Source organism: Stenotrophomonas sp. TWI819 (assembly GCF_039673075.1).
Lineage (GTDB): Bacteria > Pseudomonadota > Gammaproteobacteria > Xanthomonadales > Xanthomonadaceae > Stenotrophomonas > Stenotrophomonas rhizophila_B.
The window spans coordinates 56,955-518,327 of the sequence record NZ_JBDJKY010000001.1 but is presented as its reverse complement, the minus strand read 5'-3'; the positions used below and the strand labels follow the sequence as shown (position 1 = coordinate 518,327).

391 protein-coding genes, 10 tRNA genes, 6 pseudogenes and 1 riboswitch (1 of these 408 cut by a window edge) are annotated in these 461,373 nt (G+C 65.6%); of the genes and pseudogenes, 179 read left to right on the top strand and 228 right to left on the bottom strand.

The window, feature by feature from the left end; genetic code table 11:
- Positions 1-745 precede the first annotated feature (745 nt).
- Genes ABE463_RS02290 through ABE463_RS02280 form a run of 3 tightly spaced genes read left to right on the top strand, consistent with a single transcriptional unit; the run spans position 746 to position 4,383 of the window.
- A complete protein-coding gene (locus ABE463_RS02290; RefSeq protein ID WP_346467112.1) occupies positions 746-922 on the top strand; it encodes a DUF3606 domain-containing protein in 177 nt (58 codons plus the stop codon).
- 12 nt (positions 923-934) lie between these two features.
- A complete protein-coding gene (gene ligD / locus ABE463_RS02285; RefSeq protein WP_346467111.1) occupies positions 935-3,532 on the top strand; it encodes a DNA ligase D in 2,598 nt (865 codons plus the stop codon).
- Between the two features lie 41 nt (positions 3,533-3,573).
- Positions 3,574-4,383 carry an OBAP family protein gene (locus ABE463_RS02280; protein WP_346467110.1) on the top strand — a complete coding sequence of 270 codons (810 nt, stop codon included), beginning with the start codon at positions 3,574-3,576 and terminating at the stop codon, positions 4,381-4,383.
- A gap of 538 nt (positions 4,384-4,921) precedes the next feature.
- Here ABE463_RS02280 and ABE463_RS02275 read toward each other — a convergent pair.
- From ABE463_RS02275 to ABE463_RS02250, 6 genes are all read right to left on the bottom strand, one after another.
- Positions 4,922-6,745, bottom strand: a complete 1,824-nt coding sequence (locus tag ABE463_RS02275) for a glycoside hydrolase family 15 protein (RefSeq protein WP_346467109.1) — start codon at positions 6,743-6,745, stop codon at positions 4,922-4,924.
- Positions 6,742-7,641: an SDR family oxidoreductase gene (locus ABE463_RS02270; protein ID WP_346467108.1), complete on the bottom strand. Its 900-nt coding sequence runs from the start codon at positions 7,639-7,641 to the stop codon at positions 6,742-6,744. Before ABE463_RS02270 ends, ABE463_RS02275 begins: the two co-directional genes overlap by 4 nt.
- Before the next feature lie 33 nt (positions 7,642-7,674).
- Positions 7,675-8,541, bottom strand: coding sequence for an SDR family oxidoreductase (locus ABE463_RS02265; RefSeq protein WP_282261701.1), 867 nt, complete (start codon positions 8,539-8,541; stop codon positions 7,675-7,677).
- Positions 8,542-8,648: 107 nt separating this feature from the next.
- Positions 8,649-9,035 (bottom strand): sensory rhodopsin transducer, encoded by a 387-nt coding sequence (locus tag ABE463_RS02260; RefSeq protein WP_313218350.1) that lies wholly within the window; start codon positions 9,033-9,035, stop codon positions 8,649-8,651.
- Positions 9,032-9,517 carry a DUF4126 domain-containing protein gene (locus tag ABE463_RS02255; RefSeq protein ID WP_282261699.1) on the bottom strand — a complete coding sequence of 162 codons (486 nt, stop codon included), beginning with the start codon at positions 9,515-9,517 and terminating at the stop codon, positions 9,032-9,034. The genes ABE463_RS02260 and ABE463_RS02255 overlap by 4 nt, the downstream gene beginning before the upstream one ends.
- Positions 9,518-9,557: 40 nt before the next feature.
- A complete protein-coding gene (locus ABE463_RS02250) occupies positions 9,558-9,722 on the bottom strand; it encodes a hypothetical protein (RefSeq protein WP_282261698.1) in 165 nt (54 codons plus the stop codon).
- Between the two features lie 180 nt (positions 9,723-9,902).
- Between ABE463_RS02250 and ABE463_RS02245 the strand changes: the two genes are divergently transcribed.
- On the top strand, positions 9,903-10,604 hold the full coding sequence (locus tag ABE463_RS02245; protein ID WP_282261697.1) for a glycosyltransferase: 702 nt from the start codon (positions 9,903-9,905) through the stop codon (positions 10,602-10,604).
- 257 nt (positions 10,605-10,861) lie between these two features.
- On the opposite strand, the gene ABE463_RS02240 is transcribed toward ABE463_RS02245, so the two are convergent.
- From ABE463_RS02240 to ABE463_RS02230, 3 genes are all read right to left on the bottom strand, one after another.
- Positions 10,862-11,230: a response regulator gene (locus ABE463_RS02240; protein ID WP_282261695.1), complete on the bottom strand. Its 369-nt coding sequence runs from the start codon at positions 11,228-11,230 to the stop codon at positions 10,862-10,864.
- A gap of 115 nt (positions 11,231-11,345) precedes the next feature.
- Complete coding sequence (locus ABE463_RS02235; protein ID WP_282261692.1) at positions 11,346-11,702, bottom strand: response regulator; 357 nt, start codon at positions 11,700-11,702, stop codon at positions 11,346-11,348.
- Between the two features lies 1 nt (position 11,703).
- Positions 11,704-12,852 carry a PAS domain S-box protein gene (locus tag ABE463_RS02230; RefSeq protein WP_346467107.1) on the bottom strand — a complete coding sequence of 383 codons (1,149 nt, stop codon included), beginning with the start codon at positions 12,850-12,852 and terminating at the stop codon, positions 11,704-11,706.
- A gap of 178 nt (positions 12,853-13,030) precedes the next feature.
- Here ABE463_RS02230 and ABE463_RS02225 point away from each other — a divergent pair, with 178 nt between their 5' ends.
- The 3 genes from ABE463_RS02225 (at position 13,031) to ABE463_RS02215 (ending at position 15,171) form a co-directional block, all read left to right on the top strand.
- Positions 13,031-13,384: a response regulator gene (locus ABE463_RS02225; protein ID WP_346467106.1), complete on the top strand. Its 354-nt coding sequence runs from the start codon at positions 13,031-13,033 to the stop codon at positions 13,382-13,384.
- A gap of 101 nt (positions 13,385-13,485) precedes the next feature.
- Positions 13,486-13,995 (top strand): ferritin-like domain-containing protein, encoded by a 510-nt coding sequence (locus ABE463_RS02220; RefSeq protein ID WP_313212620.1) that lies wholly within the window; start codon positions 13,486-13,488, stop codon positions 13,993-13,995.
- Positions 13,996-14,826: 831 nt separating this feature from the next.
- Positions 14,827-15,171: a hypothetical protein gene (locus ABE463_RS02215; RefSeq protein ID WP_346467105.1), complete on the top strand. Its 345-nt coding sequence runs from the start codon at positions 14,827-14,829 to the stop codon at positions 15,169-15,171.
- A gap of 700 nt (positions 15,172-15,871) precedes the next feature.
- Here the strand turns inward: ABE463_RS02215 and ABE463_RS02210 are convergent.
- Together ABE463_RS02210 and ABE463_RS02205 are read right to left on the bottom strand one after the other, a co-directional pair.
- Positions 15,872-16,267 carry a VOC family protein gene (locus ABE463_RS02210; RefSeq protein WP_192083497.1) on the bottom strand — a complete coding sequence of 132 codons (396 nt, stop codon included), beginning with the start codon at positions 16,265-16,267 and terminating at the stop codon, positions 15,872-15,874.
- Entirely contained in the window at positions 16,264-16,902 is a 639-nt protein-coding gene (locus ABE463_RS02205; RefSeq protein WP_192083498.1) for a TetR/AcrR family transcriptional regulator, read from the bottom strand. Before ABE463_RS02205 ends, ABE463_RS02210 begins: the two co-directional genes overlap by 4 nt.
- A gap of 129 nt (positions 16,903-17,031) precedes the next feature.
- Here ABE463_RS02205 and ABE463_RS02200 point away from each other — a divergent pair, with 129 nt between their 5' ends.
- Positions 17,032-17,775 carry an SDR family oxidoreductase gene (locus tag ABE463_RS02200; protein ID WP_192083499.1) on the top strand — a complete coding sequence of 248 codons (744 nt, stop codon included), beginning with the start codon at positions 17,032-17,034 and terminating at the stop codon, positions 17,773-17,775.
- Positions 17,776-17,800: 25 nt separating this feature from the next.
- Here the strand turns inward: ABE463_RS02200 and ABE463_RS02195 are convergent, their stop codons facing one another.
- Positions 17,801-18,709, bottom strand: coding sequence for an AraC family transcriptional regulator (locus ABE463_RS02195; RefSeq protein ID WP_192083500.1), 909 nt, complete (start codon positions 18,707-18,709; stop codon positions 17,801-17,803).
- Positions 18,710-18,847: 138 nt separating this feature from the next.
- Here ABE463_RS02195 and ABE463_RS02190 point away from each other — a divergent pair, with 138 nt between their 5' ends.
- Genes ABE463_RS02190 through ABE463_RS02170 form a run of 5 tightly spaced genes read left to right on the top strand, consistent with a single transcriptional unit; the run spans position 18,848 to position 21,870 of the window.
- Positions 18,848-19,591 carry an SDR family oxidoreductase gene (locus ABE463_RS02190; protein WP_313212622.1) on the top strand — a complete coding sequence of 248 codons (744 nt, stop codon included), beginning with the start codon at positions 18,848-18,850 and terminating at the stop codon, positions 19,589-19,591.
- Positions 19,592-19,610: 19 nt separating this feature from the next.
- Complete coding sequence (locus ABE463_RS02185) at positions 19,611-20,015, top strand: VOC family protein (protein ID WP_313212623.1); 405 nt, start codon at positions 19,611-19,613, stop codon at positions 20,013-20,015.
- Positions 20,008-20,361 carry a nuclear transport factor 2 family protein gene (locus tag ABE463_RS02180; protein WP_346467104.1) on the top strand — a complete coding sequence of 118 codons (354 nt, stop codon included), beginning with the start codon at positions 20,008-20,010 and terminating at the stop codon, positions 20,359-20,361. The genes ABE463_RS02185 and ABE463_RS02180 overlap by 8 nt, the downstream gene beginning before the upstream one ends.
- A gap of 30 nt (positions 20,362-20,391) precedes the next feature.
- Complete coding sequence (locus ABE463_RS02175) at positions 20,392-21,387, top strand: saccharopine dehydrogenase NADP-binding domain-containing protein (RefSeq protein WP_346467170.1); 996 nt, start codon at positions 20,392-20,394, stop codon at positions 21,385-21,387.
- Between the two features lie 12 nt (positions 21,388-21,399).
- Complete coding sequence (locus ABE463_RS02170; RefSeq protein WP_313212626.1) at positions 21,400-21,870, top strand: nuclear transport factor 2 family protein; 471 nt, start codon at positions 21,400-21,402, stop codon at positions 21,868-21,870.
- Between the two features lie 174 nt (positions 21,871-22,044).
- Here the strand turns inward: ABE463_RS02170 and ABE463_RS02165 are convergent, their stop codons facing one another.
- The 4 genes from ABE463_RS02165 to ABE463_RS02150 all read right to left on the bottom strand — a co-directional run bounded on the left by ABE463_RS02165 (position 22,045) and on the right by ABE463_RS02150 (position 25,870).
- Positions 22,045-22,896, bottom strand: a complete 852-nt coding sequence (locus ABE463_RS02165; RefSeq protein ID WP_346467103.1) for an abortive infection family protein — start codon at positions 22,894-22,896, stop codon at positions 22,045-22,047.
- 68 nt (positions 22,897-22,964) lie between these two features.
- Positions 22,965-23,585 (bottom strand): MAE_28990/MAE_18760 family HEPN-like nuclease, encoded by a 621-nt coding sequence (locus tag ABE463_RS02160; RefSeq protein ID WP_346467102.1) that lies wholly within the window; start codon positions 23,583-23,585, stop codon positions 22,965-22,967.
- Positions 23,586-23,608: 23 nt separating this feature from the next.
- Positions 23,609-24,727, bottom strand: a complete 1,119-nt coding sequence (locus tag ABE463_RS02155; protein WP_346467101.1) for a DUF262 domain-containing protein — start codon at positions 24,725-24,727, stop codon at positions 23,609-23,611.
- Positions 24,728-24,808: 81 nt separating this feature from the next.
- Positions 24,809-25,870 carry a site-specific integrase gene (locus ABE463_RS02150; protein WP_346467100.1) on the bottom strand — a complete coding sequence of 354 codons (1,062 nt, stop codon included), beginning with the start codon at positions 25,868-25,870 and terminating at the stop codon, positions 24,809-24,811.
- Between the two features lie 122 nt (positions 25,871-25,992).
- On the opposite strand from ABE463_RS02150, the gene ABE463_RS02145 reads away from it, so the two are divergent.
- Positions 25,993-26,922, top strand: coding sequence for a DNA-binding protein (locus ABE463_RS02145; RefSeq protein WP_282262341.1), 930 nt, complete (start codon positions 25,993-25,995; stop codon positions 26,920-26,922).
- A 2-nt stretch (positions 26,923-26,924) separates the two neighbouring features.
- Here ABE463_RS02145 and ABE463_RS02140 read toward each other — a convergent pair whose 3' ends face one another.
- Entirely contained in the window at positions 26,925-27,125 is a 201-nt protein-coding gene (locus ABE463_RS02140; RefSeq protein ID WP_282262339.1) for an antitoxin, read from the bottom strand.
- A 391-nt stretch (positions 27,126-27,516) separates the two neighbouring features.
- Here ABE463_RS02140 and ABE463_RS02135 point away from each other — a divergent pair, with 391 nt between their 5' ends.
- Positions 27,517-27,933, top strand: a complete 417-nt coding sequence (locus ABE463_RS02135) for a hypothetical protein (RefSeq protein ID WP_346467099.1) — start codon at positions 27,517-27,519, stop codon at positions 27,931-27,933.
- A 324-nt stretch (positions 27,934-28,257) separates the two neighbouring features.
- Here the strand turns inward: ABE463_RS02135 and arsC are convergent, their stop codons facing one another.
- Positions 28,258-28,677 (bottom strand): arsenate reductase (glutaredoxin), encoded by a 420-nt coding sequence (gene arsC, locus ABE463_RS02130; protein ID WP_346467098.1) that lies wholly within the window; start codon positions 28,675-28,677, stop codon positions 28,258-28,260.
- On the bottom strand, positions 28,674-29,414 hold the full coding sequence (gene arsH / locus ABE463_RS02125) for an arsenical resistance protein ArsH (RefSeq protein ID WP_346467097.1): 741 nt from the start codon (positions 29,412-29,414) through the stop codon (positions 28,674-28,676). Before arsH ends, arsC begins: the two co-directional genes overlap by 4 nt.
- A 41-nt stretch (positions 29,415-29,455) precedes the next feature.
- Between arsH and ABE463_RS02120 the strand changes: the two genes are divergently transcribed.
- Genes ABE463_RS02120 through ABE463_RS02100 form a run of 5 tightly spaced genes read left to right on the top strand, consistent with a single transcriptional unit; the run spans position 29,456 to position 32,526 of the window.
- Complete coding sequence (locus ABE463_RS02120) at positions 29,456-29,770, top strand: metalloregulator ArsR/SmtB family transcription factor (protein ID WP_046272489.1); 315 nt, start codon at positions 29,456-29,458, stop codon at positions 29,768-29,770.
- A gap of 27 nt (positions 29,771-29,797) precedes the next feature.
- Entirely contained in the window at positions 29,798-30,070 is a 273-nt protein-coding gene (locus tag ABE463_RS02115; protein ID WP_346467096.1) for a hypothetical protein, read from the top strand.
- A 20-nt stretch (positions 30,071-30,090) separates the two neighbouring features.
- On the top strand, positions 30,091-31,149 hold the full coding sequence (gene arsB / locus ABE463_RS02110) for an ACR3 family arsenite efflux transporter (RefSeq protein WP_346467095.1): 1,059 nt from the start codon (positions 30,091-30,093) through the stop codon (positions 31,147-31,149).
- A gap of 3 nt (positions 31,150-31,152) precedes the next feature.
- Complete coding sequence (locus ABE463_RS02105; protein ID WP_346467094.1) at positions 31,153-31,431, top strand: FAD-dependent oxidoreductase; 279 nt, start codon at positions 31,153-31,155, stop codon at positions 31,429-31,431.
- A gap of 24 nt (positions 31,432-31,455) precedes the next feature.
- Complete coding sequence (locus ABE463_RS02100; protein WP_346467093.1) at positions 31,456-32,526, top strand: ArsO family NAD(P)H-dependent flavin-containing monooxygenase; 1,071 nt, start codon at positions 31,456-31,458, stop codon at positions 32,524-32,526.
- 141 nt (positions 32,527-32,667) lie between these two features.
- On the opposite strand, the gene ABE463_RS02095 is transcribed toward ABE463_RS02100, so the two are convergent.
- Complete coding sequence (locus ABE463_RS02095) at positions 32,668-34,059, bottom strand: aldehyde dehydrogenase family protein (protein WP_346467092.1); 1,392 nt, start codon at positions 34,057-34,059, stop codon at positions 32,668-32,670.
- 152 nt (positions 34,060-34,211) lie between these two features.
- Between ABE463_RS02095 and ABE463_RS02090 the strand changes: the two genes are divergently transcribed.
- On the top strand, positions 34,212-35,783 hold the full coding sequence (locus ABE463_RS02090) for a PQQ-dependent sugar dehydrogenase (RefSeq protein ID WP_346466462.1): 1,572 nt from the start codon (positions 34,212-34,214) through the stop codon (positions 35,781-35,783).
- Between the two features lie 9 nt (positions 35,784-35,792).
- Here the strand turns inward: ABE463_RS02090 and ABE463_RS02085 are convergent, their stop codons facing one another.
- From ABE463_RS02085 to ABE463_RS02050, 8 genes and pseudogenes are all read right to left on the bottom strand, one after another.
- Positions 35,793-36,689, bottom strand: coding sequence for a BRCT domain-containing protein (locus tag ABE463_RS02085; RefSeq protein WP_346467091.1), 897 nt, complete (start codon positions 36,687-36,689; stop codon positions 35,793-35,795).
- Between the two features lie 137 nt (positions 36,690-36,826).
- Positions 36,827-37,537, bottom strand: a complete 711-nt coding sequence (locus ABE463_RS02080) for a hypothetical protein (protein WP_346467090.1) — start codon at positions 37,535-37,537, stop codon at positions 36,827-36,829.
- A 105-nt stretch (positions 37,538-37,642) separates the two neighbouring features.
- A complete protein-coding gene (locus ABE463_RS02075; RefSeq protein ID WP_346462355.1) occupies positions 37,643-38,482 on the bottom strand; it encodes an aldose epimerase in 840 nt (279 codons plus the stop codon).
- Complete coding sequence (locus tag ABE463_RS02070) at positions 38,472-39,422, bottom strand: glycoside hydrolase family 43 protein (RefSeq protein ID WP_346467169.1); 951 nt, start codon at positions 39,420-39,422, stop codon at positions 38,472-38,474. The genes ABE463_RS02075 and ABE463_RS02070 overlap by 11 nt, the downstream gene beginning before the upstream one ends.
- Before the next feature lie 48 nt (positions 39,423-39,470).
- Positions 39,471-40,952: pseudogene (locus ABE463_RS02065) on the bottom strand (MFS transporter); the annotation flags it as partial.
- A complete protein-coding gene (locus ABE463_RS02060) occupies positions 40,945-43,569 on the bottom strand; it encodes a glycoside hydrolase family 3 C-terminal domain-containing protein (protein WP_346467168.1) in 2,625 nt (874 codons plus the stop codon). The pseudogene ABE463_RS02065 and the gene ABE463_RS02060, both read right to left, overlap by 8 nt.
- Positions 43,570-43,640: 71 nt before the next feature.
- Entirely contained in the window at positions 43,641-45,329 is a 1,689-nt protein-coding gene (locus tag ABE463_RS02055) for a glycoside hydrolase family 43 protein (RefSeq protein ID WP_346467167.1), read from the bottom strand.
- Positions 45,330-45,385: 56 nt separating this feature from the next.
- Complete coding sequence (locus ABE463_RS02050; protein WP_346467089.1) at positions 45,386-47,500, bottom strand: alpha-glucuronidase family glycosyl hydrolase; 2,115 nt, start codon at positions 47,498-47,500, stop codon at positions 45,386-45,388.
- A gap of 111 nt (positions 47,501-47,611) precedes the next feature.
- On the opposite strand from ABE463_RS02050, the gene ABE463_RS02045 reads away from it, so the two are divergent.
- Complete coding sequence (locus tag ABE463_RS02045) at positions 47,612-48,667, top strand: LacI family DNA-binding transcriptional regulator (protein WP_346467088.1); 1,056 nt, start codon at positions 47,612-47,614, stop codon at positions 48,665-48,667.
- Between the two features lie 17 nt (positions 48,668-48,684).
- Here ABE463_RS02045 and ABE463_RS02040 read toward each other — a convergent pair whose 3' ends face one another.
- From ABE463_RS02040 to ABE463_RS02010, 7 genes are all read right to left on the bottom strand, one after another.
- Entirely contained in the window at positions 48,685-51,237 is a 2,553-nt protein-coding gene (locus ABE463_RS02040; RefSeq protein WP_346467087.1) for an exo 1,3/1,4-beta-D-glucan glucohydrolase, read from the bottom strand.
- Between the two features lie 23 nt (positions 51,238-51,260).
- The gene (gene xylA, locus ABE463_RS02035) at positions 51,261-52,595 is read right to left on the bottom strand and encodes a xylose isomerase (RefSeq protein ID WP_346467086.1); all 1,335 of its coding nucleotides are present in this window, start codon (positions 52,593-52,595) and stop codon (positions 51,261-51,263) included.
- Positions 52,596-52,637: 42 nt separating this feature from the next.
- Positions 52,638-54,131, bottom strand: a complete 1,494-nt coding sequence (gene xylB, locus ABE463_RS02030; protein ID WP_346467085.1) for a xylulokinase — start codon at positions 54,129-54,131, stop codon at positions 52,638-52,640.
- Between the two features lie 62 nt (positions 54,132-54,193).
- Positions 54,194-55,723: a tryptophan halogenase family protein gene (locus ABE463_RS02025; protein ID WP_346467084.1), complete on the bottom strand. Its 1,530-nt coding sequence runs from the start codon at positions 55,721-55,723 to the stop codon at positions 54,194-54,196.
- A 13-nt stretch (positions 55,724-55,736) separates the two neighbouring features.
- Positions 55,737-56,756, bottom strand: a complete 1,020-nt coding sequence (locus tag ABE463_RS02020; RefSeq protein ID WP_346467083.1) for a cupin-like domain-containing protein — start codon at positions 56,754-56,756, stop codon at positions 55,737-55,739.
- Positions 56,757-56,759: 3 nt separating this feature from the next.
- Positions 56,760-57,518, bottom strand: coding sequence for a SapC family protein (locus tag ABE463_RS02015; protein ID WP_346467082.1), 759 nt, complete (start codon positions 57,516-57,518; stop codon positions 56,760-56,762).
- 65 nt (positions 57,519-57,583) lie between these two features.
- On the bottom strand, positions 57,584-60,715 hold the full coding sequence (locus ABE463_RS02010; RefSeq protein WP_346467081.1) for a TonB-dependent receptor: 3,132 nt from the start codon (positions 60,713-60,715) through the stop codon (positions 57,584-57,586).
- Positions 60,716-61,010: 295 nt separating this feature from the next.
- Here ABE463_RS02010 and ABE463_RS02005 point away from each other — a divergent pair, with 295 nt between their 5' ends.
- Positions 61,011-62,153 (top strand): LacI family DNA-binding transcriptional regulator, encoded by a 1,143-nt coding sequence (locus ABE463_RS02005; protein ID WP_346467166.1) that lies wholly within the window; start codon positions 61,011-61,013, stop codon positions 62,151-62,153.
- On the opposite strand, the gene ABE463_RS02000 is transcribed toward ABE463_RS02005, so the two are convergent.
- From ABE463_RS02000 to ABE463_RS01990, 3 genes are all read right to left on the bottom strand, one after another.
- Positions 62,083-62,598, bottom strand: coding sequence for a DUF6622 family protein (locus tag ABE463_RS02000; RefSeq protein ID WP_346467080.1), 516 nt, complete (start codon positions 62,596-62,598; stop codon positions 62,083-62,085). The two genes, ABE463_RS02005 and ABE463_RS02000, sit on opposite strands and share 71 nt — an antisense overlap.
- A 136-nt stretch (positions 62,599-62,734) precedes the next feature.
- Complete coding sequence (locus ABE463_RS01995; RefSeq protein WP_346467079.1) at positions 62,735-64,117, bottom strand: aldehyde dehydrogenase family protein; 1,383 nt, start codon at positions 64,115-64,117, stop codon at positions 62,735-62,737.
- Between the two features lie 34 nt (positions 64,118-64,151).
- Complete coding sequence (locus ABE463_RS01990; RefSeq protein WP_346467078.1) at positions 64,152-65,807, bottom strand: acetolactate synthase large subunit; 1,656 nt, start codon at positions 65,805-65,807, stop codon at positions 64,152-64,154.
- Between the two features lie 114 nt (positions 65,808-65,921).
- Here ABE463_RS01990 and ABE463_RS01985 point away from each other — a divergent pair, with 114 nt between their 5' ends.
- Positions 65,922-67,109, top strand: a complete 1,188-nt coding sequence (locus ABE463_RS01985; RefSeq protein WP_346467077.1) for a hypothetical protein — start codon at positions 65,922-65,924, stop codon at positions 67,107-67,109.
- 7 nt (positions 67,110-67,116) lie between these two features.
- Here ABE463_RS01985 and ABE463_RS01980 read toward each other — a convergent pair whose 3' ends face one another.
- Positions 67,117-68,037 (bottom strand): LysR family transcriptional regulator, encoded by a 921-nt coding sequence (locus tag ABE463_RS01980; protein ID WP_346467076.1) that lies wholly within the window; start codon positions 68,035-68,037, stop codon positions 67,117-67,119.
- A gap of 151 nt (positions 68,038-68,188) precedes the next feature.
- Here ABE463_RS01980 and ABE463_RS01975 point away from each other — a divergent pair, with 151 nt between their 5' ends.
- Positions 68,189-69,079 (top strand): pirin family protein, encoded by an 891-nt coding sequence (locus ABE463_RS01975; protein ID WP_346467075.1) that lies wholly within the window; start codon positions 68,189-68,191, stop codon positions 69,077-69,079.
- A 32-nt stretch (positions 69,080-69,111) separates the two neighbouring features.
- Complete coding sequence (locus tag ABE463_RS01970; protein WP_346467074.1) at positions 69,112-70,176, top strand: alkene reductase; 1,065 nt, start codon at positions 69,112-69,114, stop codon at positions 70,174-70,176.
- Between the two features lies 1 nt (position 70,177).
- Here the strand turns inward: ABE463_RS01970 and ABE463_RS01965 are convergent, their stop codons facing one another.
- The 3 genes from ABE463_RS01965 to ABE463_RS01955 all read right to left on the bottom strand — a co-directional run bounded on the left by ABE463_RS01965 (position 70,178) and on the right by ABE463_RS01955 (position 72,831).
- Positions 70,178-70,717 carry a demethoxyubiquinone hydroxylase family protein gene (locus ABE463_RS01965; protein ID WP_346467073.1) on the bottom strand — a complete coding sequence of 180 codons (540 nt, stop codon included), beginning with the start codon at positions 70,715-70,717 and terminating at the stop codon, positions 70,178-70,180.
- 95 nt (positions 70,718-70,812) lie between these two features.
- The gene (locus ABE463_RS01960) at positions 70,813-71,742 is read right to left on the bottom strand and encodes a hypothetical protein (RefSeq protein WP_346467072.1); all 930 of its coding nucleotides are present in this window, start codon (positions 71,740-71,742) and stop codon (positions 70,813-70,815) included.
- 75 nt (positions 71,743-71,817) lie between these two features.
- Positions 71,818-72,831: a L,D-transpeptidase gene (locus tag ABE463_RS01955; protein ID WP_346467071.1), complete on the bottom strand. Its 1,014-nt coding sequence runs from the start codon at positions 72,829-72,831 to the stop codon at positions 71,818-71,820.
- A gap of 193 nt (positions 72,832-73,024) precedes the next feature.
- Here ABE463_RS01955 and ABE463_RS01950 point away from each other — a divergent pair, with 193 nt between their 5' ends.
- Genes ABE463_RS01950 through ABE463_RS01940 form a run of 3 tightly spaced genes read left to right on the top strand, consistent with a single transcriptional unit; the run spans position 73,025 to position 76,424 of the window.
- A complete protein-coding gene (locus ABE463_RS01950; RefSeq protein WP_346467070.1) occupies positions 73,025-75,163 on the top strand; it encodes a TonB-dependent receptor in 2,139 nt (712 codons plus the stop codon).
- Positions 75,163-76,302 (top strand): PepSY-associated TM helix domain-containing protein, encoded by a 1,140-nt coding sequence (locus tag ABE463_RS01945; protein ID WP_346467069.1) that lies wholly within the window; start codon positions 75,163-75,165, stop codon positions 76,300-76,302. The genes ABE463_RS01950 and ABE463_RS01945 overlap by 1 nt, the downstream gene beginning before the upstream one ends.
- A complete protein-coding gene (locus ABE463_RS01940; RefSeq protein ID WP_260232195.1) occupies positions 76,299-76,424 on the top strand; it encodes a hypothetical protein in 126 nt (41 codons plus the stop codon). The genes ABE463_RS01945 and ABE463_RS01940 overlap by 4 nt, the downstream gene beginning before the upstream one ends.
- Before the next feature lie 49 nt (positions 76,425-76,473).
- Here the strand turns inward: ABE463_RS01940 and ABE463_RS01935 are convergent, their stop codons facing one another.
- The 6 genes from ABE463_RS01935 to ABE463_RS01910 all read right to left on the bottom strand — a co-directional run bounded on the left by ABE463_RS01935 (position 76,474) and on the right by ABE463_RS01910 (position 85,258).
- Complete coding sequence (locus ABE463_RS01935) at positions 76,474-78,726, bottom strand: TonB-dependent receptor (RefSeq protein ID WP_346467068.1); 2,253 nt, start codon at positions 78,724-78,726, stop codon at positions 76,474-76,476.
- 230 nt (positions 78,727-78,956) lie between these two features.
- Positions 78,957-79,949: a dipeptide epimerase gene (locus ABE463_RS01930; protein ID WP_346467067.1), complete on the bottom strand. Its 993-nt coding sequence runs from the start codon at positions 79,947-79,949 to the stop codon at positions 78,957-78,959.
- Between the two features lie 183 nt (positions 79,950-80,132).
- Entirely contained in the window at positions 80,133-81,575 is a 1,443-nt protein-coding gene (locus tag ABE463_RS01925; RefSeq protein ID WP_346467066.1) for a serine hydrolase, read from the bottom strand.
- A gap of 37 nt (positions 81,576-81,612) precedes the next feature.
- Positions 81,613-83,232: a D-aminoacylase gene (locus ABE463_RS01920; RefSeq protein ID WP_346467065.1), complete on the bottom strand. Its 1,620-nt coding sequence runs from the start codon at positions 83,230-83,232 to the stop codon at positions 81,613-81,615.
- On the bottom strand, positions 83,232-84,290 hold the full coding sequence (locus tag ABE463_RS01915; protein WP_346467064.1) for an alpha/beta hydrolase: 1,059 nt from the start codon (positions 84,288-84,290) through the stop codon (positions 83,232-83,234). The genes ABE463_RS01920 and ABE463_RS01915 overlap by 1 nt, the downstream gene beginning before the upstream one ends.
- Before the next feature lie 239 nt (positions 84,291-84,529).
- Entirely contained in the window at positions 84,530-85,258 is a 729-nt protein-coding gene (locus ABE463_RS01910; RefSeq protein ID WP_346467063.1) for an energy transducer TonB, read from the bottom strand.
- A 160-nt stretch (positions 85,259-85,418) separates the two neighbouring features.
- Between ABE463_RS01910 and ABE463_RS01905 the strand changes: the two genes are divergently transcribed.
- The 3 genes from ABE463_RS01905 to ABE463_RS01895 all read left to right on the top strand — a co-directional run bounded on the left by ABE463_RS01905 (position 85,419) and on the right by ABE463_RS01895 (position 89,597).
- Positions 85,419-86,015, top strand: a complete 597-nt coding sequence (locus ABE463_RS01905) for a DUF2946 domain-containing protein (protein ID WP_346467062.1) — start codon at positions 85,419-85,421, stop codon at positions 86,013-86,015.
- A gap of 131 nt (positions 86,016-86,146) precedes the next feature.
- Positions 86,147-88,186, top strand: coding sequence for a TonB-dependent receptor (locus tag ABE463_RS01900; protein WP_346467061.1), 2,040 nt, complete (start codon positions 86,147-86,149; stop codon positions 88,184-88,186).
- 1 nt (position 88,187) lies between these two features.
- Positions 88,188-89,597 (top strand): PepSY domain-containing protein, encoded by a 1,410-nt coding sequence (locus ABE463_RS01895; RefSeq protein WP_346467060.1) that lies wholly within the window; start codon positions 88,188-88,190, stop codon positions 89,595-89,597.
- A gap of 23 nt (positions 89,598-89,620) precedes the next feature.
- Here ABE463_RS01895 and ABE463_RS01890 read toward each other — a convergent pair whose 3' ends face one another.
- A complete protein-coding gene (locus ABE463_RS01890) occupies positions 89,621-90,604 on the bottom strand; it encodes a helix-turn-helix domain-containing protein (RefSeq protein WP_346467059.1) in 984 nt (327 codons plus the stop codon).
- Positions 90,605-90,699: 95 nt separating this feature from the next.
- Between ABE463_RS01890 and ABE463_RS01885 the strand changes: the two genes are divergently transcribed.
- From ABE463_RS01885 to ABE463_RS01860, 6 genes are all read left to right on the top strand, one after another.
- A complete protein-coding gene (locus ABE463_RS01885; RefSeq protein ID WP_346467058.1) occupies positions 90,700-91,569 on the top strand; it encodes an MBL fold metallo-hydrolase in 870 nt (289 codons plus the stop codon).
- An 11-nt stretch (positions 91,570-91,580) separates the two neighbouring features.
- Positions 91,581-92,069, top strand: coding sequence for an isochorismatase family protein (locus ABE463_RS01880; protein WP_123729316.1), 489 nt, complete (start codon positions 91,581-91,583; stop codon positions 92,067-92,069).
- Between the two features lie 85 nt (positions 92,070-92,154).
- Entirely contained in the window at positions 92,155-93,561 is a 1,407-nt protein-coding gene (locus ABE463_RS01875) for a TolC family protein (RefSeq protein WP_346467165.1), read from the top strand.
- Complete coding sequence (locus tag ABE463_RS01870) at positions 93,554-94,570, top strand: efflux RND transporter periplasmic adaptor subunit (protein ID WP_346467057.1); 1,017 nt, start codon at positions 93,554-93,556, stop codon at positions 94,568-94,570. The genes ABE463_RS01875 and ABE463_RS01870 overlap by 8 nt, the downstream gene beginning before the upstream one ends.
- Complete coding sequence (locus ABE463_RS01865; RefSeq protein ID WP_346467056.1) at positions 94,567-95,754, top strand: ABC transporter permease; 1,188 nt, start codon at positions 94,567-94,569, stop codon at positions 95,752-95,754. Before ABE463_RS01870 ends, ABE463_RS01865 begins: the two co-directional genes overlap by 4 nt.
- A complete protein-coding gene (locus tag ABE463_RS01860; RefSeq protein WP_346467055.1) occupies positions 95,751-96,863 on the top strand; it encodes an ABC transporter permease in 1,113 nt (370 codons plus the stop codon). The genes ABE463_RS01865 and ABE463_RS01860 overlap by 4 nt, the downstream gene beginning before the upstream one ends.
- Positions 96,864-96,890: 27 nt before the next feature.
- On the opposite strand, the gene ABE463_RS01855 is transcribed toward ABE463_RS01860, so the two are convergent.
- On the bottom strand, positions 96,891-97,247 hold the full coding sequence (locus ABE463_RS01855) for a YkgJ family cysteine cluster protein (protein ID WP_259260025.1): 357 nt from the start codon (positions 97,245-97,247) through the stop codon (positions 96,891-96,893).
- Positions 97,248-97,430: 183 nt separating this feature from the next.
- On the opposite strand from ABE463_RS01855, the gene ABE463_RS01850 reads away from it, so the two are divergent.
- The 3 genes from ABE463_RS01850 to ABE463_RS01840 all read left to right on the top strand — a co-directional run bounded on the left by ABE463_RS01850 (position 97,431) and on the right by ABE463_RS01840 (position 100,593).
- A complete protein-coding gene (locus ABE463_RS01850; RefSeq protein WP_346467054.1) occupies positions 97,431-97,901 on the top strand; it encodes a hypothetical protein in 471 nt (156 codons plus the stop codon).
- A gap of 153 nt (positions 97,902-98,054) precedes the next feature.
- The gene (locus ABE463_RS01845; RefSeq protein ID WP_346467053.1) at positions 98,055-99,314 is read left to right on the top strand and encodes an MFS transporter; all 1,260 of its coding nucleotides are present in this window, start codon (positions 98,055-98,057) and stop codon (positions 99,312-99,314) included.
- 31 nt (positions 99,315-99,345) lie between these two features.
- Complete coding sequence (locus ABE463_RS01840) at positions 99,346-100,593, top strand: arsenic transporter (protein WP_346467052.1); 1,248 nt, start codon at positions 99,346-99,348, stop codon at positions 100,591-100,593.
- A 41-nt stretch (positions 100,594-100,634) separates the two neighbouring features.
- Here ABE463_RS01840 and ABE463_RS01835 read toward each other — a convergent pair whose 3' ends face one another.
- From ABE463_RS01835 to ABE463_RS01815, 5 genes are all read right to left on the bottom strand, one after another.
- Complete coding sequence (locus ABE463_RS01835; RefSeq protein ID WP_346467051.1) at positions 100,635-100,925, bottom strand: hypothetical protein; 291 nt, start codon at positions 100,923-100,925, stop codon at positions 100,635-100,637.
- 82 nt (positions 100,926-101,007) lie between these two features.
- On the bottom strand, positions 101,008-102,279 hold the full coding sequence (locus ABE463_RS01830) for a carbohydrate porin (RefSeq protein ID WP_346467050.1): 1,272 nt from the start codon (positions 102,277-102,279) through the stop codon (positions 101,008-101,010).
- Positions 102,276-103,673, bottom strand: coding sequence for a cytochrome c (locus ABE463_RS01825; protein ID WP_346467049.1), 1,398 nt, complete (start codon positions 103,671-103,673; stop codon positions 102,276-102,278). Before ABE463_RS01825 ends, ABE463_RS01830 begins: the two co-directional genes overlap by 4 nt.
- Positions 103,670-105,310, bottom strand: coding sequence for a GMC family oxidoreductase (locus ABE463_RS01820; RefSeq protein WP_346462414.1), 1,641 nt, complete (start codon positions 105,308-105,310; stop codon positions 103,670-103,672). The genes ABE463_RS01825 and ABE463_RS01820 overlap by 4 nt, the downstream gene beginning before the upstream one ends.
- A gap of 46 nt (positions 105,311-105,356) precedes the next feature.
- Positions 105,357-105,902 (bottom strand): sugar dehydrogenase complex small subunit, encoded by a 546-nt coding sequence (locus tag ABE463_RS01815; RefSeq protein WP_313218450.1) that lies wholly within the window; start codon positions 105,900-105,902, stop codon positions 105,357-105,359.
- A 182-nt stretch (positions 105,903-106,084) separates the two neighbouring features.
- Between ABE463_RS01815 and ABE463_RS01810 the strand changes: the two genes are divergently transcribed.
- The 4 genes from ABE463_RS01810 to ABE463_RS01795 all read left to right on the top strand — a co-directional run bounded on the left by ABE463_RS01810 (position 106,085) and on the right by ABE463_RS01795 (position 110,195).
- On the top strand, positions 106,085-106,336 hold the full coding sequence (locus ABE463_RS01810; RefSeq protein WP_313209861.1) for a hypothetical protein: 252 nt from the start codon (positions 106,085-106,087) through the stop codon (positions 106,334-106,336).
- Positions 106,337-106,342: 6 nt separating this feature from the next.
- Positions 106,343-106,537 (top strand): hypothetical protein, encoded by a 195-nt coding sequence (locus ABE463_RS01805; RefSeq protein ID WP_313209863.1) that lies wholly within the window; start codon positions 106,343-106,345, stop codon positions 106,535-106,537.
- A 208-nt stretch (positions 106,538-106,745) separates the two neighbouring features.
- Positions 106,746-108,332 carry an SDR family oxidoreductase gene (locus ABE463_RS01800; RefSeq protein WP_313218452.1) on the top strand — a complete coding sequence of 529 codons (1,587 nt, stop codon included), beginning with the start codon at positions 106,746-106,748 and terminating at the stop codon, positions 108,330-108,332.
- 75 nt (positions 108,333-108,407) lie between these two features.
- Positions 108,408-110,195 carry a sensor domain-containing phosphodiesterase gene (locus tag ABE463_RS01795; protein WP_346467048.1) on the top strand — a complete coding sequence of 596 codons (1,788 nt, stop codon included), beginning with the start codon at positions 108,408-108,410 and terminating at the stop codon, positions 110,193-110,195.
- Here ABE463_RS01795 and ABE463_RS01790 read toward each other — a convergent pair.
- Together ABE463_RS01790 and ABE463_RS01785 are read right to left on the bottom strand one after the other, a co-directional pair.
- The gene (locus ABE463_RS01790; RefSeq protein WP_259260015.1) at positions 110,185-110,859 is read right to left on the bottom strand and encodes a ChrR family anti-sigma-E factor; all 675 of its coding nucleotides are present in this window, start codon (positions 110,857-110,859) and stop codon (positions 110,185-110,187) included. The two genes, ABE463_RS01795 and ABE463_RS01790, sit on opposite strands and share 11 nt — an antisense overlap.
- The gene (locus tag ABE463_RS01785) at positions 110,856-111,482 is read right to left on the bottom strand and encodes a sigma-70 family RNA polymerase sigma factor (RefSeq protein ID WP_259260014.1); all 627 of its coding nucleotides are present in this window, start codon (positions 111,480-111,482) and stop codon (positions 110,856-110,858) included. The genes ABE463_RS01790 and ABE463_RS01785 overlap by 4 nt, the downstream gene beginning before the upstream one ends.
- Positions 111,483-111,671: 189 nt before the next feature.
- Between ABE463_RS01785 and ABE463_RS01780 the strand changes: the two genes are divergently transcribed.
- The 11 genes from ABE463_RS01780 (at position 111,672) to ABE463_RS01730 (ending at position 120,648) form a co-directional block, all read left to right on the top strand.
- Positions 111,672-112,895, top strand: coding sequence for an OmpA family protein (locus ABE463_RS01780; protein ID WP_346467047.1), 1,224 nt, complete (start codon positions 111,672-111,674; stop codon positions 112,893-112,895).
- A gap of 43 nt (positions 112,896-112,938) precedes the next feature.
- Positions 112,939-113,328 (top strand): DUF6180 family protein, encoded by a 390-nt coding sequence (locus tag ABE463_RS01775; RefSeq protein ID WP_346467046.1) that lies wholly within the window; start codon positions 112,939-112,941, stop codon positions 113,326-113,328.
- A gap of 66 nt (positions 113,329-113,394) precedes the next feature.
- A complete protein-coding gene (locus tag ABE463_RS01770) occupies positions 113,395-113,976 on the top strand; it encodes a TetR/AcrR family transcriptional regulator (RefSeq protein ID WP_346467045.1) in 582 nt (193 codons plus the stop codon).
- A gap of 56 nt (positions 113,977-114,032) precedes the next feature.
- A complete protein-coding gene (locus tag ABE463_RS01765; protein WP_346467044.1) occupies positions 114,033-115,133 on the top strand; it encodes an alkene reductase in 1,101 nt (366 codons plus the stop codon).
- A 49-nt stretch (positions 115,134-115,182) separates the two neighbouring features.
- A complete protein-coding gene (locus ABE463_RS01760; protein WP_346467043.1) occupies positions 115,183-115,566 on the top strand; it encodes a nuclear transport factor 2 family protein in 384 nt (127 codons plus the stop codon).
- Positions 115,567-115,696: 130 nt separating this feature from the next.
- Positions 115,697-115,975 (top strand): hypothetical protein, encoded by a 279-nt coding sequence (locus ABE463_RS01755; RefSeq protein WP_346467042.1) that lies wholly within the window; start codon positions 115,697-115,699, stop codon positions 115,973-115,975.
- 125 nt (positions 115,976-116,100) lie between these two features.
- Positions 116,101-117,240 carry an SPFH domain-containing protein gene (locus ABE463_RS01750; protein WP_346467041.1) on the top strand — a complete coding sequence of 380 codons (1,140 nt, stop codon included), beginning with the start codon at positions 116,101-116,103 and terminating at the stop codon, positions 117,238-117,240.
- A 21-nt stretch (positions 117,241-117,261) separates the two neighbouring features.
- Positions 117,262-118,608: a TFIIB-type zinc ribbon-containing protein gene (locus tag ABE463_RS01745; protein WP_346467040.1), complete on the top strand. Its 1,347-nt coding sequence runs from the start codon at positions 117,262-117,264 to the stop codon at positions 118,606-118,608.
- A complete protein-coding gene (locus ABE463_RS01740) occupies positions 118,605-118,871 on the top strand; it encodes a hypothetical protein (protein WP_346467039.1) in 267 nt (88 codons plus the stop codon). The genes ABE463_RS01745 and ABE463_RS01740 overlap by 4 nt, the downstream gene beginning before the upstream one ends.
- Positions 118,872-118,941: 70 nt before the next feature.
- The gene (gene pip, locus ABE463_RS01735) at positions 118,942-119,889 is read left to right on the top strand and encodes a prolyl aminopeptidase (protein WP_346467038.1); all 948 of its coding nucleotides are present in this window, start codon (positions 118,942-118,944) and stop codon (positions 119,887-119,889) included.
- Positions 119,890-119,898: 9 nt separating this feature from the next.
- Positions 119,899-120,648 carry a sulfite exporter TauE/SafE family protein gene (locus ABE463_RS01730; protein ID WP_346467037.1) on the top strand — a complete coding sequence of 250 codons (750 nt, stop codon included), beginning with the start codon at positions 119,899-119,901 and terminating at the stop codon, positions 120,646-120,648.
- Positions 120,649-120,675: 27 nt separating this feature from the next.
- Here ABE463_RS01730 and ABE463_RS01725 read toward each other — a convergent pair whose 3' ends face one another.
- On the bottom strand, positions 120,676-124,062 hold the full coding sequence (locus ABE463_RS01725; protein WP_346467036.1) for an autotransporter outer membrane beta-barrel domain-containing protein: 3,387 nt from the start codon (positions 124,060-124,062) through the stop codon (positions 120,676-120,678).
- Between the two features lie 229 nt (positions 124,063-124,291).
- Between ABE463_RS01725 and ABE463_RS01720 the strand changes: the two genes are divergently transcribed.
- Positions 124,292-125,515 (top strand): MFS transporter, encoded by a 1,224-nt coding sequence (locus ABE463_RS01720; protein WP_346467035.1) that lies wholly within the window; start codon positions 124,292-124,294, stop codon positions 125,513-125,515.
- A gap of 10 nt (positions 125,516-125,525) precedes the next feature.
- On the opposite strand, the gene ABE463_RS01715 is transcribed toward ABE463_RS01720, so the two are convergent.
- Together ABE463_RS01715 and xth are read right to left on the bottom strand one after the other, a co-directional pair.
- A complete protein-coding gene (locus ABE463_RS01715) occupies positions 125,526-126,323 on the bottom strand; it encodes a helix-turn-helix transcriptional regulator (protein ID WP_346467034.1) in 798 nt (265 codons plus the stop codon).
- A 98-nt stretch (positions 126,324-126,421) separates the two neighbouring features.
- Positions 126,422-127,204, bottom strand: a pseudogene (gene xth, locus ABE463_RS01710) (exodeoxyribonuclease III); the annotation flags it as partial.
- A gap of 179 nt (positions 127,205-127,383) precedes the next feature.
- Between xth and ABE463_RS01705 the strand changes: the two are divergent.
- The 4 genes from ABE463_RS01705 (at position 127,384) to ABE463_RS01690 (ending at position 130,331) form a co-directional block, all read left to right on the top strand.
- Positions 127,384-128,004, top strand: a complete 621-nt coding sequence (locus ABE463_RS01705; RefSeq protein WP_346467033.1) for a DNA-3-methyladenine glycosylase — start codon at positions 127,384-127,386, stop codon at positions 128,002-128,004.
- Positions 128,001-128,579, top strand: coding sequence for a M23 family metallopeptidase (locus tag ABE463_RS01700; RefSeq protein ID WP_346467032.1), 579 nt, complete (start codon positions 128,001-128,003; stop codon positions 128,577-128,579). The genes ABE463_RS01705 and ABE463_RS01700 overlap by 4 nt, the downstream gene beginning before the upstream one ends.
- A 91-nt stretch (positions 128,580-128,670) precedes the next feature.
- Positions 128,671-129,168, top strand: a complete 498-nt coding sequence (locus ABE463_RS01695) for a DUF892 family protein (RefSeq protein WP_265308037.1) — start codon at positions 128,671-128,673, stop codon at positions 129,166-129,168.
- 83 nt (positions 129,169-129,251) lie between these two features.
- Positions 129,252-130,331, top strand: coding sequence for a catalase family protein (locus tag ABE463_RS01690; protein ID WP_346467031.1), 1,080 nt, complete (start codon positions 129,252-129,254; stop codon positions 130,329-130,331).
- 33 nt (positions 130,332-130,364) lie between these two features.
- Here the strand turns inward: ABE463_RS01690 and ABE463_RS01685 are convergent, their stop codons facing one another.
- From ABE463_RS01685 to ABE463_RS01675, 3 genes are all read right to left on the bottom strand, one after another.
- Complete coding sequence (locus ABE463_RS01685; RefSeq protein WP_346467030.1) at positions 130,365-130,988, bottom strand: hypothetical protein; 624 nt, start codon at positions 130,986-130,988, stop codon at positions 130,365-130,367.
- Positions 130,989-130,991: 3 nt separating this feature from the next.
- Positions 130,992-131,333, bottom strand: coding sequence for a type II toxin-antitoxin system prevent-host-death family antitoxin (locus ABE463_RS01680; RefSeq protein WP_179458839.1), 342 nt, complete (start codon positions 131,331-131,333; stop codon positions 130,992-130,994).
- Positions 131,334-131,426: 93 nt separating this feature from the next.
- Positions 131,427-133,721: a GH92 family glycosyl hydrolase gene (locus tag ABE463_RS01675; RefSeq protein ID WP_346467029.1), complete on the bottom strand. Its 2,295-nt coding sequence runs from the start codon at positions 133,719-133,721 to the stop codon at positions 131,427-131,429.
- 377 nt (positions 133,722-134,098) lie between these two features.
- Between ABE463_RS01675 and ABE463_RS01670 the strand changes: the two genes are divergently transcribed.
- A complete protein-coding gene (locus tag ABE463_RS01670) occupies positions 134,099-134,956 on the top strand; it encodes a kelch repeat-containing protein (protein ID WP_346467028.1) in 858 nt (285 codons plus the stop codon).
- Positions 134,957-134,988: 32 nt separating this feature from the next.
- On the opposite strand, the gene proP is transcribed toward ABE463_RS01670, so the two are convergent.
- From proP to ABE463_RS01650, 4 genes are all read right to left on the bottom strand, one after another.
- A complete protein-coding gene (gene proP, locus ABE463_RS01665; RefSeq protein ID WP_346467027.1) occupies positions 134,989-136,476 on the bottom strand; it encodes a glycine betaine/L-proline transporter ProP in 1,488 nt (495 codons plus the stop codon).
- 384 nt (positions 136,477-136,860) lie between these two features.
- On the bottom strand, positions 136,861-137,190 hold the full coding sequence (locus tag ABE463_RS01660) for a thioredoxin family protein (RefSeq protein WP_346467026.1): 330 nt from the start codon (positions 137,188-137,190) through the stop codon (positions 136,861-136,863).
- Between the two features lie 9 nt (positions 137,191-137,199).
- Positions 137,200-137,613 carry a host attachment family protein gene (locus ABE463_RS01655; RefSeq protein ID WP_123729359.1) on the bottom strand — a complete coding sequence of 138 codons (414 nt, stop codon included), beginning with the start codon at positions 137,611-137,613 and terminating at the stop codon, positions 137,200-137,202.
- A gap of 116 nt (positions 137,614-137,729) precedes the next feature.
- On the bottom strand, positions 137,730-138,842 hold the full coding sequence (locus ABE463_RS01650; RefSeq protein WP_346467025.1) for an alpha/beta hydrolase fold domain-containing protein: 1,113 nt from the start codon (positions 138,840-138,842) through the stop codon (positions 137,730-137,732).
- Positions 138,843-139,035: 193 nt separating this feature from the next.
- On the opposite strand from ABE463_RS01650, the gene ABE463_RS01645 reads away from it, so the two are divergent.
- The 5 genes from ABE463_RS01645 (at position 139,036) to ABE463_RS01625 (ending at position 144,610) form a co-directional block, all read left to right on the top strand.
- A complete protein-coding gene (locus tag ABE463_RS01645) occupies positions 139,036-140,202 on the top strand; it encodes a hypothetical protein (protein WP_346467024.1) in 1,167 nt (388 codons plus the stop codon).
- A gap of 78 nt (positions 140,203-140,280) precedes the next feature.
- The gene (locus ABE463_RS01640; RefSeq protein WP_346467023.1) at positions 140,281-140,955 is read left to right on the top strand and encodes a DUF3348 domain-containing protein; all 675 of its coding nucleotides are present in this window, start codon (positions 140,281-140,283) and stop codon (positions 140,953-140,955) included.
- Between the two features lie 10 nt (positions 140,956-140,965).
- Positions 140,966-143,371: a DUF802 domain-containing protein gene (locus tag ABE463_RS01635; RefSeq protein ID WP_346467022.1), complete on the top strand. Its 2,406-nt coding sequence runs from the start codon at positions 140,966-140,968 to the stop codon at positions 143,369-143,371.
- Positions 143,368-144,015 carry an OmpA family protein gene (locus tag ABE463_RS01630; protein WP_346467021.1) on the top strand — a complete coding sequence of 216 codons (648 nt, stop codon included), beginning with the start codon at positions 143,368-143,370 and terminating at the stop codon, positions 144,013-144,015. The genes ABE463_RS01635 and ABE463_RS01630 overlap by 4 nt, the downstream gene beginning before the upstream one ends.
- Positions 144,005-144,610 (top strand): DUF2894 domain-containing protein, encoded by a 606-nt coding sequence (locus ABE463_RS01625; protein ID WP_346467020.1) that lies wholly within the window; start codon positions 144,005-144,007, stop codon positions 144,608-144,610. The genes ABE463_RS01630 and ABE463_RS01625 overlap by 11 nt, the downstream gene beginning before the upstream one ends.
- 9 nt (positions 144,611-144,619) lie before the next feature.
- Here the strand turns inward: ABE463_RS01625 and ABE463_RS01620 are convergent, their stop codons facing one another.
- Together ABE463_RS01620 and ABE463_RS01615 are read right to left on the bottom strand one after the other, a co-directional pair.
- Entirely contained in the window at positions 144,620-145,054 is a 435-nt protein-coding gene (locus ABE463_RS01620) for a hypothetical protein (protein WP_346467019.1), read from the bottom strand.
- Between the two features lie 65 nt (positions 145,055-145,119).
- Positions 145,120-145,515 (bottom strand): hypothetical protein, encoded by a 396-nt coding sequence (locus ABE463_RS01615; RefSeq protein ID WP_346467018.1) that lies wholly within the window; start codon positions 145,513-145,515, stop codon positions 145,120-145,122.
- A gap of 144 nt (positions 145,516-145,659) precedes the next feature.
- Here ABE463_RS01615 and mdcA point away from each other — a divergent pair, with 144 nt between their 5' ends.
- The 9 genes from mdcA to ABE463_RS01570 all read left to right on the top strand — a co-directional run bounded on the left by mdcA (position 145,660) and on the right by ABE463_RS01570 (position 153,868).
- Positions 145,660-147,303: a malonate decarboxylase subunit alpha gene (gene mdcA, locus ABE463_RS01610; protein ID WP_346467017.1), complete on the top strand. Its 1,644-nt coding sequence runs from the start codon at positions 145,660-145,662 to the stop codon at positions 147,301-147,303.
- 10 nt (positions 147,304-147,313) lie between these two features.
- Positions 147,314-147,634 (top strand): malonate decarboxylase acyl carrier protein, encoded by a 321-nt coding sequence (gene mdcC / locus ABE463_RS01605; protein WP_346467016.1) that lies wholly within the window; start codon positions 147,314-147,316, stop codon positions 147,632-147,634.
- Positions 147,631-148,527, top strand: a complete 897-nt coding sequence (locus ABE463_RS01600) for a biotin-independent malonate decarboxylase subunit beta (RefSeq protein ID WP_346467015.1) — start codon at positions 147,631-147,633, stop codon at positions 148,525-148,527. Before mdcC ends, ABE463_RS01600 begins: the two co-directional genes overlap by 4 nt.
- Positions 148,518-149,222 (top strand): biotin-independent malonate decarboxylase subunit gamma, encoded by a 705-nt coding sequence (gene mdcE / locus ABE463_RS01595; RefSeq protein ID WP_346467014.1) that lies wholly within the window; start codon positions 148,518-148,520, stop codon positions 149,220-149,222. The genes ABE463_RS01600 and mdcE overlap by 10 nt, the downstream gene beginning before the upstream one ends.
- Positions 149,223-149,225: 3 nt before the next feature.
- Positions 149,226-149,864, top strand: coding sequence for a malonate decarboxylase holo-[acyl-carrier-protein] synthase (gene mdcG / locus ABE463_RS01590; protein WP_346467013.1), 639 nt, complete (start codon positions 149,226-149,228; stop codon positions 149,862-149,864).
- On the top strand, positions 149,861-150,727 hold the full coding sequence (mdcB, locus tag ABE463_RS01585) for a triphosphoribosyl-dephospho-CoA synthase MdcB (protein ID WP_346467012.1): 867 nt from the start codon (positions 149,861-149,863) through the stop codon (positions 150,725-150,727). The genes mdcG and mdcB overlap by 4 nt, the downstream gene beginning before the upstream one ends.
- Positions 150,724-151,641, top strand: coding sequence for a malonate decarboxylase subunit epsilon (gene mdcH / locus ABE463_RS01580; RefSeq protein WP_346467011.1), 918 nt, complete (start codon positions 150,724-150,726; stop codon positions 151,639-151,641). The genes mdcB and mdcH overlap by 4 nt, the downstream gene beginning before the upstream one ends.
- 88 nt (positions 151,642-151,729) lie before the next feature.
- Positions 151,730-153,073 carry an SLC13 family permease gene (locus tag ABE463_RS01575; protein ID WP_019184589.1) on the top strand — a complete coding sequence of 448 codons (1,344 nt, stop codon included), beginning with the start codon at positions 151,730-151,732 and terminating at the stop codon, positions 153,071-153,073.
- A 75-nt stretch (positions 153,074-153,148) separates the two neighbouring features.
- Positions 153,149-153,868: a GntR family transcriptional regulator gene (locus ABE463_RS01570; protein WP_346467010.1), complete on the top strand. Its 720-nt coding sequence runs from the start codon at positions 153,149-153,151 to the stop codon at positions 153,866-153,868.
- A gap of 20 nt (positions 153,869-153,888) precedes the next feature.
- Here the strand turns inward: ABE463_RS01570 and ABE463_RS01565 are convergent, their stop codons facing one another.
- Positions 153,889-154,134: a hypothetical protein gene (locus ABE463_RS01565; RefSeq protein ID WP_259259943.1), complete on the bottom strand. Its 246-nt coding sequence runs from the start codon at positions 154,132-154,134 to the stop codon at positions 153,889-153,891.
- A 100-nt stretch (positions 154,135-154,234) separates the two neighbouring features.
- Positions 154,235-155,791, bottom strand: coding sequence for an EAL domain-containing protein (locus tag ABE463_RS01560; protein WP_346467009.1), 1,557 nt, complete (start codon positions 155,789-155,791; stop codon positions 154,235-154,237).
- A 545-nt stretch (positions 155,792-156,336) separates the two neighbouring features.
- Between ABE463_RS01560 and ABE463_RS01555 the strand changes: the two genes are divergently transcribed.
- From ABE463_RS01555 to ABE463_RS01545, 3 genes are read left to right on the top strand one after another with little or no spacing between them, the layout of a single operon-like run.
- Positions 156,337-157,917: a transporter substrate-binding domain-containing protein gene (locus tag ABE463_RS01555; protein ID WP_346467008.1), complete on the top strand. Its 1,581-nt coding sequence runs from the start codon at positions 156,337-156,339 to the stop codon at positions 157,915-157,917.
- Positions 157,898-160,051 (top strand): ATP-binding protein, encoded by a 2,154-nt coding sequence (locus ABE463_RS01550; RefSeq protein WP_346467007.1) that lies wholly within the window; start codon positions 157,898-157,900, stop codon positions 160,049-160,051. The genes ABE463_RS01555 and ABE463_RS01550 overlap by 20 nt, the downstream gene beginning before the upstream one ends.
- Positions 160,052-160,066: 15 nt before the next feature.
- Positions 160,067-160,237, top strand: coding sequence for a hypothetical protein (locus ABE463_RS01545; protein ID WP_346467006.1), 171 nt, complete (start codon positions 160,067-160,069; stop codon positions 160,235-160,237).
- Positions 160,238-160,357: 120 nt separating this feature from the next.
- On the opposite strand, the gene ABE463_RS01540 is transcribed toward ABE463_RS01545, so the two are convergent.
- The 13 genes from ABE463_RS01540 to ABE463_RS01480 all read right to left on the bottom strand — a co-directional run bounded on the left by ABE463_RS01540 (position 160,358) and on the right by ABE463_RS01480 (position 180,316).
- The gene (locus ABE463_RS01540) at positions 160,358-164,410 is read right to left on the bottom strand and encodes an ESPR-type extended signal peptide-containing protein (protein ID WP_346467005.1); all 4,053 of its coding nucleotides are present in this window, start codon (positions 164,408-164,410) and stop codon (positions 160,358-160,360) included.
- A gap of 69 nt (positions 164,411-164,479) precedes the next feature.
- The gene (locus ABE463_RS01535; RefSeq protein ID WP_346467004.1) at positions 164,480-165,175 is read right to left on the bottom strand and encodes a pilus assembly protein; all 696 of its coding nucleotides are present in this window, start codon (positions 165,173-165,175) and stop codon (positions 164,480-164,482) included.
- 17 nt (positions 165,176-165,192) lie between these two features.
- Positions 165,193-166,323, bottom strand: a complete 1,131-nt coding sequence (locus tag ABE463_RS01530) for a CfaE/CblD family pilus tip adhesin (RefSeq protein WP_346467003.1) — start codon at positions 166,321-166,323, stop codon at positions 165,193-165,195.
- Positions 166,320-169,043 carry a TcfC E-set like domain-containing protein gene (locus ABE463_RS01525; RefSeq protein ID WP_346467002.1) on the bottom strand — a complete coding sequence of 908 codons (2,724 nt, stop codon included), beginning with the start codon at positions 169,041-169,043 and terminating at the stop codon, positions 166,320-166,322. Before ABE463_RS01525 ends, ABE463_RS01530 begins: the two co-directional genes overlap by 4 nt.
- A 51-nt stretch (positions 169,044-169,094) precedes the next feature.
- Positions 169,095-169,598, bottom strand: a complete 504-nt coding sequence (locus tag ABE463_RS01520) for a CS1 type fimbrial major subunit (protein ID WP_070425221.1) — start codon at positions 169,596-169,598, stop codon at positions 169,095-169,097.
- A 264-nt stretch (positions 169,599-169,862) separates the two neighbouring features.
- A complete protein-coding gene (locus tag ABE463_RS01515) occupies positions 169,863-170,492 on the bottom strand; it encodes a response regulator transcription factor (RefSeq protein WP_070425222.1) in 630 nt (209 codons plus the stop codon).
- A gap of 222 nt (positions 170,493-170,714) precedes the next feature.
- A complete protein-coding gene (locus ABE463_RS01510; RefSeq protein WP_346467001.1) occupies positions 170,715-171,485 on the bottom strand; it encodes a 2,3-dihydro-2,3-dihydroxybenzoate dehydrogenase in 771 nt (256 codons plus the stop codon).
- A complete protein-coding gene (locus tag ABE463_RS01505; RefSeq protein ID WP_346467000.1) occupies positions 171,482-175,393 on the bottom strand; it encodes an amino acid adenylation domain-containing protein in 3,912 nt (1,303 codons plus the stop codon). Before ABE463_RS01505 ends, ABE463_RS01510 begins: the two co-directional genes overlap by 4 nt.
- Positions 175,390-175,641, bottom strand: a complete 252-nt coding sequence (locus ABE463_RS01500) for a phosphopantetheine-binding protein (RefSeq protein ID WP_346466999.1) — start codon at positions 175,639-175,641, stop codon at positions 175,390-175,392. The genes ABE463_RS01505 and ABE463_RS01500 overlap by 4 nt, the downstream gene beginning before the upstream one ends.
- Positions 175,638-176,273 carry an isochorismatase family protein gene (locus ABE463_RS01495; protein ID WP_319624630.1) on the bottom strand — a complete coding sequence of 212 codons (636 nt, stop codon included), beginning with the start codon at positions 176,271-176,273 and terminating at the stop codon, positions 175,638-175,640. The genes ABE463_RS01500 and ABE463_RS01495 overlap by 4 nt, the downstream gene beginning before the upstream one ends.
- Positions 176,273-177,925 carry an AMP-binding protein gene (locus tag ABE463_RS01490; RefSeq protein ID WP_346466998.1) on the bottom strand — a complete coding sequence of 551 codons (1,653 nt, stop codon included), beginning with the start codon at positions 177,923-177,925 and terminating at the stop codon, positions 176,273-176,275. The genes ABE463_RS01495 and ABE463_RS01490 overlap by 1 nt, the downstream gene beginning before the upstream one ends.
- 16 nt (positions 177,926-177,941) lie before the next feature.
- Positions 177,942-179,120 carry an isochorismate synthase gene (locus tag ABE463_RS01485; RefSeq protein WP_346466997.1) on the bottom strand — a complete coding sequence of 393 codons (1,179 nt, stop codon included), beginning with the start codon at positions 179,118-179,120 and terminating at the stop codon, positions 177,942-177,944.
- A complete protein-coding gene (locus ABE463_RS01480) occupies positions 179,117-180,316 on the bottom strand; it encodes an MFS transporter (RefSeq protein ID WP_346466996.1) in 1,200 nt (399 codons plus the stop codon). The genes ABE463_RS01485 and ABE463_RS01480 overlap by 4 nt, the downstream gene beginning before the upstream one ends.
- Positions 180,317-180,864: 548 nt before the next feature.
- Here ABE463_RS01480 and ABE463_RS01475 point away from each other — a divergent pair.
- The 4 genes and pseudogenes from ABE463_RS01475 to ABE463_RS01460 all read left to right on the top strand — a co-directional run.
- Positions 180,865-183,168, top strand: a pseudogene (locus ABE463_RS01475) (ribonucleoside-diphosphate reductase subunit alpha); the annotation flags it as partial.
- A gap of 107 nt (positions 183,169-183,275) precedes the next feature.
- Positions 183,276-184,316, top strand: a complete 1,041-nt coding sequence (locus tag ABE463_RS01470) for a ribonucleotide-diphosphate reductase subunit beta (RefSeq protein ID WP_346466995.1) — start codon at positions 183,276-183,278, stop codon at positions 184,314-184,316.
- 12 nt (positions 184,317-184,328) lie between these two features.
- Positions 184,329-184,793, top strand: a complete 465-nt coding sequence (locus tag ABE463_RS01465; protein WP_346466994.1) for a flavodoxin — start codon at positions 184,329-184,331, stop codon at positions 184,791-184,793.
- On the top strand, positions 184,787-185,116 hold the full coding sequence (locus ABE463_RS01460; RefSeq protein WP_346466993.1) for a thioredoxin family protein: 330 nt from the start codon (positions 184,787-184,789) through the stop codon (positions 185,114-185,116). The genes ABE463_RS01465 and ABE463_RS01460 overlap by 7 nt, the downstream gene beginning before the upstream one ends.
- Before the next feature lie 44 nt (positions 185,117-185,160).
- Here ABE463_RS01460 and ABE463_RS01455 read toward each other — a convergent pair whose 3' ends face one another.
- From ABE463_RS01455 to ABE463_RS01435, 5 genes are all read right to left on the bottom strand, one after another.
- The gene (locus ABE463_RS01455) at positions 185,161-185,472 is read right to left on the bottom strand and encodes a DUF3817 domain-containing protein (protein ID WP_346467164.1); all 312 of its coding nucleotides are present in this window, start codon (positions 185,470-185,472) and stop codon (positions 185,161-185,163) included.
- A gap of 113 nt (positions 185,473-185,585) precedes the next feature.
- Complete coding sequence (locus ABE463_RS01450; RefSeq protein ID WP_346466992.1) at positions 185,586-187,196, bottom strand: ShlB/FhaC/HecB family hemolysin secretion/activation protein; 1,611 nt, start codon at positions 187,194-187,196, stop codon at positions 185,586-185,588.
- Positions 187,197-187,216: 20 nt separating this feature from the next.
- A complete protein-coding gene (locus ABE463_RS01445) occupies positions 187,217-204,103 on the bottom strand; it encodes a leukotoxin LktA family filamentous adhesin (RefSeq protein ID WP_346466991.1) in 16,887 nt (5,628 codons plus the stop codon).
- Between the two features lie 100 nt (positions 204,104-204,203).
- Positions 204,204-204,959 carry a SapC family protein gene (locus ABE463_RS01440; protein ID WP_346466990.1) on the bottom strand — a complete coding sequence of 252 codons (756 nt, stop codon included), beginning with the start codon at positions 204,957-204,959 and terminating at the stop codon, positions 204,204-204,206.
- Positions 204,960-205,130: 171 nt separating this feature from the next.
- Entirely contained in the window at positions 205,131-205,892 is a 762-nt protein-coding gene (locus ABE463_RS01435) for an SDR family oxidoreductase (RefSeq protein ID WP_346466989.1), read from the bottom strand.
- Between the two features lie 105 nt (positions 205,893-205,997).
- Here ABE463_RS01435 and ABE463_RS01430 point away from each other — a divergent pair, with 105 nt between their 5' ends.
- The 4 genes from ABE463_RS01430 (at position 205,998) to ABE463_RS01415 (ending at position 209,868) form a co-directional block, all read left to right on the top strand.
- Positions 205,998-206,906 (top strand): LysR family transcriptional regulator, encoded by a 909-nt coding sequence (locus tag ABE463_RS01430; RefSeq protein WP_259259916.1) that lies wholly within the window; start codon positions 205,998-206,000, stop codon positions 206,904-206,906.
- Positions 206,907-207,040: 134 nt separating this feature from the next.
- Positions 207,041-207,823 (top strand): DeoR/GlpR family DNA-binding transcription regulator, encoded by a 783-nt coding sequence (locus ABE463_RS01425; protein WP_346466988.1) that lies wholly within the window; start codon positions 207,041-207,043, stop codon positions 207,821-207,823.
- 25 nt (positions 207,824-207,848) lie between these two features.
- A complete protein-coding gene (locus tag ABE463_RS01420) occupies positions 207,849-208,988 on the top strand; it encodes an MFS transporter (protein WP_346466987.1) in 1,140 nt (379 codons plus the stop codon).
- A gap of 55 nt (positions 208,989-209,043) precedes the next feature.
- On the top strand, positions 209,044-209,868 hold the full coding sequence (locus ABE463_RS01415) for an isocitrate lyase/phosphoenolpyruvate mutase family protein (protein WP_346466986.1): 825 nt from the start codon (positions 209,044-209,046) through the stop codon (positions 209,866-209,868).
- 6 nt (positions 209,869-209,874) lie between these two features.
- On the opposite strand, the gene ABE463_RS01410 is transcribed toward ABE463_RS01415, so the two are convergent.
- Both ABE463_RS01410 and ABE463_RS01405 read right to left on the bottom strand, forming a co-directional pair.
- The gene (locus tag ABE463_RS01410; RefSeq protein ID WP_346466985.1) at positions 209,875-210,195 is read right to left on the bottom strand and encodes a multidrug efflux SMR transporter; all 321 of its coding nucleotides are present in this window, start codon (positions 210,193-210,195) and stop codon (positions 209,875-209,877) included.
- The gene (locus tag ABE463_RS01405; protein ID WP_346466984.1) at positions 210,192-210,563 is read right to left on the bottom strand and encodes a multidrug efflux SMR transporter; all 372 of its coding nucleotides are present in this window, start codon (positions 210,561-210,563) and stop codon (positions 210,192-210,194) included. The genes ABE463_RS01410 and ABE463_RS01405 overlap by 4 nt, the downstream gene beginning before the upstream one ends.
- Positions 210,564-210,817: 254 nt before the next feature.
- On the opposite strand from ABE463_RS01405, the gene ABE463_RS01400 reads away from it, so the two are divergent.
- On the top strand, positions 210,818-211,681 hold the full coding sequence (locus ABE463_RS01400; protein WP_346466983.1) for a LysR family transcriptional regulator: 864 nt from the start codon (positions 210,818-210,820) through the stop codon (positions 211,679-211,681).
- A gap of 14 nt (positions 211,682-211,695) precedes the next feature.
- Here the strand turns inward: ABE463_RS01400 and cml are convergent, their stop codons facing one another.
- The 4 genes from cml to ABE463_RS01380 form a co-directional block, all read right to left on the bottom strand.
- Positions 211,696-212,895 (bottom strand): CmlA/FloR family chloramphenicol efflux MFS transporter, encoded by a 1,200-nt coding sequence (gene cml, locus ABE463_RS01395; protein ID WP_346466982.1) that lies wholly within the window; start codon positions 212,893-212,895, stop codon positions 211,696-211,698.
- Positions 212,896-213,045: 150 nt separating this feature from the next.
- The gene (locus tag ABE463_RS01390; RefSeq protein ID WP_346466981.1) at positions 213,046-213,975 is read right to left on the bottom strand and encodes a M14 family metallocarboxypeptidase; all 930 of its coding nucleotides are present in this window, start codon (positions 213,973-213,975) and stop codon (positions 213,046-213,048) included.
- Between the two features lie 65 nt (positions 213,976-214,040).
- Positions 214,041-214,697, bottom strand: a complete 657-nt coding sequence (locus ABE463_RS01385; protein WP_346466980.1) for an SDR family oxidoreductase — start codon at positions 214,695-214,697, stop codon at positions 214,041-214,043.
- Positions 214,698-214,775: 78 nt separating this feature from the next.
- Positions 214,776-215,240, bottom strand: coding sequence for a cupin domain-containing protein (locus ABE463_RS01380; protein ID WP_346466979.1), 465 nt, complete (start codon positions 215,238-215,240; stop codon positions 214,776-214,778).
- A gap of 198 nt (positions 215,241-215,438) precedes the next feature.
- Between ABE463_RS01380 and ABE463_RS01375 the strand changes: the two genes are divergently transcribed.
- Positions 215,439-216,332 carry a LysR family transcriptional regulator gene (locus tag ABE463_RS01375; RefSeq protein WP_346466978.1) on the top strand — a complete coding sequence of 298 codons (894 nt, stop codon included), beginning with the start codon at positions 215,439-215,441 and terminating at the stop codon, positions 216,330-216,332.
- Positions 216,333-216,347: 15 nt separating this feature from the next.
- Here the strand turns inward: ABE463_RS01375 and ABE463_RS01370 are convergent, their stop codons facing one another.
- Both ABE463_RS01370 and ABE463_RS01365 read right to left on the bottom strand, forming a co-directional pair.
- Entirely contained in the window at positions 216,348-217,325 is a 978-nt protein-coding gene (locus tag ABE463_RS01370) for a zinc-binding dehydrogenase (protein WP_346466977.1), read from the bottom strand.
- Positions 217,326-217,376: 51 nt separating this feature from the next.
- The gene (locus ABE463_RS01365; protein ID WP_346466976.1) at positions 217,377-218,147 is read right to left on the bottom strand and encodes a hypothetical protein; all 771 of its coding nucleotides are present in this window, start codon (positions 218,145-218,147) and stop codon (positions 217,377-217,379) included.
- Between the two features lie 116 nt (positions 218,148-218,263).
- On the opposite strand from ABE463_RS01365, the gene ABE463_RS01360 reads away from it, so the two are divergent.
- Both ABE463_RS01360 and ABE463_RS01355 read left to right on the top strand, forming a co-directional pair.
- Positions 218,264-219,604, top strand: a complete 1,341-nt coding sequence (locus tag ABE463_RS01360) for an Nramp family divalent metal transporter (protein WP_346467163.1) — start codon at positions 218,264-218,266, stop codon at positions 219,602-219,604.
- 85 nt (positions 219,605-219,689) lie between these two features.
- Complete coding sequence (locus tag ABE463_RS01355; RefSeq protein ID WP_346466975.1) at positions 219,690-220,523, top strand: class I SAM-dependent methyltransferase; 834 nt, start codon at positions 219,690-219,692, stop codon at positions 220,521-220,523.
- Between the two features lie 43 nt (positions 220,524-220,566).
- Here the strand turns inward: ABE463_RS01355 and ABE463_RS01350 are convergent, their stop codons facing one another.
- The 6 genes from ABE463_RS01350 to cyoA are packed head-to-tail and all read right to left on the bottom strand — an operon-like array spanning position 220,567 to position 225,511.
- Positions 220,567-221,124 (bottom strand): SCO family protein, encoded by a 558-nt coding sequence (locus ABE463_RS01350; RefSeq protein ID WP_346466974.1) that lies wholly within the window; start codon positions 221,122-221,124, stop codon positions 220,567-220,569.
- Positions 221,121-221,603: a copper chaperone PCu(A)C gene (locus tag ABE463_RS01345; protein ID WP_346466973.1), complete on the bottom strand. Its 483-nt coding sequence runs from the start codon at positions 221,601-221,603 to the stop codon at positions 221,121-221,123. Before ABE463_RS01345 ends, ABE463_RS01350 begins: the two co-directional genes overlap by 4 nt.
- On the bottom strand, positions 221,600-221,923 hold the full coding sequence (gene cyoD / locus ABE463_RS01340) for a cytochrome o ubiquinol oxidase subunit IV (protein ID WP_121036963.1): 324 nt from the start codon (positions 221,921-221,923) through the stop codon (positions 221,600-221,602). Before cyoD ends, ABE463_RS01345 begins: the two co-directional genes overlap by 4 nt.
- Positions 221,920-222,558 carry a cytochrome o ubiquinol oxidase subunit III gene (gene cyoC, locus ABE463_RS01335; protein WP_102789309.1) on the bottom strand — a complete coding sequence of 213 codons (639 nt, stop codon included), beginning with the start codon at positions 222,556-222,558 and terminating at the stop codon, positions 221,920-221,922. Before cyoC ends, cyoD begins: the two co-directional genes overlap by 4 nt.
- Positions 222,555-224,534 (bottom strand): cytochrome o ubiquinol oxidase subunit I, encoded by a 1,980-nt coding sequence (gene cyoB, locus ABE463_RS01330; RefSeq protein WP_346466972.1) that lies wholly within the window; start codon positions 224,532-224,534, stop codon positions 222,555-222,557. Before cyoB ends, cyoC begins: the two co-directional genes overlap by 4 nt.
- A 2-nt stretch (positions 224,535-224,536) precedes the next feature.
- Positions 224,537-225,511 (bottom strand): ubiquinol oxidase subunit II, encoded by a 975-nt coding sequence (gene cyoA, locus ABE463_RS01325; protein ID WP_346466971.1) that lies wholly within the window; start codon positions 225,509-225,511, stop codon positions 224,537-224,539.
- Positions 225,512-225,701: 190 nt separating this feature from the next.
- Here cyoA and ABE463_RS01320 point away from each other — a divergent pair, with 190 nt between their 5' ends.
- Positions 225,702-227,069, top strand: coding sequence for a PLP-dependent aminotransferase family protein (locus tag ABE463_RS01320; protein ID WP_346466970.1), 1,368 nt, complete (start codon positions 225,702-225,704; stop codon positions 227,067-227,069).
- 19 nt (positions 227,070-227,088) lie between these two features.
- Here the strand turns inward: ABE463_RS01320 and ABE463_RS01315 are convergent, their stop codons facing one another.
- Positions 227,089-227,358, bottom strand: coding sequence for a hypothetical protein (locus ABE463_RS01315; RefSeq protein ID WP_121036968.1), 270 nt, complete (start codon positions 227,356-227,358; stop codon positions 227,089-227,091).
- A gap of 173 nt (positions 227,359-227,531) precedes the next feature.
- On the opposite strand from ABE463_RS01315, the gene ABE463_RS01310 reads away from it, so the two are divergent.
- Both ABE463_RS01310 and ABE463_RS01305 read left to right on the top strand, forming a co-directional pair.
- Complete coding sequence (locus ABE463_RS01310; protein WP_346466969.1) at positions 227,532-228,131, top strand: TetR/AcrR family transcriptional regulator; 600 nt, start codon at positions 227,532-227,534, stop codon at positions 228,129-228,131.
- 94 nt (positions 228,132-228,225) lie between these two features.
- On the top strand, positions 228,226-228,903 hold the full coding sequence (locus tag ABE463_RS01305) for a type 1 glutamine amidotransferase domain-containing protein (protein WP_346466968.1): 678 nt from the start codon (positions 228,226-228,228) through the stop codon (positions 228,901-228,903).
- A gap of 50 nt (positions 228,904-228,953) precedes the next feature.
- Here the strand turns inward: ABE463_RS01305 and ABE463_RS01300 are convergent, their stop codons facing one another.
- From ABE463_RS01300 to ABE463_RS01290, 3 genes are all read right to left on the bottom strand, one after another.
- Positions 228,954-230,261, bottom strand: a complete 1,308-nt coding sequence (locus ABE463_RS01300) for a sorbosone dehydrogenase family protein (protein WP_259259884.1) — start codon at positions 230,259-230,261, stop codon at positions 228,954-228,956.
- Positions 230,258-230,674: a DUF2231 domain-containing protein gene (locus tag ABE463_RS01295; protein ID WP_123729422.1), complete on the bottom strand. Its 417-nt coding sequence runs from the start codon at positions 230,672-230,674 to the stop codon at positions 230,258-230,260. The genes ABE463_RS01300 and ABE463_RS01295 overlap by 4 nt, the downstream gene beginning before the upstream one ends.
- 70 nt (positions 230,675-230,744) lie before the next feature.
- Positions 230,745-231,674 carry a LysR family transcriptional regulator gene (locus ABE463_RS01290; RefSeq protein WP_346466967.1) on the bottom strand — a complete coding sequence of 310 codons (930 nt, stop codon included), beginning with the start codon at positions 231,672-231,674 and terminating at the stop codon, positions 230,745-230,747.
- 146 nt (positions 231,675-231,820) lie between these two features.
- On the opposite strand from ABE463_RS01290, the gene ABE463_RS01285 reads away from it, so the two are divergent.
- Positions 231,821-232,978: an alkene reductase gene (locus tag ABE463_RS01285; RefSeq protein WP_346466966.1), complete on the top strand. Its 1,158-nt coding sequence runs from the start codon at positions 231,821-231,823 to the stop codon at positions 232,976-232,978.
- A 73-nt stretch (positions 232,979-233,051) separates the two neighbouring features.
- Here the strand turns inward: ABE463_RS01285 and ABE463_RS01280 are convergent, their stop codons facing one another.
- Positions 233,052-234,623: an arylsulfatase gene (locus tag ABE463_RS01280; RefSeq protein WP_346466965.1), complete on the bottom strand. Its 1,572-nt coding sequence runs from the start codon at positions 234,621-234,623 to the stop codon at positions 233,052-233,054.
- 103 nt (positions 234,624-234,726) lie between these two features.
- Positions 234,727-239,505: an ATP-dependent helicase gene (locus ABE463_RS01275; protein ID WP_346466964.1), complete on the bottom strand. Its 4,779-nt coding sequence runs from the start codon at positions 239,503-239,505 to the stop codon at positions 234,727-234,729.
- A 249-nt stretch (positions 239,506-239,754) separates the two neighbouring features.
- On the opposite strand from ABE463_RS01275, the gene ABE463_RS01270 reads away from it, so the two are divergent.
- Positions 239,755-241,542, top strand: coding sequence for an FAD-binding protein (locus tag ABE463_RS01270; protein WP_346466963.1), 1,788 nt, complete (start codon positions 239,755-239,757; stop codon positions 241,540-241,542).
- Positions 241,543-241,560: 18 nt separating this feature from the next.
- Here ABE463_RS01270 and ABE463_RS01265 read toward each other — a convergent pair whose 3' ends face one another.
- Positions 241,561-242,763, bottom strand: a complete 1,203-nt coding sequence (locus ABE463_RS01265) for a histidinol-phosphate transaminase (RefSeq protein WP_346466962.1) — start codon at positions 242,761-242,763, stop codon at positions 241,561-241,563.
- Complete coding sequence (locus ABE463_RS01260; RefSeq protein ID WP_346466961.1) at positions 242,760-245,435, bottom strand: TonB-dependent receptor; 2,676 nt, start codon at positions 245,433-245,435, stop codon at positions 242,760-242,762. Before ABE463_RS01260 ends, ABE463_RS01265 begins: the two co-directional genes overlap by 4 nt.
- Before the next feature lie 425 nt (positions 245,436-245,860).
- On the opposite strand from ABE463_RS01260, the gene ABE463_RS01255 reads away from it, so the two are divergent.
- Positions 245,861-247,759, top strand: coding sequence for a DUF885 domain-containing protein (locus ABE463_RS01255; RefSeq protein ID WP_346466960.1), 1,899 nt, complete (start codon positions 245,861-245,863; stop codon positions 247,757-247,759).
- A 48-nt stretch (positions 247,760-247,807) separates the two neighbouring features.
- On the opposite strand, the gene ABE463_RS01250 is transcribed toward ABE463_RS01255, so the two are convergent.
- Positions 247,808-248,626 carry a hypothetical protein gene (locus tag ABE463_RS01250; protein WP_346466959.1) on the bottom strand — a complete coding sequence of 273 codons (819 nt, stop codon included), beginning with the start codon at positions 248,624-248,626 and terminating at the stop codon, positions 247,808-247,810.
- 319 nt (positions 248,627-248,945) lie between these two features.
- On the opposite strand from ABE463_RS01250, the gene ABE463_RS01245 reads away from it, so the two are divergent.
- The 4 genes from ABE463_RS01245 (at position 248,946) to ABE463_RS01230 (ending at position 253,724) form a co-directional block, all read left to right on the top strand.
- Positions 248,946-250,505: an ATP-binding protein gene (locus ABE463_RS01245; protein WP_346466958.1), complete on the top strand. Its 1,560-nt coding sequence runs from the start codon at positions 248,946-248,948 to the stop codon at positions 250,503-250,505.
- 87 nt (positions 250,506-250,592) lie between these two features.
- Positions 250,593-251,477 (top strand): phosphatase PAP2 family protein, encoded by an 885-nt coding sequence (locus tag ABE463_RS01240; protein WP_346466957.1) that lies wholly within the window; start codon positions 250,593-250,595, stop codon positions 251,475-251,477.
- A 221-nt stretch (positions 251,478-251,698) separates the two neighbouring features.
- The gene (locus ABE463_RS01235; RefSeq protein WP_260232232.1) at positions 251,699-252,196 is read left to right on the top strand and encodes a fasciclin domain-containing protein; all 498 of its coding nucleotides are present in this window, start codon (positions 251,699-251,701) and stop codon (positions 252,194-252,196) included.
- A gap of 139 nt (positions 252,197-252,335) precedes the next feature.
- The gene (locus ABE463_RS01230; RefSeq protein ID WP_346466956.1) at positions 252,336-253,724 is read left to right on the top strand and encodes a serine hydrolase; all 1,389 of its coding nucleotides are present in this window, start codon (positions 252,336-252,338) and stop codon (positions 253,722-253,724) included.
- Between the two features lie 20 nt (positions 253,725-253,744).
- On the opposite strand, the gene ABE463_RS01225 is transcribed toward ABE463_RS01230, so the two are convergent.
- Positions 253,745-254,158 carry a hypothetical protein gene (locus ABE463_RS01225; protein WP_259259852.1) on the bottom strand — a complete coding sequence of 138 codons (414 nt, stop codon included), beginning with the start codon at positions 254,156-254,158 and terminating at the stop codon, positions 253,745-253,747.
- 147 nt (positions 254,159-254,305) lie between these two features.
- A complete protein-coding gene (locus ABE463_RS01220) occupies positions 254,306-254,773 on the bottom strand; it encodes a GNAT family N-acetyltransferase (RefSeq protein ID WP_346466955.1) in 468 nt (155 codons plus the stop codon).
- Between the two features lie 5 nt (positions 254,774-254,778).
- Here ABE463_RS01220 and ABE463_RS01215 point away from each other — a divergent pair, with 5 nt between their 5' ends.
- Positions 254,779-255,666 (top strand): AraC family transcriptional regulator, encoded by an 888-nt coding sequence (locus ABE463_RS01215; RefSeq protein WP_346466954.1) that lies wholly within the window; start codon positions 254,779-254,781, stop codon positions 255,664-255,666.
- A 74-nt stretch (positions 255,667-255,740) separates the two neighbouring features.
- On the top strand, positions 255,741-256,379 hold the full coding sequence (locus tag ABE463_RS01210; protein ID WP_346466953.1) for a LysE family translocator: 639 nt from the start codon (positions 255,741-255,743) through the stop codon (positions 256,377-256,379).
- A 61-nt stretch (positions 256,380-256,440) separates the two neighbouring features.
- Here the strand turns inward: ABE463_RS01210 and ABE463_RS01205 are convergent, their stop codons facing one another.
- Positions 256,441-259,164, bottom strand: coding sequence for a TonB-dependent receptor (locus tag ABE463_RS01205; protein ID WP_346466952.1), 2,724 nt, complete (start codon positions 259,162-259,164; stop codon positions 256,441-256,443).
- Between the two features lie 163 nt (positions 259,165-259,327).
- On the opposite strand from ABE463_RS01205, the gene ABE463_RS01200 reads away from it, so the two are divergent.
- Positions 259,328-260,044, top strand: a complete 717-nt coding sequence (locus tag ABE463_RS01200; RefSeq protein WP_346466951.1) for an MgtC/SapB family protein — start codon at positions 259,328-259,330, stop codon at positions 260,042-260,044.
- A gap of 74 nt (positions 260,045-260,118) precedes the next feature.
- Here the strand turns inward: ABE463_RS01200 and ABE463_RS01195 are convergent, their stop codons facing one another.
- The 4 genes from ABE463_RS01195 to ABE463_RS01180 form a co-directional block, all read right to left on the bottom strand.
- On the bottom strand, positions 260,119-260,886 hold the full coding sequence (locus ABE463_RS01195) for a SapC family protein (protein ID WP_346466950.1): 768 nt from the start codon (positions 260,884-260,886) through the stop codon (positions 260,119-260,121).
- An 83-nt stretch (positions 260,887-260,969) separates the two neighbouring features.
- Positions 260,970-261,746: a CDP-diacylglycerol diphosphatase gene (locus ABE463_RS01190; RefSeq protein ID WP_346466949.1), complete on the bottom strand. Its 777-nt coding sequence runs from the start codon at positions 261,744-261,746 to the stop codon at positions 260,970-260,972.
- 99 nt (positions 261,747-261,845) lie between these two features.
- A complete protein-coding gene (locus tag ABE463_RS01185) occupies positions 261,846-262,472 on the bottom strand; it encodes a decarboxylase (RefSeq protein WP_346466948.1) in 627 nt (208 codons plus the stop codon).
- Between the two features lie 100 nt (positions 262,473-262,572).
- Positions 262,573-263,067, bottom strand: coding sequence for a DUF1543 domain-containing protein (locus tag ABE463_RS01180; protein WP_346466947.1), 495 nt, complete (start codon positions 263,065-263,067; stop codon positions 262,573-262,575).
- Positions 263,068-263,240: 173 nt separating this feature from the next.
- Between ABE463_RS01180 and ABE463_RS01175 the strand changes: the two genes are divergently transcribed.
- Positions 263,241-263,546, top strand: coding sequence for a hypothetical protein (locus tag ABE463_RS01175; RefSeq protein ID WP_346466946.1), 306 nt, complete (start codon positions 263,241-263,243; stop codon positions 263,544-263,546).
- Positions 263,547-263,583: 37 nt separating this feature from the next.
- On the opposite strand, the gene lldD is transcribed toward ABE463_RS01175, so the two are convergent.
- The 4 genes from lldD to ABE463_RS01155 form a co-directional block, all read right to left on the bottom strand.
- Positions 263,584-264,783, bottom strand: coding sequence for an FMN-dependent L-lactate dehydrogenase LldD (gene lldD / locus ABE463_RS01170; RefSeq protein ID WP_346466945.1), 1,200 nt, complete (start codon positions 264,781-264,783; stop codon positions 263,584-263,586).
- A gap of 98 nt (positions 264,784-264,881) precedes the next feature.
- Positions 264,882-265,313 carry a VOC family protein gene (locus tag ABE463_RS01165; protein ID WP_346466944.1) on the bottom strand — a complete coding sequence of 144 codons (432 nt, stop codon included), beginning with the start codon at positions 265,311-265,313 and terminating at the stop codon, positions 264,882-264,884.
- Positions 265,310-265,768 carry an MgtC/SapB family protein gene (locus ABE463_RS01160; RefSeq protein WP_259259831.1) on the bottom strand — a complete coding sequence of 153 codons (459 nt, stop codon included), beginning with the start codon at positions 265,766-265,768 and terminating at the stop codon, positions 265,310-265,312. The genes ABE463_RS01165 and ABE463_RS01160 overlap by 4 nt, the downstream gene beginning before the upstream one ends.
- Before the next feature lie 99 nt (positions 265,769-265,867).
- Positions 265,868-266,626 carry an SDR family NAD(P)-dependent oxidoreductase gene (locus tag ABE463_RS01155; protein ID WP_259259830.1) on the bottom strand — a complete coding sequence of 253 codons (759 nt, stop codon included), beginning with the start codon at positions 266,624-266,626 and terminating at the stop codon, positions 265,868-265,870.
- A gap of 207 nt (positions 266,627-266,833) precedes the next feature.
- Here ABE463_RS01155 and ABE463_RS01150 point away from each other — a divergent pair, with 207 nt between their 5' ends.
- Entirely contained in the window at positions 266,834-267,928 is a 1,095-nt protein-coding gene (locus tag ABE463_RS01150) for an alkene reductase (protein ID WP_346466943.1), read from the top strand.
- Between the two features lie 11 nt (positions 267,929-267,939).
- Here the strand turns inward: ABE463_RS01150 and ABE463_RS01145 are convergent, their stop codons facing one another.
- From ABE463_RS01145 to ABE463_RS01130, 4 genes are all read right to left on the bottom strand, one after another.
- Positions 267,940-269,811: a hypothetical protein gene (locus tag ABE463_RS01145; protein ID WP_346466942.1), complete on the bottom strand. Its 1,872-nt coding sequence runs from the start codon at positions 269,809-269,811 to the stop codon at positions 267,940-267,942.
- Positions 269,812-269,905: 94 nt separating this feature from the next.
- Positions 269,906-271,801: a CocE/NonD family hydrolase gene (locus ABE463_RS01140; protein WP_346466941.1), complete on the bottom strand. Its 1,896-nt coding sequence runs from the start codon at positions 271,799-271,801 to the stop codon at positions 269,906-269,908.
- Positions 271,802-271,899: 98 nt separating this feature from the next.
- On the bottom strand, positions 271,900-272,295 hold the full coding sequence (locus ABE463_RS01135) for a hypothetical protein (protein ID WP_346466940.1): 396 nt from the start codon (positions 272,293-272,295) through the stop codon (positions 271,900-271,902).
- The gene (locus tag ABE463_RS01130; protein WP_346466939.1) at positions 272,292-273,647 is read right to left on the bottom strand and encodes an MFS transporter; all 1,356 of its coding nucleotides are present in this window, start codon (positions 273,645-273,647) and stop codon (positions 272,292-272,294) included. Before ABE463_RS01130 ends, ABE463_RS01135 begins: the two co-directional genes overlap by 4 nt.
- Before the next feature lie 106 nt (positions 273,648-273,753).
- Between ABE463_RS01130 and ABE463_RS01125 the strand changes: the two genes are divergently transcribed.
- The gene (locus ABE463_RS01125; protein WP_346466938.1) at positions 273,754-274,650 is read left to right on the top strand and encodes a LysR family transcriptional regulator; all 897 of its coding nucleotides are present in this window, start codon (positions 273,754-273,756) and stop codon (positions 274,648-274,650) included.
- 38 nt (positions 274,651-274,688) lie between these two features.
- On the opposite strand, the gene ABE463_RS01120 is transcribed toward ABE463_RS01125, so the two are convergent.
- Positions 274,689-277,508, bottom strand: coding sequence for a glycoside hydrolase family 3 C-terminal domain-containing protein (locus ABE463_RS01120; RefSeq protein WP_346466937.1), 2,820 nt, complete (start codon positions 277,506-277,508; stop codon positions 274,689-274,691).
- Positions 277,509-277,775: 267 nt separating this feature from the next.
- Positions 277,776-278,219 (bottom strand): helix-turn-helix domain-containing protein, encoded by a 444-nt coding sequence (locus tag ABE463_RS01115; protein WP_346466936.1) that lies wholly within the window; start codon positions 278,217-278,219, stop codon positions 277,776-277,778.
- 75 nt (positions 278,220-278,294) lie between these two features.
- On the opposite strand from ABE463_RS01115, the gene ABE463_RS01110 reads away from it, so the two are divergent.
- The 8 genes and pseudogenes from ABE463_RS01110 to ABE463_RS01075 form a co-directional block, all read left to right on the top strand.
- Complete coding sequence (locus tag ABE463_RS01110; RefSeq protein WP_346466935.1) at positions 278,295-279,632, top strand: MFS transporter; 1,338 nt, start codon at positions 278,295-278,297, stop codon at positions 279,630-279,632.
- Positions 279,554-279,988, top strand: a complete 435-nt coding sequence (locus ABE463_RS01105) for a VOC family protein (protein ID WP_346466934.1) — start codon at positions 279,554-279,556, stop codon at positions 279,986-279,988. Before ABE463_RS01110 ends, ABE463_RS01105 begins: the two co-directional genes overlap by 79 nt.
- 256 nt (positions 279,989-280,244) lie before the next feature.
- Entirely contained in the window at positions 280,245-280,862 is a 618-nt protein-coding gene (imuA, locus tag ABE463_RS01100; RefSeq protein ID WP_123729486.1) for a translesion DNA synthesis-associated protein ImuA, read from the top strand.
- Positions 280,863-280,871: 9 nt separating this feature from the next.
- Entirely contained in the window at positions 280,872-282,287 is a 1,416-nt protein-coding gene (locus tag ABE463_RS01095; RefSeq protein ID WP_346466933.1) for a DNA polymerase Y family protein, read from the top strand.
- A complete protein-coding gene (locus ABE463_RS01090; RefSeq protein ID WP_346466932.1) occupies positions 282,284-285,385 on the top strand; it encodes an error-prone DNA polymerase in 3,102 nt (1,033 codons plus the stop codon). The genes ABE463_RS01095 and ABE463_RS01090 overlap by 4 nt, the downstream gene beginning before the upstream one ends.
- 111 nt (positions 285,386-285,496) lie before the next feature.
- Positions 285,497-286,003 carry a hypothetical protein gene (locus tag ABE463_RS01085; protein WP_310443673.1) on the top strand — a complete coding sequence of 169 codons (507 nt, stop codon included), beginning with the start codon at positions 285,497-285,499 and terminating at the stop codon, positions 286,001-286,003.
- 109 nt (positions 286,004-286,112) lie between these two features.
- A complete protein-coding gene (locus ABE463_RS01080) occupies positions 286,113-286,880 on the top strand; it encodes a YggS family pyridoxal phosphate-dependent enzyme (protein WP_346466931.1) in 768 nt (255 codons plus the stop codon).
- Between the two features lie 169 nt (positions 286,881-287,049).
- Positions 287,050-288,336 (top strand): annotated as a pseudogene (locus ABE463_RS01075) (chloride channel protein); the annotation flags it as partial.
- A 91-nt stretch (positions 288,337-288,427) separates the two neighbouring features.
- Here the strand turns inward: ABE463_RS01075 and ABE463_RS01070 are convergent.
- Positions 288,428-289,414 carry an MDR family oxidoreductase gene (locus ABE463_RS01070; protein ID WP_259259810.1) on the bottom strand — a complete coding sequence of 329 codons (987 nt, stop codon included), beginning with the start codon at positions 289,412-289,414 and terminating at the stop codon, positions 288,428-288,430.
- A gap of 98 nt (positions 289,415-289,512) precedes the next feature.
- Complete coding sequence (locus tag ABE463_RS01065; RefSeq protein WP_346466930.1) at positions 289,513-290,157, bottom strand: helix-turn-helix domain-containing protein; 645 nt, start codon at positions 290,155-290,157, stop codon at positions 289,513-289,515.
- 127 nt (positions 290,158-290,284) lie between these two features.
- Between ABE463_RS01065 and ABE463_RS01060 the strand changes: the two genes are divergently transcribed.
- Both ABE463_RS01060 and ABE463_RS01055 read left to right on the top strand, forming a co-directional pair.
- Positions 290,285-292,567: a TonB-dependent receptor gene (locus ABE463_RS01060; RefSeq protein WP_346466929.1), complete on the top strand. Its 2,283-nt coding sequence runs from the start codon at positions 290,285-290,287 to the stop codon at positions 292,565-292,567.
- Positions 292,568-292,584: 17 nt separating this feature from the next.
- On the top strand, positions 292,585-293,496 hold the full coding sequence (locus tag ABE463_RS01055; RefSeq protein ID WP_346466928.1) for a tyrosine-protein phosphatase: 912 nt from the start codon (positions 292,585-292,587) through the stop codon (positions 293,494-293,496).
- Positions 293,497-293,604: 108 nt separating this feature from the next.
- Here the strand turns inward: ABE463_RS01055 and ABE463_RS01050 are convergent, their stop codons facing one another.
- Together ABE463_RS01050 and ABE463_RS01045 are read right to left on the bottom strand one after the other, a co-directional pair.
- Positions 293,605-294,438, bottom strand: coding sequence for a trypsin-like serine protease (locus ABE463_RS01050; RefSeq protein WP_346466927.1), 834 nt, complete (start codon positions 294,436-294,438; stop codon positions 293,605-293,607).
- Between the two features lie 75 nt (positions 294,439-294,513).
- Positions 294,514-294,981 carry a MarR family transcriptional regulator gene (locus ABE463_RS01045; RefSeq protein ID WP_346466926.1) on the bottom strand — a complete coding sequence of 156 codons (468 nt, stop codon included), beginning with the start codon at positions 294,979-294,981 and terminating at the stop codon, positions 294,514-294,516.
- 65 nt (positions 294,982-295,046) lie between these two features.
- On the opposite strand from ABE463_RS01045, the gene ABE463_RS01040 reads away from it, so the two are divergent.
- Positions 295,047-296,540, top strand: coding sequence for an FAD-dependent oxidoreductase (locus tag ABE463_RS01040; protein WP_346466925.1), 1,494 nt, complete (start codon positions 295,047-295,049; stop codon positions 296,538-296,540).
- Positions 296,541-296,597: 57 nt separating this feature from the next.
- Here the strand turns inward: ABE463_RS01040 and ABE463_RS01035 are convergent, their stop codons facing one another.
- Positions 296,598-299,090: a methyl-accepting chemotaxis protein gene (locus tag ABE463_RS01035; protein WP_346466924.1), complete on the bottom strand. Its 2,493-nt coding sequence runs from the start codon at positions 299,088-299,090 to the stop codon at positions 296,598-296,600.
- A gap of 168 nt (positions 299,091-299,258) precedes the next feature.
- Here ABE463_RS01035 and ABE463_RS01030 point away from each other — a divergent pair, with 168 nt between their 5' ends.
- On the top strand, positions 299,259-300,362 hold the full coding sequence (locus tag ABE463_RS01030) for a hypothetical protein (protein ID WP_346466923.1): 1,104 nt from the start codon (positions 299,259-299,261) through the stop codon (positions 300,360-300,362).
- Positions 300,363-300,520: 158 nt separating this feature from the next.
- Positions 300,521-302,212 carry a hypothetical protein gene (locus ABE463_RS01025; protein WP_346466922.1) on the top strand — a complete coding sequence of 564 codons (1,692 nt, stop codon included), beginning with the start codon at positions 300,521-300,523 and terminating at the stop codon, positions 302,210-302,212.
- 144 nt (positions 302,213-302,356) lie between these two features.
- On the opposite strand, the gene ABE463_RS01020 is transcribed toward ABE463_RS01025, so the two are convergent.
- Positions 302,357-303,226, bottom strand: a complete 870-nt coding sequence (locus ABE463_RS01020) for an NmrA/HSCARG family protein (RefSeq protein ID WP_346466921.1) — start codon at positions 303,224-303,226, stop codon at positions 302,357-302,359.
- A gap of 30 nt (positions 303,227-303,256) precedes the next feature.
- Positions 303,257-304,192 carry an NADP-dependent oxidoreductase gene (locus tag ABE463_RS01015; protein WP_346466920.1) on the bottom strand — a complete coding sequence of 312 codons (936 nt, stop codon included), beginning with the start codon at positions 304,190-304,192 and terminating at the stop codon, positions 303,257-303,259.
- A gap of 103 nt (positions 304,193-304,295) precedes the next feature.
- Between ABE463_RS01015 and ABE463_RS01010 the strand changes: the two genes are divergently transcribed.
- Positions 304,296-305,171: a LysR substrate-binding domain-containing protein gene (locus ABE463_RS01010; RefSeq protein WP_346466919.1), complete on the top strand. Its 876-nt coding sequence runs from the start codon at positions 304,296-304,298 to the stop codon at positions 305,169-305,171.
- Between the two features lie 173 nt (positions 305,172-305,344).
- On the opposite strand, the gene ABE463_RS01005 is transcribed toward ABE463_RS01010, so the two are convergent.
- The 3 genes from ABE463_RS01005 to ABE463_RS00995 form a co-directional block, all read right to left on the bottom strand.
- On the bottom strand, positions 305,345-306,031 hold the full coding sequence (locus ABE463_RS01005) for a hypothetical protein (protein ID WP_346466918.1): 687 nt from the start codon (positions 306,029-306,031) through the stop codon (positions 305,345-305,347).
- Positions 306,032-306,187: 156 nt separating this feature from the next.
- Positions 306,188-306,457 (bottom strand): hypothetical protein, encoded by a 270-nt coding sequence (locus tag ABE463_RS01000; protein ID WP_259259796.1) that lies wholly within the window; start codon positions 306,455-306,457, stop codon positions 306,188-306,190.
- A 130-nt stretch (positions 306,458-306,587) separates the two neighbouring features.
- On the bottom strand, positions 306,588-308,831 hold the full coding sequence (locus tag ABE463_RS00995) for a methyl-accepting chemotaxis protein (protein WP_346466917.1): 2,244 nt from the start codon (positions 308,829-308,831) through the stop codon (positions 306,588-306,590).
- A gap of 201 nt (positions 308,832-309,032) precedes the next feature.
- Between ABE463_RS00995 and ABE463_RS00990 the strand changes: the two genes are divergently transcribed.
- Entirely contained in the window at positions 309,033-309,629 is a 597-nt protein-coding gene (locus ABE463_RS00990) for a hypothetical protein (protein WP_346466916.1), read from the top strand.
- A 14-nt stretch (positions 309,630-309,643) separates the two neighbouring features.
- Here ABE463_RS00990 and ABE463_RS00985 read toward each other — a convergent pair whose 3' ends face one another.
- Positions 309,644-310,216, bottom strand: coding sequence for a TetR/AcrR family transcriptional regulator (locus ABE463_RS00985; protein WP_259259793.1), 573 nt, complete (start codon positions 310,214-310,216; stop codon positions 309,644-309,646).
- 178 nt (positions 310,217-310,394) lie between these two features.
- Here ABE463_RS00985 and ABE463_RS00980 point away from each other — a divergent pair, with 178 nt between their 5' ends.
- From ABE463_RS00980 to ABE463_RS00965, 4 genes are all read left to right on the top strand, one after another.
- Positions 310,395-311,492, top strand: a complete 1,098-nt coding sequence (locus ABE463_RS00980; protein WP_346467162.1) for an alkene reductase — start codon at positions 310,395-310,397, stop codon at positions 311,490-311,492.
- Positions 311,493-311,551: 59 nt separating this feature from the next.
- On the top strand, positions 311,552-312,340 hold the full coding sequence (locus ABE463_RS00975) for an SDR family oxidoreductase (RefSeq protein ID WP_346466915.1): 789 nt from the start codon (positions 311,552-311,554) through the stop codon (positions 312,338-312,340).
- Positions 312,341-312,366: 26 nt separating this feature from the next.
- Positions 312,367-313,230: an alpha/beta hydrolase gene (locus ABE463_RS00970; RefSeq protein WP_346466914.1), complete on the top strand. Its 864-nt coding sequence runs from the start codon at positions 312,367-312,369 to the stop codon at positions 313,228-313,230.
- A gap of 63 nt (positions 313,231-313,293) precedes the next feature.
- Positions 313,294-314,295 (top strand): NADP-dependent oxidoreductase, encoded by a 1,002-nt coding sequence (locus tag ABE463_RS00965; RefSeq protein WP_346466913.1) that lies wholly within the window; start codon positions 313,294-313,296, stop codon positions 314,293-314,295.
- A gap of 24 nt (positions 314,296-314,319) precedes the next feature.
- Here ABE463_RS00965 and ABE463_RS00960 read toward each other — a convergent pair whose 3' ends face one another.
- From ABE463_RS00960 to ABE463_RS00935, 6 genes are all read right to left on the bottom strand, one after another.
- Entirely contained in the window at positions 314,320-315,627 is a 1,308-nt protein-coding gene (locus ABE463_RS00960; RefSeq protein ID WP_346466912.1) for a hypothetical protein, read from the bottom strand.
- Positions 315,628-315,703: 76 nt separating this feature from the next.
- Positions 315,704-316,315, bottom strand: a complete 612-nt coding sequence (locus ABE463_RS00955; RefSeq protein ID WP_346466911.1) for a helix-turn-helix domain-containing protein — start codon at positions 316,313-316,315, stop codon at positions 315,704-315,706.
- Positions 316,312-317,589 carry a beta-ketoacyl-ACP synthase II gene (gene fabF / locus ABE463_RS00950; RefSeq protein WP_346466910.1) on the bottom strand — a complete coding sequence of 426 codons (1,278 nt, stop codon included), beginning with the start codon at positions 317,587-317,589 and terminating at the stop codon, positions 316,312-316,314. The genes ABE463_RS00955 and fabF overlap by 4 nt, the downstream gene beginning before the upstream one ends.
- Positions 317,590-317,625: 36 nt before the next feature.
- Positions 317,626-320,691: an efflux RND transporter permease subunit gene (locus ABE463_RS00945; RefSeq protein WP_346466909.1), complete on the bottom strand. Its 3,066-nt coding sequence runs from the start codon at positions 320,689-320,691 to the stop codon at positions 317,626-317,628.
- Complete coding sequence (locus tag ABE463_RS00940; protein ID WP_346466908.1) at positions 320,688-321,800, bottom strand: efflux RND transporter periplasmic adaptor subunit; 1,113 nt, start codon at positions 321,798-321,800, stop codon at positions 320,688-320,690. The genes ABE463_RS00945 and ABE463_RS00940 overlap by 4 nt, the downstream gene beginning before the upstream one ends.
- Positions 321,801-321,865: 65 nt before the next feature.
- Positions 321,866-322,492 carry a TetR/AcrR family transcriptional regulator gene (locus tag ABE463_RS00935; protein ID WP_346466907.1) on the bottom strand — a complete coding sequence of 209 codons (627 nt, stop codon included), beginning with the start codon at positions 322,490-322,492 and terminating at the stop codon, positions 321,866-321,868.
- Positions 322,493-322,758: 266 nt separating this feature from the next.
- Between ABE463_RS00935 and ABE463_RS00930 the strand changes: the two genes are divergently transcribed.
- Both ABE463_RS00930 and ABE463_RS00925 read left to right on the top strand, forming a co-directional pair.
- Positions 322,759-324,078, top strand: a complete 1,320-nt coding sequence (locus ABE463_RS00930; protein WP_346466906.1) for an outer membrane protein transport protein — start codon at positions 322,759-322,761, stop codon at positions 324,076-324,078.
- A 275-nt stretch (positions 324,079-324,353) separates the two neighbouring features.
- Positions 324,354-325,094 (top strand): hypothetical protein, encoded by a 741-nt coding sequence (locus ABE463_RS00925; RefSeq protein WP_346466905.1) that lies wholly within the window; start codon positions 324,354-324,356, stop codon positions 325,092-325,094.
- Between the two features lie 109 nt (positions 325,095-325,203).
- Here ABE463_RS00925 and ABE463_RS00920 read toward each other — a convergent pair whose 3' ends face one another.
- Complete coding sequence (locus ABE463_RS00920; RefSeq protein ID WP_346466904.1) at positions 325,204-325,581, bottom strand: glycine zipper 2TM domain-containing protein; 378 nt, start codon at positions 325,579-325,581, stop codon at positions 325,204-325,206.
- A gap of 205 nt (positions 325,582-325,786) precedes the next feature.
- On the opposite strand from ABE463_RS00920, the gene ABE463_RS00915 reads away from it, so the two are divergent.
- The 5 genes from ABE463_RS00915 (at position 325,787) to ABE463_RS00895 (ending at position 331,140) form a co-directional block, all read left to right on the top strand.
- The gene (locus ABE463_RS00915; RefSeq protein ID WP_346466903.1) at positions 325,787-327,166 is read left to right on the top strand and encodes an alpha/beta fold hydrolase; all 1,380 of its coding nucleotides are present in this window, start codon (positions 325,787-325,789) and stop codon (positions 327,164-327,166) included.
- Between the two features lie 123 nt (positions 327,167-327,289).
- Entirely contained in the window at positions 327,290-327,706 is a 417-nt protein-coding gene (locus ABE463_RS00910) for an H-NS family nucleoid-associated regulatory protein (RefSeq protein WP_346466902.1), read from the top strand.
- A gap of 80 nt (positions 327,707-327,786) precedes the next feature.
- Positions 327,787-328,716, top strand: coding sequence for a hypothetical protein (locus tag ABE463_RS00905; protein WP_346466901.1), 930 nt, complete (start codon positions 327,787-327,789; stop codon positions 328,714-328,716).
- The gene (locus ABE463_RS00900) at positions 328,713-328,946 is read left to right on the top strand and encodes a hypothetical protein (protein WP_346466900.1); all 234 of its coding nucleotides are present in this window, start codon (positions 328,713-328,715) and stop codon (positions 328,944-328,946) included. Before ABE463_RS00905 ends, ABE463_RS00900 begins: the two co-directional genes overlap by 4 nt.
- Before the next feature lie 142 nt (positions 328,947-329,088).
- On the top strand, positions 329,089-331,140 hold the full coding sequence (locus ABE463_RS00895) for a TonB-dependent receptor (RefSeq protein ID WP_346466899.1): 2,052 nt from the start codon (positions 329,089-329,091) through the stop codon (positions 331,138-331,140).
- 93 nt (positions 331,141-331,233) lie between these two features.
- Here the strand turns inward: ABE463_RS00895 and pnuC are convergent.
- The 4 genes and pseudogenes from pnuC to ABE463_RS00875 all read right to left on the bottom strand — a co-directional run.
- Positions 331,234-331,785, bottom strand: a pseudogene (pnuC, locus tag ABE463_RS00890) (nicotinamide riboside transporter PnuC); the annotation flags it as partial.
- Positions 331,782-333,947 (bottom strand): TonB-dependent siderophore receptor, encoded by a 2,166-nt coding sequence (locus tag ABE463_RS00885; RefSeq protein ID WP_346466898.1) that lies wholly within the window; start codon positions 333,945-333,947, stop codon positions 331,782-331,784. The gene ABE463_RS00885 and the pseudogene pnuC, both read right to left, overlap by 4 nt.
- A gap of 67 nt (positions 333,948-334,014) precedes the next feature.
- Positions 334,015-334,110: riboswitch (TPP riboswitch) on the bottom strand.
- A 39-nt stretch (positions 334,111-334,149) separates the two neighbouring features.
- The gene (locus ABE463_RS00880; RefSeq protein WP_346466897.1) at positions 334,150-335,286 is read right to left on the bottom strand and encodes a phosphotransferase; all 1,137 of its coding nucleotides are present in this window, start codon (positions 335,284-335,286) and stop codon (positions 334,150-334,152) included.
- 100 nt (positions 335,287-335,386) lie between these two features.
- A complete protein-coding gene (locus tag ABE463_RS00875; protein WP_346466896.1) occupies positions 335,387-337,585 on the bottom strand; it encodes a hypothetical protein in 2,199 nt (732 codons plus the stop codon).
- Positions 337,586-337,860: 275 nt separating this feature from the next.
- On the opposite strand from ABE463_RS00875, the gene ABE463_RS00870 reads away from it, so the two are divergent.
- Positions 337,861-338,319 (top strand): DUF2975 domain-containing protein, encoded by a 459-nt coding sequence (locus ABE463_RS00870; protein ID WP_259260067.1) that lies wholly within the window; start codon positions 337,861-337,863, stop codon positions 338,317-338,319.
- Positions 338,319-338,549 (top strand): helix-turn-helix transcriptional regulator, encoded by a 231-nt coding sequence (locus tag ABE463_RS00865; protein WP_346466895.1) that lies wholly within the window; start codon positions 338,319-338,321, stop codon positions 338,547-338,549. Before ABE463_RS00870 ends, ABE463_RS00865 begins: the two co-directional genes overlap by 1 nt.
- Before the next feature lie 52 nt (positions 338,550-338,601).
- On the opposite strand, the gene map is transcribed toward ABE463_RS00865, so the two are convergent.
- The 6 genes from map to ABE463_RS00835 all read right to left on the bottom strand — a co-directional run bounded on the left by map (position 338,602) and on the right by ABE463_RS00835 (position 343,058).
- A complete protein-coding gene (gene map / locus ABE463_RS00860; RefSeq protein WP_346466894.1) occupies positions 338,602-339,369 on the bottom strand; it encodes a type I methionyl aminopeptidase in 768 nt (255 codons plus the stop codon).
- Positions 339,366-339,578, bottom strand: coding sequence for a ParD-like family protein (locus ABE463_RS00855; RefSeq protein WP_088433419.1), 213 nt, complete (start codon positions 339,576-339,578; stop codon positions 339,366-339,368). The genes map and ABE463_RS00855 overlap by 4 nt, the downstream gene beginning before the upstream one ends.
- A gap of 74 nt (positions 339,579-339,652) precedes the next feature.
- Complete coding sequence (locus ABE463_RS00850) at positions 339,653-340,084, bottom strand: RidA family protein (RefSeq protein WP_346466893.1); 432 nt, start codon at positions 340,082-340,084, stop codon at positions 339,653-339,655.
- Between the two features lie 145 nt (positions 340,085-340,229).
- Complete coding sequence (dsbG, locus tag ABE463_RS00845; protein WP_346466892.1) at positions 340,230-341,039, bottom strand: thiol:disulfide interchange protein DsbG; 810 nt, start codon at positions 341,037-341,039, stop codon at positions 340,230-340,232.
- A gap of 39 nt (positions 341,040-341,078) precedes the next feature.
- On the bottom strand, positions 341,079-341,879 hold the full coding sequence (locus ABE463_RS00840; RefSeq protein WP_346466891.1) for a redoxin domain-containing protein: 801 nt from the start codon (positions 341,877-341,879) through the stop codon (positions 341,079-341,081).
- Positions 341,880-341,993: 114 nt separating this feature from the next.
- Positions 341,994-343,058, bottom strand: coding sequence for a helix-turn-helix domain-containing protein (locus ABE463_RS00835; RefSeq protein ID WP_346466890.1), 1,065 nt, complete (start codon positions 343,056-343,058; stop codon positions 341,994-341,996).
- Between the two features lie 211 nt (positions 343,059-343,269).
- Between ABE463_RS00835 and ABE463_RS00830 the strand changes: the two genes are divergently transcribed.
- The 10 genes from ABE463_RS00830 (at position 343,270) to ABE463_RS00785 (ending at position 347,291) form a co-directional block, all read left to right on the top strand.
- A complete protein-coding gene (locus ABE463_RS00830; RefSeq protein WP_346466889.1) occupies positions 343,270-343,668 on the top strand; it encodes a heavy metal-responsive transcriptional regulator in 399 nt (132 codons plus the stop codon).
- Complete coding sequence (locus ABE463_RS00825) at positions 343,665-346,016, top strand: heavy metal translocating P-type ATPase (protein WP_346466888.1); 2,352 nt, start codon at positions 343,665-343,667, stop codon at positions 346,014-346,016. The genes ABE463_RS00830 and ABE463_RS00825 overlap by 4 nt, the downstream gene beginning before the upstream one ends.
- 81 nt (positions 346,017-346,097) lie before the next feature.
- Positions 346,098-346,173, top strand: a tRNA-Ala gene (locus ABE463_RS00820).
- 53 nt (positions 346,174-346,226) lie between these two features.
- Positions 346,227-346,302 (top strand) — tRNA-Glu (locus ABE463_RS00815).
- A gap of 144 nt (positions 346,303-346,446) precedes the next feature.
- Positions 346,447-346,522 (top strand) — tRNA-Ala (locus tag ABE463_RS00810).
- A gap of 51 nt (positions 346,523-346,573) precedes the next feature.
- A tRNA-Glu gene (locus tag ABE463_RS00805) sits at positions 346,574-346,649 on the top strand.
- Positions 346,650-346,783: 134 nt separating this feature from the next.
- Positions 346,784-346,859, top strand: a tRNA-Ala gene (locus ABE463_RS00800).
- Between the two features lie 49 nt (positions 346,860-346,908).
- Positions 346,909-346,984 (top strand) — tRNA-Glu (locus tag ABE463_RS00795).
- A gap of 106 nt (positions 346,985-347,090) precedes the next feature.
- Positions 347,091-347,166, top strand: a tRNA-Ala gene (locus tag ABE463_RS00790).
- Positions 347,167-347,215: 49 nt separating this feature from the next.
- Positions 347,216-347,291: transfer RNA gene (locus tag ABE463_RS00785), tRNA-Glu, on the top strand.
- A 50-nt stretch (positions 347,292-347,341) separates the two neighbouring features.
- Here ABE463_RS00785 and ABE463_RS00780 read toward each other — a convergent pair.
- Positions 347,342-347,758 carry a GNAT family N-acetyltransferase gene (locus ABE463_RS00780; RefSeq protein WP_259259741.1) on the bottom strand — a complete coding sequence of 139 codons (417 nt, stop codon included), beginning with the start codon at positions 347,756-347,758 and terminating at the stop codon, positions 347,342-347,344.
- A 105-nt stretch (positions 347,759-347,863) separates the two neighbouring features.
- On the opposite strand from ABE463_RS00780, the gene ABE463_RS00775 reads away from it, so the two are divergent.
- Positions 347,864-348,820, top strand: a complete 957-nt coding sequence (locus ABE463_RS00775) for an SOS response-associated peptidase family protein (protein ID WP_346466887.1) — start codon at positions 347,864-347,866, stop codon at positions 348,818-348,820.
- 7 nt (positions 348,821-348,827) lie between these two features.
- Here ABE463_RS00775 and ABE463_RS00770 read toward each other — a convergent pair whose 3' ends face one another.
- A complete protein-coding gene (locus tag ABE463_RS00770; RefSeq protein ID WP_346466886.1) occupies positions 348,828-349,208 on the bottom strand; it encodes a response regulator in 381 nt (126 codons plus the stop codon).
- Positions 349,209-349,332: 124 nt separating this feature from the next.
- Here ABE463_RS00770 and ABE463_RS00765 point away from each other — a divergent pair.
- A tRNA-Leu gene (locus ABE463_RS00765) sits at positions 349,333-349,419 on the top strand.
- 71 nt (positions 349,420-349,490) lie between these two features.
- Here the strand turns inward: ABE463_RS00765 and ABE463_RS00760 are convergent.
- The 11 genes from ABE463_RS00760 to ABE463_RS00710 form a co-directional block, all read right to left on the bottom strand.
- Positions 349,491-349,901, bottom strand: a complete 411-nt coding sequence (locus tag ABE463_RS00760; RefSeq protein WP_346467161.1) for a DUF4189 domain-containing protein — start codon at positions 349,899-349,901, stop codon at positions 349,491-349,493.
- 127 nt (positions 349,902-350,028) lie between these two features.
- Positions 350,029-351,882, bottom strand: a complete 1,854-nt coding sequence (locus ABE463_RS00755) for a methyl-accepting chemotaxis protein (protein WP_346466885.1) — start codon at positions 351,880-351,882, stop codon at positions 350,029-350,031.
- A gap of 267 nt (positions 351,883-352,149) precedes the next feature.
- Entirely contained in the window at positions 352,150-354,366 is a 2,217-nt protein-coding gene (locus ABE463_RS00750; RefSeq protein ID WP_346466884.1) for a PAS domain S-box protein, read from the bottom strand.
- 150 nt (positions 354,367-354,516) lie between these two features.
- Complete coding sequence (locus tag ABE463_RS00745) at positions 354,517-356,892, bottom strand: Tex family protein (protein ID WP_346466883.1); 2,376 nt, start codon at positions 356,890-356,892, stop codon at positions 354,517-354,519.
- Positions 356,893-357,098: 206 nt separating this feature from the next.
- Positions 357,099-357,314 carry a hypothetical protein gene (locus ABE463_RS00740; protein ID WP_282257565.1) on the bottom strand — a complete coding sequence of 72 codons (216 nt, stop codon included), beginning with the start codon at positions 357,312-357,314 and terminating at the stop codon, positions 357,099-357,101.
- Positions 357,315-357,473: 159 nt separating this feature from the next.
- Positions 357,474-357,932, bottom strand: a complete 459-nt coding sequence (locus tag ABE463_RS00735) for a hypothetical protein (RefSeq protein ID WP_259259733.1) — start codon at positions 357,930-357,932, stop codon at positions 357,474-357,476.
- Positions 357,929-358,132: a PspC domain-containing protein gene (locus tag ABE463_RS00730; protein WP_123729552.1), complete on the bottom strand. Its 204-nt coding sequence runs from the start codon at positions 358,130-358,132 to the stop codon at positions 357,929-357,931. The genes ABE463_RS00735 and ABE463_RS00730 overlap by 4 nt, the downstream gene beginning before the upstream one ends.
- 47 nt (positions 358,133-358,179) lie before the next feature.
- Positions 358,180-358,551, bottom strand: coding sequence for a YfeK family protein (locus tag ABE463_RS00725; protein ID WP_346466882.1), 372 nt, complete (start codon positions 358,549-358,551; stop codon positions 358,180-358,182).
- Positions 358,548-359,618 carry a class III poly(R)-hydroxyalkanoic acid synthase subunit PhaC gene (gene phaC / locus ABE463_RS00720; RefSeq protein ID WP_346466881.1) on the bottom strand — a complete coding sequence of 357 codons (1,071 nt, stop codon included), beginning with the start codon at positions 359,616-359,618 and terminating at the stop codon, positions 358,548-358,550. The genes ABE463_RS00725 and phaC overlap by 4 nt, the downstream gene beginning before the upstream one ends.
- Positions 359,615-360,640 carry a class III poly(R)-hydroxyalkanoic acid synthase subunit PhaE gene (gene phaE, locus ABE463_RS00715; RefSeq protein ID WP_346466880.1) on the bottom strand — a complete coding sequence of 342 codons (1,026 nt, stop codon included), beginning with the start codon at positions 360,638-360,640 and terminating at the stop codon, positions 359,615-359,617. The genes phaC and phaE overlap by 4 nt, the downstream gene beginning before the upstream one ends.
- 52 nt (positions 360,641-360,692) lie before the next feature.
- Positions 360,693-361,307 (bottom strand): CDP-alcohol phosphatidyltransferase family protein, encoded by a 615-nt coding sequence (locus ABE463_RS00710; protein ID WP_070474651.1) that lies wholly within the window; start codon positions 361,305-361,307, stop codon positions 360,693-360,695.
- 377 nt (positions 361,308-361,684) lie between these two features.
- Here ABE463_RS00710 and ABE463_RS00705 point away from each other — a divergent pair, with 377 nt between their 5' ends.
- Positions 361,685-362,335, top strand: coding sequence for a class I SAM-dependent methyltransferase (locus ABE463_RS00705; RefSeq protein WP_346466879.1), 651 nt, complete (start codon positions 361,685-361,687; stop codon positions 362,333-362,335).
- 19 nt (positions 362,336-362,354) lie between these two features.
- Here the strand turns inward: ABE463_RS00705 and ABE463_RS00700 are convergent, their stop codons facing one another.
- The 3 genes from ABE463_RS00700 to ABE463_RS00690 form a co-directional block, all read right to left on the bottom strand.
- Complete coding sequence (locus tag ABE463_RS00700) at positions 362,355-362,843, bottom strand: 8-oxo-dGTP diphosphatase (RefSeq protein ID WP_088435401.1); 489 nt, start codon at positions 362,841-362,843, stop codon at positions 362,355-362,357.
- A gap of 57 nt (positions 362,844-362,900) precedes the next feature.
- Positions 362,901-363,410: a DUF1249 domain-containing protein gene (locus tag ABE463_RS00695; protein WP_259259729.1), complete on the bottom strand. Its 510-nt coding sequence runs from the start codon at positions 363,408-363,410 to the stop codon at positions 362,901-362,903.
- Positions 363,411-363,555: 145 nt separating this feature from the next.
- Positions 363,556-364,377: a pyruvate, water dikinase regulatory protein gene (locus ABE463_RS00690; RefSeq protein ID WP_019184148.1), complete on the bottom strand. Its 822-nt coding sequence runs from the start codon at positions 364,375-364,377 to the stop codon at positions 363,556-363,558.
- 143 nt (positions 364,378-364,520) lie between these two features.
- Between ABE463_RS00690 and ppsA the strand changes: the two genes are divergently transcribed.
- Positions 364,521-366,899: a phosphoenolpyruvate synthase gene (gene ppsA / locus ABE463_RS00685; RefSeq protein WP_313211142.1), complete on the top strand. Its 2,379-nt coding sequence runs from the start codon at positions 364,521-364,523 to the stop codon at positions 366,897-366,899.
- Between the two features lie 97 nt (positions 366,900-366,996).
- Here ppsA and ABE463_RS00680 read toward each other — a convergent pair whose 3' ends face one another.
- The 8 genes from ABE463_RS00680 to ABE463_RS00645 form a co-directional block, all read right to left on the bottom strand.
- Complete coding sequence (locus ABE463_RS00680; protein ID WP_123729765.1) at positions 366,997-367,866, bottom strand: EcsC family protein; 870 nt, start codon at positions 367,864-367,866, stop codon at positions 366,997-366,999.
- A gap of 105 nt (positions 367,867-367,971) precedes the next feature.
- Positions 367,972-368,541, bottom strand: a complete 570-nt coding sequence (gene orn, locus ABE463_RS00675; RefSeq protein ID WP_259259725.1) for an oligoribonuclease — start codon at positions 368,539-368,541, stop codon at positions 367,972-367,974.
- A 100-nt stretch (positions 368,542-368,641) separates the two neighbouring features.
- Positions 368,642-369,166, bottom strand: coding sequence for a tRNA adenosine(34) deaminase TadA (tadA, locus tag ABE463_RS00670; RefSeq protein ID WP_088435395.1), 525 nt, complete (start codon positions 369,164-369,166; stop codon positions 368,642-368,644).
- A complete protein-coding gene (gene mntR / locus ABE463_RS00665; RefSeq protein ID WP_123729561.1) occupies positions 369,159-369,617 on the bottom strand; it encodes a manganese-binding transcriptional regulator MntR in 459 nt (152 codons plus the stop codon). The genes tadA and mntR overlap by 8 nt, the downstream gene beginning before the upstream one ends.
- 67 nt (positions 369,618-369,684) lie before the next feature.
- Positions 369,685-370,803, bottom strand: coding sequence for a hybrid sensor histidine kinase/response regulator (locus ABE463_RS00660; protein WP_346466878.1), 1,119 nt, complete (start codon positions 370,801-370,803; stop codon positions 369,685-369,687).
- Complete coding sequence (locus tag ABE463_RS00655) at positions 370,800-371,384, bottom strand: chemotaxis protein CheB (RefSeq protein WP_346466877.1); 585 nt, start codon at positions 371,382-371,384, stop codon at positions 370,800-370,802. Before ABE463_RS00655 ends, ABE463_RS00660 begins: the two co-directional genes overlap by 4 nt.
- Positions 371,384-372,208, bottom strand: a complete 825-nt coding sequence (locus ABE463_RS00650; protein WP_346466876.1) for a CheR family methyltransferase — start codon at positions 372,206-372,208, stop codon at positions 371,384-371,386. Before ABE463_RS00650 ends, ABE463_RS00655 begins: the two co-directional genes overlap by 1 nt.
- Positions 372,205-375,315, bottom strand: coding sequence for a response regulator (locus ABE463_RS00645; protein WP_346466875.1), 3,111 nt, complete (start codon positions 375,313-375,315; stop codon positions 372,205-372,207). The genes ABE463_RS00650 and ABE463_RS00645 overlap by 4 nt, the downstream gene beginning before the upstream one ends.
- Positions 375,316-375,469: 154 nt before the next feature.
- Here ABE463_RS00645 and ABE463_RS00640 point away from each other — a divergent pair, with 154 nt between their 5' ends.
- The 4 genes from ABE463_RS00640 (at position 375,470) to ABE463_RS00625 (ending at position 379,184) form a co-directional block, all read left to right on the top strand.
- Positions 375,470-376,627 (top strand): ATP-binding protein, encoded by a 1,158-nt coding sequence (locus ABE463_RS00640; protein ID WP_259259715.1) that lies wholly within the window; start codon positions 375,470-375,472, stop codon positions 376,625-376,627.
- Positions 376,620-376,985 carry a response regulator gene (locus ABE463_RS00635; protein WP_123729566.1) on the top strand — a complete coding sequence of 122 codons (366 nt, stop codon included), beginning with the start codon at positions 376,620-376,622 and terminating at the stop codon, positions 376,983-376,985. Before ABE463_RS00640 ends, ABE463_RS00635 begins: the two co-directional genes overlap by 8 nt.
- Positions 376,986-377,095: 110 nt before the next feature.
- The gene (locus ABE463_RS00630; protein ID WP_346466874.1) at positions 377,096-378,880 is read left to right on the top strand and encodes an EAL domain-containing protein; all 1,785 of its coding nucleotides are present in this window, start codon (positions 377,096-377,098) and stop codon (positions 378,878-378,880) included.
- Positions 378,881-378,944: 64 nt separating this feature from the next.
- Entirely contained in the window at positions 378,945-379,184 is a 240-nt protein-coding gene (locus ABE463_RS00625) for a DUF1653 domain-containing protein (RefSeq protein WP_346466873.1), read from the top strand.
- Between the two features lie 39 nt (positions 379,185-379,223).
- Here ABE463_RS00625 and ABE463_RS00620 read toward each other — a convergent pair whose 3' ends face one another.
- Positions 379,224-380,219, bottom strand: a complete 996-nt coding sequence (locus tag ABE463_RS00620) for a GAF domain-containing protein (protein ID WP_346466872.1) — start codon at positions 380,217-380,219, stop codon at positions 379,224-379,226.
- Between the two features lie 178 nt (positions 380,220-380,397).
- Between ABE463_RS00620 and ABE463_RS00615 the strand changes: the two genes are divergently transcribed.
- The 3 genes from ABE463_RS00615 to ABE463_RS00605 all read left to right on the top strand — a co-directional run bounded on the left by ABE463_RS00615 (position 380,398) and on the right by ABE463_RS00605 (position 384,812).
- Positions 380,398-380,616 (top strand): hypothetical protein, encoded by a 219-nt coding sequence (locus ABE463_RS00615; RefSeq protein WP_259259711.1) that lies wholly within the window; start codon positions 380,398-380,400, stop codon positions 380,614-380,616.
- Between the two features lie 161 nt (positions 380,617-380,777).
- On the top strand, positions 380,778-381,992 hold the full coding sequence (locus ABE463_RS00610; protein WP_259259710.1) for an MFS transporter: 1,215 nt from the start codon (positions 380,778-380,780) through the stop codon (positions 381,990-381,992).
- A 96-nt stretch (positions 381,993-382,088) separates the two neighbouring features.
- Positions 382,089-384,812, top strand: coding sequence for a UvrD-helicase domain-containing protein (locus ABE463_RS00605; protein ID WP_346466871.1), 2,724 nt, complete (start codon positions 382,089-382,091; stop codon positions 384,810-384,812).
- A 14-nt stretch (positions 384,813-384,826) separates the two neighbouring features.
- Here ABE463_RS00605 and ABE463_RS00600 read toward each other — a convergent pair whose 3' ends face one another.
- The 8 genes from ABE463_RS00600 to ABE463_RS00565 all read right to left on the bottom strand — a co-directional run bounded on the left by ABE463_RS00600 (position 384,827) and on the right by ABE463_RS00565 (position 392,512).
- On the bottom strand, positions 384,827-385,624 hold the full coding sequence (locus ABE463_RS00600; RefSeq protein ID WP_346466870.1) for a CHAD domain-containing protein: 798 nt from the start codon (positions 385,622-385,624) through the stop codon (positions 384,827-384,829).
- Between the two features lie 57 nt (positions 385,625-385,681).
- Positions 385,682-387,625, bottom strand: coding sequence for a response regulator (locus ABE463_RS00595; RefSeq protein WP_346466869.1), 1,944 nt, complete (start codon positions 387,623-387,625; stop codon positions 385,682-385,684).
- Positions 387,612-388,472, bottom strand: coding sequence for an ATP-binding protein (locus tag ABE463_RS00590; protein ID WP_259259706.1), 861 nt, complete (start codon positions 388,470-388,472; stop codon positions 387,612-387,614). Before ABE463_RS00590 ends, ABE463_RS00595 begins: the two co-directional genes overlap by 14 nt.
- Positions 388,469-389,485, bottom strand: coding sequence for an ATP-binding protein (locus tag ABE463_RS00585; protein ID WP_346466868.1), 1,017 nt, complete (start codon positions 389,483-389,485; stop codon positions 388,469-388,471). The genes ABE463_RS00590 and ABE463_RS00585 overlap by 4 nt, the downstream gene beginning before the upstream one ends.
- The gene (locus ABE463_RS00580; protein ID WP_121037420.1) at positions 389,476-389,877 is read right to left on the bottom strand and encodes an anti-sigma regulatory factor; all 402 of its coding nucleotides are present in this window, start codon (positions 389,875-389,877) and stop codon (positions 389,476-389,478) included. The genes ABE463_RS00585 and ABE463_RS00580 overlap by 10 nt, the downstream gene beginning before the upstream one ends.
- Complete coding sequence (locus ABE463_RS00575; protein ID WP_019184175.1) at positions 389,874-390,245, bottom strand: STAS domain-containing protein; 372 nt, start codon at positions 390,243-390,245, stop codon at positions 389,874-389,876. Before ABE463_RS00575 ends, ABE463_RS00580 begins: the two co-directional genes overlap by 4 nt.
- A gap of 1 nt (position 390,246) precedes the next feature.
- Positions 390,247-391,107, bottom strand: a complete 861-nt coding sequence (locus ABE463_RS00570; protein WP_259259704.1) for an STAS domain-containing protein — start codon at positions 391,105-391,107, stop codon at positions 390,247-390,249.
- Between the two features lie 352 nt (positions 391,108-391,459).
- Positions 391,460-392,512, bottom strand: coding sequence for a hypothetical protein (locus ABE463_RS00565; RefSeq protein ID WP_346466867.1), 1,053 nt, complete (start codon positions 392,510-392,512; stop codon positions 391,460-391,462).
- 405 nt (positions 392,513-392,917) lie between these two features.
- Between ABE463_RS00565 and ABE463_RS00560 the strand changes: the two genes are divergently transcribed.
- From ABE463_RS00560 to ABE463_RS00515, 10 genes are all read left to right on the top strand, one after another.
- Positions 392,918-394,258, top strand: coding sequence for a TlpA disulfide reductase family protein (locus ABE463_RS00560; RefSeq protein ID WP_259259702.1), 1,341 nt, complete (start codon positions 392,918-392,920; stop codon positions 394,256-394,258).
- Positions 394,259-394,371: 113 nt separating this feature from the next.
- Complete coding sequence (locus ABE463_RS00555) at positions 394,372-394,953, top strand: YceI family protein (protein ID WP_346466866.1); 582 nt, start codon at positions 394,372-394,374, stop codon at positions 394,951-394,953.
- Positions 394,950-395,399, top strand: a complete 450-nt coding sequence (locus tag ABE463_RS00550; RefSeq protein WP_346466865.1) for a protein-disulfide reductase DsbD domain-containing protein — start codon at positions 394,950-394,952, stop codon at positions 395,397-395,399. The genes ABE463_RS00555 and ABE463_RS00550 overlap by 4 nt, the downstream gene beginning before the upstream one ends.
- A 13-nt stretch (positions 395,400-395,412) precedes the next feature.
- Positions 395,413-396,414 (top strand): cytochrome c peroxidase, encoded by a 1,002-nt coding sequence (locus ABE463_RS00545; RefSeq protein ID WP_346466864.1) that lies wholly within the window; start codon positions 395,413-395,415, stop codon positions 396,412-396,414.
- Positions 396,411-396,947: a TlpA disulfide reductase family protein gene (locus ABE463_RS00540; RefSeq protein WP_346466863.1), complete on the top strand. Its 537-nt coding sequence runs from the start codon at positions 396,411-396,413 to the stop codon at positions 396,945-396,947. Before ABE463_RS00545 ends, ABE463_RS00540 begins: the two co-directional genes overlap by 4 nt.
- A 144-nt stretch (positions 396,948-397,091) precedes the next feature.
- Positions 397,092-399,656 carry a TonB-dependent receptor gene (locus ABE463_RS00535; RefSeq protein ID WP_346466862.1) on the top strand — a complete coding sequence of 855 codons (2,565 nt, stop codon included), beginning with the start codon at positions 397,092-397,094 and terminating at the stop codon, positions 399,654-399,656.
- Between the two features lie 247 nt (positions 399,657-399,903).
- On the top strand, positions 399,904-402,141 hold the full coding sequence (locus ABE463_RS00530) for an ATP-binding protein (RefSeq protein WP_346466861.1): 2,238 nt from the start codon (positions 399,904-399,906) through the stop codon (positions 402,139-402,141).
- Complete coding sequence (locus tag ABE463_RS00525; protein WP_259259693.1) at positions 402,138-402,611, top strand: response regulator; 474 nt, start codon at positions 402,138-402,140, stop codon at positions 402,609-402,611. Before ABE463_RS00530 ends, ABE463_RS00525 begins: the two co-directional genes overlap by 4 nt.
- On the top strand, positions 402,604-405,033 hold the full coding sequence (locus ABE463_RS00520; protein WP_346466860.1) for a PAS domain-containing protein: 2,430 nt from the start codon (positions 402,604-402,606) through the stop codon (positions 405,031-405,033). Before ABE463_RS00525 ends, ABE463_RS00520 begins: the two co-directional genes overlap by 8 nt.
- Before the next feature lie 98 nt (positions 405,034-405,131).
- Entirely contained in the window at positions 405,132-405,509 is a 378-nt protein-coding gene (locus ABE463_RS00515) for a response regulator (protein WP_259259691.1), read from the top strand.
- A gap of 15 nt (positions 405,510-405,524) precedes the next feature.
- On the opposite strand, the gene ABE463_RS00510 is transcribed toward ABE463_RS00515, so the two are convergent.
- Positions 405,525-408,404, bottom strand: a complete 2,880-nt coding sequence (locus tag ABE463_RS00510; RefSeq protein ID WP_346466859.1) for a PAS domain S-box protein — start codon at positions 408,402-408,404, stop codon at positions 405,525-405,527.
- Positions 408,405-408,704: 300 nt separating this feature from the next.
- On the opposite strand from ABE463_RS00510, the gene ABE463_RS00505 reads away from it, so the two are divergent.
- From ABE463_RS00505 to ABE463_RS00495, 3 genes are all read left to right on the top strand, one after another.
- Entirely contained in the window at positions 408,705-409,664 is a 960-nt protein-coding gene (locus ABE463_RS00505) for a cation diffusion facilitator family transporter (protein ID WP_346466858.1), read from the top strand.
- A gap of 75 nt (positions 409,665-409,739) precedes the next feature.
- A complete protein-coding gene (locus tag ABE463_RS00500) occupies positions 409,740-410,000 on the top strand; it encodes a hypothetical protein (protein WP_259259688.1) in 261 nt (86 codons plus the stop codon).
- Positions 410,001-410,239: 239 nt separating this feature from the next.
- Positions 410,240-410,410 (top strand): CsbD family protein, encoded by a 171-nt coding sequence (locus tag ABE463_RS00495; RefSeq protein WP_019184192.1) that lies wholly within the window; start codon positions 410,240-410,242, stop codon positions 410,408-410,410.
- A 68-nt stretch (positions 410,411-410,478) separates the two neighbouring features.
- On the opposite strand, the gene ABE463_RS00490 is transcribed toward ABE463_RS00495, so the two are convergent.
- The 15 genes from ABE463_RS00490 to ABE463_RS00420 form a co-directional block, all read right to left on the bottom strand.
- Positions 410,479-413,385: a TonB-dependent receptor gene (locus ABE463_RS00490; RefSeq protein ID WP_346466857.1), complete on the bottom strand. Its 2,907-nt coding sequence runs from the start codon at positions 413,383-413,385 to the stop codon at positions 410,479-410,481.
- Between the two features lie 245 nt (positions 413,386-413,630).
- On the bottom strand, positions 413,631-415,997 hold the full coding sequence (locus ABE463_RS00485; RefSeq protein ID WP_346466856.1) for a glycoside hydrolase family 127 protein: 2,367 nt from the start codon (positions 415,995-415,997) through the stop codon (positions 413,631-413,633).
- 11 nt (positions 415,998-416,008) lie between these two features.
- Positions 416,009-418,366, bottom strand: coding sequence for a Tat pathway signal protein (locus ABE463_RS00480; RefSeq protein ID WP_346466855.1), 2,358 nt, complete (start codon positions 418,364-418,366; stop codon positions 416,009-416,011).
- A gap of 138 nt (positions 418,367-418,504) precedes the next feature.
- A complete protein-coding gene (locus ABE463_RS00475; RefSeq protein WP_346467160.1) occupies positions 418,505-420,058 on the bottom strand; it encodes a DUF5597 domain-containing protein in 1,554 nt (517 codons plus the stop codon).
- A gap of 53 nt (positions 420,059-420,111) precedes the next feature.
- Positions 420,112-422,424 carry a DPP IV N-terminal domain-containing protein gene (locus ABE463_RS00470; protein WP_346466854.1) on the bottom strand — a complete coding sequence of 771 codons (2,313 nt, stop codon included), beginning with the start codon at positions 422,422-422,424 and terminating at the stop codon, positions 420,112-420,114.
- Positions 422,417-423,988: an APC family permease gene (locus ABE463_RS00465; protein WP_346466853.1), complete on the bottom strand. Its 1,572-nt coding sequence runs from the start codon at positions 423,986-423,988 to the stop codon at positions 422,417-422,419. The genes ABE463_RS00470 and ABE463_RS00465 overlap by 8 nt, the downstream gene beginning before the upstream one ends.
- 82 nt (positions 423,989-424,070) lie before the next feature.
- The gene (locus ABE463_RS00460) at positions 424,071-425,876 is read right to left on the bottom strand and encodes a DUF885 family protein (protein WP_346466852.1); all 1,806 of its coding nucleotides are present in this window, start codon (positions 425,874-425,876) and stop codon (positions 424,071-424,073) included.
- On the bottom strand, positions 425,873-427,717 hold the full coding sequence (locus ABE463_RS00455) for a DUF885 family protein (protein ID WP_346466851.1): 1,845 nt from the start codon (positions 427,715-427,717) through the stop codon (positions 425,873-425,875). Before ABE463_RS00455 ends, ABE463_RS00460 begins: the two co-directional genes overlap by 4 nt.
- Before the next feature lie 36 nt (positions 427,718-427,753).
- A complete protein-coding gene (locus tag ABE463_RS00450; protein WP_259259678.1) occupies positions 427,754-428,956 on the bottom strand; it encodes a Xaa-Pro peptidase family protein in 1,203 nt (400 codons plus the stop codon).
- Entirely contained in the window at positions 428,953-430,545 is a 1,593-nt protein-coding gene (locus tag ABE463_RS00445) for an aldehyde dehydrogenase family protein (protein WP_346466850.1), read from the bottom strand. The genes ABE463_RS00450 and ABE463_RS00445 overlap by 4 nt, the downstream gene beginning before the upstream one ends.
- Before the next feature lies 1 nt (position 430,546).
- Positions 430,547-431,449, bottom strand: a complete 903-nt coding sequence (locus ABE463_RS00440) for a dihydrodipicolinate synthase family protein (protein WP_346466849.1) — start codon at positions 431,447-431,449, stop codon at positions 430,547-430,549.
- Positions 431,446-432,756, bottom strand: coding sequence for an FAD/NAD(P)-binding oxidoreductase (locus ABE463_RS00435; RefSeq protein ID WP_346466848.1), 1,311 nt, complete (start codon positions 432,754-432,756; stop codon positions 431,446-431,448). Before ABE463_RS00435 ends, ABE463_RS00440 begins: the two co-directional genes overlap by 4 nt.
- Positions 432,749-432,994, bottom strand: coding sequence for a (2Fe-2S)-binding protein (locus ABE463_RS00430; RefSeq protein WP_346466847.1), 246 nt, complete (start codon positions 432,992-432,994; stop codon positions 432,749-432,751). Before ABE463_RS00430 ends, ABE463_RS00435 begins: the two co-directional genes overlap by 8 nt.
- Positions 432,991-434,103: an FAD-dependent oxidoreductase gene (locus ABE463_RS00425; RefSeq protein ID WP_346466846.1), complete on the bottom strand. Its 1,113-nt coding sequence runs from the start codon at positions 434,101-434,103 to the stop codon at positions 432,991-432,993. Before ABE463_RS00425 ends, ABE463_RS00430 begins: the two co-directional genes overlap by 4 nt.
- The gene (locus tag ABE463_RS00420; RefSeq protein WP_259259669.1) at positions 434,100-435,056 is read right to left on the bottom strand and encodes a proline racemase family protein; all 957 of its coding nucleotides are present in this window, start codon (positions 435,054-435,056) and stop codon (positions 434,100-434,102) included. The genes ABE463_RS00425 and ABE463_RS00420 overlap by 4 nt, the downstream gene beginning before the upstream one ends.
- A gap of 142 nt (positions 435,057-435,198) precedes the next feature.
- Between ABE463_RS00420 and ABE463_RS00415 the strand changes: the two genes are divergently transcribed.
- Positions 435,199-435,915, top strand: a complete 717-nt coding sequence (locus tag ABE463_RS00415; RefSeq protein WP_123729609.1) for an AraC family transcriptional regulator — start codon at positions 435,199-435,201, stop codon at positions 435,913-435,915.
- A 116-nt stretch (positions 435,916-436,031) separates the two neighbouring features.
- Here ABE463_RS00415 and ABE463_RS00410 read toward each other — a convergent pair whose 3' ends face one another.
- Complete coding sequence (locus ABE463_RS00410) at positions 436,032-436,412, bottom strand: hypothetical protein (RefSeq protein WP_259259668.1); 381 nt, start codon at positions 436,410-436,412, stop codon at positions 436,032-436,034.
- Positions 436,413-436,818: 406 nt separating this feature from the next.
- Between ABE463_RS00410 and ABE463_RS00405 the strand changes: the two genes are divergently transcribed.
- A complete protein-coding gene (locus tag ABE463_RS00405) occupies positions 436,819-437,181 on the top strand; it encodes a hypothetical protein (protein WP_346466845.1) in 363 nt (120 codons plus the stop codon).
- Positions 437,182-437,186: 5 nt separating this feature from the next.
- On the opposite strand, the gene ABE463_RS00400 is transcribed toward ABE463_RS00405, so the two are convergent.
- Together ABE463_RS00400 and ABE463_RS00395 are read right to left on the bottom strand one after the other, a co-directional pair.
- A complete protein-coding gene (locus ABE463_RS00400; RefSeq protein ID WP_259260065.1) occupies positions 437,187-437,870 on the bottom strand; it encodes a thermonuclease family protein in 684 nt (227 codons plus the stop codon).
- 88 nt (positions 437,871-437,958) lie between these two features.
- Positions 437,959-439,203 carry an MFS transporter gene (locus ABE463_RS00395; protein WP_346466844.1) on the bottom strand — a complete coding sequence of 415 codons (1,245 nt, stop codon included), beginning with the start codon at positions 439,201-439,203 and terminating at the stop codon, positions 437,959-437,961.
- Positions 439,204-439,307: 104 nt separating this feature from the next.
- On the opposite strand from ABE463_RS00395, the gene ABE463_RS00390 reads away from it, so the two are divergent.
- Positions 439,308-440,303 carry an AraC family transcriptional regulator gene (locus ABE463_RS00390; protein WP_346466843.1) on the top strand — a complete coding sequence of 332 codons (996 nt, stop codon included), beginning with the start codon at positions 439,308-439,310 and terminating at the stop codon, positions 440,301-440,303.
- A 35-nt stretch (positions 440,304-440,338) separates the two neighbouring features.
- Positions 440,339-441,453, top strand: a protein-coding gene (locus tag ABE463_RS00385) for an IS3 family transposase (RefSeq protein ID WP_346466842.1) whose coding sequence is annotated in 2 segments (ribosomal slippage) — positions 440,339-440,591 and positions 440,591-441,453 — 1,116 coding nt in all. Because the reading frame shifts where the segments join, the coding sequence is not laid out codon by codon here.
- Between the two features lie 9 nt (positions 441,454-441,462).
- Here the strand turns inward: ABE463_RS00385 and ABE463_RS00380 are convergent.
- The 9 genes from ABE463_RS00380 to ABE463_RS00340 all read right to left on the bottom strand — a co-directional run bounded on the left by ABE463_RS00380 (position 441,463) and on the right by ABE463_RS00340 (position 448,183).
- Positions 441,463-441,789 (bottom strand): hypothetical protein, encoded by a 327-nt coding sequence (locus ABE463_RS00380; protein ID WP_346466841.1) that lies wholly within the window; start codon positions 441,787-441,789, stop codon positions 441,463-441,465.
- A 90-nt stretch (positions 441,790-441,879) separates the two neighbouring features.
- Entirely contained in the window at positions 441,880-443,250 is a 1,371-nt protein-coding gene (locus ABE463_RS00375) for an RES domain-containing protein (RefSeq protein WP_346466840.1), read from the bottom strand.
- A complete protein-coding gene (locus ABE463_RS00370) occupies positions 443,247-445,094 on the bottom strand; it encodes a DUF262 domain-containing protein (protein ID WP_346466839.1) in 1,848 nt (615 codons plus the stop codon). Before ABE463_RS00370 ends, ABE463_RS00375 begins: the two co-directional genes overlap by 4 nt.
- 117 nt (positions 445,095-445,211) lie before the next feature.
- The gene (locus ABE463_RS00365) at positions 445,212-445,853 is read right to left on the bottom strand and encodes a hypothetical protein (protein WP_346466838.1); all 642 of its coding nucleotides are present in this window, start codon (positions 445,851-445,853) and stop codon (positions 445,212-445,214) included.
- Complete coding sequence (locus tag ABE463_RS00360) at positions 445,850-446,404, bottom strand: hypothetical protein (protein ID WP_346466837.1); 555 nt, start codon at positions 446,402-446,404, stop codon at positions 445,850-445,852. Before ABE463_RS00360 ends, ABE463_RS00365 begins: the two co-directional genes overlap by 4 nt.
- Entirely contained in the window at positions 446,401-447,108 is a 708-nt protein-coding gene (locus tag ABE463_RS00355; RefSeq protein ID WP_346466836.1) for an SOS response-associated peptidase family protein, read from the bottom strand. The genes ABE463_RS00360 and ABE463_RS00355 overlap by 4 nt, the downstream gene beginning before the upstream one ends.
- Positions 447,109-447,114: 6 nt before the next feature.
- Positions 447,115-447,345, bottom strand: a complete 231-nt coding sequence (locus ABE463_RS00350; RefSeq protein ID WP_346466835.1) for a hypothetical protein — start codon at positions 447,343-447,345, stop codon at positions 447,115-447,117.
- 3 nt (positions 447,346-447,348) lie between these two features.
- Positions 447,349-447,927: a hypothetical protein gene (locus tag ABE463_RS00345; RefSeq protein ID WP_346466834.1), complete on the bottom strand. Its 579-nt coding sequence runs from the start codon at positions 447,925-447,927 to the stop codon at positions 447,349-447,351.
- A 31-nt stretch (positions 447,928-447,958) separates the two neighbouring features.
- On the bottom strand, positions 447,959-448,183 hold the full coding sequence (locus ABE463_RS00340) for a hypothetical protein (protein ID WP_346466833.1): 225 nt from the start codon (positions 448,181-448,183) through the stop codon (positions 447,959-447,961).
- Between the two features lie 137 nt (positions 448,184-448,320).
- Here ABE463_RS00340 and umuD point away from each other — a divergent pair, with 137 nt between their 5' ends.
- The 4 genes from umuD to ABE463_RS00320 all read left to right on the top strand — a co-directional run bounded on the left by umuD (position 448,321) and on the right by ABE463_RS00320 (position 451,766).
- Positions 448,321-448,776 (top strand): translesion error-prone DNA polymerase V autoproteolytic subunit, encoded by a 456-nt coding sequence (gene umuD, locus ABE463_RS00335; protein WP_346466832.1) that lies wholly within the window; start codon positions 448,321-448,323, stop codon positions 448,774-448,776.
- 3 nt (positions 448,777-448,779) lie between these two features.
- A complete protein-coding gene (locus ABE463_RS00330; RefSeq protein ID WP_346466831.1) occupies positions 448,780-449,550 on the top strand; it encodes a hypothetical protein in 771 nt (256 codons plus the stop codon).
- Positions 449,547-450,836 (top strand): Y-family DNA polymerase, encoded by a 1,290-nt coding sequence (locus ABE463_RS00325; protein WP_346466830.1) that lies wholly within the window; start codon positions 449,547-449,549, stop codon positions 450,834-450,836. The genes ABE463_RS00330 and ABE463_RS00325 overlap by 4 nt, the downstream gene beginning before the upstream one ends.
- Positions 450,837-450,935: 99 nt before the next feature.
- Positions 450,936-451,766 carry a hypothetical protein gene (locus tag ABE463_RS00320; protein ID WP_346466829.1) on the top strand — a complete coding sequence of 277 codons (831 nt, stop codon included), beginning with the start codon at positions 450,936-450,938 and terminating at the stop codon, positions 451,764-451,766.
- 12 nt (positions 451,767-451,778) lie between these two features.
- On the opposite strand, the gene ABE463_RS00315 is transcribed toward ABE463_RS00320, so the two are convergent.
- The 8 genes and pseudogenes from ABE463_RS00315 to ABE463_RS00280 all read right to left on the bottom strand — a co-directional run bounded on the left by ABE463_RS00315 (position 451,779) and on the right by ABE463_RS00280 (position 457,908).
- Complete coding sequence (locus ABE463_RS00315) at positions 451,779-452,744, bottom strand: hypothetical protein (protein ID WP_346466828.1); 966 nt, start codon at positions 452,742-452,744, stop codon at positions 451,779-451,781.
- A 77-nt stretch (positions 452,745-452,821) separates the two neighbouring features.
- Positions 452,822-454,027: a hypothetical protein gene (locus ABE463_RS00310; RefSeq protein WP_346466827.1), complete on the bottom strand. Its 1,206-nt coding sequence runs from the start codon at positions 454,025-454,027 to the stop codon at positions 452,822-452,824.
- A gap of 868 nt (positions 454,028-454,895) precedes the next feature.
- Positions 454,896-455,570 carry a hypothetical protein gene (locus tag ABE463_RS00305; RefSeq protein WP_346466826.1) on the bottom strand — a complete coding sequence of 225 codons (675 nt, stop codon included), beginning with the start codon at positions 455,568-455,570 and terminating at the stop codon, positions 454,896-454,898.
- Between the two features lie 56 nt (positions 455,571-455,626).
- A complete protein-coding gene (locus ABE463_RS00300) occupies positions 455,627-455,923 on the bottom strand; it encodes an H-NS family nucleoid-associated regulatory protein (RefSeq protein ID WP_346466825.1) in 297 nt (98 codons plus the stop codon).
- Positions 455,827-456,462, bottom strand: coding sequence for a hypothetical protein (locus ABE463_RS00295; protein ID WP_346467171.1), 636 nt, complete (start codon positions 456,460-456,462; stop codon positions 455,827-455,829). The genes ABE463_RS00300 and ABE463_RS00295 overlap by 97 nt, the downstream gene beginning before the upstream one ends.
- A 21-nt stretch (positions 456,463-456,483) precedes the next feature.
- Positions 456,484-456,666: pseudogene (locus tag ABE463_RS00290) on the bottom strand (DUF6538 domain-containing protein); the annotation flags it as partial.
- A gap of 86 nt (positions 456,667-456,752) precedes the next feature.
- Positions 456,753-456,842: transfer RNA gene (locus ABE463_RS00285), tRNA-Ser, on the bottom strand.
- Between the two features lie 73 nt (positions 456,843-456,915).
- Positions 456,916-457,908, bottom strand: a complete 993-nt coding sequence (locus ABE463_RS00280) for a LysR substrate-binding domain-containing protein (RefSeq protein ID WP_019184298.1) — start codon at positions 457,906-457,908, stop codon at positions 456,916-456,918.
- Positions 457,909-458,035: 127 nt separating this feature from the next.
- On the opposite strand from ABE463_RS00280, the gene ABE463_RS00275 reads away from it, so the two are divergent.
- Complete coding sequence (locus tag ABE463_RS00275) at positions 458,036-458,617, top strand: NAD(P)H-dependent oxidoreductase (protein ID WP_259261645.1); 582 nt, start codon at positions 458,036-458,038, stop codon at positions 458,615-458,617.
- A gap of 93 nt (positions 458,618-458,710) precedes the next feature.
- Here the strand turns inward: ABE463_RS00275 and ABE463_RS00270 are convergent, their stop codons facing one another.
- Positions 458,711-459,373, bottom strand: a complete 663-nt coding sequence (locus ABE463_RS00270) for a hypothetical protein (protein ID WP_346466824.1) — start codon at positions 459,371-459,373, stop codon at positions 458,711-458,713.
- A gap of 322 nt (positions 459,374-459,695) precedes the next feature.
- Here ABE463_RS00270 and ABE463_RS00265 point away from each other — a divergent pair, with 322 nt between their 5' ends.
- Positions 459,696-460,055 carry an SH3 domain-containing protein gene (locus tag ABE463_RS00265; RefSeq protein WP_259261643.1) on the top strand — a complete coding sequence of 120 codons (360 nt, stop codon included), beginning with the start codon at positions 459,696-459,698 and terminating at the stop codon, positions 460,053-460,055.
- A 55-nt stretch (positions 460,056-460,110) separates the two neighbouring features.
- Here ABE463_RS00265 and serS read toward each other — a convergent pair whose 3' ends face one another.
- Positions 460,111-461,373, bottom strand: the 3' portion of a protein-coding gene (gene serS / locus ABE463_RS00260) for a serine--tRNA ligase (protein WP_346466823.1). It continues 18 nt past the right edge of the window; only the last 1,263 of its 1,281 coding nucleotides appear in the window; its start codon lies beyond the right edge, outside the window; its stop codon occupies positions 460,111-460,113.

Sequence of the window (461,373 nt, the reverse complement as noted above, 5' to 3'; positions counted from 1 at the left end):
GGCAGGACGGCGACCCCATCGCGCGAGGGAACTGCTCGGCGGTCCCGAATGGGGCATCTTGCGCAATGCGGCCGGCCTGTGGGCGGTGACCGGTCCAATGGCGGGGCGGAAGTCCCAGTACCGCGAGGGATCCGCGTTGGTCCAGGCTCGCGAGCCCGAGGCAGCAGTTGAGGCTTAGATCACTGCTGCGGTGGATCTGAGGACGCAGGGCCGCCGGCTGATCTTTGCGAAAACTCCAGCAAACGAGCAGCAGAAATCGCCTGGCGGCTCCCGCACGCAGGGCACTCAAGCACCGCCCCGCCGCCAGGTATGTTCATGAGGCTCGGCGGGGCAGTAGCATTGGTGACGCGGTGGCAGGAAAGGCACTTAGCTTGGACGTTGAGGACTTTTGGATCCTCTTCCGAGCCGGGGTGGCTTGGCTGCACGTTGACTTCAAACAGATAGAACAGCCCGGTATTTGGCATGCCAGAGATTTCGCGTTTGGGGTCCAAGGTGGAAGCCCGGGCCTAAGTATGGCTTTCATCATAAGTGCCCAAGACTGCCGTAGCCAGAGAGCCCGGCGGAGCCCAATGTGGTGGCCTACGATGAGGGCCAGAAACGCTTCGAGGTCCCGAGGTCGCTAAGTCAGGAGCGCAGGTGATGTGTCGGAGCTGAGCCTCATCTGTGAAGGGGCGCGCAATTCCTGTTCACGGCGGGCCTACGGCGGTGGGACTAGAAACAGTCTACTTGCCTGGGAGTAGATGCCATGACTGACGACAAGAAGAAGACCGGTTTCCCGGATCGTGACCGAATCAACGTCAATGAAGATTACGAGGTCCAGTACTGGACCAAGACCTTGGGCGTAACGGCGGCCCAGCTAAAGGAAGCGGTCAAGGCCGTCGGCCCCACCTCGGCGGCGGTTCGTAAGCACCTGGGCAAGTGACGGGCGCGGGGCATGTCCCTCACCGAATATCGCCGCAAGCGCAGCTTTAGCAAGACCAAAGAGCCCGAACCCGGCAAGGCAGTACCCGCCGGGCAGCGGGCCATTTTTGTCGTTCAGTTGCATCATGCCAGCCGTCGTCACTACGACTTCCGCCTCCAGGTTGGTGACGCGCTGAAGAGTTGGGCCGTGCCCAAAGGGCCAAGCTACGACCCGAAGGTCAAGCGGATGGCTGTTGAGGTGGAAGACCATCCCGTCGACTACGCCAGCTTCGAAGGCGAGATTCCCAAGGGCGAGTATGGCGGGGGTCACGTCGCCCAGTTTGATCACGGGGTCTGGGCCACCGAAGGGGATCCCGAGGCCCAACTCGCCAAAGGGCATCTGCGCTTCGAACTGTTCGGATCCAAGCTCAAAGGCGGATGGCACCTGGTTCGATCCGGCAAGCCGGCGCGTCAGCCGCAGTGGCTTCTCTTCAAGGAGGATGATGCCTACGCCAGCCAGGTCGAAGCCGATGACCTGTTGGGCGATGTCGCCGCGCCCCCTGCCGCAGACCTCAAACGGGCCGGCAGCGGGAAGCCTGATAAGAAGCGGCTCAAGGCGGTCCCCGTCGCAAAATCCGCTCGACGCGTGGATTGGGCCAAGAGGGCGTTGGCGCTGACCAGTGCTAAAAAGGCAGAGGCCCCCCAGGGTCCGTTCGAACCCCAGTTGGCCAAGCTGGGCGACTCGCCACCCAAGGGCGACCAGTGGGTTCACGAGATCAAATGGGACGGCTACCGGATCCTGGCCACGGTAGCGCAAGGCGAGGTTCGCTTGTGGTCGCGCAACGCGTTGGAATGGACCAACAAGATTCCCGAGATACGTGATGCCGTCGCTGCACTTGGTTTGAAATCCGCCGCCTTGGACGGGGAGTTGATCGCGGGGCGCGGGACGAAGGAAGACTTTAATCTGCTTCAAGCCACCCTATCTGGCGAGCGCCAGGGTGCGCTGTCGTATGCGCTCTTTGACCTTCTGCATATCAATGGCGTGGACATTGCGGATGCGCCGCTGCTGGAACGAAAGGAGCTGTTGGAGGACGTCTTGAAGGGAGCCTCATCCCATTTGGCCATGAGCTCGCACATCGCCGGCGATGGGGAGGCGGCCTATCGTTTGGCGGGTGAGCAGCATTTCGAGGGCATCATCTCCAAGCGCGCCGATCGCGGCTACCACGGCGGCCGAGGTGAGGATTGGAAGAAGACCAAGCAGTTGGCCAGCGACGAATTTGCTGTGGTCGGCTACACGGCACCCAAAGGAAGCCGCACTGGTTTCGGATCGTTGCTACTGGCCAAGCCCGACCCCGAGCATGGGTGGCTCTACGTGGGGCGCGTCGGCTCGGGGTTTTCGGACACCCTGATCGGGGAGCTGACGGCGCTGATCGGCATCGCCGGCGGGAAGAAGCCCACCGCACATGTCCCAACGACAGAGACGGACTTGCGGGCCGCCACCTGGTTTGCGCCCCGGTTTGTCGTCGAGGTCTTTTACCGAGGCATTGGCGGGCAACAATTGCTGCGCCAAGCGTCGCTGAAAGCGGTGCGGCCCGACAAAGACGTGGCCGATCTAAAGGACTCGGATTGGAGCAGCGGTACCGGCGGCGGTGCTACATCTGCCAAGCCGAACAAACGTGGGAAGCAAGCCGTCACCAAACCCGAGCGCGGTGTCGCCGTCAAACCCACGAACAGCAAGGGCAGGGCGGGTGCAGGAGAGCGGGTTCCCCCAAAGCTCTCCAGCCCGTCCAAGGTGATCTTTCCCGACATCAAGGCCACCAAGCAGGAGGTGTGGGACTACTACAGCGCGGTTATGGACCATCTGCTGCCTGAGATCGTTGGGCGTCCACTGTCGATCATCCGCTGCCCAGCTGGCACCGGCCGGCCGTGCTTCTTCCAGAAACACCACACTGCGGGTCTGGAGTTGGTCACTTCGGTGAAGCTCAAGGAAGACAGTGGGATCAATGCCTACTACCTGGTGGTCGACGACGCCGCCAGTCTCTTGGAGCTTGTGCAGTTCAACGCCTTGGAGTTCCACCCTTGGGGCAGCCACGCCGATTCGCCCGACCGCGCCGATCGTGTGGTGTTCGATCTTGACCCGGGCCCAGACGTGCCGTTCTCCGAGGTCAAGAAAGCTGCAACCGACATAAGGAAGCTCCTTCAGCAGTTGGAGCTGGAGTCCTTCCTGCGCGTTTCCGGAGGCAAAGGCTTGCACGTGGTGGTGCCGTTGAATCCGGGATGCGATTGGGATTTGACCAAGCGGTTTGCTCATGGATTCGCAGACGCTTTGGCACAGTCCGAGCCGCAGCGATTCTTGGCGACGTCGACCAAAAGCCTGCGCAACAAACGCATCTTCGTCGACTACCTGCGCAACGGCCGAGGGGCTACCGCCGTGGCGTCCTATTCCTTGCGAGGCAGGCCCGGCGCGCCCGTGGCAATGCCCATCGCGTGGAGCGAGCTGTCGAAGCTCACCCGGGCCGATAGCTTCACCATGAAGGACGTGCCCGCCAAGCTCAAACGCAGGCGCAAGGATCCTTGGGAAGGTATCGAATCAATCCAACAGAACTTGGCACGGTGGGCACAGGACGACTGATCCCACTTACCAGCTGCCGTTGCTTTTCAGGAGGAATCACTATGCGTCGATCCATCGTTTGCGCCGCCGTCGCGCTTGTCCTGTCTGCGTGCGGCGGTGGGAACACAGAGTCCAGCGTCCAAGCGCCCGGGGCCGAAGAAAGCGCGAAGACCAAAGCGCTAGAGACCGGGGCGGCCGTGCTGCAGGACCGGCCTCCGGTCGACGCCATCAACGCCTATCTGGACGGGTTCCATTTCTACAACGGCCAGATGAAGGTCCAGATGGAAGCCCATCACTACTGCTCCATCCTCAACGAGGATGTCATCCAGTGCACGATCTACGACGGCAATGTGAAAGACGCCAAGCTGATGGGGGTGGAATACATCATCAGTGAGAAGCTGTTTGCAGGCCTTCCTGAGCAGGAAAAAGCGCTGTGGCACAGCCATGTTCAAGAGGTGAGATCGGGTCAGCTCATTGCGCCGGGGATTCCCGAGGTGGCCGAGCATGCGCTGATGGAGAAGCTCATCCACACGTATGGCAAGACCTGGCACACATGGCACACAGACCTGGACAAGGACCTGCCCCGAGGCATGCCGCAGCTGATGATGGGGTTCACCGCAGACGGCCAAGCGGACCCGGCCATGGTCGCTGCCCGTGACGCCCGGCTCGGGGTCAGTAGTGAGGACAAGCGGAAGCGTCGTGCCGATATCGCCGCGCCCCCCATCGATGCAGGGGCGGATGCGTGGCAGAAGGGGAAGGTCATCCAGATCGAGGACCCGACCGGCGGGCATGTTCACGCAGGGAAAGATGAACCTGACGCGCCGTCCGACGGGGACAAGAACGCGACGTCCAAGGGCAGCTCAGAAGTGTGATGGCGGGCGTCGAGGTCAAGACCAAGACGTCCGTAGGCTGTTACCGGGTTTCGATGACCAGAGCCCGTTGGAACACCGGCAGCATTGGGCTGAGCGGTATTCTCGGTGCCAAAGGGTGCTGCGCCGAACGCTTGGAAGGCTCCCCAAAAGCCGAGAGCCGCGCGTTGCTGACGGCGTGATGCGAGCCACACTGGCCGCAGCGGAAAAGCGCGCCGCCCGGAAGCTCTATTAGGGAGCCACGGGAGGACGCGGTGGTCGTGCTGCAATGGCTGCATTCGACGGTAAGCGCCAGGATTCGCTCTACGTCGCCAGTAGAGGCATAGCTCGCTTCAAAGGAGCGAATGACAAAAGATGCTGAGGTGGGCATCGTTGCTCCTGAACAGGGGGGGCTGACCAGAGCATCTCCGGAAACCCGTGACGGGGTTGTCGTGAAGGGACGCAGCGTTGTTCCGTCAACGCTGCACCGCCCCTTGGGATAGGGATGCCGATGACGGGCTCGGACCCCTCAGACCGCATTTCGAGATGTCCGACGTCCGCCTTAGTCGCCATCTATCGCATAAGCGGCGTGCACCAAGGCTAAGTGACTCAGGCCCTGCGGCGTATTGCCCAGCCCTTCATCGGCTTGGGGATCCCACATCTCTGGCATAAGGCCCACGTCGTTCTGGACGCGGGCCAGCAACGATCCGAACAAGCGATCCGCTTCTTCTGCCTCCCCCAGCAGGCCGTAGGCTTCCACCATCCAAAACGCGCAACTGATGAAAGTGCCTTCGCAGTCCTGCATGCCGCTGTAGCGCCACAGCAGATCCCCGCTTTCATCCGACAGTTCGCACCGAATGGCCTCCCGAGTAGCGATGAAACGCTCCCGGCGCAGTTCGCCCAAGCCGAAGCGCGAAGCGAGCATCAGGCTCGCGTCCAGCCGGTCGCTGCCGGCATGCATCACGTAGCTCTGCTTTGCCTTATCCCAGCAGTGCTCGTCGATCCAGTCCAGGATGCGCTCTTTCTCGCGCTGCCAGCGCGGCAGACGGGCAGTGGTGATGTGGCCAGCCTCGGCGAGTTCGCAGGCTCGGCGGAGCGCCATCCAGCATTCCACCTTGGACATCGTGTAGTGCTGCGCGTCGCCCAGTTCCCAGAAGCCGCTGTCCTTGCGCATCCAGTTGTCGGCGCATTCGTCAGCCAGTTCGAACAAGAGCCGGGCAGTTGTGGGGTCGAGGATGTGGCCGGCTTCGATCATCCGGCTGGCCATTTCCAATACGTCGCCGTAGGCGCAGGTCTGCAACTGCTCAGAGGCCGCATTACCCACGCGCACTGGTTGGCTGTTGCGGTAGCCCGGCACATCGATACAGCGTTCCTCTTCGACCCGCTCGCCGCGAAGGGTGTAGCACGGCGCAAGCCCGGGACGGTGGCGACCGATGGTGGTCATCAGCCAGCTGAAGCCGGCCTCGGCGTCGGGCAGGGCACCCACGCGCAGGAAGGTCTTGATGACGTATGCGGCATCGCGAACCCAGGCGTAGCGGTAGTCCCAGTTCTTGTCGCCGCCGATGCGCTCGGGCAACGAAGCGCTCACCGCTGCGGCGATGGCCCCGGTGGGCGCGAACCAAAGGAATTTGAGCGCCAGCGCCGATCGGATGACTTCAGCGCGGCGGCTTGCGTCGCAGTGCAGGTCGTCCACCCACTGGCGCCACTCCCGATCGGAGCGGTCGATGCGGGTATCGATATCCACTAAAGGCGGAACTGGGAGCACTTCGTCCTGAGAGGCGAGCAGAGCGATGATCTCCTTGTCGCCGGTCCGAAGGGTCACGGTGCCGCGGAGTTCCCGGTCATCGCAATTGCCGATCTGCACGCGTTCGGAATAGCGCAGCATCGTCATCACGGGGCCGGCGTGATGCACGCATCCGTTTGGGGTATCGCTCATCCAGGGCGTGCAGGCCCCAGCCCGGGTGCCCGGCTGGTAGAGCAGATCGAAGGTGACCTCTCCCTCCAAGCCTTCCAGCCGGCGGCCCAGCTCGGACCAAGGCAGCCGCCCGGCCGGGCCGCTGTTGAGCGACTCGGTCACCCGGGCCAGGCCGGTGTCGGTGCGGACGTGCGTTTCCAACACGTTGCTGTTGTCGCGGTAGCGCCGCTGCACCTGCTGAACGTCGCGGGCTTGGAGCACAAAACGACCGCCGGCCGGGGCATCGAGCAGGCGGTCGAGCAAGGGCGGTGCGTCCATGCACGGGGCGCACCACCAGTCGATGCTGCCATCCGGCGCGATGAGCGCACTGGAGCGCCCATCGCCAATGGCGGCGTAGGAGTGGATGGGCGCATACCCGTCCGCGTCGCGCTCGGCAGGCACGCTATCGGCATCGCTGGAGCCAGCGGTCACGGCAGCAGCATGCCGCCGGTGGCGCCGATCACCTCGCCGGTGATGTAGCTCGACTCCTGGGTGGCCAGCAGGACGTAGGCCGACGCCATTTCCACCGGCTGGCCCGCACGCTTCAGCGGCGTCTGCGAGCCGAACTCCGGGATAGCCTCGGGCGGCTGTCCGCCTGCAGGCTGCAAGGGCGTCCAGATCGGACCCGGAGCGACCGCGTTCACGCGGACGCCGCGCTGGGCCACCTGGTGGGCCAGGGCCTTGGTAAAGTTCACAATGGCCGCCTTGGTGGGAGCGTAGTCCAGCAGGTTGGGCGAGGGCTGATAAGCCTGGATGGACGCGGTGTTGATGATGGTGGCGCCGGCCGGCAGATGCGGCAGGGCAGCCTTGCACACCCAGAACAGCGCGTGCACGTTGGTGCGGAAGGTGGCGTCGAATTGCTCGGAGGTGAGGTCTTCGATCTTTTCCACGGCCAACTGTTTGCCGGCGATGTTGGCGACCACGTCCAGCCCGCCCAGGCCCTTGACCGCCTGCGCCACCAAGTCGCCGCAGAACTGCTCGTCCTGGAGGTCACCCGGGATGGCGATCGCCTTGCGGCCTTCGGCTTCAATCAGCGCCACCACTTCGGCAGCGTCGTCTTCTTCTTCGGGCAGGTAGTTCAGCGCCACGTCGGCGCCTTCGCGCGCGAAGGCAATGGCCACCGCGCGGCCGATGCCGGAATCGGCGCCGGTCACCAGCGCCTTGCGACCCTTCATGCGCCCCAGGCCTACGTAGCTTTTCTCGCCATGGTCGGCCGCCGGCTTGAGCTCATGAACAGTGCCGGGCGGGGTTTGAACCTGGGCCGGGTAGGTCGGCTGTGGGAACTGGGTCAGCGGGTTCTGCATGTCGTATTGGTTGCGGGACGTCATTGGAATCCTTGGGGGAGGAGGGAGATACAGGCCTTACAGGGTGACCGCGCCGCCGGAGACGGTAAGCAGTGCGCCGGAGGTGTAGCTCGCGCTGTCGGCAGCGAGCATCACGTAGGCCGAGGCGAGCTCTGCCGGCTGGCCGGGACGACCGAACGGGGTCTGGCTGCCGAACTGCTCAACTTCCTCTGCGGCCATGCCGGCGGGAATGAAAGGCGTCCAGATCGGGCCGGGCAATACTGCGTTGACACGGATGCCCTTCTCGGCGAGAAGACCGGCCAGGCCGATGGTGAGGTTGGCCACCGCGCCCTTGGTGGCCGAGTAAGGCAGGATGTTGGGCGTGGGCTTCTTGGAGTTCACGGAGGCGGTATTGATGACCGAGCCGCCGTCCTGCAGGTGCGGCACGCACAAACGGGTCAGGTTGAAGACGGCATGCACATTGGTATCGAACGTCTTTCGCCAGTCGTCCAACGTGATGTCATCAAAGGATTCGTAGTAGCGCTGATACGCGGCGTTGTTGACCAGAATGTCCAGGCCCCCAAGTTCGCGAGTGACCTGCTCGATGAGCGCTTCAGCCTGGGCGTCGTCGCTGATGTCGCAGGGGCACAGGACGGCCTTCTGGCCCGCCTCTTCTATGAGGACCCCAATGCTGGCGGCATCCTTCTCCTCGCCCTCAAGGAACGCGATCGCCACATCGGCGCCTTCCCGGGCGTAGGCAATGGCTACTGCCGCACCAATACCGCTGTCGCCGCCGGTAATCAGCGCTTTCTTGCCTTTCAGCATGCCGTGACCAACGTAGCTTTCCTCACCGTGGTCTGGCCGAGGATCGAGCTTGTCGGTCTTGCCGGGAAACGACTGCTGCTGCGCCTTGAACGGCGGCCGGGGATAGTTGGGCACGGGCATTTGCTGAGCCTCTATTGGGTTGAGGAAGGTCAGTGTGCGGACGCCTTGGTAAACGTCGCGGCCCAGTGGTGTCGATGCGATGTGCAGGGGTCGGATCGACCGGAGGGTCAGAGCGGGTAGGCGATGGTCGTCATGATGCTGTTCTCGGCTTGGCGTGAATCAAGCCGGGTGTGCTGGACGACGACCGGAACATCGGATTCGATGACGCACGAAAAACCCACGCCACGGGGCACCGGGGCAGGCACCTCGAGATCGTTGAAGCGCTTGTGACACGTGCGCCGGGCGGGGACGGTGAAGCGGTAAGGGCCCTGCGGGTCGCGATCCTCGAAATACAGCGTCAGGGTGATCGCCGCATCGGTGGAACCGGTGTTGAGGATGCAGCAGGTCTCGTGGCTTTGCAGCTCTGGTTCCGGCCCGTTGCTCCACGCAGGGATGTAGCCCTCGGCGATAGCCCAGCACCGCCGACCGAGGGACGTCCGCTCATTGAGGTTCATCCGCGACGTCCCCTTGGCTTGGCGCCCCCGGCAGCCCATTGTGTGATGAGGGCAGCACTGCCGACGGCAATGGCGTCTTCCACGGCGCCGGTGCTGCTTTGACCGTAGCGGGCGATCGCCCGCATGCGCAGGTTGAAGGTCACGTAGGCCATACCAACGGCGGCGCCTGCACCCAGAAGCGCGCCCAGCTTTCGCTGCCGATGGGGAGCGAGCGCTGCGCCTGCAATCATCCCGGTAGCGACGCGCGCAACCATGCCTGCCGGAACGATGCGGTCGGGGGCCGTTTTCATCTTGTCACCAACGAGCTCACCGCCTGCCAACGCGAGCATCCCTGCGGAAGCGAGCTTGTTGGCCAGAAGGCGAGGGGCACCGTTATCGGCCGGCAAGTTACCGCTCCGCGCGGCGTTGGTCACCGCGGCCAAGGGGGTCATCGCGCGCATTCCTGCGACGGCTCCCATCAAAATCGAATGGATCAAGGCCATCTGGCTCTCCTGAATAGGGTGGAATCGCCGGAGCCGGCCCTCAGGGCTTTGCCGGACGCTCGTAATCTTCCGGTTTGGCGGTGTGCTCCGCCTCAGGCATGTCCTTGTCTTTCCACGTGGCGTCATCGTTCCGGAGCTTGTCCGGGGTGTGCGCTTTATCCTGGTCATCCACGTCGGCGCCGGGATTAAGGGGCAGTTTGCTCATGGGTCGCTCCGTGTTGGTGTCAACCTCTATGCTGCTCCCGCCGCCATGAGAACGGCGTTTGGGCGGACTCCACATTTTCACGACGCCGCGGTCACCGTCTGGCTACGTTGACGCGGGTATCTGTTCGTCGCAACGGACGGAGGACCTTACGATGCATGGACCGACCAGGGAGGGCCTGCGGTGATCGCAGTGATAGTTCCGGCCCACAATGAGGCAGCAGACATTGGCCGCTGCCTGGAATCAATCACCGTGGCCGCCAGGCATCCTGGACTTCGAGGCGAGCCCGTAGTGGCAGTCGTGGCGCTCGATGCCTGCACCGATAAAACGCCAGACGTATGTTTGCACCACGGTGCCGTGGCCATCTCGATTGAGGCACGGTGCGTGGGCGTGGCACGTGCGGCGGCTGCCAGCCATGCCCTTGGCTTGGGTGCGCGCTGGATAGCCAGCACTGACGCCGATACGCACGTCCCGTTTGACTGGCTCTGGAAACAAGCAAGCTGTGGGGCCGATGCGTTTTGCGGCGTAGTGGAGGTGCGTGACTGGCTTGATTACCCGGCTGCCGTGCGCCAAGCATTCGCTAGGCGCGAGCATGCGCGCGAAGGCCATCGCCATATCCACGGTGCCAACATGGGTGTCAGTGCTGCGGCCTATCGGGAGGTGGGCGGCTTCTCACCGCTGTTCACGGGGGAGGATGTGGCGCTGGCTCAGGCGCTTCAGCGCTCGGGGGCCAGCATCGCTTGGCGAGCTCGACCAGTCGTCACCACGAGTGCCCGCCGGTCAGCCAGGGCACCTCACGGGTTCAGTGGCTTCCTGCGTGCCTTGGAACGCGAAGTGCTCGAAGCGGGTGGGGCGTTGTTACCATCGCGGGAACTGGTGCGATGACGCTGAGGCCAGAGGAAGTCCAGACCCCAGGTGGATGGCTCCGCTGCCCGGTCTCCGTATGCGGGGACAATGTCCGGTGCTCTCCAAGCTCCCGGCAGTCCGGGGGTGCATGGTCTCGCGTGACCATCTTGGGCGAGGGGCATTCGTCCACAAGGTGGAAAAGCGGGACGAGGGCAAAGTTGGAGCATCTACGAATAGCCCCAAGTTGCACGTGGGAGCAGGGATGCTCATGTGCGCCCTGAATCGCCATAGCTGCACTAGGGCCTGAGCCTACTCACCAGGTGCAGAAGCTCTTTGACACTGAACGGTTTGGTGACAAATGGCGCGCCCTGATGCCGCTTCGGAACCGCTTGAAAGTAGACAGCGGAAGCGAATAAGAACGGGATTCCACGAGCCGCCATTTGATCTGCAACAGGGAACACCGGCCCGTCTCGCAGCTCAACGTCCAAAATGGCCGCATCAACGGTGTGGCTGGCAAGGGAGCTTAGCGCATCGGCAACAGAATACGCAGGCACGACCCGAAATCCCGCATCGCCTAAAGCCTCGACAAAAAGCCTGGAGAGCTCGATCTCGTCCTCGACTACCAAAATGACACTGCCTGATTCAGATTCAGCCGGACGGGTCATGAACTAATGAAGTTGCGGAGAGAATCGAATCGTCCTCTTCGACGTGTCAACGTCGAGCCAAGGGCTTTTGGCTCTGCGTTGACATGCACGCGCCGATAGGCGATGGATTCGTGGCTCAATTCAATTGTTCGTGGATCGCAGTGATGAGCTGTTTGAAGCGGTAAGGCTTCGGCAGAAAACGCACGGACGCAGGAATGGGGGGGAGCTGGGAGCGCTGGAGCCCGGACACCACCAACACACGGGCGCCGGGCTGCGTTTCGGCGACCGCAGCCGCCACCTCAAGGCCTGAAACACCACCCGGCATGCTGACATCCGTAACCACCACGGCGTATTGCGTTTCACCCCTCAACTGGGCGATCGCTTCTATTCCATCGGATGCGGGAGTGACCGCGAAACCCTGATCGGACAACGCTTGGGTCACCACCGAGCGCAAATCGGCTTCGTCTTCAACGAACAGCAAATTAATGGGCATATCAAGGCTCGTGGATAGGAAAGCAAAGCACGATGCGGGTCCCTTTTCCCGGAACGCTGCTCAGTTGGGGAAAGCCGCCTGATTGTTTCGTGAAACCAAACACCTGGCTAAGCCCTAGACCGCTGCCCCGTCCCACGGGCTTTGTGGTGAAAAATGGTTCGAACACGCGTGCCTGCTGGGCGATTGGAATGCCCTCACCATCATCCGCAACGGTCACGCAGACGTGAGGCGCAGGGGCGTGACCCTCTGAGGCAGGATCGAGGGTCTCCTTGGCGCTGGCTGAGATGGTGATAGTGCCGCCGTCGGGCATCGCATCGCGGCTGTTGCACACGAGGTTTAGGACCGCTGCCTCAAGTTGTGCCTTGTCGACGAATACCAAGGGGAGATGCTGGTCGAGGTCGAAGGTCACCTCGACCCCGTCTCCCGCCGAACGCTGCAAGAGTTCATGGGATTCTCGCAGCGCGGCGGCGACATTCAAGGGTTCGGGAGACAGCTTCTGGCCTCGGCCAAACGTCAGTAGTTGTCGCGAGAGCAGCGCCCCACGCTCCGCCGCCCGTAGGGCCGTCTCTATCAGCTTCGACGCAGGGCCGTCCTTAACCCTCAAGCTGATGAGGTCAAGGCAGTTGACAATGATGGTCAGGAGGTTATTGAAGTCATGGGCCAATCCAAGGGTCAGCTTGCCGATGGCTTCCATTTTCTGTGCTTGCAGCAGGCTGTGCTGGACCTTTTCTAGCCGCTCTTGAGCGTCATGACGCTCAGTGATGTCTCTGGTCACTTTGGCGTATCCCACCAACGTGCCGTCGATCCAGATGGGATCGATCACTACGCTTGCCAAGAAGCGTGAACCGTCTTGCCGGACCCGCCACCCCTCCTCGATACACCGTCCCTCCGCGGCTGCTGTCCGCAGGTTGCGCTGAGGCACGCCCGCAGCGGCATCCTCGGGGAGGTAGAACCGGGAGAAATTTGTTCCAATGACATCTTGGGCGGTGTAGCCCTTGATCCGCTGCCCGCCCGGGTTCCAAGTCCGAATTACGCCATGCTCGTCAAGCATGTAAATTGCATAGTCAGTGACGGAGTTGACCAAGAGGGCGAACTGTCGGGACTCGTCATTCAACACGTCTTTGGGGTGTTCCAACTGTGTCACGTCCATCTCCCCGGCATCGCGTCACCCTAAGGGATGGTTTGTAAAGAAATCGTAAAAATGCGTGCTCCCGTGCTCGCTTTGATGTGGCCTTTACACACTGATGCTGCGTCATGGCCACACTGTATCTGCATGGACAGAACGCGACACGCGGGAGGGTGGCCGTATGGCAGACGGAATGGGAGCAGTGAGTGTATTCCTGGTAGAGGATGAGCCGAGCTTGATGTATGTGCTCGAGGAATCGATCAAGACCCTTGGTTACGCGGTCGTTGAGAAGGCGGAGTACCTGCCGGACGCTCTGGAGCGCGCGAAAAGTGTCGCGTTCGATGTGGCAATGCTGGACGTCAATCTGCATGGGCAAGAGTCCTTCCCTGTTGCAGACGTTCTGATGCAGCGGGGAATCCCGTTTGTCTTTACAACGGGGTTTGGTAAAACCACTTTGCCTGAGCGCTTCAAGCGCGCCCCGCTGATGGAGAAGCCGTTTCGTCTCAAAGACATCCATCGCGCGATCACTGAGCTTCAAGGGAAGCTGTCGGCTTGACCGGGTCTTTATAACTTCGCCTGGTCTTCACCCAACCATCGCCTCCCGGCGATGCCTCGCTGGATAGGGTGCGTTCTCCCTTGTCCAACCAGGAGATTTCCATGGCCGAACCCAAAGAGAACCTGCTTGACTGGCTGCGCGACGCCCATGCAATGGAGCAGCAGGCGGAGACGATGTTGAAGGGGCAGGCGTCCCGTATTGAGCACTATCCCGTGCTGAAGGCGCGGATCGAAGAGCACATCCAAGAGACGATCGGACAACGAGAGCTGCTCGAGGGCTGCATCAAGCGCCTCGGCGGCTCTCCATCCACCATCAAAGACGTGATGGGAAAAATGGCCGCATTCGGCCAGGCGCTGGGTGGGATGACCGCATCCGACGAAATCGTGAAAGGCGCGATGGCCGGCTACGTGTTCGAGCATTTTGAAATTGCCTCCTATACCGCGTTGATCGCGGCAGCCAAGACCGCCGGTGACCCGGAAACGGCACGCGTGTGTGAGGAAATTTTGGTCCAGGAAGAGGCGATGGCCGACTGGCTTGGAACGCATTTGCCGGAAGTTACCGAGGAATTCCTGGTGCGCGATGCTGCCCCCGGTGTTGAGGCGAAGAAGTAAAGTCCCGCTCATCATCGCCGACGCCCCGTCGGAGGGGTTTCACTCTCCGACGGGGCGACGAGGACGCCCGGTTTATCTTGTCCGCCGATAGCTCAAGCATCGACGGAGTTCACCCAGGGCCGGCAAGACCACTAGAAGCATCGCGGGCACAAGCGCAAAGGCCCATAAGGCGGCTGGCGCCGGGTCAAACGCCAAGACTGGTCCGACATGGGCGCTGGGCAGTGACCAGTAAACGGCACCTGTCGCGACCCACGGCGCTAAGTCCAGAACACTGTGGACGTGCTGCTCCAACGGGCGAATCGCGCGCTTGGGATAGGCCACCCGCGTGTCCCAGTAGCCTGTTATTGCGTGCAGGCACACCAGTGCCAAGAGGATGGCGAAAAGCCCATGCGAGGCTCGGAATCCCAGCCAAAGAACCGTCGCCAACCCGAGGATCGCAATCTGAGCCAAGTGCAGCCTTGACTCTGGAATGCCCGAGGTGGATTCGATACTGCTGGCGCTGTGCAGCCAGAAGTCCATGGCGCCCGCGGCCAACCAGAGCACGTACAGGACATGCCAGACCGTCACGTCCATGGTGAGGTCGAACTTTCGATTTTGAAGGGCCGGCTGCGTCTATAGCTCATAGCGATTCCTCCTGACAGGTCAAGCATCGGTTGGTCCGGAAATTCTAGAAAAGCCGCTCGCACGACGATGTGTTTTCGGCACGGGTGACTTACCCGTTCCGCTTGACGGCTAGGAACTCCATCGGTTTGACGGACCCTTGACGCCACGCTGACACCCCGTGCCGTCTGTGGAGCGGATATTCGTCTTCAACCTTGTCAGGAGAAACGTATGAGCGCTTATCCACAATTTACGGCAGCAACGCCGCGTGTAACTCGAATGGAGATGGCTGATCTGTACGTGGGCGATGGCACCACCGTGGTCCAGCTGGACGCGCTCCCCTGCGAGGATTGGGTCCAGAACCTCCGAGAATTAGTGAGTCAGTGCCCAGAGCTCGCCGGAGCAAAGGTGGAGGTGGAGGGCTCGTGGGTCCACTTCATCGGAGTACGGAAGGCTGTTGGCCCTGTTGCGCCCCGCCTGTTGGAGGTCATCGCAGCCGCAGGCGAGATGGCCTATGGCCCCCACACCGTTCGGCCGTCATTGTTTACCTCGGCCGCGGACTTAGCGATGCAGTGACACGGCGCCAGTGACGCCGACCGCCCAAATGCTTCCAAGGGCGCTCACGGGATGACCATGGCTGATGACAAGAGACTGGACACGGTATCGATTCCCTGCGCGGTGTTATCCAGCCGGAATAACTCAACTAGACTCTAGTACCCCCGGGGGAGATCGAAGGTGCAGAGGGTTCAGATGAGCGAGCGCATGACCCTCAGCCATGCCACCCATGCCACCCAATGCGATGGCGCTCCACACAGGCGGCCAGTTCCCGGCGGACTACCTGGGATCCGCTCGTGGCCAGAAGTGGACCTTGGCCCCACGGATAGCACAAGGGACCTGCTATCCAATTTTATCGCTTTGGTGACGAGGCAACAGGCGCCCCTATTTGGATGCACCCTTGGTCACTCGCCGCGCCTGTCTCAAGTGTCGGGGCGTCCGCTGGCCAAAATGGGGTGCAGGCTCGGTCTTAGCTTTCTCGCTCAACGGGATCGGTTAGGGATGTTTATCGGGGGTAGGCGGAGTTTCGCTACTGGCAGAAGCAAGCGTTCCCCGAGCAATGGATCAGGGCTCCAGATCACGACTAAGGTTGACGAGACCACACCGTCGCCCGCGCGTCCCCGTTTGCTAGAGAAAGCCCTTAGTCCAACTATTCCTACTAGTTCCTTAAACATCCGGGAGCAGATACTGCTGATCACCAAGGCAGGAAGCTTCTGCACGGTCAGGACTGACGTTGGCAGACCACCTCCACGTTGACGCCATCTGGGTCCAGCACGTAGGCGGCGTAGTAGTGCGGGTGATACTGCAGCCGTATGCCAGGTGGCCCATTGTCGACACCACCAGCGGCCACCGCCTCACGGTGGAATGCGTCGACGGCTGCCCGGCTGTCGGTCGCGAACGCGATGTGCGTGCCCGTCCCCGGTGCCTCATGGTCGTGAATCCATAGGCATGGATAGCCCTCCTTGCCGAAACCATGGCGGGAGCCGCCGGTGCGAGTGCGCTCGGGGCCAATGGTGATGACGAGGAGGATTTCTAGAGGAGCCAGGGCGGCTTCGTAAAAGCGCCGGGATGTCTCAGCATCGCTGACCGCAAACTCAATGTGATCAAGGATCGTCATGACGTGGATTGCTCCGAGGTAGCTAAGAACGTTTCGAAGGCGAGGCCGGCAAGTTTGGCGACCGAAGTCACTCGGGGCCTGGACAATCCGGCGCGTGCCGAAGCAGACAAGCCCTGCAATGTCGTCACGACGTAATCGGCCAGTTCGCGCGCACGCTGCGGCTCTGACCGGCTGATGTAATGCTCGATGAAGGTGGCAGAGGCGTCCGCGTAGGCACCGGCCAATGCACGCGCCTGCGGATCATCAGCGCGCATCCCTTCGGCCGCCATGCAGCCACGCCGGGATTTCGATCTGGTATAGAGGGCTGCGGCATGCAGCAGGAGGTCGCTGATGGCCTCACCCAGCTGCCGATCAGGCGTCAGGATCCTGTCTGCTGGCAGGTTCGCCTCTTCCACATAAACCGCTAGACATCGCTCGAACAGGCCAGCCTTGTTTCCATAGGCGGCGTACAGACTCGGTGGATTGATGTCGAGCGCGCGGACGAGCTCGGAGATGCCCACCGCGTCATATCCCCGTTCGTGGAAAAGATCTTTTGCGATGAGAACGCCCGCCTCGCGGTCAAAGGGGCGCCGTGATGGCCGCGCCGACGAAGGCGAATCCTTGAAGCGGGTCGATCCTGGAAGTTTCTGGCTCATGGTTTCCTCCGACGTCGGCGTAGCTGCGTGGGTGGCGAAGTGTTGCGAGGACGCAGTGGCATGTTTGCGTCCGTTGCTTTAGTGGTCACTATATACTAGATTAGTGATCACTACAACGCGGAGCGTGCAATGTACAACTTGAACAATAAAACAGCTGTTGTGACTGGCGGTGGCAGTGGAATCGGCCTGGCGATCGCCAAACGGCTGACGCAGGAGGGGGCCCGGGTGGTCATCACAGGCAGGCGCCAGCAGGTACTGGATGAAGCGCTTGCCACGCTGGGCGAAAACGCGGTCGGGCTGGTCGCCGACGTCAGCAGCGCGTCCAGCCTGGAGGCGCTGTATACCGAGGTGAAACGGCTTTTCGGCGGGATCGACGTGCTGGTGGCCAACGCAGGTGGTGGTGTACATGCACCACTTGGAAAGATCACCGAGGAGCAGATCGACCAGCAGTTCTCGACCAACGTAAAGGGCGTAGTGCTGACGCTGCAGGGTGCGCTGCCCCTGCTTGGCTCCGGATCGAGCGTGGTGATCATCGGGTCGACGTCCTCCATGGATCCGGGCCCTACCATGAGCATCTACGGCGGTACCAAGGCGGCAGTTCGCAACATGGTCCGGAGCTGGACGGCCGAACTCAAAGGGACGGGGATCCGGATCAATATCCTGAGCCCTGGGCCGACCAATACGCCATCGCTGCGCGAAGCTTTCGGAGACGATGCCGAGGCGGGCATGGCGTTTCTGACGGCAAAAAGTCCGCTGGGCCGCATCGGCGAGCCGGAGGAAATCGCGTCGGCCGTCGCGTTCCTGGCAAGTGATGCAGCCAGCTACGTCAATGGCGTAGAGCTGTTTGCTGACGGTGGCGCTTCCCAGAGCTGACCGGGGGCAGGGCTGCACCCGCCGGCTAGGCGAGTGCAGGTCCGCGGACGCTCGCCATGATGCGTGCAGCGTCCCGGGAAGGCGGCAGACCGAACGCGCGTACGTACTCTCGACTGAACTGCGTCGGGCTTTCGTAGCCCACATCAAGCGCGGTCGCGGTCACGCTCTTGCCATGCGCCGTCAACAGCTGGCGTGCCTGCAGCAGGCGCAGCTGCTTCTGGTACTGAAGCGGACTCAGTGCGGTGGCGGACTTGAAGTGACGGTGGAAGGCCGACTCGCTCATTGCCACCTGTTCGGCCAAGGCGGCGATTCGAAGCGGTTTGGCGTAGTCGCTACGGATGCGCTGGATCGCGCTGCTGATACGCGCCAGCGCCGAATCCGGCGTGGCCAACTGTCGCAGCATGCATCCGTGTGGTCCCTGCAGCACGCGGTACAGGATCTCGCGCTCGTAGGCCGGGGCCAGTGCAGGTATCTCGCCGGGGCGTTCCATCAGGCGCAGCATGCGCACCCACGCATCCATCAGCTCCGGGGTGACGGCAGCGACGTTGAAGGCCTCGGTCTGGGTGGAGGGCTCGCCGCGCCCGGTGGCGGCATCGGTGGTGTCGCACAGCAGCGCTGCGAGGATGCTCGGGTCCAGCGTGAGGCTCACCGCCAGGTACGGTTCGCCGCTGCTGGCCGGGTGCACGGCACCCACCGCCGGTAGGTCCACGGACATGATGAAATAAGTGGCGGGGTCGTAGTGGAGCGTCTTCTCACCCACCGTCATGGATTTGGTGCCCTGCAGGATCAGGTTGATCATCGGCTCGTATACGGCCGCCAAGGCATGCTCCGGGATCTCCCCCTGCACCATGGCCACACGGGGAATACCCGTATCAGTGCGGCGATTTTCGGCATGCGCCGCGAGCCGGCGCAGTTCATCCAGTGCGTTTTCCATGGCCACATTGGACACCCACCGGAGCGGGCTGGCAAGGCGAGGAGCAGGAATAGGCAGGAAATAGCGAGGATCAGGGCGGCGCTCCACGGCCAGCGAGCCTAGCCTGTGGATCACCCTTCACTGCACAGGAGTACCTGCATGAAAAATGTACTGATCACCGGCGGCAGCCGTGGCATTGGTGCCAGCGCCGCGTTGCACTGCGCGCAGCGCGGCATGGGCGTCGTCCTCACCTACAACGCCCAGCCCCATGCTGCCCAGCAGGTGGTGGAGCGCATCCAGGCAGAGGGCGGTACGGCAGTGGCCCTGCAGCTGGATGTGGGCAAAACCGGCAGCTTTGCGGCGTTTGCCGCGCAGGTGAAGGACACCTTGCAGGGCACCTGGGGCGCCTCCGCGCTGGATGGCCTGGTGAACAACGCCGGGTTCGGGCTGTTCAATCCGATAGAGACGGTGACCGAGGAACAGTTCGACGGTCTGTTCAACGTGCACCTGAAGGGGCCGTTCTTCCTTACCCAGGCACTGCTGCCGCTGCTGGGTACTGGCGCGAGCATCGTCAACGTCACCAGTGCCACCACGCGTGTGGCCACCGCCGGGGTGGCGCCATACGCCGCCTTCAAGGGCGGGTTGGAGGTGCTTACCCGCTACATGGCCAAGGAGTTCGGCGAGCGCCGCATCCGCGTCAACGCCGTCGCACCCGGGGCGATCCGTACCGAACTGGGCGGCGGCCTCAATGATGAGTTCGAAGCCCTGCTGGCCGCGCAGACGGCGCTGGGCCGGGTAGGCGAGCCGGACGACGTGGGCCGCGTAATCGCTGGGCTGCTCGGTGATGAGCAGGCCTGGGTCAATGCGCAGACCATTGAAGTTGCAGGCGGCTACAACATCTAGTTCGCAACGGGAGTACGACATGCTCGACCACATTTTCCTCACTGTCACTGACACCACCCGCTCGGTCGCGTTCTACACGGCCGCGCTGGCCCCGCTGGGAATCGTCAACCGGCTCGACTACGACGGCCGGCAGGGCCCACCCGGCCACCCGGACCTGAAGGGCTTCGGCGCAGGCGGCCGGGTCTTCTTCTGGCTGCGCCAGGGCGTGGCGGCAGCGCAGGCGGCACATATTGGATTCGTGGCGGATTCCAGCGCGATGGTCGACGCGGCTTATGCCGCCGCGATGGCCGCCGGCGCCAGCGAGATCCATCCGCCCGGCCCGCAGCTGCACTACGACCCCCGCTACTACGCCGCGCAGGTGCGCGATCCGGATGGCTACAGCCTGGAGTTCGTCTACAAGAGCTGGCAGCACGGCCATGAATGACGGCGTCGAGTCGCACCCCCTGCAGGCCACAGTGGTGGCCTTCATCAACGCCACGAACGCCTTCGATATCGAACGGGCCCTGGCGTTGTTCAGCACGACGGCAGTGATCGATGACCCTTCCACCGGATCCACCTTCAACAAGCATGCCGGGGTGCGCGACTATCTGGAAAGGTACTTCCTGGGTTACCACACGGTCACCCGGCTGCTGTCGCTGGAAGGTCTTGGCGATGTACGTGCACGCGTCCGGGTCGATTTCACCGGCGATTTCGGTCACGAGATCGGATTGCTTCTGGTGGCCGTGGATTCCGCAGGCCGCATCTCCCGCATTGACGCCTCACTCGAATAGGGTGGCGAGGAACACACCATGAAAACATTGATGATCTACGGTGCATCCGGCTACACCGGGCGCATGGCTGCAGCACACGCGAAGGAAGCTGGGCTGAAGCTGGTATTGGCAGGGCGCGACGAAGCTCCGCTGCAGGCGCTGGCCACACGCCTTGGCGTGGCGTACCGCGTGTTCGCGCTGGATTCCGCTGCCGATGTGGACTACGGATTGCAGGATATCGCGGTGCTGCTTAACTGCGCAGGTCCGTTCGCGCATACCGCAGGAGCGCTGATCGAGGCGTGCCTGCGCGCCGGCGTCCACTACCTGGATATTGCCGCCGAGCTGGACAGCTACCAGTTGGCCGAGCGCCATGACCTGAACGCCGCAAAGGCCGGGGTAATGCTGATGCCGGGCAGCGGGGGCAGCGTGGCGATGCTTGGCAGCCTGGCCGCGCGTGCCGTGGAGCGTGTGCCGTCACCGGTGGCCATCCGTATCGCGTTGCATGTAGCAGGTTCGATGTCGCGCGGATCGGCTATCAGCGCCAGCCAACACGTAACGGCCACGTGCCTTATGCGCAAGGACGATGTGCTCACGGCACGTGCCCCGGACGCGCTGCGCGACATCGATTTCGGCAACGGGCCGGTGAGTTGCTTTCCAGTGACGCTGCCTGACCTGATCACCATCGCCCGGCAAACCGGGGTGGGCGATATCGAAACCTACGTACATGTTTCTGGCAGCGCTTTCCCCGAAGGCGGCATCGATGCACTGCCGGATGGTCCCACCGCGCAGGAGCGCACCGACAACCGGTACCAGGCAGCGGTAGAGGTAGTCGGCGCCAACGGTACCGTAACCCGCGCAGTGCTGGATACGGTGAACGGCTACAGCTTCACTCCCCTTGCCGCGGTCGTGGCTGCGCGCCGTGTGCTGGCAGGGGAGGCGCGTCCAGGCTTCCAGACGCCTGTAGGTGTATTCGGCAGCGGCTTCGCTGAGACCATCGCCGACACCCGTATCACTCTCATTGACCCAACCACCCCCACGGCTCGCTAAGGAATCCACTTCATGTCGCTGCACCTCAACGCTCCCGATACTCTTCACGACATACATGCCGTGGTCGACACGCTGTACCGCTTCGCCGCAGGTATCGATCTTCGCGACCGCAAGCTGCTCTCGTCGGCCTTTACAGAGGACGCCATCTCCGACTTCCGCCCCGCTGGCGCAAAGGCGGGCTTCGAGTACCCGGTGCTGCAGGGGCGGGAAACCATCGTCGAGGCGCTGTCCACTTCGCTCAACGGGCTCGATACCTCCCACTCGTTCAGCAACCCGAGGGTGGCGGTGGACGGTGATACGGCCCGGGTGGATGTGTTGGTCGAAGCGCAGCACGTATCGAGGGTCGACGGCACACGCCAGTATCTGATGAAGAACCGCTATGACGTTTTCTTGGCCCGCCGCGACGCGGGGTGGGAGATCAAGCATGTGATAGTGGACAACGTCTGGAGGACCGGTGATCCGGGCGTGCTCGCCGGAATCTGAGCGGAGTGGGTGGTCAGTGGTCCGCTTCTGGCCGAAAGCGGACCTTGGCCCACCGGATAGGACAGGGGAGCCGCTATCCAGTTTTAGGATTAGAGGGATTTATCGAGGGTACGAAGAGGATCTAAGCAGGAAAAAGGCGCGATCACAAGCGGTGTCATGATCGCCACCGGATCGTCAGAGCGCTGCAGGGCGACGCTCGCGCCTTTGTAGTCTCGCAAGCAAATAGGCTGAAACCGTCCCCATAACTTCAACCGCTGCCTTAGCCTGCTCGTCAGAGAGCGCAGGCACCCATGGTCGACCATGGCCAGTTCCCTCCTTGTTGCGGACGCGATTTGCTCCCATGGCAGCCTGAAAGAGCCCACGTTCCATCAGTCTAATTGCTGGCTCGCCAGGTTGCTCAGGCAGTTCGGGCACTGCAAGCTCAAGCGCGACAAAAGCCATGCCAAGCAACGCTTGGAAGTTCGCGCCACTTGGATATCCCCCTTGGAGCGTTGTAAGAACATGCGCCGCTGTAGCCTCAGTCAAGTCTTTGCCGGTGCCAGTGACAAGGGCTGCATCTTCCGCGCCTTTCTGGGCACGCCTAGCGTAGGCGGCTAACGCATCGGTTAGTTGCAAGCCGGTAAGAGAGGAAAGCAGTTTGGGTTCGAGTGAACCTTGATCGGTCAGCACAAATCCTTCCGCATCGAAGGCAGCCTTGGCATTCTCGACCGCCTCGCGGCCCACGTAGTTCGTGGATTCGGTTCGGAAGCCGCCACATGCGCGGACCTTTGCAAGCAAGCCGGAAGCAAAGCGACTTGCAGCTTGTGGGTTGGTGTCCATAGCGGCGTAAAGCACGGCACGAACTCTTTTGGCCTTGCCTATAAGCTGTCCCTGTTGTTTCGGGTCAAACTCTCCCAATCCGGCCTGATTTACGTGAAATTCGATGTCGGCGTGAGAAGGCTCTCTATATGCGCCACCATTGTTTGAATCATCCACAAGTTGCATCAGGGCGTGGGCGATCGTATCGGTGACTGGCAGGCTAGACATCCTGTTCTCCTGATGCAAGGGAAGTTGAAGCGAGCACTATGGGTCGCGAGATACTGGTGCTACCGCAACTATGCAGCCAAGAATGATTGATTGACCACTGCATTCTCAATGTCAGTTTTGAACCAGCGCAGCATCTCCAGCACCTCGTCGATCAAACTCTGGAACGACAGGGGTGTAATGGTTAGATACTGACCATGCGCGATACTATTTCTGCTTTTCAGAAGCACATTGTCGATCAAGGGAAATCGAGTTGAGTACTGAGCATGGTCAATACCAATCCAACCAGAAATGTTCACAAAAACTTTAGAGCTTAGGTTGCTTTCCGCACTAATGACATCTTCACGAGGAAGTCGCACAGGCCGGTCTAGCTCTCCCAGCAGATAGGAAACGGCCTCGACCGCGACGTCGGACTTGGCTGATTCGCCCGCGGACGCAAGCCGAGCCTTCATTGCCAGTGCAATGAAGCAGGGCTTTAGGGATCGATTGTGGTCTGAGCGGTATGACAGATAGTTGACGTAAGCATTGGCAGATCCCTTAATGAAGCCTTCCCAGTGCGCATATAGCATCGAAACGCCGGCGCGAATGTGCGCTTCGACATTGCGTCCTCTTGCTTGGTCCACCGCAGATTTGAACTGATGAATTTCCTTGATCCTCCAGGCCATATCTTGGTCAAGATGGTCAAGCAGCATGGCAGCGGTCCGAAGTCCCAAAGTCATGGCTGAAAATACTGAGCCGCATACGGAAGGAGGTTTGTCATGCGCGTGGTCCCTCGCACGCCAGAACCAGAATTAGCCTGGAAGGTCTGGTCGCCCCAGAGGCCGCGAACACGGTTAACGAACCAGTCGCGGCGATCTTGGGCAGGAATTGCTTCAATTGCGTCACGATTAACCGCCACGCCGTACGCGATGGCATCGAACGCAGATATCGAGAACCCCCCCAAGTGACGCTGACCATCCCAGCGCTTGAATACTTCAGTGCCGCACAACTCAAAGAGACTATTGAACGTCCAATCGAACATATTGAGCTCCTCGTTCAAAGCGCGGTCATCGAGCTTCACCAGCTGACGAGCGGCGACGTCCAAGTACTCGTTCACATCCAGCCCCCTCTTATAAGGGTGGCGGCGATATGCCAAAAAGCGCAGCACGATCTCAACTGCCTGCTGCTCCTCGTGCTGCTTCGGAGTGAGCTGGACAGTTTGCGAAAAGGCATGCAGCGTTGTACGTTGGACCAGCCAATCGTAGAACTGCGAATTGAGCATAACGAGTACGCTATTTCTTACTTCCTGCTCGCTCAAATGTGAGCCACCCGTATTTAGCCGCTGGAAGAGCTCATACTTGGCATCTTCATCACTCTCCTTCCTTAGAATTTCGACTCGCATACGAGCGCGTTTCAACTCGAGCTGCATAGGGATGTCGAACGCCAGGTCCGCCGCGGCGACGTTCTCCTGGCTCCACTTCATTCCCGCCAAGCCGGGGAGCAAGTTTGTCCCTTCGAGGGTCAGAGGCGGGTAGAGCCCTTCGTCGGGATGACGCAATTCTCCCATCAGCTGCAACACTGTAGAAAGGCGCTGCAGTCCGTCAATAAGCTCCCACACGCCTGACTCGCGTTGGAAGACGAAGATTGGTGGAACAGGGATTCCGAGAAGCAGGGATTCGATAAAACGAGTGCGTTGTGATGGATGCCATCGAAAGAGCCGCTGATAGTTTGGGTCAATTACTAATTCTCGCGCCCTGTACATTGAGGCAAGCTCACCCAAAGACATATCGTAGCCATCAGTGACTACCTGCCTGCGCGCATCCTTCAGCTCAGTGGCCAATTCTTGCACTGTCATAAATTTCTCTTAGGGACTAATGTTCATCATTCCGGCTGCAATTTGAACACACAAAGGCGGCGTCTAGATCGGGCGATGCGCCTACCTCAGCAGCCGCGCTGCGGGATTGTCTTCCGCTGCTCCGGCTTGGAAGTACCCGATCACGCTCGCCACCGACCGGTGTTCGGTCATCGCCATTACAGCCGGCAGAGGCACACCTTGCCTGCCTGCCTCGGTCACGAAGCCGGAACGCAGGCTGTGTGCCCCAAAGTCCCCCTCTAGACCTGCCAAACTAGCCCTCCGCTTAACTATCGTCGCTATGGAACCTGGGAGCAGGGGAGGGCCGACCCGTCCCTTCCAAATCCGCCGGAAGATCGCCCCTTCCCGGATTTCTGCCTCATCGAGCCAGGCCGCGAGCGCTTCAGCACTGCGCCCCAGAATCGGTTTGTCAGGGGTCGAATCCGTCCTGACCCCCGCCTGCTGGGTCTTGGAGTACTCCAGCCGGTAGATGTAGCCGTCCTCACCGACCCTGCGCAGGTCCCGCATATCCGCGGCCGCGATTTCACTGCGCCGGCGCCCGCCGCTGGCAAAGCCGAAGCAGAGCAGGGCGCGGTCGCGCAGGCCCTCCAAGGTGTCATCGCAGGTGGCCAGCATGGCCTCGAGCTCGGCACGGGTAATGGCGGTCTTCTTGGTCGGCCGCTCCCCCCGTTTCACCGCAGCACGTCGGGCGCGGCTGAGCAGGGTGCGGACACTAGGCAACTCGCAAGGATTTGCCAGCCGCTTGAGCTTGTGGGCAGTGGACAGCACGGCCACGCGCTGGACCACGGTCGACAGCTTCAACGGCCCGATCCTAGCCTTGAGCCCTGCGGCCACGAGCGCCTGGTCTAGCGCCGACGGCAGCTCGCTGACCAGTTCGGCCTTGCTCTTGCGCTGGATATGGTCAACCAGGAACTGGAGCACCACAGCCTCACTGACCGGCAGCGCCAGCTCGATCCCGTAGCGCCCCTGGTGCCAACCGGCCCAGTAGCGCAGGGCAGTGGCATAGCTACGGGTAGTGTTGGCCGCAGCTGCTTCGGCCAGCAGTTCGCGCACCGCCTCGTCGGCTTGCTGGGCTAGTTGCTCTGGCAAAACCAGATGCGCGACCGTCGACGGCAAGGTCGACATGGTGGAATTATGCTTCATATTATGTAATGTACGCTATGAGCTTACGTTCCTACTCGCGATAATCATCACTTATCGCCAGTACGGAATCAAAGGGGCAGGGTGCCCATACAGGAGGCAATTCTATGGCTCGCGGCATCACCGAATCCGACGTTCACACGGCTGCTGACGAACTGGTCGCCAGCGGCGAGCGACCAACGGTAGAGCGCATCCGCGGCCACCTTGGTACGGGGTCACCCAACACGGTGACGCGCTGGCTGGAGACTTGGTGGAAGAATCTAGGCACTCGCCTGCAGCCGGAGCGACCAGATCTGAAGGACGCTCCCGCCGTTCTTGCGGAGATCGCCGGGCAGTGGTGGGCACTGGCCCTACAGCATGCTCGAGAGGCGGCCCTGGTAGATCTGGCCGAGGCCAGGCGGGAGCTCTCAGCTGAGCGCGAAGAGCACCACCGTCAGCAGGAGGAGTTAGAAAAACAGGCGAGCGAGATACGCTCTCTTTCAGAGGCAGCCGATCTTTCGGAGAAGCTTGCCACTGCACGTGCGACAGAGCTTCAGAGACTAGTGGAGCAACTCCATGCCCAGATCGGCGAGCTGAAGCAACAACTGAAATCCAGTCATCAGCGTGTGGAACTGCTGGAGGCAGCGCGGGATTCACTCGACGCTAGGGTGCAGGAAGTCCAGGAGTTGGCGAGATCTGAGCGAGAATCGCTTGGCCAGTACGTCAGATCTGCCGAGGATCGAGCGCTACGAGACGTAGATCAGGCCCGGCAAGAAGTCAGACTGCTGCAAGCGCAGCTTGCTGCGACGGTAAAGAAACACGCCGGCGTTGAGGCGGACCTCCGGCATGCCGTGGAGCGAGCGCAAGCCGCAGCCAGTTCGGCAACCGCTGAGGCGGACAACCAGCGCGGAAGGAGCGCCGCGCTTGAGGAGCAACTTGCGAGGCTCCAAAGTCTGCCCGCCGAATTCGAGGCAGCGCTTCGGCGAAATCAGCAAGCTCAAAAATCTCCTAAGAAAGCTTCAAAACGAGCTAAGAAGGCCACGGCCAAGGCACCATAGGCTCACGTGAGTGTCTTCGGCTTCGCGGCAGCGGCGATTGCGGCGCGTACTTCAGTGATCACTTGGTCGTGCGGAATCGTCGGCCTACTGTCAGCCAGGGCGCGCTCGACCTTTGCCTGGAACCACTGAGTGTGGCTCTTTGCCTTTTCAGCAAAGTCCTCAGCAGAGCCAAATTCGGTGGGTCGGGCATCGGGCTTGTCCATTGTCAGAGCGTACCCCAATTTCTTCGGGGTGCCTTACAGGCACTCGGAACTATGGAGAAGGCGCCTGGGCGAACGCTCTTATGCGGCCACTCTGTTTCCCTAGATGCTGTCATCTGAGTAACAAAAACCTCAATGAAATCAATGGCTGGCAGGGTTAAGGGTAAAATTGACAACAATTAGGAAAGCCGACAAGCAGAAGGCGAATCAGGCCTGCGTAGTACCGGCCGACGTTTAACATAATATACATTATGCGAAATGCCGTAATCGGCACGGTTGGCCGCAGGCTGCGCGCTTGCATGACCTATTTCGTGGGCTCTTGCTGGCAATGGCTGGGCCTTTGGCTCGGCTCTTGCTTCCCTGCTCGTTCCCCCAGCAAGGACGAGATCGCAGCATGAGCGAGATGGACCCGCACGAACGAATCAACTTGACCGGCCCTTGTGCCGGTTTCGGTTTTCAGGCCGGCCACATGTTCACCCCGGAGGGTCACCAGCTTGAACCCTGCGATATGACGTGGTGGTCGCTGACCTGCAACATTGCCCGGGAATGGCGGCTAATGATGGAAGAAGCCCGGCCGCGTTCCAAAGTGCCAGGTCGTCGCGCCTCGGAACCATTGCGGCACAAGGATTCCAGCGTTATCAATCTTCGCGACGTGCTCGAGGCGCGCCGCCAACGGCAGTTGGGCATGGGATCGCTTCGCGTTTGCCCCGAGCAGCTGTCCCAGTGTCGAGAACGCAGCGTCATACAGGCCCGCAGACATGGCAACGCCCAGTACCACCCAGCCAAGGTAATAGGTAGTTGGGGAGTGTGACGTGGCCAGCACCGCTAGGCCCATGGCAAACACTACGGAGCTGACCGCCAGTACGGTCCGCCCTCCCCGCCTGTCGATGGTCCGACCGGCCAGAGGAGCGAGTAGTCCGGCTGTGACCAGCCCAGCGGAGAGGCCTCCGACCAACAGCCCCAGCGACCAGCCAGTGCTTCTGGACATGGGAAGCGCCAGAATGGCCAACAGGTAATAGCTGCTGGCCCACGCAATGATCTGGCCCACTCCCAGCGCAACGATCAGCCGGGGCAGCTTTTGCGGCTGTCTGGACGCGCTCTGCATACTCTCGAACTCTCCCTGCCACTTAGCAACTCAGCGGACGCGCTTGCCGTCCTGATCGATCACGACTTCGCCATCTTCCTTGATAAAGGGCTCGTGCACTGCTGGCAGGATGTCCAGAACCACCTCAGAAGGCCGGCACAGGCGCGTGCCCATGGTGGTCTGGACGAAGGGGCGGTTGATGAGAATAGGATTGGCCAGCATGGCATCCAGCAGTGCGTCCTCGCTCAACGCGGGATCGTCCAACCCCAGTTCCAGATAGGGGGTGCCCTTCTGGCGGATCGCGCTGCGAACATCCAAACCGGCGGCGGCAATCAGCTCGGCAAGGCGCGCTCGGCTGAGTGGGGTGACCAGGTACTCAATGACTTCAGGCTCAATGCCGGCGTGGCGAATCAACGCCAAGGTGTTTCGCGAGGTGCCGCACCTGGGGTTGTGATAGATGACAGCGTTCATGCGCTCTCCTTGTCATTCAATGCGGTCTCGACGACGCCGGCCGCGGCAGTCAGCGCGGCCGCTTCGACAGCCCCCTTTCGTTCGCTGTAGCGATCAACCAGGTAGTCACTGCGTCCACGCACCAGGAGGGTGAACTTGACCAGCTCTTCCATCACATCCACGACGCGATCGTAGTAGGCCGAAGGCTTCATGCGCCCCTCGTCATCGAACTCCTGCCAGGCCTTGGCCACCGAGGACTGGTTCGGAATCGTGACCATCCGCATCCAGCGGCCGAGAACGCGCAACGCGTTGACCACGTTGAAGGACTGGGAGCCACCGCAGACCTGCATCACTGCCAGGGTGCGACCTTGGGTCGGGCGTACGCTGCCCTCTTCCAGCGGTAGCCAGTCAATCTGGTTCTTGAACACGGCAGTCAGCGTCCCGTGCCGTTCCGGGCTGACCCACACGTGCCCTTCGGACCACAACGAGGCCTGACGCAGCTCCTGCACCTTGGGGTGGGAGGCGGGCACCGAATCGAGCATCGGCAGCGCATGCGGATCAAACACTCGGGTCTCTGCGCCCAGATGTTCCAGCAACCGCTGTGCCTCCAACGCCAGCTTTCGGCTGAACGACTGCGGGCGCAGGGAACCGTACAAGATCAGGATGCGGGGCCGGTGCGGCGCGGCATTCGGCTCGCTCAGCTTTTCGGCCACCGGAGGGTTCAAGGCGCCCGGGACGACATTGGGAAGGTGTTGCATGGGGGGTTGTCCTGCTTATTCGATTCGACTCTTCTAGAATCATGGAACATAAAAACGCAACTCACGCCCTGGCCGCCCTGGGTCACGCCACCCGGCTTTCCATCTTCCGCCTGCTGGTCCAGGCCGGAAGTGGCGGCAAGCTGGCCGGCGACATCGCCCAGTCCCTCTCCCTTCCCGGCGCCACCCTCTCCTTCCATCTGAAGGAGTTGCTGGCCGCTGGCCTGATCACCGCCGAGCAGCGCGGTCGCACCATCTGCTACCGGGCCGAGTTCGAGGCAATGAGCGCGCTGGTGGCCTACCTGACCGAAAACTGCTGCGCCGACGAACAAGCCTGCGAACGTCCTGCTGGCTGCTGACCTTCCCCCGTCATAGAGATCGCTCAAATGACCCGTCGTGTTCTGTTCTTGTGTACTGGCAACTCCGCCCGCAGCGTGCTTGCCGAATCGACCCTTAAAAAATGGGCCGCCCGCGTGCATTGGGGCCTGTTCGACCCGGCCGGCGTGGAAGGTTCGGATGCCCAGAAGGCAGAAGCCTTTGATCGTGCCCATCAGATCATCAAGCGACGCCTGCAGGCCTTCCTGGAGATTCCTGACAGCGCCTGGGACGACCGCGTGGCGCTGAAGGCCCGCCTCGACCCGATCGCGCAGATTGACTAAGCGCTTTTCCGAGACCTGCCATGACTACTGATTCCCCCCGCCTGTCCTTCCTGGACCGGTACCTTACGCTCTGGATTTTCCTGGCGATGGCCCTGGGCGTCGGCTTGGGCGCGATGTTCGAAGGCGTGCCCAGCGCGCTCCACGGCCTATCGATCGGATCGACCAACATCCCGATCGCCATTGGCCTGATCCTGATGATGTATCCGCCGCTGGCCAAGGTGAAGTACGAAGAGCTGCCCAAGGTGTTTGCCGACAAGCGCGTACTGATGCTCTCGCTGGTGCAGAACTGGATCATCGGTCCGTTCCTGATGTTCGGTTTGGCGGCGCTGTTCCTGCGCGACTACCCCGAATACATGACCGGCCTGATCCTGATTGGCCTGGCACGCTGCATTGCCATGGTGCTGGTCTGGAACCAGCTCGCCCGCGGTGATGGACAGTACGTGGCGGGCTTGGTGGCCTTCAACTCGATCTTCCAGATCGCGCTATTCACTGTCTATGCCTGGTTCTTTCTGTCGTGGCTGCCGCCGGTGTTCGGGCTGCAGGGCAGCGTGATCGACGTCAGCTTCTGGACCATTGCCGAGGCGGTGTTGATCTATCTGGGCATCCCCTTCCTCGCAGGGTTCCTCACCAGCCGCTGGCTCAAGGCGCGCAAGGGCGTGCGTTGGTATGAAGATAAGTTCCTGCCGGCGATCAGTCCGATCACGCTGGCGGCGCTGCTCTTCACGATCGTTGCCATGTTCAGCCTGAAGGGGGGCGATGTGCTGCGCATCCCGATGGACGCAGTGCGCATCGCGATCCCGCTGACACTCTATTTCATCATTCAGTTCGTGCTGAGCTTCTTCATGGGCAAGTTCATTGCCAAGGACTACCCACGCACGACTGCAATCGCTTTCACGGCGGCTGGCAACAACTTCGAGCTGGCCATTGCCGTCGCCATCGCCGCCTTTGGTCTGGCTTCGCCGGTCGCCTTCGCTGCAGTCATCGGTCCGTTGGTGGAGGTGCCGGTGCTTATCCTGTTGGTCCATGTCGCCCTGCGGCTGGGCAAGCGCTACTTTCCTGCCGACGCACGGAGTCATTGAGTCATGAGCACGATCCGACACATCCTGCTGTTGATCCTCGGTTCCGGCCCGGCCGGCTGGACCGCCGCCGTCTACGCCGCGCGCGCCAACCTCAAGCCCGTCGTGATCACCGGCCTGCAGCAGGGCGGCCAGCTGATGACCACCACCGAGGTGGACAACTGGCCTGGAGATGCACACGGCCTGATGGGCCCGGACCTGATGACCCGCATGCAGGCGCATGCCGAGCGCTACCTGGATGCAGTCAAAATCTCCGATCAACAGCAGCGTAAGAACGCCGCCTGAGCGCGGCGGCGCGAGGGAGCACAGATGGACAGCGTTGATGTGGTGGTAATTGGAGGTGGCCAGTCGGGTCTTTCAGCCGGCTATTTCCTGCGTCGCAGCGGGCTGTCCTATGTGATTCTCGATGCACAAGCGTCGCCCGGCGGCGCATGGCAGCATGCGTGGCAATCGCTGCATCTGTTTTCCCCGGCGGGCTGGAGCTCCATTCCCGGATGGCCCATGCCCGCCAGCCAAGGCCCCTACCCTCCGCGTGCGGAGGTGCTGGCCTACTTGGCGCAGTACGAACAGAAATATGCGCTGCCGATCATTCGCCCCATCGGCGTGCAACGAATCACCCGCGTCGGCGAACGGCTGCGGGTGGAGGCCAGCGACGGTCGGCAATGGTTGGCGCGGGCGGTGATCAGCGCCACCGGAACATGGGGAGAACCCTACACGCCCGAGTACGAGGGGCTGGACTCCTTTGCCGGGATCCAGCTGCACTCTGCCCACTACAGTACCGCCACGCCTTTTGCCGGAATGCGGGTGGCCATCATGGGCGGTGGCAATTCCGGTGCGCAGATTCTGGCTGAAGTATCGATGGTGGCTGAAACCACCTGGATCACCCAGCACGAACCGGCTTTCTTGGCCGATGACGTCGATGGCCGCGTGCTGTTCGAACGCGCCACTGAGCGATGGAAGGCGCAGCAAGAAGGCAGGGAGCCCGAGCTGCCGCCAGGTGGTTTCGGCGACATCGTGATGGTGCCGCCGGTGCTCGACGCGCGGGCGCGAGGGGTACTCGCCGCGGTCCCACCGCCTGCCCGCTTCTCCCCCGCCGGCATGCAATGGGCCGATGGCACCGAACGGCCGTTCGATGCGGTGATCTGGTGCACCGGCTTCCGCCCGGCGTTGTCCCACCTGAAGGGTTTGGACCTTGTAACCCCGAAGGGCCGGGTGGAGGTCGACGGCAGCGGCCTGCGCGCGGTGGCGATGCCCTCAGTTTGGTTGTTGGGATACGGGGATTGGAATGGTATGGCCTCTGCCACGCTGATTGGGGTCACGCGTTACGCACGCGAGGCCGTCAGGCAGGTCACTGACTATTGCGTACCCAATGACATCTAGCGAAGACCCGTGTCGACAGTAGCCCCGGCGCTGCTTGCCCGTTTCAGCGAACAGGGGGAGCAGTTGATCCCTGCCGTGTCCCACTGATGTCTGACCGCCATCGACGCCCTGGCCATCCTTGGCCATGCGCCTGTGCTGAAATCAAGCCGATGCTTTCGCGGCAATCTTGATCGACTTGACGTTCACAAACTCCTTCAGACCTTCCGGACCGTGCTCGCGACCATAGCCCGACGCCTTCACACCACCAAACGGAAGCGCTGGCGATGCCACGTCGAAGGTGTTGATGAAGATCATGCCGGTGTCGAAGTACTTGGTGGCCAGCTCCCGGGCACGCTGCACGTCGCGGCTGAAGATGCCGCCGCCCAGGCCGTAGCGGCTGTCGTTGGCGATGCGCATCGCATCCTCATCGTTCTCGGCGCGGATAATGGCCGCAGCAGGGCCGAACAGCTCATCTTCGTAGGCCACCTGCCCCGGCGCCACATCCGCCAGCACCGTGGCCGGGTAGAACCAGCCGGTGCGGTCTGGTACTTCGCCGCCAACCACCAGACGTGACCCCTGGGAGACACTCTTGGTCACCTGTTCGTGCAGCTTGTCGCGCTGCGCCTTGGAGACCATTGGGCCGAGCTGGGTGTCGTCGGCATTCGGATCGCCCATCCGGATCGCTTCGAACGCCTTTGCATAGCCGCTGACGAAGGCGTCGTAGTTCTTCTTTGTCACGATGAAGCGCTTGGCATTGACGCAGGTCTGCCCGTTGTTGAACAGGCGGCCTTTCACACAGGTCGCCACCGCCAGATCCAGGTCGGCATCGTCCAGCACCAGATAGGCGTCGTTGGAGCCCAGCTCAAGCACGGTCTTCTTGAGGGCCGCGCCCGCCTTGGCAGCCACGGTGCGTCCCGCCGCCTCGCTGCCGGTCAGGGTCACCGCGCGCACCAGATCGTTTTCCACGATGTCATTGGATTGGTCGTGGCTGATCAACAGCACCCCGAACAGCCCCTTGGGCAGCCCGGCGCTTTCGTAGATATCACGCAGCAGCAGCCCACTGCCGGTGCAGCTCTCGGCATGTTTGAGCAATACGCCATTGCCGGCCATCAGGCTGGCGATGGAATAGCGGATCGCCTGGTAGGCCGGAAAGTTCCATGGCTGAATACCGTACACAACGCCGATGGGCGCGTGGGTCACGATGCCTGTGGCACCGTCCACGTCGCGCTCCTCATCGGCCAGAGCGACCGGACCCTGCTTGGCGGTGTAGTCACAGATAGCGGCACACAGCTCGATTTCGGTGCGGCTGTCTTCAATGAGCTTGCCGACCTCGTCGGTCATCAGCTGTGCAAATTCTTCCTTGCGCTCACGAAGCGCCTTGGCGATGTTCGCAATCATCTTTGCGCGCTCATCCAGGCTGCGCAGACGCCATTGCAAAAAGGCTTCATGGCTTGCCTTCACGACGGCGGCGGCTTCGGCGTCAGACATGTAGGAATAGGTGGCGAGCACTGCTTCGGTCAGCGGATTGATCGTGGTGAGTTGCTTGTTGGGCATGGAGAGAGACTCTTCACTTCAAAAGGCGGTCAGTAAAGGGTCGCTTTCGTGCAGTTCCTCTGCCGTGAATTCTTCAGCAGAGGGCATCACTGGAGGTTCACTGGACCCCATTGCTACAGTGCGCCTTCGGCTTGTCCTGACGAACTCCCTGCATGCGCTCTTGGTTGCGAACAGTCTCCATCACTCTGACGGCGACACTGGCTACCGCCGCGGTTGCCAGCCTGCTGCAGACCCAGATCAATCTGCATGCGCTGACCCAGCTCGGCCTGGAGGTCGGCTGGCAGGCCCGGGCTGACGTTACCGTGGAGGATCTGGCCCGGTTCGGGCCGGTGATGTTCGGCTTTTCACTGGCAGGCGGCGTCCTCGCGCTGGGTCTGCAAGCAGGCCTGCGGCGCCTGGGGTTGAGCGCCCTGCCCTGCGCGCTGCTCGCCGGTGTGGCCGGGCTGGCCATCGTGCTGGCGCTGCTGCGCAGTGTGATCCCGATGCCGGCGATCGCTGCGATCCGGGAGATGCCGGGCTTCGCCGCGCTCAGCTTGTGTGGGCTGGTCGGAGGATATGTGAGCCACGCGCTGGCGGCGCGTGCCGTGCGCGGGCCGCGTCTGCACCGTGTCCGTGCTTACCTGCTGCCTGCTTGCCTGGTGTTGCTGCCGCTTACGTCGTTCCTGTTGATGCGCCCGACGCCGAAACAGCCGCCTGCGGCGGCGGGATACCAAGCCACCATCGTCGCTGACGGCCTGCAGTGGCCGTGGTCGTTGGCGGAACTGCCGGACGGAAGCCTGCTCGTCACCGAAATGGCTGGCCAGCTTAAGGTGATTGACCGGGCCGGCAAACGTGTGGGCGTCAACCTTTCCAGGATACCCGCGGGATATCAGCGGGAGCGTGTGATCGGCCTGATGGACATTGCCCTTTCACCGGATTTCGAGAGAGACCACCGCATCTATCTGACGCAGGGCTACCGTGATCCTCGCGGCGTTGGCGTCCGTTTGATTCGTGGCGCGCTGATGTTCGCCGACGGTGAGTGGTCCGTAGATCAGGTGGAGGTTCTATTCGAGTCCACGCCAAAACCCAGCGACGGCAATAACGGCGGGCGCTTGGCGTTTCTTGGCACGCACACCGTGCTGATGACGGTGGGCGACGGCAGTGCACGCCGGGAAGACGCCCAGAACGAAAACAACTCGCTGGGCAAAGTGATGCGCATTTCTCTCGCCCCGAATGCCAGCGGCGCGACCGTTTACACCTCAGGGCACCGCAATCCGCAAGGCATCGTGCGTGACCCCGTCACCGGCGCCATCTATGTCAGCGAACACGGGCCGCGCGGCGGCGATGAGCTCAACCGGCTTCGACCGGGTGGCAATTACGGCTGGCCTCTGGTCAGTCACGGTATCGACTACCCGTTTGCCCGGGTGAGCCCGTTTACGCAGCACCAGGGGTTCGAGGACCCGGAGGTGATCTGGTCGCCGTCCATCGCACCTTCTGGCTTGACCGTCTATCACGGCACCCTTTTCAAGGGATGGCAGGGAGATTTCCTGGTGCCTGCATTGCGTGAGCACAGTATCCGACGCCTCGTTCGCGACGGTGATCGGGTGGAACGCCAGGAGCTGTTGCTGGCTGAACTAGGTGCACGCATTCGTGACGTCAAGGTCGCCGCAGACGGTGCCATCTACGCGCTCACCGACGGCGCGGATGGGAAACTGCTGCGGCTGGTGCCGAAGGACATCCCTTGAGCGTGCCCACTAGCTGCCGTGATCGGCCAATGCATCGTGAAAGTCGAGCTCGTGGACGATGACGACCCGTGATCCTGCTTTACGTAGCTCAATGGCCTTCTCGACCTTGCGTCCGTAGCATGCAAATGCCCAGCAAGGATTGCCTTCCGCACCGATGACCAGGTAGTGGACTTTCTTCGACGGAGATGAATGGGCTGATCCGCCCAGCTTTTCAACGGCGCGTTGGAATTCGGCGCGGGTGAAGCGCGATGACGCGCCTGTAAAGCAGAACCCCCTGTCCAGGAAGCTGATCTCTGGGTCTACCGCGCATAGGCCAACGATCTGCCGCCCCTGCAATACGGGCGGACTGGTGATTGTGCGATCGTCAAGCAAGGGCGTGAACTCCGCGAAGAAAGCCTGCAGCAACGCGTGTTCCTTCGCGTCTATCTGCTTGTCGGCGAGCACGCCTGTGATCAGGCTGCCCACCTCGTCGAAGGGCCAGAATGTCTTCAGGTGCTCGTGATCTGCCATCCAATCGGACAGGGCGCGCAGCTCTTCCACGGAGATATGCGTGTCCGCAACGATGCCCCCCATGATGGCGTGCAACCGCTGCAGGTCCGCAGTCACGTCGTCGTAGAACTCAGTCGAGCGCAGACGTTCACACAGCCACACGATGTCTGCATGCTCTTCCTCGGTCAGGACGCCGTCGGCTACCGCGGCAGTGACAACCGGCACGAGCTCGCTGAAGGGGTGCTGGTCACGCACGGCGTCGTGCTCGGCCAGCCACAGGTTGAGGTAGTCGAGCTCAAGGGCGTTGATCTGGCCGTCGATCACGATACCTTCGACGATGCCGATGAGCGCGTTGACGGACTTGTCCAGGCGGGCCTTCGAAGTGAACTTGAAGTAATTGCGGTGATCCGTGTGCATTGAGCTACGTCCCTGTTCGACGCCGTCCGGCGGCGTGTTATGGAAACTTACCGCCTGAATACGGTATCCAACCTTCCCGTGATGTGGGGCTGAAGCTGATACGCGTCACAGCCAAGACTACATCAGCTTTGAATCGGTCACGGGCGATCTGGCGCATTTGCGGCACGTCCGCGTGCTATCTCTAGGCTCTTGAGGTCGCTCGCTGGCAGAAGTAATGTCGCTTTTCGCGCCATATCCCAAAAAGCATAGGTGTCGCCCAAGCGGCCAATCAGACTCAGCCCATCAAGCGTCTTGCGGCCGACCGTCACGCTTGCGACGTACTTTCTGTCCCCTTGTATGATCTTTTCCGCACGCTCAGCGCCCAACCAGCTCGAAGCTGTCGAAACATAAACAAGCATCGCTACAGCGGACGTCAGCAAGGGCGAGCTTTTTACTGAGCTGGGCACTGCCGGTGCATTCATTACTACAACTAGGCAGACAACCGTGAGCAGACCGCCCAGCAGGATGGTCCATGCGCTTGCCCACCAGATGATCGCTCCCGTCCCTATGAGTAGAGCAACTGGTGCGATCCGCGTGAGCACTCTGCGATCTGGGCTGGTGCTGACTATCTTGCCCTCCAGCCAGCCTCCCAACAAAATGGCAACAAGCATGAGGCCGAGCACCACTCCAATACCCGCTAGGCCGGCCAGTGCAATCTCGCTCACGGCGACAAACTGGAATGGATCTACGCCGAACTGGCTCCAGTACGACTGCAGATATAGCGCGCCCTGGACGAGCCCGAACGTTACGAGGCCAGACCCCCAGCCGGCGACGTCGGCGATCGATAGTTCCTTCTTTATCCGCTCCATCAGCTATCCCCCACCCTGAAGTTCAACTATAGCGATGTGGGCATAGTTCGGCGAATTGAATGGATCTGCGACGTTGGCAGATCGCGGGGCCACGCGGGGCGTGTTCTACGCCTTCGCGCACTCGATCATGAGGTTCAGCTCAAGCGTCTGTCCTGGCTCCAGCCGCTTCGGCGCCAACGTAAACCCATCAGGCGGCCCGGTCTGCGGCTCCACACACGTCGCGTGCGCAGCACCGTCATACACCACCCAGTGATCCGTATCCGCCCGCAGCTGCAGCCGCTGGTCTCCTGACACCAGCGTCACCTCAGCCTGGCTGATGAAGCAGTCATCCCAAGGCCCAGGCGTGGGAGCAATACAGGGCAATACAGCTATGCCCTCCCCGTCCCGTGGATACATCGCACTCGGCGAGAACAGCACCTGATCGGGCTTCCGAAACCACGGGTGCCATCCAAGCGTCGCCGGCATCGCCTGGTCGCCGGCTTGCACCGCAAGGCGCAGCTCCAGACGGTCAGCCAGCATACGGATTACCTGGGTCGCGCGCCCCCCGAAGGGCCAATACCCATCCTCAGGCAACTCGAGCGACAGGGTCGCGCTGTCCGCCCCGAGACTGTCGACCTGCCACGGCCGTGAAAATCCCACCCCGTGGATCGCGTGCCCGCCGAAGTTCGTCGGCAGCGCATATCGGTTTCCATCAAACACAAAGCGCCCGCGCCGCAGGCGCCCCGCCCACGGCACCATCGGATAGCACCCCCATCCGATCGCAGCTGCCCCACCCTCCTGCTCGCCCACCAGCCAGTCCACGCCGTCGTACCGCATCTGGGCAACGCGTCCACCGGCGTCCGGTGCAAGCGCGACCTCCAGCCTGCCTGCCCGCAACCAGTACAGGCGCCCAGCAGGCAACGGCGCCTGCGCATCGTCTTTCGGTGATGCGGTTTCAAGCGCCATACGGATCGATCGTCCGGATGCTGCCGTCCGCCTCCATCTGCAGCGGCGTGCACTTGACCGAGCGCAGGTGGGTCACGCCGCCGGACAACAAGGCGTCGTGATAGAAGAGGTACCACTGCCCCCCAAACGCGCAGATGGAGTGATGCGTGGTCCAGCCCACCACGGGTTTGAGGATCACGCCGGTATAGGTGAACGGTCCATATGGGCTGTCACTGATGGCGTAGCACAGCAGGTGCGTATCGCCGGTCGAATACGAAAGGTAGTACCGCCCCTGGTATTTGTGCAGCCACGGCCCTTCGAAGAACCGGCGCGCATGGTCGTCAGCCCGCAGCGGCTGTCCGTGCTCGTCCAGGATGACGATCTCGCGCGTGGGCTCCGCCAGCCGTGTCATGCCCGCGTCCAACCGGCCGACTCGCGGGCCAAGTGCCGGCGCGTCGCCGGTGGGCTCCTCATGCGCCACATCAAAGCGGTTGTCGCGGTACTTCTGCAGTTGGCCGCCCCATATGCCGCCGAAGTAGAGGTAATGGGTGCCGTCATCATCCTCGTACACGGCCGGGTCGATCGAGTACGTGCCCTCCATCGGCTCGGGCTCCGCAGTGAACGGGCCCTCGGGGTGATCTGCCACCGCGACGCCGATGCGGAACATGCCCTGCGCGTCCTTGGCCGGGAAGTACAGGTAGTAACGGCCGTCGCGGTGCGCCGCATCCGGTGCCCACATCTGCTGAGCGGCCCAGGGCACGTCGCGCACATGCAGCGCCACGCCGCAAGCGGTGGCCTCGCCCTCGGGGGAGTCCATCCGCAGCACGTGGTAATCCTCCATGCGGAAGTGGCCACCCTCGTCGTCGAAGGGCGCGCCGCCGTCGATATCGTGCGACGGATAGATGTACAGGCGCCCTTCGAATACATGGGCCGAGGGGTCGGCCGTGTAGATGTGGGTCACCAGCGGCGGGGAGATGGCATGCGCCTTGAGCTGATCAAGGGTGCTTCCCTGCCGACGCAGGTGCAGGTCCTGCTCGATGCGCGTCTCCATGCGCTTGTCGATCTTGTAGAAGAAGAGCAGCGCGACCGCGACCAGGAACGGCAGGGAGCAGTAGATGCTTACGGTCAGCCGGATGCCGTCCACCACGGCCTGGGGCTGTTGTTCCGCGCCGGCCTGATAGCCGTGGTGCGCAAGAATGCCGGCAACCAGCGCACCGCCGATGCTGAGCCCGATCTTCAGCCCGCACAGCATCGCGGAGAAGATGATTGCCGTGGCGCGGCGATGGTTCTTCCATTCGGAGTAATCGGCCACATCGGCGATCATCGCCCAGAGCAGCGGGATGGTGATGCCGTAGCAGAACCCGTGCAGCATGAAGGCGCCAAAGGCCACCCCCACCGCTGTAGGCGGAAACAGGTAGAACACCAGCAGGAACAAGGTCGAGACCAGCAGCGCGCCACCGAACACATCACGCTTGCCGAAGCGGTCGGCCAGGCGCCGGGAGACCCCAATGCCCAGGATCATGCAAAGGATGCCGCAGGCGTTGAACAGGCTGAAGGCCGAGGTCGCCGGATCCTCCGGCCAGGTGAAGCCGGACAGGCCCCATCCGTTGAGGGCCGCGTTCAATCCGCCGATGAAACGGTTGAAACCGGAAGCATCGAGAAAGCCCGCCAGTGCGGCCTCGCTCATGTAGTACTGGAAGTAGTAGATGTAGGTGCCGCCCTTCAGGGCCAGGTTGATGAAGACCAGCACCGTCAGGGCCAGCATCACCTTCCACGGCCGGTTGTGCAGCAGGTCGGTGAGGTCCTGCATCACCCCGCCGGTCTGTTCCTTCGCCGACACGATGCGCTCACGGGTGGTGGCGAAGGTGATCAGGAAGAACAGCGTGCCCACCACCGCGAACACGGTCATCACCCGTTCGAACCCCTGCACGCGATCCCCGTCGCCCAGGATCAGCACCAGCGGCAACAGCAGGACCTGGATGATGAACTGCGCGATCATCACCGCCACGAAGCGGTAGGCCGAGAGGCTGTTGCGCTGGGCCATGCTGCCGGTCAGCACGCCGCTGAGCGCGGAGTACGGCAGGTTGTTGGCCGCGTACACGAACATCAGCAGGCCATAGGTCACCACTGCATAGAGGACCTTGCCCTGTGCGCCCAGGTCCGGCGTGCTGAAGGCGAGCAGGGACAGCACGCCGAACGGGATCGCCGTCCACAGGATCCAGGGCCGGAACTTTCCCCAGCGGCTGGCGGTGCGGTCGGCGGCAATGCCGATCAGCGGGGTGAACACGAAGGCACCCAGCAGGCCGATCACGAAGATGATGGTGGCCGCCGTGGCGGGCGGCAACCGGTACACATCGGTATAGAAGAACGCCAGGTAGGTGATCAGCGTCTGGAAGATCAGGTTGGCCGCGAGGTCGCCCAGGCTGTAGCCCAGCTTCTCCCGGACGGACAGCGTGTGCTCGGGGGTCTCCCCGTGGCGGGTATCAGTCACGATTCGCCTCCACGGTGAAGCGGCTCCGCACGCGGGCATCGGCGCTTGAGCCGCCTATCCGTACCTCATACGCCCCGGGCGGCACGGCATAGGTGCCGCGCGCGTCGTCGTACTCGCGCAGCGCCTGCTGCGCCTCGAGATCGAACGCCACGGTGCGCCGCTCGCCCGGCGCCAGATGAACGCGCTGGAAGCCGCGCAGCGTCTGTTGCGCATCGCCTGCGCCGGCCGCCAACCGCCGGACGTACAGCTGCACCACTTCATCGCCCGCACGCTCGCCGGTGTTGGCCACCTCCACCTGCACCTTGAGCGCGCCGTTGTCGGAGATGCGCGGCGCATCGAGGCTCAGTTTGCCGTAGTCGAAACGGGTATAGGACAGCCCGTAGCCGAAGGGATACAGCGGCGTGCCGCGGAAGTAGCGGTAGGTGCGGCCCTCCATTGCGTAATCATCAAATGCGGGCATCACCTGGTCTGCGCTGTAGAACGTTACCGGTAGCCGGCCGCCCGGGTTGACGTCGCCGAACAGCGCTTCGCCCACGGCGGTGCCGCCGCGTTGCCCGGGATACCAGCTCATCAGGATCGCGGACAGGTTCGCCTGGGCCCACTCCACCGCCAGCGCCGATCCTCCCGTCAGCACCATCACCACCGGCGTGCCCGTGGCGTGCAGCGCGTCCAGCAGGGCGCGCTGGGTGGCGGGCAGGCGCAGGTCGGTGCGGTCGCCGCCGGCGAAGCCCGGATAGTTGACCGTCATCTCTTCGCCTTCCACGTCGCCGGTCAGGCCGCCGACGAACACCACCACATCCGCGCTGCGGGCAGCATCGACGGCTTCTTCGAACGGCGGCTTCGCCCCGGGCATGCGCCAACCCAGCCGCACGCCGGCGTCGCGCTCGGCATCGTAGTACTCCAGCGTCAGTTTATAGGCACGGCCCGCCTGCAGGTCCAGATCCACCCCGTCGCTGCGCAGGCGATCGCTGTTGGCCCAATGGTCCAGCACCCGCTTGCCATCCACGTAGAGACGGAAGCCGTCATCGGCGGCCGCCTCGATCCGGTAACGGCCCGAGACCGGCGGCAGCAGTTGGCCTCGCCAGCGGATGCTGAAGCCATCGTTGGGAATGCCCTGCCCCGGCGCCGCTTCACCGCGGGCCAGCAGGTTGTCGGTCGGCGAGCCGCGGTCCCAGCGGAAGCCGATCTGCGCATCGGTGCGGACCAGCGCCGGTGTCCCGGACAGATCGGGCGTACGGAAGTACTCGCCGCGCAGGCCGCGTTCCGGGGAGTCGGCTGAGGGTCGCAGATACGCCGCCTCGATCAGCGGCGTCGCGCTGGGATCATCGCGTCCTTCGACCAGATCCACGCCGCGTGCATAGCGCACCTCGATGCCCTTCGCCGCGTCGCGGATGCCCTGCAGGATCGTCACCGGTGCCGCCGGTGTGCCGAAGTAGTTGCCGAGCAATGCCATGGTGTCATCGGCAGTCGGGCCGACCACGGCAATGCGCTTGAGGGTGCGTGGCAGCGGCAGCACGCCATCGTTCTTCAGCAGCACCAGCGATGCCTGTGCGGCCTTCAGGGCCAGCGCATCGTGCGCCGGTGCCTGGTTCACCGACGCGGGTATCCGCGCCCAGCGCACGCGCTCGGGTGGATCGAACATGCCCAGCCGCATCCGCGCGGTGAACAGGCGCGTCACCGCATCGTCGATCTCCGCTTCGCTGATCAGGCCCTGGCGTACGGCTGCGGGCAGCGTGGCGTACTCCTGGCCGCACTCCAGCTCGGTGCCGTTCTTGACCGCCAGCGCCGCGGCGGCCTCGCGGGTCGGCACGATTTTGTGATGCTTCCAGATATCGACGATGGCCCAGCAGTCGGACACCACGTAGCCCTTGAAGCCCCAGTCCCGGCGCAGCACGTCGCGCAGCAGGAACTTACTGGCGCTGGCGGACTCGCCGTACACCCGGTTGTAGGCGCCCATCACCGCGTCGACCTGGCCTTCCTTGACCAGTGCCTCGAAGGCCGGGAGGTAGGTGTCGTATAGGTCGCGCTTGCTGGGCCGCGCGTCGAAGTGGTGGCGATCCGCCTCGGGACCACTGTGTACCGCCAGGTGCTTTGCCGTGGCGTCGAGCTTGCGGTACACCGGGTCGTCGCCCTGCAGGCCGTGCACGAAGGCGACGCCCATGCGCGCGGTGAGGTACGGGTCTTCGCCGTAGGTTTCCTGGCCCCGGCCCCACCGCGGATCGCGGAAGATGTTGATGTTCGGCGACCAGTAGGTCAGGCCCTGGTAGCGGCCATGCGAGCCCTCGCGCACGAACTGGTGATGCTTGGCGCGTGCCTCGTCGCTGATGGTGGTGGCCACCTGCCCCATCAACGGCACATCGAACGTGGCGGCCAGCCCGATGGCCTGCGGGAACACCGTGGCCTGTCCTGCCCGCGCCACACCGTGCAGGCCCTCGTTCCACCAGTCGTAGGCCGGAACGCCAAGGCGCTCGATGGCCGGCGCGGCGTTCTGCATCTGGGCGGCCTTTTCCTCCAGGGTCATCTGCCCCACCAGCGCGGCGGCGCGGGTTTCAAAGCTGGCCGAGGTGTCCAGCCACGGCTGGGTTTCCGCGGCATGACCGGCGGTCGCCGCTGCCATGGCAGCGCACAGCACCAGGGTGCGGAAGGTGGGGCCACGACGGCCACTGCAGAGGTAAGGCGCACGCGTCATCATTTGCTCCTCAAGGCGCGCTCGTCGCGCGCGAATGGTCCCAGCAGCGCGCCGACAAAGCCGCCTGCGCGATCCGTACTCAACACCGTTCCGTCCACGTCGTCGGCGAGCGTCTGCCAGCCCTGCCCATCATCCGTGTCGAATGCGAACGCATAGCGGCCCCCGTCACCGGCGATCTTCAGGCGCAGCGACGTGGACGCCGTCGCGGTGCGCGTGGCCAGGGTGCGGGTCACGCCGCTGCCATCGCGCCCTTCCAGGAAGATCGCCACGCGATCCCCGCCGAGGCTGCGCACGCCCAGGAAGTACCAGTAACGCTCGCTCTGGAACGCAGCAAGGCCCGCCGCCACACCCGTCGCCGGCCGCGTCATGTCGGTGCTGGCCTCGAAGCGCAGATGCTGCTGACGGCGGCCAAGGAAGGCGGGGTTGCGCAGCGTATCCAGGTTCTCCGGCAACGGATGCACGGCCAAGCTACCCGGACGCAGGCCCAGGTCTGCCCACGCCTGTTTGGGGACGCGTACCCGCAACCATCCCATGCCGAGCGTCGGTGCATCGAAGCCGTCGCGATCGACGAAGTTGCCGGTTGATGGGGCCTGCGAGGCATCGCCCTGCATCCACGACGGCGCCTTGACCACGTACGGAATGGCCTGGTTGGCCGGCAGGATCACCGGCCAGCCATCCCGCCATTGCACGGGCAGCAGATACGTCTCCCGCCCCGTGTTGTAGTGGCGCGTCTGGTAATTGCGACTGGCCAGGAACACCGCCCACCAGGCGCCGTCCGGACCTTCCACCAGATCGGCATGGCCGGCGTTGGTGATCGGCAGCGGCCGGTCGTCCGGCAGGTCGCGCTGGGTAAGAATCGGATTGCCCGCATACGGGAGGTAGGGCCCCCAGACCTCGCGGCTGCGCAGGACCACCTGGGAATGCTGCGGTCCGGTGCCACCCTCGGCATCGGAAAGGTAGTACCAGCCATCGCGCTTGAAGACATGCGGACCCTCGATCCAGATCGGGTTCTTCGCCGGCTCCACCCCGCCGTCGATGAGCACCCTGCGCGGCCCCACCGGCTTGAACGCGGCCAGATCGATCTGCTGCATCCAGATGGCGCGGTGGCCTTCGTAGCGTGGCGGACCGGGCGGTACATCATTGTTCACCAGGTAGACCGTCCCGTCGTCGTCGAAGAACAGCGACGGGTCGATGCCCTCGATGCTGGGCAGCCAGTGTGGATCGGACCAGGGGCCGGCCGGATCGCGCGCGGTCGCGATGAAGTTGCCGCCGCTGTCGACCGCCGTGGTGACCACATAGAACACGCCGTCGTGGTACTCGATGGCTGGGGCGAAGATGCCGCGGGAGACGCTCAGGCCGTCAAAATCCAGCTGCGTGGGGCGGTCGATTACGTTGCCGATCTGTTTCCAGTGCACCAGATCAATGCTTTCGAACACTGGAATGCCCGGGAAGTAGGTGAAGCTGGAATTGACCAGATAGAACCGTCCGTTGGCGCGGACGATGCTCGGGTCCGCATGGAAGCCGGCCAGGATCGGGTTGCGGTAGTGACCGGCGGGCAGCGGCGTCTCGAAGGCCGCGTCGTTACCGGCATATTCGAACCAATCGAAGTACACCGGTGGCGCGGGCGTGGCGGCCAGCGCCGGCGCTGCGGATAGCAGCAGAAGTGCCGCAACCATCAGCAGGCGCACCGCGGGTGCGCGTCGATGGCGGCCGTGGGCAAGGCAGTCGCTCCAGCGTGTCTGACTCATCGTCCATCTCCCGGTGCGGAAGGAAACTGCAGGGCCTCATACCAGGCCAGCGGGTGCGGCGGTGCGGTTTCGCCGTCAGGCAACGGCCTGCCGCTCACCGACTGGAAGTACCCCACGCTGGCATCGCGCCACCACTGCGCTTCGCGGCGCTGAAGGCTGAGAAAGGCGGCGACCTGCGCATGTCGTTGCGCATCCACCCTGCCCTGCAGGCCGGCCCACGTCGCCTGCATGCCCTGCACCTGGCGTACGCCCTGCGTATAGCGCCCCACCAGTTCGTCCCACAACGGCCGTCCGGACGCCATGCGGTGATCCCACGGCACATGATGGAACCACAGCAGCAGCGGCTCCGGGACGCGCGCCAGATCCTCGTACTCCGCGGCTACCTCCGGTGAGTACTGGCCTACCGCATTGCTGCCGTGGGCGGTGCGATCGAAGCCGATGCCATGACGATCGGCGCGGTGGTAGTAGACCGATGTCCAGTCCGCGCGTGGGCCGCCGTCCACCCACGGGCCCGGCCCGTAGTGGTGCCCGCGCGCCATCAGGTGGTGCAGACCCAGCGGCGTCATGTAGTTCACCGCCGCCTCGCGCGAGTCCATCATCATCTCGACGATGGGCTGCACCACCTCGGGAGACGGCGTGAACGTCATTGCCGCCCAGTCCGCCGCGATGTCGCGGCTGGGGTGACGGGGATTCCAGGCGAGACGACCGAACGCATACCAGTTGGCCTGATCGAAGTGCGAGCCACTCCAGGTGCGGTCGTTGCCGATGTTGGCGACGCCGGCAATGCCGGTCAGAAGCTGCGCCACCGTAGCGCCCTCACCGCGGATGCGGGTGTCGGACTGCAGCGCCTCCTCATACAGTGGCCCCAGATATACCAGGTGTGTGGCGAAGCCGAGATATTCCTTGGTGATCTGGACCTCCATAATCAGTGGCGTGCGTGGCATGGCGCCGAACAGCGGATGGAACGGCTCCCGCGGCTGAAAATCGATGGGCCCGTTCTTCACCTGCACGATCACGTTCGGGAGGAATGCACCGTCCAGGCCAACAAACTCGGTGTACGCCTGCGTGGCGCGGTCTGCCGGCACGTCGTGCGCGTAAACGAAGGCCCGCCACATCACGACGCCGCCGTGCGGTGCCAGCGCGGCGGCCAGCAGGTTGGCACCGTCCGCATGCGAACGACCATAGTCCTGCGGGCCGGGCTGCCCTTCCGAGTTGGCCTTCACCAGAAAGCCGCCGAAATCCGGAATGCGCGTGTAGATCTCGTCGGCCTTGTCGCGCCACCAGCGCTGCACGGCCGGGTCGAGCGGATCGGCGGTGGTCAGCCCGCCCAGCTCGATCGGTGCGCTGAAGCGCGCGCTCAGGTACACGCGGATGCCGTAGGGTCGGAAAATGTCCGCCAGCGCCGCCGCTTTGGCGAGATAGTCCGGCGCCAGGCTCTGCGCGCTGGCATTCACATTGTTCAGCACCGTGCCGTTGATGCCCAGCGAGGCATTTGCACGCGCGTAGTCCGTGTAGCGAGGATCGCGCCATTCCGGAAGGGTCTGCCAGTCCCACAGCGAGCGGCCCGCATAGCCGCGTTCGACATACCCGTCCAGGTTGTCCCAGTGGTTGAGCAGGCGCAGCCGGAGCCGTGGCGATTCGCGCACCTCAAGCGCGTCCAGTGAGGCGCCGGTCTGCAGCAGGCGCAGCAGATGGAACACGCCGTACAGCACGCCTATGTCCTGCGGCGCGGCGACCAGCAGCACCGTGTGCCCGTCGATGTGCGCATGTCTGAGCAGGTAGCCCTCGTCACCCAGCGCCTCGATCTCCTTGCGCAGCGGCGCGATCAACACCGACGACTGCGGCGTGCCCAGCACCACGGCCGGGGCAGCGATCGCCGCTGTGTTCATCCGGGGCGCGCGACCCAGCAAGCCGCTGAGGCCTCGCACCAGCTCCTCGCGTGCGGCCCGCTGCGTCGGCGTCTGATCAGGGGCCACCACCTCCCCGAGGTGCGTGCGGTAGTCCGCCGCGAGTGCAGGTTGCAGCGGTGCATAGCGCATCCAGAGGGCGTAGCCGTCCTCCGCGCGAACGTTGCCCGTGAACGCCAGCAATACCGCGGCAGCAACCAGCATCCAGTGACACCGCTCGACATTCCGACGGGGCCGTGGCGTCGCCCCTAAACCTTGTAAGCTCAGGCCGTGCCCGCCTCGCGGCAGCGTCACGAAGAACAAAGGCAAGACGTATTGGACAAGCCGAAGAAATCGGTCCGCCGCAAAACCAGTGGCGTGACGATCGACGAGGTAGCGGCCCTGGCCGGGGTATCGCCGATGACGGTGTCGCGCGCGATCAACCACGGAAAAGTGCGGGAGGTCACGCGCGAGCGCGTCCTGCGCGCGGTGCGTGAACTGGGCTATACGCCCAACCTGGCCGCCAGTTCGCTGGCTGCCGCGCAGCACACGCGCATCGCGCTGATCTACACCAATCCCAGCGGTGCCTACCTGCGCGAGCTGCTGGTCGGCCTGTTGCGGGTTGCCGCCAACGCCGCCATCCAGCTGGTCATCCACTACTGGGACAACTTCGATCCCGAGGCCGAACGCAAGGCTGCACGTGCCTTGGCCGGTCGGGTGGACGGGGTCATTCTGCCGCCCCCGCTGTGCGAATCGCAGGTCGCCGTGAACGAGCTGGTCATGGCAGGCATCCCGGTGGTTGCCATCGCATCGGGGCACCTGAGGGACGATATCTCCTGCGTCCGCATCGACGACTTCCACGCGGGCAAGGAGATGGCTGAACACCTGATCCAGCACGGTCACCGCCGGATCGGCTTCATCCGCGGCCGCAACGACCTCAGCGCGAGCGCGCGACGCTACGATGGGTTTGTCAGCGCCCTGAATGACGCCGGGCTGGAGGTCGACCCCGACCTGGTCCAGCCGGGCGATTACACCTACCGCTCGGGTCTTGCCGCGGCCGAGACGCTGCTGTCCCATCGCCGGCCGCCGACCGCGATCTTCGCCAGCAACGACGACATGGGCGCTGCGGCGATCTCCGTCGCGCACCGGCGCGGCCTGGAGGTGCCCCGCGATCTGTCGGTGGTGGGCTTCGATGACACCTCGGCTGCCACGACGGTCTGGCCGGAGCTCACGACCCTCCATCAGCCGATCGCCTCGATGGCCGATGCCGCCATCGATATCCTGCTGCGCACCATCCGCCGCAGGTCCGACGACGCGCGCGTGCTGACGGACCATGTCGTGCCCCACCGGCTGGTGATGCGCGATTCGGTCGCGAGCCCGTCCAAGCGTTGATCGTGCAGCACGCATGGTCACGCGCCCGGGCATGCGAGGGTGGTCTCCGCTTCGTTCAAGGCACCCAGCGCGACACGGGATACCGACAACGTCATCGGCCCTGCCGTGGCCAGTGACCAGGGGCGATCCAGCTTGCCGATGTCCGCGCCAGCCGCCGCCAGGCACTTCAGCGGTATGCCCACGCGCGTCCATTGGCCCACCGGCAGCGTTGCCAGCGTCGGTCCGATCGCAATACGTGCCGAGCAGCCCGTACCGCACCCCACCCGCAACCAGGCCTCGCCCAGGGGTGCGGCATCAACGCGCAATGTGGTCAGCAGCATCAGGTCGCCGTTGCTCTCGCGCTGCAGATCCAGCGGTGTGTGCGACTGCAGCGCGACAATCGCTTCGCCCTTGCCCGACCAGGCCAGGCGACGGCCGTCTTCCTGCGCCAGGTGATCCACGCCGGTGACGTGCAGCAGATCGCCATCGAGGGATTCCGGCACCTGGGTGACGGTGACCCCCTGCCCCGTACTGCCTTCCAGTCGCAGCGCCATGCCGGCCCCGGCATCGCCACGCGTAAAGAACACGCCGGTGGCCCCTTCATTGCCGGTGAGGCCGGAGGCTTCCGGCAGCGCGGCCAGGTTGCCGTTGTCAGCGTAGGTCAGGCCGAAGCCGAAGGCGAAGAGCGGGTCGTAATCTTTCTGGCCCACGTTGTTGGCGTACTGGGTCGCAGTGCGCGGCCAACTGAAGCTCAGCGTGCCCTTGAAGTCGTGCTGCACGCTGCCATCGGGTTTTCGCAGCAGCACATCGGCAACGCCTGCCCCTTCCGAGCCAGGCAACCACGCCGCCACGAAGGCATCCGCGGCGTTGATCTCCCGGTTCACCCACAGCGGGCGCCCACTGAGAAACACGGCGATCACGGGAATGCCGTCGGCCTTGAGCCGCTTGATCAAAGCAAGATCCGTGTCATCGCCCGGCTTATAGGCCAGTGTCGGCAGATCGCCCTGGAACTCGGCATACGGGTTCTCGCCGAACACCACCACGGCAACATCCGGTTTTGTCGCGTATCGGCCATCCACCGCAAGTACCGCTTCGCCCCCGGCGGCCTTCGCCTGCTGCGCGATGCCTTCGTAGATCGTGTCCGCATTCGGGAAGTCCTTGCGGGTCGTGCCGGTGCCCTGCCAGTTCAGCGTCCAGCCGCCGGCCTGCTTGCCGACGTCATTGGCGCCATCACCGGCCACCAGGATGCGTTGCTTCGGCGACAGCGGCAGCACGCCGCCCTGGTTCTTCAACAGCACCAGCGACTCGCGCACCGCCTGGCGTGCCACCGCACGATGCGCGGGTGCGCCGATCAGCGCGAACTGGCCGCCGACCGCGCGCGAGGACGGTTTGCCGGCCTCGAACAACCCCAGCCGCATCTTGACCCGCAGGATCCGGCGCACGGCGTCATCCAGGCGTGCCTGGGTGATGGTGCCGGCCTTCACCGCCGCCAGGGTGGTGTCGTAGAAACCCTTCCAGCTGTCCGAGGCCATGGCCATGTCCAGGCCGGCGTTGATGGTGGCGGGGCAATCGGTGGTGGTGCAGCCCTTCACCTGTCCATGGCCGTTCCAATCGCCTACGACGAAGCCACCGAAGTTCATGCGTCCCTTCAGTGCATCGGTCAGATAGGCCTTGTGGCCGTGCATCTTTTCGCCGTTGACGCTGTTGAACGAGGCCATCGCGGTCTGCGCGCCCGCAGCGATGGCCGGCGGGTAGCCGGCCGCATGGAGACGGACCAGCTCGGCCTCGCTGATCCGGGTGTCGCCCTGGTCCTTGCCATCGGTGGTGCCGCCATCGCCGAGGAAGTGCTTCACCGAGGCAATCACATGGCGACCGTCAAGGAAGCTGGGCGATCCCACCTTGCCCTGCAGGCCTTCGACCATCGCACCGGCATAGCTGGCCACCACCTCGGGCGATTCGGAGTACCCCTCATACGTGCGGCCCCAGCGATCGTCCTGCGGCACCGCCACGGTCGGTGCGAACGTCCACTCCATCCCGGTCGCACGGGTCTCCAGCGCGGTGATCTCACCGATCCGGCGCAGCAGCGCCGGGTTGCGGGTCGCGCCCAGCCCGATGTTGTGCGGGAACAAGGTCGCACCGATGATGTTGCTCTGCCCGTGCACCGCATCGATCCCGAACAGCACCGGAATCGCCTTGCCGCCCTGCGTGGTATCCATCGAGGCGGCATAAAACGCATCGGCCAGCGCCAGCCATTCGGCAGGCGATGCATCGTACCGGCCACCGGGATCGGAGTTGCCGCCGGCCAGGATGGAGCCCAGCCGGTAGCGGCGCAGGTCGTCCGGCGTGATGCTGGCAATATCCCCCTGCACCAGTTGGCCGACTTTTTCCTCCACTGTCATGGTGCCCATCAGGTCGGTGATGCGTTTTTCCAGTGCCGGATCGGGAGGCAGCGGCCACGCCACCTGGGGCCAGGGATTGGCGTCGGTCCGGGCGGGAACCGCGGTCGTGTCGTCGCCCTTGCAGCCGACAAGCGTGAGCAGCAGCGCGGCCATCAGCAATCCGGTGCGGCCCGTGGCGTGGTGGTGGGTCATGGCGCTCCTCCTTGCCGCCGCGCTCAGCGCAGCAGGTACTGGTTGATCAGGTTCTCGTAGCGCTCCTGCCTGCCGCTGATCTGGCGAGGCTCGCCGCCCTTGGCACCCAGTGCGGCCAGATCCGTGAGGCTGAGCGCGCCGCGGGCAAACTCCTTGCCGGCACCGCTGTCGAAGCTGGCATAGCGCTCGGCGCGCCACTGCTCCCAGGGCGAGTCGTTAAGCAGCCCATGGGCGACTTCCAGCCCACGGGCGAAGGCATCCATGCCACCGATATGGGCAATGAACAGGTCGTCCAGATCAGTCGACTCACGCCGCACCTTGGCATCGAAGTTCAAGCCGCCTTCCAGGCCCCCCTGGCGCAAGACCACCAGCATCGCGCCCACCGCGTCGTACAGATCGGTCGGGAACTGGTCGGTATCCCAGCCGTTCTGTGCGTTGCCGCGGTTGGCGTCGATGCTGCCCAGCAGGCCATGGTCCGAGGCCACCTGCAGATCGTGTTCGAAGGTGTGGCCGGAAAGCGTTGCGTGGTTGGCCTCGATGTTGAGCTTGAAGTCCTTGTCCAGACCATGCTCCTTCAGGAAGCCGGTCACCGTCGCGCTGTCGAAATCGTACTGGTGCTTCATCGGCTCCATCGGCTTGGGCTCGATCAGGAAATTGCCCGTCAGGCCGATGCTGCGGCCGTAGTCGCGCGCCATCGTCAGGAACCGCGCGAAATGGTCGACTTCGCGCTTCATCTGGGTGTTCACCAGCGAGGCATAGCCTTCGCGGCCGCCCCAGAACACGTAATGCTCGCCGCCCAGTTCAACGGTCGCCTCCAGCGCCGCTTTCACCTGTACCGCGGCGCGCGCGACGACGGCGAAATCGGGATTGGTCGATGCACCGTTCATGTAGCGCGGATGCGAGAACAGATTGGCCGTGCCCCACAGCAGTTTGATGCCCGTGGCGTCCTGGCGCGCCTTGGCCAGGCCCACCATGTGTTTCAGGTTCTTCTCGTACTGGCCCACATCCTCGGCGTCCGGCGCCAGGTCGATATCGTGGAAACACCAGTACGGCACACCCAATTTGGTGAAGAACTCGAAGGCCGCGTCCACCTTCGCCTCGGCCGATGCCAGCGGCGCGCCGACCTCCCAGGGGAAATGGCGCGTGCCCGGACCGAACGGATCGTGCCCGGCGTTGCAGAAGGTGTGCCAGTAGCAGACCGCGAAGCGCAGATGCTCTTCCATGGTCTTGCCACCGATGATCTTGCCCGCGTCGTAGACCTTGAAGGCGAGCGGGTTATCCGAACCCCTGCCTTCGAAGGGGATCCGGCCGATGCCGGGGAAGTATTCCTTGGCGCCGATGAAGGGCTGCGTGCTCATGGTGCGGTGTCCTGTCGTTGTGCGAGGGGTCGCGTAGAGGAATCAGCCGCGATACAGCGGCGTGAGGGCGTCGAGATGGCGCAGAAAACGGGCGTACGCCGTGGCGTAGGCCTGGGTGCGTGCCGGATCCGGGCGCGCGGAAAGCTGGGGTGCGAGCGCGACATGCTGATCAGCGATGTCGGTGATCGAGGCGGTATCGCCGCGTGCACGACCCACGGCCCATAACGCCTGCAACGCGGCACCGAACGCCGCGCCTTCGGCTTGCGTCGGTACGTCCACCGGCAGGCCGAACACATCGGCCACCAGTTGCCGCCACTGCGCGCTGTTGCTGCCACCGCCGGTGAGCACGATGCGCTCGAACGTCATGCCGGCGCGAACGAACGCATCAAAGCCGTACTTCAGGCTGTAGGTCGCCCCTTCCATGGCGGCGCGGTAGATATGCGCCGGGGTCATGTTGGTCGTGTCCAGACCGGCCAGCACGCCCTTGCCCAGCGGCAGGTCCGGCGTGCGCTCACCATTGAGGAACGGCAGCATTACCAGTCCGTCGGCCCCGGGCGGCGTGGCCCGCAGGTGGGCATCGCCGTCGCGGGTGCTGAAGCCGAACGCCGCGGCGACCTGTTCGGTTGCCACGGTGCAGTTCATCGTGCAGATCAGCGGCAGCCAGCCACCGGTGGAGGAGCAGAACGCGGCCCATGCGCCGTCCGGATCGACCACCGGCGTATCGGCGTAGGCAAACAGGGTGCCCGAGGTGCCCAGGCTCATCGCCAGGCGACCGGGCGCGACGCAGCCGGTGCCGATGGCCGCCATCATGTTGTCGCCGCCCCCGACCGCGACCTTGACGGCGCTGGGCAGCCCCAGTTCGGCCGCGGCGGCAGGGTCGATGTCGTACACCTCATCGGGTGCGGCAATGCGCGGCAGGCAGGCGGTCAGGTCGCGCGCCGGATCGGTGGCGCGCAGCAGCTCGGTCGACCAGGTGCGGGTGCGTACATCCAGCCAGCCGGTGCCCGAAGCATCCCCGTACTCGCAGAAGCGCTGGCCGGTCAGTACGAAGTTGAGGTAATCGTGCGGCAGCAGGATGGTGGCCAGCCGCGCGTAGGCGTCGGGGCGGTGCGTTTTCGTCCAGGGCAGCTTGGAGGCCGTGTAACCGGTCAGGACAGGATTGCCGGCCAGTGCGATGGTGCGCGCCACGCCGCCCGCCGCCTCCATGATCTGCGTGCACTCGGCGGAGGTGCTGGTGTCGCACCATAGTTTGGCCGGCGCGAGGACCTCCCCTGCCGCATCCAGCGGGACGAAGCCGTGTTGCTGGCCCGAGACGGCCAGCGCAGCGATCCGCGATCGCACCGATGGATCAAGGGCGTGGAAGCAGGCGTGCAGTGCCGCGACCCAGTCCGACGGCTGCTGTTCGCGGCTGCCATCGGCGGCGGAGGTCAGGCTCAGCGGCATACTGGTACTGGCGACCAGGCGGCGCCCGGCAGGGTCGTACACCACGACCTTGAGGCTTTGCGTACCCGCATCGATTCCGGCCACCAGATCCATGTCCTGCACTCCGTTCGTTAAAAGGTAGCGCTACCATTTCTGTGCGACAGCGTGGTGTTCCGTTACGCCACGGCGGTGCCCCGCGACCACACCTGCGGCGCCGCCTTGGAGTACTGTTCGATGAAGGTGGCCTGCGACGGCATCGTCGCGACCGCCTGCTCGATCGGCTGCCGGAGCCGCGTCAGCAGCGTGCGCAGGTCCGCGTCATTGATGGCAGCGGCCAGCGGATGCGGCGCTCCCGGCTGGATGCCCTGCCCCATCAACACGCTGGTCCACGAGTCCACGCGGAACAGCTCACCCGGGTCCTGCCAGGCGTGTGCACGTTCGCGCCATGCGCGCAGCCGGACCGCGAGCGACTCGGGCAGCGCCATTTCGCGACACGCCTTCCACATCGGCTCGTCGCGTTGGTTGGCGTGGTAGTGCAGGATGATGAAATCGCGCACATGTTCCATCTCCTGGCGGCTGACCTCGTTGTACAGGTCCACCAGCGTCGGGCTGATGCCGTCGGACGGGAACAGCTGGATCAGGCGCACCACCGCGCTGATGGTCAGGTGGATGCTGGTCGATTCCAGCGGCTCGATGAAACCACTGGCAAGCCCGAGTGCCACCACGTTCTTGTTCCAGGCCTTCAACCGGCGTCCACTGCGGAACGGCACCAGCCAGGGGTCCCGCAGGGGCGGGCCGTCAACATCGCGCAGCAGCTTGGCCTGTGCCTCGTCATCGGACATGTGGCGGCTGGAGAACACCAGCCCGCAGCCGACCCGATGCTGGAGCGCGATATGCCAGCGCCAGCCGGCTTCGTGCGCGATCGCGCGGGTGTACGGAACCGGCGGCCCGACCGATTCGGTCTGCACCGCAACGGCGCGATCACTGGGCAGCCATTCATTCCAGTCTTCGTAGCCGGTATGCAGGGTCTGCTCGGTCAACAGACCGCGGAACCCGGTGCAGTCGATGAACAGATCGCCTTCGATGACCTGTCCGTCTTCCAGCACCAGTGCCGCCACGGCGCCGTCATGGGCATGTTGCCGGACCTCGCGGATCTTGCCTTCCACCCTGCGCAGCCCGTGGGCTTCGGCCTTGCGCCGCAGGAATTTCGCATAGAGCCCGGCGTCGAAGTGATACGCGTAATTGACCTGTGGCTGGGTCTGCAGCGAGAACCGGTCTGCACGCGAGGCGACGCTTTCAAGACAGAAGTCGCCCAAGTCCGAGGGCATGCCACGGCGCAGGCTGTCCAGCCAGAAATGATGGAAGGGCGTGGCCCAGGTCCCCTGCCCGATCGTACCGAACGGATGGATGAAGCGATCCCCGGGGCGACGCCAGTTCTCGAACGAGATCGACAGCTTGAACGTGCCGGCCACGGCCTGCAGGAATTCCTGCTCATCGATCTGCAGGAAGCGATGGAACGCTCGGATCGGCGGCACGGTGGATTCGCCGACACCCACGGTTCCGATCTGCTCGGACTCCACCAGGGTGATGTCCAGCTGGTCGCGGAACTGATGGGACAACGCACAGCCGGCCAGCCAGCCTGCGGTGCCGCCTCCGGCGATGACGACCTTGCGGATGCGTCCTTGCGATGCGTTCGCCACGTTCAATGCGATGCTCCCATCAGCGGTTGAGTCGAGCCAGCAGTTGGGCGCGCGTACGCCGCGCCTGCGTCTCGTCGAACGGTGCCAGTTCACCCCGGGCAGCGTCGGGAAGGTGTTGCCCGGCGCGCTCGCCGGGGCCGAACACGTAGTACTGGAAGATCGTGGCCCACGCCTGCTTCTCGCGAGCAGGCAGATCGCGCAGCGCCCACATCGCATGCTGGAGCGCCGGCAGCGGTGAGGGAAGGAAGTTCGGCGAACTGCGCCACCAGTAGTTCACCAGCACGTTGAACGGCTCAAGGCTGCGCACGTGGTGCCACCACATGCTGGGGATGAAGATGGCATCGCCGGGCTCAAGCACGGCGGTCCGGGCGCTGGCGAGCGCATCACGGAACCGGGGGTGGCGGGCGAAATCCGGACGATCGATATCCACCACGCTGACCACCTGTCCCCCCGGCGTGGGGTCCAGCGGGCCCGGGTACAGATTGTCGATCTGCTCCGGCGGAAACAGGGTGAACCGGCGCCGGCCGACGGCGCAGCACGCCAGGTTGTCGGGCGTGTCGAAATGGCAGGATGCGGTCACGCGGTTGCCGATCCAGATGCTCGCCGAGGCGTCGATGCCCTGCCCGGCCAGGCCGGCATCGTTGTACTGCGCGAACCCGGGCAGTGCCCGATCGATCAGCAGCGAGGCGACATAGTAGGTAGGCGGCCGTGGCGCATCGAGGGTCGCGGCAATCTCGTCCAGCACCTGCGTCAGCAGGCCGCGCCGGACCTCGACATTCAACTGCGTGAAATCCGCGGTGTAGAACGGACGTCCGTCGATCTCCGGCCCGCCGAAGGAGTACGGCACCGGCACGCCGGCCTCGAAGCCTCGCAGATAGGCCATTGCTTGCTGCGTGGAGTGCAGCCCGGCCTGTACCAGCGCCCAGTCGCGCGCGATCCCGCGCAGCACCACCGGTTCCCCGGCGGCCACCAGCGCCTCCAGCGGAAGCGCGCCGGGCTCCAGGTCTTCCAGTATCTGCATGGCAACGGCGTCGAGCACCGGTCAGTTCCTGCCCGCAGCGACAGCACTATCGGACATGCGCAGGCGACGTTGCTTTTCGGCGATCAGGCGTCGCATGTTGTGCAGCGATGACAGCATCAGGTAAGTGCCTTCCAGATAGCCGGCGCGGTTGAGTTCGGCCAGCGCGGGACCGTCCAGCAGGGCCAGGCGGTCACGGTCGATCGCGTGCAGGCCGTTGACACCGATCCGGTGCTGCGGATCGATCTGCACGTCGAGCGTGATCGGTTGAATCAGCCCGTGTGCATCGAGCGTGGCAAACATCTGCGCACCAAAGGCATGGCCATCGTGAATGCCACGCAGCACGCCGGCGATATGGTCCAGATAGGGCGTGTTGCCCCCCTGCGGCAGGAACACCGGCTCACCCTGCATCGCGTTGACGCGCGGATGGTCCAGGTCTACGTGCAGCACGGCCTCCTGGGTAAGCTCGCCGTCGATCCGGTTCTCCTGGAAGCCGATGAGGAACGGCCCCTTGGCCGCAGCCCCGGGCAGGTAGGACGCATTCCAGCGCCCGTCCTGCAGGAACAGATTTTCGTGTTGCTCGAACCCCAGCAGCGCCACCGACTGCCAGTCACCTGTCGTGGTGTCCTTGCGGAGGAAGAGCGGATATTCGCGCTGCAGCTCGGCGAACTCACTCGGGTAGGCCGGCACCATGCCCACCGCATCGCCGAATTCAGGTCCGAAGCCGGTGGTCACACGCAGGTCGCGATGGGCGATGTTGTTGAGCATTTCGTAACGCGGCATGGTGTTGTTCAATCCTCTCAGGAGCCGTGAACAGGTGCCGCTGCCTCAGCAGCGGCACCCACCGTTCAGAACCTGTAACGAACGCCGAGCATGTACCGCGGGCTCTGGTCCGCCAGTTTCACGATCATCTGCGAGGTGCGCGAGCGCCAACGGACGTCCTCACCGGTCAGGTTGATCGCCTCAAGACCGAACGACCAGTGATCATCCAGGGTGTAGTTCACACTGAGATCCCACTGTTCGTACGCTTCCACGTAGTACGGATTGCGACTGGTCCCCTGGTTGGCGAGGATCAGGTACTGGTCACGCCAGTTCCACGCCAAGCGCACCGACCAACCATATTTTTCGTACATTAGCACGGCGTTTGCGGTGTCACTGAGGCCGGTCAGCGCGAACTGGTCGATGCCCGGGTCGCCCCCGTTGTTGTAGCCGACATCGCCATCCACCAGGGTGTAATTGGCGAGGACGCCAAAGCCGGTATCGCCGAAGAAGTACTGGCCACCGAGCTCCCAACCGTGCAGTTTTGCCTGGTTCTGGTTGATGGGACGGTTGACGCTGAACTGGTAGAGCGGATCATCGCCCTCCCCGTACAGGTCATAGGCCGCCTCGGTCGCCAGAACCTGCGCGTCGGTACCGTTATAGGCGCCCAGTCCGGCCGGATTGTTGCGCAGCAACGCCAGCGCGGTGAACAGGGCCGTATCGTTGGCCGAGCAGGCCGCCGCATTGGCCGCACCGACCTGGGTGATACAGGCGCCGCTGTTGAGGAACGCCAGCGCGGCCTGCGCATCCGGACCGGCGGTGGGATCCCTCAGCCCATACAGATTCTCCTGCACGATGGTGTTGCCGATGAAGTTGTTGACGGACTTGTTCCAGTACGTCAACGACACGTAGCTCGCGTCGGCGAAGTACCACTCCAGCGCCAGGTCGAGATTGTCCGACTCCAGCGGCTTCAGCTGCGGGTTCTGTGCGGTGCCGCTGGCCCGCGAAGACGGATCGATCAGCACCGAGCCAAACGGTTGCTGTGCGGTCGGGCCTGCGTAGAGGTTGCCGATCGGCGCGCGCGCGATGCTCTTGCCGAACGAGACGCGTGCCTTGAGGTCGTCCATGAGGTCGATGCTGAAGTCGAGGTTGGGCAGGATGTAGCTGTAGCTGTTCTTTTCGGTGAACGGCTGTTGCTCATCGGACAACACCACACGGAAGTCGTTGTTGGACTGCCATTCGATGGACTCCGGGATGGCGATGACGGACGTCGACACCACATCGGTGGTCTCATAGCGCACGCCCAGGCGGGTATTGGTGCGCAGGCCGCCCAGCTCGCCGTCCAGCTCGACCTGGAAATAAGCCGACTTGGTCTTCTCCTCCACCAGGTTGTCGGCGGCGCGCTGCGGGCTCACGCCGAGACTGGCGCCATAGTTGTCCGCCGCCCATTGCGCCAGGCGGCCCGCATCGCCGCGCCAGGCGGTGAAGCTGTTGGCATTGAAGTCGTTGAACAACCCGACAATGTTGACTGGCTGCAGCAGGTCCATCAGCCCGTTGGCCACATCCCCGTCAACGTTGGCCACGCCCCAGTCGCCCAGAGTGCTGTAATTCTCCGCGGCCTGGATCCGGTGGGTGGTCTGCTTGCTGGAGTCGACGCCAAACTGGAAGCGCCCCCGGTCGAAGCTCCATTCACCGTCGACCCGCCCCTGCTTGATCTCGCTGACCTGGGTCTGCGAATTGATGCGCAGCACCTGCGAACCAATCTCGCCCGGTACGAAGCCGGGGTTGACCACGCCATTGGTCTTGGCGATGGCATCGGCCGTGCTCGGGTACCAGACCTGGGTGCCCACCGGCAGGCCGTTGTTGAAGTTCATTTCCTGCACCCACGACCCACCGCAGTGCGGCCCGGTGGTGCAGTTGTTGGTGCCGGCGATGCTGCTGAAGATGGAGCCGCCACCGGTGAGCGGATCGTTCGGCCGACTTTCGTTCTTTGAATTGTGCGCGTCAAAAGTCAGCTTGAACCGGTCGGTGACGTTCCACAGTGCATTGAAGCCGAGCGATCCCAGCTTGTACTTCTGCATGCTGCGCTGCTGTTCAAGCCCGAAATCCTTGGTCCCGGCGATTTCACGGATATAGACCGGGGTTGCGACCGCACCGCTGGTGTCGAACGTGACATCGGTGTAGTTGCTGTTCTGCAGCCACATGCCCTGTTCGCCACGATTCTCGGTGATCTCGTTCGTCGAATAGGTGTAGTCCAGGGTCAGGGTCACCGCATCGGTCGGTGCGAACTGCAGCACCGCCTGGCCATTGATGCGCTCACGTTCGAACTCGGAGAACGCATAGCGAAGGTCGTTCGGACGACCGTACAGCGCGCCCACCGCCGGTGCATTGACCACGGTCGGGTTGCCGGGCATCGTGCCGGTCCACGGCTGGATGTTCCAGTAGTTGTTGGTGGCCTGCACCGAGCCACCCTTGCGCTTCTGGTAGCTCGCACTCACGCCAACGCCGAAGGTCTTGTCCGGGTTGCTGTAGCTGAAGATGCCGGACAGTTCGGGCGTCAGATCGCTGTCGAATGGCTGGCTCTGGTCGGAGACGACCTTGGCGCCGGCACTGGCCACGGTGCCGTCATGATCGAACGGGCGTCCGGTCAGGATGTTGATGGTGGCGCCGATACCGCCGCTGGGGACATTGGCCTGGCTGGTCTTGTAGACCTCGATGCCATTGATGGATTCGGCGGCCAGCTGGGCGAAGTTGAAGGCACGGGTACCTCCGTCCACACCGCCGATGGCGACCTGCCCCGATGCGCCGAACGCATCCGCGCCCGGCATCTGCCGCCCATTGAGCGTGACCATGTTGAACTGTGGACCAAAGCCACGCGCGGTGACCTGTGCACCTTCACCATCACGGCGTTCGATGGAGATGCCGGTGATGCGCTGCAGCGACTCGGCCAGGTTGGTGTCCGGGAACTTGCCGATGTCCTCGGCACTGATGGCATCCACCACGCCGGCCGAGTCGCGCTTGATGTCCATCGCCTGGCTGAGGCTGTTGCGGATGCCGGTGACCTGCACGGTGTCCAGCTGTGTCGGGCTGGGCTGGGCCTGCGGCTGGGCCACGGGTGCGGGCGTTGGCGCGTCCTGCGCAAATGCGGGATTGATGACCAGGACGCCACCCACAAAGGTAAACATGGCCCTGGAGGTGAACTTCGCCAGCGTGCGGCTCATGAACGAGCCCCCCGGCCTTGGGTACGACGGAACGTAGAAGCGCTCATGACTCTCCCCTCTGACATAACGATCGAATGGATGTACCGCCCCTCCTGGGGGCACGTACGGGCGATGCCCGTCTTCCACACCGAACATCGCAGCGCGCTGTGCGTGCTGCGACTCACACTCGCTTTCAGGCTTGCCAGAACAGCCGCGTGGTAAAGGGGGGGTACCCGCTGGCCTTACCCCGGCACAGTGGTAGCGCTACCATCACGTCACGGGCGCAGACTAATCACCCGTGGTCGCGCTTGTCATCATGCAGCGCAGCAAAGGAGCCCAGGTCGTGAAGCACAGCCCCAAAGCGGCCCGTCGCAAGGCAAGCGCCATCACCATCGATGATGTGGCCGCGCATGCAGGCGTTTCGGCGATGACGGTGTCGCGCGTGATCAACGGCCACGCCGGTGTGCGCGAAGGCAACCGTGCGCGCGTCATGCGCAGCGTGCGCGACCTGGACTACCGGCCCAATCTGGCGGCCAGCACGCTGGCGGCGGCGCAACACACCTGCATCGCGTTGATCTACACCAACCCCAGCGCCAGCTACCTGCGCGAACTGCTGGTCGGCGCGCTGCGCGGCTCCACCCGGGCCGCGGCGCAGCTGGTGATCGCCACCTGGGATGAGCTGGGCACCCAGGCGCGTCGCGACGCCGCGCGGCAACTTGCCAGCAGCGTGGCGGGCGTGATTCTTCCTCCGCCCCTGTGCGAATCGAACGACATCGTCGACGAATTCGTGACCGCGGGCATTCCCGTCGTCTCTATCGCATCCAGCCATTTCAGCGACAGGCTGTCCTGCGTGCGCATCGATGATCGTCGCGCCAGCCACGAGATGGTGTCGCATCTGATCGCGCACGGGCATACCCGCATCGGCTACATCACCGGCGATCCGAACCAGACGGCCAGTGCGCACCGCTGGCAGGGCTACCGCGATGCGCTCGCCGATGCAGGGATCGGCTACGACGACACACTCATCCAGCCCGGTTACTTCACGTACCGCTCGGGGCTGGAGGCGGCCGAACGGCTGTTGGCCCTTCATCTGCCGCCCAGCGCGATTTTTGCCAGCAACGATGACATGGCATCGGCCGTGGTTTCCGTCGCGCACCGTCGCGGCCTCGATGTGCCGCGTGATCTGTCGGTGGTGGGCTTCGATGACACCTCCGCCTCCACGATGGTGTGGCCGGAACTGACCACCATCCATCAGCCCGTGGCGGAGATGGCCGACACCGCCATCGACATCCTCCTGCGGGAGATCCGACGCCCCGCCTCCTCGGTACGGGGCACCATCAATCAGGTCCTTTCGCACCAGCTGGTCACGCGCGCGTCCGTCGCCCGTCCTACACGGTCGGCATCACGGCAGCCGGCACTTGGCGCGAGGCACGCAGGTATCGCAGGTACTTCCCGATGAAGATGCCGGTGAACGCACCTGACAGGAGCAGGTAAGCGGCACGGAAACCGGCATCGACGTTGAGCGATGGGGACACGGACAGCGCGACCTCGAAGCCGTACTTCACCGCAAAGGTGACCAGCAGCAACGGCAGGAGGCTGTAATCCGCACTGCGCCACAGCGTCCCCGACGCCGCATTGAGGGTCAGCGTTGCCCGCCGCAGCAGCAACCACCCCAGACCCATGCCCGCCGCGATGCCCACCAGCCACTCGCCCCAAGCCTCCCAGGACGCGCCGAAGCGATGGCCCAGCGACCAGATGCCCCACGCCGTGAACAGCGCCGGCACGATCGCCAGTTTCGTAAGGGAGGTTTCACCGGGCTTCATGGCCGCGACGCCACGCGTGACCAGGAGGATCAGGATCGCCCAGACCCACACGGGGGTATTCGACACGAGTTGCTGCAGCATGCTCACAGGACGTCCTTGATGTTTGGGGTGCCGGCCGTGGAGTGCCGTGCGGGAGTGGCAACATTCTCGCGTTGCACCCACCCATCACAAGTGACAGCTGTCAGGCATCAAGGAGTACAGGGTGGCATCCCAGGACTCAGCCCCGCCGCATCAGAATCATCTTCTCCTGCGACATGTCCCGCATCGTGTACGGAATACCCCCTGTGCCATAACCAGACTCGCGGCGGCCGGCGAACGGCATCCAGTCCGTGCGGAACGCAGTCGGATCATTGATCATCACGGCCGAGGCATCCAGCCGGTTGGCGGCGCGCATGGCGATGTCGATATCCTGCGCGAACACGCTGGCCTGGAACGCGGTGGGCAGGGAGTTGGCGCGAGCAATCGCATCGTCCAGGTCGGCATAGCGATAGACCGCCACCACCGGCCCGAACACCTCCTGCGTAGTGATGCGTGCATCACCGGGGGGATCAATCAGCACGGTGGGCTGCAGGGTGGTGTCAGACAGCCGCTTGCCGCCAGCAGCCAGCTGCGCACCGCCGCTCACCGCTTCGTCAATCCACTCGCCCACGCGGTCTGCCTCGCGCGGCTGGATCAGCGGGCCCACCTCGGTGTCCTTCAGGGTCGGGTCGCCGGTTCGCAGTCGCTCGACCCGGGCGATGAGGGCCTCGGTGAAGTCGTCGGCAATGTCGTGGTGGACGAAGATGCGCTGCGTGGACACGCACACCTGACCGGCGTGGTAGTAGCCGCCCTTGACGATCGGCTCGATGATTCTGCCCAGGTCCGCACTGCGGTCGACGATGGCCGGTGCCACCCCGCCGTGTTCGAGCGCCGAGCGTGCGCCGTGTGCCAGCTTGGCGTGCAGCGACCACCCTACCCTGGCCGAGCCGATGAAGCTGAGGAAGGCAATGCGCTTGTCGGTGGCCAATGCTTCGGCCAGGTCATTGCCCTCCGGCACGAAGCTCTGGCACCACGGCTCGGGCAGTCCGGCCTCATGCACCATCGCCACGAATTCCAGGCAGGACAGCGGCGTCGCGGAGGCGGGCTTGATGATGACCGGGCACCCGACGGCGATGGCCGGGGCCACCTGGTGGACGATCAGATTCAGTGGGTGATTGAACGCCGAGATCGCCGCCACGATGCCGATGGGTTCGCGCGTGGTGAAGGCCCAGCGCGCTTCCGACGCGGCCGACAGCCCCATCGGGATTTCGCGGCCGGCGAAATTGCGCAGCTCGTCGGCCGCGTTGTGGACGCCGTCGATGGCCCGCGTGGTTTCAACGATGGCATCCGGCAACGGCTTGCCACCCTCGCGTGCAATCTGCAGGGCGAGGTGGTCGCGCTTGGCGTCCATCAAGGCGGCAAGTCTGCGCAGGATGGCGATGCGCTGGTGCGGATGGAGCCAGCCGTCGCGGTTCTTGAAGACCCGCTCGGCGGCGTCGAGCTTGCGCTCCAGCGCTGCGGCAGTGTCGAACCCGATCTCGGCGATGGGCGCGCGGTCAAAGGCCTGTACGACGGTCAACATCTTGAGCTCCTCTCGGAAGGATCAGCAGTGGCGATCATGCGCAGCCCACATCCGGCGTGCGGTTGCGCAGCTCATCCACCAGCACGCGGGTGTTTTCGGCATAGTCGATCGGCACATCCAGCACGTGGACGCCGCCGCCAGCGAAGGCGGCTTCGATCATGGGCACCAGGTCGCTTACCGCGGTCACCCGGCTCCCTTTGGCGCCATAGGCCTCGGCATACTTCACGAAATCCGGATTGCCAAAGCGCATCCCAAAATCCTCGAAGCCATCCACTGCCTGCTTCCAGCGGATCATGCCGTAGGCGCTGTCGTTGAGGATCACCACCACCAGGTTGAGTCCCAGCCGCACGGCGGTTTCCATCTCCTGCGAATTCATCATGAAGCCGCCGTCACCGCACACGGCCATGACGCGGCGTTTCGGGTACAGCATCGCGGCCATCATGGCCGACGGCAGCCCAGCGCCCATCGTGGCGAGCGCGTTGTCGAGCAGCAATGTATTGGCGACATGCGTGCGGTAGTTCCGCGCGAACCAGATCTTGTACATGCCATTGTCGAGACAGACGATGCCATCCTCCGGCATGGCCTCGCGCACGTCATGCACGACCCGTTGCGGCGTGATCGGGAAGCGGTCCTCCTCGGCGCGGTCGTTGAGACGGGCGAGGATCTTCTGGCGCAGCTCGACCATGCCTTCGTCCGCCGTCAGGCGGCCGTCCAGCCGCTCGGCCAGGGCATCCACCGAGGCGCCGATGTCGCCCAGCACTTCAATATCGGGGTGATACACCTGCTCCACCGTGGCGGACTGGAAGCTGATATGGATGACCTTGGGCCCACCACTGCTCTTCATGAGGAAGGGCGGCTTTTCGACGGTGTCATGGCCGATGGCGATGATCAGGTCCGCGCGGGCGACGGCTTCGTGGACATAGTCGCCTTCGGAGAGCGCAGCCGTTCCCATGTACAGGTTGGAGCCGCCGGTGACGGCGCCCTTGCCCATCTGCGTGTTGAAAAACGGCAGGCGGGTCCGCGCGACGAACGCGGAAAGCGCTTCGGTGAGCCACGGGCGGCTTCCGGCCGCGCCGATCATCACCAGCGGTCGTTTGGCGGCCAGGATGGCTGCTTCTGCGCGGTCGAGCGCGGCAGACGGTGCGATCGGACGCTCCAGCGGATGGACCGGGATGACGGGGATATCCTCCACCTCCTCGCCGGCGACATCCTCCGGAAGCTCCAGATGCACTGGCCCGGGGCGCTCTTCCATGGCCACGCGGAAGGCATCGCGCACGGTGGCCGGAATCGCGGCCGGGCTGACGATCTGACGCGTCATTTTCGTGAGCGGCTTCATCGAGGCCACGATATCCACGATCTGGAACCGTGCCTGCTTGGCGCTCATCACCGGCTTCTGCCCCGTGATGAGAATCATCGGCCATGCACCTAGGTGGGCATAGGCCGCGCCAGTGGAAAAATTCAGTGCGCCGGGGCCGAGCGTGGCCAGACAGACGCCGGGCCTGCCAGTGAGTCGGCCATGGGTGGCGGCCATGAACGCGGCCGCCTGCTCGTGGCGGGTAAGCACCAGCTCGATGCGCGAGGTCCGGAGCGACTCAAGGAAGTCCAGATTCTCCTCGCCCGGGACACCAAAGATGCGGTCGACGCCTTCGCTCTCCAGCGCCTTGACCAGTAGATCCGAGCCCTTCTGCATAGCGTCGATCCTTTTGGTGAGGATGGATCACTATACCCGGGGACATTTCAGGGTTTGGTGACAGCCAATTACCCACTGTGAAATCGTGCAACGTTGGCCGTGCGGCGAGCGTGTGTGTTCAAGCGATTCTTCAAGAAAAACAGCACGAAGGCGGCGGCGACCGCTGCGCTCGACGTGCGGAGGAAACGCCCTTCAGCGGGAGAGATCCGCGTCGAAGGCGCGACCGAAACGCTGTTCCTGTCTCCCTTGCCGGTGTACACCGGTCAGGTCCAGGGCTCCCGTCGGCAGTTCTCGGACATCAATGATGTGTTCCTGGATCTGGGCGGAAGCAACTGGGGGACGGTAGAGGGCGGCAAGATGCTGGCCGGTGGCATCGTCGGCCTGCTGGTGTTGGCGTTCATCGTGCCTGCGCTCATCATGCTCTACGTGGTGCTCGCCTACCCGGAGAACTTCCCGGCGCCGCTGGCGGATTTGAAGATGTTCATCCAGGTCTTCTCCGCTGGCGCGCTGCTCGGCCTCCTTCCGTTGGGAGCATTCGCTTACGGAATGTTCGGCGACGAGTTCAAAGGCGCAAAGCCCTACCCGGTGCGCTTCAACCGCCAGCGTCGCGAGGTGTGCTACATCGACCGCAACAGCGGTCGCGCCCTGATCGTGCCCTGGGAGAGTGTCGTTGCCTGGGTGTCCAATGCACAGGGCGTCACCCCGTACGGCGCGACGCGCCAGTACACCTTCGGCATGGGCCTGGAGGATGAGGAGCGGGACACCGTGCAGTTTGTCCTGCTGCCACAGCCCAGTGATTCGCACTCGCTGGGCCTGTGGGCCTCGATCCGGAACTACATGGAGGACGGGCAGTTGTTCAACGCACCCAACCCCTGGTTCCAGGCATTGGGCCTGGTCCCGACCGAGGATCGGCTGAAGCCCTATGAGGGCATGCACACGTTTGAGATCGAGCGCGAAGATGCGCGCGCGATGGGTTCCCTGGATGATGGCGGTGATGACCTGACGCCTGAGCAACGGGCGCATTACGGCTACGACAAGCGCTCCTGGTGGCCGCTTCGCCGCTGGTACCTGTGGCGTGTGTTGACCTTCTGGAAACTGCCCTACGTTCTTGCGGAATGGACCCATCGCAGGGGCCGGCCCGCGATGCCGGAGCAGGTGACGGCGTGGTCGCAGCCGTTACCCGAGACGCAATGGGCCACGCCCAGCGCCGCGCTGATGAAAGCCAATCAATTGGTGAGAACGCTGATGGACAAAAAGGGCGCGGCATTCGTTGACGCGTGCAAGGCGGCCGGGTTGCACTGAGCCGACGTCATGGTGGTGATTCGTCGTGGCGCTGCAATGCGGCGTTCAATCGCTCCGTGACCAGATCGATCACCGCAGCGGCGGCCAGAGGCAGGTGTCGGCGGCTTGGGTAGAGCACATGCATACCGCGGCCCGGGCGCCGATACATGGGCAGGACCGGGAGCAGCGCACCCGTCGCCAGATCGTGGCGCGCGATGGCGCTGGGCAGCAGTGCAATTCCCAAGCCCGCCAGTGCAGCCCGGCGCAAGGCTTGAATGGTGTTGCCACTGAATCGCGTGGCAACCTCCACCCGCACATCCACGCCATCTGGCCCCACCAGCGACCAGCTGGCGCTTCCGCCCTGCTGGGAAAAACAGACACCTTCGTGCTGTCCCAACTGCTGCAGGCTCTCGGGGGTGCCCCGTGCGGCCAGGTAGGCCGGGCTGGCGAACAGGCCGCCGTATCCGGACGGCAGGATCTGCCGTCCCACATAGGCGGAGTCCTGCGGCTGTCCGCCACGGAAGGCCACGTCGATCCGGTCGCCAATGAGATCGGCCTTGGCATCGCTCAGAATGAAATCAAGCCGCAGTTTCGGATGCTGTTCGAGGAACTCGGCCACCCACTCCATCTCGAAGAAGTGGAAGAAATCCGCAGGGGCCGCGATGCGCACGAGCCCTGCGATCTCCTGGCTTCCCATCGACAGATCCACGCCTGCGCTGCCCAGCGTGTCCACAGCCTCCACGCAGCGCCCATGGAACTGCTCGCCGGCGGCGGTGAGCACCAGCTTGCGGGTGGAGCGTTGCAGCAGGCGCGTGCCCAGCGCCTGTTCCAGGCCCTGGATACGCCGGCTCAGGGTGTTGGGCGCCATTCCCATCCTGCGGCCTGCCTCGGCGAAGCTTCCGCAGCGGACCACTTCCACGAAGAGCGCGATGTCGTTGAAATCAAGCATGCGCCTTATTACCACCACAAATGGACGACTGCAATCCCATTGCGTCGTCTAATCAAAGCATTCGACGGCGCCTATTGTTGGACGCTCGGCAACGGTGCGCACCTGCTACCGCAGGTACCGCTGCCCGCCCTGTCCCGCTCTGGAGTCACCGATGAACGCCCTTCGCCACCCCGCTCAGGTCCTGGCATTCGCAGAACCCGCCCCCGAACCACTGCGGGCGGGTGAGCCGCGTCCCATCGTGTTCCGTACGCGCGGTCGGACCCACGGCCCGATCACGCGGCTGTTCAGCCCCGGCGACCTCGGTCGCGTGCTCAAGCCGTTCGTCTTCCTGGACCTGTTCCGCCTCGATGCGAGCGAGGATGCCCCAGCCTTCGGCATGCATCCGCATTCCGGCATTGCCACCCTGACCTATCTCATCAACGGCGAAATCGCGTACGAAGACTCGACCGGCCAACAGGGCGTACTGCCCGCCGGGGGTGTGGAGTGGATGCGGGCGGGCAACGGTGTCTGGCATACCGGCGCGGCCCTCGGTCACGCGAATGCACTCGGATTCCAGCTCTGGATCGCACTGCCTGCCGAAAGTGAAAACGCCCCGGCCCAGAGCCAGTACATCGCGCCGTCGCAGATCGACCTGAAAGGCCCGGCACGGGTGCTGCTGGGCCAGTTCGGTGCCGCGGACAGCGTGATCGAGCCGCCCTCGAACATGACCTACCTGGCCGTGACATTGAAGGCCGGTGAACGCTGGCGCTATTCCCCGCCGTCGGGCCATACCGTTGCCTGGCTGGCGTTGAGCACGGGGCAACTGGCGGCACCCGAGCCGATCCACGCCGGCGAACTGGTGGTGTTCGAAGCGAGTGAACAGGCCATCGACGTCGACGCCATCCACGACACCACCTTCGTGCTGGGTTCTGCGGTCAGCCACCCACACGATCTGATCACCGGCACGTACTCCGTGCATACCAGTGCACAGGCCCTTGCCCAAGGCGAAGCGGAAATCCGTCGCATTGGCCGCGAGCTTCGGCGCGACGTCGACGTCGGCTGAACCTGTCTCCCCATCAACAACGAGATCACCTCATGCAACCGTCCAACCACCTGCTCTCCCCTGCCGTCATCGGCCGTCTTGCCCTTCCCAACCGCATCGTCATGGCGCCGATGACGCGCAGCCGCGCCGGCGACGGTGATGTTCCTACGCCCCTGGTCGTCGAGTATTACCGCCAACGTGCCAGTGCCGGGCTGATCGTCACCGAGGGTTCGCAGGTCTCGCCACAGGGCAAGGGCTATCCCCGCACACCCGGCATCTTCTCTGCGGCCCAGATCGCGGGCTGGAAGGCCGTCACCGATGCCGTCCATGCGCAGGGGGGCCGGATGTTCCTGCAGTTGTGGCACGTCGGCCGGCTCTCGCATCCCCTGGTCCAGGCCAACGGCGAACGGCCGGTCGCACCGTCAGCGCTGGCGCCCGACGGGGAGCTCTACACATCCGAAGGACTGAAGCCGTACGAGGCACCGCGCGCACTGGCCATCGATGAAATTGCCGGGGTGGTCGATCAGTTCCGCGTGGGCGCCGAGAACGCCAAGCTGGCAGGATTCGATGGCGTTGAACTGCATGGCGCCAATGGTTACCTGATCGACCAGTTCCTTCGTGATGGCGCCAACCTCCGGACCGATGGCTACGGTGGTTCTGCGCAGAACCGCGTCCGCTTGCTGCGCGAGGTGGTGGAGGCCGTGATCCCGGTGTTCGGCGCGGATCGCGTTGGCGTGCGGCTGTCCCCGGCACTGAACGTTTTCTCGATGAGCGACAGCGATCCGCAGGCCACGTTTGGACATGCGGCCGACGTGCTGAGCCAGTACGGGCTTGCCTACCTGCATGTGATCCAGGCGGCGAGCGTCCCGTTCGACTTCGCTGAATTGAAACAGCGCTTTGGTGGCACCTACATCGCCAACGGCGGCTATACGGCCGATCGGGCTGAGGCGGCGTTGATCGCTGGGGAGGCAGACATGATCGCCTTCGGCACCCCCTTCATCGCCAATCCCGACCTGGTCGAGCGCATCCGCCACGGGGATCCCTGGACGGCGCCGGATCCGGCGACGTTCTACCAGGGCGAAGCGCGCGGCTACACCGACTACCCGGTGCGGGCCTGATCTACAACCGCATGCCCAGCCAGATGACGGCTTCCGTCGCGCCGGACACGATAGGGCCGAGCACCTTGGGCCAGAACGCGCCTGCCTGGCTATGCGCCAGGGCTTGATCGTGATGCTGTTGCTCGTCCGCAATGATGGATGAGATGGCCAGCACTGCGGCAGGGTCATGACCTCCCAGCACCACAATCTGGTGCTGGAGGTGGCGCAGCACCACACGCTCTACGGCTGTCGTGGTTGCGGAAACAGCCCCTCGCCCCAGCAGGCCGGTCGCAACGCCGAGGACAAAACCACCCACGCCGCATAGCCAGTAGCTTCGGCACCGAGGACGACCGCGTCGCTGCAGCTCCGCGCCGAAGATGGAGCGATGTCGTTCCTCGTGCGAACGGAACTCACGAAGCTCATCCACCAGTGCGGGTGCGGTCAGCCGGGCCAACAGAATCTGTCCGGTGTAGATCGCAATGGCACCATGCTCCCCGGCATGATTGACCTTGATGATGCGGTCGCCCAGATCAGGGGAGACAGCGTGTGCAACGACGTCCATGTGAGTCCTGATCATGTGATGTGGGGCCCGGGATGCTGACGATACCAGCGGCAGGCGGGTCGATGCAGCCGACAGCGTTTTTCCGGGAGCAGGTGCTATCTGGCAGGCGATTGCTCCGCCGTTCCGGCGTCCAGCGCCTTGCGCTGTGCGTCGTTCCAGGCCTCTCCTTCGGCGCGCGCGCGGGCATCCAGCTCCCGGTTCTCCCGATCATTCGCCTGGTACTGCGCCCAGACCTCCGGCGTGATGGTTTCCAGTCGATTGTCTGCACGCAGCTGGATCGAGGGCGTGTTCCCCATGGAGACCCTGAAGTTATCAAACAGCCATTGCCTGCGCGCCTCCGGCGAGGCGTACAGCAGGTCAGGCTCCGCGTACTGCTGCATGGGCAGCGCCTGCTCTGCGAGGGACGTGTCCGAGGAAATCCGGGCAAGCCGGACAACAAGCCGCTCATGCTCCCGGTCTTTCTGATACAGCGCTGCGACGTCTCCCTCGATCCAGAGCACGTACCAGTAGCCTGCAATCGGATGGCGCTGGAAGGGGTGCTCACGGATCAGGATCAGGTCGCCGGGTTCTTCGTAAAGCGCTTTCCATCCAGCGGGTGCCGGGCGGATGGAGCAGTCGACCGTTCCGCTCATGAGTTCCTCCACCCTCGGCGTTCCGCCGCTGGTGGACAGGCGTGTCGTCCAGCAGCGCAGGCTGTCCCGGTTGTGTGACGCGAGCAGCACCGCATGGTCGTCCAGGACGACCGCATCGGTATGCACGAAGCGATCGTCAGCAGCACCAGGATCGTCAAGGAGTCCTGCGAAAGCCCTGTCGGAGAGCTTTCCGCCATCGACATACAGCTCGAATGTCGTGTAGTGCTGGTACTTGCTGACGTTGATATCCAGCCTGCTTTCCGTGACCGCCACGACTTTCAGCGTGTCCGACGAGAGCACCGTTTCACGCTTGGTTCGCGTGCAGCCACTGGCAAGCAAGGCCGCTGACAGCAGCACTGCCGAACGCATTGCGGTGCTTGTTTTCACGTTCATCGTGATGCGGCCTGCCGTGCTTGTACGGGTGGAGGGGTGTATCCGTACAAGCATAGCGGTTGAACAGTAGTGCCGTTACAGCTCCGGTGGATCCGCGTTGAGGAGCTGCAGGGACGCGCCGGTGGTGTCGGCAAGCACGTGCTTGTCGGTGACCAGCAGCACCACGCCCGGGCGCAGCAGTGGCTGCAGTTGGGAACGGAAACCCGGTGGCAGCAGGATCTTATCTTCGTCTGCCCGGGCAACCACCGTTCCGCTCGCTGCTTCCTGTCCTGGAATACCGATCTCCACCCATGAGGGAGCCGTTGCCGGGGCAACGCCGTCGGCGACCATGAAGGCCCGCGTTCCCGCCGGCGCCGCACCGTCGCCGAAGCCCACCCTCGCCCGGCCGATCTCCTTGCCATCACGATACGCAAACAGCCTGCCGTCCGTGGTGCTCAGCAGCAGCGACAGTACGCCGGTCGGCGCGAGCTCGGGCTGCCAGCGGAACTGCTCCTGCACGCCCAGGGGGGCGGCCAGCACTTCCTTGCCGGTACCCGGGTCGATCGGACTGGCCACACGTGGATGGACCAGCTCTGACGGCGACACGCCTTCTTTGGCGATCACCACCACCATCCCCATGCTGGTCGCACCGAACAGCCGCCGCGCGAATTCGGTGGGCAGGTGCACGCAACCATGGGATTCGGGATAGCCGGGCAACCCGCCGGCGTGCAGGGCCACGCCATCCCAGGTAAGCCGCTCCTGGTAAGGCATGGGCGCGTCGTTGTACTTGCTCGACCGGTGATCCTTGTCCTTCTGCAGAATGGTGAACACCCCGGTGGGCGTTTCATGTCCCGGTTTGCCGGTGCTCACCGTCGAGACCGCGACCAGCAGCCCGTTGCGGTACACGTAGGCCCGCTGCTCGGTGAGACTCACGACCACGGCCATCGGCCCCATCGCCTTCGCGTCGCCACCCCAGACCCACTCGCCAGGGTGCAATGCCGCCGGCACGGTATCGGCCGGACGGGACGTCTTCGCGCCCCAGGAAGGTACCGCCAGCGCGTTGGGTGCCACGGCGAGCAGGGCAAGCAGGGCCAATGCAATTCGGGTCATCACAGTCCTTCGGATCGAGGGTCGCACCGCTGTACTGTCACCGGTTGCCGGCACCCAGACAAGCCGGGCAGCCCCGGATTCCCCCTGCGCTGCCTGGCTTTCGGGCAGCGCAGGTCCGCCGTTGCGCAGGCACGTATCAAAGTGCGTCAAATGGTAATATGTCGCATTCCCATTTCTGATTGCCCCCCTCCCGATGCCGTCCTCCCCCCGTCACGCCCTGTGCCTTGCCATCGCGCTGTCTGTCAGTCCGGCCCTCTACGCGGCGGATGCCGATCCCGCTGCCGACGTAAAGGAACTGGACAAGGTCCAGGTGCTGGGGCGGGCGCAGACCCTGTATCGCGTGAATGACGCGGCGGTGGGCACACGCACGGATACCCCGCTGGAGCTGGTGCCGCAGTCCATCCAGGTGCTGCCCCGCGAGCTGATCGACGATCAGGCCGCGCGCCAGGTCACGGATCTGTATCGCAGCATCAGCGGCATCAGCTTCTTCAGCTATGCCGGTGTCACCCTGCGCGGTTTCCGCCAGGAGAATGTGCTGTATGACGGCCTGCGTGGTGATCCCTACGCAGGCTTCTCGGTGCCGCAGCTGTTCAACATCGAGCGCGTGGAAGTGCTCAAGGGGCCGGCGGGCGCGCTGTACGGCGGCGGCGATGCGGGCGGTGTCATCAACTATGTCACCCGCAAGCCGTCGGCCAAGGTCGAGCGCCGGGTGGAGGTGCAGGTCGGCAACAACGATTTCCGCGCCGCCTCCGTCGAAGCCACCGGTGCACTGAACACCACCGGCAGCGTGCGCTACCGCGCTGGCGTGTACAGCGACACCGAAGATGGCGTGCGCTGGAACACCGACAGCGAAAGCGTGATCGGCGATGCGTCGATTGCGTTCGACGTGGGCGAGACCGGCGAGATGGTCCTGCAGTACACCGACATCACGCAGAAACTGGGCGGCAATCGTCTGCGCGGCGTGCCGGTGAACGATGCGGGCACCTTCCTGACCGATCGCCGCTGGAACCACAACGAGGCCACCGACTTCCTCGATATGGATGCCAAGGTGGTGCTGGCCCAGTACCGCTTCTCGCCTACCTCCAGCCTGGACCTGGACGTCGCGGCGCGGTGGTTCGAGAACAACGAGCACCAGATGTATCACGAGCCGATGGGCCTGATCGACCGCGATCGTGACGGCACCGCCGAGTGGATGACGCGCCAGCTGCGCAACCAGATCCGCGCCAACGACGCCTTCGCGGCCAACGGCAACGCCGTCTGGCGGCTCAGCACCGGAAGTGTGGACCACAAGGTGCTGTTCGGCGCCGACGTGTACCAGATGGACGCGGATTTCAACGCGCAGACCGCCAACAGTGCGGATCTCGCCCGCGGTGCCGGTCCTGTCCCGGGTATCGACCTGTTCAACCCGGTGTATGGCGTGACCTCGTATCACGACTACAACCTGGCTGCCCTGCCCTGGCGTGCGACCAGCACCCGCAGCAAGCGCTACGGCGGCTACCTGCAGGACGAGATCACCCTGACCCCGCGCTGGCACGTGCTGGCCGGCCTGCGCTGGGATGGCTTCAAGGATGACGACCGCATCGCCGGCAGCAGCGTGGATGGCGATGACATCAGCTGGCGCCTGGGCAGCACCTTCGTGGTCCGCGATGGCGTGAACGTGTATGCCAACGTGGCCAGCGGCTTCGTTCCGCAATCGGCCGCCAACCAGAATGCCGACGCCGGTGGTCCGTTCGATCCGGAGCGCAGCCGGCAGTGGGAAGTGGGCATGAAGAGCCTGCTGGCCGAGCGCATCACCCTGAACCTGGCCGCGTACCGCATCGAGCGCAGCAACATCGTGCAGGCCACCGGCGCGGTGATCGATGGCGTGAACCAGCTGGCGACGCTGGGCCTGGTGCGCAGCAAGGGCATGGAACTGGACCTGCTGGCCGATGTGACCGACCGCTGGGTGGTCAACCTCACCTACGCCTATAACGATGCCGTAGTGAAGGATGCCGGCACCGGTGGCATCACCAATGCGTCGGGCGATCGCTTTGCCAACGCGCCACGCAACAAGCTGGGTCTGTGGACCCGCTATGACTTCCCGGCCATCCAGTCGGCCGTGGGCTTCGGTGCCGACCATGTGGATGAGCGGGTCAGCCTGGATGGGCAGACGGTGAAGCCCTACACCACGTTCGATGTCAGCTGGAAAACGCAGTGGCAGCAGTGGCAGTTCCAGGCCAATCTCAAGAACGTGTTCGACAAGGTCTACGCAGCCAGCGGCTTCACCGGGCGCACGGGGCACTTCCCGGGCGAGCCGCGTCGTGTGTATCTCCAAGCGGCATACACCTTCTGATGCAACCCACGCGCCAGCCTTCGCCAGCGCCCCTGCCTGCCCCGCCCCCAACCGGTGGCGGGCGTCGGCGCTGGTTCGAGCTGCACAGCTGGATCGGGCTGAAGCTGTGTCTGTTCATGGGCTTCGTCTGCCTGACCGGCACGCTGGCGGTGTTCTCGCAGGAGATCGACTGGCTGCTGCACAAGCCGATGCGGGTGGCCGACGGCGGTGACACCGCCAGTTGGGGACGCATCATTTCGGCTGCGCAGCGCGCTCGGCCGGCTTGGGAGCTGGAGGGCATCAGCGCCGGGCACACCCGCTTGTTCGCGGCCCGCGCGCAGATGCGCCTGCCCGATGGCCGCAGGCGTTTCGTGTGGATCAACCCCTACACCGCGCAGGTTACCGGCGACACCGGCTGGTTCAATGTGCAACGCCTGCTGCGCAACACCCATCGCCATCTGATGCTGCCGGTCATCTATGGGGTGCCGTTGGTGACGGCACTCTCGGTGCCGTTGCTGCTGTCCTGGCTGGGCAGCCTGTACATCTACAAGAGATGGTGGCGTGGCTTCTTCAAGCGTCCCGATACCGCGCGCCCGCGCCGCCTCTGGGGTGATCTGCATCGCCTGGCCGGCGTGTGGTCGATGTGGTTGCTGCTGCTGATCGGCATCACCGGGGCGTGGTATCTGGTCGAATCCCTGGGGGGCGATGCGCCGGCGGCCCCGGTCACACACCTGGCCGATGGCGACGCGCCACCGCGCCCCGTGGACCCCGCGGCGGTGGATGCTGCCGTGCGTCACGTATCGGAGCAATGGCCGGCGTTCACGCCCACCGGCGCCCTCGTGAGTCGCGATGGTCGCGGACTGGTCCTGGTGGGTGAGGCAACGGCCTGGCTGGTGCGCGAACGGGCCAACAACATCGCCATGGATCTGCAGGACGGCACGGTGCTGGGGCGCCATGACGGCGGCGATCTCGGGATGCACCAACGCATCGCGGAAATGGCCGACCCGCTCCATTTCGGAAGCTTCGGCGGCTGGCCGATTCGCCTGCTGTGGTTCGTGGCCGGTGCCCTGCTCACCTCGCTGTGTTTCACCGGCGTGTACATCTACGGCCTGCGCACCGCCGATGCCTTGCGTGCGCGTGCGCGAAAGGCGGCTGTATGAGCCCGCAGAAGACCCCCGGTCCCTGGCGTGCGGCGTGGCGTGGCATGGGCCGTTGGCGATGGCTGTGGCTGGTGTTGCTGCTGCTGTGGCTGGGCTTCCTGCCGGCGGAGTTCTCCAAGTAACCCGCCCTGCGCGGCACCCGAAGGTGCCGCGCATTTCATCAGGCGCCGATCAGAAGCTGTAGTCCAGCGACACGCCCACCGTACGCGGCTGCATCATCACCGCGTTCCAGCGGCGGTAGTTCTGCGCCGTGCCAGCGGGAATGGTCCTGCCGGCGGCGACGTAGATGTCCTTGTTGGTGAGGTTGGTGATGAAGAACCGCACGGTCGTGTTCTGGCTGCTCACTTCGGCGGTCAGATCGACCGTGGTGTAGCTGGGCAGCTCGAAGGACTGCGCAGACGCCACCGAGGCCTCGCGCTCGCCGTAATAACGCAGCGCGCCGCCGACACTCCAGCCCCAATCGCCACTGGTGGGGAACTGGTAGTCGGCCTGCAGGCTGCCTGCCCACTCCGGTACCTGCGGCAGCTGGGCGCCGGATTCGGCCTGATTGGCACCGCCCGGGCGTGCCGGCGGGATCGGCGAGGTCAGCTGGGCATCGGTATAGGCCAGGCTGGCACTCAGGCGCAGGCCGTCGACGGGCATCAGCGCGCCGGTGAATTCCACGCCCTGGCTGCGTGCACTGCCGCCGTTGACGCCATAGGAAATGCCCTGCGGGGTGAGCAGGTTCAGGCGGATGTCATCCCAGTCGATCCGGAACGCAGCCACTTCGATCAGCGCACGACGGTCCCAGAAGTGACTTTTCACGCCGGCTTCGTAGTTGATCAACGTATCGGACTTGACCTGCGAGGGCACATCCGGCGCGGCCGGCAGGATGGGGTTCGGGCTGCCAGCACGGTAGCCGGTGGCCACACGCAGGTAGGCCATGGTGTCCTCGCCCAGGAACAGCCGCGGGCTTGCGCTCCACGTGGTCACGCTTTCCGACGACTCGGTGACGCGCTGCACGCCGTCGCCACCCAGCGGGCCGCCCAGCGTCTGGCGGAAGACCTGATCGTTGCGCGCATGGCGCACGCCCAAGGCCAGATCGAAGCGATCGGTGAACTTCCAGGTGGTGTTGCCGAACAGCGCCTTCTCTTTATAGCTGGTCAGCACGGAGGCCTTGAACAGATTGAGCACCGGGGCGAACGCCGGGCTCAGTGCGCTGCCATCTTCGATATAGGCGGCGTCCTCATCGGTGTAGAACGCGCCGACCTGCCACTGCAGGCGGCTGTCGCCCTTGGAGGTCAGGCGCAGTTCCTGGGTCCACTTCTTGAGTTCGATGTCGGTGTCCAGCGCGGCGTACGCCATCACCGGGCCCACGCCGGGGCGCTGGCCCAGCAGCGGAATGTACTCGACGGACTGGTCCTGCAGGCGCCACGAGTTGGATTTCATCCAGCTGCTGGCAGAGGTGAAGTCCGCCCAGCCCAGATCCCAGTCCACCGTCAGCCCGTAGACGTCGTACTTGATCGTGCTCGGCTGCAGGAACAGATACTCGTTGGCGTATCCCGGCAGCTTCGGCTTGAAGGTGACCGGATCCAGCGCCACGGTTGCGAAATTGTCGCCCTTGTTCTCCTGGCGCATGGCGGTCAGCAGGACGTCCACGGTGTCCGAGGCTTTCCACAGCAGCGAGACGCGGCCGGCATTCTGGTGCACATCGTTGGTGTCGCGACGATGCAGGACGGTGTTGTCGATCCAGCCGGGGCTGGTCTGCTCGGCGTAGCTGGCGCGCAGGGCCAGGGTGCCCTTCACCAACGGCACATTGACCGCCGCGCGCTCGGAGTTGCCGACCCGACCGCCATCGTCCACCACGCGCATCGTGGCGCCGGCACGGCCAGCGAAGTACTCCAGGTCCGGCCGCTTGGTCACGTATTTGACCACGCCGCCCAGCGCACTCGCGCCGTACAACGTGCCCTGCGGGCCGCGCAGCACTTCCACGTTCTGCACGTCGTAGGGCAGCAGATCGAACATGCCCGAGGTGGCGCCGGACAGCGAGCCATTGGCGGTCAGCGGCACGTCGTCCACATAGATCGACGTGGCGGCGGTGTTGCCCATCGGGGTAATGCCGCGGATGGAGATCGTCGAGCGGCCCGGTGCGCCCAGGCTGGTGACCTGCAGGCCCGGCACCAGTCCGGCCAGGTCGTTCATGTTGTTGACCTGCAGCCGGTCCAGCTGTTCTTCGCTGATGACGCTGATCGACATCGGGATATCGGTCACCACTTCCACGCGTTTCTGCGCGGTGGCGGTGACCGTGCCCAGGGTATGCACGTCGTCACGATTGGTTTTTTCAGCGGCCACCTGCGCCATGACCGGGGCGCTGCAGCCCAGGGCGAGGATGCCTGCAGCGCAGGCCAGCGACAACGCGTTGGTTCGGGGCGAACAGTGATTCATGGTGGTCAGACCTCGGTAGCGAACAGGACGCCCACGGCAATGGGCACGAATTGCGGCAGTCAGGGCACCCCGGGTTGCAGGGATCAGGCCGGCCTGGCAGTGACGCTCCTGGGAAATGATGGATGCTTATAAGCCCATCTAGGACACAATAGTCCTGTTCAGAGAACTGTCAATCCCGCGTCGCAACATCGACATGAATCTGTGCGCCAGGACGGCTCCCACTGCCGCTGTCAGCCGCCCCAGACGGCCTCGTCACACCAGATCGTGCCGTCCCGATAGACCACGCCGGGCGTGCGGTCCTGCTTGAGGAAGGTCGGGCCATCCAGATCGACCAGGTCGCACAGCTGCCCCACCACGAAGCCCGGCGCAGCGCCCAGGCTGCTGCACACCATGCAGCCGACCATCACGCCCAGCCCGGCTTCCCGCGCCGCGGCGGCGATCAGCAGCGCCTCGGTGAGACCGCCGCATTTGTCCAACTTGATGTTGAACACGTTGAAGCGACCCGTGAGTCCCTCGACGTCCGCCAGGGTCAGCGCGCTTTCGTCAGCGGCCAAGGCAATGGGCGATGCAAACCCGTCCAGATCGGACTCGCGCCCGCGCGCAAGCGGCTGCTCGATGAGGGATACGTCAGCGGCGAGCATGGCGGTCACCAGACGGTCGAGATCGTCGATCTGGTAGCCCTGATTGGCATCCACACCGAGCCACACGTCCGGGCGCACCGCGCGGATGGCCTCGACGCGGGCAATGTCCAGATCCAGATCGCCGGTCAATTTGACCTTGATCGAGCGCGCCTGCCGATAGGCCACGGCAGCGGCCGCCATGGCCGATGGCGCATCGGCGCCCACGGTAAAGGTCGTCGGCAGCGGTCGCGGCGCCGCGAGTCCGGCAAGCGCCCAGACGGGCCTGCCCGACTGCTTTGATTCCAGCTCCCACAGGGCGGCGTCGACAGCATTGCGGGCACCGCCTGCCGGCAGAATCGAACGCAGTTCCTCGCGCGTGGGGTGTGCCTGGATCGCATCGCGCGCCGCTTCAATCTGGGTGCGCATGCTGTCGAGGTCTTCGCCAAGATAATAGACGCCGGTGGCCTCGCCCCGGCCGATATGCACGCCGTCATCCAAGGTGACGAGGATGGCCAGCCGGCTGTCGAAGACGTGACTGGCAATGCGGAAGGGAGCGGCCAGACGAAGCGCGTCCACCGCGATCCCGAGTTTCAGGCGGGCCATCAGGCGTTCACCCCGGTTGCAGCGGGGTCACGACTCAACGGGGGCGTTGCCAATAGCGTGATCGAGCACATCTGGTTTCCCTGCCTCAAGGTGAGCATTTCTCACATTGAGACAGTAGTTCTCCATAAAGAGAACTGTCAATGGGCGCCGCGGTCGGCGCCCTCTCTGCGCGTCAGGACGACCTCATTTCGCCAGGGCAGCAGCCGGGGCAAGTGCGGCTGCGATCCGCGAGACATGCTTGTTCCAGTCGAACTTCTGCCCTTCCGGTGTCCATCCCAGCCGCACGATCACCGCATCCTGCGACGGGATCACGGCCACGATCTGATGGTTGTGGCCCATCGCCATGAAGGCATCGGGTGGAACATCCTGCAGCACCTTGCGCCCTTCTTCGTCTGGCGCCGCCAGGTTCAACCAGAGCTGCGCGCCGTACGAGGGGCGCGGTGATGCGGGGGTGGGGGTCAGAGCGAACGCCAGCCATTGTTTCGACAGCAGGCGCTTGCCACCCGCTTCACCGTGGTTGAGGTGCAGCAGCCCGTAGCGCGCCCAATCGCGGGCCGTGGCGTAGCCATAGGAACTGCCGACCAGTACGCCCGATTCGTCCGGCTCGATCAGTGCGCTGCGCATGCCCGCCGGCTCGAACAGCCGGGTCTGCGCAAACCGGGTCATGCCTTCCAGCGTGCCGCCGGTTGCGTCGAAGACAATGCGCGAGAGGATGTTGGTCGTGCCCGAGGAATAGCTCCAGTGCGTGCCGGGGGCGTGTTCAAGCGGCATCGCGGCGGCCAGCGCGGCCATGTCGCCCGCCTCGAACAGCATCTTGATCGACTCGTTGCCTGGCTTGTAACTCTCCACGAAGGTGAGCCCGCTCGACATCGTCAGCAACTGGCGCAGCGTGATGGCGCCCCGCGGGTCGCCCTTGCCCTGCCACTCGGGAACCGGTGCCGGGTCATCCAGCTTAAGCACGCCGTCATCGACCAGCAGGCCGACCAGCGTACCCATGATGCTCTTGGTGGCTGACCAGCCGAGCATGCGGGTGTCCTGATTGAACCCCGGCGCGTAACGCTCGGCGACGATCGCCCCACCCTGCACCACCACGATCGCCCGGGTGTCCGGGTAGCCGCCCACGTTCTGCTCCTCGAACGCCGCACTCACGGCCGCATCCAGTGCGGCGCGGTCGAGCTTCGTCTCGGCAGCCGCCTGCAGCCCCGGAGCCGGCAGGTCGCCCTGTGGCCACGGGCGTGCCGACGGCTGCGGCAGCGGTGAGAGCCGCGCGGCCTGGGCATCGAGCGCCTTCAACGGCACGTCGCCGGTGGTCAACGTACAGCCGACGGCCGGCCGATGCAGCGCAGTACGCGTGGCCGCGCCAGGTGCGGACGCGGTGACCGTCCCGGCCTTGCGATCCACCGACAGCGCCACCGCCTTGGTGAAGGGCGCCAGCGCGTGAATGTCGTCGCGCAGCACGTCAGCCTCGGCACGGTTGGCCACGAAGATACCGGCGCAGGCGATCTGGGCGGAGACCGCCGTGCCCAGATCGTCCGCGCTGGTGATCGGTGGTGCGGTGGCGAATGCCGGCGCGGACGCGGCGAGCGCGAGGGCGAGAAGGCTCCCGCCGGTGGAATGACGAATCATGAGGTGTGTCCTGTGGTTGTTGGAGCGCGCACGTGGATCAGCGCGTGCGGCAGGGGTGGCGCAGCGCCGAGCCTGCCCGGGCGCCGGTGTGTTTGCCGTCCTCGAAACTCACCACACCGTTGACGATCACGGTGTCGATGCCGGTCGGCGCGCCGGCGGGCGCGTCCCAGCTCGCCACATCATCCAGCGTGTCCAGATCGAAGAGGACGATATCGGCGCGCATCCCCTCGCGGATCAGCCCGCGATCGCTCAATCCCATCCGCTGTGCGGGCCAGCTGGTCATCTTGCGGACCGCATCTTCCAGCGTCAGTACCTGGCGTCGCTTCACATACTCGGCGAGGATGCGCGGGAAGGTGCCATACGCGCGCGGGTGCGGCAGGCCGATGGCGCCGTCGCTGCCGTAGTTCACCGCCGCTGCGGCATCACTGCCGATGCTGACCCAGGGCTGGCGCAGCGCGAGCTGGACATCCGCTTCGCTGATCATGAAGTACAGCGCGACCGCCCGATTGGGCAACCCTTCCAGCGCGATGTCCCACGCCGCATCAGCCGGATCCAGATTCAGCTCGGCACCGATCTCGGCCAGCGTCTTGCCATGGAAGCGCCGGTACTTCTCACTGAAACTGTTGGCCAGACGCACGTTCTGGAAGCCACCCGACGCGTGTACCAGGTTCGACCAGCCCGGCATCGAACCGGCGGCCACCTCCTTCTTCATGCGCTCGCGCACCTTGGGATCGCGCACGCGCTCGATGCCCTTCTCGAGCCCATCGGCCCAGACCCAGCTCGGTGCGATGATTTCCAGCCCGGTGCCGCCGGCGGTGTACGGATACAGATCGGCGGCTACATCGACCCCGCGGTCGCGGGCGGCAGTGATCGTCGCCAGCGCCTGCGGCATCAGCTTGCCCCACTCCGGTGCATAGGCTGCCTTGAGATGGAAAATCTCCACCTTGACGCCGCCCTTCTCGCCGATCTCGATGGCCTCCTCGATGGCCTTGACCACGCCTTCGCTCTCGTCACGCATATGCGTGGCGTAGAAGCCGTCGCACTGCGCGGCCACCTTGGCCAGCGAGATCAGATCCGAGGTGCTCTGGAAGCTGCTGGGTGCATAGATCAAGGCGCTGGAGATACCGAACGCGCCGGCCTCCATCGCCATCTTCACCTGCTCGCCCATGGCCTCCAGCTGCTTGCGCGTCGGCGCACCGGCGGCATCGCCCATGACATGCACGCGCGCCTGGGTGGAGGAGTAGTACGTGCCGAAGTTGACCGAGATGCCCTGCGTTTCAAGCTGCTTGAAGTAGCCCGGCATGCCCGCCGCAGGCACCGGCGGTCCCCCCTCGCCGCCGATCAGCGTGGTCACGCCCATCCGCAATTTGTTCTCGGCCGCGCCATCCTTGAGCAGCGCAGCGCCGGACTGATCCATCATGTCGATGAAGCCCGGCGACACATAGCGCCCCGTCGCGTCGATCTCGCGGGTGCCCTGCCCGGGGACCTGGCCCACCTGGACCACGCGCCCCTCCTTGACGGCCACATCGGCACGGACCCACGGATTACCGGCACCGTCGAGCACGCGTCCACCGCGGATCACCAGGTCATAGTCGGCGGCGGCTGCGTTGGCGGCGAACAGCATCGATACGCCCGCCCACAGCAGGGTGCGCTTCATCATTGCATCTCCTTGTTGGTGCGCGCCTGCGCACGCACGTCATCCACGACCTCGCGAACCGCATCCACCACGCGATCAGGCTGATCGATCTGGATGTAGTGACCGGCATCGCTCACGATCTGTTGCCGCCCGCGGCTGGACAGGGCGGCCTGTTCGGCATGCAAGGTGCGCCATTCCTGCTTGAACCGGGCGCCCTCCTCTGCCGTCAGGCCCATTTTCTTCAGCTCGTCGGGCTTGAACGGCTTCAACGCGGTCAGCACGATCACCGGGCGGTCGCCAAAGGACGTGACCGCGCGGGCATCGTCCATGGTGCTGTCGAAGCCGTCGAGCTCAGCGGTCGCGCCTGTGACCGAGCCACTGGAGAAGGCGGTGATCTCCGCGGCCTCATCCTTCGGGCGCGGACCATGATCGGCGCGCGAGAACAGGAAGCGCACCAGGCCGGTCCGTGACAGTGCCGTGGCGGTATGCATCAACAGCGACACCTTCTTCGGGTGGACATCGATGCTCACCACGCTGCCGAGCCGGGCGATCTGATCCGGATGCGAGGGGTCGACCATCACCAGCCCGGCAACCTGCTCGCCGTAGCGCCCCACATAGGTGCGGGTATACGGCCCGCCGATGGAATGGCCGACCAGCACCAGCGGATCGGTGATGCCCGCACCTTTCAACAGGGCGTGCAGGTCATCGGCCACGGCTGACGCACGCTGCGGGGTGTCCTTGGCATCGCTGCGCATGATGCCGGCGCGGTCGTAAGCACAGGCGCGGGTGAAGCGGGCGATCCGGTCGTGCACCCGGGTCCAATCCATCGTGCCGCCCGTGCCGAGGCCGGACTCGAAGATCACGGTCGGGGTGCCACTGCCGCGACACTCTATATGCATCTGGCGTCCGCCGACATCAACCATCTGACCGCGCAGTGGATGATCGGTCGCCGCGCTCCGGCGCGCCAAGGCCTCGTAGACCACCCCGATGAGGGTGAGCAGGACCACGACCGCCAGCAGACCGAGCACGATCCACTTCACCCACCGACGAAACCGCCGCCAACCCTTCACTGCTGTCATGTCGTGCTCTCTTGAATGGTGCGCCGAAGCGCGTGCCGCCCCGCGGATCCGGCCCGGGGAGCGTTCAAGGGAGGACTGACCCATGTGGTAGGCAATCATCCCGAATGGGATATAAACGTCCTGATGGGAGAATTGTCAATGTGCGATGCGCCACTTGGCCGGCCGCCCGGGTCAGGTTGAGCGGCCTGACCACGATGGGGCAGAGGCGTTGGAGGCACTGCTCTCGGGCCTTGGGCGGTCTACTCGGCGGGCGCAGTAGCCGGAATATGCATCTTGTCCTCAGGCATCTGCCGCCCGCCGATGTCGAACTTCACCGGCATCCGGATACGGCCGGCCACCGGTAAGCCGCCGGCCATGGCAGGGATGAAACGGAGCGTGCGGATCCATTCCAGAGCAGAGCGGTCCAGGTCACGGTGACCCGAGGTGCGCAGCACGGTTGCACCGAAGGTGCGCCCCTGTGCATCCACATCCACCAGAAACTGCCCCTCTCCCTCTCGCCCCTCCCTGAAGGCCGCCAGCGGGTAGCGCGCCCATCGCACGCGCGTCTGCGATGGGTCCGGTGCCGGCATGCTGGGAAGCGGTGCATTGGCGATGAGGCCCACGCTGCCGCGAAGAGCCACCTCATTCCCGAAGCTGCAGCCGCTTTTCAAGCCGGCCAGGTCCGTGCGCTCGCACTGATCTTGGCCGGTTCGAAGGCAGTCAACCTCGTCTAAAAGTCGCTGCTGGGCGAGAATGTCGCATTGCTGCTGTGTGGGAGGCCGATTCCTGCAGGCAGCGGCATCAACTTCCAGCGCGGGAAGGCGTTCGCACGCGTTGGCGTTCTCCGCTTTGCAATGCAGTTTAGCCAGGCTGACCCGCGCATTGGCCACGGTGCAGCTCTCATCCAGCATGGGCTGTGCCGATGCAGCTGTGGCGGCGAGGTAGATAATGACGGCCAACGTGCCTGCAGTGATGTAGCGCTTGTCCACGATCAGTCCCTTGATGGGCAAAGACAACAAGCGTACCGATATGTGTGAAGACCCGCATGGAGCTGCCCCTCGTGAGCGCGCATTGGCCGCCAACGTGCGCGTTAAAAGGACTTACCTGTCTTTCTTTCCCTGATTCTGTCGACCGGAAGTCACCGGTGACGTGCGCCGGCTGCAGTTTCTGACGACGCTCACTCTGCCGCTGGGACTGCCCGCTGCCCAGCACCAGACTGCGACAAACCGTCGCAATCGAGCACAAAAGGGGCATTTTCGCCGGGAATCCCGACGACCATGGCTTACCATCGGGCCGGTGCGTGCGTCCCTCCTCCACCGCTGGCTTCATGCCTGGGCCTTCCTGGCGATTGCGCTGGTGATCGTCGCGCCGATGGTCAGCCGGGCATTGGCGCCGGTGACCGCCCCCGTCATTGAGGCCTTGCCTGCACCCCATCCCCATGCGGCGCATCACGCCATGACGGATGCTGGCGCGCACAAGGGCCATCACGCGCATCACGATAAGGATCAGGGCGAGGCCCGCCCCGCTGCCGAAGCGCCTGCGGATCCGCACGCCAGCCATGACATGGGCGTGGACTGCGAGTACTGCCTGATCGCGGCCCGTCTCATCAGCCTGCTCGTGGCGCTGCTCCTGCTGCTGACGCAGTGGCCGGCCGTGTTTCGATCGCTGTCAGGTCTGGTCGAGCGTCGTCGCGCTACCGCTCAAGGCACCCTCGGTGCCCGCGGCCCACCTGTTCTGGTCTGCTGATCCGGCAAGTATCCGGTGCAGCCTTGCTGCGCCCTGCCGGCTCGTGCCCAACGCTCTGCGCCATCCGGCCCGTCGGCCGGACCTTGTCCCTGCCCCGGTCACGCTGACCGCGGCATCGAATGCTGTGGACCATGACAACTTCTTTTTCGTATCGACCTTTGGCCAAGGCCATCACGGCCGTGCTTGCCGCTGCCCTTCTTCTTCCCGCCACCGTCGCCGCCCAGAACGGTACCGTGCTGACCCTGGGCACCGTGCAGGCGCGTTCGGCCGCCGAGCGCGAGCTGTCGGCCCGCTCGGTATTCACCTCGGTGGATCTCATCGGCGGCGATGTCCTTCAACCGCAGAAGGTCGACCATAGCTGGGAGCTGCTGATGAATGCCCCGGGCGTGCAGGTCACCCAGTTCAAGATGGGCACCGACGCCGGCCGCTTTTCCTTCCGGGGTTTCAACGGCGAGGGCCGCATCAACGCGGTCAAGCTGCTGATCGACGGTATTCCGAGCAATGACAATTCGGGCGGCATGCCCTACCTGGATGTGGTGTTTCCGCTGGACATCGCCGCGCTCGAGATCGTGCGTGGCACCAACGATGCCCGCTACGGGCTGCATGCGATTGCCGGTGACGTGAACGTGCTGACCCGCCAGGGCGGCAATGACGGCCAGCTGAGCATCACCGCCGGCAGCTTTGGCGCGCAGGATGTGCAGTTGGCCAAAGGGTTCGAGCGCGGCCCCTGGTCACAGAACTATTTCGTCGGCTGGCGCACGTCCGACGGCGAGCGCGACCATGCCGATGGCACGCAGCGCAGCTTCGCCGGCAAGTGGTTCTACACCGACCCTGACGGCCGGTGGCGCGCAGGGCTGACCAGCCGCTACTACAAGAACGCCGCACTGGAAGCCGGCTACCTCAGCTATACGGAGGTGCAGGCCAATCCGACGCAATCGCCGGCCTACGCACGCGATGACCGCAGTGAGCGCGAGACGGTCCAGACCGCCGTGCACATCGATGGCGCGCTGGGCAGCGACTGGAGCTGGAACGTCAAGGCCTACCAGAACGACTATCGCAACCAGCGCTGGGTCACGTTCACCGCGGGAGGCGCCCAACAGGAACGTTTCAACGATGAGACCCATCGCGGCCTGCTCTTGAACACCACCTGGCGCCCGGACTCGCGGCTGGCCGAATTCGTGCTCGATGCCGGCGTGGATGGGCAGTGGCAGGACAACACGGCCCGCCGCTACAGGACAGTCGCGCGCGAGCGCCAGGCGACCCTGCGCGATTGGGACTACACCCTCGATACCCGGGGTGCCTACGTGCAGGCGGTGATCCGGCCGATGGACGCGCTGAAGATCGTGCCCGCCTACCGGGTCGATCGCATGGATGGCGACTTCCACAATGGGGCGACCGGCCTGCGTGCGCCGGTCTACGACTATGGCCTGATCAAGCAACCCAAGCTGAGTGTCTCCTACGATCTCAGCCCGACCACGGTCGCGTACGCCAACTGGGGGCGAACGTTCCAGATCGGCAGCGGCAATGGCGCATATCGAACGCAGCTGAACGATCTCGCCCCCTCCCTCAACGAAGGCTGGGAAGCCGGGATGAAATGGGCGCCCGTGCAGGGGCTGCAGACCCGCATCGCGTACTGGGAACAGCGGGCCAGCGATGAGGTCGCCACCGTCCTGGGCGTCAATGGCGTGGTCGGGGCCAATGAGGTCGGCAACGTGGGCCAGACGCTGCGCCGCGGTTGGGACGCCCAGCTGACGTGGCAGGCCAGCGCACAGTGGCGCGCCTGGGCCGCGTACTCGCGGCAGAAGGCGGTGATCGAGGTGCCCGACCCCAGTGCGCCGCAGACCCGCGGACGGCAGATCGAGAACGTGCCGAACTGGCTGGCCAGCGCAGGTGTGGACTACGCCCCGACGGCCGACTGGGCCTTCAGCGCCTGGGGCAATGGCCAGGGCGACTACTTCGTGGAAAGGACCAACACGCTGGGACGCTACGGCGGCTATGCACTGTTGAACCTGAGCGCCACGTATCGGCTGGACGCGCGCAACAGCCTGGCCCTGCAGTTGAAAAATGCGACAGACCGTTTCTACGTGTATGCCTGGTACGACAGCGGTTCATCGGGTTACTCGCCCGGTGACGGCCGGGCGCTGTACCTGAGCTGGACCCGGGAGCTCTGACATGCCAACCCCCGCTACCCCGCATGCATCGGATCGCTGGCGTTTCTACCGCGCGGTGTGGCGGTGGCACTTCTATGCCGGCCTGTTCGTGCTGCCCTTCATCGCCTGGCTGGCGTTGACCGGCGCGGTATACGTCTACCAGAAGCCGATCGATCGCTGGATCCATCACGATCTGAAGGTAGTGCAGAACGCAGCGGTGCCGCCCTCGCCTGCCAGCGCCCAGCTGGCGGGCGTCAACGCCGTCAGTCACGGGGAGATCTTCCGTTACACCACGCCGGAGTACGCCGACGGCAGCATCGAGATAGGCGTACAGGAGGCCGACGGTCGACGGCAGGTCTACTACGTCGACCCGGGCACCGCGCAGGTGCTCGGGCACCTGCCGGACAAGGGAACGTTCTCGGGCGTGGTGCGGCAGCTGCACAGCCTCGATCTGCTCGGTGATTACGCCAGTGCACTGATCGAGATCGCCGCCGGCTGGGCCATCCTGCTGGTGGCGACCGGCGTGTACCTGTGGTGGCCGCGCGGACAGACCGGTGGGATCACCACGGTTCGCGGGCAGCCGCGAAAGCGGCTGTTCTGGCGCGACCTGCACGCGGTGACCGGCGTCTGGGTGGGCGGTGTGCTCGTGTTCCTGGCCGTCACCGGCATGCCGTGGTCGGTGGTCTGGGGCCATCAGGTCAATGCCTGGGCGAACGGTCACGACTATGGTTACCCGACGGGAGTGCGGGTGGACGTGCCGATGTCCGCGCATCGGCTTGCCGACACCACCACGCCGGCGTGGTCGATGGAGCAGGCACAACTGCCGGTCTCAGCGGTGCCGCATGTCCAGCACGCCGCTGCCGATGACGGGCATGCCGCACATGGTGGCGGCCCGCTCGGCGACCTGTCGACACAGCCCGGCGCGCTCGGCATCGACGCGGCCATGCGCCGGTTCAACGCGCTGGGCCTTGCGCCGGGCTACAGCATCGCGCTGCCGCGTGGGCCGATGGGGGTCTACACCGCCTCGGTCTATCCGGAGGATCTTTCGCGCCAGCGGGTGGTGCATCTGGACCAGTACAGCGGCCGGGTTCTGCTGGACATGGGCTACGCCGATTACGGTGCACTCGGGCGTGGACTGGAATGGGGCATCAACGTCCATCTCGGCAACGAGTACGGCACGGTCAACCGTGTGGTGCTGATCGTCGCGTGCGCAGCGATCCTCCTGCTCTGCCTCAGCGGTGCGGTGATGTGGTGGAAGCGGCGGGCCATCGGCGGGATCGGCGTGCCGCCACTGCCGAAGCACGGGCGAAGCGTGGCGGGTGTCTTCGTGCTGCTGTGCATCGGTGGCCTGGTGTTCCCGCTGGTGGGCCTGTCGCTGTTGGTCGTGGGTGTTCTGGACTACCTCGCCACCCGTGGCTGGCGCGCGACATGAATCAACCGTTGCCAGCGCCTGCCTTACTCCGTGAGCGTGAATGCCCGCCGCCACTCGCGCGGGCTCACCTGGAACGCCCGGTTGAAGCTCTGGCGGAACGATACCGCCGAGCGGAAGCCGGATTGCTCCGCTACCTGATCGATCGATAGCGAGGTGGATTCAAGCAGGTCCTTGGCCCTGCGGAGGCGTTCGGCATCCAGCCAGCCGCCGACCGTCATGCCGGTCGCTTTGTGGAAGCGCCGGGTAAACGTCCGCCGGCTCATGGCCACCTTTTCGGCGAGTTCATCCAATGACTGATCCCGCTGCAGGTCTTCGCGCATGTAGTCGAGCAACCGGCTCAGCAGTGCATCCTGCGGCGATGCCGGTACCGGCTGGTCGATGTATTGGGACTGGCCGCCCTCGCGATGGGGAGGCAGCACCATGATGCGGGCGATTCTGTTGGCATGGCGCGCGCCACAGAGTTTGCGAACCAGATACATGCAGCAGTCCAATGCCGCACCGGTGCCGGCCGACGTCACGATTCGGTCTTCGTCGACGTACAGGGCATTCATGTCCAGGCTGACTTCTGGGAAACGCCCGTGGAAATCGGCCTCGGCCAGCCAGTGCGTTGCGGCCACGTGCCCGTCCAGTAATCCTGCATAGGCCAGCGCATAGGCGCCATAGCAGAGACCGACGACATGCGCACCCCGGCGATGTGCTGCGATCAGCCGGTCGGTCAGGCCCGCGCTCGGGGCGAGGTGCAGATCCGCCCACCCCGGGACGATCACTACATCTGCCTGGTCAAGCAGTTCCAGCCCCCCGTGGGGCGTTACACCCACCTGCCCGCCCGATAAGATGACGTCCGGGCGTTCTGCGGCGATGCGCAGGTGGAACAAGGTCTGACCCTCCGGCTGGATGTCGAAGATCATCAGCGGCACGGACAGATGGAACGCGCTGACGCCCTCGGGCGCCAGCACAACGACCTGCAGCGGCGTGGCCGCAGGGGGGTATGAACGGTCGCTGGCCATGGCCCGATTCCATCGATGTTGGTCTCTCAGGCCAGTATTCACAGGTTCGCGCGCGCGTCAATCTGGGTGCCATCCGCTCACCCTGAGAGAAACGCATGAAACTCCTGTCCCTCGCACTTGCCACGGTGTTGGCCCTGGGTATCCAGGCCAGCGCACACGCCGCAGGCCCGGCATCCACGACCACCTCGATCCAGCAGATCCGCAATGCCACGGCCAAGATCACCTATGGCGATACCGTGCTGCTGGTGGACCCGATGCTGGCCGCCAAGGGTGCCTATCCAGGCTTCCCGGACACGTATCGCAGCGAGCTGCGCAACCCCACCGTCGAACTCCCCTTCGATGTGGGCCAGGTGCTCAAGGACGTGGATGCCGTCCTGCTGACCCACACCCACCTCGACCACTGGGACCCCGCCGCGGAGACGCTGATCCCGAGGCAGATGCCGATGTTCGTCCAGCATGAAGCGGACGCGGCCCTGCTTCGCGGCAAGGGGTTCGGTGACGTCCGCATCCTGCCCGCGCACGTCACTTTCGACGGCGTGACGATTTCGCGCGTCGCCGCACAGCACGGTTCGGCGGCCATGTTCCAGGTGGAGCCGCTGGCGACGATGCTCGGCAGTGTGACCGGCTTCGTGTTCCAGAAGACCGGTGAGCCCACCATCTACCTTGCTGGCGACACCGTGTGGACCGGCGACGTACGGGACGCGATCAAGCGGTATGCGCCGGATGTCATCGTGCTCAACACGGGCGATGCACGGGTCAAGGGCTTCGATACCGGCATCATCATGGGGGTGGAGGACACCTCGCGTGTCCATGCGTTGGCGCCGACGGCGAAGATCGTCGCCGTCCACATGGATGCGGTGAATCACATGACCGTCTCCCGTGCGGACCTGCGCCGCTACGTCCGTGAGAAAGCACTCCAGGACAGCGTGCTGATTCCTGAAGATGGCGAAACCCTGAACTTCTGAAGGAGCACAACATGAAAACTGCACTGATCGTGGTCGACATCCAGAACGACTACTTCGCGGGCGGCCGCTTCCCGCTGGAAAAGAGCGAACAGGCCTTGGCTGCAGCGTTGCACGCGATCGCGCAGGCCAGGCAGGCCGGTGAGCTGGTCGTGGGCATCCAGCACATCGCACCGAGCGATGGTCCGTTCATGGCCGCAGGAACCCAGGGCGCGGAACTGCATCCGGCCATTGCCGAGGCGCTGGAGGGCTGTCCAGTGATCGAGAAGCATCAGGCCGACAGCTTCCTCGGCACTGCGCTGGGCGAAACACTCGCCGCCCGGAACGTCTCGGCCATTCGACTGGTCGGGATGATGACCCAGCACTGCATCACGCATACGGCACTGTCGCCGGAAGCGGCGGGCGTTGACGTCACGATCATTGGTGCGGGCTGCGCTGCGCCGACCGCGATGATCAGTGGCATCGCGCTCTCCGGATTGGCCGGGCGCTGCAAGGTGGTGTGACCCGCAGGAGCTGCCCGCGTGAAGACTCGTGCTTCACGCGGCGCACACTACTCTCTTGCCGTCACACCCCATGGAGCTGCCCCTCGTGAGCCGGCATTGGCCGCCAACGCGCGCGTTAAAAGGACTTACCTGTCTTTCCCTGATTCTGTTGACTGGCGCTGTCGTTGCCCAGCCCGCACCGGACGGCGCCGCGGTCCCCGCGTTGGATTGGCAGCAGTCCCAGCAGCGGCTGGAGCAGGTGTCCGATGCGCTGGCCGCGGCGGATGCGTCGGTGCGCAACAAGCAGGACCTGCAGGACGCCACCCGGCTGCTGCGTCTTCCAGAGATCACCGGTGAAGTACGCCGGCTGCAGTTCCAGAAGACGCTCACCCTGCCGCTGGGTTCCTTGGCGCCGGTCGCTGAGGCCTTCGGCATCGACTCGCCGTTGCAGTTCACCGAGCGCGATTGGCGCACCCGCCCGGTGGTCACGGCGGTGTTGCCGCTGTACACCGGTGGTTTGATCCCTGCCGCCCAACAGGCCGCAGCAGGCGCGACCGACCAGGCCAGCGCGGAGCGCGAGTCGCAGCGTCAATCGCTGAGCGTGCAGCTGGTCCAGGCCTACTTCGGCCAGCGTCTCGCCGAGCAGGCCGTGGACGTGCGCCGCGAGGTGCGCGATGGGCTGCAGCAACACCTTGACGATGCCCTGAAACTGGAGCGGGAAGGCTTTGCCACCCGCGCCCAGCGCCTGCAGGCCAATGTGGCCCGCGACAAGGCCGAGCGCGAGTACCAGAAATCGCTCAATGATCTTCAGACGCTGAAGGCCGCGTTGGCCACCCTGCTGCGCAGCGGTGGCGACGTTCGCCCACTGTCGCCCTTGTTCGTGCACCGCGCGCCGATCGGTGCCCTGCCCACCTTCGAACGCGATGCACAGGCCAGGCAACCCCAGATTGCCCGGCTGCGCGCCCTGGTGGCGCAGGCCGAGCAAGGCGTGCGCGTGCAGCAGGCCAAGCTGAAACCCACCGTGTTCCTGTTCGGCCAGTACGATTTCCGCCGTCGCGACGAAATGCTGACCGACCCGGACTGGGCGTTCGGCATCGGCCTCAAGTACACCTTCCTCTCGCCCACCTCGCGCCCCGCCCAGATCAGCGCCGCCCGCGCGCAGCAGGATCAGGCCGAAGCCGGCCTGCGCGAAGCCGAGAACCAGGTGACGCTGGGCGTGCGCAAGGCCTGGTACGAACTGGACACCGCCCGCCAGCAGTTCCTGCTGCTGGACAGCAGCATCGAACAGAACCGCGAGAACCTGCGGCTGCAGGAGCTTGCCTTCCGTGAGGGCCAGGCCACCTCGCTGGACGTGATCGATGCGCGCCTGGGTCTGGGTGGCGCGCAGGTCGAGCGTGCCCAGGCGGCCTACCACTATGACGTGGCGCTGGCACAACTGCTGGAGATCAGTGGACAGATGGATCGATATGAAGAGTTCCGCCGCCGCGGCGACGAGGTGATCACCCATGAATGACACATTGCAGGCACCGGCCGACGCGCCGCCGCCGAAGAAGCGCAGGATCGGGATCGTCATCGCGCTGGTGCTGTCGATCGTGGTCGTGGTCGGCCTGTGGTTGGCCTGGCGCACCCCGGCCGAACAGCTGCAGGGCATGGCCGACGCCGACACGATCAACGTGGCCGCCAAGATCACCGCGCGGCTGGCCGAGCTCAAGGTGCGCGAGGGCGACCGGGTCACCGCCGGCCAGGTGCTGTTCGTGCTGGACAGCCCCGAAGTGGCGGCCAAGGAGCAGCAGGCCCAAGGCGCGCTGGAGGCAGCGCGGGCGGTGGCCGACAAGGCCGACGAAGGGGCACGCAGCGAGGACATCCGTGCTGCGCAGGCCAACTGGAAACGCGCCGAGGCCGGTGCCACCCTGGCCGATGCCACGTATCAGCGCGTGCAGAACCTCTTCAACGAAGGCGTGATGACCCGCCAGAAACGTGACGAGGCATTGGCCCAGGCGCGCAGTTCGCGTGAGCTGTCCAATGCCGCACGGGCGCAGTACGACCAGGCGCTGGCCGGCGCGCGCGATCAGGACAAGCGCGCCGCGCAGGGCCAGGTCCGCCAGGCGCAGGGTGCGGTGGCCGAGGTGGATGCGGCCCGCGACGAGGTCAATGGTCGCGCGCCCATGGCTGGCGAGATCAACAAACGCATGTCGGATATCGGCGAGCTGGTGCCGGCCGGCTACCCGGTCTTCACCCTGGTCGACATCGACCGCATGTGGGTGTCGGTGAACCTGCGCGAATCGCAGATGCGGGGCCTGAAGGTCGGTACCCGCCTGCGCGGCAACGTGCCCGCACTGGATCGTGACGCTGAATTCGAGGTGTATTTCATCAATCCCGCCGGTGACTACGCCACGTGGCGTGCCACCCGACAATCCTCCGGCTATGACGTGCGCAGCTTCGAGATCCGGCTGCGCCCGGTCGCCCCGATCGAAGGCTTCCGCCCCGGGATGAGCGTGTTGTTCGGGTGGCCGCAGGGATGAGCCGGCCGGTGTGGGCGAGCGCTGCGGCCTCGTTCCAGCGCGAGGTTCAGCACCTGCGCCGCGATCGTGCCGATCTGCTGCTGATCACGCTGCTGCCCGCGGTGATGCTGGGGCTGATGGCATGGTTGTTCGCCGCCTCGGTGATGCGCGATATCCCCATCGCCATGGTCGACCTGGACCGCAGCGCTGAAAGCCGCCAGCTGGCCCGCATGCTCGATGCCAGCCCCGGCGTGAGCGTGGCCAGTCAGCCGTCCAGCCTGGCCGAGGCGCAATCGCAGCTGCGCCGGTTGGACGTCTTTGCGATCGTACTGGTGCCGCGCGATGCCACGCGACAGGCACTGCGCGGCGAACAGGGCACGGTGTTCGCGTACTACAACGCCACCTACCTCACCACCGGCCAATCCGCCGTGCGCGATATCGTCGAAGCGGTCAGCGCCTGGAACGCGCGGCTGCTGGGCGAACGCATCGGCAAGCAGGTGGGACCGGCCAAGCTGCGCGCGCCGCCGATCGCCGTGCAATCGGACATTCTGCACAACCCGGCGCGCAGCTATGAGCTGTTCCTGCTGCCCTTGCTGTTCCCGGCGATCCTCTCCCTGGGGCTGGCACTGGCGGTCGCAGCCAGCCTGGGCCGTGAGGTCCGCGATGGGCACCTGCGCGACTGGCTGGGCGACACCCCATGGTCGGCGATCGCCGGCAAGGTCGTGCCGTACGTGCTGCTGTTCTCGGTCTACGGTGCACTCGGGGTGCTTTACCTTGCCCTGCTGCGTGGCGATGGCATCGCCGGCAGTGCCCTGCTGCTGATGCTGGGGCAACCGTTGTTCTACCTGGCCTGCGCGGCGGTGGCCCTGCTGTTTGTCGGGCTCACCCGGGACATGGGCACGTCACTGTCGGCGATCGGCCTGAGCATCGGCACCGCGCTGGCGTTCTCCGGCGCCACCTTCCCGGTGGTCGATGCGCCGCTGTTCACCCGGGTCTGGAATCTCCTGCTGCCACTGACCGCTTACGTGAAGCTGCAGACCCAGCAGCAGTTCGTGGGCGCGCCGTGGAGTGTCTCGCTGTGGCCACTGGGGACGCTGCTGCTGATGGTGGTGGTGGCCGGTGGCATCGGTGGCTGGCGATTGATTGCTGCCGCGCGCAGCGCCGATCCGGTGCTGCCGGGTACACCACGCGAGACCCGCGCATGAACCGCTTCGTCGACAGCCTGCGCCTGACCCTGCGCACCGTGCTCACCGATCGGTATGCGGTCGTGCTGATGGTCGGCGCGGTGGTGCTTTACTCGTTCTTCTACCCTGCTGCGTACCGCCACCAGGTGGCCAGCAACCTGCCCATCGTGGTGGTCGACCACGACCAGAGTGCCACCAGTCGAGAATTGCTGCGGCGGGTGGACGCGCTGCACACGGTACGCATTGTTGATCAGCCGGCCAGCATCGACCAGGCACGCCATGTGCTGGAAACCGGCAAGGCCGAAGGCATTCTGCTGATCCCGGCCACCCTTGAACGCGACATTCTGCGCGGCAGCCACGGCTATCTGGTGTTGATGGGCAACGGTGCCTACCTCGGCCGCGCCAGTTGGGTGCTCGGCGGCGTGGCCGAGGCCCTGACCGCCTTCGCGCGCGAGGCGGCCGTGTCCCAGGCGGCGTTCATGGGGGCACCGCAGGCACCGCCGATCACACTGGTGCAGCGTCCGCTGTTCAATACCCAGGAGGGCTACGGCAGCGCCATCGTGCCCGGCGTGGCCGAGCTGATCGTGCATCAGACCCTGCTCATGGGCATCGGTGTGTTGCTCGGTGCCCGTCGGTTGGCGCTGGGTCGTCGCCTGCGATTCGATCTGCCAACGCTGGCCGGCATGGCCGTGGGCTTCGGCGCCATCGGTCTGCTCGGGCTGTTCTACTACGCGGGGTTCACCGCCTGGGTGCAGGACTACCCGCGTGGTGGCAACCCCCTCGGCCAGCTGCTGGGTGGCAGCTTGTTCATCGCCACCACCGTGGCGTTCGGGTTGTTCATCGGCAGCTTCTTCGCGACCCGTGAACGTGCCTTCCAGGTGGTTGTCGCCTGCTCGATCCCGCTGTTCTTCCTGGCCAATCTGTCCTGGCCGGCGGTCACTTCACCGCCAGCACTGGTGGCCTTGGCCCACCTGCTGCCCACCACGCCCGGGATCAATCTGATGGTGCGGCTCAATCAGATGGATGCCAGCCTGGGTGAGGTCAGCCACGAGCTCTGGACGCTGGTCGCGTTGCTGGCGCTGTACGGTGGTCTTGCGATATGGCGACTGGGTGCCCGCAGGTCGAACTGAGTCACGCTGTTGCGGCCACGCCGCCCGCTAGAGAAGCACCTGCCGCGTACTGCGAAGAAACTGATGGATTTCCTTCTCCACCGACTCATCCAGCATGTAGACCGGCCGCTGGCCGTTGGGGCAGCGCAGGCTGGGGGTCGTCCCGAACATCCGGCAGATCAAGGGGCGTTCTTCGTAGACCTCACAGCCCTGCTTGCCCAGATACGGACAGCTCAGATCCGCCAGGGCGGCGGCATGCTCGGCATCGCTCTTGACCGGCAGCCGCGCCACCTCCTCGCTGGAGGCGGTGACCGGGCCACAGCAGTCCGTGCATCCCACAATGCAGCGGAAGGTCGGGATCTGGTCGCGCAGACGCTGGATCGCGTCGCGGGTGGCGTAAGGCATTGCGATGATCCTTGGAGCGGCGTCGGCGGTGGGCCATTTTACCGCGTTGGCACAGCCTTCACGCCGCAGTGATCGGTGGTCGGCTTGCGACAGCCTGAACGCTGCGGCGGCGGAGGTTGAATCGATGAGGCACAGCCGCATTGAACAAGGGCGCCCGCGGTTGGGCGCTCTCAGGAGAAATGCATGCCGCACCATGAAAAGGTCGCCCTCGCGGGCGTCATCGAGCACGTGTTTGCACATCGCTTCACCTTGGTCAGCAACGATCAGGCATATCTGGCCGACCTCGGCCCCAAGGGAGCAGAGGCGTTTCCACTCAAGGAAGGTGCTGCCATCCGGCTGGAAGGAGAACGACGCCCGTCGGAAATCAAAGTGGCCCGTATCGCCAGGAAGGGCGGCAGCTTTGTGGAGGTGGAGCACAAGAAGCCGCATCACGGCCCCAAGCATCATCATCCGGAGGGTCCGGCGGATCCTCGCGTCGCATTGGCCGCAGTGGAGAAGGACGGCTGGACGCCACGCGGCGAACCCGAGCGCAAGCCCAAGCACTTCGAAATACTGGCACGCCGTAAGGGTGGCGAGTGGACCGAGCTGCATGTGGACTTCTCGGGTGTGATCTACAAAGAGAAGCACGCAGATCCGGAGAAGTGGGCGCTGTAACACCTGCCCACTCTGCAGCACGTAGTACCCAGAGCCCTGGAGATTCCGGGGCTCTTCCATGTGTGACGCCACACAACCATCACAGGCGCACGCGCATAACATGCGCGCCCCACCGGCATCGGGGCTGACCCAGCGAGCATCGAGCCAACGCACGTGAGCCCACCTTCCCCTGCCCCCTTGTCCGTCCGCTCGGCGGATCGCGCGCTCGATGGCGTGAACTTCTTCCTGGCCGATGTGCGTGATGGGTTGGGGCCTTATCTCGCGATCTACCTGTTGGCCGTACACAAATGGGAGCCGGCCAGCATCGGCCTGGTGATGACGGTCGCGGGGCTGGCTGCGCTGCTGGCGCAGACGCCGGCGGGCGCGCTGATGGATCGGGTCAACGCCAAGCGGGCCACGGTCGTCATCGCTGCCCTTCTGGTCACCGGCAGTTGCGTCGTGCTGCCGTGGATCACCTCGTTCACGCTGGTGGCCGCGACCCAGGCTGTCAGCACCGTCGCGGGTACCGTCTTTGCCCCGGCGATCGCGGCCATCTCGCTGGGCATCGGCGGGCCTCGGGCGTTCGCACGGCGCATGGGTCGCAACGAGACCTTCAATCACGCAGGGAACGCCGTTGCGGCGCTGCTGGCTGGTGGTCTGGCCTACATCGGGGGCCCGGTCGTAGTGTTCTATCTGATGGCCGCACTGACCCTGGCCAGCGTGGCCGCGGTGCTGATGATCCCGGCCAAGGCCATCGACCACGAGCGGGCGCGCGGCTTGCCCGCCGGCCAGGAGCGCCAACCGGGGCCGTCGTCTGCAGGCCTGCTGCTGCGCGACCGCACCCTGCTGACGCTGGCTGCGTGCTGCGCGCTGTTCCATCTGGCCAACGCGGCGATGCTTCCGCTGGTCGGCCAGAAGCTCTCCCACACCAGCCCGGCGCTGGCCACCACCTTGACGGCGGCGTGCATCGTCGCGGCGCAACTGGTCATGGTGCCGGCCGCGATGCTGGTGGGCAGGCGCGCCGACGACTGGGGGCGCAGACCCTTGCTGTTGGCCGGCTTCCTGATCCTGCCCATCCGTGGCCTGCTCTATCCACTGTCCGATGCACCGGCCTGGCTGCTTGGCGTGCAGCTGCTGGATGGCATCGGGGCCGGCATTTTCGGGGCGCTGCTCCCGGTCATGGTCAGTGATCTGACCCAAGGCACCGGCCGGTTCAATGTGACCCTCGGGGCGGTCTCGACGGTCTTCGGCTTGGGCGCTGCACTCAGCCCGGGGCTGGCCGGGGTGATCGTGCAGTTCGCTGGGTATGATGTCGCGTTCCTGACCCTGGCAGCGATTGCAGCGGTGGCCTTCGTGCTGGCAATGACCCTGCCGGAGACCCGACCTCACACGGGCCGCATTTCGACGGTGGCTGCACCGACGGATGCGACCTGACGCCAGCCCCTGCGTTTTTCCTGAGCCATCGATGCACGTTCCCACAACCTCCCTGATCATCTGGATGGTGACCGCCGTTGCCACCAGCGGTGTCATCTTCCGTCCCTGGCGGATCCCCGAATATGTCTGGGCGCTGGGCGCGGCCGCGCTGCTGGTGGCGACCGGCCTGGTACCTGTGCCGACGGCCCTTGGGGCAGTGGCGGAAGGCGGCGACGTCTACCTGTTCCTGATCGGCATGATGGTGCTGGCCGAGCTGGCGCGTCACGAAGGCCTGTTCGACTGGCTGGCCATGTATGCCGTCCAGCACGCCAAGGGATCCGGGCGGCGCCTGTTTGATCTGGTCTTCCTGGTTGGCACGCTGGTGACCATTTTCCTGTCCAACGACGCCACCGCCGTGGTGCTCACACCGGCGGTTTACGCGGCCTGCAAAGCGGCCCGCGCCAATCCACTGCCCTACCTGTTCGTCTGCGCGTTCATTGCCAACGCAGCCAGCTTCGTGCTGCCCATCTCCAATCCCGCCAACCTTGTGGTGTTCGGCAGCCACATGCCCTCGTTGCCAGAATGGCTGCAGCAGTTCAGCCTGCCGTCGCTGGCCGCGATCCTGATGACGTATCTGGTGCTGCGCCTGGCTCAACGCCGACAGATCGCCCACCCGCTGGCGGAGCGGATCGAGCACCGCGCCCTGTCCGAGGGCGGTCGCCTGTGCGCCATCGGTGTCGGGCTCACCGGCATCGTGCTGCTGGTGACCTCGGCGATGAACGGCCCGCTAGGCGTGACGACCTTCTGCGCAGGTGCGCTTACCTTGGCGGCGGTTCGCCTGCGCCAGCGTCGCAGCCCGCTGCCGATACTGCGTCACGTCGCCTGGGGGGTGCTGCCCCTGGTGGCTGGCCTGTTCGTGCTGGTCGAAGCTGTTGCCCAGACAGGGGTGATCCGCACGGCGGCGCACGCATTGGAAGCGCTGGCACGGACCTCGCCTTCGGAAGGCAGCTGGGTGGCAGGGATCGCGGCAGCGGTGGCGAGCAATCTGGCCAACAACCTGCCCATCGGGCTGGTGGCCGGCTCGCTGGGGCAGATGGCGGACCTGCCGGTGCACACCCGCGCGGCGCTGCTCATCGGCGTCGATCTGGGGCCGAACCTCTCGGTGACCGGGTCGCTGGCCACAATGCTGTGGCTGGTCGCGCTGCGTCGGGAGGGCGAGAACGTCAGCGCGCTGCAGTTCTTCAAGCTGGGCATGCTCGTGATGCCACCGGCATTGATCGCGGCGTTGCTGCTGCTCTGATGATCGCGTGGCGTCGCGGCAATGCCGTGACGCCGACACGCTCAGGCGGCTTTAAGGGTCCACTGGCGCAGCGTGGCGGCTTTGAGCGACTGCTCGCCGCAGCCGGTCGGGCAACGCAGTACCCGTGACGCCGCGTTGCTGACAAAGCCAGCGCCTTCCTGCGCCTTGAAGATCACCTCACACGACAGGCAGCGCGCCACCATCGAATACAGGTGAACGATGCGACCGCTGCAGGGGTCCTGCAGCGCGCTCACATCCAGCAGGTCGAAGTGGCAGCTGTCGGGCATCGCACGGCGGGGAAACGGTGGGGAAACGCTCGTCTGCAGGTTCACGTGTGCCAGCCTCGATGGTGAGGGCATCACTTTAGGCATCCACATGTGGAGCGTACGTGCACTGGACGACCGTGCCGCGTGATCACAGCGTGGCCTGCGCCTGCAGCGTGAACACCCAGCTGTCCGGGCGGCTCTCATACGCCCCGGGACGGGCTACATACTGCACCGCAGGCCGCAGGATCAGCCACGGAGTGACCTGCACACCGTAATTGAGCTCCACGAACTGCTCGTTGCTCTGCACGTCCTTGCCGGTGATGCGCTGGTACTGGGCAAGGCGGTCGGAGATGTCCAGCCGGGTCCACGCCAGGCTCAGCACATCATCCTCGCGGGATGCCACCACGCCGCGCCAGCTCAGGCCGGCCTCCCACGAGTACCGCATGAGGCCGGTCCTGGCATCCGCACGCGTGGCCACGCCGAATACCGACAGACCGCGCACGGTGTCGCCTTCGGGCTTCAGCACTCGCTGCGCCAGCTGGATGTACGAACCGCTGCGATGCGACGCGCGCGGTGCGGCCGGATTGCCGATGTCGTCCGCGTTGGACGTGTCCAGGTAATAGCCGACCTTGTAGGTGCCACCGTAATGCTCGCCGGTGTTGCCGTGGCTGTAGCCCACTTCCACGGGCAGGAACAGGCCGGTCTTGCCACGGTCGGACACGCGGAAGCCACTGCCCTCCTGCTTGCGCATCGGCACGACATCGTAAATGCCGGTCTGTGCGTACCAGCCCGAGGGATCAGCCCACTTCACCCGCAGGCCCCACTGGCCGGTCGGATTGTCCAGCCAACCGGAGCTGTAGATCGGGCCCAGCGGATGACCACACTGGCCGTTGTTGTTGAAATTGCAGGTGTACGGCAAGCCGCCGAAGTCGTTGCCCATCGAGTAGAAGCCGCCCTTCAGGCTCAGCCGCTTGTCCAGCAGCCAGCGCTCGTAGGAGAGCTCGTTGAAGCGCAGGTTCTGCCCTTGGCCATAGAACGCCTGGTTCTGCACGTAGGAACCGGTCGAGCGGTCATTGACCGCATTGCCGAAGCGGTCGGAGAACACCACCCGCATCGTGCCGTCGAAACCGAAGGCCTTGCCGGTATCGATCATGGCACCGAAATCAACGTGCTCGGCCGTGGACCAGCCGGTACCCTTGTAGCCATCGCTGTTGACGCCCGTGGCGATCACGATGCGGGCGCTCGGGGTCACGCCACGGTCCTGCAGCCAGATGCGGGCCGCCCAGTCCGCACTGAGCGGTGTCTGGGCAATGGTGTCCACGGTGTTGGGTTTGGGGACCTCTGGTTCAACCGCCCATGCCGGCAAGGCGGCCGCGGAGGCCATCAGCCCGAGGCTTACAACGAAGGAGGTGCGCTTCATGCCGAAGCCCTCCGCTGCTTGCGCCTGGTCCACGCGCGTCGCACCAGCAGGATCACCACCACGAAAGCCGCAAGCCCCAGGATGAGCAACGGTAGCCACAGGCGCGCGATCTTGGCCAGCAGCGGCTTCTCACCGCCGTCGCGGATCAGCGCGACCTGGGCTTCCGTGACCTGGTCACCGGGCCCGAAGGTGGTCCGCACGTAGCTCGCGACTGCGGCGATGTCGGCATCGCTCAACGCCTGCACGTACGAGCCTTCCGAAAAGTGCGGCATCACCACGTGCTCGCCGTCCACCTCGCGGTCGATGCCGCCGATGATGGTCGCCACCAGGTTCTGTGGCCGAACCATGCCGACGGTGCTGTTGTGTACCAGCGACGGGTAGTAGCCGTCGTTGCTGCCCTCGCCGCGCGAGCCATGGCAGCTGGCGCAGAGGCCGGAATACAGCACGGCACCGGAGGCGATGGGCGCGCCCGTGCCGCGAATCGCGGGCTCACCCGGTGCCGTGTCGGCATCGCCCCAGGCGAAGGCTGCACGGGTGGCATCCTTGTCAGCCACGGCCGGCACCGTCCGCAGATAGGTCACGATCGCGCTGATGTCGTCGTCGCGCAGTTTGGAAAGGCTGTTGCTCACCGCTTCGGCCATGCCGCCGCCGGCCTGCCCCTTGCCTTCAACCCGGCCGGTCTTCAGGTACTGGGCCAGTTCGTCATCGGTCCACCCGCCGATCCCGCTGATCGGGTGCGAGGTGATGTTGGGCGCATACCAATCGCCCAGCGAACCACCGGCGAAGGCTTTGCCGCCCACCTCCTGCATCATCAACCCGCGTGGACTGTGGCAGCTGGAGCAGTGCGCCAACCCTTCCACCAGGTAGGCACCCCTATTCCACTGCGCACTCTGTGCCGGATCCGGTTTGAACGGGGTCTTGTCCAGGAACAGCAGATTCCACACCGCCATGGACGAGCGCACGCTGAAGGGGAATGGCAGTTCGGTGGTACGTGCCTCCTCATCGACCGGGGCGACCGCCTGCATGAAGTAGACGTACAGCGCGTGGATGTCCTCGTCGGTCAGCTTGGCGTAGGAGGTGTACGGCATCGCCGGGTACAGGTGGGCACCGTCTTTGCGCACGCCCTCACGGACCGCCTTGGCGAAATCGGCCTCCGTGTAGTTGCCAATACCGTGGGACGTGGACGGGGTGATGTTGCTCGCCCAGATCTCACCCAGCGGCGAGGCGATCGCGTAGCCGCCGGCGTAGGGCTTGCCCTGCTTCGGGCTGGTGTGGCACGCCACGCAGTCCGCGGCCACGGACAGGTAGCGCCCACGTTCGACGGCGTCGTCGGCGCGCGCGGTGTCGCTGACGCCGGCCAGCAGGCCCAATGCGATGAGCAGGAAGGTCTTCATGCCGCACGCTCGATGGCATCGGCCGCGCGCAGGGCCAGCGCGGCCATGGTCAAGGTGCTGTTGACGACGCTGGCCGAGACCATCGCGCTGCCACCTGGGAGCCACAGGTTCGGGTGATCATGCGCGCGGCAATCGCCATCCACCACGGAATCGCGCGGGTCCGCGCCCATGATGGTCGAGCCCATGATGTGGTTGTTGGCATTGAGCGCCGTGGTGATCACGAATTCTTCGGCGTTGAACAGCTTGCCGATGTGCCGCAGCTGCTCGCAGGATTTGTCGTAGCCCTTGCGCGCGTAGTCGCCCAGCGAGTAATGGATGTCCGGGCACGCCAGGCCGTGGCCATCGACGCGGGTCGTGGACAGCGTCAGGCGGTTGGTCGGGTCGGGCAGCGGCTCCAGGCTGATCGACAGGTCCACGCCGTAGATCGCGCGCCGTCGGATTTCCGCGTCCAGCGCCTCACCGGCCAGCCCCATCTTCAACGCCTGGTCGGTGGCGATCGCCACCCGGCTGATGTTGTTGAGGATGATCTTGGTCGCCGAATACTCCGACCGGAACGCGCCATCGCGTGGCCCGACCATGCAGCTGGACTGCGCCGGGCCACGCCCCAGCCAGATCGGGCGGTCCGCAATGAAGGAGCAGTGGAAGCCGGAGTGGTCCAGCATGTTGCGCCCGACCTGGTCGGACGAATTGGCGATGCCGTTCGGGTTCTGTTCGTTGGCAGCGAGCAGCAGCAGGCGTGGCGTTTCCAGCGCGTTGCAGGCGATCACGAAACTGCGGCCGGTAGCCTTGTGGCTGACCTTGTCGCTGTCATACCAGTGGATGGCGGTGACCCGGTTCTGCGCATCTGTGTCGATTTTGTACGCCACCGCTTCGGCCAGCACCTTGGCGCCCAGCGCTTCGGCGGCCTGCACGGTATGGACGCCGTTGTACATGGCGCCGATCGGGCAGATCGGCTGGCAGTTGTTGTTGCCACAGCACGCGGGGCGATCATTCCAGGGCTTGATCATGCGCCCCTGCGGAATCGGCACCAGGTTGTAGCCGTGCGGATTGACTACCTCGGCAAACACCTTGTCGCCGTTGCCCCACGGAATCATGTCGGCCAGGTACGGCCTGGAGCGCTCCGAGGGGCTCTGCTGCGCGGGGTCGTTCGGCCCGGAGACGCCCATGGCCTCTTCAGCGCGGCAGTAGTACGGCTCGATGTCCTCGTAGCTGATCGGCCAATCGCGCCCGACCCCGTAGGCGGACTGCATCTTGAAATCGACCGGCAGATGGCGCCAGCAGGAGGCAGCCCAATGCCAGGTGGTGCCACCGACCGCCTTGATGAAGCCCTGATGGAAGCTGCTGGCATCGGGGCCGGTCAGGCCGACGTAGTCGTTGGCGGGGAAGTACAGTGGCGCCGTGGCGAATTTCGATTGCGGGAACGGCCCTTGGAAATCGCTGCCGATGCGCCGTTCGAAGCTGACGTTGCGCCAGTTCTCGACCACGTCGGAACGGTTCAGACGGGGGCCGGCCTCAAGGACCAGGACCGATTTGCCGGCGCGCACCAATTGGTGGGCGATCAATGCACCGACAACGCCCGAACCGACGATCACGACGTCGGCATCGGCGTCGCCATCACGGAAAACCGGAGCTTTCATGGGAGGGGTTCCAGATCGATAACAGGGAAAAAGGGACCGCGCAGGCTCAGGCGTGGGCGCGAATCGGGGCCGGCGGCTCAGCGGTCCACCAGGCGGGGCCACCTTGGGCGTAGGTCGGCGGTGAAAGACCGTCATCCACGCAGCGCTGCATCAGCGCATCGCGGTAGGACACGGTCACGGCATGCACGCCTTTGCCAACGGTGCCCGTGTACCACGCGGTGATGATGGCCAAGGCCGCGGGCTTGGCATCGCCAGCGGCCGCGATCAGCGCCTGCGCGCCACTGATCTGTCCTGCCAGGGTGACCAAGGCGGGGAACTGCGCATGCAGCGCTGGCTGAAGGGTGGCAAACGCCTGTTCGATCCGGTCGGCCGTGGCCGGGTCCAGATCGGTCTTGCCGGTCAGGGCATGAGAGAGGTCGAGGAAGGCGGTGTCGGTCTTTGCCGCAGGCGCCGTGGCAGCCGGCGCTGCCACCGCAGGCGCTTTGTCACGGCAGGCCGCGAGCAGCGACACCGAACCGACCGCAAGAAGGAAGCCTCGTCGTGTGAGGCCCTGCCCCCGACGATGCCCGTCCAATCCCTCGGGAATACTCATGATGTGAACTCTGCTCCGTAACACGCCGGCTCCCCGCCCGTAGACCACGGAACGGCTAAGCATCGACGGCGGCAAGGGTACTCCATGCGGTTGTCGTCAAAGAGTGATCAACGGGGTGATCACGCATCGCCAACGGCGTCGGCGCTACAAACCGGATTCGTCATCACTGCAGGAGAATCGCCATGCGAATCGTGTTGTTGAGTGCCCTCGCGACCCTCGCGCTGTCGGCCTGCAGCCAGGATGAGCGTAACGAGCAAGGCCAGCATGCCGATGCGATCGAGCAGCCTGCCGCCGCGACGGCGCCTGCGGGTGGTGAGGCCGCGCGTAACGTGCCCGGGGGTGGCAGTGGCACGGCGGCCTCCGAGGAGCAGGACTCCGGCCATGGCACCGAGAGCTCCGCGGAGCCGAAACACGCAGCGCCGCCGAAGCCGTAGCACGTCATGACGCCACTCGATAAACCACTGCGCCGGGAAGTCCAGATCGGCGACGAGACCTATACGCTGACCATCGATCCAGACGGGATGAAGCTGGTGTCCAAGGGCAAACGGAACGGCCTCACGTTGAAGTGGACCGAGCTGGTGAATGGTGACGCGGCGCTGGCGACGGCGCTGCAGGCTTCGCTCCAGGTGCGCTGAAGCCCCCAGGCCGGCGGCAACCAGCTGCAATGACCCCCATGGCCATCTGCACATCGGGCTGCATGGGTGCCGCCTGATCAGCACCAAATCCCAGGATCAGGGACAATAGCCTCCCACCGTATGCCCCGGGCTGCTGGCGGATGCCCCCGTCAGGGGCCGTCGCGCGGCGCCCCATGCCCGTCATCCTGCCGCTTTTCCCGGATCTGAATTGAATACCACCGCCCTGCCCCTTGCCGACGACGACCTGCCCCTGACCGACCGCCTGCGCACCGCGCTGGACCTGCTGGAGGCCATCGAAGCCGACCGCAGCGTGCTCGATACGCTGCCCGAGGCTGATCGCGTCCGCCTGCACCAGGTGGTGGCCAAGGTGTATCACCCCGAGCCCAAGGCCCGCCGGGCCAAGCTGAAGCAGCAGGCCAAGGCGCGGCATCAGGAAAAGGTGGCCAAATCCGAGGCGCTGCTGGCGCAGACCGGTATCCGCGCCCTGCGCCGCAAGCCGGTATTCAGCACCCCGAACTACTTCCCGCCGCACGCGGCCGGTCTGCATGACGCCTCCAACGGCGAGAATGCGGCACCCACGCCGGAACCGGTGCATTCCCCGGAACTGCGCCACTGCTACGTGTGCAAGCAGAAGTTTACCCAGCTGCACCACTTCTATGACCAGATGTGCCCGGCCTGCGCCGAGCTGAACTTCGTCAAGCGCACCGAGACGGCGGACCTGACCGGGCGCGTCGCGTTGCTGACCGGCGGCCGGGTCAAGATCGGCTACCAGGCAGGCCTGAAGCTGCTGCGGGCCGGTGCCGAGCTGATCGTGACCACGCGCTTCCCGCGGGATTCGGCCGCGCGTTACGCCGAAGAGCCGGACTTCGGCGTGTGGGGCCACCGCCTGCAGGTGTACGGCCTGGACCTGCGCCATACCCCGAGCGTGGAGGCCTTCTGCAACGAGCTGCTGGCCACCCGTTCGCGCCTGGATTTCATCATCAACAACGCCTGCCAGACCGTGCGCCGACCGCCGCAGTTCTATGCGCACATGATGGCCGGCGAAACCGCCGCGCTGCATGAGGTACCCGAGACGCTGCGCAAGCTGATCGGCGATTACGAGGGGCTGCGCAGTGCCGAACTGCTCGGCACCACCGCCTCGGCCGCGCTGCCGGTGGTCCAGGGGCGCGATTTCAACGCCGCCAATGGCCTGACCCGTGCCGCCGAGCTGTCGCAGGTGCCGCTGCTGGAGGACGAGCTGGTCGCCCAGCAGCACCTGTTCCCGGATGGCCGGCTGGATCAGGACCTGCAGCAGGTGGATCTGCGCGGTCGCAACTCCTGGCGCATGCTGATGGCCGAAGTGCCGTCGGTCGAGCTGCTGGAAACCCAGCTGGTCAACGCCATCGCGCCGTTCATCATCAATGCGCGCCTGAAGCCGCTGATGCTGCGCACGCCCGAGCGTGACAAGCACATCGTGAACGTCTCGGCGATGGAGGGGCAGTTCTACCGCAACTTCAAGACCACCCGCCACCCGCATACCAACATGGCCAAGGCCGCGCTGAACATGATGACGCGCACCTCGGCGGCCGATTACCAGAACGACGGCATCCACATGAACAGCGTCGACACCGGTTGGGTGACCGACGAGGATCCGGCGGACATCGCGGCCAAGAAGGTGAAGGAAGAACGCTTCCACCCGCCGCTGGATATCGTCGACGGCGCCGCGCGCATCGTCGATCCGATCATCCACGGGTTCAACACCGGCGAACACGTCTGGGGTCAGTTCCTGAAGGACTACGCGCCGACCGACTGGTAACTGCATCCGGAACCACGTTCGGTGCGTATAGAGTGGACAGACGGCCGCTCGCGCCCCGCCCCCAGTCGATACGAAATGAGCCCCCCACCCTCCCCCCTGGATGAACGACGCGCGGTGCTTTGCGCCATGCAGGTCGACGGCGTGGCGTCGTTGCCCGCGCTGGACCGGATCACCGCGCTTGCCGGCTACACGTTCAACGCGCCGGTGGCCTTCGTCTCGGTCCTGGGGGATGTGAAGCAGCGCTTCATTTCCCGGATCGGTCTACCCATGGCGCAGACCGACATGCGCTCGTCGATCTGCGCCCACGCTGTCACCTCCGGCGGCGTTCTGGTCGTCCCGGACCTCGAGCAGGATCCGCGTTTCCGCGACAACCCGCTGGTGACGCACAGTCCCCACCTGCGTTTCTATGCGGGCGCGCCGCTGGTGGCTAAAAATGGCGTGGCCATCGGTGCGCTGTGCGTCATGGACACCCGCCCGCGCACCTTTGACGAGCGGGATCAGGAGCAGTTGGCCACTCTGGCCGAGCTGGTGATCGCGCAACTTGAACTACGCAACCTTTCCGGCAACCTCGACCCGACCAGTGGGCTGCCAAGCCGGCACCAGTTCCATGCGGATCTGCCCGGCATCCTCGCGCGATGCGCCGAAGGAACGGCGTATGCCGTTGCGGTGGACATCCTCGACATTCCGCGGGCCAACCAGGTCGGCCAGGTGCTGGGCCTGCGCCCGCTGGAAGCCCTGATCCGGCGTGCCGGCGTCCGGCTGCGCACCGCGCTGGAGGACGTCGCGACCGTGTACCACGTCGGGGTGACCCGGTTCGCCTTCGTGGTCGAGATGCCGACCGCAGGCCACGTCGAGAGCCTGGTGCTGGAGCTGAGAACGCGCATGTTGCGTCCGCTGATGGCCGCCGCGGTCCCGATGTCCCCCCGTTTCCATGCCGGCATCTGTGCGGTCGATCCGGATGAAGAAGACAGCCACGACCTGCTGCGGCGGCTGCTGGTGAGCATGCATGGCGCGTTCGACGCGCGGCAGCCATTCTGCTGGTATTCCGCACAGCGCGACGAAAAGATGCACCGCGCCTACCGCCTGGCCTCGGATGCCGAACGCGGCCTGCAGAACGGCGACTTCCATCTGGACTACCAGCCGCGCTTCACCCTTGACGGTCGGCGCCCGGTCTCGGCCGAAGCGTTGATCCGCTGGAACCACCCCACCCTGGGGCCGATAAGCCCGGGCGAGTTCATTCCGGTCTTCGAGCGGACCGCACTGATCGATGAGGTGACCAACTGGGTGCTGGACACGGCGCTGGATCAGGTCCGGGCGTGGCGCGCCCAAGGGCAGGACATTCCCGTCTCGATCAATCTGTCCAGCAGTTATCTGTCCAATGCCTCGGCCTGGCATGACATCCGCAGCAAACTTGAGCACAGGACGCTGCCGTTCTCGATGATCGAACTGGAGATCACCGAAGGCGAATGGCTGCGTCCGGGGTCTCCGGCCATCGGCCACATCGCGGCGATGGCACAGGCCGGCATCACGGTGGCGATTGATGACTTCGGCAGTGGCTACAGCAATTTCAGCTACCTGTCCGACCTTCCCATCCACACCGTCAAGCTGGACAAGTCACTGATCGATGGCATCGCCAGCAGCTCGCGCGCCCGCGCCAAGGTCTCTGCCATTCATCATCTTGCGCACGAGCTGGGCTACCTCACCGTGGCCGAGGGCGTCGAGCATCAGGCGCAGGTGGATGTACTGGCCGCGATGGGGATCGACGAAGTCCAGGGCTACCTGCTTGCCCGGCCCATGGCGCCGGCCGCGGTGATGCAGGTGTTCGAACAGGCCGCGATCACACCGCGCCCCGTCAGAGTTTGAACACCTGCTGCAGCTTGCGCGCGAACCACCCGCTGAAGACCAGCGGCGCATCCAGCGCTGACACACAGATGCACGCCACACCGGGGGTGGTCACGGGCTGATGCTCGACGTCGCTGTCCAGATCGGCCACATCGCCGGGGGCGAAATGCCCCAGGGAATCGTCATAGGCGCCGCGGAGAATCTGGGTCAGCTCGCTGTTGCCATGGCTGTGCATGGGCAGGCATTTGCCGGGGGCGATCTTGAGCATGATCAACGACGGGTGCGCCGGTGCACGGATGCAGTGGACACCCGGCGCCATCCAGCGCCATTTCAGCGAGCGGTAGGACGTCCCGAAATGCGGTGCCAGCGCGGCCGGCAGTTGATCCGGATCGTGACCAGCGGCGCTGCGGACCACCGTGTCGTCATGCACGCCACCCGCAGGCGCGGCAGTATCCAGGCGCTCCAGCATGGTCTGCCGCAGTGCGGCCTGGCGATCCTCTGCCGAAGGCGGCGACAACTGCTGCTCCAGCAGCAGCCCGCCCACCCGTTCGGCCGAGCGCAGGTGCTGCCGGCAGTGGGCGCAGGCTTCCAGGTGCGCGGCGGCGACCACGGACATTTCCGCGGCCAAGGTCCCGGTGGCAAAGCCCAGGACGGTGGTCGGATCCAGATGGTGACGAGGGTTCACTGCCGCTCTCCCATCAAGGACTGCAGCTGAAGAAACGCACGTCGGATATGGGATTTCACGGTGCCCAGTGGCATATGCAGCTCGTTGGCGATCTCGGCGTGGGTTTTTGCTTCGAAGTAGGACATCCGGATCAATCGGGCCTGCGTTGCGGAGAGTTCGTCCAGCCGCTGCTTGAGCCTGACGTGCTCGGTATGCCGTTCGGCCAGCGAGCCGCCACCGTCCTCTTCCTCCGCCGCCTGCTCGACCACCTCATGGGCATGCACCCAGATATGTTCGCGACGTACCCGGTCGATATGCAGATTGCGCGCCACCCGATAAAGCCACGTGCCCAGGCTGCTGCGCGCCGGATCATAGAGCTCGGCCCGGTTCCACAGTTTCAGCAGTACTTCCTGGGCCAGATCCTCGGCCACGCCATCGGGCGCCCCCAACCCACTCAGGTAGCGGCACAGGCGCGGCATGAAGTGATCGTAGATGCGCATGAAGCACTCTCGATCGCGCGACGTGGCGACGCCGGCCATGTCGGCCGCCCAGGTTTTCAGCTCCGGGCTGGGTTGAGCGGGAACGGCAATCATCCGGGCAGCCTCGAACGGCGTCATCCTGGCGGTGGACGGGTCAGCGTCCATCGTAGGCGAGTTCCGGCAGATCGGGGACATGGGGTTCATGGCCGTGTTTACGGATGGCCGCGCGGTTTGGATGCACTCCCCCCCCTGCGCGTCGTGCGGGCGCCAGGTGTGGGCGCTGTGGCTTCACGCGATCTCAAGGCCGGCTGGACAAGACTCGCTGCCAGTCATCATCGCGGACCTCCCGGATTCATGCGCCCATCGAACGCTGAACTGCCCTTCCCGATCATTCCCCTCCTGCTGCTCTGCATGGCAGGCTGCTCCAAGGCCCCGCAGGCGCCCGATGGGGCTGCCGCCGTCCCGCCCGACGGCCCTCCCAGCGCAGTCACGGCATCATCCGCGGTCGCTGAGGAAGACGCGCCCGGCGACGTACCCGCCTTTCCCGTGGTCCCGAACATCGTCGTTCCGGACATCCTCGGGGTGACGCCGGCCCAGCGAGCGCTGGAAACCTCGATGCAGTCGATCCTGGACCCGGTCAACGGCATAACCGTCTCCCCTGCCCGCTGTGGCAGCGGTGGCGCGCTCATCAATGACGGGGGCATCACCCGCGTGGACGAGTCGGGGCAGCTGATGCGCAACGGTGATGAGGGCATCTTCATCATCAATGCGGACGGCAGCGGCACCGCCAACTTCGAGGGCGGCCTGGTCCGCGTCAACGCCGATGGCAGCGGCACCATCAACGGCACGGCGGGCGGCAGCGGGGATGGCGAGGGCGCCATCATCCGCGTGCAGGCCGATGGCTCGGGCACCTATAACGGCCCCGCCGGCCTGATCAGCCTGGATGGCAAAGGCGCAGGGACCTGGAACGGCGACAGCGGCCTGATCACCAACAATGGCGACGGCAGCGGCACCTGGAATGGCCCGCAGGGCCTGCTGCGCATCAATGCGGACGGCTCGGGCACGTGGAATGGCGAGGCGGGCCTGATCACCAATCATGGCGACGGCACCGGCACCATCGGCCCGCCCGCACGGGCAGTGAAGATGCCGCCGATGCCGCGACTTCAGCCTGCCGGTCGGTTCCCACCGCTGAAGAAATTCGCACCGCCGGGCGCGCCGTGCGGCTACCTGATCACGCTCAACGACCGCGTGCTGTTCGATTTCGACAAGCACGACATCCGGCCCGATGCCAGCCACCTGCTGGATACGCTCGCCACTGCCTTGACCGGGGTGGGCGCGAAACGGATGGACGTCCGCGGTCACACCGATGCCAAGGGCGATGACGCGTACAACCAGGCGCTGTCCGAGCGCCGTGCGTCGTCGGTGGTGAACGCGCTCAGGCAGCGCGGCGCGGCCCAGGACGCCACGGCCACGGGGTTCGGTGAATCCGAGCCGGTCGCCCCCAACCAGTTGGACGGCAAGGACAACCCGGCCGGGCGTCAGATGAATCGCCGGGTGGAGATATTCGTACGCACGTAACGCACTTCGCCGCTTCATCAACGCGGTTGCACAGGAGATACGCATGAGAAAAACAGCATTCGCTGCACTTGCCATCATGGCCTCGGTGGCAGGGATCTCGCCGGCGGGCGCCCAGGACTTCAGTCTGGGCTACGACGTCGACCGCTTCCCGGCCAAGACGCTCAGCCTGCAGGCCTGCCGCAGCGCCCTGTCGCGTGGTGCGACCGCCGTGGGTTACACCACCCGGGTGGACCAGGACCAGAAGACCCTGGTGGTGCATGTCTCCGCCCCGCCGGGAGACGGCCGCTCGCTGGTCGCCTATTGCGTGACCGCAGGCGACCAGACCGTGTTTCTGATCCAGGCCTTCGACTACACCCGCCCGAACAGTCCAGAGGTGGACCGTATCAAGGCACGGGTCGCCGCCGAGGTCAGGAAGGCGGCTGGGCGGGGCTGAATGCTTGCCCGCCCGCATCAGCGACGATACTAGACGACCGGTCAGATGTTGCGTATCGTCAGGGCCATGAAGAAGCCCGCCCACGAAACGCGCCAGCACATTCTCGACGTCACCCGCGCGCTGATGACCCGCAAAGGGTATACGGCCGTGGGCCTGGCCGAGGTCGTCGCGGCTGCCGGGGTGCCGAAGGGCTCGTTCTACTATTACTTCAAATCCAAGGAAGAGTTCGGCCTGGCCCTGCTGGACGAATACTTCTCCGCATACCTGGCCACGGTCGATCGGTTGTTGACCGCAGAGGGCGCCGGCGCGGAGCGCCTGGTGGGGTACTTCCAGTACTGGAAAGATACGCAGGGCTCGGATTTCCCCGACGACAAGTGTCTGGTAGTCAAACTCGGCCCCGAGATGTGCGACCTGTCCGAGGACATGCGCACGGTACTCAGAAAGGGCACCGACGCGATCATCCAACGCATCACCCGTTGCGCCGCACGCGGTCAGGCCGATGGCTCGATCTCCCCGGCCATCCCCGCCCCGGAGCTGGCCGAATCGCTGTATCAGCTCTGGCTGGGCGCCTCGCTGCTGGCCAAGCTCAACGACTCCACTACCCCGTTCGACACCGCACTGACCGCGTCACGCACCCTGCTGTCGTGACCGGGTTTTACCTGGTTACTAGACGACCGGTCACATATAAAGGTTCACTTTCCGTGATGGACAACACGTCCCGTTCCGATCTCTTCGCCCCCACCCACATGGGTGCACTCCAGCTGGCCAACCGTATCGTCATGGCGCCGATCACCCGTAGCCGCTACGGCGAAGACGGTGTCCCCCATGCGCTCCACGCCACGTATTACGCCCAGCGCGCCAGTGCCGGGTTGATCGTCGCCGAGGCGACCAACATCTCGCCCCAAGGGCGCGGGTATGCCGCCACACCCGGCCTCTGGAGCGATGCGCAGGTAGCCGGCTGGAAACAGGTCACCGATGCGGTGCATGCCGCCGGCGGAAAGATCGTCAGCCAGCTCTGGCACGTGGGGCGGTTCTCCAGCGTGGCCTTGCAGCCCGATGGTCAGGCACCGGTCGCGCCGTCGGCGATCAAGGCCGAGGGCGACACCTACACCGCCGACGGCTTCGTGCCGGTTTCGATGCCGCGCGCGTTGGAGACCGATGAGATCCCCGGGGTCGTTGCCCAGTTCGAGCTGGCTGCCCGCAATGCACAGCGCGCCGGCTTCGATGGTGTGGAAGTCCATGCGGCCAACAGCTATCTGCTGGACCAGTTCCTTCGTGATTCCACCAATCATCGCACCGATGGCTACGGTGGCTCGATCAAGAACCGCGCCAGGCTGACGCTGGAGGTGACCGAGGCGGTCGTGAACATCTGGGGCAGTGACCGCGTTGGCATCCGTCTGTCACCCGTCACCCCGGACGCGGGCAACACGCCGCCCGACAGCGACGTCATGGCGACCTACGGCTACCTCATCACGCAGTTGAACCGCTTCAACCTGGCCTATCTGCATTTTGTCGAGGGCGCGACCGCAACCACGCGCAGCGTTCCGGAGGGCGTCGACCTGGATGCCTTGAGTGCCACGTTCAACGGCGCCTTCATCGGCAACAACAACTACGACCTGGAGATGGCCATCTCGCGGCGTGCCGAGGGCCGCATCGATGCGGTCGCATTCGGTCGGCTGTTCATCTCGAACCCGGACCTCGTCGAACGCCTTCGCCGCGGTACGGAGCTGACCGTCGCACCGCGTGAGTCCTATTACGGCGGCGGCGCCAAGGGCTACACCGACTGGCCCACTGCCACCGAATGATGCCGCGCCCCCTCCCCCACGCCTCACCCCAACACCAAGAGGATTCACCATGAGCAACCCGACTTACGTGCAGGACTACAACGCCATCGTCGACGTACTGAATCAGTACAACGAGGGCGGCAAACAGGCCCAGAGCAGCATCATGAAACCTGCCTTCAGCGAGCAGGCCACGATCTTCGGCGTTGATGCAGACAATGCACTCGTCGGCGGCCCCATCCAGGGTCTGTTCGACACGATCGACACGGCATTTCGTCCCTCGCCTGAGGCGCGGGCGGCGATCGCGCGCATCGACATCGTCGGCACGGCGGCAAGTGCCCGGGTCGATACCGACGACATCTCCGGCTTCCGCTTCACGGATTTCTTCAATCTGCTGAAAGTGGAGGGTCGCTGGACGGTCGTCAGCAAGATCTACCACACACACACCAGCGCCTGAATCGGGCAGAGACACCGTGCAGGCCGTCGCGATGGCCTGCACATCCACCACGCGACATGGTCTTAACCCACGCTCTTTATGCTGACCCTCCCCGACCGGTCATGGGTCGCGATCATGGAAAGGAGTGCTGATGAAGACGCTGTGTGCCGCGACGTTCGCAAGCTGCCTGCTCGCCGCCAGTCCGGTGGCGTTTGCCGAAGTGGCCAATCTCACCAACAGCGCCGACGGCGCCAATCGCGATGCAGGTATCGCGGCGGTGAAGAAGAAACTGCAGGATGCCTGCACTGACCGCAAAGGCACGCCGGATATGGACTCGTTCGAAGTGGTCTTCGAGAAGACCAGCGAGAACCCGAATGTGCCCAAGCCGTACTACGTTGACGGCAAGCTGAAGTGCGACCTGCCCGGTTGATCGGCCCCGGGCGGCCGCACACGCTGCCTGGCCCGCCCTGGGTCACTACCGGCGCACTGGCTGCTGATATAGTGCGGTGAGCACGATGGGCACGGTGCCCGTCCACGAATCGCAGGGAGTGAGTCATGGGTCTTCGTCAGGCAGTGGCAGGGGCAGTCGGTGGTGTTCTGGCCGACCAGTGGAAGGATTTCTACACCGTGCCGACTGGCCTGCCCTCCACGGCAGCGCTGTTCGCGGCGGTGCCGCGTGGCACCAATGCCGGGCGCGGCTCCAACACCAGCGCCTCCTCCAACATCATCACCAACGGCTCGAAGATCGTCGTGCCCGAAGGGTATGGCCTGCTGCTGTTCCAGGACGGCGCGATCACCGGCTTTGTCGCCGAGCCGGGTGGCTATGAATGGCGCTCGGATGATCTGAACTCGCAGTCGATCTTCGCCGGCGACGGGTTCGTCAGCCCGCTGATCAAGCAGAGCTGGGAACGCTTCAAGTTCGGTGGCCAGCCGGGGTCGCAGCAGGCCGCGTTCTTCGTCTCACTGAAGGAGCTGCCGGACAACCGCTTCGGCACGCAGTCCGAAATCTACTGGGACGACGGCTTCCTCGGCACGCAGGTCGGCGCGGTCACGCGTGGCTCGTACACGCTGAAGATCATCGATCCGATCCTGTTCGTGAAGAACTTCGTACCGGCCAGCTACCTGCAGCCCGGCCAGGTGTTCGATTTCACCGATCTGGACAACGCGGCCGCCAGCCAGCTGTTCAATGAAGTGGTGGGCTCTCTCGCGCCGGCCTTCAGCCTGTATACGAACGATCCGGGCAAGGGCAACCGCATCACCAAGCTGCAGCAGGATTCGCTCGGCTTTGCGCAGAGCCTGTCCGCTGCCGTCGAGCAGGGTTACCAGTGGAAGTCCGACCGCGGCCTGGCCATCGTCAAGACCGCCATTGTCTCGATCGAGTACGACGCCAACACCCGCGAGCTGCTCAAGACCGTGCAGCGCGCCGATGCATTGGCCGGCTCACGTGGCAATTCCAACCTGCAGGCCAGTGTCGCCCAAGGCATCCAGTCGGCAGGCGAGAATGGCGGTGCTGCCGGCCTGGTCGGCGTGGGCATGGCCTCGGGCATGCTCGGGGTCGGCGGCATGCAGCAGCCGGTCGCGCCGGCGGCGGATGATCCGGTCGCGAAGCTGAAGAAGGCCAAGGAAATGCTGGACCTCGGCCTGATCACCCAGGACGACTACGACAAGCTCAAGGCCAAGGCGCTGGGGCTGTAAGACACCGAGCGCACCGACACCATGTCCGACCCCAAGATGCCTCCGCCGATCCCGGCGGTCCCGCCACCGTTGCCGCCCTCTCCGGCGACGCCGGTCACCGGCCCGGGCTCGCCCCGGGATGTGCCACCACTGCCGGGCAGTTTCCCGGTCGATCCAGCCACCCTGCCCCAGCCCATCCGTGATGAGGTGCAGGCGCCGGACCCCGTGGCCCTGGACACCTCGGCGGCAGAGCTCAAGGATGGCCTCAACCGCTGCCCGAAATGCGGCTCCAGCGATATCCGGCTCAAGCTGGGTAGCGATCTGCTGATCTGCCAGTTCTGCCGTCACGAATGGCATGGCGACCGCGTTGAGGAGGCCTTCGGGTTTGGCGAAGGGATCGATCAGCTGCGCGGCACGGTCATTGCGTCCGGTGCACGCGACATCGAAGCCGATACCGCCAGCCTGATGAGCTTCAAGTGCACCGGTTGCGGCGCCGAAGTCACGATCAACACCGAAAGTACGATGACCGCACGCTGCCACTGGTGCCGCCATGTGTTCGGGGTCAACGAACAGATCTCCAACGGCGCGGTGCCCGATGCGGTACTGCCGTTCCATATCAGCAAGGACGATGCGGTCGCGCGGATCCGCCAGTTCGTGGACAAGCGCCGCCTGTTCGCGCTCAAGGCGTTCAAGGACCAGTTCACGCCGGAGAATGTCACCGGCGTCTATCTGCCTTACATGATCGTGGACAGCAATGTCAGCGCCAGCGTGTCCGGCAAAGGCGAGATCCAGACACGGCAGTACACCCGCGGCACCGAGAAGAACAAGAAAACCTACTACGACGCCGATATCTACCAGGTGGACCGGCAGGTGGATTTCACCGTGGACGATCTCACCATGGAATCCTCGGCCGAGCGTGGCAACCTCGATACGCAGACCAACACCAACAACATCATCAACGCGATCCTGCCGTTCGACACCAAAAATGCGCTGAAGTGGAACGCCTCCTATCTGGCCGGTTTCACCTCGGAAAAGCGCAACGTGGACGTCGAGACGCTGCGCCCGCGCCTGGAAGATCAGCTGCTGTCGATCGCCCGCGCGCAGGTGGAAGGCTCGGTACGCCGGTACGACCGCGGTGTGCGCTGGGAGCGCGAGCGGGTGGATGTGCACGGCACCCGCTGGGTCTCCATGTACCTGCCGGTGTGGCTGTACTCGTATCACCAGCCGGGCCGCAACGGCGGCATGCTGCACTACATCGCGGTGAATGGCCGCACCGGTGAAACCATGGGCAGCGTGCCCGTGCAGCAGTGGAAGCTGCTGCTGGCCGCGCTCACCACCGGCACGATCATTGAAGCCCTCGTTCTCTTCTTCCTGGTAGCTGCCGCATGAGTGATGACAGTGGACTCTGGTTGCTTGCCGCCGGCCCCGCCGGTGCAACGGCGTTGTACTGGGCGTTGTATCGGTATTACCGGAATACCGACAAATCGCATGCCTTCGAGCACGAAACGACCATCGAAGCCAAACCGGTGACCGGTGCGGATCGCAAGGTCGACACCATCACTGGCACGCAGGAACGGCGGATCCGTGGCGACAATGTGCGTGCGTACCGGACACGCGTTCAGCGCGACAGGGAAAGCCCGCCGCCTTTGTGACGCGTCACGGACGCGGCTCGACGAACCCGGGCGGTATCATGTGGCGTCAGTTTTCCGTAGGACGCCTACCATGCGCACGCTCTACCCGGCGATCACACCCTTCCGCACCCATCAGGTGGCGGTCGATGACCTGCACACGTTGTTTGTCGAGGAGTGCGGCGCTCCTGACGGCATTCCGGTGGTGTTCCTGCATGGCGGGCCGGGTGCCGGCGTATCGCCCACCCACCGGCGCTTCTTTGACCCGTCACGTTATCGCATCGTCCTGATCGACCAGCGCGGCAGCGGCCGCTCCATGCCGTTCGGCGAACTGCGCGACAACACCACGCAGCACCTCGTCGCGGATGTCGAGACGATCCGCACCCTGCTCGGCATCGAGCGCTGGCTGGTGTTTGGCGGTTCCTGGGGCTCGACCCTGGCATTGGCGTACGCGCAGGCACATCCAGAACGCGCCACCGGCATCATCGTGCGCGGCGTCTATCTCGGCCGCGCCGAAGAGAACCGCTGGTTCGCCGAGGCCGACGGCGGTGCGCGCTGGATGTTCCCGGAGCGCTGGGCGGCCTACGAGGCGCATATCCCTGAAGACGAACGCGGCGACATGATCGCCGCATACTGGCGTCGCCTGGACAGCCCGGACGAAGCGACCCGCATCGCCGCCGCGCAGGCCTGGCTGGGGTGGGAAGATCACGCGGCCACGCTGGAACACGACGTCGATGCCGTGTCGGGTGATGATCCACTGCACACCCTGGCCAAGGCGCGCATCGAAGCGCATTACTTCCGCAACCATGCCTTCCTCGATCATGCGCAGCTGCTGCGCGATATCGACCGCATCCGGCATCTGCCGGGCGTGATCGTGCAGGGCCGCTACGACATCATCTGCCCGGCGCGCAGCGCGTGGGACCTGGCCTGTGCCTGGCCCGAAGCCTCGCTGCAGATGGTGGTGTCCGGTCACAGCGCAACGGAACCGGCGACCGCCGATGCTCTGGTGCGCGCGACGGATGCTTTCGCGGACGCGCAGTAAGGAGTCATCGTGGATTCGATCTACCTGGTGGTGGCGTTGGGCGCCATCGTGGCGGGCTTTGTGCAGGGACTGTCGGGCTTCGCGTTCGGGCTGGTGGCGCTGTCCTTCTGGGCCTGGGTGCTGGATCCGAAGCTTGCGGCCACGCTCTCGGTGTTTGGCGCCCTGACCGGCCAGCTGCTGGCGACCTTCACCGTGCGCCGCGGCTTCAATTTGAAGACCCTGCTGCCCTTTGTTATGGGTGGGCTGGCTGGCATTCCGCTGGGTGTCTACCTGCTGCCCATGCTCGACATGAACTGGCTCAAGGCGATCCTGGGCACCTTGCTGGTGCTGTGGTGCCCGGCGATGCTGCTGTCACGTCAGCTGCCGCGTGTCACGGCGGGTGGGCGCGCGGCCGATGGTGTGGTGGGATTTGCCGGCGGCATCATGGGCGGTCTTGGAGGATTCACCGGCACCCTGCCGACGCTGTGGTGCACGCTGCGCGGTTACGAGCGTGACGTGCAGCGCTCCGTGGTCCAGAACTTCAACCTGTCCATGCTGCTGGTGACCATGGGCACCTATGTCGGGACCGGCATCGTCACCCGCGAGATGCTGCCGATGTTCGCCATCGTCGCGCCAGCCATGTTGATCCCGACCCTGCTCGGCACCCGCCTCTACATCGGCATCAGCGACCTGCGGTTCCGGCAGATCGTGCTCAGCCTGCTCACCGTGTCCGGGATCGCGTTGCTGGCCTCGTCGTTGCCGGCGCTGCTGGGCTCATGATTCCTTCCCCCGTTTTACAGCCGCTACTCACCAGCGTGCTTTGACGCCAAACTGTGCGCTCGCACTGCGGTAGCCGCCATCACCACGCTGCAGGCCAAGATCGCCCCATGCCGACCAGCGCTTCCCAAGCTGCAGCATCGCGCCGCCACGCACTTCGTAACGGTTCTTCGCCACCGCGCCTTCGATCAGCGCATCGTCCATCCAGACGCGGTTGCCGCCGCTTTCGTGCAGCCAGTGCGCAGCAATGAACGGCTGCACGCGACGATCCTCGCTGCGTACGTCGCCGCTCAGGCGTATACCCATCCGCGAGGAAAGCCCACCTGCGGCAGCGGTGGACACCTGGGTGCCGTTGAGCTCGGTAAGATGGTCGGCGCGGTAGTCGGTATGGATGACCTGCAGTTGCGGCTGCACCATCAGTTGGGCCCCGCTTCGCGTGCGCAGTGCCCACGTGTAGCCCGTCTCAAGCGAGGCGGCCTGCGTCTGGGCATCCTGGTGCTCCTTCGCCAGCCCGATCCCCTGCACGGTGTTGCGGTAGCGACCATGCTGGATCCAGCCATCGGCATAGGCCCCCGTTCCTTCGTCCGGACGCTGCAGCCACGCAGCGTAGATTCCCAACGCGGCGCCCTTTACCGTGCCCGTCGCGGTGTAACCACTCAGCTGCGACTGCACATCGCTCGAGGACTGCCCGGCGGCCAGCAATACACCGGCGCGGCCCTGGCTGGCTCCGCCCCAGTGCAATACATCCATACCCCCCATCAGTACCGACGCACGCCCCGTCAGCGCAAGCTGACCGGCGACATCCTGCCGCGTGTGGCTGCTGCTGACGCGCAGCCAACCGTCACCTCGTGCGCCGGCCATGGTGTCAGCGCCATCGCGGTCCTGCAGCCGGTGCTGGAACAGGGACACGGCGGCCGCCTGGTTGGCCAGGTAGGCGCCTGCCTCAGGCCGCACGATCTGCGGCGGGCGTGGGCGATTGCAGTCGGCATCGCCTTCCTCGGCCTCGCAAGGATCGGGTGGAATGATGCCGCAGCCCGGACCCGCGGGATCGGTCTCGCAGGGCTCTGGTGCCGGTCCGATGCAGCCAGGGCCGGCCGGGTCGAGCTCACACGGCGCCGGCGGCGGCGGCGGCTCGGCACAGCCGGGGCCGTTGGGGTCGAGATCGCACGGGTCCGGCGGGGTCGGCGACAGCGCAGAACGCAGGTACCAACCGCCATCGCCAGGCGTGGTGACACCACCCTTGTGCAGGAAATAATCGTAGCTGCCCGCCACAGCGCGCCCACTCAGGGTGTAGACCGCATCGGACTGGCCATCGACCTGGATCAACTGGATGCCGTTGGTCGTCTGCGCGCCCAGACCATGCACATTGTTGACCTGGATGCCGGCGCTGCCACGGGTATCGCCGCGCACGTGCAGGAAGTCGATCCGGGAGCTGTCGTCGCCCAGCGCCCCATTGAAAATCAGCAGCGCGTTGCTTGCATCAACGTCGCCGGACACAGTGAGTCGGTTGAATGTCGTGCTGCCCGCTGCCGACAAGGCCAGGGTGCTGTCGTGCAGGCTCAGCTGGCCTACGCTGGCGTCACCGGTCAGGGTCCAGCGGCTGTCGTCGGACAGTGCCACCTGGTTGACTACCGAGCTGGCACCCACCCAGTGCGAGCGGCCGTTGAGGCGCACGCGGATGTCGGCCACGACGGGGACGCCAGCGGCGATGTCCTCCGGGGTGATCACGATATCGCCCTGCGCATGCGCATCCTGATCCAGGCGGAGCTCGAACGGGCTGGCAAACGCCGCATCCACCGCCATCAGCGTGCCATTGCCACCGATCAGCCGGGCACCGTTGCGTACCGTCACCTCGCGTGCGGTGCGCACCCACAACGCGGCATGCCGCTCACTGATCAGCGAGCCGCCATCGATGTCGAGCCGGCCGTTGGCATTGACCACGCCGGCATAGGCATCCATGCCCTGTGTGCGCACGTGGGTGTTGCGAAGTGTCAACTCTCCCGGGCCACCACTGAGCACGCCGTACCCCTTGGTGCCGGTGGTCAAGAGGCTGCTGTCGTGCACGTGCACGGCACCACCAAGGCGTGCAATCGCGCCGATGCTGCCGGCGCCGGTGGTGGTGACGTCGACGCGATCGGCTTCGAAGACCGGCCGCCGCCCGCCAGTGTCCTGGGATGCATACAGACCATGCGCCGAAGCGCCTGCCGTTCGCATCGTCAGCCCATCCAGTGTCGCAAGGCCTTCGCGGTTGTCGATGCCCACGCCCGCATCGCTACGGGTGGTGATGCTGCCACCCTGCATGGTCAACGTCGATTCACTGGGCAGCCAGATGCCGGTGCCGATGAAGCCGTCCGTGGTGATGTCCACGTCGCTCAGCCGTACATCGCTGCCATCGCCGTTGATGTTGATACCGTAGTGGCCCGCGGTGATCGTCGTCCCGAGGATGTCGACCTGGTTGTTGGCCCAGAGGAACACACCATCACCACGATCGTGGTCTGAGCGCAGTTCGCTGTTCTCGATGCGCAACGTGCCACCGCTGAGATCGACGGCGCGGGATTGGCTGCCGGAGACGTGGACGTCGGCATCGATCAGCGTCACGGTGCCGCCGCCAGTAATACCCTTCGCGCCATCTCCTTCCGTGCGGATGCGGCTGTTGGTGAGCGTCAGCGTGGAGCCGACGTACGCCCGGGCGCCGGCACTGCCATATCCCCCGGTGCTCACGTCCAGATTGTCGCCCTCGATGCGCCCACCGTTAAGTGCAAACAGGCCGTCGGCGTTGTTGCCGTCGGTCCGGATGCTCGCATCACGCAGCGTCACCTTCCCGGTGTCTGCCATCACTGCATGAGACTGGTTGCCGCCGGTCTGGATGCGTCCGCCGACCATGTCCACCTGCGCATTGCCGGTGGCCACCAGCCCGTGCGAGCCATCACCGGAGGTCTCCAGCGTCGCATTGCGCATCACCAGGGTGCCCGCATCGATCTGGGCTGCGGTGCTGCGCAGGCCGCGGGTGGTTACCTTCGTGCCCTGCCCGGCGGCGTCTGCCTGCAGCTCGATGCGGCCGCCCGTGGCGACAGAAAGCCCAACCGCACTGGCCCCCGAGGTGGTGATGTCACCCGCAGCGAAGACGAGCGTGCCTGCACTTTCGGCGCGGGCCGCGGCCGTATTGGCACCGATGGCGTTGAGCGATACGGGCCCGCCGGAGCCGATGCTGCCCCCGTTGAGGGCGTGGAAGACATGTCCGGCAACGCCGTCATCGGTCGACGCATAGCTGCCGGCGATGACGTCGAGCTGGTGACCATCGGCGACCACCGGCCCCAGACTCTGCGCCAGGACGGGCGCGCTGCACGTACAGGCCACCGCGATGGCGAGCGAAAGGGGGCGCAGACGGTTCAGAGGGCGGGGGGCGCGAGAGGTCATGCAGGAATAGCCGGTCTCTATGTAGCCGGCGACTTTAGGAGCGCTGCCTTGCTGCGGATATGCAATTAGTTGTAAATCCACAGCCGCATCGATGTCCTGAACGCGACGACGGATGCCCAATTCGCGAGAGACGGGACCCGGACTCGGGCCTACGCTACGCATCCTGCCTCCCCTCGCAGCTGCAGCGTAGCCAGCGCGCCTGGGCTCCCCCGTTCCTGATCGTGCCCTCATGCCCCCTGAAACCGTTGCCCCGCCCGTGATTCCGGCCGAACCCCTCAGCCCCGCCCCGAACCAGGGCTTCGCGGTGCGCATCGTCGGCGCCGCGGCCTTCGCCCACCTGCTCAACGACATGATCCAGGCCGTGCTGCCGGCGGTCTATCCGATGTTCAAAAGCCAGTTCTCGCTCACTTTCGGCCAGATCGGCATCATCGGCCTGGTGTACCAGGTCACCGCCTCGCTGCTGCAGCCGTGGGTGGGCATGTACACCGACAAGCGGCCGCTGCCGTATCTGCTTCCGTCAGGGATGGTCGCTACCTTTATCGGCATCGCGCTGATGGCGCTGGCGAACCGCTACGAAACGCTGCTCATCGCCGCGGCCATCGTTGGCATCGGGTCGGCCACCTTCCACCCGGAAGCCTCGCGCGTGGCACGGATGGCCTCGGGCGGTCGTTTCGGCACGGCGCAGTCCACCTTCCAGGTTGGCGGCAATACCGGCTCGGCGATCGGCCCGCTGCTGGCGGCGGCCATCGTCATCCCGCACGGGCAGCGCGCAATCGCGTGGTTCATGCTGGCGGCGGCGCTGGCGATCTGGGTGCTGTTCCGCCTCACCGGTTGGACCATCCACCACGGCCAGGCCAAGATGAAACGGTTGGCCACGGGCCATGGCGTCGGGCTGAGCCGCGGCAAGGTGATCCAGGCCATCGCCGTGATCGCGGTGCTGATGTTCGCCAAGTTCGTCTACATCGCCTCGTTTACCAACTACTTCACCTTCTATCTGATCGAGCGCTTCGGCCTGACCGTGCAGCAGAGCCAGATGTACCTCTTCATCTTCCTGGCCTCGGTCGCGCTGGGCACCTTCATCGGTGGACCGGTCGGCGACCGCATCGGGCGCAAGGCGGTGATCTGGATATCGTTCCTGGGCGTTGCACCCTTCGCGCTCGCCCTGCCCTACGCCAACCTGATGGGCACGGCGGTGCTGGCGGTGGTGATCGGACTGGTGATGTCCTCGGCGTTCGCTGCGCTGGTGGTGTACGCGCAGGAAGCAGTGCCGGGCCGTGTGGGCATGGTGTCGGGATTGATGTTCGGTCTGATGTTCGGTATTGGCGGTATCGGCGCGGCCGGGCTGGGCAACCTGGCGGACGTGCATGGGATCGTGTGGGTCTACCACTTCACCTCGTACCTGCCGCTGCTCGGGCTGGCGACGGCGTTCCTGCCGAAGACGAACATGCACTGAAGCCTCTGGCTCAGTGGAAGAACTGACTCGGCAGCTGTCCGAAGCGCTTCTTGAACATCGCGGTAAAGGCGCTCGGACTGGCATAGCCCAGCGCGAGCGCCACGTCGATCACCTTCTCACCGTGCGCCAACTGTTCCAAAGCGCGCAGCAGCCGCGCCTGTTGGCGCCATTGCCCGAAGGTCATGCCCAGCTCGCGTGCGCACAGGCGCTGGATGGTTTTGACGTCCACGCCCACACGCCGGGCCCAGTGCTGAAGCGTCGATGGGTCGTCAGGCGTGGATTCCAGCTGCTGACCGATGAGCTGCAGGCGTGGGTCGGTGGGCTGAGGCAGGTGCAGTGGCAGTACCGGCAGTAGCTGCAGCTCATCCAGGATCAATTGCATCAGCCTGCCATCGCGCGAATCGGCCTGGTACGGTGCGGCGACATCCATCGCCGCGTGGATCAGGGCCGCCAGCAAAGGCGTGACCGAGACCGTCGACGCACTGGCCGGCGGCTGGGCAATCGCCTGCGGCAGGATGTACAGGCTGCGCATGCCGACCGCGCCGATGCAGCTGACCTTGTGCCCCATGCCGGCCGGGATCCAGATCGCGCGCGTGCTCGGGACGACCCAGCGCCCCGCCCCGGCCTGGACCACCAGCACGCCGGTTTCGGCATAGACCAGCTGATGGCGGTCTGGATGATGATGCAGGGCGATGATCGTTCCGGCCGGATACTCACGCGCTCGGCAGAACACGGGGGTCTCTGGACCGGCAGGCAGCCGCTTGCCTTCGCCGACCCCCGCGGCGATGTCTCTTTTCCGATATGGCATGGCAATACCCTCGCAAACGGCCTGCCGGACGACTCTACCGCGTCAGGGGTGTTTTCGATATCGGTCCGCTACGGCTATCGGGGCTTCGGCGGCGCCAGTACCTCGATCCAGGTCGGCGCGTGATCGCTGGGCTTTTCCAGCGCCCGCACCCAACCGTCAACGCCTGCGTCCTTGAGGCGAGGCGCAAGCACTGGATTGAGCAGCAGATGATCGATGCGTAGCCCGCGGTCGCGGGCGAAGTGCTCACGGAAGTAGTCCCAGAAGGTGAAGATCTGGGCATCGCCATGCACCGCGCGCAGGCTGTCGGTCCAGCCCTGGTCGAGCAGCGCCTGGTAGGCCTCGCGGACCTCGGGCTGCAGCAGCGCGTCCTTCCGCCACGATTTGGGGTCGTAGATATCCGCATCCGTGGGCACGACGTTGAAATCGCCGATCAACGCGACCGGGTGCGGTAGCGCGACCAGGCTTTTCGCGTGCCGATGCAGGCGTTGCATCCACGTCAGCTTGTAATCGAACTTGGGCCCCGGCCGCGGATTGCCGTTGGGTAGGTACAGACCGCCCACGATCACACCATGCGCTGCCGCTTCCAGATAACGACTCTGATCATCTTTGGGATCCCCGGGCAACCCGCGCCGGCTTTCGATCGGGTCCTGCCCACGGGCCAGCAGCGCAACGCCGTTCCACGAGCGCTGCCCCTGCCAGATGCAGCCGTATCCAGCGTCGCGGATGGCCGCTTCCGGAAAGGCTTCCTGCGTCGCCTTGAGTTCCTGCAACGCTACGATGTCCGGTTGTTCGCGCGCCAGCCATGCGAGCAGATGCGGCAGCCGGGTCAGCACGCCGTTGACGTTGAAGGTCACGATTTTCAGGCGCTTTCTGGTGGGCATGGCGCGCTTCATCGCGGCGGTCACAGACCTTGAGGATTGCCCTGCATCAATCAACCTGGCGCGAGTGCCGGGCGAGCATGGCGTGACGATGGCGGCGCGTTGATCGTGCATTGACCCTTGTCGCGTCACAGTAAGCCCTCGTTTCGGACCGGTACGGTGCATCCATTGCGCGGAGGATCATGAAAACCTGGAAGGTGCTGCCGCGGCGCTTTTACCAGCGCCACCCCGCCGAGGTGGCGCCCGAGCTGCTCAACAAGCTGCTGGTGCGCGATGACGGTCGCGCAGGCCGCATCGTTGAGGTGGAAGCGTATGCAGGTGAGCAGGATCCGGCCGCGCATTCCTATCGTGGCATGACCCCGCGCACCACCACGATGTTCGGTGAAGCCGGGCATCTGTACGTGTATTTCAGCTACGGCATGCATTGGGGCTCGAACGCAGTGTGTGGTGACGTCGGCCAGGGCTGGGGCGTACTGCTGCGCGCCCTGGAGCCGGTCGCCGGGCTGGAGCTGATCCGCGAGGCGCGCCCGGCAATCAAGCGTGAGCGTGACCTGGCCAGCGGGCCAGGGCGGTTGTCGCAGGCGATGGGCATCACCAAGGCCTTGGATGGCGCGGATCTGGTGCGCAATGACCGTGGCATCCGCCTCGTGTCCGATGGCATGGCGCCACCGGAGGCCCCGGTGGTCGGGCCACGGATCGGCATCACCAAGGCAATCGACTTTCCGTGGCGCTGGCACGTGCCGGCGCACCTGCATGTGTCGGGACGCACCGGGGCGAAGAAGACGGGCGGGACCCTATCGTGAAATCCCCGCTATCGGCCACCTCTCCGGCCCGCCGCGTACGACGCTGGCTCGTGCGCGTGTTCATTCTTGTCGTCTGCATCGTGGTGGCAGGCGTGCTGTGGAACAGCCCCATCGCCGAATCGCCCCGGGCGCTCTGGCGCCTGTCGCAGATGCCAGCACCGACCGCCCTGCCCGTTCCCGTGGCCGGGGTGTCGGCTCGCCAGGTCGCCGATACGTTCGGCGCTCCCCGTGGCCGTGACCGCACGCATGCCGGTGTCGACATCTTCGCCAAACGCGGCACCGAGGTGCGCAGCGCCACACCGGGCATCGTCACGGATATTCGCGAGGGTGGCCTGGGTGGGCGTCAGGTGTGGGTGATGGGCCCGGCGCGCGAGCGCTACTACTACGCCCACCTGGACGACTGGCGTGAAGGATTGGAACGAGGTCAGGTCATCGAGCAAGGCACGGTGCTGGGCTATGTCGGCGACACCGGCAACGCCAAGGGCACGCCGCCGCATCTGCACTGGGGCATCTACGGCGCCGACGGCGCCTACGATCCGCTGCCGCTCCTGAAGGCATGGCGGGATGCGCCCTGAGCGGCGTGCAGGCCCCCTTCACAACAACGCGCGCTGGACTAACACCGATGCGCCTAGCGTCGGTGGCTCACCACCTACCGGCAGTACCTCCATGGCGATCAAGACCGCAGAAGACCTGTTCATCCACGAGCTCTCGGATATCTACAGCGCAGAAAAGCAGCTTACCAAGGCGCTGCCGAAGCTCGCACGCGCCGCGTCCAATCCAGACCTCGCCGCCGCCTTCACCCTGCACCTGGAAGAAACCCAGGGTCAGATCGAGCGCATCGATCAGGTGGTCGAACTGCTGGGCATCCGGCTCAAGCGGATCAAATGTGCCGCGATGGAGGGCCTGGTCGAAGAAGGCAAGGAGGCCATCGACAGCATTGAGGAAGGCCCGGTGCGCGATGCCGCGCTGATCGGTGGTGCGCAGAAAGTGGAGCACTACGAAATCGCCTCCTACGGCACCATCGCCGCGATGGCCAAGCAACTGGGTTACAAGGCGGCTGTACCGTTGCTGCTGGAAACGTTGGAGGAAGAGAAGGCCACCGACGAAAAGCTCACCCTGCTGGCCCTGGCCGGTGGTGGCAATGCAAAGGCTGCTGCAGCCTGATTTCGATGGAAGTCGCTGCCGGGGAGCCGGACTCCCCGCGCAGCGCGTTGTTCGTTGTTGCCCTTAACCCCACAGGAGCCCCCATGTCGCTGCGCCCACCCGTTCTCTACCACGCCTCCCTCGAACATGCAGACGCGGAGGAAACGACGCACATCCATGAGCTGGCCGAGGTATTCGCGCGGATGGCGCTGACCGTTGCCGAGCAGGAAGGTCATGCGCACCGCGCGGTGCATGCCAAAGGCCAGGGCCTGCTGAAGGGGCGGCTGCGGGTGTTGGATGGGTTGCCTGCAGAGCTGCGCCACGGTCTTTTTGCGCGGCCTGGCAGCTACGACGCGCTGGTTCGCCTGTCGTCGCCGCCCGCTGAGCAGCTTCCGGATTCGGTCTCCACCCCGCGGGCGATGGCGCTCAAAGTCATTGGCGTGGACGGGCCCCGCGCGGAACGCGCCGAGGAAGAACACACGCAGGATTTCCTGATGGTCAATGGACCAGCGTTCAACACGCCGGGCGTGGCCGGCTTCCTGCGCTCAGCCAAGCTGCTGGCCGCCACCACCGAGCGGATGCCGCGCACCAAGCGGTTGATTTCGGCCACGCTGCGTGGCGCCGAAGCGGCGCTGGAGGCAGTCGGCGGGCAAAGCGCCACGTTGAAGGGCATGGGCGGCGAGCCGCAGCATCATCCATTGGGCGAGACCTTCTTCAGTCAGGTACCGTTCCTCTACGGGCCGTACATGGCCAAGTTCTCGCTGGCCCCGATCTCACCCGACCTGCTCGCGCTGACCGGGGACAAGATCGGCTCGGACGCCGACGCGCAGCGCGAGGCGGTGGTCACCTTCTTCACCGATCTTCCCAATCCAGTGGAATGGGAACTGCGCGTGCAGTTGTGCCGCGACGTGGAGCAGATGCCGATCGAGGACGCATCGGTAGTGTGGCCCGAGGCGGACAGCCCGTTCCTGCCGGTCGCACGCCTGAGCGTGGCGCAGCAGAAGGCGTGGCAGCCTGATACCTCTCCCGGCATCGAGGATGCACTGGCGTTCGCACCATGGCATGCGTTGGCCGAGCATCGTCCGCTCGGCGGGTTGAACCGCGCGCGCCGCGTGGTGATGGCTGCCTCACGTCAATTCCGCTCGCGGTTCAATGGGTGTCCGATCCACGAGCCGGTGGGCTGAGGCCGCCTTCAGGCGCAGCTGCGAGGTGTTGCCTCACCGGATGCCATGCAGCTCCATGGCGCGCATCACGATCGGCTTGGCCCAGTCAGGCGTCTGCAGCAGCTCGATCGCCGAGGCCGGATAGTGCAGTCCGGTGCGGTCCAATTGCAGCACCGGCAACGGCTCGGCGGCATCGGCGTCGGCCGGCGCACTGTTGTCGTAGACATGCAGCTCGGCCAGATGCGGCAACAGCGCCAAGAGGTTCTCACGGGAGGAATCGTAGCGGGCGCGGATCTTGTCGGCGGGAATGTCATGTCCGCCGCGGCTGACCCGTGCGGCGACACGTTCCATATGGAGTTCCACGCTCTGCAGGCCGCAGAACCAGATCGCCACGTCGTGCCGGTCGCAGGCTTCGCGTAGCAGGCGCGGAATCGTATTGCCGCCCAAAGTGGTTTCAAACGCGAAGTCGGTGCCCTCGTCGATCGCCTGTCGCAGCCGACGCGCGCCCTCGTTCCAGGCCGCAGCATTGGCCTCGCCCAGCGACCAACCAGTCTCCACCAGACGCCGGGTGAACGTATCCGGGTTGAACCAGGTCAGGCCTTCTTCTTCCAGCCACATGCCCAGCAGCGAACTCTTGCCGGCACCATTGACGCCGGCCAGGACCAGAATGCGCCCCATCGGTCAGAGGGGGCTGCCGAGGGCGACCTTGCGGCCACGGCGGATCGGCTGACCCAGCACCTTGCCCAGCCCGCCATCGCGGCCCAGGCTGGCCAGCGTGGTATCGAACGCGGCACGCAGCCGTTCTAGCTCGCCCAGACGCTCATCGGCGTCGCCACCAGCGGCCTTGGCCAGCAGCTCCTGATAGGTCTTGATGTCCACGATCACCGCTTCGGGGTGATTGTGGTTGGTGATCACCAAGGCCTGTTTCTCCCGAACGGTCCGCATCAGGCTGGGCCAGCCGCGGGTTTTCACCGACGACGCCGTGGCCTTTTCAAGGCCGGGCAGATCCAGTGGCAGGGTCATGGCACGCTCCAGTACGGGATGGCCCTACTATACCCCTTCTGGCCAAATTGGACATAAATCCCATTTTGGCCAGAAGGGCGCCGCAGCAGCCGATCAGCGGGACATCGAGTACGGCTGTTCGGCAACCTGCCCCGGCCAAGCCTTGTTCGGCTCGGCCTGGAGGGTGAAGCGCAGCTCGCCACCGGCCAGGATTTCCTCGTGGCGCAGGAAGGTGCGCTGCAGCGGCTGGCCATTGAGGGTCACCGAACCGACATAGTCGTGGCCCTTGCCCAGCCCGTCGGTGACGATGGTGAAGGTCCTGCCGTTGGGCAGATGCAGTGCTGCCTTGGGCAGGAACGGGCGGCCGATGATGTACTCGCCGCTGCCCGGCGCCACCGGGTAGAAGCCCAGCGCGGTGAACACGTACCAGGCCGACATCTGGCCAAGGTCGTCATTGCCGGCCAGGCCATCGGGACGGTCGGCATACTGGGTGTCCATGATCTGCTTTAGGCGTGCCTGGGTGCGCCACGGCTGCCCGGCATGGGCATACAGGTAGGCCACGTGGTGGCTGGGCTCGTTGCCGTGCGCGTACCAGCCGATCAGACCGGTGATGTCTTCCATGTGTTCGAAGATCGAGGGGTCGACCTTGGCCTCGAACACCTCGTCCAGCCGGGCCAGCAGTCTGTCGCTGCCCCCGTGCGCGGCGGCCAGGCCCGCCACATCGTGCGGCACATACCACGAGTACTGCCAGGCGTTGCCTTCGGTGTAATCCGTGCCGTAGCCGCTGGCGCTCGGATCGAACGGCGTGCGGAAGCTGCCATCGCGCTTGCGCGCCCGCATGAAACCCGTGTCCTTGTCGTACGCGTTGCGCCAATTGGTGGCGCGCTTCTCGAACTCGCCGGCGACCTTCGTGTTGCCCATGGCCTTGGCCATGCGCGCGATGGTCCAGTCGTCGAAGGCGTATTCCAGCGTCTTGCTGGCCGCTTCGCCTTCCTCATCGATCGGCACCCAGCCCAGCTCGCGGTACTGCGCGATGCCATCGTACGGGCCGTAATTGGCGGTGGCCACCATGGCGGCCAATGCCTTGTTCTCATCGAAACCGCGGATGCCCTTGAGGTAGGCATCGGCGATCACCGGCACGGCGTGGTAGCCGATCATGCACCAGGTTTCCTGGCCGTGGAACGCCCATACCGGCAGCATCCCGTAGGCGCTGTTGTGCTGGTGCGCGAGCAGCGAATTGATGAAATCGCTGTTCCGTTTCTCCGGCTGCACCAGGGTGAGCAGTGGATGCAGGGCTCGGTAGGTGTCCCACAGCGAGAACGTTGAATAGTTGGTGTAGCCCTCGGCACGATGCACCGCGTTGTCCGAGCCGCGGTACTGGCCATCTCTGTCCATGAAGACCGTCGGCCCCAGCAGGCTGTGGTACAGCGCGGTGTAGGCGCTGCGCCGGTCATGCTCGGGCGCGTCGATGTCCAGCACCGACAGCGCCTGCGTCCATTGCGCTCTCGCCCCGGCTCGGACGCGATCGAAATCGAAGCCCGGCACTTCACTCTCCAGGTTGGCGATCGCACCGGCCTCGCTGACCGAGGAGATCGCCACCGTCACCACCAGCGGTTTATCGAGCTTGCCGAAATCAAACGTGCCCACCAGTTGGCGCCCTTCAATCTGTGCACGCTGGGCCGGGCTCTGGTGCCCCGGCGGCGGGAAACCCTTGTAGGCGATGTCGGTCTCGGTATTGTGGAACGCATGACCGGTCAGCGGGCGGGAGAAGCGCATCGCGAAATACAGCTGGCGACCTGGCGCCCATCCGCGGGTCTCGCGGAAGCCGGTGATGGTGCCGTCCTCGCGGGCACGCAGACGCGACCATAGGATCTTGCCCGGATAGTCGTAGAGGCTGGTGCGCAGGTCCAGCAGCACGCGCGCCGGCTGGTTGGCCGGATAGGTGTAACGGTGCACACCCACGCGGGTGCTGGCGGTGAGTTCCGCGCGCACCTTGGGGTCATCCAGAGTGACCGCGTAGTAGCCCGGCTCGGCGCGCTCGTCATCGTGGCGGAAGCGCGAGGTGTAACCGCTGCCAGGTTTGTCCGGGTCGCCACGCTCCAGGCTGGCATCGGTGCGCACCGGCATCAGCAGCACATCGCCCAGATCGGAATGGCCGCTGCCCGAGAAATGCGTGTGCGAGAAGCCAACGATGCTGGTGTCGTCGTGCCGGTAGCCTGCCGCCCACCCATAGGCCTTCTCGCGCGGCTGGATGCGGGTGTCCGGGCTGAGCTGGACCATGCCGAACGGGACCGTGGCGCCGGGATAGGTGTGACCCTCGCCTGCAGTGCCGATGAACGGATCAACCGCCGCGTAGGCACGCTCGCCGACCTTCGCCGGTGCCGCCGTGGCCGTGCCGGCCACCAACATCGCCCCTACTGCGAGCCCCAACCAGCGCACCGTCCCCGTTTTTGTCATGGCGTTGAATTTAGATCGATTCAGGTAAGAGTGATCCTAGCACCGCCCCAGCAGACCGGCATGTTGCGGTGCGGTTGAGGACGCGGGGGGACGCGGCTTGCTACGCTGGCGCCTGGCTCGTTTCCGGGAAGACCTGCATGGTGTTACGCCGCCGCACCTGCCTCATGGCAACCTCCCTCATCGCTGCTGCCCTGCTCGCCGCGTGTGCGGGGCGAACCGCTCACAACGGTGGTGCTGCATCCACCGGGGCCTCTGGACCATCAGCGGCAGCGCTGACATGGACGGCGCACCAAAGCGGACATCCACCCACCGCGCGACACGAAAGTGCCTTGGTCGCGCTTGATGGCAAACTCTATCTGCTGGGGGGACGTGGTGAACGCCCCCTGGAGGTCTTCGATCCCGCCAGCGGAGGCTGGACCTCCGGCGCACGACCTCCACTGGAACAGCTTCACCACACTCAGGCACTCGCCTACGACGGCCGTATCTGGGTGATGGGGGCCTTGACCGGCGACTTCCCAGCCGAGCCCGCCGTTCCTGCGCTGTGGATCTACGACCCGACGGCGGATGCGTGGCAACAGGGGCCATCGCTGCCGGCAGGCCGCGCTCGCGGTGCCAGTGGCGTTGCGTTGCACGCGGGCCAGTTCTATCTGGTCGGTGGTGTAACGCGTGGGCACACCGGTGGCGTGGTGCCATGGCTGGATGTCTTCGATCCCGCGACGGGGCAGTGGACAGCGCTGCCGGATGCACCGCATGCGCGCGACCACTTCCACGCGGCGGTATTGGACGGCGCGCTCTACGCCGCCGGTGGCCGGGTCAGCGCCCATGGCAGCAATGCGTCGGGGATGCAGTCGGTGGCAGCCGTGGACGTCTTCGATATCGCATCGGGCCGCTGGTCCACCCTTCCCTCGCCCCTGCCGACCCCACGCTCAGGCACGGCCACGGTTGCCTGGAATGACAGGATCGTTGTGATCGGCGGCGAAAGCGATGCGCACACGGCCGCGCACGCAGAGGTGGAGGCCTGGAGCCCCGCCCTTCAGCGCTGGGAGCGGCTGCCGCCGCTGCCGGTCGGGCGACACGGCATGCAGGCGGCGGTGCTGAACGGTGCGCTGCACGTGGTCGCGGGCAGCGCTAATCGTGGCGGCGGACCAGAGCTGGACGACCATTACCGCTTGGTCGCCCGTCCGTAGTCCATCGCCAGGCGGGCGCATGCCGTCCCGGCTTACGCCGGCCGTGCCGAGTCCGGTACCGCCGCCTCGGGCAGCATGGGCTGGGTCGCGTCCACCGTGACCGGCTCATCACTGCGCATCAACGCGCGCGCTTCGGCTTCGCTCGCCACCGCCGGCGGGGAGCCACGCAGCGGCATGCCGGCGGTCTCGCGCACGAACAGCATGGTGATCACGCCGATCACCGCCGCGCCCATCAGGTAGTAAGCGGGCACCAGCGGATCACCGGTGCGCTCCACCAGCCAGGCGGTCACCAGCGGCGTGGTACCCCCGAACAGCGAGACCGAGACGTTGAAGGCGATCGACAGCGCGCTGTAGCGCACCGGCGTGTAGAACAGCGCCGGCAGCGTGGACGGCATCGAGCTGGTGAAGCACACCAGCGCCAGCCCGAGCAGCATCAGCCCCAGAAAGATCAGCCAGTCATTGCCGCTGCCCACCAGTTTCAGGCACGGGATCGCCAGCAGGAACAGCGCGATGCAGGCACCGATGATCATCGGGCGACGGCCCAGGCGATCGCTGAACAATCCACCCACCACATTGAGCGGCATCATCACCAGCATCACGATGATGATCAGCAGCAGGCCTTTGCTTTCGGCATAGCCCATGGTGACGCTGAGGTAGCTGGGCATGTAGGTCAGCAGCATGTAATCGGTGACGTTGAACACCAGCACCAGGCCGACGCAGATCAGCAGCTGTGCCCAATGCACGCGGAACAGCGCGCCCAGGCCCGGGCGCTCGTGATCGCGCTTCTCGGCCTCTTCGGCATACGCGCGGAAGGCCGGCGTCTCTTCCAGCTTCATGCGCATGTACAGGCCAAGCAGACCCAGCGGGCCAGCCACCAGAAACGGAATGCGCCAGCCCCAGTCCAACATCTGGGTGCTGCTCAGTGCCATGTGCAGTGTGGTGACTGTGCCGGCACCGGCGATGTAGCCGCCCAGCGTACCGAACTCCAGCCAGCTGCCCATCAGGCCGCGATTTCGGTCAGTCGAATACTCGGCGATGAACGTTGCCGCGCCGCCGTACTCACCGCCGGTGGAGAATCCCTGCACGATGCGGGCAAGCAGCAACAGCGCCGGTGCCCAGATGCCGATGCGGTCGTACGAGGGAATCAGGCCGATGCTGAAGGTGCCTACAGCCATCAGGATCATGGTGGCCGCGAGTACCTTCTGCCGCCCGTACTTGTCACCCAGCGGGCCGAACACCAGCCCGCCCAAGGGGCGCACTAGGAAGGCGACGGTGAAGGTGGCGAAGGTGGCGATCAGCTGCGCGGTCGGGCTGCTGTCGGGGAAGAACACGTGGCCGAGGGTCACGGCCAGGTAGCCGTAGACACCGAAATCGAACCACTCCATCGCGTTGCCGAGCGCGGCAGCGCCAACGGCCTTCTTCAACATCGGACGATCAACGACGGTGACTTCGTCGACATGCATCTGGCGGCGGCGTTTGAACCAGCCAAAATGAGCGTGTGCGGCAGGCAGGTCCTGCATCTGCTTTCTCCTGGAAGCAGGCCATCGCGGCGCCCGAGGTCCCGCGCACGGCACAGGAAATACCGCCTCTGATGACACAGCGCGATGCGCGAAGAGGGGTTGCAACAGACGATCCCGGACGGCCGCGTGGACTCAGCGACGCTGCGGGATGGATGACCAGGAAGCGGGCAATGGCCCGGGGGTGATCAAGCGGGCCATCTTACTACATTTGGCGAGCGCGAGGCCCGTACTGCTCCGGTCGGCAGCGTGGAACAGCATGTTTCAAGCTGTTTTGACTACTTTTCACGCGATGCATACACACGTCGGCAGCGCTGGGAATGCGGCGAATGTGTTGTGCTGACACTCATCTCGCAGGGCGAATGTCGCTCGAGAGCGGGATGCTCGTTACTGCCCGCGCTCCAATGCATCGATCAATGGCGCGAGATCGTCGCGCTCGTGCGGCCGCACTGCACGCGCGATTTCGCGGCCATCGCGCAACAGAATCACCGTCGGCCACAGCTTCACAGCAAAGGAGCGGCCCAACGGCCGCCCCTTCCCATCTTCGACCTTCAGGTGCGTAGCGTCGTAGCCGCCGAGAAACTTCTGCAGCAGGGGCTGGGCGGCACTGCAATGGCCGCACCAACCGGTGCCGAACTCCAGCATCACCCATCCGCTGCCCGCATCGATGTCGGCACGGGTGATGTCGGAGGGGCTGTACTCACGAACGAAGGCCATTAGCGGTTCTCAGGACAGTGCGCGCTGGATGTCCTCCAGCGGTGCGTTGGTGTAATCCTTCGCCAGATCCTTGATCAGCCGCTCCTGGGTTTCTTTGTGCAGCAACGGGCGGATGCGGCCCAGCGTCTGCGGGTCGGCGATCAGGATCAGGTGCGCGTAGCGGTTCTTCAGCGCATCTTCGTTCAACTGCGCGGCGACCTGCTTGGCAAACGTGGCTTCATTGAGCTGGGAGATCGTCATGTCCTGTGGCACCGAGCCGGAGGGGCCCTGCCCCGAGGCGCCGGTTTCGCTGACGGCCTGCAGCTGAAGTTCCCCCTCCTGCTTGAGTTGAAGCTTGTGCGCCGTGCCAACGTTGGTGAACACGCGGGCCGAGCCGCCGTCGGCGACAACAACGAGGGTACCTTCGGGAATCTGCTGGCTCATCATCTACTCCTTATGGGAAAAACCGAGCGCGGGTGCACTCGGGTTCCACCGTAGGCAACCCCATGTAAGCACCGTGCATACGGATGTATGCATTCCGTATGCAACGCCTGTGCGCCCTACTCCACAGGCGCTGGCGGCAGCGGCATGTCCAGGTGGCGGGTGAAGAACCGGGCCATCACCCGGTAAGCCTGCTGGCTCTCGTGCAGGCGGGCATCCAGATGAAACGCGTGGCCCAGCCCGTCCCAGACGTGCAGATCCGACTCGCGGCCCAGGTCCACCAGCCGGGAATGCGTATAGGACACGTTGCTCAGTTCCGCCGCACGGGTGGCGGTAATGAACAGGGTCGGTGGGAACTGCGCGAGGACTGCATCGGAGAACACCGGCGACACGAGTGGATCACGGAAATCCACCTTCCCGTAGTACAGGTCCTCCATGATCGGCAACGTGCCGTCAGCATGCGGCAGCAGTGCATCGGTGACGGCCGCCGCCACATAGCGGGAGTCGCCGCCGTAGCGGGCATCGCCGCCGGCGCAGAACAGGCCGGCCGCGGCCGGCATCGGCAGCTTCTCCTTGGCGAACCACGCCAGCGATTCGCCCGTGAGCACGCCGCCGGCCGAGCAGCCGAACAGACCGATGTGCCGTGCCGGCATCTTCTCCAGCGCCGCCCGGTAGACCGCGGCCACATCCTCACTCGCGGCCGGAAACTGATGCTCCGGGCCTTGCCGGTACTCCACCGCCACGACCGTGGCCCCCGTCATGGCCGCGACCGGAATCGCCTCCAGCAGGCCGAGGCTGTCAGCGCGGCCGAACACGAACGCGCCGCCATGCAGTTCGATCAACAGGCGCCGCCGCGCTGGATCGGCTGGCGCACTGCGTGGCTCGACACGTACCACCGGTACGCCATTCCAGGTTTCGTGGTGCAGCTCCACCGGATAGCGCTGGCGCAGCGCCTTGATCTCGCCATACGCCCAGTCATCGGCACCCTTGCGGATAGTCGCCAGTTCCTTGAGCACGGTGGCGTTGTCCATCTTCGCGACCGGGTCGCCGTGGGCGACGGCGCTACGCATCGCGGCCTGTGCTTCCGGGCTCAGATACGGCGACAGCGGCAAAGCGAACCGGGGCACGTTGCGGACGCCGTCCTCAAGCGACGCAGCGGGCGTAGCCGCGATAACCGTTCCGCTGGCCGCCACCAACAGCGTCAGCAACCCGAAGGTGCGGGTCGATCCCATCTGCTGTACTCCCTATGCGAAATCGGGCCACAGCATAGCCGCTGCCTCGCCGTCACGGCACGCCGAAGCGTCCGGATCCGTGCTCGCCGGCGCCATGACTACAACTTTCGGCACCCGCATTCTGCCCTGCAGCCTGCCACTCTGCTCCCCACAACGTGCATCACATGGAGGCTGGATGATCAGGATGTGGATCGTGGGGGTGCTGCTGGGGATGCTGTCGCTGCCTGCAAAGAGCGGCGTGCCTGAACCTGCCACGCAGGTGATCGTGCTGGGCGTGGACCATGCGGCGCAACTGGTGGCGCGCGAAGATCGGCCGGCGGTGCTGGCTGCGTTCTTGGATCGCACTGACCCGGATGCGATCTGCATCGAGCGCTCGCCGGAAGCATTTGCACGCAACGATTTCTATGAATTCACCTACGAAGTGCAGGATGTGGTGGTGCCCTTCGCGCGCGAGCGCAACATCGCCCTGTGCCCCTTCGATTGGCACCCTTCGAGCGAGGACGCGCAACTGGGCTTCGGCATGGATCTGGAGGCGATCCCCGAAATCCGGCCCACGCGCGGTTTCCAGCAGTTCCTGACCTTCCCCGAGCCGGCGCAGCTCAAACGTACCCTCTTCCATGCCGATGTTGCCGCGAATGTGGCGCGCTCCACGCAATGGAGTCTCACTCCAGCGGCACGCACCGCACAGGATCTGCCACGTCGCCTGTTCCTGTATCGCACGTTCCTGCAGGCCAAGCGCATTGCGGCCGCCGCGCGTGCGCATCCCGGCGGCACCGTGGTCGTGGTGGTCGGTGAGTTCCACAAGCGCGACATCGATGAGGTACTGGCCGATGAACCCGGCATCGTGCTGGTGCAGCCGTCGCGCCTGGGTGCCCCAACCGACGCAGAGGTACACCGTTTTGAGCGACGCGAATATCGCGTAGCGGTAGCGACGTTCAACCTCCTCGGCATGCAGGCAAGCACCGCCAATCGGGACGACGCATTCCTGCGTGAAACGGTCGATGCGCTCATCAGCAGCGGCGTTACCCCTGAAGTGCAGTTGCTGGCCGCGCGATTGGACCTGCTGCAGGGGCACATCAGCCGCGCCGAGGCAACCCGGCGCTACCGGCAGATCGCGGCCACCGCGGGTGATGCGCGGTTTACCTGGACGGGCGTGAAGGATAGCCGCCGCCTGGATTCCTGGTTCGACCCCTTCGGAAACCTCAACGTGCGGCAGCGCGCCCTGCTGGAACTTGCGCGCGAGTCGACGTTGGCCGGGCGAGCCGACGAGGCCGAGCGGCGTCGAGTTGCACTGCGTCGAGAGCTGACTGCCCGCCAGCAGAGGCAGCTGGACGGCTACTGGCCCCTGCTCGCCAAGTGAGCGCCTGCCCAGCCTGAACCTCCCGGCCCGGCGGGCTGCAGTCATTACGGTGTAAAATTCGCCGTTTTAACCGGAACAATGGCCAAAACCGCGCAACGGACGCCTGTCCCGGGCCCGGCCTTCATCCGGCTGCTGGCCCGCCTTGCCGAGAGTAACCTGTCCTCGGCGGGCCCTGCCCTGTCAGACCGGCTCAGCGAGTGGGTGGACTGGACGCGGGCGGTTACCTTGTCCAAGGCGCTCGATGGCCGGCTTCCACCTGCCGTGGACGGCCCGGATTTCAATGCCGACGAGGACGCCGAGTGTCGGCGGCTCCGCGCTGCGTTGGAGGCGGCCATCGTTCAGGAATCTGAGGGTGCCAAACACCCTTCCCAGGTGGCGGCCGACGGTACGGACGGCACTGTTGAGTACACCGCGTTCCGCGAGCGCTATCTGGCGTTGCAGCGGGCCATGCTCCGGGACACCAGCCGCCTGCGCGGTCGGCTTCGCGACATGTTGACCCGCACCTCTTCTGAGATGGCCAGGCTCGCCGAAGTCGACGCGCTGATGGAGCAGACCCTGAGCGCGCGGGAGTACAGCCTGCTGGCCAAGGTACCGGTGCTGCTCGGCGTGCATTTCGAGCGGCTGCGCGATGCCGGCAGCGATGATGCGTGGCTCGAGGTGTTCCGCCGTGACATGCAGAGCCTGCTGCTGGCCGAGCTGGATGTTCGTTTTCAACCGATAGAAGGGCTGCTTGCAGCGCTTCGCACCCACTAACCGGGACGTCATGTTCAGAACCAGTCTTCACTACGTTGTTTTCCTGCTTGGCCTTGTTGCGGTGTGCTGGATCGGGGCAGGCTATGCCAGCACCAATCCGGTCGGTTTCGCTGTCGCCCTGCTGATCGCCGTCTGCTACCTCGCCGGTGGCCTCGAGCTGCATCGCTACCGGCAGGCGACCGCCTCGCTCACGGCGGCCACGGTCAGCGCAGGCACCGCCAGCGCCGGGCTCGCCACCTGGCTGGGCCAGCTGCATCCCAGCCTTCGCAATGCCGTGCGTCTGCGCGTGGAAGGCGAGCGCGTTGCCCTGCCCGGTCCGGTCCTGACGCCTTACCTGGTCGGGCTGCTGGTGCTGCTGGGCATGCTCGGTACCCTGCTCGGCATGATGGCGACGTTGCGCGGGACCGGACTGGCGCTGGAAAGCGCGACCGACCTGCAGGCGATCCGCGGCTCACTGGGTGCACCGGTGGAAGGCCTTGCGGTCGCGTTCGGCACCTCGATCGCCGGTGTCGCCACCTCCGCGATGCTGGGCCTGCTCTCGGCCCTGTGCCGGCGTGAGCGCCTGGAAGCGGTGCAGCGACTGGACGTGGAGATCGCGACCACCCTGCACACGCACTCGCAGTCCTGGCAGCGCAATGAAGCCTTCCGGTTGCTGCAGCAGCAGGCCGAACGGATGCCGGCGCTGGTGGAACGGCTGCAGGCCATGACCACCGCGATCGAGCAGCAGAGCAACGTCTCGGGCGAGCGGTTGCTGGCGAACCAGCAGAGCTTCCATGCCAAGGCCGACGAGGAATATGCCCGCCTGACCGCCGCCATCGAACAGTCGCTCAAGGACAGCGTCGCCGAAAGCGCACGCGCGGTCGGTGCGGCCTTGGAGCCGGTGATGGACACCACCCTGGCCGGCATCGCCCGCGCCAACGCCGCCATGCATGAGACGGTGACCCAAGCGGTGCAGCGCCAGCTGACCGGGTTGACCGAGGGCTTCGACGCCAGCCGTGTCGCCACCGCCGCATCCTGGCAGGCCGCGCTGGAGAGCCAGCAACAGACCAACGCGGCACTGACCACGGACCTGCGCGCCACGCTGGAGGGGTTCGCCGCGCAGCACGATCAACGCGCGCTTGGCCTGCTCGATGCCGTTTCCACGAAGCTGGTCAGCACCGCTGATGGTTGGCAGGCGGCCCAGTCCGCACAGCAGCAGACCAACAACGCCATGGCGACCGAGCTGCGCAGTGCACTGACCCAGTTCGCCGAGCAACATGGCGAGCGCTCCAGCGCGTTGCTTGAGGCCGTCTCGACCGAGCTTAACGCGACCGCGCAGCGCTGGCAGGAGGCTCAGGCTGCGCAGCAGCAGACCCATGCTGCGCTCACCGGCGACCTGCGCACGGCCCTGGCCAGCTTCACCGATACACATGACGCCCGGGCTACCGGCCTGATCGACGCGGTCGGCAGCCGCATGGAGGCCACCACCTCGCAGATCGCCGAGGCGTGGCAGCAGGCGCTCGCCCGCCAGGATGCCGCCGCGACTGCAGTGAGCGAGCGTCACCAGCACGCGCTGGATGCCGCCGCCGCGACGCTGCAGGCGCAGGCGGTGTCGCTCGGCGAGGCGATGCAGCACTCGCATACCCAGCTGCAGGACGCACTGGAAGCACGCGATCAGCAGCGCCTAAGCGTGTGGACCGATGCCTTCACCGGCATGAGCGCCAGCCTCGGCGAACGCTGGGAGCAGACCGGCGCCAGCGTCGCCAGCCGTCAGCAGGAGATCTGCGACACCCTCGCCCGCACCGCCAACGACATCACCCAGCAGGCCCAGGCGCACGCCAGCGAGACGATCAGCGAGATCTCGCGCCTCGTCCAAGCCGCCTCGGAAGCGCCCAAGGCCGCGGCCGATGTCGTCGCCGAACTGCGCAGCAAACTCTCCGACAGCCTGGTCCGGGACACCGCCACGCTGGAAGAACGCAGCCGCCTGCTGGCCACCGTGGAGACCCTGCTGGATGCGGTCAACCACGCCGCCAACGAGCAGCGCGTCGCCGTCGATGCCCTGGTATCGACCTCGGCCGAGCTGCTGGACCGGGTGGGCACACGCTTCACCGATCACATCGAAGCCGAGACCGGCAAGCTCGGCAGCGTGGCCGCGCAGGTCACCGGCAGTGCGGTGGAAGTGGCGAGTCTGGCCGACGCGCTCGGCAGCGTCGTGCAGTCCTTCGGGACGGCCAGCGACGGTCTCAACGAGCGCCTGGCCCAGATCGCCGCCTCGCTGGACGGCTCGCTGGCACGCAGTGACGAGCAGCTTGCCTACTACGTGGCCCAGGCGCGTGAGGTCATCGACCTCAGCGTGCTCTCGCAGAAGCAGATCATCGATGAGCTGCAGCAGCTGGCCGGTCGCCGCAGCAGCAAGGCCGGAGCCGCCTCGGCATGAGCGACGAGATCGAAGTCGAGGCCGACGGAGGCGCTCCGATCTGGGCCGCCTTCGGCGACCTGATGTCGGTGCTGCTTGGCGCGTTCGTCCTGATTCTGGTCGGCGTGGTTGCGCTGCAGCTGGAGCTGACCAACCGCTTGGATGAAGAGGTCAAGCAGCGCCAGGCCGAAGTGCAGCGTCGCCAGACGCTGGAGCAGGCACTGGCCGGCCCGCTCGCGGCCGGGCGCGTGACGCTGGTGGATGGCCGCATCGGCATCCGCGGCAATGTGCTGTTCGCGTTGAACTCGGATCAGCTGCAACCGGAAGGTGCCGACGTCCTCAAGAGCCTCGCCGGGCCGTTGAAAGGCTACCTGGCCTCGCGCGAGGAGATCCTCATGGTCAGCGGCTTCACCGACGACCAGCAGGTGCGCGATGGCAACTGGCGCTTCGCCGACAACTGGGAGCTCTCCGCAGAGCGTGCGTTGACCGTGACCCGCACCTTGATTGTCGAGGGCGTACCGTCGGATGCGGTGTTTGCCGCGGCGTTTGGCTCGGAGCAGCCGGTGAGTTCCAACGCCGACGAACAAGGCCGCGCGAAGAATCGCCGTGTGGAGATTGCGCCGATTCCCAAGCCCAAGACCAGCAAGGCACCGGATGCCCCGTAGTTCTGTCGCAACGGCTGAGATCCTCCAGAACTGGCGGGCGGACAAGCTCGACCAGCTCGACCGCACGCGCTTTGCCGTGATCGAGGCACTGCATGCCCGCGCGCAGGCGCATGACGGCCAGGTGCGGGCGCTGCTGCAGGCGAAGCTGGATGCGTTGATGGCGAGCTACGGCGAGCAGATTGCCCAGGCATCCGTAGTGGCGCCGTCCGCGCCCGTCCCGTCAGCCGGACGCATTGACCTGCAGGCACTGATCACGGAATTGAGCGGCCAGCACGACGCGACCTATCCAGAGCTGCCCGTGCTCGCTGAGGTCCGTGCGACATGGGCCAGGCTGCGCAATGCAAGCCAGCTCAAGGAATCGCTGGCCCAGATGCCCACCAATGGCGGGCCGCTGAACTCCGGCGTGCTGGTCCATCGCGCCCTGACGTTGATGAAGGAGACCTCGCCGGGTTATTTGACGCACTTCATGGCGTACCTGGATGCGCTGTCCGGCATGGAGCATCTGCATCAGTGGGGCGTGCTGGTGGCGACGCCGAAGGTTGTGCCGCGGGGGGCGAAGCCGCGGCGGCCGCGTGCGGGCAAGGCAGCAAACTGAGGCCTCTCATTAACCTGTGAGCGCAGAATCCAGGGATGAGGGATCAAAACCAGCGCCCATCAAGTGCAGGCACACGTCATAAGGCGACGAGGGACTGAAGAACTCTCTCGCAAGGAGTGACTCGCCCGACTGCGCGCCCAGCCACACCTCAATATGGTCGGCGAGACTCATCAGCTCGCTCAGGGGGCCTGCGATCCAATGGCTATCGATGACTGGTGACGTCCATGTACCAATTTCAAGATAGTCATACGGACCCAGATTGCAGTGGCATGAAATCCAATCATTGCCTGGATCGGAAGCATAGAGGCGAACAGCGGCAACAAAGGCCTCCAGCCCGCCCACTTCCCCAGTGATTGTCCACTGCCTGGCGGCATGGTCGACCTCATAGTAGAAGCCGAGCTTTCTCCATTCGGACCGAAACCACTCATCCGAAAAATGGTCCATCAGACTTCACTCCTTGGGTTCATGATGCGGCGCAGGCTTAGGAGCGGGCACTGCCCCGTCAAATGTCATGGTTCAGAATGGAACTCGGCTTCGGCGGGCCGTGGCCCGCTTCGAACAAACACGCCAACGCATGCACCCGCCATGCCACTCAGGACGGACACCACGACGTTCGGCGCATTGATGCGGAAGATTGGCAGGAAGCCTGCCTGGGTTCCCGCGTTGACGAAGTAAGTCGCCATTCCCCAGAGACAGACGTACAGCACGCCGACGATGATCGCGAACCGGTACTGCCTTGCGATAAGCCCGCCAAACAGCGCGAACCACATGCCGGCAGCCGAGGACAGCACGTCGCTTGTGTCGAATGCAAAATTACTTCGAGCCACTATTGAGATGCCCAGGAAGTACGCAGCCCCGAATACCAATGCCAGCAACAGAAGAAACGCCCCAAGTTGTCGCCACATGGATTGAAACTCCCCTTCACTCCGTTCTAGGGCCACTCTACCTGAATGCGCTTCCCCAGCCCTCCCCCCCCTCCGCCCCCCCTTGCCCCCACCAAATCCCGGTGGTAGTTTTGTAATTACAGTGTAATTATGAAGAGGCGCCAGATGGCTCGAGACTGGAACACGCTTGCGGATCGCCGCCAGGCAAGGGTGCAGCGGGCCACCGACGCCGGCTTTGGGCGCCTGGTGCCCCACGCCGGGATCATTCAGCTCCTGCACACCGTGCTCGAACCGGGGGACCGGGTCTGCCTGGAGGGCAACAACCAGAAGCAGGCTGATTTCCTCGCTGAGTGCCTGGCCCAGCTTGATCCCGCGCAGGTCCACGGCCTGCACATGGTCCAGTCCGTGCTGTCCCTGCCCTCGCACCTGGATGTCTTCGAGCGCGGCATCGCCCAGCGCCTGGACTTCTCCTTCTCCGGCCCGCAGAGCGGCCGCCTCGCCAATCTGGTCGCCGAAGGCCGGATCGAGATCGGGGCGATCCACACGTATCTGGAACTGTTCGGCCGCTACTTCATTGATCTGACTCCACAGGTCGCGCTGATCGCGGCGCAGGCCGCCGACCGCCACGGCAATCTCTATACCGGCCCGAATACCGAAGACACCCCCGTGATCGTCGAAGCCACCGCGTTCCGGGGCGGCATCGTGATCGCGCAGGTCAACGAAATCGTCGACACCCTCCCCCGCGTCGATATCCCGGCCGATTGGGTCAACTTCGTCACCGAGGCGCCGCGCCCCAATTACATCGAGCCGCTGTTCACCCGCGACCCGGCGCAGATCTCCGAGATCCAGGTGCTGATGGCGATGATGGCCATCAAGGGCATCTACGCCGAGTACGGCGTGCAGCGCCTCAACCACGGCATCGGTTTCGATACCGCGGCGATCGAGCTGCTGCTGCCCACGTATGCCGAATCACTGGGGCTGAAGGGCAAGATAGGCACGCACTGGGCGCTCAATCCGCACCCGGCGCTGATCCCGGCGATCGAATCGGGCTTCGTGCAGTCCGTGCATTCGTTCGGCTCGGAGCTGGGCATGGAGCGCTACATCGAGGCGCGCTCGGATGTGTTCTTCACTGGCAGCGACGGCAGCATGCGCTCCAACCGCGCGTTCTCGCAGACCGCCGGTCTGTATGCCTGCGATATGTTCATCGGCTCCACCCTGCAGATCGATCTGCAGGGCAACAGTTCCACGGCCACCCGCGATCGCATCGCCGGCTTCGGTGGCGCGCCCAACATGGGCTCGGATGCCCGCGGCCGCCGTCATGCCAGCCCGGCCTGGCTCAAGGCCGGCCAGGAAGCGGCGCTGCCCGGGCAGATGCCACGCGGACGCAAGCTGGTCGTGCAGATGGTGGAGACCTTCCGCGAGCACATGGCGCCGGCCTTCGTCGATCGCCTGGATGCCTGGGAGCTGGCCGAGCGCGCGAAGATGTCGCTACCGCCGGTGATGATCTATGGCGATGACGTCACCCACGTGCTGACCGAGGAAGGCATCGCCAACCTGCTGCTGTGCCGCAGCCCGGAGGAACGCGAACAGGCGATCCGCGGCGTCGCCGGCTACACCGCGGTGGGTCTGGGCCGCGACCGCGCGATGGTCGAGAACCTGCGCGATCGCGGCATCATCCGCCGCGCCGAAGACCTCGGCATCCGCACCCGCGATGCCAGCCGAGATCTGCTTGCCGCGCGCTCGGTCAAGGATCTCGTGCGTTGGTCAGGTGGGTTGTACAACCCACCCAAACGCTTCCGCAACTGGTAAGGGGCACGCCATGGAAACCCTGCGTTATCGCTTCCCCGGGCAGCACGACCTCACCGAACGCGATCATCACGCGCTGGTCGGCGTGGTCGCCTCGGGCAATCTGGAAGTACTGATCGAACCTACCCCGCTGGACGGTGCGATGGAGATCGAGGTGATCACCTCGGCCACCGGCTTTCACACCGTCTGGCAGGCGGTGCTGGCCGACTTCGCCGCGCGCCACCCGCTGCGCAACGTGCGGTTGTCGATCAACGACGCCGGCGCGACACCGGCGGTGGTCAGCCTGCGGTTGCAGCAGGCGCTGGAAACCCTGCAGGAAGGAGGCGCCCCGTGAGCAGTCACAGTTTCTACGAGGCCGATGCCCGCGAGCGTATCCACGGCCTGCTCGACGCCGGCAGCTTCACGGAATTTGTGGGTCCGGCCCGCCGCATCATCAGCCCCCATCTGGCCCAGCTGGATCAGCCGGGTGCGTTCGATGACGGCATCGTGGTCGGTGCGGGCAGCTTGAACGGCCGCAGCGTGCTGATCGCCGCGCAGCAGGGCCAGTTCATGGGCGGCGGCGTGGGCGAAGTACACGGGGCCAAGCTCACCGGCCTGCTGGAGCGTGCTGTTGAGGTGCGTCCCGATGCGGTGCTGCTGCTGCTCGACAGTGGCGGCGTGCGCCTGCATGAAGCCAACGCGGGCTTGATCGCCATTTCCGAAATCATGCGTGCGGTACTGGCCACACGCGCCGCCGGCATTCCGGTGTTCTCGCTGATCGGCAGCGGCAACGGTGCCTTCGGTGGCATGGGCATCGTCGCCCGCTGCTGCACGGCGGTAGTGATGTCCGAAGAGGGTCGTCTCTCGCTGTCCGGCCCGGAAGTGATCGAGACCGTGCGCGGCGTGGAAGAGTTCGACTCGCGTGACCGTGCCCTGGTGTGGCGCGTGACCGGCGGCAAACACCGCTATCTGATCGGCGATGCCGTGCAGCTCGTGCCGGATCGCATCGAGGCCTTTGCCGATGCCGCCACGGCGCTGATGACCACACATGCCGAGCCGCAGGATCCGCTGGTCGCGCTGGAACAGGCGCAGGCCCAGCTGGGTGCCCGGATCAACGCCTATGGCGGCTGCCGTGATGGCCTAGAGGTCTGGCGCCTGCAGGGCATTGCCGATGCCGAGCAGCTGCCGCTGCTGGAGACCGCTGACTTCCTTGACGCCGTCAAGGACCGGAGCCTGCCATGGAACTGACGCCCCTGCTCGATGCCCTGTTCCCGCTCGGTCACGCGGTCACCCGCGAGGACGATGTGCTGGGCGGTACCGCCACCACCGCCGCCGGCGAAGTGACTGTCATCGGCACCGCCAACAAGCTGGAGGTGGGTATCGATCACGCACTGGCGCTGGCCGCCACCGTGCTCGCCAGCACCCGCGCAGATCCGCAGCGGCCGATCGTCATGCTGGTCGATACCGCCGGTCAGCGCCTGGCGCGCCGCGATGAAATGCTCGGCATCAACAGCTACTTCGCGCACTTGGCGCGTACGCTGGATCTGGCCCGCCGCCGCGGCGCGCCACTGGTCAGCCTGGTGTATGGCGAGTCGGTGAGCGGCGGCTTCCTGTCGTTCGGGCTGATGGCCGACCGCATCTATGCCCTGCCCGAAGCGCAGGTGCGCGTGATGGATCTGCGCGCGATGGCGCGCGTCACCAAACAGCCACTTGAGAAACTGCAGGCGCTGAGCCAGAGCTCGCCGGTGTTCGCGCCGGGCGTGGAGAACTACGTCCGCATGGGCGCCGTGGAGGCCGTCTGGGAGGGCGACCTCGCGCAGGCGCTGGTCGAGGCGCTGCAGGCGCCGGTCACCGGCGACCAACGCCGCGACCGTGGTGCCGAGCGCGGTGGCCGCCTGCTGGCACGCGATGTCGCCGCTGCCGTGGCCGCGGGCGAGGCCTGAACCATGCGCCGTCACGACCTGGTCTGGCTCGCTCCGCAGGCACCGTGGCAGGTGCTGACCCCGGGCGCGGATGCGCGCCTGCGGGCGTGGGCCGAGGCGCGCCTACCGTTCGTGGTGGCGCGACGCGATCCGGCCGCTGATGGCGATCACTTGCGCCTGGGGGTGCCGTTGCCCTTGGCCGAGCAACGCCGGCGGCTGTCGCTGCGGATCGAACCAGGCCATGTGCTGCGCACTACGCCGCCGCCGGCCTTGGCCGAGGTCACCGAAGGCCTCCCTGCGCCCTGGCGCGACGAGGTACGCCTGCTGTTGGCCGATACCCGCGATCTGGACGTGCCCCCGCGCGTGTTCGGCAGTTTCGCCTGGCAACACCTGACCGGCCTTCTCTATCTGCGGGCCAGCTCGGATCTGGACCTGCTCTGGGAGGTGGAGGATCACGCTCAGGCGGATCGACTGGCCGCCCGCATGCAGCGCTGGGAGCGTGAGCACCGCCTGTGCATCGACGGCGAACTGCGCTTTCCGGGCGAGCGTGCCGTGAGCTGGCGCGAATACGCCAGTGGCGCCGCACGGGTAATGGTCAAAACCGGTGATGCCTGCTGGCTGTCACCGCGCGACGCACTGTTGTCGCTGCAGGCCGTCGCATGAACGCGGTCCTGCACACTGTTCCGGCAACACCGCCCTCCCCCACGGCGGCGGCGCATCGGCTCGGCCGGCTGGCGATCACCAGCCTGCACGCAGAGCTGGCGTGTGCGCCCAAGCCGGGCCTGGTGACGCCATGGAGCAGGGGCAGCCACCAGGACATGGACGCCGGCACCTTCCTGCGCAGCCTGTTCGCCCTGCGCGGCTACTTCGTGGCTGTCGCTGCCGCTGGCGCGCATGGCACGCCCTTTGAAGACCTGCGCGCGTATGGCATCGACGCCGAGGCGGCCATGCTGCGTGCCACTGGCGGCATCAATACCCACCGCGGTGCCATCTTCAGTCTCGGGCTGCTGGTCGCCGCGTCCGCCCAACTTCGCCACATCAAGGGAACGCCACCCCAGGGGGGCGAGGTCTGTGTTGCCGTACGCGAACACTGGGCGCCCGCGCTGCTCACCGCACCGTTGAACAACGACAGCCCCGGCCAGCGGGCCCGTCAGCGCCATGGCGTTGCCGGTGTCCGCGAACAGGCCGCGCAGGGCTTTCCATTGCTGCGCGACGTCGCCCTGCCCACGTTGCAGGCCGCGTTGCGCGCCACGCAGGACCGCCAGGCGGCGATGGTGCAGACGCTGATGTCGCTCATCGCGGTGACCACCGATCTCAACCTGCTGCATCGCGGTGGCGAGCGCGGATTGGCCTTCGCACAGCAGCAGGCACGTCGCTTCCTCGCCGAGGGCGGCGCCCTGCAGCCCGGCTGGCGGGCGCGGCTCGGGCCGGTGTGCGATGCCTTCGAGGCCAAGCGCCTGAGCCCGGGTGGCAGTGCCGATCTGCTGGCCTGCGCGTGGTTCCTGCACCAGCAGGAGGCTGCATGAGCCTGGTCCTGCTCTGCCCGGGCCAAGGCGGCCAGCACCCCGGTATGTTCGAACGGGTGCGTGGTCACGCATTGGCCCAGCCAGTGCTCGATCTGGCCGACGAACTGCTCGGCACGCCGGTCGAACAGATCGCTGCTGACACGATGCGTTTCCGCAACGCACTGGCACAACCGCTGGTGTGCACTGCCCCGCTCGCGCACTGGGCTGCACTGCGCAACTCCCTGCCGACCATCACCGCCGTCGCAGGCTACAGCGCGGGCGAACTGGCGGCGCATGCGGTGGCCGGCAGTTTCGATACGGCTACCTGCCTGCGGCTGGCACGCAAGCGTGCGCGCCTGATGGACGCAGCAACCCCGGACGATGCCGGGCTGCTGGCCGTGATCGGTCTGGACGATGTCCGGATCGCGCGGCTGTGCGCTGCGCATGGCATTTTCCTGGCCATCGTCAACGGCCCGGACCATGTGGTCCTGGGCGGTGCGCGTGCCTCTCTCGCAGCGGCAGCCGACGAAGTGGCCGCCAACGGCGCCCGGACAGTGCCGCTGCCGGTCTGCGTGCCGGCGCATACGCCGTTGCTGACCGCCGCCGCACAGGGCTTCGAAGACCTGCTGCATTCGGTCGAGCTGCGCGCACCTCAACTACGGCTGTTGGCCGGGATCGACGGCCGCCTGGTCGGTGATGTCGAGCGTGTCGTGGCCACGTTGTCGGCGCAGATCGCGCAACCGCTGCAGTGGCAGACGGTGCTGCAGCAGGCGGTCGAGCGTGGTGGGCGCGTATTTCTGGAACTGGGCCCGGGCGCGGCGTTGAGCCGTCGTGCCCGCGAGCTGCATCCGCAGCTTGAGGCCCGTTCCGTGGAGGATTTCCAGACGCTGGAGGGCGTTCTGGACTGGGTGGACCGCGCATGCGCACGCGCATGAGGGTTCGCCGGTAAGGGTTGCATCACGTAAACCCCGGGTGGCGGGTCGCCATCATGCTGCACGCGTATCAAGTGTCTCGGGAGGGCGCATGAGTCCGCAAATCGCAACGATCATCGGCTTGGTGATCATGTTCATCGTGGCCACTGCGCTACCCATCAACATGGGTGCAGTCGCCTTCGCGCTGGCCTTCATCATCGGCGGCCTGTTCGTCGGAATGGAGGGCAAGGAGGTGTTGGCCGGCTTCCCGGGCGACCTGTTCCTGACCCTGGTCGGCATCACGTACCTGTTCGCCATCGCACAGAAGAACGGCACCATCGATCTGCTGGTGCATTGGGCAGTCAAGGCCGTGCGCGGGCACATCGTCGCCATCCCCTGGGTGATGTTCGTGGTCACCGCGGTGCTGACCGCCTTCGGCGCGCTCGGCCCGGCCGCGGTGGCGATCATCGGTCCGGTCGCGCTGCGCTTTGCCAAGCAGTACAAGATCAACCCGCTGATGATGGGCCTGCTGGTGATCCATGGCGCGCAGGCCGGTGGCTTCTCGCCGATCAGCGTGTATGGCGGCATCACCAACCAGGTGGTGCAGAAGGCCGGCCTGGAAGTCACGGAAATGGCCGTATTCCTGACCAGCCTGGGCTTCAACCTGCTGATGGGCATCATCTGCTTCTTCGCCTTTGGCGGGTTGGCGCTGATGCGTCGCGCACCGACGGCGACCGAACCGCTGGTCGCCGGCAGCCAGGCCTCCTCACGCCAGTTTGCGATCGAAGGTCACGGCGCCCTGGTCTCGGCGGGCGGTGGCACGCTCTCCAATGATCCGGACGCGCTGGATGACGTGCGCATCAACCGCGAGCGCGTGTTCACCCTGATCGGCCTGCTCGGCCTGGGCATCGCCGCATTGGTCTACAACCTCAACGTCGGCCTGGTGTCGATCACCGTCGCAGTGGTGCTGGCCCTGCTCTCGCCGAACTCGCAGAAGGGCGCGGTGGATGGCATCAGCTGGTCGACCGTGCTGCTGATCAGCGGTGTGGTCACCTACGTGGCCGTGCTGCAGCAGGCCGGCGCGGTGGATTACATCGGGCATGGCGTGGGTGCGATCGGCATTCCGCTGCTGGGCGCGCTGCTGGTCTGCTATGTCGGCGGCATCGTGTCGGCGTTCGCGTCCTCGGCGGCGGTGCTGGGCGCCACGATTCCCCTGGCCGTGCCGTTCCTGATGCAGGGGCATCTGAGCGCTGCCGGTGTGATCTGCGCCCTGGCGATCTCCTCCACCGTAGTGGACGTGAGCCCGTTCTCCACCAACGGTGCGCTGGTCGTAGCCTCGGCCGCGAAGGAAGAGCGCGAAGCGCTGTTCCGCCGCTTCCTGGTCTATAGCGGGCTGGTGGTGGCGTTTGGCCCGCTGCTGGCGTGGCTGCTGTTCGTGGTGCCAGGCTGGATGTGACCCCATGGCGGGCCTGCTCCGGCAGGCCCGCCCTGACCCGTTAGAATGCTGCACACCTGCACAAGAAATTCTGCCATGCCCCTGGCTCCTGGTCCCCGTCTGTCGAAGAAACGCGTGCCGCTCTATGAAGAGGTCGCCGAGCGCCTGCGCCAGAAGATCTACGACTACGAACTGCCGCCGGGTGAATGGATCGATGAGCCGATGCTCGCCGAAGAACTGGGCATCAGCCGTACCCCGTTGCGCGAAAGCCTCAAGCTGCTGGCGGCCGAAGGCCTGGTCCAGCTGGATGCAGGGCGTGGCAGCCGCGTCACCCGGCTCACGCTGGAAGATCTCAACCAGCTGTTCCCGGTGATGGCGATGCTGGAGGGCCGTTGCGTACATGAGGCAGTCAAGCGTGTCGACGATGCGGGCATCGACCAACTGCAGGCCCTGCACGATGCGATGGAAGTGGCCGCCGCCAGTGGCGATCTGGCCGAGTACTACCGCAACAATTACCTGATCCACGAAAGCCTGCAGACCCATGCCGGCAACCCGTGGCTGATCCGGGTGACGCATGACCTGCATCGCATCCTGAAGATGCATCGCGGCCGTCAGCTGCTGACTCCCGGGCGGATGGCACAGTCGCTGGAAGAGCATCGCGCGTTGATGGCGTGCATCCGCAACCGCGATGCCGAAGCCGCCGAGCAGATGATGAATCGCCACCTGCTCAGTCAGGGCGAGGCGCTGGCCGCGTACGTCGCCGCAGGCGGGCAATTGAATGTACCCGCGCCGCTGCCCAGGCAGGGTGGCGTCTAAGCGCCCTGCCCTCCGGGGCTTTACACCAGTTCGACCGTCAACCGCGTCAGCGATTGACCGAGCAGATGCAGGCGGATCTGATCCAGACTGGTGAAATAGCAGACCGTGTCCGTCCCGGCCAGACGATAGATACCCCGCTTCCCGCCGAGCAGCACGAATTTCTCCTGATCCACCAGATACTGGGCGACCGGCGGCACGCCCTGTGCCTTGAGCCCGTCGATATCGATGGGTTCAAGCGCGTCGAGATCCTGCAGTGCGGTGGTCATGGTGCGGCAACATCCTTTGGGGTGCCCCGATCTTAGGTAGCTGCGCGGCAGCAGCGCGTGGATTGATCGTGAGGGCGGCGAGAGCATCGCGCATGACCAGTCAGTCCACCGGCAACGCATCCACCGGTACCGGACGGCCCAGCAACCAGCCCTGCGCCACGGCAGAGGGCATCAGCTCGACCATCACCTGTGCCTGCTCTTCGGTCTCCACACCTTCCACCACCAAGCCGATATCCAGGGTCCGCGTCATCACGCAGATCGCCTCGATGATCTGGCTGATCGCCGAGCCGGTGCCGATCGCGCGCGTGAAGCGCTGATCCATCTTGATCGCATCCAGCGGCAGCTCGGCCAGATACGCGAAGTTGGAGTACCCGGTACCGAAATCATCAATGTAGAACGGGTATCCGTCCTCGCGCAGCCGCGTCATGCCGTCGGCCAGATCGCTATGGCGGGTGGTGGAGCGCTCGGTGATCTCCAGCACCACCTGTTCCCGGGCGATGCCGGACTGCGCCGTGGCGGCATTGAGGTAGGCACGAAACGCAGCATCGACCACATCGGTCGCCGATACATTGAAACTGACGTAGAACGTCGGGTCATCGCGCAGGCGGTCGCCCAGTTCCGCCAGCGCCTTGCGCACCACCTGCCGTGCAAGTGCACCGCCCAGGCGCTGCCGCTCGGCCATCGGCACGAAGGTATCCGGCGGCACCGGCTCGCCCTGCTCGTTGCACCAGCGCGAGAGGGTCTCCACGCCGACCAGCCGGCGATCGGACAACGTCCGCAGCGGTTGATACACCAAGGTCAGGCCATCGCCCAGAATCGCCCGCTCCAGCTGCTTGGGCAGCGAACGGCGGTTGCGCTGGGATGCACTGATCAGCAGACCCAGGCCACTGCCGGCGAACCCGCCCAGCAGACACAGCCCGATCACTATCCACGGCGATTCGGAGAGCAGACTGGATTGGCGCGCACGCGCCGCCACGCAGATATCGAACGTCGCACTGCAGCGGCGCGAGTGCCGCGTACTGCCGAGATCGCTCCAGGCTTCATGACGGGATGGATCCAGTGCGGTGATATCGCCGAAACGCTGGAACACATGATCGGCATCGCGGGTCAGCACCAGCGCGCCCATGCCCGAGGCCAGCGGGTCCACGCGGTCAAAGGCGCTCGGCGAGGTGGTGACGATGACGTCGCCCTTGGCGGACATGTCTGCGGCGACCCGGGAATCCACAATCCCCGACACGCTGCCCCACAGCCGGTAGCCGCGCACGCGACGGTCCGGTTCGGGCATCGGTGCGGGATTGGCGAGGATGCCCCACGCGGCCGAGCAGATCAGCCGATCCTCATGCAACCGGCCGACATCGCGCACATAGCGCGACTTGAACGCCAGCAACCGCAGTTCAGCCAGATCCTCGCGTGTGCAGGGCGCGGTCGTCAGCGCGTCCGCGTGCTCCAACGTCAGCGAAGAGGCGGCCGCCACGGATTCGGCCTGGAGCAGCAGGCGGTCGGCATAGGCATCCAGCACCGCGCGGTCGCGCTGCACCAACATCGCCTGTGCAGTCAGCAGGGTAACGCCCAGCACCGCTATCGCCGTGAGCGTGACGAAGGGCGCCCGCCCTTCCAGCGCGATGCTGTAGCGGTGGGCAATCGAAGGTCGTGGCAACGTCGAGCTCCAGCAGGAACGGTGTCAGTAAGGGCGGCGGCGGCGATTCAGGCGTGTGCAGCGACCGGCAGATCGACAGCATTCGACCTACCGGTGTCATCCCGATGAAAAACTACAGACCTCACGATGGCTCTCTGCGGCATCTTCCCTGTCCAGCGGATGGAGACATTCATTCGTTGCCGATAGGCCCTCCCTATTGTATAGGCGAGTTTTGCAGCGCGCTGCACCTGTGTGCACAGTCTCGCCGCGTCTCTGCCGCCGCCGGGACGGAAGCTGCGCCATGCCTCAGTTTCAGACGGTCATCGGCGCTTTCGTACTTGTTGCATACCGCCGCCGCGTCGCCGCGTGTATCTCTGTCGAGCATGTTTTCCGCAATGGCCTACCGCCTCTGAGGCGTCGTCCGATCGTGCACCCGCTCCCGACGGAGCGTGGCGTTCCAGCTTCCAGGAGTCCTCGGCGATGTATCGCGCGCCCGGCGCCGTACCTGCACCCCTTTGTTCCTGCACCGCCACGGACCATCACGGGACCACTCGAGAGATCTCCATGTGAACACCGCTGCATCCTCCCGCACCAACGTCGGCAGAGTCCTGCTGATTGTCGGCATCGTTGTCCTGGCGGTCTGCCTGGTGTTGCTGATCCTGGCCACACCGCCGCAGCGCCACGCGACCTTCCGCCTCGCCATCGGGCCGCAGATGGCCATTTCCCAAGGCCTGGGCGGCTCGGCCGCACAGGGTGGGCCGCGTGCGTACATGGAAGCGCTGGAGGCCATCGCCGGTGTGCGGCTGGAGTTGCGCCGCGCTCCCTCCATCGAAAGCGCCGTGGCACAGCTCCGTGCCGGCCAGGTAGACGGCGTCGCGTTCTCGCTCCCCTCCACGCGCAGCCTGCTGCCGTCCTCGGCCGTGATCTCCGCACCGTTCTATACGGGCACCTCGGTGCTGGTCACGCGCCGCACCTCCGTGCACACCTCGCTGGCAGCGCTCGCCGGGCGGCGGGTGGCCGTGATCGACAATGGCGAGTACCGCGCCTATCTGGCCAGCGCGTTTCCGGACATCGAGGTCCTGCCGCTGGCCTCGCCCGCCGACATGCTGGCCGCGCTGGACAGCGGCGCGGCCGATGCGGCGCTCGGCGCCGATGGCATCCTGGTTCCGCTTACCCGGCGCGATCATGGCGCCATCCTGCAGGTGCATGCCGCGCCCGATGGTCCGCCGGTGGAGCTGCGCATTGCCTCGGTGCCGAACCGCGCGGTGGAGGTCAGCATGGCGCACCAGGCATTGCTCGCGCTGCCGTCGGACATCCATCAGGACATCCTCGAGCGCACGCTCAATGCGGTCCATCGCGCCCCGCCGACCCTGCGCGCGGTGGCCACTTACTACCGCACCCCCATCATCCTGTTCTGCCTGGTGATGCTGGCCATTCTGCTCAGCATCTCCCGTGCGTACCGCAAGGCACGCCGTACCGCTGCCCGACAGGCGGCGGCCGCACGCGTACTCACCCTGGTCAACCACGAGGTCCGCAACAGTGCCGCGGCGGTGATATCGGCCATCGACCTGGCCGAGGGCGAGCCGACGCCTTCCCAGCGCGAGCAGCATTTCACTTCCGCCCGCTCGGCCGCCGATGCACTTCGCCATACCCTGACCAACGCGCTGGAGTTCATGTTTCATGAGGCCTCGCAACGCAGCTGCGAGCGCTCCAGCCACAGCGCGCAGGCCGTGCTGGAGGAGTGCATCTCCGGGATGCGGCCGCTCGCACTGTCCAAAGGGGTGGGCCTCAGCCTCGCCCTGGATGGACCGGACGCCGCGGTCACGCAGTGTGACGCGCGCGCCCTCCATCACATCGCCAGCAACCTGATCTCCAACGCCATCAAGTTCTCTGACGCGGGTGCCGTCGGCATCCGGCTCGGCTTCCTGCGGGGCGTCGGCGAGCTCGGGCGGGTGGCAGACCCAGCGCCTCGTGCCGGATACGACACCCCATCGTCGGAAACGCACATTGAGCGCCTCCTGATGTCGTGCAAGGCTGGATTCGTGGCTGCGCGCACCAGCTTCCACAGCACCGTCGGCGCCTTGCCGGTGCCGTTCTTGTGCGTGGATCGGGTGCGAGCGTACTTACATGAAAAACATCGCGGGTAAACGTCGGGTCGCGTTGCAGGCCAGCCTGCTGGCGACCATCCTCCTCGCTGCCGGGGCGCTGCTGCTCACGCTGTTCCCCGCCCATTCGGATCGGCAGCCGCCCTTCGTGCTGGCCGCCGGCCCGCAGTTGGGCGGCCCGTACGGGCTGGGCGGGCCTTCCTCGCTGGGCGGGGCACGTGCCTACGTGGAGGCGGTGGAGGCGCTCTCGGGCATCAAGATCCAGGTGGCCGGCGCCACCACCTTCAGCGACGCACTCGGCCTGCTTGCGCAGCAGGAGGTGGACGGGCTGGCGTTCGCGCTGCCGGGCACCGCGGCACTGTTGCCCACGGCCACGGTGATTTCACCGGTCTTCTATGCCGGCGATTCGGTTCTGCTCACCCGCAGCAGCTCCCCCGTGCGGGCCCTGTCCGCCCTGGAGGGCAAGCGTGTCACGGTGATCGGCAACGGGGAGTACCACGGCTATCTGGCCGCTCACCACCCCGCGATCGAGGTGTTTCCACTGCCTGCTGCGGCAGACATGGTGGCCGCGGTGGACAGCGGCACCGTGGACGCGGCGCTGGGCATGGACGCCATCCTGATTCCACTCGCACGCCGGGGCAACAGCACCACGCTGGCGGTGCATCCGGCCAGCGATGGCCCTTCCGTGCGAATCCGGGTCGCCTCCCATCCTGCGCGTGCCGCCGAGATGGAACGGGCCCATCAGGCGTTCCGCTCGTTGCCGCTGGACACCCAGCAGGATCTGGTCGGCCGGTGGATGGATGCCCTGTATCGCTCGCCTCCCACTCTCCATGCCGTCCTCTCTTTCTACCGCACGCAGATCATCGTGCTGGTGCTGTCCATCCTTGGTGCGGCCTTCGTGATCATCCAGGCCTACCGCAACGCGCGGGCGACCGCGGCGCTGCAGGCCAGCACGGCGCGCATGTTGACCCTGGTCAATCACGAAGTGCGCAATGGCGTGGCCTCGGTCATTTCGGCCATCGACCTGATTGAATCCACCGTCCCGACCCCGGCCGCCGCACCCGTGATCGCGTCCGCCCGCGCGGCCACCTCTTCGCTGCACCACACCCTGGCCAATGCGCTGGAATTCATGTTCCTGGATCGCCACAGCCATGCACCCGTGGAGTGGCAGCCCGGCGCGGCCACCGTACTGGCCGGCTGCCTGAGCGCATCCCGGCCGGTGGCCGCGGCCAAGGGCACCGCCCTGCTGTTCGATCTCGACCAGCCGGTGCTGGAGCACGCGAGCTGCGACACCCGCGCCCTGCGCCACATCGCCAGCAATCTGATCTCCAACGCCGTGAAGTTCTGCGATGCCGGAACCGTGTCGGTGCGCCTGAGATTCGAGGCAGGCGTGGGCGAGCGCGGCCGGATGGTGCTGCGTGTGAGTGATACCGGCGAAGGCATCAGCGCCGAAGATCTGAACGACATCTTCGGCGCCTTCAGCACCACCCGTGACGGCCGGCAGCGCGGCGGGACCGGGCTGGGGCTGTCCCTGTGTCGCCGCATCGCCACGGCGCAGGGCGGGCAGATCACCGTGCGCAGCCAACCAGGCGTGGGGTCCACCTTCACCGCCACCCTGCCCGCGCAGCGGCGCACGGAGCAGGCGCCGGCCCTGCCCGGCCACCTGTCCGCCCACAACGACCGGCCCGCGCGCGCCCTGGTCATCGAAGACCAGCCACTGATCGCCGACGTCATCAGCCACCGGCTGCGCGAGCGCGGGTTCGAGGTGCGCTGCGCCACCAGTCGCCATGAGGCACTGCAGCAACTGGCGCAGGCCGGCCCCTTCGACCTGATCACCCTGGACGATGCACTGCCGGATGCCAGCGGGCTGGAAACAATCGAGGCGATCCGCGCCCTGGAGCGGACGCGCGCGTGGCTGGGCGCCCGAGTGGTCTCGATCTCGGCATCACCCGACGTCACCCGTCCACCCCGCTACCGGGCCGCGGGCATCGCAGCGACGTTGTGCAAGCCCATCGACTGGCCTGCGTTTGATGTGGCCACGCACTGCACGGCCATGAATCCGGCCAGGGCCCTGCGGCCGGCGGCGGCGACGCCGTTGGATGTGCTGGCGGTGTATCGCACGCAGATCCCCCGGGATATTGCCGCACTGCGCGAGGCCATCGTGGCCCACGAATGACGGCGGGCGCTGGCGATGAGCCACCGCATCCGCGGGGCGGCCTCGATGGTCGGGGATGCGGCCACGCTGGTCACGCTGGACCAGATCGACGGCTGCCTGAAGCACCATGCCATCAACGGCGACCCGGGCGCAGCGGACCTGGACGAGATGGACCGCCTGCTGGCGCAGATGGACCCAGGCACCTGAGCCCACGGCGGCGTGGCACCTGCCCGCCCGGGGCCGCAAGGCACGACACAAAAAGAAACTCCCCGGTCCGCAATGACGGACCGGGGAGTGCCGGTGTTTCGCTGCAAAGGGCCGGGAGGATTACCAGCCGATGCCTACACCCAGGCCCACGCTCTGCTCACCGCTGTTGGTGAACGCCCCGTTGAGGCTGAAGGTGGCCGAGCCACGCTCGTTGAGCACCCGCTGATAGCCGACGGCCAGTGCCGACTCGCCATCGCTGTAGCCCACGCCAGCGCCCAGGCGGTTGTACGTCGCCAGGCCCGCCGTGTTCATCGCCATCGCGCTCTGCGCACTGCTCATCGCCGCCATGCGGTTGAAGCGCTTGTCCATCTTGTCCAGGCGGCGTTCGAAATTGCTGATCGCCCCATCGGTGTACTCGTTGGCGCGGGCCAGCATCTTCTCCAGATCGGCAGTGTTCACCTGCGGAGTCGGCGCCGGCGTGTCGGCCGGCGCAGGCGTGCCACCGCCGTCAGCACTGGCGATGCCGCCACCGGCACGGCCTGCGGAAGCCGCCGCCGGATCACCCGATGCGCCGGCAGGGCCCTCGGCCTCCGGCGCGGCCGGCGCCGTGGGTGCACTGGCCGCCGCCAGCGCCCTGCCCTCCGGCGTGGCATCAACGCGCTGCTCCAGCCCATCGATGCGACCGTCCAGGCGCTGCTCCATGGCATGCAGTTGACCGCCGTTGACCGCATCGCGGCTGCCCGGGGCAATCAGACCGTTGGCCACATTGCCCAGGACCATTCCGTTGGCGCCGGCGAGGTTGAGCTGGCCCAAACCATCGCTGCGGGTGGCGGGGCTTTCCTGGAACACCGAGCGCAGTTGGTTTTCGACCCGATCAACCCGGGTGCCAGCGGTGATCACTGCGCCGTCGAGAACATTAAGGGCGTCTTCAACGTTGTTCTGGCTTCCGCCCTGCATTCTGTAGGTTGGAAGGATAATGTTTCCGCCCGGATCAATGGCCGCCCCCCCTCCCAGTGCTGTTAATGAGTCACCGAGCTGCCCCACAGTGACGGCGTCTTCAGCCCCCCGCCCTCGAGCCAGATTGACGATTCGTCGCTTCCTAGTCAGGTTTCCAACAGAAACCACATTCTCTTCGGTCGCGGTCGATGATGCGCCCAATGCAACTGAATACTCTGCACCCGCCTCAATTCTTGCAAATCCGCCAAGCGCTACGCCTTCATTGCTATGAACCGATGACCCGATACCCAGAGCGAACCCATTTTCGGCAGAGCTATCGACGAACGACGCGCGCCCTAAGGCGACAGATCCCTTTCCTCTAGCTCTAGAGAAAGCTCCTATAGCAGTTGCTCCATCAGTGCCTTCACCAGCCTCAGCGCCATCACCAATGGCTACTGAAAACTCTCCTGCCTTGGCGTCAATACTTTCGTCATCCTGCCCGATAGCTATGTACCTAGCCGTCTCTTCAACCTGTGACAGGCGCTGATTGGTGACGAACAACTGCCCACCGTTCACAGCATCGGTGCTCCCCGCCGAACTGATATCGCCCGCTGCCACGCCGCGTACCTTGCCGCCGTCCATATCGATCGAACCGTCGGCTGCGTAACGGACCACGCCTTCCAGATCGGGATCGAAGTTGTCAAACTCGGTACGCAGGTCATCCAGATCCCGCCGGTTGCCGGCGATACGCGCCTCGTGTCCAGTCAGCTCGGTGGCGTGGCTGGCCAGCAGAGACTGATTCGCAGTGACCTTCTGATCGACGGCGAATACCTGTTTACCCGTTACTGCATCGGTGCTGGTGCTGCTCAACGTGGCATCAGCCACGTTCACGAGCTTGCGCTTCAGTGTTGCGTTGCCAATGGAGACCTGATTGGTGCCACCGGTCACCGACTTTTCGCCCAATGCCACCGCATTTTCGTGCGTCGCCTTCGCGTTTCCACCCAGTGCAAGCGCGAACTGGCCCGTCGCACCGGAGGCGCTACCGATCGAGATCGCATTGGTGCCAACGGCATTGGCGTTGTTGCCCACGGCAACGGTCGCCACGCCGTTCGCCTTGGCGACATTGCCCATGGCAATGGCCAGGTGCCCCGTCGCGGTGGCCTTGTTCGCGTCGCTCACCTCAGCGGCAGTGGCCACTGCGTTGCCAGTGGCGCGTGCTTTGGCCAAGGCGCTGTCCGCGGTCGTCTGCGCAACGTTTGCGGTGGTCTGGGCGTTGGCGGCAGCACTTCGAACCGAGGCCACTTCCACGTTCGTCGCATTGAGCTGCTTGCCGCTCACCGCTTCGGTACTGCTGGCGCTGAGCGTGGCTTCAGCGACGCCGGTCAACTTGCGGTTGGCATTGGACTTGTTGCGTACATCCACCATCGTGCCGGTGTTCTCTCCGCCCAGACGCACGTTGCTGGTGGCCGAGGTCTGACTGACCAGGCCGCCGAGCGCATTGGCCTTGGCAAGTGCATTGTCGGCGGCGGTCTTTGCAGCCCCAGCCATCGTCTGCGCGCTGGTGGCCGTGGTGCGGACCGAGGCCACTTCCACGTTCGTGGCGTTTAGCTGCTTGCCGCTCACCGCTTCGGTGCTGCTGGCGCTGAGCGTGGCTTCAGCGACGCCGGTGACCTTGCGATTGGCGTTGGATTTGTTGCGCACATCCACCATGGTGCCGGTGTTCTCTCCGCCCACGCGTACGTTGCTGGTGGCCGAGGTCTGACTGACCAGGCCGCCGAGCGCATTGGCCTTGGCCAGTGCATTGTCGGCGGCGGTCTTTGCAGCCCCAGCCGTCGTCTGCGCGCTGGTGGCCGTGGTGCGGACCGAGGCCACTTCCACGTTCGTGGCGTTGAGCTGCTGACCCGTCACCGCATCCGTGCTGCCGGTGCTCAGTACGCCATTGGCAATGTTCTGGATGCGGCGCTTGGTCCCTCCGGCGTTGGCCACGTCGATCACCGTACCGGTGTTCTCCGCGCCCATGCGGATGGCACTGCTGGGCGAGCTCTGGGTCACCAGACGTGCGCCCGCTGCGGCCTCATCTGCCGTCCTTTGTGCCCGGGTGACGTTCTCGTTGGTGACATACAACTGGCCACCGGTAACGGCGTGATCACTACTGCGAGCAAGGTAGGCGTCTTCGACACCGACGATACGACGCTTCCGGCTGCTGCTGCCAACGGCGACCTGCCAGTTGCCGGTGGTGACCGAGCCGCTGCCCAGGGCAATGGAGCTCAAATGCTGGGTGTTGGCGCCGCGGCCGATGGCAATCGAATCCTGGGCGAATGCGTCGGTGATCCGGGCGCCCTGCCCGATGGCAATGGAGCCGGTGGCCGCGGTCTGGGCATCGCGACCGACGGCAAGCGACGAGGCTGTCTGCGCTTTCGCCCCCTTGCCCATCGCCAGCGCATTGGCGGCGGTGGCCTGGGCACCACGGCCCATTGCCAAGGCACCTTCTGCGGTTGAGCGGGCCTCGTGCCCGACGGCTACCGCATCGTATTCCGCACGGCTGTTACCGCCCAGCGCTACTGCGCCAGACCACCCGGCCGTGCCTGCATATGCATTGCCACCGATGGCGATCCGGGACACGCCAGCACTGCTGTTGACCGTGTTGGCACCGCTGCCGACGGCAATCGAGTTCTCCGAATAGGCTTTCGCGTTGTTGCCGAGCACCGTGGTGCCGACACCAGACGCTACCGACTCTGCACCAACCGCCGTGGCGTAGCCACCATTGGTGATCTGCACGTTGTAGCCAATGGCAGTGTTGTTGGTCCCCCGGCTGGTGATCACGCTTCCATAGGCCACAGAGCGGCTGCCGCTCAGCGTTGATCGCGAGCCCAGCACGGTCAGCAGGTCTCCATCAACAGTGGAGTCCCGATAGTAGTGATCTGTCGTCAGCGCGACCTGCCGAATGACCGGCTCAGCCAGCACGCCTGCGAACGGCGCAGCACCTGCACCGCTGATGGCCGCACGGCTTCCAAACGCGGCCTGCAGTGCCCACGCGTCCAGCACTGGAATATCCTCCGGCTCGTCGACCGGATCGTCCTCGGCAGCCCAAGCGCCTGAAGATGACAGGGTAAGCGCCAAGGCGAGTACACCGGCACCGACCAGCTGGCTGGACTTGCCTCTGGCGGCGCTCAGTTCACTGGCCACCACCCAGCATTGTCGTGAGGTGGACCATAGGCGACGGTAGATCTTGTTCATCGAACGCTCCTTAACAGCGATGTCAACAACGCACCCGCCACGGGAATGTGCGTAGCGGGCGTGGAAAAATCAGGGCGTGAGGGTGGTCACGTGTTCGCGATAGCCATCGCGCGTGAGCCGATACCGCAGCTGCACGGTGTGGCCGGGCACCACCGTGAAAGGCAGCGCAAGGGAACTGCCGGGATACAGGCTGTGCGATACGTCATGGGCGGTGCAGCGGCTGCCCTCGCAATCGGCGATGCTGGTGATGCCCAGGCGCAGCGTGCCATCGTTGTAGAGCACATCGCCCTGCACCCGCGGCTGTACGCTGCCCTCGGCCGGCAACACATTGACCAGCGCACCCCAGACCAGATTCACACCGATACTGGCCTGCGCACCGTCGCCGCCCTCGATGCTGGTTTCCTCGGGCCCACGCACCCCTTCGAAGTAGACGCGGTAGGCTGTCTCGGCCTCCACCGGCTGCAGCGGAATCAGCCGGATCAACCGGTTGCCGCCGCCAGCCAGCGCAAATTTCCCGGGCGTGATGGCAATGGCCGCCTCGCCCGGCTCGACCTCCACCTCCTGCTCCTGGTCGCTGGCCGGATCCACGATGCGCCGCAACGACGCCTGGATGTACTGCGGTTGGGTGGACTGTGAATAGATGCGCATCTGGGTGCTGCGCTTGCCATCCACCGAGGCGCGCATCGGGTGCACGGTGAGATTGGCCTGGGCTGGCAACGCCAGCAGCAGCGTCAACGGGATGAGGCAGGCGGCGAGTCGTTTCATGCGGCTTCCTGGTGGGATCAGGGGGTGGTGGTGGGCACACGCAGCTCCACCTGCAGCTCGCCGAAGTAAGTGCCGGCCTGCTGGGTGGAAATGGGGACGCGGGGAATATCGAAGGTGATCGGGGTAGGCACGCAGTACACGGGCTGGCTCATGCCCGGCAGGATCACCAGGCGCAGCTGGGCGCTGTCGATGCCGTGCAGTTGCTGTTCCACGCCGTTGGGCATCCGCACCGTCGCGCCGCTATGGGCGAGGCTGACGGTGTAGTCCAGGCGCCGCGTGTCGTCGGTACCGCCATCGGTGTGCCAGAGCGAGTAGCCGCTGGGACCGGGGGGATGCCCGCCACGATCGCGAACCGTCACGCCGAGATACTGCGCCTGCGAACCGAGGCCGTCGTACAGGCACATGTCCAGCACCGTGCGTCCACCCACGGTCTGCCCGATGGGGTCGTAGGCGGCGTTGAGCTGTACCAGTGGAGTAACGTTGTGAAATGCGGGGAAGTAGATCGAGACGGCGTTTCGATCAGTGATAGTGAAGTCGAAGTTAAAGCGATAGGTCGCGACTGAACCCCCATCAGGTTCGTCATGCAAGGTCATCACTAAAACGGCGTCCCAGTGACCAGCCACCAGCCGAGAAAGCTCGTTCTCCGGCAAGACCAAACCAACGCGTGTTCCAACTGTGGGGTCGCCCCCGCAGGCATCTCCCACTGCTATCCAAGGCGGACGAATGGCTGAAAGCCAGTACGTTCCGCATACACGCGTATCCATCGCGCGATTAATCCACCCGCGCACGCTTATGTTCGTGGTCATGCCCGAGCGCCGTTCCCGCGCTTGAACGGAGATGAGCCCTGCGCCGTCGCCAATGGCGGATATCCCGCTTGTAGGGCACGCACCCGTGGCGGAGTCGCTGGACGACGCGCATGTGAGATGAAGTTGTCCGTACTTCAGTGACCTATCCACGCTGTAACCGAGAACGAATTCCGGAAGCCAGATCGACATGTCCCCAGGCATCGCCGAGCGATCCCACGTCATCACGATGTTCTGCGTGGCACTCACCGGATGGGTTTCCGGCGGCCGCTGCCCCCACGCCTTCGGCATCACCAGCAGCGACGCCATCACCAGCATCACGGCCCACACGCCACGCCGGTTCATGGCGTACCCCCAGCGGCGGCGGTCTGCGGCACGGCGGCGATCAGCGCCTGCTCCTGCAGCAGGCGGGTGACCCGTGCCTGCTGGCGGATATCGGCGGGCAGCTGGGCTACGCTCAATGGCGCGCACTCCACCTGGCCCACCAGCATCACGACATTGCGGCGCTCGCGAACCTCCAGCGGGCACTGCAGCAGGCTGTCGTCCTGCAGCAGGTACAGCGTGCGTTCGCGGCGCGGGAAATCGGCGACGAAGCCGCCGTTGGCGCCGGTACCGGGCACCGGCGCATTGAGGATGCGGGCGCCGCGCAGTGGCGCGCCGGCGATGTCGCGGGCGCTGCCGATGAAGGTGTAGGTCACCTCGATCGGTACCGGCATCTGCACCAGCCGGCCGGGAGAGAGGAACAACGGCCGTGCGCCGCCCACCCCGGTCACGCGGATGGCGGCATCGCTGGTCAGCGCGCTGGCATCCTGCACTTCGGCACGGTGGGTCTGGTAGGCCGGCAGCGGCAGCAGGCGGCGCTCGCCCAGCGCCAGGCGCTGCCGGCGCAATCCGCCCACCTGCAGCTCGGCGGCCACGCCGGTCAGTTCCAGGTCGTCGGTGTCATCCACCTGTACGGCCAGGCCGGCCTCGGCGCCCAGGCCGCCGCCCCAGTAGAAGCCACGGCGGCCCAGCGCCAGCCCGGAGCTGTGCGTGGCGCTGTAGGCCATCTCGTTGCCGCCGCGCTGCTGGTAGTGCGCCAGGGTGGCGCCGGTGTGGCCGATGCTGTTCTGCAGCTGGGCACTGAGCGCGGCGCTGTAGCGGTCGTTGTTGTTGCCGCGCACATCCAGCGAGGCCTCACGGTATTGCGTATCCACTTCCTGGCGCACGGTCTGGCCGGCGCTGTAGTTGATGTCCGGCCGCAGGTGCTGCGGCTGCCGGTAGTCGATCCCATAGCGGCGTTGCGAACTACCCCGGTTGCCGCGTTGCAGCCGGGTCAGGCTGACGTTGAGGTAGATGCCGCGGTCGCGACCGACACGCAGGCTGCTGCGCGTATCCTGCTGCCACAGGCCGAGCCGGGTGGACACGCTGAACTCCTGCCAGCGCTGCACGCGGCTGTAGCTGGCCTGCCAGGTGCGGCTGAGCTGCGACTCGCGCGTGTAGCGCTGCTGCCACGGGGGCAGCAGCGGGTCGAGCCCGGCCATCGGATCGTCGATGTCGCCCGGCAGCAGCGAGCCACGGCTCCAGGTCTGGCGGCGGGTATAGGCCATGTAGGCGCTGCCACCGGCAACCGGCAGCGCAACCGATGCGCTCAGCGAATCGGCGCAGCCCAGGCGGTCGCGCGCATCATCCTCGAACACACAGGCCTTGCCGCGTACCCGCTGCTGATAGAGATTCCACGAGGCGTGGCGGCGATAGGACACCTGATGCTGCTGGCCGGTGCTGCCATCACTGCCCTGCAGGCCGCTGAAGGTGGCACGGATGTCCTGAGTGTCGAAGGCATGGCGCAGGTCCACACGCAGTTCGCCATAGCTGAAGCCGCCGAGGTCGGCGACGCCCGCGGTGACCGCCGTGGCGCGGCCCAGTGGCACGCGCAGGCCGGCCATGGCGGCCATCTCGCCGTCGAAGCGGTCGCTGCGGCGCTCGTTGCGGCGGCCGCCCTGCAGGAACCACTGCACGCTGCTGTCGGTCCAGTCGCCGCCCTTATCGAATGGCGCGTCCTCGCTGCGCACCAGCTGGCCATCTTCGTAGACGCGCAGGGTGACGGTGTAGTTGCCGAACGGGAACCGGCGGGTGTCGAGCTGGTTGATGCCGGCCGGCAGGTAAAAGGTCTGCAGCAGGCGCTCGCCATCGAAGGCGTCCACCCGCGCATCGCGCGCCAGCAGCACGGTCAGTGGCAGCGCCTGCACGGCGGCATCGGCATCCACGTAGGCCTGGGTGGTACCCACGCGCAGGCCGGCGAAGCGATCCATCGGCAGCATGCTGAAACTGAAAGTGGCGCCCTGCGGGCTGGACAGGTTCCGGCGGTCCATGCGCCCGGCCTGCAGATAATGCTGCTGGCCCAGGTCATGGCGGTAATAGGCGCTGTCGAACTGGAAATCATCGTGGCGGCGGCCACCGCGGTACTGCTGGCTGTTGAAGTTCCAGTCCACGGCAATGTGGCCACGCTGCAGCACGCCCAGCGCACCCGCGCCTTGGGCGGTCAGTGCCTGGTAGCCGCGGCCGCCACTGAAATTGAGGGTCTGCTGGTGCAGGAACGCGTTCTCGGCGTTGCTGCTGACCTGATGGAAGCGCTCGGCGGCCGGCTCGGCCGCGATCCACTGGCGGGCGACGAACAGGCGCACGGCGCCCTCGCCTTCGTCATACAGGGCACGCACGGTGTTGGAGTCCTCGGGGGGATCGAGATAGCCACAGCCCGCACTGCCCCCGCCATAGCGGCAGGCGAGATGGCTGTTGCGCGGCAACGGCTGCGACAGCGCGGGCAGCAACGCCGCCTGCGCCTCGGGGGAAAGCTCCAGCGCCTGCAGCACCTGTGCCGGATCCTCCAGCTGCACGTGCTCCAGGGTCACGCGCACGGGCGACAGTCCGGCTGAAAGGCCGAACAGACGTACGTCGAGTTGTTCGATCTGGCCTTCGGCCAGTTCCTCGAAACCGACTGGAACGCCACGTGCCGTGGCCAGCGGGGTGGCCAATGACAAGGCAAGCGCGATCGCCAGCCGGGTGATGGCGGGTGCGTGAGCTTTCATGGGGGTTACTACCTGAAGCGGCCGGCCCGGGTGCCGGGCCGGCGCAGGGTGTTACGGGGTGCCGGTCTTCTGCACCATGGCGATGCTGACAATGCCCTCGTACTCGCCTGCCACGGTGATCGGCGCACGGGTGGCCTGGCCGATCTGCAGATCCATCACCACCGAGGCCCCCGGCAGCGCGCCGTCGTAGATATCCGAGGCGAGGAAGTCCTGTGCGGCAACCGTCAGGCGCTTCTTGTTGAGGCTGACTGCCAGCGGGATGGGCGTGCCGCCGCCGCTCCGCAGCACCAGCGACGGATCCGCGGTCAGGCGGACTGCGATGTCCTTGTCTTCATCGTTGGTGTAAATACGCACACGTTCGGTGTGGGCGTTCAAGCCCTGCCCCGGAATATGGGCAAGGGTGATCAGGTCCGGCAAGGCGCTGCCGTCAGCCTTCATCAGCGCCAGCGTGGTGTCCACATTGGTATAGACCTTGATGTGGGATTCGGCGGCGTTGGCCGACAGCGAGACGGTGGCCAGCGCGGCGGCCAGGGACAGCTTCCTGAGCAGAGTCATTGCGATCTTTCCTTGCGTAATGAGTAGAGAAACTGACCGCAGGCAAGAGAAGCCGAACGTCGGCGCCTGCGGACAGGACGCAACGATAGAGATGCAAGCTGCGTTGCACCATGCAACAACTTGACAAAAATGAAATGCGTGCAGCATTGGACGATCGGCTGGAAAAATGGGTGCAATCGCATGCGCCGATCGCCCGCAGATCGACGGTGACGCCGCGTCTCATCAGCGGCATTCCGGATGCACAGCTGCTCCAACAACGGCCGCTCAGTGCCCGCCGGGAGACAATCCAATGGATTTTGCGTAGTCGAGCAGCTCATAGTCCGAGCGCAGGCCCAGCCGACGCATCGCCGCGCCTTTCTGGCGGCTGATGGTGCTGATCGTTCGCCGGTGCACATCGGCGATTTCCTTGACACTCAGGCCGTGCGCGAGCAGCCGGATGACTTCGCTCTCGCGCGAGCTGAGTCCGGTGCGGTTGCGGCCGGAGCGCAAGCGCTGGGCAAGATCACCGGAGAAATAGGTACGGCCGCCGAGAACGCAGTCCACTGCGGCCAGCAGGTCGGACAGGCCGCCGGTTTTCTCCAGGATGCCCTCCACGCCCAGCCGCACCACCGCTCGAAGCACCTGCAGGTTGGTGAAGGAGGTGACGACGATCAATCGCACATGGCCGTGATCACGGCGGATGCTTTCCAGCATGCGCACGCCATCGGGGCGACCGCCCCACGGCATGGACAGGTCGGTGATGACCAGGTCGCACGTCTTTTCTGCCAGCAGGGCTTCGAGTTGCTCGGGATCCGCTGCTTCGCCGATGACCCGTACCCCGGGGTGCCGGGCAAGCAGGCACTGGAGGCCCACGCGGACCACTGGATGATCGTCCGCAATCAGTATGTTTTTCATGCAAGAGCCCGTGAATTGAAGTTACACGCGCACGGCGCATGGCCTCGCCACACTGGGCGATGACGAATGCGTTCTGAAACTCTCGCTCAACGGCCTGCCGGCAGGAACGCGGCAGGCCGTTGTGATTGTTTCGGGTGAACCTTAGGCGAAGCGCTGCACCCCAAACTATGAATCAACTTGCATAAACGTGAATCTGCGGCGTAGTTCCGTTCTGGCCGCCGTTCAACCGCGCAGCGTTGCGCCACCGTCGACGTAGAGATCGCTCATCGCGATATGACCGGCCTGGTCGGAGAGAAGAAACATGACCCCGTACACGATGTCATCCGGGCAGGCGATTTTCTGGAGGGGAATGCCTACCTTGTATGTCTCCAAACTCCCTTCAATCACGCGCTGCTCGCCCTCGGGTCCGGCCCACATCCCGGTCTGCATCGGGGTCAGGGTTGAGCCGGGCGCCACGATGTTGCAGCGGATGCCGAGCGGTGCCAGTTCCAGGCCGAGGCAACGGGTAAACATGGTCGCGGCCGCTTTGGATGCGGCATAGGCGGCCATGCCGTGCCGGGGTACGCCCGCGGCATTGGAGCTGACCGTGACGATGGCGCCTTTCCGCCGCGGCGACATCACCCGTGCGACGGCACGCGAGACGTAGAACACGCCATCGGTATTGACCGCGAAGACGCGGCGCCATTGCGCGTCATCCGTCTCCACGACCGTACCGGTCTGCAGGACACCGGCCACATTGATGGCAAAGCCGATCGCACCGATCCTGGCTTCGATCCAGGTAACCAGTGCCTCCACCGCAACTGGATCACTCACGTCGAGCGCGCAGGCGTGGATGCGCGGCTGCCCTGCCCGCGCGGCGAACACGGGGGCCTCAAGATCCGTCGCGATCACGGTGCAGCCGCTGTCGTGAAGGTGCTCGGCCAGTGCCGCGCCAATGCCGCCGCCCGCGCCAGTGACCAAGGCGATGGTGCCGTCGAATCCGGTGAGTTTCATGCGGGTGTCCTGATCGTTTCAGAGCGCTGAAGCTGCGCATCGAGCCATGGCGCGATCTGCGCCACGGCATCGCGGCCGGTGAGTTCAGCGTGCAGGAAAGGAAGTTCAATCGCTTCGACGCTGGCGGCATGCGCCTGCCACAGGGCCGATTGCAGCTGCGGGCGGTCGAGATGGTCGCGGCCGGCACGGACGTGCAGCAGCGGACCGTCGTAACGTGTGTGGTGATGGGCGCGGATCAGCCGGTTGGTGCCGGTGACCGCACGCACCACGCCATCGAGGACCACATCGGGGAGGTTGCCCAGCGCGCTGTCGCCCCGGCGCAGGAACGCCAGGATCCGCTCACGGCTGTCCAGCTCGGGATGCGCCTCCGGGTCATGGCCGGCGATGGCCAGCAGGGCGCGCAGCGCGGCGATCGGGTCCGGCTCGGGTTCGGCACGCCAGCACTCGCTGGGATAGGCATCCAGCAGCGCCAGTACCCCGACCTCGTGGCCGAGCGCGCGCAGGTGCACCGCCATCGCCTGGGCAAGGATGCCGCCGACCGACCAGCCAAGCAGATGCACCGGGCCGGGCCGGCCCTGCGCGAGGATGCGCTCGGCATAGCTGGCCGCCAGTGCCTCGATGCTGGCCGGCAGTGGCTGGGCAGGATCAAGCACGGGCGACTGCAGGCCCTGCACCTCGCGGGCCGGGGCGAGCGCCCGGGCCAGGTCACGATAATTCCAGGCGATACCACCGGCCGGGTGGATCACGAACAGCGGCGCCAGCGCCGGGTCACCCGCGGCCAGCTGGATCATCGGCGCCAGCCCGTGATCGGTAGCCGCTGGCGGTGCGTCGATACGGGCGGCCAGCGCCGCAACCGTGGGGGCAGCGAACACCGCGCCGAGGCCTAGATCGCAGCGCCAGCGCTGCTGGATCGCCAGCAGCAGGTGCACGGCGCTGAGCGAGTCACCGCCCAGGGCGAAAAAGTCGGCGTCGGCACCGACCGCCCTGCCCAGCCCCAGGGTCTCGGCGAACAGCTGCGCCAGCGCCTGTTCGGTGCCGGTGCGCGGCGCCACACCCTCGGATACACGCTGCGCCGGCGCCGGCAGCGCGGCACGATCCAGCTTGCCATTGGCGGTGACCGGCCAGTGCTCCAGCGCAACAAATGCGCTGGGCACCATGTAATCCGGCAGGCGGCTGGCCAGGTGGGTACGCAGCGCATCCGCCTGCGGGCTGCCCGCATTGAGGTAGGCCACCAGCCGCGGCTCGCCGGGGCGATCTTCGCGCAGCAGGACCTCGGCCCGGCTGATGCCGGGTGCCGTGCGCAGGGCGGCGTCGATCTCGCCAAGTTCGATGCGCAGGCCGCGCAGCTTGATCTGATGATCGTCGCGACCGAGGTATTCCACCGCCCCATCCTCACGCCAGCGCGCCACATCGCCGGTGCGATACAGGCGGTTGCCGGGCACGAAGGGATCGGCCAGGAAGCGCTCGGCGGTGAGGTCGTCGCGGCCGAGGTAGCCGCGCGCCAGCTGCACCCCGCCCAGGTACAGATCCCCTGCGACACCGGGTGGCAGCGGCTGCATCCGCGCATCAAGCACGTACAGCTGCGTATTCCAGACCGGGAAACCGATCGGCACGGGCTGGGAGGCGTCGTCGCGGTTGGCCGGCCACCAGCTCACATCCACGGCGGCTTCGGTCGGCCCATACAGATTGTGCAGCTCGGCCTGGACGGTGGCATGGAAGCGGTCGCGCAAGGCGGCATCCAGCGCTTCGCCACTGGTGAAGACCCGGCGGAGTTGCAACCCACGGGCCGCTGGCGCGGCCAGGAACGCGGCCAGCATCGACGGCACGAAATGCAGCGTGGTGATCGAGTGCTCGCGGATCAACGCCGCCAGGGCGAGCGGATCGCGGTGCGCCTCGGGCGGTGCGACCACCAGGGTGGCGCCGCTGATCAAGGGCAGGAAGAACTCCCAGACCGAGACATCGAAGGCGGCCGGGGTTTTCTGCAGGATACGATCGTCGGGCTGCACACCGTAATGCGTGCGCATCCATTCCAGGCGATTGACGATGGCGCGGTGCTCGATCAGCACGCCCTTGGGCTCGCCCGTGGAGCCGGAGGTGTAGATGACGTAGGCGGCATCGTCCGGCTGCGGCACGGTGCCGAGCGCGCCGTCGCTGGCGTGCGGCCACTGCGCCGGCGGGAGCACGGTCATCCCGGGGAACCGGTGGCGGTCCTGCTCCAGCGCCAGTACGCAGACCGGCCCGGCCGAGCGCAGGATCCGCGCCAGGCGCTCATCCGGGTGGGCCAGGTCCACCGGCAGGTAAACCCCGCCCGCGCGCAGCACGGCGACCAGCGCGATGACGAGCTCAAGCGAGCGCGGCAGTGCCACGACCACCCTCGCCTCGCGGCCGGTGCCCTGCGCCTGCAGGTGCAGCGCCAGCGCCCGGCTGCGTTGCTCCAGCTCGGCGAAGGTCAGCTGCTGCGCGCCGTAGACCACGGCCACGGCGTCGGGCGTGCGCGCCATGCGAGCGGTGATCAGCGCGGCGAGGCTGACCTCGGGCACCGGATGTGCGGTGGCGTTGACCTCGTAGAGATAGCGCTGGGCCTCCTGCGGCGTACACAACGGCACCGAGGCGATGGGGCCACCGGCAGCCTGCACGTCCAGTGCGGCCGACACGAAATGCAGCAGGCGTGCGGCATGGGCCCGCACCTGCGCGCGGGTATACAGCGCCGGGTTGGCCTCGATCTCCAGATCGAGCACGACGGCGCCATCGCCACGAAAGCCCAGCGTCACGTCGTCAACCGGGCCGGTGGACAGAATCTCCAGTGTCGCGTGCACGCCGTCCAGCTGCAGCGGCCGATAGAACGGCTGCACATTGACCAGCGGGCCATGCAGGCGACGCTGGCCACCGATCAAGCCGAGATCGCGACGCAGTTGCTCACCTCGGTAACGTCCGTGGCGACGGCCGCGCATCAGCCGCAGGGCGACGTCGCGTACGAAGGTGTCCACGCTGCCCTCGCCGGCCTTGAGCCGCAGGGGCAGCACATTCATCACCATCGCCGGGACGCGGGCCGAGACGCTGCCCAGGCGGCCCATGAACGGGACGCCGATCACCGCCTCGGTTTCGCCACTGATGCGGCGGCAGTACTCGGCGCCGAGCGCGGTGAGCAGATCCGGCCAGGGCTGGCCGATGGCGGCGGCTGCGGTGTGCAGGCGCGCCCGCAGTGTGGGATCGATGGGCTCCACGTGGCGCAGTGCATCCGCCGCCGCGGCCCCGAGGCCAGCCTGCAGACCCGCGGCCGCCGGTGCATCGGCCATGAGCTCACGCCAGTACGCGGCGTCGCGCGTGCGGCGCTCGCTGTCACGATACTGCGCGTCTTCATCAAGTACCGGCGCCAGCGGCGCCAGCGCGCCCTGTGCGGCGTTGCCTGCGTACAGTGCGCAGACCCGCTCGGTGAGCAGGCCCATGCCGTACCCATCGGTCGCCAGGTGATGCACGCGCAGGTACCAGACGCTGCGGCCCGGGCCAAGCAGGAACAGGCGCTGCTGGCTGAGGCGGTCGCGGGCGGGATCGACCGGGCTGAGCCGGTCGCGCTGCATGGCCTCGCGGGCGGCGGCCACCGGGTCCGGATGGCCGGACAGATCCACCACCTGCAGCGCGGGTGTGTGCTGCCGGTCCACCCACTGTTCGGGCAGGCCCCGTGCGTTTTCGACGATACGCAATGCCAGCGCGTCGGCTTCATGCGCGGCCTGATCCGCAGCGCGCACGAATGCAGCCACGTCCAGCCCGCCCTCGATCCACACCGCATGGGCGGTATTGAACGCGGGATTGTCCGGCGCCAGGCGCTGGGCGTACCACAACCCGGCCTGGGCCTCGCTCAGCCCGCGAACGAGGCGCGCGTCCGGACCCGGCACCGCACGTGCGTTCATGCGCCAGCCGCGGCCTGGGCCTGCAGGCGCTGCACCACCGTCCACCAGCCGCCCAGCGTGGCGTGCTCGGCCAGGTGGCTGAACTCCAGCGCGATACCGGTGTTGCCCCAGGCCAGTACCAGCCCCAGTACCCGCATCGAATCGAGCCCCAGGTCCATCAGGTTCTCATCGTTGCCGATGTCCTCGGGCGCTTCGCCGATCATCTCGGCGACATCGGCGCGCATGCGCTCCAGGGTGAGTGCGGTCATGCGAGCGTCTCCAGCAGGTGATCGGTGGTCATCGGGATGCCGCAGGTACGGGCGATCCAATGCAGGGCCAGGTCGTGGTCGGCGCGCGAGAAATCGGCGACGGCATCGGCAGCGATGAAGCTCTCGATGTCGCGCTGGAAGCCTTCGGCCACGGTGGCGGTGCAGCCGATGTGCGCATAGACACCGGTGACCAGCAACTGGTCTCGGCCACGGGCGCGCATCATCGTTTCCAGGTTGCTGCGCTGGAAGGCGCTGTAGCGGTGTTTGACCAGCACATGGTCGCCCGGCTGCGGTGCCACCGCCTCGATGATGGCTTCGTGCTCGTCGGTTGCGGACATGCCCGGGCCCCACAGATCCGCCTGCAGGCCGCGATCGCAGCGGTCCTGGTGGCCGCGCTGGGCGGTATAGAACACCGGGATGCCACGCGCACGGCAATGCGCGAGCAGGCGCGCGATGTTGGCCACGGCGGGGGCCAGCGGTGCGGTGTCCGGCGCGAACGCGGCCAGGAAGTACCGCTGCATGTCATGTACCAGCAGCGCCAGGCGCTCGCTCTGCGGCTGCCAGGCGCCGCGCGCGGTGGGAAGCTCGGCCTGGGTCGGCAGGGGGTACGGTTGGATCGTTGGCAGCGCCATCAGCGCGTTTCTCCTGTCTGTTGCATGAAACGTTCGCGCAGCTGGGCACGCAGCTCGCGGCGGCTGATCTTGCCGACCGCCGTGGTGCCGAAGGCATCGACGAACACGATCTGGTCCGGCACCTTGAACGCGGCCAGGCCGCGGCTGCGCACCCAGGCCTTGAGGCTGGCGGCCTTGGTCGGCTCGCCCTGGGCAATGATGAAGGCGCAGCTGCGCTCGCCAAGGTACGCGTCGGGAATCGAGACCACGGCCGCATCGAACACGCTGGGGTGCGCGAGCAGATGGTCTTCGATTTCTTCGGCGGAAATCTTCTCGCCGGCCCGGTTGATGTGATCGCTGGCCCTGCCCTGCACGACCAGATAACCGCCGGGCAGGCGCTGCACCATGTCGCCGGTACGGTAGAAACCGTCCTCGGTGAAGGCGCGCGCATTGGCCGCCGGGTCGTTGTGGTAGCAGCGGATGGTGTACGGGCCGCGGGTGAGCAGATGCCCGGTCTCACCTTCTGCGACGGGATGACCGTGGTCGTCGACCACCAGCACTTCATCGTCCTCGCTGATCGGGCGGCCCTGCGTGGAGACGATGATCTCTTCGCTGTCGTGCAGACGGGTGTAGTTGACCAGCCCCTCGGCCATGCCGAACACCTGCTGCAGCGTGCAGCCCAGCCCGGCGATCACGCGGCGTGCCGCTTCCGGCACCAGCTTGGCGCCACCGACCTGCACCACCTGCAGGCTGGAGAGATCGTGGGTGGTCGTGGCAGCGGCCTGCGCCCACAGCAGCGCCAGCGGCGGCACCAGGCCAACACAGGTGACCCGCTCGCGCGCGATCAAGCCGAACGCGGTCTCCGGGCCCGCGCCCGGGCTGAGCACTACTTTGCCGCCCGCGTAGAGGGTGCCGAAGAACCCCGGCGAGCTCATTGGGAAGTTGTGCGCGGCGGGCAATGCGACCAGGTACACACTGTCCCGGGTGATGCCACAGATCGGGTTGCTGGCGCGGAACGAATACAGATAGTCATCGTGCGTGCGCGGGATCAGCTTGGACAGGCCGGTGCTGCCCCCGGAGATCTGCAGGAACGCGACCGCTTGGGGATCCGGATCCGCTGGCAGTTGTTCGAGGTCAACCGCCAGCGACGCCAGCGCGGTGAACCCGGCACCGTCTCCGGCGATGATGATGTGCTGCACCTCAGGCAGCTGCACCTGCAGTTCGCGGGCCAGGGTGCGGTAGTCGAAACCCTCATGGCTGGCGGCAGCGATATAGGCACTGGCCTCGGCCTTGCGGGCGAAATGCGCTATTTCGGTGATGCGGTGCGCGGGCAAGGCATAGACCGGAATCAGCCCGGCGCGGAACAACCCGCACACCACGGTCACGAATTCCGGCACGTTGCCGAGCTGCACCACCACCCGGTCACCCGGGATCAAGCCCTGCGCGAGCAGGCCGGCGCCGATGCGGCCGGCCTCCTGCCACAGCTGGGCATAGGTGAGGCGCGTATCACCGCCGACCACCGCGATATCACCGGCGAAGCGCTCGGCGCGTTCGCGCAGGAAGCCCGGAAAGGTTTCGCCGCGCCAATGACCCGCTGCGCGGTAACGCGCCACCAGGGCGGGCGGCCAGACCTGGCGCAGCGGCACCCGGGAGGAAGAGAAGGACGCGTTCATGGGCAGCTCCCGCACATCAGAAAGGACGAACGTCATGGACGCCGAGCGCGGTCAGCAGGGCCATGAATTTGGCAGCCGTTTCGGCCACCTCGAGATCGGGTTGGGACTTGGCGACGATGCCGGCACCGGCATACAGGCGCACTTCGGTGCCCTGCACGCGTGCGCAGCGGATCGCCACATACCAGTCGCCATCGCCCTGCGCATCGGTCCAGCCGACGGCGCCGGCATAGAAGCCCCGTGCGACCGGTTCAGCCTGACGGATCAGTTCAAGTGCCGGCTGGCGCGGCGTGCCGCACACCGCGGGGGTGGGATGCAGCAGCGCGACGAGGGCCGCCGAAGACACCGAGGCGTCTCTCAGCGTGCCGTGGATGCGGGTACCGAGATGCCACATGGTGGCGGTGGCATGCAGTGTCGGGCACGGCTGTGCCTCGACGTGATGGCACAGCGGTGCCAGCGCGGCCACGATGGCCTCGACCACATGGCGGTGCTCGTCATGGTCCTTGGCCGAGGCCAGCAGCGTCTCCGCGGCGCGTGCATCCTCGGCGGGATCGGCCGAACGACGGGCCGAACCGGCCAGCGGATGCGAGAGCACACGGTCACCGCGTCGGGAGACCAGCAGCTCCGGGGTGGCGCCGACCAGCCAGGCCGCGTCGTTCGCGCCTGCTGCGGGCACCGGGACCACGTAGGTCGCCACGCTGGGGTCTTTACCCAGGCGTGCGGCCAGCACGCGCGGATGCAGCGGCTGCGCGGTGGTGACCCGCAGGCTGCGCGCCAGCACGACTTTTTCCAATGGGCAGTCGGTGCGCTGCAGTTCCGTGACTGCAGCCGCCACCGCCTGCGCATATGCATCGGCAGATGGTTCGGCGAGCACATCGCCAACGAGCGTAGGCGTTTCCACGCGCACCACCGTCGGCTGGCCAGACACCTGATCCGGCTGGTAGAGCGCATCGCCCTGCTCGGGATCAAACGGTACCGCCCCCACCAGCAGGCGCGGGCCGGAGCGCGGCGCGGCGAAGAACGCGGCGACGCGCTCGGCCAAGGTGGCGGTGGCACCGGACGGCAGCCGCGCACGCACACCGTTCGCTTCCATCGCCTGCTGCGGGCTGCGCAGCAGGAAGTACGGGGCGTCGGCCGCATCAGCGGTGGCGGTGTCGGTCATCTCATCGGCCACGCCGCTGGCGAGCATCTCGTTCATGCCGCACCCCGCGCACGATGCAGGGCGGCAGAGCCCGCCAGGATCAGCAGCACCACGCCCACCAGCAGGTACGGCGCGCTCGGCGACCATCGATACAGCAGTGTGCCGATCATCGGCCCGACCACCATGCCCATGCCCTGCACCGATGCCACCGTACCTGCAGCAGCGCCCTGCTCGTGCGCCGCCACCGAATCGGCCGCCAGCGCCTGGAAATTGGGGAACACGAAACCCATGCCGAACGCGGCGATCGCATAACTGGCCAGCAGCTGCCACGGCACGCTGACCAGCGCGACCGACGCAAAGCCCAGCCCGGAGATCAGCGCACCGACCAGGATCCAGCGCGTCGGGCGGATGTCCTTGAGCTTCATCACCAGACCCTGCGCGAAGATCAGGCCGACACCGACCGCGGTCAGCGCCAGCCCGGCCATGCGCGCGCCGTTTGCCGGGGAGAGCTGCAGCCGATCAATCGCGAAGAAGCCGACCGTCACCTGCGCGACCGTGACCGAGATCATCGCGGCGAACACCGCCAGCAATGGCAGGCGCAGGCGCGCATCGCCCAGACCGAGCGTTGGTTTCGGGCCGGTGTGCGTCGGCGCGACGGGCGGCGTATTCGGCAGGCGCCACCAGATCATCAGCAGCGACAACAACGGCAACAACGCTGCCACATACAGGGTAAGCGAGAGATTCTGGTAGGCGATCCAACCGGCGGCGGCCGGGCCCAGCACCATGCCCAGCGCATTGGCGGTGCCAAGCTTGGCCATCACGCTGCCGCGCTGCCCCGGGGCGGCCTGGTCGGCAATGATGGCGGCAGCAGTGGGTGGCACGGCAGCGTAGAACAGCCCGACCAGGGCGCGCGCGCCGACCAGGACCAGCACGGAGATCCAGATCGCCGGCGGTGAGGTCAGCGCGACATCGACGAACACCGCCAGCGCCACGTAGATCACGGCGTAGGCCGCCAGTGCGATCAGCAGCACGCGCTTGCGGCCAATGCGATCGCTGAGCGCGCCCCAGCGGCGGGCCGACAGCATCCACAACACGCCCGCCGCGGTGACCGACAGGCCGGCGTGCCATTCGGCCAGGCCCAGCACCCGCACCACCGGCCCGATCACGGACACGAACGCCATCATCGCCATGGTGCCGAGCAACGCGGCGGAAACGAGGGCGGGCAAACCGGAGACGACGGGACGTGAAGACATGGACACCACAGCCAATAAGAAGTTGAACCACGCGGTGCGCCAACGCGCGCGCGGCTCTGCCATCCGGTTGCGAACGCATCACCGCCCTGTGATCTATCAAATGATAACGGCTCGCATTTGCGTTTGATAGTGCAGGCTGTACGGAATGTTCATGTACTTGCTGTCCTCCCCCTGCGACAAAAAAGCACTACATCTTCGGTTGACGCGCCAGCCGCACCCCACTATGTTGTGTCCATCGGCTCCCCGCTTCCGCCAGGCCCGGTGCACCGTCGCCACGCCGCGTTGGTCTTCAACGCCCCGTTGCGCCCACCCGACCGGCGCCTGAAAGCACGGCCCGTCGCCACCGATGTGAGCCAGCGGCGACGTATTCCTGCACACGCAGGGCCTGCCCACCAATCACGCCTTCTGTCCGGCTGCCGCACGGCTCTGCCGCGCTGCCTGCTGGTCTCTGCGCCCTGCATGGAGAACGCATGAACACCGACGACACCGTCGCTTCGACCCTCACCCCGCCCATCGACACCGCCTTTGAGGCCGCCACCGGCACTGAAACGCTCTGGATCACCAAGGAAGGCGGCAATCGACGCATGCCCTTCGACCAGACGCGGCTGGAGCGCACGGTGCACAGCGTGCATGCCGAGTTCCCGCAGTTGGACGTGGCGGACTACCTGCGCAGCGTGCTGGGGCAGATCGCCAGGCGGCAGCAGCTCAGCGCTGATGAGATGGTGGACCTGCTGATCCGCGAAGCGGAATCGCGCATCGATCTGATCGCGCCGGACTGGGAGCACTTCGCCGCCCGCCTATACCTGAGGCGCCTGTACAAACGCGCCAGCAAGAACCGGTTCTACGATGCCACGCTGAAGTACGGCTCCTATGTGGGCCTGCAGGAGAGCCTGGCGGACCGCAACGTGTATTCGATCGACATCCTCAAGGCCTATTCCAAGGACGAACTGGAGGAAGCCGGGCAGATGATCGAGCCCGAGCGCGACACCTTGTTCGCCTACAACGGGCTGTACCTGCTGGCCACCCGCTACCTCGCCACCGATCAGTCGCGTGCGGTGTACGAACTGCCGCAGGAGCGCTGGCTGACGATCGCGCTGTACCTGATGCAGCACGAACACGAGCACGGCGAGCGCTCGCGACGCCGTCGCATGCTGCTGGTACGTGAGGCGTACTGGGCGCTGTCCAACCTCTACATGACGGTGGCGACGCCGACACTTGCCAATGCCGGCAAGGTCGGCGGCCAGCTGTCCTCGTGCTTCATCGACACGGTCGACGACAGCCTGCAGGGCATCTACGACTCCAACACCGACGTGGCGCGGGTCTCCAAGCACGGCGGCGGCGTGGGTGCCTATCTGGGCTATGTACGCTCGGCGGGTTCCTCGATCCGCGGCGTGGCCAACTCCTCCGGCGGTGTGGTGCCGTGGATCAAGCAGCTCAACAACACCGCGGTGAGCGTGGACCAGCTCGGCCAGCGCAAGGGCGCGATCGCGGTGTACCTGGACGTCTGGCACCGCGATATCGAGGCCTTCCTCGATCTGCGCCTGAACAACGGCGATCAGCGCCTGCGCGCGCACGATGTGTTCACCTCGGTGTGCCTGCCGGACCTGTTCATGGAAGCGGTGGAACGGCGCGGCGACTGGTACCTGTTCGACCCCTATGAGGTGAAGCGGATCAAGGGCTGGTACCTGCAGGACTTCCACGACGAGCAGCGCGGCCAAGGCAGCTTCCGCGCGAAGTACGAGGAGGTGGTGGCAGACGAGCGGATCAGCCGGCGCACGATCAAGGCCATCGACCTGTTCAAGCGGATCATGGTGAGCCAGCTGGAGACCGGCAATCCTTTCATGTTCTACCGGGACGAAGTAAACCGGATGAACCCGAACAAGCACGCCGGCAGCATCTACTCCAGCAACCTGTGCACGGAGATCCTGCAGAACATGAGCCCCACCCGCATGATCCAGGAGATGATCAGCGGCGACCAGATCGTGACGACCAAACAGGCCGGTGATTTCGTGGTGTGCAATCTGTCCTCGATCAACCTGGGCCGCGCGGTGACGGCCGCCCCGGACCTGCTGACCAGCGACGTGCTGGAGCGGCTGGTGCCGATTCAGGTGCGGATGCTGGACAACGTGATCGACCTCAACCAGCTGCCGGTGCCGCAGGCGACCATCACCAACCGCAAGTACCGCGCGATCGGGCTGGGCACGTTCGGCTGGCATCACCTGCTGGCCCTGCAGCAGATCGAGTGGAATGCCACCCAGGCCGAGGACTATGCCGACAGCCTCTACGAGCGCATCAACTACCTGACCATCCAAGCCAGCGTGACCCTGGCCAAGGAAAAGGGGCGCTACAGCGCGTTCGTCGGCAGCGACTGGCAGAACGGCGAGTACTTCCGCGCCCGTGGCTATGACAGCCCGGCTTGGCGGGAACTGGCGGCGCAGGTGGGCGTCAACGGCCTGCGCAATGGCTGGCTGATGGCGGTCGCCCCGAACATGAGCACCGCGCAGATCGCCGGCTCCACCGCCTCGATCGATCCGGTCTACGGCGCGTTCTACTACGAAGAGAAGAAGGACTTCCGCCGCCCGGTCGCCGCACCGGGGCTCTCGCTGGAGACCTACCCGTACTACGAGAAAGGCGCCTACCGGGTGGACCAGTTCGCCAGCATCCGCCAGAACGCCCGCCGCCAGCGCCACGTGGACCAGTCGATCAGCTTCAACCTGTACGTGCCCAGCACCATCCGCGCCAGCACCCTGCTCGCCATGCACATGAGTGCCTGGCGCGAAGGATTGAAGACCACCTACTACGTCCGTTCCAACGACATCGACATCGCCGAATGCGACTGGTGCAGCAGCTGACCACCAGTACGGCAGCTGACGACCGTTGCTCGTCAGCCCATTGACCGGTAGTGCCGGCCGCTGGCCGGCAACTCGCACTGCCCGAAGAGAATTAAGGACACACCCCCATGGCCATCCCCCTCGAACGCATCAAGATCCTCGAACCGCGCCACCCCAACCGCTCCACCGGCATCATCAACGGCCGCACGAGCGGCATCCTCAACTGGAACGACATCCCCTACCCGTCCTTCTACCGGGCATACAAGGAGCTCTCGACCAACTTCTGGATCCCCGACGAAGTCGACATGAAGGGCGACGCACGCCAGTACGGCGAGCTCAACGCCCGTGAGAAGAACGCCTATGACTCCATCATCGGCCTGCTCGCCACGCTGGATTCGCCGCAGACGCGTTTCATTTACAACGTCGCCGAGTACATCACCGACCCGGCTGCGCATGCCAATGCCGCGATCATCGGCCAGCAGGAAGTGATCCACAACGAAAGCTACAGCTACGTGCTCGCCTCGATCGCCGGCCTGGCAGACCAGAACCGCGTGTTCGAGATCGCCCGCACCCACCCGACCATCCTGGCCCGCAATGCGCCGATCATGCAGTCCTACGACGACTTCATGCGCGAGAAGACCGCCGAGACGCTGATCCGTTCGCTGATCCAGTCCTCTATCCTGGAAGGGATCAACTTCTACTCCGGCTTCGCGTTCTTCTACAACCTGGTCCGCCAGAACCGGATGACCGGCACCGGCAAGATCATCAGCTTCATCAACCGCGACGAGCTGGCCCACACCAAGTTCATCAGTGAGCTGATCCGCGCCATCATCGGTGAAAACCAGGCCCTGCAGGGTGACCAGCTGACCGCTTATGTGCACGAGGCGTTCGAGCATGCCATCGAACTGGAAACCCGCTGGACCGGCGAAGTGCTCGATGGCATCGACGGCATCGACGTGGACGAGATGATCCGCTACGTGAAGTACCGCGCCAACAAGATGGCCGGCATGCTCGGCATCGAGAAGCTGTACAGCGAGACCAACGTCAACGTGATGCCGTGGATCAAGGCCTACGCCGACAACTTCACCGAGACCAAGACCGACTTCTTCGAAATGCGCAACGCCAGTTACAAGAAGACCAACGCGGACAACGGATTCGATGATCTGTAAGGAGGCATGGCGATGCACATTCTACTGGCCTTTGCCTCGCTGAGCGGCAACACCCGTGAGGTGGCTGCGCTGATCCGGGCGCGCTGCGAAGCCCTGGGGCACCGTGTGGACTGGGCCGACGTAGATGCCGTTGACGTGGCCGTGGCGCTGGCGGGAGAGCCGCCTGCCCTGTGTCTGGTCGGTTCCTGGACGGACAACGCCGGGCGTACCCCGGCGGAGATGAAGGACTGCGTGGCCGCGCTGCGTGATCGCTTCGGGCTGCCACTGCCGTTCCCGGTGGCGGTATTCGGTACCGGCGAGACCCAATGGGGCGAGGAGTACTACTGCGGCGCCGCCCACCGGCTGGCGCGGTTCTTCGGCGCCCCGTACCCGGTGCTGGAGATCGAGCAGATGCCGCACGGCGCCGAAGACACGCACACCATCCACCACTGGGCCGACACCGTGTTGGCCCTTATCGAGACCCCGACACCATGCTGACCCTGCACGCCCAGACCGCTGAGGATTACCACGCCGCCCTGCGCGAGCACCCGGCCCTGCTGGTGGATTTCCATAAGCACGACTGCCCGGGATGCCGGATGCTGGAGATGTCGTTGGCCAGTGTCGCTGGCGCCATCGCGGATGCGGGGATGACGGTGTTGAAGGTCAAGCTGGAAACAGTCGGTGAGGGATTGTTCCGCGAACTGGGCCTGCGGCAGACGCCGACGCTGCTGGTGGTGCGCGACGGTCACGAAACGGCGCGGCTGGCGGGGTTCCAGTCGCCGAAGCAGATTCTGGCGGTGTTGGGGCTGGGTGACGCCTGAGCCAATGAGGCCCCTGCAGTGGCAGAGGCCTCATTGCGCGTGCGTTATCGCACCGATGCCGACAACAGCCCACGACGCTTGAACCACCACTCCAACGGCAGCGTCACCAGCGGCGGCACCGCAGCAGCCAATGCCAGCAGCGCGGCCCACCACGGCCAACGCAGGCGGATTGCAGCGAGCACCGCCACCACCACGTAGACCATGAAAGCCACGCCGTGCACCGGGCCGAAGATCTTGACCCCGACCGGGGTCGGATCGGCCGCCTGGTACTTGAAGTACATGCCGATCAACAGGCCGGCCCACGTCAGGGCTTCGACGAAGGCGACCGTGGCGAACACGCGGCCCATGGGGCTGATTGGCAAGGCACGCTTCAAGATGGGCTCGGGGTCGTAACGGAAAGGACCCGCATCATAGCCAGCGAACGGTTCTGATGCGAATCATTCTCAGCATGCAGCGCCGGCCCTGCCGATCACCAGCGCGCACTGATGCGGAAGTCAGCGCGCAGGCTGTCATCGTCCTGCAGCACTTTGTCCAGTGGGTGGCCCAGGTCAAGGCTGTAGCTGTAGCGCTTGGCGAGCTGTCCATTCAGGCCGACGCCGACGCTGCTGATGCTGGCCGAGGTGGGATAGTCGCCACGCACCTCGCCGTGATCGAAGAACACGTAGACATCGTGCGCCTGCCGATAGGGCCGGTGGAGTTCGACGCTGCCGAAGTAGCCTTTCACCCCGGAGAGGGTGCCGCGAACATAGCCACGCACGCTGCCGATGCCGCCCACCTGGAAGAGGTTGCTTGAGGGCAGGAAGTCGCCGTTGCTGAACTGCCATCCCAGCTGTGCCCGGTACAGCAGGCCGCTGCTGCCGATGCGCTGGGTCCAGCTGGTGGATCCGTTGGCGGCCGTGAAGGCACGCCCTTCGGCCAGCGTCTCATCGGTGCGGATGCGCGACACGCCCTGATAGAACGTCCAGTCGTAGCCGTCATTGCGGTAGCCGGTGCTGACACCCAGGGTCACCGTGGTCGAATCGACCTCCGACACCCGCACATCACCGATATCGGACACGGAGTTGCTGCGCGAGACGTTGGCGATGGTGGACAGCAGCCAGTTCGGCGTGGCCACCCACGGCTGGGTGAAATCCAGACCATAGCTGGTCGACTCGCCAGTGATGTCCAGGGCGCGGTAGGCACCGTCGATGATGTTGATCTGGCTGCGCGACACGCTGGCGCCGACACGGCCGTTGCGCGTGTTGACGATGCCGGAGTAGCCGATGCGCCCTTCCAGGCCACCGCGCGACCACGCCACCGAGCCGGCCAGCAGGTCACTGATGCCCGCCAGACCCCAGAACTGGCCATGCGCACCGTAGCGCTCGCGGCCGGTGGTCTCTACGCCGGAATTATCGACGAACACGCCCCAGTTGCTTCGGTCCGGCACCTCCGCCAGCAGCACGATATCGGTCTGGCCGGCGGCCTGGCCGGGTCGCATCAGTGCGCGCACCTGCAGATCGGTGGTGCGGTTGAGGTAGATCAGCTCATCGCGCAGGCGATCGCTGCGCACCACCTCCCCTACCGGCTGCCGCACCCGCCGCTCGACAAAGCGCACCGGCACCCTGCCCTCCCCGGTCACCTCCAGCGTACCCAGCGTGCCTTCCAGCAGGGTGACGTCAACGCGCCCCTCGTTGATCGACTGCTCGCGCAGAAGCGCGCGTGCCGTACTGATCCCGGCTGCCTCGTAAGCCGCATTGACCTCGGCCACCAGTGTCTCCAGCTCGGCCAAGTGGACCTCGCGCCCCTGGTAGCGGGCGGCGATCGCATCGAGCGTGGTCTTCGGCAGCAGCGCCGATGGACTGAAACGCACCTCGTTGAGCACGAAGCTGCCACGGACATCGGCCAGCCCGCGTTGCCCGGCCGGCGGAGGCGCCGGCTGCACCGGGTCCACCACCGGGCGCTCCGGCTGCAGCGGCTGGCGCTGCTCGTAGTAGCCGTCAATGCGCTGTGCGGTGTCCTTCCCCGCGGTGCCACTACTGTTCTGCGCATGTGCAAGACAGGGCAGCAGCGCGCTGCCGATCAGGAACATCCCTCGGTACATGGTGTGTTTTCCGTCGTTCATCAGTTGGGCGCCCCGAGGTTGACCGCGCCGCCCAGGGCCGGAACCACCACGTCGCGGGCGTTTGCTTCGTCACCTTCCGCGGGCGCACGGGCGGGTACCGCCATCTCCGGCGAGCAGAGATTGAGCATGCGGCCCAGGTAGCGCACCGCGCTTTCGCCCAGGTAGGCCGGCCCGGCCTCGAGGTGGTCGCGGTTGTAGTTCGGGCTGCTCACCGCGACCCCATCGTTGAACCGCAGCACATAGGCGTCGGTATCCAGCAGGCGGCCATCGGCCGCCAGGTGGAAGCGACGGTTCAACTGCAGCAGCTGTGCGTCCGCCGGGCGCAGCGCCGGGCTGGTGTTGTCCATCAGCACGCGCAGCGCCGGAGTGGTCAGCGTCATGGTGCGTTCGACATGGCCATCGGCGATGGCGACCTTCGCCGAGGAGGACGTCAGCTCTGCCTCCATGGCCCGCAGCGCATCGATCAGCCAGGCATCGCGCGGCTGAACGTCCACCACGATCCGGCGGGCGACACCGTTGCGGTAGCCGGTCAGGGTGGTCGTCAGCAGGCCTGGGCCAGCGTCCGACTGAATTACCTGCGCCTGCACCTCATCGGCGGCCAGGTTCAGACGGGTATCGACCATCGCCTGCGCCAACGACAAGGTGTCACGTGCGGCCAGCTGTGCAGATCCCGCCTCCAACCGCCCACCGGTCAGCGAACCGGTCTGGGCGTCCATGTAGGCCGTGGTGCCGGCGCTGGCCCGCTCAAAGCCGATGCTGCCACCCGCAATGATCGACTGTGCGCCACCACTGCGACCGTCACCGAAGTGGATATCCCGACCCGCCTGCAGCGCTGCATCACCGCCGGCCTGGTACACACCCCATTGCTGGGTGCCGCCGCTGGTGGCCACCAGGTCGCTGCCGGCGCTGGCCGCTTCGATCCGGATATCGCCCGCAGCCTGCACCTGCAGTGCCCTCCCCGCGTCCACCTGCCGGCCCTGGACATCCGAGCCGCGCGATGCCAGCGCGATGCCGCCGGCCGCCTGCAACGCATCGAACCGCAGCGCCTCGGTGGACGTCAGTCCAAGATTGCAGCCCACGTTGAGCGTGCCGATGACCAGTGCGACACCGGCATCGCCACGGAAGTTGCAGCCCACGGTCACCTCATCGGCGGAAAGCTGGGTGCCTGCGAGCCAGTCACCATCCACACCGATCACGGCCGTGCCCACATCGATGGACTGGCCGGCGCGCAGGATCATCGAGCCGTCGACCGCCGCGCTGCCGAGGGTGATGGCGCCGCCCGCGTTGAGTACCAGTGACTGCGCGACCGTTGCATTGCCAAGCTGCACATCCGTGCCGCCATCCACACTTGCCTGCCCCCCTACGGCGGCATCGTCGATGGCCAGCAGACCTCCAGCGTTCGCGGTGAGGTCGCCGTTGCTGGTCAGCTGCTGGATCTGCAGCGCACTGGCTGCATCCAGCTGCATCGCCGCCCCGGAGGACAGCGTCTGCGCTACCAGCGTGGCACCGCTAGCCGCGCTCATGGCGCCCTGCGCCTGCAGTTCGCCAATGCCCAGCGCCCCGCCGCTGCGAAGCTGCGCATCGCCACCGACCGTGCCGGTACGCATATCCAGCGCCCCGGCCGCCGCAACGTTCAGCGACTGACCGATCACCGCCTGCGCCAGGCGTACATCCGCGTCGCCTTCAAGGCGCGCATCGCCATCGGCCACCAGGTCGCTGACGGCGAGCAGCCCGCCTGCCGTGGCGGCCAGATCGCCCCCGCTGCGCAGCTGCTGCACATCGAACGCATCGGACGCCTCCAGCTGCATCGCCGCACCGGAGGACAGCATCTGCGCTACCAGCGTGGCACCAGTGATTCCGCTCAGCGCCCCCTGCGCCTGCAGTTCGCCAATGCCCATCGCCCCGCCGCTGCGAAGCTGCGCATCGCCACCGATCCTGCCTTGGCCCAAGGTAAGTCCGCCGGCGCTGGTCACGACGGCATCCGCGCCAGCCTCCAGGTGGCCGATGTCGGCGGAGGCCGTTTCCAGCCGGACATCGGTTGCCGCATCCAGCAGATCCGCCTGCAGGTGCGCGTCGCTGTGCAGCGACAGCGCACCCGATGCGGCAACCACGTCGCCCACAACACCCCCGTTGGGGAGGCGCAGGTGGATGTCGCCGCGATCGCTGCGTGCCAGGACAAGCCGGCCGACATCGACCGTGAGGGCCTGCGCGTCACTCCCGATTCCCTCGCCCGCCTGCAGGCTGGCCAGCACGTGACTGCCGCCACCGACATTGACCGCGGCATCCCCATTGGAGTGGATACGACCGTCCGCGTCGAGCATCACGTTGCCGGTGGCCGTGTTACCGGTCACGGCCAGCTGGCCCACGCTGATATCCGCACTGGAACGCACCGCGACCACCCGGCCAGCACTCAACTGGCTTCCGGCGCCCATCGCGAAGCCGCCCGCGTCGATCTGCACGCTGTCGCCGGCGCTGACCTGCGCGCCTGCCGCCAGCGATGTGGCCTGCAGCGAGAGCAGCTGCAGGACCTGGTCAATGGCGGCATCCCCCAACTGCAGGCCGCCACCGGCGGCGACATTGGCGGAGGCAGCGCGCAGGTTGCCGATGCGGACGTCCCCCATCGGGGCGCTGACAATCGCTTCCCCCGCCGCCTGCACCGAAGCCAGGTCGACACCGTTGTACCCGGTGGCGCCCAGATCGCCACCGGCCTGCAACCGCACCGCGCTGAGCTTGCCCGCCGTGCTCATCAGCTGCAGGTCGCCCCCTGCGGTAAGCGTGCCGATCGGCATATCCACGTCGCTGGAAAGACGCACCTCGCCCCCCGCCTCGCCATCCAGCCGACCGCCGGCAACGATGCGCACGGCCAGCGAACCGCCGTCCTCGTCGCGGATGTCGTCGCGCACGGCGAGCTGGATGTCGCGCCCGGTCAGCGTGCTCACGCCCTTCAGGTACGACAGCAGGCTGCCGCCGCCGACGTCCAGTACGACGTCCTGGTTCGCCCTCACCAGGCCGATACGCAGGTTCCCGTTCTGCTGCGCCAGGCGCACGTGTTCACCGGCGTTGGCCAGCAGCAGCCGGCCGTTGATCTGCACGCGCAGCGGCTGACCATCGTGGCCCATGATGCTGCGCAGGGCGCTCAGGCTGAGGTCCCTGCCGATCCTCAGGGTCGCACCGGCCGCACTGCCACCGGCATCGGTGATATCGCCGTCACTGCCGATACGTACATCGCCACCGGCATCGAAGCTGTTCAGCGCCAGCGACGTGCTGCCATGCAGGTAGGCATCGCCCCCCACATCGGCCTCGATCCCGCCCGTGGCTGCCAGCACCACCGGAGCCGTGCTGCGGATCCGCAGCGAGACCACCACGGCACCGCCGCGCACCTGATCGGGCGTGAGCACATTGCCGGCCGCGTCGAGCATCTGCACATCGCCGGGCGTGGTCGCAAGCCGCATGGCCAGCATCGCCTCGGCACTGAGGTTGCCGCTGTTCACGTCGGCCAGGCTGACCGTGTATTCCTTGTCCAGACGGCCCAGGTCATCGCGGGCATGCAGGCTGACATTGCGCCCGATGATGACCGGTTCGGCATTCAGGGCCGAACCGGTGGAGGGTTCCAGCGCATTGGCGTTGAACACGTAGCGCAGCTGGTCCTGGCTCCACTGTGAGTCAGCCGTCATGCCATCCAGAAGCGCTGCCTTGCGTGCGGCGACCATCGCGCTGTCGCCACCGCTGGCAGTCAGCTCATAGCGGTACCCCGCGTTGAAGGACGCGAAGATCGCTTCCTGCTGCCAGCCGCTGCCGAAGGCATCGGTGAACACCGTCCCCAGACGGTTGAAGCGCTCGGCGAGGTAGTCACTTACCCCTGCATCGTCCAGGCTTCCGCCCCGCGCGGCTTCTGCCATGGAGCGGAACAGGTTGATGGCAGTGCCACCGGCCAGGTAGCGCCCATCGACGACACTGCCCAGCGCGTGGAGCTGGAAGTACTCGGCGTAGCTGGCGTCGACCTGGCTCTGGTAGCTGACGATCGACTGCTGGCCGCCGCCCTGGAACAGCTTGAGGTTGTCGCGCAGGCTGGCCAGCTGCGCTTCGTTGAGGAAGCTGGACGAGGCGCGCTGGGCGCCGCTGTAGATCGAGCCCGAGGGTGCCTCGATCAGCACGTCACCGGCCAGCGACTCGATGCGCTGTACCCAGAAGTCGCCGCCGAGGTCGCGCAGCGCGATGTCACCGGTCGCCCGCGCCGAGATGAGCCCACCCTCCAGCACGCCGTCGCTGCGGGTACCCTCGCCGGCATCGACCACCAGGGGCCGGGAGAGCGAGCCGATGGCACCGTAGACGCTGTCCAGGGTGATGTCGGCACCGATGATCGACGCAGCATTGCCGGTGGCCGCACCTTCAATGTCGTACTTGGCGCGCAGCCACACATCGCCACGGCCGGTGCCACTGCCGGCGTTGATCAGCACCTTGGCTGCCGAATCCACGTCCAGCGCAATGTCACCGCCCGCACGGGCCACCAGGTTGCCGGCGGCCACGGTGGCGCCGTTGGCGTTGGTGTAGGACACCATCTGGACATCCAGCGGATTGGCGGCCTCGCCGACCTGGGCGCCGACAATGCTGCCGATGCTGCCGGCCGCGTCGAGGGTCAACTGATTCGTGATGATCCTGGCGTCACGTGATGCGCTGACGATGCTGCCGTTCTCGCTGGTCAGGAAGGTCCGGCCATCGGTGTTCTTCAGAACACCATTGATACGGATGGTCTGGCCGGAGTCGACGTCGAGCAGGCCTGCATCGTTGGCGCTGAAGTTGATGCCGATCCGGTTGTCGGCCTTGGCCGTGTTGGTGACCACCAGCGTGCCAGTGCGCGGGGCGCGCTGGTACCAGCTGGTGCGCCACGTGCCACCGTCATTGAACTCATTGCTACCCGGGAAACCGTAGTTGTAGCGGCAGCCACTTTCGTTTTTCTTCTCGCAGCGGTAGTTCACGCGTGAATCAAGGTAGCTGCCGAAGTCACCGGTCAGCTGCGACTCGAACACCGCCACGCCGCCTGCCTTGTTGCCGTACGTGACGCCTGAGGTTTCCCACTGCTGGCCGTTGAAGACGGTCTTGTTGTTCCCGTCCACCCAGCGCCAGTTCTCAGCAGTAAGCACGCCGTTATCGGACTGGATGTTGCGCGCGATGCGGGCCGTCTGTGTCCAACTCGCAAACATGCCGGCGCGCGGGTCATACGCGGTCGTGTTGCTGAGGGCCGATACCCCCGGGGCATCCCAGTTCAGGGCATTCACTCCGCCCTGATAGCCCTTCACGTTGCCGTTGCCGTCGCGCAGATACCACGAGGCGGTGTTGAGCTCACGGTCGCGGATGGTGATCTGCCCGGGCGCACCGTTGCCGACCAGGATGTTGCCAAGCTGCAGGCCCACATCGGCCAGGCCATTGTTGATGACCACCGAGCCCTTGCCACTGACCACATTGAGCGAGCCGGCGGTGGATGTGCTGACGATGCGGCCATCGAGGTAGATCGAACCGCCCCCGTTGGCCGAAATGTCCGGCACGATGAACTGGCGGTTGAGCGAATCGTACTTCAGGGCAATGCGGGAAGAATCTGCGCCGGACTTCGCCACGAACATGGCAGGCACATCGAAGATGCCCTTGCTCGCCTGGTTGTCCTTGCCGTCGATCCAGGCGCGCAACGCGCTGCTTTCGACCAGGATCGCCGAGTAGTCGACCGGCCGGCCCGCCTTCAGCGCGACGTTGACGTCGATGTAGTTGGCCGTGATCTTGATGCCACTGCCGGCGTTCACACCGCTGCCCGTGCTGGGCACCTGGCCAAGGCTGGCGTTGCTGACGTCGTCGGGCTGCGTGGTAAGCAGGGTGCGCAGATTCCGGGCATTCACCTTTGGCAGGTAATTGGTGTCCTTGTGGCTGTACCGCGATACCACGCCACCGTCGTAGTACTGCCCACCCAGCGCTGAAGCGGTGCAGTCCTTGTCGCCGATGCGATAGCGGCATGCACCAAACACCAGGATGCTGGGGTTGTTGACGTCGTTGCCGGTGCCATACAGCAGATAGTCGGTCAAGCTCATGCCGGCCGCGGCGGCCGCTGCGCCGTACTTCGCGTTGGCGATGTACGCCGCGGCGTCGTCGGCATTGGTGATGCCCGATGCCACGCTGTGGCGTGCCCACAGCGCGCTCACCACACTGCCGTACCAGTTTTCCGAGCCCCGGTTGTAGCCGACCTCACCGTTGGGCGCATTGATCGTCACGCTTTCGGCGAGCTGCTCGCCCCAGCTCTGGATGTTGCCGAGCGCGTTGTACATGTCCAGCTCGCCGCCCGTGACCGAGATCAGCCCGCCCGCACCGATCGCAGCGGTGCCGGTGGTCGCCTCGTTGCGGATGCTCACCAGCGCATTGCTCTGACCCGGGTTCTGGCTGACGCCGATGCCCAAGGCCTGGTTGCTGTTGCCGGTGAACAGCACGTTGCCGCCGCTGTACTCCGGTACGAGGATGTCACCGGCCAGCAGCAGGTTGTCGGTACTGCGGTTGGTGATGGTGATCTTCGGCGCGCCCTTGGCGGTGACCGAGCCGCCACCGCGGATGTTGCGGCCATACAGGATCACATCGCCGCCGGCCGCATACAGGTCGCCGATGGTGTGGGTGTAGAGCGCATTGCCGGCGATCGCATCGAAATCGTGGATGCCCGACGCGTTCAGTCGCGCCTTCAGCGTGCTGCTGAGCTCGCGCTGGGTATCGAACGGCAGCACATCGCCGCCCGCGCCGCTGCTGGTCAGCTTGCCATTGGCATCGATCAGGATATCCAGCACGTTGTAGCGCCCGGCAACGACGCGGCCATCGATCAGCACATCACCGCGGGTGCTGCCACCACTGCGGCTGTCGCGCACGGTGACCGGAATGAACCCCAACTGGTAGCCGGTGGCGGCGCCATCGGCGTTGCGGAAAACATTTTCACCGTAGGCACCGAGCGACACGAATGCGCCGCTGAGCAGCTCACTGCCCGCGGCCAGAGCGGTGCTCGCGTTGCTGTCCACCGTGGAGGACGCCGAGGAATCCGGTACCGCGATCAGCCCGCGGCTGTACCCCTGCGAGACCGCATTGGCGGCCAGGCGTGAGGTCCAGCCATTCATGCCGTCCTGGCCGGCGGAGACGAAGGCGTTGTGCAGCGATTCCAGCTTCGCGCCGCGGCCGACATTGACCTGCTGGTCCACTGCCAGCGCCACGTCCGCGTCGGAGATGCCGACCGCGGCCAGCACACCCCAGGTGTTCACCAGCGCGGTGGCGCCGATGTCGGTCGCGGCGTAGGTGCCGACGTTGAGCATGTAGCTGCTCTGCAGGCGCGCATCATCGCCGATGTTCACGCGGTTGCCGAGCACCGCATTGGTGCGTGCTTTGACCACGGCGGCATTGATTGCCCCGCCGGTGGTCAGCCCCGCCCGGTCATCGGTGTTCGCACGGGTGTTTGCCACGATGTCCAGCGCGCCACCATCGCCCGGCGTCGGTGCGACACCGGCGCGCAGCAGGGCGCCCTTGCCGATATCGATGGTGCTGCTGCCATCCAGCCGGGTGACCACCTGTGCGGCACTGCCACTGAGGACACCGCCGCCGGCCGCGCTGGCGGCAAGCTCGCTGCCCAGCGTGCCGGTGTAGTTGTTGTCGGTGCGCAACACCAGCGATCCGGCCGAGACAATCTGGGCATCCTCGTCCACCCGCAGCGCGACGGTCGCGTCCGCACGGTTGTTCACGTTGGCGCCACTGGCGTTGAGGACGCCTGCGCTGGTGCTGTTCGCGCTGCCCGCGTAGTTGCTGTCGTGCAGCGCCCGGGCGTCAAGGCGGCTGACATCCAGCACGGCGTTGCGGCCGATGGACAATTGCGTGGTGCTGTCGGTGTGCGTCGCTGCCAGCGCGGCGTTGCCCGCAATGAGCCCGCCGGTGCCCGCCGTGGCGTTGGCGCGATTCTCGTCCTTGCCGCTGGCGGCGAGCGTGGTGTTGCCTGCGTACAGCAGGCTCCCGGCCCCCACGGTGACGCCGGTGGTCGCCGAGGACCGCGCGTTGGCATCGACGACGCCAGCGGCCAGCAGCCCCGCCACGCTCAGCCCGGTGGCATCGGCATGCTGATTGCTGTTGTTGACTGCGCGCATCGCGATCGTGCCGCCGCGCGCATAGTCGATGATGTTGTTTGTGGAATAGGCCTCACCCTGCACCACCACGTTGGACCCAAGCGCTGCCTGCACCGCGTTGGTGCTGGCAGCGGTGGCGAAGGCGCCGGCGCCTGCCAGATACAGGCCACCGGAACCGGCGACCGCGCGTGCATCCACGCTCCCGCCGTGGACGCTGGCGAGGATGTCCAGCCCACCGCGGTTGGACAGCACCACACCATTGCCTACATGGGCGTCCACCTTGGCACGGGAGGTGGCATCAGCGACCGCCGCACCGACCGCCAGCCCGCCGGCCAGTGCAGCACCGAAGGCCTCGGCCGAGACCTGCGGGGTGGCCTCGGCATGCACCTCAATGCTGCCGCCCACCCCGGATACGCGTGTCCGCTCGCCCAGCCAGGCGCGCACGTCGGAGCCATCGTCGGCCAATGCGACGGCGGCGCTGACGCCGGCCAACACGCCACCGGCCGCACCCCACGCGCCTGCATGCGCGCCGCCCAGCGAGCTGGCGGCGAAGGTCACGTTGCCAAAGCCGGCCAAGGTACTGTCGTTGTGCAACCACGCCTGGACGTTGGCGTTGCGTGCCGCGGTTGCAACGACCGCGCCGGCCGCGAGTGCACCGGCCGCCATGCCGGTGGCTGTCACATCCAGCGTGCTGGCATCGCTGGCACGGACCGCAAGACCCTGGCCCTGGCTGCCTGCCTGCAGGTCACCGGCCACCGTGGCCGATACCGTCTGTTCCAGGCGCGCCAAGCCGATGGCCGCACCGACGCCCACCAGGCCGGCACCGCCGGCATAGACGTCCAGACCTGCGGCCTTGCCTGCGCTGCCGTCGCCGGCGTTGGCGAGCACCGCGATGGAACCGGCCCGCGTGGTGTTCGCCGCCAGCACTGCCTCGGTGCTGCCATACAGGCCGGTCATGCCGAATGCGCCGCCCACGCCGAGGCCACCGGCGCCGAGGCCACCGACCGTGTTGCTGCTGCTCATCAGGGTCTGCGCGCTCAGCTCAAGCGCGCGTGCCTGCACGCTGCCGCCACGGATGCTGGCGCTCACCAGGTCCCCACGACCCTGCAGACTGCCGATGTCCACCTGGGCGCGGCTGTTCAGCGCGCCGGCGCCCTGCGCCCCAAGGGTGCCGTCCAGCGCGGCGGCGTCGATCTTCTGGCCATTGCCCAGCTGCTTCAGGCTGGCAAAGGTGCCCCCCAGTTCCGTATCACTGTCACCGCGGTCGCCGATGCCGGCCAGCAGCAGCCCGGCAGCGCCGCCGATGCCGGTGGTGGCGCCCACGCCAGCCGTCACGGTGACCATGTCCACCGCGCGATCGGAGAAGGCATTCACATCAATGCTCCCCGTGGTCGACAGCGTGCTGTCTTCCACGGTGGCCTTGACGGTGCTGCCAAGAATGGCCACCGAGGCGCCCGCACCTACACCGCTGCCGGCGATGCCCACGCCCACCGCACCGGAGTACGCGGACAGCCGCAGGATATCCTCGGCCACCACCGCCATATCGGTGGCATCCACCGAGGCCTGGGTGACCAGCGCACGGGTGTCGTTCTGCAGCAGGTGCACCTGTGCCATGCCGGCGATGCCGGCGGCGCCGGCACCCGCGCCGCTCACCGCCACGCCGTTGAAATCGGAGCGGCTGCGCGCGTTCACGTCGAGGTCGCGTGACACGAAAATGTTGGTCGCGCGCCCACGTTCGCCCACCTGCGCCAGCGTGGTTGCGGTGCCCATGTTGACCAGCGCGGTGCCGGCGACCGCCGCGCCCCCACCGACTGCGCCCGCGCCGCCGACCAGCGAGGCAGCGTTGTCGCTGTTGGCGTTCACCGCCAGGGAACCCGCCCGCAGGGTGCCGCCCAGCACGCTTGCGCGGGTATCGGTGGTGAAATTGTTGACCACGCCGGTGGCGGCGCCGCCGGTCAGGCCTGCGGCCGCGCCGACCACGATCGCCAGCGCGTTCTGGCTTGCATTGGCCTCCACGGTCACCGCGTCGGCAGCCGACAGGGTGGCGCCCTCGATGCTGGCACTGGCATGGCTGTCGAACAGGTTGGTCGACAGGGCCCCTGCGCCCGAGAATACGCCCGCGCTGGCGGCGATGCCGGCCACATAGTTGGCCGAGGCCACGTGATGGCTGGCGCGCACATCCACGCTCTGCTCCGCTGCGGCAAGACCTGCGCTGTCCTGGTCGGGGTCGCTGCTGGTGCCCAGCCCATGTTGGTTGATCCGTGCGTCCTTGATGATCGCGGTGGTACTGCCGGCGATGTCGTTGACGGCCGCCATCACCGCCACCGCACCACTGGCGATCGGGGTGGTACCCAGCGCGCCACTGACGCCGATGGTCCTGACCTGCTGGCGCGTGGCCGCATTGACCGCGATGCCATGCACGTCGATATGGCCGGTGCCCAGGTCCACGGTATCGAAGGCCATGCCGGCGGCGTCGGTGCGGGTGCTGTGGGTATTGCCCGCCGTGCGCCGGCCACTGTCTACGCCTGTCAGCGCATCTCCCAGGCCCAGCGCGGTCACGGCAGTTCCGGCACCGGTGATCGCCGCCTCGGTGCTGCCATCCACCAGGTTGACGACGGTACCCAGGCCGATGCCCGCGTTGACGCCCCCGCCGATGCTGCCGGCGTACACGTCAATCTGCTGCGCCTGCGCGGCGAGTACGCCAACGTTGTCCTGTGCCAGGACATTGGCGCCTGCTTCAATCCGTGCCGAGACGGCGCCCTTCATCCGGTTGACCGCCACCGAGGCTGCGCCACCGACCGCGCCGCCGCCGCCCAGGCCAGCGGCCACGGTGCGGATGCGGTTGCCCTGACCGCCGGCCTTTCCGGAGGCATCGGCCTGCACCAGCAGATTGCGGACATCCAGCTCCAGCGCACTGCCGGCCACCACCGCCGAGGTAGTGCCGCCGATATCGTTGTAGGCCACTGCCGCGCCCACGCCCACGCTGCCGCCGACCGCTGCGCCACCCGCCAGCGAATCGATGCTGCGCTCGTCACGGGCGCTCACCTTCACATCGGCCAACGCGTTGTGCAGGCTGCTGTCAGTAAGGCTGGCCTGGGTATCGGAATGGATCAGGTTGGTGGTGACACTGCCGGCCACCGCTGCCGTGCCCGCCCCCGCACCGGACACGGCCGCGGTACGCACCAGGCTGCGGTTGGCCGCATCGATGCTCAGCGCACTGGCGCCGCCCAGCGTGGCATTCTCCACCACGGCACGGGTACGGCCGCCGATGTCGTTGACGCTGCTGGCTGCGCCGATGCCTGCCGTCCCACCGGCCGACAGCGCGCCCCCCAACGAATAGGCCGCACCCGAGGTGTCGGCGCTGACGGACACCGCACCGGTGATGCCACTCCCCTGCCCGGTGACACCCCGCAGGCGGGCCTCGGTGATGGTGTCGATCAGGTTGGTGGTGTTGCTGCCGGCAATGGACGCGGTGCCCCCCAGCGCACCGGCAATGGCCAGTGTCTTGGTGGTGGCGGCCGACGCTGCACTGACATCCAGCGCAGTACTCACCTCCAGCGCGGTTCCATCCACCTCGCCCAGCGTGGTATCGCCGATGGTGGCCACGTTGATCGCCGCGCCGATCGCGGCGGTGCCGCTGCCGGCGACCGCACCGGCCAGTGTGTGGATACGCGATTCGTTGCTGGCGGCCACCTGCACGATGCCTGCCTGCACGCTGCCTTCCCGCAATGCGGCCTCGGCATGGTTGTCGATCATGCTCCAGCCCACCGAGCCTTGAATGGCGACATTGTTGGCTGCGCCTGCGGCAACCGCACCGGACAGGATCCTTGCGGCATTGGCGGCCTCGAGGTCGACCCGGCCGGTGCCGGCGGTCAGCTGCGCATCATCGACCAGCGCCAGCGTGGTATTGCCGATGTCATTGATGGTCAGCGCCGCACCCACGGCGACCTTGGAGCCCAGCGTTGCCGCCCCCGCCAGCGAGCCGATGAAGGATTCATCGCGTGCCTGCAGGTGAATGCTGCCCGCGTTGAGCTGTGCGCCATCCCGCGGCACCTGGCCCTGCGCGTCCGCCAGGCCACGGCCGACCAGCACCGACGTGGTGTTGCCGATGGCGTTGTAGGACGCACTGCCCACCCCGGTGAAGTTGCCAGTGCTGCCGCCGATGCCGGCACTCACTGCCAGGATGTCGGACTGGTCGCTGGCCGTGAGCGCAATGCGCCCGGCATTGAGCGTGGCATCGTTGACCGAGACGGTATGCGTGTTGTTGATGGTGTTATAGGCGAAGGCCACGCCGGCATTGTTGCCACCCACCTGGACCATCCCGGCAACGGCGATGATCGAGCTGCGGGCATTGTTGCGACCCGCCGCATCCACCCGCGTATCGTCCGTGCTCGCGGTATCGGCATTGGCATCCACCTCGATGCTGCCGATCCCGGCGCCACAGTAATCGACCGCAAAGCCCGAGCCGCAGCCGTCACCGGTGCCACGCACGTCGTCGATCGTCGCCGTCCCGGCGAAGGCTTCGATGTCACCACTGGCAGTGATGCGGCTGCCGCCGTCAATGCTGGCGGCGGTCTGGCTGGCGATCTGGTTGACCAGCACCGAACCGGCGATCGCCACGCCGTCGCTGCGCGTGGACGCCCCTCCACTGGCGGCCGCCGCCACGATCCGTGATGCATCGGCCGCACGCACGCGCACGTCCTGTACGCCTTCGATGTCGGCGCCACTGACTGATGCGCGGGTGCTGTCGCCCACTTCGGCGTACGTCACTGCCGCCCCCAGGCCAGCCTTGCCACCCGCATACAGTGCGCCACCCCCGTTGGCGATCTTGGAGGCGTTCACGGCCTTGACATCGACATCGGCGGCCGCGCCGCTCATGCCGCGGAGGCTGCCCCCGACGATGCTGGCGGCCGTATCGTTGTGGGACATCGCCACGGTCGCCGAGATCGCGCCGGCACCGGCCGAGCTCTGGTTGGAGGAGGCATTCACGCCCACGCTCAGCCCGACGTTGACCTGTTCGCTTTCGTTGCGTGCGGTCACCGTGACGGTGCCGGCATCCTCCACGGTACTGTCGCGCAACTGCGCGGTGGTCGTGTTCTGGATGTCACCGTAGGCCACGCCACCGGCCAGCGATGCGCTGCCCTGCGTGTTGTCCGACCCGGCCGCGGCCACCGACAACGCGCCGCTGACGCTGACCAGCAGCGTCTGGTTGGTCGCGGCCAGATCCAGCTTCAGGCCCTTGCCGCTGTTGTCCTTGATCACGGCCGAGCTGATGTCCGCCTTGGTGTTCTGCCGGGCACGATTCACCGTCGCACTGCCGGACAGGGCGATGCCGAACTTGGGTTGCGGCGTCTGCGCGCCCTGCCCCTGCCCCGGTGCTGCATTCCCACTACCCAGCAGGCCCTTGGCCTTGTCGAAGTACGCGGTCAGCCCGGCGCTGCCGTTGCTGTCTGCCTTGTTGGCCATGCCTTCCAGCGCGGTCACCTTGCCGAGCGCACGGGTCTTGAGTGAATCCAGGAAGCCAGGATTCTCCGCGTTCTGCTTTGCCGCCAGCTCGTCCTGCGCCTTCTGCAGCTGCTCGGACGAACTCTTGGCGACTGCGCCGGCTGCGGCCACTGCACCGGCCAGCCCGCCGCTGGTGGCGTTGACCGCCAGCTCACCCGTAGTGATCGCGCCTACCGGCGCCGTGCTGCTGCCGGTGGCGAAGGCTGCCGGCACCGCACCGATGAAGGCGCGGGTATCGGTATCCAACTGCTGGTAGGCAACGCTGGCCCCCACCGACACACTGTCGCTCATCGCAACCGCGCCGGCCACGGACCACACGAACAGGTCTTCATCGGCACGTACCCCGACCGTTGCGGCACGGATGTCGGCACGGTTGCTGATACCCGCCAGCGTGGTGCTGTCCAGGTCGAGCGCGGTGGCGGTTCCGCTGACACCGATGCTGCCGCCCTGGCCGGACTGCAGCGCCAGCGCCACCACGGTTTCCTTGTTGTCGGCCTGTACGGCCAGGCTGCCTGCACCGGCGTCGACGCGGACGCCATCATGGATGATCGCCGCCGCCGTGTTCTGATAATCGACGTAGCCAACGCTGCCGCCCAAGGCAGTTCCACCGTTGCCGACGTTGCTGTCCTTGAGGTTCTTCAATGCAAGATCACCGGCCGCGTGCAGCCCGGTGACGTCGGTGTTGGCGCGCACGGTGGTGGTGGCGTCAAAGGACCGGCTGCGCGCAGCGCCGGCATGGTCCTCACCCTCCAGCGCGGCGCTCCACGCCGCGCTACTGGTGTCGCGGGTGGTCAGCGAGGCGCCAGCGGCGACATCGGTGCGGGCGCTGTTGCTGGCCTTGAACCAGCTGACCGCGCCCCCGATGGCCACTTCCTCGGCCGAGCCCCGCGCCGCCGCGTACGAAGCGAACAGCTCCGACGGGTCGGTGATCAGGTCTTTGGCGGCGGAGATCGAGGCCTTGAACGCGTCGAAGCTGCTGAAATCCGGGACGGCACCGGTGAGCGCACTGAAATCACGCGGCAGGCGTACGTCCGACGACAATCCGATGCGTTGCGCCGCGAGCTCGGCCGAACTGCCCACCAGGGTCCGTGCCTCATGGGTGAGGTTGGCGATGTTGACCGCCCCGGACAGCGCGAACGCTGAACCGTCCGCGCTCTTGCCCTTGGCCAGCACGTTGCTCATCGCATGGTTGCCGATCTGTGCGTCGGTTACCTGGCTGTCGACCACGATCGCGCCGGCGCTGTCGACCTTGGTGCCCGCGCCGATGCTGGCGGTGGCCGTATGGTCGCCGTCGACGACGCTGATCGCCCCGCCGAGGCGGAAGGGCGACGCGGTGGTCGGGGTCGTCGCCGGCGGCGTGCTGCCACCGTCCTCGCTGCCGCTCAGCTTGGCGATGGCGCCGCCAATGCCGGCGCCGGCCAGCGACTGCGCCATGCTCATCAGGCCATCGCTGCCGCTGCTGATCGCTTCCACCTGTTCCTGGCCCGGCAGCGGTTCGCTCTTCGGGCCGGTGATCAGCGTGCTGGTCTTGTTGAGGCGCGTGATGCTGGCGGCCTGAACGGTGACATCGCCCGCCGTGGTGCGGGTATCACGGTCCAGGCGTGCTTCGGCCGCGATATCCTGCAGGCTGATCGCGCCGGCCAGGCCCACCGCGCCATTCTTGTCGGCGCGCGCCGTGGCGGAGGTGTCCAGGGAGACCGCGTTGACGGCGGAAACGTTGACGCTGGCGGCGTTGAGCGCTGGCCCACCGGCTTCAATCACCGCACGGGTGTCAACATTGACGTTGCTGATCGCCGCCGTGAACGCAGCCGTCGTGTTGTTCACCGCGAACGATTCGGCCGCAAGCTTCAGCGTCGTATCGGCATCGGCCTTCACCGCGACATCGCCGCCCGCTGCAAGCGTTGCGCCCGAGCGCACGATGGCTTCCGTGGTGGCGTTGATCTGCGCGTACGCCGCGCCGAGGCTGAGCAGGTGTTTTTTCGGAATCGTGTTGCCATTGGCATCCTTCACCGGGTCGCCGTTGGCATCGATCACCACATCGCCCTTCTCGTACGCCTTTCCGGCAGCAGAATTGTCGATGGCCTGCCGGGTGCTGGCGTGCAGCGTGATGTCATCGCGCGCGGTCAGCGCCGCGCTGTCCTTCACTTCCACCCGTGCCGTGGTGGAGCCGTGCAGGAACGAGATCTGTTCCCCCAGCAGCTTGTCCGCGCCGAGGTTCACCAGCGCGTCGCCGAGGTCCTTGAGGTTGCTGGAATCGGTGACGCTGTTGACGAGATCGGCCTTGAGCTCGTCGAATACCGCACCGTCCTTGTCGTAGCCGGAATCAATGACCGCAAGCGCGGTCAACTCGATATCGTCCGCCTCCAGACGTGCGTTGCCGCCCACCGTTACCGTTGCCTCGGCACTGCGCACACCCAACCCGGTATCGGAGATCGCCGCCGCGCGCAGTTGGATCCTGCCGCCCTCGTTGACCAGTACCAGCGGCTGCGAGGCGCCGGTATTGACGGCCGCCTCGATGCCCTGCAGATCGCCATTGGCATCGCGCGGGCCGGCCTGTACGAACAGCGTGCCGGTGACATCAATGGCCCTGGCCTGTACGCGGATGCCGTTGCTTGCGTTCACCGTCCCGTGCAGCGCCACCGTCTTGTCGGTGAGCTGACCCGGCGTCAGCGTGCCGTACATCAGGGCATCCAGGCTCTTTCCGGCGTTGAGGATGTCGTCGGCCGTGGCGCGGTTGGCCGTGGCCACCGACAGGGAGCCCACATTGAGCACGCCCCCGTTGCCGACCAACAGGCCATCCGGGGCGACGAAGAACACCTTGCCGCCCACCGCATTGGTCGATTCCAGCACGCTGTTGAGGTTGCCGTTGATGTACGCACGCGCGTCGGTGACCAGGTTGACCAGGTTGTGCACTTGGTTCGTACCCTGGGTGGGCAGCACAAGATCAACGGTCTGGCCGACGTCCACCCCGAATTCGCGGAAGGAATTGAAGGCGACCTGGTTGCCGGCGGCCCCCTTCACTGTGCCGGTGGTGACCCTCCAGCGCGGATCGCTTCCCTGCCGGACCACCTGGGTGTCGGTGCGACCATCGGTGACCATCGCACTGCCGTCATCGCCGGCGATCACACTGCCTGGCAACGCCAGCCCCAGCACGGAGCCGATGGCCACGGCCAGCCCGGCAGGGCGCAGGCGATGGGGCCCCAACTGCGCGTTACGCACGGCAGAGGACGGGCAGGACGAAGGGTCGCGATGGTTCATGGCAGGCTCCGGGCAGTGGCAGGCGGGGCAACCGCGGGCCAGCAAGGGTCGCGGCAAGGCAATAGATGCCTTGCCGCTCGGTGGCGTTACTGGGAAGGGATCAGTGCGTTGCGGCAGCGGCTGGACGGCTGTCCAGCGCGCGGCTGAGCAGCTCGACATTGCCCAGCGAAAGCAGATGGGCGTAGATCAGCCCGAGATCGCCCGAACGCGCCAGATCCTGGAGCGCCTTGCCCTTCAATTCGCGCAGCTTCTGCTCATCGACCACAAAGAAGCCATCCAGCGAGAAGCCCTCGCCCAGCGCGGTCTGCACGTTCACCTGCCGCGGCACCAGCAGCCCATGGCTGGCCAGCGCCGCACTGAATGCACGCGTACGCGCCAGATGCACCTGGTACTCCTGCAGGAACTGCAGTGCGTTGCTCAGCAGCGGGCTGTCCTTGCCCTCGTCATCGAACAGCGGCGCACCTTCCTCGCCACCTTCGCGGATACCCGCATAGGCCTCATCCAGGCAGACGGTGAAGTCGCTGCCCTTTTCATCGCGTTCGGCAAGCACGAAGGGATAGCGGCGCAGGAACGCCGGGACGTAGGCCCCTTCGGCCCAGCTGCCCTGCTCATCGACCATCAGGTTCTGGCCGGCACGCAGGCCCAGCAGTGCGGCGGGCACCACCGCGTCAGCGCTGTTGCCGGCGAACAGGATCGGGTACTCGCGGGCGACCGGCGCGAACTCCACACAGGCCAGCGGTACGGAATTGAGCGCGGTGGCGAAGGCGAAATCGCCTGGGGTGGCCACCACGCGGTGGTTGCGATGGGCAACGCGGTTGAGCTGGATCGGACGTTCGTAGATGAGCAGCTGCTTCATGGTGGTTCCCCCCGGAGTGATCAAAAAAGTGTCCCTTGCCTAATAACCGTGGAAAACAGCGCACGCCCATCAGCTAGCCGGCAACTCGTCACACTTTTTTAATGAACCCGTTCATAAACACACAGGGGACCACGCTCCTCTCTGATCGACGTCGTCGTCGCGGTCACCTCGTCAGACGAACATGCCGCCTGACGCTTCCACCCGCTGCGCGTTGATCCACGCGGTCTGCGGCGAAAGCAGCGCCACGGCGACGGGACCGATGTCATCCGGCTTGCCCGGCCGGCCCATCGCGGTGACCGAGGCCACCATCGCGTTGACCTGCGCATCGTCGCGCACGCGCCCACCGCCGAAATCGGTTTCGATCGCGCCCGGGGCGAGTGTGTTGGCACTGATGCCACGTGCGCCCAGCTCCTTGGCAAGGTAGCGGGTGAACACTTCGATGCCGCCCTTCATCATCGCGTAGGCCGAACTGCCCGGCAGCGAGAAACGCGCCAGCCCACTGGACACATTGAGAATGCGCCCACCGTCGGCGATCAACGGCAGCAGCGCCTGAGTCAGGAAATACGGCCCCTTCAGATGCACCGCGACCAGCGCATCGAACTGCTCGACCGTGGTGTCGGCGATCATCGCGTGCAGGCCTTCGCCGGCGTTGTTCAGCAGCCCCTGCAGGTGGGTTTCGCCCCAGCCCTCCAGCACCGTGCGGACCTTGGCGGCGAAGTCACCAACGCCAGCGCTGTCGGCCACGTCCAGTGGAATCGCCGCGGCACGGCGACCGAGCGCTTCGATCTGGGCGACCACCTCCTGGGCGGCCTCGGCCTGGCTGCGGTACGTCAGCACGATGTCGGCGCCGTCGGCCGCCAGCGCGAGGGCGGCGTTGCGGCCAAGGCCGCGGCTGCCACCGGTGATCAGGACGACTCGGGTTGCGTTGCTCATGTCAGTGCACCTGCGGTTGGGGGAATGGTTGCCAGCCTATTGTTGTTGCACCACCCGATAAATCGGCGGATGCTGATTTGACTATCCACGAATCGCGAACAATCCATGGATCGTCTCGACCACCTGCGGTGCTTTCTTCGGGTTGCTGAACTTGGCTCGTTCACCGGCGCTGCCGACAGCCTGGGCCTGCCCAAAGCCAGCGTGTCGCTGGCCGTGCAGCGGCTGGAAGCGGACGTCGGTGTGCAATTGCTGCACCGGACCACCCGCCGGGTGCAGCTGACCGCCGACGGCGCCCAGTTCCAGGCACGGGCGCACGATCTGCTGCATGACATGGACGATCTGCAGGGCATGTTCCGGATCGATACCGCTCAGCTCAAGGGGCGCCTGCGCGTGGACATGTCCAGCGGACTGGCCCGGCAACTGGTGATACCGCAGTTGCCTGCCTTTCTCGCCCAGCACCCCGGGGTGGAGATGGAAGTGAGCGGTACCGATCGCCGGGTCGATCTGATCCGCGAGGGGTTCGACTGCGTGCTGCGGGTCGGGCCGCTGGATGACAACACGCTGGTTGCCCGCCCGCTGGGACAGCTGCCGATCGTCACCTGCGCCAGCCCTGCCTATCTCGCGGCCCGCGGCACACCGACGACACTGGACGATCTGGCCGATCACGCGCTGGTTCATTACGTGGGAACCCTGGGTCAGCGTTCGCCAGGATTTGAGTACTACGATGGACAGACCTATCAAAGCCTGCCGATGGGCGGCGCGGTGACGGTCAACAGTGGCGAAGGCTATACCGCCGCGGCGCTGGCGGGGCTGGGCATCATCCAGGTGCCGTTGCTCGGCGTGCGCCAGGCACTGGCCTCGGGGACCTTGGTTGAAATCCTGGCCGACGTGAAAGCGGAACCGATGGCGGTCACCCTGCTCTATGCGCAACGCCGCCACCTGCCACGACGGGTGGCGGCCTTCATGGACTGGGTGGCCGGTGTCGTGCAGCGGGAGCTGGACCAGCACCGGTGATCCACTGCGTCCCGACGCCATGGCGCGCCGGGAATGAATGATGTGGTGTGGGCACTGGGAGCCGGTTTGCACGTTTCTGCACCCTTGCATAGAATCGGAACCTTCATGCATCGGTGCGGATCCCTCTTTCAGCCATGACGCCCTCCCCTGACACCCTCCCCAGCGAGCGCCAGCAGGCCATCCTGCAGCTGCTTCAGCAACAGGGCCGCGTTCTCTCAGCCCAGTTGGCCGTGGAGATGCAGGTCTCCGAAGATTCGATCCGCCGCGACCTGCGCGACCTGGCCCAGCAGGGCCTGTGCCGGAAGGTCTATGGCGGTGCGCTGCCCGCCACGCCGGCGTTCCCGCCCCTGACCGAGCGGCAAACCGTGCAGAAACGGCAGAAACAGGCACTAGCCCGCCATGCCGCCGAGCAGGTCCGCGCCGGTGACAGCATCCTGCTCGACGCCGGCTCCACCAACAGCGCCATCGCCGCCTGCCTGCCGGAGCACCACAATCTCCGCGTCGTCACCAACGCCCCGGACATCGCGTTGACCTTGATGGGGCGTGCCGGCATCGACGTCACCCTGATCGGCGGCCGGCTCGACCCGCGTATCGGTGCCAGCGTTGGCGCACAGGCGCTGGAGGCCGTCAGCGGATTGCGCGTCGATATCCTCTTCGTGGGCACCTGCGCGGTGGATGCGCAGCACGGCCTGTGGGCGGTGGACGGCGAAGAAGCCGCGCTGAAACGGGCGATGCTTGCCGCGAGCAGCCGTTGCATCGTGGTCGCCACGCGCGACAAGCTCGGCGCACAGGCCAACCATCGCATCGGCGCGGTGGAGGACATCGATGTGCTGGTGCTCGAGGCCGATACCCCGCAGCCACAGATCGACGCGTTCGCCCAGCGCGGCGTCGATATCCAGCTCGCCCCGCGACGCTGACCCTTTCCTTCGACCTCCACGACCGATGACGTCCATTCCGACACGCCTCGCGCGCGCGCAGCAGTACGCCACCCGTGCCGCTTTCTTCCTTCCCGGCTTTGCCACCGCTGCCTGGGCGCCGCTGGTCCCCTTCGCCAAACGCCGCACGGCCCTGGATGAGGGCTCGCTCGGCCTGGTCCTGCTTTGCCTGGGTGCCGGTTCCCTGCTGGCGATGCCGATTGCCGGGATGCTCGCCGCACGCCACGGCTGTCGCGCCGTCATGATCGCCACGCTGGTGATGGTGATCGCCAGCCTGCCCCTGTTGGCCATCGCGCCGTCACCCTCGACGCTGGGGTTGGCCTTGTTCGTGTTCGGCGCCGGGGTGGGTGCGTGCGACTGCGTAATGAACATGCAGGCAATCATGGTCGAGCGCGACAGCGGCCGACCGATGATGTCCGGCTTCCACGCCTTCTACAGCATCGGCGGCGCCGTCGGTGCAGGCGCGATGACCGCACTGTTGGCCCTGCACCTGTCACCGTGGCTGGTGTGCCTGCTCGCCTCGGCGGCGATCGCTGCCCTGCTGGCCATCTCGCTGCCGCACTGGCGTACCGACAAGGCGCTCAGTGATGCGCCGCTGTTCGCGGTGCCGCACGGGGTGGTGCTGGCGATCGGCGTGCTGTGTTTCGTGGCGTTCCTGGCCGAAGGCGCGGTACTCGACTGGAGTGCGGTGTTCCTGCATGAAGTGCCGCAGGTGGATCCCTCCCGCGCCGGGCTGGGCTATCTGGCCTTCGCCATCGCGATGACCGTGACCCGCCTGGTCGGCGATGGCGTGGTGGCCAGGCTGGGCCGGCATCGTTCAATCCTGATCGGCAGCCTGATTGCCGCCACCGGCTTCGCGCTGGCCACCTTCGCCAGCTGGCTGCCGTTTGCATTGTGCGGCTATGCGCTGGTGGGCCTTGGCTGCGCGAACATCGTGCCGGCGCTGTTCTCGATGGCGGGCAACCAGAAGGTCATGCCCGAGAGTCTGGCCATCCCGGCCATCACCACGCTCGGGTATGCCGGCGTGTTGGCCGGCCCGGCACTGATCGGGTTCGTCGCGCAGGCCAGCAGCCTGGTGTTCGCCTTCAGTGCGGTGGCGGTGACGCTGGTCTGCATCGGCCTGGCGGCACGCTGGGTGCGGGCCTGACGGGCATGCCGTACAGGGGCGTTACCATCGGTTCACTGCTTCCCGGATACGCGCCATGACGTCCCTGCCCTTCGATCCCCGCCCGCGTCGCGCCGCCTTCCGTGCGCTGCATGAGGACGGCTGCTTCGTGCTGCCCAACCCGTGGGATGCAGGCAGCGCACGTTACCTGCACAGTCTCGGCTTGCAGGCGCTGGCCTCTACCAGCTCCGGCTATGCATGGAGCCAGGCCCAGGCCGATGGCACGCTGACGCTGGACGAAACCCTCGCCCACCTGCACAGCCTCGCGGCCGCCACCCCATTGCCACTGAACGCCGATTTCGGCGATGGCTTCGGCACGCTGGAGGCGGTGGGCGGCAACGTCACCCGCGCCATCGCCACCGGTGTGGCAGGCATCTCCATTGAAGATGCCAGCACCGATCCAGCGGCCCCGCTGCGCCAGCTGGACGACGCCGTGGCCCGGGTTCGCGCAGCCCGCCGCGCGATCGACGCGTCCGGCGAGGACGTACTGCTGATCGGCCGCGCCGAGAACTTCTTCGTCGGCCACCCCGACCTGGATGATGCGATCACCCGTCTGCGCGCCTATGCCGAGGCCGGTGCGGACTGCCTGTATGCACCCGGGATCACCACCCGGGAGCAGATCGAAGCGGTGGTGGCCGCGGTGGCGCCGCGACCGGTCAACCTGCTGGTCGGCAGCGCATCGCCGTTCACCCTGCAGGACATCGCCGGCATGGGCGTGCGCCGGGTCAGCGTGGGCGGTGCGATGGCGCGCACCGCCTGGGGCGGCATGATGCGGGCCTCGCAGCTGCTGATGGACGAAGGCCGCTTCGACGGGTTCGCCGATGCGGCCTCTGGGGCGGTGCTGAATCAGTTGTTCCGCTGATCGCAATCAGTGGCTCGACAGCACCACCACCGCACCCGTGACCAGCGCGATCCCCACCCAGCCGATCGGGCGCAGGCGGTTGCCGAACAGCACCCGCCCGCAGAGGGCGGTACCGATCACCCCGATGGCGCCCCACATCGCATAGGCCGTGGCCAGGTCCATCGTCTTGACCGCCTGGCCAAGCAGCGCGAAGGCGATCCAGACCAGCGCGATCGCGGCGAAACCCCACGCTGGCTTACGGAAGCCGTCGGATTTGGCCACCATCATGTTGGCGGCGATGTCGATCAGTGCCGAACACAGCACAAACAGGAAGGCGGTGAGGTTCATGACGTGTGCGCCTCGCCGAGGCTGACGCAGACGATGCCGACCGCCGCCATCACCAACCCGATCATCTGCTGCACGGACAGGCTGTCCTTGAACACGAACATGCCGACCAGCGTCAGCAGGGTCAGGCCCAAGCCTTCCCACACGGCGTAGGCCACGCCCACCGCGATACCGCGCACCGACAGCGCCAGGAAGTAATAGGAAATGGCCAACGCCACGGCCATGACGACATAGCCTGCATAGCCTCCATGACGGGCGGCATCGGCCATGAACGAGGTGCCGACCACTTCAGCGACGATCGCGACGGTCAGGCAGGCCCAGGCGATCAGACCGCCACGGGCACGGGGTTGGGAATGCACCTGTGTGTGCATGGAAAGCTCCTTGATTGCGGCCGGTACGCGCCGACGGAACGCCGGGCACCGGGCACCGGGCATCGGCCGGGAGGGCGGATGCGGATGTGTCGCTGCTGGCCGGGTGACGTGGGTGGCGACACCGACACGAGGGCCGGCAAGGACCGACCGATGATCGGCACGCCGCCCTGCGATGGCACCCGAGCGACGCGGCCAGTATCATCGTATTTTCCATCAGGCCAAAGATGGTACCCATCGACAAAGGCGATACATCCATGCGCTATGGCCCGGAATCCCTGCACGCCTTCGTCGAGGCCGCGGCACTCGGCTCGTTCTCCGCCGCCGCGCGCCGGCTGAAAAAGACCCAGTCCACCGTCAGCACCGCGATCGCCACGCTGGAGGCCGACCTGGGCCTCACCTTGTTCGACCGCAGTGGCCGTTATCCGGTGCTGACCGAGGACGGTCGCAAAGTGCTTGGCCATGCGCAGGAGATCTTGGCTGCCGCCGACCGCCTGGAGCAGCTCAGCATCCGTCTGGCCGATGAGGTGGAGCCGCGCCTGAGCCTGGTGTTCTCGGATATCTACCAGCTCAACCCGGACCAGCACCTGCTGCGCCGGTTCGAACAGCGGTTTCCGGATATCGAGCTGGAGTGGCTGGATGCCGAAGGCAGCGACGTGCTGGAGGTGGTGCAGCGCGGCCGCGCCCATCTCGGGCTGATCCCGCATCAGCCTTCGTACCCCTCCGAACTGGCGGTGCGCGCCCTGCCCCTGCGTGCGGAGATGGCGGTGTTCGTTGCCGCCGATCACGCGCTGGCCGCGCTGGCCGCGCCGGAGGACTCGCACCTGGCCCGTCATCGCCAGATCTGCCTGAGTGGCGATGCGCTGCGCGACGGCCACGCGCGCGGGCGCACGTGGTCGGCCTCGGACTACCTGATGGTGCTGGAGATGGCCGAGGACGGCTTCGGCTGGGCCGAACTGCCCCGGGCGCTGGTGGCGCGCTACGGTCGGGGCATGCTGGTCGAGCTGCCCCTGCCCGGCTGGCCACGGCTGGTGTCCACCGACGCGGTGTGGCGCAAGGGCGCGCCGCTGGGGCCGGCAGCGCTGTGGTTGCTGGATCAGTTTCAACTGCCGGCCCCCTGACACCCACCTACCGGTCAGGACGCAGCCTGCTCCCTGCGCTGCAGCGCTGCCAGGGCCACCATGACCACCACCGCCATCCCCGCAGAAAAGGCGACCAGCGGCCACGCCGTGTCTCCGGGCAGCACCAGCACCACGGCAGTGCCTACCGCACCAACGAGCACGCTCTGCGCGCAGAAGTACGCCGCCACCGCAGTGCCCGCGGCATCGTCGGCATGCTTCAACGCCCCGTTCGCGGTCACTGCCACCGTCGCCACCATGCCCACGGCCGATACCCACATCGGCACGATGAAGGTCACGAAAGACGGGCGACCCAGCCATAGCCCTGCCATGAGCAGGGCTGCACCGGCCAGCAGCAGCCCCATGCCGCGTGCCAGGCAGCCGGCCTCGCCCCAGCGCAGCACCGCGCGACGGACCCCGCGGGTGGCCACCATCATCACCACAGCGACCGTGCCGAAGACCAGGCTGAACGCCAGCGGCGCGAAGCCGGCGCGCTCGATGAGCACGCGCGGCGCCGTCGAGAAGAACACGAAGAACGTTCCCATTGCCGCGCTGAAGCCCAGCGTGTATGTCCAGAAGCGCAGGCTGCGCAGCACCTGACCCATCGGCGAGCGAGATACGCTTGTGCGACGGACATGGGTTTCCTGCCATCCGCGTACCGCATTGGCTACGGCGAGTGCGGCAAGCACAGCCAACGCGATGAAGATCGCGCGCCAGCCCCAGCTGCTCTCCAGCAGCGCACCAATAATCGGCCCCAACGCGGGAACGAAGGCCAGCGCCGCACCGAACATGGCGTAGATCGTGGTGCCCTCCTCGCGATGCGCATAGACGTCGCGCACGGTGGCGAACGTTGCCACCAGCATCGCCGAGGCACCCAGCGCCTGCAGCACACGACACGCGATGAATGGCGCCGCGGTCGAGGACGCGGCCAGGCCAAGCGAGGCGACAGCAAACAGCGTCCCACCCCCAAGCAGGACCGGGCGCCGACCAAGACGATCCGCAAGCGGACCAAACAGCAGTTGACCCACGCCGAGCAGCACCATGTACACGCTCAGCGTTAGTTGGATGACCGCCGGGGTCGTGCCGAGTACGCGTGGCATCTCGGGCACGACGGGAAGATAGATATCCATCGCCAGCGAGGCCAGGATATCGAAGGGCGCCATCAGCCACAGGGCTGCGGACAGGGAATGGGACCAGACAGGATGTTGAACAGGCATGGATGCGCCTCCGCACAGTGATGAACACAGGGCGGCCTCTGCCACATCGGAACAATGCAGTTGGACAGAGCGCCGCAACAACAACGAGGGTTGCTGCGGCTTATTCGTCGGAGGTCTTGGTGCTTCCCATCAAGATGCCCTCAAGCCGGGTCAGCGGCGGACTGGATGCGCCAACGCGTAATCGATCGCCGCGCAGATCGCCGCCACCTGGGCGTCATTGCACTGCTGCGGGGTGGCGCGCGGGCTGTCCGGGTAGACCTCGGTGGTGGTGGTGTATTTCGCGCCGCTGACGCTGGCGCACAAGCCGAGCTTTTCCAGCGGATATTCGATCACGCCCGGGGCCACCACGGGCGAGCCGATGATCTCGCCCTTGTCGTCGGCCGGGGCGATATGGGTCACCCGCTCGACGGCCGCATTGACCGCGGTCTGGAACGCCGGCTGCGGGTTCTCGCTGTCATCCACGAGATAGAAACCATCCGGAATCAGGCCCGGCTCGAACGGCTTGCCATCGCGCGCGGCCAAGGCCGGGCGGAACTCGGTTTCATCGGTGTCCGTGGTTTCGTGCAGGTCGATATGCATCACGATGCTGCCGCGCAGCGGCGCGATGAGCGCGATCAGTGCGGCCGATTCGGCCGCCGAGCTGTTGGCCATGAAGGAGCGGTTCGGATCGATCGCCTCGGCGTTCCAGCGCTGGATGCGCTCGTAGCCCCACGGGCTGACGCAGGGCACCACCAGCAGATTGGCGCGCCCGGCGTACTCGGCCGCGCGGGTCTGCAGGAACTGCAACGCGCCCTGCACGCCGCTGGTTTCGTAACCGTGGATGCCCCCGGTGACCAGCATCGTCGGCAGCGCCGGATTCCAGTCGCGGCTGCGCACGGCGAACAGCGGGTACTGGTCCGGGGCGTAGTCGAGCGTGCCGTACTGACTGACATCGAACGCGTCACGCAATGCCTCCACCACCGGCAGCACATCGTCGGCATAGCGCCGCTGGGGCAGCTGACGGGCACGCCACTGTGCCTTCTCCGCAGCGCCCCAGGGCTGGCCAGGAGTGCCGATGGGATAGAAGGGGGCGTCGTTCATGGCGTGCTCGTCTGTGTCGCGGTGTGGAAACGCGATTTTACCACTGCCGCACCGGGCGGCCCCGCTTACGCGTGGGCAAGCGCCGCGACCGCCTCATCGACCGGCGTCTCACCCTCGGTGAGCTCGATGATGACCCGCGCGACGCTCGGCTGCTCCACCAGCGCCACCAACGTGGCGGCCACATCCGCACGCGGCACATCGCCGTACGCAATCGCCGGACCGGCCGTGACGCGGCCGGTGCCCGGCGCATCGCTCAAGGTGCCCGGGCGCAGGATCACCCAGTCCAGATCCGTCGCGGCCAGGTACACATCGGCGCGTTTCTTGACCGTCATGTAATTCTCGAAACCCCCGCCCATCCCCTTGTTGCGGCCCGCTTCCGGGAATGCCGAGACCAGCAGGAAGCGGCGCACGCCCGCCTGCCGGGCGGCATCCACCGCAAGCTCCAAGCCGCGGCCGTCGATGGCGTTGGTCACTTCCACCCCTGCGCCACCGGCACCGGCCGTGAAAACAACCACGTCACTGCCGCGCATCTGGCCGGCCAGCGTGCCCACGTCGGTCGCGGTGAGATCACCGGTGACCGGCGTAGCGCCGAGTGCGTCCAGTTCAGCGGCCTGCTCGGCGCGGCGATGCAGCGCGAGCACTCGATGCTGCTTGTCGGCCAACTGCTTGACCAGGTGACGGCCGACCTTGCCGGCCGCGCCGACGATGAAAACGGTACTCAAGACGGTTCTCCTGTTTCAATCGGCCTACGAGGGTACGCAGGTGGATGTGACACGACCGTCCCCATCGCGGAGCATGGTTCAGTTGCCGCTGTACTGCGCGTCGCTGACCTGCTCCATCCACGTCACCGGTGATCCATCGACCGCTTCGGCGATCGCGATATGCGTCATCGCGGTGGCAGCCTTGGCACCATGCCAATGTTTGACGCCCGGCGGAATCCAGACGATGTCGCCCGGACGAATCTCACGCGCGGGTTTGCCCCATTCCTGCACGCTGCCGATGCCCGCGGTGACGATCAGGGTCTGGCCCAGCGGGTGGGTGTGCCACGCGGTGCGTGCGCCGGGCTCGAAGGTGACCGTGGCCCCGCCGACGCGCGCAGGCGCATCGGTCTGGAACGGTGCATCGATGCGCACACGACCGGTGAAGTAGTCCGCCGGGCCCGCGGCGGAGGCGGCGGTGCCCGCGCTGGTGATGCGGATCGGCGCGGTTTCGGTGGGCACGGTGGCCGCCATCGAAAGCGACAGTGCGGCAGTGAACAGGTCCATGAGACATCTCCTGAAGCAACGGCGGCGCCCGCCGGGGACACTCACTGTAGGCTTGCCCCCGCACGGGCACTAGCCGCCCCGATCGGCATGCAGCCATAACTGCAGCTCATCAATCACGAAACAAAGCCGCTTGAGTTCATCAGTCGGCCGCGCTCATCATGGGCGCGCATGACTGCCATGCGCCCTTGGCCCTGCCCCATGGCCCGCGAGAATTTCAACGATCTGCAGGTGTTCGTCACCGTCGCGCGCGAACGCAGCTTCACCCGTGCCGCAGCGCAGCTGGGCGTTTCGCAGTCCGCGCTCAGCCACACCGTGCGCGGGCTGGAAGAGCGCCTCGGCGTGCGCCTGCTCACCCGGACCACACGCAGCGTCTCCATGACCGAGGCCGGTAAACGGCTGTACGACACCGTGGCGCCGCGCTTGCAGGAGATCGAGGCCGAGGTCGCCGCGATCAGCGAGTACCGTGACCGGCCCGCTGGCACGATCCGTATCACCACGGCCGAGCATGCCGCCAACACGATCGTCTGGCCCCGGCTGTCCACCGTGCTGCCCGCCTACCCCGATCTGCATGTGGAACTGACCATCGACTACGGCCTGGCCGACATCGTCGCCCAGCGCTACGACATCGGCATCCGTTTGGGCGGCCGCGTGGCCAAGGACATGATTGCCGTGCCGATCAGCCCGCCGCTGCGCATGGCGATCGTGGCCAGCCCGGCCTACTTCGCCACGCATGCCGCGCCGCAACTGCCGGCCGACCTGGCCGCGCACAACTGCATCGGGCTGCGCCTGCCCACCCACGGCGGGCTGATGGTGTGGGATCTGGAGAAGGACGGCGAGGAAGTGAACGTGCGCGTGGATGGTCAGTGGACCTTCAACGGCAGCAGCGCGATCCATCGTGCCGCACTGGTGGGTGCGGGCTTGGCCTATCTGCCCGAGGACATGGTGCTTGATGACATCGCCGCCGGTACGTTGCGGCGTGTCATGGAGGACTGGTGCGATCCCTTCGACGGGTACTACGCCTACTACCCCAGCCGTCGGCAGTCCTCGAGCGCGATGAAGGTCGTGATCGAGGCGTTGCGCGCAGGCCGGTAGAACCGGCCGTGCACATCAGGGACGCAGCAGCACCTTGCCGTTGCGGCCCGGCTCCAGGCTGGCCTTGGCGGCAGCGGCCACCTCAGCCAGCCCGAACACGCCGTCCACCGGCAGGCTCAATCCACCGCGTGCGGCCAACTGCAGCAGTTCGCCAACGAGGCGACGCTTGTCCTCCGGCGCCATCGCCTGGCTGACCTTGCTGCCCCAGAACCCCTTCACCGTGGCCTGCTTGAAGATCACATCGCCCGAACTGAGCTGCATCGGCTCGCCGGTCATCGAGCCGAACGAGACCAGGGTGCCGCCATCGCCCAGCAGCGTCATCAGCTCGCTGCTGGCGCGTCCGCCAACCGAATCCACGGCGGCGGCGATCGAGGCCTTGCCGACCTTGGCCTGCACCTGGGCCATCCAGTCCGACTGCGCGGTGGAGATGGTGTGGTCGATGCCGAGCTCGGCCATCTCGGCCACGCCGGCATCGCGCCGCACCAGGTTGATGCAGTGCACCCCACGCGCCTTGGCCAGCATCGCCAAGGCCTTGCCGACCGCGCCATTGGCCGCGTTCTGGAGGATCCACTGGCCCTCCTTCACCTGCAGGAATTCCAGCAGCATCAGGGCACTGAGCGGCATGGCGATGAGCTGCGCGGCCGTGTTGTCATCGATGCTGTCCGGCATGGGGATGACCATGCGCGCCGGCGCGATGAAGTATTCGGCCCAGGTGCCATGCACCGAGGCGGCGCTGACCCGCTGGCCGATCTTCAGGCCCTCGACGCCCTCGCCCAGCGCCTCGATCACACCGGTGCCTTCGCTGCCGCCGACCGCGGGCAGCTCGGGCTTGTAGCCGTACTGGCCACGCACGGTCCACAGGTCGTGGTTGTGGATGGGCGCCAGGACGGTACGGATCCGCACCTCACCGGCCGCGGGGGTCGGCTGCGGCACATCGCCGCCGTGCAGGACCTGGGTCGGATCGCCAAAGGCGGTATGGATGGCAGCGCGCATCAGCAACGCTCCTTCATCAACATGTTCATGAGGGGTCTCCTGCAGAAAGAATCAACGGCGATGACGGTGCGCGGCGACGATGGCGCGCGGCTGGCGGTAAGCGCGTACGCGCAGCCAGACCGTCTGGATCACCACGATGATGATCAGCACCAGCGCCAGGGTGGCGATGTTGGCCGCGCCCGGCAGATCCCAGCCGGACTGCTTGACGTACATCCCGGCCAGCGCCCAGATGACGGCGGCTGGATAGGCGAAATGCCCGCGCAGCAGCTGGTTGACCACCAGCACCAGCAGCGTGGCCAGGACCAGCAGCACCAGGCTCCAGCCGAGCATGTTGTCGGTCGGCAGCCAGCGGTAGGCGACGATCACCTGGGCGGTATTGAGGTAGGCCGCCAACGACAGCCAGCCGGCGTGCAGCCCGAGCGGGTATGCCGCCCAGGCACGCTGACCGCCTGGGGCGGTGATCGGCGAGGCGCGGTAGGCGGCCACAATCAGGCAGAGCAAGGCGGCCCAGATGATGGCCAGCGCCGGCAGGAACCACTGGTTGGAGAACACCGGCATCCAGACGGCGGTCAGCGCGAAGCCCGCCGCGGCCCAGGGGCGAACCCCGATGATGTCCGGCTTGCGCAGGCGCAGCTGCCAGAACCCGAACAGCACATCCCACAGGAAGATCACGCCCCAGATCGCGAAGGCGTACCCGGCCGCGACCAGCAGCGTCGGGTACTGGTCGGAGACTGCACCGTTGGTCGGGCCGAACACGCCGGTCTGTGAGAACCACGCCACCACGGGCATGGCCAAGGCGGCCAACAACACGATCCAACGCATGCACCCACTCCAGCTGAAAAGAGCGGTGACGATACGCGGTTCAGGGTTAAGGCGTTGGGATGCCTCAGATTGCAAAGCCTTAGTAACTTAGCCTCTGCTATATTGCGGCCGTGGACATCCCGCGCCGCCCCGAGCCTCCCCCCGCCTGGCCCTCATCGACCGGGCACACCCCCAGCCTGGGCGAAATGAACGCCAGCGTCGCGGTGCCTACGGGCGGCCACTGGTGGTTCCGCCTGCTGGCCTTCCTCGGTCCGGGCTACATGATCTCGGTCGGCTACATGGACCCCGGCAACTGGGCCACGGACATCGCCGGTGGCGCGCAGTTCGGCTACCTGCTGCTCTCGGTGATCCTGCTCTCCAACCTGATGGCGATCGTGCTGCAGGGGCTGTCGGCACGCCTGGGCATCGCGACCGGGCGTGATCTGGCGCAAGCCTGCCGCGACCACTACTCACGGCCGGTGAAACTGGGGCTGTGGCTGCTGTGCGAAATCGCGATCATCGCCTGCGACCTGGCCGAGGTGATCGGCACCGCGATCGCCTTGAAGCTGCTGTTCGGCATCCCCTTGCTGGCCGGCGCGATCATCACCGCGGTGGACGTGGTGCTGGTGCTGCTGCTCATGAACCGCGGTTTCCGCGCCCTGGAAGCCTTCGTGATCGCGCTGCTGCTGGTGATCTTCGGTTGCTTTGCGATCCAGATGGTCATCGCGGCGCCGCCGCTGCAGGCAGTGCTGGCCGGGTTCATTCCGCATGCGCAGGTGGTGACCGATCCCAAGGCGCTGTACCTGGCGATCGGCATCATCGGTGCCACCGTGATGCCGCACAACCTGTATCTCCACTCTTCCATCGTGCAGACCCGCGCTTACCCGCGCACCGATGCCGGGCGCCGCAGTGCACTGCGCTGGGCGGTGACGGACAGCACTATCGCCTTGATGCTCGCACTGTTCATCAACGCCTCGATCCTGATCCTGGCCGCCGCCGTGTTCCATGCGCAGGGCCGTACCGACGTGCAGGAGATCGAGCAGGCGTATGAGCTGCTGGCGCCGATGCTCGGTGTCGGGCTGGCCTCGACCCTGTTCGCGGTCGCCCTGCTCGCCTCGGGCATCAACTCTACCGTGACGGCGACGCTGGCCGGCCAGATCGTGATGGAGGGTTTCCTGCGCCTGCGGATCGCACCATGGGCGCGGCGGCTGATCACCCGCGGCATCGCGATCGTGCCGGTGGTGGTGGTGACCGCGATCTATGGCGAGCAAGGCACCGCGCGCTTGCTGGTGCTGAGCCAGGTGCTGCTCTCGATGCAGTTGCCGTTCGCGGTGGTGCCGCTGGTGCGGTTCGTCTCGGACAAGGCCAAGATGGGGGCGCTGGTGGCGCCACGCTGGCTGATCGTGCTGTCGTGGCTGATCGGCGGGTTGATCATCGTGTTGAACGTGAAACTTCTCGTGGATGTGTGGCGGGGCTGAGGCCTGGCCACTTGACCTCAACGTTGGTTGAGGTGGCACAGTGCAGCCTCCTCATCCCACTGGCAATGCCAGATCGAGCCCTGCAATGACCGACACCTCGCAGCACGCGTTATGGAATGGCCCGGCCGGTGAGGCCTGGGTGGAGGCGCAGCGCATCCTCGATCAGATGTTCGCACCGCTCGCCACCCACCTGCTGGAGGCGATCCCGCCGGGCGACGATCTGCACGTGCTGGACGTGGGCTGCGGGACCGGCGCGGTGGCACTGGCCATCGCGGGGCAACTGGGCCCGCAGGGGCATGTCACCGGGGTCGACATCTCCGCCCCGATGATCGCCTTGGCGCGTGAGCGCGCGCAGCGAGCCGGGCTGGCAGTGGACTTCATCGTCGCCGACGCGCAGCAGCATGCGTTCGCACCCGGGAGTCTTGACCGGATCGTGTCGCGCTTCGGCGTGATGTTCTTCGATGACCCGGTGCAGGCCTTCGGCCAGTTGCAGCGTGCCGCCAAACGCGGCGGCGAGCTGCAGGCGCTGGCCTGGCGCAGGCCGGACGAGAACGCGTTCATGACCACCGCCGAGCGCGCCGCGGCACCCTGGCTGCAGTTGCCACCTCGCTCGCCCGGGGCACCGGGTCAGTTCGCGTTTGCCGATCAGGCCCGGGTCGAGCAGATCCTGAGCGACGGCGGTTGGGAGGATATCGAGGTGCTGCCGCTGGACGTGGCCTGCCGGATCGACCGGGCGGACCTGGCCACGTATGTCGCGTTGCTGGGGCCGGTCGGAAGCGCGCTGAGGGCGCCGGATCTTGATGGAGCAACCCGCACACAGGTGCTGGAGGCGGTCATGGCGGCGTTCGCACCCTTCATCGAAGGCGATGCAGTGACCTTCACCGCAGCCTGCTGGGAGGTGCGGGCGCGGGCGTGGTGAGCCGTAACGGAGGGGCACCGGCCCACGGCCGGCACCCCGGGCGTCATGGCAGCCGCATGCGCAGCTTCTCCACGATCGCCTGCTCGCTCATCGCGTAACCGTACACATCCTGCAGTTGCCCGTCGGCCCCGAGCAGGAACCACGATGCCGTGTGTTCGAAGGTGGCCATATCGCCTTCGCCTACCCGGCGATAGCTCACGCCCAGGCTCTCGGCGATGGCACGGGTGCCCGCCTCGTCGCCGGCCAGGCCCAGGAACGTCGTATCGAAGGCAGACAGGTAGTCGCGCAGATGCGCCGGGGTATCACGCTGCGGATCCACCGTGACAAAGGCGACCTGCAGGTCATCGGCGGCGGGCCCGAGCAACCGCTTGATCTGCACTGCCTTGACCAGGCTCAGCGGACACACTTCCGGGCAATGGGTGAAGCCGAAGAACAGCAGCGTCGGTTTGCCCTGCAGATCCCGTATCGCGAGCGTGCGCCCGTCGCTGCTCTCCAGCTTGACCGCCCCGAGTGCCGCCTGGCCCATCACCGGTGCCTGGCCGTCGGCGCAGCCGGCCAGTAGCGCCACCGCCACGACGCTTGACGCCAACCAGCGCTTCACTTGGTCCCTCCATGCGCGATCAGGCCATCGCGCACGGTGAAGTCCACCACCTGGTCTGCGCTGCGGGCAAACGTGAGCGTCACCCGGACCACCTGCCCCACCGACAGCGGCCGCTTCGGGGTCAGCAGCATCAGGTGATACCCGCCCGGCTCCAGCGCGACCGTGCGGCCTTCCGGCAGGGCCAGCCCTTCAGGCAGCGCCTGCATGCGCATCACCTCACCGTCCATGCGCATGGCATGGACCTGCACCTCGGCGAAGGCTGAAGAGGTGGCCGACAACAGGCGGTCGACGCCACCACCGTTATGCAGTTGCACGTAGCCGGCCGCCACGTTCGCGGCCGGCGGTGGCAGACGGATCCACGGGTCGCTGACCGACACCGTTGCCGCGGTGCGGGTCTGCGGCGCCGCGGCCACCACCGGCATCACGGGAGCGGACAGGACCAGCGCGATCAGCATGGCACCGCAGCGTGACCAGCTCATGGCGCGGCCGACATCTGCATCGGCATCATGTTGAGGTTGGCGTTGTGCATCACCCACAACGAGCCGGCCACCACGATGGCGATCAGGAACGCGGTGCACAGGAAGATGCCGGTGTTCTCACGCTGGCTGCGCCCTGCCCCGATATGCAGGAACAGCACCAGCTGGGCGACCAGCTGCACCACGCACAGCACCACGATGGCGGTCAGCCGCAGCGGCTGCGGCACCAGATCGGTCATGACCACGCCGAACGAGGCACCGGTGAGCACCAGGCACAGCAGCAGGCCGAGGATGTAGCCCTTCAGGGTGGCGTGGCCGCTCATACAAACTCCCTCAAGTAAACGAAGGTGAACACACAGATCCAGATCAGATCCAGGAAGTGCCAGAACAGGCTCAGGCAGGCCAGGCGGCGACGCACGATGCCGTCCAGGCCGAACTTCAGCACCTGGTGGATCATGATCGCCAGCCACAGCAGGCCGAAGGTGACGTGCAGGCCGTGGGTGGCCACCAGCGTGAAGTACGCCGACAGATACGCACTCACGTCCGGGGTGGCGCCTTCATGGATCAGCTCGGCGAACTCATACAGCTCCATGCCGATGAAGACCGCACCGAGCACACCGGTCACGGCCAGCCAGCCCACCACCTGGTTGCGCTTGCCGGCCTGCATGCCGAGCATCGCCAGGCCGAAGGTGAAGCTGCTGAGCAGCAGCACCACCGTTTCGGAGAGCACGAAGCCAAGCTTGAACAGTTCCTTGCCACTGGGGCCATCGGCCGTCCCGTTGAGCAGCACGCCAAAGGTGGCGAACAGCACCGCGAAGATCAGGCAGTCGCCCATCAGGTACATCCAGAACCCGACGACGGTCTTGTTGCCGTCGTCGTGGTGCTCATGGGCGTGGTCGTGATGACCGGCCGCGAGCTGCCCGTGCTGCGTGGCAGCGGTCAGGGTATCGCCGCTCATGCCTTGGCTCCTTCCATCTGCGCGAAGTGCGCGTCTTCGATGCGCTTCACCTCGGCGGCGGGCACGTAGTAGTCCACATCACGGTCATACGAGCGCAGCACGAAGGTCGCGATCACACCGATCAGGCCGATGCCGGCCAGCACCCACATGTGCCAGACCAGGGCGAAGCACAGCACCAGACTGAACACCGAGATCACCACACCCGACGCGGTATTGCGCGGCATGTGGATGTCTTCGTAGGTGTCCTGGCGCTGCCAGGCCCGGCCGTGCTGCTTGTCGTCCCAATGCTGCTCCAGCGAGGTGATCGCCGGCAGCTTGGCAAAGTTGTAGAACGGCGGCGGCGAGGACGTGGCCCACTCCAGGCTGCGCGCGTTCCACGGGTCGCCGGTGAGATCCATGTTGGCCTTGCGGTCACGCACGCTGACGTAGAACTGGATGAACATCGCGGCGATACCGGCGGCGATCACCAGCGCACCGATGGCGGCCACGATCAGCCACGGCTGGTAGCCCTCCACGCCGTAGTGGTTCATGCGGCGGGTCATGCCCTTGAAGCCCAGCACGTACAGCGGCATGAAGGCCAGATAGAAGCCGACCAGCCAGCACCAGAACGAAATCTTGCCCCAGCGCTCGTTGAGGGTGAAGCCAAACGCCTTCGGGAACCAGAAGCTGATGCCCGCCAGGCAGCCGAACACCACGCCGCCGATGATCACGTTATGGAAGTGCGCGATCAGGAACAGGCTGTTGTGCAGAACGAAATCCGCCCCCGGGATCGCCAGCATCACACCGGTCATGCCGCCCAGCGCGAAGGTGACCATGAAGCCGATGGTCCACAACGTCGAGGAGTGGTAGCGGATCCGCCCGCGGTACATGGTGAACAGCCAGTTGAACAGCTTCACCCCGGTGGGAATCGAGATGATGGACGTCATGATGCCGAAGAAGGCATTGACGTTCGCGCCCGAGCCCATGGTGAAGAAGTGGTGCAGCCACACGAAGAACGACAGGATGCCGATCGACGAGGTCGCATAGACCATCGAGCGGTAGCCGAACAGCGGCTTGCCCGAGAACGTGGCGATGATCTCGGAGAACGCACCGAAGCACGGCAGGATCAGCACGTAGACTTCCGGGTGGCCCCAGATCCAGATCAGGTTGACGTACATCATGGCGTTGCCGCCGGCGTCATTGGTGAAGAAATGCATCCCGAAATAGCGATCCATGGTCAGCAGCGCCAGGGTCGCGGTCAGCACCGGGAAGATCGCCACGATCAGGATGTTGGTGATCAATGCGGTCCAGGTGAACACCGGCATCTTCATCAGGTCCATGCCCGGCGCACGCATCTTGAGGATGGTGACGATGAAGTTCAGGCCGGTCAGCGTGGTGCCGATGCCGGAGACCTGCAATGACCAGATGTAGTAGTCCACGCCCACCGTGGGGCTGTACTCGATGCCGGACAGCGGCGGATACGCCACCCAGCCGGTCGCGGCGAAATCACCGACGAACATCGACAGCATCACCAGCACCGCACCCACCGCCGACAGCCAGAAGCTGAGCGAGTTGACGAACGGGAATGCCACGTCGCGCGCGCCGATCTGCAGCGGCACCACGATGTTCATCAGGCCCACGATGAGCGGCGTGGCCACGAAGAAGATCATGATCACGCCGTGCGCGGTGAAGATCTGGTCGTAGTGCTCCGGCGGCAGGTAGCCGGCGCTGTCATTGGCGGCGATGGCCTGCTGGGCACGCATCATCAGCGCATCGGCGAAGCCACGCACCAGCATGACCAGGGCCAGGATGATGTACATCACGCCGATCTTCTTGTGGTCCACCGAGGTGATCCACTCGGTCCAGATATAGCCCCACTTCTTGTAATACGTGATGGCCGCGATGATCGCCGCCCCCAGCAGCAGCGAGCCCGCCAGCGCCGACATGATGATCGGGTCGTGGTAGGGAATCGCTTCGAGGTTCAACTTTCCAAGCACAATCAGTTCTCCGCGGTACGGCTGGCAGGTGCGGCCAGGCTCACGAGTTGGGTTTTCGCGCCGGGCTCTTCACCGGGCAGGCAGATTTCGTCGTCGGGCATGCCGCCATGCCGGCGCAGGATGCTGTCGAACAGGCCGGTGTCCACGCTGGCGAAACGCTGCATCGGCGCCCCATGGGTGGGCTTCTCCAGTTCGGCCAGGCGTGCCTGGCCCAGGTGCTGGGCGGTGCCGCGCGACTGCGCCAGCCACTGTTCGAAGTCCGCCTCGGTCATCACCCGCGCATCGAACTTCATGTCCGAGAAGCCCGCGCCGCTGTACGCCGAGGACATGCCGGCATAGGTGCCGGGCGTGTGCCCGATCAGATGCAGGCGGCTCTGCATGGCCGGCATGGTGTAGACCATGCTGCCCAGCTGCGGCACGAAAAAGGCGTTCATCATCGACTCGGAGGTCAGCTTGAACGCGACCGGCGTATCGACCGGCATCACCAGCTCGTTGACCGTGGCCACGTTGTGGTCCGGATAGATGAACAACCACTTCCAGTTGAGCGAGACCACTTCCACGCGCAGCGGCGCCTTGTCCGATTCGATCGGGCGGTACGGGTCCAGTGCGTGGGTACTCTTCCAGATCAACACGCCGAGGACGACCACGATCAGGCACGGAATCGTCCACACCACCACTTCGATCGCGGTGGAATGCGACCAGGTCGGTGCGTACGTGGCCTCCTTGTTCGACTCGCGGTAGTGCCACGCGAAGTACAGCGTGAGGATGATCACCGGGATCACCACCAGCAGCATCAAGCCGGTGCAGACCAGGATCAGCTGCATTTCCTGCTCGGCGATGCTGCCCATGGGGTTGAACAGCTCCAGGTTCTTGCACCCTGTGAGCAGCGGCAGCAGCGCTGCCAGGCCGAACCAGCGTCCGGCGCGGGCTCGACCGGCCAGCGTGGCGCGGCGAGCGGAATGTGTAGCGGGGTTCATGCGTGACGGCCCTTCCAACGCAGTGCCGGGCCGGGCGGCCCGGATCATGAAAAGTGGCGAACACCCCCCTGCATGACCGATATGCATGGGGGGTGCCCGCCGCAGCCGCGTACGTTAGGCAACGACATGATCCATACATGATGCGACACACTGTCGCAGCCGCTCTCCCCGGCGCGCGTACCATGCGCGCATGGAATGGAGCTCCCTCATCGCCGATGGCCACGGGCCGGTCTACCTGCGCATCGTGCAGGCGCTGGAACGTGCGGTCTGGTCGGGTGCGCTGCGCCCCGGCCAACGCCTGCCTGCACAGCGCGCGCTGGCCACCGAGCTCGGTGTCGATCTCACCACGGTGACCCGCGCCTTCAACGAGGCGCGCACGCGCGGGTTGATCGATGCACGCGGACCGCTGGGGTCGTTCGTGGCGCCGCCCAAGGTGGAACTGGCGCAGCTGGTGGACCTGAGCATGAACCTGCCGCCCAGCCCCGGCGGCGGGCAGGTCGCGGACATGCTGCGGCGTGGCCTGTCCTCGGTGCTGACCCGCAGCGATGCGGGCAACCTGATGACGTATCACATCGGCGGCGGCAGCCGCGCGGATCAACTGGCGGCGCAGCAGTGGCTCAAGCCGATGCTCGGCAAGGTGGAGGCCGAGGCGCTGGTGGTCACGGAAGGTGCGCAGGCCGCACTGTCAGCCCTGTTGCTGGCGCTGACCAACGCCGGTGACACGATTCTGTGCGAGCCGCTGGTCTACCCGGGCCTGCTGCATGCCGCGCGGGTGCTGCAGCGTCGCCTGCAGGTGGTCGAGTGCGATGCGCATGGCATGCGCCCGGATGCACTCGCGCGTGCCGCGAGGAAACACAGCGCGCCGGTGGTCTATCTCAACCCGACCGCACAGAACCCGACGGGCCACACGCTGCCGCAGGAACGCCGCGAAGCGCTGGCCGAGGTGGTGCGCGCGCAGAATCTGCGATTGATCGAAGACGACCCTTACTGGCTGCTGGAGAACGAGGCCCCTGCCCCGCTTGCGCTGCTGGCGCCGCAGCACACCTGCTACATCTCCACGCTGTCCAAATGCCTGAGCCCGGGCCTGCACACCGGCTTTGTACAGCTGCCCGATGGCGTCTCGCGCCAAGGCGTGCTGGATGCCCTGCGCGCGGTCAACCTGATGGCGCCGCCGCTGATGAACGCACTGGTGACGCAGCTGATCCTGGATGGCTCCGCGCAGGCGATGCTGAAACTGGTGCAGGACGAAGCCGCCGAGCGCCGCTATCTGGCGCAGTCGGCGTTGTCGCCGCGGTTCCTGCAGCATTGTGCGGGCGTGCACGCCTGGTGCCGTCTTCCTGCGCACTGGACCGATGCCAGCCTGACCCACGCCGCACGGCTGCAGGGCCTGGGCATCGCACCGTCATCGGCGTTCACGCCGGAGGGCGTGGCGATCAACGATGCGGTGCGGATTTCATTGGGTGCCGCCGCCAACCGGCAGGAACTGCACCGAGCGCTGCGCCAGCTGGATCAGCTGATGCATGTGGCGGCGACAGAAAACACCGGCTGGACGGTCTGACGCCAGCCTTCCGGCCCACTCAGCCCGAAACGGCTTTGGCCTGCTTCCACACGGCCTCAAACTGGCTGGCGGTGATCGCGTCATCCGAATCCAGATCCAGCCACGACAGCGGCTGATCGGACAGCGGAAAGCGTTCATCGGCCTGCCCGGTTTTGTCGGCCCAGACCAGCACGCTGCGGTAGCTCTCCACCTGCCGCACGATCACATCGCCCTGCGCCTCGAGGTAGATCGTGCCGTTGCCGATCTCGGATTCTGCGGGGTGCTTGTAGTGTTTGCGGGGCGTGCTCATGGCGGGGCGATATCTGGCAATGAAAATGGGGCCGGGGAATATACCTTGATCCGCCCCCTCCCCGTCGGCAATCGCCGCCCGGGGACGGGGTAGTGCCGGTCGCTGGCCGGCTTCCCGTAAACCTCGCAAGGAGACACTAGACGACCGGTCTAATCAGGCGTACAGTGGCGCCCATGAACTCCCCCACCGCCAGCTCCCCTGTCCGCGACACCATCCTGACCACCGGCCAGCGGATCATGAGCGCCAAGGGCTTTTCCGCGGTCGGCCTCAACGAGGTCCTCGCCGCGGCCGGCGTGCCCAAGGGTTCGTTCTACCACTACTTCGCCTCGAAGGAAGCCTTCGGCGAGGCGATGCTGGAGGACTACTTCACCGCCTATCTCGCTGATATGGACCGTATCTTCCGCCAGCCCGGGCAGACCAAGGCCTCGCAGCTGGAGGCCTACTTCCGCGCCTGGCAGGACAGCCAGTCCTTCGAGGACTGCCAGGGCAAGTGCCTGGCCGTGAAGCTCGGTGCGGAAGTCGCCGACCTGTCCGGGTCCATGCGCGCCGCCCTTCAACGTGGCACCACGGGAATCACCGATCGTCTGGCGCGTGCCCTGGCAGCGGGCGTCGCCGACGGCTCAGTGACGATCCAGGACCCGCCCGATGCTGTCGCGCGCAGCCTGTATCAGCTGTGGCTCGGGACCAGCATCATGGTCAAGATCGCCCGCAGCACCCGCCCGTTCGACGACGCCGTCGCGTTGACCGCCCGCCTTCTGCATACCGCCCCCTGACAAGGGGATGTCCACGCACGCCCGCATCGGCGTGTTTTTCTCGGCCCCATCACTAGACGACCAGTCTAATCAAGCACCCACAGGAGCATCACCCATGAAAGTCCTCATCGTTCTGACCTCGCACGACGAACTCGGCACCACCGGCAAGAAGACCGGTTTCTGGCTGGAAGAGCTGGCCGCGCCCTACTACACCTTCAAGGATGCCGGCGCGGAGATCGTGCTGGCCTCGCCCAAGGGTGGGCAGCCGCCGCTGGATCCCAAGAGCAACGAGCCGGACTTCAAGACCGACGCGACCCGTCGCTTTGAAGCCGACGCCGATGCCAACGCACAGCTGGCCAACACCGTCCGCCTGGACAGCGTCTCACAGGCCAACTTCGACACCGTGTTCTATCCCGGCGGCCATGGCCCGCTGTGGGACCTTGCCGCAGACGCCCACTCCATTGCCCTGATCGAGGCATTCATCGCCGCCGGCAAGCCGGTCGCGCTGGTCTGCCATGCCCCGGGCGTGCTGCGTGACGTCAAGACCGCCGAGGGTGCGCCGCTGGTGCAGGGCAAGAACGTCACTGGCTTCACCAACACGGAAGAAGAAGGCGTGGGCCTCACCGACGTGGTGCCCTTCCTGGTCGAAGACATGCTCAAGGCCGCAGGCGGAACGTACTCCAAGGGCCCGGACTGGGGTTCCTATGTGGTTACCGATGGCCTGCTGATCACCGGCCAGAACCCCGCCTCGTCTGAAGAGGCGGCCCAGGTCCTGCTGAAGCAGCTGGGCTGAAATAACAGGGACGGAGGTAGTTATTAATTACCTCCGTCCCCGTTAAGAGATTACTGAGCGCCGTCGCGCGTGACCCGCCAGATCGTGTTGGAGAGGTCATCGGCGACGATCAGCGCGCCGCGCGGGTCGACCGTGACGCCTACCGGGCGGCCGCGGGTCTTGCCGTCTTCGCCGAAGAACCCGCTCACGAAATCGATCGGCTCGCCGGCCGGACGGCCATTGCTGAAGGGCACGAACACCACTTTGTAGCCGACCGGGGGATTGCGGTTCCAGCTGCCGTGCTCGCCCACAAACACGCCATCGGCAAACTGCGTACCCATCACCTCGGACGAGAAGGCCACGCCCAGTGCGGCCACATGCGAGCCCAGTGCGTAATCCGGGGCGATCGCCGAGGCGACCTTCTCCGGGTTCTGCGGCATCACGCGGCGATCCACATTCTTGCCCCAGTAGCTGTAAGGCCAGCCATAGAAGCCGCCCTCCTTCACCGAGGTGAGGTAATCGGGCACGAGGTTCGGGCCGATCTCATCGCGTTCATTGACCACGGCCCACAGCGTGCCGGTGCCCGGCTGGATCGCCAGCGCGGTGGGATTACGGATACCGGTGGCGTAATCCTTGTGCGCACCGGTCGCCACGTCGATCTGCCAGATCCGCGCGCGATCGATCTCCACCGCCATGCCGCGTTCGGTGATGTTGCTGTTGGAGCCGATACCCACGTAGAGATAGCGGCCATCGGCGCTGGCGGTCATCGCCTTGGTCCAGTGGTGGTTGATGGCCGACGGCAGGTCGGTCAGCTTGACCGGCGCCGCGCCCGCCTTGGTCTGCCCTTCCTGATAATCGAAGCGCACCACCGCGTCCTGGTTTGCCACATAGATGGCATTGCCGATCAACGCCAGACCATAGGGCGCGTTGAGATTGTCGGCAAACACCGTCTTCAGTTCGTAGGTGCCGTCGCCATCAGCGTCGCGCAGCAGGGTCAGTCGGTTGCCACTCTTGACCGAGGTATTGCCCTTGGCCTTGATCTTGCCGGCAATCACATCCTTCGGCTTCAGGGCGGGCGCACTGCCGCCACGACCTTCAGCCACCAGGATGTCGCCATTGGGCAGCATGAGGGTCTGCCGCGGGATGTTCAGATCGGTGGCGATCGCCGAAATGCGGTAGCCCTTGGGCACCGTCGGCAAGGTGTCGCCCCACTGCGCCGGCTTGGCGATGGTCATGTCCGGCATCAGCCCGCGATGCGGCTTGGGCATTTCCGGGCTGCCACCGTACTGGTCAAGCGGGGGCGCCTTGCCGCTGCAGGCCGCCAAGGCGACCGCCAGCGCGGACAGCGAGAGGATACGGAGCGTGGTCTGGCGGCTCATCGCACACCTCCCACGCGCAGGCTGGACAGTCCCACCCAGGTGGCGATCAGCGCCAGCACGGTCAGGATCACCGAGAGCACCAGGCCCGCCGGCATCACGGCCCACGCGTCGCGCGCATGGTGGAGGCAGTTGATGAAGCCCACGCCCCAGGTCACCGCCAGAATCACGACATACGCCAGGTTGCGGCTGCGGCGGACCAGACCGACGATCCCGCACAGCAAGGCGAGCGTTGTCATCACCATCGCGCCGATCAGCAGCCAGGAGGCAAAGTTCGCCCACTGGATCTCGTACGTGCTCCAGTACGCGTAGTCGGCCAGCAGCGCCGCCAGGAACAACGGCAGCACCCCGCCCAATACAGCGGCGTGGAAGGGATGGATGACCCACGATCGGGTCAGGACAACGGTCGAAGCCATGGTGGTCTCCTGGTGAGGGGCGAATCTCTCCCGATCCTGCCATCCCCTGTGTGATGGGGGTGCCCATGACTCACCGATCAGAAAGGTCCCAGTACGGCGGCGACCCGATCGCCTCGGTGAGGAAGGCCGACACCTCGCGGACCTTGCGTGAGCGCAGTCTGTTTTCCGGCGAGAGCAGCTGCAGATACACCCGTTCGGATTGCGGGGAGAACTCCCACTCGCCGAGCAGCGTGACCATGCTGCCACTGTGCAGCGTTTCTGCGTTGAACAGCCAGGTGGGGAACAGCACCACGCCACGCCCGGCAATGGCCGCCGCCAGCAGCGCTTCGGCATTGTTGCTGCGCAGGGGGCCGGTCACGTTCACCGCTTTGAACGGCACCTCCGGCGAGGAACGGAAATACCACTTCTGGATGCCGAGCTGCCCTTTGTAGACCAGGCATTGATGCTGCAGCAGATCCTCCGGCACCACCGGCGTGCCGTGCGCGGCAAGATAGGCCGGGCTGGCGGCGAGGATGTTGCGGTGGGGCGCGATGACCTTGCCGATCAGGCCCGAATCCATCAGAAGCCCGACACGGATGATGATATCCACGCCTTCCTGGACGGGATCGATCAGCGTGTCGGTCAGGGTCAGCTCGACGATCAACTCGGGATATTTCGCCTGCAACGTATTGACGATGTGTGCGATGTGCAGCCGCCCCAGTGACTCAGGGGCGTTGATGCGGATCAGGCCCCGCAGCTCGGCATCGCGGCCTTCCAACTGCCCGACCGCGTCATCGAGCAGGTCCACAGCGTCTCGCACCTGCTGATGGAACTGCTCGCCCGCTTCGGTCAACCGGACCGCCCGGGTGCTTCGGTAGAACAGCTGGTGCCCCACGTCCTGTTCAAGCGCCGCGATGAAGCGCGACACCGATGAAGCTGGCACCCGGTACTGGCGCGCCGTGGCCAGGAAGCTGCCGGTGGCGGCGACGGTGAGGAAATAGCGGAGGGCTTTGAGCTGCATGGCGGGCACCTTGGGAGCTGATTGCTTTTTCAGCAATAGTCATTTGCGGAATCACCGCATTGTGGCCGATATCGCACGCCCATACGATGAAGTGAAGCGCATGGCGAACCCGCCACGCCCTCCCCCTCGCACCCTCAGGAACCCCCATGAGCTCCCTTTTCAATACGTTCGACCTCGCGGGCATCCCGCTGCGCAACCGCGTGGTCATGGCCCCGCTGACCCGTGCACGCGCCCCGCAGGATGCCGCTGATGAGCGAACCGCCCTGTATTACGCCCAGCGTGCCACCGCCGGCCTGATCGTCAGCGAAGGCACGCCCATTTCCCGCGAGGGCCAGGGTTACCTGTTCAATCCCGGCATCTTCACGGCCGAGCAGATCGCCGGCTGGCGCCTGACCACCGATTCGGTCCATGCGCTGGGCAGCCGGATGTTCGCGCAGATCTGGCATGTGGGTCGCGTCTCGCACCCCACCATCCAAGCCAACGATGCGCGCCCGGTCAGTGCCAGTTCGAAGCTGCCGGTCGGCGCGCAGGCATTCGGCTACGACGAGCAGGGCCGACCCGCGCTGGTCGCCGCCCCGGCGCCGCGCCAGCTGGAGACCGATGAGATTCCGCGCATCGTGGCGGAGTTCGCGCAGGCGGCCGCCAATGCCATCGAGGCCGGCTTCGACGGCGTGGAAATCCACGGCGCCAACGGCTACCTGCACGAGCAGTTCATCAATCCGCAGGTGAATGACCGCACCGACCAGTACGGCCCGCAGTCGCTGGACAACCGCCTGCGCTTCACCCTGGAAGTGATCGACGCCGTGGTCGCGCGTATCGGCGCCGCGCGTACGGCCATCCGGCTCTCGCCCTATGGCCAGTTGTTCGACATGCCGCACTACCCGGAAATCGACGCCACCTATACCGCTCTGATCCAGGCGATCGGGCAGCGTGGCCTGGCCTACGTGCACCTCATGGACCAGTCCGGCTTCAAGGTCGGCCAGAAATCGGTCGATGGCGCGGGCGATTCGGGCTTCGGTGGTCTGTTGCGCACGTTGAAGCCGCACCTGCCCGGGACCGCCCTCATCCTTGCCGGCGGCATGACCCGTGAGCGGGCCGAGCAGCTGATCGATGCGGGCCTGATCGACCTGGCGGCCTTCGGCACCCCGTTCATCAGCAACCCGGATCTGGTGGCGCGCCTGCAGAACGGCTGGCCGCTGGCGCCCGCCGATCGGGACACGTTCTATGGGGGTGGCGCCACCGGGTATATCGATTACCCGGCGTACGCCCCGACCCACGCACAGGCAGCCTCCGAGGCCGCCTGACGGAACGGGCACGCGAACGGGGGGACATTCCGTCCCCCCGTTGGTCGATCCTTCCACGCGATGGCCGCAGCCGCTACTTGCCCGTCACCGCTTCCTGCAGCTTCTCCACGGCCTGGTCGGCCGTGAACGTGTTCGGCTTCTGGATCTTGGGGAACTCAACGAAGGTCTCGTTGAATTTGGTGAGCAGCGCGATCGCCCCGTACACGATGTAGACGTGGTTGATGTACCAGTCCCAATAGGTATTGGAGGTCACATCCGCGAATTCGTACGGATCGGTGCGCAGGTTGTAGATCTTGGGGATGCGCATGACCGTGAACGGTTCGCCCCACAGCTGCATCGTGCCTTTGCAGCGTTGCTCGATGAAGGTCACCTTCCAGTTGTCGTAGCGGATGCCCAGCATGTCGCCATCATCGGAGATGTAGACGAACAGCTTGCGCGGCGACTTTTCCTCCTTGCCGGTGAGATACGGCAGCAGGCTGACGCCGTCGATGTGGTTCTTGTAGGTGCGCCCGATCGCCTTGACCCCTTTCTTGAGGTCGTTGACCACGCCCTTGTTGCCCGCCAGTTCCAGGAAGGTCGGCAGCCAGTCATGGTGCTGGACGATCTCGTTGGACACCGAACCCGGCTTGATCTTGCCCGGGTAACGCACCACCAGCGGAATCCGGAACGCGCCTTCCCAGTTGGTGTCCTTCTCACTGCGGAATGGCGTCATGCCGCCGTCCGGCCACGAATTGCGGTGCGGTCCGTTGTCGGTGGAGTACACCACCAGGGTGTCTTCGGCGATGCCCAGTTCGTCGAGGTAATCGAGCAACGAGCCCACGTTCTTGTCGTGGTCGATCATCGTGTCGTGATACGGCGACTGCCAGCGCCCGGCCTGCCCCAGGCTTTCCTTCTTGGTATGCGTGATCAGGTGCATGTGGGTGAAGTTGACCCAGACGAAGAACGGCGTGTCGTCGTCGTTCGCCTTCTTGATGAAGCCCTTGGCGCGGTCGGCGAAGTCGTCATCGCAGGTCAGCATGCGCTTGCGGTCCAGCGGGCCGGTGTCTTCGATCTTCTGCTTGCCCACCTTGCCCCAGCGCTTCTGGTCGGTGCTGTCATCTTTGTCGGTGGCGAAACTGTGGATCACCCCGCGCGGCTTGATGGTGTCGATGAAATCGCCGAACTCGTCCTTGGGGAAGTAGTCGTACATCTCCGGCTCTTCCTCGGCATTGAGGTGGTAGAGATTGCCGTAGAACTCATCGAACCCATGGTTGGTGGGCAGCATGTGGTTCAGATCGCCAAGGTGGTTCTTGCCGAACTGCCCGGTGGTATAGCCCTCGTTCTTCAGCAGCGCGGCGATGGTGACGATCTTCTCGTTCATGCCGACCGGCGCGCCCGGAATGCCCACCTTCGACAGACCGGTACGCAGCACGCTCTGCCCGGTGATGAAGGAGGACCGGCCGGCGGTGCAGGACTGCTCACCGTACGAGTCGGTGAACATCATGCCCTCATTGGCCAGCCGGTCGATGTTCGGGGTCTGGTAGCCCATCAACCCGCGCGAGTAGCAGCTCAGGTTGGAGATGCCGATGTCGTCTCCCCAGATGACGAGGATGTTGGGCTTCTTTGCGGATGAACCGGGCTTCTTCTTTGCGGATGAGCTGGCCATGCACTTCTCCGACGACGGTGGTGCTCAATAGTCGGTGTGGGTCGCGATGGCGGCCAGCGTGTTTCTACTTAGATCGCATCAGTAAGTCTTCGCCTCTCCCTGCTCATCCTTCCCAGCTGATGCCTTTGGGCGCACTGGAGAACCCGGCGGCCCGCAGTGCGTCCATCGTTCCATCGCGCCGCGCCGGCGCATCGTTGATCAGCTCCACCGTGAACGAGATCCGACGCCCCCGCCGCAGTGCACCGACCAGCGCCTGCGCCGCGGCAGCCGTCGTGCCGGCCAGGGACACATCGTCCGCATCGAAGAACGTCAGCAGCTGGCGCCCCCCCTGGGCCAGGTACATCAACAGACGCCCACCACCGATCACCACCACGGCGCCGGCACGTCGCACCGGCCGGACCGCCGAACCGTGCACCGGCCAGGGCACCACGGTACCGAACGGGTTGGCCGGGTCCACCGCGGACAGCCCGATCGCCACCTCGCCAGCACCGGGCCGCAGGGCATCGGCGACGCCACGCAGTCGATCCACGATCAGGCGATCGGCGAACTGGGCCCCGCCCAGCCCGTCCACGAAGCGCCCGCGCAGCACCCGGCCCGCATCCTCCATGCCGCGATACACCTGTTGCAGCGCCGGGAAGCCGCCGGCGATCCCTTCGGCCATCGCGGCCCCGCGGGTCACGATGCCGTACCGGTCCAGCAGCCCCTCGGCCAGCGCCACCGCGCGCGCCGTGTCACTGATCGCCTCACGCTGCAACAGCGACCAGCGCCCGGCCAGCGCGGGGGCCGCAAAGCTGGCGATCACGGCCGGCGCGCCGTCGGCCAAGGGCGTGTCGTGCATCGGGATGCCACGGACGCGTCGACCGCGCCGCGAGGCGCGCGCGACCCGCGGCCGTGGCGTGCGGGCCCCGGCCATGCCGCGCAGCGGCGCCCACAGATCCGTGGTCAGGTGCCCCGACCAGGCCAGGCCCCACAAGGCGTCGTGCAGCTGCGCGGCGGTGATCTCCATGGGCGGGTTGCCGGCCCGCGCCCCGTGCGTGCCCACCGCGGTGGCCAGCTGGCGCGCGAAGTACGCACCCCCGTCGGCCAGCACCTGCAGCAGCGCGTCCTGCAGCGGCGACAGCGCGGTTGCCACCGCAAGCACGGGCAGCGTTTCTGCCGCGAATTCCTGCAGGTGCAGCGAGACCAGGCCATCCTCCTCGCCAAGCCGCCCGTGCCCGGCCCACACCACGGTGCCCGTAGCGAGCAGCTCATCGAGCATCGCCGGCGCGTAATCGACCACGCGCGCAGGCAGGATCTGCTGTTCCCACACCGACGCCGGCAGCGCCACACCCGCCAGCAGGTCCACCACGCGCAGCACGCCGTCGATGCCCTCCAGCGCACCCGGCCCGCGGTGAGTGATGCCACGTGCAGCCTGTTCGGCATCGGCCAGCAGCCCATGCCGCTCCAGCAACAGCAGGGCATAGGCGTCGCGCGTGACCGGCCGGCTCGCCTCGCGTGCCGCCTGCAGCGAGCGCACCCGCAGCCGACGGAACACCGCCTCGCCCACCCATTCGTGACGGGCCAGCGGCGCCGGCTCGGCGGCCGCGACGATGGCCTCGGCGTCGCGACGCGCCACACCGAAACGCCCCTTGAGCAGCTTGCCCTGCGTTTCCAGCTGCGTGAGTGCCGCATCGGCCACGGCCACGCCCAATCCGAACGCGGCCGCCACCTCGGCCGTGGTGAACGGCGCATGGGTACGCGCATATCGGCCCAGCAGCTCGCCCAGCGGGTCCGATGAGGCCTGCAGGAAGGTCTCGGGGATGCCGCGCGGAAGGGTGACCCCCAGCGCATCGCGAAGGCGCGCGGCATCTTCGATGGCCGCCCAGTGCATGCGGCCGGCGATCTTGACCTGGATCGCACGCCGCTCAGCGGCGAGATCGTGCAGATGCCCGGCAGGATCGTCATCGACCCGCCGCAGCGCCATCGCTTCATCGGTGAGCGGGCCCAGTTCTCGCAGCAGATCGGCCGCCCCTTCCTTGCCGCGCGCACGGCGGTCGGGCGCCAGGCGCTGCAACTCGCTGCCCACCTGCTCCACCACGGCCGCATCCAGCAGTTCGCCCAGATCGACCTGGCCGAGCAGGTCCCCCAGCAAGCCGCTGTCCAGTGACAGCACCGACGCGCGGCGCTCGGCCAGTGGCACATCGGTGCCGTACATGAACTCGGCGACGTAGCCGAACAGCAGGTTCGCCGCGAACGGCGACGGCACCTCGGTGGTGACATCGGCGATCGCCACGCGGCCGTCGGTGAGCCGCTGCATCAGCACGCCCAGCGCATCGAGATCGTAGACGTCCTGGAGACACTCACGTGCGGTCTCGATCAGGATCGGGAACTCGGGATAGCCCTGCGCGATGGCCAGCAGTTCACCGGCGCGCAGGCGCTGCTGCCACAGCGGCGAGCGGCGACCCGGCGTGCGCCGCGGCAGCAACAGCGCGCGTGCGGCACATTCGCGGAAGCGCGCGGCGAACAGGGCCGAGCCGCCCACGGCACGCGTGACGTCGCTGCGCAGCCGCTCGGGCTCGAACAGAAACAGCTCCGCGCCCGGCAGGCGCCCCTCCGCGTCGGGCAGCCGAGCGATGATGCCGTCGTCGCTGGCGACCACCGCCGGATCCACACCCCAGCGTTCGCGGATGCGCGCGGCCACCGCCAGTGCCCACGGATCGTGTACGCGCCGCCCATAGGGGGAATGCAACATCAGCCGCCAGTCACCGGCCTCATCGCGGCAGCGCTCCAGCACCAGCGTGCGATCGGTGGGCAGCACGCCGGTGGCCTCACGCTGTTCGGCCAGCAGGCCGGCGATGTTGGTGATCGCGTTGTCCGCCAATCCGCAGGCCTGCAGCCGCTCCCGCAGCCCGGCCGGCATGCCCGCTTCCGCGACACCGGCATCCAGCGCACCGATGAAGGCACCCACCGCCTCGCCCAGTTCGGCCGGGCGCCCCACGCCCTCACCGCGCCAGAACGGCAAGCGCGCCGAGCGCCCCGGCGCGGGGGTCACCACGACCTGATCATGGGTGATCTGCTCGATCCGCCACGAGGTGGCGCCCAAGGTGATCACATCGTTGACCCGTGATTCGTGGACCATCTCCTCATCGAGCTCACCGACCCGGCGCGACCCGGCACGCTCCTCGCCTTCCGGAAGCACCACACCGAACATGCCGCGGTCCGGGATGGTGCCACCGCTGGTGACCGCCAGCTGTTTCGCGCCCGGCCGCGCGCTCAGCGCACCGGTGTCGCGGTTCCAGACCAGGCGCGGGCGGAAGCCGGCGAAATCATCGGAGGGATAACGCCCGGCCAGCATGTCCAGGGTGGCATCGAACGCGCTGCGCGGCAGCGAACGGTACGGCGCGGCACGGCGTACGCGCGCATACCAGGCGTCCACGTCCAGTGTCTCCATCGCCGCGGCGGCCACTGTCTGCTGGGCCAGCACGTCCAGCGGGTTGCGCGGCGGATCGATCGCTTCGATCTGACCGGCCAGCATGCGCTCCACCGCCACGGACGCATCGATCAGGTCGCGCCGCGTGCGTGGGTAGACCAGGCCGGTGGAGATGCCCCCGACCTGATGGCTGGCCCGCCCCACCCGCTGCAGCGCGCTGGCCACCGAAGGCGGCGCGGCGACCTGGATCACCAGATCGACCAGCCCCATGTCGATGCCCAACTCCAGGCTGGAGGTGGCCACGACACAGCGCAGCTCGCCGGACTTGAGCGCCTGTTCGATCTCGCGGCGCTGTTCCTTGGAGACCGAACCATGGTGCGACCGGGCGATCAGCGCGTCCGCTCCAGCGGCCCGCCCGGCGGTGCCGCCGTTGAACGACCCGTAGTGTTCGGGGGCAGCCTCCGCTATCGAGCCAAGCGCCGGGAGCTGGCCACGGGCGACACGGTCGGCATGCAGTTCATTCAACCGGGCAGTCAGCTTTTCGGCCACGCCCCGTGAGTTGGCGAACACGATCGTCGAACGTCGCGCCAGCACCTGGTCCAGGATGCTGGCCTCCACATGCGGCCAGATCGAGCCGACCCGGCCGGCGGGCGCGGGTGCATCGGCGGCCGCGGGATGCGGCGGAATGTCGGCCATGTCCTCGACCGGCACCACGATCCGGACCTCCAGCGCCCGCTGCGACGGTGGATGAACCACGCTGACCGGCCGGTCGCCACCGAGGAACCGCGCGACCTCCTCCACCGGGCGCACCGTGGCCGAGAGCCCGATGCGCTGCGCAGGCACCTGCAACAGCGCATCCAGCCGTTCCAGACTCAACGCCAGATGGGTGCCGCGCTTGCTGCCGGCCACCGCGTGGATCTCATCGATGATCACGGTATGCACGTCGCGCAACGTCTCGCACGCCTGTGAGGTGAGCATCAGGAACAGCGATTCGGGCGTGGTGATCAGGATGTCCGGCGGACGCCGCAGCAGCCGCGCCCGCTCCGCCGGGGTGGTGTCCCCGGTCCGGATCGCGACGGACAGGGTGACCGCTGGATCGCCGCGTCGCTCGCGTTCGGCACTCACCCCCTGCAGGGGCCTCTGCAGGTTGCGCTCGACATCGGCGCCGAGCGCCTTGATCGGCGAGAGATACAGCACACGGGTGCCGCGCTTGGTGGACGTGGCCGTCGCCGGCCGCCCACCGCCCTGCTGCTCACCGCTGCGGAACAGCTGGTCGATCGCGTGCAGGAACGCGGCCAGGGTCTTGCCCGAGCCGGTCGGCGCGATGACCAGGGTGTGCTGGCCGGCGCTGATCGCCGCCCAGGCATGGTCCTGCACTGCCGTGGGCGCAGCGAAGGCTGCCGTGAACCAATCGCGCGTGGCCGGGGTGAAGGTGGCCAGTGCGCCGGGGGCGGGGTCGTTCGAGGTGGGCATGGATCCGGATGTCGTGGGGCGCTCGCCCAGCGACGGCCGCGAGCGCAATGGAACCAGACTAGGGTAAGCCGCGTCGGACATCCGTCAATCGGCGCGGGACCGACGTGTCTCCGGCTGGCACCACCCGCCCCTGAGCGCCCGCCACTCGTCCCTTCATCACCGACATCCGGCCCCAGGCCAGGGCCGGCGGGCCTCTGCGGGAACACACTCGCTGGCATCAACCCCGCTGCTGCCGCAGGAACCACCCTCATGAAACGACGCGATTGCCTCAAGGCCGGGCTGACCCTGCCGCTGCTGCCGATGCTGCTCAAGGCCGGCCCTGCCGTCGCAGCGACGCGTGCGAGGGTCCGGCCGGGCGCTGCAGGGTGGCCCGCTGCCGCCGACTGGGACCAGTTGTCGCGGGCAGTCGGCGGTCGGCTGTCGGTGCCGCAGTCCCCCTTTCTCGCTGACGCCGCCACCCGCGCCGCCGCGCTGGAGCAGCTGCAGAATCCGTTCTTCCTCGGCGATGCGCCCGCGCTCACCCAGACCAGTGGTTACTTCGGCGCGTGGCGGTCAGTGCCCAGCGCGAAGGTGGTGGCCGCCGCCAACAGCGCCGATGTGGCCGCGGCGGTGAACTTTGCCCGCACCCACCGCCTGCGGCTGGTGGTCAAAGGCGGCGGGCACAGCTATCACGGCACCTCCTGCGCGCCGGATTCGCTGCTGGTCTGGACCCGCGCGATGAACCAGGTCGAGCTGCACGATGCCTTCGTCGCCCACAACGCCCGCCCGGGCACGCCGCCGCAGCCGGCGGTCAGCGTGGGCGCCGGGGCGATGTGGATCGATGCCTACGATGCGGTCACCACCCGCGGCGGGCGCTATGTCCAGGGCGGCGGCTGCACCTCGGTGGGCGTGACCGGCCTGGTCACCGGTGGCGGCTTCGGCAGTTTCTCCAAAGCGCATGGCACGGCCGCGGCCAGCTTGATCGAAGCCGAGATCGTCACCGCCGACGGGCAGATCCGCACCGTCAACGCCGACAACGACCCGGACCTGTTCTGGGCCTTGAAGGGCGGCTGCGCGGCGAGTTTCGGGATCGTCACCCGGATGACGCTGCGGACCCATGACCTGCCCGATACCTTCGGCGGCGTCTCCTGCCAGATCCAGGCCAGCGACGACGCCAGCTGGCGGGCACTGGCGGCGGAGATGCTCCGCTTCTACCGCGACACGCTGTGCAACCCGCACTGGGGTGAGCAGTTCACTTTCAAGGACACGCGCCGGCTGTCGATCTCGATGGTGTTCCAGGGCCTGTCGCGCGACGCGGCCGAAGCGACCTGGACGCCGTTCCTGGACTGGATCCGCGCCCGGCCGGCCTACACCATCACCGAACCCTTGCAGGCACTGGCGATGCCGGCCAGAGACTTCTGGGACGCGGACTTTTTCCGCCAGCACGCCCCTGCCCTCATCGCCGAGGACACCCGCGACGGCGCCTCCTCCCGGCACATGCTGTGGAAGGGCGACCAGGGCCAGGTCGGCTGGTTCCTGCATGGCTACGCATCGGCCTGGTTGCCGTCGGGGCTGCTGGACGATGCGCAGCGTGAGCAGGCGGCCGCCGCGATCTGTGCGGCCGCCGACCACATGGATGTCGGCCTGCACTGCAACAAGGGCCTGTTCGGTGCGCCGGCGGCGGCGCTGGCCGCCAGCCGCGACACGGCCACCCATCCGGCGGTACTGGACGCCTTCGCGCTGGCGATCATCGGCAATGCCAGCGGGCCGGTGTATCCGGGCCTGGGGCGCACGGTGGATGAGCCCCGGGCACGGCGGGGCGCCTTGAACGTGGCGCGCGCCTACCAGGCCCTGAGTGTGGTGGCGCCCTCGGCCCCGGCCTATGTTTCAGAGAGCGACTACTTCCAGAAGGACTGGCAGCAGGCGTTCTGGGGGCCGAACTACCCCCGGCTGCAGGCCGCCAAGCGCCGCTACGATCCGCAGGGCCTGTTCGTGATCCATCACGGTGTGGGCAGTGAGGACTGGAGCGCGGACGGCTTCGAGCGCATCGGCGGCTGACGGCGCGTCGGGCAGCGTCTACGCCGCCGCCCCACCCTGGGCCTTGCCCAGCTGGGCGAGCACGCTGCGCAACGCCTGCTGCGCACGCCGGTTCTCCGCCGGCGTGCCGACGGTGATCCGCACCCAGGTGTCATACGGGGCGAACACACGGGCAATGCGCACGCCCTGTTGCAGCAGCCCGGCGGCGACGGCTGCATGGGGGTGCCCGGTATCGACGAACACGAAATTGCCGGCCGCTTCGGTCGAGCGCAGGCGCAGCCCGCTCAGGACCTGCTGCCAGTGCTGCCGCTCCGCCGCCACGCTGCGCCGGACCTGGGCCACGTGGGCGGGATCGGCAAGCGCGGCCGATGCAGCCGCCAGCGACAACTGGTTCTGCGCATGCGCGCCGCCGACGCCGCGCTGGCGCAGTGCCCCGGCGAGCGCCGCGGGCACCAGCGCATACCCGACCTGCAGCCCGGCCAGGGCATGGATCTTGCCCAGCGTGCGGAACACCACCACGTTCTGGCCCTGCCGCAGCAGGCGCACCGCGCTCAACGTGGCGGCATCCTCGCGGTAGTCGAGGTACGCCTCGTCGACGATCACCAGCGTGCGCGCCTGCGCGGCGGTCACGAAACGATCGAACTCGGCCCCGGGGCTCAGCGTGCCGGACGGGTTGTGCGGATTGACCACGAACAGCGCGCGGGTATCCGGCGCGATCGCCGCCAGCAATGCGGGCAGATCATTCTCCAGCCGCGCGTTCAACGGCACTTCCACCGCCCGGCCGCCAAAGGGCCTGGCCGCATCCACCAGGGCACCATACCCGGGCACGCTGTAGATGAACCCGCCCGCGCCCTGGCTCAGCGCAAGATGCTGGCCCAATGCTTCAAGCACTTCACCGACGATGACCTGTTCGGGCGCGACCCCTTCCAGCGTGGCGATCTGGCTCTGCAACGCCTGCAGCTGCGCGGCGCTGACATACCGCGGTGCCTCCGCCAGCGCGCGCTGTACCGCGGGCCCGACCCGAGGTGACGGGCCGTAGCTGCTTTCATTGAGATCCAGTCGCAGCAGGTCCGTGGTGCGCCCGGCGGCTGTCACGGCTGCCGGCGCGACCGGCGCGGCCGGCGCAGCGGATCCAGCGGCCGGCGCCAGCGCGACCGCTGCGGCACTGGTCAGCCCGGCACGCAGCCAGTGGCGGCGCTGCGGGTCGGCAGGCAGGTGGCCTGCAATCGTGGAACGGGTCATTGGAAACGGGCCTCCAGGCGTGCGTAGTAGTAGGTGCCACTCCAACCGAACGGCGACAGCTCGCTGTACGGGAACACGCCAAAGGTATCCGCGCCGGAGACCTGCGGGGTGGTGGCGATGTTGCGGGTGGGATAGGTGTTGAAGAGGTTGTTGGCGCCCAGCACCAACGTCACCGTCTCGGTCGCGCGGAAGGCGATGTCCAGATCGGTGACCCAGCGCGCCTCCAGTGTCTGGATCACGTCGACATTGCCAGCACTACCCGCTTCGGTCGGCAGCGTGCGGAAACGGGTCGAGCCCTGCGCAAAGGCGGCGACATTGGCCGCGCTCTGGTTGGTTGCCGCCACGCCTTCGATCTCACCGTAGCGGTGCGTGCCCAGGTGGATGCCCCAGCGGCGGACATCCCAGCCCAGCGCGAGCGTCAGGTTGTCGCGCGGCTGGCCTTTCTCCACGCGGGTGCGCTCGGTGACATCGAACAACGGCGTGCGCACGCCGAGCGCGGTGAGCTGCGCCGGGGTCGAGGCGACGTGGGTCAACTCGGTCTTGTTGCGGTTATAGGCCACGGTGGCGGTGAGCCTGCCATGGTCCGCCAGCTCCCAACGGTAGCGCGCGGAAGCGTCCACGCCGGTGGTGCGGGTATCGGCGGCGTTGCTGAAGTAGCGCACGCTGGTTACGCCCGGCGAGCCCAACGCGGCCAGGTAGTCACGGATCGCGGTCGACCCGGCCGCATCAACGAAGTTGCTGGAGAGGAAGATCCGGTCGTCGATGTCGATCCGATACACATCCACCGACGCGCTCAGCCCACCGATGCCCCAAGTGAGGCCCGCCGTGACATTGGTCGCCTGCTCCGGCTCCAGCGAGCGCGCCCCCAGGGCACGCGCCTCCACCGTATCCACCGGTGCCGTGCGCACCAGCACGTACTCGGGCACCCCGGTCACCGCGTTGTTCAACGTGCGGCTGCTGGTCGAACTGAAGTACTGCTGGGCCAGGGCCGGCGCATGAAAGCCGGTGCTGACCGAGGCGCGCACCGCCACCCCGCCGTCGAGCTGGTAGCGCAGGGCCAGCTTGCCGTTGGTGGTGCTGCCGAAATCGCTGTAGTCCTCCCAGCGCCCGGCCAGCGAGACCAGGAAGCGATCCGTCACATCGGTTTCCGCTTCGGCGTAGGCCGAGACGTTGTGACGGTGATGGTTGCCGGCGTCCGCCGGCTGGATGCCCGCGAAGCCCTGCGAGCCGATCGTCGGCACCGCGCCAGCCGAAGGGCCATCAAGCACCCGCGCCGGTCCCCAGACGTATGAGTTCAGCTCACCGGGCGAAATGCCGTAGGTATCGCGGCGGAACTCTGCCCCGATCGCCAGCCGCAGCGGTGCATGCCAGCCCAGCTCGATGCTGTTGTTGGCATCCAGATTGGTGGTCCACTGCGAGGCCTCCAGCGCACCGTTGTAGAACGCGGTGGGGCTGGCCGCACCCAGCGTGGCGTTGAGCGTGTTGCGGGTGCGGTAGACCAGCTTGTTGCGGCCGTAGACGCTGCTCAGGTCCCAGTGCCAGTCGCCGAGCAGACCTTTGATGCCGGCGCCGAGCGAGGCGTTGGTGCTCTGGGTATCGACCCACGGCAGGAACCCGTCGGGGTAGATCGCGCGCACGTTCTCGACCTGGCCAGCGCGGCGCAGGGAGGCGTTGGAACTGCCCTCGCTTACCCCGTAGCCGCCGAACGCATACGCCTCCAATCCCTCCGCCCAGGCGAGCGGCTTGCGCAGGTTGCCGAACACGGTCTTTTCCACGGTGTCGGCCGAGTCGGCGAAGCGCCACAGGGCATCGCGGTCGATGGTGGCTTCGCGTGGGTCGGCCACGGCCCCCGCCGCCGCGCCCCCGATCGGTGCCAGGCCGGTGCCGGAGCCGAAGGTGCCCGACGGCGCCACCGGCGCACCGTTGCGGCCGATCCCGAAGTACTGCTGACGGGTATCGGGCAAGGCGCGGTTGGCTGCCTTGCGGTCACGATAATCCCAGGTGAGGTGCAGGCCGCCGCCGTCGGCAAAGGCCACGCCGGTGTCCAGGGCGACGGCCGTGGTGCCACCACCGCCATCGCGGGTGGTGCCGCGGCTGACCCGCCCTTCGAAGCCGGCATCCTCGCGCAGCACGATGTTGATCACCCCGGCAATCGCATCGGAACCGTACTGGGCAGACGCTCCATCGCGCAGTACTTCGATCCGCTCGATGGCACTGACCGGGATCGCATTGAGGTCCGTGGAGACCGCGCCCTTGCCCACCGTGCCGCCGGTGTTGACCCACGCACTGGCATGCCGCCGCTTGCCGTTGACGAGCACCAGGGTCTGATCCGGCGAGAGCCCGCGCAGCGTCGCTGAGCGGATGTGGGTGTTGCCATCGGGGGTGGTCGGGTGCGGGAAATTGAACGAGGGCAACAGCGACTGCAGGATCTGGCTGATATCGGTGTAGCCGCCGCTGCGGAGGTCCTGCGCGCTCAGCACATCGATCGGCACCGGCGATTCGAGCACGGTGCGGGCCTGGGTGCGGTTGCCGAGGACGGTGAGCTGGTCGAGCTGGGTGACCGCCGGCGCACTTGCCGCGGTTTGAGCATGGACCGGAACGGCGGTGAACAGACTGGCAAGCACGGCGACGGACAGACGGCGACGTCGCAGCACGGTGGCGCGAGGATTCATGGTGGTATCCGCAGAGGTCGGGCGTTACGCCCGAAGATGACGATGAGGCGGCGCAGGCGGTACGTCAGCGGCGACATCGCCGTGGCAGGTACGGAGCAGGCAAGGCAGGTTCCCCCAGGTGACCTGGAGGCACTTGTTGCAAACTTGTTGCAGAGCGTCAATCCACCGCGGGGCGTGCCCCCGCGCGGGTGGAATGGCGTGCAGGGCCGCCACCGATCAAGTGCTTGATTTGATTCATTGGGGCCCGTCTTTTTACCGAAAGCGCCCTTACACACCGGCATATCCACATAGCCAACGGTGCTCGGGCAAGGCACCGGAACGCAGGATGCATCCAGCCGGCTGCGCACGCGTGACGATCGATACGTGCGCTGGCGTACGTGCTGGCGTAGCCTGCGCGCAGCCTGCCCGCCAACGGAGATCGCCCTGTGATTCCGACCACGCCCGCCCGCCGATTCCCCGCCCTTCTCGCCATCGCCATCGCCATCGCCGGGACCCTCACGCTTGCATCCGCCGGGGCGCAGGCGCAGGCGCCGTCCACGGCAACCACACCGGCCACCACCTCGTTCAACGCCCTGCTCGATGCGCAGACGATGGCCGCGATCAACGCCGATCCGGAACTGCGCACGATGCTCGGCATCAGCGGTGATGCGGGCGGTGATCTGTCCGGCCAGCTGACCGACGTCTCGCTGGCCCGGCGCGAGATCAACCGGCGCTTTCTTGTCGACAACCTGGCGCAGATCCGTGCATGGAAAGGCGCACCGCTGGACCCGCAGCAACGCCTCAGCGACGGCCTGGCGCGCTGGTTCTACCAGACCCAGATCGATCTGATGGCCGTGCCATGGGCCGCGGCCTGGTTGCCGGTCGGCGGCAGCACCTACGCGATCGACCAGTTGTTCAGCCTGCCGGTCAACCTCCCACAGTTCATGGACAACCAGCATGCGGTGACCGACGAGACCAGTGCCCGCCGCTACATTGAACGGCTGCAGGCGATGGGCACCAAGCTGGACCAGGTCCGCGCCAACGTCGACATGCAGGCCCAACAGGGCGTGGTGCCGCCGGCGGTTGCGCTGGAAGGCGCGGCCAACCAGTACCGTGCCCTGCTGAAACCGGCGCCGCAGGACAGCCTGTGGGTGCAGTCATTGCAGCGCAAGCTGAACAAGGTGCCGTCCATCCCGGCGGCCCGTCGCGCTGAACTGATCGCGCAGGCCACCGCTGCAGTGCGCGACGCGGTGAACCCGGGGTATCAACGCCTGCTCGACAACGTGCAGGCCACGCTGGCGACCCATCCCGGCAACAACGGCGTGTGGGCACTGCCCGAGGGCAAGGCCTACTACGATGCCGCCCTGCGCTGGTATACCAGTACCGACCTTGACGCCGATGCCATTCACCAGATCGGCCTGCGCGAAGTAGCGCGGCTGGACACGGCGATGGATGACCGCCTGAAGCAGCTGGGCCTGCGCGAGGGCAGCGTGGCCGCCCGCATCGAACAGCTACGCAAGGACCCGCGCTACCTGTATGAGGACAGCGACGCCGGCCGCAGGCAGCTGATCGGCGACATCCAACAGCGCCTGCGCGATCTCGATCCGATCCTGCCAACCTACTTCGGCCATCTGCCGACGCAGAAGCTGCTGGTGCAGCCGGTACCCACGCACATGCAGGCCACCTCGCCCGGCGGCTACTACTACCCACCGGCGATGGACGGCTCACGGCCGGGCACGTTCTTCATCAACCTGGGCGACATCACCTCCAATACGCGTTGGAGCATTCCCACCCTCACCTATCACGAGGGCTCGCCGGGGCATCATTTCCAGATCTCGATCGGCCAGACCCTGACCGCGCTGCCGATGCTGCGCCGCAGCCTCAACCCGAGTGCGTTCAGCGAAGGCTGGGCGCTGTATGCCGAGCAGCTGATGGCCGAGACCGGTGCGTACCGCGATGACCCGGCCGGAGATCTGGGCCGTCTGCAGGCCGAGATGTTCCGCTCGGTGCGGCTGGTGGTCGACACCGGCCTGCATCGCAAACGATGGACACCCGAGCAGGCCATCAGCTACATGCAGGACAAGACCGGCATGACCCCGGCCGATGTGCGCATCGAGGTCTACCGCTACCTGGTGCAGCCGGGTCAGGCCGCCTCCTACAAGATGGGCCAACTGCGGCTGCTGGAACTGCGCGAGCAGGCACGCCGGGAGCTGGGCGCCCGCTTCGACATCCGTGCGTTCCACGACCTGATCCTGGGCAACGGGGCCATGCCGATGACGGTGGTCAGCCAGGCCGTGGACGCCTGGATCGCCGCCGGCGGACCGGCCTCCCCCCGGACACCGTGACGCCCCTGCACAGGTGCCGACCGCCGGCCGGTGCCTGCGTATAAATACCTAGCGCGTTACCGTGTAACTCCGGTTGTCCACTCCGTAGGCATCACGGAACAGGCGCTCGAGCTGCCGCTCTCCCACGCCCAGCGCCAGTGACAGGGCTCTGCTGTCGAACGGCCGATCCAGGTGAGCTTTGAGGTACTCCTCGGCGCGCCGCACCACCCTGTCGCGGTGGCGTTCGAACCAGCTGCCGTCCGCACGCCGCGCCGGCCCGGCATCGGCGGCACTCACCGCATCGACGAACGCCCCCAACAACAGTGCCGCCTGCGCGGCAACCTGCTCGGAGGTAACCACACCCGTCCAGCTGGCGGCCGCATCGAGTGCCTTGAACACCCCATAGCGCAACCCATAGGCCTCTGCCGGTGCCGCCGGGCGGCTGCACCAGCCGCTGCGTGGCAGACGCAGTTCGCGCCCGATCCGCGCCACCGCTTCACGCTGCAGCACCTCGCGTGGAATCAGCAGCACGGCCCACTGCCAGCCACCGGGGCTCGGGCGCACATTGAGCTCGCTGTCCTCGGCGAACACCATCACCTGCCCGGCGGGAATCCAGCGTCCGTTGGCCCACATCGGCTGTTCGCAGGACACCGCCATCGCCAGCGCGACCAGCCCTTGGCCGAAGCTGCCGCTGGCGAAGATCGGCAGTGTGTAGGCACCGCTGTCCAGGCTGAACTCGGGAAACACCAGGCGCTGCAGGCACGCCCGAAAATGCCCGGCCGCCAACAGCCGCTGCTCGAAGCGGGTATCACGCACCACACCCAGCAACGCATCGGCATCGAACCCGTCGACGACAAAGCGGCTGTACGGGGCCATCGGTTCGTCCATGCCAGCTCCTTGGGCAAGTCGGAAATCGGATAGCGCGCGGGGGGACAAGCTGTTTAGATCGACCCGATTGTGGGGCGGAAGCGACATCACGACAACCGGTCGCGCACTATCCCCCACAAGCGTGAAGCGCATCAAATCGAGACGCCTCCGCGGATCGACCCGAGCATACTCACGCCCCGCCGAGGTCTACGTGCACGTCAATGCGACCGTAAAGCACATTGCTGCTGTCGATAGCACCACCGACATTCCGCCGGATGACCCCGCCAACCCAGCCCCGTCCACACGCACCTCACCCGCGCTTCGCGTCATCCTCACACTGGTGGCGCCGCTGCTGCTCGGCTGCCTGCTCGGACAGTTGCTGCCGACCCTCGCCCAGATGCCCGGCTTCCGTCTGCACGTGCTGTGGATTCCGGGGCCGTTGCTGCTCGGCTGGCTGTTGTTCACCCCCCGCGCGCAGTGGCGCACCTGCATTCTTGCCGCCTGTGCGGGCACCGCGCTGGCCTTTGCCTTCGCCCCGTTTCTGGGGCTGACCCACCTGATCGCCAGCGCGGGTGAGTTCGCGCTGGTGATCGGCGTGGCATGGCTGCTGCTGCGTTGGCGTGGGGATCGTGCGCCGTTGGAGGGCTACCGCGATATCGGCCTGTTCGTGCTGGTCGGCTGTGTGGCACTGCCTGTGTGTGTGGGACTCTGGCAGGCGGTGCTGCTGTCGGGCCATCGCACCGGCGCAGCGTCAGGTGCGATCGGTGCACTGTGGCTGTGCAGCGCGGTGAGCTATCTGCTCATCGTGCCCTGCGTGGTGAACGTCGCGCGCGTCCTTCAGACACCGGAACGGCGTGATGGATGGCAGTGGCGGACGGCGGTGATTGCGGTGCTGCTGCTGGTGCTGCTGGGCCTGGTCTGGGGTGTCGACTGGGCGGACGGGGTCATGACGCCCCTGCTGGTCCTTGCGCCGATTCCGCTGCTGGTCTGGGCCTTGATCGTCCTGGGCGTCTCGGGGGCATCGGCCTGCATGCTCATCGTGGCCGTGCTCGGTATGCAGTTGAGCATGCAGGACATCGGCCCGTTCGCCCTCTGGACCACCGACCACAACCTGATCACGGCCCAGGTCTGGACCCTCGGCACCGGCTGCGCCCTGTTGTTCCTCGGCGCGCTGTCGGAGCAGCGGCTGTCCAACCACCTGAAGCTGAAACAGGCGTATCGACGGCTCGGCGAAGTGACCGGACGCATGCTGGTGGTGCAGGAGGAAGAACGCACCCGGATCGCACGCGACCTGCACGACGACGTCAACCAGTCGCTGGCGGCGATCTCGATCTGCCTGAGCGCGCTGCGCAACCAGATACCCGAAACGGAGCGGCACCGTGTGATCGACCTGCAGGATCAGCTGCTGACCGTGTCCAACGACATCCGCTCCATTTCGCACGAACTGCATCCCAGCATCCTGCGCTTCACCGGCTTGGCCAGTGCACTGGATGCGTTCTGCATCAAGCGCAACGCCCGTGGCGCGCTGCGTGTGCGCTGCCGCATCGATGACCTGCCGCGGCTGCGCGACGACCAGGAACTGAGCCTGTTCCGGATCATGCAGGAGGCGGTGAACAACGTGGACAAGCATGCCCGTGCGCGCGCCGCGCAGATTCTGGTCACGGTGCGTGGCGAGCAGATGGTCCTGCGCGTGGATGACGATGGCATCGGCATGCCGGCAAGCCATGACCCGGCAGCGCCCGGGCTGGGCATGATCAGCATGGAGGAGCGCGCACGCCTGCTCGGCGGGACCCTGCAGGTCAGCGCCAGTCCCCTCGGCGGCACCCGTATCGAGGTGCGTTTTCCGCTGTCCGGCACCGTCCGTTCGATGCCGCCACTGCGGAGCGCCGTGCACCAGTAAAGATACTGATGGGGACCACGTAGAAAGGCGGTTGTACGCGCGTCGCGGGGCCGACAGAGTGAGCCGACACCCCTGCGGAGCGCCCGTATGCACAGGATTGCCTTGCCCTCCTTCCGCCGCCACAGTGCCGTTGCACTGGTCGTGGCCGCCACGCTCGCCGGCTGCAGTACCGCCCCGCCGCTGTCGACCGCACCCGCGCCGCCTCCGCCGACCACCGCCCCCGCGCCGGCGCCCGTTCCGGAACTGCGCCCTGGCGTGCCGGCCGGTTACCTGGGTCGCGCCCTGCCCGACAGCCTGGCACTGCTGCCGCCGCCGCCAGCCAAAGGCTCGCCCGCATTCGCCAACGATCAGGCCGTCCATCGCGCGGCGCAGCAACTGCGCAGATCACCGCGCTATGCGCTGGCCACCACCGATGCGGACCTGCGCTTCCCGCAGGTTGCCAACACGTTTTCCTGCGCGCTGGGGGTGCCGATCAGCCAACAGACGTCACCGGCGCTCTATCTGCTGCTGCAGCGGACCCTGGTGGACGCCGGCCTGGCCACGTATGCGGCCAAGGACCATTACAAACGCACCCGCCCCTTCGTGTTCTTCAAGGAAAACACCTGCGCGCCCGCCGATGAGGCGTCGCTGCGCACCGATGGTTCCTATCCCTCCGGCCACACCGCGATCAGCTGGGCCTGGGCACTGGTGCTGACCGAACTGAGCCCGGGCCAGGCCGATGCGCTGCTCGCCCGTGGCCGCGCTTTCGGCGAGAACCGGCTGATCTGTAACGCGCACTGGCAGAGTGACGTGCTCGAAGGCCGTGCCGTGGCGGCCGGCGCCCTGGCGATGCTCCACGCCAATGCTGATTTCAATCGCGACATGGCGCTGGCCCGTGCGGAAATACAGGCGTTGCGCAGCAACAGCGTCGAGCCGACCGGCTGTGACGCCGAGAAGGCCGCGCTCGCGGTGAAGATTCCCGGGGTGCTGTAGCCGTCGCGCCGCCTCGACGCGATCCTCACCTGCGCGTGACGAAAAAATATAGTGCGAAGGTAATGCATCCGCCAGCCCACTCCCGTCGTAATTGAAGGTGCGTCATACCGGCGCATCCATTTGGGAGTTTGGTCATGAAGATCCAGTTTGCAGGCCTTGTACTGATCGGCTGTCTTGCTGCTACCGCATCCCCGCTCGTCTTCGCGCAGGCGCCCGCCCCCATGACGGGCGCGCAGCACAGCAACCCGATGGTGGGCGGCGCAGCGATGTATGCCAACAAGGACATCATCGACAACGCCGTCAATTCCAAGGACCACACCACCCTGGTGGCTGCGGTCAAAGCAGCCGGCCTGGTCGATACGCTCAAAGGCGCCGGCCCGTTCACCGTGTTCGCACCGACCAATGCAGCGTTCTCCGCACTCCCCAAGGGCACGGTGGAAGGCTTGCTGAAGCCTGAGAAAAAAGCGGACCTGACCAAGATCCTGACCTATCACGTAGTGCCGGGCGCGGTCACAAGCACCGACCTGATGGCCAAGATCAAGCAGGGCGGTGGCAAAGCCAGCCTCACCACCGTTGAAGGTGAAGCGCTGACGGCCCGTGTGGTCGGCAAGGGCATCACTCTGACCGACAGCAAGGGTCAGGTGGCCAACGTCACCATTGCCGATGTGAAGCAGAGCAATGGCGTGATCCACGTGATCAACAAGGTGCTGATGCCGTAACCGGATACGGCGGCCGCAGCATGCCTGCGGCCGCCCCGGGTGGGAGGAGGAGATGACCTGGCGCCGATGGCGCCGTCTTCGTGTGGGGTGCAGTACCCTTGGCGGCGCAGACGTACTGCGCCTCAGCAAGGAGTGCACCATGCCCGTTTCACGTCCTCGCATCGCCCTGTCGCGCGCGCGCTTGTCACAGGCATCACCGCGCGCCCGGTTGGCCGTGGCGCTGGTCGCGATGCTCGCGCTGCCGGGTGCCACCACGGCTGCCCCGGTCTCGCCTGCCTCATCACCCCTCTCGCCAGAAGCCTCCGATCCGAAGCTGCTTGGCTGGATGCAGGGCGCGCCGCCGCCGGAAAACAAGCGCATCCGCTACACCGACGACGACTATTTCAGCTTCCCCAAGCTGCGCTGGACGGCCTGTCACTTCCGTCAGCTGATGCCCACCGTCGGCGTCAGCCGGGGCCCTGGCGCTGCCCATGCGCTGCCGCGCCGGCTGGACGACTCGATCGATGCGCTGCCGTTCACACCCACCGGCAGCAACACCCGCATGACCTGGGCGCAGTCGCTGTCCGCCAACTACACCGATGGCATCGTCGTACTGCATGACGGCGTAGTGGTATACGAGCGTTACAGCGGCTGCCTGGACGAACAGGGCCAGCACGGTGCGATGTCCGTCACCAAATCGATCACCGGTCTGCTCGGCGAGATGCTGGTCGCGGAGGGCGTCATCGATGAAACCCAGCGTGTCGGCGCGATCATTCCCGAACTGCAGGGCAGCGCCTTCGGCGATGCCACGGTCAAGCAGATACTGGAGATGACCACGGCGCTGCGCTACAGCGAAGACTATGCCGACCCCAACGCCGAGGTCTGGAAATACTCGGCCGCCGGCAGCACCCTGCCCCCGCCCGCCGGCTACACCGGCCCGCGCAGTTACTACGATTACCTGCAGACCGTGCAGAAACAAGGCCGCCACGGCGAGGCGTTCGGCTACAAGACGATCAACACCGACGCCCTCGGCTGGATCATCGCCCGCCGCACCGGTCAATCGGTGGCGCAGTTGCTGCAATCGCGGATCTGGCAACGCATCGGCGCCGAGCAGGACGCCTATTACACCGTCGATTCCACAGGCACACCGTTCGCGGGCGGAGGCTTCAATGCCGGCCTGCGCGATCTGGCCCGGGTGGGCCAGCTCCTGCTCGACGAGGGCAAGGTGGACGGCCAGACCGTGGTCCCCGCCGCGGCGATCGACCGGATCCGCGCCGGTGGCAACACGCAGGCCTTCGCCAAGGCCGGCTATCCACAACTATCGGGCTGGAGCTATCGCGGCATGTGGTGGATCTCGCACAACGACCACGGTGCCTACATGGCGCGTGGCGTGCATGGCCAGGCGCTGTACATCGATCCCACCGCACGGGTAGTGATCGCGCGGTTCGGCTCGCACCCGGTGGCCGGCAACAGCGCGAATGACCCGACCACGCTGCCGGCGTTCGATGCCGTGGCTCGATATCTGATGGAGCGCGACCGGGGGCAGTGATCGCCCACGATGACTGGACCTCAGCGGCAGGCATCGTGCACCAGGTCATCCATCTTCCGGCTCAGCGCCAGGCTGGGCCGGTCGCCTGCCTTGCGGTAGGTCGTCTCGCGTTGGCGTCGCGCGGCAGCACACCGGGCCGGATCGGCATGCACGGAGATGGCCGCGCCCCGGATGGCGGGCGTCGGCCGAACGCTGCGCTGTTGTGAACGCCGTTGGCGCGGCTGCGCGGTTCCAGCACGCGGCTTGGCGTTGAGCTCCTTGCGCAGCGATTCGATATACAGCTCATTGGCCCACGTGTCTGACGCCGGCGGCATCTCGCGGATGCGTTCGGTGCGCCCCGCGCAGGGCGTGGACTGGTAGTGGCGCGCCCCATCCACGACACAGGTATGAACCTGCCGCGGCGGCAGGGCTACCGCTGTGGCACTCATGATCAAGGTCAAGCACCAGGCAGGCATCGCATTGCTCCCTCCAAAGGCGCCCAGCCTGCCCAGGCGTGACGCCGCGCGCCGTGACCGATCGCACGCAAGTCGTGCGATGCGCAGGATCCCGACACGGAATCGCTGCCACGCCCTACGCACCTGTTACGGCGTCGCGCCTACGTGCAGTTCCAGCACTTCATCGCCCAGCGCATCGATCTCGCCCGTCGGCCGCCAGCCCAGGTAGCGGTAGAACCCATGCGAGCGCACCGCCGGATCGGCCGCGCACCCCAGGATCAGACGTGCATGCCCGGCCTTCACCAGATCGGCGATGGACAGATCCAGCAAGCGCCGACCGATGCCCTGCCCTTCATACGCCGGGAGCAATGCGAGCACCACGATCTCGCCGCCCTCGCGATCGCCGAAGCAGTAGCCAACCATACGCTCGCCATCCAGCGCGATATGTCCCGGCAGTGCGCCGTCACGGATACCGGCGGCCCAGCTGTCTTCGGTGATGCCAAGCTCGGCAAGGTCGGCCGCGGAAAAGGCATTCTCGCGGGTGCGGCCACGCAGATCGATGCAGGCAGCGGCATCGTCGGGTAGCGCGCGGCGGTAGTGGATGTGATTTACCATGGCGCATGGACTGCAGTAAGTTTCAGGCGGTGAGCATACGCGACGCGCCGAGCGTTCGCAGCCCACTCGCCAGCGATATGCCCTCGGCGGCGGAGTTCTGGCGCGATCCTCGCCTGCCGTGGGTTGAGTCACGCCGCGCGTGCAACAGCCGGGCCTGTTACCGCCCGCACAGTCACCCCACCTGGTCGATCGGCGCCGTGGATGCGGGCGAGAGCATCTTCAGCGGCGCTCCGGGCGGACAGCACCGCCTTCAACCGGGCACGTTGGTCATCGTGCCGGCGGACCGTGTACATGCCTGCAATCCAGCGCCCGACACCGCCTGGAGCTATCAGATGCTGCATCTGGATGCGGCATGGGTGCAGGCAGTCAGTGCAGACAGGCAGCCGCCCGACGCAGACGCCGCAACGGCGTCGTTGATCCGGATCGAGCGCAGCGCGGCGCGCTATCGGATGTTCTGCCACATCAATGCCCTGCTGTTCTCCAGTGCCGATCCTGCGGAAAAGGAAGCAGCGGTCGTCGCTTTCATCGACGACCTCGACGTCGCCGCCGCGACACCGGTTCCTGCCCCGCACGCAAGCCCGCAGCAGCACCGGCGACTGCAGCCGGCATTCGCCCTGCTGGACGCCGCGCCGATGTCGAGCGTGTCGCTGGACGATCTGGCCAGCTGCACCGGTATGGACCGCTACGCGGTGATCCGTGCGTTCCGCACTGTCACTGGCCTTACCCCACATGCCTGGCAACTCAACCGGCGGATCAATGTCGCCCGGGAGCGGCTGGGGCAAGGGCAACCGCTGGCCGAGGTCGCACATGCGCTTGGCTTTGCAGACCAGAGCCATTTCCAACGCCTGTTCAAGGCCCACGCCGGCATTACCCCAGGCCGCTATCGCCGCTGAGCGCCGCGCAATATCGTGCAATACGTCATCACGCGACATCGGCACAGTCATGCGCCCCGTTGACGCCCGCCCCCATGGAACAGTTTCTGCTCGTCGCTGCCGTGCACTTTCTGGCGTTGCTGTCGCCGGGGCCGGACTTTTTCCTGATCACCCGCACTGCCATCCATCAGGGCTGGCGCATTGCCAGCGGCGCGTGCCTCGGCGTGGCGCTCGCCAATGGTGCCTACATCGCGCTGGCATTCTCCGGGGTGGCGGAGCTGCAGCCCGACAGCGTGCTGTTCCAGGTGATACAGGTGGCCGGATGCGTCTTCCTGCTGTATGTCGGCGTGCTGTTCCTGCGCCATGCGGGGGCAGCGACGCTGCGCGCTCCAGCAGGGCAGCCGGCCGTGTCGTCCCGCCCTGCACCGAGATCCGCGTGGTTCCGTGCCTTCGGGCTGGGTGCAATGTCCGCCCTGCTCAACCCCAAGAATGCCCTGTTCTACGCCAGCCTCGCGGCCATGTTGAGCGGGCCGGACAACAGCGTCGGAACACGGTGGTTCTACGGGGTGTGGATGTTCGCGGTGGTGCTCGGCTGGGATCTGCTGATGGCGGGTCTGGTCGGGCGGGCCGCCGCGATGGAACGATTCAATGCTGCGCTGCCGTGGATCGAACGCCTGTCAGGTGTGCTGCTGATCATCCTCGCGCTGGCGGTACTGGGCAGGATGGTGATCTGAGCAGCTGCGGTGCCTGCGCCGCAAACGCAGCGGGCCCGGCATTGCCGGGCCCGCGAGCGGATTACAGGAAACGGTAATCAAACTCCAGCCACAGCTGACGGCCGTAGGGGTCGTAGTTGCCGACCGGATAGAACGGCCAGCCACCGCCGTTCTTGTCCGCCGGTGGGCGGCTGTCGCGCAGGTTGTTGACGATCAGGCCGAGCGTGGCGTTGTCATTGAGCTTGCGGTACAGGCTCGCGTTGTAGGTCATGTACGGGGCGATGCGGCCGCTGCCGTCGGTCTTGGGCAACGAGCCGTAGCGCATCCCGTACAGGGTGGCGGTCCAGTCGTTGATCGCCCAGGTGACGCTGCCGTTGACCTTGCTGCGCCACTGGTAGGAATCCAGCGAATTGCGCTGGTCCTGCACGTCATCGCCGGCAAACTGGCGGTAGCTGTGATCGATCACCAGCGAGTACGCCACACGTGCCGAGAAACGACCGTAACGGCCTGCATCCCAGCGCAGGTTCGACTTCAGGTCGATACCCCGCACGGTTTCGGAGGCGGCGTTGATCGGGTTGATCAGCACGCGTACCACCTGGTTGGGCTGCACAGCGGCATCGGCCGGGTTGCGGATCACCCGGCGCAGCGCGTCCTGGCACTGCGCCGAGCCGATATCGCGTGCGTCACCGCCGACGGTCTGGCCGAGGCGGCAGTCGGCTTCGTCCTTCAGGATGCGGGTCGCATCCAGGTTGGTGACCTCATCATCGATGCGGATGTCGTAGTAGTCCGCCGTGAAGTCCAGGTTGGCCGAGGGCGACCACACGAAGCCCAGGCCATACGATGTGGCGGTTTCCGGCTGCAGCTGCGGGTTGGCGCCGCTGGTGTAGTCGATCGCCAGCCCGCTGAAATCGCAGTCGTCATACGCTTGGCCCGCACTGCGGCACCGCCAGTAGTCGGTCATGCCGGGGTTGTAGCCACGCGTTTCGGTCGCAAACACGTAGTTCATGTCCGGCGCACGGAAGCTGGTCGCTGCACTGGCGCGCAGCAGCAGCGTATCGAACGGACGGAACTCCAGGCCGGTGCTCCAGGTCGCTTTGCCCAGGTGATCACCGGCCGCGCGGTACTGGTCATAACGACCGGCCACCGTGGCGGTCAAGCGCTCCAGCAACGGCAGCTGCAGTTCCACACCGGCCGCGTAGCGGTCACGCTCGCCACCAGCGGGGATACCCGCGTTGAGGTTCCAGAACACGCCCTGCGCCAGCGCAAGGTCCGGGCGGTTGCGGTAGCCCTGGCTGCCCGCTTCGACGACGGCTGCCAGCGCGGCACGGCCACCGGGCAGATCGAACAGCTGCCCGTTGACGCTGACGCTGGCCGTCTGCAGCCACGCGGCGTTGCGGCTCTCGTAGCGGCCCGACAGGCCTTCATACTCGCCCGGGGTCAGCGGCTGATACAGACGTGACGGATCCGGTGCATACACCTCCACGCCATTACGGGTGCCCAGCTGCGGGCCGAGCAGGTACGTATTGATGTCGACCAGCAGGCCCGGGCGCTGCGTCTTGTTTTCATAGCGCGAGCGGCTGTAGGCCGCTTCGTAATCCCAGTCCGAACCGCCGATGCTGCCACGCGCGCCCACGTTGAACGACCAGGACTGCTCCAGGAACCGGTTGGCATTGCGCTGTACGCCGCCGTTTTCTTCCGGTGCGAAACGCCGGTACCAGCTTTCCAGCTGACCGCTGTTCTGGTTGTAGAAGTAATTGCGCGAGGAGGTCCAGCTCGGCGCACGGGTGTTGTTGTAGATGCGCGCGGTGCCGATGGCCGCATCGGCGAACAGTTCCTGGCGATCGTTCAAGCGCCAGGTCACCGCGCTGTAGGCATCGATGTTGCGCTTCTCGGTCTGCACGGTCCAGAACGTGGGCGCGGCCTCATTGCTGCCGCAGTACCAGCCCTGGCGCGGATTCTGCGCGCGGAACACGCTGCCACCGTACAGGGTGCTGGATGCATCACAGCCGTCGGTACCGGGATCGATGTAATTATTGGTGGAGGCGTTGCGGCGATACGCCACCGCCGTCGCCAGCGGCGCCACGCCCCGCGGATCATCGCTCAACGAGTCCATGAAATCGCGCTGCGAGCCGTAGATCGCCTTGCGGTTGGCGATCTCCAGGCCGAAGATCGCGTCCCACTGCTCGCCCGAGCCGCCGCCGACCGCCTGCAGGCGCTGATTGTCGCCGCCGCCCTGTTCGGTGGTGCCGGCGCGCACATTGATGCCGACGCCGTCATAGGTTCTCTTGAGGATGATGTTGACCACACCGGCGATCGCATCGGAGCCATACACCGCCGAGGCACCGCCAGCCAGCACTTCGATCCGATCGATCAGCGCGCTTGGAATATTGGCCAGGTTGACCACATTGACCGAGCCTTCGTAGGCCAGCGGGTAATCCGACTGGCGGCGACCGTTGACCAGCACCAGGGTGCGGTTGGGGCCGAGGCCACGCAGATTGATGGTGTTGGCGGCCGGGGTGAACGTATTCCCGAAGTCCTCGCCCTGCACGTTGCCGGTGTTCTCGGTCAGCGCGCTGAGCGCTTCGAAGGCGCTTCGGTAGCCCTGGGCCTCGATCTGTTCCTGGGTGATCACGGTGACCGGGGATGGGCCTTCCACACTGGCGCGGGGGATGCGCGAGCCGGTGACCGTGACCGCATCCAGCTGCGTGGGCGGATCGGCCGCGTGAACCAGTGAACTCGCGCCAAGCAGGGGCAACAACGACACAACCAAGACCCGCCGACGCAGCGGGCGATACAGCACAGACATGCAGATTTCCGGTCAATAAGAACGCGCCAGCGCGGGCAGGCCCGCGCCGGATCGTGGTGGAGAGAGGGTCGGGATTTTGCTGAACAGGCGGGAAAGGAGGAAATGACCGACCGGGATATGCTTATCGGGATTTCGCCTAAGCCCTGCCCTGCAAGGACTCCGCATGCGCTTCATCCAGACCTTCCAGCTGTATCCCTTCCTGGACACCGTGGTCAGCCTGGCGGCCGCCTTCGTGCTGGGCACGCTGATCGGCGCCGAGCGGCAGTACCGCCAGCGCACCGCCGGGCTGCGCACCAATGTGCTGGTGGCGGTCGGCGCGGCGGCCTTCGTGGATCTGGGCATGCGCATCGCCGGCAGTGTCGAGGCGGTGCGGGTGATTTCCTACGTGGTCTCCGGGGTCGGCTTCCTGGGCGCAGGCGTGATCATGAAGGAAGGCATGAACGTGCGCGGCCTCAACACCGCCGCGACGCTGTGGTGTTCGGCGGCGGTCGGTGCGTGCACCGGTGCGGACATGCTGGCCGAGGGCGCGCTGCTGACGGTGCTGATCATCGCCGGCAACACCCTGCTGCGGCCCTTGGTCAACGCCATCAACCGCATCCCGATCAACGAAGCCGCCTCCGAGGCCACCTACGAGGTGCGCCTGAGCGTGGACCCTGCCGCCACGCCCCTGGCACGCGAACGCCTGGTCGACGCGCTGGAGGCCGCCCAGTATCCCGTCAGCGATGTACAGGTGAGCGAACACGGCGACGGCCCGGTCGAGCTGGTGGCGATACTGGTCAGCACGGCGGTCAGTGCCGACGAGCTCGACGCGGTGGTCGCTCGGCTGCAGCGTCAGCCAGGGGTGGTGCACGCCAACTGGGAAGTCAGTACCCGCGACTGATCGCGGCGCTTCCCGAAAAACGAAAAACGGCGGCCCTGCGGCCGCCGTTTCTGTTACTGCCTGCGTGCCGGGCCTCAGGCCTCGGCAGGCAACTGGCTCTGGCGGTTCACCAGCGCGCTGAAGCGCGCCAGCGAACTCAGGTGATGATGCACCAGGGCCAGCCAGCCGCTGCGGTGCCAGGCCACGACGGTCTCGTCCGGCAACGCGGCGAACTTCTCCACATCCACCACCTGGAAACCGTTGACCGACATCTTCCGGCCATCGGCCAAGGTGACGTCGATATTACGGTCGATCAGCAGTTCGTTTTCGATCAGGGCCTCACTGAAGCGACGGGTATGCTCATGCTCGCGGGTGAAATCGCCGCAGAAACGCATGGCGTTGTCGATCAGCTCGGTCGCCTTGCCATCCTGGAACAGCGGCAGACCTTCTTCGCTCTCGCCCTGGTTGACCTGCTTGGCGGCCGCATCCAACGCGAGCACGTAGTTGTCCGGCTCACCGGCCTGCATGAACACGAACGGGTAACGACGCACATAGGCCGGCACGTAGCTCTGCGGATCCCACACGCCATCGACCACGAACAGATTGCGTTGGGCCAGGCCGACCGCGACCAGCGGCATCGCGTCCTGGCCGGTGAAAATGATCGGATAGTGCTGGGCCAGCGAGCCGAACTCCCCGATCACGGCGGGGATCGCGTTGGTTTCGGCCGCGAAATCCGCGGTTTCCGGCAGCAGGCGCCAAGTGGCGTGCTCATCCGAACGCAGCGGCACAGCCTGTTGGTAAAACAGCGGACCGGTGGCCTGGGACGGCGCAGCGGCGGGCGGAGTCGTGGTTTCAGCAGTCATGGAATAAGTCGTATACGACGCGCCAGTCAGCCCGGGCGCGAAAGCGGGAACCGCATTGAATGAGCACTATAACGCGCCAGGCTTCACAGCACGCCATCCAGTGGTCCTGCCGCGCCGGTCAGGGCAGCGCAGGCGTGGTCCTGAAGCTCCTCACCGCTGGCCTTGTTGCCGGTTTCAAGATCCAGGCGGGTTGCCAGAAGAAGGAAGCCGGGCGCACCCGCCGCGTCGGTCTGCCCGGCCACCACCAGCGACCAGTTGCCGATATCGGCGGGGTCTTGCAAGTGGTTGGCAAGCAAACGGACCGGATTGGCCGTCAGCTCGGCACCCGGCAGGTGGCGGGCCAGATACACATGCCCACGCAAGGGCTCGGGCAACGCCTGCCAGATGCTGCCAATGGCAGGCTGCAGGCGGCGCAATTGCGTCAGGACATCGGCCCGCAGGCAGTCCACGTGGATGTGCAACTGGTGCTGGGAACGTCCGTGGGGTGAGTTCAGGGCCAGGCTGGCCACGTCACGGGGTAACGGCCGGCCCAGCGCCTGCTCGGTGTGGCTGCGGGCCGCCCAGGCAGCGGCGAAATAATTGGGTGCACCAGCCCGCAGCAGCGCCGGGCTCTCGATGCCCGACACCCGATCCAGCGGCAGCAGCAGGAACTGATAGTGGCCGTGCGAATCCTTCAGCAGGACGTCGCGTCGCCGTGCCTCGGCGGCGACGGCCAGGCAGCTGCCACGGGGGGCTGCCTCGCCCGCGCAGTCGCGCTGGATGATGCCCCACAGGGCGTCCGGGTTGGGCTGAGGTTTTGCTGACGGCAACACCGGCGTGGCGCAGGCGGTCAACAGCAGCAGCGCACAGGACAGGGACACTCGGGCGATCACGGACAGGCTCGTACAGGGATGCTGGCCCGGCCAGGCACTGCCGGCGGGCGGGCGCGATTGTACCGTGCCGCTTCTGTCGTTTCCGTGTCAGTACGTGCTGTACGGCACCTCGACCACCACCGGAGCGGCCGGCGCCGGCGGCTGCAGGGTGTAGCGATCCAGTGCGCCGTTGTCATCGGCGAACCGCTGCGACTGGGTCTGCAGGCGGTAGCTGGTCGCGCCGAGCTTGATGCTGCCGCCCTCTTCCAGCGCGGCACCGGCCGGCAACAGCAGCCCACCCAGATCGCTGTAGGCGCCCCCGGCCTCGGAGAAAACGTGGTCCAGCAAGGCGTCTTCGCGCTTCATCGCGAACACATGGCGGTCGCCATGACGCTGGTTGAAGTCCTCGTTGCCGAGCAGATCCGCAATCCAGACGCCGGGCAGGCGGTAGCGGGTTTCCAGCCCGATCGCATCGAGCCGTTCGCTGTCCACGACCAGGCAGCACACCGCCTGCTTGTTCTCGCGGTCCAGGACCGCAAAGCGGGTGCCCTTGGCCACGTCGCGCGGCAGGATCGCGAACGGCAGATCCTCCAGCACGGGCGCTGCGCCATTGGCCGAATGCAGATTGCGCCACCCTCCAAACACCGGCGCCTCCGGCTCGGCGGCCATCACGCTGCCTGCCAAGGCCATTCCCACCGTCACGATCAAGGCGGCCGTGATCTTCCTGCTCTGCATGCTCTGTTTCCGTTGGTTGACCTGTCGCGGCGATACCGCCGGACCTCACAAGACCGCGACACTATGCGCCAGCGACAGGCCGACGGGCAATCGGTGCCGCTCAGCCGATCACGATGTAGTCACTGACCAGACTGATGCCCTGGTGGTCCCCGCGTTCGAGCTGCACGTGGCGGCCGCCGACCTGATCGATGGCGATGCAGTCGTCCACTTCCAGCAGGGCATCGGTATGCGGCTTGAACCAGCTGGCATCGCGCAGCGCCTTGGCCTTGCGCTTGGCCTCTTCAACACTGGTGGCGACCAGCAGCCGGTAGTCATGCGCCTCGCCCAGCGCGCCGGCGGCATACCCACCGAGATTGAGAAAATACAACCGCGGCCCACCGACAGCATGAGCCACATCGGCGAAGCGAACCCGGTACTCCTCCACCCCATCCACGGCGAGCCAGCCATCGACATGCAGCCCTTTGCGCTCGCCGAACCAGTCCTGGCGCAGCTGCGGGTAGGCCTCCTCGATCACATCGACGTTGGCGAAAGCCACATCGTGGACCTCGATCCGGGCCCGGGCGTGCCGCCCGCCAAGCATGAACACGTGCAGCACCTGCGACTCCCGGCATGACCGATGTTGAGCGGGTATCCAGTGTAACGCCAGGCCGGCGGCGTCCTGGCCCCCGCGCGCGATCCATGCTGCGTCGAACCGTCGCGGGGTGGCCACCACACGCCCATGCGCACCGCGGTGGTATGGTCGGCGCCTGACCCCGCAGGAGCGACCCGATGGCATCCCTTTCCCGTTATCCCCTCGCCGCGACCATGCTCGCAGGCACCCTGTCACTGACCGCCTGCGTCAGCACGCCGGGGCCGGAAATCAAGGGGCCGGGCCTGTGCAAGGCCGACGCGCTGGGCTGGGCCGTGGGCCAGAAGGCCGACGAAGCGAACATGCGCAAGCTGCTGGTGCAGAGCGGCGCCGGCCTGATCAATCCGATCGGCCCGGCCACGATCACCACCCGTGACCTGCGCCAGGACCGCCTGCGGGTGTTCATCGACAAGGACAACGTCATCACCGCCGTCCGCTGCGAGTGATTCTTCCGCGGTAGCCACCCCATGGGTGGCTGGACCGTCAGATCGCAGAGTTTCCGTGCAGCCACCCATCGGGTGGCTCTACCGGTGGTTGGCGCCGTTGGGTGGCGTCCACCAGCAAATCAGCACTGATATCGGCGATGGTCTTCGCGCCGGTAAGCGTCATCGCCACGCGCATTTCCTTGGCAATAAGATCCAGCAGATTGGCCACGCCGGCCTCGCCCTGCGCGGCGAGCGCATACACGAACGCACGCCCCAGCAGCACGCTGTCCGCGCCGAGGGCAATCATGCGGACCACATCCAGGCCGTTGCGGATGCCGGAGTCGGCCAGGATCTTCAGCTCGCCCTTCACCGCGTCGGCAATGGCCGGCAGCGCCCGCGCGGTGGACAGCACACCGTCGAGCTGGCGCCCACCGTGGTTGGAGACCACGACGCCATCGGCACCAAAGCGCACGGCATCACGCGCATCGTCCGGATCGAGGATGCCCTTGATCACCATCGGGCCAGTCCAGAACTCGCGGATCCACTCCAGGTCTTTCCACGAAATGGACGGATCGAAGTTGTTGCCCAGCCAGCCGATGTAATCGGCCAAGCCGGTCGGGCTGCCGCGATACGTGGAAATGTTGCCCAGGTCATGCGGGCGGCCGAACAGACCAACGTCCCACGCCCAGCGCGGGTGGGTGACCGCCTGCAGCATGCGCCGCGCCGGCGCGTTCGGGCCACTCATGCCCGAATGCGCATCGCGGTAACGCGCGCCCGGCGTCGGCATATCCACAGTGAACACCAGCGTGGTCACGCCCGCCGCCTTGGCCCGCTCCAGCGCATTGCGCATGAAGCCGCGGTCCTTGAGCACATACAGCTGGAACCACATCGGCCGGTCGATGGCCGGGGCTACTTCCTCGATCGGGCAGACCGAGACGGTGGACAGCGTGAACGGGATCCCCCGGCTTGCCGCTGCCCTGGCCGCCTGCACCTCACCACGGCGCGCATACATCCCGGTCAGGCCGACCGGTGCCAGTGCCACCGGCATCGCCAGACGTTCGCCGAACAGCTCGGTTTCCAAGCTCAGATCGGACATGTTGCGCAGGACGCGCTGGCGCAGCGCGATGTCCGACAGGTCCGTGACGTTGCGTTTCAGCGTGTCCTCGGCATACGCGCCGCCATCGATGTAATGGAACAGGAACGGCGGCAGGCGGCGTTGTGCTGCTGCGCGATAATCGGTGGAGGCGGAAATGATCATGGCTCATCTGCGCTGGAACGGCCCCCAGTGAACCGCAGATCGCAGGGCATGCCAACCAGACCATTGGTCGAACGCCTTTCCGGCCGCCCTCCGGACGATCAGCCGCAGTCGCTGGAGCGACCCTTCAGTTCCACCAGATTGCCGTCGGGATCACGCAGGCGCAGCGACAGCCCATCGCCTTCCGCGCCGTAGTTGCGCTCGGCCGGCCCTTCCAGCGTGAGCTGCTGCCCCTCCAGATGCGCACGTACGTCTGCCTCATCGAAGGGTTCCACGCGCAGGCACAGATGATCGACGTTGCGTCCTTCGCGCCCCGGCGCCGCGCCGCCCTTGGCGCCCAGCGGGCCGTCCACACTGACCAGATCGATCATCGATTCGCCGGCATGCAGATGCACCATGCCCAGCGAAGGGCGCTCGCGTGCCACGGTGCAGCCGAGGATGTCGCGATAGAAGTGTATGGCCCGCGGCAGATCCTGCACGCGCAGCACCACATGGTCGATGCGCTGAATGTTGAACGGTCGTTCGCTGCTCATGAGGACTCCAGTTTCTTGGCGATACGGCTGAATACGACCAGCACGATCAGGCACAGCACACTCACACCTGTGGCGATCACGTACTCGCCGATGCCGACCGCGATGCCGATCGCGGCGGCCATGATCAACGAGCTGGCGGTGGTCAGTCCGCTGACCTGATCATCGCGCGAGCCCCGCAGGATCGTACCGGCCGCGACGAAGCCGACGCAGGCCACCACCGCTTCGATCAGACGGACCGGATCGACCTGCAGCAGGTCGCGGTAGCGCTCTTCCTGGAAGTGTTCTGCGATGCTGTCACCGAGTCCAACGATCAATGCCGCCGCACCGGCAATCAGCATGTGTGTCCGCAGCCCAGCCGCGTGCTTGCCCATCTCGCGCTCGATGCCCAGGGTGCCACCCAACAGCATCGCCACGGCTATGCGCAGCAGGATCGATAGATCTTGTTCCAGTCCCATCTGCGTCTCTCATCCGGCAATGGACGGAGCGTCGCAGACAGGGGCGTCTGAGCACCGTGAAGCCAGTGGCAGGCCCGGGTGAGCCTGCCGCTGCAAGGCCTACTGCGCCAGATAACCACCATCGATGGCGTAGTAGGTACCGGTCGCGAAGCTGGCATCGGCACTGGCCAGCCATGCCACCAGGGCCGCGACCTCGTCCGGGGTACCGAGGCGCCCAAGCGCATGCTTGCTCTCCAGCGCCTGCTTCACCTTAGGGTCCATCTTGTCCAGCAGCGGCGTGGCGATGAAACCGGGGCCCACGGCATTGATGCGGATCTTGTCTGCGGCATGTTCCCACGCGGCCGTCTGGGTCAGCCCGACCACACCGTGCTTGGCAGCGGCGTAGGCGGAGGAGTTGCCGAACCCCACCTGGCCCAGGATGGAGGCCATATTGATGATGCTGCCGCCCTTGCCCGCGCTGCGCATCGCCTGGATCTGCGCCCGCTGGCACAGGAACACGCTGTTGAGATTGACGTCGATGACGTTCTTCCAGCCCTCCACCGGGTAGTCGCCGCTGGCTGCCGACGGCCCGCCGATACCCGCGTTGTTCACTGCGATATCCAGCCCGCCGAGTTCCTCGACGGTCTGCTTCACGGCCGCTTCAACGGCGTGCTCATCAGTGACATTCAACGCAATGCCGATCGACTTCACGCCTTTCTTCCGCAGCGCCTCGGCGGTCTTCTCGACGGCGTCGGCCTTGAGGTCCCACACCGCCACCGCCGCACCGGAATCGGCCAGCAGTTCAGCCACGGCCAGGCCAATGCCGGAGACGCCGCCGGTGACGATGGCGACCTTTCCCTTGAGTTGATAATCAATCATCGCGTTGTTCCTCGGGTTGGAATAAGGCTGCGGGCAGTGCGTGCCCATGCCTCGACCATACGCCGCGAAAACGTTACAGAACGTGCACAGCAGGCTCCGCAACAATCCTTCCCATCGCTGCAACGCACCTGCGCCTATGCTCGGGGTCGTACGCCCACATACCTGATTCCTCCGCCGATGGCGGCCCCCCTCCCCCAAGGTAAACCCATGACAGACTCCAGTGACGGCCAGTTGTTCTCCCCCACCCGTCTGGGGGCCATCGACGTCGCCAACCGCGTCGCGATGGCACCGCTGACACGCAACCGCGCGATCCACGACCGCATCCCCAATCCGCTCGCCATCCAGTATTACGAACAGCGCGCCAGCGCCGGCCTGATCATTGCCGAGGCCACCCAGATCAGCACGATGGGCCAGGGTTATCTCGACACACCCGGCATCTACAGCCAAGCCCAGATCGACGCCTGGAAGAAGGTCACCGATGCGGTGCATGCACGCGGCGGCAAGATCGTGCTGCAGCTGTGGCATGTCGGCCGCATCTCACACACCAGCCTGCTGCCCGAGGGCGAGGTCCCGGTAGCACCGAGTGCCTTGCGTGCCAACACCAAAACGTTCACGGCCAAGGGCTTTGAAGAGGTCTCCGAACCACGCGCCCTGCGCCTGGACGAAATTCCCGGCCTGATCCAGGACTTCCGCCAGGCCGCGCGCAACGCGATCACCGCCGGTTTTGACGGCGTGGAAGTGCATGCCGCCAACGGTTACCTGATCGACCAGTTCCTGCGCGATGGCAGCAATCAGCGCACCGACGAATACGGTGGCAGCATCGAGAACCGCACCCGCCTGCTCGATGAAGTGGTCCGCGCGATCGTCTCGGAAATCGGCGCCGAACGCACTGGTGTGCGCCTGTCGCCGGTGACGCCTGCCAACGACGCGGAGGATTCCAACCCGCAGCCGTTGTTCGAACGCGCCGTGGAGCGCCTGGATGCCATCGGCCCGCTCGCCTTCATCCATGTGATCGAAGGGGCGACCGGTGGCCCACGCGACAACATCGCCTTCGACTACGCCGCCCTGCGCGCCAAGTTCACCGGTGCCTGGATCGCCAACAACGGCTATGACCAGGCACGCGCGGAAGCCGCCGTGGCGTCGGGCTATGCGGACATGATCGCGTTCGGTCGCCCCTTCATCGCCAACCCGGATCTGGTCGAGCGCTTCCGTCTCGGCGTGGCGCTGTCCGAGCTGGACCAGGACACGCTGTACGGCGGCGGTGCGCACGGCTATACCGACTACCCCAGCGTTTCCGGCTGATCCGCGCGCGGTTACCGGTCGCGCATCGCATCGGTCACATCGCCGCCGGCAAGCCCCGGCAGCAGCGCCCGGGGCAGCTTGCAGGGGCGCGTGGGCACACTGTCCACGCGCCACCCGCGCCCGAGCAGGACGCCCTTGCCCTTCGAGGGCGGGCCATTGGCGGGTGCCGGACAGCTGATGTCGCTGAGCAGCACCTGTCCGTCGCGATCCAGCCATTGCTGGACGAAGTACTCACCATCGGCAAAGCGCATCGTACCGAGATTCACCAGCGTCAGCGGCTGACTTTCCACGTCCCCTTGCCAGGTGGACTGCAGTTCCACACCACTGAACAGCAGGCGTCGCCGCAGCAGCACCTGATGGTTGGCATCCAGCAGGACCAGTTCCTCATCGCCCCCGTCCAGATAGCGGCGCGTCCAGGTGCGGTCCGTGCCCCAGGGCAGGATATCGAAGCTCTCTGGCGGCGCCGGTTCGCTGCCATCGGCCAGCATCATGCCCAGTTTCCCGTCCCGGCGGAACACCACCCGGCCACCATCCATGCGCACCACACCTTCGAACGGACGACCCACGATGCGGTCACGCTCGAGGTTGTACAGGTGGTTGACGCCGGCGGCCTGCTCCCGGAGCACCAGCAACGGCGGGGCGACGTGGTTTTCGTCGATGGCCATGTCGGCAGGCACCGTGTAGGCCGTGCGTCCATCCCACCACAGGCGTGGCGAGGATTCGCCGCCGAATGTGCCCAGCAACCCACCGGCAACTGCATCGAAGCTGTCCACGTTCGACGGCGCGAATACCACCTCGCCGTCGCAGTCGAGCACCGCTGCAGTGTCGTTCCCGGTGGGATGGCGCACGCGCCATGGCGGTGCCTGCCGTTGTTCGGCATCGGGTTCGTCGAGCACTACCGCCAGCGCGGCCGGGGCAGCGGTGGGCGGGCGGACGCCCTCCTTGTCCAGCACCTGCCAGCGGCCACCGCAGTAGTCCAGGCGCACGTTGCCGTGCTGTGCGGCAAAGTGTCCGTCGGCCATCAGCCAGCCGGGCTCGGGCGTGTCCTCGGCGCTGCCGGTGGCGTGCCGGTTGACCTGCTCGGGCCAGTCGCGCCGGCCCGCAGTGCCGCCATACTGGCGATAACGGGGATACAGGCCATCCTGGTGGTAGCGCGCACTGTCCGTCACCCTGCCCTGTGCATCCACCCGCCGCCACAGCTCGCCTTGGCGCAGCCACCAGCCACCGTCGGTGACGGGCAGCAGTGCGTCGATGTCATCGGAAAACAGCGTCGTACCGGATTCATCCCGCACGTCGCAGTGCTCAGGCACCTGGACACTGCACGCGACATACACGTGGCGGCCGGCGAACGGCCCAGCCACCCACTGGACCTGCCGCTCGTCCAGTTCCATGACCGCGCGCCCGCGCAGGTCATGGAAGCGCAGGGGACCACTGCGGGCGTTCCACAGCACGCGATCGGGTACCGCCAACGGCACCCATTCGCCATCCTTCAGCGCTGGAAAGCGAACCTGACCCAGCGCATCCACCACGCCCCGGCCACCGACCGCCTCACCATCGGCCTGGATGAAGGCCTCCCACAACGGATCACCGGGTGCGGCCTGCGGCAGCACGAACCGTTCGTGGTACTCGGTATAACCGCGGTTCTCACGCAGCAGTCGTCCTGCATCGTCGTACCACTGCTGCGGCGTGGTGGGGCCCTGCGCACGCATCCAGCGGTCGGCGGACAGCCGGTGCATGCGCGCGCCATTGGGCGGCACCAGCAGGCGGCCATCCAGGGACACCAGCGCCTCGGCGCCGAAACTATTGCCCAGCACGGTGAACGACTGCGCCGGCGCGCCGCCTGCCAGCGACATCAGCGCGCCTACCACGAACATCCTTTTCATCGGTCGCATCATGCAAAGTGGAGCTGCACGCTAGCGCCTGTCCCTTGGCGATGCAATGCATCCGGCAACATCCGTGCGCGCGATACTCCGGCGCTCAGTACACCGGCAATGAAATGAAACTGGCCTGCTGCGGCGCGTGCCAGATCTGCTGCGTCGCCTTCTGGTAATCGCCCGGCTTGGCAAGATAGATGTTCGGCACGAACGTCTGCGGATTGCGGTCGTACAGCGGGAACAGGCTCGACTGCACCTGAACCATCACCCGATGGCCCGGCTGGAACACATGGTTCGCCGTTGGTAGACCGAACGTGTAGTCCAGCACCTGGTTGCTTGCAATCGCCTTCGGGTCGCTGAAGCTCTCGCGGTACCGGCCACGGAAGATCGCCATCGAGACTGACAGCTCGTAGCCGCCCATCTCCGGCGTCGACGGCGTCTGGTCGGGATACACATCGATCAGCTTCACCACCCAGTCGCTGTCGCTGCCGCTTGTGGCCGCCTGCAGATTGACCTGCGGCGCACCACCGATCCGCAGCGGTTCGGTCAAGGGCTCACTGACGAAGGTCAGCACGTCCGGCCGGCCATCCACGAAGCGCTGATCTTTCACCAACCAGCTGGTCCACATATCGCGGTCGGCGAACCGCACCGGGCGTGGCACGAACGGCACCGGCTTGGCCGGATCGGACACATAGGCCTCGAACGTCGCCTCACCCGCCTGCGGTGCCTCGAAGGACAGCTTACCGCCCGCGCGCAGGTACAGCGGCCTGGACTGCGCCACGCTGCGCGGCCACTGCTGCAGCCTGTCCCAGTGGTTCTCGCCGGTGTTGTAGATCAACACCGGCGGTGTCTGCGCCTTGGGCGCGCCATCGACCAGGTACTGATCGAAGAACGGCTTGAGCACATCGCGGCGGAACTGCAGCGCGGTGTCGCCGTCGAACTTCAAGGCGCCCAGACTGCTGCCGTCATAGTTGACCTGGCTGTGCCGCCACGGTCCCATCACCAGATAATTCAGCGTGTTGCCGGTGTCACGCGGCTCCATCGCCGCATAGCTGTGCACCGCGCCCCACATGTCTTCCTGGTCCCACAGGCCCTGCAGCCACATCGTGGGCACCTTCAGCTCGGTCTTGGCCATGCGCGCGTCCAGCGCCTGTTCCTGCCAGAACGCGTCGTAGCTGGGGTGCTCGATCAGCTTGTGCCACCACGGCAACTGATCCAGCCCATTGGCCTTGGCGTAGTCCCCGGCCGAACCGGCGCGCAGGAAGGTCGTGTAGTCGTCGTAACCCACGCTGGCGATCGACGGGCCCTTGCCGCGCTTGGCCAGCTGCCCGGTGAAATAGCCGAAATTGACCTGACGGAACGCGCCGTAGTTGAGCCAGTCATCGCCCATCCAGCCATCGATCATCGGGCTCTGCGGGGCGGCCACCTTCAACGCCGGATGCGGGTTGGTCAGTGCCATCACCACGGTGAAGCCCTCGTAGGACGAGCCCAGCATGCCGACCTTGCCGTTGCTCTCGGGCACATGCTTGACCAGCCAATCGATGGTGTCCCACGCGTCGGTTGCGTGGTCCACCTTGGTGGTGTTGAGCGGCCCACGCAGCGGCCGGGTCATCACGTAATCGCCCTCGGAGCCATACTTGCCGCGGATGTCCTGGAACACCCGGATGTACCCGCCATCGACGAACACCTCGTCGCCCTGCGGCAGGATGTCGCGCATGTTCGGCGAATCCATGCGTTTGGCGCGGTTGGCGGCATCGTACGGCGTGCGGGTCAGCAGGATCGGCGCGTTCCTGGCGCCCTTGGGCACCACGATCACCGTGTAGAGTTTCGTTCCGTCACGCATCGGCACCATCACCACGCGCTTGTCGTAGTTGTCCTGCGCCGTGGGCGTCACAAATCCTTTGGCGGGAATATCCGGGGTCATCGGCGAGGTCTGCGCCGACACACTGGCCGCCACCATCAGACTCAACAGCGCAACTGGCAATACACGCACACGCATGGGGCTCTCCCGGCAGTGATGGCAACTCCCGCAGCCTAGCGCCGCGGGCGCTGCCCCGGTAGATGCCGATCGGCCTGTTCCGTGGCCATTTCGCGCATTCAGCCGCCAACCACCGTTTCGTGCAAAGCCTGCCAGCGCAGCGTGCCGTCCGGGCGGCTCACGAGAACCGCCATGGCCTCACGTCGATGGCCGGTGCCATCCGCGCCGACCTGATCCTCGCGATAGCGCACCGCGCAGGCGGCGGGCGCGAGCGGCAGGTACTGCATTGCATCGACCGTGATCTGCAGCCCGGGCCGGCTGCCATGGGCGGAGGCGAAGAGGTCGGCGAGCGCGGGCTTGTCCAGGCGGATGCCACGGATCCCGACCATGCTGAAGTCCTCGCTGAAACGGGCCAGCAGTGTGCCCAGCGCAGCCACCGGCGAGCGGCCGGTGAACCAGTCTTCGATGAGCACATGCAGGTCATGGATCTCGTTGAAGGCAAGCGTGTCATTCATGGGGAGGCTCTCAAGGCAAGGGAAGACGCCGGCAGGCGCCATAGCAGAAGCATCGGCAGCAGGCTCATGGCCGCCGCGAGCATCAGGGTGAGCGGGAACGCGTGCGCTGGCAGCATGGAGGACAGCACTGCCAGCACACAAGCCAGCAGCGCGGCGGCCAGACAGAAGCTGAGTTGGCGGTTGAGATTCCACAGCGCACTGCCCGGCAGCAGCTCCGCGTCCGCCAGCCTCTGGAACGCGAGCGTCTGCGCGCTGCTGCTGCACAGGCTCCCGCCCAGCCCCATCAGCGCGAAGGCCAGTACTGGCAACCACGGCTGACGGGCCTGTATGCCGATCAACAACGCGATGCCGACCGCCTGGCATCCCATGCCGGCACTCAACAGCGGGCGCGCCCCGATGCGTGGCAGCCAGTGCCGTGTGGTGGCGATCGCGCAGGCCGAGGCGATCGCCCACGGCAGCATGAAGCCACCGATGGCCGCGGCGCCGTAGCCGTGGCGATGCAGCAGCAGCGTGGCCACCAGCTGGGTGCCGATGAAGGTACCTGGCACCAGCAGATAGATCAGCATCGCCAGCCGCAGCGAGGCATGCCGCAGCAGCGACCACTGCAGGACCGGATGATCCGTAAGGCGCGCACTGCGGGCATACAACGCCAGCACCAGGGTGGCGACCACGAGCAGGCCCGCGCCGAGCATCCGCTGCCCCGGCTCTGCCAGCAGGCTCAGCGCAACCAGCAACACGCTCAGGCCCAGTGAGCCCAACAGCAGCCCGCGACGGTCCAGCGCCAGTACGGCCACCGGCGCACCCGGGCGCACCCACGCGGCCGCCAGCGCCAAGGCCACCATGGCCAGCGGCACACTCACCAGCAACACGCCGCGCCATGAGCCCCACTCCACCAGCACACCGCCCAGCGTGGGCGACAGCGCCGGCACCAACAACGCCACCGCCATGATGCGGGCGGTCAGACGCGCGCGGTCGGCCGGCGGGCATTCGCGGTAGGCCATCGCCTGCCCCACCGGAATCAACAATCCGCCACCCAGCCCCTGCAGCAGGCGCCAGCCGATCAGCCACTCGATGCTCGGCGCGGTGCCTGCCAGCACAGCGCCCGCGCTGAACAGCGCCAGCGACAGGCACAGCACCCTGCGCTCGCCAAGCCGCGCGGCCAGCCAGCTGCCCAGTGGAATCACCAGGGTCAGGCCGAGCATGTAGGCGTTGCCGATCCACGCCAGCTGCGGCACGGAGGCCTGCAGGTCGGCGGCGATGGCCGGATACGCGACGGTACCGATGAACATGTTCACCAGGTCCAGCGAGAATCCCAGCAGGTACAGCGTTTCCACCCTGGCCCGGTATGTCATGCGGTGCTCCGATTGCGAGGCGGCAGCATGCGCGTTGGCGGCGGCTGGATATACGGGCAACCGGATGCAAGACTGTCAAACCTTTTTTGACAGTCAGAGCGCCGCCATGGTCAGCCTGGACCGCTTCGAGACCTTCAAGGCGATTGTCGATGCCGGCAGCCTGACCGCGGCCGCGCAGCGCCTCGGCCAGAGCCGCGCGGTGGTGAGTTTCAATCTCAAGCGACTGGAGCAGGAACTCGGCGTGACCCTGCTGGTGCGCAATACCCGCAGCCTGGCACTGACCGAGGCCGGCGAACGCTTTTACCAGCACTGCACTGCCCTGTTGGCGACTGCCGAGCTGGCGATCGAGGAGGCACGCAGCGAACAGCTGCAGCTGCGTGGCACGCTGCGGCTGACCACCACGCCGGAGTATGCGATCGCCCGGGTCGTGCCCGTGCTGGAATCCTTCCGCGCCCTGCATCCCGAGCTGCGCCTGCACCTGTCCACCTCACCGGCGCCGGCGGACCTGATTCCCGAGCGGTTCGATCTGGCGATCCGGTTGGGGCGGCTGCAGGACTCGCAGCTGCGCGCGACTCTGCTGGACGAACACGCGCTGTGCGCGGTCGCCGCGCCGTCGTTGTTGTCCACGCTGCCGGATGATGCCGCGCGCGATGACCCGGACTGGGTCCGTACGCTGCCACGATTGGGATATCCGCGCCTGGCGGATCTGCCGCTGGTGGCGCCCGATGGCAGCGACCAGCTGTTTGCCTGCAACCCCGCCCATGCGGTGGTTACGGTCGATAACGCCTCCACCCTGCGCGCATTCGCGCTGGCCGGGGCCGGCGCGACGGTATTGCCGCAGTGGTTGATCGATGACGATCTGGCGCAGGGCCGGCTGCTGCCGATCCTGCGCCGTCATCATTTCCCGCGCCAGGGCGTCTATGCGGTGTTTCCCAACACTGCACAGCCCTCGCGCCGGGTCCGGCTGCTGCTGGCGCACCTGCGCGAGCATCTGCCGGGGTGACCGGAGGCACGACCCACGGTCGTGCCCTGCCCGTCAGCTCAGCGGACCACCTGCTCGGCCAGCTCCAGCGGCACGCGCTGCACCGGTGCATTGGCCGCGCGCGAGAGCTGCACTTCGTACTGCCCACCGGCGATCTTCCACTGCTTGGCAGCGGTATCGAAGCTGGCCAGCGTCTTCGGCTCGGCTTCGATGCGGATCCGGCGGCTTTCGCCCGGCTGCAGCGTCACCTTCTGGAAGCCGATCAGGCGGATCGGCGTGGTGCTGCCCTGCGGCAGCTGCAGGTACAGCTGCGGCACGTCCGCACCAGCGACCTTGCCGGTGTTGCGCACGTCCACGCTGGCGACCACACGCTGGCCTTCCACCACCACCTGCAGGTTGTCGTAGCCGAAGCTGGTGTAGGACAGGCCATGGCCGAACGCGTACTGCGGGGTCAGGCCCTTGGCGGCGAACCACTTGTAGCCGACGTTGGCACCTTCGATGTCGTAGTCGATGGTGTCATCCGGCTTGTTCTTCGGATTGAAGCCCAGGCCGTTGACGTGCGGGCGCGGCAGCTGGCTGACATCGGTCGGCCAGGTCACCGGCAGGCGACCGGACGGATTGACCTTGCCGGTCAGCAGCGCGGCGATGCCTTCACCGCCCCGGATGCCCGGATACCAGGCCTGCAGGATGGCCGGCACCTGCTGCAGCCACGGCAGCTCGACCGGGCCATTGGTTTCCAGCACCACCACGGTCTTCGGGTTGGCCTTGGCCACCCCGGCGATCAGCTTGTCCTGGTTGTCCGGCAGCTGCATGTGCGGCAGATCGACCGATTCGGCCGACCACTGCGTGGCGAACACGATGGCCACATCGGCGGCAGCGGCAGCGCGCGCGGCGGCCGCCACATCGCGGCCATCCACGTAATCGATGCGGGCATCCGGACGCTCGGCGCGCAGCGCTTCCAGCGGCGAGGACGGGTGGAAGATCACCGGGCCCGGCCAGGTGGTCGGCATCACGCCCGGCACCGCATTGGTGCCCCGCGCGGTCCAACCCACCATCGACGAACCACCCCCACCGATCACGCCCTTGTCGGCATGGCCACCGATGATCACGATGCGCTGCACGTCCTTGCCCAGCGGCAGCAGATCATCGGCATTGCGCAGCAGCACGCTGCCTTCTTCAACGGTGCGCTGCGCGGCGTGGAAGCCGGCCTCATCATCGATCGGCTCATGCACCGGCGGCAGATCGAAGTTACCGTGCGCGAACATGGTGCGCAGGATGCGGCCGACCATGTCGTCCAGGCGCGCCTGCGGCACCACGCCACCGGCCACGGCCAGGCGCAGCGGTTCGTCGAAATAGACCGCCTTGTCGAACACTTCACCGGCCGACTGCTGGTCCAGACCGGCCAGCGCCGCCTTGGAGCCACTGTGCACGCCACCCCAATCGGACATCACGAAACCGGGGAACTTCCATTCCTGCTTGAGCACCTCGTTCATGAGGTAATCGTGTTCGCAGCCGTAGGTACCGTTGATGCGGTTGTACGAGCACATCGCCGAACCGGGCTTGCCGATGTCCATGGCGATCTCGAAGGCCAGCAGGTCCGATTCGCGCATCGCCTGCTCGCCGATCTCGGCACTGTGGAAATTGCGCGAGGTCTCCATGTCGTTGAGCGCGAAGTGCTTCATCGTGGAGATGACGTGCTGGCTCTGCACGCCGCGGATCGACTCACCGACCAGCACACCGGCCAGCAGGGGATCTTCACCGGCATATTCGAAGTTGCGGCCATTGCGCGGATCGCGCTGCAGGTTGACGCTTCCGGCCAGCAGGATGTTGAAGCGCTGCTGCCAGGCTTCGCGGCCCATGGTGGCACCGCCAGCGAAGGCGATATCCGGGTTCCAGCTGGAGGCCGTGGACGGGCCGGACGGCATCGCGGTGGCATGGTCACCCTTGCGCAGGCCGCCCGGATTGGTCACGCCGACACCGGCATCGGCCGACTGCTGCGCCGGAATGCCCAGGCGCGGCACGCCCGGCACGAAACCGGCCGAACCGACCGCGCCTTCCGGCAGCGGACCGCCGTCTTTGCCCAGCCCGAAGTAGCTGTGCAGCATCTGGAACTTTTCGTCCACGGTCATCTGCGCGACCAGCGCCTTGGCACGGGCATCGGCATTCAGACCGGTGTCCATCCACGGCGTGTCGCCACCCACCGGCGCGGCATAGCCCAAGGTCAGCAACGTGGCTGCGGTGGTGCCCTTCTTGCCCTCATGGGTGCGCAGCTTGATCGCCGCCGACGTGGCCGACTGGAAGCCATCGCTGAAGTAGCTTTCATTGGCTTCCAGCGCGACGCGCGACGGATCAAAGCCCGCGGTGGTGGCCGCATCGGCGCTGACCGCACCCAGCAGCACGGCCGGTGCACCCAGCCGCGACCCGGTGACCAGCGGCGGCAGTGCCGCGGCATCGGCGGCGCTGGTGTACAGCGCGACCACGTGGCGGCCATCGTTGAGGCGCAGGTAATTCAGCGATGGCCGCTCGGTGCCCGATTCGGCCTCGATCGGCAGGCGGGTCAGCACGACGCTGCCGGTCTGCTGCGCGGCGGCAGGATCGGCGGTCACGAAACGATAGTGGTAGCCCAACGCATCGGCCAGACCCTGCAGCGGATCCACGCGATCGGCGCGGCGCTCCACGTTGCGCACGGTCAGTGCGTCGACCTGCAGTTTCTCCAGCTGGGCGGCGACCACGGCCGCATCCAGATCGCCCGGAGTCTGCTCCAGGGTGAGCACGGTGAACGCGTCGGTGGTGGCGACCGGGGCGGCAGCCCAGGCGGAAGCGCTCAGCGAGAGCGCGATGGCGGCCGTCAGGGCCAGGGGCTTTGAAATCGTTTTCATGAGCGGACGAAACACCTTTGCTTGCGCAATAAATCCAGGGAGTCTTGCCGCAGAAGGGTGCAGCGCCATGTCGGCGGGAACCACGCGCGGGCGCGCGGAACCGTTTACAACGCAAGGCGATGACGGCTACGTCCAGGCCCCTCCGCCCGTCGTGACAGCCGCACCACCCGGGAGGCCCTGACCAGCGCCTCACCCCCGAAGAGTGTCCGAGCCTGTTCATGCCTGTCAACAGGATGCTTACATTTGAGACGCCAGGGGCGCTCCCTTTTACGCCGAAACCGGCTTGATCACCGCTGTAGCGGCGGCCTCCACGACCCGCCCGCGCTGGTCGCGCGGCTGCATCGGTGCCAGCGGCAATCCATCGCTGGCGGCCTGCAGTACCGAGCGCGGCTCGCCCGGCGCGAACAGGAATGCCTCGCCCCATTGGCGCAGCGCCACCACCAGCGGGAACAGCGCGCGGCCGCGCTCGGTGAGCACGTACTCCTGATAGCCGCGGCCCTCGCCCAAGGGCTGCTGGGCCAGCACGTCTGCCTCCAGCAAGGCCTGCAGGCGCTGGCTGAGCATGCTGCGCGACATCCCCAGGCGGCGTTGGAAGTCACTGAAACGGCGCGCCCCATCGAAGGCCTCGCGCACGATCAGCAGCGACCAGCGGTCGCCGACCAGATCCAGCGCGCGCCCCACCGGGCAGGAGGTAGTGGCATCGGTTGTCATGAGCGGGCTCCTTTCCGGGTTTTATTTTAGAACCAGATACCCCAGAATCAACTGGTTCTATTTTGAGACTCAATGATGGCGATCATCGCCCAGCCCAGTGCCTCCCGCCTCCCGTCCGCCCTGCTGCTGTTGTTTGCCTGCGCCGCCGGCCTGAGCGTGGCCAATGTCTATTACGCCCAACCCTTGCTGGACGCCCTGGCCGCCGATCTCCAGATCAGCACCGCCCGCATCGGCGCGGTGATCGCCGCTACTCAGCTGGGCTCGGTCGCCGCGCTGCTGTGGGTGGTCCCGCTGGGCGACCGCATGGACCGTCGCCGCCTGATGGCGATCCAGACCGGTGGCCTGGTGCTGTCCCTGCTGGCCGTCGCGCTCGCGGCCCAGGCCTGGGGCCTGCTGCTGGGCATGCTGATGGTCGGCCTGCTCGGCACCGCGATGACCCAGGGGTTGATCGCCTATGCCGCCGCCACTGCAGGCGAGCACGAGCGCGGTCGCGTGGTCGGCGCCGCACAGGCGGGCGTGGTGGTCGGGTTGTTGTTGGCACGCGTCGTGGCCGGTGCGGTAGCCGATCTCGGCGGATGGCGGGCGGTGTACCTGCTCTCGGCGGCGCTGATGGTGGTGACGGGCACCTTGCTGTGGGCACGCTTGCCACGGCTGCCGGTCTCGACGCCCCCCACCGCGCGAACCGGGTTGATCGCCTTGCTGCAGCAACAGCCGATGCTGCGCCAGCGCGGCATGCTGGGCCTGCTGCTGTTCACTGTGTTCGGCCTGTTCTGGAGCAGCATGAGCCTGCCACTGAGCGCACCGCCGTATACCCTCAGCCACACCGCCATCGGCGCCTTCGCGCTGGTCGGCCTGCTCGGTGCGTTGGCGGCGGCACGCAGTGGGCACTGGAGTGACCGGGGCCATGCCAGGCGGATCACCACCGGTGGCCTGTGGTTGATGCTGCTGAACTGGCTGCCGATCGCCGCGATGTCCCACCACCTGGGCTGGCTGGTGCTCGGCGTGCTGCTGCTGGATCTGGCGGTGCAGGCGCTGCATGTGACCAACCAGAGCCGGATTCTGGCCGCAGCCGCGCACGCACAGGCCCAGGTGATCGCCGCCTACATGCTGTTTTACGCTGCCGGCAGCGGGCTGGGTGCGCTGGCCGGCAGTGCGTTGTATGCCGCGTTCGGCTGGCCCGGGGTCTGCACGGCGGGTGCCGGTGTGTCGCTGCTCGCGCTGGTGGTGTGGTGGGCGATGCCGGGTTATCACGCCATCACCGGTGGTCATGAGCCCTGCCCGATTCCCGGTGGATCGCGGATCGATAATGACCGCTCACGTCCCGGAGTCACCGCATGCCCCCACACCGCCACTTCGATCAACTCTGGCGCGACCGCAACGACACCTCCCGGCAACGCAACCCCCGGGTGCTGATCCGGGTGTTCGTCGGCCCGGGCGAGCTGGAAGCACGGGTGGCGTTCTACGAGCAGTTGCAGGGCGTGGTGGCCGATGCGGGCTTTCCATTCCCCGAGGCCGGCCTGCGCCTGGCGATGGTCGGGGCGTTCTTGCTGATCGAAGGCGCGCCGGACAAGCTGGCCCCGTTCACTTCGACCACCGGCACGCTGCTGGTGGATGACGTGCAGCCCTATTACGACCGGCTGGTGGCGGCCGGGGCGCAGATCATCTTCCCGCTGCAGGTCGTGCCCACTGGCGCGGCCTTCAACGCCGTGCATCCGGATGGCACCGTGGTCGAGTACGTGCACCACCGGCCCGATCCGCAGGGGCGCTGAGTAGATCCACGCCATGCGTGGATGCCCTCCATCACGCGCGTGGCCATCCCATCTGGCGCGCTGCCATTCCGCTCTCCTGAAGCATTCAGCACCCTCAACCGGTTCGGAATCCGGCCGTCGAATTCGTTAGCATTTTTACTAATTGCGGGTAGGATTGTCGGTCTCAGCCTTTGACACGCGTGCTGCCGATACTCGCCGCCATGCCCTTGTTTCCTACCCGTTTCCGCCTGCTCCAGCCCTGCCGGGAGGCCCGCTGATGGGCGCCGTGCTGGCCCTGGACCGGCTGCTGGAGACCCGTCGGGTCTGGCGGGGGCAGCCACGTGCGGCCTTCCCGGAGGTGGCCCCGCATCCGACCGGGCACCCCGCGTTGGATGCCCGCCTGCCCGGCGGCGGCTGGCCGCCCTCGGCGCTGTCGGAGGTGCTACTGGCCTCGCCCGGGGTCGGTGAGCTGGCCCTGGTCTGGCCGACGCTGGCGCGGCTGAGCCAGCAACAGCAGACCGTGGTGCTGATCGCCCCGCCGCACCTGCCGCATGCCCCGGCCTGGGCCCGCGCCGGGTTGGCACTGAGCCAGGTGCAGGTGGTCCAGGCCAGCCCGCGCGATGCGTTGTGGGCTGCCGAACAATGCCTGCGTTCGGCCGCCTGCGCGGCGGTGCTGTGCTGGCCGCAGCAGGCCGATGACCGGGCGCTGCGCCGGCTGCAGGTGGCGGCCGAAACCGGCCAGTGCCTGGGCTTTTCCTTCCGCGATGCCCGGCACGCGCGCAATCCCTCCCCGGCCGCGCTGCGCCTGCAGCTCGACGATGGCCAGGTGCGGGTCCTCAAATGCCGTGGCGGGCTGGCACCGGCCCAGCCGCTGCCGCTGGCCGTGGCCCATTGAGCCGCCGCCATGGACTGGGCCTGCCTGCTGCTGCCGCACCTGGCGCTGGATGCTGCCCTGCGCCAGCAACCGGACCCGGCCGCGCCACTGGTGCTGGTCACCGGCCCGGCGCAGCGGCGCGTACTGCATGCGGTCAGTCCCTCGGCGCGGCAGCGGGGGCTGCGCCGCGGCATGCTGCTTTCGGCCGCGCAGGTACTCACCCGCGACATGCTCACCGTGGAGTACGACCCACGCGCCGAGCAGTCCACCCGCCAGTTGCTGGCCAGCTGGCTGTACGGCATCAGCTCGCAGGTCAGCCTGGATTTTCCGCATGCGATGGCGTTGGAGATCCGGGCCAGCCGCGCGCTGTTCGGTGATTGGCCGAAGGTCGAGCAGCGGCTCACCCGTGGCCTGACCGAACTGGGTTTCCGGCATCGGCTGGTGGCCGCACCCAATCCGCATGCCGCCAGCGTGCTGGCCCGCGTGCATGGCCGGCTCGGCGTGGATGCACATCAGTTGGATGCCGCACTGGCACAGGTGCCGATCGAACGCAGCGGGTTGCCGGTCGAAGCGGTCACCGTGCTGGCGCGCTCGGGCCTGCGCACGCTGGGCGCGGCGTTCAGCCTGCCGCGCGAGAGCCTGGCCCGGCGCTTCCCGCCGCAGGTGCTGGCGCATCTGGATGCGCTGCGCGGGATCAGCACGCCGCCACTGCGCTACTTCCAGCCGCCGGACCGTTTCGATGCGCGCATCGAGTTCGAGTACGAGGTCGAATCCACCCAGGCCATGCTGTTCCCGTTGCGGCGTCTGACCGCCGATCTGGCCGCGTTCCTGTGCTCGCGCGATGGCGGCGTGCTGCAGTTCGATCTGTGGTTCGAACACGAACACCACTCCGATACGCGGCTCTCGATCGGCCTGCTCGCGCCCGAGCGCGAACCGGCGATGCTGTTCGAGCTGGCCCGCAACCGCGTGGATCATCTGCAGTTGCCGGCCGGCAGCCGCGGCCTGCGCCTCCAGGCCGAGCAACTGCCACCGTTCGTGCCGGCCGCACGCGATCTGTTCGACCCGCGCCCGCAACAGGCCATGCCGTGGGAACAGCTGCGCGAGCGCCTGCGCGCCCGGCTCGGCGATGACGCCGTGCAGGGGCTGGGGCTGCGCGCCGATCATCGGCCCGAACGCGCGACCGGTGACGCCCAGGGCGCACCCAAGGCTCCGCCTCCGGTACTGCCGATGCGCCCGGGCTGGCTGCTGGCCCAGCCGCAGGCGCTGCAGGACCCACACCTGCGCATCCTGTCCGGGCCGGAGCGGATCGAGTCGGGCTGGTGGGATGCCGACGACATCCGCCGCGACTATTACGTGGTCGAAACCACGCAAGGCCAGCGCGGCTGGGCCTATACCGCCGCTGATGCACGCAGCGGTCCGTTCATGCTGCACGGCTGGTTCGCATGAGCGCACCGCTGCCCGGATACGCCGAGCTGCATTGCCTGTCGGCCTTCAGTTTCCAGCGCGGCGCGTCCATCGCCGAGGAGTTGTTCGCGCGTGCCAAGGGCCAGGGCTACCACGCGCTGGCGATCACCGATGAGTGCTCGCTGGCCGGCATCGTGCGCGCCTGGCAGGCGGCGCAGAAGCACGCACTGCCCCTGATCACCGGTGCCGAATTCCAGCTGGAAGATGGCCCGAAACTGGTGCTGTTGTGCACCGACCAGGGCAGCTACGCCGCGCTGTGCCAGCTGATCACCACCTGCCGCCGGCGCGCGCCCAAGGGCGAGTACCGCTGCCTGCGCAGCGACATGGAACAGCTGCACGCGGGCCTGTTGTGCCTGTGGGTCGCCCCCAGCCCCGGGATCGAGGATGCGCAGTGGCTGCAGGCCTGTTTCCCGCAGCGCCTGTGGCTGGCGGTTGAACTGCATCGCGAGGCCGACGACCGCGCGCGCCTGCAGCGCCTGCGTCGTTTCGGTCGCGACCAGGGCATTCCATTGGTGGCCAGCGGTGATGTGCACATGCATGTGCGCCGCCGCCGCGCGCTGCAGGACACCCTCACCGCGATCGGCCACCACTGCACGCTCGGCGAAGCCGGCTGGCGCCTGTTCCCCAACGGTGAGCGCCATCTGCGTACCCGCCAGGCCCTGGCCACGCTGTACCCGCCCGAGCTGCTGGCCGAAACCGTGCGCATCGCCGAGCGCTGCCACTTCGATCTTAAACAACTGAAGTACACCTACCCGCGCGAGCTGGTGCCGGCCGGTCACGACCCGGCCAGCTGGCTGCGGGTGCTGGTGGAAGAAGGCATGCAATGGCGTTGGCCAGCGGGCGAGACGCCCCAGCAACGCCACCAGATCGAACACGAACTGGCGCTGATCCACACCAAACAGTACGAGTCCTACTTCCTGACCGTGCACGACATCGTGCGGTTCGCGCGCCGCCAGCAGATCCTCTGCCAGGGCCGCGGCTCGGCCGCCAATTCCTCGGTGTGTTACGTGCTGGGCGTGACCGAGATCGACCCCAGCGAGATGGCGCTGCTGTTCGAGCGCTTCATCTCCGCCGAACGCGACGAGCCGCCAGACATCGACATCGACTTCGAACACGAACGCCGCGAGGAAGTGCTGCAGTACGTGTTCAACCGCTATGGCCGCGAACGCGCCGCCTTGACTGCCGTGGCGATCAGCTACCGGGGCCGCAGCGCGGTGCGAGATGTGGCGCGGGTACTGGGCCTGCCGCCAGACCAGGTCAACGAACTGGCCGCCTGCCTGGACCGCTGGAGCAGCCACGAGCCACTGCCCGAGGCCCTGCGCGAGCGCGGCTTCGATCCGGAGACCCCGCTGATGCGGCGCGTGGTCGCCCTGACCGCCGAACTGGTCGACTTCCCGCGCCACCTGTCCCAGCACCCGGGTGGTTTCGTGATCTCCGAACACCCCCTGTCCACGATGGTGCCGGTGGAGAACGCGGCCATGGACAACCGCACCGTGATCCAGTGGGACAAGGACGATCTGGATGTCACCGGGCTGATGAAGGTGGACTGCCTGGCACTGGGCATGCTCACCGCCGTGCGCAAATGCCTGGCGATGCTGGAAGCGCATGGCGAGCCGAAGATGGGCATGGCCGATATCCCCTCCGGCGATGGCCCCACCTACGACATGATCTGCCGCGCCGACACCCTGGGCGTGTTCCAGATCGAGTCGCGCGCCCAGATGGCGATGCTGCCGCGCATGCAGCCGCGCTGCTTCTACGATCTGGTGATCGAAGTGGCGATCGTGCGCCCCGGCCCGATCCAGGGCGACATGGTCCATCCGTATCTGAACCGACGGAAGCAGCTCAAGGAAGAAGGCATCGAAGAGGTCGACTACCCGCCCGAGCTGGAGAAGGTCTTCAAACGCACCCTCGGCGTGCCGTTGTTCCAGGAACAGGTGATGCAGCTGGCGGTCGCCGCCGCTGGTTTCAGCCCCGGGCAGGCCGACGCACTGCGCCGCTCGATGGCCGCGTGGAAGCGCCACGGCGGGCTGGAGCCGCACCGCGACAAACTGCTCGCCGGCATGGCCGCCAACAACTACAGCCGCGAATACGGCGAGCGCCTGTTCGAGCAGATCAAAGGCTTCGGCAGTTATGGCTTCCCGGAAAGCCATGCGGCCAGCTTCGCGCTGATCACCTATGTCAGCTGCTGGCTCAAGTGCCACCACCCTTCCGCGTTTGCCGCCAGCCTGATCAACAGCCAACCGTTGGGGTTCTACACGCCGGACCAGATCCTGCAGGATGCGCGTCGCCACGGCGTACCGGTGTTGCCGGTGGACGTACGCTACAGCGACTGGGACTGCACGCTGGTGCCGCCCACCTCGCCGGGCCGACCGTTCGGCATCCGCCTGGGCCTGCGTCTGGTCGATGGCTTCAGCGAGGCGGTCGCCACCGGCGTGGTGCAGGCTCGCCAGCGCGCGCCCTTCGAGAGCGTGGCCGACCTGAGCCAGCGCGCGCAGCTGGACCGTCGCCATCAGGGTCTGCTGGCCGATGCCGGCGCACTCAAGGGCTTGAGCGGCCATCGCCATCGCGCGCGCTGGGACGTCTCCGGCGTGGAGAAGCCGCTGCCGCTGTTCGAGGCTGCACGCGCCACCGCCGAAGCCGCCGTCCCGTTGCCGCTGCCCAGCGCCTTCGAGGACATGCAGGCCGACTACAACACCACCGGCACCACGCTGGGCCGGCACATGGTCTCCTTCATCCGCAGCCAGCTGCGCCAACGCCGCTGCCACCGCTCCGACGAACTGGCCACCTTGCCGCACGGGCGCAGCGTGCGCTTTGCCGGGCTGGTGCGCATGCGCCAGCGCCCGCAGACCGCCAGCGGGGTCACCTTCCTCACCCTGGAAGACGAATGCGGCATGGTCAACGCCGTGGTCTGGCGCAAGATCGCCGACCGCCAGCACCGCGTGCTGGTCGAAGCCCAACTGATGCAGATCGATGGCCGGCTCGAACGCGTGGACGGTGTGCAGCACCTGATCGTCCGCCAGATGCACAACATCGACCCCCTGATCGACGGCGTGCGCACCCACAGCCGCGATTTCCGCTGAGCCATCCCGTGACCGACTTCACGCTCTGAATGCAATTCCAGACTTTTCCGACTGGTGTCGTGAATGGCCTATCCGGTATGGTCGCAGCCTTCCAAGGATCCGGAGAACTGCATGTCGCGCGCGTTGACTGTCACCACGCTGGTCATTTCCAGCCTCGCCCTGGCTGTCTCCGGCTGGACCGCGCTGCAGTTGCATCAGAGCCAGTCCGATGAGCGTGTCATCACCGCACGCGGCCTGGTGATCCGCGATGCCACGGGCCAGGCACGGGTGATCCTCGGCGCGCCGGTCCCCGATCCGCTCACCAAGGGAGTGACCCAGGGGCCACGCGCATCACCGCTGTCGGGCCTGATCCTGCTGGGCGCCGATGGCTCCGAGCGCGGCGGCTACGGCACTGTCGATGTCGGCGATGAGGCCATCCTCACCCTGGACGATGCCAGCGGTACCACCGAGGTGTTCAAGGTCACGGCCAACCCGGACCGCGGCGCCACGCTCGTGGTCAAGCATCAGAACAGCACCGGTGCGATGTTGACCTCCTGGCAGGGCAAACCGGAGCTGATCTTTCTCAACGACGACGAACAGACGCACTACATCAGTCCGCACTCCGCTGCCGCGCCCTGAGCAAGCTGGCGGTGATTTTCAGATAGCGCTATGACACCCTAGCCGTTGTCATGGGACCGTCCTGCACGCGCGCCACCGCGCAGCAGCCGTCCCCGCTTCTGGAGTGCTCATGCCCATTGCTGCCCCCACCTGGCCCCAGGCCACCACCGTCGATGAGATCCGCCGCAACCTGGCGGCGGTGCGCGAGCGCATCGCACGCGCCTGCGCCCTGGCCGGCCGCGACCCGGCCAGCGTGCGTCTGCTGCCGGTCAGCAAGACGGTCGATGAAGCCCGCCTGCGCCTGGCGTGGGACGCTGGCTGCCACGAGCTGGGCGAGAACAAAGTGCAGGAAGCGCAACGCAAGGCCGCCGCCATGGCCGACCTGCCTGGCCTGCGCTGGTCGGTGATCGGCCACCTGCAGACCAACAAGGCGCGCGACGTGGCGCGCTTCGCCAGCGAGTTCCAGGCCTTGGACAGCCTGCGCGTGGCGCAGGCACTGGATCAGCGCCTGGAACTGGAGCAGCGCACGCTGGACGTGTTCGTGCAGGTCAACACCTCCGGCGAGGACAGCAAGTACGGCCTGGACCCGATCGCGGTCGCCGATTTCGTGCAGCAGCTCCCCGCGTTTTCGAACCTGCGCGTGCGCGGGCTGATGACCCTGGCAGTGTTCTCGCCCGATCCGGAACAGGTGCGGCCGTGCTTCGTGCGCCTGCGCGAGCTGCGCGAACGGCTGCGCCCCACGCTTCCGACGGGGATCAGTCTGGAGGAACTCTCGATGGGGATGTCCGGCGACGTCGAGATCGCCATCGAAGAAGGCGCCACCGTCGTGCGTGTGGGCCAGGCCATCTTCGGCGCGCGCTCGACGCCGGACAGTCTCTACTGGCCGACGCCGTCCTGACCACGCATCGCTGATCGTCTCTCACTTGGCAGGAAGGAACCGCCGAAAGGCCGGCCCATGGCCCAGCAGTTGATCTTCGGCACCTCCATGCTCACCGGGCGACGGTAATCCATGGCGATCTCCCAACCGACAGATTGGGTGAAAAAGCCTGCCAGACCCCCGTGAGACAATGTGGTTCATGACTTCACCGGACTCTCAACGCCCGCTCCTGTCCAGGGACGCGTGGAAGCGCCGTGCGGCGCTGTGGGGCGGCGCGGTAGCCGTCGCCTTGGTCGCCATCGTGTTCGCCAAGGCCAGCGACGCGGCCTTCCGGGTGTTCCAGTGGATCATCGCGCATTCGATCTGGTGGGCGCTGCTGGTGACGCCGGCGGTGTTCGCCCTGTTGGCCTGGCTGACCAGTGGCGCACTCAAGCCGACGCGTGGCAGCGGGATTCCACAGGTGATTGCCGCACTGGACGTTGCCACGCCCGAGTTCCGGCGCGACAACCTCTCGCTGAAGGTATCGGCCGGCAAACTGGCGCTGACCACACTGTCCCTGCTCGGAGGTGCATCGGTGGGCCGTGAAGGCCCCACGGTGCACGTCGGTGCCAGCCTGATGTACATGTTCGGTCGCTGGTTCGGCTTCCGTGACCCGAAGGAGTTGTCGCATTTCCTGCTGGCCGGTGGCGCAGCCGGTATCGCCGCCGCGTTCAATACACCGCTGGCCGGCATCGTGTTCGCCATTGAAGAGCTCAGTGGCCGCTTCGAGCACCGTTTTTCAGGCACGTTGCTCACTGCGGTCATCGTCGGTGGCGTGGTGTCGCTTGGCCTGCTCGGCAACTACACCTACTTCGGCAAAGTAAGTGCCACGCTCCCGTTGGGCCAGGCATGGCTGGCGATCCTGGTGTGCGGCACGGTCGCAGGCCTGCTCGGTGGCGTGTTCGCCAAGGCGGTACTGCTCACCATGGCGGGCCGACCGCGGTGGCTGGGCAGGCTGCGCCAGCGGCACCCGGTGCTGCTGGCCGCCCTGTGCGGGCTCGCGCTGGTGCTGCTGGGTGCTGCCTTCGGCGCGGGTGCATTCGGTACCGGCTACGAGCAGGCCAAGGGACTGGTCCAAGGTGGCGCAACCGTCGGGCACGAATTCGGCCTGATGAAACTTCTCGCCAATCTGGTGTCGTACGTTGCCGGCATTCCGGGCGGGTTGTTCTCGCCCGCACTGGCCGTCGGTGCCGGGCTGGGACACAACCTTGCCGCCATCATGCCGTCCGTCGATGAGCGCATCTTTGTCCTGCTGGGCATGTGCGCCTATCTGACCGGGGTGACCCAGGCCCCGCTGACCTCTGCGGTCATCTCGCTGGAACTGACGGACAGCAGCGACTTGCTGCTGCCCATTCTGGCGACCGTCCTGATCGCGCGCGGCGTCTCCGGGCTGGTCTGCCGCGTGCCGATCTACAAGGCCATGGCCGAACAGCTGGTCAGGCAGCTGCCGGGCCCCCACCCGCCTTCGGCCTAGCGCACTGGCGAGAGGCTGGAACCCCAGCCCCTCGCCCGCGTGCGGCGCGGCAGGATCACGCGTTGACGTCGACTACCGTGCGGCCCTGCACACGCCCCTGCAGCACCTGCTCGGCCAGCGCCGGAACGTCGGCCAGGCCGATTGTCTGTGTAGTACGGGCCAGCTTGCCCAGATCCAGATCGGTGGCCAGTCGCCCCCATGCCTGCTCGCGGGCCGCATAGGGCGCGTTGACCGAATCTATGCCCGCCAGGGTGACGTTGCGCAGGATGAAGGGAAGGACGGAGCCCGGCAGATCCGCGCCCTGGGCCAAACCAAATGCAGCCACCACACCGCGATAGCGGGTCTGCGCCAGCACGTTGGCCAAGGTATGACTGCCCACCGCATCGATCGCACCGGCCCAGCGCTCCTTGGCGATCGGCGCACCGGCCCCGGACAGCGTCGCGCGGTCGATGATCTCTGCCGCACCGAGTTCCTTGAGATAGGCAGATTCCTCCAGTCGGCCGGTCGACGCGACGACCCGGTAGCCCAGCGTGGAGAGCAGTGCGATCGCGATGGACCCGGCACCGCCGTTGGCGCCCGTGACCAGGATGTCACCCTGATCCGGTGACACGCCGCCATGCTCCAGCGCCAGCACCGACAGCATCGCGGTGTAACCGGCGGTGCCGATGGCCATCGCTTCCTGGCTGGAAAACGCCGTGGGAATCTTCACCAGCCATTCGCCCGGCACACGCGCCTTCTGCGCATAGCCGCCATGGTGGGTCTGGCTCAAGCCCCAGCCGTTGACCAATACACGGTCGCCCGGCGCGAAGCCGGGATGAGTGGAGGTTTCGACCACACCGGCCAGATCGATGCCGGGGATCAGCGGGAAGGTGCGGATCACCGGCGAACGGCCGCTCAGCGCCAGCGCGTCCTTGTAATTCACCGTGGAGTACTCCACGGCAACGGTGACGTCGCCAGGCATCAGGTCCTGCTCGGTCAGGTCGACGACGCCAGCACTGATGGCGTCACCGTTTTTGGTCGCAAGAAGGGCTTTGAAGGACATGGGATCTCCGGTTCGGGTGCATAAGGGGCATTGCAGACCGGACCAGTGTGCGTAAGGCGCTGTACCGTCCTGTTAAATCACCCTGATCGGCGGGTACCTCACTCCCCCAGCACGCTCGCAATTGCCACCGCAAGCAGGCCCCGCACGGTCTCCGCCGCGAGGTCTGGATCGCGCACTGCGCGCATCGCCAGCCCCTCAACCAGCAACCGCATCAGCAACGTCCGCCGTTCCAGATCGGCGTCCTCCAGCGTGCGACCACGCGCGATGTCGTGCTGCCGAAGCCAGCCGGTAATGGCCGCGCTGGTCTGCCTGTCGTGCCGGCGCAGCACGTCTGCGACCACCGGATCGCGGTGCGCTTCAGCGGTGATCTCCGCATACAGCGCGACATTGGCGATGGCATTGCCACGGGTTTCCAGCGTCTCCCCGCGCGCCCACAGCTGGTAGCAACGCAGCAGTCCGTCAACCAGATCGGCCGCCGCCGGCATGTGGCCGATCGCGTCCTGGTCGTAAGTGAGCTGTCGTTCGATCAGCGCCAGGATCAGCGCACGTTTGTTCTCGAAGTAGCGGTACATCAGGCCCTGGCTGATCTCCGCCTCTGCGGCGATGTCACTGATCGAGCCGGCATGGAAGCCGCGGGCGATGAAACAGCGCTGCGCGGCATCCAGGATCCGCTGGCGCTGCGCTTCGGCACGCACGGCTGCAGCGTCTTCGGCGGGGGCGCCGGAAAGGGGGGTAAGCGTCATTGCTCGTCGTAGATGGCGTCCAGTTGAAGGGTGATGGTACGACAACCGGACACTGAATGAACGGTCATTCATCTGTCATTTTGCGCGCACAGACTGCGCCGGCCCCCTCCTCCCGTGAACGAACCCGATGCGCCACGCCCAGCTGCACCGCCGCCTGTTAGCTCTTGCAATCGCTACCGCCCTGCCCGGCCTCGCCGTGGCCAATGACGCCGCCCCCGTCGCTACCGCCGATACCGACGCCCGCGACGTGGTCGCGCTGGACCAGGTGGTCGTCACCGCCCAGAAGCGTGCTACCAATCTGCAGGACACCCCTATCTCCGTGTCCGTGGTGGATGCCGAAGCATTGAAGGATCGCAGCGCGATCTCGATCGGCAGCCTCTCCGATGGCTCGATCCCCTCACTGCGTGTCACCCCGTTCGCCACCCGCAGCTCGGCGCTGAACATCGGCATCCGCGGAATCGGTGCCTCCGGTGACGCCAACCAGCCGGCGCGCGATGCCGGCGTCGGCGTGTATGTCGATGGCGTGTTCATGGGCCGCGCGCAGGGCCTGGGAAGCATGCTGTATGACGTGGAGCGCATCGAAGTGTTGAAGGGCCCGCAGGGCACCCTGTTCGGCCGCAACACCGAAGGCGGCGCGGTCAGCATTGTCACCAAACAGCCCACCGGCGAGTTTGGCGGCAGCGTCAGCGCCGGCGTCTCCAACTACAGCGGCTACACCACCGGCCTGCACCTGGACCTGCCGAAGGTGGGCGATGTGAGCTTCAAGATCGACGCCGTGCAGGCCAAACGCGGCGGTACCACCGACAACCCGATGCGCGGCGAGCGCGACTTCAACAGCTACGACAAGCGCGGCGCACGCTTCAGCGCGCTGTGGCAGCCCAGCGATGATTTCTCCGCGCTGTATGCCTTCGACCGCTCCTACGATGCCACCACGCCGTACCACACCCAGTTGCTGGTGCCGGGCGCCTACGTGAGCCCGCTGCAGAAGGCCGGCGCCAGCGGGGATCGACGCGATTCCGCCATCCTCGGTGGCCCGCAGGAAGACAACATCGGCCGTACCAGCGGGCATCTTCTCAACCTTGGTTGGACCCTGAGCGACAGTCTGGAACTGAAGTCGATCAGTTCCTACCGTGAACTGACCCAAGGCCAGTTCGACATGGGTCTGGTCGACGCGATCTCCGCCTATGGCGGCCCCAACACGCCGTTCGGCCGCTACAGCCTCGCCCAGGTCTACCAGCACCAGTACAGCCAGGAATTCCAGCTGATCGGCACCACCTCGCAGGTGCAGTTCCTGGCCGGTGCCTTCTACTATCACGAAACCGCCGGCGACAACGCGCAGACGCCCAACATGCTGCTGTGGGGCCCCGGCGGCAACAGCTACACCGTCAACCCCGCCACCAACCCCTTGAACCTGGGCAACGTGCGCATCGACCGCGCCAGCAAGGCGTGGACGGACAGCCTGGGCATCTTCGGCCAGGCCACCTGGACGCCGGCCTCGCTCGAACGCCTGCACCTGACCGCCGGTGGCCGCTACACGCGCGATGACAAGAAGGGCAGCCTGTACATCGTCAATGGCGCCGCCAAGGATCTCGCCTTCGATGATGCCTGGGGCCGCTTCGATCCGATGGTGAACATCGCCTATGACCTCGGCGAGAACGCCATGGTGTATGCCAAGTACAGCACCGGCTTCAAGGCGGGCGGCGCCAACTCGCGCTCCACCACCTATACCGCCTTTGCGCCCGAAGAGGTGACGGCGATCGAGCTCGGCTTCAAGTCGCAGTTCTGGGACAACCGCGCGCGCCTGAACCTGGCCCTGTTCGATTCGAAGATCGAACACAAGCAGATGGATTTCTCGCTGCCGTTCGATCCCAACAGCGGTGAAACCCGCACCACGATGGTCACCACCAACGCGCTCAGTAACGGCACCTCACGCGGTGCGGAGCTGGAGTTCAGCGTGATGCCGGTGGACAACGTCACCGTGGGCTTGAACTACGCCTACACCCGCATTGATGCGCAGAGCGCGGTCGACCCGTTCGGTGCCGGCGTGCAGGTCACGGTGCAGCCATTGCTGGCGCCGAAGAACGCCGGCAGCGTGTCGCTGGACTATCTGGTGCCGTTCGCCAACTTCTCCGCGCTGAAGCTCCACCTGGACGGCAACTGGTCCGATGGCTACTACACCAGCGAGTACGACCAGATGCTCACCGACAGTTCCTTCATCGTGAACGCCCGTGTCGCCCTGATCAACGTCCCCCTCAACAGCACGGGCTCGACCATGGCCGTCTCACTGTGGGCGCGCAACCTGCTGGACGAAGAACACCTGTTCTACAAGCTCAACAACGCCTCACTGGGCCAGAGCGGGATCTTCAATGACCCGCGCACATACGGCCTGGACGTCACCGTCAACTTCTGATCGCCCTGGAGATCCCGATGAACCTTCGCCGCACCCACCTTGCCCTTGCCGTTGCCCTCAGCCTGCCGATGCTCGCTGGCGCCGGCCTCGCACTGGCCCGCTCGCCCGTCACCGATACCGCCGCCGCGCCCGCCACCGCGGCGAGCACCAACGTGCAGCCGGTCGCCGCCGACGCGCAGCGCGTCATCGCGCTGCAGGGCGCCTGGAACACGCGCACCTTTGCGGGCCTGCAAGGCAGCCATGGCCCGATCCCGGCCAGCGCCTTCGTGCGCACCTCGGACCTGGGCCGTCTGACTGCGGCCGACCGCGACGCACTCGCCGCTGCCGGTGTCACGCTGGATATCGACCTGCGTACCGCCGATGAGCAGGCGCAGTCGCCGGACCTGCTGGCCAGCGACGCGCGCTTCGCCTACCAGCGCACCTCGCTGATGGGCACCGAGAAGATGGACCTGCAGAAAATGATGACCACCTTCCCCGACTCGCTGGGCGCAGCCTATGTGCAGTGGCTGGATCACAGCCAGCCGCAATTCAAGCAGGTCTTCCAGCGCATCGCCGCCGAGCGCGACGGCACCGTGCTGTTCCACTGCACCGCCGGCAAGGACCGCACCGGCATCATCGCCGGGCTGCTGCTGGACCTGGCGGGTGTGTCCCGGGCGGACATCGTGCACAACTATGCGATTTCCGCGCACTACCTCGAAGGCCAGCCCAAGGACAGCGCGATGAACGCGCAGATCATGGAGCTGATCAAGCAGAACCCGGAGATCGGCAGGAAGATGGCCGGCATGTCGGGCACCGCACCGGAGAACATGGAGATGTTTCTCGCCGCTCTGCATACGCAGTACGGCGGTGCCGAGGGCTATCTGAAGTCCATCGGCGTCAGCGAGGCGGAGATCGATCAGTTGAAGGTGCGGTTGGGTCAGGCGGGCTGATCAGACCAGCGTGTCGCGTGTCGGCCACGGATGGCCCACACGTCACGCACTGCATGCCGCATGCCGCATGCAGGCGCTCGCCACTGGCAGGACGTGCAATGGGCTGGATCAACCAACTGCGGTTGTCTGCGCCGGTTCGGCCATGATGCGCTCGATCCAGTCACGATAGTGATTCACACGCACATTGCAGGTGACCTGCCCATAGCGCCCGGGCCGGGCGGTCAGCACATTGCCCTGGACGACCTTCCACGCGCCCTGCCCGGCCAGCAGCCACTGACCATCGCGCTCGATCAGCACGGGGCCACCACTGTCACCGTTGCCCAGCACGCCTTCCAGGGGCAGCGCTTGCGGCGGTTCGTCGAAGACATAGCAGAGCCAGCGGTCGTAGGCACTGGTGATCGTGTTGAACGCGCGCCGCAGCTCGGTGCGATTGGGGCCGCTGGGAGAATGCCCGGTGGCGCCCGTCCCCGTAGCCCCCTTTCCCAGAATCTTCGCGATCTGACCGGCCTCGTCGGTGCCACTGTAGATGGCCACAGGCGCAACGTCGGTCACCGGCGCCTTCAGCCTGATCAACGCAACATCGTCGCCCGATGCAAGGAACACCACGATCAACATTGCCTCGCCACTGGCCATCGCCTGATCGATCAATGTCTGCGGCAGCGTCCTGTAGCCGGGATGGACGACAACGCGCTCGACGTCCCGGGCCGCTCCGTTGATCACTACCTGCTTGAGGTCAGCATGCATCGGCAGCGTGTGCGCGGCAGTCAGCACCCACTGCGGTGCGATCAGCGCGCCGTGACCCTCGCCGGGCATGTCCACGAGTGCGGGAAACTCGGTAGCGGGAACGCGATACTTCGCATCATCCACGTCATGCCGGATGACGATGGCATGGGCAGTTGAGGACACGGCGAGCAGCACCCCGAGTAACAACAATCGCTTCATATGTGATGCCTTGTGAGGTTCCAACAGCGGGATCAAGATGCCGGGCGCGGCAACGCAGGCTGGCTGGGTGTACCGTTACGACTCACGCTCACGGGATTCCAGCGCGCCGGCGAACTTTGCCATCAATCGCACCAGCTCCGATACGTCCTGCGCGGACCATGAGGCGAAGATCTCCCGTCCGATCCGCTCGCGGGCCGCGTCCAGCCGATCCGTCATGTCTTTGCCTTTCGGCGCGATGGTCGCCTCGCGGATGCGACGGTCTTCTGGATTGCCGCGACGCGTGACCAGTTCCATCGACGCCAGTTTGGCGACCTGGCGACTGATGGTCGTGTAATCGCGGCCCAGCCGGTCGGCCAGATCCACCACCCCGATCGGGCCGACCCGCTCGATCATCACCAGCAGGCGGAACAGCGCCTGGTCCAGCTTCAGGCCGGCGGCCTGGATCAGCATTTCATCATTGCGCGGGCGGTTCATCACGCTGGCAAGGCTGACCATGGAGAGGTGCAGCGACTTCAGCTCGGCCGAATTATGTGTATCTTGCACCCTCTTTTTCACGGGCATAGCATCTCCTCCACGTACGTGCATATTACACGCAGCTGGAGCGAGGCATGAGCAACAACCTTGATGTAGTGATCTGTGGAGCTGGCGCTGCCGGCCTCACCCTGGCCATCGAACTGGCTCGCCGCGGCGTGGCATTCCGGCTGCTGGAGCAGCGTGACCGACCCTTCCACGGCTCACGCGGCAAAGGTATCCAGCCGCGCAGCCAGGAGGTCTTCGAGGACATGGGCATCGTCAATCAGCTGTTCGCGGCGGGCGGGGCCTACCCTGTCTCCCGATCACATCACGCCGATGGCACCCATACGGACACGGTCATGGTGGAGGCGTCGCAAGCCACACCCGCCGAACCCTATCGGCGGCCGCTGATGGTGCCGCAGTTCCTGACCGAGTGCGTGATGCGCGGCCGCCTCGCCGCGCTGGGGCACCGGGTCGACTTCGGGCATGCACTGATCGGTTTGGAGCAGGACGCCGATGGCGTGACCCTGCGTCTTGCCACCTCTCTGGGCGAGCAGACGCTCCGCACACGCTATCTGATCGGCGCTGACGGCGGCCGCAGCATCGTGCGTCACGCACTCGATATTGGTTTCCCCGGCAAGACCCTGGGCGTGCGTGCAGTGGTGGCAGACATCGTGCTGCAAGGGCTGCCACGCGATGCCTGGCACACCTTCAACGAAGAGGACATGGCGCGGCGCATCGCGCTGTGTCCTTTGATGGGAACCGCGTTGTTCCAGCTACAGGCCCCGGTGCCCGTGGAGGGCGAGGTGGATCTCTCGGCAGCGGGCCTGGCGGCGATGGTACGTGAGCGCACCGGGCGGGATGACATTGCGGTTCTGGACGTCGAGTGGGCCTCGGCGTACCAGATGAACGCCCGACTCGCGGACCGTTACCGCGTCGGCCGGGCCTTCCTCGTCGGCGACGCCGCCCACACGCATCCCCCCACCGGCGGACAGGGGCTCAACACCAGTGCCCAGGATGCCTACAACCTGGGATGGAAGCTGGCCGCCGTGCTGCAGGGGGCACCGCAGACCTTGCTGGAGACCTACGAAGAAGAGCGCCGCCCTGTTGCAGCCGCGATGCTTGAGCTTGCGACGAAACTGCTCGACCACGCCCGCCGCGGCGACAATCGACGCGGCCGGGAGGTCCAGCAGCTTGATCTCGGGTACGCGGACTCACCGCTTTCGCTACCGGCCGAGCCCCGTATGGGACGCATTGCGCCGGGCAGCCGTGCTCCCGACGCCCCATTGCAGGGCGCGGGTGGGCAGCCAACGCGCCTGTTTGAGGTGCTGCGCGGTACGCATTGGACGTTGCTTGGTTACGAAGCCACACGCGCCGATGCACCGGCGCGGAAGGGCTTGCACGTCCACGTGATCGGCCAGTGCGGCGATCTGTGGGATACGCAGGGACACTTCGCCGGTGCATATGGCCTGCAGCCGGGCGAGTGGGTACTGGTGCGGCCGGATGGTTACGTCGCGGCCGTGGTCCACGAGCAGCAGATCGAGACGCTGAGCGCGCATTTCGACGGGTTGATGCCGCCGCGCCGATAAGACAACCGCACGCGGCGGGCCGGATACGCTGAGCATCCGGCCCTTATCCAGCACCGGTCAGCGGCGCGCGTCACCCAGCTTGAAGATCGCCACCGCCCCTTGAAGCGCCTGGGACTGGCTCTCCATCGAGCGCGCTGCGGCGTTGGCTTCTTCCACCAGTGCGGCATTCTGCTGGGTGGCCTCGTCCATCTGGATCACGGTCTGGCTGACCTGCTCGATGCCGGCGCTCTGTTCCTGCGACGCTGCGGAGATCTCGGCCATGATCTGGGTGACCTGCTGCACGGAGGCGACGATCTCCTCCATGGTGGTGCCCGCACGGCGCACCATCACCGCACCGCCCTCCACCTGGCCCACAGAGTCTTCGATCAGGCTCTTGATCTCGCGCGCGGCATCCGCCGAGCGCTGTGCCAGGGTACGCACCTCGCTGGCCACCACGGCAAAGCCTCGGCCCTGCTCACCGGCGCGGGCCGCTTCCACGGCGGCATTGAGCGCCAGGATGTTGGTCTGGAACGCAATGCCGTCGATGACCGAAATGATGTCAGCGATGCGTCGCGACGACGTCTCGATCCCCGCCATCGTGGTGACCACCTGGGCGACCACCTCGCCGCCCTGCCCGGCAACCCGGGCCGTGCTCTGCACCAGCTCGTCGGCCTTGCGCGCATGGTCGGCGTTCTGGCGTACCGTGGAGGTCAGCTCCTCCATCGACGCGGCGGTCTCTTCCAGGCTGGCCGCCTGCTGTTCGGTACGACGTGACAGATCGTCATTGCCGGCCACGATCTCGCTGGCGGCCAGATTGATCGCGCCGCTGCTGTGCTGGATGCGGCCGACAATGGCGGTCAGCTGATCTACGGTCGCATCGGCGTCGTCCCGCATCTGCGCGAAGACACCCTTGAAGTCGCCGACCATGCGGATGCTGAGGTCGCCGGCGGCAATGGCGCGCAGCAGACGCGACAGCTCGGCCAGGTTGGTATCGGTAGTCTGCATCAGGGCATTCAGGCCGTCCACCATGCCGCGGAAGTCGTGCGAGAACGCCTGTGCGTCGCCGCGCTTGCTGAAATCGCCGGCGGCAGCCGCCTGGGCCAGCGCCAGAATCTGAGTGTTGATGGCCTGCAGATTCCGCTTGGTCACCACCATCGCGTCGCTGATGGCGGCTTTTTCGCCAGGCAGCGCCGGCATGTCCACGGTCATGTCACCCACCGCATAACGCGACATCACCTCCACCAGCTGGCGCTGCACCTGGACATGCGCGGCCACCAGTGCGTTGGTCCCGGCCACCATGCGTCCATAGTCACCCGGGAACGTGGATGCCTCCATCCGGTACCCCATCTCACCCTGGTCATGGCGCGTGGCCATCTCACCCTGGGCATCGATCACGCTGCGCAGCTGGCTCTGCAGATGCCCCATCGACTGCAGCAGCTGGCCCATCTCGTCCATGCGGCGCGGCTCAATCCGGCTGTCCAGGCGCCCGGAGGCGACCGCACTGGAGACGCGCACCGCCTCGGCCAGCGGCGCAAGCACCTGGCGGCGGATCAACAGGAACAGCGCTGCACACAACAATGCCGCCGAGAGCAGGCCCACCACGACGATCACCATCAGCAGCGACCGCGCCGGCGCCATCACGTGGCTGGTGGGGACCGTGATGCCCAGCGCGAAGACCTCCGGCGCATCGCCCAGACGCAACGGCACCACCACACGCAGTGAGTCGACACCACGCACACTGACCTGATCGGCGATCACCTCGCCCTTGCGGGTGACGTCCAGGACCTTGCGGGTATCGGCGTCGTCACGGATCTTGCCGACCTCCGACGCATCGGCGCTGGCCATGACCGCGCCTGCCGGCGACAGCAGGCTGGCCTCGCCCACCCCCAACGGATGCAGCTGGGCGATGCGCTTCTGCAGCGCGTCCAGCGCCAGGGTCACGTTGACCGTGCCCAGGAAGCGCTCGCCGTCCATGATCGGCGTACTCAACGTGGTCATCAGCGTGTCCACGCCGGCCAGCGGGTAGACGTAGGGCTCGATGACATTGGGCCGATGGGTGTTGCGGCTCTTCAGGTACCAGTCGCCGACACCCGGAACGTCGTAGTCACGCAACGTCTCGCGCACGAGCGTTCCGTTCTGCCACGACCAATAGGCCATGAACCGTCCGCTGAAATCATGGCCCTCGGTGTCGGCGAACGCACTGTCCTTGCCATCGAAGGCGTCCGGCTCCCAGGTGCTGCTGATGCCCAGCCAGTCCTTGTGCGCACGCAGCTGCTCGCGCAGCACGACCGCTGCGGTCTCGCGGCTGAAGCGCGGATCAGTGTGCTGCGTGCGCAGCGCATTGGCCAGCGACGCGGCGGTATCGAAGCCCAACTCAAGCTCACTGGAGATGTTGCGCGCCTCGTGCCGCGCCACCTCGCGCAGCATGTCCTGCGCTGACGTCGACAGCGCCTCACTGCTTCGCCAGTAGATGACCACCGCGGTAAAGGTGAAGCAGGCCAATGCAAGCAGACCGGTACCGAGCATCAGACGTGCGGCGACACTGTCACGGCGAATCAACGAAAAACCCATGGATGGCACTCGAAAGAAAATGGCCACGGTCCGGAATGGACGCAGTGCACCGTCATGCGATAACGGCGTGAAGGCGACGTTCTTTAAGAACCATTCGACATGCGCGTGACCAGAGAACGCAGGCTATAGTGCGCACCGATGTTTCTGCGATCTACGTCGTCCACTGCCATGAAAAACCGCTCCACGCTGTCGCTGACCTTCGCGTTGATCGCGACCCTTTCCTCTGCGGCGCACGCTGCTGAATCCACCTCGACAACAGAACCGCACGTGGACATCGGCGGTGCGGTGCGCTTCAGCTATGGCTGGCTGGACTACGGCCCCACCAGCCGACTGCAACTGGAGCTGCTGCGTGCCGATATCGACGCCGGTGCAGGCCCACTGTTCCTGTCCGCGCAGTACCGCTGGTATGACGGGTTCGATGCCGTGCACCATGCCTATGTCGGTTGGAACGCGAGCGAGGACACCGTCGTGCAGGCCGGGATCCAACAGGTTCCGTTCGGACTGCTGCCCTTTGCCGCGCAGAGTTTCTGGTTCGGCTCCGGCTATTACCTGGGCATCGAGGATGACTACGATCCCGGCATGGTGATCCGTCACCGCGATGGCGCAGACCAGTGGCACCTCGGCTGGTTCGCCGGCGACGAATACGGCACCGGCGCACGCAGTGATCGCTACTCCTTCGACGTGGCCCAGACAGACACACTGCCCTACCGCGAGCGCGAGAGGCTGCACCTGCGTTACGAACACAGCCAGGCCTGGGCCGGCGGCGACCTGCTGCTGGGCGGCTCTGCTTTCAGTGGACGGGTTGAGAACGTGCGGACCGGGCAGCGTTACGGCCATCATGCGGCGGCCGTGCACGCGCAATGGACGCGCGACAGCTGGACCACACAGCTGCAGTGGGCGCGCTACCGTTACAGCATCCCGAGCGATCGCATCGCCATGTCGGCGTTCCTTGCGCCGTTCGAGATCGCGGCAGAGGCCGATGTCCCCACCGCCAATGTGGCCTATTCCTTCGGCAAGACGCGCTGGCTGGACAACGTCACCTGCTACAACAACCTGAGCATGACCTTGCCCGTGCAGGATGCCCCGCAGCTGCGGAACTCCTGGCAGAACGTCACCGGCTGCAGTGTGCAGAAGGGCGCGATGTTGACCTACGCTGACTGGATCGCCGGCAAGAACATGTGGTTTGCCGGCGGCAATGGGGTCGGGATCGATGACGGCGCAGCCACAGGCTGGCACTCCCGGTTCAACCTCAACATCGGGTTTTACTTCTAGGCGAGGCAGGCGGGCACAGGCTGCGTGTGCGTCGCCTTACAACCCAAACGCCCGCCTTCGGCCAGAGGCGGACCCGCCTGACGCGGCTGCACGGACTGCATCGGTGGAAGCAGTTGCTAACATTGTCAGCCACTCCTCCGTGGAAGGACGTCGCCCGCATGCTTTTCCTCCCGGCGTTTCATCGCGTTGTAGCGCTGACGCTCGTGGCATTGCCACTCTGTCCGGTGTCCACCCTGTCAGCGGCAGAGCCTGCTTCTGAGACCAGCGCCTTCACCCATCCCATCAACACCGCCAAAGACGCCCCTTTGATAGGCCTTGGCAGCAATGGCCTGCTGCGTTATGCCTTGTATGCCGAACGCGGTAGCGATCACGCGCGCAACATCGTTCCGGACTTCTCCCGCGCAGGCTATCAAGGCGGCGGCGTCAGTCTGCCCACCCGCTCCAGCATTCCCGTCATCGAAGTCCTTGGGCCACACGCCGAGGGTGACGACTATCCCCGTATCCAGGCAGCCATCGACGCGGTCGCCGTACGTGCCAAGGACAGCCGGGGCCTGCGCGGCGCAGTCCTGTTGCGACGCGGCCACTATAGGTTGAGCCAGATGCTGACCATCCGGGCCAGCGGCGTGGTGCTGCGCGGTGAGGGTCGAGGTGCAGACGGCACGGTGATCCGCTCCGACGTCAGCGAGCGTCAGGGCAGGATCCTTGACGTCGGGACCAGCGAATCCGCGGTGCCCCGCGCAGCGTTGGATGCACGCCGGACCGCAATCAACATCGACTACGTGCCGGTAGGGGCAATGCGGATCAGGGTAACGTCCGCAGCCGGCTATCGCGTGGGCGATACGGTGTCGATCGCGAGGGAGCCCGATGCCCGCTGGGTCGGCCCCGAGGGCATCGATACCGCGCGATATCGGTGGACGCCCAGCGACTACGCCGTTTACAGCGAACGCGTGGTCACCGCCGTAGACCATGACACGATCACCCTTGATGCCCCGATCATGGATGCCATTCAGACGCGCTTTGGTGGCGGCAGCGTCTATCGCACGGATTCCACCCGTATCTCCCAGGTCGGCATCGAAGACCTCCGGCTTGAGGGTAACCCCGAGACCGGCACGGTCAACGGCACCCCCGATTCCGGCCCCTTTATCGCACTCCGACTGGGTGCGATTCAAGATTCATGGGTTCGCGATGTCACCGTGCGGTATGTGTCGCATGGATTCGTGACCCGTAACGGCGCGCAGTTCAATACCCTGCAGGATATTGCCTATCTCGACCCGAGGTATGGCGAAACCCAAGGCGCCCGCCGCTATGTGTTTCTGTACGAGGGCAACTCGGCCTTCAATCTGATCCAGCGCTGCTACAACCAGGGCGGCAGGCATACCTTCGTCATCGGCGCACGGGTGCCTGGCCCCAACGTGTTTCTGGACTGCCTCGCCGTCGGCGACAGCAATGACAGTGGTCCACACCATCGCTGGTCCACCGGCACACTGTACGACAACACCAAGGGATACATGCTGCGGGCACAGAACCGCCGGTACAGCGGAACGGGGCATGGGTGGGCGGGCGCGCAGCAGATGTTCTGGAACACCGAGCACGATATCTACGTCGTCCAGGCGCCTCCCTTTGCGATGAACTGGAGCGTGGGACAGGTTGGCGCTATTGCACCTGGGAAATTCCCGCCTGAGGAGCAGAGCGGGATCGTGCAATCGATCGGTCAGGTGGTGACACCTCGCAGCCTGTATCTGCAGCAATTGCATGATCGTCTGGGCGAGCAGGCGGTGATCAACGTCACCACTGAAGCGCAACGTATCAGGCGCATCTGGAACACTCTGTCAGCGGGTGGCGAGGAATAGCGCTCGTCCCAAAGAAACCTCCCTGACGTGAAGGTCCGCTATCGGCCAGCGCTTGAATCGTGCAAAGGATGGGGACGCACACCGATACTTCGCCTGGTCGGCAGGTGGGCACGAATGCGCAGCCTGCCCAACCAGGTGGCGCGGTCAGGCCTTCGTTGTCGCCTCACGAACGAAGCTCTCATAGGTACGCAGCGGATGGCCGAGGATGGACTCCAGCCGCGCAATCGCGCCTTCGGCCGCCTGCATCCCGAACGTCTGGATACCCGCCATCATCAGGCGCATGTCATAGGCCAGCCACGAAGGACCGAACGCAGCCATCTGCCCTTCGAACGCTGCCACGTCATCGCCCGCATAGACCACGTCCCGACCCAACGCGGCGCTCCATACCTGCGCTACGGAGGTGCCCGTCAGTGCCTGGGGGCCGACCAGATCCAAGGTGACGGTGGCCAGCGCAGACGGCGCGCGGTCGCGTCGCAGCAGCTCTGCCACGGCAATCTCGGCGATGTCCCGCGCATCGATCATGGAGACACCGGCGCCACCCATCGGCATCGGGTAAACGCCGTAATCCTCGATCGCCTTCTGGACCATGAACTCGTTCTGCATGAAATAGGCCGGACGCAGAATGGTGGCGGGAATGCCGAGGCTCTCGATCATGCGTTCAACCGTGTACTTGCCAGTGAAGTGCGGCACATTGGTGAACTTGTCGGCATGGATGACCGACAGGTAGACGATGCGCTCGATGCCAGCCTCCCGGGCAAGGTTCAGAGCAATCAGCGCCTGGGTCAGCTCGTCCGGGGTAACCGCGTTCAACAGAAACAGCGTGCGTACTGACGAAAGGGCTGCGCGCATCGACGGCACGTCGGTCAGGTCGCCGACCACCTCGGTCACACCGTCGGGGAATGACACCTTGCCGCGCGTGCGAACGAAAGCGGTCACGTCGGCGCCTGCGCTGGCGAGGCCGTGAGTGATGAGAGAGCCGATGGTGCCTGTGGCACCGGTGACGAGAATGCTCATGTGAATCTCCTTCAAGGGATGGAAAGGGACTTAGCGCGAAAAATCCGCGACGACTTTGCCGGCGCGTGAGGTGGTGCGGTTGCGCTCGATGGCCGCAGGAATGTCGGTCAGAGCGATCACTTCGCCCACCTTCGACGTCAGCGCCCCACTGGCCACATCCAAGGCAAGCTTCTCCAGAAGAGCGACGTCCGGCTTGTTCATGAACCAGAGGCCGCGGCGGCCGGGCGGCGTGCGCGCCAGGATGTCCGCCGACGTGGTGCCGACGATGACGCCATCCTGCGCAAGCACCTGCCATGAGCGGTCCAGGACCGTACCGCCGACATAGTCGAGCACCAGGTCGATGTCGCGTGCGATGTCCTCGAAGCGCTGTGCCTGGTAGTCGATGACATGGTCCGCACCGAGGCTGCGGACGTAGTCGAGGTGCTCGGTGGCGGCGGTGGCGAAGACTTCCGTACCGGCCTGCTTGGCGTACTGCACGGCATACCCGCCCAGCCCGCCTGCTGCACCGTGGATGAGGATCCGCTGGCCAAGGCGAAGGGCGCCCGCGTGATGGAGGCTTTTCCACGCCGCAACGGCGGCAACGGGCATCGCAGCGGCATGCAGGTCGTCCAGCCGGTCAGGGGTCGGGGCCAGCGACCGTTCGTCGACGACGATGAACTCGGCATATGCGCCCAGCCCGCCCACCGCGCCCATGACCCGGTCACTAAGCTTGAAGCGCCCCGCGTCCGGGCCGACAGCGTCGACAACACCCGCCAGCTCGGCGCCCAGAACGGCGGGCAGCTGGAGTGGAAAAACCTCACGCAGATACCCTTCGCGGACCTTCCAGTCGATACCGTTGATGCCGGCGGCGCGAACCCGCACCCGCACTTGGCCCCGTCCCGGAACCGGCATTGGCAACGCTGCCACCTGCGCGACTTCAGCGCCGCCGTAGCCTTGGATCAGTACAGCCCGATGCGTCATGGTCATGGAGGATCACCCCGAAATGGATTCGATGGGGAGACGATAGACCGTTGCGAAGTCAGAACGAAGACGACAGTATGTAGACCCGCCGTTCCGAAAGTGAAACACCATGCGCCTGAATGACCTGGATGACTTCCTTCTGGTCGCGGCAAGCGGAGGGCTCGGCAAAGCCAGCAGGGCGAGCGGCAAGTCCAAAGCGACCTTGTCCCGGCGGATTTCAGACCTGGAAGAACAACTGGGTGTGAGGCTGGTCGAACGCAGTTCGCGAGGGTTGATGCTCACTGATGCGGGCCAAGTGCTCGCCAGCCGCATTGAAGCGCCCTTGAGCGAGGTCGCTGAGGCGATGACCGCCACGCGTGAAGGCGTAACGGTTCCGCGCGGTCGCCTGCGCATCGCAGCGCCCGTGCTGTTCTCTCAATTGGCAATGGGAGGAATAGGCGCTGATTTTTCTGCGGCGTACCCGGAGGTGTCTATCGAGGTCGTGGCCGAGGACCGCTTGGTCGACTTGGTTGAAGAGCAGTTCGACGTGGTCATCCGAGTCAATCCGAGTCCAGACAGCAACCTGGTAGGACGCTGTTTCGCCAAGGATCGCCTCGTTGTTGTCGCCGCCCCCAGCATGACCGTGCCAGAACCGGGTGCGGTGAGACAGGTGCCAGGAATCGTCGCTTCAACGTTCCAACCTGGCTATTGGGACCTGGACGAAGGGCGGCTGGTTCTGGAGCCGCTCCCACGACTCAGATTCTCCTCGTTCCTGATGATCCGCGACGCTGCACTTGCAGGTGCAGGGGCCGCCCTGATGCCGCAGTCCATTGCCTGGAGTCATCTTGCCCAAGGCGATCTCGTGCAGTGGGGCATCATTTCCGGTGCAGAGCCGGCGCTCTGGGTACTGCACACCTCCAGGCGCTTGGCAGCACCAAAGGTTCGTGCCTTTGTAGACTTCATGTGGGCCAGATATCCGAGTATGTCGCTGGTGCTGAAGGGATGAGGTGTCAGCCTGCGAACGATGCGATGGAGATACGGATCCATCAGGTACACGTGCTCGACGCAGCGTGCATGGCGAACGAGCGATCTCGCTGCCGATCTGGCGATCACGGTCGGCGCCTCACGCGCGGACCGTGACAGCCCCTGGGTTGACGACGCTGTGCAACGAGCCCCGCCTCACTTGCTGGCCGACCGCTCCCGACGTCCATCCTCGCCCTGCGTAGCCTCACGGCTTTTCGCGAACTCGGGGAATGTCTGCGCGATCGTTTCTTTATCCGGCAGGATGTAGAACACCCCACCACGCTCGAACGTGGACCGGACGATCTGCTCGTAGAACGCAGGCGAGACGTTGATGCAGCCGTGCGTGACGCGGTTGTCGTCCGGCGAAGGGGACGCGAGGCGCTCTGCGCGCTTTTCCGCCGGGACGCCGGTCGCGGTCGGATGAATGGAGACGGCGGACTCGTAGTCGACCCACAGCACGCGCCCCGCATCGATCGATGGGCCATAACCGCCCACAAAGCGACCGGCGGGCGTCGTGCGGTCCCGCCCGGGAATCTCGCGAAGCGCAAGGCCGGCGACGCCGGGGGCCGTATGGTCGCCGGCGGCCGAACCGAACAGCCCAGGGGCCGCGCCACGGAGCCGACCGTCGCCGTCGAAGATGAGAACCTGTGCCGCGGCCTTGTCCATGATCGCGAACGGATAGCCTTGGGCATCCTTGCTTGCGACCACCCAGCCGGCCAGTTCAATCACAGTGGCGGAAACGTCCTGGCCTTCCGGGAGCTCATCCACGGCGGTAACCGGAGGTGCAACGGTATCGTCTGCACGGGCCACACCCATGCTGGCCAACGCCAGCGCCAGCGCCATGGCCAGCGCGCCACATACGGCGCGGGATGCAGGATAGGAATGCGTACGGATGGGAATAGTCCTCGAAATCAGGTCTGCATTACAGAAGCAAGCCGGTGGACGACAACGTCCACCGGTCGCCTATTCAGACGTTTCTTACAGCGTGTTCAAACGCAATCAACCGCGCGGCGTGCGCTTGGGTGCCCTTTCGAGCTGCTGGACGCGGCCTTCGATCTGATCCAGACGCTGGTTGGCCTGCTGCGCGGACTGGTTGGCAGACTCGGCGCTCTGTGCAGCACCCTGCACCTTTACGTCGAGCTGATCGAGCCGGGAGTTGATCGTTGCAAACTCGTCTTTGTAGGTCGCGCAGGCGCTGAGGCCAACGGTGGCGACAAGCGCCACGCCGAGCGTACGTGCCATTTTCAGATGTTGCTTGGTCAGAATCATTGCAGTCCCTCCTTTGTGTGGGGAAATCGGACTATAGCGGCCTTTTCGCCAGAGCCATGACCGGCTTTCAGCTTCAGTTGGAGGACGTAGAGGGTGCGTGAAGATGGTCGGCGCCGCTCCTGCTGGTGCCTCAGAACTCCTGCCAGTCGCCGCCGGTGTCGGCCATGGCCACCCGCGGGAGCGCGGATTTCGGCGCCAGTGCAGGTCCACGAGCGGTCGCGGAGGCCTTGGTTGTCACGCTGGCGGCGGTCGGCGCACGCGCTGGCCGCGGTGCTTCTGCATAGCTGGAGTGAGACAGCTTGAAGCGCGCGACGGCACCGGAAAGGGTGGTCGCCTGCTCTTCCATCGAGCGTGCGGCGGCGGTGGCTTCTTCCACCAGCGCGGCATTCTGCTGTGTGGTTTCGTCCAGCTGCACCACCGTCTGGCTGACCTGCTCGATGCCGGCAGACTGCTCCTGCGATGCCGCGGAGATTTCCCCCATGATGTCGGTCACGCGCCGCACCGATGTCACGATTTCCTCCATGGTCACGCCCGCCTTGTCGACCAGGCCCGCGCCGATGGTCACCTTGGTCACAGAGTCTTCGATCAGCTCCTTGATTTCCTTGGCCGCCGCCGCCGAGCGCTGTGCCAGGGTGCGCACCTCGCTGGCCACCACCGCAAAACCACGCCCCTGCTCACCGGCACGCGCCGCTTCCACGGCGGCATTCAGCGCCAGGATGTTGGTCTGGAACGAAATACCATCGATGACCGTGATGATGTCGCCGATCCGCTTGGACGAGGTTGAGATCTCGCGCATCGTGGACACCACATCCAGCACCACCTTGCCACCGTCGGAGGCGACGCCGCCAGCGCTGATGGCCAGCTGATTGGCCTGACGTGCGTGCTCGGCGTTCTGGCGCACGGTCGAGGTCAGTTCCTCCATGGACGCTGCGGTCTCCTCCAGATTGGCGGCCTGCTGTTCCGTCCGCCGGGAGAGATCGTTGTTGCCGCTGGCGATCTCCACGGCCGCGGTGTTGATGCTGCCCGCGGCAACCTGGATGCTGCCGATGATCGTGGTCAGCTGGCCGACGGTGCTGTTGGCATCGTCACGCATCTGCGCGAACACCCCTTGGAACTCACCGTCCATGCGCGCGGTGAGGTCACCGGCAGCGATCGCCTTCAGCAGTGCGGACAGCTTGCGCAGGTTCTCGTCGCTGACATGCATCATCAGGTTCAAGCGCTCGATCATCGCCTTGAACTCATGTTCGAACGCGGCTTCGTCGCCGCGCACGCTGAAGTCGCCCGCGGCCGCCGCCGAGCCCAGCATGCGGATCTGCGCATTGATGGCCGACAGGTTGCGCTTGGTGACCGCCATCGCCTCGGTAAAGCGCGCCTTGTCCCCGGGCAGCGCTTCCATGTCATCGCGAAGATCGCCAACCGCGTAGTGCTGCATCACATCGACCAGGCGCTGGGTCAGCGCGATGTTGCTGCCCACCACCGCATTGGTGCCGGCGGCGATGCGCCCGAAATCGCCCGGGAACGCGGTCTCGTCGATGCGGAAGTCGAGCTCGCCCTTATCGTGGCGCTGCGCCATCTCCTGCTGCGCCGCAGAGAATGCGCGCAGGCGATGGGCCATGGCGTCCATGCTGGACAGCAGCTGCCCGGTTTCGTCGCGGCCGGCCCTGCCAATCGGGGTATCGAAGCGCCCTTCGGCGATCGCACTGGAGACCGACATGGCCCGGCGCAGCGGCCCGGTCAGGCTGCGCGCGGTCAGCCAGGCCAGCAAGCCGCCGCAGAGCAGCGCCACCAGCGAGAAAACGATCATCAGCGTCCGCGACGTGGCGATGGCGGTATCGATCGCGGCGGCCCCATCGGCATTGCGCTTCACCTGCAGCTCCACCGCGTTCTGCAGGCTGGTGGACCGCGCCTGCATCAACGGCAGCGCCTCGCCGTAGAGCAGGCTTTTGGCGGCATCATCCTCGTTGGCCTTGGCCAGTTCGATGATCTGGTTGTGGATCGGCAGCGCCGCGGCGCGTGCGTCCTTGATCACCTGCTTGGCCGCCGTGCCCGACGCATCGTGCGGCATCGCATCGAGGGCCTCACTGCTCTTGGCGTAGTCGGCACGCGTGCTGGCGATATCGGCGAGGATCGCCTCGCCGTTGTCGGTACCGTTGAGGATCAGGTCACGAACATTGCGCTCATTCTCGAAATTGTCACGACGCAGGGCATACAACAGCTGCACTTTCTTGCTGTTCTGTTCCATCACATCCACCTGCCGGCCGATCTTGTCGGCCTGGTACAGCGCAAGCGAGGACGATGCGATCAGAAGGACAAGGATGAGACCAAAGCCGGCGGCCAGTTTTGCGCCGACATTGAGGTTGCGGAAGTAGTCCATTGCAGAGCTCTGTGAATTCGCCGATGACCGGCCTTCATTCCAGTTTCGGCGGCAATGTCAATATCTTTAATCGATAACAACATACGTATTCACTGTGCTGATCGTGGCGGATCGATGTGGCGGCCACCACAGACCCGCCCCTCCGCCTATGCGTTACTCTTCTGCCCGCCCCAAAACCTCGTCTACCGGATGGATTCACGGATGAAGCACTCCCCCGCTCTACTGGCGTCGGCACTGATGTGTGCTCTTGCCACCGCTTGTGCGGCCAGCGAAGGCGCCGCCGACAAGGCCACCGCCGTCGACTCGACCCTGCCCGAATGCCCCGTGGCTGCCGAACTCGCTGGCGGAAAGAGCATCGCCGCGTTCAACGCACTGCCACGCCAGTTGCAGGAGAACATGGACGATCACTGCAGCCCGGCGACAGTTTCGTCGATGATCCTCAGTCACGAGGGTGTGTGCCGGATCGGCAACGTGCCGATGACCGCCTCCAGCCTGACCACACTCAAGGACTCTGGCAAACCCGTCGCCTTGATGTTCATGGCCCCCTACCGGCCGGACACGCACGCGGCATTGCAGGCGTTGCTTGAGGCCCGCTATGCGAAGCTGCCGCTCTCCGCCTATCGGCGCAGCGTGCCGGTGCACCAGGAGCAGACGACCATCGTCAGCCAGCCGGGCGGCACGATGGTCATCCTTGGGAAACCATCAGAGGGAATGCCAGGCGCCTGGATGTCCAGCATCCAGCAGCTCGCTCCGGGCAATGTCGACCTCGTCAACCGCGATCTCAACCGCTGCCGTTGATGGCGTCGGGTTGATTATCGGGCCGCCAATCGCGCCAGGACGTCCGCGCGGCAAATGTCGAGAATCTCATCGGCCAGCGGCGCATCGTCCGGGCAGGACCTGGACAACACTACCGCGCCTACGGCCATGGCCATCAAGGCGATCCTGCGCGCACGTCCGTCCGGGCTGACGTCCACGCCTGGCTGAGCATCGTCGAGAGCGGGACGGTCCACCTGCGCATCAATACCGGCGGCAAAGGCCGCCTTGACCGATGCTGGCTGCCGCGCGGCGTCGGCGCACAGCGCGGCCATCGTGCAGCCCTGTCCCGGGTTGTCCCGGTGCTCGCGCGAAATGTAATAGCTCAGAAAATCTGCCAGCTCCATGCCTGCCGCGGCATCGGCAGACTGCGCCAGACCGCAGGCGGAAGCCTCGGCCATCAGGTCGGCCTTGGACCCGAAGTGCTTGTAAAAGCCACCGTGAGTAAAGCCGGCGGCCGCCATGAGATCTGCCACCCCCACGCCGTCGTAGCCCCGCTCCCTGAAGAGCGTGGAGGCGGTCTCGACGATGTGCGCCCGGTTGGCCTGCGCCTGTGCCTTGGTGACTTTCATGACGGGTTGTCTCTTGACGCTCTGCCTCTTTAGGCGCGCAGCTTACCACGGATAGATGACCACCATCATCAAACTGTTGACATCTAAGATTACGGTCATCATCATTGCCGCATTCCCGGACGACGCCACTGCCGGCCCGCCCGCGCCACCTCTCAACGATCACGACCCCGCACCCACCATGACGACCTCGACACTCTTCCAGCCTTACTCCCTTGGCCCGTTGACCCTGGCCAACCGCATCGTGATGGCCCCGCTGACGCGCAACCGCGCCGGTGCCGACCTGGTGCCCAGTCCGCTCGCCGCCACCTACTACGCCCAGCGCGCCTCGGCCGGCCTGATCATCACCGAGGCCACCCAGATCTCGGCGCAGGCCCAGGGCTACCAGGACACGCCCGGCCTCTACACGCAGGATCAGATCGATGGCTGGCGCAAGGTCACCGACGCCGTGCACGCGCGCGGCGGACGCATCTTCGTGCAGCTGTGGCACGTGGGCCGCATCTCGCACGTGGATCTGCAGCCCGGCAACGCCGCGCCGGTATCCGCCTCGGCCATCCGGGCGCAGACCAAGACCTTCGTCCACAACGGCTTTGTCGATGTGTCCGAGCCGCGTGCCTTGGAGATCGACGAACTGCCGGCCATCGTCCACGACTTCCGCCGGGCCGCCGCCAATGCGATCGCCGCCGGCTTCGACGGTGTCGAAATCCACGGCGCCAACGGCTACCTGCTTGAGCAGTTCATCAAGGACGGCGCCAACCAGCGCACCGACGCCTACGGCGGTTCGATCGAAAACCGTGCGCGCCTCCTGCTGGAGGTCACAGCCGCCGTGGCAGCCGAGATCGGTGCCGATCGCACCGGCGTGCGCCTCTCGCCCGTCTCGCCGGCCAACGCCATCGCGACCATCAGCGATCCGCAGCCGCAGTACGACTACATCGTCGATCAGCTCAGCGCGCTGGGCATCGTCTACCTGCATATGGTCGAAGGCGCGACGGGTGGCCCGCGCGATGTCGCCCCGTTCGACTTCGACGGCCTGCGCCGCCGTTTCACCGGCACCTACCTGGCCAACAACGGCTATGACCTGGCGCTGGCCAACGCGCATCTGGCCGGTGGCAAGGCTGACCTGTTCGCCTTCGGCCGTGCCTTCATCAGCAATCCGGATCTGGTCGAGCGCCTGAAGACCGGCGCGCCCTTGAACGCCCTGAACCCGGCCACGTTGTATGGCGGCGGCGCGGAGGGCTACACCGACTACCCCGCCCTGACCGACACGCTCGCGCAATAACTCCGTCGCCATCGCCGCGCTGCATCCCCGTTCCCCCATTACATCTCAAGAGACACACCATGAGCCTGCTTCCTGCTGTCCTCATCACCGGCGCCTCCAGCGGCATCGGCACCGTTTACGCCGAACGTTTTGCTCGCCGCGGCCACGATCTGGTACTGGTCGCGCGCGACACGGCGCGGCTGGACGCACTGGCCGCGCGCCTGCGCCACGACACCGGCGTTGCCATCGACGTACTTCCGGCCGACCTCACCCAGCGCGCCGACCTGGCCGCCGTTGAAACCCGCCTGCGCGACGATGCCCGCATCGGCATCCTGATCAACAACGCGGGCATCGCCCAATCCGGTGGCTTCACCGAGCAGTCGGCCGACAGCATCGAACAACTGATCACGCTGAACACCCTCGCCCTGACCCGCCTTGCCGCTGCCGTTGCACCACGGCTGGCCAGCGCCGGCGAAGGCGCGATCGTCAACATTGGCTCGGTGGTCGGCCTGGCGCCGGAGTTCGGCATGTCCGTCTACGGTGCGACCAAAGCCTTCGTGCTGTTCCTGTCGCAGGGACTGAGCCTGGAGCTGACGCCCAAGGGCGTCTATGTGCAGGCCGTGCTGCCCGCGACGACGCGCACCGAGATCTGGGAGCGGGCCGGTATCGACATCAACACGTTGCCGGAGGTGATGGATGTCGGCGAGCTGGTTGATGCGGCGCTGGTCGGCTTTGATCGCCGCGAGACCGTCACCATTCCACCGCTGCATGTGGCCGAACGCTGGGACACGCTGGACGCATCGCGTCAGGGCCTGCTCTCGGACATCCGGCAGGCGCAGGCGGCGGAACGCTATCGCCCCACCGAGTGAAGCCCTGACCCCACAGGTACGCGACCATGACGCTTTCCAGCACGCCCCCCGACTCCAGACGTTCGTTCGAGAATGCACCGACCCGCTTGCTGGAGGTCGATGGCACCCCGTTCGCATACCGCGAACTGGGGCCGCAGCACGGCATCCCGCTGGTCATGCTCAACCACTGGGGCGCGGTGTTGGACAACTTCGACCCGCGCATCGTGGATGGCCTGGCCAGCAGGCATCGGGTCATCGCCATCGACTACCGTGGCATTGGAGGATCAGGTGGCAAAGCACCGGTAACCGTCGCGGAAATGGCGCAGGACACGATCGCGCTGATTCGCGCGATGGGCTTGGGCCGCATCGATCTGCTCGGCTTCTCGCTCGGCGGCTTCGTTGCGCAGCAGGTGGTGCTGGACGCGCCTGACCTGGTGCGTCGGCTCATCCTGACCGGTACCGGGCCAGCGGGTGGCCGCGGTATCGACCGGGTGGGCCGCGTGTCCTGGCCCTTGATCCTCAAGGGCCTGCTGACGCGGCGCGATCCCAAGTACTACCTGTTCTTCACCGCCAGCGCCCGCAGCCGACAGGCGGCCACCGCGTTCCTGCAACGGTTGAAGGAACGCACGAATGATCGCGACAGGCCAGCCTCACCCGGGGCGTTCCTGCGGCAACTGAAGGCGATCACGGCGTGGGGCAGGCAATTGCCCCAGGACCTGGGCGACATCCGTATCCCGGTGCTCATCGCGAATGGGGACAGCGACATCATGGTCCCCACGCCGAACAGTGGCGATCTGGCCCACCGCATTCCCGATGCGACGCTTGTCCTCTACGACGACGCCGGTCATGGCGGGATTTTCCAGTATCACGCTGAGTTTGTACGGGACGCGCTAGCGTTCCTCGATAACTGATGCGCCCACCACATTCCCTGCCCCGCAGCCCGACGGCATCCCTCAACCAGAGACACACCGCCCATGAAAGCCTTCCTCATCGACCGTTATGGCAAAAAGGAGACCGGCCGCATCGGCGACGCCCCGCAGCCTCCGCTGCGCGATGACGATGTGCTCATCCGGGTGCACGCGGCCAGCGTCAATGCGCTGGACACCAAGATCCGCACCGGGGAGTTCAAGCTGATCCTGCCTTATCGCCTGCCGCTGATTCTTGGCAACGATATGGCTGGCACGGTGGTCAGTGTCGGCGCCGGGGTGCAGCATTTCAAACCCGGCGATGAGGTGTATGCCCGTCCCGACGATGATCGCATCGGCACGTTCGCCGAGTTCATTGCGGTCAATGCTGCCTCGGTGGCGCTCAAACCCGGCAACCTCACCATGGTGGAGGCCGCCTCGCTGCCCCTGGTCGCGCTGACCGCATGGCAGGCGCTGGTCGAAACCGCCCAGCTCAAACCCGGGCAGAAGGTCTTCATCCAGGCCGGCTCCGGCGGCGTCGGGACGGTGGCGATCCAGCTGGCCAAACATCTGGGCGCCTTCGTGGCCACCACCACCAGTACCGCCAACGTCGCGTGGGTGAAGGATCTCGGCGCAGACGTCGTCATCGATTACAAACAGCAGGATTTCGCGACGGAACTGCGTGACTACGATGTGGTGCTCAACAGCCTCGGCAAGGATGAGCTGACCCGCTCGCTGCAGATCCTCAGGCCGGGCGGGCATCTCATTTCCATCTCAGGGCCACCCACGCCCGCATTTGCCACTGCGCGTGGCCTGGCCTGGCCGCTCAAGCAGGTCATGCGCCTGCTCAGCCATGGCATCCGCAGCCAGGCCGAGCAGAAGGGCGTGACGTACACGTTCGTGTTCATGCGGGCCAGTGGTCAGCAGCTGAGCGAGATCACCTCGCTGGTGGAGGCTGGGGCGATCCGTCCGGTCATCGACCGGGTCTTCCCGTTCCAGCAGACCCAAGACGCCCTGGCCCACGTTGAGAGCGGCCGGGCCAAGGGCAAGGTGGTGGTGGAGATGCGGTAGGTCGCAGACGATCCAGAACCTCTTCTACCTGCGGTTACCGTCTTCCTTCCGGCGCGTCAGACGCCACCCGTCAGAGTCCCTCTCCAGTTGCCAGCCCTCGCTGAGAGCGAGGGTCCAGCCTGGTCCTGTCCAGTTCGAGGCACCACCAGCAAGCGCCCCGCCGCCCAGGGTCACGAGCGCCCAGTCTTTCGACAGCAATGCACCAGACTCCGCCGTCAGCTCGCCCCATTCGTCGCGCACCGTCAGCGGCGTATAGACCGTTCCCGACTCGCCCAGCGGAAAGAGCGCGCGCGGATCGAACGACGCGGAGGGCTTGCTCAGTGGCAGCCGAACGGCATCGCTTCCGAGGAACCGTTCGCGATACACAGCACTGCGCTGCGCCCGGATCGCTGCGCGCTCCTGCTCCTGCGCACGCACCTCGTCCATCCCATAACCGCGCCCGACGTCCTCGAGAACGGACGCGCTGGGCGGCATCCCGATTTGATCGGTAAGCAGCCCGGGCAGGTCGGACGTGGTCGACAGTCCGCTGCGCCAGCCTGGGGACCAACGATCCAGCAGAACGCCGTACGCCGGCCCGGTCACGTACGCCGCCGAGCGGACATAGCTTGCCGAGGCATCTGCCGCAGCCAGCGACCTCACCAACGCGGGCCGCACACTCTCTCCGTTGGCAGCGGCCGCCACCTTGCGGCCTGTGTACTCGGCAAGGCCCTCGTTGCGTTCAACCTTCGCTTCTTCGGCGAGCGCGCGGGCGCCCGACGCCACACCTCCAGATCGAAGCGCCCGGAACCGCAACGCGGCCGCAATATGCCTTCGGCTGTCGCCGTCATCGGTCGCGGACAGCGCCTGCCCGAGCGCACGCAGCTCCAATCGCACTGCCGTTCGGCCACTCTCGTCATCCAGATGCGCTGTATCGCCTTCAGACGCCGAGAGTCCAAGCGCTGTCTGCACGCAGTGCCATTGTTCATGCCAGAACAGGGTCGCGAGTCCGTCGTTGTCCACGGGCAAAGGCAGCACCAACAGCACGTTGGAGGTGCCGTCGATTTCGATGCAGGTGTTCGCGGGCGGTTGATCCTTGCGCAGCGCAACAGACTCCACACCGCCAGTGACGGCATTCAAACGCCAACTTGTTCCGGTGGTGCGGTCATGCAGCACCACGGGCGCATCCAACGGCGTTCCCCACAATGTCTCTGCTGCCTGCTTCGAGGCGGGCGCCTGCGCGACGGCCGCTACGCGGTGGAGCGCCAGCTCCAATCCGGTGGGCAGCGCCTCGGTCGCTGCAGCAAACGTCGTCAAGCCGACAGAGGAAAACGCAGTGGCGAGGAAAGTGGGCATGGATATCCTTATCATTGCAGGCACGTCTCCTTGACGATCCGATGGCAGGTTTCAGGCCGATTCTAAGCCATACGGGTTACTGCCCGAAGGCGTCATAGGCCCGCACAAAAAGCGCGACGGTTGCACCGCACTCGGCCACGGGCCTGGCCCCACCAGGCAGGCCATGCCCTGCAAGGAGGAGCGTGAGGAACTTCTCGCTGTCACCGGCATTGCTCGCGCGGACTGAAGCCTTCGCAAACGCTTGCTCCGCACACGTGAGATACGGCTCCAGCATCGCGTTCCAATGTTCGATGTAGACCTCACTGGCGTAAATGGAGCGCGACAACGAGGCGCAGAATGCCCGACAGGAAGCATCTGCGGCCAGTCGTCCGATACCACTACTGATGCGCATCAGCGCGTCGCCCAGGCCTGCCGTTCCCTGCATGTCGGGCTCACCCGACGGCATCGCTGCGAGATGGCTGTCCATGACCGTCTTGTAGAGGCGCTCTTTGTCACGATAATGCGCGTAGATCGTGACCTTGGTGACGCCACAGACGTCAGCGATGCGCCTCATCGTTGCGCCCTCAAACCCTTCCTCTGCGAACACGGTAGCGGCCGCGTCCAGGATGCACCGTCGGCTCTGCGCCCTGGCACTCTCCCAGCGCAGCGTGGTTTTGCTTGCGAAGGCGGTTGAGGCGGCCGCGTTCATAGGCGTCGGAACAGCACACTGGCATTGACGCCGCCAAACCCAAACCCGTTACTCAGGGCAAACTCGATATCTGCCTTCTGTGGCTGACCGGCGACGATTGAGAGCCCTTCTGCCAGCGCGTCAGGACGGACGAGATTGAGGGTCGCGGGCGCAACCTGATCACGCAGGGCAAGAACGGTGAAGATGGCCTCGATGCCGCCAGCCGCTCCGAGCAGGTGGCCCGTGCTGGACTTGGTGGCGGAGATCAGAAGATCGGGGCGTGAACCAAACAGCGCACGCATCGCCGCGAGCTCTGCCCGATCACCTACCTGCGTAGAGGTCGCATGCGCATTGATGTGATCCACCTGCGCCGGCGTGATGCCCGCCTGCGCCAGCGCAATCTCCATCGCCCGCCGCGCGCCACTGCCGTCGTCGGGACCGGCCGTCAGATGGTAGGCATCAGAGGTTGTGCCGTAGCCCACCAGCTCGGCGAGCGGCCTGGCGCCACGGGCCAGGGCGTGGTCCAGCCGCTCAATGACCAGCAACCCTGCCCCTTCCGACATGACGAACCCGTCCCGCTGCGCATCGAAGGGGCGAGAGGCGGCCTGGGGGGTGTCGTTGAACGACGTGCTGAGCGCCTTGGCCGCCGCGAAGCCGCCCAGGCTGACCCGGTGCATCGCGGCCTCCGCACCACCGCACAGCGCGATGTCAGCCTCTCCGGCCCGGATGAGGCGCGCTGCGTCGCCGATCGCCTGGACGCCCGCGGCGCACGCCGTGACCGGCGCACCCTGCGGTCCCTTGAACCCGTAGCGGATCGATGCCTGCCCAGACGCCATGTTGGCCAGGAAGGTGGGCGCAGTGAACGGCGACAATCGACCAGGCCCACGGCTTTCGGTGGTGTGGACCGCATTGACAATGGATCCAAACCCGCCGATCCCGGTGGCGATCACGGTCGCCGTTCGCAACAGCCCTCGCTCATCGGCCGCGCGCCAGCCCGCCTGCTCGAGCGCTTCGTGGGCGGCGACCAACGCGAATTCGACGAACCGGTCCATCTTTTTGAGGTCTTTTGGCGCGATGATCCCGGTGGAATCAAAGCCCGCCTCCGGGTCTTGAACGCGGTCAGGCACACGGCCGCCGACTTCACATCCGGTTCCGGCCGCAAGATCAGCACCCAGCGATCCGATGCCGGAGCGCCCCGCCAATAGACGGGACCACACGGTTTCAACCCCGCAGCCGAGTGGGCTGACCACGCCCATTCCGGTCACCACGATGCGGTCTTTGTCAGCAATGCTCATGTGTCACTTCCCATATAAAAGAGGTCCGCGCCAATATCAGGCAGCGGGGGTCTTCTCCGCTCGGACCTTGAACCAGATGGCATACATCGCCGGCAGGAAGACCAGCGTCATCACGGTGCCGGCGATGGTGCCGCCGATCAACGTGTAGGCAAGCGTTCCCCAGAACACCGAATGGGTCAGCGGAATGAAGGCAAGCACTGCTGCCAGGGACGTCAGGATCACCGGGCGCGCACGGTGAACCGTCGCCTCGATGATGGCGTGGAAGGTTTCCATCCCGGCTTCTTCGTTCTCGTGAATCTGGCCGATGAGGATGAGCGTGTTGCGCATCAAGATGCCCGACAACGCAATCAATCCCACCAGCGCATTGATGCCGAACGGCTGCTGGAACAGCAGCAGGGTCGGCACCACGCCGATCAGCCCCAACGGACTGGTCATGAAGACCATGATCATTGCCGAGATGGACCGCACTTGCAGGATGATGATCAGCAGGGTCACCGCCAGCATGATCGGGAACAGTGGCAGCATGGCGCTCATAGCCTTGCCCGATTCCTCGATGGACCCGGCCTGGGCAATGGCGTAGCCCTCGGGCAGCGAGGCAATGAGGGGCTCAAGCTGCTTGCTGATCGCGGCGGATACGTCCGGTGGCTGCAACGCATCGTCAATGTCACCGCGCACGGTGATGGTGGGCACCCGATCACGGCGGCGCAGCACCGGCTCTTCCATTCGAACCTCTACCGTGCCGATCTGGGACAGCGGCACGCGCTGGCCAGCAGCCCCGACAAGGGTGAAGTCCGCAATCCGGGCAGGATCCAGCCGCGTGTCCCCGCCTGACCGAGCAACAACCTCGACGGTGCGGATGTCCTCACGAACGGCAGTGACCGGCACCCCGCTCAGGAAGAACTGCAATTGCTGTGAGACGGATGCCGACGTCATCCCCATCGCTTGCAGACGGTCCTGATCCAGCGTGAAGTGCAGCGTCGGCGTGCGCACGCCCCAATCGGTATTCACAGTGCGCATCATCGGGCTGGCGTGCAGGGTCTGCTCGACCTTGGCCGCAATGCCCCGAATGACGTCCGGTTCCGGACCACTGACACGGTAGGCCACCGGATAGGGCGAGTAAGGCCCAAACACCAGCTGGGTCACGCGCACCCGCGCCTCAGGCGCCAAGCCCTCGGCCACGGCCTGACGAAGCTTGGCTTTCAGTGCATCGCGCTGTTCCTGGCTGTCGGTGCGCACCACGATCTTGGCAAAGGCGGGGTCCGGCAGTTCCGGCGAGATGGCGAGATAGAACCGGGGCGCGCCCTGACCGATGTAAGCCGTGACGATCTTCGATTCGTCCTGCTTCGAAAGCCAGTCCTCGACCTTTTTGGTTGCCAGGCTGGTCTGTTCGATGGCGGTGCCGTAGGGCATCTGCACCTCGACTAACACCTCCGGGCGATCAGAGATGGGGAAGAACTGTTTTTTGACCAGCCCCATACCCACTACCGAGAGCACGAACAGTGCAATCACCGAGCCTGCGGCAAGCCACTTGCGCGCGATCACACGTGCCAGGATCGAACGGAAACGGTTGTAGCGCGGCGTGTCGTAGAGACTGCTGTGACCGCCTTCCACGGTCTTGAGTTCAGGCAGAAGCTTCACGCCCAGATAGGGGGTGAAGAACACCGCGACCACCCAGGACACGATCAGCGCAATACCCACGATCCAGAACATGTTGCTGGTGTACTCGCCCGCGGTGGACCGTGCAAAGCCATTGGGCATGAAGCCCACCGCAGTCACCAAGGTGCCAGCCAGCATGGGTGCTGCCGTATGGCTCCATGCATAGGCCGATGCCTTGACCCGGCTGTAGCCCTCCTCCATCTTCACCACCATCATTTCAATGGCGATGATCGCGTCGTCCACCAGCAGGCCAAGCGCCAGGATCAGCGAGCCAAGCGTGATGCGGTCGAAGTTCTTGCCGGTTGCGGCCATGACCATGAACACGGCAGCCAGCGTCAGCGGCACTGCCGCAGCGACCACGACACCCACCCGCCAGCCCATGCTGACAAAGCACACCAGCATCACCACCAGCAGCGCGGCGAAGAACTTCATCATGAACTCGTCGACCGACGCGCTGATGTTCACGGCCTGATCGGTGACCTTGTCCAGCGCCATCCCGACAGGAAGCCCGTCATTGATCTTCTTGACCTCCGCATCGAGTGAGGTGCCAAGATCCAGGCCATTCCAGCCGTCGCGCATGACGATGCCCAGCAGCATGGCCGGCTCGCCGCCGTTGCGGATCATGAAGGTCGACGGATCTTCATAGCCACGCTTGACGGTGGCAATGTCCCGCAGTTTCAGCGTCTTTCCCTGTGCCACAACAGGCGTGTTGCGAATCTTGTCCAGCTGATCCAGTGCGCCATCGAGGCGAATGAAGATCTGCGGGCCCTTGGCCTCGACCGAGCCCGCGGGCGTCAGGGCATTTTGTCCGTTCAGTGCCCCAAATACGTCCTGCGGCGTGATGCCCAAATTCGCCAACCGCTCGTGGGAAAGCTCCACATAGATGCGCTCGGACTGCTCACCGATGATGTTGACCTTCTTCACACCGGGCACGTGCAGCAAGCGCTGGCGCAGGGTTTCGGCATCGCGCGCCAACGCGCGGAATGGTTCGCCCTTCGCTTTCAACGCAAACAGCGCAAACGTGACATCCGCGTATTCGTCGTTGACCATCGGACCGATCACGCCTGCGGGCAGGTTCGCCGCTTCGTCGGCCATCTTCTTGCGCGCCTGGTAGAACTCCTCCTGCACCTCCGAAGGCGGCGTGCCGTCCTGCAATGTCAACGTGGTGAAGGACAGCCCAGGCCGCGTATAGGTTTCGCTGCGGTCATACCAACGCAGCTCCTGCAGGCGCTTTTCCAGCTTCTCGGCGACCTGGTCCTGCATTTCCGCGGGCGTGGCGCCCGGCCAGGCCGTCACGATGGTCATGACCTTGACCGTGAACGCAGGGTCCTCAGCGCGACCGAGCTGGAAGAAGGACACGATGCCGGCCACGGAAATCAGAAAGATCAAAAAGACCGTGATGGCACGCTCGCGCACCGCAAGCGCCGACAGATTGAACCCACTCACTGACCGGCTCCGTTCGCAGCGGTGCTGTTGGCGCTGTCAGCCAGGCGAACCACCTGCCCTTCGCGGAGCATATGTGCGCCAAGCGCCGCCACGCGATCCGAGGCCTTCAAAGCGCCCTCCACCAAGGCCTGGTCGTCGCCCAGCTGCTTGACCGCGACCGGCGTCCAATGGGCCTTGAGCGGCTCACCGCTGATTACCCATACGCCGGTTCCGGTGCCGGGATCGAACAGCGCGCCCAGTGGAACCTCAACTCCGGCCGAGACGCCGACAGGTTCTGCGCCAGCAAGCTCGACCGCCACCGTGGAACCCAGCGGCAATGGGGTGCTGCCCTCTTCCAGCGTGTAACGGGCTTCGAAGGTTCGGGTGGCCGGGTCTGCCGATTCAGAGAGCACGCGCAACCGTGCGGGGATCTTCCCGCTTCCCCCGAACGAGGAGGCTGACGCCGCAGAGCCGATCTGGGGACGCAGCGTCTCGGGCAGTTGGACCACTGCCTCCCTGCTGCCTGCACGGGCAAGCCGGGCGACGATCTGCCCCGCCGCCACAACCTGACCGGGCTCAGCGGAGATGGTCATGACCACCCCATCAGCATCGGCAACGAGCGCGGTGTATTGACTGGCATTACGCGCTACCCGGGCTTGCGCTTCGGCTGCCCTGAGCTGCGCTGAGGCCGCCTCCGCCGCCGCCTTGATCTGATCATAGGCCGACCGGGACACGACGCCCTTGGCGGCCAGATCGCGATACCGCGCTTCGTCGGCAATGGCCTGAACGCTCTGCGCCCGAGCCGCAATCACCGCTTGCTGCTGGGACGCCGCGGCCAGATTCAGATCGATGGGATCGATCCGGTAAAGCACGTCACCACGCTTGACGGTCTGCCCGGTCTCGACGAGGCGTTCGGTGATCTTGCCTCCCACTCGGAACGCCAGGTCGCTCTGCACCCGTGCGGCGATCGTGCCCGTAAACGTGCGTGCGTTTCCCGCGCCCGCGTGGACCTGGGCGACCCGGACGATGGGGGGCGCGGTGCGGGGGTCGATGTCGTCCGACGTGCCGCAGGCCACAAGGAACAACGTAGCAACGCAGGAGATGGCTAGGACTACAAAACGGCGACGCATACGGCCTTCCGGAGTGGGGTATCCGGACGCATTCTGTTCCTAGTGACTATCTGAGTCAATAGTCACTACGAGTGCGGCGCGAGACTCCGAAGGACCAGTTCCTGCAGCGCCAGCGGCGCTTCAGCGTGCAGGCCCGAGAGGTGTGGAAGCGTCACTGGGTTCAGATAAGGCACCAACACCTGGTACACCGCGCGACTGGTTTCGTCGAGCGGCGTTCTGGTCTCAAATACCCCAGAGGCGCGCCCCTGTTTCAGGATCACTTCGACCAGATCCCGGATGCGGCCTTGGTAGGCCTGGGTCGACGGCCATCGATCCGTCGCGGCGGCCACGGCAATTTCATAGAGCCGGCGATCCTGGACGAACAAGCGAAGACTGGCGTCCACGATGGCGGTGAAGAGCACCCGAAGCCGGTCCGGCGCCGCTTCAACCCCTTCCAAGGCGGCATGTACGTCGCTTTCGATCTGGGCGAGGCAATTGGCGCAGATCACCTCCCCGATCGCCTGCTTGGAGGCGAAAAACTTGTAGATGTAGGCCTTGGAGAAGCCAATGGCTTTGGCCAGGTCCGAGACCGTGGTCTTGTCGTAGCCGTAGTGGCTGAAATGGGCGGTGGCAGCCTGGATGATCTGGGTGCGCACATCATGCTCAGCGGGGCCGCGCTCGGTATCGAGCGCTGCGGAGATTGAAGTAGACATGAGGCAAGAGTAGCGCTGAGCAGGGATGCGGGCAAATGGTGACCATTCGGGTATTGGTTCACAAAATAGCACCCACAATGTGACGCTTGACTTTATTGGTCACCAGACAAAGAATCCGGCACTGCCTGCTGGCGGATGGGAACCTGATGTCAGGCATTCCTGGGCACAACGGCGGGCCACTCGCGCCGGTAGGAATGACGTCTGGGTCCCGGATATCTCCTCACCTGCGCACTCTCGGATCGACATTTGCCTGTGGAGGGCAAGCAATGACCACAAAAACGATGCTCGCACTCGCGTTGCTGGGTGCTTTGGCCAGCGCGGCTGACAACGCAAGCGCTGCGGCATTCCAGCTGAAGGAAAAGAGCGCCAAGGGCCTGGGTCGGGCGTTCGCGGGCTCGATCAGCGCGCCAGGCGACGCATCGGTCATTGCCGATAACCCCGCAGCAATGCGCTTGCTGGAGGGTCGGGTTTTTCAAGCCGATGCAAGCGTTGTGAACTACACGATCGACTTCAAGGGCCAAGGCCGGGACGCCCTGGGCCGTCCTCAATCGGGAAGTGATGGGGGTGACGCTGGCGACACGAGTCCGGTCCCGGCGCTGTATTTTCACACCCCTTTGGGTGACAAGGCTCACCTCGGGCTTTCGGTGACGGCACCTTTTGGCTTCAAGACCGAATACGACAGCAACTGGATCGGTCGATACAACGGGATCAAGACGGAGATCAAGGCCGTCGACCTGGGCGTCTCGTTCTCCTATGACGTAAATCCCTATGTGTCCTTCGGGGCCTCGGTCTTCATCGAACGCGCAGAAGCCGAACTCTACGATGCCGTCGACTTTGGCGCGGTCTTGGCCGGCGCGAGGGCGCCTGGCTTTTCCCCCGGCAGTGCTGATGGCTACACCCGCATCGAGGCCAAGGACGACGCGGTTGGCTTCACGCTGGGCGGTCTTTTCACGCCAGTGGAAGGAACCAATATCGGCATTGCTTACCGGTCCAAGGTCGATCACAAGCTCAACGATGCGGATATCAGCTTCGGCGTTCCAACCAGTGCTGCACCCTTCTTGGCAGCGGCCCGCCCGGGATGGTTCGTCGACACGCACGCCAGCACAGCGCTCAATCTTCCCGCCACGCTGACCGGCAGCATCAGTCATCACGTCAATGATCGCTGGACGGTCATGGCCGATGTCACGCGCACAGGCTGGTCCAAGTTCGCGGAAGTGCGGCTGGACTTCGACTCAGCACAGCCGACGCGGACCTTGGACTTCGGGTATCGCGATACGACCTTCGCTTCGATCGGTGCAGAGTATCGGTACAACGAAAAGCTGACCCTGCGTGCGGGCGTAGCGACTGATCAAAGCCCGGTCACCGACGACATCCGCGATGTGCGCGTGCCCGACACCGATCGCAAATGGCTGTCCTTGGGCGCTACCTATCGTGCGTCCGAGTCGGCCGAGTACAGCTTTGGCTACACCCATCTCTTCGTTGATGAGCCCGAGGTGTCGCTGGTGTCGGCGACGGGCAGCACGCTGCAAGGCAAATACGATGTCGGCACGGACATCGTGGCCTTCTCCGCTGCCTACTACTTCTGAAGAACCGGGCGGGTCCCCTCCCGCGTCCGTAGGCTGGCGGCGAACGCCGCCGGCCACCCTTGGCAATGGGCACCGGGTCTCTCGTCCTACCGATACGCACACACGTATCGCCATGTCCAAGCCAGCGTCCAGCCGGTCCCCGCGATCGTAAGCTCCCCCGGCACCCCGCCTTGCGGATCGTCGATGCCTCATTGATCATCCTGTGCCCGCTCACTTCCGCGGGTTCGCCTGCACTGCGCAAGACCCTGAATGCCACTACCCGCATGGAATGCACAATGTCCCCCCTCCCCCGTGCGTTGGCTGTCCTGCTCAGCGTATGCCTGCCGGCGGCGGCCCAGGCCGAACCTGTTTTCTTTACCAACTATGGCGATTTCTACCGGTCACTCGGCGGTGCCATGTTTCCGGAATCGGGAACGTCGCTGGCCATGCCTTGCACGGAATCACCCCGGCACTGCATCTGGGTGACCTCCATGCACCAGGCGCTGCGCCGGTACGACCCACCGTTGTGGACCACGCCCGGCGATCTGCCCATGACGCCGCCCAAGGGCGGCCTCGATGTTGCCTTTGATGGCCAAACGTTGATGGTGGGGACGCGGCGCTGGCCCCTGAGCCGCGCCGTGAACCTGGCGTCACCACAGTGGCGCAGCGAGACGCCGATCGACCCGGAGAACCTGACCGCCGTAACGGCCTGGCAGCGCGGCACGTCGGTTTGCCTGGATATGCGCTACTCCAGCAGTGGCACAGCCGTCCGCTACACAGCGGTGCTGTTGTTGCATGGTGAGCGGCTGTACACCCTGCCGCCGCTGTTTGCCACCTGTGCAGCCATACGGGAAGCGCCCCATGACGGCTTCAGCTATCCGAGCAACACCTACCTCGGCGCTGACCAGGAACACCCTCGGACCGGCCTGCAGGTGGACTATGTGTTGTCCGACGGCAAGACACGCATTGCGCGCTATGTGCTGCGCTTTGCCGATCAGGGCAATCCCTACCGCTTTGAGGCAACGCGCGGCGAATGACCGTCATGCCACTCACCGCATCGCTGCGGTGGAATAAGCGCACGCTTTAATACGGAACGGGGGCATGCATCCGAGTCGGTGGCCGCGGCAGGATTCCGTTCTTACCCGATCAGCGCCAGCCGCGGTTGTGGTTGCGGCGGTCATGGTCCCAACGGCGCTGGTCGTGACGACGATCGTGGCGGCTGGTGCGCTCGTAACGATGGTCGCGGTCATAACGGCGATCACGGTCGTAGCGATAGTCGCGGTTGTCGCGGCGATCCTTGGTGGTCACATTGCCGATCGCGCCGCCGGCTACCGCGCCGCCGGCGGTCATCAGCGGGTCGCCGTTGGACAGCACGTGCCCCGCGACGCCACCCACGACGGCACCCACCAGTGTGTTCTTGTCCTTGCGCGAAAGCGCGGAGGCATCCCCTGCGGCAATGACGCCAGCGGTCAGAGCCAGTGCCATGGCCAGGCCACGGAAGCTGAAAGCGGTTGAGGTGAGCATCGTTGGATCCTCCAAACGTATCGGTGTGGAATTGAATCTGGTAGCCGAAGGTTGCCGGAACATTGCGTACCCTCCACTGAACCGACGCCTGTTCAGGTTGGAGTCTGGCCGGTCTTCGAACGCCATCCGGACGTTACTTCCGGCATTCGCAGGAGGACCCGGTAAAGCCGCATCGTCACGCTCCGTCCACCGATGTCAGTTGCCCATGCTTCGCGCCGCGCTATATGTTGTGTTGCTGGTCGCCCTGCCCTCGTTGGTCCACGCAGAAATCCACGCATCGCCGGTGTCCTGCGATGATGCCGCGCCTTCACCGCAACTGCGGGATTCGCGCTGCATGACGGTGCAGGTCCCCCTGCGCCATGCCGCACCGGAAGGCGAGACGATCTCGTTGTTCGTCCGTCGAGTACCGGCCGCGACCGATGTGGCGAGGCGAGGAGAGGTCTGGTTGCTGTCCGGCGGTCCCGGCGAAGCAGGCGCCTCGCTGTATCCGATGCTGTCCACTTACCAGCGCGCGTTCCCGGGCTTCGACCTGGTGATTGCCGATCACCGCGGGACCGGACGGTCATCGCGTATCTGCCCGGTTCAAGAGGCGCCCGACAGCCCAGACGGTGTCGCGCTTGCCGGGACCGAATGGGGGCCGTGCATCGGGGCGATGTACGCCAACCCCACACGGACCATGGCGTTTTCCATCACCGAAGCCGCGCAGGACCTTGGTCTTCTGATCACAAGCCAACGCGGCAGCGGCGAGTTGCTGGTGTACGGCGTTTCCTACGGCACCCAGCTCGCGTTGCGGGCGTTGCAGGCTGCACCCTTCCCGCTGGACGGACTCATTCTGGATGGCTTGGTGCCCCCCGAGGCGACCCAGCAGTGGGACTTGAGTCGGCGCACGGCACTGGTGGACGAGGTCGGGCGGCAGGTGCTGCTCGGCCCTGATGTGGCGACGTACTCGCAGCTGCTTGCGTCTGCACCTGATGCGTCATGGCGTAAGCAGGTACCCGGCGGCGACCTACGTCGGTTCTATGGCGCGCTGCTGAGCTTCCCGGTGCTGCGCGATCGCATTCCGCAGATGACGCGGGACCTGTCCGGCGACGATGCCCGCTCGCTGGAGCGCACAGTGACCGACTGGAATGCCGCATTGGCACAGCTTGGACAGGGCGGGGACAATCGCCCTGCCCTGCCCCTGGTGATGCTGATCGCCGCGTCGGAAAACAACGCGCGGCCGGAGCTGACCAAGGCCATGGTGGAGGCCGAGGAGAAGGGGAAACTGTTCATCAGTCCGATTCCGGGCTTGCTGGTCGACAGCCCGGTGCCGCCCTATCCGCGCGACGCGTGGTTCGGCAAAACGCCAACCGGCCTGCCAAAAACGCTGGTGGTGCACGGCACGCTGGATCCGAACACGGCTTACGCTGGTGCCCGCGAGCATGCCGCCGAGCTCGCCAGAACCACGGCACTGACATTCCACACGGTAGACGGTGGCGCGCACCTGCTGGCATTGGTTGCGCCATCCTGCTTCGCCAACGCGACACGGGCCTTCGTTGAGGGGCGCAAGGTGTCCCAGCGGTGTACAGAACCGAAGGGGCCCTGATCCTGGTCGAAGGGCTGGGCACCAGCGGAACGGCTGTTCCAGGCGGCATCGCACGCGAAAAGATGACTTCACACCGGCATTTGCTATGGTGCCCACCGTCAGTCCTTTCTTCTTTGGAATTCCATGCCCCGCAAGCCCTCCACCACCCCGTCCGCGTCGAAGATGAAGGCCACCTTGGCAGCTGCGGTAGCGCGATCGGGAATGGATGAAAGCGCGCTGCTGCGGGCCGCCACGAAGGAGGCGTTCGAGCGCGCACTGCTGCTGCTCAGCTCCTCCTACGCCGATTTCAGCCCGGAGCAACAGCGCAGGATCCGGGCAGCGGTGGGCAGCGAGGGATCGGCCAGCGCCGTTGCACGCGCCAAGCCAGCGAAAGTCCCCCGCGAAGAGCTGCCGCCGCGCTTCTGGCTCCCGCACAGCGGTGCCACCTGGTCCGGCCGCGGGCGCATCCCCGGTGCCTTCCTTGCGTGGGAGGGCACCGTGGCCCACACCGAATGGAAGAAGACGCACCCGGATCAGCGCTTCCCGTCCTACCCGGGCTGAGCAGGCACTGCGTTTCGCGACGCAGGGCAATTGATCCAAGCGACTATGATGGTCGCCATTGAACGAAGCAGTGGTTGCAGATGAATCGCGGAATCAAGATGCGCAAGGCCGTGGGAACGCACGGCACCCTGCACCGGCTGGCCGACCTGCAGAAGCGGCATGACGCGCAGCAGACCCTGCCCACGTTGCTCTGCGATGGCTGCAACGTGCCGGTGCGATTCGTCCCGGCGCACGACAGGAGCGGTGCCGACGGTGCCCTTCCCGCCTCGGTTCCTGCGTACATCGCGTTGAACAAGGGGGCTGAGCATCTGCCAGGGTGCCGCTACAACGCTCCCTCACATCTGCAGGCCCTGCTCGCCAGCGGAACCGATCCCGAGTTCCTGCCTGCGCTGGGGGATGGCCGGCATGAGCTGCGTTTGTTGATCCTCCATCAGGCCCTGAAGCGGGGCAGCGCCGGACCGACCCTTCTCCCGGCAGACGCACCGCTCGACGGTTACCTGCGCACCCTCGGCGACCTGCTCACGCTGCAGGCGATGTGCGAGGACGACACGCTGCTGACCGCGCAGCTGACCCTGCGCCTGGGCAAGAAGCGGGTCGATTGGGCGAATTTCCTCTACGGGCAGGACCGCTACGACGCAGCATGGGAGCGGCTTGGCACGGCATCCAGCGAGCTGCCGCTGGCGCTGCTCGGGACGGTGCGGTCACATCGCACGCCCCAGCCCGGTGACCCCCATGGCGTCACCTTCCTCAACTGTGCCCCGAAGTATCAGCACACCGGCGTGACCGACCGCCGGGATTTCTACGAAGTCAGCGTCGGGCACACCGATGCGGCGTGGCTGAAGTCCTTCCCGGTGGGCGCGGAGATCGTGATGTTCGGGCTGTGGCGCCAGGGAAGAAGCAGCACCGCCTCCCGGCCGCACCCGACCGACCCGCGCCGGACCATCACCAGCATCACCCACAAGCTGGCACTCCGGCCGGTGGTTGCCGGACAATTGGTCTTGGTGGAATGAAAGACAAGCACTACTGGTTTGTCGCGCGGTCCCATGGCTGGGGATGGGGCCTTCCGTGCGCCTGGCAGGGATGGGTGGTCTACGCCATCGCGTTCGCGCTGCTGGTGGCCTGTCCGTTCTTGTTCTCGCCCTTCAAAGAACCCGTGGCGTTCCAGGTGTGCACCTGGACGGTCGTGGTGGCGCTTGTACTGATCTGCTGGAAGAAAGGGGAACCCCCCAGCTGGCGCTGACCAAGGGGACCTGCAGCAAACGTATCCTTACATTTCAAATGCGAATGGTTCGTGATACGATTGTTAAGAGTTGTTGAAATTCCCACACGGACGTCCCCAAGCCATCGCCAGCGGACCCCTCTTTCCCAGGAGTACTGCGTCGATGTTGCCCCCCTCTCCCCGTTCCCGTCGTTCCGTTGCCACCCTGACGGTGGCCATTGGTCTTGCCTTGGCCAGCCAGGCCCATGCGGATGCCGCTGCAGACGCCGCCTCGGCCAGGCAGATGGATACCGTGGTCGTCACCGCCACCGGCGCCCAGCAGTGGATCAAGGACGCCCCCGCCAGCATCAGCGTGATCACCCGCGAGGAGATCGAACGCAAGCCGGTCAGCAGCATCGGCCAACTGCTGAGCACCGTGCCCGGCGTGACCGGCGGCTACGCGCTGTCTGGCGCGCAGTCCAAGATCCGCCTGCGCGGCCTGCCCGAGCAGTACACCCTGATCCTCATCGACGGCCGCCGCCAGGGCAATTCCTCCGGCGTGAACTACCGCGATGATCTGGGTCCTCAGGATCTGAACTGGCTCTCGCCGGACATGATCGAGCGCATCGAGGTGGTCCGCGGGCCGATGTCCTCGTTGTACGGCTCGGATGCGATGGGCGGGGTGATCAACATCATCACCCGCAAGATCGCCGACGAATGGGGCGGCTCGGTCACCTTCAACTACAGCAAGCCCGATTCCCCGACCCGCGGCGATACCACCCAGATGGGCGCGCTGTTCAGTGGTCCGCTGACCGAGAACCTGGGCCTGCGCGTCGGTGCCAATGTCACCAACCGCGAATCGGATACCGGCCGCCGCCAGACGCCCGGCAACAAGGCCGAGAACGCCAACGCCCTGCTGAACTGGCGCGTCAATGATGACCACACCGTTGGCTTTGAAGCCTCGCGTGGCGAGCAGCGCAACCGCGGTGCCGGTGCGGTCGGCGCGTGGGGTCTGTCCAAGCTGGTGCAGACAGGCTACGTGGTCATGCACGATGGTCGCTACGGCGATGCCGCCACGTCCAAGACGACGCTGGTGCAGAACGATTACGAAGACAAGGGCAGCGCCGTCGGCAACCACTCCAAGGAGACGGTGTTCGATACCGCGTTCACCCGCAGCTTCCATTGGGGCTTCGAGCAGAGCTTGAATGTGGGCGGCCAGTGGAAGCGCGAAGAGTTGAAGAACGGCGACACCATCGGCACCGTGCCGGTGACCTGGACCGGCACCGGCCGTATCAGCCCGGTCAGCGAAGCCGACTCCTGGGCGCTGTTCGCCGAAGACCACATCACCCTGCACGAGCGTTTCATCCTGACCGTGGGCCTGCGCTGGGACAACACCGACAATTACGACGACAACCTGAGCCCGCGCGTCTACGGCGTGTGGCACCCGTCCGATGACTGGACCGTGCGCGGTGGTGTCTCGCAGGGCTTCCGTGCGCCCACGCTGAAGCAGGGCACGGCCGGCGCGGCGACGCAGTCCGGTGGCAACGGCTGCACCGCCCTGACCGCCGAAGGCTGGACCAATCGCTCGGTCAGCGCCGATGGCACCACCGGCTGCTACATGGCCGGCAATCCGAACCTGGAACCGGAAACCAGCACCAACTACGAGCTGGGCGTCGGCTTCGACAAGAACGGCTGGTCGGCCTCGGCCACCTACTTCCTCACCGATTTCGATGACAAGATCCAGCAGGTTCCGCTGCGCGAGATTCCGGGCCAGACGACCAGCTTCGTCAACGGGTTCTGGTGGACGGTCGCGCAGAACATCCAGAAGGCCCGCACCCGCGGCGTCGAAGCCAGCGTCACCGTGCCCCTGCATGAGCGACTGAACTGGGTCACCAACGCCACCCGCATGCTGGAATCGAAGAACCGCACCACCGGCGCCAGCCTGCTGGTGGTGCCCAAGCTGACCGCCAATACCTCGCTGGACTGGCAGGTGACCGATGCCTGCTCACTCAACCTGAGCGCGCAGCACATCGGCGAGCAGCTGGTGTCCTCCACCAGTGCGACGTTCGCCAAGGCGTACACCACCTGGGACCTGGTCACCGGCTACGACGTCAACGAGCACCTGACCGTACGCGCGGGCGTGCTCAACCTCGGCGATGTCTCCACCATCGAAGAAGGCAACAACTACGACGGCGGTGCACGCACCTTCTTCGTGGGTGCGACGGCGCGGTTCTGACCGCGCCGGGTCGAGTGCAGACCTGAAGTAACGAAGGGCGGCGCTGACTAAACCGCGCCGCCCTTCTACGTTGTGAAGCAGCGCGTCGTTGCGCGCCACCGTCCATGCCCGCAACCCCATCACGGCCAGGCCGACGAACACCAGATACAGCACGGCGGTCACGTGCAGTGACTTGACCATGTACATGCCGACGTAGACAACGTCGACCAGGATCCACAGCCACCATGCGGCCGTGTGACGCCGCGCCTGCCACCACTGGGCCACCAGACTCAGCGCAGCCAGCATTGCATCCAGCCACGGCAACGCTGCATTGGTGAGGAAGTGCATCGCCGCGCCGAGCGCGATGCCGAAGGCGACGCCGATGCCGAGGTCACGCCACATGGCCGCCCGCGCCAGCGGCATGATCGCGACCCGGCCATCGTCCTCCACCTGGCCACGCCAGCGCACCCAGCCGTAGACCAGGAAGCCACCGAAGACGACCTGCAGCAGCGTGTCCGAGTACAGCCGTGCCTCGGCGAACACCAGCGCGTACAGCGTGACCGAGATCAGCCCGACCGGCCAGGCAATGGTGACCCGGCGCGTCATCAGCCACACGCCAAGCATGCTGACGATGGCCGCCGACCATTCCAGGATCGCCGGGTTCATAGCGCGAACGTGACCGACAACCGCGCCTGACGCGGTGCGCCCGGGAACAGGTAGTAGTCGCCCGAGCTGCTGCCGGTGTCACGCCAGTAGAAGCGGTTGAACAGGTTGTCCACCGAGAGATTCCAAGTCACCGGATGCTCACCCAGCTGATGTTTGAAGCGCAGGCCGGCGTCGAACACGCTGTACGCCGGTGCGCTCACGCGGCCATCGGCGGTGGCCACGTTGGAGGCCGCGTAACGCCAGCCGCCGGTCAGCCCCAGGCCGGTCACGAACGGCAGCTGGTATTCGGCATGCACGCTCGCGCGCGTCTTGGGCACGTTGATCAGCTGATGGCCTTCGTAATCCGGCGTGCCGGCATCGCGGGCGCGGGCGCGCAGCACACTGGCGCTGGCGGTCAGCGACAGGCGCTCGGTGAGCTGGCCCTGCGCGGTGAGCTCCAGCCCGGTATGGGTCTGCTGCCCTTCCTGGACGAAGGTGTAGCCCACATCGCTGCCATCCGGCTTGGCGTACTGGAACGGCTGCGAAGTGCGGAACAGAGCGGCACCCAACGTCAGCGCATCGCTGGGCACATACTTGACGCCTACTTCGGTCTGGCGCGACAGCACCGCGGGCAGGAACGTGCCTTCGTTGGAGGTCCAGAACGGGGCTTCCTGACCGAGCGAGATGCCCCGCACGTAGCTGACGTAGGCATTGAGCTCATCGGTGGCCTTCCAGACCAGCGCGGTCTGCGGCAGGAAGCGCGACAGGCGGCTGTGGCGCTCGGGGTTGCCGCGCTTGTCATAGGCGCGCTCGTCCAGGCGGACAAAGCGGCCACCGGCCAGCCACTGCCAGTCGCCGAAGCTCATGCGGTCCAGTGCGAACACCGCGGTCTGCGCGCTGTCCAGACGCCGCGCGGAGGCGCCCGGCATCAGCGGTGACGGTTCGAACTGCGGCACCTGTGCATCGTGGATGTTGGCGGTGCCCACGTACTCGTTGACGTTGCGGCGCTTGTCCACGGTGCGCTCGAAACGGTCCGCACCCACGCTCAGCTCGTGCCGGACATCGCCGGTGGCGAACCTGCCGCGCAGTTCGCCACGGAATTCGAGGTTGCGGCGGGTGTCATCCGGGCTGCGGTAATCGTAGATGTCGTAGTCGCCGTTGGGCGCGAAGTAGTTGCCCGGCACGCTGCCATCGGCACAGCCGGCGGCGTAGTAGCAGCCGTAGGCGAAGGCGACGTTGTCGTCGATCACCGAGCGGCTGTAGCTGGCCGATACTCGCGATTGCCACGTCGGGCTGAAGTCGTAGGTGTGCAATGCAGTGAGGTTGGTGCTGTCGATGCCGACCGGCCGCTGCCAGGCCTGGTAGCCCAGCATGTGCTTGCGGTCCACGCCGCGCGGCAGCTCGGTGGCGCCCAGCAGCTGATAGCCCGAGGCCGAGCGCTGCGCGCTGGTTTGGTAGTTGGCATCCACCTCCAGCTTGCCGCGCTCGCCGATCAGCCAGTCGGTGGCCAGCGAATAGAAGTTGCGGCGCCCGTCGGCGTGATCGATGTAGGAATCGCTGTCTTCCCAGGCGGCATTGAAACGCACGCCAAAACGCGGCGACAGCCAGTGGCCGAGATCCACCGCGGTGTAGCGTGAGCCTTCCGAATCCGTGCCGAGGGTGACATTGCGCACCTCGGCCGGGCGCTTGCCCACGTAGTTGATGATCCCACCCGGTGCCATCACGCCCGCGGCGAGCCCCGCCTCACCCTTGAGGATCTCCACCGACTGGATGTTCTCCAGCGCCAGGCGCTGCTCGCCCGTGATGGACAGCCCATTGAAACGGTAGCCGGTACCGGTATCCAGCGGGAAGCCGCGGATCGCGATGTTCTGGTAGTAACCGACCGGCGCGTAGCTGTCGCCCAGCGAGGCATCGTTACTGGCCAGTTCGGACAACGTACGCACCTGGCGGCTGTCCAGCAGATCGCGATCCAGGACGTTCACCGAGGCCGGGGTGCTCTTCCAGTCACCCGCGCCGAAACTGCTGGTCTGCGTGGTGGTAGCTGCCGGCTGATGCGCCTGCACGCGCACGGCGGCGAGCTCGGTCGGCGAGCGCTCGGGCGCGTCCGCGAGATCGTTGGCATGAAGAGGCAGCGCGGCGCAGAGGGCGGCGGACAACAGCGTGGGGCGGAAGCAAAGGTTCATTCGATTCGTCATCAGCTGGGGGAGACGAAGCGAAGGCACGCACGCGCACCGACCCATCACGGCGGTATGCCTGCTGCTCAAAGCTCCCTACGCCGGTGCAAACCGGATCAGGTTCCAAGGGACTCTCTCAGCCTGGTTTCGCCAGGCACCCCCGCTTCTGTGACTATTTCACTACAAACCGTACGGATTTGCGAGCCTGCCCTCAGGCGGCGGCGTGCAGCGCCTTCAGCAGGCCCTGCCCTGCCGGGGTGCTGAACCAGTCAGCATGCCCGAGCAGGAAGGTGTGGTAGGCCACGTCGGCATTGGCCGGCGAGTGGGTCACGGCCTCGAAATACTCCACTTCCGACAGTGCGAAGTCGAGCTGGACGACAGGCAGCAGATCGGCCAGCAGGTGCACGCGCTCGGCAGACAGCGGCACGATCTCGCGGTAGCCGGCCAGCAGGGCCAGCGCGATATCCACGCGCACGGCCGCCTCGCCGCGCTCCAGCGCCAGCCAGGCCACCGCGTTGCGTTCAATGGCGGTGGCCAGGTCGAACAAGGCACTGGTCGGTGAGGCAAGGCCAACATCGAGCACGGTCTCGACGACGTACGTATCGCCGTCCTGACGCCAGAGCAGATTGGACACATGCCAGTCGTTGTGCGCCCACAGGCGAGGCTCGGCCTGCAGGCGCTGAGCCAGCCCGGCGTGCCAGGGCAGCACCGCCCGCTGCAGATCGGCCTGCCAGTCCTGTCGCGCAAGGTAGGCCGCCAATCCAGGGCGATCACCCAGCCCGGCGTGAATAGCGGCAACCGGATCGACAGCGCGGAGCAGATCATCGCGCGCGACCAGCAGGTGGGTGCTGCGCTGGGGTGCGTGATAGCTGGCTGACGCGCGGTGCAGTCGCGCCAGCATCCGGCCCGCCTCGCGCGCCTGCGCGGTATCGGTCAGCAACGTCCAGGACGGCGCGTCGCGATAAATGTCCTGGCCGCGGCCCACGGTATGCAGCTCGTAGGTCCAGCCCTCGTGTTCGACCGCCGTTGCACCGTCGCGGTCCTGCAGCACCTCGACCACCGGCACGCCCTGGGCAGCCAGGTGCTGGAGCAGACGGTGCTCTTCGGTCAGGCCGGCTGCGCTGCGGACGCTGCCATGGTGGCGCTTGACGAACACCCTGCCCCGTTCGCTCTGGACAATCGCGGCGGCAGACATCGGCCGCGGGCTGTGCCACAGCACCTGGCTCGCTTCGCCCAGCTGCGGAAACCGCTCACGCAGCCAAGTGATCTCGCGGTCGGTGATGGCGGGCCAATCGGCGGCCACCTCATCGTTGTTGAGGCCTTGGACGCGGTGGGTGCTGTTGCTCATGGGATAACGGGTCGATGACGGCGAAAAGGCACGCTGTCACCAGACAGTGGGCGCGGCGAGGATACCAAGCCGGGCCCACCGAGGGGAGCCGTCTACTCCCTCAGGGCGTGCTGTTGCCCTGCTTCGCGGCGGCCGGCTTGGCCGGCAGCAGTCGCGGTTGCTCGGCATACCAGTCGCGGGCGCCGGCAAGGTGCCATTTGCGCTGCTCGCCTTGCAGCTCGATGCCGGCCCCCAGCACGCCCCAGCGTATATACAGATCACCGCGACGCTGCGCATGACGAAGATCCAGCCGCGCCTGCAAGGACAGACGTTCGTTCTCGGCCTTCAGGTCCTCTACGATCAGTTGGCCGCTGCGCCAACGCAACTGCCCACTGGCCTGCACTTCCCCGGAATCCAGCATCCCGAGCACCCAGCGCGGGTATTCGCTGCGCTGAGCGAACACGCCGAGCAACGGCCCGGCATCGCGCAGGCGCAGATCCGCCAGGCCATCGACCTGGAACGGCGCGGCCGCATCAATATGCCCGCTGCGGATCGCTACGTTGCCCCACCAGCGTCCGTCACTTTTTTCGTCGCCCACGTAGATGTTGCGCAGGTCCACCGTGGTGCCGCTCAGATCGAACTGGCGGCTGTCGAAATCCGCACGTTGCAGCCGGGCCTGCAGCTGCGCATCGCCGCGCATGGCAATGCCGGCGACGCTCAGCCGTGCCCCGGTGCCGCGCAGATCGGCACTGCCCTTGCCCACACGGCCGGAGGCATCCAGCGACACATCGCCGCTGAGCAGACCGGTACCGCCGAGCAGACGCACGTTGTCGTTGCCAAGATAGCGGTTGTACGCGGTCAGGTCCGGGACCCGTGCATCGGTGAAACGCAGCTGCGCCCGCATGCCATCACTCAATTCCTTGAGGCGCGCATCACCGCGCAGGGTCAGCGCCAGCTGCCGGCCATCGAACAACACGTCCTTCGGCGCATGGGTGGGCGCAGCCTGGAAGCGCGGGATCTGCACCTTCAGCTCTGCCTGTGGCGGCTCCCCCTCGACAATCCGCCCCTGTGCATGGGCGTCGCCGCGCATCCGTACCCCTGCAACCTCGGCCACAGCGGCCACCTGCGGGATATCCACCGTGCTGCCCGGCGCCAGTTGCCCGTCGGCGAGGATGACATCGGCCTTGAGCAGACCGCCGCCATCGAGATGGAACCAGGGCTTTTTCACGAACAGGTCGCTGATCCAGTTCAGTGACTGGAACTGCCAGGCGCCCTGCACCCTGCCGGACAGACGCGGCAGCAGTTCGGCAGGCACCTGGAACGGGATCTTCCGGCCGGTCACGCGGACATCGGCATTGAGTTCACTGCCCGTTTCCGGGTCACGCGGCAACCGCGCCTGGACCCGCATGTCCTGCGCCACATCCAATTGCAGCGACATCAGCCCGCGGTCATCGGCGTTGACGCCCGCGTGCAGGGGAAGCCGCCAGACCAGCCGGCTGCCCGGCCGCAGCGCGCCCTCTTCCAGGGTTACATCCGCCGTGAGGCGTGCATTGGAGACGGCACTACCCACCTTGACGTGTGGGCCACCGGTATCGATGCGCAGGCCCTGGCTGCGGGCATCGATCTGCAGCTGTGCCCAGGTGATGCCGAGTTTCTGCAGCCCCGGCGCGTCGTCACGATAGTGCCGCGGGAAATGGAAGCGCGCGGCGATATGGGCATCGTCCAGCGCGTTGACGCCGTCGAAACTGACCTGGGCATCATCGAAGCCGGCGGTGGAATCAAACAGCTCCGACGGCCCGCCCTTGAGCTGCTTGAGGAAACCGACGTTGCCGTGCCCCTGGCCCACGATCAGCAGCTTGCCGAAGCGCCCGCTGCGGATGGTGTCGCTGTGGATCGCATCGAAGCGCAGGGTCCAGCCGCGGTCACCCCGCGGCGGCGGCGGAATGGCCTTCTCCACACGCTCGACCTCGGCCTCCACTCCCGTGGCATCGATGCGCGGAATGCGCACTTCCTTGCGCAACAGCGCCGGCAGGTCGATCCATGCACTCGCCCGGTCAGCGCGGAACACATACTGCGTCCGATTGGCCTGCCCGCGCATCCGGATGTTCCACACCACCGCCTGCCCCGGCATCAGGGTCAGCGCCGGCCCGGTCTGCATCGTGAATTTCTCAGGTTTGCGGTTGGTGACCGCATCGAACAGCGGCGTATTGAGGAATACGTTGCCCGCCAGCAAATACAGCGCATACAGCACCAGCAGCGAGAGCAGCGCGACGCGCCACGGTCGGGGCCAGCGCTGGACGCGCTCGGGAATCAGGGGCATGTGGGTCGGCGGCCGAGCAGAATAGGTGCGTTCACTATCGACAAGCCGGCAGCGGTGCAACGTGAAGGCGGACGTGCGAGATTGCCTGACGTCCCTGTGCACGCGCTGCAGTGCATCCTGTGCTGGACAGTCATAATCTTATTGCTTATCAATAAACATGGCGGGCATCGTGGTCCGCCCATCAAGGAGGCACAGTGGCAAGCACCAACGGCCGACCGTTCGGGTCGGACGGCATCATCAACGTAACCCATGCGGCCATCCGCGGCGTGACCGCCATCTGCTGGCTGGGCATCCTCGCCGCAGCGTGTGCCCTGCCTGTCGTGTATTTCGACCGCAGCTGGCTGCACACCTCGATAGAAACGAGTGTGGCGCATGGCAGCAACCTGTTTCTTCATTTCAGCCTGGGCCTGGTGGCCATCGCCCTGTTGCTGGCGATCGGGCTGGTGTTCCTGCGCCACCTGGAGCGCTTCGTCCGTGCGGTCAGCAGCGGCCACTTCTTCGCCCATGGTCATGCGCTGCGTCTGCGCCGCATGGCATGGTTGATGCTGGTCATGGAGCTGCTCTCCATCCTGATCGGCGCCTACGCCACCTGGATGGGGCCGGATTTTGCGTGGATGGAGATCGGCGGTGGCCTGTCGATCACCGGGCTGATCGCGGTGCTGATGCTGTTCGTCATGGCGCGGGTCTTCGCGGTGGGCGCGGCGATGCGCGAAGACCTCGACGGGGTGGTCTGATGGCGATCGTCATCACCCTGGACCGGATGCTGATCAAGCGGGGCATGACCTTGTCCGAACTCGCTCTGCGGATCGACATCACCTTGGCCAACCTGTCCATCCTGAAGACCGGCAAGGCGAAAGCGATCCGCTTTTCCACCCTTGAGGCCATCTGCCGGGAACTGCAATGCCAGCCCGGTGACCTGCTCGGCCATGACCCAAAGGCAGGCGACCTGCCGCCGCTCGACTGAGTGTGGTCACACATAGCGAATGGGGCAGCCGAGCCAAGCCCGGCGGCCGGGTTCAGTCGGGCAGCCGCTCGCCCCCGCGCAAGGTCAAGACCTCAACCCCGTCGGCAGTGACCAGCACGGTGTGCTCGGCCTGTGCCGAGAGCTTCCCGTCACGGGTGGTCACCGTCCAGCCGTCGTCGCTCATGTCGATCGCCGCGCGGCCCTGGTTGATCATCGGCTCGATGGTGAAGGTCATGCCTTCCTCCAGCTCCAGCCCGTCGCCGCGGCGCCCGTAATGCAGCACCTGCGGCTCTTCGTGCATCTCCTGGCCGATGCCATGACCGCAGAATTCGCGCACCACGCTGTAGCCATGCGCTTTGGCATGCTGCTGGATCGCAAAACCGATGTCGCCCAGCGTCGCGCCCGGGCGCACCACGCCAATCCCCTTCCACATCGCTTCGCGGGTCACACGCACCAGCCGCTTGGCCGCGTAGTCCACCTCGCCGATCAGATAGGTCTTGCTGGAATCGGCGATGTAACCGTCCTTCTCCAGGGTGATGTCCAGGTTGACGATGCTGCCGCTGCGCAGGATCACATCCGGTGAGGGCACGCCGTGGCAGACCACGTTGTCGATCGAACTATTGAGCACGTAGGCAAAGCCGTACTGGCCTTTGCTGGCCGGGCGGGCGTGCAGCTGATCGACGATGAAGCGCTCGACCCAGTCGTTCACCTGCAGCGTGCTCATGCCCTCCAGCGAACGCTCGTCCAGCGCGTCGAACACCTGTGCCAGCAGGCGTCCGGATGCGCGCATCAGCGCCTGTTCTTCAGCGGTCTTGATCATGCTTCGGCCACCCGCAACGCGCCCGGTTCGACCCCGGCGGCACGCAGTTCACGGCTGACGATCTCCTGGTAGCTCATCCCCGGATTCATCTCGCACAGCATGCCGATCTTGATCCAGAACCCCGCCTGGGCATTGATCGAGCGGCCCGAGACGCCGCTGGCGCGGCGCAGGTTGTCGTGCAGTTCGTCGTCGATGTTGACGATGCCCATGGGCGAGCCCTCTGAAGTGATATACACATCATATATGTTTCATATATCACATGAAAAGGCCCGCCCCGGATCGCTCAGCCGGTGTACGCCGTCGCCTCGATCTCGAACAGCATGCCCTCCAATGCCAGCCGCGGCACCGGAATCAGCGTGCAGGTCGGCGCACGGCCCAGCGGCCAGCGGCGGCCGATCTGATCCGACAGAATGCCGAGCCGGTCCTGATCGTGATCCACCACCAGCACGGTCAGCTTCGCCACGTCGGCCAGGGTGGCACCGGCCGACGCCAGTGCGAGGCTGAGGTTGTCCAGCGCCTGGGCGACCTGCGCCTCGAAGCGCGGCGACAACGCGCCATCTGCGGTCTCCCCGCCCTGCCCGGCGATGTGGATCACGCGGGCCGGCAGCCGCACCACGGCAACGTGCGAATAGCCGTTCGCGGTCGGGTCGTACAGCCCGGACGGATTGATGAAACCAAACAGGCCGGCAGGCGCAACAGGGGCATCGCTCAACATGGGGGGAGACTTCGTCGGGGAGTGAGTGCGAAGTCTCCGGCCTCAACTGCGGTTGAGGTCAACGCAGGGCGATGCCACAGTGCGTTGCAGGAACGACGCGCGCCGGGCAGGACCCGGCGCGAGATACACCGTTCGGAGGGGCAGCTCAGCGCGGGCCGAGTACCACCGTCATGTCATCGCCCTGCGGCATGCCCGAGCGGCGCTGCACCATTCCCTGCGCATCCTTGAACAGGATGCCCGGGGTGCCCTGGAAGCCCAATTCGATCATCAGCACCTGATTGGCATCAAGCTTGTTGGCCACCTCGGCGGTCAACGACGCCGCCGGCTTGATGCCCCCACGGTCAAACAGCCGCTCGTTCTCCAGCAGCGCTGCGCTGGGGTTGGGCGCGGTGAGAATGGCCGCGGCCTTGGCCGGGCTGTCTTCGCGGATGACGCCGACCATGACGTGGCGCAACTGCACCTTGCCGGCATCCACCCACGGGCGCGCCGCTTCCCAGAAGCGATGACAATAGGGGCAATTGGCATCGCTGAAGGTGTAGACCACGCGCGGGGCGTCGGCGCGGCCATCGCGCACCCAGGCACTCTCGTCGAGCTTCTTCCAGGCGCGCTCGGACATCGGCTTGGCCACCAGCTTTTCCAGCGGTGCCTCGCCCACGTCCTGGCCATTGGCATCGAACAGGCTGCCGACCACGACGTGCTTGCCGTCTGCGGTTACATATGCGGCCGCCGGCTGCTGCCCGCCGACCACGCCGGCGAACCCGCGCAGACCACCCGGCGCATCGAACTCGCCGATCACTTCAAAGCCATGCTTTTCGATGCCCTTCAGGACCGCTGGGCGATCACCGCCGGCTGGCACCGTTGCCGCATCGGCTGCCTTCGGCGTCTGCGCCTGGCTGCAACCGGCCAGTGCGATGAGCAACGCGGTGACCAGCGTGCGCGGGGAATTCAACGTCATGGAAACTCCAGGAATCATGGAACAAACGACCCGCGACCGTTACAGGTCGTCGAGCTTGGATTGCAGGCCTGCAGCGGTCAGCTCGCCCAGGTGCAGGTGCCGCAGGCGGCCCTGCCCATCGAAGAACAGGGTAGTCGGATAGGCGTGGACCTGCAGCTGCTCGGCGGTGAGCGCGTCTTCATCAAGCAGTACGTTGTGCAGCGACAGCTGCTCGGCCGCCATGAACGCGTCGACCTCGTCGCGCGTTTCCCCTTGGTTGACGAACAGGAATCCGATATCCGGGTGGCGCTGCTGCGCGCGGGCGAGCACCGGCATTTCGCGGCGGCACGGGCCGCACCAGCTGGCCCAGAGATTGATCACCACCGGCTTGCCCTGGGTATCGTTCAGCGCGGTCGGGCGTCCCTCCAGCGAGCTCAGCGTGATCGGCGGCAACGTCACCCGTGATTGCTGAAGCCACCCGGCACCGGTCGACAGCACCGCCCAGCTCAGCAGACCCGCCAGCGCAGCGGCACCCACGCGACGGCGCAGTGCGGGCCAGCGACGCAGACGCCATGCGCCCCACCCCAACCCCACCAGCAGCGCCGGCCACAACAGGAATCCACCATCGCCGATCCGCAGCATCGCCCAGGGATCGGCGGCATAGTCGCCAGCATGCCGGATCACAAAGCCGGCACGTCCCGCCAGCAGGCCCAGCAGCAGCATGTCCACCACTACCGACCGAGGACGCGGCGCGCCTTCGGTTGTCGTCCCCCGCATTACGCTGGCCACCAGCATTGCGATGCCGGTGGCCACCAACACCCACACCACCGCAAGCGGTACCGGGCCTGCACTACTGATCATTCGTCGCCTCCACCGTCGCCCAGGTTGTTTCCGGGCGACAGCTGCATTGCATCGGGCCCGTGGGCATGGTCACCGCAAGGCCTTGGAGGATCAAGCACGACGACCGTGCACGATTCAGGCAGCCGAGCGGATCGGCTCGACCAGCCGTCCGGATGCCCCGCTGGCGGCGCGCTCGCGGTGCTGCGCCGCCACCTGCCGGCGATAACGCGCGGGTGTCAGCCCGACGATGCGCAGGAACAGACGACGGAACGCGCTCTGATCGGAGTAACCTACCGCCCACGCCACCTGGTCGACCACGCCCCCGCTCTGCAGCAGCAGCTGCGCCTTGGCGATGCGCAGCCGCTGGCAGTACTCGATCGGGCGCATGCCGGTGGCCTTCAGGAAACGCCGCTGCAACGTGCGCGGCTCGAGCCCGGCCTGCGCGCAGATGTCATCCAGGCCCACGCCGCGGGCCGCGATGCCGTGCAACCAGCGCTGCGCCTTGAGAACGCAGCGGTCGCCATGCGCGAAGTTGGGGCTGAAGCGCTCCAGATCGTCCAGCTCGCTGCGCGGAATCATCAGCTGCAGCTGCTGGATCACCGTGTTCATCACACTCTGTCCGTAGACCCGCGCCAGCAGCCGCAGGCTGAGGTACTTCCACGCCTCCTGCCCTGCGGCGGTCAACAGGTCGCCGTCGTCGACCAGGGTGCGCTCGCTGGGCAGCCAGCTGGGCACCATCGTCCGCAATGCCGGGCAACGCGACGGATCGGGCACGCTCACTGAGCGGCCGGCCAACACGCCGGCAGCGGCGAGCAGAAGGCCGCCTTCGTCGCACCCGGCCATCAGGCTGCACCCCTCATGGCACTCGCGCAGCCAAGCCAACAGGCGCTCGTCCGGCACGGACATCGCCCAGCTGGACTCACTGCCAGGAATCACCACGATGGCCGGCAGCGCATCGCCGAACAGCTCTGCACCGGCGACGCGCTGCATGCCACGCGAGGACATCGTCCAGCGGGTCACCAGCATCCGCGCGCCGCTGCGCCGCCCGGCAGCGACCGTGCGATTGCAGCGCTGGGCCAGCTCGGACAACACCGGCGCGGCAGCCCGCAGGCTGCCGGGAAATTCAACCACCGCCACTTCCATCAGGGTCGGGGTGTCCAGCCGACGATCGGGCTGGAGCGTGTTACGGGGTGCATCCATGGCCAAACTCCTGAAACGTTGCGGCCGGGCATGGGGCCCGGCACACCTGGGCGGTACGTGAGATGGCCTGAGGCTACGACCCTCCCGGACGGACAGCCATGCAACTAGTTGCAAATTTCACGCGGAGTGAATTTCCAGTGGGGTTTCAGTAAGGCTTGACTCTGGACCAGACTCCAAGGTTCACAATCACCCCATCATCCAGGAGGTGGTCATGAACATTGGACAGCTCGCACGCCAGGCCGGCGTGCCTATCGATACCGTCCGCTATTACGAGCGGCAGCACCTGCTTCCCACGGCGCAACGCAGCGCGGGCGGCTACCGCGTCTTCAGCGCCAACGACCTCACCCGCCTGCAGTTCATCCGGCGCGCCAAGGCACTGGGCTTCACCCTGGAGGAAATCGGCGAACTGCTCAGCCTCAGCGATCAACGTGGCCAGGACATGGCCCAGGTCCGCGACAGTGCGGTGGACAAACTCGCCGACATCGAAACACGCATCCGCGAACTCCAGCGGATGCACGCCGCGCTCAAGCAGTTGGTGGATGCGTGCCCGGGCCACGGCGATCTGCAGCAGTGCCCGATCCTCTCCGCACTGACGGAGACTCACTCATGAGCAAGCCCCACGCGCAGGGTGGCGGGAGTTGCTGCAGCGCCAGGGCAGCGAGCGGCGCCACTACCGTGAAGGATCCGGTCTGCGGCATGGATGTGGATCCCGCCACGACCGCCCATCACGCCCGGCATGACGGCAGCGACTACCACTTCTGCAGCGACGGGTGCCGGCGCAGGTTCAGCGCCGATCCCCAGCGCTACCTGGAACCGTCCACGCATGTGGCCGAGCCGGTGCCGGCGGGCACGCTGTATACCTGCCCGATGGACCCGGAGATCGTGCAGGAAGGCCCGGGCACCTGCCCCATCTGCGGCATGGCGCTGGAGCCGATGATGCCCAGCCTCGAGGAGGGCGAAAACCCGGAACTCATCGACTTCCGCAGACGGTTCTGGTGGAGCCTGCCGCTCAGCGTGGCCACGATGACGCTGGCCATGCTGGCGATGACGCCGCTGCTGCACGGCTTGTCGCCGGACCTGCGGGTGTGGATCGAGTTGGCCCTGGCCACCCCGGTGGTGCTGTGGGCCGGCTGGCCGTTCCTGCAGCGTTGGGCGCAGTCGATCCGCAACCGCAGCCCGAACATGTGGACGCTGATCGGGACCGGTGTACTGGCCGCCTACGGCTACAGTGTGGTCGCCACGATCGCACCGGGCCTGTTCCCCCCCTCGTTCCAGCAGCATGGGCATGTGGGGGTGTATTTCGAGGCGGCCGCCGTGATCATTTCGCTGACCCTGCTGGGGCAGCTGATGGAACTGCGGGCCCGTGCCAAGACCTCTGCCGCGATCAAGGCACTGCTCGGTCTGGCGCCGAAAACCGCCCGCGTCCTGCGCGACGATGGCCACGAAGAGGACGTGGACATCACCGCCCTGCAACCCGGCGATCGCCTGCGCGTACGGCCGGGTGAAAAAGTACCGGTGGATGGCACGGTGCTGGAAGGCCGGTCTTCCATCGATGAATCGATGCTCACCGGCGAGCCCGTGCCGGTCAGCAAGGCCGTCGGTGATACGGTGATCGGTGCCACCCTCAACGGCACCGGCAGCCTGGTGATCCGTGCCGACCGGCTCGGCGATGACAGCATGCTGGCGCAGATCGTGCAGTTGGTGGCGCAGGCACAACGCTCGCGTGCGCCGATGCAGCGCATGGCCGACACCGTCGCGTACTGGTTCGTCCTCGCCGTGCTTTCCGTTGCGGTGCTCACCTTCTTCGGCTGGGGTCTGTTCGGACCCGAACCGTCCTGGACGCACGCCGTACTGAGCGCCGTGGCGGTGTTGATCATTGCCTGCCCCTGCGCACTGGGGTTGGCGACGCCGATGACGATCATGGTCGCCACCGGTCGCGCCGCGCAGCACGGTGTGCTGTTCCGCGACGCTGAGGCCATCGAAGCGTTGCGCCAGATCGATACGTTGGTGGTGGACAAGACCGGCACGCTGACCGAAGGTCGGCCGGCATTCCGCGCGGTGCAGCCGGTTGCACCGTTCAGCGCCGATGAGGTGTTGCGCTGGGCAGCCAGCCTGGATCAAGGCAGCGAACACCCGCTGGCCGCGGCGATCGTTGCCGAAGCGCGTGCACGCGGTGTCACGCTGACCAGTGTGGACGAGTTCGATTCCCTCACCGGCATGGGCGTACAGGGTGTGGTCGAGGGCAAGGCAGTGTTGTTGGGCAACACGGCGCTGATGGATGAGCACGGCATTGCGCTGGATGCGCTGCGAGACGCTGCAGAGCAGCTACGGGAAGCCGCCGCCAGTGTGATGTACCTTGCCGTGGACGGTCGGCTCGGTGGTCTGCTCGCCGTGGCCGATCCGATAAAGGCGTCCACCGCGGAAGCGATCGCGCAGTTGCATCGTGATGGCCTGCGCATCGTAATGGCGACCGGCGATGGAATCGCCACGGCGAAGGCCGTCGCAGCGGAGCTCGGCCTGGATGAAGTGCACGGCGAAATGCGCCCTGCCGACAAGGCCGAGCTGATCCGCTCGCTGCAGGCGCAGGGGCGCAAGGTGGCCATGGCCGGCGACGGCATCAACGATGCGCCGGCACTGGCTAGCGCGGATGTTGGTATCGCAATGGGCAACGGCACCGACGTGGCGATGTCCAGTGCGCAGGTGACCTTGGTCAAGGGCGATCTGCGCGGGATCCTGCGGGCACGCCAGCTATCGACGGCGAGCGTGCGCAACATGCTCCAGAACCTGGGTTTTGCGTTCCTCTACAACGGGCTGGGCATTCCGGTTGCAGCCGGCGTGCTGTATCCGCTCGGCATCGCGTTGTCGCCGATGTTGGCCGCGGTTGCGATGAGCTTGAGTTCGGTATCGGTGATCAGCAACGCATTGCGTCTACGCCATCAACGACTGCCCAGCCGATGAGCGCGCATGCATGATGAACTTTCTTCACTTTTTCCTTGCCAATCCAAAACGTCGTCGCTATGATTTCGCTCCTCACGACGTGGGGCCATAGCTCAGCTGGGAGAGCGCCTGCATGGCATGCAGGAGGTCGGCGGTTCGATCCCGCCTGGCTCCACCAATCCGATCATTAGGCCGATCAGATTGCAGTGACAAAATTTAAAGTTTTCGTGCGTCCCCATCGTCTAGAGGCCTAGGACATCACCCTTTCACGGTGGCGACCGGGGTTCGAATCCCCGTGGGGACGCCAATTGCAACGCACTAAGCCCTGACTTCGGTCGGGGCTTTTTGTTTGTGGCGCGTCGATCAATGTCCGGCATTCTTTCTTCGGTATTTCAGAAAAAAGACTTGGCGAACGCTTCACGGCCGCGTAGAATTCCGCCTCCAGCATCGTGGGGCCATAGCTCAGCTGGGAGAGCGCCTGCATGGCATGCAGGAGGTCGGCGGTTCGATCCCGCCTGGCTCCACCACTCCGGACCTTAGGCCGTTCGGGTGTGCTGAACAATTTGATGAGTTTATGCGTCCCCATCGTCTAGAGGCCTAGGACATCACCCTTTCACGGTGGCGACCGGGGTTCGAATCCCCGTGGGGACGCCACTCATCAGAAGAACACCGAGGCCCGGCATGCCGGGTCTTTTTGTTCACCGCCTACTGCGGTTGCGATGCGGATGCCCGAAAGGCTTCCACAAACGTGAACAGGCAGATATACTAGGCGGCTCGCGGTACAACGTGGGGCCATAGCTCAGCTGGGAGAGCGCCTGCATGGCATGCAGGAGGTCGGCGGTTCGATCCCGCCTGGCTCCACCACTTCTCCGGACACAGGCCGTCCGATAGAAGCCAAAATTCGGTTTAACGCGTCCCCATCGTCTAGAGGCCTAGGACATCACCCTTTCACGGTGGCGACCGGGGTTCGAATCCCCGTGGGGACGCCAGCTTCAAACAAACAGCCCTGACTTCGGTCGGGGCTGTTTGTTTTTACGAACCCCCTTCCCATCCGGTGAAACCACCGCTATGATAGGCGGCTCGCAGCACAACTGTGGGGCCATAGCTCAGCTGGGAGAGCGCCTGCATGGCATGCAGGAGGTCGGCGGTTCGATCCCGCCTGGCTCCACCACTTCTCCGGACACAGGCCGTCCGATAGAAGCCAAAATTCGGTTTAACGCGTCCCCATCGTCTAGAGGCCTAGGACATCACCCTTTCACGGTGGCGACCGGGGTTCGAATCCCCGTGGGGACGCCAGCTTCAAACAAACAGCCCTGACTTCGGTCGGGGCTGTTTGTTTATGGGCGCTATGCCACGACCTTGGCCATTCCCACCGAACGCGGCGCGGTCAAGGCAAAGCCGAACTGCGCGTACAGCCGGTGCGCCTGGCCGTCGGCGATCAGGCTCACATACGCACCCACGGCATGACCCCGCAGCCAGTCATCCAACTGCTGCATCACAGCCTTGCCCAGGCCCTGCCCTTGGCGGTCCGGCACGACCGCGATATCCACCACCTGCAGGAAACAGCCGCCGTCGCCGATGATCCGGCCCATCGCCAGCAGCCGGTCACCCTCGCGCATGCTCACGCCAAAAATCGTGTTGGGCAGGCCTCGCGCCGCCGCCTCGGCCGTCTTGGGGCTCAGCCCGGCGAGCACGCGCAGCGCGCGATACTCCTCCACGCTGGGCGGCAACGGAATGCAGTGAACACCGGCGGGCAGCGACATGACGCGGCTCCAGTAATGAATGGACGCTCAGCTTGCCCGAATGGATTCGCAGGATGTGCGACCCATCGGCCTATCCTGTCCCCCTGCCCGCCCTGTTGCCCTGCCATGTGCTATTCCGCCCAGATCCGTGCCGACTACACCAAGCTGGTCCGTGAGTACGGCGCCATGCTGTCGCTGGACGAGTTCGCCCAGCTGTATGCCCACGACGCCGGCAAGCAACGCCCGAAAACCCCCAAGGCGATGGACGATGGCTTCGCTGGTGCGCGCACGCCCCTGGGCCAGGAGATCGTGGCGCGGATCCAGCAGTGGCATGCCGAGGAAATGCAGGCCCTCGACGAAGAAGTGCGGCTGCAGGGCGCGCGTTTGAAGGCGGCCGAGGCGCAACTGGCCGCGCGCGCCACACAGAAGGTACGCAACGAGGTACGCGTCGCGGGCAACCGCATCGACCGCGCACAGACACGCCTGTCCGATCTGCAACGCGCCGGCCTGGTTCCACGCGACAGCCGCATCTTTCCCGGCGTGTATGCACCCGTGATCGTGTCCGAGCAGGGCCAACGCGTGATCAAACCCATGCGCTACCAATGCCGGCTACCGGACAAGCCCGCGCGCAACGACGTGCTGTATCCCGGCACCTACAACGCGCGCCGCGACAGCCTCGAGGCGTATTGGAAATCCGCGTTTGGCCATCAGCATGGCGTGGTGGTGGTGCAATCGTTCTACGAGCACGTGCCGCGGCACGCCCTGGAACAGCGGTTTCTGTCGCCAGGCGAAACAGCCGAGAACGTTGTCTTGGAATTCAGCCCGCAGCCACCGCGCGATCTGCTGATCGCCTGCCTGTGGTCGGAGTGGGAAGGGCCGGAAGGCCGGTTGCTGTCGTTTGCCGCCATTACCGATGCGCCGCCGATGGACGTGGCGCGCACCGGCCATGACCGCTGCATCGTGCCGATCCGGCCGGAATATCTGGACGCCTGGTTGAACCCGGATCCGCAGGACCTTGCAGCGCTGTATCGGATCCTCGACGACCGCGAGCCGGTGACACTCGCCCATGCCGAAGCTGCGTGAGTGCTGCTCAGCCGGCGACGGAATCGCCGACCTGCGCGCGCGCCAGCGCAGCGTTCAATTCGGCACTCAGGTACGGCTTGCTCAGGATCACGCCCGAACGGAAGGCATCGGGCAGATGCGCGGTGGCCATGCCGGTCGCCAGCACGAAGGGAATCTGGCGCGCCGCCAATGCCTGGGCGACAGGCTCGCTGGTTTCGTTGTTGGCCAGCCGATAGTCCAGCAGGGCAACCTGCGGCTGGGTCTCGCCCAGCAGGCGCAGCGCCTCGCCCACCGAGGCCGCCAGCCCCACCACGATGGCGCCGGACTGGACCAGCTGCATCTGCAGCAGGGCCGCGCTCATTTCGTCGTTCTCGACCACCAGTACCCGAAGATCCTGCAGCGCGCTCATGACGACTCCCTGTATGGTTCAGCGCGATGAGTATAGCGTCCTGTGTAGGTGAAACCCTGACAGGAACTTAAGCATTCAGGTCTGCACAGATGTGTGAATTTTGTATACACTACGCGGCCAGCCAGCCGAAGTGGCGGAATCGGTAGACGCAGCGGACTCAAAATCCGCCGCCCTTAAAAGCGTGTGGGTTCGAGTCCCACCTTCGGCACCATGGAAAACCAGAACGCCCCGGATCGACGGATCCGGGGCGTTTTTTCATTCCGCTCGGCAGCGCCGCGACCGTTACCCGGCCGGCCCGATGGGAGGCAGGGTATGTGGCGGGATCGCGGGAACCGGCGGCACGGACGGCGCCACCGGTTCTTCGCGCCACAGTAGTACCAGCCGGCAGTCCCCTGCCTTTCGCCGGCACATCGACTCGGCCTTGCGCTGAGCAGCTGCATCGTCCTGTGCGGACAGGGCAATACCCATGGCACCCGTGCCCGTATACAGCGCCGAGTAACCGCCCTCCGAGGTGCTGGCCACAGTGCTGCAGTCAGGTGAGCGCTGCGCGCAATACCCCAGCGCCTGTTGCATGGCCGTGCTGATGCTGCGCTTGTTCATTGAATAGCCGTAGGCACCGGTGTGTGCGTCGTAAAACACCGCCGACGCCGCCCCCGCAGTGCAAGGCAGGGCCATCCCCATGACCAGCAGCATGTTCAACCGTGGTGCAATCCGCATTGTGATACTCCGACCTGTCCTTGGAAGATCGAGTATCCCAAAGCCGCGCGCCGTGTGCATCACGGTTTACTGCGGCGCGCGGTAGGGGTTTCCCGCACTGCAGTTAGACCAGACGCAGCGCGGGCTGGCCGGTAATGGGATTGAGGTGCACCGAGCGATGCGTGCCCGCTCCCCCCACCCGGAATGCCGCCACCGTCTGCAGCAACTGGGTGGACTGCTCTTCCATGCTGCGCGCGGCGGCCGAGGCTTCCTCCACCAGGGCGGCATTCTGCTGGGTGCTCTCGTCGATATGCTCGACCACCTGGTTGATCTGCTCGATGCTGTCGCTCTGCTCACGCGCGGCCGTACTGATGTCGGCCATCAGATCGCTTACCCGCCTCACGCTGACCACGATCTCGTCCATCGTGCGCCCGGCGCTCTCGACCTGGCGCGTGCCCGCGCCCACCTTCTCGACCGAATCCCCGATCAGCTGCTTGATTTCCTTGGCCGCTTCGGCCGAACGCTGCGACAGCGAGCGGATTTCCGACGCCACCACGGCGAAGCCGCGACCGTGTTCGCCGGCACGCGCCGCTTCGACGGCCGCATTGAGCGCAAGGATATTGGTCTGGAAGGCGATGCCGTCGATCACCCCGATGATGTCGACGATGCGGCGCGAGGAGTCGTTGATCAGCGACATGGTCGAGACCACCTCGTGCACCACCTGGCCCCCCTGCGCAGCCACCTCCACCGCCCCGCCCACCAGCTGGTTGGCCTGCACGGCATTGTCGGCCGTCCGCCGCACGGTAGCGGTCAGTCCCTTCATCGAAACGGCCGTTTCTTCCAGGGCAGCGGCCTGCTGCTCGGTGCGCACGGAGAGGTCGCTGTTGCCTTCGGCGATCTCGCTGGCGCCCACCGCGATGGTGTCTGCGGCCAGCTTGATCTGGGCGATGATGCCGGCCATCGCTTCGACCAGCGCATTGATGCCGTCGCAAAGCTCGGCGATCGGGCCGGTTTTGTCCTGGGTGGCGATATGTCCGGTCAGGTCCCCGCTCTGGGCGGCGGCCACCACTTCGCGCGTCTGTGCCACGGCCTCCTGCAATGCCTGGGTGTCACGCACCTGAGCGGTGATGTCGGTTGCATATTTGACGACCTTGAACGGACGACCGTTCATATCGTAGATCGGGTTGTACGAGGCCTGGATCCAGACCTCGCGCCCGCTCTTGCCCAATCGTTTGTACTGGCCGGCGTCGTACTCGCCACGGCCGAGTTTCGCCCAGAACGCACGATACTCGGCACTGTCGCGGTAGCCAGGCTCGGCGAACATGGAATGGTGCTGGCCGCGCACCTCGTCCAGCGTATACCCCATGGCGGCGAGGAAGTTTTCGTTGGCGGCCAGGATGCGGCCGTCGAGATCGAACTCGATCACCGCCTGGGACTTGTTGATCGCCGCCAACTGGCCGGCAAAATCGGCGGCCTGGAATTTCTGTGCGGTGATGTCGGTGGCGAACTTGACCACCTTGTAGGGCCGCCCGTCGGCGTCGAACACCGGGTTGTAGGACGCCTGGATCCAGATGTCACGGCCGCCTTTGCCGATGCGGCGGTACTGTCCTGCATCGAATTCGCCGCGCCCCAGATTCGCCCAGAAGTCCCGATATTCCCTGCTTTTGGCGTACTCGGGATCGACGAACATGGCGTGGTGCCTGCCCTGGATGTCGTCCAGCGTGTAGCCGAGCGTCTGCAGGAAGTTCTCGTTGGCCTGCAGGATGGTGCCGTCCAGGTCGAACTCGATCACGGCCTGGACCCGATGCAGGGCCTTGACCTGGTCTTCCAGCTCGCACTGGCGCTGTCGGGCGGCGGAGACCGCGCCCTCCGTGCTGCGGCGGGAAGCGAACAATGTGGCGAAAGCGTGTCGCGGGGACCATGCACCTGTATCGGATGCACGGTCGGGCACATGCGTGTGCAAGCCTGAAGTAAGCATCGTTAGACCTCGGTGTCCGTTTAGCGAATAGGTCAACCCCGGGCGGTGGCCCGGTAGCGGTATTCCGTTGGCTGGACTCACGAAGATCGCCAGTGGGGCTGACGTTACTTCAGTGCGCTTCAAACACCGCGACAGGCGGCGGCAATGAACCGTTCAAACAGGTGTAAAGCCAGATATCCACGTGAGTGTGCAGGCAATGACTGCGAGTCATACAACGGCCGAGATTCCGGGAGCTTTAGGGCGCGCTGCGGTTAAGCCTGCACCGGCTCACTCGCCACCCTCCGAGCCGTCCTGGCTCTCAAGCACCTCCACGTCCCCCGCCACCAGGGTCTCCACCTGCACGTTGTCACGTCCCATCGCCTTGGCCCGGTAGCACTGCGCATCGGCGGCGGCCACCGCATCATCCACGCTCATGCTGCCACCGATCCGGGCGATGCCGATGCTGGCGCCCACCTTCAGCCGCTGCAGGTCCCAAGGAATGGACAGCCCGCGCAGCGACTCCAGCAGGTCGCTGGCGATCCGGCGCGCGCGTTTGAGCGAACAGCCGGCCAGGATCACCGCGAACTCATCGCCCCCCAGCCGCGCCACGATGTCCGAATCACGTACCCCATGGCGCAGCAGAATGGCCACCGCCCACAGCACGGCATCGCCGGCGAGATGGCCATGGGTATCGTTGACCGGCTTGAACCGGTCCAGGTCGATGTACATCAGCGACGCCGACTGCCCCGTCCGGGCGACCCGGGTGATGGCCTGCTGCAGGTGAGCCTCGAACCCGCGCCGGTTGCTCAGCTCGGTGAGCGGGTCGACTTCGGCCAGGTGCCGTGCTTCCCGCTGCCGGGCGCGCTGCTGGGTGACATCGCGGATGACCCAGACTGCGCCGGTGGTCTGCCCGTCCTCGCCACGCAGCCAGGCCCGGGTGACGTCCACCGGCAACAGGTGGGCGCCCACCGAGAGCAGCAGATCCGAATGGAGGTCGACGGCATTGCTCTCCGGGTCCAGCAGCACGGCCAGGTCCAACGGCGAGCGCGGCGCGTACTCGGTGGTCAGCTCCATGACGTCCTGCAGCTGACCGCCGGCCAGTGATTCAGCCCCCTCGCCGGCCAGCGCGCGTGTGGCCGCCGCGTTCGCGTACTGGATGCCACCGTGCAGATCCAGGGTCAGCACCATGTCGGCCACCGCATCCAGGGTGACCCGGGTGCGCTGTTCGGATTCGCGCAGTTGCTGGCCACTCTGGCGCTGCACCGTCACGTCCTGGATCTGGGACACGAAATGCAGCGGCTCCCCACTCTCCGAGCGCACCAGCGAGACCGAGAGGCGCCCCCAGACCAGGTTGCCGGCCTTGCCCAGGTAACGTTTTTCCATGTGGTAGTGGTCGCGACGCCCGGCCAGCAGGTCGCCAAGCAGGGCCAGATCGGTGTTCAGATCATCGGCGTGGGTGAGCGTCTGGAAGTCGATCTGCAGCAGTTCGGCGCGGGTGTAGCCGAGAATCCCGCACAGCGCATCGTTGACGTCCAGCCAGCGACCTTCCAGCGAGACCAGGGCCATGCCCAGCGCCGCCGATGAGAACGCGCCGGCGAACTTCTTGGCCGCCACATGGGCCTGCTCACGCACTTCCAGCAGCGGGGTCAGATCCACCGCCATGCCCACGTAACCGATCCGGCCGCCCGCACCGTCGAGCGGGCTGATCGACAAGCGCACCTGGCGGCGCTCACCGTCCTTGCGCACGAAGGTCCACTGACGTGACCAGGTGCCCTGGGTCGCGCGCGCGGTGAGTGCCTGGAAGATGCTCGGTACTTGCCCGTCCGCCGGTGCGTCGGCCTGCAGATAGGCACGCATTTCATCCGGATCGTGGAACCGGCCCAGGTCGACCCGGCCGATCACCTCCTCGGCGGCGTAGCCCAGCAGCTTCTGCGCGCCGGTGTTGAACAGATTGATCACGCCGTCGATGTCGGTGGCGATCACCGCTACTTCGTCGGACGCATCGACCACCGCTTGGAGCCGCTGCCGCATGTCCGCCGCGTCCTGCCGGGCCTGCTGCAGATCGGTGACATCGGCATGGGCGCCGGCCATCCAGATCGGCCTGCCCTGCCCATCCCGCTCGTAGACGCGCCCGCGATCCTGCACCCAGATCCAGTGCCCCTGCTTGTGGCGCATCCGGCACAGACTCTCGTAATGCGCGGAGCGGCCTTGCAGATGCTCGTCCAACAGCGCATTGGACTGCGCCAGATCCTCGGGATGGACCAGCCGGAAGAAGGTCTCCGGCGTGATCGGCGCCAGCTCCTCCCGCGTATAGCCAACGATCTGCGCCCAGCGTTCGTTCACCCGCATCAGGCCGTCGGGAATGTTCCAGTCCCAGGTGCCAGCCGCGGTGCCCTCGATGATCATCTCCAGGCGACGGGCGTGCTCGGCCATGGCCGGCAGGGCGGCCTCGACGTCACCACTGTGGCCCGGCCGGTCGCCCGGCGCTGCCTGTTTGTCGGTCATCTGGCCTCCCCGCCGCCCATCCACCATACCGGCATTCAACGCAGAGTTTGCGTAAACCCGCGTCAAACCAGAAGTGCCTCCGGCACGAACCGGTCGCCTGAAACGCCAAAGGCCGCCCGAAGGCGGCCTCTGGGCGTTCCCGCGCCGGCCTCAACCGCCGCGCTTGGCCCGCGCGAAGGCATCGGCCAGCGCGTTGTTGGCCGGCGGCGCCGCACTGCCCGGCCGCGGGCCGGACGGGGTGCCACGACCGCTACCGCGCGGCCCATTGCCCGCCCCGCCGTCACGGCGGCCGCCACCGGCCGGGCGCGCATCGCGCTCACCGGACGCCTTGGCCGGGGCCGGGGTGTCATCCAGACGGCGGGTCAGCGCGATGCGCTTGCGCGCCACGTCGACCTCCAGCACCTTCACCTTGACGATGTCACCGGCCTTGACCACGTCACGCGGATCCTTGACGTAGGTATCGGACAGCGCGGAGATGTGGATCAGGCCATCCTGGTGCACCCCGATATCCACGAAGGCACCGAACGCGGCCACGTTGCTGACCACGCCTTCCAGGATCATGCCGACCTTGAGGTCTTTCAGCTCCTCGACCCCGTCGGCGAAACGGGCCGCCTTGAACTCCGGGCGGGGATCGCGGCCGGGTTTTTCCAGTTCCTTGAGGATGTCGCGCACGGTCGGAACACCGAAGGTGGCGTCGGTGAACTGCTCCGCCTTGAGCCCGCGCAGGAAGCTGCCGTCGCCAATCAGTGCCTTGATCGGGCGTGCGGTGGCGGCCACGATGCGCTCCACCACGGGGTAGGCTTCCGGGTGCACCGAGGAGGCATCCAGCGGCTGGTCGCCGTCGGCGATGCGCAGGAAGCCGGCGCACTGCTCGAAGGTCTTCTCGCCCAGCCGCGGCACCTTGAGCAGATCCTTGCGGCGCTTGAACGGACCGTTGTCATCGCGATGCCGCACGATGTTCTCGGCCACGGTGGACGACAGCCCCGACACGCGCGAGAGCAGCGCCGCCGAGGCGGTGTTGACGTGCACGCCGACCGCGTTGACACAGTCTTCCACGCGCGCATCCAGCGCACGCGCCAGCCGGTACTGGTCCACGTCGTGCTGGTACTGGCCCACACCGATCGCCTTGGGCTCGATCTTGACCAGCTCGGCCAGCGGATCCTGCAGGCGGCGCGCGATCGACACCGCACCACGGATCGACACGTCCAGGTTCGGGAACTCCTTGGCCGCGAATTCCGACGCCGAGTAGACGGACGCGCCGGCTTCGCTGACAACGATCTTCTGCAGCTTGGTGTCGCCCAGCGCCTTGATCACGTCACCGGCCAGCTTGTCGGTCTCGCGGCTGGCGGTGCCATTGCCGATCGCGATCAGTTCCACGTTGTGCTGCACGCACAGCTGCTTGATCGTGTGCAGCGACTGGTCCCACTGGCGGCGCGGCTCGTGCGGGTAGATGGTGTCGGTGGCGACCAGCTTGCCGGTGGCATCGACCACCGCGATCTTGCAGCCGGTGCGGATGCCCGGGTCCAGGCCGAGCACGGCCTTGGGGCCGGCCGGGGCGGACAGCAGCAGGTCCTTGAGGTTGTCGCCGAAGACCGAGATGGCTTCGGCCTCGGCCTTTTCGCGCGCCTGGTTGAACAGGTCCAGCAGCAGGTGCATGTGCAGCTTGGCGCGCCAGGTCAGGCGGCAGGCGTCCAGCAGCCAGCGATCACCGGGGCGGCCGGCATCACGGATGCCCGCGTTGTGCGCGACACGGCCTTCGGCATACAGATTGCCGGCCTCGGCATCGCTGCCCGGGTCCAGTTCCAGGAACAGGATTTCCTCGCGGCGCGCGCGGAACAGGGCCAGCAAGCGGTGGGACGGAATCTTCGCCAGCGACTCGGCATGTTCGAAGTAATCGCGGTACTTGGCGCCCTGCTCTTCCTTGCCTTCGGCGACACGTGCGCGGATCACGCCGTTCTCGCCCAGCCAGGTGCGCAGCTCGCCGACCAGCGCGGCATCTTCGCCCCAACGCTCCATCAGGATCGCGCGCGCACCTTCCAGGGCCGCCTTGACGTCGGCCACGCCCTTGTCGCTATCGACGAAGGTCGCGCCAAACACCTGCGGGTCCAGGCCCGGATCGGCCAGCAGGCCATCGGCGAGCGGCTCCAGGCCGGCTTCGCGCGCGATCTGGGCACGGGTGCGGCGCTTGGGCTTGTACGGCAGGTACAGATCTTCCAGGCGCGACTTGGTGTCCGCGCCGAGGATCTCGTTGCGCAGCTCGTCGCTGAGCTTGCCCTGTTCGTCGATGCTGGACAGCACCGCGGCGCGGCGGTCTTCCAGCTCACGCAGGTAGGTCAGGCGCGTTTCGAGGTTGCGCAGCTGGGTATCGTCCAGCCCGCCGGTGACTTCCTTGCGGTAGCGGGCGATGAACGGAACGCTGGCGCCTTCGTCCAACAGGGCGATGGCGGCCAGGGCCTGGGCGGTCTGGGCACCGATCTCATCGGCGATGGTCTGGGCGATCTGCTGCGCGAGCTTGATGTCAGGCATTGCTTCCGGCCGGAGCCGCTTTTGCGGAAAGAACCCATTCTGGCGATGCGCGGCGGCGGGGGAAAGCCGTTGACAGGTCGGGCCGAACCTGTCGCCCCGTGGCGATGACCACACGAAGGTCCTGCGTTCACGCCGGCATCCTGCGTGGGGCTGCGATGCCGGCGCGGGCGCCCGCGACAACCGGGCACCTCTGCGGTGTGACTGGCTTACCGGTAATGCACGGCCGCGCGTTGGTAGACGATCTCGTCGTGCATCGACTCCAACGCCATCACCCGCACCTTGCCCACACCCTGCAGTTCCATGAACCGCTCGGTGTAGATCTCCGGACCCAGCTCGGTATCGGCCTGGGACTTGCTGAAACCATGGGGCACCAGGCCCTTGTCGCCATCCTTGCTACCACCGACATAAAGAACGATTGCCATGTGATGTATTCCTCCAGAAAAACGGTTGCTCATACAGCGCTGCAAGCTTACCCCGGCAAACCTGACTGATTCGTCATGCAGGCTAATAACGTTTTTTTGCATGCAGATGACGTCGCGTTGTCGACGTTTTTCTTACATGAAATTAACGCGGAAATAACGTCACCGCGCAGCACGCCACGATGGCCACCAGCCCCGCCCCTGCAGCGCATAGACATCGGCCGCCCGCTCGAACGGATTGCGTGCACTGACCCCACCGCACAGCAGGTACACCGGCAGGTACAAAGGCCCCAGCACCAGATACTGGTAGACGTGCGCACGTTCGTGGTCGTGCAACCCGATCACCGGCTCGGTGGCGTGACCGGCCTGGTGTGCATAGGTGCGGCATGGCACGTCCAGCACCGGCCCGGTGTGCAGGATGACGTTGCCCAGCGTGATCGCCCCGCCCGGCCCCCACGGAAATTCGCGGAACACGATCGCGCAGTCACGCCCGTTCCACGACGGGCGCGCACCGGCCAGCATCCCGGCGGTGCCAGCGGCCAGGCCGATCAGGGTGTTGGGTGAGGTCCACAGCGCGCCAAGCCCCTGCAGCGCGCGCAGCAGCCCCGGCGAGAGGCTCAATCGGCCTCGTTGGGGATCAACAGCCACAGGATCAGGTAGACCAGGATGCCCGGGAAGGCGGCCGAACCGATCGAGATCAGCACGAACAGCACCCGTACCAGGGTGACGTTCCAGCCGTAGCGATGCGCGATGCCGCCCATGACGCCGGCGATCATGCGGTCGTTGAGCGAACGGGACAGCGGGCGCGGCGGTGTGTTCATGCACGGGGTCTCGAGCCGGTAGGTGCCGACTCTAGCGCGAACCGTGTCTACGGGGTGCGTTGGCGCAGGGCCTTGAGCCGCGCGCCGAACCACACCGCTGCGGTCTGCTCGGGCTGGCCCGGACAGGCAATCCGGTAGGGCTTGCCGCTCATGCTGCTCTGGCTGGCGGCACGTTCGATGAACTGCTCGGCCGTGTCCACCTTGTCTTTCTTGAGCAGGTAGTCGTACTTGCGCTGCAGATGGGCCCGCGCCTCGGGCGCATCGTGCCAGCTGCCATTGCGCTGGAACCGGCAACTGGAGCCATCCAGCGCGCCGATCAGGCCGGCGATCTCGCGGCGGGCGGTTTCGCTGGGTGCGGCGTGGGCGGTACCGATGCCCAACAGACCCACAGCCAGCCAGAGAAGGCGACGAGGCTTCATTGCGAACGCTCGTTCAACCAACGGGTGATGGTCACGGGCACTTCGCGCTGGGCCCGCCCGGAGACATAGATACCGATATGGCCGCCGCGGAAACTGCTCTCGGTGTAATCCATGTTGCCGATCCGGCCGCGCAACGCGCGTGACGCATCCGGCGGGACCAGATGGTCCTGCTCGGCATAGATGTTCAACACCGGCAACGTGACCTGCTGGAGGTCGACGGTGTCCTCGCCGATGCGCACGCCGTCATGCATCAGGCCATTGCCCTGGTAGAACTGCTTGATGAAGTCACGGAAGGCTTCGCCGGCGAGATCGGGCGAGTCGAAGATCCACTTCTCCATGCGCAGGAAATCCTCCAGCGCGTCCTTGTCGTCCAGGATGTCCAGCAAACCCACGTACTTCTGCACGTTGAGGCGGAACGGCTTGAGCATCAGGTAGCTGGCATTCATCAGGTCGGCCGGGATGTTGCCCAGCGTGTCCACCAGCAGGTCCACGTCCACCTGGCGCGCCCAGTGCGAGAGCATGTTGTCCGGTGTGTGGAAATCGACCGGGGTGACCATCGTGATCAGGTTGGCCAGCTTGGCCTGGCGCAGCGCGGCATAGCACAGCGCGAACACGCCACCCTGGCAGATGCCGAGCATGTTGATCGGCTCGCCGCCGTTGTGCGCCTGCAGGTGATCCACCGCACCATCGACGAAGCGCAGCAGGTAATCCTCCAGCGTCTGGTAGCGCTCGGAGCGGTCCGGGTAGCCCCAGTCCAGCACGTAGACATCGTGACCCAGTGCCAGCAGTTTCTGCACCAGCGAGCGGTCGGTCTGCAGGTCGACCATGTACGGCCGGTTCACCAGCGCATAGACGATCAGCAGCGGCGTGGCATGCACCGGCGGCTCGCTGCCGACAAAGCGGTACAGCGTGACCTTGCCGTCGCGCCAGACTTCCTCGCGGGTGGTCACGCCGTAATCGACATCGTCCACGGAGGGCAGCAGCTTCAGCCCGTCCATCAGCTTGCGCTGCATGGCCAGGGTTTCCTGCAGCAGGTCTTCGGCGTTGAAGCCCAGGGGGCCTTTCATTCGCTGCGCTTCCGGGGCTTGGTGGTGGGCTTGGTTGCCTTGGCCGGCTTGGCCGCGCGGGGTGTGCGCTTGCTCGCGGCGGCGGGTTTCACTGCGGGCTTGCGCACCTTGGCCGCACTGGCAGGTGCCGCACCCGCGCCGGCGGCCATGCGTCGCACCAGCCGCTCAAGCTCGGCGATCCGGCGATGTGCTGCATCCATTTCGGTGCGTGTCGGCAGCCCGAAGCTCTCGGTCAACCGTTCGATCTCCTGCTGGGCGGCCGCGCGCAACCGCATCTGGGCGTTGCCCAGCGAGGCGTACACCGCCTGGAACGGCTCGGACAGCGCGACCTTCGCATAGGCCTCCTCGGCCGCATCGATCCACAGATCGAACATCGCCCGCGCGCTGGTCAGCTGGTTGCCCGGCTGTTCGTGCTCGGCCAGGCGCTGCTCGAACAGGGTGAACGCATCGTCCAGCGCCTGCTTGATCTGATCCACGTAATCGCGCGAGTGCGCCTGGTAGTCCTGCTGGGCCCGCAGCAGCGCCTGCCAGCGGGCCTGGTGCTCACGGCCGGGACCAAACGCCGGGCTCTGCAGCCATGGACCGAACTGACGCTGCAGGGTTTCCAACAGCTGCAGCAGATCCGGCCCCTCGGCCTGGGTATGTCCGCGGGCGCCCTGCAGCATCCACTGCAGCAGCCCGTCGCCCTGCCCCAGCACCGCCGTGCGCCACGCCTGCGCGACTTCTGCGCTGGTGGTATCGCGACCAGCGAACTGCGCGGCGACCTGCTGCATCGTGCCGTACCAGCCACCGGCCTGTTCACGGAAGCGATGCACCGCTTCATCGGCCGGGCCGCTGGCGGCGTTGGGCATCATCTGTGCCCACCAATCGATCGCCTGCTGCCAGTTGCCTTGGCCTTCGGGGCCGGCGGTAGCGCCGGGCGGTGCCGCAGCGTGCCGAAGGGCATCGCCCCACGCACTGAAATACTGCCGCGCCAGGGCTTCTACATCGCCTGCGCCGCTGCCACTGCCCGCCGTGGTCATGACCGTCCTCCCGTCTCGGGGAACGATGATAGCAATGCCGCGCTGCCGTGCCTCACGGCTTGGGGATGCGCAGGGTCTTGCTGATCATCAGCGAGCCGGACAGCGCGAACAGCAGCACCAGTGGGTGCAGCTGCCACGGCCCCAGCTGCCATTGGCCCAGCCACAGGTCCGCGCCGGTAGCGCCGACGCTTGCCGCCACGGCCAGCACCACCACCAGCGCCAGGCTGGTCGGGATCGGGGTGCCCTCGAAGTAAGGCACTTTGTCGCCCTCGCCGGCCAGCGCTTCGGCGGTCACGTTGTAGCGCGCCAGGCGGCTGACGCCACAGCAGACGAAGTAGCTCAGCACCAGCCAGTCCCAGCCGCCCTGCATGCCGCAGGCATAGGCCAGCGCCGCCGGGGCGACGCCGAAGGAGATGATGTCCGACAGCGAATCCAGCTCACGGCCCAGCGTGGAGCTGGACTTGCGCCAGCGGGCGATGCGCCCGTCCAGCGCGTCGAAGATGAAGGCCAAGGGGATCAGGGCCATGCCGAACAGCAGATAGCTGCGCTCGCCATCCTGCAGGTAGCGCATGGCGGCAAAGACCGCGCCGGTGCCGCAGAACGCGTTGGCCAGGGTGAACCAGTCGGCCAGGTGGAACTCGCGCAACATCGAGAAGTGACGTTTCATGAAGGATCAGGTGGCGGCAATGGCAAGAGAGTACCGCGAGCGGCCCGCGCCGGGACAGCGTTCCCTACGCCACCGTACTCCAGCCTTGCCGCGCCGTTCACGCCAGCACGACCTGCGGTGAATTTTTGGCCACCCATCTTGACAGCGAGTACCGGCGGGGGCCGACGCGGCTTATCCACAAACTTGCCCACGAGTCATCCACACCCCCTGTGGACAACTCGATCTCAATAGACGCGACGATGGTCATTTGTTGATCACCGATCCTCATTGCCTCGTCCCGATCCCGCTCTGCATCCCTCCCCACAGCGGCCGCGGGTCGGCTAAGCTGGTCAATGGACTCCGCCGCCGCCAGGTCCTGCCGCCCACCGACAGGAGTCTTGCGCGTGCTTTCCCACGATGATCTGGCCGCCCAGTTGCGCCATCCGCACGGTGAGCATGCGCTTGCCGTGGCCGACGCCATGAACCGCAGCAACGGTGACCTCAACCGCGCCGCCATCGCCCTGCTGTCGATCACCCCTGGCGAACAGGTGCTGGAGATCGGCCCGGGCAATGCCGCCTTCGCACCGGACCTGCTGCGCACGCCGCGCAGCCGCTACGTGGGTGTCGATGTCTCAGCGGCGATGGTCGACGCGGGTAACGCGCTGCTGGCCGCGCACGCGCTGCAGGATCGCGCCGACGTCCGTCTGGGCGATGCGCATGCCCTGCCCCTGGACTCGGCCTGCACCGATGCGGCGCTGGCAGTGAACACCCTGTATTTCTGGGACGAACTGAAATTCCCGTTCGCCGAACTGACCCGCGTGCTTCGCCCCGGTGGCCGGCTCTGCCTGGCCTTCGGCGATGCCGCCTTCATGCGCACCCTGCCGTTCACCGCGCACGGGTTCCATCTGCATGAACTGGCCGACGTCGAGTCGGCACTGCGCAGCGCCGGCTTGACGGTGCAGGCCTGGCGCACGCATCGCGAAACCGGGCGCAGCAACGACGGCCGCGAAGTGACCAAGCACTTCCACCTGCTGCTCGCCCGCCGGTAGTGCCGGCCGCCGACCGGTATTACAGCCGGGTGTAACTCCACGACTGCATGGCGCCGTCGCGGTAGGGCATCACCCCGTGGAAGGCGCGCGGTTCGTCGTCGAAGACCAGCGGCAGGAAGCTGCGATCGCCCTCCCACAGCGGCAGGCTGTCGATCTTGTCCACGTCCACCCACTCCAGCGTGCCCTCCGGGTTGGAGGTCAGCGGTGTGCCGGTGAAGTCATCGATGACGAACACGAAGCCGAACCAGTCCTCACCGTTCTTGCCGAAGCCCGGCCAGCTGATCGTGCCGCGCAGGCGCATGGTCCCGCACTCGATACCGGCCTCTTCGCGGATCTCGCGGCGCATGCAGGCAGCGGCATCTTCATCGCGCTCCATCTTCCCGCCCAAGCCGTTGTACTTGCCCAGGTGCAGGTCACCCGGGCGGGCATTGCGGTGGATCATCAGCACTTGCTTGCCGTCGGCGGACAGCACGTAGCCCAGGGTGGCCACGATGGGGGTATAAGGCATTTCGCAAAGGCTCGGGAACACAGACCCCCGATTATGCGTGATCCGCCCGGGGACGGCTCAGGGCACCAGGCTGGTGCGGCGCGCGTCGGCCGGCGCCGTCACCGTGCCATCGCGGCGCAGCGTGGCCACGCCGTGGCCGCGCTCGGCCAGGTATTCCAGCCATTTGCCGAGAAAGGTGTTCATCCGCATGCGGTGGCTGATCAGCTCGGCCGGCGGCGGGTACATGCCCACCACATCCTGCCAGCGGCGGCCCACGTAGCAATGGGTAGTCTCGGCCTGGCGGGCGTCACGGTACAGGCGCACATACGCCGAGGGATCCGGCTGCCCGGTGACCGGGTCGGCAAAGTCATAGGTCAGGCGCAGCTCGACGGTGTAACGGTGACACTCGATCACGTCCAGACGTACATCCAGCCCATCGCCGATCGAGGAGACGTAGCTGCCCGGGACGAGCTCGGCGGGGGCGAACAGGCGCACGAGGTGCTGGTAGTTCTCGGCGTACAGGCCCATCAGCCAACTCAAGCGGCTGAGCCGGGGAATGCGTTCGATACGGGGCGATGCCTGGGCCATGGGTCGATCCTACACGTTGATCTCCCAACGTGGGGGCGGCAGCCGCCCGGCCAAAGGGGCGGCCCGCCACCGGTTCACGGACGCAGGGTAGTCCCGGCCCCGGACGAAGGAAGAGCCCCCTTTGTTGTTCAAGGGGCGCGCCGGATCAGTACATCTCGCGCTGCAGCCCCAGCGTGCCCAGCACCTTGCTCGAGATCTCCTCGATCGAGGTGTGGGTGGTGCTCAGCGTCGGGATCCGCTCCATCCGGAACATGGTCTCGGCCGCGGCGACCTCGCGGCGGCAGGTCTCCAGATTGGCGTAGCGCGAATTGGGGCGGCGCTCCTGGCGGATCTGCTGCAGGCGGTCCGGGTCGATGGTCAGCCCAAACAGCTTTTTGCGGTACGGGCGCAGCCGCGGCGGCAGGCGGTCCTGCTCCAGATCCTCATCCGTCAGCGGGTAATTGGCCGCGCGGACCCCGTAATGCAGGGCCAGGTAGATGCAGGTCGGGGTCTTGCCGGCCCGGGACACGGCCACCAGGATCACGTCGGCATCGTCGTAGTTGATGGCGATGCCGTCGTCGTGGGTCAGTGCGAAGTTCATCGCATTGATGCGGCGGTGGTAGGTCTCGAAGTCGACCATGCCGTGGGCCTGGCCCACCCGGGAATGCCGGTTGACCGCCAGTTCGCGCTCCAGCGGCTCGATGAAGGGGGCGAACACGTCCAGCATCAACCCGCCGCTTTCGGCCAGGATGATGCTCAGCCCGCTGTCCACGCAGGAACTGACCACGATCGGCCGAACCTGGTAGCGCTCACCCGCTGCACGGATCCTTTCACAGGCTTCCCGCGCTTTTTCCGGATCATCGATGAACGACATTCGGTCGGTGATGAAGCTGAACCCGGAGAACTGGGTCAGGAGGCTATGCCCAATGGTTTCAGCGGTGATACCGGTTCCATCGGACACGTAGAACACCGGACGGATCGTCGACATACGGCTTTTACCCCCTCCGAAGCTTAAAAAGGCTGTCGATACAAGCTTGTGCCGACAGCGGTCTGCCCGGCATCATATCGGCTTCTTCCTACGGACGTGGCCATCCAGCCCGCCTCGGGCGATGGCCAAACGGAGCATCGCGCTTGAACGAGAACATCCTGTGGTTGCACGAACTGCGCCTGGCCGATCTGGCCCGCGTAGGCGGCAAGAATTCGTCGCTGGGCGAAATGATCGGCAATCTTGCCGGTCTGGGGGTGTCTGTCCCCGGCGGTTACGCAACCACCTCTGAAGCCTTCAAGGACTTCATCGCCCACAACGACCTGTCCAAGCGCATCTTCGACAAGCTGGCCACGCTGGACGTGGAAGATGTCGGTGCCCTGACCGTGGCCGGCAAGGAAATCCGCGGCTGGGTGATCGATGCCCCGCTGCATCCGGCGCTGGACCAGGACATCCGCACCGCCTACGCCAAACTGTGCAGCGAAAACGGCGGCGGCGACGTGGCAGTCGCGGTGCGCTCCTCGGCGACTGCCGAGGATCTGCCCGATGCCTCCTTCGCCGGCCAGCAGGAGACCTTCCTCAACGTGACCGGCGCCGACGATGTCGTGCTCAAGGTCAAGGAAGTGTTCGCCTCGCTCTACAACGACCGCGCGATCGCCTACCGCGTCCACCACGGCTTCAAGCACGAGGACGTGTTCCTGTCCGCCGGCGTGCAGCTGATGGTGCGCTCGGGCGTGGGCTCCTCCGGCGTGCTGTTCACCCTGGACACCGAGTCCGGCTTCCGCGACGTGGTATTCGTCACCTCCTCGTTCGGCCTGGGCGAAATGGTCGTGCAGGGTGCGGTCAACCCGGACGAGTTCTACGTCTACAAGCCCACCCTGAGCGCCGGCAAGCCGGCGATCCTGCGCCGCTCGCTCGGCAGCAAGGCGATCCGCATGGTGTATTCGGATGTCCCCGGTGAGCGCGTGCGCATCGAAGACACCCCGGCCGAGCTGCGCAACACCTTCTCGATCAGCGACGAGGACGTGCAGGAACTGTCCAAGCAGGCGCTGGTCATCGAAAAGCACTACGGCCGCCCGATGGATATCGAGTGGGCCAAGGACGGTGTCAGCGGCAAGCTGTTCATCGTGCAGGCGCGTCCGGAGACCGTGAAGTCGCGTGGCCATGCCACCCAGATCGAACGTTTCGCACTGAACCAGAAGGACGGCAAGGTGTTGGCCGAAGGCCGCGCCGTCGGTGCCAAGATCGGTGCCGGTACCGCCCGCGTGGTGCGCACCCTGGACGACATGGCCCGCGTGCAGCCCGGCGACGTGCTGATCGCCGACATGACCGACCCCGATTGGGAGCCGGTGATGAAGCGCGCCTCGGCCATCGTGACCAACCGCGGTGGCCGTACCTGCCACGCGGCGATCATCGCCCGTGAGCTGGGCGTGCCGGCCGTGGTCGGCTCGGGCAACGCCACCCAGCTGATCCAGGACGGCCAGCAGGTCACCGTGAGCTGCGCCGAGGGTGACACCGGCTTCATCTACGACGGCATCCTCGAGTTCGAGCGCACCACCACGGACCTGGGCAACATGCCGCCGGCGCCGCTGAAGATCATGATGAACGTGGCCAACCCGGAACGTGCCTTCGATTTCGGCCAGCTGCCGAACGCCGGCATCGGCCTGGCCCGTCTGGAAATGATCATCGCCAGCCACATCGGCATCCACCCGAACGCGCTGCTGGAGTACGACCGCCAGGACGCGGCGACCAAGAAGAAGATCGACGAGAAGATCGCCGGTTACGCTGATCCGGTCAGCTTCTACGTCGGTCGCCTGGCCGAAGGCATCGCCACGCTGACCGCCTCGGTCGCCCCGAACCCGGTGATCGTGCGCCTGTCGGACTTCAAGTCCAACGAGTACGCCAACCTGATCGGCGGCAGCAACTACGAACCGCACGAAGAGAACCCGATGATCGGCTTCCGCGGCGCCAGCCGTTACGTCGATCCGAGTTTCTCGGCCGCCTTCGCCCTGGAATGCCAGGCCGTGCTGCGCGTGCGCAACGAGATGGGCCTGGACAACCTGTGGGTCATGATCCCGTTCGTGCGCACCCTGGAAGAAGGCCGCAAGGTCGTCGAGGTGCTCGAACAGAATGGCCTCAAGCAGGGCGAGAATGGCCTGAAGATCATCATGATGTGCGAAGTGCCGTCCAACGCACTGCTCGCCGATGAGTTCCTGGAGATCTTCGACGGCTTCTCGATCGGCTCCAACGACCTGACCCAGCTGACCCTGGGCCTGGATCGCGATTCGTCGATCGTCGCGCACCTGTTCGACGAGCGGAACCCGGCGGTGAAGAAGCTGCTGTCGATGGCGATCAAGTCGGCGCGCGCCAAGGGCAAGTACGTCGGCATCTGCGGCCAGGGCCCGTCCGATCACCCGGACCTGGCCGAATGGCTGATGCAGGAAGGGATCGAGTCGGTGTCGCTGAATCCGGACACCGTGGTGGATACCTGGCTGCGTCTGGCCAAGCTCAAAGCCAAGGGTTGATCCCCTCGGCGACGAGATGAAAAACAACACCCCGCGCAAGCGGGGTGTTGTTTTGTGTGACGTCGATAGCGCCTTCAGGCCTCGGCGGTCATGGCAATCAGGTACGCTCGGCCGCCAGCATCGAGTAGGCCGCCCGCACGGTCTCGTACCCGTAAGTCCGCTCCAGCCGGCGCACGATGAAATGACCGCGCGCCACGTCCTGGTAGTAGTCGGTGAACATGGTATTGAGCGTCGCGCCGGCCACCGCCCCGACGATCGGCACCGCCTGCGCGGCGAACTTCTCGGTCACCACCACACCGAAACGCGCGGCGACCTTCTCCACGAGCTTGGCCAGCCATTTGCCGGCTTCCTTCGGGGTCAGCCCGATCATCACCGGGCTGCCGCCGACCGCGCGGCCGGCCAACTCGGCGGACAGGTGACGCATCACCTCGGCAGTGAAGCCACGCGTGATGTAGTAGCCGGTCTCGCTGGCATCGTCCTTGCCGGAGTTGCCACCCAGCGCAAACACTTCCAGGCAGGCATGCCGGGTGCTCATCTCGCGCAGGTCGAAGCCCTCGCTGCGGGCCACGTCGGCCACCGAACGCATCATGATCGTGGTGGACACCGGCAGCTCGATGAACAGCGTGGTGAAGCCGAACGCGCCGCCGACCGCACCGGAGGTGGCTGCGGCCAGCTTGTGCCAGCGTGTCGAGGCGGCTTTACCGGGCGTGTTGTCCATCGTCCACAACGCGGCCTGGGCGGATTTGAACAGCGCCGCTTCGACCGCGCCGTGGATGCGGCGGGACACCGAATCCGGCAGGCGCTTGACCGCGAACTCCAGCGGCGAACCGATCAGGTTGGCCATCTTGGCGGTCAGCGTGGGCGATTCGAGCAGGTCCACCGCACGCTGCAGGTCGCGCCAGTCCTGCGAGGTGGGCAGGATCGAGGACGACAGCGGCGGCGGTTGCGGCGAAGTGATGGCGTTCATGGCCGCGATGATAGCGCCGCCGATGTATACCGCTCGTTGCCTCGCCTGCCGGTGGCTGAACGCCTGCGCACAGGCCGCGTTGCCGGGCGACGCCCGGCGTTCGGGTCAGGCCGGCAGGCCCGACAGCGCGCCCATGAACTGGCGGTAGTGGCGCAGTTCTTCGATGGAATCGTGCACGTCGCTCAGCGCGGTGTGGCTGGCGGTCTTGCCCACGCCGGCGGCCACGCCCGGCGCCCAGCGCTTGGCCAGCTCCTTGATCGTGGAGACGTCCAGATTGCGGTAATGGAAGTACTTTTCCAGACGCGACATTTCACGGTGCAGGAAGCGACGGTCCTGGCAGATCGAATTGCCGCACATCGGCGAGGCGCCTGCTTTGATCCACTGCTGCAGGAAGGCGATGGTCTGCGCTTCCGCCTGCCCGAGCGTGATGGTGCTCTCGACCACGCGCTGCCACAGTCCCGAGCGACGATGCTGGTTGCGGTTCCATTCGTCCATCGCCTCCAGCCGCTCCACCGGATGATGGATCGCGAACTCCGGCCCTTCGGCGAGCACATTCAACTGCGCGTCGGTGACCACGGTGGCGATCTCGATGATCGAATCGTTGTCCGTGTCCAGGCCGGTCATTTCCAGATCGATCCAGATCAGTCGCTCGCCTTCTGCGCCGTTGTCCGCCATGTGTTCGCCTTGTGCTGGGCCACCGCTTGCGCCGCGACCGGGAATGGATAAGGCCCACATGATACCGCCAACCCGTCACGACCCTGTCGCTGCGGGGTCTTTACTCCAGCAGCAGCGGTGGCTTGCCGCGCTTGGCGCGGAAATAGTTGGTCAGCCGGGTGCTGGCATCCTTGGCCAGAACGCCACCGTGGATCTCCACACGATGGTTGTGCCGGGGGTCGCCGATCAGGTCGAACACGCTGCCGCAGGCACCGGTCTTGGGGTCGGTGGCCGCATACACCAGCCGCGCCACGCGTGCGTGCACGATCGCCATGGCACACATCGCACAGGGCTCCAGGGTGACGTACAGCGTGCTGCCGATCAGCCGGTGGTTGGTGATCGCCCTGCCCGCCTGCCGCATCGCTACGATCTCGGCATGCGCGCTGGGGTCATGGTCGGCGATGTTGAGGTTCCAGCCTTCGCCGAGCACGGTGCCATCGGCACCGACCAGCACCGCGCCGACCGGAATCTCGTTGAATTCACGCTCGGCACGCTCCGCCAGGCCCAGCGCGTGACGCATCCAATGCTCGTCCTGGTCGTGCACGGGCACGCCCAGCGGGGGCGGCGGCGCGAGGCGCTCAACCATGGCCGTTGGCCTTGCGCACGAAGGCCTCGAACGCGGCCAGGGTGGCCTCGCTGACGTGGTGCTCGATCCCTTCCGCGTCGCGTCGCGCCGAATCGGCGTCCACGCCCAGCGCCAGCAGGAACTGCTCCACGGTCTGGTGCCGGGCACGCATCTCCACCGCCAGCTGCTCGCCGGCCGGGGTCAGGAACACCCCGCGATACGGCCGTTGGATCGCCCAGCCCTCCTTGACCAGCCGCTTGAGCGCCTTGGCGACAGTGGGCTGCGCTACGCCGAGCCGGGTGGCGATATCCACCTGGCGGGCTTCGCGGCCATCGGCGATCAGATCCGCGATCAGCTCCACGTAATCCTCGACCAGCTCGGACCGGCGCGCTTCACGCACCTGCACGAAACCCTCGACATGCACCTGGGCATCGATCAGGGGCGAGGCGGCTTTACGGGTCGAGGACGGCATGGTGGCTCCAGCAATGGGCCGGTGGCGAAGGGCTGCGGCGCCGGAACAGTTTACCTAACGCCGAACCTCAGCGAGGCCGACGCTGCAACACCGTCTCGAACAACACGGTACTGTCCTCGTTGACCGCCACCAGCGTGCCGCCATGCGCACGCGCGAACTCGCTGGCGATGAACAGCCCCAGCCCCAACCCGCGGCTGTCGTGGAAGCTGGCCTTGAACGGCTCGAACAGCCGCGGCAGCAAGGCCTCCGGAATCTGGCCCGCGTTGCGCACCTGCACGCGCAGCGGCCCGGTACGCTCCCCTTCCAGGCGTACCAGCACGGGCGCATCGCCGCCGTGCAGCACGGCATTGCTCACGAGATTGGACAGCAGCTGTGCCAGGCGATCCGGGTCCCCCTGCAGATGGGCATCGCCCTGCACCTGCAGCTCGATGGTCGCCTGGGGATGCGCCCGACCAATCTCGGCGACCACCAGCGAGGCAAGCTCGGCGAGGTCGCAATCGGTGGTGTACAGACGCAGCCCGCCGGTGCGGATCTTCGAGAAGTCCAGCAGCTGCTCGACCATCCGCACCATGCGCTGGGCACTGTTCTCCAGATGCACGAGGGTGCGTTGCACCTGGCTGTCCTCGGGCAGGTCCAGCGACAGCTTGTCGGCACACAGCAGGATCGCGGCCAGCGGCGTACGCAGATCGTGGGTCAGCACCGCCATCATCGTTTCATTGAGCTTGAGCGCATGCTCCAGCGCCTCGTTGCGCGCCTTGAGCAGCTGCTTCTGCTGGTACAGCTCAATGAAGACGTTGACCTTGCTCATGATCACCTGCGGCTCGATCGGCTTGTGCAGGAAATCCACCGCCCCGGTTTCGTAGCCCTTGAAGGCCCGCACCGGGTCGTTCGGTGAGGCGGTCAGGAAGATGATCGGCACGTCGCGGCTGCGCTGCGAGCCGCGCATCAGCTCGGCGAGCGAAAAGCCGTCGATCTCCGGCATGTGCACATCCAGCAGCGCCAGCGCGACCTCATGCTCCAACAGCAGTTCCAGTGCCTCAGCGCCGGAGGGGGCACACAGGATCTCCAGGCCCGGGCGGCGCAGCAGCGCTTCCATCGCGACCAGGTTCTGCGGAATGTCATCGACAATCAGCAGCTTCACGCAATCGGTGGTGGCAGTCGACCCGGCGGGCTCGATCAGGTTCATCGGGTAAGACCTTTCATACGCGTGCAGATGGAGGTGAGCGGGAGCACCGCGTCGGCGCCGGCGTGTGCCAGGGCCGATGCGGGCATCATCGAGGAATAGGCCTCCTCAGGGCATTGGATCCAGGCTTCGCCGCCCGCCTGGCGGACCGCGGCGACCCCGTCACTGCCGTCGCTGCTGGCACCGGTGAGCAGGATGGCCAGCACGCCGTCACCAAACACGTCGGCAGCGCTCTCGAACAGGGGGTCGATCGCCGGGCGCGAGAACAGCACGGGCGGATCGATGGACAGCGCCAGCGTAGCGCGGTCCTCCACCAGCAGATGGTAGTCCGGTGGCGCGAACGTCACCGTCCCGCGTTGCAGTGGCTGCTTGTCCTCGGCCTCGCGCACGGGCAGCGGACAGCCGGCGTCGAGCAGGTCGGCGATGCGGCTGGGCCGGTCGCGCGGCAGATGCAGCACCACCAGCACGGGCAGATCCAGCGTCGCCGGGAACGCGGACAGCAGCGACTGCAGCGCACTGACGCCGCCGGCGGACGCACCGATGACCACCAGATCGAACCGGCTGCGCTGCGACGCTCCGAGCATCAGGCCAGCTTCCGGTACAGGCGCTGGTCGCGCGCGCAGGCCTCGAAGGCGGCCGCGTGCTCGCCGAACTGCAGCGACTCCTTGCTGCCCAGGCCGAGAAAGCCGCGGTGCACCAACGCCTCATGGAACAGGCCGATGGCACGGTCCTGCAGCGGGCGCTGGAAATAGATCAGCACGTTGCGGCAGGAAACCAGGTGCACTTCGGAGAACACGGTGTCGGTGGCCAGGCTGTGGTCGGCGAAGACGATGTTGCGCTTCAGCCGGCGGTCGAACACCACGCTGCCATAGCCACTGCTGTAGTAGTCCGACAACGAGCCGGTGCCGCCGGCCGCCAGGTAATTGCGGCTGAACTGCGCCAGCCGGTCCAGCGCGAAGGCACCGGACTCGGCGGCCTGCAGCGCTTCGGGATTGATGTCGGTGGCATAGATGATGGCCCGGTCCAGCAGACCCTCTTCATGCAGCAGGATCGCCAGCGACCACACTTCTTCGCCCGTGCTGCAGCCGGCCACCCACAGCTTGATCGAGGGATAGGTGCGCAGCACCGGAACGGCGTGCTCGCGCAGGACCCGGAAGTACGGCGGATCCCGGAACATCTCCGAGACCTGCACGGTGAAGTACTGCATCGCCTGGGCGAACGTCTCCGGCTCATGCAGCAGGCGGTGCTGCAGTGCGCCCATGGTCGGGCACTCGAACCGCGACATGGCATGGCGCATGCGCCGCCGCAGCGACGCCAGCGCATAGTCACGGAAGTCGTAGTGGTAGCGCTGGTAAACCGCCTCCAGCAGCAGCTTCAGCTCCAGGTCGAACAACTCCGTTTCATTCATCGGCGCGAGCACCACACGCGGCACAGCGAGACCAGCTTGTCCACGTCGATCGGCTTGGCGATGTAGTCGTTGGCACCGGCCTGCAGGCAGTGCTCGCGGTCATCGGGCATCGCCTTGGCGGTCAGCGCGATGATCGGCAGGTCGCGCCAGCGGTTGTCCGCCCGGATTTCGCGCATGGCGGTCAGCCCGTCCATCTCCGGCATCATGATGTCCATCAGCACCAGGTCGATCTCCGGGCGCAGCTTGTCCAGCGCCTCGCGACCATTGCGCGCGATTTCCAGGGTGACGCCCAGCGGCTCGAGCACGCTGGACAGCGCGAAGATGTTGCGCACATCGTCCTCGGCCAGCAGCACGATGCGACCATCAAGCACCGCATCGCGCCGGCGTGCTTCGCGCAGCAGGCGCTGCTGGTCGGTCGGCAGCGAGGCCTCTACGCTGTGCAGGAACAGGGTCACTTCGTCGAGCAGGCGCTCGGGCGAGCGGGCGCCCTTGATGATGATGCTCTTGGAATAGCGGCGCAGGCGCTGTTCTTCATCACGGGTCAGCGCGCGGCCGGTGTAGACGATCACCGGCGGGAAAGCGACCGCATCATTGCCGGCCATGCGCTCGAGCAGGTCGTAACCGGTGCCGTCCGGCAGCGCCAGGTCGGTCACCATGCAATCGAAGGTGGAGCCGGCCAGCTCGGCCATCGCTTCGGTGATGGTGCCCACCGCCGTGATTTCGAGCTGGTCGCGGCCGAGCAGCAGCTGCAGGTTGGAGCGCAGCTCGCTGTCGTCCTCGACGATCAGCAGGCGGCGCACATCGCGCTGGCTGGTGGCTTCCAGCTGCTGGATCGCCCCGACCAGGCGCTCGCGCGTGGCCGGCTTGATCACGTAGCCGATCGCGCCCAGCTCCATCGCCACCTGCGACCGCTCCAGGCCCGAGACCACATGCACCGGGATATGGCGCGTCGCCGGGTCGCGCTTGAGGCGCTCCAGCACGCTGAGCCCGGAGACATCCGGCAGACCGATATCGAGCAGGATGCCGTTCGGGCGCAGCTCGGTAGCCAGGCCCAATGCCTCTTCGGCAGTACCGGCGACCACGCAGTCGAAATCCAGCTCGTGCGCCATCGACACCAGCGCGCCAGCGAAGGTCGCATCGTCCTCTACCACCAGGATCATCCGGCCCGCGCGGCTGCGGCGGCCCCGGTCATCCATCACCTTGGCCGCAGGCGCGGGTGCAGGGGTGGCGTCGGCGTGGGCACGGCCCAGCGGAGCAGCGGCAGGCACGGCCGGTGCTGCCATGGTGGCGGGGCGTACGTCGTGCACGACGTTGTGCGCGGTGCCGGTACCGCCACCGGCCAGCAGCGGCAGTTCAAGCGTGAAGCAGCTGCCCCGGCCCGGCTCGCTGGAGACGGTGATGCTGCCCCCCATGCGGGCCGCCAGATCGCGCGAGATCGACAGCCCCAGCCCGGTACCCCCGTAACGGCGGCGGGTGCTGCCATCGGCCTGGCGGAAGGCCTCGAAGATCACCGCGGTCTGTTCTTCCGGAATGCCGATGCCGGTATCGGACACCGCGAACTGGATCCGCCCTGCCCCGGCCCTGCGCACCGTCAACGACACGCTGCCGTGTTCGGTGAACTTGACTGCATTGGCCAGCAGGTTCTTGAGGATCTGCTGCAGGCGCTGGCTGTCGGCCAGCAGTTGGGTCGGCGCGTCCGGCGTGGCGCTGATCTCCAAGCTCAAGCCCTTCTGCACGGCCATCGGCTCGAAGGTTTCCTTCAGGCGCTGCAGGACGCTGGACACCGCGAGGTTTTCTTCGACCAGCTCGACATGGCCGGCCTCGATCCGCGACAGGTCCAGAATGTCGTTGATCAGCGCCAGCAGGTCGTTGTTGGAGGAATGGATCGCCTGGGCGTATTTGACCTGCTCGGCGGTCAGCGTGCTTTCTTTGTTGTCGGCCAGCAGCTTGGCCAGGATCAGCGAGCTGTTGAGCGGCGTGCGCAGCTCATGGGACATGTTGGCCAGGAACTCGGACTTGTAGCGCGAGCTGGCCTCCAGTTCGGCGCTGTTCTGCACCAGTTGTGCCTGGGCCAGCAACAGGGCCTGCTGACGCGACTCCAGCTCGTGGGTGCGCTCTTCGAGCTGCACGTTGGTCTGTTCCAGCTCGGCCTGCTGCTGCTCCAGGTTGGCCTGTGAATGCAGCAGGCTGCGGCTCTGCTCCTCCAACTCTTCGTTGGCCACGCGCAGCTCTTCCTGCTGGGTCTGCAGCTCTTCGCTCTGGCGCTGGGTTTCCTCCAGCAGTTCCACCAGCTGCGCATTGAGCAGCGCCGCGCGCAGCGCGATGCCGATCGGCTCGGCGCACTGCAGCAGCAGGGCCATCTCCAGGCCACGCGCAGGCGAGACGCCGGCACGGCCCAGTTCAATCACGCCGATCACCACGCCGTCGGCCGTGATCGGGCCCAGCAGGCGCTGGTGCACCGTGGTGCGGCCCAGCGGGGTATCGATATCCAGCGGGCTGTCACTGTCCTCCAGCCGACGCGCGCGGCCCTCGCGGATGATCTCGCCCCATTGGCCGGCATGCGCCGGCAGGGTCTCCGGCAGCTGCGAAGGCAGCGCGGCGCCACCGACCAGCACCAGCCGCTCGCCCTGCAGGCGATACATGGCGCCGACATCGGCATTGAGCTGCGCGCACAGCGCGCGCATGGCCGCGTCGGCCAGTTCACGCGGGGTGGGATCGCCCTGCAGACTGGTGCCCACCACGTTTTCGCCGGCCTGCAGCCACAGCGCATCGGCCGCTTCCCGGCGCGCACCGATGGCCTTCATCACGGTCAGCGCCATCATCAGGAAAGCAACGCCGCCGATGCTGCGGTTGACGAAGGAGAACGCCGAGTTGCTGCTGGACGGCGCCACGTTGTACCCCACCGCAAGCAGGATGCAGGACCCGATCGCCACCAGCAGAGGCACTTCCATCCGGCGCTGGAACAGCGTGATACCCACCGCCATGAAGTACGTGAGCCAGACCGCATAGCCCAGCGGCACCACCATCTCCGTGCCCAGCGTGGCGGCCATCAAGGCGGCCGACGCAAGCCAGATCCAACGGTCACGGGAGGTGGGCGCAGAATTCATGCCGTGTTCCAGCTTAAAAGGGGGCTGATGGTACCCGAAGCGGTAAACGGCTGTTAAGCGCCAGAAGTCAGCGTGTTTGGCACACGTTCTTGACACGTTCTTCACATCCCGCCCCCTACGGTTCGGACCCTTATCGGGGGAGTCGATAGCCGTCGTGGTCCAGGCCGTATCCAGCGTTGCACCGCTTGCCGACGAAAGCCGGCAGCTGAAGCTGTTGATCGACAACGTGAGCGACCACGCGATCTATCTGCTCGATACGCAGGGCCGCATCTGCAACTGGAACCGCGGCTGCGAGCGGGTCAAGGGCTACACCGCCGAGGCGGTGATCGGCCAGCATATCGGCCTGTTCTATACCCCCGAAGACCAGCAGCTCGGCGTGCCGCAGCAAGCCCTGGACTATGCCCGTGACCACGGCCGCTTCATCGGCGAAGGCTGGCGGGTGCGCTGCAACGGCGAGCGGTTCCGCGCCGGTGAGGTGATCGAGCCGGTCCGCGAGGACGGCTGCCTGCTCGGCTTCGTCAAAGTCACCCAGGACGTCACCGAACGCTACCAGGCCCAGCGCCTGCTGCAGGACGCGCAACGCGCGCACGTGCAGCAGCGGCAACTGGACAATGTCGGTCGACTGACCCGTGGCCTGGCCCACGAATTCAACAATCTGCTGACCACGATCGGCAACGCACTGGATCTGATCGCGCTGCGCCCCGGTGCCGACGGGCGTAGCAAGGAACTGGTGGATCTGGCCCAGGCGGCCGCAGACCGTGGCTCGCTGCTGACCCGCCAGCTGCTGGCCTTTTCCTCCGATCAGACCCTGGTGCGCGAGCCGGTGGTGGTACAGGAATTCCTGCTCGATGCCTTGCCGGTGCTGCGTCGCGCCTGCCCGGCGAGCATCGAGGTAAAGCTGAATCTGACCTCGGATCTGCCCCCGATCATCACCGATGGCGTACAGTTGCACAGCGCCGTGTTGAATCTGGTGCTCAATAGTGGCGAAGCGATGCCCCAGGGCGGCACGGTCACGATCACGGCCGAGGTCGAACAGCGACTGGCACCGGATCTGTCCCAGCCCATGCGCCGCCACTATGTCGCCATCGCGGTGACCGATGAGGGCAACGGGATGCCCCCGGACATCGCCGAGCGCGCCAGCGAGCCGTTCTTCACCACCAAGGAAATCGGCAAAGGCAGCGGACTGGGGCTGAGCCAGGTGTTCGGCTTCGTTTCCCAGTGCGACGGCTTCGTCGACGTACAAACCGCCCCCGGACGCGGGACCACCGTCCGCCTGTTGTTACCTGTCATTGAGGAAGTCGAGCATGTCTGAGCCCCTACGCGTATTGATGGTCGAAGACCAGCAGGACCTGCGTGAACTGATCGGCCAGGCGCTGCAGGACTTCGGTATCGAAATCCACACCGCCGACGACGGCCCGGCCGCGCTGCGGCTGATGCAGGATCCGGGTGGGTTCGACGTGGTGTTCAGCGATATCAGCATGCCCAATGGCATGAGTGGCGTGGAACTGAGCGAGCATGTGGCCGATGTGCTGCCCAATGCGCGCATCATCCTGGCCTCCGGTTATGCGCGCTCGCAGCTGCCGCCGCTGCCGGAGCATGTCGAATTCCTGCCCAAGCCGTATCGCCTGCGCCAGCTGGTCACCCTGCTGCAGTCTCCCGTCTCGCCCTGAGCGGGCGCAACGCCGCCAGCGTGAACGCTTCATCCCCGCTGTACCTGCTTCACACCGGTTCGGCATGACACCCCGGATAGTAGCGGTGTAGTCGTGACAGGGCGCGGTAGATGCTGGACAGAAGCAATGATGTAGATCGGATCGCGTTGATCGAGGCGCTCAACGTGATGGATCCAGCGTTGGGTACCGCGCTCGATCCCATCGCCGAGTTGACCGCCTTCAGCTTCGGCGTCCCGATCGCATGGGTGTCCATCCTCGATGCCGATCACCAGCACATCATCTCCCGCGTGGGCTTGGCAATACGCCGCACCGATCGGCATGCCTCGATCTGCGCGCGGGCGCTGGGATCCAACACCGTCATGCAGGTCCCCGATCTGCGCCAGGACCCGCGCTTCGCCGATAATCCCCTGGTGACCGGGCCAGAGCAGCTGCGCTTCTATGCCGGTGCGCCACTGGTCACCAAGGCCGGCGTCGCGCTCGGCACCCTGTGCATCATGGATCGCGCACCGCGGCAGCTCTCTGCCGAAGAACAGCTGCAACTGCTGACCTTGTCGCGCGTGGTGGTCGCGCAGATGGAACTGAAAATGTCACTGGGCCGCCGCGAGCAGATCAGCGGATTGCCCAACCGGCACCAGTTCCAGGCCGACCTCAACGCCCTGTCCCGCCATGCCGATGCGCGTGCGTTCACTGGCGTGGTGCTGGATGTGTTCGATCTCCAGAGCGCCAATGATGCCGGCCAGGCGCTGGGCATGAAGCCGGTGGAGACCCTGCTGCGCCAGGCTGCCCTGCGCGTGCAGGATGTGCTGCGTGACCTGGCGCAGGTCTACCACATCGGGGTGACCCGCTTTGCGTTCCTGCTGGCCGACCACTCGCATGAACAGACCGAAGCGCTGCTCGATCGGCTCCGCATCCGCATGCGTCGGCCACTGATGGCCGGCAGTATCCCGATGTCGCCGCAGTTCCATGCCGGCGTCTGCGATTTTCTCCCGGTCCCCGGGCAGACCGGCGATCTGGTGCGCAAATGCCTGGTCGCCATGCACCACGCCATCCAGACGGACAACTGCCTGTGCTGGTATTCGCAGGAGCGCGACGATGCGTTGCGTCGCCGCTATCGGTTGGCCTCCGACGCCGGGCGCGGCCTGGCCCAGCACCAGTTCAGCCTGGTCTACCAGCCACGCTTTGATCTGATCACCGGACTGCCGGTATCGGCCGAGGCCCTGCTGCGCTGGACCCATCCGCTGCTTGGTCCGGTCAGCCCCGGGGAGTTCATTCCAGTGCTCGAGCGCACCGCGCTGATGCCCGCCATCAGCCGCTGGGTGATCGACCATGCGCTTGCCCAGGCGGCGCAGTGGCAGAAGCGCGTGCCCGGCTTCAGCCTGTCGCTCAATCTCTCACCGCGCGACTTCGACGACCAACGGGTGTGGAACGTGCTGTCCGAACGGCTGCACGCGCATGGGTTGGCACCGGGCCTGATCGAAATCGAGATCACTGAAGGCCAATGGCTGAACCACCATCCTGCGGCCCTCCCCCAGCTGCGGGAGATGGCCGCCGCTGGCGTACGCATCGCGATTGATGATTTCGGCAGTGGGTACAGCAACTTCGGTTACCTCAGCGAGGTGCCGATCAGCCACATCAAGATCGACCAGACCCTGGTCACCGGCCTGGCACGCTCGCGCACCGCGCGACTGAAGGTGGAAGCGATCATCAAGCTGGCCCGCCAGCTTGGGTATCGCACAGTGGCCGAGGGCGTGGAGAACGACGCCGAACTCTCGCTGCTGCGGCTGTGGGGCTGCGACGAAGCACAGGGCTATCACCTCGCGCGCCCCATGCATCCCGACGCGGTGCTGCATCTGGTCAGCGCGTGCCGGGCCGGTCCGCTGCCGGACGCGGGCTGACCCCGCGCGACGTCCTCGGCACCTCAGACGATAATGGTCGGCCCGCCTGCCTCACTGCCCGACCATGTCCGATCTCGCTCCGCTGCCCCCCCTGCCCCTCGGCCACTACCGCCACTTCAAGGGCGGCAACTACGAGGTGATCGGCGTCGTGCGCCACAGCGAAACCCTGATGCCGATGGTGTTGTACCGGCCACTGGATGCGGAGATCGGGCTGTGGGTGCGCCCGTTCGAGATGTTCGTCGCGCAGGTGGAGGTGGACGGGCAGTGGCGTGCGCGTTTTGCGCGGATCGAAGTGGACGGCTGAGGGCAGAAGGACCTGCGCATCGCTGGCCCAGCGGTGCGATCAGCCCAAGACCGCCCGTCGCGCGTCCACCAGCTCACGCAACCGCGCGGTCACCGTGCGGAACTGCTCCGGCAGCATCGCCGCATCCAGCGCGTCGACCTGACAGGACAGCACTGACAGTGCCTCGCTCATGCTGGGCACTTTCTGGCCCGCCTCGGCGGACGCCTCCGGTACCTCCAGCTGCGCGCCGATGACGCCGGCCAGGATCTCGAATGCCTTCACCGTGGCGGCATCGAGCCTGGAGGGGTTTGGATCGAGCGCGCACAAGGTGCCGTGGAAGCCGCCATCGCGGCGGAACATCGGCACCGAGATGTAACTCTCGAACCCATACAGCGCCGGCGTGGGGTGGCTGGAAAACACCGGGTGGGTGCTGGCCTGCTCGAACTGCACCAGATGGCGATGCTCGCGGATTTCATCGCAGATGGTGGTTTCCAGCACCAGGTCGTCGCCGGGTCGCAGACCAAAATCCAGATGGTCATGCACCGCACAGGCAGTCCATCGATCCGCCGTGACACGTGCCACGGCGACGAAACGCATGCCGGTCATCGCGCTGGCCAGTTCCAGCATGCCCGGCACGGCAGGCATCGCCAGCAGCGCCGCGACATCGTCCAGACGCGGATCCGCCGAGATCGCAGGATCGGCCAGGGGAGCCACGCCGGGACCGTCTTCGTCGAGCGGGTTCTCCATCGCGGCCAAGCGGCGCTCCAGCGCCTTCGCGTTGACCTCGTTGAAGAGACCACGCACCGACGCGGACAACGCGCGCGGGTCCTTGATGGCGCCGACGAAATGGATGCCCTGCCCGACCAGCCGGATCTGCTCGACGCCGTGATCCAGGCGCAGCGATGGCCACGCCAGGCGGTGCAGGATGCGCATCCAGTCATTGGGGGGCGTGTCATCCAGAAGCGCGGTGACGATCACGCGTGACGCGCCAGGCCCATCCTGCAGACCGGGCAGATCAAAGCCGATGAGCGCTGGAAAGCCCGTACTGATAGACATCACAACCCCTATGGCCACATGGCGCAGCCATCGACAGGTGGTGGCTTTGAAGGCAAATTGTCGCACGAATGAGCGAGACTGGGCTTGACCGAAGCCTGCGCCTGCGCCGCTGCCGCCCAAAAGGTGCAGCAGCTATCATGCGCGCACGGACATCTCTGCCACGTACAAAGGAATGCACATGTTGGATGGTTTCTCGCTGTTGATTGGCCTCGGCTGGGCGCTGTTCGGGCTGTTGTGGATCTTCGTTCCCTTCGCCATCTTCGGCATCAAGGGGCTGCTGCGGGAGATCCTGGCCGAACAGAAGCGGACCAATGAGATTCTCAGCCGCGCGCATGGTGTCAGCCCCCCGTTGGAGATGCCGGAAGGTCTGCCGTTCAGGCCCGAGCGTTATCCGTGAAGACTCGGCAATAGCCCATCAGGGCAGGCGTTGCGGGCTTACTCGGCTGCCCTTTCCGCAGGTGCGGGGGTGTTGCCCGGATCCAGCGTTCTACCGGATGCCCTGATTAATGTTGCGCTGCAGCAGTACAATGCCGCGCTCCCCCGTTCGACGCCCCCTGAATGAGCTCTTCTTCCGTCCCCCTGGCCGCCCGGCTCTCGCCGCGCGAGCGCACCCTGATCCTGCTGGCCTTGTCGCTGGGCGGCTTTGCCATCGGCACCAGTGAGTTCGCCAGCATGGGGCTGATGCTGGAGATCAGCCGCGGGCTGTCCATCAGTGAGACCCAGGTCGGTCACCTGATCAGCGCCTACGCCGTCGGCGTGGTGGTCGGCGCCCCGGTGCTGGCCTTCGCCGGTGCAGGGTTCGCACGCCGCAACCTGCTGCTGGCGCTGATGGGCTTTTACGCCATCGGCAATCTGGCCAGTGCACTGGCCCCCAACTACGGCACGATGCTGCTGGCCCGGTTCGTCGCTGGTCTGCCGCATGGCGCGTACTTCGGCGTGGCGATGCTGGTGGCCGCCGCGATCAGTCCCCCGGCCCAGCGCGGCGCGGCGGTATCTAAGGTCTTGCTCGGCCTGTCCGTCGCCATTCTGGTCGGTAATCCGCTGACCACATGGCTCGGCCAGCAGCTCAGCTGGCGCACTGCATTCGCCGTCGTCAGCGTGTTGGCGATTGCCACAGTGGCCATGATCGCGCGCTTCCTGCTGCCCGATCCGGATGAAGTGCGCACCTCGCCGATGCGCGAACTGCGCGCGTTCAACCGCACCCAGGTGTGGCTGGCGCTGGCGATCGGCTCGGTGGGCTTTGCCGGCATGTTCTGCGTCTTCACCTACCTCGCCCCGACCCTGGTGCAGGTCACCGGCCTGGCCGAATCGTGGATGCCGCTGGCGGTAGGCATCTTCGGCATCGGCGCGATCATCGGCAACGTGGCGGGCGGCTGGCTGGTGGACCGCTTCCAGTTCCGCGCGGCGGCGGTGGTGCTGGTCTGGTCGATCATCGTGCTGCTGGCGTTCCCCTTGGCCGCGCAGTCGGTGTGGAGCGTGTTCCCGATGATCATCGCGGTGGGCACCATGGGCGCCCTGGCCGCGGTACTGCAGACCCGCCTGATGGATGTGGCCGGGGAAGCGCAGACCCTGGCGGCGGCCTCCAACCATGCCGCGTTCAATACCGCCAACGCGCTGGGCCCGTGGTTCGGCGGCATGGCCATCGGCGCCGGCTTCAGCCCGGCCGTGACCGGCTACGTTGGCGCGGCCACCGCGCTGGGCGGCCTGCTGTTGTGGGGCGTGGCGATGCTGGTGGACCGCCGTTCCCGCAGCGAGCCGGTGCTGCAGCAGTAAGCGCACGCGTCCATCGCAGGCCGACTCGACATCCCCGCCCCGGCGGGGATTTTTTCATTTCCTTATCATGGGTGTCCGATCAAACAGCGCTTACCGATGACGTACGAATGGGCCCCGAGCGACTGGGGTCAACGCCTCACGCGATCGCCGCACTGGCGCCTGCGCCTGGAAGACGACCAGCTGATGCTGACCCTCGACGGTCATCCGTTCCACGCGCCCCTCACCGCGCTGCAGGTGCACCCGCGCCTGCCGTGGGCACGACTCACCCTGCATCGCGATGGACAGGCCCCCTTGGTGCTGGGGGGCCTGTCCCCTGCCGCCGCCCGTCTGCTGGCCGAGGCGCTGGGCCAACGCCGTGGCGCGCAGCGTCAACGCGACCAGGTCACCCTGTTCCAGCAGGCCCACGCCGCGATCCAGCGCTGGCTTGCGCAGGTGCAGGCCGCGACCGATCTGGCCGATGATGAGTCGCTGTGGCTCACGCATGACCAGCAGCAGGCCCTGCTGCAGGCGCGCCCCGCGCTGCCGCTCGATGAGGATGCACTGTGGGCGGTCTTTGATGACGCCGACCTGCGCAGCGGGCTGGGCGGCGATCCCTCGGCCATCGAAGAAGCCCTGATGCTCTGGCTGGCCGACTGGCCGGCCCTGTGGGCGCGCCGCAATGACGCACATGAGGCGCGCGAGCTGGTCGCCTGCCGGCCCCTGCTGGACCGTGTCGAAAGCCGTCCGCTCACCGATGAGCAGGCCCGTGCGGTGATCTGCTTCGACAACCGCGTCCAGGTGGTGGCCGCAGCGGGTTCGGGCAAGACCTCGACGATGGTCGCCAAGGCCGCCTACGCCGTCGAGCGCGGCCTGGTCGCGCCCGAGCGCATCGTCATGCTCGCCTTCAACAAGGACGCCGCCACGGAACTGCAGGCGCGTGCCGACCGCGCCTTCCAGCGTCTCGGCCTGGGCCAGGTGAGGGTGGAAGCACGCACGTTCCATGCGCTGGGCCGGCACATCATCGCCCAGGCCACCGGGCGTATGCCGCAGGTACCCGACTGGGCCGTCGATGCCACCCAGGGGTTCCATCGGCTGGCCGAGATCATCGACGCGCTGAAAGACCGCTCCCTCCATTTCCGCACGCAATGGGACCTGTTCCGGCTGGTGTTCGGCCGTGATCTGCCCGTCATCGGCGGGCCGCTGGAGGCCGAAGAGTGGGACAAGGACGGCCAAGGGTACGTGCGTACCTTGCAGGGCGAGCGCGTGTGCAGCATCGAGCACTGCGTGATCGCCGACTGGCTGTTCTACAACGGGGTGGCGTACACCTATGCACGACGCAACACATTCGATGCCGCGACCGATGCGTACCGCCAGTACCGCCCGGATTTCCACTATCCGGGCATCGCGCTGTATCACGATCACCTCCCCCTGGAGGGGCATGAGCGGGCGCCGGCGCATCGCGCTGGCACCCCGGTCGCCGGCCATGGCATCGAGCGGATCCAGACCACTTCGCACCAGTTGCGGACCGGCGACCTGTTCGTGCGGCTGGGCGAGGCCTTGTCGCAGCGGGGCATCGAACTCGATCCGAATCCCGACCGCGAACTGCCTGATGGCGGCGCAACGCCGATGCCGGACACCGAGCTGATCGGCCTGGTCCGGACGTTCATCAGCCACGCCAAGAGCAACGGCCTGCACGTGGAGGACATGGTCGAGCGGCTGCGCCGGCTGCCCGACGATCACTTCAAGCACCGTTACCGCCTCTTCCTCGAACTGATCATCCCGATCCTGGACGGCTGGGACGATGCGCTGGTCGCCGAGGGCGGCATCGATTTCGAGGACATGCTCAACCAGGCCGCCGAACACCTGGAACAGGGGCGCTACGTTGCCCCGTTCGATCTGGTGATGGCCGACGAATTCCAGGATGCCTCGCGCGCCCGTGCACGGCTGTGCCGTGCCCTGGTACAGGCGCCGGGCAAGCATCTGTTCGCGGTCGGCGATGACTGGCAGTCGATCAACCGGTTCGCCGGCGCGGACGTGGCGGTAATGACCGGGTTCGTGGCGTGGTTCGGCCAGGGCCAGGTGCTCAAGCTCGAGCAGACGTTCCGCTGCCCGCAGGCACTGTGCGATGTCTCCAGCGCCTTCGTGTCACGCAATCCGGCGCAGATTCCCAAGCAGGTCCACTCGGTCACGCCCGCGTACGGGGCGGTCCTGCAGGCCTTCCAGGTGGCTTCGCGCGACCAACTGGTCGGAGCGGTCGAACAGTATCTGGCGCAGTTGCACCAGCAGTTGCTGACCGGCCAGGTCCCGCCAGGCCGCGATGGCAAGGTCACGGTGTTCGTGCTTGGTCGCTACAACGCCGACCGTGCGTTGCTGCCGGCCACGTGGCGCGCACGCCATGGGCAGCACATGGAGGTCAGCTTCCTCACCGCGCACCGCTCCAAGGGTACCGAGGCGGATTACGTCATCCTGCCCGGCCTGCTGGATCGGCGCTTCCCCAACACGCGTGCCGACGACCCGGTGCTGACCTTGGCGATGCCCGAGAGCGATGCATATCCACTCGGCGAGGAACGCCGCCTGTTCTACGTCGCGTTGACGCGTGCGCGCCGCTCGGTGGCGATGTTCACGGTGCAGGGGCGCCGCTCGTCGTTCCTGACCGAACTGGTCAACGACGGCGCGGTACGCGTGACCTCGATGGCCGGCGATATGATTCACGAGCAGGCCTGCCCGGCCTGCAGCGTGGGTGTGATCGTGCCGCGCACCGGGCCCTATGGCGCGTTCCAGTCGTGCTCGGGGTACCCACGCTGTGAGTACAAGCCGCCGAAGATGGGCGGCATGGCGTAGACCGACCCTGGCGCCTACGTCTGGATCAAGCGGCGGTCCCGCATGTCCGCATCGATCTGCTCGATCAGCGCACGACGCTCCGGCACGCCGGGCATCACCCGCACCAGATTGCGGACCATGCGCAGGTCCTGCTGCCAGCCCAGCTGATCGCTCAGCGCATGCAGGGCACGCGCGTGCTTGCTTTGTCCGGGTCCCTTGATCGGCACCGAGCGGGACGGCGCCAACTGCGGCAGCGCCTCCAGTTGCATGCGCAGACGACGCACTCTGCGGCGCCAGCGATGCAGGTCGTCGGCATCGTGGCTGCGTGTCGCGCGCTTCTCCGCCTTCTGCGTACGCCGTTCACTGCGTGCCAGTCCTTTGCGGATGTCACCGCCTCTCAGGGATTCCCATGGCTGCGCCTGGAGATCGGTCACGATACGCAGCAGTGCCGCTTGGCGGCGGGCAAAGGCAGGATCGCGCGCCAGCACGCGGGCGAGGACTGCCTCGCGCCGTGCGGTCAAGCGGATGCACACCGCCTCCCAACGTTGGTCGGGCTGCGCTGACGCCAGCCGTTCGCAGGTCTCCACGACCACGTGCGCGTCGCGCAACGCCGAGAGGCCATCTCCCAGCCGACGCAGTGCGGCGTCTGCCGCGGCTGTCACGAGCGCGCTGCTTTCCAGCAACGCCAGCAGGGCACGAAGGCGCCGGATGGTCTTGCGCGCCCGGTGCACCGCCTCGTGCACCTCCGGCGTGCGCTCAAATGCGTCGGCGATGGCCTGGCACTCACCGTGCGCCAGCGCGCGGGCGGCAGGACCGATCTCGGATGGCGTCATCGCAGTCTCCCCTGGGGGCGTCCGGCGATTGTACCCATGCCGCAGCGCGGGGCCCGCTCAGCCCGGGTTGAACATCTGCCGCACGCCCCGGAGCAGCTCGTTCACGCTGAACGGCTTGGGCAGCAGGGACATGCCCTGCCCCAGGAACTCATTGCGGACGGCCGCACTCTCCGTATAGCCGGTCACGAACAGCACCGGCAAATGCGGGCGCAGTACCCGCGCCGCATCGGCAAGTTCCCGGCCGTTCATGCCCGGCAGACCCACATCGGACAACAACAGGTCCAGCTCACGGTCCGAATGCAGCTCCAACAAGGCCTGCTGTGCATTGATGGCTTCCACGACCTGGTAACCGGCCTCGACCAGCATCTCCCGGACCATCATGCGTACCGAATCGGTATCGTCGACCAGCAGAATCCGCTCGGCGCTGCCACGGGTCAGCGGTAAAGGTGCCGAGGTGTCGTGGGCTGCAGGCTGGAGCTGGCCCTCGGGCAGCAGCAGCTCGATCTCGGTCCCCTCGCCACGTTCGCTGGCAATACGTGCACTGCCGCCGGATTGGCGTGCGAACCCGTAGGTCATCGACAGCCCCAGCCCGGTCCCTTCGCCCTGCGGCTTGGTGGTGAAGAACGGCTCGAACACCTTGGTCAACAGCTCCGTGGGTATGCCGACGCCGTTGTCGAGCACGGTCACGGTGATGTAGTGGCCAGGCGCCAGCTCATGGTCGCGCTCGATCTCGGCGCGCCCGGCACGGATGCGGATCAGCCCCTGGCCCGCCAGTGCATCGCGGGCGTTGATCACCAGGTTGAGGATCACGTTCTCGAACTGGTTCGGGTCGGCGACCGCGATCAGCGGTTCAACGCCCAGCTCCAGCTCGAGTTCGATGTTCTCACCGATTGACCGCTGCAGCATGTCCTCCAGCGAGCGTACCCGCGCGACCACATCGAAGGTCTGCGGATCGAGCGGTTGCTTGCGGGCAAAGGCGAGCATGCGCTGGGTCAGCGCGGCCGCACGGTGTGCCGAGCCCGTGGCGATCTCGACGTAGCGGGAGGCCTTGTCCCATTTTCCGCTGGAGGCGGCGATCTCGATCATGTCCAGCCCGGAGATGATCGTGGTCAGCAGATTGTTGAAATCGTGCGCGATGCCGCCGGTGAGCTGGCCCAGCGCGTCCATCTTCTGCGCCTGCATCAACTCGATCTCGGTGCGCTCGCGCTCGGCGATCTGGAAGGCGAGCTCGGACGTCGCGCTCTCCAGTTCCTGGCGCTGCTCGTTGGCGCGCGCATGGTGTTCGGTGGTGTCTTCGATCAGCACCAGGCCCTGCCCGGCGGCCTGGTACGGCGTCACCCGCCATTCGGTCATGCGCAGGACTCCGCCCACCCGAAGGCTGAAGGTACCCTGCCAGCGCTCGCCTTCGGCCAACGCCACTTTCAATGCACTGAGCGGGACGACCTGATCCTGCAGCAGCTGATCGAGTTGGCCGGCCCCTGCCTGCTGACCCAGCAGACGGGTAAAGGCATCGTTGGCATCGTGTGCGTTGAGCGACGCATCCAATACCGCGATCGGGGCATTGATGTGACGGAAAATCTCGCGGAACCGCGCCTCGGTATCGCGCAGGGCTTCCTCGGCACGACGGGCGCGCAACAGGCTGCGCAGCGTGGCCAACAACACATCCGGATCGACCGGATGGATCAGATAGGCATCCGCGCCCGCGTTGAGGCCCGTGATCATGTCACCGGTGGCGATCGACGCCGCCGAGACATGCACCACCGGCAGCAACTGCAGCCGGACATCTTCGCGCAGCTGGCGCACCACATCGAAGCCGCTCATGTCGGGCAGGTTCACATCCAGCACCAGCGCGCCGAAATCATGCTCGGCCAGCCGTGCCAGGCCCTCACCGCCGGTACCGGCTTCCTCCACATGAAAGCCGTGGTGCTCCAGCACGCGGCGCACCGCATAGCGGGTCGCCACATTGTCATCCACGACGAGGATGCGATCAGGAATCGCCATTCACGGCCTCCGTGGCCAGGGTCAGCGGCAGCACCACGTAGAAGTTCGAGCCTGTGCCGATTTCGCTCTCGACGCCGACATGGCCACCGAGCAGCTCGGCGAAGCGTTTGCACAGCGACAGACCCAGCCCGGTCCCGCGCAGGCGCTTCTGCAGCGGGGTATCGACCTGCACGAAATCCTCGAACAGGGTGGACTGCAGCTCCGCCGGAATGCCGATGCCGGTATCGCGGACACTGAAGCGCACCGCGTTCTCTCCCTCCCGCTGGGTCGATACCACCACCTGCCCGCTGGGCGTGAACTTCAGCGCATTGGAAATGAAATTGCGCAGGATCTGTGCCAGCTTCTTGTCATCGGTGTACAGCATCGGCATCACCGGTGGATCCTCGAACAGCAGGTCCACCTGGTTGCCTTCCACCAACGGGCGGAACATGCCCCGCAGCGCCGAAAACAGGTCCATCAGATCGAACCAGGCCGGCGAAATGGTGATGCGCCCTGCCTCGATCTTGGCCAGATCCAGCAGGTCGTCCACCATCTCGCGCAGCTCACTGGTCGAGGCGCTGATGAAACGCACCTGCCGGCGCTGCTCCGCGGTCAGCGGGCCATCCATGCCATCCTCCAACAGCCGCGTCATGCTCAGGATCGAGCCCAGTGGCGTGCGGAATTCATGGCTCATGTAGGACAGGAACCGGCTCTTCAGCTCGGACACCTCACGCAGCTGCTCGGCCTGTTCGTCCAGCTCAGCGTACAAGGCGAGCACGCCCTGATTGGTTTCATCCAACTCAGCGCGCAGCGCATCGGCTTCCAGGCGCAGCCGCTGCAGCTCCTGGTCATGGGGTGAGGCGCTCAATGCAGGTCTCCAAGACGCAGGGCGACAATGCCGGCGTCATCCCGGCCACGATCGAAATCACGGTGCAGCACCGCCACGATCAACGCGGGGTGGCGGTGGAACAGGCCGGGGTAGTCGCGCAGGCTCCAACGCGCCTGCAGTCCATCACTGTGCATGACCAGCAGCGTGCCTGCCGCCGCGTGAAAATGGAATGGTTGCGCCTTGCGGTATTGCACCCCGACGATGCCCGGGTGCGAAGCCAACCCGCGTGATCCGGTGGGCTCGCACAGGCTGGCGGCGATATTGCCGATACCGGCGAACTCCACCTGTCCACTCGCCACGTCCACGCAGGCCACCGCCGCCGCACCGCCGCGGGTGCCGGACATGCCCGCGTGCATGATGCCGATCAAGGCCGGCGCCCCGGCGACAGAGGCCTGTGCAACGGCAGCCACACCGGCCTGCGCTGCGTCGGCGGCGGGCAGTCCATGCCCCAGCCCGTCGATCACGGTGACCGCCACGGTCTGTGCATCGGCCCGCAGATGCCAGGCATCGCCACAGGCCAGCTCGTGGCGCATCGGAATCCGCAGGGCACCGTAGGGAACGTCGATATCGCCAGGCGCACGGCTGGCGTAGATGCGCGCCACGACAACCGCGCCCTTGGCATCGGACCAGGCATCCAGCACGGTGGCCTGGCGCTGGATCGCGCCCAGTCCCAAGCCCTGGGTACCGCCCGTTGAATACCCGTCAGGGAGACATTCGGCCAACGAAAAGCCGGGGCCGGCATCCACCGTACACAGCTCCACCCCGTTGCCGCCGCGGCCACAGACCGCGGACAGGTACATGCGGCCGCTGCACCCGTGCTTGAGCACGTTGGTGGCCATCTCGGTGGCCACCAATGCCGCACGCCCCGCGTCCATTTCATCCAGGCCGATCAGGTCGGCGAGCGCCAGCGCTTCGCGCCTGGCCTGCCCGACCTGTGAGGATTCCTCGACCACCACGATCCGCGTCACCTGGCCGCCGAAATTCAGCTCCATTTGGTGATCGTGATACGGGTGCCCTGCCCCGGTGCACTCTCCAGTTCGAACTCATCCACCAACCGGCGCGAACCCGACAACCCCAGGCCCATGCCGGAGCCGGACGACCAGCCATCGGTGAGCGCCTGCGCGACATCCGGGATGCCGGGACCATTGTCGGCGAAGACCAGCCGCACGCCCTTGCGCAGTCCCTTCTCGACCACTTCCCAATCCATGGTCCCACCGCCCCCGTAGATGACGGCATTGCGCGCCAGCTCGCTGGCCGCGGTGACCAGCTTGGTCTGGTCGATCAGACGCAGCTTGCACGCCACGCAGATCTGGCGTGCGGCCTGGCGGGCCAGCACGACATCCTGCTCGATGCGGATCGGCAGCGAACCACTGGACGCACTCATGAGGCTGCTTCGTCTTCGTCGGTCCGCTGCAGCAGCTTCATGCCCCGCTCCACATTCAGTGCAGTGCGCACGCCACTGAGCGTCAAGCCCAGCTCGACCAGCGTGATCGCCACTGCAGGCTGCATGCCGACCACCACCGTGGTGGCATCCATGATCCGGGCGAGCGACGAAATGGTGGCGATCATCCGCCCGATGAACGAATCGACGATATCCAGTGCGGAGATGTCGATCAGCACACCGCGCGCGGAGGTGCTGCGGATCTTCTCGGTGAGGTCGTCCTGCAGGGTCAGCGCGAGCTGATCATGCATGTCCACCTGGATGGTCACCAGCAGCAGATCGCCCATCTGCAGGATCGGGATGCGCTCCATCTCAGCGGGCGGTCCGGGTAACGGTCTGGCCGGTGCGCTTGAGCGCCAGCGCCAGGGCGTCGGCCAGATTGGCCTTGGTCACGATGCCCTGCAGGTCCAGCCCCAGGTGCACGATGGTCTGGGCGATCTGCGGGCGTACGCCGCTGATGATCGCGTCGGCTCCCATCAGGCGGATGGCGGTGACCGTCTTCAGCAGATGCTGGGCCACCAGGGTATCCACGGTCGGGACGCCGGTGATGTCGATGATGGCGATTTCAGAACCGGTATCCACGATGCGCTGCAGCAGCGATTCCATCACCACCTGGGTGCGCTGCGAATCCAGCGTGCCGATCATCGGCAGCGCCAGCACGCCGTCCCACAGCTTCACCACCGGCGTGGACAGCTCAAGCATCTCTTCCTGCTGGCGCTGGATCACGTCTTCGCGGGTTTTCTGGAACACGCTGACCGTGTGCAGGCCCAGCTGATCGATCAGTTCGGAGATCGCCCACAGCTGGTCGCCCAGCTGTGCCGGGTCATTGGCGTATCCCTGCTGGATCACCTCGAACAGCGGCCGCTTCAGCGAGAAGATGAAGCTGGCGGTCTCAGAGGAATTGAAGCCCTTCAGCACGCGCTCGCGCGACAACTCCTCCAGGAAGCGCCGGATGTCCTTCCACTCGGCCCGCGCGACGGAGCTGACGTCGGCTGCCGACAGTGCCTCCAGGAACAGCCGCCAGAATTCGCGGACCTGGGTGTCCAGCTCGCGGGCGGAAAGGCGGCCATCCTGTGCCTGGGCGGACCCGGCCAAATTGCCGGCCCATGCCGCCAGCAAGGTCTCCTGATGGCTGCGGATGAGATCGATCGTGCGCTGCTGCAAAGCCGCCATGGGAACGTCCTGGAAGATGAGGGAACACCGGGTGCGGTATCGACCCGTCATTCGAATGAATGGGGGTCATAATCGCCAAAGCTTAAATGAATTCAGGAAGATTGGGCATCACGGGCGATGCTGATGATGTGAAGACGATCTGCACGTCGCTGACCCGTTCATGCAGCGGCGATGCCGCACCTCGAAGGGCTGGTGAAACGCGCGCCCCTGCAAACGCATCAGGCCGCCCGGAGGCGGCCTGATGGTTGATGGGTCAGCGCAGCAGCGCGAACAGCAGCAACAACGGAATCGGGATGCCCAGCATCCACAGCAGAATGTACTTCATGGTGTTTCCTCCCTCAGGTGGTCAGGTTCACAGGTCGCGGCGACGGCCGCCCCAGGTGGCACTCAGGCTGGCGATGAAGGCACCGATCAGCAGCGTGATGAACAGCCACAGCGCGGCGTAGGCGGTTGCCTTGCGGGCATCGTCGGCCGCCTGCTTGGCCTGCTGCTTGGCGTTGTCCAGCGCCGCACGCAGGCGGGTCTGCACATCGGTCACGCGGGCCTGGGCTTCGGCCTGGCTCATACCGGTCTCCGCCGCCACCAGCTGGCCCAGATACTGCGTATCGGCCGGGTCCATGGTGTCGGACTTCAGGCTGTTGAGGATGATGCGGTTGACCTCGGTGCGCACTTCACGGCTGTCCGGACGGCGGTCGGCACCCGGCATCGGGCGCGGCGGCAGCGGTGCACCATTGGCAACGGGTGCCGGGGCGAGTGCGGGCGCATCGGCTGGACCAGCGGGGCCGACCGGCGGCGCGGGCTGCGCAGCGGTCGGGTTGGCACGGAACAGCGAATCCACCCAGTACTGCACGTCGCCCTGATCGCTGCCCATCGCAGCCGAACCCGCACCGGCAGCGGCAATACCGCCTGCGGTCGAGGCGGCGGCACCGGCAGTGGCGCCGGCCACCTTGGCACCGGCACCGAGAATGCCGCCGATGGCCGAGGTCAACAGCGCCGCAGTCAACAACGTCGCCACGGCCCATGACACGAACCCATGTGCGGTATCGCGGAAATAGGTTTCATCGCCATGGAGGTTGCTCCACTTCGTCCGCAGGCGACCGGCCAGATAGCCGCCCAGGCCAGACGCTGCGATGGCAGTAAAGGTCAGCCAGGCAATGCTGGACCACCCGAAGGTTTCGGCAGTCACACCTTCAAACGACCACGGCGACACCGATGAAAGGCCCAGGCCCACACCGAGAATGACAAGAATCAGCGAGAGCGCAGCGGCGGCGATCGCGCCGGCAAGAATCGCGCCCCATGACACCGCGCTGTCGCGCGGAAGATCCACCACCGGCGGTGGGGTGACCACGGCCACGGTCGCAGCGGCGACAGGCTCGGGGTGGGCGTAATCGCCTCGGGTATTCATAGCGGGTGGAACTCCTTGTGGATCCGCTGCGGACGCAGCGCGCAACGGCAGGCTGCGCTCGACGTCGTGAAATACGCGAGACGCTGAAAGCAAGACGGCGTGGATGCGGGTCGGGACCACACCGACGATCGCCCTGGCGATGGATGGCTCACGATGTGCATCGAAGCCGCACACGGCGCTGATATCAAAACGGTTATCAGCCTGCCATCGTCGCGCTGATGAATATGCTGATGAACATGCGTTCCAAGCCGCGATGAACTTTTACGACATTCACGTGGCAATAATCCTGTCACGCCATGGATGGCTCATGACCGGCCAGGGATGGCCATTCTGCGGATGCAGTGGAACGGGGGCTGCATCGCCGGCGACTTGGCGCGACCAAGGGGATTATCTGGAAGCACTCTCATGACACTGGCATTATCCGGTCGCATCGTCGCGACCCTGTTCCTCGCCTCAAGCCTGTCGTTCGCCGCGCCTGCACCTGCTGCGGCGAAGGCGCCGTTCCCCGCCGAAGGCGTCTGGCGGGGCGAGTTCACCATCGACGGCGACCCGATTCCCTTCAATTTCGAAGTGAAGGGCAAGCGCGCACAGGACGCGACCTTCACCCTGCTCAACGGCTCGCGCACGGACAGATTCAAGGTGACGCCGCGCGATGACGGGACGTTCTCGGTGCGGATGAATACCTACGATGCCGTGCTGGAAGGCAAGGTATCCGACGATGGAAAGCACCTCGTGGGGCAGTACAAGGACCTGGTGCCCAGCCGCAACGGTGCGCGCAACCTGGCCTTCACCGCCGAACACGACGCGGCGTGGCGCTTCGTCAAACCCGGGCAGGACGAGGCACCGGCGGCAGACCTCAGTGGCAAATGGGCCGTGCAGACCATCGACAAGGCCGCCCGCCAGGACAAGCGCAATCAGGTCGCCCTGCTCAAGCAGGAGGGCAACCACCTCTCCGGCGTGTTCATGACCGTGGTTGGCGATACCCGCGAGCTGGAAGGCACCGTGCAGGGCAACCGCTTCTACCTGTCCGGCTTCAGCGGGCCGAGCCCGTTACTGATCCGCGGCACGATCGATGAGGACGGCAACATCCAGGGCGCGTTCGGCAGCGGCATCTACAACGTGGTCAAGTTCGAGGCCGAGAAGAGCGACAAGGTGGAGCTGCCCGATCCGTACAAGCTCACCTTCCTCAAGGATGGCCAGGACCGCATTGATTTCAGCTTCCCTGATCTGCAGGGCAAGCAGGTCTCGCTGCAGGACGACAAGTACCGCGGCAAGGTGGTGATCGTTGAAGTGATCGGCACCTGGTGCCCCAACTGCACCGACCAGACCTACTTCCTGGCGCCGTGGTTCAAGCAGAACCATCACCGTGGGGTGGAAGCGGTGGCCGTTGCCTTCGAGCAGGAAGACAACTTCGATTATTTCCAGAAGACCCTGACCACCTTCAAGGATTACTTCGACATCCGCTACGACATCGTGTTCGGCGGTATCGCCGACAAGAAAGTCGCTACCGAGAAACTGAAGGGGCTGAACTACATGGCCGCCTTCCCGACCACCATCATCATCGGGCGCGACGGCAAGGTCCGCGAGATCTACACCGGCTACACCGGCACGGTGACCGGCGAGTATCACAAGGATTATGTAACCCGCTTCAACAGCCTGCTCGATGGGCTGATCGCCGAGCCGGATCCGTATGCCGCCAGCGCCGCCACACCGGCCACCGCAGCGTCCTTGGCGGTCGCTCCGTAATCCCCTGCGGCGGCCGGCACGCCTAGCCGCTGCTTCCCTCCTGCACCGCACACCCCGCGCGGCCTCTTCTGGATGCCGCGGGCGACTGCGCGCCACTGCTTAGAGACCTTGCCATGCGTACTCCCCTGCTACTCGCCCTGCTTGCCCTTTCCAGCGCCCCCGCCGTGGCGACCGCCGCACCGGTGACCTACCAGCTCGACCCCACCCACACCGATGTGCTGTTCACCTGGAACCACAACGGCTTCTCCTTCCCGACCGGCCGCGCGGCGATCAGCAGCGGCACGCTCATCTACGATGCGGCCACGCCCGCTGCGTCGCAGGTGCAGGTGGAGCTGCCGCTGGCCGAGCTGGACACCCACGTCCCGAAACTGGACGAGATCGTCAAGGGCGACAAGCTGTTCGATGTCGCCAAGCACCCGCAGGCCAGCTTCCGCAGTACCTCGGTGGTGTCGCAAGGCACCGGCCGTCTGAAAATCACCGGTGATCTGACGCTGCATGGGGTGACCCGCCCGGTCGTGCTCGACGCCACCCTCAACAAGGTGGGTGAGCATCCCAGCCGCAAGGTGCCCACGATCGGCTTCAACGCCACGGCCGTCATCCGCCGCAGCGAGTTCGGCCTGACCGGGTTCCTGCCCAACATCGCCGACGAGGTGCAGCTGCGCATCACCACCGAGGGCCAGGGGGCGAAGGAGTGAGTCCCAGCCTTGCCCCATGGGTCGCCGCGCTGCTGCTCATCCCGTTCGGCGCGGTCGCCGCCGATACGTCGAAGGTCGTCTTGGATCCGCGCGTGGAAGCACACTCCGACGGCACCCGTGAGCTGGTGATCGACGCCCGCATCGAACCGGGTTGGATTCTGTATGCCTCGGATTTCGAGCAACCGCAGATCGGCCCGCGGGCGGCGCGGGTGATCCTGGCCGGTGGTGAGCAGGCGCAGGGACCGCTGCGATCGGTCGCGCCGCGCGAAGGGCACGGCCGCAGTTTCGCCGGCGAGTATCGCTATACCTACTTCAGCGAACGTGGGCAGCTGCGTCTGCCCATCGCCGCAGGCAGCACACCGGTGAACGGCACCCTGCGTGCCCAGGTGTGCTTCGAAGAGAGTGGGCTGTGCGAGCTGGTCCAGCAGGAGATCGCCGCGCGTTGAGCGCGGCACTGCCATGCCCCGCCCTGTCCGCTCCCTCGCCCTGCTGTCCGCACTGATCGGCGTTGCGGTACTGGCGCCGGTGTTCTCCGCCGATGCGCCGACCTATGACGGCGACCTGAGCGACAACCCGCGCGCCCAGCTCGGCCGCCAGCTGTTTTTCGATCCCATCCTGTCGCGTGACCGCACGGTGTCCTGCGCCAGTTGCCACCAACCTGCCCGTGCATTTGCCGACGACCGCGCGCTCAGCCTGGGCGTGGAGGGGCGTGTGGGCACCCGCAACACTCCCAGCGTGATGAACAGTGCCGGCCGCACCCGCTTCTTCTGGGATGGTCGCAGCGAAACCCTGGAAGAACAGGCGCTGGCACCGATCGCCAACCCACTGGAAATGGACCTGCCGATCGACGAGGCGATCGCACGATTGGCCGCGGACCCGGCCTGGGTGGCCCGCTTCCAGGCCACCTACAACGCACCGCCCAGCCCTCGCACACTGGGGCGGGCCCTCGGCGCTTACCAGAAGACGCTCAACACCGTGGACAGCCCCTACGACCGCTATGCACTCGGCCAGGAAGACGCGATCAGCGACGCGGCCAAACGCGGCCGCCTGCTGTTCATCACCAAGGCCCAGTGCGTGAGCTGCCACGCCGGCGAGGATTTCACCTCGGACCGCTTCAAGAACATCGGCATCTACAACGGCCGCCAATTCAACGACGAGGGTCGCGGCGGCGTCACGGGCGACCCCGCGCAGAAGGGCGAATTCAAGGTGCCCGGCCTGCGCAACGTCGCGCTGACCGCCCCCTACATGCACAACGGGATGTTCAACACCCTGCGCGAGGTGATCGTCTACTACGACGATCCCGGCAAGGTGATCCCCGATTCGATTGGGCGCGATGCGCAGCTGCGCGATCCGCTGCACCTGACCGAAGCGGAGATCGATGACATCGAGCAGTTCCTGCACACGCTCACCGACGACCGCTTCGCGGCCCGCACGACCTCCTCGACGGCCTCCCCGCCATGACCCTGCCCCACCTCCGATCGGCCATCGTGCTGGCCCTCACGCTGTCGGCCGCGCTGCCGACAGCCTCCCGCGCCGCACCGCTGACCACCGCGCCACCCGCCGGCCAGGCCGCACCCGCCCTGCAGTGGACGGACCTGGAAGGCCGCCCTGCGACCCTGGCGCAATGGCGCGGCCGCCCGGTCCTGCTCAACTACTGGGCCAGCTGGTGCGGACCGTGCCTGAAGGAACTGCCCGACCTGCAGCGCTTCTCGCAGGCGCAGACGCCGCTGCCTGACGGCGTGCACGTAGTGGGCATCGCCCTGGACGACATCGACGCCGCCACGGCACTGCGCGACCAGCTCCAGCTCACCTACCCGCAACTGGTGGAGAGCGACGGGCCGCCCGGCAGCGCGGCGGCCTTCGGAAACCGCATCGGCACGCTGCCCTTCTCGGTGTTGATCGATGCGCGTGGCACGGTCCTGCAGGTCCACAACGGACCGCTGCATCCGGCCGATCTCGAGCGCTGGGCCGCTGCCGCGAGGGGGGCGCCGTGATCCACGCCCGGCGCATCGCTGCCGCGGCGGAACGCTGTTGCCCGGGTGCGCTGCGTCACCGCACCTGCTGATCCGGCGCTACCGCCGTTGCCTGCCCGCCGCATGCCCCTGCGCATCGGCCTTTCTTCTCCCTGGGGATCCTCCATGCTGCCCACGCACCATCGCCCGCCGTTGGCCCTCGCCATCGTTTCCGCGCTCTCCCTGCCACTTGTCGCCCACGCAGCGCCGGAGACGAATGCCAGTGCCATCACCGCTACCAGCACCGCAACGCTCGATACGGTCACCGTGACCGGCACCCGTGCACAGGGTCGTACCGTGCGTGAAAGTGCGGCGCCGATCGATGTGCTGTCCGCCGAGGATATCCGCGCCGCCAACGCGACCAGCCTGCTGGACGTGCTCAACACCACGGTGCCGAGCTTCAACCTGCCGCTGGAAACCGGCGATCTGAACAGCATGGTGCGCGCTGGGCAGCTGCGCGGTTTGAATTCCAGCCACGTGCTGGTGCTGGTGGACGGCAAGCGCCGCCACGCCACTGCCTTGCTGGGCGCCGGTGGGTTTGGTGGCGCTGCGCCGGCCGATCTGGGCTTGATCCCCACCGGCGCGATCGAACGCATCGAAGTGCTGCGTGATGGCGCCTCGGCAATCTATGGCTCGGACGCGATCGCCGGCGTCATCAACATCGTGACCAACAAAGCCGCGCGCGGGGGCAACGTCTCTTATCGCGATGGCACCTACTTCGCCGGCGATGGCCGTTCGCGCGTGGTGCAGGCCGATGTCGGCTTCGGCATCGGCGATGGCGGCTATCTGCATCTGGCCGCACAGCTGGATGATCAGCACGCCACCGACTACACCAGCCCCGCACGCGATACCTTCCTGTATTACTTCCCGCGCAACGCGGCCGGCACGGCGATCCGGCCCGGTGGCAACCAGGCCAGCAACCCGACGCTGCCCGCCGGTGCCACGCCGGATCCGCGCGAGGCCACCCGCGACAACAACGCCTGGCGCAACCGCGGCATCCGCGCGTTCCGCACCAAGACCGCCACCGCCAATGCCAGCATTCCACTGGCCGCGACAGTCGACGCCTACGGGCTGTTGACCCTCGCCCAGCGCGATGCATGGGCGCCGCAGAACTTCCGCCAGCCGCTGCGCAACGAAGTGGTGCGGGCCATCGATCCAGACGGCTTCGCCCCCACCGAGCACATCGACGAGAACGATGGCGCGCTCACGCTCGGGCTGCGCGGGCAACTCGGCCAGTGGGATTGGGACCTGAGCAGCGGCTACGGGCGCGATGCGATGGACATCAACCTGCACAACAGCATCAACCCGACCTACGGGCTGGACAGCCAGACCGATTTCTACATCGGCGACCTGCGCTACAGCGCGTGGACCTACAACCTGGACCTGCGCCGTCAAGTGCAGACGGGGTGGTTGGCCGCCCCGCTGGAGTTCAGCGCGGGCGCGGAATACCGCGACGAGCGCTACCGTATCGGCGCCGGCGATGTGCAGTCCTACACCCATGGCGGGCAGCGGGTGCTGGACGGGCCGTATGCGGGCACGGTGTTGGGCATCGGCCTGGGGGGATCGCAGGCACTGCCGGGCTATCGCCCAGAGGACGCAGTGGACGTCAGTCGCAACAGCGGCGCGGTCTACGTCGGGGTCGCCGCAGATCTGGGCTCGCGCTGGCGCGTCGATCTGGCTGGCCGCCATGAGCGCTATTCGGATTTCGGCAGCGAAACCACCGGTCGCCTCTCCACCCGCTTCGCACTGCACCCCAGGCTCGCCCTGCGCGGCACGATCAGCAACGGCTTCCAGGCACCATCGCTCGCAGCGCAGGCCTACCGCAACACCTCCAACGGCAACTTCTACACCGACCATATCCTGCAGGCCGGCTCGCCCCAGGCCATCGCCCTGGGCGCGCAGCCGCTGCGCCCGGAAACTTCGCGCAGCCTGAGCCTGGGCATCGTGGCCGAGCCGTGGGAAAGCGCGTCGCTCACCGTGGACGCCTACCGCATCGATGTGGACGACCGCATCGCGCTGTCCACCACCTTCCGCGAGGGGCTCTACCCCGGCTCGGGCGCGCTGGTCACCTCGGTGGGCCTGGGCGCCCAGGACGGTGTGCGCTACTTCATCAACGCCGCCGACACCCGCACCGAGGGCGTGGAGGCCACCCTGGAAGGCCGGTGGGACCTTGGCCGCGGCGGCAGCCTGCGCTGGACGCTGGCCAGCAGCCATACCCGCGCGAAGATCACCGGCCTGGCACCGACGCCGCCCGTGCTGGCCGCCTTCAACGTGCCGGTGTTCAGCACCGGCTCGCAGAACGATCTGCTCTACAAAGCGCCGAAGTCACGGCAGGTGCTGGGCCTGGACTGGACGCTGGGGCGCTACCGTGTCGGCCTGCGCCAGAGCCGCTATGGCGACATCCAACGCTACGGTTCCCCCGCCACGGTGGCCGCCAGCGGTCCCTATGCCGGGCAGGCCGAGATCGCCTATGACATCGGTGGGCTGTGGATCACCGATCTGGAGCTTGGGGCGACACTGGCGCGCGGCTGGGACGTCGCCTTGAACGCCAACAACGTGTTCGACCGCCGGGTCACGAAACTGCCCGAGCCGCTGCTCGCGGCAAACGAGTACTACCGCTACGCCAATGGCGGCCCGATCGATGGCTCCGGCGGCCTGTGGTCGGCCACGGTGCGCTACCGCTGGGACTGAGCCGCCGCAGCGCCCCAGCGCGCTGACCCTGCACGCACGTAGCCACGCCAGCGACCGCATCGCGCCTGCCGATGCGGTCGTTGCCATGCATTCAGAAATCCGCATCCTCACAAATCCACATAGGCGGCTGTGCAAAAATATCGCCACTGCGGCATACCGCGTTGCGGCGTTCCGTGCTCATGGACCTGCCGTGCGGAATGGCGCCATTCGAGCGGTTTTCAGCAGCGTCAGCAGCAGGAGTCAGTGGATGTCATCGAGGAATGCCGGCGGAAGCAGCCTGGACCTGTCCAGCTGTGCACGTGAACCCATCCGCACCCCCGGAGCGATCCAGCCCTACGGATTGATCCTGGTCCTCGATCCCGCCACCTTGACCGTCAACGCCCGCGCGGTTGCCAACCCGGCGCTTGTCGAGGAAGTCGGCGACCCGCTTGGGCAGCCACTGGACCAGATCCTGGCCGGTACCCTCGCGCACTGCGGTCCGGTCCTGCAGAGCCTGCAGCAGGGCACGTCGCATTTTCTCGGCGCCCATCGGGTCGGCAGTGGCGGCTACCACCACACCGTCGCCCACCGGATCGGCGGGGACATCATCGTGGAGCTGGAGGCACCGGTACCGGGCGAGCCGGGCTCGCTGGAAGACCTCTATCCCTCGATCCGCCGCTTCATGGCAGCCATCGAGCAGGCACCGACCACGCAGGCGCTGTGCGAGATCGCCGCCGTACACATCCGCGAGCTGACCGGTTTCGACCGCACAATGATCTACCAGTTCGACCCGGACTGGAACGGCGCCGTGGTGGCCGAGGACCGCAACACGGTCCTGCCCTCCTACCTGGACCTGCGCTTCCCCGAGTCGGACATCCCCGCCCAGGCGCGCGAGCTGTACCGGCAAAACCGGGTCCGACTGATTGCCGACAACCAGTACACCCCGGTGCCGCTCGTACGGGTGCCCGCCATCGCCGATGCACCGCCCACCGACCTGGGTCCGGCCATGCTGCGCAGTGTCTCCCCGGTGCACCTGCAGTACATGCGCAACATGGGCACCGGTGCGTCGATGTCGGTCTCGGTCGTGTCCGAAGGCGAACTGTGGGGCCTGATCTCCTGCCACAACCAGCTCGCGCGCCGCGTGCCGTACCACGTCCGCACGGCCTGCGAGTTCATTGGCCAGATTCTGTCGCTGCAGATTTCAGTCAAACAGCGCGCGGTCCTGGTCGAAGAGCGCATCGCGCGCCGTGCCATCCAGGTGCGGCTGATGGGCCGCATGGCCGGTGACACCGACTTCATGGCCGCACTGGGCCGCGACCAGCGCAACCTGCTGGCCCTGACCGAGTCCACCGGCGCTGCGATCGTGCACCGTGGCGAGTGCATATTGCATGGTGAGTGCCCAAGCCAGCAGCAGGTCATGCAACTGGTGCAGTGGTTGACCGCACAGCAGATGGACGGCGACATTTTCTGCACCGACACCCTGCCACTGGACTGGAAGGAGGCCGAGGCCTTCGCCGGTGTGGCCAGCGGCGTGCTGGCCATCTCCATCTCGCAGATCCACGACAGCTTCGTGATCTGGTTCCGGCCCGAAGTGGTCCGGACCGTCCGCTGGGGCGGTGATCCGCGCAAGGAAGAGAGCGCTCAGCCGTTGTCGCCCCGGACCTCCTTCGAGGGCTGGAAGCAGACCGTGCGCAGACAGTCCCTGCCGTGGAACGACGTGGATCGCGACGCATCGCTCGAGCTGCGCACGGCCATCGTGGACATCGTGCTGCGCAAGGCCGAGGAAATGGCCGCGCTCAATGAGCAGCTGCTCCGCAGCAACAAGGAGCTTGAAGCCTTCTCCTATTCGGTCAGCCACGACCTGCGGGCGCCGTTCCGCCACATCGTCGGTTACTCCGAGCTGCTGTGGTCCTCGGCCGGCGAGCGATTGAACGATTCAGAAAAGAGATTCCTCGACACCATCGTGGAGTCGGCAAAATCGGCAGGAACGCTGGTGGATGATCTGCTCAGCTTCTCGCAGATGGGCCGCTCCACGATGGGCCAGATTGCCATGGACATGACGGCCCTGGTGGATGATGTGCGCCACAAGCTGGACATGGAGTACACCGGGCGTGCCATCGATTGGCAGATCGGTGCGCTGCCCAAGGTACAGGCCGACCCCGGCATGCTGCGGCTGGTGTGGCAGAACCTGCTGTCCAATGCGATCAAGTTCACCCGCGACACCTCCGACCCGCGCATCGAGATCGGGCACGACCGCAACGACACGGAAGACATCTTCTTCGTGAAAGACAATGGCTGCGGCTTCGACATGCGCTATGTGGACAAGCTGTTCGGCGTGTTTCAACGGCTGCATCACGTCGATGAGTACGAAGGCACCGGCATCGGCCTGGCCAACGTGCACCGCATCATCACCCGCCATGGCGGCCGCACCTGGGCCGACGGCCAGGTAGGCGCCGGCGCCACGTTCTTTTTCACCATTCCCTTTGTTACTGGAGACCACCTATGAGAGATCTGCGACCGATTCTGCTCGTAGAAGACAACCCGAAAGACGCTGAGCTGACCATGGCGGCGCTTGCGCGCTGCCAGCTGCTCAACGACGTGACCCATGTGCGCGACGGCGTGGAAGCGCTGGAGTATCTCCGCTGCCAGGGTCCCTACGAAGGCGCGATGCATGGCGGCCCCGTGGTGGTTCTGCTCGATCTGAAACTGCCCAAGCTCAATGGCCTGGAAGTGCTCAAGGAAATCCGCAGCGACCGCGCCCTGAGCAGCACCCCGGTGGTGATGCTGACCTCATCGCGTGAGGAGCAGGATCTGGTCCGAAGCTACGAGCTGGGCGTGAACGCTTTCGTGGTCAAGCCGGTGGACTTCAAGGAGTTCCTCGAGGCGATCCAGGGGCTGGGCATGTTCTGGGGCATCACCAACCAGCCGCCACCACACGGCACATTGTTCGGCGGGAAGAGTAGACAAGATGGCTGAAGCTGCCACAGGAAAGGCCATCAGGATTCTGATGGTCGAAGACAGCGCGCTGGATGCCGAGCTGATCACGGCGCAGCTGCGACGTGCAGGCGTGCCCTTCACGTTCGAACGGACCTGGTCCCATGACGGCCTGGTCCAGGCGCTGGCAGACGGTGGCTTCGATGTGATTCTGGCCGACCACGTGCTGCCGGGCTTCGATGGCGATGCCGCCCTGGCCCTGGCCAGCGAGCTGGCGCCCGACACCCCCTTCATATTTGTCTCCGGCACGCTCAGCGAAGAGCTTGCCGTCAAAGCGCTGAAGCGCGGTGCGCGCGACTACGTGGTCAAATCGCGCCTGCAGCGCCTGCCCGATGCGGTGGTCCGCGCCATCCAGGAATCGGAGGAGCGCCGCCGGCTGCTGCAGGTCGAAGCGGAACTGCACGACAGCCACCAGCGGTTGAAGCTGATCACCGATGCGTTGCCGGCCCTGATCGCCTACTTCGGCCATGATCACCGTTTCCGCTTCGCCAACAATGCCTACGTCGAATGGCACGGCCAGACACCGGACAGCCTGATCGGCCGACACACCCGCGAGATCATCGGCGAGGCCGGTTTCGAGGCCATCCAGCACCATCTTGACCGCGTACTGCAGGGCGAGAAGGTGAGCTTTGAGATGCTGTCACTGCGCAGTATCGGCGAGCCCCGCCAGGCCCAGATCGACTGCGTGCCCGAGCTGGCCCCCGATGGTTCGGTGGTGGGCTACTACGCCATGGCACGCGACATCAGCGAGCTCAAGGCCGCGCAGTCGCAGTTGAAGGCGAACAATGCATCGCTCGAACGCCAGGTGGACGAACGCACGGCCGAGCTGCATCGCAGCGAAAGCCGCCTGCAGGCCCTGTTCGAATCCAGCTTCCAGCACCAGAACCTGCTCAGCCTGGACGGGCGCATCATCGACACCAACTCCGCGTCGCTGGCGGCCATCCTGGCCGACAAGGACGACGTGCGCGATGCGCTTTACTGCGAGTCTGCCTGGTTTGCCGATACGCCCGGCGTGCCCGAGGTGGTCTGCGCCGCCGTGGTCGAGGCCGCGGCCGGCATGCCGTCGCGGCATGAACTGGAGCTGCGCCTGCCTACCGGCAAGCGCGCCTTCGACTTCTCGTTCCGGCCGTTGTTCGATCACCAGGGCGCGATCACCGCGGTGGTGTCCGAGGCGGTGGAAACCACCGCCCGCCGGCAAGCCGAAGAAGCCCTCCGGCAAAGCCAGAAGATCGAGGCGGTGGGCCAGCTGACCGGCGGCATCGCACATGACTTCAACAATATCCTGACCGTCATCGCCGGCAACGTCGAGTACGCCAAGATGTTGACCGATCGTCTCGGCGACGGCGCAGGCAATTCCTCCCGCGCCCTGGACAACGCGATGAAGGGTGTGATGCGTGCCGCCAACGTGACCCAGCGCCTGCTCGCCTTCTCGCGCCGTCAGCCGCTGAAAAACATGCCGGTGGACCTCAACGAGCAGCTGCGCGGCATGCAGGACATGCTGCAGCGGTCGCTTGGCGAACTGGTGCAGATCGACATGCTGCATGGCCCGGATCTGTGGTGCGTGGAGATCGATCCGAGCCAGCTCGAAGCCTCGGTGTTGAACCTGGCGGTGAACGCACGCGACGCCATGCCCGAGGGCGGCCGGTTGACCCTGGAGGTCGACAACATCCACCTGGACGACGATTACACGGCGCAACACCCTGATGTGCCCGCAGGCCAATATGTGATGGTCCGGGTCCGCGACACCGGCCAGGGCATGTCCGCCGACGTCATGGCGCGCGTGTTCGAGCCGTTCTTCACCACCAAGGAAGTCGGCCGCGGCACCGGGCTGGGACTGTCGATGGTCTATGGCTTTGCCAAACAGTCCGGCGGGCATGTCCTGCTGGATTCGACCGCGGGCGTCGGCACCACGATCACCCTGCTGTTCCCGCGCTCGGCCGCAGCACTCCCCACCGCCCGGCTTGGTGACGAGCAGGCGTTGAACGGCTACGAGGCGCAGGCCGAAACGACCGTGCTGGTGGCCGAGGACAACGACGACGTGCGCGCCTACACCGTGGAGACCCTGCGTCAGCTCGGCTACCGCGTGCTGGAGGCCCACGATGGACCTTCCGCATTGCGCCTGCTGGAACGCAACGAGGCCCACGTGGACCTGTTGTTCTCGGACATCGTGATGCCCGGCATGTCCGGCTGGGCCTTGGCCAAGCAGGCGCTCGGTCAGAAGCCGGACCTGCGGGTGTTGTTCACCTCGGGCTACCCGCGCGACATCGAGGCCAGCGGCGGCGGCGGCAGGAACATCACCATCCTGCCCAAGCCGTTCACGCGCACCGATCTGGCACGCTCGATTCTTGGTGCCCTCCGCGAGGACAGCCCCGCTGCCGGCGGCGGCAGCGCTCTGCCCCCATGACGCGGGCCTCCCGTGCGTTGCACGGTGGGCTAACATGCGCGGGCGCTAAGGTGGAGCGCTACGCAGTTACCTGCATGCCATGAGGGCGAGCCACCGCAATGACCGTTGTGACAGACCACCCGCGATGCCGCGTGCTTCTGGTCGAAGACGATGCGCCCATCCGGGAGATGACCAAGGACATCCTCAGCGAGGACGGTTTCGATGTCCTCGATGTTGCTGACGCCGAGACAGCGTTGGGCTGCCTGAAACGCGGACCGTTCGACCTGCTGGTCTCCGATGTCGGGCTGCCCGGCATGGATGGCCGCGATCTGGCCACGCTCGCCACCACGCTCCACCCGGCCATGCCGATCCTGCTGGTCACCGGCTACGCCGGACAGGCAGGCGCCCGCCCCGACTTCCTGGCCTGCGGCATCAAGCTGCTACGCAAGCCATTCACGCTCCGGCAGTTGCTCAGTACCGTCCGGGCGCTCGTTTAGCCGCCCGGATCGCGTTCAGTGGTTGCTGCTGGCAGACAGCAGTGCGCGTGCCCTGCGCTCCAGCTCGGTGGTGGTGAAGGGCTTGGTGAGTACTTCCATGCCCTCCTCCAGCTGACCGGCACCCACCGCCGCAGAGGCGGCATAGCCGGTGATGAACAACACCGGCAAGCCCGGGCGGACCTGACGTCCTGCGTCGGCGACCTGGCGACCGTTGAGTCCACCGGTCAGCCCGACATCGGTGATCAGCAGATCGATGGTCTCCTCCGACCGCAGGGTATCGATCGCCTGCCCACCCTCCGGTGCCTGCAGAACCCGATAGCCGGCCCCGCCCAGCACCTCGGTAAGCAGCGCACGGATCGCCTCCTCGTCTTCGACCACCAGAATCGTGCCGACGCTCGGTGCCGATGCCACCGGCACGTCCTGCACCGTGTCTTCGGCCGGCGCGCCCGCCGCTTCGCCGATGAAGCGCGGCAGATACAGCTCCACCGTCGTGCCCTGGCCGAGCTGCGAATCGATCCGCACCTGCCCGCCGGATTGCCGGGTGAACCCATAGATCATCGACAACCCCAGCCCCGTACCCTGGCCGATCGGCTTGGTGGTGAAGAACGGCTCGAACACCTTTTCGATGACCGCCGCGTCCATCCCGGTGCCGGCGTCCTTGACCGCAAGGCGGATGTAGTCGCCTGGCGGCGTATCCAGAAGCGCAGCGGCCTGCCCCTGCAAGGTGACATTCGCGGCACTGATGATCAGCGGACCACCGTCGGGCATTGCATCGCGTGCATTGATGCACAGATTGAGCAACGCATTTTCCATCTGCGGCACATCGACCAGCACGGCCCAGGGATCGGAGTCCAAGTGGGTGGAGATCGCGATCGACGGCCCCAGCGTGCGCGAGATGATGTCGAGCATCCCGCGCACCATCGTATCGGCCACCACGGGCGTCGGCGCCAGCGTCTGCCGGCGCGAGAAGGCCAGCAGGCGTTGGGTGAGCGCGGTGGCGCGTGCAGCACTGGACTGTGCCATCTCCAGATAGCGGCCGACATCGTCATAGCGCTGCTGATCGATACGCAGCTCCAGCAGCTCCAGGCCCACCGAGATGGCGGTCAGCAGATTGTTGAAGTCATGCGCCAGACCGCCGGTCAACTGGCCGACCGCTTCCATCTTCTGGCTCTGCCGCAAACGCTCCTCGGCCACCTGCAGCTCAGCGCTGCGGGCCTGCACGCGCTCTTCCAGGGTCTGGGTCAGCTCACGCAGCTGGTCTTCGGCCTGGCGCCGCTCGGTCACATCCGCCGCGGTGCCGAACCACTCGGTGATCACTCCCGTGCTGTCCAGCAGCGGCACTGCCCGCATCTGCACCCAGCGCACGCTGCCATCGGCCAGCAGCGTGCGGTGTTCCAGCGCCAGCGGCTGACGATGCTTCATCGCGCGCGCGATGGCCTGCTCCAGCAGCAGCAGATCGTCGGGATGGACGTACTTTTCGCGCCAATCGGTGATGACCGGGAGGCCATCGTTGGCTGCCTCCGCACCGGTGGGCAGAATCTGCCGCATCTCGCGCCAGTCCGCGCTCACCGCATACAACGACTGCGAGGAGGCACTCACCAGCGCGCCAAGGCGACGCTCGCTATGCACCAGCGCCGCGCTCGCCCGCTGCTCTTCGGTGCGATCGCCCAGCACCTTGACGAAGCCCAGCACCGCCCCGTCTTCGCCGCGAAGCACGGTCATCGCGCCGTTCGCCCAGAAGCGCTCGCCGGACCTGCGCATCAACCAGCGTTCACCACTGACGCCGCCGGATGCGATCGAGACCGCGCGGTTGTGTCGCAGCCGTTCGGCCTGGATGTCCTCGGCGGTGTAGATCACCTCGACGCTCTGGCCCAGCATCTCTGCCTCGGTCCAGCCAAAAATGTGCTCGGCACCGGCGTTCCACAAGGTCACCCTGCCCTCCAGGTCGGAGGCCACGATCGCATAGTCCTTGGCACTATCGATGATCTGGCGGTTGCGGGCCTCCACCCGACGCATCGAGCGCTGCAGCTCGATGTGGGAGGTGACATCCAGGCCCTGCACGAACACGCCCGCCGTGGTGCCATCCTCCCCGGCCACGGGCTGGAACACGATATCCAGCATCCGCCTGGCCGATGAGGGGTCGGACGGGTATGGGGCGTCGTACACCACCTCATTGCCGATGTAGGGCTTGCCGGTGCGATACACCTCGTCCAGCAGCGGCAGGAAGCCCTGCTCGACGATCTCCGGCAGCGCGTCACGGATCGACTTGCCAAGCACGTGCCGATTGCCGACCAGCCGCTCGTAACCGGGATTGGCCAGCTCCACCCGATGCTCCGGCCCGCTCAGGAACGCCATGAACATCGGCGATTTGTCGAACAGCGCGATCAGCCGCTCGTTCTCACGGGCCAAGCGTTGCTGGGCCACAACGATGTTGGTCACCTCGTTGGTCACACAGAACGCCCCGCCAACGCTGCCGTCGTCGAGATAGATGGGCGAGAACGAGAAGGTCCACCAGGTCTCTTCCGGCTCACCGCGGCGGCTCATGGCAATGGGCAGGTTTTCGTAGCGCGAGGCATTGCCGGCAAATGCCGCCTCGATCGGGCCCCGCACCGCATCCCACGCATCGGCCCACAACCGCTTCAGCGGGGCGCCCAGCGCACCCTCCAGGCGGGGGCCCAGAATCGGGCTGTAGGCATCGTTGAAGAAGAAGGTCAGATCATCGCCCCAGACCACATACATGCTCTCGGGCGAGGCCAGGATCAGGTTGATGGCATTGCGCAGCGCACTGGGCCAGGTCTCGATGGCGCCCACCGGCGTGGCCTGCCAATCCAACGCCCGGACCTGCTCGGCCACCCCCCCGGTACTGCCGGGGAAGCGCCCCGGCGGTCCACTCACGCGCACCACCACAGCAGCACCGGAGCACGCGCACCGCGCACGGGCGCGGGAGAGGATGGACAGACAGACGTCATCGGGCACCAGACCTTGAACTGAAGGTATTGCAGAGCGCGGGGGGAAGGCGGCGGCCCACGGGTGGCCCACCAGAACGGGAAAGCAATTTACGCCACCGCCTGCAATTCTGCGTCAAGGTGAGGGCCGGTGGAATCCTGGCGTCTTTCCGGGCCGGCCGATGGCCTGCACGCCGTCCGGACAACGGGTTCCGGATGATGCGCTTCTCCCTTCCCCTGCGCCTCCGTCATGGCCAAGCCTACCGGCTCCCGTCTCGTCATCTACGCCGCGCTCGCCGGCAACCTGGCCATCGCCATCGCCAAATTCATCGCGGCCGGCATCTCGGGCAGCTCTGCGATGCTCAGCGAGGGCGTTCACTCGCTGGTGGACACCATCAATGAACTGCTGCTGTTGTATGGCCTGCGCCGGGCCGAGCAGAAACCCGATACCACCCACCCGTTCGGCTATGGGCGTGAGCTGTACTTCTGGAGCTTCATCGTCGCGCTGCTGGTATTCGCCGCCGGTGCCGGTGTCTCGGCCTACGAAGGCATCCAGCACATCCGTAACCCGGAGCCGGCCACCAACCACCTGATCAGCTACATCGTGCTCGGCGTCTCGCTCGTGTTCGAGGGCGCCTCCTGGTGGATCGCGCTGCGCGAGTTCCGCGCGACCAAAGGCGCGATGGGCTACTTCGAGGCCTTCCGCCGAAGCAAGGATCCATCCACCTTCACGGTGTTGCTGGAAGACAGCGCCGCCCTGCTCGGGCTGGGCTTTGCCCTGATCGGCCTGCTGGCCGCACAGTTGCTCGAGATGCCGATCCTGGATGGTGTGGCCTCGTTGTGCATTGCCGGCGTGCTGGCCGTCACCGCCTTCCTGCTGGCCCGCGAAACCAAGGGCCTGCTGGTAGGTGAGCCTGCGCATCCCAGCGTGGCCAAGCGCATCCTTGCCGTGGCCACCCACGATACGGACCTGCGCCGGGCCAACGGGGTGACCACGATGCAGATGGGGCCGGAACAGGTGGTCGCGATGCTGAGCGCGGAGTTCGAGGACGACCGCACGACGCCGCAGATCGAGGCGTGCATCACGCGTATCGAAAAGGCGGTGAAAGCGGAGTATCCCGAACTGGTGGCGCTGTTCGTGAAGCCGCAGACGCCGGAGGTGTTTCAGGAACGCAAGGCGGCGTTGGGGGATCCGCAGTCCGCACCCTGATCGGGAAAAGGCCAGCACGACGCCATCACACCCCCCGGTGGATGCTCACTCCACCCCACTGCCTCAGGTACAACGATGCCCCACGCACGCCCCTTCGTTGTCCATGCCTTCGAAGCCGCCTACTCCTACACAGGCGCGGTCGAACGCATCATCGCGCTGACTGTCGAGTGTGGCCCCTGCGGCACCACCTCCTCGGCAGACGCCAGTCTGATCCACCTGCCTGGCGGCGCACTGTTCCGCTGCCACCAGTGTGGCTCGCACCAGGCGATCAGCCACGCACGGCTGGATGCCCGCAACGACATGGTGCCGCAGACCTCCAGCGTCGCGCTGCTCTGAGCGAAGCGGCCCCGAAAGCCGGGGCCATGAGCCAACGCCATGCGCCGTTTTGCACAAGCCAGTGCTGACACGCAGTCGCTTCCTGAGGGACTTCCGGGGTCGCTGCGATGAACGCCAGGCAGACCAGTGACGAGGAATGACATCGCCTGCACTGGAACTTCACCAGCACGACACCGCGACTGCCGCAGTGTGGCGTTGCCCAGCACGGGCACTCTCTTCCCAACTATGTGGAGTCAACCATGGACAAGAATCGCACTGAAGGCGCCAAGAACCAGGTCAAGGGCACCGTGAAGGAAGTCGTGGGTAAAGTCACTGGCGACAAGACCAAGGAAGTGGAAGGCAAGATCCAGAAGGGCGTCGGTGAAGTTCAAAGCGACGTGGGCAAGGCGCGCGACGACGCTCGCCGTTGAGGTTTGATCCCGCGGCTCTCTGACCCGTTCAGGGCAGAGAGCAGCAGGAAGGAAATCAACTCCGCTGCCTAGAACTTGACCGACACGCGGGCCCAGTAGAACCGGCCGAGCACATCGTAGGTGGCGACGTCTGTATTGCCGTTGCCGCCATTGTTGGCGTAGTAAAGCGGCGCCTGCTTGTTGGTCAGGTTGTCGACGCCGAGCTCGAAGCTGGTGTGCCACGGTGCGACGGTGTAGCCCACCTGCACGTTGTGATACACGAACGACCCGATCCTGCGGACCACACCGGCCTCATCGGTATCGGCCGACAGGCCCTGGTCCAGGTCGCTGCTGCCGATCCGGGTCTTGCCGACGTAACGTGCCCGCCAGGCGGCACTCCAGTCGCCCTGCGCCCAGTTCAGCGTTCCCAGCGCACGCCAGCGCGGGAAGTTGCCGTACGCATAGGTGTACATGCCGCCATTGCGGATGGTCACCGTGCTGGGGTCGGTGGTGTCAGGCAGCACGTCGTAGCGCTCCAGGTAGGTGCCGTTGAGCCCCGCCGAGAACGTACCCCAACTGGTGACCGGCAACCGGTAGGTTGCGTTGAAATCGACACCACGGGTGGCCAGCGTACCCAGGTTGACGGTGGGTTCGGCCACGTAGTTGATGGTGCCGTTGCCGTTGCGGTGGATCAGCGCGCAGAACGCGCTCGCCGGGTTGGCATAGCACTGGTTCAGCACCGTCTGCGCCGATACGCCGGTGATGGTGTCCTCCAGATCGATGCGCCACCAGTCGGCACTGATCGACAGCCCCTCCAGCCAGCGCGGATCGTAAACGAAGCCCACGTCATACGACTTGCCGGTTTCCGGCTTGAGCTGGTAGCCCGCGACCTCGGCACCGGACGCCTTGCCCGAAATCTGGCCATCGGCCTGGTGGTAGCTGCCGTTGGTGGGCACGTTGGCACAGGCCACGTCGTTGCCACCGGTGTAGCCATTGCACGGATCATTGACCGTTGGCGCATCGCCCACCACGCCCGAGTACAGCTCATTGATGTTCGGTGCACGGAAGACCTGCGAGACGGTGCCGCGCAGCAACAGGTCCTGGATTGGACGGTACTCGATGGACACCTTGCTGTTGGTCTTGCTGCCCACCGAGCTGTAATCGGAGAACCGCGTGCCCAGGCTGAGGTTGAGCGACTGCACGCCCGGCAGATCCTTCAGCAGCGGGAACAACGCTTCGGCATACGCTTCTTTGACGTCGAAACGTCCGCTCAACTGCGAGGCGCAGAATTCGATCACGCCGCACAAGCCGTTCTCGTCACCCGTCCACAGCGCGTCGGCCTTGCTGGTGCTGGTTTCCTTGCGATACGACACACCGGCCGCCAATCCCACCGTGCCGGCCGGCAGCTCGAACAGATCCCCGTTGGCATTGGCTTCGAACTGCTTGACCGTATACACACTGGTCGCCACCGGGTTGACCACCATCGACTGCAGGGTGCCCAGGCTGGACGGGTCGTTGATATTGAAGATGTTGAGCGGCGTGCAACCGGCGATGACGCTGCCGGCGCTGCCGCACTTGACGGTGCCGTCGCTGTCCAGGAACGCCGGACCGACCGCCTGGTTGAAGGCGGCGTAGTCCAGGAAGCCGTAGTTGGTCGAGGTCTGCTTGACCCGGCCATAGTTCAGATTGACGTCCCACCGCCAGGAGCTGTCACCAAAGCCACCGCGAAGGCCGGGGCTGATCTGGACATTATCGGTCTTGTACTCGTAACGGCGATTGCCAAGCACCGTGACCCGCGTGTTGAGGTCGTTGTAGGACGTACCGGTGGTGCGATCGGTGCCGAAATTGACGCCAAACGGGTTGTAGTAGCTCTGCGCGGAGACCAGGAAGTTGTCGCCATTGGCGAAGATCGGGATCGGGGCGATTACCGAGGCCGATTCGGTTTTGCTGAACCAGGTATTGAGGTAGCCCTCGACGTTGTCGGTGAACCGGAACGTGCCCAGCGCAAAGGCGTTGGTGCGTTCCTGGGGCGTCTGCAGCAGGTTGTAGGGCTGATAGTTGTACGAGTCGTTGGCGGCGGTGTAGCAATGGAAGTCGCCCGGGTCCGTCGCGCCGGACACACCCCCGTTCAACGTCACCCGCGAACAGCCGTTGCTCGCCGCCAGTGCACGTGATGCGGCCGAGCCGTCATTGAAGTTGATCGACCCGGTCGGTGTCGCGGACGAACCCTGTTTGACTGCCACGCCGCTGCTCAGGTACAGGGCATCCTTGGAATAATCCCGATTCAGCGCGGAAACCGCGTCCAGGTTGTGATACGACACGCCAGCCACGATGCTGCCGCGATCCCAGGCCTTGCCACCGGTGAGCGAGAAATTGCGGCGATTGCCGTCACGCTCACCACTGGTGCCGAAATCCGCGGTGAACTGTGCGCCCTCGAAGGTGTCGCGCAGGATGAAGTTGACCACGCCACCGATGGCGTCTGAGCCATACACCGCCGATGCTCCATCGCTGAGCACCTCGATGCGCTCGATCATGGTGGCCGGGATCGCATTGACGTCGTTGTAGGCAAGGCGCACGCCGTTGACCAGCACGAGCGTGCGCTTGTCACCCAGACCGCGCAGCGAAATGGTGGAGGCGCCGGTGCCGCCGCCGTTGTTGGTGTTGGGATTGGTCGAATTGCCTGCAATGGATGGCAGTTCCTGCAGCAGATCGCCGACCGTTGCCTTGCCGGTGGCCGCAATCTGCTGCTGGGTGACGGTCACCACCGGATTGGCGCTTTCGGTATCGACGCGGCGCAGGCGCGAGCCGGTGACGACGATGCTGTCCAGGGTCGTAGGTGCGCTGCCGGATGGGGCGGCCGTGTCCTGCGCAAGCACCGGCACAGCGGCCGCCAGCATCACGACGGTAGCGACCGCGGCCGCGAGTGGGCGGCGGACCGCCAAGGCGGATCGGGACAACGACAACGCATGCGGTGCGGGGGACGGATGGGGCGTCATGGCGGAGTTCCTCGGTCATGTGCAGGCCAGCGGTATCGAGGGGCAACAGTCCCCCGCACCGGCATGCGCCAGTGAATCGGTTCGATGGGGCTTGCGAGCTGGCGTTCCACGCCAGGGCGCACATGGGCAGACGGTGTTCGGATGCCTACAACGTTTTCATCTCACGGTCACAATGTGCGGGGTGGCTGGACCTGGCGTCTTGTCGCATTTATCGCGTCTGGATGCGGAATAAGGCATGGCGCACCTCACGCAGGCATCAGCCACCCACCGAACAACGGTCCGGCGGTGTCGCCGTGCTGGGGCTCGACGCGGAAGGTCAACGGCTGGCCCGTGCGGGTCAGTGCATGCGGCAGCGGATAATCACGGTCGACGAAGTCGATCACCTGCCCGCGCTCCACCGCCACCTCGACCGCCAGCGCACCATTGACGAGGATGTTGAAGCGGCCCTTGTCGCTACCCCAGAAGCGCAACCGCAGGACCAAGGGCTGTGTACTGCCCTTCATCACGAACGCCACGAATCCCTTGCCGCGTACATCGCGGCATTGCTGACGCCGGTAGGCCGCAGCGAACGAGGTGTCGCTGGCCAGTCGATGGTCTTTCTCCGAGGCCTCGTTGCCGAACTGGATCATGTCCACCGCACTGGCCTGAAGCTCAGCATGCTCGGCCTTGGCGCGATCCCGGCGCTGCGCTTCGTCCGCCCACTGGGCCGGGTCCATGCGCTTGAAGTACAGCGCACTGCGCCGGTCGTGCTGAGCGTAGAACGGGGAAAACTCCAGCGCCCGCGGGCGGGTGGTATTGGCCAGAAAGCGGGTGGGCTCGCGCAGCGCGACAAAGCCGGACAACGGAGACACGTCCGCCACCAGGGCAGGATCCATCGCGTCGTACGGCGTTGCGGCCGGGCCCAGATCGGCGGCCAGTGCCAGTGGGCCGCGCATGACCACCACCGTGTCCGGGTCGCCTGCGGCGGGCTCCAGACGCAGCGGCATGTCCAGCGCCAATTCGACCACATCACCCGCCTTCCACCGCCGTTCCAGCGCGATGTACCCCTCCTTCGGCGTGGCAGATACGGTCCGCCCATTGAGCTTCAGCGCCTGGTGCCCGTCGGCCCAGGCCGGGATACGCAGCATCAAACGCCGGGGGGCTTTGTCGTCAGCGCGGGTCACCTGCACGCGCACGTTGCCGGTGTGCGGAACGTCGCTGTCCAGCTCAAGGGCCAACCCGCCCTCCTTCCAGTCCAGCTGCGAGGGAATGTAGAGGTTCACGTACAGCGACTGCCCGTCGTGCCAGTAGATCGAGTCACCAAACTGCGCGTGCGCTTCCATGCCGCTGCCCACACAGCACCAGAAGGAATCGAACTTGTCGGAAAAACCCCGCTCGGCACCGGTGATCATCGGCGTCATGTAGGTGAACATGCCCGTCTGCGGATGCTGCGCCGCCATGGTGTGGTTGAGCAGCGTGCGTTCGTAGTAATCAAAATAGCGCGCCTGTGGCGTCCACTGGTACAGATGCCGGGTCAGCTTGAGCATGTTGTAGCTGTTGCAGTGTTCGCAGGTCTGTTCGGTCAGGAAGGCGGCGATGGTGTCAGGCTGCTGGAAGTACTCGCGGTCGGCATTGCCGCCGATCACGTAGCTGTAGTGGCCGGTGACCGTCTCCCAGAAGAATCGTGCCGCCGCAGCGCTGTCAGCGTCACCGGTGACCTCGAACTGACGGGCCTCACCGATGAACTTGGGCACCTGGGTATTGGCGTGGTGATGCGGAAGATCGTCCTTGCCGGCGATGGCCGGATCGACGATTCCTTCGTGCCGAAGGCGCTTGCCGATCGCGATCCAGCGCGGATTGCCGGTGCGCGCGCCAAGCTCGATGTAGGATTCGTTGAGCCCGCCGAATTCGGTGGCCAGCAGCGACTGCATCTGCGCGTGGTCGAGCGCGTCGAACACGCCGGCGAGGTACGCCGCCAACGGCTCCAGCACCTGCAGTGCCTGGGGGGTGTCGGCCAGCGCATCGGCGTCCAGCAGCCCGGCGAACAGCTTGTGCACGGTGTACAGCGGCGACCAGCTGCCGTTGATGTTGAACTTGCTGCCATTCACCGCGCCGGCGCGCACACTCTCGAACACGCTCTTGCCGCCGACGATCTCGCCCGCATCGGTCTTGCGGGTCAGCCCGCCGACATAGCCGTCCGGATCCTGCGCCTGGGCCCGCGCCAGCTCGGCCACGATGTACTCGATGCGTTGCTTGACCTGGGCATCCCCGGTCTGCGCATACAGCTTGGACAGCGCGCTGAGGTAATGGCCCAGCGTGTGCCCGGCGATGGTGTCGCCTTCCCAGCCACCATACACGTCGCCTTTCGGCGGCAGCCCCGCGTACTGAAGGAAGTTGTGCAGCAGCCGATCCGGTTCCAGTTCAAACAGATAGCGGCGGTTGACCAGCAGTGAGTCCAGGAAGATCGATGGCGTGAGCCGAACCGCCTGCAAGGGCAGCGCGGTGACCGTGCCTGCGGCCGATGCTGCCACCTCCAGTGGAAAGCGCAGCATGCCGGCGGCGGCCAGCGCGCTCCATTGCAGGAAGCGGCGACGCGACGGATCAATCGTGATGTCAGGATGAAAGGCGGGCATGGGCGGCGTCCTCAGTCGTAGTGGGCCTGCACCACGACCGTGGCACCGGCAGCGAACGGAATCTGCACGCGGTCGTGCTGGGGCCCAGCCGTCTTCGCTGGTCGTCCGTCCACCGTCACCTCACGCAGCTGCGTCCCGGTCGGCGCGCGCAGTGTGAGCCAGATGGCATTGGGCCGCGTAGCGGGCAGCGTGAGTTCGGCGTCGATGCGGCGCTGCCCGGTATCGGCCCGCAGGCGCAGTCCGGCCCTGCCCCACGGGGTCGGCGCCTCCTGCAGTTCGATCGGCTTGCCGGTCGCCAGCCAGTCCCGCGGCACCGCGCGGGCCAGATACAGGTCCTGGTCCTGGTCGAACACCAGCATCCAGCGCAGCAGCAGCGGCACGGTCATCTGCGCCGGCATGCAGAACAGCGGCATCCCGCCGGTGATGCCGGCAACCTCGCCTGCCGTCCAGCTGCCACGGGTATGCGCCTGGTAACGGTGCGCATACAGGAACAACAGGTACTCCTCGATCCGGTCCAGGCGGAGCAGCTGCTGCGCGTGCCCATAGGAGATGAACCCGAGGATGTCGCGCCCTTCCGGGCTCGGTTTCCAGATATTGGAGACGATGCCCAGTGTGGTGCCACCGTGGCCGCGCAGGCAGTCGATCACCAGGTGGGCAATCTCCGGTGGCAACACATCGGCCTGCAGCAGCTCGGCGTAGGCGCGATGCGACCATAGCTGCTCGCTCTTGCTGGGGTCCTCCTGTGACATCGCCTGGCGGAAGGTTTCAGTGGTCCCCGGCAGCGGCCCGAGATACGGGGGCCGAAGGTCATGGCGGATATCGGCCCGGATGCTCTGCAGCATCCGCGTGCGCAATTGCCGGGCGTGCTGGCGCCACTGGCGGCTGGCCCCTTGGCCGCCGGCGATGGTCGGCCATACGGCGGCGATGTCTTCCCAACCACGGATGGTCAGCGCACTGTTGCCGAAGTACGGTTTCCACCACAACGTGGGATCGGGATACAGACAGGCATCGGACTCGCTCCAGCCATGGATCAGCCCGTGCCCGCGGTCGCTGCGTGGCAACGCCAGGCTGACATCATGCAGTTCCACCAGCAGCGCAGCGGTCGCCTCGATCTTGCCCTGGTGGCTGCGCAGCAGTGCGACATCGCCGGTGTAGCGCAGATAGCGCGCCAGCAGGGACAGGGTCAGCCCGAACTGGCCGATTTCCGGCCCGCGCATGTTCACCAGCCCATCGGCCTGGGTGTACTCGCTCAGGTAGTTGTCCAGCACCGCCCTGGCCTGGTCGAACCGTCCCCATTCCAGGTTGGCGTACAGCGAGCTGGTGAACGTGTCCTGGAAGCCGTCGTACTCGTTGCCGACGTAATCCCGATCAACCGCACCGTACTTCGGATACACGCCGCCCGGGCGCACCACCAGCTCACGCGCGAACGCGAACCAGGCCAGGTCCGACCAGCTGGCATCGGGCAGCTGCGCGGTACTGGCCTGGGCCAATTGTGCCTGCCAGCTCGCGGCGAAGTCGATCACACCGCGATAGAAATCTTCGACGCTGGCGCCAGTGCGACGCGGCGGGAAATCGGGGTAGCTGTAGCCGACCACCGTGCGTACCGCCTTGCCCTGCTCCACCAGCACCGTGCGGTGCCAGGTCTGCACGATGAAGCGGTCCTGCGCGTTCACATCGGCGAACACCAGCACGTCGTACCAGCGCCCCTCCCCGGCAGGGACCACCTTGTGCACCGCCGGCATCCAGCCACCGAGCAGGCCTTCGGCCCGGTGCGCGACGTTGTCTGCATCGGCAAGCGCCGGGAAAGACTGCACCGCGCGATAGGTGCGGCTGCGCCCATCCGGGTAGATCTGCATGGTGTCGTTGGCCTGCACCGTGCCCACGAAGGTGGTCCACGGCAGGCGACCGTTGTGATCCTTGGGGTCCAGCCGGGAAGCCGGAGGCGGTGCAACGTCACGCACCGCCTGTTCGCTCGGGTCGCCATCGCGCAGCAGCGCGTCGGCCAGCACGTCGGCCTCGGCCATCGCCAGTTTCGCCAGCGGAATGCCGAGGTAGGCGGGCGTGTCGCTGCCCCACACGTCCTCGGTCCGTTTGCCAAGCTCGAGCAGGCCGTCCGCGCAGACCAGGACCAGCGCGCCCTGTGGCGTGCGCAGATCCTCATGCGCGGTCCACACCACGCCACGGTGCTGGAAGCTGGCCAGCGCGGTGAAGCCGGTGAGATCGACCGATGCCGCAGGCTGCAGCACGGGCCGGGCAAGGGGCGCTGACACCTTACCGCGCGCGTCGGCAGCGCCGCTGCTCAACGCAGGAAGAAAACCGACGGCAGCGGTTGCCGCCATGCCCTGACGCAGGAAACGTCTGCGATCCATGTTGCCTGTGCCTTGCGATGACCAGCCTTCATGCTGCGCGGTGCAGGTCCCGACGTCTTGTCGCGCACCCCTGCCTTCAATGCGGTTTTCCGCATAGACCGCCCTGCGCCAGCGCGGCGTGGCGATCACGGTCACTCGTCAGTACGTGCCGACCGTGACCCGCAGCACCGGTGGGGAATCGCGCACGAAATTGAGCCCGTAGTCGGTCTGGTCACCGTTGAGCAGTCGCTCGAACCGCCACTGGCCGTCCACGTAGCGCCCCTGCTCCACCCGCAGCAATTGCCCGTGCTGCGCATCGTCCGCCACGCGCACGAACTCCGCACGGGCGGAAAAGCCGGTCAGCAGGAACTGGTCAGCCGCCGTCTGCACCACCAGCAGGCGGCCGCCGTGGTCGGGGTTGCCGGGCAGGATGGGATCGGCATCCCCCCAGTACGGTGCGCCGTAGGAGACCTGCACGTCCCAGTCGCCGAAGTGCAGGGTGCGCCGGGGCTGGCCGGGCTGTTCGGCCACGGCCTGCAGGCGGCCCTCGAACGCGGCCTTGGCGATCATCCGCTGGAGCGGTGCCAACTGTCCGAAATTGGCTGCATGCGCAGCGGTCGCCGCCTGCTTTTCGGGCGAGTCCAGGCCATCCATGCCAAACACCGAAAACCCGAGACCGCCCTGCCCCAGCACATGGAACAGATACGGCGCGGTGGCTGGCTCGAAGCCGGTCTCGGAGACCCACGCCGGGTTGTCCGGGCGGGCGTACTGACCGATCACCTTGGTGTATTCGTTGTAATCGCTGGTGTAGATGTCGGTACCGATGAAGTCGATCGACGGGGTGGCCGCACGCCACAGGTCGAAGACATTGACCGTTGCCCCGCCGGAGGGATAGTCCACGCCCGGGAACCTCTTGCCCTTGTAGCGCAGCCAGGTATTGACGTACATCGGCATGGCATAGGCGCGTTTGCCGGCCGCGGCGACCTGTTCGATGTAGTGCGCGGTGCCATAGGCATTGAACGCTTCGTCGGCCTCCGGCCCGAACACCTGCCGCCACGTGCCGGGGGGCTTGCCCAGCCGGGTGGTGATCGCCACCGGTACCGGCTGCGCGAAGGCCGCATTGGCCGCCGCGCCATGGTCGCGCACCGCGCCCACGGTGCCGGGCTCGTTCTCCACCTGCACCAGGATCACCGTATGGCGTTGGCCATCAACCTTGCGCAGGTGCCGCATCAATGCCGTGAACGCACGTGCGTCGGCCTCCACATTGGCGGCGGCGTACGGCGACAGCACATCCACCGGCTGGCCGCGCTCATCCAGCACACGTGGGTAGGTGCCGGCATCGCGCTTGATCCACTCCGGCACATAGTGCATCTGCCCGTTCTTCCAGCTGCCGAACCACAGCAGCGCCACGCGCAGGTTGCGCTTGCGGGCCTGCTCGATCAGCGCGTCCACGTTGGTGGTGTCGTACTGGCCCGGCATGGGCTCGAACTGCTCCCAGTACACCGGCGCCTCCACCGTGTTGGCATTCAGCGCCACCACCTGGTCCAGTGCACCTGGCAGCACCGCCGGCCACGCACTGGAATTGTGCAGCTGCGCGGCCAGCACGGTATAGGGTGCCCCATCCACGAACAGCGCGTGGCGGCCGTTCCCGGTCACGAAGCGCGGCATCTGCTCTGCTGCCCAGGCGGTCGTGGACAGGCCGGCCAATGTCATGATCGCCGCAGCAACCACGCGGCGCAGCGGCAGCCGGGTCAGGAAGGCGATCCTCATTGCTGTTGCGCCGCGCGCGAATTCCAGTGCGGCGTCGGCGCCTTCATCATGTGGCGGACGAAGAAGTCGAACTGGCGGCGGGTCACGTACTCGATGGGACCGGTGGAGCGGCCGACCGAATGCTCGCCCCCCGGCACGTTCAGCAGATCAAAGTCCTTGCCTGCCTGGATCAGGGCGTCCACCACCTGTGCGGTCGAGGCGGGATCGACGTTGCTGTCCTGCTCGCCCACGACCAGCAGCAGGTCGCCGCGAAGTCCGGCTGCGTTGACCACACCGGAGGCGCGCGCGTAATGCTCATCCACCGGCCAGCCCATCCACTGCTCATTCCAGCTGATCTTGTCCATGCGGTTGTCGAAGCAGCCCGCCATCGCCACGCCCACGGTGTACAGCTCCGGGTGCAGCTCAAGCGCGCCCAGCGTGCTCTGGCCGCCGGCCGAGGCCCCGTAGATGCCCACACCGCGACTGATGTCGTACGACGGATCGCGGGCGGCCATCGCCTTGTGCCAGGCGATGCGGTCCGGGAAGCCGGAATCGCCCAGGTTTTTCCAGGCCACGTCATGGAAGGCCTTGGAGCGGTGGGCGGTACCCATGCCGTCGATCTGCACGACGATGAAGCCCAGATCGGCCAGCGCCTGCATGCCGATCTGCTTGTCGCCGCCGGAGTGATACCCGAACGGCCAGAAGGTCTTCGGCACGAACGCATCGTGTGGACCGGCGTAGATGTTCTCGATCACCGGGTAGCGCTTGCCCGGGTCGTAGTCCCGCGGCCGCACCACCATCCCCCAGATGCCGGTCCTGCCGTCGCGGCCCTTCGTCACGACGCTCTCCGGGGGCTTCCAGCCGGCGGCCAGCAGCCGCGAAATGTCGCCACGCGCAAGTTCACGCAGCCGCGCGCCGTCGATGCTGCGCAGTTCGGCGATGGGGGCCATGTCGGGGCGCGAGTACACATCGATGTAGAACCGGCCATCGTCGGAGATCGCGATGTCGTGGTCGGCCGGCGCATCGGTCAGGCGGGTCAGGCCCCTGCCGTCGAAATCCACCCGGAACAGATGCCGCTGGTAGGGATCCTTGCCTTCATCCATGCCGCTGGCGGTGAACCAGATCCGTCGCTGTGCATCGTCCACGCGCAGCACGTCGCGCACCACCCACGCACCGCGGGTGATCTGCTTCAACACCTTGCCGCTGGTACCGTCCACACGGTACAGGTGCCGCCAGCCATCGCGTTCGGAGATCCACAGAATCTCCTTGCCCAGCCCACCCACATCATGGGCGTAGGTGCGATCGGCATACACGAAGGTCTTCGCCGCTTCCTCCACCGCCGCATGCGCGTGGCCGCTGGCCGCATCCACGGCCACCACGCGCACCGCCTGGAAGCCGCGCTGCACGTACTGCAGGCTGAAACTGCTGCTGTCGCTGCGCCACTGGATCGGCGAGAGCTCGTAGGGGTTGGCCAGCAGTGGGGTATCGATGTCCTTGCGGGTGCCATCCACATCAAACAGCACCGGCTGCTCGATGTCGACCGGATCGCCCGGCTTGGGATACAGCTGCGTCTGCAGCAGCGGCTGCAGCTGCCCGCGGGGTGACGTTTCAACCCGGTTGACCAGCCGGGCCAGCCCCGGCTTCACCCGATACACCGCCAGATGCTGCGAATCCGGCGACCAGGCCAGCGTCTCCGGATCGTAGAACGCATCGCTGCGGCCATCACGCGTCAGTCGCTTCACACCGCCATCGGCGATGGATCGCAGCACCACGTCGAAGCCTTCGGCATAGGCCTCCCACTTGCCATCCGGGGAGCGCCGCGGCGCGTTGTCGGCCGCGATGCGCAGGTCGCGCACCACGCCAAACCCGCGAGGCCGCCCGGGTGTGGCGACCGGCGCACAGACGTAGTCACGCAGCGTGCAACGCCAAGGCGTGTAGTCGCTGTCCTGGTAGAAGCGGATCGCACCGTTCGGGTCGTTGCCTTCGGCCACATAGTCGAACCGCGAGAACGGCAGCTTCAGGGCGGTCTGGGGCTGCTGGCTTGCCTGGGAGAGCCCCTGCGCCAGCCGTGCGGCATCAAATGCCGGCTGCAGTGCATCGCTGCCCGGTGTGCCAAGCACGAACGCAAAGCCCCCCTCCACCGTGCGCCGGTAGTAGAAGTGACCGTCGCTGCGCCACTGCGCCGGGAACGCCACGTCGCGGGTCAACCCGCTCCATGCCTCGCGCAGACCCAGTGATCGCTCGTAATCGGCGACGCCTGGCGCGGCACTGGCCGAAGCAGCCACCCACGCGATGCAGGCCAGAGCGATCCGTGCCTGCCACTTACTCACCATCGTCTTCCTCCAGTGTGAGTTCCGCGCTGCTCAGACCGCTGCGCGCGCCCCAGTGATAGATGAGAAATGCAATCACCGCCACACAGGCGGTATCCCACGGGTGCGCGATCACACCGATGCCCCCGAACGTGCCCAGCCACGACACGCCCATCACCAGAAGGAAGAACGCGATCAGCCAGGCCGAGCTGCGCACCTGACGCACCACGCGTGCGCGCCGCTGCGGATCGAACAGCTGCGACACCACATAACCGACATAGATCACGACCTGCAGGCCAAGCAGCCACGAGACCGTGGTCCAGGTCGACCAGTAGACGATCAAGGCGGCGATCACGAACGACAGCGGCCCCAGCACTACCAGCCCTTTCACCCGGAACGGGCGCTCCAGGTCCGGCGCACTGCGGCGCAGCGCCGCGACCGTGACCGGCGCGATGGCGTAGCTCAGCACCAGCGCCGCCGAGACCACCCCGATCAGCGTCTCCCACGAGGGGAACGGCAGTGTCCAGAACACCGACAGCGCAAAGCTCAGCCACAGTGCCGGGCGCGGAATGCCCGACTTCGCATCCACCCGGGTCAGGATGGAGAGGAAGCCGCTGCTGCGTGCCCACCCGTACACCACGCGCGGCGTGGCGTTCATGTAGATGTTGCCGGTGCCGCTGGGCGACACCACCGCGTCGGCCACCACCAGCGTCGCCAGCCAGCCCATGCCCAGGGCGAGCGCGATATCGCGATAGGGCAGCGAGAACACCTTGTCCATTCCGGCCCAGCCGTTGGCCAGCACATCGCCGGGCACCGCACCGAGGAAGGACAGTTGCAGCAGCACATAGATCACCGTGGACAGCGCAACCGAGAGGATCAGCGCGATGGGGATCGTTCGCTGTGGATTACGCACCTCGCTGGCCACCGACACGATCGGGGTCAGCCCCAGGTAGGCGAAGATGATGCCACCGGCGGAGATCGCCGCCTCCACGCCCGCCATGCCGGAGGGGGCAAAGCCCTGGCTGGTCAGGTTGTCCGGATTGAAGTGCGCGAGCAGCAGCACGATCACCAGCAGCGGCACCAGGAACTTGAACACGCTGATGATGTTGTTGGCCCGTGCGAACGTCTTGACGCTGAAGTAGTTCAACAGGAAGAACAGCACCAGCAGCCCGAACTGCAACAGCCAGCCCAGGAGCGTGGGGTGGCTGCTGCCCGGCTGGCTCAGCGAGGGAAACCACGCCGCGGCGTACTGTCGGCAGGCTTCCACTTCGATCGCGATCAGGCTGGAGAACGCGATCAACGTGATGAACCCGGTCAGCCAGCCCAGCAGCGTGCCATGCGAGTACTCCGGGTAGCGCACCACGCCGCCGGCCCTCGGCAGCGCTGCGCCCAGTTCGCAATACACCAGGCCGAGCAGGAACACCGCGATGCCGCCGATGATCCACGACAGGATGCCGGCCGGCCCGGCGATGGAAGACACATGACTGGCGGCGAACAACCAGCCTGAGCCGAAGATCGAGCCCAGGCCGATGAAGGTCAGGTCGGTCAGGCTGAGGCGTTTGTGGAACTTTCCTGCTGAAGCCATGAGCGTGCTCCGGTGAAACGTTGCGGGCCGTTACCGTTGCGGCAGCAGCGCCGCAACGTGCAGGCGAAGAAGGTTCGATGCGTCAGCGCGGGCCATCCGCCCATGGCGACGTGCCGCCCTCGGCGATGAAGCGGTCGATGCGCGTCTCCAGCACCGGCAGCGGCACCGACCCGAGCGACAGCACCGCATCATGGAAGTGGCGGATGTCGAACCGCTCGCCCAGCGCGGCCTCGGCCTTCCGGCGCAGCGTGAGGATCTCCAGTTCACCGAGGTAGTACGACAACGCCTGGCCCGGCCAGGCGATGTAGCGGTCGACCTCGGTGGTGATTTCATGCTCGCTCAGCGCCGCGTTGTCGCGCAGGTAGGCCAGCGCCTGTTCGCGGCTCCAGCCCTGGCTGTGCACGCCGGTGTCGATCACCAGCCGCGCTGCACGCCACATCTGGTAGGTCAGGTAGCCGAAGCGCTCGTAGGGCGTGGTGTACATGCCCATCTCCTGACCAAGGTATTCGCAGTACAGTGCCCAGCCCTCTCCGTAGGCGGAGATGTAGGTGTAACGACGGAAGTCGGGCAGGCCCGTGTCTTCGGCCGCCAGCGACATCTGCAGCGAGTGGCCGGGCGAGGATTCGTGCAGGGTCAGTGCCGGCAGCACGTACAGCGGCCGCGACGGCAGGTTGTAGGTATTGAGCCAATAGGTATCCAGCCCGCCGCGCCCACCGGTGTAGAACGGTGCCAGATCATCGGGCACCGGCTTGATGGTGAAGCGCTGGCGCGGTACGCGACCGAAGTAGCGGCCGAGATTGCCGTCCATGGTCTTGGCGATCCAGGCGGCGTGGTTCAGCAGTTCCTGCGGCGTTTTGGCATAGAACTGCGGATCGGTCCGCAGGAAGGTCAGGAAATCGGCGAAGCTGCCCTTGTACCCCACCTCGTCCATCACCTGCTGCATCTCCGCGCGCAGCCGCGCCACTGCATCCAGGCCGATCTGGTGGATCTGCGCAGGCGACATGTCGCGGGTGACGAATTCGCGGATCTGCGCGCGGTAATACGCTTTTCCATCCGGCAGCGCTTCGCCGGCCAGCGTGGTACGTGCCTTCGGCACATACTCCTCGCGCATGAAGCGCAGCAGCGCGCTGTACGCCGGGATCACGCTGCCGGAGATCGCCGCCAGCGCCTGCTGCCGTAGCTGGGCCTGTTGCGCGGGCGGAATGCTGGCGGGCATCTGCTTGAACGGGGTGTAGAACAGATTCGCCTCGCCCGTGGCCTGCGCCACATCGGCGATCGACTGGTCACGGCCGGTGAGCGTCACCCGCGGTTGACTGAAGCCACGCGCCAGGCCGGCGCGCATGTTGGCGGTCTGGTCGTTGAAGTAGCGCGGGATGTCGGCCAGCTGTGCCAGATAGCGGCGATAGTCATCGGCGCTATGGAAGGTGCCGCGCGCGGTGAACCCCAGATTGGTCCAGAACGCGGTATCGCTGTTGAACGGCATTTCCCAGGCACGGTAGCGCTGCTGGTCCAGCAGCACCTCGATCTGCTGCCGGTAGACCTGGTAGTTCACCTGGTCCACCGCCGGCAGCTGCGCCTGCGGAACCGTATCCAGTTCCTTCAATACCTGCTGCCAGTACGCGGTGCGCATGTCCTGCGTCGCCGGGTCGACCCTGGGCAGGTGGTCTGCCGGCCGTCCGCCACCGTTCTCGTCATCGCCCCCGGCCTGTTGTTGCGCGCGCCAGGTCCATTCGCGCGTGTACAGCGCCTTGAAGCGTGCCGCAGCGTCATTGGCGGTCGCGGTGCCAGCGGTGGCACCCGCGCCTGCGGCGTCGGCAGACGGGGTCATCAGGCCGGTCGCGCTGATGCCCAACAGCAGGGCAAGCGACAGAGGGGAACGCAGGTTCATGGGGTCTCCTTGGCGGTGGCATCGGCGCTGCGCACCGGTGCGGCCTGGGCATGGGCGATCCAGGCCTCGATACGGGCGTCGAGCAGGTCCAGCGGCATCGCGCCGCCGCCCAGCACCGCGTCATGGAACGCGCGGATGTCGAACCGGTCACCCAGCGCCTGCTCTGCACGGGCGCGCAGGGCGAGGATGTCGAGCTGGCCGATCTTGTACCCCAGTGCCTGCCCCGGCCAGACGATGTAGCGGTCGGTCTCGGCCTGGATGCTGGGCTCATCGTCGGAGGGATGGGCGTGGAAGAAGTCCACCATCTGCCGACGGGTCCATCGCTTGTAGTGCACGCCGGTGTCCAGCACCAGGCGGTTGGCACGCAGCAGCTCGCCAGCCAGGTGGCCGTACCGGCTGTAGGGATCCTTGAAGAAGCCGACCTCGCCGGCCAGCTGTTCGGCATACAACGCCCAGCCTTCGATGAAGGCGTTGTAGCCGGCCTGCTGGCGGAACGGCGGCAGCGGCAACGTCTGCGACAACGAAATCTGCAGGTGATGCCCCGGTACACCCTCGTGATACGCCGTGGTTTCGATGTTGACCAGCGTGCGTTCGGTCGCATCGTTGGCGTTGACCATCACGATCGCCGGCTTGGTGCCCTGCGGATTGCTCTGCCAGTACTCGGCACCGGGCGCTTCGCGACGGAAGGCCGGCATCCCCTGTACCTCCAGCGGCGTCTTGGGCAGGTTGCCGAACAGTTTGGGAAGCTCCGGCTCCATGTCGGCGATGTAGCCGCGATACAACGTCAGGATCTGGTCGCTGGAGGTGGCGAAGTGGCGCTTGTCGGTGGCCACCGCCTTGCGGAAGCTGGCCAGGTCCGGGTAGCCCTGCCCGATGGCGATCCGGGTCATCTCGCCTTCGATCCGCGCGACTTCCGCCAGACCGATCTGATGGATCTCCTCGGGCGATTTGTCCGTGGTGGTCTGGGTATGCACGGCGAACAGATAGCGCTTGTCGCCGTCGGGCAGCGACCAGAGGCCTTCGTGCTCCCGCCCTTTCGCCGCGTACTCGTCCTTCACGAAGGCCGCCAGACGGGTGTAGGCCGGGCGCACCTGCCCGTCAATGGCAGCCATCAGCTGGGTGCGGATGGCCTCGCGCTGCGCCGGGTCGGCCACGGCCGCGTCCAGTTTCTTCAACGGCGAGGCGAACGCACTGTCGGCACCGGCTGGTGCGGCGATGCTGGCGATCTGCGCGGGCAGCCTGTCGAGCAGATAGCGTGGCTGCACCAGGCCATCCTTCGCACCCTGCCGCGAGACCTCGATGATCTGCGCCAGCAGGGCCGGAACGGCATTGAGCCGCGCGATGTAGTCCTGGTAGTCCTTGGCGTTCTCGAACGGGAAGGCATCGCCCATCCCGGCCAATCCCAGCTGGATGCCACCGACCGGCTCCAGCGGCATCTCATGTGTTTTCAGATCGATCGCGGTCAGCTTGTCGCGCAGCTGCCGCTGCATCATCTGCAGGCTCAGCTGCCGCTGCTCATCCAGTGCCGTGGCATCGACCGCATCGAAGCGCGCCAGCAGCCCGGCCGTTGCCGCGCGATCGGCAGCAACAGCGCTCAGGCTGTAATCGGTCCAGCGGTCGTTGTAGCGCTTGTCGCCGATGATGCTGGCGAACTCCGGGCTGTGCGACAGCTGATACTGCCACTGCTCATCCAGCAGCGCATCGAAGGCCTTCGCCGCAGGGGCGATGGCATCGGCGCCGGCAGGGCTTTCAACGTCCGCCGGCGGGGCGGTGGACGGTTGGCAGGCAGTGGCCAGCGCGGCAGCCAGCAGACCGATGGCGAGAGGACGGAACAGGGCCATGCATCAACTCCAGTAGCAGCGATCACGAAAGAGGCATCAGGCGAACGGACGATCGATGGCCGGCGACGGTGGGGTGAACCACTGCGCGCCCTGCGCGGTCACGAAAAAGTGGTCCTCGAGCCGGACACCGAATGCACCCGGCACCACGATCATCGGTTCGTTGCTGCAGCACATGCCGGGCTGCAGAACGGTGTCATTGCCGCGCACCAGGTACGGCGCCTCATGGATGGCGAGGCCGCAGCCGTGGCCGGTACGATGCGGCAGGCCCGGCAGGCAATAGTCCGGGCCGAGCCCGGCCGCCTCCAGCACTGCGCGGGCGGCAGCATCGACCGACGCGCAGGTCACCCCGGGACGCACCGCCGCGAAGGCAGCCGCCTGCGCTGCATGCTCCAGCGCCCAGATGCGGCGCTGCGCATCATCGGGGGTGCCGAAGATCCACGTGCGCGTGATGTCGGAGTGGTACCCCTGCACCGTGCAACCGGTATCGATCAGCACCAGCTGGCCCGCGGCCAGATGCTGAACACCCGGGATGCCGTGCGGAAATGCGGTGGCATGGCCGAACTGCACGATGCAGAACGTGGACCCGTTGTCGGCGCCCAGCGCACGGTGTGCCTGGTCGATGAAGCGCACGAGTTCGTCCGTACCGATCCCTTCACGAGCGATGCCGGCGGCAAGGCGATGCACCTGCAGGGTCATGTCGCAGGCCTGCTGCATCAGCGCCAGCTCGGCCGGCGACTTGCACATGCGGCAACCGTCGATGATCGCGGTGGCATCGCCGATCGCCGCCGCAGGCAGGTGCCTGGCCAGGCCCGTATGCACGCCGAAGGCAATGCCCGGATCCAGCGCCAACGTGCGCGCACCGCGCTCGGCCATCACTGCGGCAACCAGTGCATACGGATCGTCGTGTTCCTCCCACAGCCGCTTCCCGGCCGGGAGCTTCAGCACGGCATCCAGCGAGCCTTCCTCGAATACCGGGCACACCAGCAGCGGCTCGCCGCTGAGCGTCAGCAGCAGGCCCACCAGGCGCTCGGTTGCGCCCCACGGCACGCCGCTGAAGTAACGCAGCGACGTGCCCGCGCCGACCAGCAGCGCATCCACGCCCTGCGCCTGCATCAGCGCCCGCGCATGCGCGATCCGCGCCTGATACTCGTCCGCAGCGATGGCCGGCGCACGATCCTCCCAGGGCTTGAGCTGGGCCTGTGCCTGGGCCAGGCTGAGCCCACCGATCTGCCCGCTCATGCCGCGCTCCCCACATCCGCCGTGGTGCCAACACCATCGATGTTGCGTTGCACGCCGCCGGGATTGCGGTCGCGCAGTTCCACCGGCAGCAAGGGATCGGGTACCGCGTCGTAGCTGTGCAGCGCCGCGAAGCGGTGGATCGCACCCGGCATGCCCACCGAGGTGAAACCGGGGTGGCCGGTGCTCGGGAACGGTCCACCGTGGTTCTGCGCCGCGCTCACCGCTACGCCGGTCGGCATCTTCGAATTGATCAGGCGGCCCACCCGCGCGCGCAGCGCCGGAGCAATCCGCTGCCACGCCGCGTCGTCGCTGCCATCGGCCGCGCGGTACAGCGTGCCGGTCAGGTTGCCCTCGAACGCCGCAGCGACCTGCGCCATCGCCTCAGTATCCGCGACCCGCACCAGCAGACTGACCGGACCGAAGGCTTCGGTCTGCAGTGCCTGCGGCTGGGCGATGAACGCCTCGGCATCCACGCTCAGCAGCGTCGGCACATACCGATAGCCGCCCTCGCCGGCCGCACCGCCGGCCAGCAGTTGCGCACCGGCCCCGCGCAGCGTCGCCACCCCGTGGGCCAGATGGTCCAGGCCGCCCTGGGAGAACAACACCATCGGCGCGGCCGCAGCGAAGTGCGACGTGGCGGCGGCAACGAAGGCATCGCCATCGGACCCGTGCGGCACCACCACCACGCCCGGGTTGGTGCAGAACTGACCACTGCCCAGCGTGCAGGATGCAAAGAACTCCTGCGCGAGGGCCTCGCCGCGTTCGGCCAGCACGCCCGGCAGCATGAAGACCGGATTGACGCTGGAGAGTTCAGCGTAGAACGGCACACCGGCTGCATCGGCGGCAGCTTTCAGCGCCAGGCCACCGCCACGGCTGCCGGTGAAGCCGATCGCCCCCAGCCGCGCGTCGCCGGCCAGCGCCAGGCCCAGCGGATTGTCGAACTGATACAGCAGTTGCACCGCCGCCGCCGGCAGCCCGGCCTGTACCAACGCGGTGTGGGCCAGCTGCGCCATGCGCTGGCTGGTGGCCGGGTGCAGCGGATGGGCTTTGGCGATCACCGGATTGCGGGCTGCGATCGCCGAGGCGAAATCGCTGCCCGCGATCGCGTTGAACGCGAACGGGAAATTGTTGGGGCCGAACACCAGCACCGGCTTGGACAGGGGCGCAAGGTGCGAGCGCAGTCCCGCAGCGGTGTCGATCACCGGCTGGGTCCAGCTGAAGCTGCGCACGGCCACTGCGGCCTGGCGCAGCTGGCCGGTGGTGCGCGGCAGCTCGTTGCCGCGCAGACGCGTGGGGGCCGGCAACGCGGTTTCGGGGTGGGCCAGTGCCACCAGCGTGTCCGCATCGGCATCCAGCGCGTCGGCGTAAGCCTCCAGGAAGGCCGCGACGCGCGAGACGGGTGCGGCGGCCAGCTCGGCCGCCACCGCACTGGCCGCCGCGACCGCGGTCTCGATGTCGGCCGCACCGCTGACGGGGAATGCGGGTCCGATGTGCTCGCCGGTGGTGGGATCCGCCGCGCGGAAGCTTCCCTGCAGCGACAGGCTCGGTTGCCAGCGTCCCGCCAGCAGAAGCGGTTCGACATGCGTCATATCAGGCCTTCTTGGTTGCAATGGCGTGGTCGATGATGGCCAGTGCGTCCGCACGTTCGGCGCCTTCGACCACCAGACGCGGGGCGCGCACGGTTTCGCTGCCCAGCCCGACCTTGGCCTGGACCAGTTTGATCAGCTGGACGAACTTGGGCACGGTATCCAGGCGCAGCAGCGGCAGGAACCAGTTGTACAGCTCCGCAGAAGCGGCGTACCCGCCATCACGGGCCAGCTCGAACAGCTGCACCGACTCCACCGGATAGGCGTTCACCAGGCCCGCAATCCAGCCTTCGGCGCCCATCGCCAAGCCTTCCACGATCGCATCGTCCATGCCGACCAGCAGCACCAGGCGGTCGCCCAGCAGTTCCTTGATCGCCGCGAAGCGGCGGATCTCACCCGAGGATTCCTTGACGGCCTGCAGGTTGGCGAACTCACCGGCCAGCTGCGCGATCTGGGCCGGCAGGATGTCGGTGCGGTAGGCCACCGGGTTGTTGTAGAGGATGCACGGCAGATCGGTGGCACCCAGCACGGCGCGCGCATGCGCGGCAGCCTCGTGCCAATCGGACGTGTAGACATAGACCGGCAGCACCATCAGGCCACCTGCACCGGCGGCCTTGACCGCCTGCGCCAGCGTGACCGCTTCCTCGGTGGACAGCGCGGCAATGCCCGGCACCACCGGCACGCGGTCGCCGACCGCCTTCACCAGGGTGGCGACGATGGCCACCTTCTCATCAAAGCTCAGCGTCGCCGCTTCGCCCAGCGAGCCCAGCGGCACGATGGCGGTGGAACCGGCATCGACCAGCTGCACCGCATGCTTGGCCAGGAACGCATGATCGACGCTGCCGTCGGCATGGAACGGGGTGGTGATGGCGGGCAGGACGCCCTTCCAGAAAGAGGCATTGCTCATGGATGTATCCCTTGCGAGTCGTCGGTGAAGGAGTCGGCCAGCGCCGCGAGGCGGACCGGGAACAAGGGCGGCCGGCGGCCGCCATCGGTGGAACGTTCGGCATCGCCCAGGCCGAGTTCGGCCAGTGCGGTGCCGCAGATACGGCCTTGGCAGGCGCCCATGCCACAACGCGAGGCGAGCTTGGCGTCGCGCGGGTCGGTGAAACCACGCAACGCGCGCAGTGGCACGTCTTCGCAACGGCAGACCAGGGTGTCGTCCTGCGCCAGGGCATGGATGCGCGGATCCAGCGCAAAGGTGCGCTGGAGTTCGGTGGCGAACGCGCGCACCTGGCGGCGCCGCGACTGCAGCGCCTGTGCGGCATCGGTGCCCCCGGCCGCCATGCAGCCGGCGATGGCGCCTTCGACCAGCGCGCTGTCGCGCCCGCCGATGCCCAGCGCTTCACCTGCCGCGAAGACATTGGCCACGCTGCTGCGCAGCAGCGCATCGACCGCCACCTGCGGGTGCGCACCGCTGCGTTCCAGACGGCAGCCGAGCAGCTCAGCCAGTTCAGTGTTCGGCACCAGGCCGTAGCCGACCGCGAGCTGATCACAGGCGATATGGTGGCGGCCGCGCGGACCCTCGATCTCGATTTCGCGCAGCTGCGTGTCGCCATACGCACCCACCACCACGCTCCCGGCGTGGTAGCCGATGCCGGCCAGCTGCACCTGCAGCGCAGCGGCCTGCAAGGCCTTGCTCGGCCAGCGCGGCAGCCGCAGTGCGAAGCCGGCCAACGCGCGCCGCGAGGCCTGCTCATGAATCCCCAGCACGCGTGCACCGTGGCGACGCAGTGTTGCCGCGCTGGCCAACAGCAAGGGGCCACTGCCGGCCACCACCACCCGCCGGCCCGCCAGCGGCCAGCCCTGCTTGGCCAGCGCCTGCGCGCCCCCCGCACCCGTCACACCGGGCAGCGTCCAGCCGGGGAATGGCAACAGCAGCTCGCGCGCGCCAGTGGCCAGCACCAGGCTGCCGTAGTGCAGTTCGCGGGGACCGGCAGGGCTGTCGGCCAGCAGCCAGCCCGATTGGGCCATCGTCACCTGGGTCTGGGCGAGCCACTCGACCTGGCCGGAACCGAGGATGTCCAGCGCGCGTCGCGCCATCGGCGGCGCACCATGGGCCACATCGTGACGCCAGACCTGGCCACCGGCGCGCGGCTGCGCATCCACGATGCCCACACGCACGCCATGCGCGGCCGCGGCACGGGCAGCGGCCAGCCCGGCTGGACCGGCGCCCACCACCAGCACGTCGTAATGGCGCACGGACTCAGCCATCGGTACGTACCTGCATGCCTTCGCGCGCCGGGGTCATGCAGGCGCGCAGCTGGGCAATCCCATCAATGCGCACCCGGCACTCAAAACACACGCCCATGCCGCACAGCGGCGCGCGCTGCTCCCCGCCGCGCGACGTCCGGAAGGCGCCTCCGGCGAGCGCGATCGCCACCGCCACCGTTGCCCCTTCAGGCACGTGGACGGGGGTTGCGTTGACCGACAGACACACGCGCGAGCTCATGCGGCCACTCCGGTGATCGCGCGGTCCGGCAGATAGGGGGCCGGGTCGATCGCCGGCGTGCGGCCCAGCACGCTGTCCACGATCAAACGCGCCGTGCCCAGTGCCGTGGTGACACCCAAGCCTTCATGGCCCGCTGCCACCCATACACTGCGCCGCCCCAGTACCGGCCCCACGTAAGGCCGCCCATCCGGCGTGGCCGGGCGCACCCCGGTCCAGATGCGGATCGCCTGCAGTTCGCGCAGCACCGGCAGGAACGCAAACGCCTGCCCCAGCATCTGCCGCAACAGCGGCAACGACACGTCACGATCGGACACGTTGAATTGGCGAGAGGAGCCGATCAGGATCTGTCCGGTGGGCCGCGGCTGCACGTTGAAGGCAACGCTGGTGTCCGCATCGCCATGTGCCGAATCCGCATAGTCCAAGGCCAGCAGCTGGTGATGGACCAGGCCCGGGTAGCGGTCGGTGATGACCAGCTGACCCTTGCGTGGACGCATCGGCAGCTCCGGCAACAGCTGTGGCAGATCCACGCCGCTTGCCACCAGCACCGGACCGGACAGCGCTTCGCCATCATCCAGACGCACCCCGTGATCGAGCAGCCCGACCACGCGGCGCCCGGCATACAGCTGCGCACCGTGTTGGCAGGCCTGGTCGACCAGATAACGCGCCATGCGCGGTGGATACACCACCGCCTCGCTGGCGACCCGCATGCCCCCGGCCAGGCCGGGCACCAGGTTCGGCTCGAACTGGTACAGCTGCGTGGCATCGACCAGTGCCGCATCGATGCCCGCCTTCGCCAACCGGGCGATCTTGGCCGGTACCGTCTCCAGCTCGCGTGCGTTACGTGCCACCCACAAGGTGCCACAGCGGCTGAACTCGGCCTCTTTCAGGCGCGCATAGCGTTCCCACAGCCGCAGCGAGTAAGCCGACAGCGCCAACTCCGCCGGATCGTCATCCATCGCCACCAGATGCCCCATCGCCGCCGCCGTCGAGCCGCCACCGACCGGGCCCGGCTCGATCACCGCCACGCGCAGGCCTTCGGCCGCGGCGGCTTCCGCGCACGCTGCACCGACAATGCCGGCGCCGACGATGATCAGGTCGTAGGTGTTCATCCGTGCGCGCTGGCCTCGGCACCGATGCCCCAGGCGAACGGGTCGACCGGATCGATCAACAACTGGGCCCGGGCAGTGATGTGCGCGGTGCCGCTGATGCGCGGTGCGATGCCACGCCCACTCAACCGGTAGCTGCCTTCGAAGGCGCTGCCCAGAATGCCCTGCTGGATCCAGCGCGCCCCCTCGGCCAGCTTGCCGTCCGCCGCCAGACAGGCCAGCTTGGCGCTGGTACCGGTGCCACACGGCGAGCGGTCATAGGCCAGGCCCGGGCACAACACGAAATTGCGCGCCTGGCCGCTGCCATCCGGTGCGAGGCCATTCACCTCGACATGGTCGATCTCGCCACCGTCTGCACCGGTGATGCCCGCGGCCGCCAGCGCCTGGCGGATGGCCTCGGTATAGGCAGTGAGCTCGCGCTGGTTCGACAGCTCCAGTGCGCACGGAGACTGCTCGGTGATGTAGAACCAGTTGCCGCCCCAGGCGATGTCGCCGCGCACACGGCCATGGCCGGCCACCTCCACCTCGATCCCCGCGGCATGCCGGTAGCTTTCCACGTTGTCGACGGCGATGTTGCCGGCCGCGTCCAGGTCGACACCGACGTTACCGACCGGCGTCTCGATCAGGTGCTGTCCCGGTCCGATCCGCCCGAGCTCCAGCAGCGTGCGGACCACGCCGATGGTGCCGTGGCCACACATGCCCAGATAGCCCACATTGTTGAAGAAGATCACCCCGACGCAGGCGCGCGGATCCCGCGGCGGCAGCAGCAGCGCGCCGACCATCGTGTCCGAGCCACGAGGCTCACAGGCGATCGCACTGCGCCAGTGGTCGAACTCGGTACGGAAGCGCTCGCGGCACTGCGCAAGGTCGCCCTCGCCCAGGTCGGGGAAGCCGGAAAGGACGACCCGGGTAGGCTCGCCGGCGGTGTGGGAGTCGATCACGTCGATGGTATGCATGGCAACGATGCTCCCATCCGGCCACCACCGCGACTAGCGTGGAATGGCGGTGGCAAATGCGGAAATCTGCACAATCGACGCCGCTTGCAGGCGCCCCGCTTTGCGCTAGGATCGGAGCCACATGCCCTCCAGCAGACCGCCAGTGGATTCGATGGACGTCAACCTTTCCGGCAAAGAAATGCAGTCTTTGTTCGATGAACTCCCTGAAGTGGTGTTCTTCATCAAGGACCAGGAGGGGCGTTACACACACTGCAACCTGACCCTGGTGCGACGCCTCGGCCGCAAGCAGCGCAGCGACGTGATCGGCAGAACCGCGCTTGAGCTGTTCCCGCTTCCCCTCGGTGGCAGCTACACCATCCAGGACCGTCGCGTGCTGTGCGGCGAAGTCATCGACAACCAACTGGAAGTGCATCTGTATCCCAACCGCATGCCGGGCTGGTGCCTGACGTTCAAACGTCCGTTGTGCCAGAACGACGAGGTGTCCGGTGTCATCGGTGTCTCACGCGATCTCGGCCAGCCCGACAACAAGCACTCGGCGTTCGAACGATTGAACAAGGTGCTGGAACACATGCAGAACCATTACGACGAACAGCTGCGCGTGCAGTCGCTGGCCAATCTCGCCGAGCTGTCCGTTGCGCAGCTGGAGCGCCACTTCCGGCGCGTGTTCCAGGTGACGCCGCAGCAACTACTCACGAAACTGCGGATCGAAGCGGCGATGCGCCTGCTGCATGGCGATGAGAGCATCGCCAGCATCGGGCAGCAGTGCGGTTTTGCGGATCAAAGCGCATTTGCACGGCAGTTCAAGGCGACCGTGGGGATGTCGCCGCGGGATTATCGGGGGATCAAAGGGCAGTTGTAGGGTGTGCTGTTACGCGAGAAAGCGAATTGCATGCAAGCGACTTGATGGCGCATCTGCGCCATCAACTTGGGATGATTTGGCTGCATGCCGTTTTCACGCAGCATCATGAACGTCCATCAGCCAGAAACGCGAGCACGTTGCGGACATCGGTATCGAACAATCTCGCGGCCTGAGTCGCTAATGGAGGTCAGCCTGTTCCCGTCATCACTAAGCTTGAACTGTGCGGTTGCAAGCCATGTGTCGCCCTCACCCGATAGCTCGGCGATCAACGCCACCTCATTCTTTCCGTTTACCACGACAGCTTTGATCGGCCCATCGCTTTCCCAGTAGATGATTCGTTTGGCCCGAATGGTAATCGCCGTGTCATCGATCTCGCTGCCGCAATACGCAGGCCCTGCAGCCCATTCACCCTGAAATCGAACGGGCATGGAACCTGCAGGCTCGGCAGCAGCCACCGGCATTGAAACCATCAGCATCAATGTCAGCAGACGATGCATAGCCTTTTCCAGTAAATCCAACAATATTGAATGGCGGGACTATGGTGTGGCCATGCAGGCCGCACTCCCTTACGTTTCTTCAGCCGCTTCCGCAGACTGTTTCTCTGCACGCACCCGAAGCGCTACTGACGCCATCTCCTTCCCCTGGATTATCCGCGTGGTTTCGACTCTATCCCGGCCGGAGGATACGTACAACCACACAAAGCAATGGGACATTTACCTGTCCCGATTCGTTCCTGGCGAATCCGTCAAACCCGCGTGGCGTCGGCACCCGTTGCAGAGCCGTCGAAGCTCCTGCTCCAGCACCTACACGCGCCTGGCTGCTGCTGCGCATCCCCGTGCCAGTGCGAGTCATACACCGTCAACGCAACAGTGGCATCCTGCATCTTCGTGCGGGAGACCAACAATGCGGATGACGGGAAATTCCATTGCAGCAACTGCTGTCACGCTGAAGGTCGGCGTGGTGTTCTGGGTGCTGGTGGCCTGGCGGACGCCCGGGGGCGAGCCTTGGGACGCGCCTGCGTTCTGGACCGTCGTCTATCCCATCGCATTGGCCATTGCCGCAGTGCTAGGCGCCTGTTTCCCCCGGAAGGCGTGGCTATGGGGACTGTTGCTCATGGCGCTGCAGGTGCCGGTGGTGGTCGTGATGTCGGGCGTTGGTCCGTTGTTGCTGGCCGGGCTGGTATACGCGCTGGTCCTCGCGCTGCCTGCGATGGCCATCGCGGCAGCGGCGGGCGCGCTGCGTCGCCGCCTGCATGGGAGGGGTTGAGACGCTCAGCGCTTCGCCGGCTGCCACCCTGCGCGCATGGCATCCGCAGGGCTGCAGAACATGCGCTCGCCGCGGCTCAGGTCGATGCTCGTGCGTTCGTAGTCCCGCTGGCCTGGCACGTGGTAGATCTTCCTGCCTTCGCGGGAGATGTTGCCCTTGATGCGGCATCCTCCCGCCGCCGGCGGAGCGGCCACCGGGGATTGTCGTGCCGTCTGCTCACGCTTGCTGCGACGATAGTCAGCTGGCATCTGGAACGGCCCCTGCCAGAGGTTCCGCTGGTGCTGGCGCGCGTCGGCTTCATCTGGGATGAATGCCGTCGCATATTCGCGATACGCGACCGCCCAACCCGCGCGCACCATCCGCCGATTGACCGACTGCCCTTGGACAAAGCACTCCGCCACCACCCGGCCGTAGCGGTCCGTGTCCTTGGGCTGGCAACGAACGGTCTTGTCCAGCACATAGCCGTCCAGCGCAGCAGCGGACCGTCGGCCACAGGGCCATGGACGTCCGTCGTTGGCGGTGCATTGCTGGGCGCTCTCCGGCGCATCGATGCCCCACAGGCGAATGCGCTGCTTCGCCACGGTGAGCGTGTCCCCGTCCGTGACCGTCGCGCGGCCGACCAGCTCTGCTGCCATGCCAGGAACCGAAGCCAACACCAAGAACAACACCACCAGAGCTTTCAACATCATCAACAACAACGTCCTCTAAGCGCATGCTCGTATGCGGGCGCCAGTTCAAACAGGGTGCGACACTCTAGCGGAAGTGGTCGACTGTCGGCTAACTATGAAACGCCGGGCCTGCCGACAACGTCGGCGGGCTCACCCTGACCCTCAACGCAATGAGCAGGCTGGCGAGCAGCATTACTGCCGCAGCAACGGTGAGGACGGCAACGATGCCCCCCAGCCCAAACACCAGACCGCCCAAGGCGGCGCCCGCTGCGATGGAGGACTGCACCGCAGCGACCACCATCCCGCCGGCACTCTCGGCCTGATCTGGCACTGCGCGCGCGACCCAGCTCGACCAGGCAACAGGCACGCCACCGAAGGCCAGGCCCCAGAGCGCGACCAGCATCGAAAGCCCGCCAACGCCCACCGGCAACAACACCATGCCAAGCGCGGCGACGCCAACCATGGCAGGCATGATCACCAACGTGACTTTCAGACTGCGCTCCATGAGCCAGCCGGCAAGGAGTGTGCCGACAAAGTTCGCCACACCGAATCCGAGCAGAATCAGCGCGAGGCCATCAGCGCTCATCTGCCCCAAGCTCTCCAACGTTGGGCGGATGTAAGTAAAGAGCGAGTACTGACCGGTGTGCGCCAGAACGCAGCCCAGCATTCCGACCGCAATGCCTGGCCGGCGCAACAGGCCCACCACCGACTCTGGGAGCGCCGCCTTGCGCGGCGCCATTCGGGGCAGCGTGAACCACTGGAACGCAAACGTGAGTCCACCCACCGCCGTCGCGGCCCAGAAGGCGCTGCGCCAGCCCAGCAGCCCGCCGAGGTAGCTCCCCAAAGGAACCGACACCACCGTGCCGACCGCAATGCCACTGAAGATGATGGACAGCGCGCGAGGCACGCGCTGTTGCGGTACCAACCGCATGGCCACAGCCGCTGCCATGCTCCAGAACCCGCCCAGCGCGATGCCCAGAAGGACACGCATCACCAGGAGCACTCCCATGCTGGAAGACAGCGCCACCAAGGCGTTGGAGAGGATCATCAGACCCGTGAAGCTCAACAGCACCACGCGCCTGTCCATCAAACGGGTCAGCCGTGGCACAAGCAGGCCGGCGAACAATGCCACGACAGCGGTGACTGTCACTGCTTGACCGGCCAGCGCCTCCGATACCCCCAGGTCCGCCGCCATCGGCGTCAACAGGCTGGCAGGCAGATATTCCGCCGTGAGCAGCCCAAAGACCCCCATGGCCAGCGAAAACACCGCCACCCATGCCGATGAAGACGGCTCCCCGCTCTCCCTGGCCACAGAATCAGGCGTGTTCGCGGCATCAACTACGTTATTGCTCATCACAGATCCCAGTGCATTGGTGCAGCCGAGAGTCTAGGGAGCCAGGTCAGGATGATCTATGATTGTCCAACCTATATTTTTGATCGAAACCCCGAGCCGCCTCAGTGAGCCACGCTCCACACCAGTCCCAGCCCTCCGACCTGATCAGCGAGCTGCTGACCGGCATGCGACTGCATGGCGTTCAATACCGACGCATCCAGACCGGGCCGACCTTTGGGCTTGGATTTCCACCGAAGCCGGGCCATGCCTACTTCCATTACCTGGCAGTGGGCACTGCGATTCTTCGTGGCGCGGACGGCAGCCAACACGCTCTCTCCGCCGGGGATGTCGCGCTTCTTCCCCGCGGAGAAGGCCACACATTGGTCTCGGGCGAGGACCATCCCGTCCAGTGCCTGGAAACGATCGACGCAGCGCCACTGGGTGACGCGGTGAGCGGCATAGACACGTGCCCGAGTACACATGCCGTGCCAAGCGCAGTGCTGTTCCACGGATGCATGCTGTTCGATCTGGGGGGCATGCAAGGGCTGAGCAAGTTGATGCCGGCGGTGATGTTGGCCGATGGCAACGCCACTGCGTTTCCTGGACTGTTGCCGATGGTCGACGCGATGAAGCGCGAGGTGTGCTCCGGACGCATTGGCTATGCAGGCATACTCGCCCGGCTGGCGGATGCCGTCGCGGCCATGATCGTGCGTGACTGGGTCGAGCGCGGTTGCGACGGCGCATCCGGCCTGGTCATGGCCATGCGCGACCCTCGTCTGTCGCTGTCGTTGCTTGCCCTGCACAGAGACCCCGGGCGTGACTGGACCGTCGAAGCGCTGGCTGCAGAATCCAACATCTCGCGATCTGTCTTTGCAGACCGGTTCCAGAGTGTGATTGGAACCGCGCCCCTGCGATACGTGACTGAGCTGCGTATGCAATTGGCGGGTCAATGGCTGAGCCAGCAAAGCTTATCCATCGAGGTAGTGGCAGAGCGTCTTGGGTACGCGTCGCAGGCGGCTTTCAGTCGCGCTTACAAGCGGGTCATGGGGCAGTCTCCTGGCGCGACTCGGCGCGGGCGTGCCTCCGTAAGCTCCCCCAGCAGCCAGACACCCGATAAGTAGAACTTTCTGGCATCTTTAACCAGCCAGGAGGTTGCATGCGCACATCAAAATTCACCGAGACGCAGATCATCACGATCCTCAAGCAGGGCGATGCCGGGCTTGCGGTGAAGGATCTATGTCGCCAGGCCGGCATCAGCACGGCGACGTATTACCAGTGGAAGAGCAAGTACGGCGGGCTTGAGGCGTCCGAGCTTCGTCGAGTCAAGGACCTCGAAGCTGAGAACGCCAAGCTCAAACGCATGTATGCGGAAATGGCGCTGGACAACGCGGCGCTGAAGGACCTGATCGCAAAAAAACTGTAGGGCCGGGTCAGAAGCGTGAGGCAGTGCGTTTCCTCACCGAGGTGCACGCGCGCCCCCTGAGCCGGTCCTGCGGTTACGTGGGTTTGTCTCGTGCGGCCTGGTATGCGCCGCCACTGGACTGGACCGTGCGCGATGCGGAGTTGATCTCGGCATTGGCCCGGCTGGTCGAGGAGCGGCCCAGTCGAGGTTTCTGGAAGTGCAGCGATCAACTACGCAAGAAGCGAGCGGACTGGAATCCGAAGCGGATCTATCGGGTATACAAGGCGATGAAGCTCAACCTGAGAAGAGCGGCCAAGCGCCGTCTGCCAAAACGCGAGCGGGTGCCGCTGTATGTTCCCAGGCATCCAGATACCGTCTGGTCCATGGACTTCATGAGTGACGCGTTGGCCTGTGGCAAACGATTCCGAACGTTCAATGTGGTCGACGACTTCAACCGCGAGGTGCTGCATATTGAGGTGGATACATCACTCAACTCTGGTCGCTTGGTGCGCGTGTTCGAGCAGCTCAAACGTGATCACGGATTACCGCAGGTTCTACGGCCGGACAATGGCCCTGAGTTCCTGGGCGAAGCATTTACCCAGTGGGCCAAACTCAGCGGCGTGGCGCTGCGATACATCCAACCTGGCAAGCCCAACCAGAACGCCTTCATCGAACGCTTCAACCGCACGTTCCGTGAGGAGGTGTTGGACCAGCACCTCTTCGCACGCCTTGTGGACGTACGCGAGGCAGCCCATTGGTGGATGATCGATTACAACGAGATTCGTCCACATGACTCGCTCAGCGGCATGAGCCCCGTCGAGTACCGTACCGCTCACGCCAGAAGCTCTACTTTAGAAATGCCTGCTTGACGGGGGAGCTTACGAGCGATCGATGCCTAGCGCACAGAGGTGACCTAACACTGCCCTGGCTACGAGTTGCGGCTTGACTCGAACGGTCTGCGATCCATCAAGCAGGATCGGTGTTCGCAACATCGCAGTCACCTGGTCTGCCATTGCCACTAGGGCCTTGTCGTAGCGTGACAACACGACGCCATTGCAGCGCTGACAAAGGCTTCTGAACTTGATGCCGTCTGGCATCTTGGTGCCGGGAGGCGCCTTCTCTGCACCCAACTCAGAAACGAGATGGTTGAGTCGCAGGGCGATGTTTTGCGCCAGCGCTTTAGGCGGGATGTGATCTTCGGTCAAAGGCCCTACGGCGCCACAGATGTTGCACCTACCCGACTTCGGACCGACAACGTTTATGACAGGCATCAACGCCTCCCCATGTCTTCCAACTTAAACGTGGCTCTTGAATTTGAGCAACTTCGACTCATCATATTTGTGATAGCCAACTTTATCCGTGTCGAACGAGTATTCAACTTCCGTTACAGATCTTACTTCCATCGAATTTAGGTTTAGAAAGAGAGCTGTCTCGCGGTTGTCGGAGTCTTCCCAGCCATCCCTACGATCATGTGGCTCCATGCCATTCCACATGATTTCCGGCTGCATGAATACATATTCTTCTTCGTTGTCCATTAGCCGCGAACTTCGTCCGGATTTGTATTGGATCTCAGCTCGATCCACCCGAGATGCCTTATGGAAAAGCACGACATTGCGGACAGCTTCTTGCTCCCTGTTCTTTACGCCTTGCGCGGATTTGAAGTAGATTCCATCAATTGAAACGCTTCGATGTGTAGCCAAATAGTCAGCGATCGCTTGTGTGATCAAGTAATCCTGCGCTTCGTTTTCAGGCATCACAGGCATAGTGAGGCGTTGCGTAAGCGACCTCAGGAAATCACACCTAGCATGTTCGGCCTTGGCCAGAGGATCAAACAGACTTCTTGAGGGGGATGGAACTAAGCGACCCAACTCATCAAGGTTCAAGAGCCTCAGTTCGCGCATGATTTCAAAGGATCCAACAAGCACCCTACTTCCCACTGGCGGGCGAACCTCGGCAAGCGCCACAGTCGCGTCAGTTGCTCCATAAAATACGGAAACACCCGAAGAGTTCATCCTTCCAGCTCTTCCCTCGCCTATCGGCAATGGACCAAGCTCTCGCTCGGGATGTTTCAAAGCCTCGTTAAGCTTTCCGTCACTTTGGAACACGCGTGCCCGGTAGAGATGACTCACGCTCTTCCCCGGCCCGGCAGATACGAACACGTCAAAGCCCTCAGCGGTCACATCCTCTGAGATCTGGCCGAACACCACATTGAAAATGTCCACAACGTCAGGATTGATGAGCCTTGCCTCGTGCTTAAGACTCTGTGAGACCCGTTCCCATTGATCCCCAATCACACCCCCGAGCTGACTGCTTCTGATGTAGAACGGATCGGCTTCGTCAAGATCACCAGTGCTCAAGCGGCCGAGCAAAACTTCTGCCAGATCCTCATTGAGCTCGTCTTCTACCCCTGCCAGTTCCTCTAAGCAGAAGCGAATATCGTCGCCTGCCGGGTCGCGATCATGATAGACGACCGCATACGTGTCAGCAGTGCCTTCATAGAAGGTCTCAAAGGCAGCAGCACACTTGTCAGCCAGCTCTTCCAAACTGATTGTGGGGCCTTCTTTTGCACAGTAGTCACAATTTTCAACTTGGTTGCTAGCACCGATGATCTGTGCGAGAAAAGCATCTCCGACACAGCCTTCGCAAACACGGTTCTCCGGATTCATGCGGTGCCCTCAGGCACAGGCCACATCTTCACCATCTCAGCGAAGAGCACTTCACCGCGAGCACGGACCTCATCTTCGCCCCAGGACTCTACGCTGTGGAAATACTGGGTTAGGTTGAGCTTCGAATACCTCAGCAACTCCGGCTTCTTCTCGCCCCAGGCCTTGTGCTGGAGACCACTATTGAACTCGCCCGTGATGAGTGTGAGGTTGCCCAAGGTGTGGATCAGCAGGTTGCGCCGCGCAGCGAACTTGATCCTCTCGACATCATCAATCAATGAGGCAGGAAGGGGCCAATGCTTCTCCCATGACTGGGGCATGACATGCTCGACCGTGAGATTTGTAGGCATGGTGAGCGCCTCGCTTTTTCCCGACCGGAAACGGTCGTCCAGCGCTTCCAGCACCGTCCTGGACTTGGTGACAGTGCGACTGGTGTAGAGCGGCTTCTCAAACACCGCCACACGCAGCTCATCGTCTGTGGGGAACTTGCTACTGTCACCGACACCACGGATCAGCTGCTCGCTCACGGACCTTGCCGTGAGTTCGCCCGACCTTTCTACTGCCTTGATGAGGTCAATAAAGAATCGGTTGTAGTTCTTCGGTGTGAGATTGACGATCCATCGACGCATCAGGAACGATTCGAGGACTACCAGGATCTTGTTGAACTCAGCTCGGTTGTCCGGCATCAACCGCGCATAAATGTAGAGCAAGAACGGGTAGACAGTTGCAGTGTTGATGGCGCTCAAGCGACGCAGGAACAAGGCAAGTTCTGGATGATGATCTGGGCTGTAGAATTCCTGGAAGATGTCGCCAAACTTCGCCAGCTGGATGATGTGCTCTGACGGACTCTTTGGCGTATCAATGCCGACCACCGACACATCGGCCGAGTTCTCAAAGAAGCGCTTGTATTCGTTGAACAGGTGCGTTGATCGCACCTCTTCTCTGAGCATCATGCTCAGATAATGGTTGATGAAGAGATCGATTCGTGGCCGCTTCAACCGGCCCTGTGTCACCTCCTCACGCCAGTAATCGGAATCGATCCGACGCCAGTGCTTCTCGTGGAGCTTTTCAACGTCTCCCTCCTTAGCCCCTGGCTGCTGGATCGCCTTACGGAACAGGAGGTTCTTGATCAGGTCGGCAGGAAGGAGCGGTTCGCCCCGGTGGTTGAGCGTCTCAAAGATCAACTGACTCTCGTCCCCAGCAGTGAGGTCGATGACAACTAGGAGCAACCCTTCGGTTACGACCTTCCAGATGCATTCGATGCGATCTTCCGGCTTGGTCTCTGCAAATTCATCGGCGCGATCCACATCCACATCATCGCCATTGACCCAAGCAGCAATGTTCGCAGCGAAGAAGAGATAAGCCTCTACCAGTCGGTTTTCAGCCAGGGTCTTGTCAGCCTTGACCAGAGATCTGACCTCATCGTCAGACGAGCAGGCATGGATAGCCATGAACGCAGCTCGATCCGCATTTGTGGGGAGAAGCTTGTATTTCTCTACCTCTTCATCGATATCGAGAGCACCGTTCTCAACCAACGCGCCAAGTCTATGAGTCTGCTTCTCACTCCCCACCTTCCGGGAGAGGTTGCGTGCAGCCATCAAGAAGAGCTGCAACGTGGTGAAACGCTGCTGGCCGTCAATCACCAAGCGGGTCTGCACAGCACCGGACTGGCTGGTTGCCAGCTCAAACACTGCTGCCCCGAGGAAGTGCGGGTGGGCACTGCCCTGGTAGAGATGCTTGTCCAACAGCGCTTCGATATCCTCCCAAAGAGGCATCCAGTTCTCATCCTGCTTCCACACATAGGGACGCTGGAAGAGCGGGACTTGATACTGGACCGAAGGTTCCAAGAGCTTCCTAAGATTTCGTGTTGTCGCTTCCATTATTTATGCTCAGTTGGGGCAATCCGCGCCTGGCGCACGAAACGCGATATTAGAATTCTTAATTTTTGGTGCTGCCTGAGCGAGTCAGCCGCTCGGCCCGGTTGGTATGTTGAACTCGCGACCAAACGTATTCAGCACCTCTTGCGCCAGTTCAGGGTTGCTCTCACCCGCAACCATGATTGTCACAAGCACCGAAGTGATCCCGATTGCTTCGATGCTCTCAAGAGCATGGAAAACATCCACATCTGCATATGAGGCACCAATCTCGTTGGTGACCATGTAAGGCAGCGCAATCTGATTTCCCCCATGTGTGAAGCTATGCAGATGGTTGATTCCGTTTTGGTGTTGCATGGAAAAGATAGGGAAGCTTCGAAACGGCTCTTCTCGCTCTATGGCTTCGACCATCACGTTGGACGGCGGAAGTCGATCATGCGTGAGGAACTGGTCAGCCTGCTCCTCGGTCGCCCCAAGGAAGAACCAACAGCCTCGCCTCAGCTTCTCATTCATGGGCCGCACCAGACTCAGCGCGCTGCCAACTAGGTCCGGCCCATAGTTCCCGATCAAGAGGGTGGCTGCTCGTGCATCATCATAAGCCGCAGCGAGAAGGGATACGGCAATTCGGTGAGCAAGGGTTGCATGCTCAGCCAACTGCAATCGCCCACGAATTTCGCCCGCACGGTTTAAAGCGTTATTGACTTGCAACGACTTGTCATGGCTTCTCGTCACGGAATCACGATCCTATATCGCTCAGCCACGTCGCCCTTCCCTCGAAACCGTGCCCCGTTGAACTTTTTAGCCAGATGAGCGATGCCCACACCCGTTTCTCCGCCGCCCAGCAAGGTAACCGTCTTACACCGAGGATGGTGCTCTTTTACGTTTCTCATGAGACCAAGCAAGAGTGCTGTGCCAAACCCCTTGCGATCTTGCATCTTGGATGTCGCGAAATGGCCGATTTGCAGCTCCGTCCCTTGGTCAATTAAAGCAAAGTTCTGAATGTGACCAGCATCCAGGCTACCAATCCTAAGTCCGATTGAACGAAACGACTTCGCTCCAACCGCACCCCATACGCCAAACTTACCTACTTCATTGCAGAGTGCAGCCCAGTAAGCAAAGTCATCATTCAACGCCCAGCGAATCTCCTCAATGGTCTCGCTGTCAAGATCAAGGATGCGGAATTTCGTCACTATCTTAGATTTTTTCACAAGGGCTTTCAGACGTTCGCGTCGTGCACGAAGTGCATGGGCGTCTCGTAACGAAAGAATTCTGCGAATAATCATGCAGCAAACCGGTGTTCGTAGAAGGGATGTTGCTTATCGTCCATGATGTCCTCCATGCTCTGTAGATTATTTGGGTCGGGATTGAGCCAAGCCGTGATGTGCTCTGGCTTGAGATTGATGACGGTGCGGTCATGCCCTGCTTCTGCAACCTCAGGCTCCGGATCGTCAGTCACGGCAGCGCAGCTGTAAAGATCAGGCGCTTCACCTTTGGGGTCTGTCCAGTGTGACCACAGGCACGCGATGAACATCGGCTCATGCGTGCTGGGGTTGAACTGAACTTCACGCGTGACACCGTCCCGTTCGACCATCTCATAAAATTGGCTGGCAACGATGAGGCCGTGGGTGTAGCCAAATTGTTTGCGCCAAAATCGGGTCAAGTTGTCCCGGCGAGCGTTGTAAGTGCCCGAGACCTTGCCATCCTTTGTGCGGTCAACGCTGACGGGTTTGCCAGCGGGACGGCAGTGATAACGCATTGGCCGAACGACAAGCCTCCCGTGCTCAGGAATCAGCACGGGCACATACCAGTCCGGCCACATGCGATTGTCCTTGACGGGATCGAGCTCAACGCGCTTAGCGCCAGCGATCCATCGCTTCATTTGCTTGATCTTGTTCGTTGCAATGCGCTGCTCGTTGAGTGCCGTCTTCGTCTCCTTGACTGCAAGCTTCCTTTCAGCATCCGCCAAGCGCTTTGCCTGCTTGAACATCTCTTGTTAGCTGTCGCTGATCAAGCTGCTTTTGTAGTCCTGGACAAGCTCTTGGATCTGCTTTTCCAGATCGGTCTTCGGCTTGTCGAAGGCGCGATCCATGCCCTTCGGTATTTTGATTTTCGGGGAACTCTGGCGAGCGAGGTAGAGCTTAGCGAACTCTTTGATGTCGACGTCAGCATTGAACTGATCGACATAGCGGTGATAGTCCGTCCAAACTTCCGCTGAGTAGCACATTGCCTATGCTCCGAGTTCTGACAGAATTTTTTTCATGCAAGCCTCAGTCGCTTCGACATCATTGAACGCCATGAGTGGCGCGAATTCGAGCGAAAGCTCTTGGTTCTTGTCCGCAATTTGGAAAAGTAATCGCGTCACTGCATCGAAGTCGGCATCAAGCTGCTCCCAGCTGATCTTAGCTTCGTCAAAGAGCTCTCGATGCTGCTCGCGCTGCGTCGAATTATGAGAGAAGAGCTTGTTGCGAAAGACGCGATATTTCTCGTAGATCACAGCAGCCTCTGCTTCTAGCTCTGCCGGCACTTCTGTGCCATCTGCTCGGATCAAGCGAGCGAGCTCGGGGATCGAAGCACTCCCCTTGCTGTCTTCTAACACTGCCACTAGCCCGACGAACGTTGCGAGCTGGCATGACCAAAGGATGGGCAGCGTGACGTCCTCCAAACCGCTGAGCCGGTCGGTCAGTCGCCTGGGGCTGTCTTCAGCCAATGCAAGATTGAGTGCTTTGCTAATCGCGTAGGCCTGCCGTGTATCTACGAGCCTGGAAGTGATCAGGCGATAGACCACCACAGTCTTCGATTCTTCCATGTCCATACGTGCGCCCTCTTCCCTAGACCGCCTAGCCCGGCTCATCTTCCAAGCCGATGCCATGCCTCCTAAGCATGGCACTGATCCGTTGAGCGACCAACTCCTGATGAGCTCCCGCCTTGTCCTCAATGACGTCTGCCAGGCCTGCGAAGACTGCCCAGAAGTCGCCCGAGCTGGAGTGGGCCTGGATCAGCAAGGGAAGGTCGGTTTCAAGCGCGTTGAGTTGAGCTTCCAGCGTATTCAGGTTCGCAGGCATCGGGCCGGTCCTTCTTCATCAATGACTTAGGGAATTTGTTAGTAATTTCACTAACTCAGTTCTAAGCTAGCGCCGTAGCAGCATGCTGAGGCCTGTCAGTCTCAGCCCGTGATTCAGCTTTCTCGGACTCTCCCACTATGCACCCCATCGCCCCTCCAAGCCTCCTGGGCGCTTTCAGCGCCACCGCACCTACCCATGCACTGCCCGTCCTGCGTATGCGCGTCTCTTGCGGCTTCCCAAGCCCTGCGGAGGACTTCTTCGGGGCTGAGGACACGCTCTGCCTCAATCAGCATTGCATCAGCAATCCGGTGGCTACGTTCTTCGCTACAGCGGAAGGGGACAGCATGACTGGGCTCGGGATCGACCAAGGCGACACCCTCGTCGTTGATCGCAGCTTGGAACCCAAGCACGGGGACATTGTCCTGGTGCTGTGGGAAGGGGGATTCATGGTCAAACGGCTTGCGATGAGCCGGAATCGTCTGGCGCTCCACTCGGGACACCCGGACCACCCTCCGATCTTGGTGTCCCCAGACATCGAGCTTGATGTCTGGGGTGTTGTGACCTGGTCTTTTAAAAAGCAGCTGAGGCGTTAAGCCATGAAGACGATAGCGACCAACTTCATCACGCTTCACGGCGAAGAAGAGCGTCTTCGAGGACTTGCAATCCAGGCCATTGAGAACACTCCCGACTTGCTGGTCCATCTCGAAATCACTCATCGAGCGATGGACGTGCTGGACATGCTCCGAAAGCACTTCACTGCTAACAGCGATGAGCTGGCGATTAGTCACCTAGGAATTCGGGTGTTCAACGCCTTTGCATCTGCCATCAAACTTTCCCTCTCGGGCTACTACCAAGCCGGCGTGATGGTCATGCGAGACGTTATCGAGACCTCGGAGCTCGTCGAGCTTTTCCAACTAGACATGCAACAGCTTGAACGCTGGAAAGTCGCTGATCAGGCAACGTTGATCAGGGAATTTACACCGGGAAAGGTGCGCAAGGAGCTGGACAAGGCGGCGGGCAAGGGCAAGAGCCGCAGAGAAGAGATCTATAAGAAGTTCTCTCACTACGCCGCGCATCCAAGCGTAGATGGCTTTGCAATGCTTCGCCCAAAAGGCATGGACAGTAGGTGCGGTCCATTCCCGGACATCACAGCTCTTCGAGCGGTGTTGGAAGAGATGGGTGAGCTTGCAGTGCGTGCTGGGTTTGCCTTCGCCATCTTCCTAGACAGCAGCATCGGCGAGTGCAACGCCGTCAATCATAAATTCCTGCGGACAGCAATGGACTTCGCTGAGCGCTATCACGGAAAAATCTACACCGATCAGGATCGCCTGGAAGTAGATCGACTCTTCGGCGACACGCCCCAATGAGCGATCAACATCAGCCGAATAGCTCCATTGCCCTGCAAGATGGAAATAATTTCTACTGCTCTGTTGAAGCAAGCTTCGATCCGAGGCTTCGCGGTAAGCCTGTGTGTGTGGCAAGCAGCGGGGATGGCTGTGTCATTGCCAGAGATGCATTGAGCAAAAAGCTCGGTGTGCCGATGGGTGCGCCGATCCACCAGATCCCACCAGAAGTGCGCCGGCAGATCACTTTTCGGTCTGCAAATTTCGCGCTTTACGGTGACATCAGCGGCCGGATCGCTTCGATCTTGAGAGACCTCTTTCCTGCCATCGAGCAATACAGCATCGATGAGAATTTCATTGATCTGACTGGCATCCCGTCGAAGGATCACGAGCGTCTCGCAGCCGAAGCCCGTGCTCGTATCTTGAAGTGGACCGGCATTCCCTCATGTGTAGGCATTGGACCGACGAAGACGCTGGCGAAGCTCAGCAACAAGAGGGCCAAGTCCTCCATTTCGGGTGTCGTTACGACGATGCCTGACGACCCTGCCCTGCTCACATACCCAGTTGAGGATGTTTGGGGTGTGGGAAGGAAGCTCACTGCAAGATTGGGTGCGGATGGCATCCTGACCGCAGGTGATCTCGCTGCCACTGACGTAGACACTCTGCGTTCTCGATATGGTGTTGTGCTGGCACGCACGCAGCGTGAATTGCAAGGCATCTCGTGTGCAGATCTCGAAGAACACGAGCCGCAACGCAAAGAAATTATGGTGTCTCGCACGTTTGGCAAAGACATCACGTCACAAACCGAGCTGATGCAAGCCATTTCCACTTTTGCCCAACGGGCTTGCGAGAAGCTTCGTTCAAGACAGCTGCAAGCAGCGGGTGTCTGGGCCTTCATCCAGACCAACCCTTTCAAGCAAAATCTGCCGCAATACAATCCATCAAAGTCGTTTCTTCTGCTGATGCCGTCTGCTGACACCAGGGAAATTTTGATGGTCGCCCAGGGGCTGGCCAAGGCCATGTTCCGTCCAGGCTACGGCTACAAGAAAGCAGGTGTCAGCTTGCTCGATCTGAGCCATATGGATGTCCAGCAGGGGGATCTGTTTGCAGGGATCGACCAGCGCAGCAAGGCCATTATGGAAGTGATGGACCGGACTAACCAGAAGTTCGGCCGGGGCTCTATGGGCTTTGCTTCTACGGCTTGGAGACCCAAGAACAAGACCCTTGAAAAGCCCGCCTGGTCAGTCAAGAGGAACATGCTCTCACCGGCTTACACCACTGATTGGAAGCAGCTCATTCGCGTGAGGTAGGATCAGCCTGAAATGGCCCGGCCGCCCCATCGATCACAACTTCCCCGATGACGGCAACGGGTCAGATAGACCCCACCCCAAAAGCATAAGGTGCTCATGATGGATGACATGGAACGCTTTCGTATTCGCAACCTGGTGCTGAATGAAATTGACTCTCAGCTACATGGGGCTGACAGCTTTCAAGTTGCGAGATACAAAATGTTCTTGGCCATCAGGCATCACATTCCGCAGCTCGCGCACGCACCTTATTACCCACCCTTTGGTAGCTTTGAGAGCATCCCAGGGACAGCCATGGTGCTCGATAACGCCCTATCGAGGGCCATGAAAGAAATTGCAAACCAGATCAACAGTTTCGGGCAGATGATACGCAATCTTGAAGCATGGGATCTGGTGATAGAAGGCCTAGATTGCAAGCAGATTTTTTCCCTCGCGATTGCGCACATTGAGCCGCTTGCCAATCTCGCCATTTCGGCAACACAAGCAATCCGAGGGCAAATGATCTACGCCACGGTCGAGTGTGGCGCACTCACCAATAGCATCATCGGGCAGCCGCTTCGCTGGGACGGCAGCACCCATGTGACCATGAAGGTTGCAAAGTCCGTGGCTGAGAATTGGAAAGCGTGGCCGGAATTAGCAGAGAAGCTGACCCTCCTTGAGGCCCAGGAACTCAACGAGGCAAGCGGACACTTCCGGAACAGCTTTCAGCACGGCGCGCCTCGCCAGCTCGTCATTGGGCTGACGGAGCACACTGAGTGGACCAAGCATGCTGATGGTTCCTTTTCATGGGGAATTGGGACTCAGGATCCCATCAAACTCAAGGAGATCATTCCCCACTTGAAGAAGGCTCACCACGACCTTCTCACGGCACACGAAGCGCTAGTAGAGCTTTCTAAGGAATGGGAGTCTTCTGTGATGAATCCAGTTCCATAGATGCTCCATTGATCACCGCTCGCCCGACTTAGCGGCAAGAAAATGGTCAATGATCTCGGATGCCACGATGGGAATACCGCTTGCCAGGTTGAAGTGGCGATAGCTTGAAAGCGTAGGTTCGCGAGATGAACCGTCATCAAAAGATGCGGTGACCACCTCTGTCCCAGGCCTAATGCGCTCCTCAACAAATTTCCACTGGCTCGTAAGCTTGGAAGGATCAAAATATAGAAGCACGGCCATCGATGACGGAAACAACGAAGAAATCGTGTTGTTGGATCGGAAAGCGGCCTGATTTCTAACCTTGACCAAGCGCCCGTGCCCAACCATCGTCACCTCATCAATAAATCGAGAGCATTCTCCTTCGCCGATTTCGTTGCAGATGATGTCGAGCATCCCATCTACCCACTCACGAGCACCGATGGCCTGGGGCGTGAGTTCATCCTTCAAGTAACAAGCTTCAACCAAGCGCTTCCCTGTGGGCGACAGACTGTCTTTAACCCACAGGCCCAACTGCTCGATTTGCAGCTTGTCATGCTCAACAAGTGATGCAAGGAAGTCCTTTGGCACCATCCTTCCGCTACCAGAACCCGGATGGAGATTGAAGAGCGTGGACACATGTGCGCTCCTGAGCTGCTCGACTTGGTGAAAGCTCAACTCGCGTAGGACTTTGATGAAATGCCGCCGCTCTGACAACACTATTCGCCCAAGCGCAATAGTTCGTGCAAGACGACCATAAAGAACAGATTTTTCTGCTTCCATGTCCTGTTCGAGGGATCGCATGATTGCTACCAAATCCTCAGCAGTCATGGCTTCCGCATTCTCAGGAAAAACATCCCCTACGCGTGCCGCATCGATGAACTCTTGGTATCGCTTCTCGCGTCTTTGATCCATCCATTCTGCAAGGACGCGGGGTCCTTTAACGATCAGGGCGAACGGGTCTCTCGCCGTCTCCAATGCTTCGCCAAGCCAGTCTGCCACTGCCCACCCCCACCAGTTGTAAGTTCAAAAGAACTGAAAAAACTTCCTAGAAGATTAAGGATAGCCTCTAAAGTGGACTAGGAGTGGAAGTTGATCACAGGGAGGTCTTGCAGATTCTTGATGCTCTCAACCATTTCTTCTGAAAACTGAAAGAACTTGTCAGGGTCATGGACTCGATAGCAGAGCTCAAAGAACATGCCATAAGAGATCACGTAGCAAGGGATGCTGCGCTCCACCATCAGCACATTGAGGATATTCGCGTATTCTTCGCTCTCTCGCTCAAAGACTTCTTTGATGATCGTGATCGCAAAGAGCTGCTTCTGACTGATATCGATTGACTTCTCTTCGCCATTGAGGACGTATCGAAGCGTTCCGTTGCCTGCTTTGATGTAACTTTGTGCACCCCGAACCTGTGCCACAGCTTTCTTGAAAGCGGTCATCGCATTGGTTTGCTTCCGACTGAGCTTCTGCTTTGCGATGCGCTCAACGTTTGGACTGTCCTTGGCTTGGATGATGAGCACTCGATCATCTGTCACCACCAAGACGTCACAAATCTCTTCCTTGTCAGTTGTTCGTAGTGGTCCGTGGTAGATCTGGCTTTGGGGAAAGCACATCGCCAAGCACTTGATGATGTCTTCCTCCTGAAAGTTCCCAGGTTCTTCCCTCTCTAACGTGGAGATGCTGTATCCCTTTGCCCCATGATGTTGATGGAGCGGATACCGAGCATCCTGGATGGCAAGACTCTCTCCAAACGGGGCGTGGGCAAGCCTGACTGTCAGTGCCTCTTCGTCGTCCTGGGAGGTTCGCAGGCCGAACCAGTCGCCGACTCCATGCAGCATGTTCTGAGCCTCGACGAAGTCCGAGCCAAGCAGCCTCAGCCCATCGAGCCGGCCCCTTGTGACTTCTGGGACAACAATCTCCGCTTCGTAGACCAAGAACTCGCGCCCATGCTCATCGAAGAAGTGGACGTTGACGGAAGGACTCTTCAGGGCCGCCAGCAGCTGGCGACTCTCGACGTCATCGACCAGCGGCGTGAGGATATTCAAGGGCTCGTCTTCGTCGTCGAAGAACGCGAAGACCAATGCCAGTGTCTCTCGTCCGCCAAGGTCCGCAGGACACACATAGACCTTGATGAAGCCGCTGATCTTGGCCGCGAGAAGGAACTCTTTGTGAGCCTTGACGATGAGGAAGGGATTGCCACCATCAGGATCAGGCGCAGCCATGATGCCGATTGGGTAGCTCAAGACCTGGTGGTAAAGCTCGGGATGAAGGACGGTTAGCATCGGGCGAGCTTAGCGGTGCGGACCCAGTCCGTGAAGTGGGAACTTAGCGTTCAACCACTTCACTTCTTGACCGTTAGTCTATTCCAATCCCCTCCTCAATTTTGCTCCATTGCAGGAACTCTATGTCCGAACGCTCCCAGTAGATGCCATCCAGCGTGAACTGAACTACACCTGGCTTCGTGCCATGAACAATCAATACAACAACGTTCTTGTCTAGCAATGTTACTCGATACTCTGTTCCCAACGATAATTTTATTTGCATGTAGTGCTCCTTATATTAATTGGACTACATGCTTATTTATAGCTCGTGCAATAAACTGTCGAAGCACACTTTTTAGCGACCTAATCTAAGCAAGGCAGTGTGGACCACCTTCCAGACCCGCTGGCTCATTGGCATTCTTGGATCAGGCCACCGCAGGGTCTTCGCGAGCTTTAAGCTATTAGGCGTCTGCTGACGCCTGCAATCCACAACGATCCCAGGTGGCTTGCCAAAGATCTGATGCCCGTGTGAGGCTGCAACATAGCGCCAGGCCCTCTCGTGATCTTCAGCGTCAAGCTGGGTGCCCTGAATCGTCGATAGGTGTTGGAACTCGAAAGCGCTTGGCCAACCACCAGCAATTGATTCGTGCTCCTTGCGCCTGCGTTCCATGTCAACCGTCTGGTCGATGTAGACTGCACCATCTTTAAACTTGAGAGCGTATAGATGCCGCTCTCTTGCATGATATTTCTGATCTCGCTTATACCGCACTGGATCTCCTGACTTGCTGAGTTAGACCCAACAAAACAGAAAATCCAGAATTGGCAATAATTTAGGTATTTATAATTCCGTCACACCTGGTGTCAACCAGAAGAACTTGGGTAGGTGCAACTAGCTTCTTGCCGTTGAAGCATCAAGCTCAGCCCGATCAGCGAGCGACTTACTTTGCGCCTGCTTTCGATCCAGCCATAGGAGCTTCTCCCGATGCTGGGCTTCAAGATGCTTACGATACGCCTGGATATACGCAGCCTTTTCCTGATGCACCGACCAGGGCTTTTCGATAGCCTTCTCCGGCGCAAGGGCGACGATACGACATCCAGTCCGCAAGGTGTCTGACAAGAGCTCGTCTGAGACAGAAGTGATCAAGCTATTGCAAAGAACAACCGGCCTACCCGTCTTCTTATCTTTGAACACAATGAAAAGATTCGGACTGGGATGAAGATCGAGGCCAACGCCACCTTCAATCTCCTCAACTACCCCGCTCTTTTTCTTTAAGACCGTGGCCCACCATCGCAAGATTTGATCTTTGCGAGCCGAGTGGCTTTTTGAAACGGAGAACGGATCGTCACACTTCTTACGGGCTTCTCGTAAAGCGCTGCTTGTGATGCCCCGGAAGAATGCTGTCATTGACAGAGTGAATAACGCATCACCGCTCATCGCATGAAGCTTCCTGCGCACCGACGCATAATCCTGTTTAGCCAAGATCTCTTCGCGCTTTTTGGGATCGGCAAAGAGCGACTCCAAGGCATTTTTAAAGCCTTCTTGCTCAGCCTTCTCGTTCGTCATTCGCGGCATATAAAAAAGCCGACATTGCTGCCGGCTTTCCTAGGTTCAATGAGACATCAGGACTTGTGCGGGTATGCCGGATATTCGTGATCCGGATTCGCTTTCTTCCACTCCTGGAAGGCAATCGGGGTGCGGCCACGACCGCTCCACTTCTCGCCGGTCGGCAGCTCATATTTGGGCTGCACACTGCCCTTTTCCTGGGACTGCTTACCGCCCTTCTTGGCTCCGCGCACCTTGTCAGACGGGAAGAACGACTTCAATTCAGCCTTTTGTTCGGCAGTGAAGTGCTGGAAGAACTCAGACATCTTGCTGTGGATGTCTTCAAAGTGCTTCGTTGCCTCGGCAGCCAGCAACTTTTCCTTGTCCTGCTCAAGCTTTTGCAGAGCATCACGAAGTTCTTTTTCTTTTTTCTGGATTTCGGCGTAAGCGTTGGCGTAGATGCACCGTTGTCGCGAAGGTGCTGATACCAGCGCGCCAGGTCAGGTCGGGACACAGTGTGGAGCTTGGACTTCGGTCCAAGGAAAGAAACCAACGATTCCACTGCCGCAAGCTTGATCGTGTATGTCTTCGGTAGCGTGCGCGGTTTGATGCTTGCAAGCCACGCATCGCGAGCCTTCTCGAGGCTAATGGTTTCGGTGACTTGGGGTCGAGAAGCGTGTGTCCGCCGAACGGGAGTGGGATCAAGGACGCCGATTGCTGCGACTTCCGCAGCATTCGCCTGGGCTTGCGCCTGACGGAAGAGCTTTACGTCTTCCTCGCTATCCATCTGCCACCGCTCTGTGATCGTGCCATCGGCGGCTTGAGTCCGATGCAGAGTGAGATCTTTTCGATCTGCACCTTTGCTCAGCCGCTCAACAAGATCTTCCAGATCCTTTTTACCGAACTTCTCCACACTTCGTTCTCTTAGCAAGTCATAGGCCTGAGCATAGCTTGACGCGAGAACGGTTGCGCGCATACGAGCGCAGCTAGTGTCGGCAGTGTTTAGAGCGCGTTTGATGAGCCTAAGACCCACAACTGCGTGTAGATCACCAGTAACACGCTGACGGAAAGAGTAGTGGCCAGAGGCAGCTCGAACGAGATTGTGAGGGATGCGCATGCGGGAGATGTGTCCCGACTTGCGTCCCATTTAACAATCAATCAAATCATGCAAATAATCATATAAATCAATTACTTACGATGATATGGCGGAGAGAGTGGGATTCGAACCCACGGAAGGAATGACCCTTCGCCGGTTTTCAAGACCGGTGCCTTAAACCGCTCGGCCATCTCTCCGGTGTGCGGTCCGGCGCTTGGCCGGGGCCGCATTCTCGCATGACAGGCCCGGTTTACCCAAGACCCGCGCGGCTCACCCCGCATCCACCGCCAACGCACCCAAGGCACTGGCCTTGATCTTCTCCTTGGCCCGCTCGCATGCCCCACCGCAGTCCAGGCGCGAAGCCTCCAGCTGCGGCGGCAGGTGTTCGGCCAGGAAGTCGATGAACACGCGCACCGCCGGCAGCAGGCCGCGGCGGGAGGCGAACACGGCGTGGCAGATGCCCTGCGGCAGCGACCAGTCCGGCAGCACCACTTCCAGTTCGCCATTACGCACGGCGTCGGCACAGACGGTTTCCGGCAGCATGGTGATGCCGAAGCCGTCCTTGACCATGCTCTGCAGCAGCGGGAAATCGAAGCCGGCCACGCGCGGCTGCAGGTCCACGCGGCGGACCGCGCCTTCGGGGCCGTGCAGTTCCCAGCGCTGACGGGCTTCGTCTTCGCTGATGCTCAGGGTGACGTGATTGGTCAGCTCGTCCGGGTCTTTCGGGCGGCCGGCGCGATCGAGGTATTTGGGGCTGGCCACCAGCAGTTCCTGCACCTGGCCGAAGCTGCGCATTACCAGGCTGCCATCGTCATCCAGGCGCGAGCGCACGCGCAGGGCGACGTCGTAGCCTTCGTTGATGATGTCCACGCGGCGGTTGCTGATGTTCAGCTGCAGCCGCACCTTGGGGTACTGCGCCAGGAAGATCGGCAGCAGCTTGGGCAGCTGCATCTGCGCCAGCGAGACCGGCACGCTGGCGCGCACGAGGCCCCGTGGCTCGGCGCTGAGGCGATCCACCACCTCACGCGCGGCCTGGGCCTCGGCGAGCATGGTCTGCGCGTGGCGATGCACGCTGGTGCCGACGTCGGTCACCGCGAAGCGGCGCGTGGAGCGCTGCAGCAGGCGGACGCCCAGGTCGGTTTCCAGCTGGCTGATACGGCGGCTCAGGCGGGATTTGGGGATGCCGAGCGCGCGTTCTGCAGCGGCGAAGCCACCATGATCGACCACCATGGCGAAGTAGTAGAGGTCGTTGAGGTCTTGCATACCGAAGTTCCAGATATAGAACAATACGTGGTATTCAACCACCTTTATTCCAAACAGGCAACAACCTAACCTGATCTCCGTCGGCGGCGCCTTGCCCCGCCCCTCCCTCAGATAACAGGTGATTGCCATGAAGCTTCTTCACATCGATGCCAGCGTGCTTGGCGACAACTCGGTTTCCCGCCAGCTCTCCGCCGCCGTGGTCCAGCAGTGGCGCGACCAGGTGCCGGGCCTGGAAGTGAGCTACCGCGACCTCGACGCCCAGCCCGTGGCCCATCTGCGCAGCTCGTCCCTGGCCCAGTCCGACCCGGCCGAAGTGGCCGACGCCGAACAGGTGCTGGCGCAGTTCCTGGCCGCCGACGTGGTGGTCATCGGCTCCCCAATGTACAACTTCAGCGTCGCCTCCACCCTCAAGGCGTGGATCGACCGCCTGGCGGTGGCCGGCCGCACCTTCAAGTACACCGAAAATGGCCCGGTGGGCCTGGCCGGCGGCAAGCGCGTGATCGTGGCCAGCAGCCGCGGCGGCCTGCATACCGGCGCCCCGACCGATTTCCAGGATCCGTACCTGCGCCAGGTGTTCGCCTTCTTCGGCATCGACAACGTCGAGTTCGTGCGGGCCGAGGGCATCGCCTACTCGCCGCAGCACCGGAGCGATGCGATTGCGCAGGCACTGGCCGCACTGCCGCAGCCGGAAGCACTCGCCGCAGCCTGAGCTGTCGCGCGCCACACCGCCCCCTCCCCCTCGTCGTGACGGTGTGCGTGCGTGCTGATGGCCCCTCTCGGGGCCATCATTTTTTACCTGCGATCAACGAAGCTCGCAGTCCCGCGCGACCGGTGAGTTCAGCAGCATCCCGTTGCCTGTGCAGGCGGCGATCACGGCGTCCCCTTTGAGGAGCGCCCCTGCCTCGTCCCGCGACAGGCCGGAGATTGTCACCTGCTCGTTGCTTCCGGCCTTGAGCTGCACCTGCGGTTTGTCCATGAAATCCGTCTGGATGGCCGCCACTTCGCCCGTGATCAGCAGCTGCTTGCCTTTATAAAGGACATCGGCCGCGACCTCGTTGGCCTGGTAGTCCAGATACAGTTGGCGCGCGCCGACTTCCACGGCATCGGCCTGCGCGATATTGATATCGCCGTCACTCCGCTCGTCGGCAGGCGACGGCTCCGCGAGCGGCTCAACGGCTGACCTGCTCATCGAGCTGACCGTGCCGGCAAACACCACCCCGCCCACGAAGTAAATCAGCGGCGACGCGATCAGCGACAGCACCAGCGGAACGATGCCCTTCCACGCGCCGCCCTTGGACATCGCGACGATAGCGAGGATGAAAGCGACCAGGTTGAGTGGCCAGCCAACGAACATGCCGAGCCCCGGGAACGGGATCAAGAAGCACAGCCAGGCCATGATCAGCAGCAGCCACGCGGCGGCACCGGCAGGGTTGGATGGCGGGGTGGGTGTGGCCGCTGCATTCATTGGGGTGTCCTGTGAAAGATTGACGTTGACGACAAGTCTGTTGGCGTTGTCTGGCCGTAGATGGACGGCGGTCACAGCGCACCTGTCGGCGGCTGCGTGCCTCGCTCTGCGTGCTGGACCGGGCAGCGTTGTGCGCGAGGTGTTTGATGGTCATCGCCGTCCCCGGCGACGTTCGTCACGACAGCTGTACCGACAGGACGGCACTCCCATTTCCCACATGCCGTGCTGCCCTCTGGGAAGCGACTGAGATGTCGTATTCAGCACAGTCATTCCATCGCATCCGCCGGTAAGCTGAGCGCCCTTCCAAACCGGCCAGATACGCATGGACTATCGCGTCACGGCAATGCACCGCAGCGAATTCCCGCACCCGATCACTCTGCACCCCGGCGACGCACTGCAGGTCGGCGAGCGTTATCAAGGGCCCGAAGGGTGGGACAACTGGTATCTGTGCCAGACGCCCGGGCAGGACGCTGGCTGGGTGCCCGCACAGGTGATCGGCAGGAACGCACAGGGCGATGCCGTGGCAGCCGAGGCGTATTGCGCGCGCGAACTGGATGTCGACGTGGGCCAGCTCGTGCGGGGTGAGCGCGTGCTCAATGGCTGGGTGTGGTGCGAGGTGGTGGGCGGTGATACGTCTGGTTGGGTGCCGTTGGGCGTGTTGACGCCGATGACGCCCCGGTAGCGCCAACAAAAAACCCGCCTTCCGGCGGGTTTTTTTCAAGCGTCACGGCGTTGGATCAACCGATGATCTCGACACCGCCCATGTAGGGCTTCAGCGCGTCCGGCACGGTGATGCTGCCGTCGGCGTTCTGGTAGTTCTCCATCACCGCGATCATCGCGCGGCCGACCGCCACGCCGGAGCCGTTGAGCGTGTGCAGCAGCTCGGGCTTGCTGGTTTCCGGGTTGCGCCAGCGGGCCTGCATGCGGCGCGCCTGGAAATCACCGCAGTTGGAGCACGAGGAGATCTCACGGTAGGTGTCCTGCGAGGGCAGCCACACTTCCAGGTCATAGGTCTTGATGGCCGAAAAGCCCATGTCGCCGGTGCACAGCAGCACCTTGCGGTACGGCAGGCCGAGCTTTTCCAGCACGACTTCCGCACAGCGGGTCATGCGCTGGTGCTCTTCATCGCTCTGCGCCGGGGTGCACGCGGCGACCAGCTCCACCTTCTCGAACTGGTGCTGGCGGATCATGCCGCGCACGTCGCGGCCGCCACTGCCGGCTTCGGCACGGAAGCACAGCGAATGGGCGGTCATGCGCAGCGGCAGCTGCTCGGCGTCGATGATCTCATCGCGCACGATGTTGGTCAGCGGCACTTCCGAGGTCGGGATCAGGTAGCGCGTGGACTCGCCCACGGCGGTCTTGAACAGGTCGTCCTCGAACTTCGGCAGCTGGCTGGTACCGCGCAGCGACTCGGCGTTGACCAGCGCCGGCACATTGGTTTCTTCATAGCCATGCTCGCCGGTGTGCAGGTCGAGCATGAACTGCGCCAGCGCACGGTGCAGGCGCGCGATCGGGCCACGCAGCACGGTGAAGCGCGAGCCGGACAGCTTGGCCGCGGTCTCGCCATCCAGCCAACGGTTGCGGGCGCCCAGCTCGACATGATCAAGCACCGGGAAATCGAACGCGCGCGGGGTACCCCAGCGCTTCTGCTCGACATTCTCCGACTCGTCCTTGCCCGCCGGCACATCCTCGGCGGGCAGGTTCGGAATGCCCAGCGCGATCGCTTCAATCTTCTCGCGCAGCGCATCCAGGGCCACTTCCGAGGCCTTCAGCTCATCGGCAAAGGCGGCCACCTCGGCCATGATCGCCGTGACGTCTTCGCCCTTGGCCTTGGCCTGGCCGATGGCCTTGGAACGGCTGTTGCGCAGGCTCTGCAGCTCCTGCGTGCGCACCTGGATGCGCTTGCGATCGGTTTCCAGCGACTCCAGCCCGGAGACATCCAGCTCGAAGCCGCGCGAGGAGCGCAGGCGTTCGGCAAGGTCGGCGGGCTGTTGGCGGAG

What these genes read in the sequence shown, in the direction of transcription:
- ABE463_RS02060 (WP_346467168.1), bottom strand. Translation starts at nt 43,569, where the DNA reads ATGGCAGCGGCGACCGCCGGTCATGCCGCGGAAACCCAGCCGTGGCTG.
- ABE463_RS01530 (WP_346467003.1), bottom strand. Translation starts at nt 166,323, where the DNA reads ATGAACCGGCGTGGCGTGTGGGCCGTGATGCTGGTGATGGCGTCGCTG.
- ABE463_RS00360 (WP_346466837.1), bottom strand. Translation starts at nt 446,404, where the DNA reads ATGATTATTCGCAGAATTCTTTCGTTACGAGACGCCCATGCACTTCGT.
- ABE463_RS00635 (WP_123729566.1), top strand. Translation starts at nt 376,620, where the DNA reads ATGTCTGAGCCCCTACGCGTATTGATGGTCGAAGACCAGCAGGACCTG.
- ABE463_RS00330 (WP_346466831.1), top strand. Translation starts at nt 448,780, where the DNA reads ATGAAGACGATAGCGACCAACTTCATCACGCTTCACGGCGAAGAAGAG.
- ABE463_RS01400 (WP_346466983.1), top strand. Translation starts at nt 210,818, where the DNA reads ATGCGCTATGGCCCGGAATCCCTGCACGCCTTCGTCGAGGCCGCGGCA.
- ABE463_RS01960 (WP_346467072.1), bottom strand. Translation starts at nt 71,742, where the DNA reads ATGAACGTGAAAACAAGCACCGCAATGCGTTCGGCAGTGCTGCTGTCA.
- ABE463_RS00690 (WP_019184148.1), bottom strand. Translation starts at nt 364,377, where the DNA reads ATGTCGACGATCCGTCCGGTGTTCTACGTGTCCGATGGAACCGGTATC.
- mdcB (WP_346467012.1), top strand. Translation starts at nt 149,861, where the DNA reads ATGAACGCGGTCCTGCACACTGTTCCGGCAACACCGCCCTCCCCCACG.
- ABE463_RS01305 (WP_346466968.1), top strand. Translation starts at nt 228,226, where the DNA reads ATGAAAGTCCTCATCGTTCTGACCTCGCACGACGAACTCGGCACCACC.
- ABE463_RS02200 (WP_192083499.1), top strand. Translation starts at nt 17,032, where the DNA reads ATGTACAACTTGAACAATAAAACAGCTGTTGTGACTGGCGGTGGCAGT.
- ABE463_RS02140 (WP_282262339.1), bottom strand. Translation starts at nt 27,125, where the DNA reads ATGGACAAGCCCGATGCCCGACCCACCGAATTTGGCTCTGCTGAGGAC.
- ABE463_RS00645 (WP_346466875.1), bottom strand. Translation starts at nt 375,315, where the DNA reads ATGAATTCTGCGCCCACCTCCCGTGACCGTTGGATCTGGCTTGCGTCG.
- ABE463_RS01415 (WP_346466986.1), top strand. Translation starts at nt 209,044, where the DNA reads ATGACGTCCCTGCCCTTCGATCCCCGCCCGCGTCGCGCCGCCTTCCGT.
- ABE463_RS01660 (WP_346467026.1), bottom strand. Translation starts at nt 137,190, where the DNA reads ATGGCCTTCGTTCGTGAGTACAGCCCCTCCGACATCACCCGTGCCGAC.
- ABE463_RS01195 (WP_346466950.1), bottom strand. Translation starts at nt 260,886, where the DNA reads ATGACTGCTGAAACCACGACTCCGCCCGCCGCTGCGCCGTCCCAGGCC.
- ABE463_RS00745 (WP_346466883.1), bottom strand. Translation starts at nt 356,892, where the DNA reads ATGCCTGACATCAAGCTCGCGCAGCAGATCGCCCAGACCATCGCCGAT.
- ABE463_RS01565 (WP_259259943.1), bottom strand. Translation starts at nt 154,134, where the DNA reads ATGACCACCGCACTGCAGGATCTCGACGCGCTTGAACCCATCGATATC.
- ABE463_RS01860 (WP_346467055.1), top strand. Translation starts at nt 95,751, where the DNA reads ATGAACCGCTTCGTCGACAGCCTGCGCCTGACCCTGCGCACCGTGCTC.
- ABE463_RS02170 (WP_313212626.1), top strand. Translation starts at nt 21,400, where the DNA reads ATGTCGCTGCACCTCAACGCTCCCGATACTCTTCACGACATACATGCC.
- ABE463_RS01775 (WP_346467046.1), top strand. Translation starts at nt 112,939, where the DNA reads ATGAGAAAAACAGCATTCGCTGCACTTGCCATCATGGCCTCGGTGGCA.
- ABE463_RS01675 (WP_346467029.1), bottom strand. Translation starts at nt 133,721, where the DNA reads ATGTTGGTGGCCGGCACGGCCACGGCGGCACCGGCGAAGGTCGGCGAG.
- arsB (WP_346467095.1), top strand. Translation starts at nt 30,091, where the DNA reads ATGACTACTGATTCCCCCCGCCTGTCCTTCCTGGACCGGTACCTTACG.
- ABE463_RS01270 (WP_346466963.1), top strand. Translation starts at nt 239,755, where the DNA reads ATGAAACGACGCGATTGCCTCAAGGCCGGGCTGACCCTGCCGCTGCTG.
- ABE463_RS00730 (WP_123729552.1), bottom strand. Translation starts at nt 358,132, where the DNA reads ATGAACACACCGCCGCGCCCGCTGTCCCGTTCGCTCAACGACCGCATG.
- phaE (WP_346466880.1), bottom strand. Translation starts at nt 360,640, where the DNA reads ATGACCACGGCGGGCAGTGGCAGCGGCGCAGGCGATGTAGAAGCCCTG.
- ABE463_RS01965 (WP_346467073.1), bottom strand. Translation starts at nt 70,717, where the DNA reads ATGGACGTCGTTGCACACGCTGTCTCCCCTGATCTGGGCGACCGCATC.
- ABE463_RS01140 (WP_346466941.1), bottom strand. Translation starts at nt 271,801, where the DNA reads ATGCGTGTGCGTGTATTGCCAGTTGCGCTGTTGAGTCTGATGGTGGCG.
- ABE463_RS01210 (WP_346466953.1), top strand. Translation starts at nt 255,741, where the DNA reads ATGGAACAGTTTCTGCTCGTCGCTGCCGTGCACTTTCTGGCGTTGCTG.
- ABE463_RS01480 (WP_346466996.1), bottom strand. Translation starts at nt 180,316, where the DNA reads ATGTCTTCACGTCCCGTCGTCTCCGGTTTGCCCGCCCTCGTTTCCGCC.
- mdcC (WP_346467016.1), top strand. Translation starts at nt 147,314, where the DNA reads ATGGAAACCCTGCGTTATCGCTTCCCCGGGCAGCACGACCTCACCGAA.
- ABE463_RS01300 (WP_259259884.1), bottom strand. Translation starts at nt 230,261, where the DNA reads ATGAGCCGCCAGACCACGCTCCGTATCCTCTCGCTGTCCGCGCTGGCG.
- ABE463_RS00770 (WP_346466886.1), bottom strand. Translation starts at nt 349,208, where the DNA reads ATGAGCGCGCTGCAGGATCTTCGGGTACTGGTGGTCGAGAACGACGAA.
- ABE463_RS01000 (WP_259259796.1), bottom strand. Translation starts at nt 306,457, where the DNA reads ATGATTCTGACCAAGCAACATCTGAAAATGGCACGTACGCTCGGCGTG.
- ABE463_RS00605 (WP_346466871.1), top strand. Translation starts at nt 382,089, where the DNA reads ATGACGTACGAATGGGCCCCGAGCGACTGGGGTCAACGCCTCACGCGA.
- ABE463_RS01065 (WP_346466930.1), bottom strand. Translation starts at nt 290,157, where the DNA reads ATGACGCTTACCCCCCTTTCCGGCGCCCCCGCCGAAGACGCTGCAGCC.
- ABE463_RS00495 (WP_019184192.1), top strand. Translation starts at nt 410,240, where the DNA reads ATGGACAAGAATCGCACTGAAGGCGCCAAGAACCAGGTCAAGGGCACC.
- ABE463_RS00355 (WP_346466836.1), bottom strand. Translation starts at nt 447,108, where the DNA reads ATGTTCAAGCAGGCAAAGCGCTTGGCGGATGCTGAAAGGAAGCTTGCA.
- ABE463_RS01070 (WP_259259810.1), bottom strand. Translation starts at nt 289,414, where the DNA reads ATGTCCTTCAAAGCCCTTCTTGCGACCAAAAACGGTGACGCCATCAGT.
- ABE463_RS01870 (WP_346467057.1), top strand. Translation starts at nt 93,554, where the DNA reads ATGAATGACACATTGCAGGCACCGGCCGACGCGCCGCCGCCGAAGAAG.
- ABE463_RS00420 (WP_259259669.1), bottom strand. Translation starts at nt 435,056, where the DNA reads ATGCATACCATCGACGTGATCGACTCCCACACCGCCGGCGAGCCTACC.
- ABE463_RS00310 (WP_346466827.1), bottom strand. Translation starts at nt 454,027, where the DNA reads ATGCTAACCGTCCTTCATCCCGAGCTTTACCACCAGGTCTTGAGCTAC.
- ABE463_RS01050 (WP_346466927.1), bottom strand. Translation starts at nt 294,438, where the DNA reads ATGAAGCGATTGTTGTTACTCGGGGTGCTGCTCGCCGTGTCCTCAACT.
- ABE463_RS00430 (WP_346466847.1), bottom strand. Translation starts at nt 432,994, where the DNA reads ATGAGCTCGCGCGTGTGTCTGTCGGTCAACGCAACCCCCGTCCACGTG.
- xylA (WP_346467086.1), bottom strand. Translation starts at nt 52,595, where the DNA reads ATGAGCACGCAGCCCTTCATCGGCGCCAAGGAATACTTCCCCGGCATC.
- ABE463_RS01815 (WP_313218450.1), bottom strand. Translation starts at nt 105,902, where the DNA reads ATGAGTATTCCCGAGGGATTGGACGGGCATCGTCGGGGGCAGGGCCTC.
- ABE463_RS01135 (WP_346466940.1), bottom strand. Translation starts at nt 272,295, where the DNA reads ATGAATGACACGCTTGCCTTCAACGAGATCCATGACCTGCATGTGCTC.
- mdcE (WP_346467014.1), top strand. Translation starts at nt 148,518, where the DNA reads ATGGAACTGACGCCCCTGCTCGATGCCCTGTTCCCGCTCGGTCACGCG.
- ABE463_RS02095 (WP_346467092.1), bottom strand. Translation starts at nt 34,059, where the DNA reads ATGCCCAACAAGCAACTCACCACGATCAATCCGCTGACCGAAGCAGTG.
- ABE463_RS01750 (WP_346467041.1), top strand. Translation starts at nt 116,101, where the DNA reads ATGGGTCTTCGTCAGGCAGTGGCAGGGGCAGTCGGTGGTGTTCTGGCC.
- ABE463_RS00835 (WP_346466890.1), bottom strand. Translation starts at nt 343,058, where the DNA reads ATGGATGCACCCCGTAACACGCTCCAGCCCGATCGTCGGCTGGACACC.
- ABE463_RS01620 (WP_346467019.1), bottom strand. Translation starts at nt 145,054, where the DNA reads ATGGACCATTTTTCGGATGAGTGGTTTCGGTCCGAATGGAGAAAGCTC.
- ABE463_RS01935 (WP_346467068.1), bottom strand. Translation starts at nt 78,726, where the DNA reads ATGAATCACTGTTCGCCCCGAACCAACGCGTTGTCGCTGGCCTGCGCT.
- ABE463_RS01425 (WP_346466988.1), top strand. Translation starts at nt 207,041, where the DNA reads ATGACGCCCTCCCCTGACACCCTCCCCAGCGAGCGCCAGCAGGCCATC.
- ABE463_RS01980 (WP_346467076.1), bottom strand. Translation starts at nt 68,037, where the DNA reads ATGCTTGATTTCAACGACATCGCGCTCTTCGTGGAAGTGGTCCGCTGC.
- ABE463_RS00825 (WP_346466888.1), top strand. Translation starts at nt 343,665, where the DNA reads ATGAGCAAGCCCCACGCGCAGGGTGGCGGGAGTTGCTGCAGCGCCAGG.
- ABE463_RS01540 (WP_346467005.1), bottom strand. Translation starts at nt 164,410, where the DNA reads ATGAACAAGATCTACCGTCGCCTATGGTCCACCTCACGACAATGCTGG.
- ABE463_RS01060 (WP_346466929.1), top strand. Translation starts at nt 290,285, where the DNA reads ATGCGCCACGCCCAGCTGCACCGCCGCCTGTTAGCTCTTGCAATCGCT.
- cml (WP_346466982.1), bottom strand. Translation starts at nt 212,895, where the DNA reads ATGCCTGTTCAACATCCTGTCTGGTCCCATTCCCTGTCCGCAGCCCTG.
- ABE463_RS00750 (WP_346466884.1), bottom strand. Translation starts at nt 354,366, where the DNA reads ATGACCGACAAACAGGCAGCGCCGGGCGACCGGCCGGGCCACAGTGGT.
- ABE463_RS01615 (WP_346467018.1), bottom strand. Translation starts at nt 145,515, where the DNA reads ATGTGGCGACAACTTGGGGCGTTTCTTCTGTTGCTGGCATTGGTATTC.
- ABE463_RS01940 (WP_260232195.1), top strand. Translation starts at nt 76,299, where the DNA reads ATGAGCCCGCAGAAGACCCCCGGTCCCTGGCGTGCGGCGTGGCGTGGC.
- ABE463_RS01995 (WP_346467079.1), bottom strand. Translation starts at nt 64,117, where the DNA reads ATGTTGACCGTCGTACAGGCCTTTGACCGCGCGCCCATCGCCGAGATC.
- ABE463_RS00630 (WP_346466874.1), top strand. Translation starts at nt 377,096, where the DNA reads ATGCTGGACAGAAGCAATGATGTAGATCGGATCGCGTTGATCGAGGCG.
- ABE463_RS02080 (WP_346467090.1), bottom strand. Translation starts at nt 37,537, where the DNA reads ATGGAGCGGATAAAGAAGGAACTATCGATCGCCGACGTCGCCGGCTGG.
- ABE463_RS01020 (WP_346466921.1), bottom strand. Translation starts at nt 303,226, where the DNA reads ATGAGCATTCTCGTCACCGGTGCCACAGGCACCATCGGCTCTCTCATC.
- ABE463_RS01155 (WP_259259830.1), bottom strand. Translation starts at nt 266,626, where the DNA reads ATGATTGATTATCAACTCAAGGGAAAGGTCGCCATCGTCACCGGCGGC.
- ABE463_RS02155 (WP_346467101.1), bottom strand. Translation starts at nt 24,727, where the DNA reads ATGACAGTGCAAGAATTGGCCACTGAGCTGAAGGATGCGCGCAGGCAG.
- ABE463_RS01150 (WP_346466943.1), top strand. Translation starts at nt 266,834, where the DNA reads ATGACAGACTCCAGTGACGGCCAGTTGTTCTCCCCCACCCGTCTGGGG.
- ABE463_RS01010 (WP_346466919.1), top strand. Translation starts at nt 304,296, where the DNA reads ATGCGCCTGAATGACCTGGATGACTTCCTTCTGGTCGCGGCAAGCGGA.
- ABE463_RS01420 (WP_346466987.1), top strand. Translation starts at nt 207,849, where the DNA reads ATGACGTCCATTCCGACACGCCTCGCGCGCGCGCAGCAGTACGCCACC.
- ABE463_RS01435 (WP_346466989.1), bottom strand. Translation starts at nt 205,892, where the DNA reads ATGAGCAACGCAACCCGAGTCGTCCTGATCACCGGTGGCAGCCGCGGC.
- ABE463_RS00395 (WP_346466844.1), bottom strand. Translation starts at nt 439,203, where the DNA reads ATGAGCAATAACGTAGTTGATGCCGCGAACACGCCTGATTCTGTGGCC.
- ABE463_RS00850 (WP_346466893.1), bottom strand. Translation starts at nt 340,084, where the DNA reads ATGTTGAGCGATGCCCCTGTTGCGCCTGCCGGCCTGTTTGGTTTCATC.
- ABE463_RS02265 (WP_282261701.1), bottom strand. Translation starts at nt 8,541, where the DNA reads ATGCCCGTGCCCAACTATCCCCGGCCGCCGTTCAAGGCGCAGCAGCAG.
- tadA (WP_088435395.1), bottom strand. Translation starts at nt 369,166, where the DNA reads ATGGTTGAGCGCCTCGCGCCGCCGCCCCCGCTGGGCGTGCCCGTGCAC.
- phaC (WP_346466881.1), bottom strand. Translation starts at nt 359,618, where the DNA reads ATGAAAGGCCCCCTGGGCTTCAACGCCGAAGACCTGCTGCAGGAAACC.
- ABE463_RS01715 (WP_346467034.1), bottom strand. Translation starts at nt 126,323, where the DNA reads ATGCCATATCGGAAAAGAGACATCGCCGCGGGGGTCGGCGAAGGCAAG.
- ABE463_RS01770 (WP_346467045.1), top strand. Translation starts at nt 113,395, where the DNA reads ATGAAGAAGCCCGCCCACGAAACGCGCCAGCACATTCTCGACGTCACC.
- ABE463_RS00695 (WP_259259729.1), bottom strand. Translation starts at nt 363,410, where the DNA reads ATGGCCCAGGCATCGCCCCGTATCGAACGCATTCCCCGGCTCAGCCGC.
- ABE463_RS01235 (WP_260232232.1), top strand. Translation starts at nt 251,699, where the DNA reads ATGACGGGCGCGCAGCACAGCAACCCGATGGTGGGCGGCGCAGCGATG.
- ABE463_RS00855 (WP_088433419.1), bottom strand. Translation starts at nt 339,578, where the DNA reads ATGGGCATCGTCAACATCGACGACGAACTGCACGACAACCTGCGCCGC.
- ABE463_RS01505 (WP_346467000.1), bottom strand. Translation starts at nt 175,393, where the DNA reads ATGAACGCACGTGCGGTGCCGGGTCCGGACGCGCGCCTCGTTCGCGGG.
- ABE463_RS01460 (WP_346466993.1), top strand. Translation starts at nt 184,787, where the DNA reads ATGCTGACCCTGCACGCCCAGACCGCTGAGGATTACCACGCCGCCCTG.
- ABE463_RS01865 (WP_346467056.1), top strand. Translation starts at nt 94,567, where the DNA reads ATGAGCCGGCCGGTGTGGGCGAGCGCTGCGGCCTCGTTCCAGCGCGAG.
- ABE463_RS01315 (WP_121036968.1), bottom strand. Translation starts at nt 227,358, where the DNA reads ATGAGCACGCCCCGCAAACACTACAAGCACCCCGCAGAATCCGAGATC.
- ABE463_RS02175 (WP_346467170.1), top strand. Translation starts at nt 20,392, where the DNA reads ATGATCTACGGTGCATCCGGCTACACCGGGCGCATGGCTGCAGCACAC.
- mdcA (WP_346467017.1), top strand. Translation starts at nt 145,660, where the DNA reads ATGGCTCGAGACTGGAACACGCTTGCGGATCGCCGCCAGGCAAGGGTG.
- ABE463_RS00505 (WP_346466858.1), top strand. Translation starts at nt 408,705, where the DNA reads ATGGCCAAGCCTACCGGCTCCCGTCTCGTCATCTACGCCGCGCTCGCC.
- ABE463_RS00960 (WP_346466912.1), bottom strand. Translation starts at nt 315,627, where the DNA reads ATGCCCACTTTCCTCGCCACTGCGTTTTCCTCTGTCGGCTTGACGACG.
- ABE463_RS01295 (WP_123729422.1), bottom strand. Translation starts at nt 230,674, where the DNA reads ATGGCTTCGACCGTTGTCCTGACCCGATCGTGGGTCATCCATCCCTTC.
- ABE463_RS01095 (WP_346466933.1), top strand. Translation starts at nt 280,872, where the DNA reads ATGGACTGGGCCTGCCTGCTGCTGCCGCACCTGGCGCTGGATGCTGCC.
- ABE463_RS00610 (WP_259259710.1), top strand. Translation starts at nt 380,778, where the DNA reads ATGAGCTCTTCTTCCGTCCCCCTGGCCGCCCGGCTCTCGCCGCGCGAG.
- ABE463_RS00305 (WP_346466826.1), bottom strand. Translation starts at nt 455,570, where the DNA reads ATGACGAACGAGAAGGCTGAGCAAGAAGGCTTTAAAAATGCCTTGGAG.
- ABE463_RS02015 (WP_346467082.1), bottom strand. Translation starts at nt 57,518, where the DNA reads ATGCCGCGTTACGAAATGCTCAACAACATCGCCCATCGCGACCTGCGT.
- ABE463_RS01760 (WP_346467043.1), top strand. Translation starts at nt 115,183, where the DNA reads ATGAGCAACCCGACTTACGTGCAGGACTACAACGCCATCGTCGACGTA.
- ABE463_RS00915 (WP_346466903.1), top strand. Translation starts at nt 325,787, where the DNA reads ATGCTTCGCGCCGCGCTATATGTTGTGTTGCTGGTCGCCCTGCCCTCG.
- ABE463_RS01440 (WP_346466990.1), bottom strand. Translation starts at nt 204,959, where the DNA reads ATGAAGCAGCTGCTCATCTACGAACGTCCGATCCAGCTCAACCGCGTT.
- ABE463_RS01080 (WP_346466931.1), top strand. Translation starts at nt 286,113, where the DNA reads ATGCCCATTGCTGCCCCCACCTGGCCCCAGGCCACCACCGTCGATGAG.
- ABE463_RS00540 (WP_346466863.1), top strand. Translation starts at nt 396,411, where the DNA reads ATGACCCTGCCCCACCTCCGATCGGCCATCGTGCTGGCCCTCACGCTG.
- map (WP_346466894.1), bottom strand. Translation starts at nt 339,369, where the DNA reads ATGATCAAGACCGCTGAAGAACAGGCGCTGATGCGCGCATCCGGACGC.
- ABE463_RS01640 (WP_346467023.1), top strand. Translation starts at nt 140,281, where the DNA reads ATGGCCAAAACCGCGCAACGGACGCCTGTCCCGGGCCCGGCCTTCATC.
- ABE463_RS02100 (WP_346467093.1), top strand. Translation starts at nt 31,456, where the DNA reads ATGGACAGCGTTGATGTGGTGGTAATTGGAGGTGGCCAGTCGGGTCTT.
- ABE463_RS01040 (WP_346466925.1), top strand. Translation starts at nt 295,047, where the DNA reads ATGAGCAACAACCTTGATGTAGTGATCTGTGGAGCTGGCGCTGCCGGC.
- ABE463_RS00400 (WP_259260065.1), bottom strand. Translation starts at nt 437,870, where the DNA reads ATGATGTTGAAAGCTCTGGTGGTGTTGTTCTTGGTGTTGGCTTCGGTT.
- ABE463_RS02185 (WP_313212623.1), top strand. Translation starts at nt 19,611, where the DNA reads ATGCTCGACCACATTTTCCTCACTGTCACTGACACCACCCGCTCGGTC.
- ABE463_RS01465 (WP_346466994.1), top strand. Translation starts at nt 184,329, where the DNA reads ATGCACATTCTACTGGCCTTTGCCTCGCTGAGCGGCAACACCCGTGAG.
- ABE463_RS00480 (WP_346466855.1), bottom strand. Translation starts at nt 418,366, where the DNA reads ATGGATCGCAGACGTTTCCTGCGTCAGGGCATGGCGGCAACCGCTGCC.
- ABE463_RS01320 (WP_346466970.1), top strand. Translation starts at nt 225,702, where the DNA reads ATGGAATGGAGCTCCCTCATCGCCGATGGCCACGGGCCGGTCTACCTG.
- ABE463_RS01280 (WP_346466965.1), bottom strand. Translation starts at nt 234,623, where the DNA reads ATGGCCAGCTCATCCGCAAAGAAGAAGCCCGGTTCATCCGCAAAGAAG.
- ABE463_RS00535 (WP_346466862.1), top strand. Translation starts at nt 397,092, where the DNA reads ATGCTGCCCACGCACCATCGCCCGCCGTTGGCCCTCGCCATCGTTTCC.
- ABE463_RS02010 (WP_346467081.1), bottom strand. Translation starts at nt 60,715, where the DNA reads ATGAGCCGCACGCTGGCGAAGTTCACCTCCAGGGCCATGTTTACCTTT.
- ABE463_RS01920 (WP_346467065.1), bottom strand. Translation starts at nt 83,232, where the DNA reads ATGAAGCGCACCCTGCTGTGGGCGGGCGTATCGATGCTGTTCGCCGCC.
- ABE463_RS00865 (WP_346466895.1), top strand. Translation starts at nt 338,319, where the DNA reads ATGGCGATCGTCATCACCCTGGACCGGATGCTGATCAAGCGGGGCATG.
- pip (WP_346467038.1), top strand. Translation starts at nt 118,942, where the DNA reads ATGCGCACGCTCTACCCGGCGATCACACCCTTCCGCACCCATCAGGTG.
- ABE463_RS00775 (WP_346466887.1), top strand. Translation starts at nt 347,864, where the DNA reads ATGTGCTATTCCGCCCAGATCCGTGCCGACTACACCAAGCTGGTCCGT.
- ABE463_RS02280 (WP_346467110.1), top strand. Translation starts at nt 3,574, where the DNA reads ATGCGTCGATCCATCGTTTGCGCCGCCGTCGCGCTTGTCCTGTCTGCG.
- ABE463_RS01855 (WP_259260025.1), bottom strand. Translation starts at nt 97,247, where the DNA reads ATGCCTTACGCCACCCGCGACGCGATCCAGCGTCTGCGCGACCAGATC.
- ABE463_RS00490 (WP_346466857.1), bottom strand. Translation starts at nt 413,385, where the DNA reads ATGACGCCCCATCCGTCCCCCGCACCGCATGCGTTGTCGTTGTCCCGA.
- ABE463_RS01370 (WP_346466977.1), bottom strand. Translation starts at nt 217,325, where the DNA reads ATGCGCGCTGCCATCCATACCGCCTTTGGCGATCCGACCCAGGTCCTG.
- ABE463_RS00350 (WP_346466835.1), bottom strand. Translation starts at nt 447,345, where the DNA reads ATGTGCTACTCAGCGGAAGTTTGGACGGACTATCACCGCTATGTCGAT.
- ABE463_RS02205 (WP_192083498.1), bottom strand. Translation starts at nt 16,902, where the DNA reads ATGAGCCAGAAACTTCCAGGATCGACCCGCTTCAAGGATTCGCCTTCG.
- ABE463_RS00410 (WP_259259668.1), bottom strand. Translation starts at nt 436,412, where the DNA reads ATGCATCGTCTGCTGACATTGATGCTGATGGTTTCAATGCCGGTGGCT.
- ABE463_RS01175 (WP_346466946.1), top strand. Translation starts at nt 263,241, where the DNA reads ATGGCATCCCTTTCCCGTTATCCCCTCGCCGCGACCATGCTCGCAGGC.
- ABE463_RS02180 (WP_346467104.1), top strand. Translation starts at nt 20,008, where the DNA reads ATGAATGACGGCGTCGAGTCGCACCCCCTGCAGGCCACAGTGGTGGCC.
- ABE463_RS00660 (WP_346466878.1), bottom strand. Translation starts at nt 370,803, where the DNA reads ATGAACCTGATCGAGCCCGCCGGGTCGACTGCCACCACCGATTGCGTG.
- ABE463_RS01165 (WP_346466944.1), bottom strand. Translation starts at nt 265,313, where the DNA reads ATGAGCAGCGAACGACCGTTCAACATTCAGCGCATCGACCATGTGGTG.
- ABE463_RS01895 (WP_346467060.1), top strand. Translation starts at nt 88,188, where the DNA reads ATGCCAACCCCCGCTACCCCGCATGCATCGGATCGCTGGCGTTTCTAC.
- ABE463_RS00905 (WP_346466901.1), top strand. Translation starts at nt 327,787, where the DNA reads ATGAATCGCGGAATCAAGATGCGCAAGGCCGTGGGAACGCACGGCACC.
- ABE463_RS01955 (WP_346467071.1), bottom strand. Translation starts at nt 72,831, where the DNA reads ATGACCCGAATTGCATTGGCCCTGCTTGCCCTGCTCGCCGTGGCACCC.
- ABE463_RS01490 (WP_346466998.1), bottom strand. Translation starts at nt 177,925, where the DNA reads ATGAACGCGTCCTTCTCTTCCTCCCGGGTGCCGCTGCGCCAGGTCTGG.
- fabF (WP_346466910.1), bottom strand. Translation starts at nt 317,589, where the DNA reads ATGAGCATTGCTGACAAAGACCGCATCGTGGTGACCGGAATGGGCGTG.
- ABE463_RS01805 (WP_313209863.1), top strand. Translation starts at nt 106,343, where the DNA reads ATGACGCCACTCGATAAACCACTGCGCCGGGAAGTCCAGATCGGCGAC.
- ABE463_RS01830 (WP_346467050.1), bottom strand. Translation starts at nt 102,279, where the DNA reads ATGAAGCGCACCTCCTTCGTTGTAAGCCTCGGGCTGATGGCCTCCGCG.
- ABE463_RS01975 (WP_346467075.1), top strand. Translation starts at nt 68,189, where the DNA reads ATGAACGCCCTTCGCCACCCCGCTCAGGTCCTGGCATTCGCAGAACCC.
- ABE463_RS01515 (WP_070425222.1), bottom strand. Translation starts at nt 170,492, where the DNA reads ATGAAAAACATACTGATTGCGGACGATCATCCAGTGGTCCGCGTGGGC.
- ABE463_RS00780 (WP_259259741.1), bottom strand. Translation starts at nt 347,758, where the DNA reads ATGTCGCTGCCCGCCGGTGTTCACTGCATTCCGTTGCCGCCCAGCGTG.
- umuD (WP_346466832.1), top strand. Translation starts at nt 448,321, where the DNA reads ATGCACCCCATCGCCCCTCCAAGCCTCCTGGGCGCTTTCAGCGCCACC.
- ABE463_RS00320 (WP_346466829.1), top strand. Translation starts at nt 450,936, where the DNA reads ATGGATGACATGGAACGCTTTCGTATTCGCAACCTGGTGCTGAATGAA.
- ABE463_RS00555 (WP_346466866.1), top strand. Translation starts at nt 394,372, where the DNA reads ATGCGTACTCCCCTGCTACTCGCCCTGCTTGCCCTTTCCAGCGCCCCC.
- ABE463_RS01285 (WP_346466966.1), top strand. Translation starts at nt 231,821, where the DNA reads ATGAGCTCCCTTTTCAATACGTTCGACCTCGCGGGCATCCCGCTGCGC.
- ABE463_RS02050 (WP_346467089.1), bottom strand. Translation starts at nt 47,500, where the DNA reads ATGCTGGTTGCTGCCGCGGTATTGCTGGCGTTCACGGGCAACGTTCGC.
- ABE463_RS01290 (WP_346466967.1), bottom strand. Translation starts at nt 231,674, where the DNA reads ATGCAGCTCAAAGCCCTCCGCTATTTCCTCACCGTCGCCGCCACCGGC.
- ABE463_RS01915 (WP_346467064.1), bottom strand. Translation starts at nt 84,290, where the DNA reads ATGACAGCAGTGAAGGGTTGGCGGCGGTTTCGTCGGTGGGTGAAGTGG.
- ABE463_RS00465 (WP_346466853.1), bottom strand. Translation starts at nt 423,988, where the DNA reads ATGGCTTCAGCAGGAAAGTTCCACAAACGCCTCAGCCTGACCGACCTG.
- ABE463_RS00275 (WP_259261645.1), top strand. Translation starts at nt 458,036, where the DNA reads ATGAAGCTTCTTCACATCGATGCCAGCGTGCTTGGCGACAACTCGGTT.
- ABE463_RS00575 (WP_019184175.1), bottom strand. Translation starts at nt 390,245, where the DNA reads ATGGAGCGCATCCCGATCCTGCAGATGGGCGATCTGCTGCTGGTGACC.
- ABE463_RS00650 (WP_346466876.1), bottom strand. Translation starts at nt 372,208, where the DNA reads ATGAATGAAACGGAGTTGTTCGACCTGGAGCTGAAGCTGCTGCTGGAG.
- ABE463_RS01125 (WP_346466938.1), top strand. Translation starts at nt 273,754, where the DNA reads ATGGTCAGCCTGGACCGCTTCGAGACCTTCAAGGCGATTGTCGATGCC.
- ABE463_RS00280 (WP_019184298.1), bottom strand. Translation starts at nt 457,908, where the DNA reads ATGCAAGACCTCAACGACCTCTACTACTTCGCCATGGTGGTCGATCAT.
- ABE463_RS01635 (WP_346467022.1), top strand. Translation starts at nt 140,966, where the DNA reads ATGTTCAGAACCAGTCTTCACTACGTTGTTTTCCTGCTTGGCCTTGTT.
- ABE463_RS01030 (WP_346466923.1), top strand. Translation starts at nt 299,259, where the DNA reads ATGAAAAACCGCTCCACGCTGTCGCTGACCTTCGCGTTGATCGCGACC.
- ABE463_RS01470 (WP_346466995.1), top strand. Translation starts at nt 183,276, where the DNA reads ATGGCCATCCCCCTCGAACGCATCAAGATCCTCGAACCGCGCCACCCC.
- ABE463_RS00500 (WP_259259688.1), top strand. Translation starts at nt 409,740, where the DNA reads ATGCCCCACGCACGCCCCTTCGTTGTCCATGCCTTCGAAGCCGCCTAC.
- ABE463_RS00885 (WP_346466898.1), bottom strand. Translation starts at nt 333,947, where the DNA reads ATGAACCTTTGCTTCCGCCCCACGCTGTTGTCCGCCGCCCTCTGCGCC.
- ABE463_RS00700 (WP_088435401.1), bottom strand. Translation starts at nt 362,843, where the DNA reads ATGCCTTATACCCCCATCGTGGCCACCCTGGGCTACGTGCTGTCCGCC.
- ABE463_RS01535 (WP_346467004.1), bottom strand. Translation starts at nt 165,175, where the DNA reads ATGAAACGACTCGCCGCCTGCCTCATCCCGTTGACGCTGCTGCTGGCG.
- ABE463_RS01200 (WP_346466951.1), top strand. Translation starts at nt 259,328, where the DNA reads ATGCGCTTCATCCAGACCTTCCAGCTGTATCCCTTCCTGGACACCGTG.
- ABE463_RS01720 (WP_346467035.1), top strand. Translation starts at nt 124,292, where the DNA reads ATGCCCCCTGAAACCGTTGCCCCGCCCGTGATTCCGGCCGAACCCCTC.
- ABE463_RS01220 (WP_346466955.1), bottom strand. Translation starts at nt 254,773, where the DNA reads ATGGTAAATCACATCCACTACCGCCGCGCGCTACCCGACGATGCCGCT.
- ABE463_RS00920 (WP_346466904.1), bottom strand. Translation starts at nt 325,581, where the DNA reads ATGCTCACCTCAACCGCTTTCAGCTTCCGTGGCCTGGCCATGGCACTG.
- ABE463_RS00435 (WP_346466848.1), bottom strand. Translation starts at nt 432,756, where the DNA reads ATGGCTGAGTCCGTGCGCCATTACGACGTGCTGGTGGTGGGCGCCGGT.
- ABE463_RS02260 (WP_313218350.1), bottom strand. Translation starts at nt 9,035, where the DNA reads ATGAACCTCAATGAGCGGACGTCCCTCGGTCGGCGGTGCTGGGCTATC.
- ABE463_RS01250 (WP_346466959.1), bottom strand. Translation starts at nt 248,626, where the DNA reads ATGGACGAACCGATGGCCCCGTACAGCCGCTTTGTCGTCGACGGGTTC.
- ABE463_RS01945 (WP_346467069.1), top strand. Translation starts at nt 75,163, where the DNA reads ATGCAACCCACGCGCCAGCCTTCGCCAGCGCCCCTGCCTGCCCCGCCC.
- ABE463_RS00405 (WP_346466845.1), top strand. Translation starts at nt 436,819, where the DNA reads ATGCGGATGACGGGAAATTCCATTGCAGCAACTGCTGTCACGCTGAAG.
- ABE463_RS01925 (WP_346467066.1), bottom strand. Translation starts at nt 81,575, where the DNA reads ATGATTCGTCATTCCACCGGCGGGAGCCTTCTCGCCCTCGCGCTCGCC.
- ABE463_RS01840 (WP_346467052.1), top strand. Translation starts at nt 99,346, where the DNA reads ATGCACGTTCCCACAACCTCCCTGATCATCTGGATGGTGACCGCCGTT.
- ABE463_RS01765 (WP_346467044.1), top strand. Translation starts at nt 114,033, where the DNA reads ATGGACAACACGTCCCGTTCCGATCTCTTCGCCCCCACCCACATGGGT.
- ABE463_RS02165 (WP_346467103.1), bottom strand. Translation starts at nt 22,896, where the DNA reads ATGTCTAGCCTGCCAGTCACCGATACGATCGCCCACGCCCTGATGCAA.
- ABE463_RS00455 (WP_346466851.1), bottom strand. Translation starts at nt 427,717, where the DNA reads ATGGCCCTGTTCCGTCCTCTCGCCATCGGTCTGCTGGCTGCCGCGCTG.
- ABE463_RS02250 (WP_282261698.1), bottom strand. Translation starts at nt 9,722, where the DNA reads ATGAGCAAACTGCCCCTTAATCCCGGCGCCGACGTGGATGACCAGGAT.
- ABE463_RS01575 (WP_019184589.1), top strand. Translation starts at nt 151,730, where the DNA reads ATGAGTCCGCAAATCGCAACGATCATCGGCTTGGTGATCATGTTCATC.
- ABE463_RS01160 (WP_259259831.1), bottom strand. Translation starts at nt 265,768, where the DNA reads ATGGGACTGGAACAAGATCTATCGATCCTGCTGCGCATAGCCGTGGCG.
- ABE463_RS00595 (WP_346466869.1), bottom strand. Translation starts at nt 387,625, where the DNA reads ATGGCGATTCCTGATCGCATCCTCGTCGTGGATGACAATGTGGCGACC.
- ABE463_RS02145 (WP_282262341.1), top strand. Translation starts at nt 25,993, where the DNA reads ATGGCTCGCGGCATCACCGAATCCGACGTTCACACGGCTGCTGACGAA.
- ABE463_RS02150 (WP_346467100.1), bottom strand. Translation starts at nt 25,870, where the DNA reads ATGTCGACCTTGCCGTCGACGGTCGCGCATCTGGTTTTGCCAGAGCAA.
- ABE463_RS00755 (WP_346466885.1), bottom strand. Translation starts at nt 351,882, where the DNA reads ATGCTTACTTCAGGCTTGCACACGCATGTGCCCGACCGTGCATCCGAT.
- ABE463_RS01120 (WP_346466937.1), bottom strand. Translation starts at nt 277,508, where the DNA reads ATGAAAACGATTTCAAAGCCCCTGGCCCTGACGGCCGCCATCGCGCTC.
- ABE463_RS00985 (WP_259259793.1), bottom strand. Translation starts at nt 310,216, where the DNA reads ATGAAAGTCACCAAGGCACAGGCGCAGGCCAACCGGGCGCACATCGTC.
- ABE463_RS01695 (WP_265308037.1), top strand. Translation starts at nt 128,671, where the DNA reads ATGGCGATCAAGACCGCAGAAGACCTGTTCATCCACGAGCTCTCGGAT.
- ABE463_RS01345 (WP_346466973.1), bottom strand. Translation starts at nt 221,603, where the DNA reads ATGAGCTGGTCACGCTGCGGTGCCATGCTGATCGCGCTGGTCCTGTCC.
- ABE463_RS01725 (WP_346467036.1), bottom strand. Translation starts at nt 124,062, where the DNA reads ATGACCTCTCGCGCCCCCCGCCCTCTGAACCGTCTGCGCCCCCTTTCG.
- ABE463_RS00990 (WP_346466916.1), top strand. Translation starts at nt 309,033, where the DNA reads ATGAAGCACTCCCCCGCTCTACTGGCGTCGGCACTGATGTGTGCTCTT.
- ABE463_RS02240 (WP_282261695.1), bottom strand. Translation starts at nt 11,230, where the DNA reads ATGACCCGTCCGGCTGAATCTGAATCAGGCAGTGTCATTTTGGTAGTC.
- mntR (WP_123729561.1), bottom strand. Translation starts at nt 369,617, where the DNA reads ATGCCGTCCTCGACCCGTAAAGCCGCCTCGCCCCTGATCGATGCCCAG.
- ABE463_RS00585 (WP_346466868.1), bottom strand. Translation starts at nt 389,485, where the DNA reads ATGGAGCTGAATTTCGGCGGCCAGGTGACGCGGATCGTGGTGGTCGAG.
- ABE463_RS01450 (WP_346466992.1), bottom strand. Translation starts at nt 187,196, where the DNA reads ATGTACCGAGGGATGTTCCTGATCGGCAGCGCGCTGCTGCCCTGTCTT.
- ABE463_RS00565 (WP_346466867.1), bottom strand. Translation starts at nt 392,512, where the DNA reads ATGAATACCCGAGGCGATTACGCCCACCCCGAGCCTGTCGCCGCTGCG.
- ABE463_RS00880 (WP_346466897.1), bottom strand. Translation starts at nt 335,286, where the DNA reads ATGAGCAACAGCACCCACCGCGTCCAAGGCCTCAACAACGATGAGGTG.
- ABE463_RS01390 (WP_346466981.1), bottom strand. Translation starts at nt 213,975, where the DNA reads ATGAACGACGCCCCCTTCTATCCCATCGGCACTCCTGGCCAGCCCTGG.
- ABE463_RS01685 (WP_346467030.1), bottom strand. Translation starts at nt 130,988, where the DNA reads ATGGGGCGCATTCTGGTCCTGGCCGGCGTCAATGGTGCCGGCAAGAGT.
- ABE463_RS01015 (WP_346466920.1), bottom strand. Translation starts at nt 304,192, where the DNA reads ATGACCATGACGCATCGGGCTGTACTGATCCAAGGCTACGGCGGCGCT.
- ABE463_RS00620 (WP_346466872.1), bottom strand. Translation starts at nt 380,219, where the DNA reads ATGTCTATCAGTACGGGCTTTCCAGCGCTCATCGGCTTTGATCTGCCC.
- ABE463_RS00980 (WP_346467162.1), top strand. Translation starts at nt 310,395, where the DNA reads ATGACGACCTCGACACTCTTCCAGCCTTACTCCCTTGGCCCGTTGACC.
- ABE463_RS00740 (WP_282257565.1), bottom strand. Translation starts at nt 357,314, where the DNA reads ATGGCAATCGTTCTTTATGTCGGTGGTAGCAAGGATGGCGACAAGGGC.
- ABE463_RS00570 (WP_259259704.1), bottom strand. Translation starts at nt 391,107, where the DNA reads ATGGCGGCTTTGCAGCAGCGCACGATCGATCTCATCCGCAGCCATCAG.
- ABE463_RS01850 (WP_346467054.1), top strand. Translation starts at nt 97,431, where the DNA reads ATGCCGCACCATGAAAAGGTCGCCCTCGCGGGCGTCATCGAGCACGTG.
- ABE463_RS02000 (WP_346467080.1), bottom strand. Translation starts at nt 62,598, where the DNA reads ATGCTGCAGCAACTCGTGTCGAATACCCCCGTGTGGGTCTGGGCGATC.
- ABE463_RS01825 (WP_346467049.1), bottom strand. Translation starts at nt 103,673, where the DNA reads ATGAAGACCTTCCTGCTCATCGCATTGGGCCTGCTGGCCGGCGTCAGC.
- ABE463_RS01365 (WP_346466976.1), bottom strand. Translation starts at nt 218,147, where the DNA reads ATGCGTTGGATCGTGTTGTTGGCCGCCTTGGCCATGCCCGTGGTGGCG.
- xylB (WP_346467085.1), bottom strand. Translation starts at nt 54,131, where the DNA reads ATGGATCTGGTGGCCGGAATCGATGCGGGTACGCAAAGCCTCAAGGTC.
- ABE463_RS01025 (WP_346466922.1), top strand. Translation starts at nt 300,521, where the DNA reads ATGCTTTTCCTCCCGGCGTTTCATCGCGTTGTAGCGCTGACGCTCGTG.
- ABE463_RS00450 (WP_259259678.1), bottom strand. Translation starts at nt 428,956, where the DNA reads ATGAGCGGGCAGATCGGTGGGCTCAGCCTGGCCCAGGCACAGGCCCAG.
- ABE463_RS01375 (WP_346466978.1), top strand. Translation starts at nt 215,439, where the DNA reads ATGGCCCGCGAGAATTTCAACGATCTGCAGGTGTTCGTCACCGTCGCG.
- ABE463_RS00830 (WP_346466889.1), top strand. Translation starts at nt 343,270, where the DNA reads ATGAACATTGGACAGCTCGCACGCCAGGCCGGCGTGCCTATCGATACC.
- ABE463_RS01550 (WP_346467007.1), top strand. Translation starts at nt 157,898, where the DNA reads ATGAAAAACATCGCGGGTAAACGTCGGGTCGCGTTGCAGGCCAGCCTG.
- ABE463_RS00545 (WP_346466864.1), top strand. Translation starts at nt 395,413, where the DNA reads ATGCCCCGCCCTGTCCGCTCCCTCGCCCTGCTGTCCGCACTGATCGGC.
- ABE463_RS00445 (WP_346466850.1), bottom strand. Translation starts at nt 430,545, where the DNA reads ATGACGCATGTCGAACCGCTTCTGCTGGCGGGACGCTGGCAACCGAGC.
- ABE463_RS02120 (WP_046272489.1), top strand. Translation starts at nt 29,456, where the DNA reads ATGGAACATAAAAACGCAACTCACGCCCTGGCCGCCCTGGGTCACGCC.
- ABE463_RS00560 (WP_259259702.1), top strand. Translation starts at nt 392,918, where the DNA reads ATGACACTGGCATTATCCGGTCGCATCGTCGCGACCCTGTTCCTCGCC.
- ABE463_RS01655 (WP_123729359.1), bottom strand. Translation starts at nt 137,613, where the DNA reads ATGAGCCAGCAGATTCCCGAAGGTACCCTCGTTGTTGTCGCCGACGGC.
- ABE463_RS02040 (WP_346467087.1), bottom strand. Translation starts at nt 51,237, where the DNA reads ATGACCCACCACCACGCCACGGGCCGCACCGGATTGCTGATGGCCGCG.
- ABE463_RS01570 (WP_346467010.1), top strand. Translation starts at nt 153,149, where the DNA reads ATGCCCCTGGCTCCTGGTCCCCGTCTGTCGAAGAAACGCGTGCCGCTC.
- ABE463_RS00440 (WP_346466849.1), bottom strand. Translation starts at nt 431,449, where the DNA reads ATGAGCAATGCCTCTTTCTGGAAGGGCGTCCTGCCCGCCATCACCACC.
- arsC (WP_346467098.1), bottom strand. Translation starts at nt 28,677, where the DNA reads ATGAACGCTGTCATCTATCACAACCCCAGGTGCGGCACCTCGCGAAAC.
- ABE463_RS00625 (WP_346466873.1), top strand. Translation starts at nt 378,945, where the DNA reads ATGTCCGATCTCGCTCCGCTGCCCCCCCTGCCCCTCGGCCACTACCGC.
- ABE463_RS00955 (WP_346466911.1), bottom strand. Translation starts at nt 316,315, where the DNA reads ATGAACGCGGCCGCCTCAACCGCCTTCGCAAGCAAAACCACGCTGCGC.
- ABE463_RS01785 (WP_259260014.1), bottom strand. Translation starts at nt 111,482, where the DNA reads ATGGACGCTGACCCGTCCACCGCCAGGATGACGCCGTTCGAGGCTGCC.
- ABE463_RS01005 (WP_346466918.1), bottom strand. Translation starts at nt 306,031, where the DNA reads ATGGCGCTGGCGCTGGCGTTGGCCAGCATGGGTGTGGCCCGTGCAGAC.
- ABE463_RS02210 (WP_192083497.1), bottom strand. Translation starts at nt 16,267, where the DNA reads ATGACGATCCTTGATCACATTGAGTTTGCGGTCAGCGATGCTGAGACA.
- ABE463_RS02075 (WP_346462355.1), bottom strand. Translation starts at nt 38,482, where the DNA reads ATGGCGCTTGAAACCGCATCACCGAAAGACGATGCGCAGGCGCCGTTG.
- ABE463_RS00935 (WP_346466907.1), bottom strand. Translation starts at nt 322,492, where the DNA reads ATGTCTACTTCAATCTCCGCAGCGCTCGATACCGAGCGCGGCCCCGCT.
- ABE463_RS01950 (WP_346467070.1), top strand. Translation starts at nt 73,025, where the DNA reads ATGCCGTCCTCCCCCCGTCACGCCCTGTGCCTTGCCATCGCGCTGTCT.
- ABE463_RS01445 (WP_346466991.1), bottom strand. Translation starts at nt 204,103, where the DNA reads ATGAACCATCGCGACCCTTCGTCCTGCCCGTCCTCTGCCGTGCGTAAC.
- ABE463_RS02160 (WP_346467102.1), bottom strand. Translation starts at nt 23,585, where the DNA reads ATGCTGCTTGACCATCTTGACCAAGATATGGCCTGGAGGATCAAGGAA.
- ABE463_RS01240 (WP_346466957.1), top strand. Translation starts at nt 250,593, where the DNA reads ATGCACAGGATTGCCTTGCCCTCCTTCCGCCGCCACAGTGCCGTTGCA.
- ABE463_RS01185 (WP_346466948.1), bottom strand. Translation starts at nt 262,472, where the DNA reads ATGCAGAGCAGGAAGATCACGGCCGCCTTGATCGTGACGGTGGGAATG.
- ABE463_RS02255 (WP_282261699.1), bottom strand. Translation starts at nt 9,517, where the DNA reads ATGGCCTTGATCCATTCGATTTTGATGGGAGCCGTCGCAGGAATGCGC.
- ABE463_RS01690 (WP_346467031.1), top strand. Translation starts at nt 129,252, where the DNA reads ATGTCGCTGCGCCCACCCGTTCTCTACCACGCCTCCCTCGAACATGCA.
- ABE463_RS01260 (WP_346466961.1), bottom strand. Translation starts at nt 245,435, where the DNA reads ATGAATCCTCGCGCCACCGTGCTGCGACGTCGCCGTCTGTCCGTCGCC.
- ABE463_RS01970 (WP_346467074.1), top strand. Translation starts at nt 69,112, where the DNA reads ATGCAACCGTCCAACCACCTGCTCTCCCCTGCCGTCATCGGCCGTCTT.
- ABE463_RS01145 (WP_346466942.1), bottom strand. Translation starts at nt 269,811, where the DNA reads ATGAAAAGGATGTTCGTGGTAGGCGCGCTGATGTCGCTGGCAGGCGGC.
- ABE463_RS02190 (WP_313212622.1), top strand. Translation starts at nt 18,848, where the DNA reads ATGAAAAATGTACTGATCACCGGCGGCAGCCGTGGCATTGGTGCCAGC.
- imuA (WP_123729486.1), top strand. Translation starts at nt 280,245, where the DNA reads ATGGGCGCCGTGCTGGCCCTGGACCGGCTGCTGGAGACCCGTCGGGTC.
- ABE463_RS02105 (WP_346467094.1), top strand. Translation starts at nt 31,153, where the DNA reads ATGAGCACGATCCGACACATCCTGCTGTTGATCCTCGGTTCCGGCCCG.
- ABE463_RS01485 (WP_346466997.1), bottom strand. Translation starts at nt 179,120, where the DNA reads ATGAACGAGATGCTCGCCAGCGGCGTGGCCGATGAGATGACCGACACC.
- ABE463_RS01745 (WP_346467040.1), top strand. Translation starts at nt 117,262, where the DNA reads ATGTCCGACCCCAAGATGCCTCCGCCGATCCCGGCGGTCCCGCCACCG.
- ABE463_RS00265 (WP_259261643.1), top strand. Translation starts at nt 459,696, where the DNA reads ATGGACTATCGCGTCACGGCAATGCACCGCAGCGAATTCCCGCACCCG.
- ABE463_RS01405 (WP_346466984.1), bottom strand. Translation starts at nt 210,563, where the DNA reads ATGCACACACAGGTGCATTCCCAACCCCGTGCCCGTGGCGGTCTGATC.
- ABE463_RS01780 (WP_346467047.1), top strand. Translation starts at nt 111,672, where the DNA reads ATGCGCCCATCGAACGCTGAACTGCCCTTCCCGATCATTCCCCTCCTG.
- cyoA (WP_346466971.1), bottom strand. Translation starts at nt 225,511, where the DNA reads ATGAACCCCGCTACACATTCCGCTCGCCGCGCCACGCTGGCCGGTCGA.
- ABE463_RS00900 (WP_346466900.1), top strand. Translation starts at nt 328,713, where the DNA reads ATGAAAGACAAGCACTACTGGTTTGTCGCGCGGTCCCATGGCTGGGGA.
- ABE463_RS01380 (WP_346466979.1), bottom strand. Translation starts at nt 215,240, where the DNA reads ATGGACCTGTTCACTGCCGCACTGTCGCTTTCGATGGCGGCCACCGTG.
- ABE463_RS01740 (WP_346467039.1), top strand. Translation starts at nt 118,605, where the DNA reads ATGAGTGATGACAGTGGACTCTGGTTGCTTGCCGCCGGCCCCGCCGGT.
- ABE463_RS00760 (WP_346467161.1), bottom strand. Translation starts at nt 349,901, where the DNA reads ATGCTGCTGGTCATGGGGATGGCCCTGCCTTGCACTGCGGGGGCGGCG.
- mdcH (WP_346467011.1), top strand. Translation starts at nt 150,724, where the DNA reads ATGAGCCTGGTCCTGCTCTGCCCGGGCCAAGGCGGCCAGCACCCCGGT.
- ABE463_RS02215 (WP_346467105.1), top strand. Translation starts at nt 14,827, where the DNA reads ATGAGCGCTTATCCACAATTTACGGCAGCAACGCCGCGTGTAACTCGA.
- ABE463_RS02085 (WP_346467091.1), bottom strand. Translation starts at nt 36,689, where the DNA reads ATGCACACGGATCACCGCAATTACTTCAAGTTCACTTCGAAGGCCCGC.
- ABE463_RS00580 (WP_121037420.1), bottom strand. Translation starts at nt 389,877, where the DNA reads ATGAGTGCGTCCAGTGGTTCGCTGCCGATCCGCATCGAGCAGGATGTC.
- ABE463_RS02235 (WP_282261692.1), bottom strand. Translation starts at nt 11,702, where the DNA reads ATGCCCATTAATTTGCTGTTCGTTGAAGACGAAGCCGATTTGCGCTCG.
- cyoD (WP_121036963.1), bottom strand. Translation starts at nt 221,923, where the DNA reads ATGAGCGGCCACGCCACCCTGAAGGGCTACATCCTCGGCCTGCTGCTG.
- ABE463_RS00940 (WP_346466908.1), bottom strand. Translation starts at nt 321,800, where the DNA reads ATGCGTCGCCGTTTTGTAGTCCTAGCCATCTCCTGCGTTGCTACGTTG.
- dsbG (WP_346466892.1), bottom strand. Translation starts at nt 341,039, where the DNA reads ATGACGTTGAATTCCCCGCGCACGCTGGTCACCGCGTTGCTCATCGCA.
- ABE463_RS00460 (WP_346466852.1), bottom strand. Translation starts at nt 425,876, where the DNA reads ATGAACCTGCGTTCCCCTCTGTCGCTTGCCCTGCTGTTGGGCATCAGC.
- ABE463_RS01310 (WP_346466969.1), top strand. Translation starts at nt 227,532, where the DNA reads ATGAACTCCCCCACCGCCAGCTCCCCTGTCCGCGACACCATCCTGACC.
- ABE463_RS02270 (WP_346467108.1), bottom strand. Translation starts at nt 7,641, where the DNA reads ATGACGTCCCGCAACCAATACGACATGCAGAACCCGCTGACCCAGTTC.
- ABE463_RS01890 (WP_346467059.1), bottom strand. Translation starts at nt 90,604, where the DNA reads ATGGCCAGCGACCGTTCATACCCCCCTGCGGCCACGCCGCTGCAGGTC.
- mdcG (WP_346467013.1), top strand. Translation starts at nt 149,226, where the DNA reads ATGCGCCGTCACGACCTGGTCTGGCTCGCTCCGCAGGCACCGTGGCAG.
- ABE463_RS02195 (WP_192083500.1), bottom strand. Translation starts at nt 18,709, where the DNA reads ATGGAAAACGCACTGGATGAACTGCGCCGGCTCGCGGCGCATGCCGAA.
- ABE463_RS00345 (WP_346466834.1), bottom strand. Translation starts at nt 447,927, where the DNA reads ATGGAAGAATCGAAGACTGTGGTGGTCTATCGCCTGATCACTTCCAGG.
- ABE463_RS00655 (WP_346466877.1), bottom strand. Translation starts at nt 371,384, where the DNA reads ATGCTCGGAGCGTCGCAGCGCAGCCGGTTCGATCTGGTGGTCATCGGT.
- ABE463_RS00925 (WP_346466905.1), top strand. Translation starts at nt 324,354, where the DNA reads ATGTCCCCCCTCCCCCGTGCGTTGGCTGTCCTGCTCAGCGTATGCCTG.
- ABE463_RS00875 (WP_346466896.1), bottom strand. Translation starts at nt 337,585, where the DNA reads ATGCCCCTGATTCCCGAGCGCGTCCAGCGCTGGCCCCGACCGTGGCGC.
- ABE463_RS02220 (WP_313212620.1), top strand. Translation starts at nt 13,486, where the DNA reads ATGGCCGAACCCAAAGAGAACCTGCTTGACTGGCTGCGCGACGCCCAT.
- ABE463_RS00525 (WP_259259693.1), top strand. Translation starts at nt 402,138, where the DNA reads ATGAGAGATCTGCGACCGATTCTGCTCGTAGAAGACAACCCGAAAGAC.
- ABE463_RS01525 (WP_346467002.1), bottom strand. Translation starts at nt 169,043, where the DNA reads ATGAAAGCTCACGCACCCGCCATCACCCGGCTGGCGATCGCGCTTGCC.
- ABE463_RS00910 (WP_346466902.1), top strand. Translation starts at nt 327,290, where the DNA reads ATGCCCCGCAAGCCCTCCACCACCCCGTCCGCGTCGAAGATGAAGGCC.
- ABE463_RS00515 (WP_259259691.1), top strand. Translation starts at nt 405,132, where the DNA reads ATGACCGTTGTGACAGACCACCCGCGATGCCGCGTGCTTCTGGTCGAA.
- ABE463_RS01990 (WP_346467078.1), bottom strand. Translation starts at nt 65,807, where the DNA reads ATGCAGAAGGGCTCGGATCTACTGGTCAAGGCGCTGGAGAGCGAAGGC.
- ABE463_RS00530 (WP_346466861.1), top strand. Translation starts at nt 399,904, where the DNA reads ATGTCATCGAGGAATGCCGGCGGAAGCAGCCTGGACCTGTCCAGCTGT.
- ABE463_RS01810 (WP_313209861.1), top strand. Translation starts at nt 106,085, where the DNA reads ATGCGAATCGTGTTGTTGAGTGCCCTCGCGACCCTCGCGCTGTCGGCC.
- proP (WP_346467027.1), bottom strand. Translation starts at nt 136,476, where the DNA reads ATGCAGGACCTGCCTGCCGCACACGCTCATTTTGGCTGGTTCAAACGC.
- ABE463_RS01625 (WP_346467020.1), top strand. Translation starts at nt 144,005, where the DNA reads ATGCCCCGTAGTTCTGTCGCAACGGCTGAGATCCTCCAGAACTGGCGG.
- ABE463_RS01265 (WP_346466962.1), bottom strand. Translation starts at nt 242,763, where the DNA reads ATGACCCGTTCCACGATTGCAGGCCACCTGCCTGCCGACCCGCAGCGC.
- ABE463_RS00475 (WP_346467160.1), bottom strand. Translation starts at nt 420,058, where the DNA reads ATGACATTGGCCGGCCTGTCCACGACCGCCTGGGCAGCAGAGCAGATG.
- ABE463_RS00325 (WP_346466830.1), top strand. Translation starts at nt 449,547, where the DNA reads ATGAGCGATCAACATCAGCCGAATAGCTCCATTGCCCTGCAAGATGGA.
- ABE463_RS00270 (WP_346466824.1), bottom strand. Translation starts at nt 459,373, where the DNA reads ATGAATGCAGCGGCCACACCCACCCCGCCATCCAACCCTGCCGGTGCC.
- lldD (WP_346466945.1), bottom strand. Translation starts at nt 264,783, where the DNA reads ATGATCATTTCCGCCTCCACCGATTATCGCGCAGCAGCACAACGCCGC.
- ABE463_RS01900 (WP_346467061.1), top strand. Translation starts at nt 86,147, where the DNA reads ATGACAACTTCTTTTTCGTATCGACCTTTGGCCAAGGCCATCACGGCC.
- ABE463_RS01055 (WP_346466928.1), top strand. Translation starts at nt 292,585, where the DNA reads ATGAACCTTCGCCGCACCCACCTTGCCCTTGCCGTTGCCCTCAGCCTG.
- ABE463_RS01355 (WP_346466975.1), top strand. Translation starts at nt 219,690, where the DNA reads ATGACCGACACCTCGCAGCACGCGTTATGGAATGGCCCGGCCGGTGAG.
- ABE463_RS00600 (WP_346466870.1), bottom strand. Translation starts at nt 385,624, where the DNA reads ATGACGCCATCCGAGATCGGTCCTGCCGCCCGCGCGCTGGCGCACGGT.
- ABE463_RS00710 (WP_070474651.1), bottom strand. Translation starts at nt 361,307, where the DNA reads ATGAAACGTCACTTCTCGATGTTGCGCGAGTTCCACCTGGCCGACTGG.
- ABE463_RS00520 (WP_346466860.1), top strand. Translation starts at nt 402,604, where the DNA reads ATGGCTGAAGCTGCCACAGGAAAGGCCATCAGGATTCTGATGGTCGAA.
- ABE463_RS02115 (WP_346467096.1), top strand. Translation starts at nt 29,798, where the DNA reads ATGACCCGTCGTGTTCTGTTCTTGTGTACTGGCAACTCCGCCCGCAGC.
- ABE463_RS00375 (WP_346466840.1), bottom strand. Translation starts at nt 443,250, where the DNA reads ATGAATCCGGAGAACCGTGTTTGCGAAGGCTGTGTCGGAGATGCTTTT.
- ABE463_RS01880 (WP_123729316.1), top strand. Translation starts at nt 91,581, where the DNA reads ATGAAAACTGCACTGATCGTGGTCGACATCCAGAACGACTACTTCGCG.
- ABE463_RS01755 (WP_346467042.1), top strand. Translation starts at nt 115,697, where the DNA reads ATGAAGACGCTGTGTGCCGCGACGTTCGCAAGCTGCCTGCTCGCCGCC.
- ABE463_RS00680 (WP_123729765.1), bottom strand. Translation starts at nt 367,866, where the DNA reads ATGAACGCCATCACTTCGCCGCAACCGCCGCCGCTGTCGTCCTCGATC.
- arsH (WP_346467097.1), bottom strand. Translation starts at nt 29,414, where the DNA reads ATGCAACACCTTCCCAATGTCGTCCCGGGCGCCTTGAACCCTCCGGTG.
- ABE463_RS02290 (WP_346467112.1), top strand. Translation starts at nt 746, where the DNA reads ATGACTGACGACAAGAAGAAGACCGGTTTCCCGGATCGTGACCGAATC.
- ABE463_RS01650 (WP_346467025.1), bottom strand. Translation starts at nt 138,842, where the DNA reads ATGGGATCGACCCGCACCTTCGGGTTGCTGACGCTGTTGGTGGCGGCC.
- ABE463_RS00895 (WP_346466899.1), top strand. Translation starts at nt 329,089, where the DNA reads ATGTTGCCCCCCTCTCCCCGTTCCCGTCGTTCCGTTGCCACCCTGACG.
- ABE463_RS02230 (WP_346467107.1), bottom strand. Translation starts at nt 12,852, where the DNA reads ATGGACGTGACACAGTTGGAACACCCCAAAGACGTGTTGAATGACGAG.
- ABE463_RS01090 (WP_346466932.1), top strand. Translation starts at nt 282,284, where the DNA reads ATGAGCGCACCGCTGCCCGGATACGCCGAGCTGCATTGCCTGTCGGCC.
- ABE463_RS00970 (WP_346466914.1), top strand. Translation starts at nt 312,367, where the DNA reads ATGACGCTTTCCAGCACGCCCCCCGACTCCAGACGTTCGTTCGAGAAT.
- ABE463_RS00425 (WP_346466846.1), bottom strand. Translation starts at nt 434,103, where the DNA reads ATGAACACCTACGACCTGATCATCGTCGGCGCCGGCATTGTCGGTGCA.
- ABE463_RS00725 (WP_346466882.1), bottom strand. Translation starts at nt 358,551, where the DNA reads ATGAAGCCTCGTCGCCTTCTCTGGCTGGCTGTGGGTCTGTTGGGCATC.
- ABE463_RS01105 (WP_346466934.1), top strand. Translation starts at nt 279,554, where the DNA reads ATGCCCCCACACCGCCACTTCGATCAACTCTGGCGCGACCGCAACGAC.
- ABE463_RS01930 (WP_346467067.1), bottom strand. Translation starts at nt 79,949, where the DNA reads ATGGCCCGCCTGAAACTCGGGATCGCGGTGGACGCGCTTCGTCTGGCC.
- ABE463_RS01545 (WP_346467006.1), top strand. Translation starts at nt 160,067, where the DNA reads ATGAGCCACCGCATCCGCGGGGCGGCCTCGATGGTCGGGGATGCGGCC.
- ABE463_RS01680 (WP_179458839.1), bottom strand. Translation starts at nt 131,333, where the DNA reads ATGACCCTGCCACTGGATCTGCCCGGCCTTGAAAAGGCCACGGCGTCG.
- ABE463_RS01430 (WP_259259916.1), top strand. Translation starts at nt 205,998, where the DNA reads ATGGATCGTCTCGACCACCTGCGGTGCTTTCTTCGGGTTGCTGAACTT.
- ABE463_RS00965 (WP_346466913.1), top strand. Translation starts at nt 313,294, where the DNA reads ATGAAAGCCTTCCTCATCGACCGTTATGGCAAAAAGGAGACCGGCCGC.
- ligD (WP_346467111.1), top strand. Translation starts at nt 935, where the DNA reads ATGTCCCTCACCGAATATCGCCGCAAGCGCAGCTTTAGCAAGACCAAA.
- ABE463_RS01410 (WP_346466985.1), bottom strand. Translation starts at nt 210,195, where the DNA reads ATGAACCTCACCGCCTTCCTGTTTGTGCTGTGTTCGGCACTGATCGAC.
- ABE463_RS00340 (WP_346466833.1), bottom strand. Translation starts at nt 448,183, where the DNA reads ATGCCTGCGAACCTGAATACGCTGGAAGCTCAACTCAACGCGCTTGAA.
- ABE463_RS01885 (WP_346467058.1), top strand. Translation starts at nt 90,700, where the DNA reads ATGAAACTCCTGTCCCTCGCACTTGCCACGGTGTTGGCCCTGGGTATC.
- ABE463_RS01500 (WP_346466999.1), bottom strand. Translation starts at nt 175,641, where the DNA reads ATGACCGCACTCACCCTGGAGCGCATGCGCGCCGATGTCGCCGAGATG.
- ABE463_RS01115 (WP_346466936.1), bottom strand. Translation starts at nt 278,219, where the DNA reads ATGACAACCGATGCCACTACCTCCTGCCCGGTGGGGCGCGCGCTGGAT.
- ABE463_RS01510 (WP_346467001.1), bottom strand. Translation starts at nt 171,485, where the DNA reads ATGAAACTCACCGGATTCGACGGCACCATCGCCTTGGTCACTGGCGCG.
- ABE463_RS01230 (WP_346466956.1), top strand. Translation starts at nt 252,336, where the DNA reads ATGCCCGTTTCACGTCCTCGCATCGCCCTGTCGCGCGCGCGCTTGTCA.
- ABE463_RS01820 (WP_346462414.1), bottom strand. Translation starts at nt 105,310, where the DNA reads ATGAAAGCTCCGGTTTTCCGTGATGGCGACGCCGATGCCGACGTCGTG.
- ABE463_RS01520 (WP_070425221.1), bottom strand. Translation starts at nt 169,598, where the DNA reads ATGACTCTGCTCAGGAAGCTGTCCCTGGCCGCCGCGCTGGCCACCGTC.
- ABE463_RS01130 (WP_346466939.1), bottom strand. Translation starts at nt 273,647, where the DNA reads ATGACATACCGGGCCAGGGTGGAAACGCTGTACCTGCTGGGATTCTCG.
- ABE463_RS01205 (WP_346466952.1), bottom strand. Translation starts at nt 259,164, where the DNA reads ATGTCTGTGCTGTATCGCCCGCTGCGTCGGCGGGTCTTGGTTGTGTCG.
- ABE463_RS00840 (WP_346466891.1), bottom strand. Translation starts at nt 341,879, where the DNA reads ATGATCAGTAGTGCAGGCCCGGTACCGCTTGCGGTGGTGTGGGTGTTG.
- ABE463_RS00975 (WP_346466915.1), top strand. Translation starts at nt 311,552, where the DNA reads ATGAGCCTGCTTCCTGCTGTCCTCATCACCGGCGCCTCCAGCGGCATC.
- ABE463_RS01110 (WP_346466935.1), top strand. Translation starts at nt 278,295, where the DNA reads ATGGCGATCATCGCCCAGCCCAGTGCCTCCCGCCTCCCGTCCGCCCTG.
- orn (WP_259259725.1), bottom strand. Translation starts at nt 368,541, where the DNA reads ATGGCGGACAACGGCGCAGAAGGCGAGCGACTGATCTGGATCGATCTG.
- ABE463_RS01495 (WP_319624630.1), bottom strand. Translation starts at nt 176,273, where the DNA reads ATGGCGCTGCCAACGATCCAACCGTACCCCCTGCCGACCCAGGCCGAG.
- cyoC (WP_102789309.1), bottom strand. Translation starts at nt 222,558, where the DNA reads ATGAGCGGCGATACCCTGACCGCTGCCACGCAGCACGGGCAGCTCGCG.
- ABE463_RS00485 (WP_346466856.1), bottom strand. Translation starts at nt 415,997, where the DNA reads ATGCCCGCCTTTCATCCTGACATCACGATTGATCCGTCGCGTCGCCGC.
- ABE463_RS02090 (WP_346466462.1), top strand. Translation starts at nt 34,212, where the DNA reads ATGCGCTCTTGGTTGCGAACAGTCTCCATCACTCTGACGGCGACACTG.
- ABE463_RS01705 (WP_346467033.1), top strand. Translation starts at nt 127,384, where the DNA reads ATGAAAACCTGGAAGGTGCTGCCGCGGCGCTTTTACCAGCGCCACCCC.
- ABE463_RS01035 (WP_346466924.1), bottom strand. Translation starts at nt 299,090, where the DNA reads ATGGGTTTTTCGTTGATTCGCCGTGACAGTGTCGCCGCACGTCTGATG.
- ABE463_RS00615 (WP_259259711.1), top strand. Translation starts at nt 380,398, where the DNA reads ATGTTGGATGGTTTCTCGCTGTTGATTGGCCTCGGCTGGGCGCTGTTC.
- ABE463_RS01215 (WP_346466954.1), top strand. Translation starts at nt 254,779, where the DNA reads ATGGACTGCAGTAAGTTTCAGGCGGTGAGCATACGCGACGCGCCGAGC.
- ABE463_RS01275 (WP_346466964.1), bottom strand. Translation starts at nt 239,505, where the DNA reads ATGCCCACCTCGAACGACCCCGCCCCCGGCGCACTGGCCACCTTCACC.
- ABE463_RS01085 (WP_310443673.1), top strand. Translation starts at nt 285,497, where the DNA reads ATGTCGCGCGCGTTGACTGTCACCACGCTGGTCATTTCCAGCCTCGCC.
- ABE463_RS00995 (WP_346466917.1), bottom strand. Translation starts at nt 308,831, where the DNA reads ATGGACTACTTCCGCAACCTCAATGTCGGCGCAAAACTGGCCGCCGGC.
- ABE463_RS01630 (WP_346467021.1), top strand. Translation starts at nt 143,368, where the DNA reads ATGAGCGACGAGATCGAAGTCGAGGCCGACGGAGGCGCTCCGATCTGG.
- ABE463_RS01795 (WP_346467048.1), top strand. Translation starts at nt 108,408, where the DNA reads ATGAGCCCCCCACCCTCCCCCCTGGATGAACGACGCGCGGTGCTTTGC.
- ABE463_RS02135 (WP_346467099.1), top strand. Translation starts at nt 27,517, where the DNA reads ATGAGCGAGATGGACCCGCACGAACGAATCAACTTGACCGGCCCTTGT.
- ABE463_RS00930 (WP_346466906.1), top strand. Translation starts at nt 322,759, where the DNA reads ATGACCACAAAAACGATGCTCGCACTCGCGTTGCTGGGTGCTTTGGCC.
- ABE463_RS02005 (WP_346467166.1), top strand. Translation starts at nt 61,011, where the DNA reads ATGCAGCGCAGCAAAGGAGCCCAGGTCGTGAAGCACAGCCCCAAAGCG.